The sequence below is a fragment of the Marinobacter qingdaonensis genome, assembly GCF_034555935.1.
GTDB classification, from domain to species: domain Bacteria; phylum Pseudomonadota; class Gammaproteobacteria; order Pseudomonadales; family Oleiphilaceae; genus Marinobacter; species Marinobacter qingdaonensis.
Genome location: NZ_JAYDCJ010000003.1, coordinates 799,300 through 1,258,428, shown reverse-complemented (window position 1 = coordinate 1,258,428; position 459,129 = coordinate 799,300). Strand labels below are relative to the sequence as shown.

Genomic DNA, 459,129 nt, shown 5'->3' with positions numbered 1-459,129 from the left:
GCCACAGGCGGGCGGTGCTAGAGCGCCCGTGTCCGCGCCGGCCAATGCCAATAAGCGCGGTCATACCCTGATATTGGGCGCGAAATCTGAAATTACAACGCCCCGGCGACCAATCGGCCGCCGCGACCGCCATCCGCAACGCCCGGAGCGCGCCCAGGATAAGTGTTAACGGCCATTTTTCAGGACCGGCGATCTGATACACTGGCTAGTCTACGAGTTTGTCGGCGCCAAAACGCTGACCTTTTGTTAATCGCATTCATAAAGAGATCACATCATGAGCCTTTCTCCGGAACAGCGCCGGGAATACCGGGCTATTGCCCACAATCTGAAGCCGGTGATCATCGTTGGCGACAAGGGCCTGTCCGAAGGACTCCAGGAGGAACTGGAGCGGGCCCTGAACGACCACGAGCTGATCAAGATCAAAGTCGCCAATCCTGACCGTGAAGCGCGCCAGGAAGCAATGCAGGAGCTGTGCAAGGTGGCGGGCGCCGAACTGGTGCAGTCGATTGGCAAGATCGCGGTGATTCTTCGGCGCGCCAAGAAGCCCAACCCCAAGCTGTCCAACCTGCTGCGCTTCAAGAACTGATCGCATCAGACTGACGGACACAAAAAAGCCGGCTGGGGCAGCACCCGAGCCGGCTTTTTTTTGTGCAGTCCCGTCGCTTAGACGTACTCCACCTCTTCGATTTCGTATTCCACGGTGCCCGAGGGCACGCGGATGGCTACCACGTCGCCTTCGTTCTTGCCCACGAGCGCGCGGGCAATGGGCGAGGAGATGGAGATCTTGCCGGCCTTGATGTCGGCCTCATCCTCACCCACGATCTGGTAGCGGACCTGCTCGTCGCTATCCATGTTCAGCAGGTGCACCGTGGTGCCGAAGATCACCTTGCCGGTGTTCTCCATGGTGGTCACATCGATGACCTGGGCCGAGGCCAGCTTGCCTTCGATTTCCTGGATCCGGCCTTCGACGAAGCTCTGCTGCTCCCGGGCCGCGTGGTATTCCGCGTTTTCTTTCAGATCGCCGTGCTCGCGGGCGTCGGCGATGGCGGCAATCACCCGCGGGCGATCTTCAGTTTTCAGCTTCTGAAGTTCCTCGCGGAGGCGGGTTTCGCCCGCCTTGGTCATTGGTACTCTGTCAGACATAGTCTCACTTTCCTGCGTGGAGATCCTGGAGGCGACGTACAGTGCGCTCCGGGCCGAATTTGATGGCCCGGCAAAAGGCTTCGCCGCCTGCCAGTGTGGTTGTATAGGTCACCTTGGTCTGCAAGGCGGACTGGCGAATCTGGGCCGAGTCGGAAATGGCCTTGCGCCCTTCGGTAGTGTTGATGATCAGCTGGACCTGTCCGTTCTTGATGGCGTCCACAATGTGGGGCCGGCCTTCACGCACCTTGTTCATGCGCTCGACCTCGATGCCGGCCTCACGCAGCGCCTTGGCGGTGCCGGTGGTCGCGATCAGCTTGAATCCGGCCTCGACCAGATCGCGGGCGACCTTGGCCGCACCCGGCTTGTCCACGTCCCGCACCGACATGAAGGCGGTGCCCTTCACCGGCAGCCGCTCACCGACCGCCAGCGCAGCCTTGGCGAAGGCTTCGTCAAAGCTGTCACCCAGGCCCATGACCTCACCGGTCGACTTCATCTCCGGCCCAAGGATCGGATCCACGGCCGGGAACTTGTTGAACGGGAACACCGACTCTTTGACCGCGTAGTAGGACGGCACGATCTCCTGGGTGAAGCCCTGCTCGGCCAGGGACACACCGGCCATGACCCGGGCCGCGACCTTGGCCAGGGACACGCCAATGGCCTTGGACACAAACGGCACGGTCCGGGACGCCCGCGGGTTGACCTCGATCACGTAGATCTCGCCATCCTGCCAGGCCAGCTGCACGTTCATCAGCCCGATGACGTCCAGCTCGATCGCCATTTTCTTCACGGCCTCGCGCATCTCGTCCTGCACCTGCTGGGACAGGGTGTACGGCGGCAGGGAGCAGGCGGAGTCACCGGAGTGCACGCCGGCCTGTTCGATGTGCTGCATGATGCCACCGATGACCACGTCCTTGCCGTCGCTGATGGCGTCGATGTCGACCTCAATGGCGGCATTCAGGAAGTGGTCCAGCAGCACCGGGCTGTCGTTGGACACCAGCACCGCGTTGCGCATGTAGCGCACCAGCTCTTCCTCGTCGTAGACGATCTCCATGGCGCGACCACCCAGAACGTAGGACGGGCGCACCACCAGCGGGTAGCCGATTTCCCGGGCCGCCAGAATGCCTTCCTCGTGGCTGCGCACGGTGGCGTTGTCCGGCTGCTTCAGGCCCAGGCGGGTAATCATCTGCTGGAACCGCTCCCGGTCCTCGGCGCGGTCGATGGCGTCCGGGCTGGTGCCGATGATCGGCACGCCGGCCGCTTCCAGGCCACGGGCCAGTTTCAGCGGGGTCTGGCCGCCGTACTGCACGATCACGCCCTTGGGCTTCTCGACGTGGATGATCTCCAGCACGTCTTCCAGGGTGATCGGTTCAAAGTACAACCGGTCGGAGGTGTCGTAGTCGGTGGACACGGTCTCCGGGTTGCAGTTGATCATAATGGTTTCGTAGCCGTCCTCACGCATGGCCAGGGCCGCGTGGACACAGCAGTAGTCGAACTCGATGCCCTGGCCGATGCGGTTCGGGCCACCACCGATGACCACGATCTTGTCCCGGTCGCTGGCGTCCGACTCGCACTCTTCCTCATAGGTGGAGTACATGTAGGCGGTGTCGGAGGCAAATTCGGCGGCGCAGGTGTCCACCCGCTTGTACACCGGACGGATGTCCAGGTCGTGGCGCAGCTTGCGCAGGCTGACTTCGGAAATGCCCAGCAGCTTGGCCAGACGGGCATCGGAGAAGCCCTTGCGCTTGAGCCGGAACAGGGTGGCCTGGTCGATGTCGGCCTTACCGGCGGATTTCAGCGCCTGCTCTTCGCGGACAATGTCCTCGATCTGCACCAGGTACCAGGGGTCGACCTTGGTGTGCTCGAACACGTCCTCGACGCTCATGCCGGCGCGGAAGGCGTCACCGATGTACCAGACGCGCTCGGCGCCGGGCACATTCAGTTCGCGGGTCAGGGTTTCCTGGGAGTTTTCCGAACTCAGGTCGGTGAGCTTTTCGTCAAAGCCTTCGGAACCGACTTCCAGACCCCGCAGGGCCTTCTGCAGGGATTCCTGGAAGGTCCGACCGATGGCCATGACCTCGCCCACGGATTTCATCTGGGTGGTCAGGCGGGCATCGGCCTGGGGGAATTTCTCGAAGGTGAACCGGGGAATCTTGGTGACCACATAGTCGATGCTGGGCTCGAACGAGGCTGGGGTCACGCCGCCGGTGATTTCGTTGCGCAGCTCATCGAGGGTATAGCCCACCGCCAGCTTTGCAGCCACCTTGGCGATCGGGAAACCGGTGGCCTTGGAGGCCAGCGCCGAGGAGCGGGACACCCGCGGATTCATCTCGATGACCACCATGCGGCCGGTGTCCGGGTTGATGCCGAACTGCACGTTGGAGCCGCCGGTCTCGACACCGATCTCACGCAGAACCGCCAGCGAGGCGTTCCGCATGATCTGGTATTCCTTGTCGGTCAGGGTCTGGGCCGGAGCCACGGTGATCGAGTCACCGGTGTGCACGCCCATGGCGTCGAAGTTCTCGATGGCACAGACGATGATGCAGTTGTCGTTCTTGTCGCGAACGACCTCCATCTCATACTCTTTCCAGCCGATCAGGGACTCGTCGATCAGCAGCTCGTTGGTCGGCGACAGGTCCAGGCCGCGCTGGCAGATTTCCTCGAACTCGTCCCGGTTGTAGGCGATGCCGCCACCGGAGCCACCCATGGTGAAGGACGGCCGGATGATGCAGGGGAAACCGATGTCGTCGGCCACTTTCCAGGCTTCGTCCATGGAGTGAGCGATGGTGGCGCGCGGGCACTCCAGGCCAATCTTCTTCATCGCCTTGTCGAACCGGTCCCGGTCTTCGGCCTTGTCGATGGTGTCGGCGTTGGCGCCGATCATCTCAACGCCGTGCTCGGCCAGCACACCGTGCTTTTCCAGGTCCAGGGCGCAGTTCAGCGCGGTCTGGCCACCCATGGTCGGCAGCAGCGCATCCGGCTTTTCCTTTTCGATGATCTTGGCGACGGTCTTCCAGGTGATCGGCTCGATGTAGGTGGCATCGGCCATGACCGGGTCGGTCATGATGGTGGCCGGGTTGGAGTTGACCAGGATGACCCGGTACCCCTCTTCCCGCAGTGCCTTACAGGCCTGGGCTCCGGAGTAGTCGAACTCGCACGCCTGTCCGATGACGATGGGGCCCGCGCCCAGGATCAGAATGCTTTGGATGTCGGTACGTTTTGGCATGTCTTGTAAAACCTGTCAGCAACTATGAAATTCTTGCAGCGCAAAACGCGGCGCGTGTCGGTTCCGGGCGCTGGCCCGGAGGCTCTGCCCTCAGGCAGACCGGGCTTCCATCAGCCGGATGAACTCGTCGAACAGCGGCGCCACGTCGTGGGGGCCGGGACTGGCTTCCGGGTGGCCCTGGAAACTGAACGCCGGCTTGTCGGTGCGACGAATCCCCTGCAAGGTGCCATCGAACAGGGATTTGTGAGTCGCTTTCAGGGTCTCGGGCAGCGAACTCTCGTCCACGGCAAAGCCGTGGTTCTGGCTGGTGATCATCACCGTACCGTCGGCCAGGTTCTGCACCGGGTGGTTGGCACCGTGATGGCCGTGGCCCATTTTCATGGACTTGGCGCCGCTGGCCAGGGCCAGCAACTGGTGGCCCAGGCAAATACCAAATACCGGAATCTCGGTCTCCAACACTTCTTGGATCGCCTTGATGGCGTAGTCACAGGGCTCGGGGTCGCCCGGACCGTTGGACAGGAACACCCCGTCCGGATTCATCGCCAGCACCTCAGAGGCCGGGGTCTGGGCCGGTACCACGGTGATGTCGCAGCCGCGGGCGGCGAGCATGCGCAGGATGTTGAACTTCACGCCGTAATCGTAAGCGACCACTTTGAACCGGGCATCACCGCGCTCGCCGTAACCCGCGTCCAGGGTCCACTCGCTCTGGGTCCAGTTCCAGACCTTCTCGGAGGTCACTTCCTTGGCCAGATCCATGCCTTTCAGGCCCGGGAAGGCCTTGGCCAGCTCCAGCGCACGCTCGGCCGTCGCCTCGGCACCGGCGACGATGGCCCCGTTCTGGGACCCCTTGTCACGCAGGATGCGGGTCAGGCGGCGGGTATCGATGTCGGCGATGCCGACAATGTTGTTGCTGCGCAGGTAGTCGTCCAGCGAGCCCTTGCTGCGCCAGTTGCTGGTGGTCAGCGGCAGGTCGCGAATGATCAGGCCGGCGGCCTGGACGCGGTCGGACTCGACATCTTCCTCGTTCACACCGGTGTTGCCGATGTGCGGATAGGTCAGGGTCACGATCTGGCGGGAATAGGACGGATCAGTCAGGATTTCCTGGTAGCCGGTCATGGCGGTGTTGAACACCACTTCGCCGCTGGTTTCTCCGTCAGCGCCAATGGCAGTGCCGTAGAACAGGCTTCCGTCTGCGAGTGCAAGGATTGCAGGTGTGCTCAAGGCTTGTATCCTCATCGAGTGGCGTATCGGTTCGTCACGAACAGGAACGCAAGCGCAAATTCAGGTCGCAAAAAAGCGAGAGGGAGTCAAAACTCCGTCCCGCTTTTTGTTGCCCGTAAACGCTTTAGGTTTCACGGGCGTTTTTAAAAGCTACGCTTGGTGCAGTTAAACCGCCCTAGTGTAAAAAATATGCGGCTTTCTGTCCATTCAAAATCACGCCCACCGGCCTATTTGAGCGACAGTACGTCCTGCATGTCGTACAGGCCCGCTGGCTTGTCCGCCAGCCACAGCGCCGCCCGCATGGCGCCCTTGGCGAAGGTCATGCGGCTGCTGGCCTTGTGGGTAACCTCAATGCGCTCCCCCTCGGTGGCGAACAGCACGGTGTGATCGCCCACCACGTCACCGGCGCGGATGGTCTCGAAACCGATCTCCTTGCGGGTGCGCTCGCCGGTGAAGCCTTCGCGGCCGTAGACGGCGCATTCCTTCAGGTCCCGACCGAGGGCGTCCGCCACCACCTCACCCATGCGCAGGGCAGTTCCGGACGGCGCGTCCTTCTTGTGGCGGTGGTGGGCCTCAATGATTTCCACGTCGTAGTCGTCGCCGAGGGTCTGGGCGGCGGTACGCAGCAGGTTGAGGACCACGTTCACACCCACGCTCATGTTGGGTGCGAACACCACCGGCGCCGATTCCGCCGCCAGCGCCAGTTGCGCCTTTTCGGCCTCCGACATGCCGGTGGTACCGATCACCAGGCGTTTGCCGTGGGTCTTGCAGAACTCGGCGTTGGCCAGGGTCAGGTCCGGGAAGCTAAAGTCGATGAGCACATCGAAATCGTCCTTGACCTCATCCAGGGCGCCCACCAGCTTGACCCCGGTCTTACCGATACCGGTCAGCTCGCCGGCATCGGCACCGATCAGACTGCTGCCCGGCTCGACCACGGCCGCACCCAGCTCCAGACCCTCGGTGCCGTCAACGGCTTCGATCAACACTTTGCCCATGCGCCCGGCGGCGCCGATGATTGCTACCCTCATGCTCGCACTTCCTTTTATCGGCCGGTCAGAATTTCATTTCGTCGAAGAAGCTTTTCACACCCTCAAACCAGGAGGTTTTCTTCGGTGCGTGCTCGTTGCCGTTGCCGCCGTCCAGGGTCTGCTGGAACTCTTCCAGCAGTTCCTTCTGACGCTTGGTCAGGTTCACCGGCGTCTCCACGATCACCCGGCACAGCAGGTCGCCGGAGGGGCCGCCACGAACCGGGCTGACGCCCTTGTTGCGCAGGCGGAACAGCTTGCCGGTCTGGGTCTCGGCCGGAATCTTCAGCTTGACCCGGCCATCCAGGGTCGGCACTTCCAACTCGCCACCCAGGGCCGCATCCACGATGCTGATCGGCACCTCACAGTATAGGTTACGACCATCCCGGGTGAAGATGGCATGCTCACGCACCGCGATCTGCACGTACAGATCCCCGGGCGGACCACCGTCAATACCCATCTCGCCCTCACCGGACAGGCGGATACGGTCGCCAGTATCGACACCCGGCGGCACCTTGACCGACAGGGTCTTTTCTTCCTGAACCCGGCCCTGACCGTGGCAGGACTTGCACGGATTCTTGATGATCTGACCGGAACCGCGACAGGTCGGACACGCCTGCTGCACGGTGAAGAAGCCCTGCTGCATGCGCACCTGCCCCATACCCTTACAGGTACCGCAGGTTTCCGGGGTGGAGCCTTTTTCGGCCCCACTGCCATCACAGACCTCACACTCCCGGTGACCCGGGATCTTGATCTGGACGGTCTTGCCTTTCACGGCCTCCTCGAGATCCAGCTCAAGGGTGTAGCGCAGATCGGCACCGCGGGTGTTGCGGCCACGACCACCGCCACCAAAGATATCGCCAAACACATCCCCGAAGATGTCGGAGAAGCTGGCACCGCCACCGCCGAAGCCACCGCCGGCCTGGCCATCGACACCGGCGTGACCGAACTGGTCGTAAGCGGCGCGTTTGGAGTCGTCCGCCAGGATCTCGTAGGCTTCGCTGGCCTCCTTGAACTTGTTCTCGGCGTCGGTGTCGTCCGGGTTACGGTCGGGGTGATATTTCATCGCAAGCTTGCGGTAGGCTCGCTTGATGTCTTTCTCGTCCGCATCCCGGGAAACCCCGAGAATTTCGTAATAATCGCGCTTGGCCATGCTTCAAAACCCTGTTTTTAAACGCGGAAAACGCGGGGAGTTCCCCGCGTTTTCCAACTGCCTGATGTACGTCAGATTTACCGCTTGTCGTCGTCTTTGACTTCTTCAAACTCGGCGTCAACGGCGTCGTCAGACTGCTGGCCCTGGGCCTCTTCCTGACCACCGGCCTGCTGCGCCTGCTCGGCCTGATCTGCATACATCTTCTGAGCCAGCTCAGAGGACACTTCGGTCAGCTTCTGGGTCTTGGCTTCGATGTCGTCCTTGTCGGAACCTTCCAGAGCTTCTTCCAGCTCCTTGATGGACGCTTCGATGGACTCTTTCTCGCTGTCGCTGACCTTGTCACCGGCTTCGCTCAGAGTCTTGCGTACCGCGTGCACCATGGCATCGCCCTGATTACGGGCCTGCACCAGCTCCTCGAACTTGCGATCTTCCTCGGCGTTGGCCTCGGCGTCCTGCACCATCTTTTCGATCTCGTCGTCGTTCAGACCGGACGAGGCCTTAATAACGATGGACTGCTCCTTGCCCGTCGCCTTGTCTTTCGCAGACACGTTCAGGATGCCGTTGGCGTCGATGTCGAAGGTGACTTCGATCTGCGGCACGCCACGGGGCGCCGGCGGAATGTCGGCCAGATCGAAACGACCCAGCGACTTGTTCTGGTTCGCCTGCTTGCGCTCACCCTGGACCACGTGAATGGTCACGGCGGTCTGGTTGTCATCCGCGGTGGAGAAGGTCTGCGACTTCTTGGTCGGGATGGTGGTGTTCTTGTCGATCAGCGGGGTCGCCACGCCACCCATGGTTTCGATACCCAGGGTCAGCGGAGTAACGTCCAGCAGCAGAACGTCTTTCACGTCGCCAGACAGCACGGCGGCCTGGATGGCAGCACCCATGGCCACGGCTTCGTCCGGGTTAACGTCCTTGCGGGCCTCTTTGCCGAAGAACTCTTTAACCTTTTCCTGCACCAGCGGCATACGGGTCTGACCACCGACCAGGATAACCTCGTCGATTTCACCGGCCTTCATGCCAGCGTCCTGCAGGGCCACCTTACACGGCTCCAGGCTGCGCTGAACCAGATCTTCCACCAGTGACTCGAGCTTGGCGCGGGTCAGCTTGACGTTCATGTGCTTCGGACCGGACGCGTCTGCGGTGATGTACGGCAGGTTGACGTCGGTCTGCTGGCTGCTGGACAGCTCGATCTTGGCCTTCTCACCAGCTTCCTTCAGACGCTGCATCGCCAGGGAATCACCACGCAGGTCGATGCCGCTGTCTTTCTTGAACTGGTCAGCCAGGTACTCGATGATTTTTAGGTCGAAGTCTTCACCACCCAGGAAGGTGTCACCGTTAGTGGCCAGAACCTCGAACTGGTGCTCACCGTCCACATCGGCAATCTCGATGATGGACAGGTCGAAGGTACCACCACCCAGGTCGTACACGGCTACGGTACGGTCACCGCTCTTCTTGTCCAGACCATAGGCCAGGGCCGCAGCGGTCGGCTCGTTGATGATCCGCTTCACTTCCAGACCGGCGATCTTACCCGCGTCCTTGGTGGCCTGACGCTGGCTGTCGTTGAAGTAGGCCGGAACGGTGATCACCGCCTCGGTTACCTTCTCGCCCAGGTAGTCTTCCGCGGTCTTCTTCATCTTCTTCAGAACTTCCGCGGACACCTGCGGCGGTGCCATCTTCTCGCCTTTTACCTCAACCCAGGCATCGCCATTGTCAGCCTTGGTGATCTTGTACGGCACCATCTTGATGTCTTTCTGGACCACGTCGTCTTCAAAACGACGACCGATCAGACGCTTGATGGCGTACAGGGTGTTGTGCGGGTTGGTGACCGCCTGACGCTTGGCAGACTGGCCTACCAGTGTCTCGCCGTCATCGGTGTAGGCGATGATGGACGGGGTGGTGCGATCACCCTCGGCGTTTTCAATAACCTTGACCTTGTCACCATCCATGATGGCGACACAGGAGTTGGTGGTTCCCAGGTCGATACCGATAATCTTGCTCATTGAGTCACTCCAATGCTTCTGAATACTTTCCCGGGGAATCGCCCCGGCTCTGACCATTTACAGGCTATATTGGCGCGTTAATCGCCTTTTCAAGCCTGCTCATCAATTTTTGGTGCGTCTTCGGCCTTGGCGACCACGACCATGGCCGGACGGACCACACGGCCATTGAGCAGATACCCTTTCTGCACCACCGCGACCACGCTGTTGGGCTCGGCATCCGGCGCCGGCACCATGGACATGGCTTCGTGCTGCTGGGGGTCAAACGGCTCGCCCACCGGGTTCACCTGCTCGACATTGAACTTGCCCAGACTGCTCATAAACAGGTTCAGGGTCATCTCGACGCCTTCACGGATGGAGGCCACCAGTTCACCGGCGTCATCACTGCCCTCGGTGCTCTCCACCGCCTTCTCCAGGCTGTCAGCGACCGGCAGCAGCTCCTTCACGAACTTTTCCAGCGCAAACTTGTGAGCCTTCTCGACATCAATCTCGGACCGGCGACGGACGTTCTGCATTTCCGCCTGCAGCCGCAGCATCTGGTCCTGAGCCTCCTGGACCTTCGCGTTCAGCGCGTCCACTTCAGACTCGCCACCCTCGGCCGCTTCCGCCTCGGCCTGGACCTCTTCGGCCGCGGCTTCGGTTGCTTCGTTCAGCTCGTCTTCTACCTGTTCGGTGCGGTTCTCGTCAGTGCTCATGAGTTCTCCTGCTAGCTATCCGGCGGCCGACAACCAGACGGCCGATTCAACATGGCTTCCGACCGACGCGAGCCGGAAATTTCTAGTTGGGGACGGATATGGGGCCCCGTGTTCAGGTTTCAACCACCCCGCACGGTTTCCCGGAAAAATTCCCGACCCGCCGATTTGCAAACCGAAAAAACCCTGCATATATTCACAGTCACTGTATAACCAAACAGTATTTCGCCCAGCTTACACAGCGGGTTGTTCAGCGCAGCAATTCGAAGGACGCGGAGGTTATCTGCATGCTTACTCAGCTTACGGTTTCCAATTACGCCATCGCCGAACGGGTGGAACTGCAGTTCAACACGGGCATGACGGCACTGACCGGGGAAACCGGCGCCGGCAAGTCCATTGTCCTGGACGCGCTCGGACTGGCCATGGGCGGCCGGGCGGACGCGGGTGCCGTGCGTCACGGCGCCAAGCGCGCCGACATCACCGCCACCTTTGACGTTGCCAAGATCCCGGAAGCCGTGGCGTGGCTGGAGCAGCACGAGCTGGACGACGACAGCGACTGCATCCTGCGCCGGGTCATCAGCAAGGACGGCCGCTCCCGCGCCTACATCAATGGCCAGCCCTGCCCGCTGGCTCACCTGAAGGATCTGGGCGGCCTGCTGATGGACATCCACAGCCAGCACCAGCACCAGTCCCTGCTGCGCAAGGACACCCACCGTAAGCTGTTGGACGAATTCGCCGGGGTAGAAGCCCTGGCGGCCGACACCCATGCCGCGTTCAAGGTCTGGAACCAGACCCGCCAGCGGCTGACCGAGCGCCAGCAGAACGCCGACGAAACTGAGGCCAAGCTGCAGCTGCTGCGCTACCAGGTGGAGGAGCTGGACCGCCTGGCTCTGGACGATGGCGAGCAGGACCAGTTGGAACAGGAACAGGCACAATTGAGCCAGGCCGACGCGGTGCTGCACAGCAGCCACCAGGCAGCCCTGCTGTGCACCGAGGACGAGACCAGCGCCGCGGACCTGGTGCGCCAGGCGCTGCAACAACTGGAGCAGCTGCCGGTTGAGGTGCCCGCCCTGGCCGACACCATCCAGATGCTGAACGAGGCCCAGATCCAGATCGGCGAAGCCGGTGACAACCTGCGCCGGTTCGTGGAGGACTACGAGGCCGATCCGGCCCGCCTGGCCGAGGTGGAGGAGCGCCTGAGCAGCATTTACCAGATGGCCCGCAAGCACCGGATTACCCCGGAGGAATTGCCGGAACTGCACCAGAACCTGAGCGCGGAACTGGCGGAACTGAACGGCGGCGCCGGCAGCCTGGAGCAACTGGAAGTGGAACTGCAGGAGCAGCGTGCGGCCTTTGACGCACTGGCCGGGCAGTTGACCGAAGCCCGCGAGCAGGCGGCGGTGGACCTGGATCAGCGCGTGGCCGAGGAACTGGCGCAGCTGAGCATGCCGACGGTGCAGTTCGTTACCCGGCTCAGCCGCAACGCCAACGACGAGCCGGCCCCGCACGGCCAGCAGGACATAGAATTTCTGGTCAGCGCCAACCCGGGCCAGCCGGCCCGACCACTGGCCAAGGTGGCCTCCGGCGGCGAACTGTCGCGGATCAGCCTGGCGATTCAGGTGGTGGTGGCCCAGACCTCAACCACCCCGACCCTGGTGTTCGACGAAGTGGATGTGGGCATTGGCGGCGGCACCGCCGAGGTGGTCGGACGCCTGCTGCGCACCCTGGGCAGCAATGGCCAGGTGCTGTGCGTCACGCACCTGCCGCAGGTGGCCGCGCAGTGCCATCAGCATCTGTTTGTGAGCAAATTTACCGAAAGGGACGCCACCTTCTCGAAAATCGAGACCCTGGACGACAACGGCAGAATCAGTGAAGTGGCAAGAATGTTGGGCGGCGTGGACATGACCGAGCACACGATTGCCCATGCCCGGGAGATGTTTTCCAAGGGGCAGGCGACCCATCACTGATCTGGCGACGAACCACTACCCCTCTCGATCCTGAGAGCTGTTGGGGCGGGTTAATCACCCGCCCCTTTTTTCTTTTTAGGACTTGATGGGTTTCACGTAGAGGATCAGGCTGTGGTCGACGATCTCGTAACCACGTTCCCTGGCGATCTTCTGCTGACGTTCCTCGATGACTTCGTCAACGAACTCAATAACCTCACCGGTCTGGGTGCAGACCATATGGTCGTGATGGTCGTCTCCGGCCATCTCGAACACCGCATGACCACCTTCGAAGTTGTGGCGTAACACCAGGCCTGCCGCTTCGAACTGGGTCAGCACCCGATACACGGTTGCCAGCCCCACGTCATCCCCCTGCTCCAACAGTTTCTTGTAAACGTCTTCGGCACTCAGGTGGTGCTCTTCAGAGTTCTCCAGAATGTTGAAGATTTTCACTCTCGGCAGAGTGACTTTCAGACCGACTTTTCGCAATTCGGCGTTTTCAGATGACATGTTACTATTCACTCTTTGGTGTGCTTCACGGCTTCCGGTATGATGAAGCCGCCTTAGACGGTTAACCCGTGCCGCACCTGCCTCAGCAGGCGATTTCAAGATAGAGGATTTCCCCCGGCGATGCAAAAGCTCACAGCTCTCATTCTCACTCTCATCATGACCGGTTGTGTCTTCCCTGGGGTGTACAAGATCAACGTGCAACAGGGCAACATCGTCACTGATGAGGAGCTTACAGCGCTGACCGCGGGCATGCCCCGAAGCCAGGTGCACGCGCTGATGGGAACACCGCTGATGCTGAATCCCGTGGACGCGTCCCGGGAGTACTACATCTACACCTTCCAGCGCAGCGGCGGGGACATCGAGGAGCAGCGCATCATCGTCTATTACAACGACGACCAGTTCTCCCACTACGAAGCCCAGCTGCTGAAAGAGACCCCCGCCTACTGAGCCGGCTGCTCAGCCTTTCTTCTTGGCCCGGTTCAGTCGGGCCTGCTTGGGATCGATCTTGAGCGGACGATAGAGCTCCACCCGATCCCCCTCCCGAAGCTGGTGGGCGGCGGGGTCCTTGATCACCTTGCCAAATATGCCCATGTCGATGCTTTCCGGATCCACCTCCGGAAAGAGGGCGACAATCCCCGAGAGTTTTACCGCCTCCAGCGCCGTCGTGCCCTCCGGTACGGTCACCGGCACGATTTCCTGCTTGTCCGGGCGCGCGTAAGCCACTTCCACCACCGGCATCACTGACCTCCCGCGTAGAGTTCGTCGGCCCGCTTGCAAAAGGCGTCGACCATGGTGGTGGCGGCCTGACTGAACACCGAACCAAACGCCATGCGCGACAGGGAGCCGGAAAATTCGAACTCCAGGGTCAGGATCACCTTGCAGGCGGTCTCGCTGAGCGGCTTGAAGTGCCAGCGCCCGGCCAGGTTGCGGAACGGACCGTCCACCAGGCTCATCTCGATGGCTTCGGGCTTCTGCAACTGGTTGCGGGTGGTCAGGGTGTGGCGCACCCCGCCCTTGGCGATCTCCATCGATGCGGTGACCTGCTCAGCGTTCTGGTCATGGATCCGGGTGTTGGCGCACCAGGGCAAAAACTCCGGGTAGCGGGCAACGTCGTTCACCAGGTGGAACATTCGCTCCGCCGAGTGCATGACAAGGGCTGATTTATCGATCTGATGGGGCATGGGTACCGGGTGTCCTGCTGATCAACTTGCTTGAATATACGAGCCTTTGGAACAGACGCGCCAGCTCAAACGCTATGATAAAGGATCTCGCCCTCTTTTGGGCCATTTCCGGACGGCCCGGCCTTCGGCTGGCTATCGCGGGTCGGTGCCGTGCCCTCGGATTTAGGCGCGGGCTGGGGTGCCGGCGCACCCTGTTCGGCCTTGGTCTCGGCTTCGTCCTTCGGCGCCAGAGTGCCCTGATCCACAGTGGACAACACGCTCGCCGGCCGGCCACACCAGATGCCATCGCCGCCGCTCGCGCACAGGTTGGTCAGCGAGAAGGCAGTGTACTGGATGCCGATGTAGGCGATCACCACCGGCAACACCAGCCGCATGACCCAGTACCAGATGGCGGCAAACAACACCGGCGCCCGCCCCAGGATCCGATGGGACAGGCTGTGGGTCAGACGCCAGCCGGTGAACACACAGATCAGGATGGCCACCGCCGGGATCAACAGCCCGCCGGTCAGCAGCTCCAGCCAACGGAACACCGTGGCCCCGGCAAACCGGTCACTGGCCCAGACGTTGAACGACAGCAGCGAGGCCAGCCCCGCCAGCCACACCAGCAGTCCGACGATCAGCGCCGACCAGCCCCGGGGCGCCCCGGTCCATTCTCGGAACCAGCCCACCACCGGTTCCATCAGCGCCAGCGACGTGGTCCAGACAATCATCACCACCAGCAGGAACACGGTGGCGAGCACGAATTGATTGGCCGGTAGTTGCCCCAGGGTCACCGGCAGGGACACGAACAACAGGCCAAAGCCGCGCTCGCCGTCGAAGCTGGCGCCGTCCGCGGCCACCGAGAAGATCATCAATCCGGCCAGGATCGCCACCAGGGTGTCCATCAGCACCACCGCCAGGATCGACCGCTTAAGCCGGGTCTCGGGCGCTGTGTAGGCGCCGAAGATAGCCCACACGCCCATGCCCAGGCCGAGGGTGAAGAAGGCGTGGAACAGCGCCGCTTTGACACTGGCGAGAGAGACTCGGTCCGGGTGCAGTTCCAGCAGCTGGCCGACGGCACCATCGACCCAGCCGTGCCAGGCGGCGAGTGCGAACAACCCGAGCATCAACAGCAGGGTTCCGGGCACCACCACCCGCAGCGTGCGCTCCAGCCCCTTGACCACGCCCTGCACCGAGACCCAGACCACCAGCACCAGAAACGCCGCATGCCAGCCCATGAACACCCGGTACTCGTTGGGGTCGGACACCAGGCCCGAGAGAATCGCGGTGGCGCCGGCCTGGTCGGCGTTCGAAAACAGCCCCATGGCGCCGTAGAACACATAGGCCAGGGCGATCGAGCCGAAAACCGCGGTGAACGACAACACCAGGAAGGCGGCCAGAATGCCCAACCGGCCCGCGGCCATCCACCACCGGGACACCTTGGCACTGCGGATGAAACCATCCATGGCCAGCACCAGGCCATGACGGGCATAGCGGCCAAGCACCGCCTCGGTCACCATCAGCGGCAGGGTCACCAGCAGCAGGCTGGCCAGGTACAGCAGCACGAACAGGCCGCCCCCGTGCAGGCTGGCCAGGTAGGGGAACTGCCATAGATTGGCGAGGCCCACGGTGGCACCGACCGCGGCCCAGAAGAAGGTTGATTTCCGGGTGAAGGACCCGATATGTGTCTGATACGGCGTAGGCATTCGCGTCCCTGAAGATAACTGGCTTCACATTGTAGCCGATCGTTCGATCCACGCACGAACCGCCAGCTGCAAGTCCGTGATTTCGTGACCGGTCTGGCACCTGTGGGCTACAATGCGCGTTTTGCCGGCCAGAACGCCGACCCATTCGTTCATTTGTCCGACCCCGGATTGTTGATTCATGAGCAAGAAAAAGCCCGGAACGCCGAGCAGTACCATCGCCCTGAACAAGAAGGCGAAACACGAATACCACATTGAAGAACGCTTCGAGGCGGGCCTCGCCCTGCTGGGCTGGGAAGTCAAATCCCTGCGTGCCGGCAAGGCCCAGCTGGTGGATGCCTACGTGCTGCTGAAAAACGGCGAGGCCTGGCTGCTTGGCTCGCACATCACGCCGCTGAATACGGCCTCGACCCACGTCATCGCGGACCCGACCCGAACCCGCAAGCTGCTGCTGCACGCCAAGGAAATCTCCAAGATCATCGGCAAGGTGAACCAGACCGGTCACACCTGCATTCCCCTGGCCCTGTACTGGAAGAAGAACAAGGTCAAATGCGAGATCGCCCTGGTGAAAGGCAAGAAGCAGTTCGACAAGCGGGCGACCGAGAAAGAGCGGGACTGGAACCGCCAGAAGCAACGCATTCTGCGCGAAGCCAACGGCTAACCACTCAACCCGCCGCCTGACACCGACCTCACTGCGGCACATTTTTGTGTCGCAAACCTACTCTCTTTGCGCATTTTTTCATCAGGCCTATACTCCTGTGTTCCCATTGGCAGGCAAAGGGAATGCATATGCCTCTTACCCGAACCCCGATGACCGCGGTCGACCGAGCGTGGCTGCGCATGGACACGCCGGAAAACCCGATGATGATCTGTGGCGTCCTCGCCATGGACCGCCCCATTTCCATCAACCGGCTCAAGCGCACGCTGGAGGAACGCTTCCTGCGTTTTCACCGGTTCCGCCAGCGGGTGGTGGACAAGGGCGATCGCGCCTACTGGCAGGACGACCCACTGTTCGATCTGGACAACCACCTGCACCAGATCGCCCTGCCCGGCGACGCCGACAAGGCCGCCCTACAAAAACTGGTCAGCGACCTCAACAGCAGCTCCCTCGATTTCCGGCGCCCGCTCTGGCAACTGCACTACATCGATAATTACCAGGGCGGCAGCGCGCTCTTGCTGCGCATCCACCACTGCATTGCCGACGGCATTTCCCTGGTCCGGGTAATGCTTTCCCTGACCGACCGGGGCCCGGAGCCCAAGCTCGCCAAGGTGCCGGCGCGGGTCACAACAACGCCGCCCAAACGCTCCTGGATTCAGGCCACTCTGCACCGGGCGGTGGACAGCGTGCAGGCCGCCAACTACCAGACCCGGCTATTCATCCAGTCGGTTCGCGACGAACCCGAATATCCCCTGAAACTGGCCTCCACCGCAGGCAGCGTGGCCTTCGATCTACTTAAACTGGGCCTCGCCCCCGTGGAACCCGAGACCGGCCTGAAACGCCCTCTGTGCGGTCGCAAACGAGTGGCCTGGGCCGAGCCCTTGCCTCTGGATGAAGTCAAAGCCTGCGCCCGAGCCCTGGGCGGCACCGTCAACGACATCCTCATGTGCACCGCCACCGGCGCCCTGCAACGGCATTTCGCCGCGCACCAGGAAGGGGTGCCGGAATGCGGCCTGCGGGTGGCCGTGCCCTTCAACCTGCGCCCGCTCAACCAACCGATCGACACCCTGGGCAACCAGTTCGGCCTGGTGCTGCTGGCCCTGCCGGTGGAGGTACGGGACCCAATCATGTGTTTCCGCCAGGTGCAGGAGAACATGAATCGGCTCAAGCGCTCCTACCAGGCCCAGGTGACCTACAGCCTGCTCGACCTGTTCGGCCGCGGCCCGGATGTGCTCGAACGCCGGGCCCTGCATCTGTTGAGCAACAAAGCCTCGGCGGTGCTAACCAACGTACCCGGCCCGAAACACGCCCTGTATCTGGCCGGCGCCGAGGTCACCCAACCCATGTTCTGGGTACCCCAGAGCGGCAGCATTGGCATCGGCATGAGCATCTTCAGCTACGCCGGCACCGTGCAGTTCGGGATCACCATCGACAAGAACATCCCCGCCGACCCGGACGCGGTGATGGAGTACTTCCAGGAAAGCTTCCAGGCCCTGAGCCACGCCGCCCTCGCGGGCCGACAAGGCGCCCTGGAGCGACGGGCCGGGTGATGGAAATAGGTACAACTCCCGGCCGTAAACGGCCGGCAGACCAAAACAAACCTTGAAGTCCGCCAAACCGGACACATATACTTGAGGCATAGGGGGACGACATGGCTTCGACGCCGGTTGCGAACCCTTGGGTGCATGTCGAGATGGCAGCCAATCTCGTTAATCCAAAGCTGCGTTTAAATAGTCGCAAACGACGAAAACTACGCACTAGCAGCGTAAGCTGCTAGTCGTCCTGACTGGGATGCCTGTATCCCAGAAGCAACATCTCAGGACGTCATCGCTAACAGGCTGCTCTAGCGTCCAGAGCTCACTGGCCGCTAGCTAAGATCCAAAGAGCTCGTCTCTTGCGCCCTGACCTTCGGGCCGCTTGAGATTAAATCAATAGAAGGAAGCTAAACATGTAGATCTCAAGGCAGAGTACTGGCGGACGCGGGTTCAATTCCCGCCGTCTCCACCAATCACCAAGAGAAAAGCCCCTGATTTCAGGGGCTTTTTTTTTGAATCAAAATAAAAAGGACATGGAGGCGTCAACAAAGTGTCAACCGACATCATTTCGCTGACCACCGCAATCGAGTGTATACCAACAGTTCTAAGCAATATTCCCGATACCGTGTGGGCGGCCGTGACAGCGGCTCTAATCACCCTTTTCGGAGTTCACCTTTCTAATCGCAATAGTCGAGAACAGCTAAGAATACAGATAGATCGGCAAGAACAAGAAAATAGGAGGCACAGGAAAGCAGAGATGCGTCGGTCCGTATACCTTCAACTCTGCGAAGTACTACCGCGCATCAATATTCTTTACCTTTCTCTGGGTGATGCGGTCATTGATATCAGGGCGTCGAGAGAGGTCATGACTGATCTGGGATCTGTCGCTTCGAAAATCCAGTTAATTGGTGAATCTGAAACCTCTAAACTTGCGATAAAGCTCTCTAACGAGTACGCCCAATTCTGGACTGACGCTCTGCATAAAAGCCTTGACGTTCAAAATGCGCTTCGAAAAGAGGAACGCGAAGGCAAGTACGCAAACGACCTACACGGATACCTACAGACCAAGTTAAAAGAGCTAGATAGTGCTGACAGCGTGGATTACGAAAAGACGAAAGCTTACGTGGCTTCTCTAAGCGAAGCTCATAACGAGGCACAGCAAAACTTCCAGACAGCCAGAACCACAAGGATGGAGTTGAGGAAAGAGTATATAAAATGGGCCGTCCAGCGGCTGGAAGTCCCGCAGGACATTGCAATAGCACTGTCGGCCGAACTGAGAACAGAACTGGAAACATCAACAGACAAAGACCAGCTAATTCAAATTATGAAAACCAGTAGAGATGAAGTCCGAAATCGTATTGTAGAAATGATGTGAGCTAAGCTATTGAATTTTCGGCTTGCACTGAAGCACTTGATCCAAATGATCAGGCGCCAAATGAGCGTATCTCATCGTCATCACGATAGAAGAATGCCCCAAAACTTTTTGCAAAGTCAGAATTTCTCCACCCTTCATAACGAAGTGACTAGCAAAAGTGTGGCGCAAAATGTGAGCGCACTGCCCCTGAGGTAATTGGATACCTGAGCGATCCACCGCGCGTCTAAACGCTGAAATCGTGGATGTGCCGAAACTTCCATGCTTTTCCAGATGTTTTTTGACAGTCTTGTATAGGTTCTCAGAAATCGGCACAGACCTTTTCTTGCCTGACTTTGTTTGGTCGTAAGTCACCAAATTAGGCTTCAAGTGGCTAAGAGTAATCCCCTCCGCTTCTGACCACCTGGCGCCAGTTTCCAGTGAAAGGCGAGCAACTAGTAAAGCATGGGGATTTGTAGTTTTCTCTCTCAGCTCGGCAAAGATAATCCGAATTTGATCGTCGTCCAGATACCCCATTTCTCTCTCCTGGATCTTAATGGGCCGGATCTTTGCAAAAGGATTTGAGTAGCTAAGTGCGCCCGTTCGGCAAAGCTCATTAAACACCGCATTCAGATAGCCAAGATCATTGTTGCAGGTTTTCGGTGAGATCCCGCCTTCGATTCGAAGGGCACGATAAACCAAGTAATCATTGGCCGTGAGTTTAGATGCCATTGGGTTTCCAAACGATTCAGCAATTCGCTTGAGGTGGCGATAGCGCCGCTCCCCATCTCTCAGATATTTACCATGCGCTAGGTACCAAGTTCTGAGGACTTCCAGAAACCTGCGCTTATCTTTCTTCAGCTGGGGAATACTCGATCCAGCGTCATGTTGACTCATTGCCCAGCGTTCAAACCGTTGCGCCTCTGCTTTGGAATCAAACGATTTTCGGACGCGCTTCTGCCCTCTCCCACCTGGTTGGATGTCGACCTGCCAACGTCCCGAGGGTAGCTTCCTGATCATGCCGCCACCTTGGTCAATAGTCGTCGTTTTATGAGCCCATCCTGGACGAGCTGGAACAGTTCGTTTTCATAGATCTCCCGTCGTCGGTAGTAGGCGCACAGATCCTCCCAGAGTCCGGATTTCTTGAGGCAGTCCCAGGCCTGACGAGGGTTAAAACGGTTGCGTGCATAAATGGACAAGAGATTGCCAAAGGCGAGGGAGACGTTCTTTTCGTTGCCGCAACCGGGTTCCTTTTTTACGCGCTTGTAGAGCAGATCCGGGGCTGAATAGCCGAAGCCAATATCCTCTCTGAGCTTGGTCCAAATGGGATGCACCCATTCCCGCTTTACCTCATAGCGGTTGCCCTGGAGAGCGTATTGCCAGAGACCGGTCAGGTGCGGCACCGCGTCCATGTAGGTGTAGATGGGCTTCATGTTCGGGGTGCCCTGGGAGATCTCGTTGACGATGCGGTGATGGAACCGGATTTCCAGCCGCCAAACCGGTTTGTCCGGGTCGTAGCAAGTGTCCGGGAACGACTCTTCATTCACCGCGCATTCCCAGATGCCCTCCATGAAGGCACGCTTGTCGCTTACGTCGATCTCTTTGGACTTGTCGTACAGGCATACCTGCAGGCTGTTGGCCTTACCGAAGGTATAAGTTTCACCACGACCGTTCACCGTGGAGCCCTGAAGGCCCTGGAAGTGGAAGTCACTCATGCCATTGTGGACGCTGATGGTCCGGGCCCGGGTGACGAAGTGCTGGGCAAAGTCCTGGGGCGGTTCCCACCCCTGAAAATCCACAGCCAGGTGGAGGGCGATCCCAACCGGTTTGATACGGCTCAGGAAGTGCATGCCCCACTCTGCCAACTCGTCGTGGATCTGGTCACTGGAGCGCTCATAGAGCCAACGGGGAGAGGTTTCGATTTTCACGTGGGTGCCCTGGGTATCTGCTTCGGCGTAGAAGTTCTGAACCAGGATAGTCAGGCCGTATTCCCGGTTCTGGAGAATGTATTTGAAGCCCCCTCGCCGGCCGGACTGGAGCCGGAAGGGAACGCCCCTTACTTCGACTGTCGCGTCATAGCCGGATTCGTATTCGGTGGCGATCTCCGCAAGCACTTCCGGTTTCAGTCGTCCCTGGAACAATTGCCGGACGGTATCGACGCCCGTCCAGAGGACGTTGACGTTTTTGAGATCCACTTGCTGGCCTTCGGGACCGATAAACAGATCCCCTTTACCGATTTCCCCGGTGGTGATGTCCAGTCGTTCGAAGTCTCTGATTTTCATCTGTGGCTCACTGTGGTTCTGTGTGGTTAAAAATCGACTACCGTCGTTTTCTATGAGACGTGTTACAGGGACGTCTCCAAGCCGCTGCGCGGCGCGTGGCGGTCGCTCCGCTCGCGCTCACGCGCCGTCGCCTTCCTTCTCGGGTAGTGCTGTTTCCAGGTAGGAAGAACGGTTCTGCTTGTCCTCTTCGGTCCGCTCCGGTTCCCGGTAGCTGTAGTAGGTCACCAGGGCGCCCTGGATGACGCAGAAGGGCTCCCCCGTCTTCAGGAACGTGGCGCAGTTCCGCGAATGGATCTTGCGGGTGCCGGTTTCGCCCCAGATCCAGTACACCCCGTTCACTTCTCCGACGATGCGCCAGCGTTTGGAGAGGGGCAGCCAGCCGGGTTCGAGTTCATGTTTGATCTGGTGAGGCGCCCTGCCCTCCAGGCTCGCTTTCACCGCCCGGGTTCGTTGGGCCGTCTTAGCGCTTCGGCTGACGGTGACCGGTTGTTGAGCTCCTGGGCTTTGCTGCTCAGTTGCTGGTGTTGTTTCGTCGTGTTCTTCCGGGCTGAAGTAAGCGACCGCTTTCCAGACACCCAGCGCCATGATCAGTACCGAGACCGGGATGCCGTACTTGATGAGCGGGTGTTTCAGGACGTTGGCGCGGTCGTCAGCCTTCTCTTCCATGCCGGCGGCGAAGTCGGTTTTGTTGCGGGTGTGGCTCTTGTAGTACTGGTAGATCTCGGGCTTGTAGGAGCCGAAGAGCTGACGCATGGGTTTGCCCGGTTTTTGGCCGGTGGCGGCTCCCATGTAAACATCGACACGGTATTTGTTCTTCTGGCCGATCGCCGTCAGCTTCACTGCCCGGTAGGTTTCTTCCACAAGACCACGGACGAAGGCGCAGAGCTGGGCCAGATCCTGGGTGACCAGGACAATCTCATTGGTCCTTCCGTCCGGACCGACGTTGTGACGGTGCTCGGTGAAGAACTCCTTCTGGCATTGCGGGATGTTGGTGGCCTTCATGCCGCTTTTCCAGAAGCGCCACGCCTCGTCGATGATCCAGATGACCCCGGCCGGGTGACGCTCCAGATCGAAGAAGGTCGGATCGTTTTCCGCCTCTTTGTTGTCGAACATGGTGACTTTGCCCTGGGGGAAGTCATCGGAAAGGCGGCCGAGCTTGAGCGGGATATTGGTGATTATGTGCCGGCCGGCTTCCAGGGCTGGAATGACGACGTTTTCCACCACGCCGTAACTCTTGCCCGATCCCGGCAGGCCTGCGTACCCAACAATTGACATGGCTTACCCTATGAACGGAATGCGTCGGAGAATGAAGCGGGCAATCAGCGCGGTCATCATGGCGGTGATGCCGTAGTCGAATTCGAAGACCGTCAGGAAATACAGCAGCTGGCCGCCCAAGCCGTCGAAGACGCTTTGCAGGTCCACGATGTCGATGTCCGGAATCCAGCCCAGCATCAATTCCACGCCATCGACCAGAAGGCCGAAGAGCTGGCGCGGTACCCACAAGACAATGTCGATCAGTGCATCAATCAGTTTCTGGATCATGGTTAGGCCCTCAGGAAGACGAAGACGGCGGCCAGGGTCCAGACGGCGATGAACAGCATGGACAACAGGCCGCGATGGTCGTTCAGGATCTGGCAGTGACTGTCGATCGGCATGGACTGCCAGAAATCGGTGGACGGGATGGTCCACACCGGGCAGGTGTTGTTGCTGGCAATGCTCGGAATCGTGGTCACCGCCTGGATGGTGGGGTTGGTGGCGATCACGGTTTGCAGGCGCTCACTGCTCTCGGCAAAGGTGGGGGCGTCGCCCAGGCCGTCGGTGCTGTAGCCGCCGTTCGGACCATCCAATTTCTCGTTGATGTCGCCCAGGGTCTGGTTGGCGGCCCCCAGACCGTCGTTCAGGTTGTCGTTGACGGCATCGAGGCCCTTGCCGACCTTGTCCAGGCGCTGGTTGGTGCCGTCCAGTTTGTTGTTAGTGTCGGAGATCCCGTCCTGCACTTTGTCGAGCCCCTTGTCGACGCTGGTGGGATCGTTCTCGCGCTGGTATTCGTCCGGCTGGCCGTCGCCGTCGGTATCGGTGTTGGGGGCTTCCGGGGTGTCGGGCTCTTCCGGCGCATCGTTCACGGACTCGCAGACAAAGCCGTATTCGTCGATGACCAGGGCGCCGTCAGAGGGACAGGTGGGCGGACCGTATTCGTCGGGAATGCAGGCGGGGGTGCCATTGACCACACCAAAGGCGCCGCCCTCGCATTCCATGTTGGAGGTGCAGAGGTTGTGCTTGGAGGCACCGTTGCCGATAAAGCCCTTGTAGTCTGGAGAGTCGGCATTGCAGTCATCAGTATTATCGGCGGTGTCCTGGAGGCAAACACCGTTTAACTGCCCATTGGGGCAATCCTGGACACAACGGCCATATTCACCGTCATAGATCTCGCCTTTTTCATAGCAATGCTCAGGCTCTTCTGGGAGGTAGCACTCTTGCGTGATGGGGTGACGTATCTCACCAGACTGGCAGGGAGCTAGCTCACCAGGATCAGCCGTGGAACAGTAGCTCTTGAAATGGTTTCGTGTTGCACCGGACGAAGAGGTAATCGTCCCGTTAGGAATCAGATATTCGCCATCGACCCGGCAATAGTATCGATAGTAACGATACGCACCGAGATCTTCTCCCGTTGCAGTACCGGCGTAGCAGGACTGTGATTCATAGGAATCACAGTTGTACTGGTATTTGTACAGACCTTGATAGTAAGCACTGCCTCCTTCAATTTCTTCTCCCACTGAGAAGACACTATGCAGGCAGAGCCACAGGATCAGACATCCTTGAACAGGTACACGCACAGCGCCGCCCCCATCATGAAGAATGTCCAATCCCACAGCTCTGCCACGATTACCCTCCTACTTGATCATGCTCAGCAGGAGACGGGCCCCTTTGCGGACGACGTAGAAGCCGGCCAGGACACCGACGACGGCGATGACGCCGGTGATTTCACCGGAGAAATCCAGACCACCGGTGACGGTGGACCAGTCAGCCGCAGCGGCCGGGCCGGCTACGATGGAGAAGGCGAATGCGCACAGCGCGATCAGTTGTTTCTTCATGGTCATTACCTCAGCATTTTCAGGAGTTGGCGACCGCCCCATGCGACCGCCATGAGTGGCAAGGTCACGGTGAAGCCCTGGAAGATGGCTTCGGTGATCATTGCCGCGGTGTACTCGACGGGTGCCGTGTACACCACCTGGGTGATGGCGCCGGAGCAGTCCCAGCCGTTGGCTGTCATGGTCCAGTCGCCGTCACACAGGATTGCTTTGCTCAACGGTCAGTCTCCTGTACCGGTTAAGCGGATTTCTTGATGGGTTCCTGCGGCTTGAGCTCCAGGGCCTTGAAGGTGACCTTGCCGCCCTGCCCGGCTTTCATCTGGGCTTTGACGGTGAACATGGCCGGCAAGCGGTCCGCGTGGTTCCGAAGCTGGTCGATGTGCTTGTAGTCACAGGTGATCTTCATGACCTCGTTGCCGACGCGGTTGTCGTCGTCGGCTTCGGCCGGGGAATAGGCCCAGAGTGAGCCGCCCCGGTTGCCGTCGATGTCGTAACGGGTGGCGCCGATGATCATCAGGTTCAGATGGTTTTCCATGGTGGTTACCTCAGTCCTCGTTTGTGAATCCGCCCGGTGGCGGTGGGGTTTGGGTTTTCTGTGTGGACGCTGCGCGTCCGTCTGGTACCTCGGGATCTGGAATCAGAGGGCAGCCGTTTCGCTACCCCCGTCATCCGTCACCGTCGGCGGTCGCCAATTAGGCAAAGCCCGTCAGCTCCGCAAGGCCCGCTGCGCTGGCCCTGCGGGCCGCCTTGCGGACCTGCCGTGCTGTGCCTGTCGCCCTCGTACCGACGGAGACGGATGACGGGGGCAGCTACACAACACGGGGGTTATGTCGGGCTTGGCCGAGTGGAATCCGGAGTCTGACCGCGACTCTGGATGGCCGATTCGAGCACTTGTGCGGCGTACTCGGCGGGGGTCTTGATGGTCTCCTGGCTGGCCACCTGCCGGAGCATTTCCCGGTAGGTGTCGGTGTCCAGGTACAGGCGCATGCCCTGCTTGCGTTTCGTTTTCATGGGGTGTTCTCCCGTGGGTTTCCGGTGTCAGGGTTCCGTTGTCGTAGGCATCGCGCAGGGCGATGAGGCGATCGAAGGCGGGGCTGTGGTAACCGTGGCCTTCGAGTTCGTTCAGGAGCTGGTCGGTGAAGGCGGCCTTAATGCGGGCCACGTAGTCGTCCGGTAAGTCGGTGCGCACCTGGGTCAACTGGTCCAGGCGCTGGCACAGGGTTGTAAAAAGACCTTCCAGGGCATGCAGTGAGGGTGAGCCAGCCATGGGGCCCTGGAAGGCAAAGGCAGTTCGTTTGGCGTGAGGCGATTGAGTCATGCCCTGCCCCGGCTTTGCTTGGTAGGTGCGGATCACTGCCAGTCCTCCTTGTCCATGGCGTCCTGGGAGAGCGCGGCGATGTTCACCATGCGGGGCTTGCCGATCTTGAGAGAGGGCAGATGGCCCTTCTCGATCATGCCCCGCACCTGCCCTTCCGTGAGCCCGGTCAGCTGAGCAAAACGCTCCTGAGTCATGACCGGCGTCGCTAACAAGATGATTTGTTTCTGCTCGTCCACTGTTTTGCACTCTGCTACACTGTTTTGCACTAACGCTTTTAGGCAACCCTATAACGCTTTCACGCAATAAATATAGCGCTATTGGACTATTTTTCAAGCCCAAAAAGGTAAATTATTTAGCCTTATTGGACCACCCTTTCAAAAGACTCCCGGATAGAGCCTGGAAAGGCACCATTAAATGACTGATATTAAAGACCAAAAAAGCAATAAAGCAGAAGAGCCAGGGAACATCTCAAGTCGGATAAAAATACTAATGGGCAACCTCTCGGAGAGCGCATTTGCCCAAAAGTGCAAAATCCCGCTTAGCACGATGCGGAAGTACCTCTCTGGATCAACCCCAGGACTAGATAAAGCGGCCCAAATAGCAGAAGCAACCGGAGTACCCTTGGAGTGGCTTGCGACAGGAAAGCAACCCACGCAATCAAACTCTCAGTTTGAGGAAGAGTTTGCACTCATACCTGGTTACAACATTCAAGTCGCTGCTGGACACGGGGCAATTGCCGGGGATGAAGCGCCGACCAGGGAGCTGGCCTTTCGAAGAAAGTGGCTCAGATTCCGGGGTTTTAATGAGCAGGACCTAGCGCTGGTGTTTGCTAGGGGTGACTCTATGGAACCTACGATTTCAGATAATGAGACCGTGATGGTGGACACCAGTGAAAAAAAGCTTCGAGATGGGCATATTTACGTCATTAGAAATGGAGACCACCTCCTCGTGAAGCGGGTTCAAACGCTCTGGAACGATGGCGTTCAGCTTCTTAGCGATAACAAAGAGTACCCTCCCCAGGAAATTTCAAGTGCAGATCTTGAGTCTCTGGAGGTAATTGGAAAAGTGGTTTGGGTAGGAAAAGACCTATAAAAAGGATGCAATATGAGCTTGTATGAGGACCTTGGATTTAACAACCATCCATTTACAAAGTCAAACGCGGATGAAGAACCGCGATTAACAGACTACTTTGTATTTCCACCATACTTTGATGCTGTTTTAGGAGACTCAGAAAATCCAAGTCCCTGCATCGTCTTCGCCCCCAGGGGCGCAGGAAAAACTGCTCTCAAAAGAATGATAGATGACGCTGGAATTGACAAGAAATTCCTCTCAGTTACGTATAATAGATTCAACTTCTCCAACAACGAAAAATTAGAAAACATTTCGTTGTCATACCACTTAAGAAATATAATCACCCGAGTTCTTATATCTCTACTCTCATACATATCTGAAAATGATGACCTTTTAAAAAACCTGAACAAAGACGAAAAGAAAAACTTATATATTTTCACTGTGAACTACCTGGGAGACTTAACAGGAGATGAGCTCCAAGAAATCGTTCATGAACTGAAGGGCTTGCCAGATAAATTCAAAGAATTTTGGTCGAAAAATGTGGGGTTCATGGAGAAAGCCATAAACTTTATATTGACCCGGTACGACCTGGACAAAATTGATCTTCCCGATTTAGAGACTGAGTCCAAAAAGCTCTCCCAAACCTATAAGCATCAGCTCGAAATTTTATTATCACTCTCGAAAAAGGTCGGATTTAGGTCTATTTACATACTGATTGATAAAGTGGATGAGACCGAGCTAACCGGAAACGATTCAGAAGCTACTTACAAGCTCATCAAGCCACTAATAAAAGACCTTGATCTACTCGAAGCTAATGGTTATGGATTCAAGTTTTTTCTCTGGGATGCCATCCAAGATAAGTATAGGGCAGAAGGCCGTCCGGACAGAGTTGCTACATACAACCTATCATGGGATAGAGTTGGACTAAAAGAAATTCTATCGGAGAGATTAAAAGCCTTTAGTGATCAAAAAGTCACATCATTAAAGGACATTACTGAAGATAGAAAAAAAGAAGATTTTGATATAGATGATGCTATTTGCATCATGGCAAACAAATCGCCAAGAAACATGATCCGAATATGTGAGAGCATTCTTGCAGAGCAGTCCATGGCTTTCGGAAACCCAAAGAAAATATCAGTAAACTATGCCGACCTCGGAATCATAAAGTACTGTGAAAATATAGTGCACGAAATATACACTGAAAGGTCTATCAAAGAAGTGCAAAAGGTGGGAAGGGAGTTATTTACCACCAACTATGTTGCAAACGACGTTCTTAAAATTACGGGCGAAGGCGCGAGAAACAAAATCACGGGGTGGACTAGAGAGGGAATAGTGAAGCACATTGGGACTATATCTCAAGAAACATCTAAGAAACCACTGAACTTTTACTGCATCGTGGACCCTGCGTTTGTTCGACTCATTCACAGAAGAACACCGTTAGAAAAATTCGTAAAAGACAGATGGCTTCCGTGTGAATATTGCCGAACCGACAACATCATGGACATTGAGTACTTTACGGATAACAACGATGCAGTGTGCAGGGAATGCGGACGAGATTTAATCTAGATACTCACCTTATACTGGGAACCAAAGGGAGAGGCCTGAAGCCAGGACTCTCCTTTAAGTCAGGTTACTTTGAAGGTGTCGCGTTTGCCAGCCCGCCCCCAATCGACAGGGTCTCCTAACCAAATGATTACAGGGTATTATGAAGACTGAAACCTCTCTCCAAAACAGGTATCTTCATAAGTCTGCGTAGGAGATTTTCCGCAACCGGTTTCGTTCTAACGTCCAGTGCTCTAAGGAGGGAAGCTTTTGTCGATCGAGTTTGGAAAAGCAGGACGTATCAATAGACTAGGCTCGCTGCTAAAAAACCTATCCCGGGAAGAGGTTTTGGAAGCAGTAAGTAGGTTTGAAAAACTTGGTAGAAAGGTTGACTCCTTCGATGAATCCAGTCGATATGATCTGATCATCAACGGCAAAGCATACCCCCCGAAAGCTGTATTCGGATTGGCAGCTTCAGCGCATCTCAACTTCGACGTAAAATCACAACACTTTGTTGGTGGCGAAGCTTCTGCCTCCTTTCGTATCCTCCAGCGCCTTGGATTTGAGATCAAACCGAAAACTTACAGGCCAGGACGAAAAGAGGGCTTAATCCTCCACGGAAATTATTCCAGGAGGGATGCGTGGAAGATTCTGGGGGAAGGCGATACTTTTCGAGCAGGTAGCGGCACTTGGGGACTTCAAGGAATAATCAGAGACCGCCCATTGCCAGGTGATGCGGTACTGTTCGTGACCCTGGGATCATACGAGGGCAACCAATATGAAGACGCCGTTACAGAAGATGGGGCCTTGATTTGGAAGTCCCAGGCAGAGCAAACCCAAGCTTCTCCGGCAGTGAGACAACTGGTTGCCCATGATGAAACACGCAATTTGGTATGTCTGTTTCTTCGTACCGAAGAGAGCGCTCCTTACACCTACTTCGGACCACTCTCATTCAGGGAGTGGGACCCTGCCTCAGAAAAACCGGTACACATTGTGTGGAATATCCTCAACTGGCCGCTTCCAGAAGGATTGGCATCGAAAATCGGGCTTGCGCTTACCCCTGCCCTTTCGCCGACTTACCAACCAATCGAGAATGATATTCCGAGCTCTCTAACTGAAACGGCACCTCCTGATAGGTCCAAGTCAAAGAGCGGCAAAGGGAACGGCAATGCTTATGGAAATACAGACTGGGCGGAGCGTGAGGCGCGAAACCGTCAGCTTGGTTTAGCTGGAGAGCGACTGGTCATTCAGAAAGAAATAGATCACCTCGTTGCGGAAGGTAGAGAGGACCTGGCGAATAGTGTCGAACACACAGCCACCGTGAACTCTGCGGCCGGTTACGACATCCGATCGTTCGACTCGCAAACTGGACAAGAAAAATACATTGAGGTGAAGACCACGACTGGGGATTTGAACACCGATTTCTTCATCTCCTCGAACGAGATCTCGAAGGCAGAGGAGTACGGAGAGTCTTACTGGATATATAGAATCTACGACTTTGCAGCGGGAAGGCCGGCGCGATTCTACCGAGTATCTGGGAACGTCACGAAGAACTTTGATCTAGTGCCCACAGCCTTTCGAGCTACGCGGAAATTTTAGTGTCCAGTGTCTCCTAAATTTATGTACTTAGGAGACTGGAGTAGAAGGCGCTGGATGGGTTTTGGGCTTTCCACTAAACCTGTTCGTTAGATCGGGGGTAAGTCAGTTTACTCACTGGTGAGACTTTTCATTCAAGCAGTACGATCCGGCTACCGTATCTATTCTCTAGCATCCAAGTACGGTTGTATTTTTCGGATCGATTGTTGATGTTTCCCAGCAGGTTATTCTGAACCCATTTGGAATCTGGGAAAGCCACTTCCTTTGCCGTTCCAGATCTATCATTAACGTAAATATCCCTCTCCACAAACTGTTGCAAATGCTGCTTATCGCTAAAAAATCTGGCACGTGTTCTTGGATATTTTTTATAGAAACTTTTCGCGATATCAATCAGATCGCCTTGCCTTACAGTGACTGGTACCACCAAGACCTTGAACTTCCAAGTTTCGTCGGGGAATAGCATATGGCTGATTTCATAATCGCCCCATACCTCTACCTGGAACCCAGCCAGTTTCAACTTCCCTTCAAGAACGTCCTCCGCATGAGAATAAGCGCATAACAAAAACAAAAGCACGCCCATGGCCACACCTTTCATGATCCCACTCCTTTGGTTTCATTCATATCTGACGCTCAGGCACAGCAGCAAATGATCAGCTGTATCTGATGCCCGGCAACCATCGACCTTGTGTAAATGCGATGGCTTTAGCCACATGGCTTGATCGCTTAACTCTTTGATTAATCGGCAGGTAAGTGTTGAGGTAAATTTAGATCTGGCCATTACTCCTTAGCCGTATACCTTTGCATTCCCCCAAGCCAACCTCAACCGCCTATTGCTCTAACTGATCTATCCAATACTTCGTGGCTGCAGTTTGCTCCTGATCCAGGAGATCTTTCCGAATACTTTGTTTTTTCTTTTGAACGTCTACAAGCATCGTCTGGACCAGATCTTCGAATTGCACTTTCATTGACTCATTTGAGTCAGATTTGTTGGCTGTGAAAATGCCGCTGTAACTAGCCAGCTCATATTTGTACAGAGAACTCAGTGTGGCCTGGTCCCATTCCAGCTTGCCAAAATCAGCCACACTGACTGACAACTCTGCGGAAACCGCACAAGCATTAACAGAAGGAATTCCAAAGCCAAGTGCTTGAATCCAAACGGTGGGAGCAAAGGCTTTTGTATCTTCTCCCGTATAAGTTTCGTACCCGCTTCGGATTAGTTGAAGTTCGATCGAGTTTTTCACGGCCGAGATGTTGGTCCAACACCCATCGCTAACCTGATCTGACACCTCAACATTTAAACCATCGGCATTGTGAAGCTTGAGCCAACCCAAGTCGTGACCAAATATGACAGCATCAAGCGTTTTCTGATCTTGAGCATTGGTAGTCAATGAAACGAACAAGAAAAAAGATGCGAATAAGAGTTTCAAAACTTTCACGATCAATCCTTTGAAATCTGAAATTGTCTAGATAACCCTAGTAGTAGATTGAAAGTTTTGCACGACCTTTGATCTCGGTAGCCAGCCTCGCTCAAAGGTTATTTCGGTAACGTGTACATGCCATATCGCGGTAGGCCTTACTCTTTTCGCTACCGTCCTTGCTAAACTCGGCCTGCCAGAATTCACATAGCTCACGATTCTTCTGAACCATTGCCCGCCGCTGCTCTGCCTCTCTCTGTGCAGCAGCCTGCCTGCGCTCTCGATCCTTCTGAGCGTTTTCCCACTGCTGCTGTAGATCACGAGAGGGCTGGCTAGGCGCCGGTATCGTTATTGGAGGGAATTCTTTTGAAAGTTGCTCGTCTAATTTCTCTCCCATGAAGTCGGTCATGGAATCGAAAACCACGAAAAAAATCAGCCAGCCAATAATGCTGATGATGACCCACGACACAATATTGGCGACTACTACTGCCGAAAACACCTTAAACCAGGACATCGTTCACTCCATTGAAACAACGATAGGAAGCTTACCGAAAGTGTCAACGAAGTGTCCACGCAGTTGTGTTCACGTGTGGCTTTGAGTGGAGCTAGATCTATATAAGCAACTGATTTGAGATGAATAGTGGACGTCTGTGTTGCTTCTAAGTCCGACGGCATCGGGTTCAATTCCCGCCGTCTCCACCAAACACCAAGAGAAAAGCCCCGGCCTCCGGGGCTTTTTTCGTTCTGCCCCGCCACCTTTACTACCAACGCCTTTGACCCCAACTTAATGAATCCTCAACACAATCCGGTTATGGTCACCCCATAATCTTCGTATCCATCAACCGGATTCCATCACCCCATGACCCAACCGCCCGCCAACCTCAGCCAACTGCTCCAACGCCTACGGGACCAGACCGAGGGCCAGGACCAGGTGTCCATCGGCGATCTGCTGGCGGCGGTGGGTCAGCGTTCGTTCGGGCCGATTGTGCTGGTGGCCGGGCTGATCGTGGTTGCGCCCTTGATTGGCGACATTCCCGGGGTGCCGACCCTGTTGGGCTTGGTGGTGCTGTTGACCCTGGGCCAATTGCTGTTTCGACGGGAGACCATCTGGCTGCCCCACAAGCTGACGCACCGGCGGGTCGGCCGGGACAAGCTGATGAAGGGTCTGGACTGGATGGCGAAGCCGGCCCGGTTCGTCGATCGCTGGAGCCGGCCGCGGCTGACCTGGCTGGTGCGAGGGCCGGGGCGCTATCTGATGGCGATCATCTGCATGCTGGTGGCGGCCGCGATGCCGGCCATGGAAGTGGTGCCGTTCAGTGCCAACGGCGGCGGTCTGGCGCTGATGGTGTTTGGCATGGCCATGGTCGCCCGGGATGGCCTGCTGGCCTTGCTGGGCATGGTGCTGACCGGCGGCACGCTCTGGTTTGTGCTGGCCGGGCTCATGGGATCCTGATCTCGGCCGTTACCCTTCCTAAAGCACGATCACCATTTGAAACAATGTGATAGCGCCGGTTACCAAAGCCGGCTGCTATAATTTTCGGTCTTCGGCACACGCCATGGAACCGACTCGACTACCGACCAAAAGGATCCCGTTGTATGTCCAGCAAAACGAAACAGGCCCAGAAGTTACTGCTGTTTCGGCTGTCAGGCGCCCGGCAGTTTGGCATAGGCACCCTGAAGATTCGGGAGATCCTGCCGTTCATGCGGCTGAACAAGCTGCCCCATAGCCATCACGCGGTGATCGGCACGGCGACCTTCCGGGGCTCTGCGGTACCGGTGATTGATATGGCCGCGGCGGTGGGTGGTACGCCGCTGTCGCGGGAAGAGCGGGACAAGGCGTCGATCATCATCACCGACATCCAGCGCCAGGAGATCGGGTTCCTGGTGCGCGGGGTCGAGAAGATCATCGAGACCGACTGGAAACAGGTCATGCCACCGCCCAAGGCCCTGGGCAGCAGCGCGTTCATCACCGGACTGCTGGACGTGGAGGGCGACATCATCCAGTTGCTGGATGTCGAGCTGCTGCTGGCCATGGTCTACCCGCAATCCCTGGTGCCCGAGGAAGTCAGCCTCACCGATGTCCAAAGCGAGACCCTGAAGGCGCTCAACATCCTGCTGGTGGACGATTCCCAGGTAGCCCGCAAGCAGCTGTCCGATGCCCTCGACAGCAAGGCCATCTCCTACCAGGTCACCTCCAACGGCGATCAGGCGTTGCAGATCCTGCTGCGGGATGACGAACTGGGCCGGCCCATCGACATCCTGGTCAGCGACATCGAGATGCCCGGGCTGGACGGCTACGAACTCACCTTCAATGTCCGCGACCACGGCAGCCTGAAGCAGCCGTACGTCATCCTGCATACATCCCTGAACAGCGAGATGAGCCTGAGCTACGCCAACCAGGTGGGGGCCAACGAGGCCCTGACCAAGTTCGACGCCCGGGAGCTGCTCCAGGCCATGCTCCGGGGCGCCGAACAGGCCCGCTGATCAGCCCTCGCGCACCAGGCTCTGGTGCAGGTCGGCGAAGAAGGCTTCGGTGTCCTTGCGGATGTCCTGCAGGGTGGCCAGCCACTCGTCCTGGTACTTGTCGTAGGTTTGCGCGCTCAGCTGGGTGAAGCGCTCACCGGTTTCCGCCAGGGTACGACTGGTCTTGGCCAGGACCTCCATGGTCGGCTCTTCCAGCGCTTCCACTTCCCGCTCCAGGCTCATGGACGCCTGCTCAAGGATGATCCGGTCCTGGGGCGGCGCCGAGTCCTCGTCCTCAATGGCCTCGTTGATCGACTCCTCCAGCGCTTCGATTGCCTCCTGCAGGCGCTCGGCGAAGGTCTCAATGGCCGCCTTGGCTTTGGACTCCATGTCGGCGGAGTACTGCTCCAGCTGCCGTGCCAGTTCGTTCATGCGGGCTTCCAGATCGTCGGAGGAAGACGAAAAGCTGGCCGCCAGCTTCTCGCCCAGGCGATTGAGCTCGCCCATCAGGCTGGACAGCGGAGACGGGTTCAGCAGGGTGTCGGTGGTCCGCTGGTAGTCCACCTGCCAGCCCTCCACGCCGTCCACCAGGTAGGTCAGCAGTTCCCGGGGTTGGCCGTTGGGCGCGTCCGGAGCCGGCACCCGGGTAACGATGGTGGCCTCACCCTCGTCGATCACCACCCGGCCAAAACTTGGCTGGGCGCCGGTCCAGTCCCCGGCGATGGCGTCAAAATCCGCCGGAACACTGAGGGTGGAGAACTCCATCACCTCGTCGGTGTCGTTCTCGGCCACCGCCTGCCAGAACGCCTCGGCGACTTCCTGGGGCGTCTCCGGTCCGGAGCAGCCGGCCAGGAACACCAGAGTGAACAGTGCCGGCAGGGCACGAAACAGGGACAGGGTCATACACACGCATCCTGAATTGATGAATCAGGCTGCCATTCTACCGCGCCTTGAGCTGGCAGGTCAGGTCCGCCAACTCTTCGTCGAACACCCTGCGGTTCTCGCTGTAGTCCACCGGCACATCCACCAGGTGCACCCCACCCTGGGCCAGCGCCTGCGCCAGGGTCGGGCGCAGGTCGGCCACCCCGGTCACACGGTGGCCATGGGCCCCATAGGCATCGGCGTAGGTGACAAAATCCGGGTTGCTGTAATCCAGGCCAAAATTCTGGAAGCCTTCCTGGGCCTGCTTCCATTTGATCATGCCGTAGGCGCTGTCGTTGATGATCAGCACCACCAGGTTGAGCTTCAGCCGCACCGCGGTTTCCAGCTCCTGGCTGTTCATCATGAAACCGCCGTCGCCGCAGATGGCCATCACCTTCAGGTTCGGCTGCAGCATGGCCGCCATCATGGCGCTGGGCAGGCCGGCGCCCATGGAGGCCAGGGCGTTGTCCAGCAGCACGGTGTTGTTGTCGTAGGCCGGGTAATTGCGGGCAAACCAGAGTTTGTACATGCCGTTGTCCAGGGCGATGATGCCGTCCTCCGGCATCACCCTGCGGACATCGCTGACGATGCGCTGGGGCACCACCGGGAAACGGTCGTCGTCGGCCCGGTCCTGCAGGTGCCGGTCGACCGCGGCCTTGACCTCCATGAACCGGCTGAAATCGTGATTGCCGCAGTGGCCGCAATGCTCGGCCAGGTACTCCACGCTGTTGGCGATGTCGCCCACCACCTCGTGCTGGGGAAAGTACACCGGGTCGACATCGGCGCCGCTGAAATTCACGTGGATGACCTGCTTGCCGCCCGGGCGCATGAAGAAAGGCGGCTTCTCGACCACGTCGTGTCCGACGTTGATCACCAGGTCGGCGTGGTCGATGGCGCAGTGCACGAAGTCGCCGCTAGAGAGGGCGGCGTTGCCCAGGTAGCGGGGGTGACGCTCGTCCACCACGCCCTTGCCCATCTGGGTGGTGAAGAACGGGATGTTGGTGACGTTCACCAGGTGAATCAGCGCCTGGGACACCCGCTTGCGGTTGGCACCGGCGCCAATCATGATCAGCGGGTGCCGGGCCTGGCGCAGCATGTCACAGGCCATCTCCAGGCTTTTTTCGCTGGCGCTGGGCCGGCGGGCATCACTGGGCTCGAAGATGTGGGTGTCCGGGTCCGCGGTTTCCGCGGCGATGTCCTCGGGCAGCTCCAGGTGCACGGCCCCGGGCCGCTCCTCGGAGGCCAACCGGAAGGCTTCGCGAATCTTGGCCGGAATGGTGTTGGCGTTGCTGATCTGCCGGGTGTACTTGGTGAGCGGACGCATCAGGTCCACCACGTCCAGGATCTGGAACAGCCCCTGCTTGGAGGATTTGATCGGCTTCTGGCCGGAGATCATCAGCATCGGCATGCCGCCGAGCTGGGCGTAGGCGGCGGCGGTGACCAGGTTGGTCGCGCCCGGCCCCAGGGTCGACAGGCACACCCCCACCCGGCCGGTCAGCCGCCCGTAGGTGGCGGCCATGAACCCGGCCGCCTGTTCATGGCGGTTGAGTATCAACTCGATGTTGGAGGTACGCAGAGCCTCCAGCAGGTCGAGATTCTCCTCGCCGGGTACCGCGAAGACGTAGCGCACGCCCTCGTTTTCCAGCGCCTGGATGAACAGTTCGGCGCCGGTGCGCCCGCCTGAAGTTGGCTCATTCGCCATTCCTGCCCCCTGTGCCAAAGCCGATGGAGCCGGTCGGGGCCATTAGGCCCCGCCGGAATGCTCTTGCTAGCTTAGTACGTTGTGAATGGCGGACGGATGTTTGCGGCGCCGACCTAGCCGGACAGCGAGCCTTCCGCCTCCAGTGAGCCGGTGGGCACCCGGCCGTCGCCCCAGCTGCGGTGAACGCCCTCGATCACCCGCCGGAGTTCGTCCTCGCCCACATCCGCCGGTTCGCCCCGCTCAAGCGGGTCGAAGTGGTAAATGTAGAGGCGGGAGGTGAACTGCTCGAACGGCAGCGAGGATTCGCCAAACCGCTCGCCATTGCCGGAGGTGCTGACTTTCACATCATCGCCCCAGTTCTGGCCGCTGTCGTTGTTGGGGTTGAAGAAGTACACCCGCATCTGGTTTTCCGGGTCCAGGGCGACCCGCAGCAGGGTGATGGCGTGCCAGCCGATGAAACGGGCGGCGCTGTCGGTGACGGCAATGCCCGCCGGTTGCGGATGGATCAATGGCTGGTTGCCGTTGTAGAAGGGGTGATAGCTGGCGTAGAAGTGGCGGATGAAGCCTTCCAGATCGGCCAGGTTGCCGGTTTCCACGTCCACGTTGATGGCGAAGCCGCGCCCGGCGGACCAGCCGTGGAACTCCGGGTTAACCCAGCGGTGCGGGTCACCTTCACGTTCGGCAACCATGCGGCCCATCTCGGCGTAGATGCGATCCAGATGCGGCACCACCACCAGGGACACCGGGTCCAGGTCCAGGGTCACCTCGGAGGCCACGCCACCCTGACTGCGCGCCGACGACACCGGCTTGCCCTCGAAGTGCATGATGATTTCGTTGTCGCGCGCGGCCCAGGCCACCATCTGCAACAGGTAGTCGGGGTCGTTGTAGGCCCACATGGACAGCGCCCGTGCCGACTGGCAGGTGGGGTTGTTGCCCTGCCCCACTCCCAGAGGCTGGCCCAGCATATTCAGCACCCCCTGGATCAGCCAGGCGGCGGGCTGCGGGTGGTAGCCGTAGGCCAGTTGCAGCCGTTCCCGGGCGTGCGGGCACAGCGACAACCGGGCCTGGCGCCAGAGCGCCGGAGCCACCGGCGGCTGGTACAGAATGCCCCGCTCCAGCAACAGCGCCAGACCGTACAGCCCCTGGGCCGTCTCCGGGTAAATGCCTTCCTGGATCAGGGTATGCACCAGCTCCCGGTAACACAGCAGGCAGTCCCGGCCGGTGCTGGACAGGCCCAGGGCTTCGGTCAGCAGGGTGTCCTGGTCACTCAGGATGAAACGCACGAAGCTGGCGTGGTAAGGCGACACCAGACCGGTGTCGTGCATGGAGCGGGCGAAGCCGGTGGCCTCATTCTGCAGGGCCTGGGCGTCCATGGATTCGAGCCGCTGCTCGTACACCACCACGCCCGGGTCCTCGCTGCAGGCCCGGGTCGGGCCGTAGAGGCTGGAGATCAGCCGATCGGCACCGCGGCCGGCGCCGCCCAGATCCGCCTCGGGATCGGCCCGGCAGATGGCAATCTGGGTGATCATCTTGCGCACGTCGGAGACCTGGATCGGCCGTTGCTGCAGGATGCGCCAGATCTCCTCGATCAGGCTGTCGATCACGTGCTCGTAGCCAATGTGGTGGGCCACGTACTGCACCACCGACTGGCTGATCAGGGCCAGCTTGCCCTGCTCCCGCTCGGCCTCTCCGGTCATGCCAAACAGCAGGCCCAGGTTGATGGCCAGCACCTGGGTCAGATAATGATGGGCCTGCTCCGCCGACACCGACGGATGCAGGTAGTTGCCCCGCGCCACCGCCAGCAGGCGCAGTTCGCTGAACGCCTCGATCACCACGGTGTCGGCGTTCTGGCTCTGCAGCGAGTGGGTGGTCAGCGAGGGTAGAAGAATGGCAGGTTCGGCCCAGTCGGTGCCCAGGTAGACGCCGGCCAGCTCAAGGCGCTCGGCGCGCTCCTCGATGGCCTGGCAGCCGTCCGGTTGCAGCAGCACCCGGCGGGCAATGTCGAACACGCGCGGGAGCTTGCCGGCCTTGGCGAACGGCCGACTCTCCTCCAGTGCCTGGATGGCGTCATCCAGGCGTTGCACCAGCTTGTCGAAGTTGACCGCCGGCGCCGCGCTGCCCGGTTGGTTATCGTTCAAGCGACGTTCCTCAGGGCCTGCACCAAACCCATTTGTGGTTAAGACGTGGCCTGATTATACATAGAAATCCAGTTCCTCCTGATGTTTCAGGAGGTCCCGCATGACGTACGGATCGTCCCCGTAGAAATACACCAGCCCCCAGTGGGTGCCGAATGCGGTGCGCTTGGTGACGGTTTCCTCCAGCGGCGGCGTCAGCTCGTGGGACTCGAAATACTCGTGGTTTTCGGTCTCCTCCGGCACTTCCAGCTTGCTGACCACGCGCCGACGCGGGTACACCCCGAAACAGCCGGCATAGCCCTTGGCGTCCACCACTTCCCGCGGGAAGAAGGCCTTGATCTCCTCCTCGGTGGTTTTCGGGTCGAAGGACAGGATCAGGCCCTGGTAAGCGTTGAAGCCGTAGGCCCGCTCCAGCAGCTCAAACACCTTGAAGCCTGGCGGCCGATAGGCAACCTCGCCAAAGTACATGGTGCTGTCGCTGGTGACGAAGTACTCGGGGTGGACAAACCCGAACTCGATGTCGAAGGTCTTGATCAGCTTCTCGATCTCGCCCCGAATCTGGTCCCGGTACTTCTCCAGGTCCGGCGTCGCCGGCACGAACACCGAGTAACCCAGGGTGACGTACTCGGAAATGTTCAGGAAGGCGATCTTGCCGTTGTGGATCCAGGCTTCGACGGCAAACTCCCAGCCGTCCAGGTGGGACTCCATCAGCACCGGGAATTCTTCGTCGGGGATGGTGTCGACCTCGTCCGGGGTCCGGATGACCCGGTGGCCAAGGCAGCCGGCCTTGTCGAACGCCTTGAGGTGGATGGGATCGTTCGGGTCCCCGTCCAGTTTCAGCAGGGTCTGGTTGACCCGTTTCAAAAAGCGGATGACATCGCCCTTGTCGTGGGCTTCCTCGAAGATGCCGACCCGGATGCCACCCAGCTGGGCCCGGCGCTTCATCAACGCCTTGTCCCGCAACAGCATGGCCTGGCCGAACAGCTTGGGCTTGTCCATCAGCACCGAGTTGATGGCGCCGGCCCATTCCACGGTTTCCTCAAACAGGGGAATCGCGACGTTGACCCCCATGTCCTTCAGGGTCTGGGCAATTTCCACGGAACGGTCGTTCAGACGCTCAAAGTTCCATGGCACATAGGGGATGCTGTGTTCCTTGCAATAAGCCTCGGCCCAGTCGGGCGCGACCACCACATACCGCCGGTCAAATTTGTCGGCCGCCTCAACCGCATTCAGGCTCCAGCCGAGCAGGGCCACGTAGCCCTTTTCCGGATTGTATTTTTGGTCGCTCATAGGCTATCTCCTTTGCATGGGGGTTTACCTTAAACCTATGCGTTTACTCGGAAATCGCAAATCGAGCCGACGTTTTCAGGCCAAAAAGCACTGGGGCCGCAGGTTTGAAAACCAGCGGCCCCAGTGCTTCTGTGCTTTTTATACCGATTAGTAATATCAGCGCAGTTTCAGCGTGGACAGGGTCCGTTCCCGTACGTGGGTCAGCAGTTCCTCGTCCTCGACCAGGGACTGGCCATAGGACGGGACCAGCTCTTTCATCCGCGCCTGCCACTCGGGGGAGGCAAACTTCTCGGGGAAACAGCGCTCGAGCACATCGAGCATCGCGTTGGCCGCGGTCGAGGCCCCGGGCGAGGCGCCCAGCAGGGCGGCCAGGGTGCCGTCCTGGGCGGCGACGATTTCGGTGCCGAATTCGAGCTTGCCGCCACCGCCTTCCACCTGCTTGATGATCTGCACCCGCTGGCCGGCCATCTTCAGTTCCCAGTCCTCTTCACGGGCGTCCGGGAAGAAATTGCGCAGGGAGGCAACCCGGTCGCTGTGGGACTGGAACACCTCGCCGATCAGGTACCGGGTCAGGTCCATGTTGCTCTTGCTCACCGACAGCATCGGGCGCAGGTTGGTGGGCTTGACCGAGCCGAACAGGTCGAACACCGAGCCCTGCTTCAGGAAGCGGGTGGTGAAGCCAGCGAAGGGCCCGAACAGCAGGGCCGGCTCGCCATTGATGATGCGGGTATCCAAGTGCGGCACCGACATGGGCGGCGCACCGATGGGCGCCTTGCCATACACCTTGGCGTGGTGCTGCTCGACGATCTCGGGCTTGCGGCACACCAGCCACTGGCCGCTGACCGGGAAGCCCCCGTAGCCGCGGGCTTCGTCAATGCCGGATTTCTGCAGCATCGGCAGGGCGCCACCGCCGGCTCCCAGGAACACGAACCCGGCTTCCAGCTTGGTCAGCTCGCCGGTCTTCTGGTTGCGGACCCGGACCTTCCAGCGGCCGTTGTCACGCTGGTCGATGTAGTGCACCGGGCTGCTCAGCATCAGCTCGAAGTTAGGCTGGCTCTCCAGGTACTCGACCATGCTGCGGGTCAGGGAACCAAAATCGACGTCGGCGCCGTGCTTGATGCGCGTGGCGGCGACCCGCTGCATCGGATCCCGGTGCTGGACCACCAGCGGCATCCACTGTTCCAGCTCGTCCGGGGACTCGGTGTATTCCATCTCCCGGAACAGGTGATGGGCGCTCAGGCGTTCGAAGCGGCGTTTCAGGAAGGCCACGTCTTTCTCACCCCAGACAAAGCTCTGGTGCGGGGTGCGGTTGATGAAGCTTTCCGGCTCGGGCAGAACGCCCTGCTCCACCAAGTAGGACCAGAACTGCAGCGACACTTCGAACTGGGCGTTGATCTTGAGCGCCCGTTCGATGGCCACGTCCCCGTCGTCGGTTTCCGGCGTGTAGTTCAGTTCGCAATACCCGGCGTGGCCGGTGCCTGCGTTGTTCCATCCGTCGGTGCTTTCATGGGCAACGTGGTCAAGACGCTCCACCATGACGATGTCCAGGGACGGATCCAGCTGCCTGAGCATCATGCCGAGGGTGGCGCTCATGACGCCACCGCCGACCAGCACTACGTCTGCCTGTCTTGCGGCCATTGGTCTATACCCTAACTAGTAGTAAGCCTGTGCGCTCCCCCACGATCAGCAGAAGAGCCTGTCGAAAGCCGGTCAGACGCATGGTTGAAGGCGCCGCCGTGTGCTTCCGGTCTGAATGTGGGCGCAATTATCCCGATTTTCGCCGAAAGAATAAATTGCGAATGTCAATCGTTGCGCCTTTGCTGTGGCGGCTCGCTGATGTTTTGCTGCCGTCACTTGCACTTACGGACAGTGGAGAGTGTCGGGGCAAAAGACTAAACTCCCGCCACAACCGGGCCATTCGTCCGGTGTCTGCCTAATCTGGACGGAACGATCCGATGTCTGCCCTGGAAACTGTGCTGATTGTGCTTGCTGTTCTGGCGCTGCTTGGCGTCATCTTTGAGGATGTCATTCACATCAACAAAGCCAAGATCACGCTGTTCTTTGGCACCCTGAGCTGGATTCTTCTCTTTCTGGCCAGCGATGGTCAGGGTGAAACCGCCGCCATTGCCAGCGGCCTTGCCGAAAGCATTGCCGAAATCGCGGGGCTGTGGCTGTTCCTGGTCGCGGCCATGACCTTCGTCGCTTACCTGAACAAGAAAGGGATGATCGAAAATCTGATCTACCTGGTCATGCCGACCCAGGTGAGCGAACGGAAGCTGTTATTTCTGACCGGACTTTTCTGCTTCATTTTCTCCTCTTTGGCAGACAATATCACCGCGACGTTAGTCTCATGCTCGCTCATCCTGTCACTCGATCTGGAGCTGAAAAAACGCCTTCAGTTCGTCACCCTGGTCGTCTTCGCGGTGAACTCCGGCGGCGTCTCGCTGATCACCGGCGACGTCACTACCCTCATGATTTTCCTGGCGGATAAGGTGGAAATCCTGACCCTGCTGACCCTCGCTGTGCCGGCCTCGATCACCGTCTTTGTGCTCGCCGTGCTGCTGTCCCGGGGCCTGACCGGCACCGTGGTCCTGACCGCCCGTAAGAACGAGATCCGCCCGGTGGATACGGTGATCGGCCTGCTGTTTTTGTTAACAATCCTGAGCACCATCGCCGGCAATGCCCTGTTCGGCATTCCCCCGGTGCTGACCTTCCTGTTCGGGCTGTCGATCATGTTCCTGGTATCCCGGTTCATGAGCGACGACTCGGACCTGGACCCGATTCTCGAATACATCCGTATCATCGAATTCGATACTCTGCTGTTTTTCCTGGGCATTCTGTTGCTGGTGGGCATGCTCAAGGAAATCCAGGCGCTGCAGTCGCTGGTGGCCATCTACGATGTGCTGCCGCCGCTGTACGCCAACTATCTGATGGGGATCTTCTCGGCGGTGATCGACAACGTGCCGCTGACCGCCGCCCTGCTCAAGGCCGGCATCACCATGAGCCCGGGTGAATGGATGGGGCTGACCTACGCGGTCGGCGTCGGCGGCTCGCTGCTGATCATCGGCTCGGCCGCCGGGATCGTGGCCATGAGCAAGATCCCGGGGCTGACCTTCGGCGCCTACATGCGGTATCTTGCCCACCTTTTGACGGCCTACACCCTGGGTTACGCCGGTGTGTTCATGCTCGGACGGTTCATCAACTGAGGTTTTTCTATGCTAATGGCAATGGGCGCAATCGTCGCCGGTCTGGTTCTGCTGGTCTGGAGCGCGGACAAGTTTGTGGAAGGGGCCGCGGCCACCGCCAAGCACCTGGGCATGCCCACACTGCTGATCGGCATGGTGATCATCGGTTTCGGTACCTCCGCGCCGGAACTGGCGGTGTCCGCCATGGCGGCCGCCGACGGCAACCCGGGCCTGGCCCTCGGTAACGGTTACGGCTCCAACATCACCAACATTGCGCTGATTGTCGGCCTGACCGCGGTGATCGCGCCCATCGCGGTGCACTCCCAGGTTATCCGCAAGGAACTGCCGCTGCTGATGGTACTGACCCTGATTGCTGGCGCCCAACTGATCGACGGCCAACTGACCCGACTGGACGGCGCCGTGCTGCTGGCGGTGTTCGCCGGGGTCATGGGCTGGTCGATCTACCAGGGTCTGCAGGGCAAGGATGACTCCCTGGGCGGCGAGGCCGACGCCGAAGTGATTGCTCACCCCATGCCTCTGAAAACCGCGTTGATCTGGGTGGCGGTTGGCCTGGTGCTGCTGGTGATCAGCTCCCGGCTGCTGGTCTGGGGTTCGGTGACCATCGCCCAGGCCCTGGGCGTCAGCGACCTGATCATCGGGTTGACCATCGTCGCCATCGGCACCTCGCTGCCGGAACTGGCGTCCGCCCTGGCCGCGGTCAAGAAGAACGAACACGACCTGATCCTCGGCAACATCCTCGGCTCCGGCCTGTTCAACACCCTGGCGGTGGTCGGCCTGGCCGCCGCCATCGAGCCGCTCAAGGTCGACCCGGAAGTGCTGTACCGGGACTGGACCCTGATGCTGGCGCTGACCGTGGGCCTGCTGTTGATGGGCTACGGCATGACCGCCGGGCGCAAGGTCATCAGCCGGCTGGATGGCTCCATCCTGCTGGTCGTGTACATCGCCTACACCGGCTACCTGCTGTCCACGGTAGTGGCCGCCTCCACCGCCTGACCGGGCCAACTCCGGCGACGCCGCGCTACTCGGCTTCGCCGTTCCCCAACAGGGTTTCCAACCGGCCCCGGACGTCGGTCATGACCTGCGCCAGGTCGGCCTTGGTCTTGCCGGCGGTGTCCAGCGGCTCCCCGACCCGTACCTCCACCGGCTGCCCCAGGTTGATCTGCCAGGTGCGCGCCGGCAGCACCCGGTGAATGCCACGCACCGCCACCGGCACAATCACCGCCTCGGTATCCAGGGCCAGGTGAAAGCAGCCCTTCTTGAACGGCAGCAGCTTGCCATCGGGCGAGCGGGTTCCCTCCGGCGCGGCCCAGAGCACGATGCCGCTTTCCATCATGGCGCGGGCGCGCTCCAGGTCCTTCACCGCTCGTTGGCGATGGGACCGGTCCACCGACGGGAATTCCGCCGCGCGCATGGCCTGCCCCAGCAGCGGGATACTGAACAGCTCCTTTTTCGCCAGCATGCGGATGGAGCCGGGCAAGGACACAAAGGTGACCGGAATGTCGTAGTGGCTGGCGTGGGTGCACATGATGATGTACCGGCGGCCGTCGCTGAAGTCCGGCACCGCGCCGCGCACCGCCAGGCTGGCCCGCACCAACCGCAGCAGGGCTGCCGACCACTCCCGACAGTACTTGTCCACAATGGGCCGATCGAGCTTGCCAAACAACGCCCGCAACAGAATCAGCAGCGAATACAGCGCGGTCAGGCCCACGCTGCCCAGCACCACCCCGGCACGCCGCAGCAGGGTCGCGGATTCGGTCAGCGGGTTCATTTTCAGTCGGATCATCGGGTCAGCACCGTCGGTCGGAAATGGCCGGTGGCCCATCGGGTTGAGGGCCGGCGTTCAGCGGCGCAGTATAGTCGCTAATCCAGGGAGGGGTTAATGCGCCAAATGGCGGAGAAAAGGGCCGATCTGGCAATAAAAAACGGGGCATTGGCCCCGTTTTTTATTAGCTGTTTTCCTGGAACACCATGGCGATGGAGTTCAGGCAGTAGCGCTTGCCGGTGGGCGGCGGACCGTCCGGGAAAACGTGGCCCAGATGGCTGTCGCAGCGAGGGCAGCGGATCTCGGTCCGGGTCATGCCCAGGCTGCTGTCTTCCAGGTACCGGATGTGCTCCGGATCGTAGGGCTGGAAGAAGCTCGGCCAGCCGGTGCCGGAATCGAACTTGGAGTCCGAACTGAACAGCGGCAGGTCGCACAGGCGGCAGTGATAGGCGCCGGCCAGTTTATTGTCCAGCAGGGTGCCGCAGAACGGGTGCTCGGTACCGTGGTCCAGCAGGACCTTCCGCTCCTCCGGCGTCAGATCGGCGGCTTTCTCGTCAATCTCCGCCTGCGTTAGCGGTGTCAGGTCGTAACCTGCAGCAGAAACGCTCATGGAATGCCTCCTCAGGCCTCGTTGTCGTCGGCTGCGCCGGAAGGGTCATCGGCGTATTCCGGCTTCAGCCGATCGCTGTAGTTTTTCACCAGTTTTTCCATTTTCGGCGCTGCAACCGCCATGATGTATGGCTGATACGGATTCCGGGCGGCGAAGTTCTGGTGGTAATCCTCGGCCCGGTAAAACGCCTCCAGCGGTTCCAGCGTCGTCACGATCGGATCGGGGTAGACACCCGCGGCGTCGAGCTGACGCATGTAAGCCTCGGCCACCTGTTTCTGTTCCGGCGTCTCGTAGAAGACGGCGGAACGGTACTGGGTGCCCCGATCGTTACCCTGGCGGTTGAGCTGGGTCGGATCGTGAGCGACCGAGAAGAATACCTTAAGCAGCTCGCCAAAACTGACTTTTGCCGGCTGGTAGTGGATATCCACTACCTCGGCGTGGCCGGTGGTGCCACTGCAGGTGGCCTCGTAGTTGGCGGTGTCGGCACTGCCGCCGGAATAGCCGGCTTCCACCTTGGTGACACCGTCCATGGCGCTGAACACCGCCTCCACGCACCAGAAGCAGCCGCCCGCCAGTACCAGCCGGGCCTCATCGCCGCTCTGGGGCAGGTCCTGCTCGGGGTCGGGGAAGCGGCTGCGGGGCACGTTCAGCCCGGGAATATCGCACGATGTGGCCATGATGTCCTCGTCGATCGGAATGGGTGTGGTTGCGTCGTTTTATGCTTCAGATTGTGGCTGGTACGACCGGCTTTTGCCAATGGCCCAGTCCGCCGGGGCGAACATGAACATTGCTCCCGGGCGGTTGCATACCCTGCCAGCGGGACCATACTGAAACACAGGGTTGCCACTTTGCGATGTGACAGTGGCCCGTTCGGCATATCAAGGACAGAGACATGACGGCAAGGGCTCGCACACCCAAGAATCAGGATGAGCTCCTGGAATACCGGCTGAGCCTGCGGCTGGGCCCGGTTCATGCCCGCCAGCGTCTGGGCATTGAGCGGGAATACGAGGCCCAGGTGTTCGGCCAGGATCGCGCCTCCTTTCACCTGGAGAACGTGACCTCGGCTCCGGCGTTCATCCGCGTCTGCCTGCAACTGGTGGGCCTGTTCCGGCGCGGCCAGGCGAACAGCCGCCGCCTCAGCCTGGCCCACAACCAGTTTCGCCTGCCGGACCTGCCCGCGGCGTTCGAGGGCTATCGAATCCTGCATTTGACCGACCTGCACGTGGACATGGACGAGGCCAACCTGCAGGCGGTGATTGCTCTGATCGAATCCCTGGACTACGACCTGTGCGTGCTCACCGGCGACTACCGCAAGCTGACCTGGGGGCCACTCGACGGCGCCCTGGACGGCATGGCCCGGCTGCGGGACGCGATCCGGGGCCAGGCCTGTGCGGTGCTGGGCAACCACGACAGCGTGCGCATGGTGCCGGGCCTGGAGGACATGGGCTACACCCTGTTGATGAACGAGATGATCCCGATCGAGCATCAGGGCGACACCCTTTACCTGGCCGGAGTCGACGACGCCCATTTCTACAAGGTGCACAACCTGCAGCGGGCCGGGGACGACATTCCCGCCAGCGGCATCAGCATCCTGCTCAGCCACACCCCGGAAATCTGGCGCGAAGCCGCCCACGCCGGCTACGACCTGTTCCTGTGCGGCCATACCCACGGCGGCCAGATCTGCCTGCCCGGCGGCATTCCGGTGACCCTGGATTCGGACTGTCCGCGCCGCCTGGGCCGGGGTTACTGGCAGGCCAACGGCATGCAGGGCTACACCTCGCCGGGGGCCGGCACCTCGGTGGTCAATGTCCGGTTGAACTGCCCGCCGGAAGTGACCCTGCACACCCTGACCCGCGGCCCCGCCTGACCCCGCGCAGGCATCGATTCAATGGGGATGGCGGCGGATACCCAGCCGGAACAGCAGCGGTGACACCAGGATGTTGGCCAGGGTGAACAGCACCACGACCAGGGCCGCGCCCCACCAGCTGATCGGCAACCAGAACACCGCCAGCACCATCGGCAAGGCGCTCTCCGGCACCTGGTCCAGGCCCACAGCGCGGGCGCTCGAGGGCATGCCGAGGCGGCGTTTGTAGAAACTGCTGAGCAGATCGCCCCAGAGCGCCAGCACCCCGAACAGCACGCCGAACACCAGTCCCAGGCCGATCGCCGCCGAAAACAGCGCGCAACTCAGCGCCCCGATTGTCAGGCCCCGCCAGGTTTTGCTCGGGCCCAGAACCGGGCGTCCGTCGGACCAGAGCCGGCCACCGTCCACCGGCGTGCGCCACCGGCGTTTCAGCAGGCGTGCCGCCACCACGGGCATGCCGTTGGCGAGCACCAGCATCACGAACAACACCCCTGCCAGCAGCAGCTGGTCAATCTCCCTGTGCATCAAGCTCCCTTTTCATGGTGGTCGTGGGGCTGTTTGGGTAATGCCTCTTTATCAGGTGATGTCTCTTTTTTATCAGGTGATGCCTCCGCGCGTCAGCTTCAGCGGGTTCATCAACTGCTCCAGCCGGCCGCGGCTGAGGCCGCTGCGCTCCTCCGCCACGTCGATCACCGGGCGCCCGGTGCGATAGGCTTCCTTGGCAATGTCGGCGGCCAGGCTGTATCCGATTTCCGGGTTCAGGGCGGTCACCAGCACCGGGTTACGGCCGACCCCGGCGTCCAGGGTGTCGGTGTTGACGGTGAAATCGCGGATCGCCTTCTCCGCCATCACGTTGGCGGCATTGGTCAGCAGCTCGATCATGTCCAGCAGATTGGCCGCCACCAGCGGCAGCATCACGTTGAGCTGGAAGTTGCCCGACTGGCCGGCGATGGCCACCGCGCTGTCCAGGCCCATGACCTGGGCGCCGACCATGGCGACCGACTCCGGGATCACCGGATTGACCTTGCCCGGCATGATGCTGCTGCCCGGTTGCAGGGCCGGCAGGCTGATCTCGGCCAGGCCGTGGATCGGGCCGCTGTTCATCCAGCGCAGGTCGTTGGCGATCTTGGTCAGGACAATGGCCGTGCCGCGCAGCTGGGACGACAGCGCCACCGGGGCGTCCACCGCACTCTGGCCGACAAATTTGTGCTCCAGCGCGGTGAAATGGTAGCCGGTGTTGGCTTTCAGGAATTTGACGAACTGTTCGGCGAATTCCGGCGCTGCGTTCACCCCGGTGCCCACGGCCGTACCGCCCTGCGGTACCGGCAGCAGGCCATCGGCGGCGGCGTCCACCCGCTCCTCGGCGGCCATCAGCTGTTCACGCCAGGTCCGCAGCTCCTGGCCCAGGGTCACCGGCATGGCGTCCATCAAGTGGGTACGACCGGTTTTGACCTGCTCGTGGAACAGCGACTCCCGCTCGTAGATCACCCCGGCCAGGTGGGTCAGGGCCGGAACCAGCCGTTCCTTCACCGCCAGCGTCGCGCTGACGTGGATGGCGGTCGGGATCACGTCGTTGGAGCTCTGGCTCATGTTGACGTCATCGTTGGGGTGGATTTTCACGCCCCGCTGGCCAGCGATGGCGGCGATGACCTCGTTCAGGTTCATGTTGGTGCTGGTGCCCGAGCCGGTCTGGTAGCGGTCGATGGGGAACTGGTCGGCAAACTCACCGTCGATCAGGGCGTCGCAGGCGGCGACAATGGCGTCGCGCCGGTCGTTGTCGAGCAGGCCCAAGCTGCTGTTGGCTTCCGCCGCTGCCCGCTTGACCTGCGCCACCGCCACGATGAAGGCGTGGGGCATGGCCAGACCGCTGACCGGGAAATTGTTGATGGCGCGTTGGGTCTGGGCTCCCCAAAGCGCGTCCGCCGGTACCTGCACCTCACCCAGGCTGTCTGTTTCCGTTCGATAGTCGCTCATGGTCCCTCCTGTCTGTCGCGTTTTACCCGGTGATGCCAGCCCCTACGGCCGGCGCTGCACTTTGTATCAGCCGAGTATCAACCGTCGTTGGAGCGAAGCCGGACATGATCGTAGACCCCGGTCACCTGCGCAAAGTCCAGAATCAGGGTGTGTACGGTGCGGGTGTAGGTGTCGTGCAGGTGGAACTTGAACCGGTGCTGTTTGTCGCCCTGAAGGTAGGCGTCGTATTCCCGCATCAGTTCGCGCACGTCGCCGCCTTCGTTCTTGGTCCAGGTCGCGTTGAACGGTCCCAGAACGGCGCCGCCGGCCAGGCAAACGGTCACTTCGTGGTTGGTCAGTCCGGATTCAGCGTTGCTCATGGGGTGGGTCCTCCTTTCCTCGGCACTGATGAGGTAAGTGTAGACCCTGGCGGCAAGGGCGAGAGGGATCAGTCGGCCGACTGAAGCAGACTGGTCAGCAGGGCTCGCAGGCGGTTGGGTTTGACCGGTTTGTTTAGCAGCGGCAGGTTCAGCTCTCGCATCCGTTGGCGGGTCTCGTCGCCGCGATCGGCGGTAATCACCGCCGCCGGCACCTCCCGCCCCAGGGCTTGCCGGATTTCAGCGATGGCCTGGCAGCCGGTCAGGTCATGATCGAGGTGGAAATCGGCCAGGATCACCTGCGGCGCGGCGCCATCGGCCAACAGGGTCAGCGCCTCCTCGGCACTGCCGGCCGCCAGGACCTGACAACCCCAGCCCTCCAGCAGCATGGCCATGCTCTCCAGCACCGCCGGCTCATTGTCAATGACCAGCACCTGGGCATCGGCGAAATCCCCGGCCGCCGCGGCCACGGGGTTGGGTGCCGGATCGCGGATCAGTTTGGCCTCGGACTCCGGTGGCAGGGTGATCTCAAACCGCGACCCTCGACCGGGGCGGGAAGACACCCCGATCTCACACCCCAGGATGCGCACCATGCGGTCGACGATCGCCAGCCCCAGGCCCACACCCTGGCGCCCACCGGTGCCCTGGGGCAGCAACTGGTGAAACTCGGTGAAGATCTCCTCGAGCTTGCTTTCCTCGATGCCGACGCCGGTGTCCCAGACCTGGATCTGGAAGCTGCCCCGGTACCGGCGCACCGCCAGCACCACCCCGCCGGACTGGGTGTAGCGGAAGGCGTTGCTGAGCAGGTTGCGCACCACCCGGGTCAGCATGCGCGGGTCGGTGCGCACGGTCACGGGAATCAGCCGCAATCGGAAGGCCAGGCCGGCGTTGGCCGCCACCGCCTCAAACTCCTCACCCAGACCCTGCAACAGTGCCCGCAGGTCGATGGCCACCCGCTCCGGCTGCACCACCTGCTGGTCCAGCTTGGAGATGTCCAGCAGGTCCGACAGCAGCTCTTCGGCCCCTTCCAGGGCCCGGTGCACCTGATGCACGACCCGGTTCTGCCGCTCCGGCAACTGACTGTCCTGCAGCGACGAGATCATCAGCCGGGCCGCGCTCAGGGGCTGCATCAGGTCGTGACTGGCCGCGGCCAGGTACTTGTCCTTGCTGCGATTGGCGTCCCGCAGGGCTTCGGTGCGTTCCTCAACCCGGCGCTCCAGGTCCTGGTTCAACTGCTCCAGTTTCTGCCGGGCCTGGACCCGCTCGGTGATGTCGGCCACGAACGCCTCGACCACTTCCGGGCCCAGGTCCGGGCGGCGCAGCAGGGTCACCGCCACGTGCACCGGGGTGTGATCGGCGCGCTGGAAGGTGGTCTCGCGGGCGCGCAGGCTACCCTCGTCGAGCAGTTCCTGGCGAATGTGATCGAACTCCGCGGCCTTGCAGAACAGCTGTTCCCGCAGCCGGATCACCGTCTCGGTGAGCTGCTCCGGGCTGTCGTAGCCGCAGATTCGGGCCATGGCCGGATTGCAGGCCAGGAAGCCGCCGCGCATGTTGGCCTGGAAGATGCCGTGCAGAGCGTTCTCGAACAGCCACTTGTAGCGGTTGCGTTCCTGTTCGAGCTCGTCGATGCGGTCCTGCAGGGCCGGGTAATAGTTCTTGCGGACCGACTGGCTGCCCAGCCCGAGCAGATCGCCGACGCCGTAACCGGTGTCCGGTCGGTCAGAGCGCTTCTTCATACACGACCTGGACGTCCCGCAAGGAGGATTTGCGCGGGTTGGTGAGGATGCACGGGTCCTTCAAAGCAAAACCTGAAAGGTAGGGAATGTCGGTGACGCTGACGCCGAGCTGGGCCAGCCGCGCCTCGAGTCCCACCCGTTTTTTCAGTTCGATGATCCGCGCCATCAGCCGCTTCTGGATGTCCCGGTGGCCCATGCCCCGAGTGTCGATGTCCATGGCCTCCGCCACCAGGCGGAAACGGTCCTCGGCCGAGGTGTAGTTGTACGCCACCACGTGCTCCAGCAGCAGCGCGTTGCACAGGCCATGGGGCAGGTCCAGGTAGCCGCCCAGGCTGTGGGACATGGCGTGCACGGCCCCGAGGATGGCGTTGGAGAAGGCCAAGCCGGCCTGCATCGACGCCAGCATGATTTGCTCGCGCAGGTAGGCATCGGCGGTGTTGCTAACCAGCGGTTCGAGGTTGCGGTTGATCAGCCGGATGGCTTCCAGGGCGTGGGTGTCGGTCAGGGGCCCGGCGCCGGTGGAGACAAAGGCCTCGATCGCATGCACCAGGGCGTCGACCCCGGTGCACGCGGTCAGGTAGGCGTCCATGGTCTCGGTCACTTCCGGGTCGATCAGGGAAACATCCGGTACCACCGCCTTGCTGATGATGGAGAACTTGAAGCGGCGAATGGGGTCGGAAATGATCGCAAACTGGGACACGTCGGCGGAGGTGCCGGCGGTGGTCGGAATCAGGATCAGGGGCGGTGGTGGGTTGGTGATGGTGTCCACGCCCTCGAACTCCAGGATGCTGCGGCCGTGGGTCGCGACAATCCCGATGCCCTTGGCACAGTCCATGGGGCTGCCGCCGCCGATGGCGACGATCACGTCGCACTCGCTGGACTTGTAGAGCTCGGCCCCGGTCATCACCTCGTCCACCTTCGGATTGGGCGAGACCCCGGTGAACACCGTGACGCGGATACCGGCCTCGGTCAGCAGCGTCTGCACTTCGTTGACCCAGCCGGCCGCGGTCACGCCCGGGTCGGACACCAGCAGCACATGGCGGGCGCCGAAATTGCTGGCGAAGTTGGCGACCGAACGGCGCGAGCCGGCCCCGAACACGATCTCCGGTGAAACGAACTTGCGCAGGGCCGTAATGTCGTGACTCATGCAGGCTATTCTCTATGGCTTGTTGTTATAGGAATAACCGACAGTCTAACTCAAGTTTTCGGCCCGTTCATTGGCCTTTAGGCCAGTGCTCCGGTAAAAACTGTACAGCCATTCCAGCATGTTGGCCTGGTTGCGGCGCCGGCGAAATCCGTGGCCCTCGTCTTCGAACCAGTGCAGTTCCGGCGGGTGCCCGGCGGCGGTCATGGAGGCCACCATGGCACGGGTCTGGGCCGGCACCACCACCCGGTCCAGGCCGCCCTGGAAGAAGATCACCGGGGCCCGGATGCGACCGGCGTGATGCAGCGGCGTGCGGGCGTGCCAGCGCTCGGCGTGCAGGCAGGAATCCCCCAGCAACCAGTCCAGGTAGCCGGACTCGAACCGGTGCGTCATCCGTTTCAGGTTCAGGGGGTCGGTGACCCCGAAAATACTGGCCCCGCCCCGAAAGCAGTCGTCGTCCACCAGGGTCATGAGCGCGGTGTAGCCGCCGGAGCTGCGGCCCTGGATGTACAGCCGGCGCTCGTCGGCGCGGCCCTGGGCCACCAGGTAGGCGGCGGCACGGCGCATGTCCTGAACGTCGAGCTCGCCCCAGCCACCGGCCAGGGCCAGCCGGAACCGGCGACCGAACCCACTGCTGCCGCGGTAGTTGACCTCGGCCACGGCGAAGCCCCGCTGGCACCAGTACTGCACCTGCGGGTTGTACACCGGATAGGCCGCCGACGTCGGCCCGCCATGGGCCACCAGGATCAACGGCGGTGCCGTGAAGACCGGTTCCATCGGGGCGTAGAGAAAACCCTGGACGGGGACATCGTCACCGTCCTGTGCTGGCAGCACAAAGGTTTCCGGAAGCGCCAGCTCCCGGCCCGGCAACGGCGCCTCGCCGCCGACCAGCACCCGAACCTCACCGGTTCCCGGTTCCACCTCGATGATGGCGTCCAGCCGATCGGGCGAGCGCGCCACGCAGCACAGGCGACCGTACCGGGCACACAGGGAGCGAAAATCGCTGAAGTCCGAGGCCACCCGTCTCTCATCGCCGGCGGCGTCAATCAGCCACAACTCGCCGGTGCCCTGGTGGTAGCGCACCCGGGCCCAGCGCCCATCCGGCAGCGCACAATGGTGGCACTCGCCGAGTTGCCAGGGGGCATTGGCGTGGTCCAGGTCCGGGGCGGGCAACCGGTGCCAGACCAACTCCCGACCCTGGCTCTGGATCTGCCAGGGCTGCCACCAGCCGTCGTGGTCGGACAGCAGCCACAGGGCGTCGCCCCGGAACAGCGGCTGCTGCACCGAGCCCTCCACCGGCGGCCGGCAGCAGCGCAGATTGCGCAGGCGCCCGGCCCGGTCCAGCTCCCCGACCCAGAGTCTGCTGCTGAGCCAGGGCATCGCCGGCAGTTGCCAGCTGATCCAGGCAATCTGCCAACCGTCGGCTGACAGCACCGGCGCGCCGTAGAAATCCTCGCCCTCGTGCAGGCAGACCCACTGGCCATCGTCGCCCACGGCCACCAGCTGCTGAACGCCGTCCGCCTCACGCACCGCCAACACCCGGTTGCGGGCGTGGTCCGCCGCCAGCCCGCCCCAGGCGCATTCGGCTGCCGGCACCAGGACGCGGCCACCCGCCTGCCCCAGCGCCACCGACACCAGCGCCTGTTCGTCGGTCACCGCCACCACTCGGTCGTCCAGGGCCGCCAGGGAGCCACCGCCGTAACCATTGATCCGGCTCCCCAGGGTGTGGCCCTCGAGCAGGCTGCCCTGCTCTCCGGTCTCGGTGCGAAACTTCAGGACCTTGCCCTGCTCGCCGGGCGCTTCCTCGAGCCAGAACAGGCCGGTTTCGGAGGCCACCAGTTCGGTGCGCTGGGCGTGGCCGGCGCAAACCTCGTAGGCGCTGAGCCGGGTGGCGGCCGGGGTATCCGGCAACCGGCGGGAAGATTCAGCTACGGAAAAACAGTCGGGAGTTCTGTACATTGCGGTACACCAAGTCTTCCAGCCCGGCCGTGGCGTGGTCAGCAGCACGGCGTGCGGCGAGAATTCGGTCGTGATGGGGGGATTTACCACACACCGGGTCGGCGTTGTCGGCATTGCCGGTGAGCAGGTAAGCCTGGCATCGGCAACCGCCGAAATCCTTGCCTTTTTCGTCGCAGGAGCGACAGGGTTCGGGCATCCAGCTATCGCCCCGGTAGTGGTTGAACCCCGGACTGTCGTACCAGATCTCCCGCAGGCTGGTGCTCTGCACCTGGGGGAAATCGATGGGCAGCAGCCGGGCGCTGTGACAGGGCAGCGCGGTGCCGTCCGGGGCCACGGTCAGGAACAGGCTGCCCCAGCCGTTCATGCAGGCCTTGGGCCGCTCCTCGTAGTAGTCGGGGGTGACAAAGATCAGCTGCATGGCCGACCCGGCGGCCTGCAGTCGAGTCCGGGCCTCGTTGACCTCGGCCTCGGCCCGAGTCAGCTGGGCCAGGGACGGCATCAGCCCTTCCCGGTTCTTGAAGGCCCAGCCGTAGTACTGGCAGGTGGCCAGCTCGACGTAGTCCGCGCCCAGGCGCTCGCACAGGTCGATGATGTCAACCATCTGGTGGATGTTGTGCCGGTGGATGACAAAGTTGAGCACCATCGGGTACCCGGCCGCCTTGACCGCCTCGGCCATGGCCAGCTTCTGCTCGAACGCCTTGCGGGAGCCGGCAACGGCGTTGTTCAGTTCCGGGTCGGAGGCCTGGAAGCTGACCTGGATATGGTCCAGGCCGGCGTCGGCAAAGGCGTCGACCTTGGCGTCGGTCAGGCCCAGGCCGGAGGTGATCAGGTTGGTGTAGTAACCCAGCTTGCGGGCCTCGGCAATCAGCTCCGGCAGGTCCGGCCGCACCAGCGGTTCGCCCCCGGAAAAGCCCAGTTGCGCTGCCCCCAGCTCGCGCCCCTGGCGCAACACGCTGAGCCACTGCTCGGTGCTCAGTTCCTGTTCGCCGTTGGCAAAGTCCAGGGGGTTGGAGCAGTAGGGGCACTGCAGCGGGCACCGATAGGTCAGCTCCGCCAGCAACCAGAGCGGCGGTCCCACCACGGCTTTGCCCTCGGCCGCGCCGGTCATAGCCACTCGATCCAGTGCCGCTGGGCGGCGTCGTTGAGAAATTCGCGCACGTCGGCGTCCAGGCTCGGCACGTCCGGAAACTGCCGTTGCAGGTCGGCGATGATGGTCTCGACGTCTCGCTGTCCGTCCACCTCACCGAGGATGGCACCAGCGCTGCCGTTCAGTTTGACCATGCCTTCCGGGTACAGCAGCACGTGGGCCTGCTGGGCCGGCTCCCACTGAAACCGGAAGCCACGGCGGAGACGGGGTGTCTGTGTCATACCGGCCTCGCTCACAGCCCGCGGTGCCACACCGGCTGATCGGTGACGGTGTGATACGGGGGGGTTTGATGCATGTAAGCCATAGTCAGCGCATCCAACATAGACCATAGGATATCCAACTTGAACTGGAGGATTTCGAGCGCCCGGCGTTGCTCGGCCGCGGTGACAAAGTGGTCGAGGGTGATGGTCAGGCCATGCTCGACATCCCGGCGCGCTTCCGACAGGCGCTTGCGGAAATAGCTGTAACCGGCCGGCTCGATCCAGGGGTAATGCTGGGGCCAGCTGTCCAGTCGGGATTGGTGAATCTCCGGGGCAAAAAGTTCGGTCAGGGACGAGCAGGCCGCCTCCTGCCAGCTCGCCCGGCGGGCGAAGTTGCGGTAGGCGTCGACCGCAAACCGGACCCCCGGCAGCACGTGGCGCTGGTCGATCACCTCCTCCCGGGTCAGCCCCACCGCCTCGGCCAGACACAGCCAGGCCTCGATGCCGCCGGCATCGCCGTCGTGGCCATCGTGGTCGAGGATGCGCTGCAGCCACAGCCGTCGCACCGAGGCGTCCGGGCAGTTGGCCATGATCGCGGCGTCCTTCTGGGGAATCTGGATCTGGTAGTAATAGCGGTTCGCCACCCAGCCACGAATCTGCTCGGGCGTGCACTGCCCGCCGTACATGGCTTTATGGTAGGGGTGATGAATGTGGTAATAGCGGCCCTTGTCGCGCAGGGCCCGCTCGAAATCCTGCCGGTTCAGAACGGTGTTGGCCTTGGCGTTCATGGTGCCTCCGACAGGTCGAGGTGCATGCCGTCCCAGGCCACCTCAATGCCGTGGCGCTCAAGTTCCGCGCGCTCCGGTGAGTCCTGGTCCAGGATCGGATTGGTGTTGTTGATGTGAATCAGGATCTTGCGGCTGGCGGTCAGGGAGTCCAGCAGCTCGATCATGCCGCCGGGGCCGGCCTGGGCCAGGTGCCCCATGGCCTGTCCGGTCTTGCTGCCCACTTCCTGGCGAATCATTTCGTCGTCGTGCCAGACGGTGCCGTCCACCAGCAAAATGTCGGCCCGGGCCATCCAGTTGCGGATGCGCTCGTCCGGCTGGCCCAGACCCGGGGCGTACAGCACGGTGGTGCCGGTGCGCCGGTCGCGCAGGAACAGGCCGATGTTATCGCCCGGGTGCGGATTGTCCCGGCGCGGTGAATAGGGCGGCGCGTTGCTCAGCAGCGGGATGGCGGTGAGTTCGATGGACGGCGCGCAGGGAATGGTGAACGCCTGCTGTTCCGAGGCATCGATCGCACGCCAGTTCAGGCCACCGTTCCAGTGCCGGAGCATGGCAAACAGCGGAAACCCGGCGCTCAGGTCGTCGTGCACCTGCCGGGTACACCAGACGTCGATCGGCAACCCCTCGCGCAGGGACAGCAAACCGGTGGTGTGATCCACCTGGCTGTCCATCAACAGGATGGCATTGATGCCGGTATCCCGCAGGGACCGGCCTGGCTGCATGGCGGGAAAGGCCGCCAACTGGGCGCGGATGTCCGGAGAGGCGTTGATCAGGATCCAGTGTTCGCCGTCTTCGCTGATGGCGAGGGAAGACTGGGTGCGGGCCTGCGCATTCAGGGATCCGTTCCGGAACCCGGCGCAGTTGTGACAGTTGCAGTTCCACTGGGGGAACCCTCCGCCGGCGGCGGAGCCAAGCACATGTATCTGCATGGCAGTAGTCCGGAGGCAGCGAGGCCGGCGCACGGGCACCGGCCGCCCTGCCCTCAGCGGTTGGCGAAGTACATGGTCACTTCAAAACCGATCCGCAGGTCTTCGTAGGCTGGTTTGGTCCACATAATGCTCACCTCTTGTCATGATTGTTAGCGCATTGCGTGTAGGCATCGGCAATCCCGATTACACCATTTCATCCTAGCGACGGAGGCATAGTGCCCATATGGTACTTTAGAACCGTTTTACGCCCCCACAAAGTAGCAGCGCCCTGGCTCCGAGGTCGAATTGAGACCTGACACCCAGGCCGTAGCATGGAACAACCACAATAATAACTGTCGGGAGTTCCACCATGGCCGGGCGATTCGCACCCTTGCTGTTCCTTCTGTTGTTGGTTCCGACCCTGTCGGGGGCCGAACTGACCGACAGCCGGCGCGCGCTGATCCAGTCGCTGTTCCCGGCGGCCACCGTGATTGAAGACAAGCTGCCGGATGTTCCCGTCTACCCGGTGTACCAGCTTCAGGAGCTGCTCGGCTACGCCTACGAATCCACCGACCTGAGCCGACTGCAGGGCTTTGCCGGCAAACCCATCCAGATGATGATCGGCCTGGACACCCAGGGCCGGTTCACCGGGGTAAAAATCCTGCACCACCATGAACCGGTGTTCCTGCACGGCCTGGGGGAAGAGCCCCTGTTCGACTTTGTCGACCAGTACGAGGGCCGGTCCCTGCGCGAGCAGATCGTGGTGCAGTCGTCGCTGTCCGGGAAATCCGGCAAGAGCGCCGAAGGCGATGTGGTCTATTTCGACGGCGTGAGCAAGGCCACGGTGTCGGTATTGATCGTCAACGACACCGTGTTGTCGTCCGCGCTCAAGGTCGCGCGCCAGAAGCTCGAGGCCTTCGCCCAGTCGGCCCCGACCCGGGCCAAACCGGACTGGTTCGAACCTCTTGGCTGGCAGCAGCTGATCGACCGGGGCTACGTCAGCCGCACGCGCATCGAGGTCGACGCGGTGGAACAGCAGCTCGGCCGCCCGTTGTCGGACTACCCGGCCGACCTGACCCCACCCGATGGCGAGGCCTTCACCGAGCTGTACCTCGCCTACATGAACTCGCCCATGGTCGGGCGCAACCTGCTCGGCGACGAGCACTACGCCCGCTTCATGGCCCGCCTGGGCGAGAACGATCAGGTGTTGATGGTGGCCTCCCGGGGCATGTTCCGCCACGTGCGCGACAGCTTCACGCCGGGCAGTTCCCCGGACCGGATCGGCCTGACCCAGAACAACCTGTCGGTGGAGATGCGCGATCTGAACTGGCTGGACCAGAACTTCCGCCTGCAGGCGGACGGCCTGCCCGGCTTCGACGCGGTCAACCTGTTCCGGGTCGGCGGCAATGCCGGGTTCAATCCCGGCGCCGAGGCCAGCCTGAAGCTGAACGTGGAGTTGGCCCGCAACCACCTGATTGCCGACACCGCCAACTTCACGCTGCCGGTGCAGTTTGCCGGCGACCTGTTTGAGACCGTGGCCATCGCGGAGTCACCTGAAACCAGCCGAGAGCCGGTGTGGGTGGGCCTGTGGAAAGAACGCTGGTGGCAGATCTCGCTGCTGGTGGCGGGCCTGGCGGTACTGACGGTGTTCTTCGCGCGCCAGAAAACCCTGAGCCGGCACCCGACCCTGGTGCACCGGTTCCGCTGGGGTTTTCTGTTTTTCACCCTGTCCTTCATCGGCTTTTACGCCCAGGGCCAGCTGTCGGTGGTGAACATCTACACCCTGCTGCTGGCCCTCTGGGACGGCTTCACCCTGGATGTGTTCCTGCTCGACCCGGTGCTGTTCATTCTCTGGAGCTACACCTTCGTGACCCTGTTCATCTGGGGCCGCGGCCTGTTCTGTGGCTGGCTGTGCCCGTTCGGCGCGCTCCAGGAAATGGCAGCCTGGCTGGGACAGAAACTGCGCCTGCGCCAGATCCGGGTGCCGGAACACTGGCACCGCCGACTGATCCTGCTCAAGTACCCGATCCTGCTAGGGCTGGTCGGCACCGCCTTCTACTCGCTCACCCTGGCCGAGCAGCTGGCCGAAGTGGAACCGTTCAAGACCAGCATCACCCTGGTGTTCTGGCGGTACTGGCCCTTTGTCGCCTACGCCATTGGCCTGCTGGTGGTCGGCATGTTCATCCACAAGTTCTACTGCCGCTACCTGTGCCCGCTCGGCGCCGGCCTGGCGGTGCTGGGCCGGTTCCGGCTGTTCAGCTGGCTGGAGCGGATCGAACGCTGCGGCTCGCCCTGCCAGCACTGCAAGAACGAGTGCGGCATCAACGCCATCCGCAAGGACGGCCGGATCGACTACGACGAGTGCATCCAGTGCCTGGAATGCGTGGTGATCCTGCGGGACGACCAGCAGTGCGTGGACAGCATCGTGCGCGACAAACAGCAGCGCAAGCATCAACGCCAGGCCCGGATCCTGGCCACCGACGCCAGCGTGTAGGCACCGTGTTACAGCTGCCTGACCAGGGCGGCGGCCACAACCCCCACAGCTATGGCGGGCAATGGCTTGTTCACTGCCAGCATGAGGGCTGCGGTGGCGCACAGGGCGACTCGAGTGGCGACATCGCCGGTCAGGGCCATGGGCGCAATGAGTGCGACCAGTACCGATGCCGACATGGCGTTGATGAATTGCCGGACTCGAGCGCTGATGGGCGCGATTGACATCACATAGACCCCACCCCATCGGGTCGCCAGTGTGACAACCACCATCAGTAGGACGATGCCTACGATGCCCATGCCAGTGGTTTCAATGCTCATGGTGCTGCTCTCCCTTGACGGCCCCCGCCAAGCCTCCAGCCAGGGTGCCGACGATCACATGGCTGTTCTCGGGCAGATACCGGTACGCGAGCAGTGAGGCAATGGCAGCGACGCTCCAGATCAGGCACATGCGCGGGTTGCGATCACCGCCCAGCACCATGGCAAGCAGGAAACACCCCATCACCATATCCAGCCCCAGCGTTTTCGGATCGCTGAGGGCATTGCCGAAGTGGATACCCAGCCAGGTGCCCAACACCCAGAACAGCCAAATCGCCAGACCACCACCCAACAGCAGCCCTAGCCCGGGCTGGCCGCGGCTGAACGCCTGCATGGACATGGCCCAGTTGGCATCGGACGCCACCATCATCACGCCGTACCGTTTCAGCGGCGGCAAGTGGCGCAACCAAGGGTAAAGCGTCGCGCCCATCAACAGGTGACGGGCATTGATGGCTACCGCAGCCACCAACATGGCCACCAGGGGTACCTGGGCACCCCACAGATCCAGCAGGGCAAACTGGGCGTAGCCGGAAAAAATCAGGGCACTCATGGAGATCACCAGCGAGTCGCTCATCCCTGACTGCTTTGCGGCCAAGCCAAATGCCACCCCGAAAATGGTCACAAACAAGGAAATCGGCGTGAGGCTCTTAAAGCCTGCCCAAACCAGTGACCGGTCAAGTTGATGCAGTCCAGTGTCAGTGTGGCCCATCGCGAATTTCCCCCGCCGTTTGCACAGGACCTCAGTCTGCAATTGGCCATCCATTTAGAAAAGCGCATAATTCGATTGGCAAATATTCGATTTACAAATAGTGAGTACCGGCCCGTGACGTATCAGGATCTGCAAATGGATTGGCTCAAATGCTTTGTGGCGGTGGTCGATGCCGGTTCGCTCTCGGCGGCGGCACCGGAGGTCCACCGGTCCCAGTCGGCGGTGAGCATGCAGTTGAAAAAGCTTGAGGCCGCTTTGCAGTGCCAGCTGCTTTTGCGGGGACCACGACAACACCAGCTCACGCCAGAGGGCCAGAAACTGCTGGGTTATGCCCGGCGAATGCTTGACCTGCATGCCGAGGCCCAATCGGCCTTCCATGGCCGGGAACTCACCGGCCGGATTCGCCTCGGTGTACCGGACGACTACGCTGCCAAATACCTCACACCCGCCCTCAAGCGTTTTGCCCCGCATCACGGCTCGGTGGAAATCGAACTGAACTGTGAACAGTCCACCGCCCTGATTCCCCGGGTGGCCACTGGTGATCTTGATCTCGCCCTGGTTTCCCGGGATCACGCCCGGCAGGGCACCTTGCTCTTCCACGAACCCATGGTCTGGGTCGGCTCACCACACTTTGAAATCTGGCGGCGGGACCCGTTACCCATTGCGGTCTACGAGAGCGAAAGCCTGGCCAAGCGCAGCGCCATCAACTCCCTGGCCTTACAGGGCCGTCGTTACCGGGTGGTCTACAACAGCTCAAGTCTGGCTGGTCAGATCGCTGCGGTTGAAAGCGGGATTGCGGTTGCGGTGCTGACCCAATGCAGCATGCCGCCGCACCTGGAGGTCCTGGGTAGCGACCAGGGGCTGGGCCCACTGGAGCCGATGGAGGTGGCCGTCTATCGGAGCGCGGAGTCCAAGGGCTCCGAAGCGGTCAGCCAGCTCCACGATCTACTGGTGCGCACCCTCAGGCAGTCACAAACCCCGTAGTTTCCCGAGCGCGGCAGACCCCTCGACCAGGCACAAAAAAGCCCCTGGGGAGGGGCCAAAGAGAGGTCAGAAATGGTGGTGCGAGGAGACTCATCGCGGGCCGCCAGGACCCGCGACTTACTGCGTGCTGGTTAGAAGAAACCCAGCGGGTTGGTGTCGTAGCTGACCAGAAGGTTCTTGGTCTGCTGGTAGTGCTCGAGTGCCATCTTGTGGGTTTCACGGCCAACGCCGGACTTCTTGTAACCCCCGAAGGCGGCATGGGCCGGATAGGCGTGGTAGCAGTTCATCCACACCCGACCGGCCTGAATGGCGCGGCCCAGACGGTAGGCGCGGTTGGTGTCGCGGGTCCAGACCCCGGCACCGAGACCGAACTCGGTGTCGTTGGCGATGGCCAGGGCTTCTTCCTCGGTCTTGAAGGTGGTCACACCAACCACCGGGCCAAAGATTTCCTCCTGGAATACGCGCATCTTGTTGTCGCCCTTGAACAGGGTCGGCTGGATGTAGAAGCCGTCGTTGAAGCCAACGCCCAGGTCTTCCTTGCCACCGCCGGTCAGCACTTCCGCACCTTCCTGCTTGCCGATCTCCAGGTACGACATGATCTTGTCGAACTGTTCCTTGGACGCCTGGGCGCCAACCTGCACGTCGGTGTCGAGCGGGTTGCCACGCTTGATGGCCTTGGTGCGCTCAACCACCTTCTGCATGAAGGCCTCGTACATGTCTTCCTGGACCAGGGCCCGGGACGGACAGGTGCACACTTCGCCCTGGTTGAAGAACGCCAGCACCACACCCTCGACGCACTTGTCGATGAACTCGGGCTCGGCGTCCATGACGTCGGAGAAGTAGATGTTCGGGGACTTGCCACCCAGCTCCACGGTGGACGGAATGATGTTTTCCGCGGCGCACTTGAGGATGTGCGAGCCGACCGGGGTGGAGCCGGTGAAGGCGATCTTGGCGATGCGCTTGCTGGTGGCCAGGGCCTGGCCCGCTTCGATGCCGTAGCCGTTGACGATGTTGAGCACGCCCGGCGGCAGCAGGTCACCGATGATTTCCATCAGCAGCAGGATGCTGGCCGGGGTCTGCTCGGCCGGCTTGAGCACGGTGCAGTTGCCGGCGGCCAGGCAGGGGCCCAGTTTCCAGGCCGCCATCAGCAGCGGGAAGTTCCAGGGGATGATCTGGCCCACAACACCCAGCGGCTCGTGGAAATGGTACGCCACGGTGTTGTGGTCGATTTCACCCATGTGGCCTTCCTGGGCGCGGATACAGCCGGCGAAGTACCGGAAGTGGTCGGCAGCCAGGGGGATGTCGGCGTTCAGGGTCTCGCGCACGGCCTTGCCGTTGTCCCAAGTTTCCGCCACGGCCAAGGCCTCGAGGTTGGCCTCAATGCGATCGGCAATTTTCAGCAGGATGTTGGAACGCTCGGTGGGCGAGGTCTTGCCCCAGGCCGGGGCCGCCTTGTGCGCGGCGTCCAGGGCCAGTTCGATGTCTTCGGCGGTGGAGCGGGGAATCTCACAGAACACCTCGCCGGTGACCGGGGTGATGTTCTCGAAGTACTGGCCCTTCACGGGCTCGACCCACTCGCCACCGATGTAATTCTGGTAACGGGATTTGAATGAAACGACAGAACCTTCCTGTCCGGGATTTGCGTAGATCATGGCATCGACCTCTTGTTGTGTTTGTCGCAGGACAACGCGGCCTTTCGCGTTTACCCATTCAATGTAGTAGCCGATGGCAAATAGGTGAATGATGCGATAGGGGCGAAAAACTCGTTCCTTGGTAGTAGAAACCTGCAGCCCCGTGGCAGCTGCGGCCGCGGGTTGCGGCCAAAAAAAAGGGCTGCCAAACGGCAGCCCAAGAGACACTCACATGAAGAACTCAGTTCGATGCAACGCGATCCTTCGGCAGTTTGAAGGTCCAGACCATGCCGCCCTGGTTGAAGTCCTTGACCACCTTGGCCACTTCACCACCCCACAGGGGAACGGCACCGCCCCAGCCCGACAGCACTGACACGTACTGCTCGCCGTCCATTTCCCAGGTCACCGGCGTGCCGACTACCCCGGAACCGGTGTTGAACTTGTACAGTTCCTCGCCGGTCTTGGCGTCGAAGGCCTTCAGGTAGCCTTCCGGCGTACCGGTCAGCACCAGGTTACCGGCGGTGGTCATCACACCACCCCACAGCGGCGCGGTGTTCTCGTAGCGCCAGACTTCCTCACCGGTTTTCGGATCCATGGCCCGCAGCACACCGATGTAGTCATCGTTAGCCGGCTTGATGGTGAAACCGGCACCCAGGAAGGCCGCGCCCTTCTTGTAGGAGACCGGCTCGTTCCAGATGTCCATCGCCCACTCGTTGGACGGTACGTAGAACAGTCCGGTGCTCTTGCTGTAGGACATGGGCATCCAGTTCTTGCCGCCCAGGAACGCCGGCTGCGCCAGCACCTGTTCGCCTTTCTTGCCGTCCATCGCGGCCGGGTCACCCGGGCGCCCGCCCTCGGTGAAGATCGGACGACCGGTCTTGGGATCCAGGCCCTCGGCCCAGGTGATCTTGTCGACGAACGGGAAGCCGCGGATGAAGTCGCCGTTCTCCCGGTTGAGCACGTACATGAAGCCGTTACGGTCGGCGGTGGCGGCGGCCTTCACGGTCTTGCCGTTGTCGCTGTAGTCGAACGAGACCAGCTCGTTGACGCCGTCGTAGTCCCAGCCGTCGTGGGGCGTGGTCTGGAAGTGCCACTTGATGCTGCCGTCGTCCGGATCGATGGCGAGCCGGGAAGAGGAGAACAGGTTGTCACCCGGACGCAGGTGCGAGTTCCAGGGCGCCGGGTTACCGGTACCGAAGAACAGCGAGTTGGTGTCCGGGTCGTAGGTGCCGCCCAGCCAGGTGGCCGCGCCGCCGTTTTTCCACATATCACCGGGCCAGGTCTTGCCGGCCTCGCCGCCGGAAATGCCATTCTCGATGGCCTTGCCGTCCTTGTAGACGTAGCCCATGTGGCCTTCAACGGTCGGCCGGGTCCAGACCAGTTCACCGGTGTTGGCGTCATAGGCCTCGACCTTGCCGACAATACCGAACTCGCCGCCGGACACGCCGGTGATGACTTTGCCGTTGACGACAATGGGCGCCGCGGTGATGGCGTAACCGGCCTGGTAGTCTTCGACCTTCTTGATCCACATGGGCTTGCCGGTGTCCTTGTTCAGGGCGACCAGCTTGGCGTCCAGGGTGCCGAAGATGACCTTGTCGTCGTACAGGGCCACGCCCCGGTTGACCACGTCACAGCAGGGCATGATGCCATCGGGCAGGCGGGCGTCGTACTGCCAGATTTCCTCACCGGTTTTGACATCGATGGCGTAGACCCGCGAATAGGAGGCGGTGACGTACATCACACCGTCCTTGACCATCGGCTGGGCTTCCTGGCCGCGCATTTTCTCGCTGCCGAAGGAGAAGGCCCAGACCGGTTGCAGGTACTGGATGTTGTCCCGGTTGAGGGTGTCCAGGGTGCTGAACCGCTGACCCTGCAGGCCCATGCCGTAGGTAACGACATCGCCCGGTGTCTTATCGTCGTTCATGATGTCCTGGTCGGTGACCGCCTGGGCCCCGAAAGACACCGCGAGCGCCAGGGCGCTGGTCGCAATGCGGGTACCGAACTTGTTCGATCTCATGGTTGCGCTCTCCAATTCTCTTGTTGTCGGTTTCTCGGAAAACGGGAAATCTTCCCGCCTGTGTACCGATTCTTCGCGCTCAGCCGTACCGCAACAATTGCTCCCCCGAACAGGTTTTCTCATCACTTGGTAGTACGACTGCGACCCGCGACTTACTCGCCAGCAGCCTGGGCCAGGGCTTCTGGCTCCAGAAATTCCCGGTAGTACTGGGGCACGCTGTACCGCAACTCGAGCCCGGCAAACAGGCGATTCAGGTCACCGCTGCGCACCAGCCGGTCGACGATGGCTTCCAGGGCGTAGCCCAACTGCCGATGGGTGTGCTTGATGGCCATGCCAACGTCCCAGACCTGCTTACCGATGCCTGGGAAACCATTACCGGCCAACTGGAATCGGGCGTTGTCGGGTTTGCCCAGCTCGTGATCGATCTCTGCGCGCATGCCCATGACCGCGCTCACCTCGCCCCGGCGCATGGCGGCAAAGGCGTCGGCCACGTTGCGGTAATGGTGGACCTGCTCCCGCAGGCGGCCCCCAAGGCCCGAACTCAGGTAGAAATCCGGCAGGGTGTCAATTTCCACCCCGATGGGGTGGTACTGGAACACGGCCACGGTTTTCACGCTCTCGAGCTTGTCGGGGTCGTAGGCGATCTGCCAGGTTTCCTGCTGATAGGGTCCGAACAGCACCACCTGCTCGTTAATGTACTCGCCGGTGGAATCCTGCATGTAGGCGTACTGCTTGTCGTAGGGCACCCGCATCATCACATCCGCCAGCCGCTGCTTGGCCAGGTAGTGGCCCTTCCACACGTTGTTGCGCAGGTCGTCCCCCAGGTTCTCGTCGGGGGTGATCCAATGCACCCGGAACTCCACCCCCATCTCCTTGGCGATCCGTCGGCCCAACTCGACGTCGATGCCCCGGGGCTCGCCGTCAACGGCGTAGGAATAGGGTGGAAAGTTTTCGTAGACGCCAACCTTGAGGTACCCGGACTCGAGAATGATGTCGTAGGTCCGGTCGGCCGGCCGATTCAGCAGCTGGTTGCCATCGTTGACTTCCTGGGCCCAAGCGGTGGCACAGGTCAGCATCAGGAGCAGAACTAACAGGACATTCTTCATCTTTTTCCCCCAACGACGAAGGGCCGGCGTAGCAGCCGGCCCGGTTCACAGTCTCAACACGACCTCAGCCATCACTCCGGCTTCGGCAGGGACTCCACGTAGCTCTTGATGGCCCACATGGCGTTCTGGTCGAGGGTTTTCTTCCAGGCTGGCATACCGCGATCGGTACCGTTGCGCACCCGGGTGATGTAGTACTCGTCGTCCCACACGGTCAGTTCCCGCAGGTCCGGGGTCAGACCGCCGGACATGGCGCGAATGCCGTGGCACACCGCGCAGTTGCCGGCGTAGGCGCTCTCACCCACCGCCACGGCCTCGGCATTGAATTTGCCCAGCTCGTTACCTTCGCGGAACGGGTTCTCGGCACGCACCTCGTCCCCCAACTCCGGCAGGCCGCCGGTGTCGACGTCCTGGGGGGTGACATTGCCATGGCCGCGGGCCTGACCGGCGGCCAGCAGCAGCGTGGTGGCCACCAGCAGCAGCGCTGAGGCAACCAGAATTTTGAGTGAAGTGGATGTTGTCATTGTGTTTACCTCTGCGGTTTCCCATGCGTTGGCTCACAGGGTTCGGGATGAACCAACACGCTGACTGTCAGTCTAGGAATCCGCAGCGGCGTCCCGAATGCCACTTTGGAGGCGTTGGATTACTTCCTTGGTCGTAGGTGACCGGTAGTGCGCAGCAAAACCGATACTTTGGTACTGCCTGATTCCAACTTTTTGAATATTTCCGGGGGCATTTGCCCTCTCTATGCTGGGCGGAAGACAACAACAAAAGGGAGTCTGCCCCCATGCCCGGCTGCCAACACACACGACTGCTGGCCCTGATACTCCTGCTCTGGTTCAGCCCCCTGGCGGCGCTGCACGCCGAGTCGCTTGAGGTTCGGGTCGGCTACATCCAGTGGGTACCGGACACCGGCCCGGTGCTGTCAAACGTGCTTCCGGAACCGGCCGACGCCGGCTTGCGCGGCGCCGAACTCGGCATGGCCGACAACGCCACCACCGGCCGCTTTCTCGGCCAGAGCTACCTCCTGGACAGCCGGCAGGTCAGCTCCGCCGACGAGGTGACGGCGGCCTTCGACGAGCTCCGGGGCCAGGGTATCCGCCTGTTCGTACTTCGGGTTCCGGGTCCGAGCCTGCAGGCCCTGGCCCAAAGGGACGGCTCTGACGATCTGCTGCTGGTCAACGCCGGCGCCAAGGACGACCACCTGCGGACCACCTCCTGCCTGCCTGGGGTGATTCACACCATACCCAGCTTTGCCATGCTCACCGATGCCCTGGGCCAGTGGCTCAATCAGCGTCGCTGGAAGCAACTGTTTCTGATCACCGGCCCCACGGACGACGACCTGGCCTGGGCCAGCGCCTTCCGCCGCACCGCCAAACGCTTCGGCCTCAAACTGGTCGAGGACAAGCCCTGGACCTTCGACGCCGACCTGCGCCGCACCGCCGCCAAGGAACTGCCGCTGTTTACCCAGGCCGACGATTACGACGCCGTGGTAGTGGCCGACGTGCGCGGCGACTTTGGCGAGTACGTGCCCTTCAACACCTGGCTGCCACGACCGGTGGTCGGCACCCAGGGCATGACGCCGGTGGCCTGGCATCGGGTGGTGGAAAACTGGGGCGCGGCCCAATTACAGAACCGGTTTCGGGAGCTGGCCGACCGCGACATGACCGGCGAGGACTACGCCGCCTGGGCCGCGGTGCGCAGCATCGGCACCGCGGTCACCGAACTGAACAGCGCCAGCGCCAGCGAGATCCGTTCGTTCCTGTTCAGCGACCAATTCCAGCTGGCCGGATTCAAGGGCCGAAAACTGACGTATCGGGACTGGAATGGCCAACTCCGCCAACCCATCCCGTTGGTTCATCCCCGCGGGCTGGTGGCCCAGGCACCGTTCGACGGTTTCCTGCACCCGCACAACCAGATGGACACCCTGGGCTATGACCGGCCCGAAAGCCAATGTCGGGTCCACTGACCCCCCAACAATAAAATCGGGACTACTACGATGACCACACTGATCAAGAGAACCGCCCTGGCCGCGATGATTGGCCTGTCGACCCCGGCCTTCGCCAGTCTGGCCTACGTCTCGAACGAGAAGGACGACACCCTGTCGATCATCGACACCGAGACCCAGAGCGTGCTGGACACCATCAACGTCGGGCAGCGCCCACGGGGCATCCTGCTGTCCAAGGACCACTCCAAGCTGTACATCTGCGCCAGTGACGACGACACCGTTCAGGTGCTGGACCTGGCAACCCGGAAGATCATCGATACCCTGCCCTCGGGCGAGGACCCGGAGCAGTTCGCCCTGCACCCGAACAACAAGCACCTGTACATCGCCAACGAGGACGACGCCATCGTCACCGTGGTGGACGTGGACACCAAGGACGTCCTGGCCCAGATCGACGTGGGCATCGAGCCGGAAGGCATGGCGGTCAGCCCGGATGGCAAGTGGGCGGTGAACACCTCGGAAACCACCAGCATGCTGCACTGGATCAACACCGAGACCTTCAAGATCGAGAAGAACATCGTCGTCGGCCAGCGTCCGCGGCACGTGGAATTCACCAGGGACAGCAAGATCGCCTGGGCCTCGGCGGAGATTGGGGGCACCGTGCACATCATCGATGTCGACAAGCTGGAGCAGGTTCACGAGATGAGTTTCAAGGTGCCCGGGGTCAATCAGGACCGGGTCCAGCCGGTGGGCATCGAGCTGACCTCCGACGGCAAGTACGCCTTCGTGGCCCTCGGCCCGTCCAACCACGTGGCCGTGGTCGACGCCCAGACCTACGAGGTGCTGGATTACCTGCTGGTCGGTGCTCGGGTCTGGCAGCTCGACCTCGACAAGGACGAGAAGCACCTGTACACCACCAACGGCGTGTCCGGCGATGTCTCGGTAATTGATGTCGAGGAACTGAAGGTGCTCAAGTCGATCAAGGTCGGCCGCTACCCCTGGGGCGTGGTCATCGATCCCTCGTCATGACCATTGACGCCCGCAACATCGGTTTCCGCTACGGCGAGCAGCCGGTGCTGAAGGAGGTCAGCTTCACTCTGACGGCGGGCCGCTTTCACGCGTTACTGGGCCCGAACGGCGCCGGCAAGTCCACGCTGTTCGGCCTGCTCACCCGACTGCTGGCGCTGCAGCAGGGCGACCTGCTGCTGGCCGGGCGTTCCCTGAAGCAGCACCCGGCCGAGGCCATGCGCCAGCTGGGTGTGGTGTTCCAGCAGAACGCTCTGGACCTCGATCTCACGGTGCGCCAGAACCTGCATTATCACGCCGCTCTGCACGGTCTGTCGCGCCGAACCGCGCGCGCCCGCAGCCAGCGCGAACTGGAACGCTTTGGCCTGCTGGAGCGGGCCGACGACGCGGTGCGCCAGCTCAACGGCGGCCACCGCCGGCGGGTGGAAATTGCCCGGGCCCTGCTGCACCAGCCCAGCATCCTGCTGCTGGACGAGGCCACCGCCGGGCTCGACATCGCCAGTCGCAATGCCCTGAACAGTCACGTCCGGGACCTGTGCGCGCAGGACGGCCTGACCGTCCTCTGGGCCACCCACCTGATCGAGGAGGTGCGCAACGACGACCGGGTGCTGATCCTGCACCGGGGCCAGCTGCTGGCCGACGGCGACGGTCACCGGCTCTGTGCCGAGCAGGGCAGCGGCGACCTGGCGACGACTTTCCACACCCTCACCGGAGCCGGCTGATGATGAACCTGTCCCACTACTGGCATGGCTTTGTCGGGATCCAGACCCGCGAATGGCTGAGGTTCTGGCAGCAGCGCACCCGCTTTGCCAGCGCCCTGGTGCGCCCCCTGCTCTGGCTGGTGGTGTTCGCCGCCGGGTTCCGGGCGGTGCTGGGCATTTCCATCATTCCGCCCTACGACACCTACATCACCTACGAAACCTACATTGCCCCCGGCCTGTGCGGCATGATCATCCTGTTCAACAGCATGCAGGGGGCGCTGTCCATGGTGTACGACCGGGAATTGGGCAGCATGCGGGTGCTGCTGACCAGCCCCCTGCCCCGCCCGTTCCTGCTGGTCACCAAGCTGCTGGCCATGGGCGGTGTCTCCATCGCCCAGGTCTACCTGTTTCTGCTGCTGGCGCGGCTGGTGGACGTGGAGCCGCCCGGGTGGGGGTACCTGGCGGTGCTGCCGGCGCTGATCCTGACCAGCCTGATGCTCGGCGCCCTGGGGCTGCTGATCGCCACCTGGGTGAAGCAGCTGGAGAATTTTGCCGGGGTGATGAACTTCGTGATCTTCCCGATGTTTTTCCTGTCCTCGGCGCTCTACCCGCTGTGGCGGATGAACGAAGCCAGCCCGTGGCTGTACTGGCTGTGCCAGTTCAATCCGTTCACCCACGCGGTGGAGGCGATCCGGTTCTCCCTGTACCTGACCTGGAATCCGCAGGCCTTCGGGATTGCCGCCGGCGTGACCCTGGTGCTGGCGCTGCTGGCGACCGCCGGCTTCAAGCCCCAGCGCACCCGCATCCTGGGCAACCGCCCGGCCTGAGCCGCCATGGCTGCCGGCCCCGTCGCCCCGGGGCCGAGGCAGTCAACCCACCCGCTCGGGCGTTCTCAGCGCTTCCAGGATTTGCCCGACGTCGTCACCGGCGGCCACTGGTGCGTCCCACTGCAGGCGCGCCGGCTCGCCGTTGAGGTACCAGAGCCGGGTGGCCAGTTCGGCCGCGTCCCGGGCGTCGTGGGTGACGCACACCAGCCCCATGCGTGGATGCTGGGCCAGCAGCTCCAGGATCAGCCGTTTGAGGTCGTCGGCTCGTACCGGGTCCAACGAGGCGAAGGGTTCGTCCAACAGCAGCAGATCGGGCTTGACCGCCATGGCCCGGGCCAGGGCCGCACGTCGGGCCATGCCCAGGGAGACCTGGTCGGGCAGCAGGTGGCCGTAGCCGGCCAGGCCCACCGCCATCAGCAGCCGGTCCGCCTCACCGTCGGTGGCGCCGACGATTTTCAGGTTCTGGCGCAGGCTGCGCCAGGGCAGGAGTCGGTGCTCCTGGAACAGGTAACCGATGCGTACCGGCTCTGCCGCGCGAGCGACGGTACCCCGCCGGTCACGATCCAGCCCGGCAATGGCGTTGAGCAGGGTGGTCTTGCCGACCCCGGACGGCCCCAGCAGGCACACCCGGTCGCCACGCGCGACGCGGGTGCTGATGGCGCCCAGCACCGGCCGCTGAAAGCCGAGGCCGCCGATGTTCAGTTCAAGCATGGGCCACCTCCGGTCGACGCCAGCGGCTGGCGCGACGCTCCAGGGGCTGCAGGATGGCCAGCTCGATGACCTGGACCACGGCGATGAACGCCAGGCTGTAGGCCAGAATGGTGGCCACGTCGAACACCTGAAACGCCATGTGCAGCTTGAAGCCGACGCCGCTGGATCGGCCCAGCAGCTCCACCACCAGCACGATCTTCCAGATCAACGCCAGGCCGCCCCGGGTCGCCGCCATCAGGTAGGGAAACATCTGCGGCAACCAGACTTCCCGCAGCCACTGCCAGCGGGTGAACCGGTAGGCCCGGGCCATCTGTTCCAGCTTGACGTCGAGGCTTCGGGCCCCCTCGCGCACGGTCACCGCCACGTTGGGCACCTTGTTGATGATCACCGCGAGCAGGGCCGCCACCTCCACCAGGCCAAACCAGACGTACATGAGGATGATGGTGACCAGCGCCGGCAGGTTCAGCAGCACCACCAGCAATGGGTCGAACAGGGCATTGAGCCGGGCCGAGCGGCCCAGGGCGCTGCCGATGACCGTGCCCAGCAGCATCGCCAGGGCAAAGGCCACCGCCACCCGGGCCAGGGTGGCGCTCAAGTGGCGCCAGAGCTCGCCGTTCACCGCCTCCGCGCCCAGGGTGGTCAACACCGCACCCGGGGTCGGCAGCAGCGCCGTGTCCAGGCCCGCGGCCAGGGCCGCCCAGACCAGGACGGTCGCCGGCAGCACCACCCAGTAACTCCACAGCGGCGGCTGGCCGCCCCCGGCCGTCACCGGTCGGCTCCAACAAACAGCTGGGCCGGCATCAGCCGGCGTCCATTCGCGCCGGTCAGGGCCAGCAAGGTGTGCAGGTCGGCCAGGCGCTTTTCGGTCAAGGGTTGCGGTCGGCCCGCCAGATAGCCCTCGCGCAGCGCCGCCAGTTCCCCGGCGCTCGGGTCCTGCATCAACGGGGCCAGGCGCTGCCAATGGTCCGGGTCATCCGCCAGGGATTGCTTGGCCTGCGCCACCGAGCGGGCAAAGCGGGCAATCAGGTCCGGGTGGTCGTCGGCCCAGGCTTTCGGAAACACATAGCCCAGCACCGGCAGGTTCGGATCCAGGTCCAGGGCCGTCAGCAGCTCCTCGAGCCGGAATGCCGAGCGCCAGCCACCCTGGCCTTTGAGCCGGGCGGCGAAGTGCCAGTAGGTGACGATGGCATCGACCTGGCCGCGTTTCAGGGCCTGGCTGAGCAAAGGCGGTGCGCCGAACTGCAGGTCGACACTGGCGGCCAGGTCCAGCCCCTGTTGCGCCGCCACCCGTTGCAGCAGGATCCAGCCCTTGCTGTCCGGGCCGCCGGCCACCCCGAGCCGCCGACCGGACAGGTCGGCCAAGGACCGGATGGGGGACGCCTCGGCCACCACCAGGTCACCGATCTGGGACGAAAACGGCAGGTACAGGTAGGGCACCCCGGCCTCATACCGGGCCTGGGCCCAGAGCAGGTCGGCAACCGCGCCCTGGACACTGCCACTGGTCACCGCCAGCCGGGACGCCGGCAGGTTCGCCACCGGGCGCAACTCGAGCCGGTAGCCGTTGGCCCGATCGAGCCCGGCGTGCTGGAGGTGGTCGAGCTCCCAGTGGGCGGTGCCGGCCTGCAACACGCTGAGGGTCAGCACCGGCTCGGCCGACGCCGCCGCGCTCAGCAGCAGGCCCGCCACCAGGGTGCCCCACCGGCGCATCGGCCGTTGCCACCACCTTGATTCGCTGCACGTTGATTGCTTCATACCTGCACGATACGAAGCCCGCCAGGCATCCAGAATAGTACTTTGGTGCCTGTTTTTTGGTGCGATGGTCGCATTCAACCGATGGGGGTAATGGCGTGTAATGGCACTATCACAAGAATAAGCAGAGGCATGGCTTGAACGCCTCTGCCAAGGAGATTGTCATGCTGAACGAGCTTGATGCCGCACTCTCGCCGGAAAACCGCTATGATGATTCCGGAACCCGCGCCGATACCGACAACAAACAGGCAGAGGCAGTCATGGAGCCTGCGTACAAAATTCTGATCGCCGACGACCACCCGCTGTTCCGGGAAGCCATCAGCAGTGTGATCGCGTCCGGCTTCGAGGGCAGCGAGATCATCGAGACCGACGACCTCGACAGTGCCCTGGAACTGACTCGCAACAACGACGATCTGGATCTGATCCTGCTCGACCTGAACATGCCCGGCATGCACGGCCTGAACGGCCTCATCACCCTGCGCAACGAGGCGCCCAGCATTCCGGTGGTGATCGTGTCGGCGGAGGAAGACAAACAGGTGGTGCTGCAGGCGATCACCTACGGCGCGGTGGGCTTCATCACCAAGTCCTCGCCCCGGGCCCAGATGACCGAGGCCATCCAGCAGATCCTCAACGGCAACGTCTACCTGCCGTCGGACATCATCCGCACTGGCAACGAGAACCGGCAGCGCCGCAGCCGTAACGACGACAACCCGATTTCCCCGGAGCTGCTGAACTCACTGACCCGGCGCCAGCTGCTGGTGCTGGAGCGCATGTCCAAGGGCGAATCCAACAAGCAGATTGCCTACAACCTCAACATCGCCGAGACCACGGTCAAGGCGCACGTCTCCGCCATCCTGCGCAAACTCGGGGTGCACAACCGGGTCCAGGCCATCCTGTCCGCCAGCGACGTCGATTTCAGCCAGTACCTGAAACGCTGACCGGCGGCGGTGGCGGCGCCGTCGCTACCGCCCGTCACCGCCGATTGTGCACCACATGGTGCAGCACACTGCGCAACTTCAACGGTTTCACCGGCTTGTTCATCAACAGGAAGCCCAGGTCACGGATCTGCTGCTTCAGCTCGTTGGAATAATTGGCGGTGATCATCAACACCGGCGCCGGCGTGCGCCGTCGCCGGTTGATGGCGTCGACCACATCGACGCCGTTTTCGTCGTTGTCCAGGTGGTAGTCGGCCAGGATCAGGTCGACCGGGCTGGTCTCGATCACCAGCTGACGCTCCAGGTCGGTCAGGGACACCGCCGTCACCACCTGGCACGACCAGCCCTCCAGCAGCGTTTGCATGCCCTGGCAGATGGCCCGGTCGTTGTCGATCACCCAGACCCGGGCACCGTCCAGGCCGTCCCCGGGCAGCGCCAGGGGCGCGGTCACCACCGGCCGTGACGGCTGCAGCCGGCCCAGGGGCACACGCACGCTGAACACCGAGCCCTTGCCTTCCACCGAGGACACCCGGACCTCGTGGCCGAGCATGCGCGCGATCTTGTCGACAATGGCCAGCCCCAGGCCCAGGCCCTTGTCCGCCGGGGCGCCGCTGGGCCGGATGCGTTTGAATTCCTGGAAGATCTCGGTCAGCTTGTCCTCGGGAATGCCCGGTCCGGTGTCCCAGACCTGCAGCCAGATGTCCTCGCCCTCGCGCCGGCAACCGAGCAGGATGCGGCCGCTGCGGGTGTAGCGAATGGCGTTGGTCAGGAAGTTGCGCAGGATTCGCGCCAGCAGCTGGGAGTCGGATTCCACCACCGCCGAGCAGGGGACGAAATCGAGCCGCAGGCCCTCGGCCTGGGCCATCTGCCGGAATTCCCGGGCGATGTTGTTGAGCAGGTCGCGCAGGTCGAACGCCATCACGTCCGGCTTGATCACCCCGGCATCGAGCTTGGAGATATCCACCAGGGTGCCGAGCAGGTTTTCAACATCGTCCAGGGAGGTGCTGACCGAGCGCACCAGGCCCTCGGCCTTGGGCCCGAAGCTCTGCTCCAGCAGCGCACTGGTGAACAGCCTGGCGGCGTTCAGGGGTTGCAGCAGATCGTGGCTGACCGCGGCCAGGAATTTGGTCTTGGACATGTTGGCGCGCTCAGCCTCGAGCTTGGCGTCGCGCAGCCGCGCCTCGACCGCCGCCCGCTCCGAGATTTCCTGCCGCAGCTTGTGGTTGAGGCCGGTCAGGGCTGCGGTGCGCTCCTTCACCCGACGTTCCAGGTCGTCGTAGGCCTGTTCCAGCGCCAGCGCGGTCTTGCGTCGGTCGGTGATGTCGCGGATCAGCACGAAGAAGCCGACGATGTCGCCAAACTCGTCCAGGTTGGGCACGTAGGACCGGAGCATGTAGCGCACCTCGCCGCCGCGCCCGGTCTCCTCCAGTTCGAAGGTGACGTTGTGCCCATCCATGACCTCGAGGATCTGGGGCAGCAGGCGCTGATAAAACTCCGGGCTGTGGATCTGGTCCAGGCGCTGGCCCAGCAGGGGCGCACCGTCGCGGTCGTACCAGGCCTCGTAGACCTTGTTGCAGAACTGCACGGTCATGTCCGCGCCGACGTAGGCAATCAACGCCGGCACGTGGTCGGTGACCACCCGGATCCAGCGCTCACTCTCTTCCAGAGCCTTGATCCGACGCATCATTTCGCTGTTCTTGACGTCGGTGATGTCGGAATAGAGCACCACCAGACCACCCTCCCGGGTCGCCCGTTCGGTGACCTGGACCCAGCGGTGATTGGCCAGCAGGAACACCGAGCCTTCCGGGTCGTCGTGGTGGTGTTCCTCGAGGATCAGACCGCAGGCCTCGGCCCGGGCCTTGACCTCCTGCACGCTGGTACCGGGCTCCGGCGCCACCGCGCCGACGTCGCGCCAGTAGCTGCAGAACCGGCTGTTGCTCTGAATCAGGCGATGGTGACGGTCGAACAGGACAAAGCCGTCGGCGATGCTTTCGATGGCGTCACTGAGCCGCTGGCGGGTGGTTTCCGCCTCTTCCCGGGCCCGGTCGACCGCGGTGTGGCTGGCCTTGAGCTCTTCCATGGCGTGATTGAGTGCGTCGGTGCGCTCACGCACCTGCTCGGCCAGGATCACCGAGTGCTCGAACGCCGCGTAGGGCTCGGGTTTGTGCGCCACGCCCGACTCCACCCGCACGATCAGGGCGTCGCGAATGCGCCGCAACCGCAGGTTTTCCGCTTCCAGCGCGTCAATGCGCTGTTGCAGCTCCCCGGCCGAGGGCTGGGTGGGGTCAGGAACGGGCAGCAGGCTGGCCAATCACCACCCCCGTGAACGTCTGGTTGATGTGCATGCCGTCGAACTGCTCGCCGTAGGTGTTGAAGCCGATGACCCGGTGGTGGCGCATGAACTCGGACACCGCCGCCACTTCCCCGGTCAGCTCCGCTTCCAGCCGGCGCAGGAAGCAGTCGCAGCCGATGGTGATCAGGGGCGTGCCCACCACCCGCTCGGACGCCTCGATCTGGTGGCGCACGCTGTCGAGCAGGGCCTCGGGCTCCATCGCGGTCATCACGATGCCGGTTTCCACCGCGCAGTAGAAGGTCAGGCTGCCATCGGCATTGACCCGCTGGATGGAGCGGACAAAGTAGTGGCCGCCGATTTTCACGCCCAGGGGGCGCAGGGCAAAGATCTTGCGGTCGAGCTGCTCGACCGGGACACCCACCACCCGGGCGTAGGCCTGGGCCGCCGGCTCGGCATTCAGTTCATTGACCGTGCGGCGCTCCGGGCAGGCGTCGGTCACCACCAGTTTCTCGCGGCGATCGACCATGTGGTGGGTGGAAAACACCCGGAAATCCAGCGGCGTGTTGACCAGCATCACGGTGGCGGCCCCGGAGTGGAACTGGCCATCGAAGTAGACGTGGGTATTGGCCAGGCGCTCGTCGTCACCAGCGGAGCCACCGAACTGGGGAATGGTGCCCAGGGCCGAGTTCAGGGTGGCCAGCACCAGCTCCTCGCGACTGGACAGGCCATCCAGCAGGGTAATGGCGAAGGTGTGGCCCTTGACCGGCGCCAGCCGGGCGTCGCGACAGGTGGCCAGCAGGCCGTCGATGACGCCCTGGGCGTCCTGCAGGGCAAACCGGTCGAGGGAGGAGATCAGGGCGCAGTCGATGGCGAAATAACGGCGGTCGAAACCGATGGCGGTAATGCAGCCGCGGCCGTAACCCTCGGGGGTGATTTCACCGGCGGAGGTGCAGCCACAGACCCGGATCTCGGGAAAGGCGGCGTCCAGGGCGGGGCCGAGCTGGTCCAGCTGGTATTCGGCCGAGCAGAAGAACAGCACGCAACCCAGATGCTCGTGCTGGAGCTGGGCGGCCAGCTGGCTGGCGGCCAGGGCCGGTTCGCGCACGTGGACGCTGGCAGTCCGCACAGCAGACGGGACCGTCTCTGGGCTCATAATCACCGGTTCCAAAGGCTCGGGAGTTTGTTCCGATTCTACGGCATCCGGGTAAGCTGCCAATGCGACTTCCGTGCTTTTTATCGGCGCGCCGAAATGATCGTAAGTCATTGATTAAATAACCCTCCTAATCAATCCCTTCCGGCGCTGCCAGGCCCGCCTCCGGCAAAACGACACTAAAGTCGTAAGCCGGTTGCCCCCGACCCCCGGCGTCCAGCCGGGTCCGGGGGCCTGGGCCAGTCAGACCCTACTCAGAAGGTCACCACCGCGCCCAGGGCGAGCGTGTCGATGTCGGCGGCGTCGGCGCCGGTCGACTTGGTGGTCTGTTCGAACATGTTGTACTCCGCCACCAGCTTGAAGTTGCTGTTGACGTCGTGGAACACCGCGATCGAGGTGTTCTCGGTCTCGTAGTCGGCCTGGTCCGAATCCGTCTCGCCGTAGGACAGCACGAAACGGTTGGCGCCCAGGGTGTAGGAGCCCTGGATCAGGTAGCCGTCGGCGTCTTCTTCACCGATGGTGGCGGCGGTGTCGCTGATCAGCACCGGCACGTCGCCCTCGGAAGTGAAGCCGGAACCGGTCAGGGAGAAACCGGCCACCGAGGCGCGCAGACCGTAGCCCAGGCCGGTGGAGTCCACCGAATCGGTGTCGTTTTCCGAGCTCTGGGTGCGACCGTTGACCCAGCCGGTCAGGCTCACGCCGTTGAGGTCGGCGCTGTAGGTCACCTCGGCCTCAATGCGCGGTGCGGATTGCTCGGACCCGGCCCCCGGCGTGGTGTTGGCCGGCTCGAAAATACCCGCGGCGATGTTCAGGCCACCCAGGTCCGGGGTCCGATAGGTGATCTGGGCCGACGGGTTGGGATAGGGGTAGCCGGTGCGGATGTTGCCGAAGGACACGCCAGTGGGCGCACCGGGCGAGCCGAAGCCCATCAGGATTTCATCCAGGAAGATGTTGGAGCGCGCATAAAGACCGAAGTCCTTACCGATCAGCACCTGACCGAAGGAACCGTCGACGGTGGCGTACAGCTGTCGGACATCGATAGCGGTGTCGGTGGGCGACTGCAGGCTGTCGTTGATGGTGCTCCAGAACGAGGAGCGGCCGCCCAGGGTCAGCTCGCCCATTTCCTTGCTGAAGTTGAAGCCAATGGTGTTGGGCAGGAAGCCCATCTTGACGTCGGAATTGCGGGTATCGGCCAGCTTGTCCTCACGGTTGACGTAGAAGGCGTTGAAGTAGCCGTCCACCGAAAAGCTGGTGCCGTCCTGGTTGTAGATCTCGACCGCCGCATGGGCGCCGGCGCTTGCGCCCATGGCCACGGACAATGCCAGATACAGCGCAGACTTTCTGATGTTGTTGTTTTTCATACTTCCCCCGGTTGTTGTTAAAAATCTGGGATCGGGGCCTCAGCGATCTGGGCCCAAGGCGCAATCTGCCGCCTGCAGTCCATGGTCGGGGAAGCACAACCGGGGAGAAATGACCCAAGGGGGCTGGTTTTCTGCTCATTTGGGAGGGGGCCAAACCGCCACTTTGGCAGTACGACCCGGCAAGATTCGGATGGCAAAACCGGCACGCCAAGGCTAGCCTGAAACGCCTCGGACGACATAAAAGGCAGCCAATACAGTGACAACAGCAATCAGCCCGACCATGGGCGTGCGGGAATGGACTCTGCTGCTGGGGCTCTCGATACTCTGGGGCGGGTCGTTCTTCTTTGTCGGGGTGGCGGTGCAGGAGCTGCCGCCCCTGACCATCGTGGCACTGCGGGTGGGGCTGGCGGCAGTCGGGCTCTGGGTGATTGCCCTGGTGCTGGGCCTGACGCCGCCCCGGTCGCCCCGGGTCTGGCTGGCGTTCCTGTGCATGGGCACCATCAACAACGTGATTCCGTTTTCACTGATTGTCTGGGGCCAGACCCAGATCGCCTCCGGCCTGGCCTCCATCCTGAACGCGACCACGCCGCTGTTTACCGTAGTGGTGGCCACCTGCCTGCTGTCGGACGAACGGGCGACGCCCTTGAAGCTGGTGGGGGTGATCACCGGGTTTTGCGGGGTGGTGGTGATGATCGGGCTGCCGGCGTCGGCCCAGCCCGCACCCTGGCTGCCGCAACTGGCCATCCTGGCAGCGCGCTGTCCTACGCCTTCGGCGGGGTCTACGGTCGGCGCTTCAAGACCCTGGGGGTGCATCCGATCCTGACCGCGGCCGGCCAGGTGACCGCGTCCGGGCTGATCATGCTGCCGCTGGCGTTCTGGCTGGAGGGGGCCGGCGCGCTGGCGACGGCCGGGCCCGGGACCTGGAGCGCCATCCTCGGGCTGGCCCTGTTCTCCACGTCCCTCGCCTACATCATCTACTTCCGGCTGCTGGCGACGGCGGGCGCCACCAACCTGCTGCTGGTCACCCTGCTGGTGCCGGCGTCGGCCATCCTGCTTGGCGTGCTGTTTCTGAACGAGGCCCTGTCGGTGACCCAGTTTGCCGGCCTGGGCCTGATTGCCCTGGGGCTGTCCGCCATCGACGGCCGGCTCTGGCCACGCCGGCTCGCGCTCCGGTCCTGATCAGTCGGCCACCGCCTTCTGGGGCGACGGCACCAGGCGTCGGCCCATGGCAATCAGGATGCAGCCAAAGCCGTACATGAGCACGCTGTAAACCACCGCCGGGATCGACATTTCGCTGGATTCCAGCAGCGTCAGCGCCACCATCAGGGCGATGGTGCCGTTCTTGATGCCCAACTCCACGGCAATAGCCAGGGACTCCTTCTGGGACAGACCCACCAGCCGGCTGACGCCCAGGCCAATGGCGATACCAAACAGGTTCAGCAGGAATGCGGCCGGCCCGGCCTGGGACAGCAGCTCCGGCAGCCGGTCCCGGGAGCCCCACAGCAGGGCGATGATCAGCAGCAACAGCACGATGCCGCCGAAGATGCTGACAATTCCCTCGGCCTTCTGCGCCGCGGCCGGCGCCCGGGTGCGGATGAACATGCCCAGGGACACCGGCAGCAGCACGATCACCACCAGCATGGCAATGGTCTTGCCCACCGGCAGGCTGATGTTGGCGGCCTCGCCGAAATACATCTGCAGGGCGTAGTTGGTGAAGAACGGCAGGGTGACGATGGTGATCAGGCTGGCGGACACCGTCAGCAGGATCGACAGCGCAATGTGGCCACGGGCCAGCAGCACGAACAGGTTCGAGGTGGTGCCACCGGGGCAGGCGGCAATGATGACCAGCCCGACCGCCAGCGCCGGCGCCAGCCCCAGGGTGGCGGCAATGCCAAAGGCCACCAGGGGCATCAACAGGATCTGGGCCACGGTGCCCACCACGATGCTGCGGGGGTTGCGGGTGACCTGACCAAAATCCCGCAGGGTCAGGGTCAGGCCAATGCCAACCATGATGATGAACAGAGAGACGGGTAAGCCGATCGAAATCAGCGGGCTGGACTCCACGTGGCAACTCCTGGTTATTGTTGTTGGGGTAATAAACGCGACGAATCAGTCTAGTCGAATCCGCCGCGCCAGAATGTAATCCATTTGACAGTCTAGGCCGGCGACTTCTGCTCCGGTCTGGGGCTCACCTCCCCGCCCGGAAACTGCTCCAGCTCCCGCAGGCAGTCGGTGAGAAAGCCACTCGGGTCCAGCAGAATGGCCTCATCCGCGACCACGCCAAACTGGACCTGGCCGGCGTAACTGACAATGCTCACGCCCAGGCCGATGTCACCGGCCTGGGGCACCCAGAACATCTGCTCCGAGATGCGGCAGCCGGCCAGGTAGCGGGCCTCCGGGGTACCGGGGACGTTGGAGACCACGGTACTGGCCTTGCGGTAGAACACGTCTGCCACCGGCGCCCGCCAGGGCTCGGGAATGGCCGAGGCGCTGGCGGCCAGACCCCAGGCGAGCCCGGGCTGCCAGCTCTTTTTCAGGCGCCGGGTCTCGTGCTTGATCCGGTACAGGCGCTCCAGCGGGCTCTCGCCATCCACCGGCAGGGGCACAAACACGGTGCCGAAGTAATTGCCCAGGGCGCCCGGCTCCGGCTGCAGGTCTTCCGGCAGGCGGGCGCGGATATCGACCGGCACGGCCGCGTGCAGCACGGTGTCGGCCAGGGCCTCGTCCTCGATGCCCAGCCGGGTGCGCACCGCGGCGGCGACGCAGCTGAGCAGGACGTCGTTGATGGTGACGTTGGTGGCGCGGGCCACGGCACGGAACCGGGACAGCGCCACCGGCTCCGACCAGCGGCACTGGCGCCGGCCCAGCAACGGGCGCTTGAGATCGGAGGGGGTATCTTCCGGCTCGATCAGGAATTCACTGAGTTCGTGCACCAGTTTCAGGCCCTTGTGGGCGGCGCGATCGAGCCAGCGCCCGGCCTGCTGGGAGCCGCTGGTTTCCGGCGCCTCGGATTCGGCCGCCGCCACGGTACCGGCGGACTGCAGATCGCTGGCCATCAGTTGCTCAAGCCAGGTCTTGGCGGCGTTGGTCCATCGGGACAACTCCGGGGCTTCGGCGGCGCCATAGATGGCGGGATGCTGCTGGGGAGACGGTGGGCACAGGCGGTCGAAGATGCCGAGCAGCGACAGGCCATCGGCGTAGCAGTGGTGCATGCGCAGCAGCAACGCCGCGCCGCCCTCGGCGTTGGGCGCGAGCCAGAACTTCCAGCGCGGGCGGTAGTGGGCCAGGGGCTGGTTGAGCCGGGCCGAGACCCAGTCCTGCAGGTCCTCCGGGCTGAAGCGGTCGAGCACCACATCCAGGTGATGCTTGAGGTCGAACACCGGATCGGGCTGCCACCACCAGCCCGGGGAACGCTGCACCGGCATGAACCGGAACCGCTCCCAGGCCAGCCAGTACACCTTGAGAAACTCCCGGAACCTGGGTGCGGTCAGGCCATCCACCCGCAGCATCACGGTGATGGTCATCGGGTTTTCCGGGCGTTCCAGCGCCAACCAGGCCGAATCCGCAGGCAACAGAAGATGCGATGGCTCGTGACTCAAACCTGGCGGTCCCCGGGTGAATGGTGGTGATAGGTAAAAACCGAACTCCGCATTGTGCCAGACAAGCCATACCGTCTCCATATCAGGCGATGGCGCACAGGATTACAAAAAGTTACTTGTGAGAAGGGGTTCAGACCTATAATCGTTATAAGCCTTGATGCATTGGTTATAAATGTTCAACCTGCATACATCTATTGGCCCTGATTGAGCGTAAATAATGTTCAGGGCGCCAATTGATACCCGGACTGATCTGGGTAAAACAGAGCGACAGGCAAAAACCAAGATCAACAAGATGCCATTGCAGCGCTGGGCGGGAGAGCCAACATGAAAGCGAGCCACGTTCGCAAACTGATCAAACCCATCGAGAACGCCTATTCGGAAATGTTCTCCGGCCGGGTTTATCGCGTCGGTCGAGGCGCGGTGTCGGTGCGTAATCACAGCGGTTCGGCGGAGCAGACCGTGATCGGTGTGCACGGCTTTCTGGAGAACCACTGCTACTTCACCCAGGCCTACGAGGCGCCCAACACCGAACTGATCCTGCTGACCTGCAGCAACTACCACATCCCGGTCAACGGGGTGACCCCGGAAACCCCGGACTGGGAAGTGCCAATCAAGCACACCGAAGGCACCATCGAATACGACGCCTGCATCCTGAACCAGGCCGTGGCCAACCTGCCGACCACCACCAACATTCGTGTGCACGGCCACTCCCGCGGTGGCGCGGTCATCCTCGAGGCCCTGAAACAGTGGCCGGAACTGTACGAGGACGTGGACGTAGTCCTGGAGGCCCCGGTCCTGCCCCAGGGCCGGTTGCATGCCCTGGTTACCATGCTGCTGGAGCCGGTCAGCCACGGCATGTGGCCCTGGCTGATCCGACTGATCAACTCCGCACCGTCGTCGGCCTATGGCCAAACCTTTTTCGGCCGGATGAACCCGCGCAAGAAGCAGCTGCTGAGCAAGCTGTTCTCGGCGACCCAGGACCACCTGACCATCGTCCGCAACATCGAGAACCTGATGGAGTGGATGGTGCGCACCGACACCAGCGTCTACAACCACATTCGCCACGGCACCTTCCTGGTTCCGGCGGTCGACCGCATCCTGGACCGCAACGCCATGCTGGCGAGCGCGCGCCAGAGCCCGACCACCATGCGCATTGTTGAAACCGAAGCGCCCAGCCACTTCATCATCCTCGACAGCAAGGAATGGGTGCCGGCGTTCGAGCCCCTGCCCGCTGCAGCCCAGGCCTAGCCACCTCAGAACGGCCTGCGGGTGCCTTGGCGGCCAAGCTCCGTTAAACTGACGGGCCTCTGATCGGGCCCGAACGGGCCCGCCCCGGTTTGATGGAGCCCGCATTCATGTACCGTGAGCGCCTGGTCGCTACCGACGTCTCGTCCGACAACGCCCGCCGGCTCCGGCGCTGGCTGCTCGATTACCACGATTTTCGCCAGTACAAGGCCGCCCATCCGCGCCTGGCCGACACCTTCGTCATTGCCGACTGGCAGGCGCAGCGGCTGAAAGCCACCCACCGGGACCTGTACGACGACCCGGCCTACCACGCCGGCCTGGATTTCCTGCTGACCGACCTGTACGCGCCGCAGGCCATGACCCGCCGCGACGACAACATCGACCGGGTGTTTCCGAAGATGGTGAAGTGGCTGCCGGAGCACCTGCTCGGCACCCTGGCCGGTCTGGTGGAGCTGAATCTGATCACCCAGCGTTTGGACCTGGAGCTGGCGGAACGGATTGCCCCGCCCCTGCCCGACGCCATGCCGGTGTCGACCTACTGCGAGGCGTTCCGCGCCGGCGAGCCGGAACTGCGGGACCGTCAGTTGGCATTGGTGGCCGAGGTGGGTCTGGAGCTGGACCGCTACGTCCGCAACCGGTCGCTGGGCTGGCTGCTGTCGGTGGCCCGGGCGCCGGCGGAAATGGCCGGCCTGGCCGATCTGCACAGCTTCATGCACCGGGGCCACTCGGCCTTTCGCCAGATGGAACGGGTCGAGGTGCTGATTGATCGGCTGGTTACACGGGAGCGACAGGTGATGGCCAATATTCTGGCCGGCCACCCGCAGCCCTTCGAGCTGCCGGGCGACCTGTAGGCGAGCGCGGGGTCAGGCGCTGAGGATCTGGTCGAGCTGGGAGTGGATCTCCTTCTCGATCTTGGACTTGAACGGGCGCAGCATCATGCCCAGCTCCAGATGCACGTGCAGGTCGGCCTGCTGGATGTGCAGGTAGCCCTTGACGCCGCTGCGTTTGAACTTGAGCTCATCGCCGTCCCACTGGTAGTGCACGTCGAACTGCTGGGACAGGTCCTTGGCCAGGGTTTCGGCGGCGGCGCGGGCGTGCTCCTTGTCCAGGCTGTGGGAACGGTGTACATCGATTACGGACATAAAACGGCTTTCTCTCGGAAAATGATCGGATTTACAGTTTAGGGGCGGATTAAACCGGCCGCCACCCTTGTAGCAACCCCGCCAGCCGTTAGAATACGTAGTTCAGACGGATTGAGCGTGTCCCCGCACCGGACCTCGCTCAACAGGATTTCTCTTCACAGGATCTCTTTCATGAGCGAGCAGCAGACGCCGGCCGATCAGGCCCAGACCAGCCCGGGCGCGGACGAAGTCACCCATTTCGGCTTCCGCAACGTGCCCAAGAACCAGAAGGCTGGCCAGGTGGCCGAGGTCTTCCACAGTGTGGCCGGCAAGTACGACCTCATGAACGACCTGATGTCCATGGGCATCCACCGGCTCTGGAAACGCTTCACCATCGAACTGTCGGGGGTGCGCCCCGGCCACCAGGTGCTGGATATCGCCGGCGGCACCGGTGACCTGACGATGAAGTTCTCCGACCTGGTCGGGCCCTCGGGCCGGGTGGTGCTGGCCGACATCAACGCCTCCATGCTGCAGGTGGGTCGCAGCCGCCTGGTGGACCGCGGCTACGCCGGCAACATCGAGTATGTGCAGGCCGACGCCGAGCACCTGCCGTTCCCGGACAACAACTTCAACGCCGTGTCCATTGCCTTTGGTCTGCGCAACGTCACCGACAAGGACCAGGCCCTGCGGGACATGGCCCGGGTACTCAAACCCGGCGGCAAGCTGATGGTGCTGGAGTTCTCCAAGCCCACCAACCCGCTGCTGAGCAAGGCCTACGACACCTACTCGTTCACCGCCCTGCCGCTGATGGGCCAGTTGATCGCCGGTGACAGCGAAAGCTACAAGTACCTGGCCGAGTCCATTCGCATGCACCCGGACCAGGACACCCTGAAGGGCATGATGGAGAACGCCGGTCTGGTGAACTGCAAGTACTACAACATGACCGGCGGCATTGTTGCCCTGCACGTGGGAATCAAACCCTGATGTTTCCCGGCCCCACCCTGCTGGCCGCCCTGACCGGCGTGATCGAGAGCGCGCTCAATCATGCCCTCGAGCTGGACCCGGCGAGCCGGCGCGATCTGCTGGCGGCCCTGGACGGGGCGGTGCAGATCGAGCTCACCGCGCCCCTGGCCCTGAGCGTCACGCTCGAGGGCGGCGCCGAGCGGGTGCGGGTCAGCAGCCAGCCGGTCGAGTCGCCGGCGCTGATCATTCGGGGCCGACCGATCGCCTTTGCCGCCCTGGCAACCGGTGACGACCGGGTCATCGGCGACGGCCGGCTGACGGTGCAGGGCGATACCGCCCTGGCGCACCAGCTCCAGCGCGCCCTGAACCGACTCAGCCCGGACTGGGAAGCGGCCCTGGCCCGGCACCTGGGCGATGTGCCGGCCCATTTCCTGGGCCAGCGGGTGCGCGCCGCGGTGAAATGGAGCCGCCACGCCTTCGCCGCCCTGAACGCCAACGTGGAAGAATACGTGCACGAGGAGAGCCGCGCCCTGCCCGGCCGTCGGGAACTGGAGGCGACCTTTGCCGACATCGACGAGCTCAGCCTGCGCACCGAACGTCTGCAGGCACGCATCGACCAGATAGAGCAGCTCGCCCGCACCGACCAACCGGAGACCCCGTGACCCGCCTGCAACGCCTGTTCCGAATCGCCTGGGTTTTCTGTCGGTACCGACTGGACACCTTCCTGCCGCTGGCGGAACTGCCCGCCCCGCTGAAACTGTTTTTCCTGCTGGCGCCCTGGCACCTGTTCCCCCAGCCCAAGCTGAGCCGGGGCGACCGCCTGCGCCTGGCCCTGGAGGAGCTGGGGCCGGTGTTCGTGAAATTCGGCCAGATCCTGTCGACCCGGCGCGACCTGCTGCCGGACGACATGGCGGAGTCCCTGAAGAACTTGCAGGACCGGGTGCCGCCCTTCTCCAGTGACGTGGCCCGGGACATCATCGAGTCGTCCCTGGGCGCGCCGGTGGCGGAGCTGTTCCTGGAGTTCACCCCCGACCCGATCGCCTCGGCCTCGGTGGCCCAGGTGCACGGGGCAACGCTGCGCAACGGCCAGAAAGTGGTGGTCAAGGTGCTGCGCCCGGGCATCGAGCGGGTCATCCGTCAGGACCTGGCACTGATGTACCTGATGGCCGGGCTGCTGGAAAAATACTGGTCCGAGGGCAAGCGCCTGCATCCGGTCGAGGTGGTGGCCGATTACGACGCCACCATCCACGACGAACTCGACCTGCAGCGGGAAGCCGCCAACGCCAGCCAGCTGCGCCGTAACTTCGAGAACTCCTCACTGATCTACATCCCTTCCATCGACTGGGACTATACCCGCCAGTCGGTGCTGGTGATGGAACGCATTCACGGCGTGCCCATCGCCGACGTGCCGGCGCTGAAGGCGGCAGGCGTGGACATGAAGGTGCTGGCGGAGAAAGGCGTCGAGATCTTCTTTACCCAGGTGTTCCGGGACAGTTTCTTCCACGCCGACATGCACCCGGGCAACATCTTCGTCGACATCAGCAACCCCGCCGACCCGAAATACATCGCCATCGACTTCGGCATAGTCGGCACCCTGGCCCCGGACGACCAGAGTTACCTGGCCCGCAACCTGCTCGCCTTCTTCCGCCGGGATTACCGTCAGGTGGCGCAACTGCACATCCAGTCCGGCTGGGTGCCGCCGGACACCCGGGTGAACGAGTTCGAGGCGGCGATCCGCACCGTGTGCGAGCCGATCTTCGAAAAACCGCTGAAAGACATTTCCTTCGGCCACTTCCTGCTGCGCCTGTTCCAGACCGCCCGGCGCTTCAACATGGAGGTGCAGCCCCAGCTGGTGCTGCTGCAGAAAACCCTGCTCAACGTCGAGGGTCTGGGCCGCCAGCTCTACCCGGACCTGGACTTGTGGAGCACCGCGCAACCCTTCCTGGAGAGCTGGATGCGCCGACGCATCGGCCCGTCGGGACTGATCAAGTCTCTGCAGACGCACCTGCCGTCCTGGCTCGAACAATCCCCGGAAATGCCGCAACTGGTGCACGATGCCCTGCTGCAATTGCGCCAGTCCGGCCCCACCGAGCAGCAGAATCAGGCTACACTGGAGCTCCTGCGGGAGCAGCAGGTGCGCTCCGACCGGCGCTGGCGGCGCGGTCTGACCGCGGTCCTGCTGGCCGCGGCGGCGGTGATCGGCACCCAACCCGAGGCCCGGGCCTGGGTGGAAACGGTACCGCTGTGGAGCTGGGCCCTGCTGGCCGGGGCCGGCGGGCTGGTGCTGCGCGGCAGCCGCTAAATGAATTTGCACTCAGGATTCACAGAAATGAAAGATACGCCCGATAACGTCGACAACCCTGACTGGCTGGAAAGCATTCGCTGGACCGCCGACGGGCTGGTGCCCGCCATCGCCCAGGACGCCGCCACCGGCGACATCCTGATGATGGCCTGGATGAACCGGGAGTCGCTGCGACTGACCGCCGAGGAGGGCCACGCCGTGTACTGGTCCCGTTCCCGCGGCAAGCTCTGGCGCAAGGGCGAAACCTCGGGCCACCAGCAGGTGGTCAAGGACATCCGCCTGGACTGCGACGAGGACGTGGTGCTGCTGAAGGTGGAACAGAAGGGCGGCATTGCCTGTCACACCGGCCGGCGCAGTTGTTTTTACCGCTCCCTGCAGGACGGCCAGTGGGTCGGCGTGGAGCCGGTGATCAAGGACCCCGACGCCATTTACGGCAACCAGTGAGGAGCATTGAAGGTGAGTGACGTACTGACACGCCTGGCACAGGTACTGGAAGAGCGCAAACAGGCTGCACCGGACAGCTCCTACGTGGCCAGCCTGCACGCCAAGGGACTGAACAAGATCCTGGAAAAGGTCGGCGAGGAGTGCACCGAGACCCTGCTGGCGGCGAAAGACGCGGAACGCTCCGGCAACACCTCGGAGCTGGTGTATGAAACCGCCGACCTGTGGTTCCATACCCTGGTGATGCTGTCCCGGCTGGGCCTGGGCCCCGACGAGGTGCTGGACGAACTGGCCCGGCGCTTCGATCTGTCCGGGCTGGAGGAGAAAGCGGCCCGCAACAAGTGAGGCCGGTGGACGACTGGGGTTAACCCTATGTCGCTCAGTTACCGTACAATGACACAAAACAGCAAAAGCAACGTGAGGACCCCGTGATGGGCATCAGTATCTGGCAACTTCTTATCGTACTCGGCATCGTTATTCTGTTGTTCGGAACCAAGAAACTGCGCAACATCGGCAGCGATCTGGGCGGTGCCATTCGTGGCTTCAAGAAATCCATGAATGACGAAGACAACAAGCCCGCCGACCCGGAGACCCTGGAAGACACCGGCGCGCCCCAGAACCAGCAGGCCAAGGCCGAAGAAAAGCCCCGGGACAAGTCCCCCAGCTGAGAGCAGGCTGAATGTTCGATATCGGCTTTCTGGAGCTGCTGATCTGCGGCGTCATTGCCTTGTTGGTGTTGGGTCCCGAGCGGCTGCCCACCGCGGCGCGCGCCGCCGGTCGCTGGATCGGTGGTGCCCGGCGCATGGTCAGCCAGTTCACCTCGGAACTGGACCGCCAGCTCAAGGCTGAAGAACTGCGCGAGGAACTCCGCAAGGCCGGCGACGTCGGCCTCGAGGACGTTCAGGGCACGGTGCGCGATGCCTTGGAAGAGGCCAAGCGCTACGAGCACATGATTCAGCCCCCCAAGGATGGCGGCGGCAGCCGGCCGGCGCCGGCAACCCGTCGCGTCGCCTCGCCAACCCAGGACAGCGCCAGCTCCGCGGCGTCAGAGCCAAGCTCGCCAGCCACTCCCCCGAAACCAACCAGTGAGCCCGAAGGCAGCGAGCCGCCAGGCTCCACCGCCGGATCCTCGGAAAATCGTTCATGACCTCCAAGCCAGACGGCAACCCAACGACCCCGGACCAGCAGGAAATGCCCCTGATCGAGCACCTGCTGGAGCTGCGCAATCGCCTGCTGAAAATGGTGTTGGCGGTGGTGATCTGCTTTGCCGCCATCTACCCGTTCGCCAACGAGCTGTACCTGTGGCTGTCCGAGCCCATCCGTTCGCTGCTGCCCGTCGGCCAGACCATGATCGCCACCGACGTGACCTCGCCGTTCTTCGCGCCGCTGAAGCTGGCCCTGGTGCTGGCGGTGTTTGCCGCCATCCCGGTGATCCTGTACCAACTCTGGAGCTTCATTGCGCCCGGCCTGTACGCCCATGAGAAGCGACTGGCCTTTCCCCTGCTCTTCACCTCGGTGATCCTGTTTTACGCCGGCGCCGCGTTCGCCTATTTCGTGGTGTTCCCGCTGGTGTTCGGTTTCTTTACCGCCATCGGCCCGGAAGGCATTGTCGAGCTGCCGGACATCAGCAGCTACCTGAATTTCGTGCTCAAGATGTTCTTCGCCTTCGGTGTGGCCTTCGAGATTCCCATAGCCACCGTGCTGCTGATCCTGACCGGCGCCACCACCCCAGCCAGCCTGTCCGCCAAGCGCCCCTACGTGGTGGTGGCCTGCTTCATCATCGGCATGCTGCTGACCCCGCCGGACATCATTTCCCAGACCCTGCTGGCGGTGCCCATGTGGATCCTGTTTGAGTTCGGCATCCTGTTCGGCCGCCTGGCCACCCGGGGACGCACCGACGACGCCGACGCCAGCGAACCGGCCGGCGAATGAATCTGGCGCTGCTGTTCGACGAGGATTTCATTGCCGACGACCGGGTCCGGCTGACCGGACGAAGGCTGGCGCACCTGCATTCGGTGCTGAAAGTGGACACCGGCGACGAGATCCCGGTGGGCCGGGTGAACGGAGACATCGGCACCGGCGAGATTCTGCACCTGACCGATGCCGTCGCCGAGCTGCGGGTTCGCCTGGATCGGCAACCACCCCCGGCGCTGCCGCTGACGCTGGTACTGGCCATGCCCCGGCCCAAGATGTTCCGGCGCATCCTGCAGACCTGCGCCACCCTCGGGGTCAAAGATTTGTGGCTGATCAACAGTTACAAGGTGGAGAAAAGCTTCTGGCAGACGCCCTGGCTGGGCGACGAACCGCTGCGGGACAATCTCACCCTGGGACTGGAACAGGCCCGGGACACGGTCATGCCGAGGGTTCAGATCCGCAAGCTGTTCAAACCCTTCGTCGAGGACGAATTGCCGGGCCTGCTGGCCGGCAAGCGCGCCCTGGTGGCACACCCAGGTACCGACACGCCCTGCCCCAGCCAACTGAACCAGGCCACGGCCCTGTGCATCGGTCCCGAAGGCGGCTTCACCCCCTACGAGGTGGGCAAACTGGCAGAGGCCGGCTGCGAGGCCGTGCACCTGGGGCCGCGCATCCTGCGGGTGGAAACCGCGGTGCCGGTGCTGGTCAGCCGCCTGTTCGACGCCTGCCTCTGATCACGCCGCCCGGGCCGCCCAGAGCTTCTGCAACGGGGTGATGACCGCCACCAACACGGCACCCGCCAAGACCCCGATGAGCCCGTCAGCCAGGGTCGGCAGCACGGCCGCTGACACCCCACCCATGCCCTCGGCCAGGTGCGCAATGACCTCGTACAGGGGCGGCACCCCATGCGTGAGGATGCCCCCACCCACCAGAAACATCGCGAGGGTGCCGAGGATGGACAGGGTCTTCATCAGGTAGGGCGCGAGCCAGAGCACGCCCCGCCCGACCTTCTGGGCCAGCGCACTGTCCTTCTGGCTCAGGTACAGGCCACCGTCGTCCAGCTTGACGATACCGGCCACCAGGCCGTAAACCCCGACCGTAATCATGACCGCCACTACCGACAGCACCAGAAACTGCATGCCGATGCTCTGGCCGGTGATGGTGCCCAGGGTGATGGCGATGATTTCGGCCGACAGGATGAAATCGGTGCGAATGGCACCTTTGATTTTCTCCTGTTCCAGCGCCTTCATGTCGGTGTCCGGGTTTTTCAGGGCCTCGTGCAGCTCGTGCTGATGGGCCTCGTGCTCCTGGCGGTGCAGGAACTTGTGGACCAGTTTCTCGAAGCCCTCGAAACACAGGAAGGCGCCGCCGAGCATCAGCAGGGGCGTGACCAGCCAGGGTACGAAAAAACTGATCGCCAGCGCCGCCGGCACCAGGATCGCCTTGTTGACCATGGAGCCCTTGGCCACGGCCCAGACCACCGGCAATTCCCGCGCGGGCTTCACCCCGGTGACCTGCTGGGCGTTCAGGGCCAGGTCGTCACCGAGTACCCCCGCGGTTTTCTTGGTGGCGGTTTTGGTCATCAGGGCGACGTCGTCCAGCACCGTGGCGATGTCGTCGAGGAGTACCAGTAGACTGCTTCCTGCCATGGTCGGCTGTCCTTGTGCTGAATGGGAGCAAGTGAGGGTTACCGCGGCAGGCCCATAGCCTCGGCGGCGATCCGGTGCTTGATGGGCCCGAGCCCGTTGAGCCAGCGCAGGCCGGTGTTTCTGAGCCAGCGTACGGGCAACTCGTCGCGCCCGAACAAGTGCTTGAAGCCATCCATCGCCGCCATCATCGCCAGGTTCTCGGCCTTGCGCCGGCGCTGATAGCGCTCCAGCACCAACGGTTCGGCCGGGGACAGTGCCGACGCCCTGGCCCGCTGCAACTCGTCGAGCAAGGCCCGCACGTCGTTGAACCCGAGGTTGGCGCCCTGGCCGGCCAGGGGGTGAATGGCGTGGGCGGCGTCGCCAATCAGGGCGAAGCCGGGCGCGACATAGTCTTTGGCGTGGCGCTGGCGCAACGGAAACACCGTTCGACCGGAGACCGAGCGCACCGGCCCCAACTGCTGTTCAATGGCCGCGCCTAGCTCGGCGCTGAAGGCGGCATCGTCCAGGGCCATCAACCGGCGGGCTTCGGCGGTGTCCTGGGACCAGACGATGGAGCAGAAATGCTCGGCGCCGGATTCCGGCAGCAGCGGCAGGAACGCCAGCGGTCCGGTCGGTGAGAAACGCTGCCAGGCGGTGAAATCGTGGCTTTGGCTGGTCTGTACGGTGCACACGATGGCCTGCTGGTCGTAATCCCATTCCCGGGTCGGCAATCCGACCCACTGGCGCAGGCGGGAGTTGGCACCGTCGGCCGCGACCACCAGTTCGGCGCCGATGCGGCCACCGTCCGCCAACTCGATCCCCCGGCGCTCCCCGTCCTGCCACCAGCCAGTCACCTGCACGCCGTCCAACACCTCGACCGAACTGGCGTCCAGGGCCAGGAACAGGGCCCGGACCAGACTCCGGTTCTCGACTATGGTGCCGAGTGCCGGGGCCTGAAGTTCGGCGGCGTCAAACTGGATGCGCCCGGTGCCATCGCCATCCCAGACCACCATCTGCTGATAGGGGCAGTGGCGCCCGGCCAACACCTGCGACCAGACCTCCAACGCCTCCAGCAACTGCTGACTGGCGACCGACAGGGCGCTGACCCGGGCCTCGAAATCGTCCACCCCGTGGGCGGGCGCCGGCGCCTGTTGCAGCGCGGCGCGATTGCCGGCCTCCACCAGGCCAACCTGCCAACCCTGTCGCGACAGCCCGAGCGCCAGCGCGGCCCCGACCATGCCGCCGCCGACCACCAGGATCTGGAAAACACGCGGTTCAGGCATGGTCGCTGGACTCCCGGTTCGGGCCACCCGGGCGATGGATGACCGCCCGCCGGCCACCCAGGCCCATGGCCTTGCGCGCGAACCAGCGTTTGGCGCCGGGCAGCAGATCCAGCCCCACCAGGCCGGCGTCCCGGACCGCCGCGACCGGGGCCAGGTCCGGCCCGAACAGGCGGATCAGGGAATCGGAGAACTGCACGGTTTGCTGCCAGTCCTGGCGATGGTGCTGCTGGTAGCGCCGCAGCACCCGGGCGTCCCCCAGGGACAGGCCCTGCTCGGTCGCCAGGCGGAACTGTTCGACCAGGGTCATCAGCCCCCGCAAGGCCAGGTTGAATCCCTGGCCCGCGACCGGGTGCAGGGCGTGGGCAGCGTTGCCGACCAGGGCCACGCCCGGGCGTACCGGTTCGTCGACCGTGGTCAGCTTCAACGGGTAATGACTGCATTCGCCGATGCGGGTGAAACGGCCCAGGCGCCAGCCAAAGCGTTCCTGCAGCAGCCGGCACTTGTCGGCGTCGGAGCGCTCGAGCAGATCCGCCAGCGCCTGGTCCGACAGGGTCCAGACCAGTGCCGACTGGTGCCCGGGCCGGACGCCGCCGCCCTGGGGCAGCAGCGCCATGGGACCGGCGTCGGTAAAGCGCTCAAAGGCACAGAACTGGTGGCTGTCACTCGTGGAGACATTGGCGATCAGGGCATTCTGACCGTAATCGTGATGCCGGGGCTGAAAACCCAGGGTTTCCCGCAGCCCGGACCGACCACCATCCGCCACCACCAGGCACTGGGCGGTCAGACTCTGACGGCCCTGGCTGTCGTTCAGGACCACCCTGACCCCATCGGCCTCGGCGGTCATATCCACCACCTCGGCCGGGGCCCGCCATTGCACCTGGCTGTCCAGCAGTTCGCGCATCAGGCACAACCCCATCCAGCGGTTGTCGGCGACGTAGCCCAGGGCGTCCTGACCGTGCTCCGTGGCGTCCAGGCGGGTGGCGCCGAAGCGGCCGCGATCGGACACGTGTATGCGGCGGATGGGCGTGACGTGCTCGGACAGCCGCGACCAGAGCCCCAACTCCTCGTAGATCAGCCGGGAGCCGAAGGCCAGGGCGGTGGATCGGGCGTCGTAACTGGGCTGGTAGGCCGCCGGCAGGGCGGCGGCGGCCAGCGGGAAGGCTTCGACCACGGTGACCCGAACCTCCGGCAGCACCCTGGCCATGGCCAGTGCCAGGGTGGCGCCGGCCAGGCCGCCACCGGCGATGATCAGGTCGGTATCGAATTGGCTCACGGGGTCAGTCTGCCATCAGCGCTTCGATCTCGGGGATGGTCTTAGGCACGCCGTCGGTCAACACCCGACAGCCGTCCTTGGTGACCACCACATCGTCTTCGATGCGGATACCGATGCCACGCCACTTGGCGTCGACCTGGGTGTTGTCCGGGGCGATGTACAGTCCGGGTTCCACCGTCAGCGCCATGCCCGGCTCCAGCAGGCGCCAGGCGTCGCCGATCTTGTAGTCGCCGACATCGTGCACGTCCAGCCCAAGCCAGTGACCGGTCCGATGCATGAAGAATGGCTTGTAGGCCTCGCTGGCGATGGCGTCGTCCAGGCTGCCCGACAGCAGCCCGAGATCGATCAGGCCCTGAGTCAGCACCCGCAGCGCGGCCTCGTGGGGATGGTTCCAGTGGTTACCCGGTCGCACCGCATCGATGGCGGCGTACTGTGCCGACAGCACCACTTCGTACAGGGCCCGCTGCTCGGGGCTGAAGCTGCCGCTGACCGGGAAGGTCCGGGTGATGTCCGAGGCGTAGCACTGGTACTCGCAACCGGCGTCGATCAGCACCAGGTCGCCGTCTTTCAGCGGCGCGCTGTTTTCGATGTAGTGCAGGATGCAGCCGTTGGCACCGCTGCCGACAATGGACGGGTAGGCGGTGGAACGGGCACCGTGACTCATGAAGGTGTGGATCAGCTCGGCCTCCAGGTGGTACTCACTGCCACCCTGCCGGGCCCGCTTCATGGCGCGGCAATGGGCCTCGGCACTGATCTCGGCCGCCTTGGCCATCGCCTTGATTTCACTCGCGCTTTTGAACAGGCGCAGGTCGTGCAGGAAGTGCTCCAGAGAGACAAACTCGCCGGGCGGGTGCGCGCCGGTGCGGACCTTGCTGCGTATGGTCTTGACCCAGGCCATCACCCTGCTGTCGAACTGCTGATCCTTGCCCAGCGGGTAATAGACCCGGCTGCGGCCTTCGATCATGCCGGGCAGGATGTCGTCGATGTCGGAGATCGGAAAGGCGTCGTCCAGGCCGTAGCGTTCGATGGCACCCTCCGGCCCCACCAGGAAACCGTCCCACAATTCCTTCTCGGGGTTGCGCTCCTTGCAGAACAGCACCGACTCGCCGTGCTCGCGGCCGGGGATCAGCGCCAGCACCGCCTCGGGTTCACCGAAGCCGGTCAGGTACTGGAAATCGCTGTCCTGACGGAACGGGTGCAGGACATCGCGATTGCGCACCCGTTCCGGCGCGGCCGGAATGATGGCAATGCTGTCCGGGGCCATCCGCTCCATCAGTTTGCGACGGCGTTCGGCAAATTCCTTGACGGGTATCATGGACACCATAGGTTCTCCCGCAGTGTTCGACCGGCTCAGTGCAGCGTCGGCGCGTCAGACGCCGGCTGCTCGGGGGCGTTGAATTCGGTGAAGACCGCCAGCGCCCCAAGCCGGATGTATTCGGTGATCTCCAACAACTGCTGCTCGCTTTCCTCGTCGGCTTCTTCATCTTCCGACAACTGGCTGATCGCCACCATGTCTTCGATCAGTTCGCGAATCTCGTCGGGCGCCTGGCCTAGGGCCTCGCCCGCCGACAGGGCCATGCCCTCGAGAAAACCACGGACCCAGGCCACCAGGGCTTCAAGCCGCTGCTCGATGGCGTAATCGTCGTCCGGCAATAAAGGATGGAAACTCATGTCGGCGGATTTCAAGAGCGCCAGAGTCTGATCGTAGGCCCGGTTCATGAACGGCGCCAGATCGTCAGACTCTTCGGCGGCGCTGCCCGGCAGCCCCATGTGTTCACACACCATGGTCAGCCATTCCGGCTCCTGGATACGAGCGCCGGCGGCCAACCGACCACAGAGCACCCCATGCAGTTCCGACGGGTGACTGAAGGCTTTGTGCGCGGTAAAGACATTGGCCCAGCGCTCGAATTCGGCAGCGCGGGCGGCGCCGGAAGTGTCGGTTTCTGACATGAAACAGGCGAATCCTGTGTTGTTGAATGAGGCCTCTATCCTAGCATTCAGGCGCTGGCAAGACACACATAGTTGCTTTCCAGGCGGGCAGGCCACAAAATGTTATAACATAACTTTTTGATCACCCCCGGGCAGGAGTTCCCACGATGACGAAAAACCTTTGTACTGCGCTATTGGTCGGCACCACGGCCCTGGCCCTGCCCGCCTGGGCCGCGGGCCCAGGCGACAACCCCGGCGCACACCGCCACGGCCATGCCGAGCTGCAGGTGGCGATCAGCGGCAACCAGGTTGACCTGCTGTTCCTCTCGCCGGCCCACAACGTGTTTGGCTTCGAGCACCGGGCCCGTACCGAATCCGAGCGGGCGCGTATTCAGGCAGCGACCAACTGGCTGGAAACCAACCCGCTGGTCAACACGCCGTCGGGTGACTGCACCATTCAGGACGTTACCATCGCCCATCAGGCCGGCAATGCGACTGATGGCCACGACGAGGGTCACCATCATGATCAAGATCATGACCACCACGACCACCACGATGGCGATCACGGTCACGCCGGTGGTCACAGCGAACTGGAGGCCGCGCAAACCCTGACCTGCCCGAGCCTGGCCGAGGCATCGAGCCTGGCCACCTCATTGAACGATCAGTTCCCGGAGCTGGACTCCCTGGCGGTCGCCTGGATCTTCAATGGCCAGCAAGGAGCGGCCCGACTTGGACAGGGCGAGAACGAGTTCGAACTGGGCGGGCGCTGAGGAATACGCTCAGCCCACCCGAACGGGTGGGCTGCCTGCTCATCCGTCGTAGGGTGAGACCTGCTCGGCGACGATGGAATAGGAGGAGGTGCCAAGGTCGTTCTCGGTGCGCTCGATTTCCAGGGTCCCTTCGATCCAGACTGGATCGTAGAGCGCTTCCAGCGTGAAGCCTTCCTTGTATTTCACGTGGATGATCTGGTTCGGCGGCGGGGGTGGCACGTGGATGCAGGCGCCGTAGTAGGGCACCAGGAAGAATTCCAGGATGCGCATGTCCTGAGTGGTTTTCAGGGGCACCACAAAACCGGGGATGCGGGCATTCACACCGTCCATTTCCGGCACCACCCGCCCGGTCATGATCTCGTCGGGCAACAACGCCGGGCCATCGCCCTGATGCTCAATCTCTGGCATATTTTCCAGCAGCGCCAGGTCCTCGGCCGGCATCAGCTCAAGCCAGTCGAGTTCCCGGGTGTCGGCCAGGCTGGGCAACGCCGTCACCAGCAACAGGACCAGGGTTACCCAAACAGACGGCCGGGCCGGATTCACAGTCAACAACACAACAACTCCCAGGGTCGAATTCACTCAGCCGCCATCATACACCGGGCAGACAGCAACCAACATGACCAACACGACAGATCCAGCCAGCCACCAGCCAGGCACCCCACCCCCGGCCATCGAGGTTCGGGGGCTCGGCTTTGCCTGGCAAAAAGCCCAGCCGACGCTGCACTTTCCGGATTTCACCCTGCCCCAGGGCGAGCACCTGTTTGTCCATGGTCCCAGCGGCACCGGCAAGAGCACCCTGCTGAGCCTGCTGGCCGGCATGCTGCAGCCCGCCGAGGGCCACGTCCACCTGCAGGGCACCGACCTGTACCGACTCAAGACCCGCGCCCGGGACCGGTTCCGGGCCGACCACCTGGGCGTGATTTTCCAGCACTTCAATCTGGTGCCCTACCTGACCGCCCGGGGTAACGCGACCCTGCCCTGCCGCCTGTCGGCCCGGCGCCGCGATCTGACCGAGCCCGGTGCCGGGCCCGAGGCCGAGCGCCTGCTGGCGAGCCTGGCCATCCCGGAAGATCACTGGCACCGCAAGGTCAATCGACTGAGCATCGGCCAGCAACAGCGGGTCGCCGCTGCCCGGGCCCTGATTGGCGCCCCCGGGATTATCCTAGCGGACGAACCCACCTCGGCGCTGGACACCGACAACCGCGACCGGTTTCTCGACCTGCTGCTGGAACTGGCCGACCGGCACGCCACCTCGGTGCTGTTCGTCAGCCACGACCACACCCTGGCCAGCCACTTTCACCACCACCTGGAACTGGGAGGGTCCCACGGATGAAACTGCGCCTTGCCCTGTCCCTTGCCCTCGCTGGCCTCTGGCACCGCCGCAGGGTGCTGACCCTGGTGTGCCTGACCCTGACCCTGAGTGTGTCCCTGCTGCTGGGCATCCAGTACCTGCGCACCGAGATCAAGCACTCGTTCACCAGCACCATCAGCGGCACCGACCTGATCGTCGGCGCCCGCAGCGGCCAGTTGAACCTGCTGCTGTATACCGTGTTCCACATTGGCGACGCCACCAACAACATCCGCTGGTCCACCTACCAGAGCCTGAAGCAGGACTCGCGCCTGGACTGGCTGATCCCCATTTCCCTGGGCGACAGCTATCGTGGCTACCGGGTGGTGGCGACCGATGACAACTTCCTGGCCCACTTCCGCCACGGCCAGGACCGCGCCCTGGCGCTCCGCGACGGCCGCTGGTTCGAGGACGTGTTCGAGGTGGTGCTGGGCGCCGGCGTCGCCGATGCCCTTGGGCATCGGCTCGACGACCGGATCGTGCTGTCCCACGGCGGCGGCCGCACCAGTTTCTCCAACCACGACGACACCCCGTTCACCGTCACCGGCATTCTCGAGCCGACCGGAACGCCGGTGGACCAGGCCATCTACATTGGCCTGGATGGCATGGAGGCCATGCACGTGGGCTGGCAATCGGGCGTTGCCATTCCGGGCCGTACCCTGACCCCGGAAACCGCGGCGGGCCGGGACTTCACCCCGGACGCCATTACCGCGGCGTTCGTGGGCATCGAGCGCAAGGTACTGACCTTCCGCCTGCAGCGGGAGATCAACCAGTTCGCCGACGAGCCCCTGTCGGCGATTCTGCCGGGCGTGGCCCTGAGCGAACTCTGGCGCCTGATGGGCCAGTTCGAGCGGGCGCTGCTGGGCATCACCGGCTTCGTGGTGGTGACCAGCCTGATCGGCCTGATGGCGGTACTGCTGACACTGCAGGCCCAACGGGCCCAGGAAGTGGCCATCCTCCGGGCCACCGGCGCCTCGCCGGTGCTGATCGGCTCGCTGTACCTGCTGGAATGCCTGTTCCTGGCGTTGGTGGCCTGCGCCCTGGCGCTGGCACTGGGGGCCGCCGGGATTACACTGGCCAGCCCCTGGCTGCTGGCCAACTACGGCCTGCAGGTCAATCTGCGACCGCTGAACCCGCAGGAATGGGCGCTGCTGGCGTCGGTGCCGCTGGCGGCCATGGTGGTGGCCCTGATTCCGGCCTTCAACACCTGGCGCAAAAGCCGTCGACTGGGCTTCGGCGAGGCCGCCAACCAGTGACCTGCATCACGCTGGCATTGCAATGACAACCCTGTAAATTGACCGACTTAGCGTCCACACTTATAGTTACTTGCAACCACAACAACCGATGTTGGGCACCTCATGGAACAGTCCGAAGTACAGGCCTTGGCAGACAAGCTGGACAAGCTGCTCGAGCACTGCCAGAAATTGGAGCGGGACAACGCGACGCTGCGAGACCTGCAGGACGACTGGAACCGGGAGCGGGCCCAGCTGATGCACAAGAACGATCTTGCCAAAAACAAGATCGAAGCCATGATTGGCCGACTGCGGGCCCTGGAGCACCACTGATGTCACAGCAATCCACCACCGTTGAGGTGAAGATTCTCGACAAGGACTTTCTGGTTGCCTGCCCGGAAGAGGAGCGCGAGGCCCTGATTCGCGCAGCCCGGCACCTGGACAGCAAGATGCGCGAGATCCGCGCCAGCGGCAAGGTCTTCGGGGCCGAGCGGATCGCGGTCATGGCGGCGCTGAACATCACGCACGAGCTGCTGGAGCGCGACACCATGTCAGACGCCACCAGCTCCATCCTGAAGGCCATGGGCAGCAAACTGGACACCGCACTGGGCGAGAATTCCGGCCAGTGATTCCCGGCCCTGGAGGTTGGGGGTATCCGAAACAGGTGTTGCAATTGGCCCCTCGGGTACCCGTATAATGAGTCCAACTTCCTGGGCTGTGCGGGATATTCGGATACGTCCTCGAGCCGATGCGCATTACCCAGGTGGCTACTTCAGGGCATTGTGAGCACGTCCCCGCTAGGGGAAAGCCTAATATGTCACAGCGGCCACCGACCTTGAACTTTGGGTTCAAGGGCCACATCCGATAACGGCAGCCCGGGAAGCTTTATCTTGACCCAGTTCCAAACGCCCCGCCCGTTCGACACTCACACCGACACCCTTTCCCGCAGCGAACTGCGCAAGCGTTTACGTCAGCAACGGCGCTCCCTGAGTTACGAACAGCAGCAGCAAGCCACCGAGCAACTGGCGCTGAACCTGCTGACCCACCCGGATCTGCATCGGGCCCGGCACATTGCCATCTACCTGCCCAACGACGGCGAAATCGACCCCCTGCTGTACCGGGACATTGCCCGGCGCAAGGGCATCCAGTTCTACCTGCCGGTGCTACATCCGATACTGGAGGGCAAACTGGTGTTCAGCCCCTACACCGATGACGTCGAGCTCACCGCCAATCGGTTCGGCATACCGGAGCCGGACTTCAGCAAAGGCCTGAAACGACCGGCCTGGGCGCTGGATGCGGTGCTGTTTCCCCTGGTGGGATTCGACGAGAGCGGCGGACGCCTGGGCATGGGCGGGGGATTTTACGACCGGACCTTTGCATTCAGCCGGCTGCGGCCGGGGCTGGCGCCCAAGCTGATCGGTCTGGCCCATGATTTTCAGAAAGTGACACGGCTACCCACCGAACCCTGGGACGTGCCCCTGCACGGCGTGGTCACCGATCGCCGGTGTTACCGGTTCAGACGTTCTTCAATGGCCTGAATGGCCCCGACGGACGCGGCGGCTTGGCCCCGCGGCTTGTCCTCAGACGCCTGAATGGAGGTGAACCCGGTAACCACCAGGCCGACGGCAAAGACCAGCACAACGGCTCTGATAATGTCAGGCTTGCCACCCATCGCTTCTACTTCCTTCACGTTCTGCGGTTAAATTGGCGAGAAATCAGTCAACTATTCTTGTTTTCGAGAATTAGACGAAAGACTAACACGCATTCCGATTTTTACAATTTTTGACAGGTTACTATTCGGTAACTTATGACAACTCCCGAGCTGGGAGCAGACGCCGAACGGGAAGGGCGATCCAAAACCCGCTCAAGCACGTCCATGTGACGCTTGAGCTCCGCCATCCATGGCTCCGCACAGTTTTGGATCGCCCTTCCCGCCCGGCTCGCAGCCTTGGTCACTCTGACCGGTTGTTGCCGGCCCCAAGGAACAATTGGTAGGCCTCGTTGTTGGTCATGTCCTCGTAGCGGAAACCGACCTTGTCGAGCATCTTCTCGAAGTCTTTCACTTCGTCGTCGTTTACCTCGGCACCCAGCAGTACCCGGCTGTAGGCGGCGCCATGGTTGCGGTAGTGGAACATGGAGATGTTCCAGCGGGTACCCAGGGACATCAGGAACTTGAGCAGCGCGCCCGGGCGTTCCGGGAACTCGAACTGGTACACCCGCTCGTTGGTGATGGCCGGCGCGTGACCACCGACCATGTGGCGGATGTGCTGCTTGGCCAGGTCGCTCTCGGTCAGGTCGATGACGCCATAGCCGGCCTCGCGCAGATCCTGCACCAGGTCTTCCCGGCCGTGGCCACCGGACTGCACCTGGATGCCGACGAAAATGGTGGCCTCGTCGGAATCGGCGTAGCGGTAGTTGAACTCGGTGATGCTGCGCTTGTGCAGGGCATTGATGAAGGTTTTGAAGGCACCCGGCTTCTCCGGGATGGTGACCGCCAGGATCGCCTCGCGCTGCTCACCGATCTCGGTGCGCTCGGACACGTAGCGCAGACGATCAAAGTTCATGTTGGCGCCACTCAGGGTCGCGATCAGGTTCTCGTTCTCGATCTGCTCGCGCTGGATGTACTTCTTGATGCCGGCCACGCCCAAGGCCCCAGCTGGTTCGGCGATCGACCGGGTGTCCTCGAACACGTCCTTGATGGCGGCGCAGATTTCGTCCGTGGACACGGTGATGACCTCGTCCACGTAATCCTTGCAGATCTCCCACGGGTGCTCGCCGATCTGCTTGACCGCCACCCCGTCGGCGAAGATGCCCACCTCGTCCAGCACCACCCGCTCGCCGGCTTTCATGGCCGCCTGCAGGCAGTTGGAGTCTTCCGGCTCCACCCCGATGACTTTGACCTCCGGGCGCAGGTACTTGATGTAGGCGGCCATGCCGGCGATCAGGCCACCGCCCCCCACGCAGATGAAGATGGCGTGGATCGGCTGGCTGAACTGCCACATGATCTCCATGGCCACGGTGCCCTGGCCGGCGATCACGTCCGGGTCATCGAACGGCGGGATGTAGGTGTAACCGTGCTTGTCGATCAGCTCGTGGGCGTGGGTTGCGGCCTCATCGAAGGCGTCGCCCTTGAGCACCACCCGGGCACCGTGGTCGCGCACCGAGCGTACCTTGATCTCCGGCGTGGTCTGGGGCATCACGATCACCGCCTTGATTCCCAGCTTTTTGGCGGCCAGGGCCACACCCTGGGCGTGGTTGCCAGCAGAGGCGCAGATTACCCCTTTGGCCTTCTGCTCCTCAGACAAATGGGCAATCCGGTTGTAGGCGCCGCGAATCTTGAAGGAAAACACCGGCTGAAGATCTTCCCGCTTGAGCAGAATGTTGTTGCTAAAGCGCTTGGACAGGCTGCGGGCTTCAGTGAGGGGTGTTTCGATCGCCACGTCGTAGACGCGGGCATCGAGGATCTTCTTGATATAGCGTTGCGGCATGATGCTTCCGTTCGGGTTGTCATCGGGGAAAACCGACAGTGTAGAAAGTTTGCACGGCAGCCGTCTATAAGCACGCCACCCTGAGAGGCTATAATGGCGCGAAACTCATGAAGATTTCCCCCGGAGCTGAACATGACCCAGGACGAACTCAAGAAAGCCGTGGCCAAGGCCGCGATTGACTACATCGCCCCCCGCCTCGACAGCGACAGCATTGTCGGCGTTGGCACCGGCAGCACCGCCAACTTTTTCATCGACATGCTGGCGGAGCTCAAGACCGAGTTCGACGGCGCCGTCGCCAGCTCCGAAGCCACCGCCGAGCGCCTGAAAAGTCACGGCATTCCGGTGTACGACCTGAACAGCGCCGGCTCCCTCGAGTTCTACATCGACGGCGCCGACGAGACCAACGAGCGCCTTGAACTGATCAAGGGCGGCGGCGCTGCCCTGACCCGGGAAAAGATCGTGGCGGCCGTGGCCAACACCTTTATCTGCATTGCCGACGACTCCAAGAAGGTCGACATCCTGGGCGCCTTCCCGCTGCCGGTGGAAGTCATCCCCATGGCCCGCAGCCATGTCGGCCGGGAAATCGTCAAGCTGGGCGGCGACCCGGTATACCGGGAGGGTGTGGTCACCGACAACGGCAACATCATCATCGACGTCCACAACCTCGACATCTCCCGCCCCATTGCTATCGAAGAGAAGCTCAATAACATCGTCGGCGTGGTGACCAATGGCCTGTTCGCCCGCCGGCCGGCCGATCTTCTGCTGCTGGGCACCGCCAATGGCGTGCAGAGCATTCCCCGCCCCGGCGCCTGAACCGCGCGCTGACAAGCACCCTGAAAAGCTGGCCCAGTGCCGGCTTTTTTCTTGCCCGAAAAAACATCAACCAAGCGCTTGCTTGGGGTCGTCAATTGCGCAACACTGCCCCCATGATTTTCGCTCACAGGGAGATCCGGCGTGTTCGATTACTTCAACGACATTCACGAACAGGCGCGACTGAGCGCGCAGAAGTTCATCCAGACTCATGTACTGCCCCATATCGACGACTGGGAAGAGGCGGGCGAATTCCCTCGCGACCTCTACCGCAAAGCCGGCGAGGCGGGCCTGCTGGGCATCGGCTTTCCCGAGGAACTCGGGGGCACGGGCGAAGGTGACATCTTCCTGCGGGTGGCCATTTCCGAAGAACTGATGCGCTCCACCTCCGGCGGCCTGGTCGCTAGCCTCGGCTCCCTCGACATCGGCTTGCCACCGGTCGCCAAGTGGGCCACACCGGAACTGCGCGAACGGATCGTGCCACCGGTGCTGCGCGGCGAGAAAATCGCCGCCCTGGCCATTACCGAACCCGGCGGCGGCTCGGACGTCGCCAATCTGAAAACCCGAGCGGTACGGGACGGCGATCACTACATCGTCAATGGCAGCAAGACCTTCATCACCAGCGGCCTGCGCGCCGACCACTACACGGTGGCGGTGCGCACCGGCGGTGAGGGCCACGGCGGCATCAGCCTGCTGCTGATCGATCGGGACATGCCCGGCTTTTCCACCGGCAAGAAGCTCCGGAAGATGGGCTGGTGGGCCAGCGACACCGCCGAGCTGTTCTTCGAGGACTGCCGGGTGCCCGCCGACCGGCTGATCGGCGCCGAGAACGCAGGCTTCGTGGTGATCATGAGCAACTTCCTGGCCGAGCGCCTGATGCTGTCGATCATGGCCTACATGACCGCACAACTGGCCTACGAGGCGGCCCTGGAGTACACCCGACAGCGCACGGCCTTTGGTCGCAACCTGGCCGGTTTCCAGGTAACCCGCCACAAGCTGGTGGACATGGCGACCCAGATCGACGTCGCCCGCGAGTACACCTACCGCTGCGCGGCCCTGATGCAGGCAGGCAAGAATCCGATCAAGGAAGTGGCCATGGCCAAGAACTTCTCGGTGGACGTGTGCGAGAAGGTGACCCGTGAAGCGGTGCAGCTGTTCGGCGGCATGGGCTACATGCGGGAATCGGTGGTGGAGCGCCTGTATCGGGATGCCAAGATTCTGTCCATAGGCGGCGGCTCTACCGAAATCATGAAGGAACTGATTGCCAAGCAGCTGAACCTGTAGCCCGGAACAGGTCTACTATGCGGGAGGGGCCATTTCAGGGGCCGTGGCCAAAACACGCTCCTGGCGGCACGTCCATGTGACGCTTGGGCTCCGCCATCCATGGCTGCGCACAGTTTTGGCCACGGCCCCTGAAATGACCCACCAAACCTAGCTCGGACCTTCTCGCATTCGAGCATTCAGGCACTCAGCGTTGCCAGTTTACCGGCCTCCCCCTGTAGCTCTGGGCGCTGGTGGGGAAGACCTTTCCAAAACCGTGTCGGGCCATGGACGGCCCGACCCGAGCCTACAGGGACGTACTTGTGGGCGTGTTTTGGGAAGGTCTTCCCCACCAGCGCTTCCACCAAAGCCAAAGGGCAAGCACTAAGGTTTAGTTTCGAACTCGTCGGGACTTCCGTATAATTGCGCGCACTTTTTAAACGCAGTTAAACGTACCTTACGTACAGGAAGGACCGATTATGCTTTTTGACAACATCCCTGCCGGCAAGAACCCGCCGGAAGACATCTACGTCGCCATCGAAATCCCGGCCAACAGCTCCCCGGTGAAGTACGAGCTGGACAAGGACATGGGCGCCCTGCTGGTTGACCGCTTCATGGCCACCCCGATGTTCTACCCGGCCAACTACGGCTTCATTCCGCACACCCTGGCCGACGACGGCGACCCGCTGGACGTGTTGGTGGTCACTCCGTACCCGGTGCAGGCCGGTTCCGTGATCCGCTGCCGCCCGGTTGGCGTGCTGAACATGGAAGACGAAGCCGGTGGCGACGCCAAGCTGGTTGCAGTTCCGCACGACAAGCTGACCACCGCCTACCAGAACGTGAAAGACATCGAAGACCTGCCTGAGCTGCTGCGCGACCAGATCAAGCACTTCTTCGAAAACTATAAGACCCTTGAGCCGGGCAAGTGGGTCAAGGTGCAGGGCTGGGACAACGCCGCCGCTGCCAAGAAAGCCATCGAAGACTCCATCAAGGCCTACAAGGGCTGATCGGACCGTCTCCGAGGCATAAAAAAACCGGGCACTGGCCCGGTTTTTTTTTCGTCTTCGGATAACCTCATCAGCCCCGGGACAGCAGGTCCCGCATGTCGCTGATGGCGGCGTTGGCCCGGGACAGGTAGGCCGCCATGGTCAACGAGTGGTTGGCCAGCACGCCGAAGCCGCTGCCGTTCAGCACCACTGGGCTCCACATGGCGCCCTGAGCCCCTTCCAGCTCGATGATGACCTGCTTCACGCTCGCCATGGCGTTCTTGTCCTGCAGCACCTTGCGGAAATCCACCTCGATGGCCCGGAAGATGTGCAGCAGGGCCCAGGAGCTGCCGCGGGCTTCGTAGAAGACGTCGTCAATCTGGGTCCATGGGGTTTTCACGTCGATCGCGCCGGTTTCCTCTTCCAGCGGGTTGTCCTGGTTGACGTTGGCGACCGCATCCGAGACCGAGGCCTTGCCCACGCTTTCACCCAGGGTTCGGGACAGGCTGCCGAGCCGGGTTTCCAGGTCCGCCAGCCAGTTGCTGAGGTTGTCGGCCCGGGCGAAGAACTGGGCGTCGGCCTGCTGCGGATCGGTCAGACGGTTGAGGTAGCGCTTCAGCGCCCGGATACCGCGGCGGTACTCCGCCTCGGTGGATGGGATTGCCCAGCTGCCGCTGTCGAAGTGCAGCTGCGGCTCGGCGATGGTGAGGTCCTTGTCCTCCGCGGACTGGGACTGGGACCGGCTGATGTCCTTGCGCAACGCCCGGCTGAGGTCCCGCAACTGCACCAGCACGCCGTACTCCCAGTTTGGCATGTTGTCCATCCACAGGCCCGGCGGGAAGATGTCGTTGGAGATGTAGCCGCCGGGCTTGTCCAGCAGTGTCTCAGCAATGCGGATCATGGTGGCGGTGGTGGCGAACCCGGTGATCGGTTCCCGTTCCATGCTGTTGGCCACCGAGCGGGTGTGCTCCCGTACCGAGAAGGACTCGGGCTCGCTGCTCCAGTACATGCCGAGCACCACCGTGACCAGCAGGTAGACAACCAGCACCAGCAGGATGAACTTGCCCACGGCGCCACTGCCGCCGGCGTAATCCTGCACGTCGTCTTTCTTGTCCCTGAAATACTGTCTGAGTTTGCCTGGCATAGACTGTCATTCCCCTGTCTGTTGATGGTCCGCAGCAAATGGTCGGCCAAGATGGTAACCCATGGCCCCATCAATACCCAGTTTGCACAGTACCGAGTATTCGGCCGCGGTTTCCACACCGGTAGCGAATACCTTCACGCCGCGGCTGTGGGCGATGGACACCACGGATTCGAGGTAGAAGCGGTTGTCCTCGTGGGTGTCTATATCGTGAATGAAGGAGTTATCAATACGCAATGCCTGGACGCTCAGATTCCTGAGGTAGCTGAACGGCACCCCGCCCACACCGAAGCGGTCCACCAGCACCGGCACTCCGAGCCGCACCAGGGCGCGTACCAGCAGGCCGACGGCGGTGCGGTGGTGGTGAATGGTGTGTTCGGAGATCCCGATCCAGAGCTGGCCGACGACCGGACCGGCGGCCTCAAGCCGGCTCAGCAACTCCTGACGAAAGCGTTCACTGGCCACCGAGGCACTGCCCACCGACACCGCCAGCGGCTCGTCCGGGCGTTCGCTCAGGCGCGCCAACACCCGCTGCAACTGCAGCTGGTCGATGTCCGATATCAGCCCGAAGCGTTCGGCCATGTGAATGAAGGCCCCGGCCTTGAGCGGCCCTTCCGGTCCCTCGATGCGGGAAAACACCTGGTGGTACACCGGCTGGCTCTGGGCCTCGCAGACCATCGGCTGCAACCACAACGACAGTTTCTGCTCGCGAATGGCCTGGGCGATGATCACCCGCCAGGTCTCCAGGTTGTGGTGGCCTTCCCGATCCGGCTCGGCCAGGTGGCAGCCGGACTCCTCCTGCTCCTGGGCCAGGCGCAGGGCCTCGTCCGCGGCCGCCAGCACCTCCCGCACCGACAGGCCCTCGGCGGTTCGGGCCAGGCCAGCATGCACCGCGGTGTCCAGCGGCGCGGCCAGATCGGCGTAGATGCCGTCCAGCTCCGCCACCAGGTCCCGACACCAGATGTCGGCATCGGCCGGCATGGCACCAGGCACGAACACGGAAAACTCGGCGCCGGTCCGACGCCCGGCGAAAGAGCCCACGTGGGAGGCGACAAAGTTGTTGATCACCTCGGCCGCGCGCAGCAGCACCCGGTCGGCCTCGACCCGGCCGTAAGCCTGATTGTATCCGGCGAAGCCGGCCAGCTTGACGAAGATGAGCACACCGGGCGCGGCCTTCTCTTCGGATTCCACCTCCACCTTAAGGCGCTGATCGAAGGCGCTGCGACTGGCCAGCCCGGTTACCGGGTCCTCATTATTCATTCGCCTCAGATGCTGGATCAGTTTGGCCTGGCCCTCGAACAGCTGGCCCAGGTCATCCGCCATCTGGTTGATGGCGGCGGTCACCTGATTGACCTCCCGGGTCGACTGCACCGTCACCCGCTGGCGGAAGTTTCTCTGGCCCAGCGCCTTGGCCTGCCGCTCCAGGGCGCGCAGTGGGCGCAGGGTTCGCTTGAGCAGCAGAAACAGCGCAAACAAACCCAGACCACCGATGATCGCGGTGCTCGCGATCAGGCCGACGGTGATGCGCCACAGGTCGGTGTAGGCCCGACCGGGATTGCTGACGACCTGAACCTTGCCCAGGCGGCTCCAGCCGCGCACCACTTCCGCCTCGGCCACGGGCAGCTTGAGGTCCGCGACGGACCGGAACCAGGACGGCACCCGGCTGTCGGCCAGGGTCATGGTCCGGCCCGCCACTTCCTCGCCGTCGTGGTTGAGGTAGCGGACCGACAGGTAGCGGCCGCTGTCGAACACCGCGTCGATCAGGGACGCGGCGGCCACCGGGTCGCGGGCATCAATGGCGTTGGACAGGGACAGGCCAACGGCGGTGGCGCCATCGTGGGCGTGGCCGGCCAGTTGCTCGGAGACATAGGTACGGAAATAGCCATAGCTGGTGACGAAGCTGACCACCAGGACCGCCACCAGCAGGGTGCCGGTGAACAACAGCAGAAGGGTGCGCAGAGTGGCAACGCCGGCCTGCGTGCGATCAATCACCTTGGATCTCCCTGCCCGAAGAGCGCGCGCCAGGAGGCGGCTCTCCAGCCGACCGGTGGATTGTGACCTGGACCGCAGAGTTGACAAACATTTACATGAAGCAACCTACGCCGACAACATTAAACACTATAGACTCTGCAAAGGAACTAAGTTGGAAAAACAGCCCAGACCTGAACCGCCGCCCAAATAACGAGAAGAGACAGGCCAGAGTTATGAACGACGAAAGCCAGAAAGAAAAACTCAGGCAGCATTTCGCACGACGCGTGACCACCCAGGCCCGGGTGGTTCTGGACACCTGGCAGAACATTCACGAAGACAAGGCCCTGTCCGGCGCCCTCCGCAACGAATTTGCCGCGGCCGCGGACAAACTGGTGCGCTACGCCCTGCGCTTCGAGATGGCGGCTCACGCCGACGCCGGCAAACGGATACTGGCGCTGCTGGAGCACTGGCCGGCCAACACCAACTTGGGTGACGAACTCGAACGGCAGCTTCAGGACGCCATCGATACCCTGTCCCGCAGCACCCTGCGCCGCACCGACCACCAGAACGCCGAGGCCCCGCACCAGTTCCGGCGCACCCCGGTGTACATCGCCCTGGGCAATGAGGAAATGGCCAGCCGCCTGATCCGGCAACTGGAATTCTTTGGGTTTCGGGCGTCGGCCTTCGCCACCGGGGACGAGCTGATTGAAGCCTGCGCCCTGCACAAACCCGAGACCATCCTGATGGATGTCAACTTCGGCGGCAGCACCAACGGCGGCCTGGCCACTATCGAGCAATTGCAGGAGCGGCACGACACCCCGATCCCGATCATCTTCATGAGCGACGAGGACGGCTCGATCGAAACCCGGCTGCGGGCCTCCCGCTGCGGCGGCGAGGAGTTCTTCTACCCGGCGGTGGACCCGGGCCAGTTGATCGAGAAGATCGAGACCTACACCCACGGCAACACGGTCGAGCCCTACAAGGTGCTGGTGCTGGACGACTCCCGGGCCCAGGCCAAGTACATGGAAACGGTGCTGCGCAAGGCCGGCATGACCGCCCACATCATCACCGACCCGATGCAGATCATTCACGCCCTGGAAGAGTTCTCGCCGGAGATCATCATCCTCGACATGTACATGCCCGGTTGCACCGGCATGGAGATTGCCCGGGTCATCCGCCAGCAGGACCGCTTCCACAGCGTGCCCATCATCTACTTGTCGGCGGAGGAAGACGTCACCAAACAACTGCACGCCATGAGCCTGGGCGGCGACGACTTCCTGACCAAACCCATCGACCCCAAGCACCTGATTGCCACCATCCACAACCGGGGACGACGGGCCCGGTCGCTGCTGGCGCTGATGATCCGCGACAGCCTGACCGGCCTGTTCAACCATACCCACACCCTGCACCTGCTGGACCAGGAGATCGTGCGGGCGCGGCAGAAGGGGCAGTCCCTGTGTTTCGCGATGATCGACATCGACTACTTCAAGAAGGTCAACGACACCTTCGGCCACCCCATCGGCGACCGTGTGCTGCGCAGCCTGTCGATGTTCCTCAAGCAGCGGTTGCGCAAGACCGACCACATCGGCCGGTACGGCGGTGAGGAGTTCGCGATCATCCTGCCGGACACCCGGCCCAGCGACGCCCGCAACGTGCTGAACGAGATCCGCGAGCGCTTCTCGGAGTTGCAGCAGCCGGCCGGTGACCAGGAGTTCAAGGTCACCTTCAGCTGCGGCGTGGCCAGCTGGAGCGATGAAAGCTCCCAGTCCCTGTGCGAACGCGCCGACCGCGCGCTCTACACCTCCAAGGCCGAAGGCCGCAACTGCGTCACCCTGGCCAACGACTGATCCCTGCCCGCTCCGGGCGGACCTGAGGTCCGCCCGCCGCCGCCCGGCGTTATGAAACCAACGTCGTATGGCGGAATTCCGCTGCCTTTACCACAATGATTCAGGTTGGAAGAAAGATTCCACTTCGATGCAGAAGCCGACTTTTTACGACCAATTGCCAACAGGCAGGATTGTCAAAAAGTGTTGATCTGAGCAAAACAAGCACGCACCATTGGGGTAACGTGCCGTTATTTTCGGCGATCCTGTTTAAAAACACCGTAAGGCAGATTGAACCATGTCGACAATTCTGGTGCTCCATGGCCCGAACCTGAACATGCTGGGCACCCGCGAGCCGGACGTCTACGGCTACGAGACATTGAACGACATCGACGACCGGCTGAAACAGGCGGCGGCCGCCCAGGGTCATCACCTGATGCACCTGCAGTCCAATGCCGAGTACGAGCTGATCGAACGGGTTCACGAAGCCAGGGCGGAAGGCGTCGACTACCTCATCATCAATCCGGCGGCCTTCACCCACACCAGCATCGCCCTGCGGGATGCCGTGCTGGCCTCGGGCATTCCCTTTATCGAAGTGCATCTCTCCAACGTGCATGCGCGGGAACCCTTCCGCCATCACTCGTATTTTTCCGATATCGCCGAGGGCGTTATCTGTGGGCTGGGCAGCCAGGGGTACGATCTTGCGCTTCAGGCCGCCCTGCAACGCATTCAACGATAGATCAGACACAACGGGACTGGATTAATTATGGATATTCGCAAAGTCAAAAAACTGATCGAGCTGCTCGAGGAATCCGATGTCGAGGAGCTGGAGATTCATGAGGGCGACGATTCCGTTCGCATCTCCCGCCGCCGCGAGCAGGCCGCCGGCACCCAGTACGTGAGTCACTATCCGGCGCCCGCACCCCAGGCGGCACCGGCCCAGGAATCCGCGCCGGCCCCCGCCGCCGACAGCGCAGCCCCGGCCGCACCGGCAGCGCCCAGCGGTCACTCCGTGAAATCCCCCATGGTCGGCACCTTCTACCGTGCCCCGTCGCCCACCGCGAAGTCATTCGTGGAAGTTGGCCAGTCCGTGAAAGCCGGTGACGTGATCTGCATCGTGGAAGCGATGAAGATGATGAACCAGATTGAGGCCGACAAGAGCGGCACCGTCACAGAAATCCTGGTCGAGAACGGCCAGCCGGTGGAGTTTGATCAGCCCCTGATCGTCATTTCCTGAACACGGTGATTGCTACCCATGGCCATGTTAGAGAAAGTTCTGATCGCAAACCGGGGTGAAATTGCCCTCCGGATCTTGCGCGCCTGCAAAGAGCTGGGCATCAAGACCGTGGCGGTCCATTCCAAGGTCGACCGCGACCTCATGCACGTGCGCCTGGCGGACGAATCCGTCTGCATCGGGCCCAACAGTGCACTGGAAAGCTACCTGAACATCCCCACGATCATCAGCGCCGCCGAGGTTACCGATTCGGTGGGCATACACCCGGGCTACGGCTTCCTGGCGGAAAACGCCGACTTCGCCGAGCAGGTGGAGAAGAGCGGGTTCCATTTCATCGGGCCGCGCGCGGAAACCATCCGCCTGATGGGCAACAAGGTGTCTGCCATCAACGCCATGATCAAGGCCGGGGTTCCGACGGTACCCGGCTCCGATGGCCCGCTGACCGATGACGAGGATCGCACCCTGCGCATCGCCCGGGAGATCGGTTATCCGGTCATGATCAAGGCCGCGTCCGGCGGCGGTGGTCGGGGCATGCAGGTGGTGCACTCGGAGGCCGCGCTGCTGAAGGCGGTGCAGATCACCCAGAGCGAAGCCCGCAACGCCTTCGGTGACCCGACCGTGTACCTGGAGAAGTTCCTGGAACGGCCGCGGCACGTGGAAGTGCAGGTGCTGGCGGACATGCACGGCAACTGCATCCACCTGGGCGACCGGGACTGCTCCATGCAGCGCCGGAACCAGAAGGTGATCGAGGAGGCCCCGGCCCCGAACGTCAACCCGGAATCCCGGGCGCGCACGCTCCAGGCCTGCGTCGATGCCTGCAAGGAAATCGGCTACGTGGGCGCCGGCACCTTCGAGTTCCTGTACCAGGACGGCGAGTTCTATTTCATTGAAATGAACACCCGGGTCCAGGTCGAGCACCCGGTGTCGGAAATGGTGACCGGGGTGGACATCGTGCGCGAGCAGCTGCGCATTGCCAGCGGCCTGCCACTGCAGTACAGCCAGGACGACATTCGCATTTCCGGCCATGCCATCGAGTGCCGGATCAACGCCGAAGATCCCAAGACCTTCGTGCCGAGCCCGGGCAAGGTCAAGCATTTTCATGCTCCGGGCGGCAACGGCGTGCGTGTGGACTCGCACCTGTACAGCGGCTACACGGTCCCCCCCTACTACGACTCCCTGGTGGCCAAGCTGATTACCTGGGGCGATGACCGGGAGATTGCCCGCCGGCGCATGAAGAACGCGCTGGACGAGCTGGTGGTCGAGGGCATCAAGACCAACCAACCCCTGCACAGCAGATTGGTACGCGATGGTGGCTTTAAACAGGTAGACTTCACCATCCATTACCTTGAAAAACTGATGCGGGAGTAACGCCCTGCATCATCACTGCAGGAATCTCTATGCCCTGGATACAACTTCAGATCCCAGCTGATCCGGACAACGCGGATCAGCTTGAGGATCTGCTCATGGAGCTGGGCGCGGACGCCGTGTCCATGGAAGACGCGGCCGACCAGCCCCTGTACGAACCCGACCCTGGCACCACCCCCCTGTGGAGCCAGACCACCGTGACCGGCCTGTTCCAGTCTGATCGTGACATCGAACAGCTGTGCGCCGATGTCCGCGACGCCTGGCACCAGGCCACCCAGCAGACCCTGCCCGAGATTGACGTCACCCTGGTCGAGGACAAGGACTGGGAGCGGGCCTGGATGGACGATTTCCACCCCCTGAAGTTCGGTGAACGCCTGTGGATCGTGCCCAGCTGGCACGACGCCCCCGACCCCGACGCTGCCAATCTGATGCTCGACCCTGGCCTGGCCTTCGGCACCGGCACCCACCCAACCACCGCGCTGTGCCTGGAATGGCTCGACGGCCAGGACGTCCAGGGCAAGCAGGTGACCGACTACGGGTGCGGCTCCGGCATTCTGGGCCTGGCAGCCCTGCTGCTGGGTGCCGACCACGTGGTCGGTGTCGACACCGATCCCCAGGCCCTGGAAGCCAGCCGCGAGAATGCCCGGCGCAATGGCGTCGAGGACCGCCGGCTCGACCTCTATCTCCCGGCCGACGAACCGGACACCCAGGCCGACGTCATGCTCGCCAACATCCTGGCCCAGCCGCTGGTTGGCCTGGCACCGCACCTGGCGGCACTGACCAAACCCGGTGGCGACCTGGTCCTGTCCGGCATCCTGGCGCACCAGGCCCGCGAGGTCATGGCCGCCTACGAACCCTGGTTTGTCATGGACGAACCGGAACAACGGGAAGACTGGATACGCCTCACGGGACGACGCCACGGCAGATGACGAACCGGTCCTTAAGGTCTAAACTCCGCTCTCGTAGTCCCGTCGCTTTCAGGAACCATGCATGAGTCAGAGCAGCCTGCAGACAGAATGCCCAAAATGCCAGACCCGGTTCCGGGTCACCGAGGAACAACTTGGTATCGCCAAGGGCAAGGTGCGCTGCGGCAATTGCATGGCGGTGTTCAATGCCATTGAACACCAGGTGATCCCCTCTAGCCCGAGGGCCCGGTCCGTCCCGGCGGCCGATCCGACCCCGGGTGGGCATGGCGCGGACGACGATTTTGTGTTCGCCGACAATCCGGAAGAAGATGCCGCCGAGGGCCCCTACGCCGGCAGCAAGCTGACCTTCTCCGACGACGAACTGAGCGACAGCTTCCGCAGCATGGGCGGCGACAGCCAGCCGGAATTCCGGGACACCGAGGTGGAGCGCCCGGACCGGGACATTGACGAAAGCTGGGCCGAAGCCATCCTGCAGGACACCAAACGCTCGGATGCCTCGGCGCTGCCGTCCGAACCGGCATCGCCCGAGCCGGACCCCAGCTCCGTTACCGCCGAGCCTGAACCAGAACCCGAGCCGGCCCCCGAACCGGCGCCGGATCTGGAGCTGACCCCCACCTCCGCCACCGACCGGAGCACGGCCACCGAGGCGACCGACGACCAGCTGTACGAGTCGTTCAGCAGTGACACCCGGTACGACTTTGACCACCAGGGCGATCAGCCGGGCGAGCCCATGGCCGCGACCCTGCCGTTCGAGGATCTGCGCCGGGAACCGGTGTCGGTGGACGACGGCGGCTCGGGCCGGTGGCGTACCCTGGCCTGGACCCTGGTGGTCCTGACCCTGGTCGGCGTCCTGGTCGCCCAGGTAACCTGGTTCCAGTTCGATCGGCTCTCCGCCATCCCGGAACTGCGCCCGTTCTACGAGCAAGGCTGCGAACTGGCTGGCTGTGAACTCAAGCCCCTGGTCAATGTCGATGCCATCCAGAGCCGCAAGCTGGTGGTGCGCACCGACCCGGAAAACCGGAGCCAGCTGGTGGTCGATGCGGTCATCATCAACCGCGCCGATTTCGAGCAGCCCTTCCCGGCCATTGCCCTGACCTTCTCCAACCTGAACGGCGACGTGGTCGCCCAGAGCGTTTTCACCCCGGACGAGTACCTGGCCGGTGACGGCCGCGAGCTGACCGCCATGCCCAAGGGTACCCCGGTCCGCATTGCCATCGACATCCGCGACCCCGGCAAGGATGCGGTCAATTACAACCTGAACTTTCGCCCGTACACGCCCTGACCCCGTAAGCGAGTCTTCACTCGACACAGGGCGTCGACCGTCATCAAAGAGAACAAAAGTCAACCAGAAAGCACGAAAAATAATCAGTTTTTTCGCGATCCAGCCCCTTCAATCAGGCCGCACCCGACGGTATCATTAGCGCCCTTCGGAACCTCGATCGGTCACTTATTGATCAGACCGACGAATCCGACCCTTGCTCAATTCGCTGTGACACGGACTCAGATCATGCTGCCAACGGCAAAAATCGGGCCGTACACCTTGCCCAACCCGCTTATTGTGGCGCCCATGGCGGGCGTGACCGATCGCCCCTTCCGGCTGTTGTGCCGGCGACTGGGGGCGGGCCTGGCGGTGTCAGAAATGGTCATAGCGGACAGCAAGCTCTGGCACACGCGCAAATCCCGGAGTCGACTCAACCACGACGGTGAACCGGAGCCGCGCTCGGTGCAGATCGCCGGCGGCGATCCGGACATGCTGGCCGATGCCGCCCGGCAGAACGCCGAGTTCGGCGCCCAGATCATCGACATCAACATGGGCTGCCCGGCCAAGAAGGTCTGTAACAAGGCCGCCGGCTCGGCGCTGATGAAGGATGAGAAGCTGGTCGGCGAGATCCTGAACGCGGTGGTCAGCGCGGTGGACATTCCGGTGACCCTGAAGATGCGCACCGGCTGGGACCGGGACAACAAGAACGCCCCCATCATTGCCCGGATGGCGGAAGATGCCGGCATACAGGCGTTGGCGGTCCACGGTCGGACCCGAGCAGACAAATACAATGGCGACGCCGAGTACGACACCATCGCCGAGGTCAAATCCCAGGTCCGGATTCCGGTGTTCGCCAATGGCGACATCACCACCCCGGAAAAGGCCCAACAGGTACTTCGACACACCGGTGCCGACGGCCTGCTGATCGGCCGGGGCGCCCAGGGGCGGCCGTGGATTTTCCGGGAAATTCTCCATTACCTGGAGACCGGACAGCATCTGCCGGCCCCGCCGATGACCGAAGTGGAGCAGATCCTGCTCGGCCACCTGGCCGAACTGCACAGCTTCTACGGCGAGACCATGGGTGTGCGCATCGCCAGAAAACACGTGGGCTGGTACCTGCAGTCCCACGACCAGAGCAAACAGTTCCGCAAACGCTTCAATGCCATCGACGAGGCACTGGAGCAGACAGACAGCATTCAACAGTACTTTGCAGGCTTACGAAATGGAGAGGTATTCGCAGCATGACCGCTGAGACTTTGGCAAACGATAACCTGAGCACCCCGACCAACGAGGACATTCACCAGTTGCAGACGGTGAACGGGAGTGGCAACAGCGTCACCCTGCGTGACAGCGTCGAGGTCGCCCTCAAGAACTACTTCGCGCAACTGGACGGCGCGCCGGTCACCGAGGTGTACCAGCTGGTGCTGTCCGAGGTCGAAGCGCCGCTGCTGGAGCAGGTGATGAAGTACACCCGCAACAACCAGACCAAAGCCTCGACCATGCTTGGCCTGAACCGCGGCACCCTGCGTAAGAAGCTGAAGCAATACGGTCTGCTATAATCCAGACACCCTGACTTGATAAGGGCCTCCCGGAACCATTCGCGAGGCCCTTATTCGTTCATCCCCAGCAAAGAAAGTGACTCATGGCAAACCAGGCTAATTCCCCCGTCCGTCGGGCACTGATCAGCGTCAGTGACAAGACCGGCATCGTCGAATTTGGTCGCGCCCTCAGCGAGCGTGGCATTGAACTGCTGTCCACCGGAGGCACCTTCCGGCTCCTGAAGGAAAACCAGGTACCGGTAACCGAAGTGTCCGATTACACCGGCTTTCCGGAAATGATGGATGGCCGGGTTAAGACCCTGCATCCGAAGATCCACGGCGGCATCCTCGGCCGTCGCGGCACCGACGACACGGTGATGGGTGAGCACGGCATCAACCCGATCGATATGGTGGTGGTCAACCTCTACCCGTTCGAGGAAACCGTGGCCAACCCGGATTGTGACCTGGCCACGGCCATCGAGAACATCGACATTGGCGGCCCGACCATGGTCCGGGCCGCGGCCAAGAACCACAATGACGTGGCCATTGTGGTTAACGCCTCCGACTACAGCCGGGTACTGAACGAGCTCGCCGACAACGACGGCCAACTGACCTACAGCACCCGTTTTGACCTGGCCGTGAAAGCCTTCGAGCACACCGCCGGCTACGACGGTGCCATCGCCAACTACCTGGGTGGCCGTACCCCGGACAACGACAACGCCGACTTCCCCCGCACCTTCAACGCCCAGTTCGTCAAGGTGCAGGACATGCGTTACGGCGAAAACCCGCACCAGCGCGCCGCCTTCTATGCCGAGCGCAACCCGAAGGAAGCCTGCGTCGCCACCGCCAAGCAGCTGCAGGGCAAGGAACTGTCCTACAACAACGTGGCCGACACCGACGCCGCCCTGGAATGCGTGAAGCCCTTCGCCGATCCGGCCTGCGTCATCGTCAAGCACGCCAACCCCTGCGGTGTCGCCATTGGCGCGGACATCCGCCAGGCCTATGACCTGGCCTTCGCCACCGACCCGACCTCGGCGTTCGGCGGCATCATCGCCTTCAACCGGGAACTGGACGCCGAGACCGCCAAGGCCATCATCGATCGCCAGTTTGTCGAAGTCATCATCGCGCCGAGCGTGGCGGCCGACGCCGTGGAACTGGTGGCCGCCAAGAAGAACGTGCGCCTGCTGGCCTGCGGTGACTTCAACGGCGAACGCGCCCCGTCGATGGATTACAAGCGGGTCACCGGTGGCCTGCTGGTCCAGGACCGGGACCTGGGCATGGTGGCCATGGCAGACGTCAAGGTGGTCACCGAACGCCAGCCCTCTGAGGAAGAGCTGAACGACCTGCTGTTCGCCTGGGAAGTGGCCAAGTACGTCAAGTCCAACGCCATCGTCTACGCCAAGGCCGGTCGCACCATCGGCGTCGGTGCCGGCCAGATGAGCCGGGTCTACAGCGCCAAGATTGCCGGCATCAAGGCCGCCGACGAAAACCTGGAGGTGAAAGGTTCGGTGATGGCGTCGGACGCCTTCTTCCCGTTCCGGGACGGCATCGACGCCGCCGCCCAGGCCGGCATCACCGCGGTGATCCAGCCCGGTGGCTCGATGCGTGACCAGGAAGTGATCGACGCCGCCAACGAACACGGCATCGCCATGGTATTCACCGGCATGCGCCATTTCCGCCACTGATTCGGGACCCGTCTGAGGATTACTGACATGAACATTCTTGTAATCGGCAACGGCGGCCGTGAGCACGCCCTGGCCTGGAAAGCGGCACAGTCTCCGGACGCCGACCGTGTCTTCGTCGCCCCCGGTAACGCCGGCACCGCCCGGGAACCGGGTCTGGAAAACGTCGACATCGACGTCATGGACCTGGACGGCCTGGCCGACTTTGCCGCCACCCACGACGTGGGTCTGACCATCGTCGGCCCGGAAGCGCCACTGGTGGCCGGCATCGTCGACCGCTTCGAGGAGCGTGGCCTGCGGGTGTTCGGCCCCAGCGCCGGCGCGGCCCAACTGGAAGGCTCCAAGGCTTTCACCAAGGACTTCCTGGCGCGCCAGAAGATCCCGACCGCGGCCTACGCCAACTTCACCGACGTTGATCAGGCCCTGGCCTATGTCCGTGAACAGGGCGCCCCCATCGTGGTCAAGGCCGACGGCCTGGCTGCTGGCAAGGGCGTAATCGTGGCCATGACCCTGGCCGAGGCGGAGGACGCCATCCGCGACATGCTGGCCGGCAATGCCTTCGGCGACGCGGGCAGCCGCGTGGTCATCGAGGAGTTCCTCGACGGCGAGGAAGCCAGCTTCATCGTCATGGTGGACGGCGAGCATGTGCTGCCCATGGCCACGTCCCAGGACCACAAGCGCGTGGGCGATGGCGACACCGGCCCGAACACCGGTGGCATGGGCGCCTATTCCCCGGCGCCGGTGGTGACCGCGGACGTGCACCAGCGGATCATGGACGAGGTGATCTACCCGACCGTGCGCGGCATGGCCGCCGAGGGCCATCCCTACAAAGGCTTCCTGTACGCTGGCCTGATGATCGATGGCAGCGGCGCCCCGAAAGTGATCGAGTTCAACTGCCGGTTCGGCGACCCGGAAACCCAGCCCATCATGCTGCGCATGCAGTCCGATCTGGTCGAACTGTGCGGCGCCGCCATCGATGGCAAGCTGGACCAGTGCCAGTCGCAGTGGGACGACCGCGCCTCGGTGGGCATCGTACTGGCCGCCGGCGGCTACCCCGGCGCCTACAACAAGGGTGACGCCATTACCGGCCTGCCCGAGGCCGAAACCGAGGGCGAGAAGGTGTTCCACGCCGGCACTCGCCTGAATGGCGACCAGGTGGTCACCAACGGCGGCCGGGTACTCTGCGCCACTGCCCTGGGCAATACGGTCACCGAGGCCCAGCAACGGGCCTATCGGCTGGCCAGCCAAATCCAGTGGGACGGCGTGTTCTGCCGCAAGGACATTGCATTTCGGGCCATTAGCCGCGAACAAGGCTGAGCCAGTCCACGGAATCCAAGCCCGGTCATTGACCGGGCTTTTTTTTGGGCTAGGGTAGCAGCCTGATCTCGAGACCCACCCCGTTCACTGCTCAGGAATGCCGCCATGCCACGCCGTCCCCGGTTCCAACTGCTCGTTGTCGTCCTTGTCGCGGCGCTGGTCAGCGCCTGCTCCCGCCAGGGCCTGTATGAGGCCGCGATCCAGCTGGAGCGCTCCAGCTCCGGTCTGGAAGCCACCACCACCCGGGTCGGTGACCTGGACATCGCCTACCTGCGCAATGCCGAGGCGAATCCGGGCGACACCATCGTGATGGTGCACGGTTTCGGCGCCAACAAGGACAACTGGACCCGCCTTGCCGATCAACTGACCGACGACTTCAACGTTTATGCCATCGACCTGCCGGGGCACGGCGACAGCAGCAAACCGCTGGATCTGGGCTACACCCTGGACGAGCAGACCGAGCATCTGGCCGGTATCCTGACCGCGCTCGGCATCGACCGGTTCCACATGATGGGCAACTCCATGGGTGGGGCCATCACCGCGCTCTTCGCCGCCCGTTACCCCGAACGCATCAAGACGGCCGTGCTGTTCGATCCGGCCGGCATCTTCGAGCACGAGAGCGAGCTGGTCGACCTGGTCCGCGAGGGCGACAACCCCCTGATCCCCTCGAAGCCGGGCGATTTGAAGCGTCTGATGGACTTCGCCCTGGAGGAGGAGCCGTTTGTCCCCTGGCCCATTCTCGGGGTGCTCGAAGACAAGGCCATCGCCAATCAGGACATCAACCGGGTGATCTTCGCCGCCATTCGCGACAGCGGCTTTGAACCGGCGTTCCGGCAGCAGATCACCCGGATCCAGGATCCGGTGCTGGTGGTCTGGGGCAAGCAGGACCGGATCATCGATTATCGCAACGGTGCGCTGTTCGTCGAGGCCATCCCCGACGCCCGCCTGGAACTGCTGGACGGCATCGGCCACGCGCCCATGCTGGAGGCGCCGGAACGCTCGGCGCAGCTGTTCCGGATCTTTCTGGCGACCTCGGACTAACCCCGATTTCCCAGAAAAGTCAGTGAGTTTCCACGTTTATCGACTACACCGGGCGGGCAAAACGCGCTAGCCTTTCAGACAACGATGGTGTTTCAAGACAAACCGCCCCATGCCTGAAGCTCTCTGGATTTCTTTTGCCTTCGCTCTTGGCCTGCTGGTCAGGAGCCTCGGCTTGCCGCCCCTGGTGGGCTACCTGGCGGCCGGCTTCCTGCTCAGCAGCGTGTCCGCGGTCACCGGGCTGGCCATTGAGGCCACCGACGCCCTGAACCACATCGCCCACCTGGGCGTCCTGCTGCTGCTGTTCACCGTCGGTCTCAAACTGAAGCTGAAATCCATTGTCAGCCCAGAAGTCATTGGCGGCAGCCTGCTGCACTTCGGCATTACCTGCGCCATTTTCACCCCCGGACTCTACCTGCTCATGGACCTGGCCTGGCCGACCGCGCTGATGCTGGCGGTCGCCCTGTCATTTTCCTCCACGGTGCTGGCGGCCAAGGTGCTGGAAAGCAAACGCGAACTGCGGGCCTTCCACGGCCGGGTCGCCATCGGCATCCTGATCATGCAGGATCTGATCGCGCTGGTGGTGATGAGTCTCGCCGCCGGCCAGACCCCGTCCCACTGGGCACTGGTGGTGTTCGGCCTGCCCCTGCTGCGGCCCCTGCTGTTCCGGCTGCTGGATGCCAGCGGCCATGACGAACTGCTGGTGCTACTGGGCCTGCTGGCGGCCCTGGTGCTGGGCGGTTTTGGCTTCGAGTCGGTGGGCCTGAGTTCGGAGCTGGGGGCGCTGGTGTTTGGCGCCATGCTGGCCAAGCACCCGCGCTCCCAGGAGCTGTCGAAGTCGCTGTGGAGCGTCAAGGAAGTCTTCCTGGTCGGCTTCTTCCTGCAGATCGGCATTGGTGGCCTGCCCGACAACGAAGCCATGGTCTTCGCCCTGATCGCGACCCTGGTGCTGCCGCTCAAGGGCATCCTGTTCTTCTTCCTGCTGCTGCTGTTCCGGCTCCGGGCCCGCAGCGGTTTTCTCAGTGCCCTGGCGCTGACCAACTACAGCGAGTTCGGCCTGATCGTGGCCAGCGTGGCCCTGCCCGACTGGCTGGTGCCCCTGGCCATCTCCGTCGCCCTGTCGTTCCTGATTTCCGCCCCCTTGAACCGCTTCGCCCACGTGATTTACGAGCGTTATGGCTCTGGCTTGAGCCGCTATGAGGGCCAGAGGCACCACCCGGACGAACAGCCGCTCTCCCTCGGCAATACCCGGGTCCTGATCATGGGCATGGGCCGGACCGGCACCGCGGCCTACGACTGGATCCAGCCCCAGGAAGCGGAACTCATGGGCCTGGATTCCGACCCGGCAAAGGCCGCCAAGCATCAACGGGAGGGACGCAACGTGGTGTTTGCCGACGCCGAGGACGCGTCCTTCTGGAACGGCCTGCACATGCCGGAGGTGCATTCGGTAATCCTGGCCCTGGGCGATATCGAGGCCAAGCTGATCGCCGCCCGCATGCTGAGAAAGCTGGGCTTTCGCGGTTACATCGTGGCCCACACCATGTACGCGGACGAGGCCCACCAGATCCGCGAGGCCGGCGCTAACGATGCCTACCTGACCATGAACGAGACCGGGGTGGCCCTGGCCAGCCACATCATGAACCGGGCGGACGAGCAGCCAGACTGAACCGGGCCGCCAGCGTCAGCGTGCGCAGGTCCTGAAACCGGTGAAGGCGTCGTTGCGCTCGGGCAGGTAGGCCTGGCGGTAGGTGCCTCGAATCAGGCAGGACGACGTGGCGCAGCTGCCGCCCCGGGTCACCTTGTGATCCCCGAACTGCAGGGTCGACATGAACGGGTACATATCCACCTTGAAGCCGTCGTAGGGGAAGAACTGACTGCTGGTCCATTCCCAGACACCGCCGATCATCTGCCGGCAGCCGAACGGCGAATCCGCCTGCGGGAAGTCGTACACCGGGTAGCGTCCCAGGCCCTGACCATCCAGGTCCGCCAACTGCCGATCGGGCGACTGGTTACCCCAGGGGAAACGGCGAAACGCCTCACCCGGCCGGTTCCCCAGGGCCGCCACCTCCCACTCGTATTCCGTCGGCAGCCGGCGGCCGGCCCAATTGCAGTAGGCCTCGGCCTCCCAATAGCTGAGGTGGACCACCGGCGCCTCGCCATTCAGGGGCAGCCACCGGTCGAACCAGCGCTGCTGCCACTGGTTCTCATGCCAGCGCCAGTACAGGGGATGCTTGGGGGCCTTCAGGTCCCGGTGCTGGCCGCCGTGCACCAGTGACACGTCGGTTTCGGTGCGCAGCCACTTGCGACCGCCAAACGACCAGAACTCCGGTTTGTCATAACCGCCGTCCTCCACGAAGGCGCGGAATTGATCGTTGGACACCGGCTCGCGGGAAATGGCGAAGCCATCGAGCTCAACCTCGAACCGGGGCTTTTCGTTATCAAACGCAAAGTCGGCATCTGCGTAGGCCTCCGATGCCCCAGGCATGCCGATGACCCAGCGCCCGGCGGGAATCTCGGCATCACCACCGACAGGGGCACCGGGCGCCGGGCGAGCGCCATCGGCGTCGGGCGGGGCCGGATAGCCCACGGTCTGCCGGCACCAAATCAAGGATTCAATATGCATGTTCTGGTGGAAAATGCCGTATCGATTCAGATACAGGGTCCGGTCGTCCACTGGCTGGGAACGGATACGGTCGGCCACCCGATCGTAAATGGTGTCGAAATACGCCAGGGTCTCGGCCCGGGCGGGAAACAGATCCCGGTTCCAGCGATCGCGATGATCGACGTGAAAAGAGTCCCAGAGATCGTCCATGGCGGGGTCAAAGCTGGGTGTTCCATCAAGTAAATTGAACACGAACACCTCGTAGAAAAAGGCGGCGTGCCCCATTTCCCACAGCGGCGGGTTTACACCCGGGTGGTAGGGCACATCCAGCTTGTCTTCCGGCAGGGCGGTGATCAGCGCCCGGGTGCGCTCACGGGTTCGTTCCAGCTCCCGTAACAGGTCGTCCGGTGTTATTCGTGCCAGATGAAGAGGTTGCATGTCGCCCATAAGCCCTTAGCCTTCCGGTTTTTCGTTCAGCATATCAGATGCGCTCACCGGCGGCTGCGGGAGCCACTGTCGGTGATTTTTACAGTAGTACGAATCCATCTCCAGCCGGATCTTGCAAGCACCTGAAAGCGCAATCGAAACCAAATATGGCATACATCCTGAATACGGGGTTGGAAACGCCAGACCGACATCTGGCCGTTGTGACGGGTCACAGGACCGTGACCGGACCACTTGCCTTACCGGCTTACCGGACTTCCCTGCACAACTAGCAGTCCCGTTTCCCAGGCATCACTCTCACGGAGGTTTGCCATGATGGAAAAGAGACCGCTCGTCTGGTTGTCAGCGGCACACCGCTATAGCAACGTTCGCACGGCGCTGGGTTCCCGCTGGGACCTGCTGGACTACAACCCGGAAAAGCCGGTGCCCATTCTTCTGTCACCCCCGAGGGCCGCCAAGGTCGGCGTTCTGGATCTCACCCGGCCGGCGGCGGACGACCTGCCCTGGCTCGAACAATGGCTGGAGGCGCTGAGCCTGAGTTACTGGGTCGGCATCGTTCCGCACCGGCCTGTGACCGGAACCCGAACGGCCCAGTTGATCACCCGCTACTGCTCCGACTTCCACACCCTGCCGGTGAACCACGAACGCATCGATACGGTGCTGGGCCACCTGTGGGGCATGGCCAGCATTCGCGAATCCAGCGGCGGCCTGCCCCGGGACGATTACCAGAGCCTGGTACTGGAGGGCAATTCCCTCGCCATCCGCCAGGTGCGCAGCCTGCTTCGGCGGTTCTCGGTGACCGGCGAACCGGTGCTGATCACCGGCGAGAGTGGCACCGGCAAGGACGCCGCGGCCCGGTTCATTCACGAACATTCGACCCGGGCCGCCGGGCCCCTGGTGACGGTCAACTGCGCCGCCCTGCCCGACTCGCTGACCCAGAGCGAGCTGTTCGGCTACGAAAAGGGCGCCTTCACCCATGCCCTCAGCGCCCACCCGGGACGTCTGGAGCAGGCCAACGGCGGCTCGCTCATATTGGCCTCCATCGATGAGCTCAATCTCGAGCAGCAGTCGGCCATCCTCCGATTCCTGCAGGAAGGGCAAATCGAGCGACTGGGCGGCAGCGAACCCATTCGGATCGACAGCCGCATCATCACCACCACCAGTCAGCCGCTGACCGACCTGATCAGTGAAGGCCAGTTCCGCAGCGACGTCTACTACCGGCTCGGCGGCCTGGAGGTCAAACTGCCGCCGCTGAAGGAACGCCGGGAAGACATTCCCGCCCTGGCCGAAACCCTGTTGGCGGCCTCGGCCCTCGGGGGCGAGCAGAAACCCCTGAGCGAAGCGGCGATCAAGAGCCTGGTCAATCATTCCTGGCCCGGCAATTTCCGGGAGCTGCAAAACCGGCTGCGCCAGGGGCTGCTGCTGTGCGACCAGGACGCCATCGAACCGGACGATCTGGGGTTGAGCCCCGCCGGGCTGACCACCGACGCCACCACCTCCAACCTCAGCCTGGAGGAATTCCGGGCCCGGGCCGACCGGCAGGCGCTGTCCTGCAGCCTGGCTCTGGCCCACCACAACATCTCGGCCGCGGCCCGAATCCTCAAGATTTCTCGCGTGTCGTTCTATCGGCTTATGGACAAGTACAACACCGGCCCACAGTCCGGACAGGACCGGCAGGGCCAGCATCAGAAGGGAGATCTGCCATGACCAAACCAGGACTCTTTCCGTTGTTCGCCAGCGTTTGCCTGGCACCCGCTCTGGGTTGGGCGCAAGCCCCCTCCTCCGGCAGTAGCGAGACCACGGCCGCAGACGCCGAAGCGAAGAAAGAGCAGGTAACCGACATTGCCTCCATTACCACCGACCGGGGCATCGTCACCCGGCCGGGGCGGCTCACCATCGAACCCTCGATTTCCCATGCCCACAGCAACGCCACCCGGGTCGCCATTGAGGGCTACACCATCATTCCGGCGCTGCTGGTGGGCCTGATCAACATCTCGGAAATTCAGCGGGATATTTTTGTCGGAGCATTGACCTTCAAATACGGTTTTACCAGCCGGCTGGAAGCGGACATCAGGATTCCCTGGTTAAGTGTTCACGAAGACCTCCGCGAACGGGAAGCCTTTGAAGGAACGCCAGTCGATACTCTGAACGAGTCCTCGGGTCAGGGCCTCGGCGACATAGAGCTGTCCGCCCGTTATCAGCTGAACGACGGTCTGGATGGCTGGCCCTACGTGATCGGCGTATTTCGGGTAAGGGCCCCCACCGGGAAGGGCCCCTACGATGTCGATCAACGAATAGTAGAAGACGGCGAGGGCAACCCCATTGGTGTCGAACTCGAGGAACGGCCCACCGGCTCCGGTTTCTGGTCACTGGAGCCGGGCCTTTCCTTCATCTACCCCTCTGACCCAGCGGTGCTGTTTGGTAACGTGAGTTACGTCTGGACTCCCGAGGAGGATGAAGGCACCCGAAGCGGAGGTAAATACAACCCAGGGGACGTTTTCCGATTCGGCTTCGGCATGGGCTTCGCTTTCAATGAGCGCACCTCGTTCAGTCTGAGTTACGACCATTCGATCATCGGCAGAACCTTTTTCCAGGCCGACAGCGGCATTACCGACGCCAACTTCGACCGAATTCAGGTCGGCTCCCTGGCTTTCGGCCTGTCCCAACGCTTGACGGCCAACACCTCCCTGAACCTGACCGTCAACGTTGGGGTGACCGAAAACGCCCCCAGCAGTGAATTGACTCTGAAGCTGCCCATCACGCTCTAGTTGCCAATGGGGCGGCGCTGCTGCGCCGCCCCCCGCTAGTGATGATTGAGTAGTTGCAGCACTGGGTCGCGCATGCTGTCAGGCAACCGGTTGAAGCTGGCACCGAAGTTGTTCAGTTCGATGTTCAGCTTCCGACTGTTCTGGATTGCCGTCCCGTTCATACTGTTCTGGATCAGGGTCAGCCAGCCGCCATTGTCGGACTTCGACGACACCAGGGTCTGACCACCGCGTCCGCCAGCCCCACCGGTGACCACCGTTTCCACCGTGTGCGGCACATTGGCACCGTTGGTGGCCCGGTTCAGGTTCGGGATCGTCAGGCGGTTGACCGCGAGCGTCTCTCCGTCAATGGACACCACCTGTTCCAGACCGATGCGAATTTCGAAGTTATCGAGCACGAACCCACCCCGCAGTGACGCCAGTTCCTCGTCGCTCAGGGCCGGTTCCGGAAACACCGCCGCCGACAACGCCGGCGCCACCGCCAGCCCGACCATGAAGGTCAGCGCCAGGGCGGCGCTGCCATCGGGTTTGATCATCATGTTACCACTCCCTTGGTGTGGGCCAGGTCGGCAGGGTATGACCCAGAGAAGGCCCAGCCGGGCTTCGGTTCAGGGGCGCTCGCACGTACTGCGCCCAGTCGCCATCCATCTCGAAGGCCTTGCGCCCCTGCTCAACGTGGCTGCGTATGACAAAGGCCGTACCGTCCCAGTAATCCTGGAATTGCCGGTGCGAATAGACCTTCAGGCCTCGCGCCGGATCGCCCACGTACACCTCACGCTCACTGATGCCCTTGATCACGACGAAGTGCCGAAACCCCTCAAGATTCACCAGCGCGATCACCGGTAGCCGGACCTGTTCCCGAATGCCCTCCAGCGGCAACCGAAAGCCATCCGCCCGATAGCCCTGGGACTCCAGGTAGCGTTTCATGTCCAGCATGGAGAAGCCCTCGTTGCGCACCTTGTCCGGGTCCGCCAGGGCAAACATGCCGTTGAACACCTCCATCTCGGTGACCTGGTGGTCGTAGTGATAGGACAACAGCGAGGCCAGGGCTGCGGATCCACAACTGAAATCGTATTGCTGGCGCAGCACCGAGCTGAACCGTTTGGCCTGGTAACTCTCCACTTCCACCTGAATCCCGCCACCCAGCCCGGGGATGGCAACCGAACCGGCGAAGGCAGTGGACCACAGCATGGCGGCGCCGGCAGCAAGTACCCCAAGCCTCCGTGTCACCATGGTCCACCTCCGGTTAATGATTGATGTGAATGTTGACCTGAGTGCTGTCCTGAATCACGACCTGATTGCCGGTGTTCTGGATCACCGTGGCAATCCCGCTCATGTTTCCAAACGCCTGGTCGGAGATGATGTTGTCTCCGGTCATGGACGGCCCGGAAATCACGTTGCCGATGACGGCGGCGTTCTGCTCGGTGTCGTTCAACTGCAGCTGCAGGGGCACCCCCTGCCGGCCGCTGGCGCTGTCTAACTGGTCGGCGCTCAGGGGCGCCAGATCCAGAAAGTCGTCCGCCGAGACCACCGTTGCCAGTCCAAGCAGGACCAGGGCACTCCCCGTGTTCAGCATCCCTTTGACTATGTCAGCCATGACATGCCTCCCGGCAGTAACCGGGGTGCGCCCGAGAGGGCGCTACCCCATGTTCCTCAATTACCGCCTGCTGAGAGATTGGACTGCACACTCACGTTGGCCTGGTTGACCGAGCCATGACCGTTGTTCTGGGCAATTGCACCAACACCGGTGAAGTTCGCGGAATTATCCGAGATCTTGTTGTAGTGCTTGGCGTAGGTGTCGTTGTCGGCGCCAATGCCGCTGCCGTAAGTTACGGTAGTGCCAGAGACAGTGCCATCCAGATCCGCATTGTTCAGGAACACGTTGAGTGACAGATCCAGGTCAGTGCTATTGTCGGAGTTGTCATCGGTGTTGCCGCTATTGGCGATCTTGAACGCGTCAGTCACGTGGGTGCTGTTGTCCGAGTTGTCGTTGCCGCTGTCCTTGATCTTGAACGAGTCGGTCACGTGGGCACTGTTGTCCGAGTTGTCATTGCCGCTGTCCTTGATCTTGAACGAGTCGGTGACATCCACGCTGTTGTCGGAGTTGTCATTGCCACTGTCCTTGATCTTGAACGAGTCGGTGGCGGTGTTGTTGGTGCTGGCGTCGGTGTTGCCGGAATCGGCGATGTCGGTGTTGGCCACATCGTTCAGCGCGGCGGAACCGTCATTGGCGTTGGTGTTCGGATCTCCATCTCCCCCCAGGGTTGGATCAGCCAGTGTTGCACCAGAGAAACCCAGGCCCATGGCGACGGCGATTGCTAGCAAGCTCTTCTTGGTATTCATAGCGTCAATTCCTTTGATGTTGTTGGTCACACTGGATCTCACCCAACCTGCGCTGTGCCGGACACCCCAGGGTTTTGACCCAATCGGGCTTTAGCGATTCCCGTGCCAGCTTTTACCAACCCATCGCAAACTTATGTTATTAAATGATTTTTCTGAAAACCGGTCGACTTAGAGGACCCATCAAGCGGAGGGTTCTGTTTCAGGGCTGAAACAGGGAAATGCCGACGGCACGGAGCTCCAAAGGGTTTCAGTTTCAATTTCAGAAAGTTAGATGGCACCAGTGGTGTTAAAAAAACCAAGAGGCAAACCGCTGGCACGCCCGTCACAAACCGATACATGAAATGCCAGATTGCTCACACCGCCGACATGAAACTCTGGTAATGTCGCGGAGTTACCGTCCTGTATCAGCACGGAAGCATCGGCGGGGCTGCGGCCCCGATGACCCAGGAAACGTAAAAAGGAGCACCCATGTCGACCGAGTCGTATCAAGTCGTCTTCACCGGTCAGGTCTTGGACGGATTCGAGGAAGAACAGGTCAAAACCAGCCTGCAGGATCTGTTCAATGCCTCCCGGGAACGGATCGAGCGCCTGTTCTCACCCTCCGCCTCGTCCACCATCAAATCCAACCTGAGCCACGACGAAGCGTTGATCTACCACCAGCGGCTGACGGCCGCCGGCGTCGAGGTCCGCATCACCGAACAGCCCCGCTCCGCGGTTCCGCCGGCCCCGGCATCGGAGCCGACGGCCGACACCCCGGCTGGGCCCGCCACACCCGACGCCCCCGTGGCCAGTGCCGGCACCGACGACCGGAAGCGAGCGCCACTGACGTTCACCGGCCGGGGCGGTGAGTACTTTGGCATCTGGATCGTGAACATCCTGCTCACCATCCTGACCCTGGGCATCTACTCGGCCTGGGCCACGGTTCGCAACAACCAGTACTTCTACGGCCATACCCGGTTGAACGACGCCAGCTTCCAGTACCTGGCCAGCCCGATCACCATCCTGAAAGGCCGCCTGATTGCCCTGGCCGTGTTGGTGGCCTACGTGGTGCTGTCCGAGCTGTTTCTTGAGGCGGCGATCGCCTTTGCCGTCGGTTTTGTGTTCCTGGTGCCCTGGATCATGATCCGCTCGCTTCGCTTCCGCGCCATCAACAGCGCCTACCGCAACATCCGGTTCGATTTTCAGGGCCGCTATGGCCAGGCCTTCATGGTGGCCTTCGTCTGGCCGCTGCTGAATCTGCTGTGCCTGCTGTTGCTGACCCCGCTGGTACTGCGCAAAACCCATCAGTTCGTGGCCGATGGCAGTCGCTACGGCACCACGGAATTTGAGCTGGCAGCGCCCAACAAGGCCTATTACCTGCTGTTCGGGAAGGCCCTGCTGCTGGCCCTGGGCTTCGGTGTCGCGGCCTGGGCCGGCGCGCGCTTTGCCTCGCCGGTACTCGGTGCGGTGATCGGCGCGGTCGGCTACCTGACTCTGTTCGGCTTCTTCATGGCCGGTGTCGCCAACCTGTTCCTGAATTCCACCCAACTGGCTGAGCACCACTTCGAATCCACCCTGAAACCCGGGCAGATGGTGTGGATCTATCTGAGCAACAGCCTGCTGGTGGCATTGACCCTGGGTCTGTTCACGCCCTGGGCCAAGGTGCGCATGGCGCGCTATCGGGCCGCCTGCACCACCATGCTGATTGCCGGCGACCTGGACCACTTCGTGGCGGCCGAGCAGAACCGGACCAGCGCCCTGGGTCAGGAGCTTGGAGACGCCTTCGATGTCGAATTCGCCGCCATCTGAGCTGGTCATTGAAGGGCAGTATTACTCCGGCGGCAGCTCACTCCGGGAGGACGCCCTGCTGCGTTCGTCCGGAGCGCTGCTGGAGTTGATCACCGCCTCGCAGCGACGGACCCTGACCTGGCAGGAGCTGACGATCTCGCCTCGGGTGGGCAACACCCCCCGATACCTGCACCTGCCGGAAGACGGTGTCTTTGAGACCACCGACAACGACCTAGTCGACGCCCTGGGGCGGCGCTCGGCCAGCGGCCGCTGGGGCCGTCTGCTGCATCGACTGGAGCATAACCTGGGCCTGATCCTGGTGGCCGCGGTGGTCACCCTCGCCGTGACCGCCGGAGCCTTTGTCTACGGCGTGCCCTGGACCGCCAAGGCCGTGGCTCACGCGCTGCCGGACAGCATCGCCGAGCAGGTCGGGGCAACCACCCTGGCGTCCCTGGACAGCACCTGGCTGGAACCCACGACCCTGCCTGAGCAGCGCCAGCAGGCACTGCGAGCCCACTTTGCACCGCTGCTGGAGCCGGTCTCGGGCCAGCGCCTGAACGTTCAGTTCCGGGACTCACCGGCCATCGGCGCCAATGCCCTGGCCTTGCCCGACGGCACCCTGATCTTCACCGACGATCTGGTGGCGCTGGCCCAACACGATGATGAGCTGCTCAGCATCCTGGCCCATGAGGTGGGCCACGTGGCCCACCGCCATGGCATGCAGGGCATGGTGCAATCGTCGCTGACCTTCTGGTTGATCGTGATGATGACCGGCGATCTGTCGGCCTTCTCGGACACCACCGTGGTCCTGCCGGCGGTGCTGATGAGCCTGTCCTACTCCCGGGACATGGAGCGTCAGGCCGATGACTATGCACTGGAAACCCTGCAGCTGCGGGGTATAGACCCCGCCCACTTCGCCAACATCATGGCCCGCCTGAGCGCCCAGGCCGAAAGCTCCGCCGCCGACACGGGCGACGACTCCGACGACCGCTGGGCGGCACTTGAGGACCTGCTCTCCAGCCACCCGGGGACTTCGGAACGCATCCGCCGGTTCCGGGAGGCCGCGCACTGATTCCCTGAATCGCAGGCACAAAAAAGCCCCGCCAATGGCGGGGCTTTTCTTTGACGTGACTCCCGGGCAAACCCGGGAGCGACAACCGAACCGGTCGATTAACCGAACTGGTTCATGGTGTTGTCTTTACCACCGGCCTTCAGGGCCGCGTCACCAGCGAAGAACTCCTTGTGGTCGTCGCCGATGTTGGAACCAGCCATGTCCTGGTGCTTAACGGTGGCGATACCCTGACGGATTTCTTTACGCTGTACACCCGCAACGTAGGCCAGCATGCCTTCGTCACCGAAGTAGCCCTTGGCCAGGTTGTCGGTAGACAGGGCCGCAGTGTGGTACGTCGGCAGCGTGATCAGGTGGTGGAAGATACCCGCTTCGCGAGACGCGTCACGCTGGAAGTTCTGACACCACTCGTCGGCCAGCTGGCCCAGCTCGGTGCTGTCGTACTCTTCGCTCATCAGCTTGGCGCGGTCGTAGGCAGATACGTCCTTGCCTTCTTCCTGCCAGGCGTCGAACACCTGCTGACGGAAGTTCAGGGTCCAGTTGAAGGACGGGCTGTTGTTGTAAACCAGCTTGGCATCGGGCACCACTTCACGGATGCGGTTAACCATGCCAGCGATCTGGCCAACGTGCGGCTTCTCGGTTTCGATCCACAGCAGGTCAGCGCCGTTCTGCAGGCTGGTGATGCAGTCGAGGACAACGCGGTCTTCGCCAGTGCCCGGCTTGAACTGGAACAGGCCAGATGCCAGACGCTTCGGCCGTACCAGCTGGCCGTTCTGCTTGATAACAACGTCGCCGTTGTTGATGTCTTCAGCCTTCTCGATCACTTCGCCATCGATGAAGCTGTTGTACTGGTCACCCAGGTCGCCCGGCTCTTCAGTTACGGCGATCTTCTGGGTCAGGCCAGCGCCCAGGGAGTCGGTACGGGCAACGATGACACCGTCGTCCACACCCAGCTCCAGGAACGCCAGACGAACAGCGTTGATCTTGGACAGGAAGTCAGCGTGCGGAACGGTTACCTTGCCGTCCTGGTGGCCACACTGCTTCTCGTCAGACACCTGGTTTTCGATCTGGATGCAGCAGGCACCGGCTTCGATCATCTGCTTGGCCAGCAGGTAAGTTGCTTCGGCGTTACCGAAACCAGCGTCGATGTCGGCGATGATCGGGACAACGTGGGTTTCGTGGTTGTCGATCTGCTTGATCAGCTCGTCGGCCTTGGCGTTGTCACCGGCGTTTTCGGCTTCTTCCAGGGCGCGGAACAGGTGGTTCAGTTCCCAGGCATCGGCCTGACGCAGGAAGGTGTACAGCTCTTCGATCAGGCCAGAAACGGCAGTCTTCTCGTGCATGGACTGGTCAGGCAGCGGACCGAACTCGGAACGCAGGGCGGCAACCATCCAGCCGGACAGGTACAGGTAGCGACGCTTGGTGGAACCGAAGTGCTTCTTGATGGACAGCAGCTTCTGCTGGCCGATGAAGCCGTGCCAGCAACCCAGGGACTGGGTGTACTGGGACGTGTCCTTGTCGTAGTTGGCCATGTCCTCGCGCATGATCTTGGCGGTGTACTTGGCGATGTCCAGGCCGGTCTTGAATTTGTTCTGGGCGCGCATGCGAGCTGCGTGCTTCGGGTTGATAGCGTTCCAGGTCGGGTGCTGCTTCAGGATGGAAGCAATCTGGTCAACGTCTTGTGCGTAGGGCATGGTCTCTATCCTTTCTACGTTGGTTTTCTAATTCGATGGAGCGGTGCGCGAAGCAAACTCCGAAGCCAGCATCCGCGATCCGTGTCACAGTCTGGTGCTGACGTTGACGACCACTTTAGTCCCTACGATTTTATAATTGAAATTTATATGATCTATATTCGGCATTTTTTCGGTGAATGCCAAAACCAACCCGGTCCGGGCGAATATTGCGCCACCGACGCTCAGGCAAAACCGGACCTGCCACGCAACAAACGCTCCTTGAGCCAGCCGCCTTTTTGCGACCGGTTGATCTGCTTCAACTCCAGCGCCGCCCGTTCATGGCTGATGCGCTGGCCGGCCAGGTCCCGGTAGATTTGCCCGACCCGTTTGCGCCGCCGGACCGCCGCGCCGGCATCGAGCACCGCTTCCAAGGCATCGATCAGCCGCTCGCCCCGGCTGCTCTCACGCTTGCTTGCATCGGCCCGTTGCAGACGATCGCGACACTGGTCCAACTGACTGCGGATCAACGCCAGTTCCGACTGGATAGCCTGGGTCTGATTGCCCGGCAGCTCCGCCGCCCGGGTCAGCAGCGGCGTCAGGTAGTCGAAATCCAGCCAGCCAAAATCCTCGACCGCGGCCAGGCTGCGGGCGGCCGCCAGGGCGCGTTCGGGATCGTCCGCCAGCAGTTGCTGGCCATCCTGGTAATGCCGGTCCCAGGCCTGCCATCGATAGATAAAGTCGAGCCCGGTGCCCTTGATGTTCTGCATCCCCATCATGTGGGTGTCGAGCCCCGGGGGCGTGGCATTGACCATGTCCCGGATCGACTGGTCGCCGGTGGCGTGACTGTTGGGCAGCACCACGATCCGACGCTCGAACCAGCCGGTGAGCGCCTGCTCGAGCTCGCTCGCGCCGGCGGACCCGGCAGCCAAGCGCTGCTGCAGGTCGCGGTAGTCCAACCATTCCTGGGCATCGGCCCGGCCCTGGGCCAGCACCGACCGGGCCTGCTCTGGCGCCAGGCCGGCCTCGTTGCAGTATATCTCCAGGGCGTCGATGTCGGTGCCATCGGGGGCGTCGGAGCCGGGTTCAAGCCCCAGCCCAGACAGCATGGCGCGGATACGTCCGGCCAGCATCGACTCGCTGGTGCTCACCCGCAATTGGTGGGCGTACTCGGCCAGTCGCTCGGCCAGCGCAGGGCCACTCTGTTGGGCAAAATTCTCGTTCCCGAGCCGGTCGACCCAGGCCTGATCGATGTAGGCCTTCAGCCCGTCCAGGTTGGTCCCGATCAGGAAGTGGCGGTCGGCGCTCAGGTCGTCCACCAGCATGCGGGCGAACACCTGGGATCGGGGGACCCGGTCGGCGCGGTTGTTGATCACCGTGACCACCCAGGCGTCCGGCTTGTCGGCCGGGTGGTACTGGTCAAACCGCAGGCGGCGCCAGTTCGCCAGGGCGGCGTGGCGCTCGTTCGCCGACATGCCGTTGATGAAGGTCAGGTGGCGGCCGTCCACGGTGACGCGCGGATAGATCTTGAGCACGCCCAGATCCGGTACCACCCGGTCTGCCATTTCCTTCAGGGCGTAATCCGGCTCCAGACCCAGTTCTTCGGCCATCCTCAGCACCAGGGCGATGTTGGAGGGGTGTTCCTCGTAGGGAAAACGCGCCAGCACATCGGCCGGCAGCAGCTCGGCGTCCAGGTCACTCACCTTGATGATGGCACTGCCCTTGTCCTGCGCCGCGGCGCGGAGGAACGGGAACATGTTGTGCTCGGTGGTGATCAGCTTGCTGCGTTTTGGCACGAACTTGCGCATGACCCGGGGAATCTCGATACCCGACGGCCCCTGAATGTCCTCGTGATCCGGGTAGCAGTTGGTGATGGTGGCCAGATCATCCCGCATCCACTGTTCCTGAAGGATCTGGACGTAGCGAGGCGTCAGCCCCATGCATTCCCACAGGAAGACATCGGCCCGGAACCGCGAGGCCAGTCGGACCAGATCCACCTGCTCCCAGATCGAGGCCTTGTCGTAGGGCCGAAACAGGAACATCTCCCGCAGATTGCCGTGCGCCGGGCTGTAGAGGAACATCGCCTCGCACCCGGTGGTTTTCGAGACCACACCCAGACCTTCGGCGTTGAATACCGCCGCTTTCAGGCGCTCGGTCCCGGACTTGCCCCGGGTGCCCCAGCCGCCGACGACCAGCGGCAGCGTGGCCCGGGCCTGTTTCATCTGGCGGCCAATGTAGACGTGCCGGCCGAAGAACACCGCCGCGGCGGCGCCGAGAAAGATCACCAGATGCTGCAGGTTGTTTTCGTAGACCGAGTAAAAATAGGTTTTGAAATCCGACCACAGCACCGGCAAGGGCGCAATGCTGGCCAGGCCCGGGAAAAACCGCCGCACCCGGGGGTCGGTCTGGTAGCGCTCGCCGGCCGGATCCCGATGGCCCAGCAGCTCGAACCGGAACCCCAGCTTCTCCAGTTCCGCCAGATAGCGCTCCGGCGCCTGGGCGCTGGACGAGCGCCAGTTGCGCATTCGGCTGAGACGGGCAAACCGCAGGGTGATCAGGCTGCGAGCCCGCAGCCGGGCGAACAGTCCCCGCGGCGGGTGGATGCGGGTAATGCCCTCCGGGGTGTAGATGTCCACAGGCCGGGTCGGCCAGCCCTGGTCCAGGGCCGAGAGCACCTGGTCCACCAGCGGCAGGTAGGGGCGCCAGTCGCCGTCCTCGGCCATGTGCACCGGCTCGCCGGGCACGGTGGTCTGGCTGAGTTCAGCCAGGTGCCAGGCCGGTGCCTGCAGGTGGCCGTGGAACACCCGCCCCTTGGTGTGGTTGTAGTTCTGCCGCTTGTCGCTGGCGCTGGTTCGAAACTCATGGAGGAGGCGCCAGGTCCGGAACTGGTATCGGGACCCGCTGGTCAGACGCAGCCGAGCGCCCCGGCGCCGGACGTCATAGCCGAAGCTGTCGCCCGCCAGGCTGGCGAAAAAGCGCCCCAGTTCCTCATCGCTGACGTTGTGCTGGAGCCGAAGCCGAGACCGCTGTTGCCAGTCCAGACTCTCAAGCAACTGGAACTTGGGCCATTGGGCCAGGGCTTGCTGGCCGGCCCACAGCCGTTCCCGGGTCTGGGCCGCGGCCCGGCGTATGGCGGTGTCTTGATGCTGCAGGTTCAGCCGGGTCAGCACACCGGCGACTTCGGTCAGCTGCTCGCCGGACAAGGCGCCCGCCTGCCCCAGTGCCACCAGGACCTCAAAGGCCGCGCGCGCGACCAGCCCGGGGCCGTCCGGAGTCAATTCAGCGGTCACCCGGGCCAGCGCCTGCGCCGGCGGACACAGATCCGATTCGATCAACACCGGCAGCACCTGCAGCACCCGGGCCCGGACCCGGTCGCATTGCTCCTGTTCGAGCAGCAGATCGATGAGCTGCCGGCCCAGTGCCCGCTCCAGAACCGGCAGCAACCGCACCAGACTCTGGCGCACGTGCTCGCTGGTGTCGGTGCAGGCCTGACGGAACAGCTCCTGGGCGTCAGCCTGGGCCTGAACGGTCGTCAGTACCTTCAGGGCGCGCGCCCGGAAGAAGATCTGATCGCCGGTCTCACCCCGGTTGAAACGTTCCTGAACGATGTCCAGGGCCGCACTGCCATCGAGCCAAGTAATGACATCCAACGCCTGCACCTGCAGCCAGACCGGCTGGGCCGGGTCGTTACACAGCCGATAGCAATATTGCAGCAGCTGCGGCTCGATATGCTCGCCGAACTCGCCGTCACTGACTGCCAGCAAACCGGACATCAGCGACAGCCCCGCCAGGGTGGCCCGATGATCCAGCTTGCTGGTGAGCAAACGTTCCATCAGCGCGTTGTTGCTGATGGCCTCGAGACTTGCCGACCGTTCCCGGCCCTGGGTGAACTGCCCGATGAAAAAGCAGATGTTGGCGTTCAGCCGGTGGACGCAGAAGGTCAGTAGTCGCTCCTGCTCACTGACCTTGCGCCGATACCGGTCCCGCAGGGCCGAGGCGTCCAGCCACCGGTCCAGGGCCCGACGATCGGCGCGCAGGCCTCGCCGGCTCTGGCCCAGTTCCGCGGCATAGGCCAGGCTGTGCTGGCGCCGTTCCAGTTCGCTGCTGGCGCCCTGGTACCGGGCGACAAAGGCCCGGTAACCAGCGTGCAACTCACCGAGACTGTCCAGGGTCTGGCTGACCCGATATTCCAGAAAACTGGCCACCTGCTGCACCCGCCACTGGGATGCCGCCAGCGTCTCTGGCCGGTTACCGGCCTGCTGCCAGCCCTGGAATTCCCGCTCGAGCTGGCGCGCCAGGTGGTCGTAGACCCGGCGCCATTCGCCCGCGAGCCCCAGCAGCATGTGTTCCCGGAGCGTCATGTCCGCCAGATCGGAGTTATTCGACATAGTTCAGCTCATTCGTGTCCACGGCCCGGGCCGCGTTGATTTCCTGCAGTGGGAAAAACGGGAAGCGCTCGGCCCGGAAGTCCTCAAGGCGCTTGGCTCCCGGATTGTCGAACCCGAGGGACAGCGCCAGGGCCGGCTGGGACTGATCCAGATCCATGCTCAGGTCGAACCCCAGGGACCAGCGCCGGCCGTGGCGTTCCCAGAGTCGCCAGTCGACGCCGGCACTCAGCAGCTGCTGAGTACCGGCGCCCGCGCGGTCGTCATCGGCCATCAACCAGCGCTGCTCCAGCCCCACATAGGTGCGGGTGTCCCGGTGCCAAAATTCGTCCCAGCGCAGTGACACGCCGAACCGGTCCGGGCTGAAATCCTCGTTGGTCCTGACGCCCACGACCGCGCGCCAGCGGCTGTCCTGCCAGGGCTGGTAGTTCAGGGCCTCCTGCCACTCCAGGCCATGGCGATGGTCGGTTTTGTACTCGGTAAACACGTCGTCATCGTAGGCCTGGCGCTGTGGGTTCGAACTTACCGACAGCCAGCGGCCGAACCCGGTCAGCTCACTGTCCAGACTCCAGTGGTAGGCCAGCGGGGTGTTGGCGTGCAACTGGGCCTGTCCGTACAGGCTGCCTGCGCCCTCTCGTGGCTGCCAGTAACCGCCGGCAAACAGATTCAGGCGCCAGTGCCGGTTGTCCGGTCGCAGGGTAAGCCATTGCTGACTCCCCAGCACCAGACTCTCGTCGCCACTGTGTTCACGCAGGAACAGATCAGACTGCCAGGTCCAGCGTGAAAACAGCGGTTGCTGCTGGTACCGCCAGCCCAGTTCCAGATAGCGCTCGGTCTGGGCGTCGGCGCCACCATCGAAATTCCGGCGCTGCGCCAGCTCGGCGTATGCGCCCTGGGTGCCGTCGTCACGAGTGGGCATGGCCAGGGCGTCCGACATCAACGCCTCCGGGCGCGCCACGTCCGCCTTCTGAACCGGCTCCGGCCAGGGCGACAGCACCGGGGTCGATACCGGCGGTGGAGCCGTCAGCTTGCCGGGCTGGTGCCGCAGGGCATAGACCCGGACATAGGGCCCACCCAGATCGCGTTGGCGCAACACCAGATTGCCGGCGGACGCCACGTACCGGTAGCGCTGGACCCGCTGCTGGCCATCGTAGACTTCCAGACGCAGCCAGGACGGTTGGTCGAGGTAAATGACCAGGGGCTGGCCCGGCAGACTGGTTTGGTAGGCCCGGCGCTCGGGCCGCTCTACCGGTTGCCAGGGGCCGTTGGCCGCCGCGCGCGCCGACAGTTGGGCATAAACCCAGTGCCGGCTGGTTGGCGCCACCAACTGCAGTTCAAGCTGGCTCGCGCCGGCCGGAAGTTGCATCTGCACCCGGCCACTGGGCGCGGCTTCGCTCAGGGTCTGGCGTGCGTACCACTGGCCATCAACCCGGACATCCACCGCCACCGGCGTCACCCGCTGGAAGCCTACCTTGTCTAGCCGCAGATCCAGACGATAGCGGCGCCGCTCGCCCTGGTTGATCTCGACCACGACCGGCTCAGGCCCGCTCATCGCCAGTTCCGAGGGCGCAGGCTGCTGGCTGAGCAGTTGCTGGCGCTGGCGCAGATAGGGCAAGGCCGGCGGCCAGCCACTGGCATCGAACTGGCGAATACCGGCGCTGTCGATGACCAGCTCCTCGCGCTCCCAGTAGTGGTCGGCATTGATCAGCGCCAGGCGCTGCTGAATGCCGGTGTCATCCGGATGCTGCGCCGCCAAGGCGTTGCTGCGGGCCACCAGCCCGGGATTCCGGGCAAAGCCGTCGGTCTTGAGCACCTGGTCCAGGTAACGGGCCACCACCACCGCGTCCTGGGCACGGTCCGGCGCCGGTGCGCTGGATGCGGCCGCCGGCGTTGGCGCGGGCGTGAACACCACCTCACCCCAGTCCGGCGCACCCTGGACCCTGGCAGCGTCATGCTCGCGCTCCCGGGCAAACTCGGCACAGCCCCCGACCCAACCCCGGGATTCTGTGCCCTCGGCCCAGGGCGGTGCGATCAGGGGCACCGGGATCGGCTGCTGACGGTCGCTGATCGGTTCCGGCCGGGCGCCGGCGCCAAAGCAGTCCCGGTTCTGCGCCGACAGGTAGCTGGCGGCAAACATCGCGGAGGTCTCGATCTCGGCCTGCACCAGGGCGCGGTGCTGCTCCGGGGCCACGCTGAGCTGGTGTTGGCCCGGCCCCAGTTCCAGTTCGACCTGTGCCAGGCGGCCAGGGAACTCGGTGTCGGAACCGATGATCCGATGCCGGTTGAAGACACCGCTGTTGAGCACGGGAAACCGGTAGGCCCGGCCGTTGTGTCGGACCCTGAGCCAATCGTTGAGCCGGCTGTCGCGCTGCTGATGCAGCAGCCGGGCGTTCAGGCGCAGGCGCACAGGCCCGGTGACGGTCAGGGCCAGCGGCCGGTCCGGCGCCACCCGGTAACGCTGGTAGAAACGATCCAGGTCCGGGTTGTACAGGTTGACCCGGTCCAGCTCCCCGGCAAAACCCCCAGGCCAGTCCTGCCAGCGCCAGCGGCCGGGATAGCGCTCATGAAACTGTCGCAGCCAGGCCGAGGCGGTGAGGTGCTCGCGCTCCGGCAGACTGGCCCAAAACGCCAGGACCGGAGGCGCCACCGACTCGTCCTGGGGCTCCGGCGCTACGTTGTAGTGTTCGGCCAGATACAGCTGACGCCAGCCCGAGCGCTCCGGTGCCGGCAAATCCTGGGTCAATTCGTGCAGGGTCAGCGGCCAGTCCGCCTGTATCGCCAGTCGCATTGCCTGCTCCCGCAATTGCACCTGCTGGCCGGTGTAGCGCCCGGACCGGTACAGGACCAGGGCCAGTTTGAGCGCTTCGGTATCGAGCCCCTGGCGCTCCAGCATCAGCGCCAGCTCGGGCAGCACCCGATCGTCATCATGGTGCAGAAACGCCGTCGCCAGCAGGCTTTCCAGTCCGTACTGATTGTCCTCGCGACGCCAGGTCTGGGTAAGGAACCGGTAGGCCCGGCCCCGAACCCGGGCACTGTTTGAATACACGTACAGGCCCTGGGCATAGCTGACCGCCAGGGTGTCTTCGCCACTGGCCACCAGCCCGTCCAGATTGGCCAGGGCCTCGGCGTCTGAGGGCACCTTGAACGCCGGCGACAGATCGTCGATGAAGCTGTGGTAGCGACTGTTCAGCCAGTCTCGCAGGAACTGACTGTCCCGCCACAGCGAGGCTGGCACCGGTGCCTGAGCGTCGGTTTGTCCCGGAACCGGAGCACGCCAGCTGCGGGCCAAGCCCGCCATGTCCGACGCCCTCAGGAAGTCCCAATATTCCGGTTCGGTGAGGGCCGGGTGACGGCCTTCGCGCACCGTCGCACGGGCCCAGGTGGCGCCTTCCAGGGCTTCGATCCGCACGGTCGACGTACCCTCCGGCAGATCCAGGGTCAGGTCACCGGTCATGACCTTGGGCGCGGCGGTCGGCAGCCCCTGCTGCGCCTGGCTCTGACCAGTCAGTCGCAGCTGGCCACCGTGCGCCAGGGTGGCGTCGGAGAAGCGCAGCAGCCACTGCCGATCGCCGGCGCTCAGCCTCAGGCTCGCGGACTGCTCCGGATACGCCAGGGTCAGTCGCAACTCGGTCGGGCCCGGCGTTTCCGGCAGGGCCAGGGTCAGGGGCCGATGGGCGACCTGGAAGAAGGTCTCCGGTTCGAGGTCAACCGGGCCTGGCGGCACAAAGCGCAGCTCGTCATCGGGCGTGAGGTTCAGTTCCGCGGTCTGCGCCACCAGCCGTTTCTGGGGGGCGCCCTGGTCCGGCCACAGGAGCCGGTCCTGGGTGTAGCTCAAACTGAAGCGGTTGTTCAGAAAGCCACCCGGCCAGCCCGGGGCGGCCTCGGAATCGAAGCTGGCAGCCGCCAGATGGGCGGCGCCGGCGCCCTGTTCAAGCACCGCTTCCGTGGCCCGCTGGCGCTGGCTTTGCTGGAACAGCAAGCGGTCGCGCAGGATCGCCTCGGTTTCACGCCAGGGCCGCTCCGACGCCGACGAACTGATTCGGTCGGGCTGGGCCTGCAGCAAGGCCAGCAACAAGTCGTGATCGGCCTTGAGGGTGACCCGGTGGTCGCCTTCCGGCACCCAGAGGTACAAGCGCTCGGGCTGACTCAACAACAGCGAGCGCCGCTTCAGGTGATAGACATGATCGTTGTCGTCGGCGAAATGCAGGTAATGGCGCTCAAGCGGTTCGTCGTCCAGACCGACAGCCAGTCGATGCCGGCGGGCATCGGCCAGGTCGTTGCGAACGTCGCGCAGCTCGACGGCAAACAGACCCGGGCCCTGCACCCGGAACTCGTGGGGCTCGGTGTGGTGCAGCCAATGGCCACGCTGCAGGGCCTGTTGCGGGTGCTGGCCCACCGTCACCTCGGGCAGGCCCTCGATGGACCGGGGATGCCAACGGAAGGCTTCCGGCGTCGGCACCCGTCGACCTTCCGCCACCTGGAATTGCAGCGGTTCGGCGCCGGTGTTGGTCAGCCAGATTTCCCGGTCCGCCGGCAGGGGCGCCGTGCTGGCCCGGCTGCCGTCGACCGCCAGCCGGGTCAGGGGCAGCGGCTGAAACCAGCCACCGGTCCGGGACTGCAGCACCTCCAGCGCGGTTAGGGACGAGGTTTCGCCCCAGGGCCGCAGGCGCAGGTAGCGTCCGGACTCGACCAGAAACCGGGCGCCCTGCCCCGGCTCCAAGGCGGTAATGGCGCCGGCACTGGCGACTTCGTTGCCGGGCACGGCGCCCTGAAAAGGCCGGACAATCTGCCAGACCAGGGGCGCGCGCTGGTCGGGTCCAACCAGTTCGTTATCCACCGCCAGTCCGGCCTTGGCTGGCAGCACCAGCAGGCAGCCCAGCAGCGCCGGCAGCCACCGAGGCATCATGGACGACCGCCCGCCAGGGCCTGAACGCAGCCACTGAAGCGATCAAACTCGGCACGATCCACCCGCAGCCGGTCCCGCAACGGCCGCGACAGCTCCAGGTGCACAAACCGGTTGTTGCCCAGGCGCCGGAGCAACGCGCCCTGAACGTTGGTGGTGCCGCCCAGCTCCCCGACATCCACCGGGTAGCGCAGTACCTGCCAGCGGCCGGATTCGGCAAAACAGGCGGCGAACTCGGCGGCCTGGGGCTGCAGCCAGCGCTGACCGCTGCTGACAATCAGGTCGGCCCGGCGCCCTTCCGGCGATTTCCGTTTGCCGGCGGCAAAGCCATGCAACTGGACCACCGCGGCGTCCGGGCGGGTCTGATTGAAGGCGCGAGTCAGGGCATCGAACACCGTGCCCTCCAGGTGGGCCAGATCGGCCTTGCCACTGCGATGCCGGATGGGCGTGCGCCGATGGGCACTGTTCAGTGCCAGCACCGAGCCACGGCCGGCCAGAAACAGATTCAGCGCCAACTCGCCGGAGTGCCGGTCGAAAAACTGATGCGGGGCCTGCACCATCAGCGGCGAGTCGGACGTCAGCCGGAACAGATAGTGTCCCAGCCCGCGTTCGTCGGCGTCGGTCAGCAGCAGCACGCCATCATCCAGCTGATGCCAGCCGAAACCCACCTGCTCCAGCTGAGAACGCACCGAATCCAGGTCCCGGTCGTCGTCCCGGCTCAACAGGGTGCGAAACTGCGCCTCAAGTTCAAGCAGGACCTCGGCGTCCAGCACCAGATACCGGTCCGACTTGCGCTGCAGGGCGTCCCTCAGGTCGCCAGGCTCCATCGCCAGGGCGGGCCAGGCCGCCAGCAGCCCCAGCAGCACACAACAGGCTTTCGATGCGAACTTAGTGGCCATCCAAGGATCTCCTGAAGAAACGGTATGTCTGTCGCTGCCCTTCCCGAACCGTGTACGCGGACACCAGGCCCCCGGCCCGATCGGCTCGGACCGAGATCCGGTAGCGCCCGGGCGGCATATCCTCGCCCAGTGGCAAGGCGACACTCATGGGCGCGGCCGCGGGCTGGGACTGGGTGCCCAGCACCAGCGTGGTCCGCTCCTGCACCTCCAACTCGAACCGGCGCTTGAGGACACTGTAATCGGTCAGCAACCCCGTCGCCCGCCGGTCCGCAGCAACCGCCACCTCGACCGCAAACCGGTCCACCCCGGGCGGCGCCACCACGTCAAAGTTAACCACTTCCCGGGCCTCGGTCTTGTCCAGCTCGAAGGTCAGGCCCGCGCCGTCCAGGCTGTAGACGGAGCGCTGCAGATAGCCGGCGCCGACCGGCGGCCGGTTGTGATTGAGAAACCACTGACCGTCCCCCTGCACTTCAATCCGGTACTGGCCGGGCGCCACCACCGGCAATGAAAACCGGCCGGTACGCCCGGCGATGCCTCGCCTGAGCCAGACGGCCCCGTCCTTGAGGACCGTAACCGTGGTCGGCTGCGCCCCGTTGCGCTGATAGATCAGCTCGGGCCGGAACGGGAGACCGGGGCTCGGCGGCACCAACTCCAACGAGACCGCGCCCTCGGGCAAGGCGCGAAACACACTGCCGACCGCCGTGTCCCGCAGGGGGCCACTGAGCTGGTGCGGGAACAGCACGTCCCGTTGCAGGCTGGCGCCCTTAATGTCCAGGCCCTGCCAGTCGTACTGACCGCTGAGCAGGGCCTCATTGCGCTCGATCGGCTGGAAGAACCACTGCAGGGAAACCGGACCCTGGCCACTGGCTGCAGTCGCCACGGGGTTCATCAGGAACCAGCTCGGCACCCGATCGCCGTAGCTCTGCCACGGCCGGCGCGATTCGGGCAATGCCCGAACCAGGGGTAGACTGGCCAGTCTGGTATAGCCGGTCACCAGCACCGGGGTGTTGCTGATCACCGCGACCTCGGCCGCCCCCGAGCTGGCTTCCAGGAACAGGCTCTGGCCTTCCGATACCCCGCTGTCCGACGCGTCCTGGCTGAAACGCTGGTAAAAGCTGGGGGCCGGCGTGATCGACTGTTCGAAGTTTTGCAACACCGTGCCGTCGGCAGCCCGGATCTCGAGGCGCACGCGCGGGTCCGGACCGGAGCCGGCCCGCTGCGGGTGACTGAAGGTTCGAACATCCAGGCGCACGGGCTGGGGTTCGGCGCTGTCCGGATCGAGCGCAAATCGAACCGGTTGGTCGGCGGCCACCGGGTGCGCCAGGAGGTAGCGTTTGTCCGGTGTCACATCGGCGCCGGTAGTGACGTCAAACAGCCGAACCGTCACCGGCGCACTGGGGATCAACTGCAGCAGCCCCGGTTCCAGGTCGCCGGTCCAGGTCAACCGGGGCGCGGTACCGGTGAGCAGCTGTTGCCGGGTCTCCAGATCCTGGTTGCGCTGGTGCGCCAGACTCACGTTGACGTCGGTCACCAACGGGTCGGCGGACTGAATCTCCAGCCGGTAGCTACCGTCATAGTCCACGGGCAGGGTGACCCACTTGTTCGGATCGGCGTAGAGCCCGGGCGGCAGCGCCTGCTCCGCCTCGGCCGGCGGCGCCGGTGGCACCGACAGGGTGTACAGGTAATCGCTGGCGAAATCATCACCGGCGACCCCTTCCGGCCCCAGGGGAACCCAACGCAACTGCAGGGCGTTCTCGATTTCGAACGAGCTGACCAGATGCGGCGGATAGACGTGCGGCCTGAGCAGGCGGTCGCGGGTCTCCGGCTTCAGTCGGGGCCAGAGTCGTCCGACTTCCTCCCGGGAGCGGGTTTCGCGGCCGGTGACCTGCACGCCGACCCGGTTCCGGGGCTCGGGCAGATACGCCGCACGCAGCTCCAGAGTGACCGCCCCCGTCAGCGCCGACAGGTCAACGAACAGGTTTTCCGGGGCGCTGGCCACCAGGGTGGGGTCGTCGTAAAAGCGCGCCGGGAACTCACGGCCATCCGCCAGCGGCCGGGGCGGCAGGGTCACCGCCTTGTAATGGTAGCGCCCGGACGTCAGCACCTCGCCATCCCTGGCCAGCACCCGGTAATCCAGGGCGTAACGCACCAGCGATTCGTCCGTGTTCTGCTCGGGCTGCATCTGCAGGTGCGACAGAATGCGCAGGGTCGGGGTGTTCTCGGCCAGCGAGAAGCGCAACCAATCCGCGGACTCGAGCCAGAAGACGGTGCTCTGCTCCGCCTCCTCCGGCAGGTTCGCCCGTTGCGGGCCTGAGGCCCAGAACAGGCCGGTCACCGGCGCCAGGACATAACGCTGGGCCAGCGGCCACACCAGGAAAACCACCAGCGCCAACAGGCACAGTCGGCCAAGCAGCCTCATGGTTCTGCTCCCCGGCCGACCAGGAAGGCCTGGCGCCTGCTGCTGAATTGGCGCACGGCGTCCGCCAGCTCAGCGGCGTCGACCCGGTCGCCATTGATCAGCGCTCGCTCCTCGTTGCTCGGTTGCAGGTTCGCGACTGCAACCACCTGGCTGGCGGCGTTCTGGACCAGCACGAAAGCCTGCTGGCTGTTCAGGTCCACCAGATGACGGAAAGCCAGGTTCGGATGCTTATGCACCAGAGTGTGCAAAAAGCTGATGTTGCCGCTGCGCCGATAGTCCGCCAGCGTTGCCATCAGCTCCTGCGCCTGCCCTGGCGCCAGATTGGCCAGGCCCTGGCGCCGGATGTAGCCAGGCAGGGAGGCAAGCTCGCTGGGCAGCCCCAACGCTTTGAACTGGCTTTCCTGCTGGCGGTCGTTCTCCCCGGAACGGAACAGCCGGCGGGTGTCCGGGGTCAGCCAGAGACTGGTCAAGTCCTTGTTGTCGGCCAGCCGCAGATACAGACTCTGGGCATTGAGCGGTGTCTCGTACCCCAGGGTCGACAGGTCACCCTGGACCCGGGCGACGGTCAGCCCGAACTGGCCCAGGGTCGATTCGATCAGGGCCCGGCGCGGCTGGTTGTCCAGTCCGTAATAGGACGACACCACGACATCGGCGGCGCTGTTCGCCAGGGTCCACGAATCCCCTAGGCCCCGCATCTGAACGGTTTCCATCGGCTCCGATCCGGATTCACGCTGCCAGACCTGGTGCACCAGGTTGAACAGATTCTGCTGATTGGCCGGGTGGGCCACGTCGGCCCGGCCGTCGGCGTTGGCGTAGGGGTGGGTACCGGCAATCATCAGCGTCCGGGCGCCGCTTTCCTCGAAAAAGGTGGCGCCGAATTCGAAGGTGTTGAGTTCGTACAGGGGCCGGGGCACCTGGACCATCAGGGGCGCCGCCTGCCCGACCCGAAACACGTAGACACCCCAGTAGCGCGCCGGGTTATCCAGCCCGGGGCCGGGCTCCAGGATCAGGTAGTTGGCCTGGGTTTCAATGTGCTGGTACCGGGAAATGCGGTAGCCCTGGCTCTGGGCCAGCACCGACAGCCGCACCAGCTGGGGCTCGAAGCGGGGCTCCCACCCCTGGCGCAGGTCGGTGTGGATCAGCTCGAACAGGGGCTTGAGCACCAGCTGGTCAAAAAACGCCAGGGTACCCAGATCCGGCGCCTGGAAGGCGTTGGTTCCCGCCCGGGCAATGAGGGTTTTGTTGTCGCTCAGCCAGCGCTGCAGGTAGCCATCAATGCGTTCGTTCTGCAGCTGGGTCTGCAGCCGGTACTGATCGCTGTAGGCAATCCAGCGCCTCAGGTCCCCGGCGCCGATGAACAGCTCGGCAAAGCCGCCCGCCACCGCATCCCGCTGCCGGTTGTTGAGCGGCGACGGCCGCCAATTCACTTGTAGTTGCTCGGTGCGCTCCTTGATGTCCCGAAGGTTCAGCCCCTCGGGCAGACTCTGCTTGATCCAGAGCATGGACTGCTGCACCCGGGCCTCCAGGCTCAACCCCTCGGTCCGCAGCCCCAACAGGGGCCGGAGGTTGGCTTGGGTGTAGTTGCGCAACTGCAGCACGTTGTCGTCGGCAAAGGTGCGGTGGAAGGCCTGAAACACCGTGGCCGGATTCAACAGCGCATCGCCGGCACCGTCGGCACTGGCGAACCGCCGGGATCCGGCCATGGCCAGCGCCCGGGGACGATCCTGGACAAACATCCAGAGCCCGGCCTCGGCCGCCGCACTCTCGTCCAGGGGGGCGGGCACCTGCACCATCAGCGGGATGTCCGGCGCCAGGTTCAGAAAATAGGCGCCCCAGCCCCGTTCGGGCTTGGCGTCGAACACCGCCAGGATCTGCTCGTTCACCAGCGCCAGCTGAAAGCCGTTGGCGGCGAGCAAGGCGTTGCCCCGGGCCAGGGCCTCGGAATCGCTTTGCTCACTGAACCGCCGAAGCCAGGCAAAGCCGGCTTCGATGCGATCCAGCTCCACCGGCGTGGGCGCCTGGAACAGCGCCTGGTTTTCCGATTCGTACAGGTCCGCGTACCGCCGATGCAGATAGTCCAGGGGCTGGGCGCTGGTCACCCGCTCCACCCGGACCCGTTCGTCGATCGGCACCTGGGCGAAATCCCGCTCGGGAATCAGGGTCAGGCCGAAGCCAATGACGCTGGCAACCACCACCGCCACCGCCGAGGTTTGCAGCGATGCCCGCGTCACCAGCGCAGGCATTTCCTTCTGGTGCATCTTGAGCGCAATCAGGGTGGCCAGCAGATAGCCAAAGCCGTAATAGTCGGTGATCTTGGCCTGGGGCAGCCACTCAATCAGGGCGAAGCCCAGGATCATCTTGTAGCCAAAGCTGATGGTGAAGAACAGCAGCAACAGCCGGGCGCCTTCGATATTGCGGTGCCGCAGCAAAGGCACCGTCAACAGCATTCGGGCCAGGAAGAAGATGACGAACGTTTCCACGAAGGTGGCAAGCAGCTTGAACGGCTGATACCACTGCAGCGCCAGCAGGGAGGGCACCAGAATGCCGTTGTATTCCCAGCCGTAGCGAATGTTCATCCGCGACGCCAGGAACGCCGACACCAGCAGGATGATGTAGGCCTTGGGACTGGCGAGGATGGAACTGGCCAGGTCCTCGTACATGTAGCTCAGGGTGTTGATGTTGAAGTTGGTGAACTCCATGAGCACGAAGCGCACCAACACGTAGGTCAGGCCCAGGTAGAGCGCCAGGGAGACGGCGCCAAACCGCAGTCCGCCGTTCCAGAACTGGTTGGCGATCAGGGCCACCACGATCAGCCCGAAGCTGTGCAGGTTATTGCGTACGCTGTAGTCGATCCCCTGCTCCGCCAGCACGCCCTCCAGCCAGGGGAAGGCCGCGCCGTCGAACACCAGGCGCACCAGAATGCTCAGCAGGATCAGGGCGAAGAAGCGGTCACGACCAAACAGCTCGGCGTAGCCCAGGGCCTTGGGCAGCTGTTCCGCCAGCAGGCGGGCCAGCAAGTAGGTGACCACCCCCTCGAACAACACCACGTAGCCACTGATCGGGCGCACGATCAGCAGGGGAATGACGTAGCCCGGAACCACCAGTCCCGACAGGGTGGTGCCAAACCGCAGGTTAAGGAACACCACCACGCACACCCCCACCCAGACGGTGGTGATGACCGAACTGGACAGACCGCCAGTTGGAAACAGCGCGAGGGGGAACAGGCTATCAAGCATCCAGAGAGTCCAGGGTCTCCAGAAGTTGGTCGATTTTGTCGTCGGTCAGGGGTTTGCGGATCACGCCCAGGAGGTTGTAACGGTCGAGCACCCCGCCGCTTTGCTGGGCACTGGTGCCGGTAACCACCAGCACCGGCAGGCCCGGCCGCTCCTGCGCCAGCCACTCGATAAGCTTGGTGCCGTCCATCTCGGGCATGGCCAGGTCGGTTATGACCGCCGCCAGCTCCGGATGCCGCTCGACCTGGTCCCGCGCTTCCACGCCATTGCTGGCCGCCAGTACCGACCGGCCGGTACTGGCGAGCAATTCCTCGATCAATTCGAGGATCAGCGAGTCATCCTCAACGATGAGGATGGGGCCCGGTGTCTTGTCAGCTGTTGTCGTTGTCATGACCACTCTGCATTTGGTTTCCTACAGGGCCATGTCCCCGTTCGGAGAGAATGTGCTCATCCCTGAACCCCAAGGTCGAGAAGTCCATCTCCAGACGAAAACCCTTGCCAACCCGCGTACTGACCTGAGCTCGTCCGCCCCAACTTTCGAGGGACTTTAGCATACCCATGGTCTCTTCCAGCGGATCATCGCTGTCCACCAGATCGGCCACGGATTGGTTCCAGATCCGGTCGAGGGTCTGCTGGGGCAGACCATAGCCTTCGTTGCTCAACACCAGGCGCGCCTGTTGGCGCGGCTCCAGATGCTCGCTCAGGGTGATGAACAATCGCCCGTCCGGCGTTGCATCCTTTAAGAGTAGCACCAGCACCCGGTCCAGGACCCGGGACAGGACTTCGGCGTCGGCCCAGATCAGGGACGGCGCGTAGGGCCAGTCCGAGGCCAGGTCGATGCGTTTTTCGTTCAACGGCGACTGATTGCGCAACAGCGCATCCTCCACCAGCCGGACCAGGTTGACCGGGGTGGTGGACGCCAGCCTCAGGGCCTCCCGCCGGTCTTCCATCTGCTCTTCCACCTGGGTCAGGGCCTTTTCAATGCCTTCGACCGTACCGCGCAGGGCCGACAGCACCCGCTGGCCGGAGGCCAGGGGCGTCAGCTCCGGCGCCGCCAGCCGCGCCGCCAGCGTGGCCCGGGACAGTCGATCCCGGATCGCCAGCGCCAACTGGTGCAGCAGGTCATCCCGAAAGCCCAGGGCCTTGCGGGTGTGGCTCATATCGACCAGCTCGAACGACAGGCCAAGCAGTTTGAACGGCATGAACAGACCGGGCCCCGTGCGGCCATCCGGCCGGTCACTGTGCTCGCTGATGGGACGGATGAGCAGAATCAGGCCCTGGTAGCCATTGATAGGTTTTACCGGCAGACGCACCAGTGCGCGCTTGAGCGTGGCATGACGAAGCTGGCGCCGGGCATCATCCTGGGTCAGGTCACACAGACCGCAGAGGAAATCCAGGGCGGTCATCCGGTACACCGACAGCTTGGCCTCGCCGGCAATCTCCAGGGCCCGGGCGTTGACCTGCAGCACCTGGCCGAAGAGGTCGTACATGATGGCGCCGGTATCGAGGTTGTCGAACATGGCCTCCAGCGACAGCAGCCGGTTGCCCAGCAGTTCCTGGGCCGAACGCAGCTGCTCATGGGGGGTGCGACCCACGTTCAGGGCCAGGATCCGTCGGCCGAGGCGGCGCTGACGCGCCCGCTCGCGCTCCAGCTGCTGCCGATGGTAGAGCAGTTCACTGATTTGGCTGGCGAAACTGGCGATGTTGTTTTCGAAGGCTTCCTGGCTCCAATTTTCCTCCGGCACCACCGACAGCGCCCAGAACCCGAGCACTTCACCGGCATAGATCAGCGGCGTCAGGTACTCCAGCTCCTGATCGCCCTTGCGCTCCAGAAACGCCCGGCGCAACTGCAGCGCGCCCCGGTGCTGCAGCGCATCGCTGTAGGGGGTGCGTTCATAGTCCCGGCGCTGCTCGGCAATATCGTCAATGCTGCAGTTCAGGGCCTGGATCTCCCGCACCCGGTGATCGCCGGACACCCGTTCGAGCAGGATGGTCCGGCTCAAGTTGAGCTGCTGGTTGATGAACACCACCAGCTTGGGCCAGGGCGATTCGCTGTCATTGAACGCCTCCGGCACGTACCGTTCGAACAGCGCGGAATGGGTGATGCCGAGCATGGTGGTCAGGGTCTTGGCTTCGGTGTACCGGCGGGCCTGATACACAAACAGCAGTGACACCAATTGTGCGGCGGTGACATCCGCCACCGGCGGCAGCGTGTCAAAGGCCTCGAGCAACCACCAGCCCAGCAGCCCGAAGCCGACCACCACAACCAGGGAATACAGAGCGCCGTTTACCACCGACAGCCATTGGAACACGAACAGGTTGAATAGAAAGATAAGGCCGACCACCAGCCCGATCCACAGGGGCGCGGGGAATCTCAGCTCGGCATCGGCAGCCACCGTGGCCCAGGCCAGGCCCTGGATCTGCAGGTTGTTCAGAGGCTCGGCGGCGCCGGGTACCTGATAGCCCGGGGAGGCTGTGGGGTCGGCAGTTGCCATCAGGACCACCCGCCCCTGGACCAGCTCGGGGATGACTTCCCCGGCCAGGATCTGGCGTTGATTCAGGGTCGGCAGACCGTTTTCCAGGAACGCGAAGTTCAGTGCCACGGCATCGGCCAGGTCACGCTCGCCGCCCTGCACCGTGACAAACCAGGCGGGGATGGCCGTGGCCTGGTTGATGCCTTGATCGACGAACCCTGCCGGAACCGCTCGAAAATAGCCCGCATCGAACTGCGGGGCGGTGACCCAGGAGGTTCTTGCACCCTGGAACAGCCAGGCCTCGCCCTCCGGCACCTGAGTGCCGTATTCGCCGGCAAAGCGGGTCACCAGCAGCGCATCGGTCGCCAGCGCCGCCGCCTGCGCGGACGGTGGCTGGGCCGGAGGCAGCAGCACCGACGCTCGAGCGCCCAACGCGTCCAGTTCCGACACCAGCGTCGACAGCGCTTGCGGCTGCACTGATGGTCCGTCCAGCTCCACCAGCAGCACCTGTGGGTCGGCCTCGGCCGCCACCAGACCGCTGTTGAACAGCCAGTCACTGAAGGTCAGGTTGCCGTTGCGCCACACCCCGGAGACCGACAGGGCAACCAATAGGGCCAGGAGCAGCAGACTTGCAATGATCTCGCGCCAGTTACGAATGTTGGGCATGCTAGAAACTGCGTTGTTGAGTGAATCGATGAACGCCGATCAGGCCGTCAGAGCCAGCACCACCAGGCGATCGCCGGCTTTCAGGTCCAGGTAGTCCCGTCGAGGCGGGTTCAGGGTCAGATGTCGGCCCCGGGCGTCTGGCTGTCCGCGATAGATCCCCAGCGCGATTTCCCCTTCGTCGGCCAGGGTGCGCTCCAGCAACTGGAAATCGGCACTGGCCGGCAGCGGGTATTCCGCCGGATCCCGGAACTGGATCTCAGCACCGCCGACGGTGAACAGTTCATCCAGAACCACCCGCAGCTCCCGGCGCAGGGCGACCTGGGCCAGGATATGGCTCAGGATCATCGGGCTGATCAACATCTCACTACGATGTTCGTACAGCAACGGACGGTTATCCGGGTCACTGAGTTCCAAAATCAGATGCGGATGGGGATGTTTTTCCGCCAGGATGTCTTCCAGCTGCAGGTATCCGACCATGGCCCGGGCATCGGCCTCCTCACCCGAGGCAAGACGGTCGCTGCTGAGCAGGATCACCGAATCGTAGGAGGACGGATCCAGCCGTCGCAGTTCCCCTTCCACCATGTAGTCGGCCTCGATGTGCCGACATTCCACCGGTGAGCGCTCGCCGACGTAGCGGGAGATGGCCAGGGCCCGCTCCGCCGCCGGCACCACCGACACCATGTCCAGGGAAAACGATTGATGGCTGTAGCTGCCGAATTCCGCCACCAAACTGGGTACCCGACGATTCCAACCCAACACCAGCACCCGCTGCCGCAGGCTGGCTTCCTGACGGGTGACCCGGCGCGGCTCCAGGCGCTGGATTTCCGGCAGGGCCGGCAGCTTGGCATTGGGTTCGGTGTCGGCGTAATCCCGGGCCATCAAGATGACCCGGTCCCGGGCTTCGATGCGGGTATCGGAGGGCGCCACCAGTCGAACGTCCCAGAGCTTGCCATTGGGCCGCAGCAGCCCCAGCACAATGACATTGGGCCGCACCGAGGCCAGCTCGGCCAGGGACAGGCCCGCCACGGATTCGCCGCCGCGCACGTAGATGCCATTGCCCTCGGCCCCGGTCAACAACTCGTTGTAGACCTCGGACAGGCCCGGATGCAGGATATTCTGGACAATCAGGGAGCTGATCGAGGCGTCGCCGGCGACCACTTCCACCTCGCCGGGGTAGGCCCGCTCGATCACCGGCAGCTTGCGCACGTCCTGCAGCTCGGCCACCACGTAGGGCAGAGACGACTGGAAATGCCGGGCCTGGGCGGCAATCGACAGCAGGGCCTTAACGGTTTCGACGTCCGAGGTGACCAGACTGCCCACGCCCTGATGGGCGCTGGGCACGATGACCGCCGCCGCATCCAGACAGGCGACCCGGTGCAAGGCCTCGGGCTGCAAAGCCGAACCGGCCCGCAGAATGATCTGTCGGACCCGGCTGCCGATGCCCGGCTCGTTGCGAAGTTCGTGCACCTGTTCGGCGGAAGCGCTCTCCGACAGCACCACCAGGTTCAGCTTCTGGGTGTCGTGTTTTTCGAGGAAGCGCCGCATGCGCCCGGAGGAGCCCAGTAGCTCCACCAGCAGTGGCAGGGTCTGACTGGTCCAGCCCAACACCACGATGTGGTTCTTCAGGGTGACCGGGGTCAGGCCCCGCTCCATATCCGCCATCTTGGCGATCAACCAACGGGTCAGGATGGCCACCAGGGTACCCATGAACACCACGTAGCCGCTGATGGTGAGCAAGGTCGATACGAACCGCTGCCAGGTCCCGACGTCATCCCCCAGGTACCCCGGATCGGTCAGGCGCAGAAACGCCCACCAGATCGCCGACCCGACGTTGTCGAAGGACTCGCCCAGGGGCAGGACCAGCAGCCCCCCCATCAGGGAGATCAGGGCGATGAAGGCGGCAACCACCAGCAACTGGAAGCCGGCACCTTTGACCAATTGGCGCTCAACGAAGAATTTGACTCGGTCAATAATGCGGAACGGCAGCATCGGGCATCCTATTCAGGGTCAGCAAACTTACCCGGTAGCATAGCTGATAATCGCCTGAATTCCCGACCAATTTCTGATTCGACCAATGATCAAACCAATGCGAAAACAGGGCTTTTGGGGCCAACCAACCGTTTCTGCCACCATGCCGTATACTTGATCCATGACGACTTCCAACGCCTCCCTGTGCCTGCTCCTTCTGCTCTCGGTCTCCGGCTGTGCCTCGACTCCGGCCCCGACGACGCCAGTGACCGCACCCGAAACCCAATACCATGCTCGCGTGGTGGCGCCCGACACCGGCGAGGCTTTGGACGTGTCCACCCTGGCCGACCGGCTTCGGGAGATGGATGTGGTCGTGGTCGGGGAATACCACGGTCACCATGGGGCGCATCTGCTGCAGTCCCGACTCCAGGCGGCACTGTACCAGCGAAACCGACAGCAAGTGCTGACCATGGAACAGTTCGAGGTAAATCATCAGCCGGCGTTGGACCGGTATCTGGCGGGCGAGATTGGTGAAGCGGAACTGATAGAGGACGCCGAGGCCTGGGACAATTACCGGGCCTCGTACCGGCCCCTGGTGGAATTCGCCCGGACCCGCGATCTACCGGTTTTGGCCGCCAACGCCCCCAGCGACCTGGTCCGGTGTATCGGGCGTGAGGGCCCCGGCTACCTGGCGCAATTACCCGAGCAGCGGCGCCAGCATCTGCCGGAGGCGCCGTTCACCGACACGCCGGCCTACCAGGACAAGTTCGTCGAGGCCATCGCCGGGCGCCACGGTGGCGCCGCTGCCACCCTGACCGAACGTTTGCGCAACACCTATCAGGCCCAACTGCTGCGGGACAACACCATGGCCAGCCGCATCCTCGCCGCCCATGACCGCTACCCGGGACACCAGGTGCTGCACCTGACCGGCACCTTCCACAGCGAAGACCGGCTGGGCACAGTGGCGCTGCTGGCCCAGCGGGCGCCCGAGCTTGAGATCGCCGTCATCAGCCCGGTGTTCTGGCCCAGCGACCAGCCCCAGCCGGCCCTGGATGACCTGCGCGGCAAAGGCAACTACCTGTACTTCATCCAGCCGCTGCCGGACGAGTTCCGGGATGCCGAGCGCGCGCGGGCGGCCATGACCGAACGTTTCAGCCGCTCGAGCGCAGTGAACTGCGACTGAGGGCTTGCTGGAATTCGGCGCAATCGCCGGCACTGAACAGCACCAGCCGGATGTGGTTTACGTGCACCAGCTTTGGCGCCGTCTCGGCGATGGCGTCGAACGCGACCCGGGCGGCCTCGGGCACCGGGTAGCCAAACACCCCGGTGGAAATGGCCGGGAAGGCAATCGAGGCCAGCCCCGCCTGATCCGCCACCACCAGGGCGTTGCGAAAGCAGTCGGCCAGGAGCCGGTCGGAGGGTTCATCCACCCCGTAAACCGGCCCCAGGCAATGAATCACGTGCCGGTTGGGCAGCCCATGGGCGGAACTGATGACCGCCTGGCCCGGCCTGATGGGCGCCAGGGACCGACACTCCTGCGCCAGGCCCGGGCCCGCGGCCGCGTGCAGGGCGCCGGCGACCCCCGCGCCGGGCATCAACTGGGCGTTGGCGGCGTTGACCACCGCGTCCATGTCAGCCTGCCGGGCAATGTCTCCCTGCACGCATTCCACCTGTAACTGAGTCATGGCTGCCGCCTCCTGATTGGGTCACCGGGCGCTGCGCCCGGGACTGCCCCGTTACTGGGTCGCGACCATCTCGTCGGTGACCTGGTAGTCGCCGCGCAACCAGCGCAGGATTTCCGTCGCCGCCGGATGTTCGAAACCGCCGTAGATGGCCTCAAGGCTCTGCCGTTTCTCGGCACCGAGGCGACTGAGCCCGCCGTCCTGCAGGGTCAGCAGATCGGCCTGGAGCTGACTCGCCAGATCGCGCCCGAGCACCTCGCGGGCGGCGTGGCGAAACGCCTGACCATACTGGTAATCCGGCCCCAGCCGGTAGGATTCCGCCAGGGTGATGGCGGGGATGGTCGTGAGTGTGGGCTGCAGCGCCGGGTTGATGCCGTGACCGGCCAGGTGCGCGGCATTGTTGGCCGGGCGGCCGGTGAACCCGCGCAGATGCAGGTGCCGGGACATCCGATCGCCGTCGTTGACCGGGTAATTGTCCCAGAGCACCGGCTTGCGGCCGAGCAGATCGGTGACCCGCTTCAGGTGCCCCGGGGTGATCTCCCGGGCGCAGACCTCCTCGCCGGTCCAGAAGATGTTGATGTCGTGGGCAAGCCGGCGCCCCAGCTCGCTCAGATAGTCCGTGGGCCGCTCGCCGAACACCCGATCCAGCACCGGGTCGTCGGAGTAATAGCTGGGGCACACGCTGAGCTGGCGTACCGAGGTGTGAGCCCTGACCCAGCGCAGGATCTCGATCTGGGTCTGGGCCAGGTCCGGCACGTCCGCGCGCATGTCATCGAACAGGATGGCCAGCTCCTCGATGCCCAGGGCATCCAGTTGCCCGAGCTTGCGGGCCAGGGCGGCGCGACCGTCGTCGTCAAAGTGGTTGAACAGCTCGTAGGGGCTCAGGCCCACCCCGAAGCGCACCCCTTCCGCCCGACAGAATCGGGCGAAGCCCGCCAGCTCGGCGGCCTGCTCGGCCGGGTGCGGCTCCTGCCAGCGGCGCCGCAGGAAGGCATCGGCCTTGGGCGCGTACAGATAAAAACCATAACCGTGGGGCGCCAGGGTCCGGACCAGGCGACGGCGTTCCTCCCAGGTCCACATCGGCCCGTAAAACCCCTCGATGATGCCCAGGTTCGTCGCCATGGTTGTCACTCCCTGCGTTGATGGAAAGCGGCTATTATATCGTCAGCCACCGGGATTTCGTTTATGACTCAAGCACCCAGCCGTTTAGCCAGCCTGGACGCCCTGCGGGGCCTGGCCGCACTGATCGTGGTTCTGTTCCACTATCTGCCCTACTACGACAAGCTGTTCGGACACGATTTCGCCATGCCCGGCCTGCTCCACGACACCCTGAAGTTCGGCCGATACGGGGTGCACCTGTTTTTCATCCTCAGCGGCTTTGTCATCTTCATGACCCTGGAGCGTACCAGCAAAGCCAGCTGGTTTGGCCTGGCCCGGGCGTTCCGGCTGCTGCCGGCGCTCTGGGCCGCGATCGCGCTGACCTTCCTGTCGGTGCACTGGCTCGGCCCGGAAAGCCGCGCCGTGCCGCTGGGCACCGCCCTGCTCAACACCACCCTGCTGCACGAGTACCTGGGCCAGGCCCACGTGGATGGCGCCTACTGGAGCCTGGTGGTGGAGGTCACCTTCTACAGCTGGATGGCGCTGCTCTATTTCAACCTGCGCCACTGGCATCAGCTCCGGCTGGCCCTGGCGCTCTGGGTGCTGGCCAGCTACCTGGGCGTGATCTGGTGGAAACAGATCCCAGATGGCCTGGCCTTCTTCGTCAAGGACCTGCTGTTCGTCAAATACGCCCCGCTGTTCGTGGCCGGGATGCTGATCTACCGACGCCATCGCCACGGCGGTGGCTCGGCCTTCGACAACACCCTCCTGGCGGTCAGTATCGGTCATGGCCTGCTGGCCTACAAACTGCCCTACAGCCTGTTCGTGCTGGCCTGCTTCGGGGTGTTCGCCCTGGCGGTCGCCGGCCGCATCCAGGTTCTGGCCAACCGCCCCCTGCTCTGGCTCGGCAGCCTGTCCTACAGCCTGTACCTGGTGCACCAGAACATCGGCTATGGCGTGATCGGCTGGAGCTACGACGCCGGCCTCCCGGGCTGGTTCGGGGTGATGCTGGCCCTGATCATGGCGCTGGCCCTCGCCAGCCTGGTGCACTACCTGGTGGAGAAACCGGCGCTGGCGCGATTCCGGTCGTGGCGACAAAAAGCCGAGATCCGGGCGGCTGGCACGCCCGATCGGGCGCATGGATGATATGTAAACCAACCTACGACCTAGGTCGTAGTTGAGACCGTTTTTCATTCCGTTTGCTAACGATTATTGGTAAGTTGGGCTACCGTTAAGAGTGGACCCCTCCCTACAGGGAGGCCGCTCTACACACAAAAAAGACAAGAGGATTGAAGAGCAATGAAGATCCGTTCTGTTCTTTCCGCGGCTGCGCTGGCTGTGGCAACTACCTTTGCCGCCTCGCAGGCGTATGCTCAGGATACATTTACGCTCCGCCTGGCAGAAACCTGGGGTCCGAATTTCCCGATCTTTGGCGATGCCTCCAAGAACATGGCTGAAATGGCCGAGAAAATGTCCGATGGCCGTCTGCGCATCCGCATTGACTCCGCCAACAAGCACAAGGCGCCGTTCGGTGTCTTCGACATGGTCAAAGCCGGCCAGTACGACATGGGTCACTCCGCGTCCTACTACTGGAAGGGCAAGGTTCCCAACACTCTGTTCTTCACCAGCATGCCGTTCGGCATGAACGCCATGGAACAGTACGCCTGGTTCTACCACGGCGACGGCATGGAGCTGATGCAGGAAGTGTATGAGCCCCACAACCTGATGTCCTTCCCGGGCGGCAACACCGGCGTTCAGATGGGCGGCTGGTTCCGTAAGGAAATCAACTCCCTCGAGGACCTGCAGGGTCTGAAGATGCGGATTCCGGGCTTTGCCGGCGAAGTCTTCGCCGAGGTGGGCGTGAGCCCGACCAACATCGCTCCGGGTGAGCTCTACACCGCGCTTGAGCGCAACACCATCGACGCCGTCGAGTGGGTCGGCCCGGCCCTGGACCTGCGTCTGGGCTTCCAGCAGATCGCCAACTACTACTACACCGGCTGGCACGAGCCTGCGACCGAGTTGCAGTTCCTGGTGAACAAGAAGACCTGGGAAAAGCTGCCGGAAGACCTGCAGGAAATCCTGCGCGTGTCCATGCGCATGGCCTCTTACGAGATGCTGGTGCAGTCCCAGCACGAAAACGCCAAGGCCTGGGCGAGCATCAAGGAAGAGTACCCGGACGTCCAGATCAAGAAGTTCCCGAAGGACGTGTTCGACGCCATGTATGAAGCCAACCAGAAGCTGCTGAAAGAAGCGGCGGCTGGTGACGAGCTGGCGGCCAAGATCGTCAAATCTCAGGCCGAGTACCTCGAGAAGTCCCGTGCTTACTCGGACATCTCCGAGCGCGCGTACCTCAACACCATGGCCGAAGTCGAGTAAGATTACGGTCCAAACGGAGCCGGGATCGCTCATTGAGGGGTCCCGGTTTCGTCGTTTATAGCAGCTGAAAAAACGCCAACCCGCTTGGCGGAGGAAGATTAATGCGGTGGATTATCAAACTGGACGAGGGCCTGGGTCGCTTGTCCAACCTGTGCGGCTGGGTCGCCTGTATCGCGATGATACTGATGGCGGCCAACGTGTTTTACGACGTGGTCAGCCGCTACGCGTTCAACGAAGTTTCAATTGGTATGCAGGAAATGGAGTGGCACCTCTATTCGGTCGTCTTCCTGTTTGGTATTCCCTACGCGCTGCGCACGGACGGCCATGTCCGCGTGGACGTTTTCTACACTAACTGGAGCAACAAGGCGAAAGCCTGGATCAATCTGGTCGGCGCCCTCGTTTTTGTCCTGCCGTTCGCCTACCTGATTGGCTCCTACGGTTACTCCTTTGCCGTTGATTCCTACAACATGGGCGAAGGCAGCGGCGATCCGGGCGGCCTGCCCCATCGCTTCATCATCAAGTCCGTCATCCCGATCACGGCCTTCTTTATCGCCACCGCGGGCCTGGGCATGATCACCTACGCCATCCGCGTCCTGTCCGGTGAGAAGAGCTACACCGAGGAGCACAGCGCAGGAGGCCTGGCATGATTGGTATGATTATGTTTGGCGTCGCCATGCTGATGCTGATGCTGGGTTTCCCGGTCGCGTTTACCTTTGGCGGCGTGGCGCTGTTCTTCGGTATCTATGCCGAGGGCATGGACCTGTTTGCGTTCATGCCGTTCCGGATCATGAGCGTGATGCAGAACACCGTGCTCATGGCCGTGCCCCTGTTCATCTTCATGGGTGTGGTGCTGCAGCGCACCCGACTGGCGGAACAGCTGCTCACCTCCATGGGTCGTCTGTTCGGCGGCCTGCCGGGCGGTCTGGCCATCTCCACCATCCTGGTGGGCGCGCTGCTGGCGGCTTCCACCGGCGTGGTCGGTGCCTCCGTGGTCGCCATGGGCCTGATCTCCCTGCCGGTCATGCTGGCGCACAAGTACGATAAGCGCCTGGCCACCGGTACCATCTGTGCCTCGGGCACCCTGGGCCAGATCGTGCCACCGTCCATCATCCTGATCATCCTCGGTGACGTCATGGGCATTCCGGTCGGCGACCTGTTCAAGGCCGCAGTCTGGCCCGGCGTGGTCCTGATCGGCCTGTACATCGCCTACATCCTGATCCTGACCCGCCTGAAGCCGGAAACCGCGCCGGCCATGCCGGAAGACCCGACCACCTCGCGCAAGCAGGAAATCGTCTCGGCGCTGCTGGCCATCATCCCGCCGCTGGCGCTGATCGTCGTGGTCCTGGGTTCCATCTTCAGCGGCATCGCCACCCCCACCGAGTCCTCGGCCCTGGGCGGCGTGGGTGCCGTGGTGCTGGCGATCATCTACCGCCAGTTCTCGTTCAAGATGGTCTGGGACAGCGCCAAGGACACGGTCAAGGTCACCGCGATGGTGTTTGCCATCCTGATCGGTGCCACCGCCTTCTCCATGGTGTTCAGCTACACCGGTGGTGACTACCTGCTGGAAGAATGGCTGGAACTGCTGCCCGGCGGCCAGTGGGGCTTCATCATCCTGGCCATGCTGGTGATCCTGATCCTCGGTTTCTTCATCGACTTCGTGGAAATCTCGTTCATCATCGTGCCGATTCTGGCCCCGGTGGCCGAAGCCATGGGCATCAACATGCTGTGGTTCGCCATCCTGATTGCCATGAACCTGCAGACCAGTTTCCTGACCCCGCCCTTCGGGTTCTCGCTGTTCTACCTGAAAGGGGTGGCACCGCCGGGTGTCCAGACCGTGGACATCTATCGGGGTATCATCCCGTTCATTGCCATCCAGATTCTGGTCCTGGCGCTGATCGTGGTGTTCCCGGAGTGGTTTGGCATGAGTGCCACCGCCGGCTTCTGACCTTTCTCCCAGGAAACCAAAACCGGGCCCCAGTGGCCCGGTTTTTTTTGCCCTCCCCCCCCCTCAGCCACACCGGTTCCCGCCCCAGTTTTGCCCCGTTTGCCCCTGTAGCTGACAAAATCGGAACCTTTTCTATACTGAACACAGCATCGGCGATTCTCAGGTTGGTTGTCGGGACAGTCCCGAGCGCAAATGTGGTTGCCTGGGCAGTGGCAGCCAGGTCCAGAAGGAAGAGGAGCCCCCATGACGCAGAGCACCGCCCAGAAACCCGAGCACACGGAGCAGGACCCCAAACCTCATGTGCTGACCCTGCCATTGGAGGCGGCACAAACCGACCGTCAGCCCCACAGCTACGAACGCTGGCTGGTGGCCAAACTCATGCGCATGGCCGGCTCGCCCCCGATTCAGTTTCGGCTGTGGAACGGCGAGGTCATTGAACCGGAAGGACAGGAGCCACGGTTCGTGCTGCACCTGCTGGACCCGAAAGCCCTGTATTCCCTGGTGGCCAATCCCAACCTGGCATTCGGGGACCTGTACAGTGCCGGCCGCCTGGAGGTGGAAGGCGACCTGCCGGACCTGATGGAAACCCTCTATCGATCGGTCCACAGCGCCCGGGAGCAATGGCCCAGGTGGCTGGATGCGCTCTGGCGCAACCACAATCCCCGGCCGACCGGAATCACCGAGGCCAAGGAAAACATCCACCACCACTACGACCTGGGCAACGAGTTCTACCAGCTCTGGCTCGACCGGGCGGAAATGCAGTATACCTGCGCCTATTACGAGCAACCGGACCTGACCCTGGAGCAGGCCCAACTGGCCAAGCTCGAGCATGTGTGCCGCAAGCTCCGGCTGAAACCGGGCATGACCGTGGTCGAAGCCGGCTGTGGCTGGGGCGGGCTGGCGCGCTACATGGCGCGCAACTACGGGGTAAAGGTCCACGCCTACAACATTTCCCGGGAGCAGCTGGCGTTCGCCCGGTCCGAGGCCAGCCGCCAGAATCTCGATCACCTGATCGACTACGTCGAAGACGATTACCGCAACATCTCCGGTCAGTACGATGCCTTTGTCTCCATCGGCATGCTCGAACACGTCGGCAAGGCCAACTACCCGGCCCTGTCCGAGCTGATCAAACGCAGCCTGAAACCCGACGGCCTGGCGCTGCTGCACAGCATCGGGCGCAACCGGCCGATGCTGATGAACGCCTGGATCGAAAAACGGATCTTCCCGGGCGCCTACCCGCCCAGCATCGGCGAGTTCATGGAGATCTGTGAGCTGGGCGATTTTTCGGTGCTGGACGTGGAGAACCTGCGCCTGCACTACGCCCAGACCCTGAGCCACTGGATGGACCGGTTCACCGAGAACCAGGACCAGGTCTCGGCCATGTACGACGAACACTTCACCCGGGCCTGGCGCATGTACCTGGCCGGCTCCATTGCCGCCTTCCGGGCCGGCTCCCTGCAGCTGTTCCAGGTGGTGTTCAGCCACGGCAGCAACAACCGGCTGCCCCAGAATCGCCGGGACCTGTACGACACTGCGGCGGCGCCGGAGGATGCCTGATGGAGTACTACGACGTCATCATTGTCGGGGCCGGTCCCGCCGGCTCGACCCTGGCCCAGCGCCTGCAGGGCAGCGGCAAGCGTATCCTGATCATCGACAAGCAGAGCTTTCCGCGGGACAAGACCTGCGCCGGCTGGGTGACCCCGGCCGTACTCGACACCCTGGGCATTGACCAGGAGGATTACAGCCGCGGGCGCACCTTGCAGCCCATACGCCGCTTCCGCATCGGCATGATGGGCCAGGCGCCAGTGGAAAACGACCACGGCGAGGTGGTCAGCTACGGCATCCGCCGCTGCGAATTCGACGCCTACCTGCTGGATCGCGTCGAGGCGCCCAAGGTGCTGGCCACGCCGGTGAAGAGCATCCAGCGTCAGGGCGGCAACTGGCGCATCAACGATACCTGGGAGGCGCCGCTGATCGTCGGCGCCGGCGGGCATTTCTGTCCAGTCGCCCGGTTGCTGGGCGACGGCCCCGGCGGCCACGAAACCATTGTCGCGGCCAAGGAAGTGGAATTTGAGATGACACCGGGCCAGGCCGAGACTTGCCAAGCCCGGGGCGACACCCCGGAACTCTGGTTCTGCCGCGACCTGAAGGGCTATGCCTGGGTGTTCCGCAAGGGCAACTACCTGAACATCGGGCTTGGGCGCGAAGACAACCACCGGCTCAGCGAACACCTGGACGCGTTCGTGCAGGCGATGAAGGACAGCGGCCGCATTCCCGGCGACCTGCCCAGCCGGTTCAAGGGCCACGCCTATCTGCTGTACGACCACGCCGAGCGGCCCCTGGTGGACGACGGCGTCTTGCTGATCGGCGATGCCGCCGGCCTGGCCTACACCCAGAGCGGCGAAGGCATTCGTCCCGCGGTCGAGTCGGCCCTGCTGGCAGCCGACGTCATTGCCCGGGCCGAGGACTACTCGGCCTCGTCCCTGCAACTCTATGGCGACGCCATTGCCGACCGGTTTGGCACCCGGGCGACCGACCTCGAGCAGGGCTGGCAGCTGCCGGACTGGGTCAAGATGCCGATTGCCGGCACCTTGATGCGTTCACACTGGTTCACCCGCAAGGTGGTCACCGAAAAATGGTTCCTGCATCAGCAGGTTCCGCCCCTGCCGGCCGCGGTCTGAGCGCACGGCCACAAAAAAGGGCGGCCTCGGCCGCCCTTTCCACGGAACTCCGCCTCTGGTTCAGTGGCCCAGATAGCTGCGGTACATCCACACGGTTTTTTCCTGCTGCGAGATATAGTCGCTCATCAGCGCCACCGTGCCTTCATCTTCGGCGTCGCCGGCCAGGCTCAGCAGCTGGCGCTGCTTGCCAATCAGCTTGGCGAAGCTGTCCACGATGTTTTCCATCGCTTCCCGACCGTCGGACACGTCCCGACGCTCGGGCACCTCGGACTTCTCGATGTAGGTGCTGTAGGCGTGCGCCGGGCGGTGGCCCAGGGTCAGTACCCGCTCGGCGATCTCGTCGATCTTCAACAACAGATCGTCGTACAGCTCCTCAAATTTCAAATGCAGCTCGAAGAAGTTATCGCCCTTGATGTTCCAATGGTAGCCACGGACGTTCATGTAGAAGATCTGGTAGTTGGACAACAGGTCGTTCAATGCATCGGCCAGATTGGCTGCCTTGTCTGAATCGAGGCCAATAAAATTCTTTCCCATCGGTTGTCTCCTTGACGTTAGTTGATTCTGTTCTGGCTCCAATCATAGGGCTTGCCGCGCCGGCTCCGGAAGTTTAGAACGCCAATTCCATCGATAGCCCCAATCAATTAAAACCAGATTTATGATTACCTCATCAAACGCCCGGGCCGCAGTCGGTGCATCCTTCGGCGGGCTCTGGTCCAATGCTGAGGTCGCGATTGAGCTGTTTCAAGGCCGTCCGCAAGCCTTCCTCAATCACCGGATGGTAAAACGGCATTTCCAGCATTTCGCTGACCGTGAGTCGACGCTGGACCGACCAGGCCAGCAGATGCCCGATGTGCTCGGCGGCAGGGCCAAACATCTCCGCGCCCATGAACAGGCCACTGCCCCGCTCGCCGTAGACCCGGAGCAACCCCAGGTTCTTGCCCATCACCCGGCTGCGGCCCTGGTCCTCGAACGACACCTCACCCACCCCGAACCGGCCCCGGCAGCGCTCATCCACCTGGTCGATGGTCAGGCCCACGGTGGCGATCTGTGGGTCGGTAAACACCACCGCCAGCGGCGTCCGCCGCAGACCCGCCTGAACATCCGGATAGGCCGCGGCGTTGTCGCCGGCAATGCGGCCCTCGTCGGCGGCCTCGTGCAGCAGCGGCAGTTCGTTGTTGGCGTCACCCGCCACAAAAATGTGGCTGTCGCCGCAGCGCAGGGTGTAGGGGTCGAACAGCGGCAGGCCCTGGTCGTCCAGTTCGATGTCGGCGTTCTGGATGTCCAGGCCATCGATGTTGGGCCGCCGACCGGTGGCGGCCAACACGTAATCGAAGGTTTCCGTGACCGGCCCCCGCTCGTGATCGTTGAAGGTCACCGCCACCCCGTCGTCGGTGCGCGCCACCCGGGTGACGTCCGCTTCCGGATCCAGCGGGAACTCCCGGTTGAACGCCTCCAGCGCACACTGGCGGATGGCGTCATCCTGGATTGGCCCGATCGAGCCACCGACGCCAAACATCCGAACCCGCACCCCCAGCCGACTCAGGGCCTGGCCCAACTCCAGGCCGATGACACCGGGACCGAACACGGCCACCGACCCGGGCAGATCTTTCCATTCGAACAGGTCGTCGTTCACCACCAGGCGATCCTTGGCGTCCTTGAGGAAGCCGGGGATGTTGGGGCGGGAGCCGGTGGCGATGATGATGCGCTTGGCCTGCACCTCCCGCTCGTCACCACTGGCCCCCTCGACCTTTAGCCGATGCGGGCCGGCAAAGCGGGCATGGCCGATCAGTCGATGGGCATCGGGAAACTTGTCCACCGAACTCACCACCGAGGCGACAAACCGGTCGCGCTCCTGGCGCACCCGCTTCATCACCGCCTGGCCATCGATGCGAATGCCGTCGGCATGGTTGCCGAACACCGGACCCAGCGCCATCTGATGGGCATTGTCCGCGGCGGCGATCAACAGCTTGCTGGGCATGCAGCCGACCCGGGCACAGGTGGTGCCGTACCGGTTGGCCTCGATCAACACGACCTTGTCGGTCACCTTGCGCACCCGCTGGTAGGCCACCATGCCCGCGGTACCGACCCCAATGATGGCTACGTCCACCTCACGTTTTTCCATGACACCCCCTCCTTGCAACCACCGGGCTGGTAGCACGAATGCCCGGTGGGGAAACAGCTTCCCAAAAGTATAGAGGTATAGGCCGGCGCCGGTGGATTGGATTGCCGGGGCCGGGAGAATTCCGGGCCCGGATCGCTTATGCTGTCGGTCCACACGCAGCAGGGAAAGGAGACATCAATCGTGCACAGTTACTGGCCGGAATTTCTGACCGTGGCCCTGGTTCATCTGCTGGCCGTCGCCAGTCCGGGCCCGGATTTCGCCGTCATGCTGCGACAGGCCCTGAGCCAGAACCGTGACCGCGCCCTGATGACGGCCCTCGGTGTCGGCCTGGGCATTCTGGTGCACGTGAGCTATTCGTTGCTGGGCATCGGCCTGATCATCCAGCAGTCGGTGTGGCTGTTCAACGTTCTGAAAGTGGTGGGTGCGCTGTATCTGAGCTGGATTGCCCTGCAGTGCCTGCGCGCCCGCGCCGGCGGCGTGCACGTCGAGACTGGCCCCGGGCCTCGGCAGTCACGGCTGGCCGCGCTGCGACTGGGCTTTCTGACCAACGCCCTGAACCCCAAGGCCACGCTGTTTTTCGTGTCGCTGTTTTCGGTGGTCATCAGCCCTGGCACCCCCATAGCCCTGCAGGCCGGCTATGGCATCTACATGGCCATGGCGACCACCCTGTGGTTTGCCCTGGTGGCCGTGTTCTTCACCCTGCCCCGCGTCCGACGCGGCTTCAACCGGTTCGGACACTGGCTGGACCGCCTGATGGGCGGCGTCCTCCTGCTGCTGGCGGGGCAGCTGTTGCTGTCTACAGTGAGCGGATCAGAGCCTCCGTCTGGCTCCAGCCCAGACACGGGTCGGTGATCGAACAGCCGTACACCAGGTCATCGCCATCGTCCTGGCGCCCGGGCTCCAGGAAACTCTCCAGCATCAACCCACGGATGTGGTGGTTGCCGGAGCGGCGCTGGGCAATCACCTCCCGCGCGATGTCGAGCTGACGCTCGGCCTGCTTGCGGGCATTGTCGTGACTGCAATCCACCATGATCGAGGTCGACAGACCGGACTCGGTCAGGGTCTGGACCGCCGAGGCGATGCTGTCGGCGTCGTAGTTGGTCAGGCCCCGACCACCGCGCAGGACCAGATGGGTGTCGGGATTGCCGGCGGTAGACACCATCACCGGAGCACCGGTGCTGGACAGGCCCATGTGGTGGTGGGGATGGGCCGCCGATTTCATGGCGTTGGTGGCCACACCGATGCCACCGTCGGTGCCATTCTTGAAACCGACCGGCATCGCCAGCCCGCTGACCAGTTCCCGATGCACCTGGGATTCGGTGGTGCGGGCACCGATGGCGGTCCAACTCACCAGGTCACCCAGATAGTCCATGGCGAAAGGGCTGAGCGCCTCGGTCGCCAGCGGCAGGCCCATCCGGGACAGGTTCAGCAACAGGCGGCGGGACCGGACCAGGCCGGCATTCAGGTCGCCCGAGCCGGTGCGCTCGGGATCGTACAGCAGGCCTTTCCAGCCCACGGTGGTGCGCGGCTTTTCCAGGTAGGCCCGCATCACAATCAGGAAACGGTCACTGACGGCGTCCGCCAGGGTTGTCAGGTTTTCGCCGTATTCCAGCGCCGCGACCTCGTCGTGGATGGAGCAGGGCCCCATCACGATCAGGGTGCGGTCGTCGTCGCCCCTGAGGATGGCGCGGATGGCCTGGCGCTGGGCCGCGATCCGCTCGGCCAGCTCGGGTTCAACCGGCAGCTGCTGGCGCAAGCCCGCGACGGTGGGCAGTGGCACCTCCTGCCGCTGACCCGGTTGCTGGGCGTCGGTCGGAGCCGTCGCGCCGGTCGGTGGCACGGCGGCGGTTCCGGTCGATGTCTCTGTGCTCGGCGGCATAGTCATATCAGTGTTTCCATTTCCCTGTGTCAGAATCAAAAAAGCCCCGGCTGGGCTACCAGTCGGGGCTTTTTGAGTCCGGTGGCAGCCTGGGTTCTCTGCCGGGCTGCCTTCCTCGTTGTTCGGTCGATGAAGATCCTATGGGCGGCCCGGGCTCTGGCTAAAATAAAAGCCATAACCAAACCACCAGAAAAACACAGCAGCGACCGCAGCGATCGGTTTCTCGCCGAAAGCTTGCAGAACATTCAATTGACAGGTCGCGTGTGTGGTCTTCATGCTTTTCAATATATACCCCCGGTTTTCAACTTGGCAACCCCAGGGCCGGCACTTTTTGGCTTGAGACCGGCCAAATGGGGTTGGCTGACCTGGGCCTAACGGCTTCGATCATGCAGGGACGGGAGCACCCATGACCGCCATCACGACACGTTGTTTTCGCGCCCGGTTCGCCGCCGCCCTGGGCCTGGTCGCCTTGATGCTGCTGACCCTGTCGGGCCCGGCCCTGGCCGAATCCGAGGCCCGGGTCTACGAACTGCGTAATCGACCGGCCGGCGATGTCGCCGCCCAGATCCGAGAGCTCTACCAGGCAGCCGCGCTCAGCGTCACGGCCCGGGGCCAGCAGCTGGTGGTGCGCGGCGAGGCCGATCTGCTCGATGAAGTGGGCCGACTGATCGACACCATGGACGTGGCCCCGGCCCAGCTTCGGATCACCGTCAGGTCCCGGGACATCAGCGGTGGCAAACGCGCTGGCGCCGGTGTGTCCGGCTCCAACCAGGGCGTGAATGTGACGATCGAGCGCAAGGTCACCAGCACCGGCAGCCAGCAGCAGCGCAGCCTGGTGGTCCAGGACGGCCAGTCCGCCCACATTCACTCGGGCCAGGTCCGCACCCTGCCTTTCGCCCTGCAGGGCGGTCGCAATCCTGCCGCCATCCTGGAGCGGGTCGAGACCCGCAGCGGGTTTGTGGTCAGTCCCCAGGTGATCTCCGACCGGGCAATCGAACTGAACATCGTGTCCTTCGAGGAAGACCCCCCGGCCGTGCCCGGGTACGACACCGAGGCGGTGGTCACCATTCGACGTGTGGAGCCCGGGCAGTGGGTGGCGCTGGGCAGCACGGCCACCGAGGTCGGCGGCCAGCAGTCGGGCATCACCTACAGTGTCAACAGTAGCCAGGCCCGCAGCCGCAGCTTTGAGGTCAAGGTAGAGCTGATGCCCTGAAGGGTCAGCCGCGGAAAGGTCGCAGCAACACGCTCTTGGCTTCGTTGATCTTGGCGGCCAGATAGTCGTTGCCGCCCCGGTCCGGGTGCAGCTTCTGAATCAGCCGGCGGTGCGCGGCGACAATCTCCGCTTCCGGGCAACCCGGTTCGACCCCCAACACCTCGCAGGCTTCCCGTTCGGACATCTGGCCATGGGAGGTCGACACCCCGGCCCGAGCATCCGCCTGCCCCGGTCCCTGGCCGCCGGGCTGACCGGCCTGCACCCGGAACAGGGGCACAAATTTCATCAGCGCGGGCAGCTTCCGTAACAGTGGGATGACCGCCGCTACCGCCGCCGTCAGCACGTGTACCCGACCGGTCAACACCATGAACACCAACAACGCACCGCCAACCACCAGCACCAGCTTCCAGATCGCCGATTTCTGCTTGGCCGGGCTCAGCGCCCCCCACCGTTTCAGGATGATAAAGACCGCCGCTGTCAGGGCGATGCCGAGAATCCACTGCATGAACTGATCCTTCGAAAAACCAGGTTCGTAATTCTGTCACTTCCCAGGTCCAGAATACCAGCCTGGACCAGATCGCCGGAGCCCGCGCCATCGTTGGCTAAATGACTGAATAGCCTACGCAGAAATACTGACAAACCCGTGACAAGCGCTGTCCGATTTTTATAGGATGCTATGTTTTACCATAGGCACATAGTTGTCGGACTCCAGACGCCTGTTGCCAGCAACTGATCGGCAAGGGATCGCAGGTCACAGGCCCCGCCCAGTCCGTTGCACCGAACCAGAAAAATTCCGATTGCCAGGACCCGAATTATGCGCACTGCCTCCCGCTTCGTAATCGTCATTATCTTCCTCGGTGTCGTCCTTGGTGGCATCTTTGGGTACAAGTTCTACCAGTTTGGCCAGATGCAGGAGCAGATGGGCCAACCCCGGCCGCCGGCACAGATCTCAGCGGTGCAGGCCCAGACCGAGCGCTGGACCCCGGCCATCAAGGCCGTGGGCAGTGTCGAAGCGGTCAACGGCATCGAGATCGCCAACGAAGTACCGGGGGTGATCCGGTCCATCAACTTCGAATCCGGCGACACCGTCAAACAGGGTGATGTGCTGGTGCGGATCGACTCGGCCATCGACGAGGCCGCGCTGCGCACCCGTCGCGCCGAAGCGCAACTGGCCGAGCAGGAGTTCAAGCGGGTGTCCGACCTGCTGCCCAAGCGCGCGGTGTCCCAGTCCCAATACGATGAAGCCAAGGCCAACTTCGACGCCGCCCAGGCCCGGGTCAACGAAGCCGAGGCCCAACTGAGCAAGAAGATCATCCGCGCGCCCTTCGACGGACGCCTGGGCATCCGGATGGTGGACCAGGGCGAGTACGTCGCCACCGGCACCCCGATCGTCGAGATCAACATGCTCGACCCCATCTACGTCGACTACACCCTGTCGGAAAAACACCTGCCGAAAGTCGCCACCGGCTACCCGGTCATCGCCACCGTGGCGGCGGTGCCGGATGAAACCTTCCCGGGCGAGGTCAGCGCCATCAACACCTCGGTCAACCCGGAGACCCGCACCGTGCGGATACGCGCGACCCTGGACAACGACGACGGCCAGCTGCGCCCGGGTATGTTCGCCACCGTGATGACCCGCCAGCCGGAAGACAACGAGGTGGTAACCGTGCCCCGCACCGCGGTGTCCTACAACACCTATGGCGACTTCGTGTTCGTCGTGGGCGACAACGATGAGGGCACCCAGGTGGTGACCCGCCGCACCGTCGAGACCGGTGAGACCCGCGACCAGCGGGTGGCGATCCTGTCCGGCCTGGAAGCGGGCGAGACCATCGTTGCCAAGGGCCTGCTGCGTCTGCGGGCCGGTCAGCCGGTGCAGATTCAGGACGAGTCCGGCGAGCCGCAGGAGGCGTCTGAATAATGCGATTTACCGACATCTTTATCCACCGTCCGGTGCTCGCGACGGTGGTCAGCCTGCTGATCCTGCTGCTCGGCGCCCGAGCCGCCCTGGAAATGGAAATTCGCCAGTACCCGGAGCTTGAAAGCACCACGGTGACGGTCACCACCGCCTACCCCGGCGCCAGCTCGGATCTGATCAAGGGCTTTATCACCACACCGCTGCAACAGGCCATCGCCGAAGCCAGCGGCATCGACTATCTGACGTCCACCAGCTCCCAGGGCACCTCGACCATCGAAGCCAAGATGGAGCTGAACTACGACGCCAACGCCGCCCTGGCCGAGATCCAGGCCAAGGTGGCCAGTCAGCGCAACGTGCTGCCGGCCGAAGCCCAGGACCCGGTCATTACCTCCACCACCGGCGATTCCACCGCGCTGATGTACATCGCGTTTTACAGCAGCGAACTTGAGGTGCCGCAGATTTCCGACTACCTGACCCGGGTGGTGCAGCCCAAGCTGCAGGCGCTGCCGGGGGTGGGCAAGGCCGACCTGATCGGCCGCAAGTTCGCGCTCCGGGTCTGGCTTGACCCGGAACGCCTGGCGGCCGTCGACATGACACCGCCGGAGGTGGTGGCCAAGCTGCGCGCCAACAACTACCAGGCGGCCGTGGGTAACACCAAGGGCCGCTACACCGAAATCAGCATGACCAGCGACACCGACGTCGCCGACCCGGACCAGTTCCGCAATCTGGTGGTCAAACAGTCCGGCAGCACCCAGATTCGCCTGCAGGACATCGCCCGGGTCGAGTTGGGCTCGGAGTCCTACGACCAGCTGGCCCTGTACAAGGGTGACCCGGCCACCTACGTGGCCATCGAACTGGCGCCCGGAGCCAACCCGCTGACCGTCGCCGGCCTGGTCAAGGACGCCCTGCCCGAGATCGAAAGCCAGCTGCCTTCCGGCCTGAACGTGCGCCTGGCCTACGACGCCTCGGACTTCATCGAGGACTCCATCAACGAGGTGATCAAGACCCTGCTGGAAGCCATGGTCATCGTACTGGTGGTGGTGTTCCTGTGCCTGGGCTCGATCCGCGCCTCGGTGGTGCCATCGGTGGCGGTGCCTCTGTCGCTGGTGGGCGGCGCCTTCATCATGCTGATGTTCGGCTTTTCCCTGAACCTGCTGACCCTGCTGTCGATGGTTCTCGCCATCGGCCTGGTGGTGGACGACGCCATCATCGTGGTGGAAAACGTCCACCGCCACATCGAGCAGGGCGAATCCCGGTTCGACGCCGCCATCAAGGGCGCCCGGGAAATGGCAGTGCCGATCATCGCCATGACCACCACCCTGGTGGCGGTCTACGCCCCCATCGGCTTCATGGGCGGCCTGGTCGGCTCGCTGTTCACCGAATTTGCCTTCACCCTGGCCGGCGCCGTGGTCATCTCGGGCATCGTCGCCCTGACCCTGTCGCCGATGCTGTCGGGCAAGGTGCTCAAACCCCACGGCAATCCGGGCAAGTTCGAGAGCCTGGTTGAGCGCAGCTTCAACGGCCTGGCCGACGCCTACAAGCGGGCCCTGAGTTCGCTGATGGAAACCAAGTCGGTGGTGGTGTTCTTCGCGGTGGTGGTGCTCGGCTCCATCTACTTCATGTCGCTGATGAGCCAGAGCGAGCTGGCCCCGACCGAAGATCAGGGCATCCTGTTCTACCAGGGCCTGGGCCCGCAGACCTCCACCCTGGACTACCTCACCGAGCACGGTGATGAGATCCAGAACCGGATGTCGGGGCTGCCCGGATACGCAGAAGACTTCATGATCATCGGCTTCACCGGGCCGAACGCGGTATTCGGGGGCTTCAAGATGGCGCCCTGGAGCGAGCGGGAAATCTCCCAGTTCGAAGCCCAGCCGCAGCTGGACGCCGAGCTGAGCAAGGTCACCGGCCTGCAGACCGCGGTGTTCCCGCGGCCGTCGCTGCCGGGCTCCGGGGGCGGCCTGCCGTTCCAGTTCGTGATCACCACCGGCAACAGCTATGAACAGCTGAACCAGGTCGCGGACGAACTGCTCGGCAAGGCCATGGGCAGCGGCAACTTCATGTTCCTGCAGAAGTCGATCAACTTCGACCGGCCGATCACCCGGATCAACGTGGATCGCGACCGGGTCGCCGACCTCGGCCTGTCCATGCAGGACGTCGGCCAGGCCCTGTCGAGCATGCTCGGCGGTGGCTACATCAACCGCTTCAACATGGAAGGCCGCTCCTACCAGGTGATCCCGCAGGTGGACCAGCCGTTCCGTCTGGACGCCCAGGCCCTGAACGACTACTACATCCGCACCGACACCGGCGAACTGGTGCCCCTGGGTAGCGTGGTCAGCTTCAGTCACTCCGTGGAGCCGTCCAACCGGACCCAGTTCAACCAGCAGAACTCGTTGACCCTGCAGGGCGTGGTCATGCCCGGCGTCGCCGATGGCACCGCCATGGCGTACATGGAGCAGGCCGCCAATGAGGTATTCCCGCAGGGCTTCAGCTACGACTACACCGGCCAGAGCCGGCAGCTGGCGACCCAGGGCAGCGCCCTGGTGGTCACCTTCTTCCTGTCGCTGCTGGTGATCTACCTGGTGCTGGCCGCGCAGTTCGAGAGCTGGCGCGATCCGTTCATCATCTTGGTCTCGGTGCCCATGTCGGTGGCCGGCGCCATGGCGTTCATCGTGCTGGGCTTCGCGTCCATGAACATCTACACCCAGGTGGGGCTGATTACCCTGATCGGGGTGGTGTCCAAGAACGGCATCCTGATCGTGGAATTCGCCAACCAGCTGCAGATCGAGCGGGGCCTGAACAAGGTCAATGCGGTGATCGAGGCCGCGGCCATCCGTCTGCGTCCGATCATCATGACCTCGCTGGCGCTGATCTTTGCCATGGTCCCGCTGCTGATCGCCATTGGCCCCGGTGCCGAGAGCCGCTTCGCCATCGGCCTGACCATCAGCGCCGGTCTGGGCATTGGCACGCTGTTCACCATCTTCGTGCTGCCGGCGTTCTACATCCTGCTGGCGCGGGACCACAACAAGACAGCCCAGGCGTGACCCTGGGCTCCCTGTTCTGGCTGTTCCTGGCCGGCTTTCTGGCCTGGTACTGGTGGCGCGCGAAGGCGATCAAGGATTTCGTCCTGCAAGCCGCGCGCCGCTACTGCAAGACCATGGATGTGATGCTGCTGGACGACGCCGTGTACCTGCGCGGGCTCTGGTTCAAACGGGACCAGGACGGCCGCCTGCGGGTCTGGCGCCGGTTCCTGTTCGACTTCACGGTGACCGGTGAGGAGCGCTACACCGGCCGGGTCATCATGCTCGGCCAGCGCATCCTGAACCTGGAACTCGACCCCCACCGCCTGCCCTGAGCCAGCATTCCCCCTCCCCCAAATGGGCGATTTCTTGCCCAGGCTTTGACGCGAATAATCGGCAACGCATTAACGACCAACGGCCGCAATCGGGGCGGCCGCCTACAACAACAACTGGAGTTAATCATGCGTATCCGAACCACCGCAGCCATTGCGCTGGGGCTTGTCATGCTGTCTGCCTCATTCCTTACCCACGCCGGCTACACCCAGACCCGGCATCCGATCGTACTCGTGCACGGCGTCACCGGTTTCAACACCATTGGCGGCCTGATCAACTACTTCCACACCATCCCCTGGAACCTCGAGCGCAGCGGCGCCCGGGTCTATTCCGCCAGCGTGTCCTTCGTGAACAGCAGCGAGCAGCGTGGTCAGCAACTGGCCAATTACGTCAACGGCCTGGGCCATGCCAAGGTCAATCTGATGGCCCACAGCCAGGGCGCACCCACCTCCCGGGTGACCGCATCGCTGATCCCGCACAAGATCGCGTCCATCACCTCGATCAACGGCGTCAACAAGGGTTCGAAAGTAGCCGACGTGGTCCGCGGCATCCTGCCCCCGGGCAGCTACGTGGAAGGTGGGGCCCAGGCCATCGCCAACGCCCTGGGCGGCCTGATCAACGCCCTGTCCGGGGCCAGCAACCCGCAGGACGGCGTGGCCGCGCTGGAAACCCTGACCACCCCGGGCACCACCGCCCTGAACGACGCCCTCGGCTGGAAGGGCGTGAACCGCAACGCCTGCTCCGGCACCAGCGAGGATGTCTGGATCAACGGCAACCGCATCAAGTATTTCTCCTGGACCGGCCGCGGAGTCTGGACCAACATCCTGGACGCCACCGACCCGTTCCTGGGCATTACCTCCCTGGCGTTTGGCGGCGAACCCAGCGACGGCCTGGTCGGCGTCTGCTCCACCAAGATGGGCAACGTCATCGGCACCCACTACGACATGAACCACGTGGATGCCATCAACCACCTGTTCGGTGTCCGGTCCCTGTGGACCAACCCGGTGTCGCTGTATCGCGCCCAGGCCAACCGCCTGAAGAACCGCGGTCTGTGAGGTAGCCATGACCCAGCGTGCACCTCGGCCCCGCCGATGGCTCGCCGCTTGCGTACTGCCGGCCCTGGTGGCCGGCAGTGCCTGGTGGCTGTACCAGCCGGCGCCTACCGCCCACACCGATGCCCACACCGACGCCCGGCCGGCCCTGGCCAGTCCGGCCAGCACCGGTGGCCGGGCCCCTTCCCCGTCGACACCAGCGACCAGCACCGCTCCGTCGCTTGCCCTGGACCCACCGGCGCCCGATGATCCGGTCGCAGCCCGGACCCCGGTCTCGCTCGGCCCTGAGCCGTTCGCCGGTTCTCTGGCCGGCACCGACATCGACGGCGCCCTGAAGGCGAACTCGACCGGTGAGCTGATTGTCGACCTGGAAACCCGCGATTTCTTTGATTACTTCCTCAGCTCCGTCGGCGAAGTGGCCCCGGAACAGGCCCTGGACCAGATCCGTACCCTGGCCACCACCAGCCTGCCGCCCGCAGCCGCCGAGCAGGCCATGACCCTGCTGGACCAGTACCTGGCCTACAAGCAGCAGGCACTGGCGCTGGAATCGGCGCCCCTCGACCCGGCCCGGCAAGGCGATCCCGACTACCAGCAGCAGATGCTCCGGCAGGCCTTCACCGACCTCAAGCGCCTGCGCCAGTCGGTGTTCAGTCCGGAGGCGCACGCGGCGTTTTTTGGTCTGGAGGAAGCCTACGGCGAGTACACCCTGGCCACCCTCGACATCGCCCGCCGGACCGACCTGTCGCCCTCAGCGAAAACCGCCCTGGTGGCCTGGCACCGTGAGCAGTTGCCGGCCCCGCTGCGCCAGACCGAGCAGCGCCTGATCGAGAGCAACCAGAGCAATCAGCAGCGGATCGAGATCATGACCACCGCCAGCTCGCCCGAGCAGGCGGGCCAGCAGCTCCGGGAGCAAGGCATGTCGGTGGAAGCGGCGACGGGAGTGACCGACTACCTGCGCGAACGCGAGGGATTTGAGCGCCGGTACCAGGAATACCGGGAGGCCCTGACCCATCTGCAGACGGCCGGTTTGGCCGAGGCCGACCTTGCGGCCCAGCGCACCCGGCTGCTGCACCAGCATTTCCCGGACGAGCAGCAGCAAACCTGGGCCCGCCTGGAAATGCTAGGGAGCAAAGCGCCATAGTGTGCGCCGACTCCCGGCAGTGGCTGCCCGGGCGTCTTACACTGCAGGCTGCTAACGCCAGCAGGCCCGTCACTATGAGCACAGACCTGATCCGGTCCCAGCAGGCCGCCGGTTTCCGGCGCCTGCGCTTTTGTCCGGAACTTGAACCCGGCTATCGCGCCGTGCGGGCCACCTCGGTCCGCGACCGGGCGCGCCTGGTGTCCGCCGCCGGACTGGTGATTTTCGCCATTTTTGCCCTGCTGGACCTGGCCACGCTGCCACCGGCGCTGGCCACCGCCACCGTCACCATCCGGGGCCTGGTGACCTGCCCGGTGATTGCCCTGGTGTGGTGGCTGTCGTTCCGACCATGGCCCGGGGATATCGCGTTCGAGCGCCTGTATACCCTGGCCTACCTGGTCGGCGGCCTGAGTGTGGTCGCCATCATCGCCTGCGCCCGGGTGCAGGCCGTCCCCCTGCCCTACGAGGGCATGTTGCTGATGCTGATGTTTGGCTATTTCGCCATGGGCCTGCCCTTTGTCGCCGCCTCCGTCGCCTCGGCCCTGATCATCGCCGCCTATCTCGGAGTGGAACTGGCCACCGGCCTGGCCCTGGCCGAGGTCCTGGTCAATCTGTTTTTCGTGCTCACCGCCAACACCATCGGCATGGTCGGTGCCTGGCTCAGTGAGTACCGGCACCGGGCGCATTTCCTGGACCAGCAACTGGTCCAGCTGCTGCACCGGAATGCCCGCGAGGAAAGCGCGCGCAAGAGTCACCTGATCACCGTGGCCAGTCACGACCTGCGTCAGCCGCTGAATGTCGTTGGCCTGAACCTGACGCATCTGGCGGGCGCCGAGCTGGCCCCGGACCAGCTCGGGCTGGTGCGGCGGCTGCAGGGCACCGTGGGCCACTTCCAGCGACTGCTGGGCACGGTGCTGGACGTCTCCCGGATCAACGAGGGCATGGTTCGGGCCGACAACCAGGATGTCGAGCTGGACGGCCTGCTCGATCAGTTGACCGACCTGACATTTGATCACATCGACCTGCATGGGTTTCGGCTGAGCCGAACCGGCCCGGATTCGGGGCTGTGGCTCCGGGCCGATCCGGAACTGCTGCTGCGGGCGCTGCAGAATCTGGTGTTCAACGCCGTCGATCACAGCGGCGGTGATGAGATCCGAATCACCACCCAGCACCAGGGCGAGCGGGTTCGGGTCACCATCCGGGATAACGGTCGGGGTATTGAGCCGGCCTTGCAGCGGGACATGTTCCAGCCGTTTATCCGCGGCGCCACCGATCCGGCCGCCACCGGGTTGGGGCTCGGGCTGGCGATTGTCCGGGAACTGACCGAGATGATGGCCGGACAGTGTGGCTGCGAGTCCGCCCCGGGTGCCGGCACCAGCGTCTGGCTTGAGCTGCCGGCGCCGGTTACAGCCACCCCAGCAGCCGGGCCTGACTGACGCACTCGGTGCGGTTGTGCACGCCCAGGTGGGCGAAGATGGCTTTCAGGTGGGTTTTCACCGTGTGTTCGGTCAGGCGGAGACTCTGGCAAATGCGTTTGTTCGGAAAGCCCTGGGCCAGGAGCACCAGCACGTCCATCTGCCGCGGAGTGAGCGCCGGGGCCTGCGCCCTCGACCGGCCGCGGCCGGGAAAATAGTCGTCGCCGCGGCCAATCGCCCGACACATGCTGATCAGCGCGGTCCGACCGGCGGATTTTGGCAGGAAACCCTGGGCGCCGGCGGCGCAGGCGGCGCGCACCGTGGTTTCGTCCTCGGAACTGGATATCACCACCACGGGCACCGGGCGGGCGCGAGCGGACAATCGGGGCAGCAGGACCAGCCCGGTTTCCCCCTGCAGCGAGACGTCGAGCAGGACCAGGTCCAGGTCGTCGGCCAACACCTCGAGTGCCTGGTCCACCGAGCCCGCCAACACCACCGAGTCCGCCAGACCGGCCTGGGTCATCAACCCGGCTAGACCCTGGGCAAACAGGGGGTGGTCATCGACGATCAGGACCCGGCCCAGGGGCAGCGCCCGGTCGGCGCCGGCACCCGCCCCACCCGGGCCCCGGGTCAGGGAATGGTTCATATCAGACCCCGCATGTTGTGTCTTTTTGTTACTGCGGAGCCCCGACTATAGGCCAGCAACGCCCGGTATACCGCGGCCTGCTTAACAGTTTCGGGCAAAAGCCCAGGGCCCCGGCGCGGTTCGGTCCGGCCACTGCAACATAACTGTCACATTTCTGTCGCATTCTTTCGGATTCTCTAACTGTCTGTTGTTGCGGAGTTTTCGAATGACATCCAACCTCCTTGCCCGGTTTTCCGGCCGCGCCTTGATGGCGCTCTGCGCCTTGGCGATGGCCTCGGCGCCGGTACACGCCGAAACCCTGGAAATTCACGGTTCCAACACCATCGGTGCGACCCTGGCACCCATGCTGGTGGAGGGCTTCCTGGCCGGGCAGGCTGGGCAACCGGTAACCCGGCGCGGCACCGGCGAGGCGAACGAACAGATACTGACGGGGCAACGGGCCAACACCGCCGTCCAGGCCCTGGTGGCGGCCCACGGCTCCAGCACCGGCTTCCGGGCCCTGGACGCCGGCGCCGCAGACATCTGGGCCTCATCCCGACCCGCCAAGCCCTCGGAAGTGGACCGGATGGCCGGTCGTGCCGACCTCCGGGACCTGACCAGCGAGCACGTGATTGCCATCGACGGCCTGGCGGTGCTGGTCAACCCCGGAAACCCGGTCAACCAGCTGAGCATCGAGACCCTGGCGCGGATTTTCGCGGGCGAGATCCGGAACTGGTCGGACGTCGGTGGTAAGGACCAGGCCATCCGCCTGTACGCCCGGGACGACCGATCCGGCACCTGGGATACCTTCCAGAGTCTGGTCCTGGGCAAGACCTACACCCTGGACCCGACGGCCCAGCGCTACGAATCCAACGACCAGCTGTCCGACGATGTCAGCCGTGATCCGGCCGGTATCGGCTTCGCCGGCCTGGCCTCGGTCCGCAACAGCAAGGTGCTGGCGATCTCCGATGGCCAGGCCCCGGCGCTAAAGCCGAACCAGCTGACCGTGGCGAGTGAGGACTACCCGTTGGCGCGCCGCCTATACATGTACACCGCCGGGAACCAGACCCCGGTCCTGGCGCGGGAATTCATCGAGTTTGTGCTGGGTGAGGACGGCCAGGCCATCGTGTCCGAGTCCGGGTTCGTGTCCCAGAACCCGATGGCCGTGAAACCCGAGCTGGACGGCCAAACCCCCGACACCTTCCGGCGCCTGACCGCCAATTACCAGCGCCTGACGGTGAACTTCCGGTTCTCGGAAGGCCGCACCAAACTGGACAACAAAGCCCAACGTGACCTGCGCCGGGTCGCCGAGTACCTGGCCCAGACCAATCAGAGCACCGACGACGTCCTGCTGATCGGTTTCGCCGACCAGCAGAGCAACGAACTGCGGGCCCAGATGATTTCCGAGCTGCGCGCCCTGTCCGTGCGCAAGGCCCTGTCGGACCTGGGGGTCGGTGACATCGCCTACACCGGCTATGGTCACTACATGCCGGTCGGCACCGCCGGCGGCGACACCGGCCAGCAACGCAACGGCCGGGTCGAGGTCTGGGTCCGCGGTCTCTGAGCCGACAGGGTCCGGCGCCCGCGAGGCGGGCGGCACCGATAGCGACTAGACTGGAAGACACGGCAGTGTTTCAACCCAAACGGGGGCAAATCCCATGCTGATCTGGGGCATTATCAGCATACTGGCCCTGTCGATGGCGCAGCCCGTCCGGTCGGAATCGACCCCGGTGCTGACCGCAGTGACCACCGAATATCCGCCCTTCGAGTACGTCCACAATGGCGTACTCCAGGGCCAGGATGTGGACACCGTGCGCGCCGTGGTCGAGCACATGGGCTACCAACCCAGCTTCCAGGTTTTGCCCTGGGCCCGGGCCGAACTGATGGTGCGCCGGGGCGATGCCGACCTGCTGTTTTCGCTGACCGCCTCGCCCCGCCGGGAACGTCATTACCTGTTTACCGATCCGATCAGCACCGCCCGGGATGTGTTCTACGCCGTCCGGGGCTCGGAGTTTCGCTGGACCGAGTTCGACGACCTGGCGAATCTGAGTCTGGGTCTGGCCGCCTCCTACAGTTACGATCCCGAGTTCATGAGCTGGCTGGCCCAGGACCACGCCGAGGTGCTCACCATGAGCCAGGAACGCCCCAATCTCGCCGGCCTGCGCATGGTGGCCATGGGCCGCATTGATCTGTTCATCTGCGAGCAGACCGCCTGCGATTACCTGATCCGTCATTTCCGGGCCCAGTATCCGGAGCTGGCCAACGTGGCCGCACTTCCGGGCACCGTTGGCGCCGCCCGCGCCTTCCGGGCCGCGTTCACCCGCCAGCGGCCAGACGCGGAGCAACTCCGGGACGCCTTCAACCGGGCCCTGAAACAGCTGCCCGGAACCCGCTACGACTAAAGTCCCCCGCTGCCCTGCGGCAATCACCTATCCAGCCCCCGGTCACAGATATGTTTGCGTTTCCTATACTGAAAATGTCACTTCCAAACCACAGACCGGGACAATGGACATACATTCAGACCATCGTTATGCAATCAACCTGAACGTACGGGGCATCCAGCCCTCCTCCACCCTGCGCATCAACGAACTGAGCAACCAGCTCAAGGCCGAGGGCAAGGACATCATCAAACTGGGGCTTGGGCAGTCGCCCTTCCCGGTGCCCGAGAGGGTGGTCGAGGCGCTGCAGAAGCACGCCCACGAGAAGGACTACCTGCCGGTCAAAGGCCTGAAGGGCTTGCGCGAGAGTATCGCGGGCTACATCAATCGCAGCGAGCGCATGCGTTGCACCTGGGAGGACGTGCTGATTGGTCCGGGCTCCAAGGAATTGCTGTTCCTGCTGCAGCTGGCCTATTACGGCGACCTGCTGATTCCCCGCCCAAGCTGGGTGTCCTACGCGCCCCAGGCGCGGATCATTGGCCGCTCGGTGCACTGGCTGCCGACCCACGCCGAGAACAACTGGCAGCTCACCGCCGAAGAGCTGGACATCATCTGCCGCGACGACCCGTCCCGGCCGCGCATCCTGATTCTGAACTACCCTTCCAACCCGACCGGCTGCACCTACACCGACGACCAGCTGCTGGCGATTGCCAACGTCGCCCGCAAGTACAAGCTGATCCTGCTATCGGACGAGATCTACGGGGAGGTGCATTTCGAGGGCAAGCACAAGTCCATCGCGCGCTACTACCCGGAAGGCACCATCATCAGTACCGGCCTGAGCAAGTGGGCCGGCGCCGGCGGCTGGCGGCTGGGCACCTTCATCTTCCCGAGCGAACTGCGCCCCCTGCTGGACGCCATGGCGATCATCGCCAGTGAGACCTTCACCTCCACCAGTGCGCCAATCCAGTACGCCGCCATTGCCGCCTTCAACGGTGGCGCAGACATCGACGACTACCTGGTGCAGTCCCGTCGCGTGCTCAAGGTCATCGGTGAGTACATGCACCGGCGGCTGACGTCCATGGGTGCGGTGGTGCAGAAACCGGAGGGTGCCTTCTACCTGTTCCCGGAGTTCTCCAGCTTCCGCGAGGGCTTGGCCAAGCGCGACATCAAGACCAGCCAGGCCCTGTGCACCGCTTTGCTGGAGAACACCGGTGTGGCGATCCTGCCGGCCAGCGATTTCGGCTTCGCGCCGGATCACCTGGGCGCGCGCCTGGCCTTTGTCGACTTTGACGGCGGCGAAGCCCTGGCCCTGGCCGGTGGCGACTACGCTGGCTGCGACCTGGACGACGGCTTTGTCCAGCAGGCCTGCCCGCGTCTGGTCACCGCCATGGACAAGATGGAGGCCTGGCTGACCAGCCTCTAGGCCAACGTGCTAGACTGGCGCCCTCATTCCTTGCCAAGTTTGCCATGGGGGCGCCGTGTCCGATCCTGCATCACTTCAGAACCTGACCGACTTTGCCGAACAACTGGCCCGGGAAGCGGGCGACCTGATCCAGCGGGAGCGGGATCAGAACACCCTGCGCACCGACTACAAGCAACAGACCGAACTGGTCACCCACGCCGACGTCCTGGCCGATAAACTGATCACCGGCGCAATCCGGGAGCGATTCCCCGAACATCGGATCCTGTCCGAAGAGACCATGCCCGATTTGTCCCAGGCAGAGAATCTGGACACGCCGTTGTGGATCATCGATCCCATCGACGGCACGGTGAATTACGCCTACGGCCACCCCCAGGTCGCGGTTTCCATTGCCTACGCAGAAAACGGCCGGGTTCAGGCCGGCGTGGTGCACGCGCCCTTCGCCGGTGAAACCTTCCGCGCCACCCGCGGCCAGGGTGCCACCCTCAACGGCCAGGCCATCGAGCACAGTGGCGCCACCGTGCCACGGGATTCCCTGTTCGCCACCGGCTTTCCCTACACCAAGGACAACCTGGAACCCCTGGTGCGCCGACTCGACGCCATGATCCACCAGTGCCGGGACCTGCGCCGTATCGGTTCAGCCGCGCTGGATATCTGTTGGGTGGCGTGCGGTCGGCTGGACATCTACTACGAAAATGTCAGCCCCTGGGACTTTGCCGCGGCCCGGCTGATCGCCCTGGAAGCTGGCGCCACCGCCGGACACTTCGGAGACGTACCCGACGGCTATCCGGTGGATCTGTATGGGCGGGACATCCTGATTTCGGCGCCAGCAATCTGGGAGCCCATTCGGTCGATTCTTCGGACGGCTTCTGGGTATCACTGAACGTCGCTACGGCCTCGTAGCCTGGAAGTCAGCGTAACGACCGGCCGGGCGCCCCCGAAACATCCAGGCTGGGAGAATCTATTGCCGAAGCTCAGGTGTGAGCCCAAACACCTTCAGCAATCAAGGACCAGCTCTCATCAAAATCCGTCGACGGCAAGCGCGAAAAGGACGACCGGACGAAGCGCTGAATCCGTCCCTCGATGAACACCAGCACGTAATCCGCACCCCGAGCCGCACTGGTCCGCGGCCGCAGCCCCTGGCGAATCTCGCCTTCTTTCAGGGCCTGCCGCACCTGGGTTTCCAGCCGCTCGAAGAACTGCGAGGCGCGCTTGCGCAAGGCTTCGTTCTCGCCCATCAGAGCATCGCCGGTCAGCACGCAGCACAGGCCCGAGTTGCGCTCGGCGAACACCAGGACCAGGTGCACCAGCTGCTGCAGGCGGACCCGGACATCGTCCTGTTCCTGCAGGATTACCTGGCAGCGCGAAAACACCGCGTCCTCGGCAAACTCGATGAGGGCCTCGAACATCTTGCGTTTACTGGGGAAGTGGCGGTACAGGGCCGCCTCGGTGACGCCGACGGACTTGGCCAGGCCGGCGGTGGTGATGCGGGCTCCCGGATCGGTTTCCAGGAGTTCCACGAGGGCATGAAGGATCGCCTCACGGCGACTCGGTTTCTGATCGGTCATGACAGGACTGCAGCGCTCTGATGATGTTATCGGGGCCGGTCGTCGGGCGCCGGCCCTCGTTTATTCGTGCCCGGGATTGTGCCCCAGATCAGAAGAAGGTGCCATCGATGGGGGACGAGGCACTGGCGTAGAGTTTCTTCGGCATGCGCCCGGCCAGGTAGGCTTCACGGCCGGATTCGATGGCGAGCCGCATGGCGTTGGCCATCCGGATGGGGTCGCCCGCCAGGGCAATGGCGGTGTTCATCAGCACGCCGTCGCAGCCCAGCTCCATGGCGATACTGGCGTCGGAGGCGGTGCCCACGCCCGCGTCCACCAGCACCGGCACCTTGGCGTTTTCCACGATCAGCCGGATGTTGTAGCGATTCTGGATGCCCAGGCCCGAGCCGATGGGCGCGCCCAGCGGCATCACCGCGATGCAGCCGATTTCCTCCAGGCGTTTGGCCAGCAGCGGGTCGTCGGAGCAGTAGACCATCACCTTGAAGCCGTCCTTCACCAGCGCTTCGGCCGCCACCAGGGTTTCGGTCATGTTCGGGTACAGGGTCTTGTCTTCGCTCAGCACCTCGAGCTTGACCAGGTCGTGGCCGTCGAGCAGTTCGCGCGCCAGCTTGCAGGTACGCACCGCGTCCTTGGCGGTGTAGCAGCCGGCGGTGTTGGGCAGGATGGTGTAGCTTTCCGGGGAGATCACGTCGAGCAGGTTGGGCTCGTCCGGGTTCTGGCCGAGGTTGGTCCGGCGTACGGCCACGGTCACGATCTCCGCGCCACTGGCCTCGATGGCGTGGCCGGTTTCCATCAGGTCACGGTAGCGACCGGTGCCCACCAGCAGTCGCGACTGGTACACCCGGCCCGCCAGTTCCAGGGGTTTGTCTTCGGGTAGCAGAATCTCTGGGGTCTCGCTCATAACCTTCCTGCGCTATTCAGTTTGTCTTGGAATCGGTTTGCCGGCAGCCTCAGCCGCCACCAATGGCGTGGACCACTTCAACGCGGTCGCCGTCATTGAGGACGAAATCGCCGTGCTGACTGCGCGGCACTATGTCTTCGTTCACTTCCACGGCCAGGCGTTTGCCCGCCAGGGCCAGGTGTTCAATCAGGGTGACAACGGTGGCTCCAGCCGGAAGCTCCATCGCGTCACCGTTCACTTCAACTTGCATAAGCGTCGCTTACCTCTTGTCATCCGGTTGCCGGGCCATCCACGGCACCACCATGGCCGCCACCAACAGCGCCCAGCCCACCATCAAGCATAGGCCACCCAGCGGAGTGACCGGCCCCAGCCAACGCCACTCCGCCAGCACCAGCAGGTACAGGCTGCCGCTGAACAGCAGGATTCCGACCAGGAAAAAGCCGGCCGCCGCGGCCAACAGCCGGCGACTGCCGCCCGCCAGGGGCAACAGCGCAACCAGGACGAGGGCGATGGCGTGGTACATCTGGTAGGTGACGGCGGTCTGGAACACCTCCAGGCCGCGCTCGCTGACCAGCGCCCGCAGCCCGTGGGCGCCAAAGGCGCCAGCCATGACACCCAGCAGGGCCAGGCTGGCCCCGAGCACCGCGGGCAGATTCAGGCAGCCGGGTCTGTTTGCTTGTACGGGCTCAGCAGTCACAGTGGATCTTTTCTCCGGAGTCCAGGTTCATCATGGTCAGCACGCCGCCCCAGACACAGCCGGTGTCCAGCCCGATAAACCGGTCGCTGCCGGTTTGGCCTTCCAGCGCCGCCCAGTGCCCGAACACCACCCGGACATCATCGCTCCGGGCATAGTCGAACCAGGGTGCGTAACCGTCCGGCGCATGGTCGGCGGACTCCTTGGCGGTCAGCTCCAGGGTGCCGTCGGCGGCGATAAACCGCATCCGGGTAAAGTAATTGGTGATCGCGCGCCAACGGTCCAGGCCGGCCAGGTCGTCCTGCCAGCGCGCCGGCTCGTTGCCATACATGTGGGTGAAATAGGCCTCGGCCTGGGGCCCGCGAATCACCGCCTCGACTTCCCGCGCGTAGGCCACCGCCTGGTCGACGCCCCAGATGTGCGGCAGGCCGGCGTGCACCATGACCAGGTTGCGGGCGCTGTCGCGCACGCACAGCTGCTGCTGGCGCAGCCAGTCGACCAGGTGGTCATGATCAGGCGCGTCCAGGATGTCGGCCAGGGTGTCTTTACGGCGCGGCGGGTGACCACCCAGGGCCACCGCCAGCAGGTGCAGGTCGTGGTTGCCGAGCACCACCACCGCCGAGCTGCCCAGACTCTCGATGTAGCGCAGGGTGGCCAGGGACGACGGACCGCGGTTGATCAGGTCGCCAGCGACCCAGAGCCGGTCCCGGGACGGCGAGAAATCCACCTTGGTCAGGACATCCTGCAGCCGGTCGTAACAGCCCTGGATGTCACCGATGGCGTAATCAGTCATCTGTCCCCTCCCCGGCGCCCTTGGCCTCGACCACCAGATCGGCGATGCGGACGTAATCGGCCAGGCTGAGATTCTCCGGACGCAAGCCATCGTTGATGCCCAGGGTCTGCAACTGGTCGACCGAAATCACTCCGGCCAGGGCCTTGCGCAGGGTCTTGCGGCGGGCATTGAAGGCGGTGCGGACCACCGACTGCAGGGTGCCCAGATCCCGGGCCGGGTGCGGCAGGGTGTCGTGGGGTACCAGCCGGACAATGGCCGAATCCACTTTCGGGGCCGGTCGAAACGCCCCGGGACCGACGTCGAACAGCGGCTGCACCTTGCAGAAGTACTGGGCCATGATGCCGAGCCGGCCATAGTTGTTGTCGCCCGGCACGGCCGCCAGCCGCTGCACCACTTCCTTCTGCAGCATGAAGTGCATGTCCTGGACCACACCGGCCTGGGCCAGCAGGTGAAAGATCAGCGGTGTGGAGATGTTGTACGGCAGGTTGCCGACGATGCGCAAGCGCTGGCCCGGCTCGACCAGCTGACTGAAGTCGAAGCTCAGGGCGTCGGCCTCATGGATGCGAAAATCCGGGTAGTTAAAGAATTTGGTGCGCAGCACCGGGATCAGGTCCCGGTCCAGTTCGACCACCTGCAGCCGCGGGTTCAGCGCCAGGATTTCCTCGGTGATGGCGCCCAGCCCCGGGCCGATTTCCACCAGGGCATCCTCGGGCTTCGGGTTGATCGAGCGGACGATGCGCTCGATCACGCCGGGATCGTGCAGGAAGTTCTGGCCGAATCGTTTACGGGCCTGATGGCCGACTTTGTTGCTCACGGGTGTGTCCCCTGGTTGGCGGCGTTACGACAGCGGGCCATGCGGGCGCCGACCCGCAGGGCGGTGTTCAGGCTACCGGCATCGGCCCGCCCGGTCCCGGCGAGATCCAGGGCGGTGCCGTGGTCGACCGAGGTGCGGACAATGGGTAGACCCAGGGTGATGTTCACGGCCCGACCGAACCCCTGGAATTTCAGCACCGGCAGGCCCTGATCGTGGTACATGGCCAGCACGGCGTCGGCCTGGTCGAGCCAGTGCGGGGTAAAAAGCGTATCCGCCGGCAGCGGGCCGGTCAGCGTCAGGCCCTGCTGGCGCAACTGCGCCAGGGTCGGCTCGATGGTGTCTATCTCCTCGCGCCCCAGATGGCCGCCTTCACCGGCGTGGGGGTTCAGCCCGGCCACCAGAATGCGGGGCTGGGCAATGCCGAAGAAGGTCTTCAGATCGGCGTCCAGTATCCGCGCCACCTGGGTCAGACGCGCCGGCGTGATGGCCGCGGCCACGTCCTTCAGGGGTAAGTGGGTGGTTACCAGCGCGACCCGGAGATCGTCGGTGGCCAGCATCATCACCACCCGCTCCACGCCGCACTGTTCCTGCAGGAATTCGGTATGACCACTGAACGGAATGCCCGCTTCGTTGATCACGCCCTTGTGCACCGGGGCGGTGACCATGCCGTCGAAGGTGCCGTCCAGGCAACCCTGGGTCGCCAGCCGGAGCGTGTCCAGCACGTAGGCACTGTTGGCGCGATCCAGGACCCCGGGCTGGGTGCCAACGCAGCCATCCACCGACCACACCGACAGCTCCCCGGCGGCCCGGGTCGCCGGCTGGCCCGGCTGCCAGTCCCGCAAGGCCACCGACAGCCCCAACTGCTGCGCCCGCTCGGCCAGCAGGGTCTTGCTGGCAACCAGCACAATGCCCTCAACCCGGGCTTCGGCCGCCAACTGCAGGCACAGTTCCGGTCCGATTCCAGCCGGTTCACCGGCGGTCAGAGCGAGAGTCACCGGTTCGGTCATGACGGGCTGTCGGCCTCCTGGGTCTCGGTGTCGCGGGCGTACTCGCCCTTGAACTCGACAAACGCCTCGTCGCGGATTTCCCGCAACCAGTTCTGCAACTCGGTTTCGGACTTGCGACGGTAGATGGCCTGGCGCGCCTCGGCCCGTTTGACGTCACCGCTGATGTCTTTCTGCCGGCGTTCCTGAACCTGCAGGATGTGCCAGCCAAACTGGGACCGGAACGGGCCGCGCAGCTCGTTCAGGTCGGCCTCGAGCATGGCCTGCTCAAACGCCGGCACCATCTGGCCCCGGCTGACCCAGCCCAGGTTGCCGCCATCGGAGCCGGACACCGGGTCGTCGGAATGCTTCCGGGCCAGCTCGGCGAAGTCGGCGCCGTCGGTCAGCTGCTGGTAGATGTCGCGAATCTTGGCCTCGGCGTCGACGTCCGGCACGGCTTCGGACGGGCGAATGAGAATGTGCCGGACCCGGTGCTGCTGGATCACCTGCTTCTCGCCACCGCCACGCTTGTCCATGACCATCACCAGGTGGAAACCGCTGTTGTTTTCCAGCACCTGGGACGGCTCCCCCACCGGCAGCTCCGGCACCACCGGCGCCACCAGGGAGGGCAGCTGGCTCTCGGTGCGCCAGCCCATGTCGCCGCCTTCCAGGGCGTTACTGGCGTCGGATTCGGCCACCGCCACCTCGCGGAAATCGCGACCCTCGACGATCTGCTGGCGCAGGCGGGCGGCCTGTGCGCGCGCGGCGTCCACGGAGGCTTCGCTGTCGGCATCGTCCACTTCGATGAAGATGTAGGCGAGCCGGTATTCGGCGTTGTTGCCGCCGCGGGCCTCAATCGCCTGCAGGTAATTGTCCACTTCCCGATCGGTGACCCGAACCCGGTTACCGACCTGGCGCTGCTGGACCCGGCTGGTCAGCATCTCATTGCGGATCTGCTCCCGGGCTTGGCGGAAACTGACGCCCTCGGTCGCCAGTTGCTGCTCGAACTCGGCCATGGTCATGCCGTTGCGCTCGACGATGTTGTCCATGGTCTCGTTCAGCTCGTTATCGCTGATGCGCATGCCCATCCGATCCGCCATCTGCAGCTGGATCGATTCGGTGATCAGCTGTTCCAGGACCCGATCCTCGAGTACGTCCCGGGGCGGCAACCCGGTCCCCTGGGCCTGAAGCCGGGTGGTGATGGTGTTGATCCGGGCCTCCAGCTCGGTCTGCAGGATCACATCATCGTCAACAATCGCCACCACCTGGTCGAGCAACTTGCGCTCCGCCTGCACCGACAGGGTCAGGGTCGCGGCCACAACCAGCAATAGCGTTTTTACAGCGTGGCGAAGAGTCGCCTTCATAGTCACCTCATGATTGTCAGAAGTCGGCGGTTTCCGCGTCCGGGCGTCAGGCCCGGTCAGGGCGTGCCGTAACGGCGGCGTTCCCGCTCCTCAAAGCCGTAGATGGCCTCGGCAATGCGGGTGGACGAGCCATCGCTGCCACCCAGGCCTTTCAGTTGCACCTGGAACAGCAGCCGGGTTTCCAGCTCGGTGTCGTCGGTCAGGTAGTTCTGGTGCACGACCTGAACACTCCAGCAGCAGTTGTTGTACTCGATGCCCGCCAGCGACCCGACCGTACGATCGAGCTGGGAATCGTAGACCCAGCGCCCGATCAGGCTAACACGATCACTGACCGGCACGACCCCGGCAATGTCCGTCTGCTCGAGCTCGTCCTTGCTGTAGGTGTGCCCCAGGCTGGCCAGGTAGCGGTAATCTTCGGTGTGGAACACCAGCTGGCTGCGGCCTTCCTCGGTCTCTCCGGTCTCCGGGTCCCACAGCCCGGACGACCGGATCTCCAGGGTATCCAGGGGCGACAGCACCATTTCCCCGGCCAGTGGCGACCGGCTGCGGGTACTGGCACCTTCCCCGAACAGGGTGACCTCGCGGTCCTGAAAGTAGTTCACCTGCCCGATGCTGAAGCGTGCGCGCTCGGCCCCGGTCATCAGGTCATTAAAACGACTGGTCAGCGCCACGGTCAACTGGTTGGCGTCACCGACCCGGTCACCACCGGTGAAGCGGTCGGGCTGGAACAGACGGTCGAAGCGGAACTCCTGCAGGTCGGTGTCGAAATCAGGGATGTCGTTCTGGTCGGCGTCGGCGTCGGCCCAGGCGTAGTAGAGCCGGGGTTCGAGGGTCTGGTTGTAGGGCACGTCAAACAGGCTGGACTGACGGTCGAAATACAGGCCGTTGTCCCATTCCGCCACCGGCACGGTGCGGTCAAAGCCGCCGTCGCCGGCGCTGTAGTCCTCGAGCTCGTAGCGGGTGTAGTCGACACTGACCGAGGGCCGGCTGAAGCCCCAGATGGTCCGCATCGGCACCGCCAGCTCCGGCACCGCCCGGAACCGATGGCCGTTGGCCCGATCCAGGCCGGTGAGGTTCTCGTTGTCCCGATAGAACAGGGTGTACTGGCTCTCCAGCCCGGTCTCCAGCCAGCCCAGTTCGCGGGTGGTGCCGTAGAGCACCTCCGGCAGCTGGGCGTAGGGCTTGTTCACATCGGCGATGGTCTCGCTGATGGTCTGGTAATCGTTCAGATAGGTTTCGAAATACTGGTTGCGATCGCGGTACCGCACGCCACCCCGGCGCTGCAGGTGGGTGGCCTGGTTGATCGCCAGGGTCCGGTTCAGGTCGGTCAGGTAATCTTCATCGCTGACCACCGAGTAGTCGCCATAACCGGTCCAGCCGCCGTCGAACCGGGCGATGGTGGAGGCATCCAGGGCCCAGCGTTCGCCGCTCTCGCCCGGGTTCTCATCGGCAAACGCCGAGTCGTTGCCAATGTATCCCAGCTGCAGGATCGACTGGCCATAGGGGCTCAGATAGCGACCCTCGGCCTCATTGAACAGGCCGCGGCCATGGATGTACTGGGGCGTGAGGGTGGCATCGTAATGGGGCGCCAGGTTCAGGTAATAGGGAAGCGCGAGGAAGCCACCACTGCCGGCACTGGAGGAGCCGAACTCCGGATAAAGGAAGCCGGTCTTGCGTCGGTCGTCGATCGGGAAGCTGGCCCAGGGCCAGTAGAACACCGGCACACCCAGCACCTCGAGGCGAACGTGTCGGGCGGTGCCGAAGCCCTCGGCCTGGTTCAGGTTGATCTCGGACGCCACCACCGCCCAGTCGTTCCGCTGCGGGCCACAGGTGGTCAACATGCCGTCCTCGATCATCACTTCACTGGCTGACAGCCGGGTCAGGCTGCCGGCGGTGCCGCGCATTTCGGCGGCATGAATGAGGAAGGTGGCGGTATTGATGTCGAACCGACCGGAATCGACCTGATACTCGGCGCTGTCGCCGGTCATCAGAAAGCCCTGACCGCGACTGACCAGGGGGCCGTCCACCGACACCCGCCCATCCTGCTGGCTGTATCGGGCCTGACGGCCGCGCACTTCGAACGCCCCCTGACGGACCTGGACGTCGCCCTCCAGGTACAGGGTCCGGTCGATCTCGTACCGGGCATTGAGGCCACTGGCCTGGACCGGGGCCGGCTCGCCCTCGGCACCACCAAAGACCCCGGAAACCCCGGATCCGGCGCCAGACGGCAGGTAGCCGCCCGCGCAAAACACCGGCAGACGCTCACGCACCGACGCCGGCAATTCGGCCCTGGGGCGCCAGTCAATCTCCGCCGCCGTGGGGGCCGAGTCGGCACCCGCCGGCACCGCCCACCAGCTCAAGGTCGTGGCCACCATCAACCCGCCCAACCGGAACGCAGGCCTGTGCGGATGGCTATCGGAAATTGGCACGGTGACGGGTTCCTGTCGCTGGTGGATGGGTGGCCGGGCAAGACATTCAGGCGCCTAGTTTACACGTGGCCCCTGGGGTTGTTAACGGAAACTCCGCTGCAAAACCGATTTACCGTCTTTATACTCCTCTGCTAACTTTCGCTGACAGTGACCACCTATTTTTCGCAGGACAGCTAGCCCTACCATGGATCCTCGACAGCAGTTGCTGACCGACTGGGTCAGACAGTTTTCCGGCCTGGAGCAGGCCGTGGCCGAGCCGGTTTCCGGCGACGCCAGTTTTCGCCGTTATTTCCGGGTCTGGCGCGCAGCCGGCGAGGGTCAACCGACGCCTCTGATCGTCATGGATGCCCCGCCCGCCCACGAGGACTGCAAACCCTTTGTCGCCATTGCCCGGCACTGGCACCGGCAGGGCGTGATGGTGCCCGAGATCCTGCAGGCGGACCTGGACCAGGGCTTCCTGCTGCTGCAGGATTTTGGCGACAGCCTGATGCTGGACCAGCTGACCGAGGCCAGCGCCGACCAACTCTACCGCGGCGCCCTGACCGAACTGGTGCACATCCAGCAGCTGAGCGCCCCTGACCAGTACCCGCTGCCGCCGTACGATGCCGCGCTGCTGGATCGGGAGATGGCGCTGTTTCCGGACTGGCTGCTGGAACAGTACCTGGGGCTGGAACTTGGCAACTGCGAACGGGCGCTGCTGGATACCGCCTTCGCCTTCCTCCGGGAGAGCGCACTGGCGCAGCCGGAAGTCACCGTGCACCGGGACTACCACTCCCGGAACCTGCTGGTACAGCCGGGCACCAACCGGCCCGGGGTCATCGATTTCCAGGATGCCGTCACCGGCCCGGTGACCTACGACGCCGTGTCCCTGCTCAAGGACTGCTACATCCGCTGGCCGGAACAGACCCTGTGTGACTGGCTCGAGTTTTTCCGGGTCCAGAGCGCCGAGGCCGGCCTGCACCGGGCCGACCCGGACACCTTCCGGCAGTGGTTTGAATTGATGGGCATGCAGCGCCACCTGAAGGCGGCCGGTATCTTTGCCCGCCTGTGCCTGCGCGACGGCAAGCAGGGTTACCTGGCCGACATACCACGCACGGTTGGCTACCTGGTCACCGCCAGCCGGCGCCAGCCGGCGCTGCGCCACTTCCACGAGTGGCTGGTCGGGGTGGTGATGCCGGCCATCGAGCAGCGCATCGGTCCGGCACCCTTCGCCGAGCAGGCCCCCGAGTGAAAGCGATGATTCTGGCCGCGGGCAAGGGGGAGCGCATGCGCCCGCTGACCCTGACCACCCCGAAACCCTTACTGAAGGCCGGCGGCAAGGCGCTGATTGAGCACCACCTGGAGCACCTGCAACGCGCCGGGTTCCGGGACGTGGTGATCAACCACGCCTGGCTCGGCGACCAGATCGAGGCGGCCCTGGGCTCGGGCGCGCGCTTCGGCCTGCGCCTGGACTATTCCCGCGAGGGCGAGCCGCTGGAAACCGCCGGCGGAATCGTCCGCGCCCTGCCCAAGCTGATCGATGCCGGGTCGGACTGGTTCCTGGTAGTCAACGGCGACATCTGGACCGACTTCGATGTGTCCGGGCTGCAGCCACCGGCCGACGCCGATGCCCTGCTGGTGCTGACCGGCAATCCGGCGCATCACCCGGACGGTGATTTTCACCTGGCAGCCGATGGCCGAGTGACCGAGGACGGCCCTGACCAGCTGACATTCACCGGCATCAGCCTGCTGCACCGACGGTTGTTTGCCGGCCTGGACGACCAGGCCGGCAAACTCGGACCGGTGCTGCGCCAGGCCATGGCCCAGGGCCGGGTGCGCGGTCTGGCGCACCACGGACGCTGGGTCGATGTCGGCACCCCGGAGCGGCTGGACGCCCTGGACCAGCACCTGCGACGCGGAGGCTGACGGATCATGGCAGAGGGCGCAGGACAGCCGGCACTGCCGGGACGGATCGAAGCCGAGTTCAGTACCCTGCTACAGGAGCTGGCTGCCTGCGGCCACCAAACATCAACCCTGCTGGAGCGGGCCAGATTGCCACTCTGGTGCCGCGCGCCCCTGTTCTTTTTCCTGGGCTACATCGCCAAAGCCGAGGGTCGGGTCAGCGAGGCCGACATCGGCTACGCCGAGGGCCTGATCAAGGCCCTGCGCCTGTCCCAGCGCCAGCGCCGCCGCGCCATCAACTGGTTCCAACAGGGCAAGACGGCGCAACAGCTGCCCGGTCGCCGGGGCCTGCTGCTGCGTCTGACCAACCGGCTGGTGCCAGCGCCGGCCCTGACCATCGCCATCTGCCTGTGCCACGCCTCCCAACTCAAAGGCCGGCCGACCAAGGCCCGGCGCTATCGGTGCGAGGACGCCATCGACCAGATCGGCCTGCCGGTCAGCATCAGCGACGACATCTTCGAAAGTTACGCGGCCAAAGTCTGGATTCGCCACACCGCCAACCTGGCGAAACCCACCAGTTACGAACAGGCCTGCGAGTTGCTGGGGGTGACCCGGCGCGACCCCATCGAGGTGATCAAGCGGGCCTACCGCAAGAAGGTGTCCGACTGCCATCCGGACAAACTGGCCCAGCGCCGGGTCAGCATCGAGGAATCGGCCCTGGCCAAGGAGCGGCTGTTGCGCTACCAGCAGGCCTGGGAGCTGGTCAAACGCCGGCATCGACTGCGACCGTAATGCGACTTAGCGATTCTCCAGCCAGGCGGCGATGCGCCCGGCCAGGGCCCCGCTGGCGTGCCCGGACACCGGCCGCTGCAGCGCCACCGGCTGTCGATCGAGTCCCTCGAACCCGGCCCGCAGCGCCTCCGCCCGGCGCTGCCGGCTGTCCGCCGCACCGCCATTACGGGCACTGTACAATTCCAGGATCGCCAGCTCGGACTGGGCCGTGAGCTGGTTCGCCAGCGTCACCGCGTCCTGGGGATAGAATTCCGGCGCCACCCAGATCAGGGCCTGGGCGTCGGGCACCGCCTGGGACGCGGCCACCAGATGATTGCTGGCCCGCCCGATACCAACCAGGGCCGGACGCTGGTAGCCGCGCCCGGACAGCTCCGTGACCGCCAGCTCCAGGGTTTCCAGCACCCGCGCGCGGTAGCGCTGTTCGGGCGACTCCGCCTCGGGCGAGGCCATGACGTCAATCATTACCGAGCTGTCGGCGGTGGCGCCGGCCTCGGCCGCCGGCTCCTTTTCCGCCGGCGCCTCCAGGCTCTGCTGCAGCGCCCGGTCCGGCGCCGGCAACCCCAGCACCAACGACGCCCACCCCCGCTTCGCCAATTGCCGGGCCAGACCATCGGCGGCTTCGGACGCGGCGTTTTCACCGACGTCCGCCAGCACCACCAGGGCGCCCTGGGCCGGCACCTCCTGCTCGGGGTGAAACAGACCCAGCGCCCGCTCGCCGGTGTCCAGCTCCAGCCACAGGGCCGCATCCGGGCGCAGGCGACTGAGCTCGCCGTCGGCCATGCCGGTCATCAGGGCCGGACGGACCTCCTCGGCCACCAACCCCGCGGGCATCGCCAGTGCGACGGCAACCGCCACCGCCAGTGCGGCGGACAGCCATCGGTGACCATGGCCACTTCTCGTTTCTCTAGGCACAGTTCCTGACTCTTTGGCTGCGAAAAAGGTACGTCAAACTGATAGACTAGCACCGGTCGATCCTCGGCGGCAGGGACCGCTGGCCGCATCATTTGTCACGCCATCGCGCGCAAGAGTCATTGAGAGAGCCTGAGAGAGCCATCATGAACCCATACCTGATTGCCCCATCGATCCTGTCTGCCGATTTCGCCCGCCTGGGCGAGGAAGTCGATCACGTACTCGCAGCCGGTGCCGACGTCGTGCACTTCGACGTCATGGACAATCACTACGTCCCCAACCTGACCATCGGCCCCATGGTGTGCGAGGCCCTGCGCAAGCACGGCGTCACTGCGCCCATCGACGTGCACCTGATGGTGTCCCCGGTAGACGACCTGATCCGCATGTTCATTGACGCTGGCGCCAGCTACATCACCTTCCACCCGGAGGCCAGCAACCACATCGACCGCTCGCTGCAACTGATCCGCGACGGCGGCTGCAAGGCCGGCCTGGTGTTCAACCCGGCCACCCCGCTGCACTACATGGACCACGTCATGGACAAGCTCGACATGGTGCTGATGATGTCGGTGAACCCGGGTTTTGGCGGCCAGAAGTTCATCCCGGGCACCCTGGACAAGCTGCGGGAGGCCCGCAAGCGCATCGATGCCAGTAACTACAACATCCGCCTGGAGATCGACGGCGGCGTGAAAACCGAGAACATCCGCGAGATCGCCGAGGCCGGCGCCGACACCTTCGTGGCCGGCTCCGCCATCTTCAACACCGACGACTACAAGACCACCATCGACGCCATGCGCGAGGAACTGGAGCAGGCCCGCAAGGTGATTGGCCAATGAGCCTGTCCGGACTGTTCAGCCCTCGCTGGCCCGGGGTCGCCCTGTTCGACCTGGACGGCACGCTGGTGGACAGCGCCCCTGACCTGGCAGCCGCAGTCGACCAGATGCTCGAACACCTGGGCCGCTCCCCGGCCGGCATCGACCGGGTGCGGGACTGGGTTGGCAATGGCGCCACGATCCTGGTGCGTCGCGCGCTCGCCGGCCAGAGCGACTGGGAGCCGGCCCGTCCCAAGGACGACGCCCTGTTTCCAGACGCCTTGAAGATCTTCTTTCACGCCTACGAACAGATCAACGGCCAGCACTCGGTGGTGTATCCGGGGGTCGAGGACTGCCTGGCCCAGCTCCGGGCCCATGGCTGCAAGCTGGGCGTGGTAACCAACAAGCCGGAACAGTTCGTGGCGCCGCTGCTGGAGCAGATGGGGCTGGACCACTGGTTTGACCTGACCATCGGTGGCGATACCCTGCCGGTGAAGAAACCCGATCCGACGCCGCTGCTGCACACCATGGAGGCCCTGGGAGGTACCCGGGGCACCACGGTGATGGTGGGCGACTCGGCCGCCGATGTGAACGCGGCCCTGGCCGCCGGCCTGCCCTGCGTGGCAGTGCGGTACGGCTACAACTTCGGCCAGCCGGTGGACGCGCTGGGGGCGGACGCGGTTGTTGATTCACTGGCCGAGCTTTTGTAATCTCACAGGGACTTTACGTTGATCAACTCATTTCGGGAGAGTCCTGCCGTGCAGGGACTGAAGCTGACTGCAGCGCGAGGCATCCTTTCTACCCGCGCGACACGATGGTGGCGATGGCGCACCGGCTGAACAGCCGTGCGGCTGGCAGGCACCCCCTGCCCAGCCGACAACCATCTGGCCCGCGCGACGGCGGGCCCGAGCCGCGAATGCAGATCAGACTTCAGGAAACCGACCTATGACACCCGAGCAGTTCCACGAGCTCGCCCACGCCGGCTTTAACCGTATCCCTGTGTACCGTGAGGTCCTGGCGGACCTGGACACCCCCCTCAGCACCTATCTTAAACTGGCCAGTGGCCCCTACTCCTATCTGTTCGAGTCGGTCCAGGGCGGCGAGAAATGGGGGCGCTATTCGATCATCGGCCTGCCCAGCCAGGAGATCCTCAAGGTGTTCGGCAACCGGGTGGAAGTTCGCCGGGGCGATGACCTGATTGAAGAAACCGAGGTCGACGACCCGCTGGACTTCGTGGAGCACTACCAGGCCCGCTTCAAGGCGCCGGACCTGGACCAGCTGCCCCGCTTCAACGGTGGCCTGGTGGGCTACTTTGGCTACGACACCGTGCGCTACATCGAGCCCCGACTGCGCCAGAGCTGCCCGCCGGACAAGATCGGCACCCCGGACATCCTGCTGATGGTGTCCGACGAGGTGGTGGTGTTCGACAACCTGCGCGGCAAGCTGCACCTGATCGTGCACGCCGACCCCGCGGTCGAGGGCGCCTACGACCGGGCCCTGCGTCGCATCGACGAGCTGGAGGGCCGGCTGCACCGGCAAACCGCAGACGCCCCGCGCACCCCACAGCACCTGCGCGGCAAGGCCGTGGACGAGAGCGACTTCGTGTCCGGTTTCAGCCAGGACAAGTTCGAGGCCGCGGTCGGCAAGATCAAGGAATACGTGCTCGACGGCGACGTCATGCAGACGGTGATCTCCCAGCGCATGTCCATCCCGTTCGAGGCACCGCCGCTGAACCTGTACCGCTCGCTGCGGGTACTCAACCCCTCGCCCTACATGTATTTCCTGGACCTGGACGACTTCCACATCGTCGGCTCGTCGCCGGAGATCCTGGCCCGGGTTGAAGACCAGGAAGTCACCGTTCGGCCCATCGCCGGTACCCGCAAACGCGGCGCCACCGATGCCGAAGACAAGGCGCTGGAGTCCGAACTGCTGGCCGATCCGAAAGAGATCGCCGAGCACCTGATGCTGATCGACCTGGGCCGCAACGACGCCGGCCGGGTGTCGGAAACCGGCACCGTCCGGCTGACCGACAAGATGATCGTGGAGCGCTACTCCCACGTCATGCACATCGTCTCCAACGTCACCGGCCGCCTGGACCGCAACACCAGTTGCCTGGATGTCCTGCGCGCAACCCTGCCGGCGGGTACCCTGAGCGGCGCGCCCAAGATCCGGGCCATGGAAATCATCGACGAGCTGGAGCCGGTAAAGCGCGGGGTGTACGGCGGCGCCGTGGGCTACCTGTCGTTCAACGGCAACATGGACACCGCCATCGCCATCCGCACCGCGGTGATCAAGGACAACACCCTGCATATCCAGGCCGGCGCCGGCGTGGTGGCAGACTCAGTGCCCCGTCTCGAGTGGAAGGAAACCATGAACAAGGGCCGCGCCATTTTCCGGGCGGTGGCCATGACCTACAACGATTTCGACCACTGAGGCGGAGGAACGATTTATGTTGCTGATGATCGATAACTACGATTCCTTCACCTACAACGTGGTGCAGTACCTGGCCGAGCTGGGCGCCGACGTTCAGGTCTACCGCAACGACGAGATCACGGTCGAGCAGATCGAGGCCCTGAAGCCGGAACGGCTGGTGGTGTCCCCGGGCCCCTGCACCCCGAACGAAGCCGGCATCTCCATGGACGCCATCCGCCACTTCGCCGGCAAACTGCCGATCCTGGGCATCTGCCTGGGCCACCAGGCCATCGGCCAGGTCTACGGCGGCGACATCGTTCGCGCCGGCCGGGTCATGCACGGCAAGGTGTCCCCGGTGTACCACCAGGACACCGGCGTGTTCCGGGGCCTGAACAACCCGCTCCAGGCCACCCGCTACCACAGCCTGGTGATCGCCCAGGATTCGCTGCCCGAATGCCTGGAGGTTACCGCCTGGACCCGCAACGAGGACGGCTCGGTCGAAGAGATCATGGGCGTCCGCCACAAGACGCTGCCGATCGAAGGCGTGCAGTTCCACCCGGAGTCGATCATGACCGAACAGGGCCACGAACTGCTGCGCAACTTCCTGCGACGCTGAATTGCCAACACAACGGAGAGGCCGCTCACCATGGACATGAAAGAAGCTCTGAACCGGATTGCCTCCAACCTGGACCTGTCCCGGGATGAGATGAAACAGGTCATGCGCATCGTCATGAACGGCGAAGCCACTGACGCCCAGATCGGCGCCTTCCTGATGGGACTGCGCCTCAAGAGCGAGACCATCGACGAAATCACCGGCGCCACCGAGGTCATGCGCGAGCTGGCCACCGGCGTCACCGTCAAGGCCGAGCCCCTGATCGACATCGTCGGCACCGGCGGCGACGGCTCCAACCTGTTCAACGTGTCCTCGGCCTCGGCGTTCGTGGTCGCCGCCGCCGGCGGTTACGTGGCCAAGCACGGCAACCGCGGGGTGTCGTCCAAGAGCGGCAGCGCCGACCTGATCGAGAAGGCCGGCATCAACCTGAACATGACACCGGAACAGGTCGCCCGCTGCATCGAGCAGATTGGCGTCGGCTTCATGTTCGCCCCGGCCCACCATGGTGCCATGAAGCACGCCATCGGCCCGCGCAAGGAACTGGGCTGCCGCACCATCTTCAACATCCTGGGCCCGATGACCAATCCGGCCGGCGTCAAACGTCAGTTGCTGGGAGTGTTCACCCGGGAGCTGTGCCGACCCATGGCGGAGGTGCTGCATCGCCTGGGTTCCGAGCACATCCTGGTGGTCTGCTCGAAAGACGGCCTGGACGAGATCAGTCTGGCCGGGCCGACCCACGTGGCCGAGCTGAAAAACGGCGAGATCACCGAGTACGACATCACTCCGGAAGACCTGGGCATCAAGAGCCAGTCCCTGGTGGGCCTGACCGTGGACAGCTCCGAGGACTCCCTGAAGCTGATCCGCGCCGCCTTCGGCCGCGGTCACGACGAGATGGCGGAAAAGGCCCGGGACCTGATCGCCCTGAACGCCGGTGCCGCGATTTACGTCGCCGGCCTGGCGGCGACACCGAAAGCGGGTGTCGATCTGGCCCTGGACGCCATCGGTTCCGGCCTGGCAGCGGGCAAAATGTCCGAGCTGGCCGATTTCTCCCAATGCTTTTAATCCCGGTTGGCGACTGACGCCGCCGGACGACCCGGTGGGGTGGGGCCTTCCAAAATCGGCCCGTGAATAAGTCCCTGTAGGGCTTGGCTGCAGCCATCCATGGCTGCAGACAGTTTTGGAAGGCCCCACCCCACCGGCTCTCGCTGACAATTCAGTAGGTTCGTTATGACTGACAGACATTTGGACAAGACCCCCACCATCCTTCGGAAAATCGTTGACCGGAAGTGGGAGGAAATCGACGAGCGCAAACGAAAAGTCAGCATCGACGATCTGAAAGCCAAAGCCGGCGACCAGCCGCCAGCCCGCGGTTTTTCCGATGCCCTGCGCCGACGCATTGAACAGCAGACCCCGGCGGTGATTGCCGAGATCAAGAAAGCGTCCCCGAGCAAGGGCATCCTGCGGGACCCGTTCGAGCCGGCGGTGATCGCCGAGAGCTACGAACAGGGCGGTGCCGCCTGCCTGTCCGTGCTCACCGACAGGGACTTTTTCCAGGGCCACGAGGACTACCTGGTGGCGGCCCGCAACGCCTGCAGCCTGCCGGTGATCCGCAAGGACTTCATGGTGGCGCCCTACCAGGTTTACGAGAGCCGGGCCATTGGCGCCGACTGCATCCTGCTGATCGCCGCCTGCCTGACCAAGGACCAGATGCAGGAACTGGAAGGTATCGCCCACGAGATCGGCCTGGACGTGCTGGTGGAAGTGCACGACGGCGCCGAACTGGACGACGCCCTGACCCTGACCACGCCGCTGGTGGGCATCAACAACCGCAACCTGCACACCTTCGAGGTGTCCCTGGACACCACCTTCGACCTGCACGAGCGGATCGGCGCCGACCGCCTGAGCATCACCGAGAGCGGCATCATGACCCGCGCCGATGTGGACGCCATGACCGGGCGAGGGATTTACGGTTTCCTGGTGGGTGAGTCGTTCATGCGGGCCGAGGAGCCGGGGCAAAAACTTCAGGAGCTGTTCTTTTAGGGCCGCCTACTGAGCTGCCCGACCGGGGCGGCGGGTAGAGCCGACCAAAATCGTGCGGAGCCATGGATGGCGGAGCCGAGCATACAGGGAGGTATTCACTGCGGATTTTGGGCGGCTCTACCCGCCGCCCCGCACGCGTCAGTCGAAGCCCACTATTCCCCAGGCTCAGCCAACGCCTCCTGCAACAACGCCAGCAGGTGCGCCGGCATCCCCGCCGCCAGCTTCAGTGCGGCCTCATGCCCCCGCGGTGACATCTTGCCCCAGGTCCGGCGCACAATACGTAGCCATTTCTCGCGATCGTAGTCCGCCTTCTCCTCATAGAAGTCTGCGAAATAACGCTCCAGAAACACCATGCAAGCGACGTCTTCCAGCAATTGCGTGTCGGCGTCCTTGCGCAGCTCGCGTTTGGTGAGAATGGTCTCCACCTTCTCGCACTCGGCGGCCTGGTAACCGCATTCGGCCATGATCTCGGCGGCCCGTCGCCCATGCATCCGACCGCAGGCCTGGCGCCACTGATAATAGGCCTTGCGGCCCTCCGGGTAGTCGCTACGCGGCATGGTCCAGCGCTCAATGTGCTGGGCCCGGCAGGCGATCTGCATGCGCTCGGACGGCGCCGGTTCCAGGGCGAACAACCAACGGGTCATGTGCAGACTGTAGGCGTATTCCCGCGGCAGCGAGTCGCCGTCGACGGTTTCCCGGTTCGGGTCGGCGCGATTGGCGCCATCAATTTTATCCAGTGCACAGGTCAGTTGTGCCGAGGCGGTCATGGCCGGCTCCTGTTGGTTGGTTTCGAGGGGTGAATTTAGGTCCTGCTCAGCGGGTCACCATGGTCTGGGCACTCTTGACCAGGTCGTCGGTGTTCTCCGGCCGCTCCGGCTTGCGGATCCCGGTCGCGCAGCCGGGGCGATCATAGAGCTCGTCGACCCAACGCCGCAAGCGTTCCAGGCCGTCCATGGACACCCCGGACCAGTTGTAGGTGCGCACCCAGGCCCAGTTGGCAAAATCGGCGATGGTGATCTCGTCACCGGCCAGGTAGCGGGACTGGCCCAGGCGGGTGTCCAACACCTCGAACAGGCGCCGGCACTCGTGCTGGTAGCGGTCGATGGCGGGCTGGATCTTCTCCGGAAAATACCGGTAGAACACATTCGCCTGGCCCATCATCGGGCCGACGCCGCCCATCTGGAACATCAGCCACTGCAGCGCGCGCGAGCGCACCTTGGGGTCGGCGGGGTAGAACTGGCCGTACTTCTCGGCCAGGTACACCATGATGGCGCCGGATTCGAATACCACGAAGTCGTCGTTGTCCCGGTCGACAATCACCGGAATCCGGCCGTTGGGATTCATGGCCAGAAACTCCGGGGTCTTCTGGGCGCCCTTTGACAGGTCGATGGGGATGAGGTTGTACTCTATCCCCAGTTCCTCGAGCAGCACGGACACCTTGTGGCCATTGGGGGTTGGCGAGGTATACAGGTCTATCAACTCAGTCTCCTGATTCGTCAGTGAGCATCGGTGCGTGGCGCACCGGGCATTCACACCTGGGCGGACGGCCGGGCCTTGATCCGGTCAAACCAGGCCTGCAGGTTGGTCTGCTCCGGCTGGATGCGAATGTCGATGACCCGGGCAAAGGCGACGGTGGTGAAGGCGTTGATGTCGGCGGCGGTGAAGCGATCCAGGCAGATGTAGTCCTTGCCCTCGAGCTGCTTGTTCAGGAAGTGCATGAACTTCTGCACCTGCTGGCCACACTCCTCGCCCCATTCCTTGATCGGATTCATGCGATCCTTGAAGTAACCACTGGTGTGCTGGAAGCACATACCGGTGGGCATGAAGAAGAACAGCTCGATCCAGCGCAGCCACTGCTCCATCTGGGCTTTCTCCAGCGGGGTTTCACCCAGCAGCTTGGGCGCGTCCGGATAGCTCTCCTCAAAGTAGCGACAGATCGCCATGGTCTCGGCGATGCAGGTGCCGTCGTCCAGCTCCATCACCGGCACCTTTTTCATCGGGTTGCGGGCGGCGTATTCCGGGGTCAGGTTTTCGCCCTTCTGCAGGTCGATCTGAACGAATTCGGCTTGATCGAGCAGCCCCTTTTCGGCCATGAACATGCGCACGCGACGGGGATTGGGGGCGGTTTTGGTTTCGAAGATTTTCATTGTTGTTGGCTCCGTTCCGGCCTGGGTTTGAGAACCCTGTCAACGACAGGCAAACCGTGAGCCTGCCCCGATCGGACGGTTGCGTCAAGCAACCGGAACTACCGGGCCAACCAATCTCGAAGCCGGCGAATCAACCAATCCGGGTCGTCGATGACCAGGTCGTGGCCGGCATCCGGGTGCAGTTTCAGGGTCCACAACCAGCGTTGCTCCAGTTGCGCGCTGCATTGCCAGTGCACGATGCGGTCACCCCGGCTGGCCAGCAGCAGGGCATCGGGCATCGGACGCTGGCGTCCCGGCCGGTAGCGGGCGGCCGCGGTCATCTGGCGCAGGGCATTGCCGGCACTGACCGGACGCTGGCGTTGGATCCGGTACCAGTGCTTGACCAGCTCCAGGGGCGGCTCCCGGTTGGAGGTCAGGCGCAGTATGTCCCGTTCCCGCTCGAACAGCTCGCGCCGGGCCAGGAGCCGGAGCACTCTGGGCCAGGCACCGGGGCGCATGCGCTGCCAGAAGGGGCTGAAGCCGGAGCTGGTGTTGATCAGCACCAGGTTCTGGATCTCCCCTTCCGGCGCGTGCTGGGCCCAGTCCAGCGCCACCATGCCGCCCATGGACATTGCCAGGATACTGAACGGTTTGGGGATATGGGCCACCTGCCGACGCACCACTTCGCGGATGCCGGTTATGGTGTCCGGGCTGGTCTCGCGAAAATGCACGCCGGTACCGGGCAAGTCGACCGGGTGGAATCGGTGCTCCGGAAACGACGCCTGCAGCCGTTCCGGAAAATCACCCCAGTGCGCCTGTTCGCGGGTCAGCCCGCGCAACAGAATCCAATCCATACAGCGCCAATCCTTATCAGCGAGCGTCCCGATACCAATGCATGATCGCGGCTTCTCTCAGCATGGACTCCTCTTCCCGTACCGGCAACCAGTTTTCATGGCTGGCGGCGGCGTTCACCAGGAAGTCGATCCAGGTCAGATGGCTGCGCAGCACCCGCTGGTGCCGATGGGGCACCAGCGGATTGAACAGACCGTCGAGCCGCAGCAACTGTCGCGGACGTTTGCGCACCCAGCGCCAAGACCCCATTTCCAGGGTCAGGGGCAGGAACACGCCGTCGCTCTCGCGATTGACCTGCTTATAGAAATAGTCCCAGAGATCCCCGTGGGTCAGGTAATGGAGGGACTGGGGCTCGAACCGGTAATCGTGATTGGGGTAGGCCTGCTCCCAGATCAGCTTGAGCGCCATGACCGAGGCAATGCGGCGCATCGGTCGGCGGCGGTAGGCGTAGGGAAACCAGATCTGGTCCTTCCAGCCGAACCCGGAGTGGCAATCGAGCGCGGCACTGAACGGCCGGCCCGGAATCAAGTCCTGAATCACCGACTCCAGCGCCCGGTTCTCGGCTTCCATGCCCTGCTCCGGATCGCCGGTGTACCAGGGCAGCCGGGGCGACAGCCGCTGCCCTCCGAGCAGGAAGGCGCTGCGTTCCTGGGCCACGATCGGGGCGTTGCGCATCAGGTCGACGCCGTTGGGGTTGCTGCGCTGGTTCAGGAACATGCCGCCCGGGTTCAGGATCGGCAACAGGGTGATCCGCACGCTCTGCAACAGCTGGCGCAGGCCGTCGTCCCAGCGCAGTCGGGCCAGCACCGAACTGAGCCAGGCCATCACCACCTGGCTGCCAATACGCTCCAGTCCATGTACCCCACCCACCAATAACAGGGCCGGGGCGTCCGGACGCTCGCAGCCCAGATCGACCCGATAGATCGGCAGCGCCAGATCGGCGACCGGTATCCGGTCCAGCACCTGGGTGGTCACCTGGGTCGGCGCCTCCGCCAGCATCCGTTCCAGCTGCACCATTTCCGGCAGGAAGGTCCGGAGTGCCCGGCGCTGGCGACTGTCCCGGCTGGCTTGTTCGGCCGCGATGGCGGTGTGCGGTGTCAGTGTCCGCAGTTCGGTCATAGAGCGCTCCCCCTAAACGGCTGGAGTCTAGCCGGCAATTGCTACAGACGTTTGACACTCAGGCCCTCGGCACCGACCGATACGTACACCAAGAAGACAGATTAGTTGGCATCCAACTTGTATCTTGGCTCAGGATCCTTATCCTAAAAAACGTGTAATGTTCAAGGCCTTAGCATTTTGTCTGCCAGAACCGTCTTCACCAAGAGCACCGCGACTTCGATCTGTTACGGCCACCGGGCCGTAATCTGTGAACTATCCTTCATGTACGAGCAAGTAATCTGCCAACCCCGATAAGGAGAAGTGATTATGCGCAAGATCCTTTCCGCCGCACTGCTGTGCGCCGCCGCCAGTCCGGCCATGGCCCAAGCCAATGAGTGTGGTCAGGTGTCCATCACCGAAATGAACTGGGCATCGGCTTCGGTGGTCACCAACGTCGCCAAGTTTGTCATGGAGCAGGGCTACGGCTGTGACGTGGCCGTGGTCCCATCCGACACCGTGCCGGCGGTTACCTCGGTAGCCGAGAACGGCGAGCCGGACATTGTGACCGAGCTGTGGGTCAATTCCACCGGCGAAGTGTTCAAGCGCCTGGAGGAAGAGGGCAAGATCGTGCGCCTGGGTGAGGTGCTGTCGCCGGGTGGCGTTGAAGGCTGGTGGCTGCCGACCTACGTAGTGGAAGAGCACCCGGAGCTGAAAACCATTGAAGGCATCATGGCCAACCCGGAGCTGGTCGAAGGTCGCTTCAACAACTGCCCGGACGGCTGGGGTTGCCGGATCGTCAACGACAACCTGATCCGCGCCCTGAACCTGGAAGACTCCGGCATCGAGGTGTTTAACCACGGCTCCGGTGAGACCTTGGCTTCGTCCATGGCGTCGGCGGTACAGAACCAGGAGCCCTGGTTCGGCTACTACTGGGGCCCGACCGTGCCGCTGGGTAAGTTCGACATGACCCGCATCGACCTGGGCGAATACAAGGCCGAGGTTCACGCCGCCAACGCCAACAAAGATGTGGACAACCCCGGCGTTTCTGACTTCCCGGCTGCCCCAGTGCTGACCGCGGTCACCACCAGCTTCCAGCAGCGGGAGCCGGAAGTGGCCGAGATGCTGAGCAAGATGACCTTCCAGACCGACACCATGAGCCAGGTCCTGGCCTGGAAGAGCGACAACAACGCCTCGGCTGAAGAGGCGGCGGTGTACTTCCTGAGCAACAACACCGACACCTGGAAAAACTGGCTGAACGACTCAGCCCGCGAGCGCCTCGCCGCCATCCTGGGCGAGTAACCCTCGATGCAATGACAGGGCCGGCACCGGCCCTGTCTGCGTTCCATCTTCAGCAACCCAATGTCCGTTCACCTGGCGGAGCTACGCGCAGGAACCTGACACATCATGGCTACCTACGATTTCGTGTTTTCATCACTGGGTCTCGACGACTGGTGTTCCGAGGGCAAAAGCGATGCCCCCATGTCCATGGCCCAGTTGCTGTCCAAGGCCAAGGGCGAAGAGGCCCCCGAGGTTTCGGCCTGGGACCTCCCGTTTCCGTCCATGGACGCCCTCAACAAGGCCTGCCCGGCCTTTCCCCAATCCCGGGAACTGACCAAGGGCCTGGAAGAAGGCTTTCTCGCCATCAAGGACAGCCTGAGTGTTGTTCTCGACCCGATTACCCAACCCCTGAGCTGGGCCCTCGACGGCACCCTGTACGCCATGCTCAGCGCACCCTGGTGGATCATCATTCCGATTCTGCTGGCGGTGGTGTTCCTGGTCACCAAATCCTGGAAGCTGGTGTCCTTCGTCGCCATCAGCTTCGTTACCCTGGCGTTCATCGACTATTACGAATACGCCATGCAGACCCTGGCCATCATTTTTGTCTGCGCCTTCCTCTGCGTGCTGCTGGGGGTACCCATCGGCATTGCCATGTCCCGCAGTGACGTGATGCAACGCATGACCATACCGGTGCTCGACATGCTGCAGACCCTGCCGCCGTTCGTGTACCTGATTCCGCTGATCTTCCTGTTCAGCGTGACCGAATCCAAGCTGTACGGCATCGCCATCATCCTGTACGCCATCGTGCCGGTGATCCGGCTCACCAACCTGGGCATCCGGCTGGTGGACAAGGACGTGATCGAAGCCGCCGACGCCTTCGGCATGACGCCCCGGCAGAAACTGTTCAAGGTCCAGATTCCCCTGGCCCTGCCCAACATCATGGCCGGCGTGAACCAGACCATCATGATGAGTCTGGCCATGGTGGTCATTGCCTCCCTGGTGTCGGCACCGGGCCTGGGCGTGCTGGTGCTGCGGGGCATCCGCAACCTGGAGCTGGGGGTCGGACTGGTGTCCGGTCTCGGCATCGTGATCCTGGCCGTGATTCTGGACCGGGTCACCAAGGCCTCTCTGGCACGCATCAATGCCGCCCAAAAGCAGTGAGGACAGAGACGTGGCAAGAGATATCAAGATTTCGATCAAGAACCTGTACAAGATCTTCGGCCCGACCCCCGACGTCGGGCTGGAGTATGTCCGCCGCGGCATGAACAAGGCCGATCTGCTGGAAAAGCAGAACCACGTGCTCGGTCTGCGGGACATCAATGTCGACATGCGCGACGGTGAGATCACCGTGATCATGGGGCTGTCCGGCTCCGGCAAATCCACCCTGATCCGGCACCTGAACCGTCTGATCGAGCCCACCGCCGGGGAGATCCGGTTCGGCGGCGAGAACGTGCTCGACTACGGCGAGGAGGACCTGCGCAAACTGCGGCGCGAGCGCATGTCCATGGTGTTCCAGAAGTTTGCCCTGCTGCCGCACCGGACCGTGCTGGAGAACGCCGGCATGGCCATGGACGTGCGCGGCAAGAAGGTCCGGGACTACGAGGCCGAAGCCAAGAAATGGCTGGCCCGGGTGGGCCTGGAAGGCAACGAAAACCAGTACCCGCACCAGCTGTCGGGTGGCATGCAGCAGCGGGTGGGTATTGCCCGGGCGCTGGTGTCCAACGCCCCGGTGATGCTGATGGACGAGGCCTTCTCGGCCCTGGACCCGCTGATCCGCTCGGACATGCAGGACCTGCTGCTGGAGCTGCAGGAGGAACTGCACAAGACCATCGTGTTCATCACCCACGACCTGGACGAGGCGCTGAAACTGGCCGATCACCTGGTCATCCTGAAAGACGGCGAGGTGGTGCAACAGGGCGACCCCCAGGACATCCTGCTGCACCCGAACGATCCCTACATCATCGACTTCATCGCCGACATCAACCGGGCCCGGGTGCTGCGTGTCCGCTCGATCATGACCCAGCCCGAGGGTGACGACATCGAGTACGCCGGCGACATTTCCGACAAGGACAATCTGGAGACGGTGTTGTCCCGGTCCGAGGGCGACACCAGCCTGACCTTCCGGGTGGTCCGGGACGGCGAGCAGGTGGGCGTGCTGGCGATGAAGGATCTGGCCCAGGCCCTGGTGCCCACCGAAGCGTCCGGCGAACGGTCCAGTTAGGGGCCTCGGGTTACAACGTCCGGCACAAGGAGTATGATTCAGGCTCATTTGCCCTGACGGCCCCTGGCCGAATCATCATGCTGAGACCCCTGCTCCTGGCCGGCCTGGTCGCGCTGGCGGCCTGTTCGCCGCCGGACGACACCACGCCCACCACCTCGACCACTGTGGCCGAGCCTGCGGTGCTGGCCGCCGGTCCAGCGCCCGGTCAACGCCGGGTCGTGACCCTCGCCGCGGATCCCTGGTGCCCCCACAACTGCGACGCGAATTCGGACCGCCAGGGCTACATGGTGGAGATTGCCCGTGAAGCCTTTGCGCTGGCACAGCTGGAGGTGGAATACACCAACATGAGCTGGGCCCGGGCCCTGCAGCAGGCCGACGCCGGCCAGATTGACGCCGTGGTCGGGGCCTTCACCGGCGACGCCCCGGATTTTGTCTTCCCGGACGAAGCCATCGGCCATGCCCGGATCGGGCTGTTCAGCCACGCCGACAGCGACTGGCGCTACCGCGGCATAGCCTCGCTGGATGAGCACAAGCTGGTCGCCATCAACGGCTACTCCTACTCACCGGAACTGGACGCCTACATCGACGACCACCAGGACGACCCGGGCCGGGTCTGGATCCTGTCGGGCCCGTCGCCCCTGGACCGGGCCATCGAACTGCTGGAACAGCGCCGCTCGGACGTCCTGGCGGAAGACCTCGAGGTCATGCGCTGGACCCTCGACCAGTTGGACAAGCAGGAAGCCCTGCGCCAGGTCGGCCAACTCGAGCGGTTGCCGGTGTACGTCGCCTTTTCTCCCGCCAACCCCCACTCTGACGATCTGGCTGCGCTGCTGTCGGAAGGTATCCGCAAACTGCGCCGCTCCGGTCGCCTGGCGGCCATTCTGGACCGTTACGGCATGTCGTGGTCGGACTGAAACGCGGTCATGGTAGCGCCGGTGTCGGTTGACAGCCGCAGCGAACCGTCCTGACCAATGCGGGCCCGGGTTACCTGGCCCAGCAACTCGAGGAAGCGGGCCTCCTGTTGCATCAGCGCCGGCGCGCAGGCCATGCGGGTGCTGCCCAGGCCACTGACTGTCAGGGCACCGCTGTCACTGAGCTGGTACTGCCCCTGATAGCGGTTGCACGAGGCCCGACCGGCAATCCGGTCGTCGGCCAGAAACTGGAGGGTCAGGCGGGAACGGTCGATGATGCCGGCGCCGGCCAGATCCTCGACCACCCACTCGGTGCCCCGGAACAGGCGCTGGGGGTCGCCGCCACAGCCATCGTAGCCTTCCCCATTGACCGTCAGCCGGACCTGGTTCGGAAACTGGCCACCGGTGACCGGATCCTGGCACAGCTGGCCGGCCACCGTCAGTCGGGCCCGCACGCCATCGGCCTGGGCCACGAACTCGCGACCATGACGGTCGGCGTGGGCAAGCGCCACCGGCAGCTGCAGGGTCTGATCTGTCTCATAGGGCGGATGCAGCACCAGGGTGTCGTCCTGCATGCGCGCTTGCCAGGCAGGCGTGCTGCCCTGGGCCGTGAACGGCAGCGCCAGCGCCCCGGGTGGCAGGCACTCCGGATACTCCTGGCCGCGGATGGTCAACCGGGTCCGCCCCTCCTCGCGCACCAGGCGGGTGCTGGGATCGCCGGGCGCCAGGTACACACCGGCGGCCCCGGTGTCGGCCGGCTTCAGGAGCAGACCCTTGTCGAGGTATTGCAGGTTGATCAGCGGATGGGCCGGATCCATCATCACCGTCAGGTCGAGCTGCCCGCAGGCGTAGGTCTCGACCACCGGCTCAGTGGATTCCGAGGAGGGTGAGACGGCGCAGGCCGTCATCAGGAGACTGGCGACGGCGACCACCGCCAGCCCCGTTTTTGGGGGTGCAAACATAGTCAACATCCTTGCTAAATGATTCCTTCTTATCCCGCCGTCGCACCTTTATGCTAAGGGCCTGACACCAAGGAGACCGTTCATGGCACTCAAACTCTATCAGTTCGCCATTTCCCACTACTGTGAAAAGGTTCGCTGGGCATTGGATTACAAGGGCCTGAATTACCAGACCGTGACCCTGCTGCCCGGCCAGCACATCAAGACCGTCCGGCAGCTCACCGGCGGCAAGGATACCTCAGTTCCGGTGCTCGATCACGACGGCCACTGCGTCCAGGGCTCGGCCCAGATTCTCGATTACCTGGACCAGACCTTCCCGGAGCGCCCGCTGACCCCGTCCGACCCGGATCTGCGGGACCAGGCCCTGGCCTGGGAACGCCGACTCGACGACGAGGCCGGTCCGGCGGTGCGGTGCTACGCCTACCATCATTTCCTGAAGCGGCCGAAAGTGGTGATCCCGATGCTGACCGCGGGCACCCCGTTCTACAACCGCTACCTGCTCAGCCTGGTGTTCAGTCGCGTCGAGGAGACCATGCGCCAGTGGATGAAGATCAATGAGAAAACCTCGGAGAAATCGCGCCTGGTCATGGAGCAGCTGCTGACCGATCTGGCCGAGCGCTACCGCCAGCACTCGTTCCTGGTTGGTGACAGCTTCACCCGCGCCGATCTCACCGCCGCCGCCATGTTCGCACCCATGTTCCAGCCGGCGGCCTACCCGGTGCCCTGGCCCAAGGCCAACAAGATCCCCGCCGACATCAAGGCCTGGCTGGAGCAGTGGCAGCCGCAACTGCAGGTGCTGTCTAAGGTGTACCAGGACCACCGCTGACCGTCGATGCCCGGCGCTGTCGCAAATCGCCAGCGCCGGTGGCGGGAACCGACACTGGCTCCCGGGCCAGGCCGTGCCAGACTGGCACCTGAATAACAACAACCCGACAGGTTTGCCATGACCCTGACCGACATGCTGCTGGCGGTGCTCGATCGCAGTGGGCTCCGACCCGCGTGGGACGCGCTTGCGCCCTGGCTGGCGCTGGATGAACGGCAGTTGATCTTTGTGATCGCGACCCCGGTGTTCATTGCCGTGGCACTCTGGGAATACCTGCGCATCCGGCACAACCCGGCGCTGATGGACACCCGCGAGGCGGTGCGCAATTTTGCCCTGGGGGCGGGCTACCAGCTCACCGAGTTGCTGTTCGCCGGCATCATCGCCTTTCCGGTCTATGCCCTGTGCTACCACTACCGGCTCCTGGACCTGGAGCTGACCTGGTTCACCGGCGCGCTCACCTTTCTTGGCGTGGACTTCTGTTTTTACTGGATGCACCGGGCCAGCCACCGCATCCGCTGGTTCTGGGCCGCCCACGTGGTGCACCATTCCTCGGAACGGATGAATTTCTCCACCGCCATGCGCCAGAACGCCACCAACATCTTCAATGGCAACTGGGTGTTCTACCTGCCCCTGGCGCTGCTGGGGCTGAACCCGGTGTGGATTGGCATCGCCTACGCCCTGTCGCTGGTGTACCAGTTCTTCATCCACACCACCCTGGTGGGCCGGCTACCGGCCTGGATCGAATGGCTGTTCAACACCCCCAGCCACCACCGCGTGCACCACGGTCGCAACCCCGGCTACATCGACCGCAACTACGGCGGCACCCTGATTGTCTGGGACCGGCTGTTCGGCTCCTTTGTCGACGAGGCCGCCACCGAGCCGCCCGAGTACGGCATTACCCGGCCGGTGCCCTCGAACAATCTGTTCGTGCTCTGGACCCACGAATACGTCGACCTGTTCCGCGACATGGCCCGCCCGGGCAGATTATGGTCTCGACTCAACCACCTATGGCAACCGCCGGAATGGGAACGACCGGCCCCGGACGACTCAGGGAACCCCCATGCACGCACACCCGTTCACACTGACCAGCCGTGACGATCACACCATCACCGGCACCCTGTTCCAGCCCGCCGCCCCGGCCTCGGTACTGGTCATCGCCCACGGCATGGCCGAACACGCCGGCCGGTACATCGATTTTGCGCGCTGGCTCGGGACCCAGGGCATTGCCGTCGTCACCTACCACCACCGGGGCCACGGCGATCAGGGCCCGACCGAAAAGCTCGGTCACTACAGCGACAACGACGGCTGGGCCAAGGTCACCGACGACCTGTACCGGGTGATAAGCCAGGCCCGCACCACCTTCCCCGACCTGCCGCTGACCCTGCTCGGCCACAGCATGGGGTCGTTCATTGCCCAGAGCCTGGCGCAGCAGCACCCCGGCGCGATCGACGCCCTGATCCTGAGCGCCAGCAACCGGATCCATCGGCCCCAGTTGCTGGTCTCCCGATGCCTGGTTGGCGCCATTCGTGGCCTACGGGGCCGGCGCCATCGCAGTGCCCTGATCACCCGGCTGACCTTCGGCCAGTTCAACCGGCGCTTCCAGCCGACCCGGACCGACTGCGACTGGCTGAGCCGGGACCCGCGCCAGGTCGATGCCTACCGCGCTGATCCGGCCTGCGGTTTCGACTGCAGCGTCGGGCTCTGGTACGACTTCCTGGGCGGTATGCTGGCCATCGACCCGCGCCGCTGGCGCAAGGACCTGCCGGTGCACCTGTTTGGCGGCAGCGAGGATCCGGTCGGGGAAATGGGCCAGGGCCTGACCCGGCACTTCCGGGCCATCCGCGAGGCCGGGGTGCAACGGGTCACGCTCCGGCTGTTTGCTGGCGGCCGGCATGAGATGCTGAACGAGACCAACGCCGACGAAGTCTGGGCGCACGTGGCCGCCCTGTGCCAGCCCGCTCACGCAGACGCCGCTCCGGCCTGACCTTCCGGACCGGAATCTGGCCCATTTGGCTCCGGCTTCGGCCACGCCCGACCGCTACCCTTGAGGCATTCAATCACTCTGCGCCGGGGAAGCCGCGATGACGGGCACCACACATCGAATAGACAGCGGCGGCGTCCATCTGCACGCCGTCACCGAGGGTAACCCCGAGGGGCCACCGCTGGTGCTGGTCCATGGCTACCCGGACAACCACCGGGTCTGGGACCGGGTCGTGGCCGAGCTGGCCGACGAGTTCTGGCTGGTGCGTTACGACGTGCGCGGCGCCGGCGCGTCCAGCAAACCCCGACGCACCCGGGACTACCGGCTGCCCTACCTGGCCGGCGACCTGCAGGCGGTGGTCGATCAGTTGCTGCCCGGACGGCCGTTTCACCTGCTTGCCCACGACTGGGGCTCGATCCAGAGCTGGGAGTCGGTCACCACCGAACCCCTGAACCGGCGCATCCTGTCGTTCACCTCCATTTCCGGCCCCAGCCTCGACCACGTCGGGCACTGGCTGAGAAGCCAATGGCGGGATCTCCGGGGGGGCGGCACCGGGCGCGTTCTGCGCCAGCTGCAAAGCTCCTGGTACGTCTTCCTGTTCCAGTTGCCGGTGCTGCCGGAGCTGGCCTGGCAAGGTGGGCTGGACCGGCTGTGGCCGGCCTACCTGAGGGCGCGCGAGGGCGTCACCGACGCCCGCCGGACCGAGTGCCAGAAGGCCGATGGCCGATTCGGGGTCAAACTGTACCGGGCCAACTTCCTGCCCCGGCTGGCACGACCGGCCGAGCGTCACGCCCGGTGCCCGGTCCAGCTGCTGGTGCCGACCCAGGACCATTACGTGGGACCCCAGGTGTTCGAACAGCTGGAGCAGTGGGTGCAGTCGCTGACGCGTCGGGAATTGGCGGCGCCCCACTGGGCGCCGATGACGGATGCCGGCGCCATCGCGGCGGCGGTGCGGGAGTTTGTCCGCGCCCAGGTAGTCCCCGGGGCGACGGCCGGGAAGCCGGCAACGGCGCCCGGCCCGGTGGCCGATCCGGTGCGGGATCAGCGGGTGCCGTAGACCACCATGGTCTTGCCCTTGACCATGACCAGACCCTGATCCTCCAGGGTCTTGAGAACCCGGCCCACCATCTCGCGGGAGCAGCCGACAATCCGGCCAATTTCCTGGCGGGTAATCTTGATCTGCATGCCATCGGGATGGGTCATGGCGTCCGGCTCCTTGCACAGGTCCAGCAGGGTACGCGCGACCCGGCCGGTGACGTCCAGGAACGCCAGATCGCCCACCTTGCGGGTGGTCTGACGCAGGCGCGAGGCCATCTGCTCGCCGATGAAGTACAGCACCCGAGGGTCCTGCTGGGCAATTTCCCGGAACTTGGTGTAGGAGATCTCGGCGACCTCGCATTCGGTCTTGGCCTTGACCCAGGCGCTGCGGGAATCCATGTTGTCGAACAGGCCCATCTCGCCGAAGAAATCGCCGGCGTTCAGGTAGGCCATGATCATCTCCCGGCCATCGTCGTCTTCGATGATGACGGTGACGGAGCCCTTGACGATGTAAAACAGCGAGTCGCTTTTGTCACCGGCGTAGATGATCGTACTCTTGGCGGGGTAACGGCGGCGATGACACTGCGACAGGAAATAGTCGAGGTGCTTGGTTTTCTGCTCAACCGGCTTGACGATAGTGGCCATAATGCGAGTCGTGCCTCCTCAATACTGGCGGGTCCCAATGGTTGTTATTCACCCGGCTTTCCCTGCGGGTTCGTGCTTTTTTATTCAAAAACACCGCAACTTATAACAAGAAGGCCTGACTTCGGCAACCGGAAACCAGCCACAGTATGACGTCATCGACGACGCGGTTGGCTGCCGCCCGCCGGCGACTGTGCTAGCATCCGGCACACTGTCTTTATCAAGGTGCCGGCCAGCCCGGTGCCGAACCCTCTGATTCGGAGACCATCCGCCATGAAAGCAACCGTTGACTGGACCGGCAATGCCAGCTTCAAGGCCACCAGTGGCAGCGGCCACAGCGTGCAACTGGACGGCCCACCCGACCACGGCGGCGAGAACCTGGGCCCACGCCCGATGGAAATGCTGCTGATGGGCCTGGGCGGCTGTTCGGCCTTTGATGTCATGAGCATCCTCAAGAAAAGCCGTCAGGACGTCACCGCCTGCCATACGGAACTCGAGGCGGAGCGTGCCGACGCGGTGCCGGCGGTGTTCACCAAGATCCACCTGCACTTTGTGGTGACCGGGCACAACCTCAAGGAAAATCAGGTCAAACGGGCGGTCAGCCTGTCGGCGGAGAAGTACTGCTCGGCCTCGATCATGCTGGAAAAAGCCGGCGTCGAAATCAGCCACAGCCATGAAATCCGGAACGCCGGCTAAACCCGTGCAAACCACGACTATTCAAGGTCATTTGCGGTGTGCATAATACGCACCCTCTCCGCCGGTCTGCGCAAAAGGTGAACAACCCGGTCAGTAGTCGGTGGCGGCCTCGGCAGCACGCATAAGGCGATGCTGCAGTCATTCATCTCCACACATCGGAGGGGCTGAGCGTGGAAACCAAACTCCAGCTGCATGGTTTCAACAACCTGACCAAATCCCTGAGCTTCAACATCTACGACATCTGTTATGCGCAGACCGAGGAGCAACGCTCCGCGTACATCGATTACATCGATGAGATGTACAACGCCGAGCGCCTGACCCAGATCCTGACCGACGTGGTCAAGATCATTGGTGCCAACGTGCTCAACATCGCGCGCCAGGACTACGAGCCCCACGGCGCTTCGGTGACCATGCTGATCGCCGAGCACGAGCTGACCAATGGCGAAGAACCGGACAACGAGGAGTCACCGGGCCCCATGCCAGACACCATCGTGGCGCACCTGGACAAGAGTCACGTGACCGTGCACACCTACCCGGAAAGCCATCCCCACGACGGCGTCAGCACCTTCCGGGCCGACATCGACGTGTCCACTTGCGGGTTGATTTCACCACTCAAGGTGCTGAACTACCTGATCCACAGCTTCGACTCCGACGTGGTCACGGTGGACTACCGGGTGCGCGGCTTCACCCGCGACGTCGATGGCACCAAGCACTACATCGACCACGACATCAACTCGATCCAGAACTACCTGACCGAGGACACCCAGGCCGCCTACCAGATGATCGACGTCAACGTGTACCAAGAAAACCTGTTCCACACCAAGATGATGTTGAAGAACTTCGATCTCGACAATTACGTGTTCGGGGTCAATGCCAGTGACCTGGATCCGGCCGAGGCCCAGTCCATCGAGGACCGCCTGCGTCGGGAAATGCTGGAAATCTTCTACTCCCGCAACGTCGAATAAGCCGCGCCGACGGCCACGGCCGTGCGCCCAGACGGGCGCACGGCGCATTGATCAAATTTTCTGACCAAACCTTCCAAGATTCTCCGATTTCTTCTTCCCGCCCGCCGCAGTTCAATAGCCCCATACCAAGCGATAGCCATCGGAGGCATTGAACATGAAAAACATTCTCGTCATCACCGCCAGCATCTTCGGCCAGGGCGGCCAGTCCTCACAACTGGTGAACCAGACCCTGGACAACCTGCGCCAGAGCCATGGCGAACTCAAGATCCAGCACCGCGACCTGACCGCCGAGCCGGTGCCGCACCTGGACGCCGAGCGCTTTGGCGCCTTCATCACCGGCGCGGACGAGCGGGACAGCCAGCAACAGCAGGTGGCCGACTATTCAGATTCACTGATCGAAGAAGTCCAGCAGGCCGACATCATCGTCATGGGCGTGCCCATGTACAACTTCGGCATTCCGTCGGTGCTGAAGGCCTATTTCGATCACATCGCCCGGGCCGGCATCACCTTCCGCTACACTGAAAACGGCCCGGTCGGCCTGCTTGAGGACCGCCCGGTCTACATTCTGGCGGCCCGGGGCGGCATTTACGCCAACACCCCGAACGACTCGCAGACCCCGTTCCTGCGCTCGTTCCTCGGCTTCCTGGGCCTGACCGACGTGCACTTCGTGTTCGCCGAGGGTCTGAACATGGGCGAGGAACAGAAGGAATCGGCCCTACAGGATGCCCATCGCAACATTGCCACCCTGACCGCCTGAGGGCGGGTGCAGATCCCTGCGGGGAAGGAGTTTCACCATGACTGAACGTACCATCGAACGGGTGATCCCGGGCGCCGAAACCTCAGACGGTGCCGGCGTCCGCATCAAGCGCTCGCTCGGCCAGCAGCCGTCGCTGCGGCTGGACCCGTTCCTGATGCTGGACGAGTTCGGGTCCTCGGACGCCGCCGACTACATCGCCGGCTTCCCGGCCCACCCCCACCGCGGCTTCGAGACGGTTACCTACATGATCGAGGGGCACATGCTGCACGAGGATCATCTGGGCAACCGCGGTGATCTGCGCAACGGCGGCGTGCAGTGGATGACCGCCGGGCGCGGCATCATCCACTCGGAAATGCCCCAGCAGGAGGCCGGGACCATGCGCGGTTTCCAGCTCTGGCTGAACCTGCCCGGGGCGGAGAAGATGACCGAGGCGGGTTACCGCGACATCCAGCCGGAACAGATCCCGGAGATCGAGCTGGCCGGTGGCCGGATCAAGCTGATCGCCGGCGTTTTGACCCTGGACGGCGAGGAGCACGAGGGCGCGGTCACTGGCCGTAGCACCGACCCGCTGATCGCCGACCTTAGGCTGGCGCCGGATGCCGAGCTCAGCCTGCCGGTGCCGACCGGTCACAACGCCATGCTGTACCTGTACGAGGGCGACGCCAACATGGCCGACCTGGCGCTGCGGCGCAGCGCCGCCAACGTCCTGGGTGACGGCGATCGGATCAGCCTGCGGGGCGGACCGAGCGGGGCCCGGGTGATGCTGATTGCCGGCAAGCCGATCGGCGAGCCGGTGGTGCAGTACGGACCGTTCGTGATGAACACCCGGGAGGAGATCGAGCAGGCCCTGCAGGACTACCGGGACGGCCGGCTCACCGCCTGATCCGACTCAGGCGAAGGGCTTGCGCGCCATCAGGCGCTGGACCATGGGTCGCACCAGCAGATCCATGGCCAGCGCCATTTTTGTGCCCGGAATCACCAGGGTATCGTGCCGGGACAGGCTGCTGTTGGCGATCACCTGCAGCAGGTAGGGAAAATCCACCTCGGACGGCTCCCGGAACCGGATCACCAGCATGCTTTCGTCCTCGGTAGGCACGTCCCGGACCACGAAGGGGTTGGAGGTGTCCACCAGGGGAATGCGCTGGAAGTTGATGTGGGTGTGGGAGAACTGCGGCACGATGTCGTGCACGTAGTCGTCCATCCGGTTGATGATAGTCTCCACCACCGCTTCCTGGCTGTAGCCGCGTTTGTGGGTGTCCCGATGGATCTTCTGGATCCATTCCAGGTTCACAATCGGCACCACCCCAATCAGCAGATCCACATACTGGGCGATGTTGAAGCTCTCGCTCACCACCCCGCCATGCAGTCCCTCGTAGAACAGCAGATCGGTTTCCGGCGGCAGCGGCCCCCATGGGGTAAAGGTGCCGGGCTTGTGACCGGCCGCCAGCAGTTCCCGGTCCTCGTCGTGCACGTACTGGCGGTAGCGGCCGTTGCCGGTGTGGCCATAGTCGTAAAACAGGGCCTCAAGCTTGTCGATGTGGTTGGCCGCCAGGGCAAAATGGTTGCGCTCGCCAAACTGGCCCTTGGCCGCCAGCCGGGCCATCTGCTCGCGGTTGTAGCGGTGGAAACTGTCGCCGCTGACCATGGCCGCATTCAGGCCTTCGCTGGCGAACATCCGGTTGAAAATCTGTCCGGTCGTGGTGGTGCCGGCGCCCGAGGAACCGGTAACAGCGATGATCGGGTGACGTTTGGACATACAGAAACGGGTCCGGGAATCAGGTGAGACTGTCGAGCAGTCGCGGTTTTTCGACCACGAAGCCCTGGGCGTAATCGACACCCAGCTGGGCCAGCAGATCCAGAATATCGCGGGACTCCACCTGCGAGGCAATGACTTCCCGCTTCATGTAGTGGGCCATCTGGACCATTGACTGGACCATGGCGCGGTCGGTCTCGCTGGTGGTCAGCTGGCTGGTGAAGGTGCTGTCGATCTTGATCAGGTCCACCGGCAGTGAGCGCATGAACTGGAACGAGCTCGGGCCGCTGCCGAAATCAGCCAGGCAGAACCGACAGCCGAGCTCCTTCATCTCCAGCATGAACTCGGCGATGGCCTCGACGTCGTTGATGGCAGACGCCTCGGTCAGCTCGAACCAGAGCCGTTCGATGGGCGCGTCGGCCTGGCTGAGTTTCTCGTAGATGAACTCAAGCAAGGACTGGTCGTTCAGGGAGTGCCCGGACAGGTTGATGCAGATCCCGCCCATGTGGCGTGGGTCCGGCGCCTTGTCCCGCAGCCAGTCGAGCATGTGCCCGACCACCCAGCGGTCGACCGCCTGCATGCGGTCGTAGCGTTCGGCCATGCGCACGAAATCGCGCCCGGTAATCAGGGTGCCGGCATCGTCGTACATGCTGATCAGCACTTCGTACTGGGGCGACATGCTGGCCTGGGCGTTGAGCGGGATGATTTTCTGGCAGCGCAGCAGCATGCGCTCCTCGTTCAGATCACTGAGCCCGGCCACCTTGGCGGCAATCTGTTCCTGCCGGGCCTGGTCGTCGGCGTCCAGGGCGTATTCGGCCACCTTGCCGTGGCCCTGCTGCTTGGCTGCCGCCAGGGCCTGTTCCGAGGCCCGCAGCCAGCGCTCGGCACTGACCAGGGTGGCCAGCTCCGGGACCAGGCCAACGCTGGCCGACAGCCGGTAGCTGCGATCGTCGAAGGTGAACGAGGCCGCCTCCACCGACGCGATCAGATCCCGGGCCACCTTGGCCGCGTGCTCGGTCGGCACCAGCATGGCGAATTCGTTGCCGCCCAGCCGGGCCAGGGGCATGCCATCCTCCACCGCCCGCCCGAGCAGGTCGGCCACCTGTTTCAGGGTGGCGTCGCCGGCCTGGTAACCGGCGGTGTCATTCAGCAGCCGGAACCGGCGCAGGTCCAGGCGCAACAGCGCCCGCTCGTCCTCACGCCGGGCCAGTTGCTGATCCAGCATGCGCTCGAACTCCCGGCGCCCGAGCAGGCCAGTCAATTCATCGTGGGTGGACGCCCAGGACAGCTGGTCGTAGACCTTGCGCACCATCCGGTCGATGCTCTCGTCCACCAACGGGCGCTCGTACTGGTTGTCCGGCACGATGATGCCCTTGCGCATGTGCCGGGCCAGCGCCTCCAACTCGAGCTCCACCACCCGCATGCCCTGGTGGTTGACGAACACGAAGCGGCTGAAGCCGCGGGCAATCCACACCAGCCGGATGTACTGGGGTTCGTCCGGGTTGTCCTGGTCCCGGAGCCAGTCCCCGGTGCGTAATTTCTGGGCCCGATTGATCCAGCGCTGCAGGCTGCGCTGCTCACGCTCGGACAGCTTCTGGCTGTCGGCCTGTTTCGGTTGTGCCGGTGGCACCTCGACCAGCTCCGGCGCCTTGTCGGGACTGCGCACCAGGAACTGCTTGAGCTCGTCGCGGATCTGCGAGGACGGCAGGTGATTGCTGGATATGGACGACAGACCGTCCTGGATCACCCGCAGCAGCTCCGGCAGATTCAGGGTGCTGTCGGGGTCGGCGGCGAACGACAGCAGGGAGTCGATCACCGCCAGGTAGTCCTGCCACAACTGGCTGTCCGGCCCCTGGCGGATCCAGGTCAGCGACAGCAGGTCGCGCCAGCCGCCGTCGAGCAGGCTGAGCACCGCCTTCGGCACCTTGCGACCCGCCAGCTTCTGCTCCAGTACGTCGGCGACTGCCTGCTTGGATTCGGCCACCTTCTGGGCCCCTTCGGCGGCGGCGGTCACCCGTTCGACGTTGCGGCGGTACACCAGATTCTGGCGGTCAATCAGGGTATCGAGTTCCTGCACGGTGTGCTCGAACACGCCGGTGTCCTGCTCGAAATCGGTCATGATGCGCTGGATCAGCTCGTCCACCCGACGCTGCACCACCGGGTTGATACGGCCACCCTTGGCCCCGAGCTGGGCCAGCCGGTTCATCACGCCCCGAACCGGGCTGTCCTGATCGTCGAAGAACGCCGGGTCGCGCATGACCACCTTGAGCACCGGCACTTCCAGCTGGCGCATGCGGTCCTGGGCAAAGTCGCTCAGCTTCGGGCTCTCGATCACCGAGCGGAAGAACCGGTCGACGACATCCAGGGTGCCCTGCTGTTCCTCGTCCAGCTTGCTGTCGCCGCTGGCGCGAACCTTCTCGACCACCCGCTCCTTGAGCGTGGCGGTGTCGGCACCGGCGTCAACACCCTCACTCTGGAGCTGCTGCAATTCGCGATGCAGTTCCCCGGTCGACAGCGGCCGGGCGTTGGGGGCGAAGGCGGCGGGTTCGGGGTCGCCGCGAGCAATGCGGCTGGCGCTCAGGGTGCCCAGCAGGTTGCGCACCGTGGCGAAGGCAGTCTGCGCGGCCTGGGCGTAGTTGCGGAACTCCCCGCCCGCCCGCGCGGTGCGAACCCGCTGGCTGACCGGCGCCGCGACCTGCTCCGCCTCGGCCGGCTCCGGCGCCGCCTCTGGCGCGGCCTTGGCGGTTTCCACCGCGCGCGCCGGGCGGGTGCCGGACTTGCTCACCGTCTGGTCGCTCAGGTATTTGCTCAGATCCAGGTCCGGCAGCACCCCGTGGCGAATCAGGATGTTGTTCAGTTCCTGGTACAGGGGCCCCAATTGCTGCAGCACCGTCTGCTCGAATACCTTGAGACAGACCTTCTCGACCTCGCGGGTCGCCTTCAACTGGCTCAACCCGGCGTGGAAGGATTCACACACCAGCGATGGCCCGAGCGGGTTGTGGTGGCCGGTGCTGTTGGCGATCCCGAGTTTGTCCAGGCGCAGCTTGAGCTGCAGCAGGTCGCCCCGGTACTGGGTGTCGGCCTTGGTCACCATCACCCGGATGGTCAGCCAGTCCTCGAACTCGCCCTTGTCGACCACCGACAGTTCGGAGCCGGGCACCCCTTTCGGGGCGGGCTTCAGGGGTGATTCCAGGGCACGAGCCATCTGGTGCCAGATCACCCGCTGGCGCGCCTGGAGCTGGCCCGAGGCGTCCATGAATTCGTTCGCCTGCTGGTCGTTGGTGGCCTGCTGCGCGGCCTGTTTCAGCCCCGCCACCATGCGCACGAAACAGTCGTCCATCAAGGGTTCGATGAACTGGACCACGGCTTTGGCGGATTGGTGCAGGACGTATTGGACCCGGTCATTGGGCGCCCGCAGGGAGGCCCGGTCCTGGTGCCGGGAGCCGCTGCACTGCTGCAGCATGGCCTCCACGGCTTCCGGATTCGAGCGAGTGAAGTGCACGCCCATGGCGCCGTCTATGCGCCGGACGACGCTGACGTGCAGTTCGTGTCGGCGCTGGCCATCGAGGCTGCGAAAACGCACCACCAGTTCGGACGGGGTACCGGACGCCAGCGCCCGGTCCAACTTGCGGGAGGTATCCCCGGAATAGCGGACAAACAGACCTTCGGCGCAAAAATCCGCGATCTGACACGGCCAGGACTCGCCGCTTCCCAGGTCGATCTGGGCGGCCAGCTTGATGGGTTTGCGCGGACTGCTACGACGTTCTCTCGGATCCATTAACTACCTGATCATTCGTAAACCGGAATGGTCGGGCGCTCGCAGCCGCCCCCTCCGGCTTTCATCCTTGGGAACGGTGGCCAGCGCCACCTGCTACTATGGGAACCATGTCTGAAATATAACGGCGTGGCTCTGACAGGTGACCCTTGCCAATATAACATCCTGACCCATGAAACAGCTTAGTCAGATCTATTTGCTTTTGCTACTGGTAACCGGCCTGACCGGTTGCGCCACCGCCAGCTACTACGGCCAGGCCGTTTCCGGCCATTTCGGGCTGATCATGGCCGGCGAGCCGGTGGACCAACTGATCGCCGAGGACGGCACCAGCGCCGACCTGAAGCAGAAGCTGATGCTCAGCCAACAGGCCCGGGCTTTCGCCCGCGACGTCCTGGCCCTGCCGGTCGACGACGCTTTCACCGAGTTTGTCCACCTCGACCGGCCCTGGGTGGTGGTCAACCTGGTGGCGGTGCCGGAGTTTTCCCTGCGCCCCCATCGGTGGTGCTATCCGGTGCTCGGCTGCCAGGCCTACCGGGGCTACTTCGACCTGGACGACGCCCGGCTGGAACAGCGGAAATTCGACCGCCGGGGCTACGACACCTTCATCGGCGGGGTCACCGCCTACTCCACCCTGGGCTGGTTCGACGACCCCCTGCATTCCGGCTTCACCGACCTGGCCCAGGGCCGCATGGTGGCGCTGATGTTCCATGAGCTGGCCCACCGGGTGCTGTACATCGAGGGCGACACCGCGTTCAACGAGAGCTTCGCCACCGCGGTGGAATTGGAAGGACTGAAACTCTGGTCCACCCGATCGGGGGATCCGGACCTGTTCGAGCGCGCCCTGCAGCGTCTGCGCCAGCGTAACCAGACCCTGGCGCTGGTGCAGGCCACCGCGAGCCAGCTGGACACGCTTTACGCCCAGCACGGCCAGTTGCCGGACCCGGCGCTGCGGGAGCGCAAGAGCGAGCTTCTGGCCCAGCTGGCGCAGGACTACGTCACGCTGTCGGCGCAGTGGTCCCAGCCCGGCCCCCTGGGTACCCGCCCGGAGGGACTGAACAATGCCCGCATTGCCCTGTTCCGGCAGTACAACCAGTACGTGCCCGGCTTCCGCCAGCTGTTGCGGGACCAGGGCGGCCAGTTTCCCGCCTTCTACCAGGCAGTCGAGCGGCTGTCCCGGCTGCCGGAGCGCCAGCGCAGCGCCCGATTGGCCGAGCTGTCAGAGCGGTTTGAAGAAGACCTTTGATTTGCGTTGGGCGTTGTAGGACGCCAGCTTGGGCCCGGGCAACGCCTGCACGGTGGAGGCCTGGAAGCCGCGCTCCCGGAACCAGTGTTCGGTCTGGGTGGTCAGCACGAACAGTTTCTCGACGCCCTGCCCGCGCGCCAGCTTTTCCACCATCGACAGGATCTCGTCGCCACGGCCGGCCCGGCGATAGGACGGGTCCACCGCGAAACAGGACAGCTCGCCGGCCTGCTCCTCCGGGTAATGGTAGAGGGCGGCACAGCCGACGATGGTGCCATCGCGCTCGGCCACCACGTAGCGGTCGATCTCGGTCTCCAGCATCTCCCGGGACCGGCGCACCAGGATGCCCTGCTCCTCCAGTGGTTGGATCAGCTCCAGGATGCCGCCAATGTCCTCGACCCGGGCCTGACGGATCTGCTCGTAGTTGTCGCCACTGACCAGGGTGCCCGAGCCGTCCCGGGTAAACATCTCCTCCAGCAGCGCGCCGTCGTTGACGTAACTGATGATGTGGGCCCGACGCACGCCCTTGACACAGGCGTCGCAGGCGGCCCGCAGCAGCGCGGCATCGTGCCCGGTAACGGCGCCGGCAGCCAGGCGCTCGGACGCCTGCCGGGCCGAAAGCTCACGGATCAGCGAGCCATCCTCCTCCAGCAGGCCCTGGTCGTCGATGAACACCAGCAGTTTTTCCGCCTGCAACGCCGCCGCGACCTGACTGCCGACGTCCTCGTAGGACAGGTTGAAGGCGTCGCCGGTGGGGGAATAGCCCATCGGCGGCAGCAGCACGATGTGACCCTGCTCGAGCAGCTTTTCAATGCCGCCGACGTCGACTCGCCGGACCTTGCCGGTATGCCCGAAATCGATGCCGTCGAGCACGCCCACCGGTCGGGCGGCCACGTAGTTGCCGCTGCTGACCCGGATGCGGGCATTGTGCATGGGCGAATTCACCAGGCCCATGGACAGGCGACTTTCCAGATAAGCGCGCAGGCCGCCAATGGCCTCCATCACCAGCGGTAACTGCTGCTCGGGCGTGATGCGCAGGCCGCCGGCGAACGAGGACTCCACCCCGGCCCCGTCCAGTCGGGCCTGGATCTGCGGCCGGGCGCCAAAGGCCACCACCAGACGCACGCCCAGGCTGCTGAGCAGGGCAATGTCGTGAATGATGTTGATGAAGTTGCCGTGTTCGATGGCATCCCCGGGTATGGTGAGCACCACGGTGCGTCCGCGGTGCGCGTTGATGTAGGGGGATGAATGGCGAAATCCGTGCAGCCAGTCGTTCGATCTCAACCCGATCTCCAAGTCAGTCAGTTACGGCAAGTTACAGGCAGAAGGTGCGGATCAGGCCCTTGAGGATCCGAACCGTCGGCTCCAGTTGGGACAGTTCCAGAAACTCGTCCGGCTGGTGCGCCTGGTCGATGGAACCCGGGCCCATCACCAGGGTTTCCAGCCCCAGCTGCTGCAGCCAGGGCGCTTCGGTGGCGAAGGCCACCGCATGCGCGGTGTGCCCGGTCAATTTTTCGCAGGCTTGCACCAAGGCCGCGTCGGCCGCGGTCTCGAATGCAGGCACTCCGTCGAACAGCGGCTCGAACACCAGCCCCAGTTCGTGGCGCTCGGCCACCGGCCGCACCTTGGCCAGAATGGCCTGGCGCAGGCTCTCCATGTCCATGCCCGGCAGCGGCCGCAAATCAAAATGCAATTCGCACTGGGCGCAGATCCGGTTGGGGTTGTCGCCACCGTGGATGCAGCCCAGATTCAGGGTTGGCACCTGGACCTCAAAATTGGGGTTCTGGTACTGCGCCTGCCAGTGCCGACGCAGCGCCAGCAATTCGGTCATGGCCTCGTGCATGCCCTCGAGGGCGTTACGGCCGAGTGCCGGATTGGAGGAATGGCCGGACTGGCCTTCGAACTTCAGCCGCTCCATCATGATGCCCTTGTGCATCCGCACCGGTCTGAGGCTGGTGGGCTCGCCGATCACCGCGTACCGGGCCTTGGGCTTGCCCGCCTCGGCCAGCGCCCGGGCGCCGTTCATCGAGCTTTCCTCGTCGGCGGTGGCCAGGATGATCAGCGGTTCTTTCAGCGGACGGCCGGCATACTCCCGGGCCGCCTCAATGGCCAGGGCAAAGAATCCCTTCATGTCGCAGGTGCCTAAGCCGTACCAGCGGTCGTCCCGCTCGGTCAGGGCAAAGGGGTCGCTCTGCCAGCGCTTGTCGTCGTAGGGCACGGTGTCGGTATGGCCAGACAGCACCAGTCCGCCCGGGCCACTGCCCAGGGTGGCAATGAGGTTGAACTTGCCGGGCATGCCTGGCACGTCCAGAATCTCCACGGCAAAGCCGAGCGGCTCCAGCCATTCGGCCAGGGTCCGCACCACCGCCTCGTTGCTGTGGTCCCACTCCGCCGAGGCACTGCTGATGGAGGGCAAGGAAATCAGGCGCGTCAGCATTTCCTTAACGCCTGGCACCGACGCGGCATTCACTGCAGACTGCGGCATAGCATCCTCTCAGACCCGCCTGCGGGTCATCACTGGCGCCCGCGGCGCCAAACCTCGAAACCGGTGACGGCCCGAATCAGCATGGGATAGGCCACCTCACCGCCGGCCACAATCCGGGCCACCTCGAGTTCCCGCTCACCCACGCGCACCAGACGCCCTTCCACCACCTTGTCACTGGACAGGGTGACCCGGACCCGGCGTTCGATCCACTGACCGGCGTTCTCGACCGAATCAGCATACCACCCCTGCTCCGCCGGATCTTCCTGCGCCGGGATCGGCGCCGGGACGGCCAGCTGCTCGGCGGGGTCGGCGCCGGTTTCCCTTAAAAAGACGTCTGGCACCGTCGCCCCGTTGTAGGCAACCTGCCACTGGGCGGCCGACTCGGCCGGTTCGGCCCCGTGCACCGGAATACCCAGGGCGGGCGCGTTGGGCTGCAGCGCCAGGGTCAATTCGCCCCCCTCCAGCAACCATTGCCGGTACAACGCCCGCAACTGCTGACTGGGCGCCAGCCCGCGCGCCGCCAGCCCGGCCTGGAACGCCGCCAGGGCCCGGTCGGCCCAGGCCGGGGGTTCCAACCCGGCTTCCCGGGCGCAATAGGCGGCAACCCGACGCATCAAGCCGCCATCGCGCAGGGTCACGGTCATGGCCTGGTCGCTGGTGCCCAGCACCCGGTCCGGTTCCACCAGGCTCAGCCTGGCCTCCGGCCAGTTCAGCTCAATGCTGCCGGTGCCGGCGGTGCTCACTTCCGCGTACACCCCGTCCGGTTGTTGCTGGAGCAGGAACTCCCCGGCCAGGCCGGTGATGCCCATACGCATCAGATCGCCGCTGCTCAGTTGCTGGCGCGGGTCCGGGGCGCAGGACAGCACCAACCATTCGGCCTGGCCCTGGCTGTTGGCCCCGGACGCAGTGACCCAGTTGCGGAACATGGTCGCCTCCAGCACCAGGCCCACGCCATCGGCCTGCAGCGACCAGCTGGCCGGGAGCTGGCTCGGGTCCAGCAGGGCCGTGAACAGGTCGATCGGCGACCCGGCGTCAAACTCGACCCGGCCGACTTCCAGCGAGCGGGTCAACCGGAAGTCCTGCCAACTGTTGCCGGACAACACCAGACGCCCATCCAGGCTGGAGCTGATGGTGCCTCGCTGCAGCACACCGTGGGGCTCCAGGGCGGCGCGGGCCTCCGCCAGCCGCTGATCCGCCAGCCACCAGGCGCCGGCCTTGAAGGCCGCAAAGCCGACCAGCCCCAGTACCACCAGCAGTGTAAGCAGGCGTTTCATCCGAGCACTCCTAGCGCTGTGTCATCAGTTGCGGGAAATCAGGGTACCCACACCCTCATCGGTGAAGATTTCCAGCAGGCAGGCGTGCGCCACCCGGCCGTCGATGATGTGGGAGGTGCGTACGCCGTTTTCCACCGCGTTCAGGGCGCAGCGGATCTTAGGCAGCATGCCGCCGTGGATGGTGCCGTCCTCGATCAGGGCATTGACCTGCTGGGCAGTCAGACCAGTCAGCACCTTGTCTTCCTTGCTCTTCAGGCCGGACACGTTGGTCAGCAGGATCAGCTTCTCCGCCTTCATGGCCTCGGCCACCTTGCCTGCCACCAGGTCGGCGTTGATGTTGTAGGATGCACCGTCCGGACCCACGCCGATGGGCGCGATGACCGGAATCACGTTGCTGCGGGTGAGCATGTCGATGACGTCGACGTTGACGCTGGCGACCTCGCCCACGTGCCCGATGTCGATGATTTCCGGCCGCTCCAGCTCCGGGGACCGGTCCACCACCTCGAGCTTGCGGGCCCGGATCAGGTTCGCGTCCTTACCGGTCAGGCCCACGGCGGTGCCGCCCTGAGCGTTGATCAGCGACACGATCTCCTTGTTGACCTGGCCGCCCAGAACCATCTCGACCACGTCCATGGTTTCGGCATCGGTCACCCGCATGCCGTTGACGAACCGGGACTGGATGTTCAGGCGCGCCAGCAGCTCACCGATCTGCGGGCCACCGCCGTGCACCACGATGGGGTTGAGCCCCACCAGCTTCATCAGCACCACATCGCGGGCGAAGCTGCTCTTGAGCTCCTCATTCTCCATGGCGTTGCCGCCGTACTTGATCACCACGGTCTTACCGGTAAACCGCTGAATATACGGCAGGCCCCGGCTCAGAACCGAGGCCACCTGCATTGCTGTATCACGATCCAACGCCATGTTGTTGCCTTATCATTCGGTAGTCGAAAGTTGTTGGGTCAGCGGTCAGAAGTCCGCTGTGATGTCGGGCGCCGCCTTGGCCAGCTGCTCCCGGAATATGCCCTTGATCCGGTCCAGACCCTGTTCGGTCTCGGCCTCGAACCTCAGCACCAGCACGGGCGTGGTGTTGGACGCCCGGCACAGGCCCCAGCCGTCGGCGTAGTCGACACGAATGCCATCGATGGTGCTGATGTTACCGTCGCCAAACTGCCCCTCCTGGCCCAGTCGGTCAATGATCCCGAATTTGCTGCTCTCGGTCACCTCGACATTCAGCTCGGGGGTGCTGATGTCTTCCGGGAAATCGTCAAAGACCTCATCACTGTGGCGGTCCTCGATGCCGAGGATTTCCAGCAGCCGTGCCGCCGAATACAAGCCATCGTCAAAGCCGTACCAGCGCTCGCCGAAGAAAATGTGACCACTCATCTCGCCCGCCAGCAGGGCTCCGGTCTCCTTCATCTTGGCTTTCATCAGCGAGTGCCCGGTCTTCCACATAATCGGCCGACCGCCGGCCTCGGAAATCACCCCGGCCAGACGGCGGCTGCACTTGACGTCGTAGAGCACGTCGGCGCCCGGATTACGGGACACCACGTCCCGGGCGAACAGCATCAGCAGCCGGTCGGGCCAGATGATCTTGCCACTGTTGGTGACCACCCCAAGCCGGTCGCCGTCGCCATCGAACGCCAGGCCGATGTCGGCCTTTTCCTCTTTCACCCGGGCAATCAGGTCCGCCAGGTTGGCCGGTTTGCCCGGATCCGGGTGGTGGTTCGGGAAATCGCCATCCACCTCGCAGTACATGGGCACCACCTCGCAGCCCAGCTCCTCGATGAGCATCGGCGCCAGCTCCCCGGCAATGCCGTTACCGGCATCGACCACCACTTTCAGCGGCGCGGCCACGGCGATGTCACCGACGATGCGATCGAGGTAGGCGCGGCGGATATCCTCGGACGACTGGCTGCCCTGACCGCTGGCGAAGTCGCCGGTCTGGGCCCGCTGGTACAGCTTTTCGATGGTCTCGCCCGACAGGGTTTCGCCGCCGAGCATGATCTTCAGGCCATTGTAGTTGGCCGGGTTGTGGCTGCCGGTGACCATGACGCCGGACCCGGTCTGCAGCTCCTGGGTCGCGAAATAGAGGACCGGGGTGGGTACCGCGCCGACGTGGATGACGTTACAGCCGGTCGCCATGATGCCGCGGGCCAGGGCCTCGGCCAGTTCCGGGCTGGAATGGCGGCCATCGTAACCGACGCAGAGGGTGTCGAGGCCGCGCTCAGCCGCCTCGGAGCCGATGGCCCGGCCGATCACCTGGACCACCTCGGCGGACAGGGTCTCGCCAACAATGCCGCGGATGTCGTAGGCCCGAAAGATATCGGGCGACAACGCCACCGCTGGCGCCGCCGCCTCCGCCACGTCGGGCGTGTCAGCGCCGAACAGGGTGTCGTCGCCACTGCCAAAGCCCAGCACGTCCTCGTCGCCATCGAGCATGTCGATTTCCGGCATGTCTTTGTCCTGGAACAGGGGCTCGTCCTCCGCCGCGGCCGGGGCCTGAGCACCGGCGGGCTTTTTCGGGCGCGCCATGTCCACGGCCTTGGCGATGCGCTTGTCCACCACCTGGGACAGACGGAACAGGACTTCGCCGGTGGACGCCATCATGTCCCACTGCAAGCTGGGCAACTTGACCCGCTCGCCCCCGAACACCTTGTGGGCCCACTGCATCAGGGCGGTGGCGTCCTGGCGCAGACCGCGCTGGGCGCCGCCGAGCAGGACAAAGACCAGAATCGCCGCGAGCAGCACCGGTACCCCGACCAGAATGGCCACCAGCACGGTGTCGACCGGGGCCGCCGGCTGCGAGGCCGGGGTGTAGGCCACCGCCCAGTCCGGGTTGGCCAGGGTCCGGGTCACCGCCGCACCGGAGCCACTGCCGTTGCTGACCACGGCCCGGGAGGTGCCGCCGACATTCTGGGTCAGCGCCAGCTGCCCACCCAGGTCGGCATTGGACACCTGCAGCAGCGGCCGCAGCTGGACCGCGTCGAAGATCACCAGCAGGCTGCCGGTTACCGCCTTGCTCACCGGGTTGCGCACCGGCGTCGCCATCTGGATCAACCAGCGGTTGTCCCGGGGGAAGGCATCCGGATGCAGCTGGCCGCCGGATTCCGCCCGGCGCAGCAGCTCCAGGCCCGCGAAACCCAGCAACCCGCGATCGCTGGCGGTACGCGGGATCTGGTCATAGGGGAACAGGTGCACGTCGACGACGCCCGGCAGTGCCTGGCTCAGACTGGCCTCGGCGTCGGCGACGCCGGTGGTGCCGGAGACCGCGGCCATCACATCCGGACGGGTCGCCAGACCGCTGACGCTGGCCTGCATCAGCGCCAGGTATTGATTGAGGCGCTGGGCCGCCGCCTCGGCTTCGATGGCGGTTTGCTGGGCCAGGCGCTGACTGGTTGCCGGCTGCACCGCCAGGAAATGGATCAGGACCGCCGCCACCACCCCGGCCAGCACCACCACCAGGGCCTGGGACAGGGCAACCGAGTTCAGCTTCTTGAGATTGGTCCCGGGTGCCGAGGAGTTCTTGCCTTTCTTCGCCGCCTTTTTCGCCGATTTGTCCTCACCGGCTACATCGGAAGTCTTCTTACCCAGCTTCATGGTCCATCCTGCAGTTGTCGTTGTTCATCCTGGACAAGCACTGTTCGCACAGTATAGCCGCGCGCCTCAAGGTTTGGTCCGGCCGCGTCAGTGGGTGCCGGTCGAGCCAAAACCACCTTCGCCGCGATCACTGGCGTCAAATTCGGACACCACTTCGAACTGCGCCTGCACCACGGGCACCAGCACCAGTTGTGCAATGCGCTCGCCCACCTCGATGGTGAACGGGGTCTGGCCCCGGTTCCAGCAGGACACCATCAACTCGCCCTGGTAATCGGAGTCGATCAGACCCACCAGGTTGCCCAGCACGATACCGTGCTTGTGACCCAGACCGCTGCGGGGCAGGATCATGGCGGCCAGGGACGGGTCGCCGATGTGAATGGACAGCCCGGTCTTGAGCAACTCGGTCTGCCCCGGTTCCAGGGTCAGCGGCTGGTCCAGGCAGGCCCGGAGATCGAGGCCGGCGGAACCGTCGGTGGCGTATTCGGGAAAGGCAATCTGGTTTCCGATGCGGTCATCGAGAATCCGCACCTGCAGCTTGGTTTTGCTCATGGTTTGTCCTGTCGTTCGAAAATTGGGTCGCTGCCCGGTCAGGCCGGGTCGGCGTTGAGCTGTTCGCTGATCAATGCCACCAGCCGCTCGGCGATGCGCTGCTTGCTGTCCGGACCGATGGCGGTCTGGCCTTCGGGCCAGAACACCGTGACCGCGTTGTTCTCGCTGTTGAAACCCAGACCCGGTACCGAGACATCGTTGGCGACAATCATCCGCAGCTTCTTGCGCTGCATCTTGTCGACCGCGTACCGGGCGACGTCGCTGGTTTCCGCGGCAAAGCCGACGGTGAACGGGGCGTCGTCCCGCCCGGCAATGGTGGCCAGGGTATCGGGATTGCGGACCAGCGGCAGCGCCATCTGTTCGCTGGATTTCTTGATCTTGTCGCCGGCACAGGTCTCCGGGCGGTAATCGGCCACGGCCGCGGTGGCCACGAACAGGTCGCAGCCTTCATCCACCGCCGCCGATGCCTGGGCCAACATGTCGTCGGCCGTCACCACGGGGCGCACGTCGACGCCGGCCGGGGCCGGCAGGCTGACCGGGCCGCTGACTAGCACGACCCGGGCGCCGGCGTCCCGGGCCGCCTCGGCCAGGGCATAACCCATGCGCCCGGAACTGTGATTGCTGATGTAGCGGACCGGGTCGATGGGCTCCCGGGTCGGGCCGGCGGTGATCACCACCCGCTTGCCCGCCAGCAGACCGGAGGTGCCGGTGTCGGCCACCAGACCGGCCAGCACCAGCGGCTCGAGCATGCGCCCGGGGCCGGTATCGCCACAGGCCTGTTCGCCCTGATCCGGACCCCACAGGCTAATCTGGGGATCCTCCTGCAGCAGGCGCAGGTTACGCTGGGTCCGGTGGTTGCTCCACATGGCCTGGTTCATCGCCGGCGCGACGGCAATCGGCGCCTCGGTGGCGCAACACAGGGTGGTCAGCAGGTCATCGGCCATACCCTGGGCCAGGCGCGCAAGAAAGTCGGCGGACGCCGGCGCCACCACCACCTGGTCGGCCCACTTGGCCAGCTCGATGTGGCCCATGCCGGACTCGGCTTCCGGGTCCAGCAGGGAGGTACGGACCGGCTCGCCACTGAGGGCCTGGAAGGTCAGCGGCGTGACGAAGGCCTCGGCCCCGGACGTCATGACCACGCGCACCTCGTGCCCGGCCTTTTTCAACAGGCGAACCAGCTCTGCACTCTTGTAGGCGGCAATACCCCCGGTAATCCCCAGGAGAATTCGTTTGACGGCCATACGGGCTCCGTATCCTCACAAAAAGAAAGGCTTATAAGATAGCATGCTCTGCCCTTGCAGACAGCCTGCGCACTGGCCCCGACGTTTACCGATTGTTACCTTTTAAAGTAACCTTTGTAACCTTCAGATGTAGCCCGGCGCAGGACGCGCCCGGCTTTGTCCGCCAACCGCAAGGAAGCTCACATGTCGGATACCACCTGGCCCCGGGACGAACGCCCCCGGGAACGCCTGCTGCGCCATGGCGCCGAATCGCTTTCGGACGCCGAACTGCTCGCCATTTTCCTGCGCACCGGCACCGCCGGCACCCCGGTGCTGACCCTGGCCCGCACCCTGGTGGCCGAGTTCGGTGGCTTGCGCGGACTGATGACCGCGTCCCACAGCCAGTTCTGCCAACTGCGCGGACTGGGCACCGCCAAGTACACCCAGATCCAGGCGGCCATGGAAATGGCCCGCCGGGTGATGGACGAGCCATTGCGCCAGGGTCAGCCCCTGCGCTCACCGGAGGACACCCGACGCTTCCTGACCAGCCGGCTCGGCACCTACCCGCACGAAGTGTTCGCGGCGCTGCTGCTGGACAACCGGCACCGGGTCATCCAGTACCGCGAGCTGTTTCGGGGCACCATCGACGGCGCCGCCGTTTACCCCCGGGAGGTGGTGCGCCAGGCCCTGGAGGACAATGCCGCGGCGGTGATCTTCGCCCACAACCACCCGTCCGGCGTGGCCGAACCGAGCCAGGCCGACATCAGCCTGACCCGGCGCCTGAAAGAGGCTTTGGCTCTGGTCGATATCAGGGTTCTTGACCATATGGTCGTGGGCCACGGTGAGGTAATATCCCTGGCTGAACGGGGACTGATGTAAGAGCTCCAGCACCGGCGCCGGAAAACTGGCCAAATTCCCAACAATTTTTTGCGTTGGGGGGCGAGTTCTGGTATAAAAGCGTCCCTTTCTGGCGGCGTCTGGCGAGCAGCGTGCACTTTGTAGGCGCACACAGGGGCAAACAGGTGCTCCTTGGCAACCAGAGACGCATTAAAAACGAATTTGTATTATTGAGACCATTGCTCAGGTCGGAGGCAAGTATGTCCAGAGTTTGTCAGGTTACCGGTAAGCGTCCGGTATCCGGTAACAACGTTTCCCACGCGATGAACCACACTCGTCGCCGTTTTCTGCCGAATCTGCAGAACCACCGTTTCTGGGTTGAGTCCGAGAAGCGTTTCGTGAAGCTGCGCGTTTCCACCAAGGGCATGCGCATCATCGACAAAAAAGGCATTGACGCTGTGCTGGCAGACCTTCGTGCCCGCGGCGAGAAATTTTAAGGAGCCGCATCATGCGCGAGAAAATCAAGCTGGTATCTTCAGCAGGCACTGGTCACTTCTACACGACCAAAAAGAACAAGCGTAACACCCCGGAAAAGATCGAGATCAAAAAGTACGATCCGGTCGTCCGCAAGCACGTTGCGTACAAGGAAGCCAAGATCAAGTAAGACTTGATCAGGCCTTCAACAAAAAAACCCGGCTTCTGGCCGGGTTTTTTTGTGTCTTGCGAACCGCTAGCGATGCAATCTCAAAAGGTTTCCACATAGCCTTTCGGCAACGCCACGTCCATGGCGATGGGCAGGTGGTCCGACACCGGATAGCTGACCACTTCGGAGCGCCGGATCTCCAGCGACGGACTCACCAGGATGTGATCCAGCGCCTTTTCCGGACGCCAGCTCGGGAAGCTGTGGGCGGTGCCCGGCAGGGGCACCAGATCGGTCTCTTTCAGGGGGGTCTGGGTCAGCAGTTCCTCGGCGTGGTTGTTCATGTCCCCCATCAACACCACGTGCCGGTAATCGGCGATTTGCTCACGGATGTAGCCGAGCTGGCGCTGCTGCGCGGTCTTGCTCAGCGACAGATGCATCAGCACCAGCACCAGCGGATCCTCCTCGGAGCCGTAGCGGGCGATGATGGCGCCACGGCCGGGAATCAGGCCGGGCAACTTGTGCTCGGTGACGTCCAGGGGTCGGAACCGGCTCAACAGACCGTTGCTGTGCTGGGCGATCTGGCCCAGGTTGCGATTCAGTTGCTGGTACCAGTAAGGAATGCCCGACGCCTCGGCCAGGTACTGGACCTGATTGATGTAGCCGCTGCGCAGACTGCCGCCGTCGCACTCCTGCAGGGCCACCACGTCGTAGTTGCCGATCAGGTGGGCGATGCGGTCCAGATTTTGGATCCGGTTCCGGTGCGGCAGCACGTGCTGCCAACTGCGGGTCAGGTAGTGTCGGTAGGAGGAGGTGTTGATCCCGACCTGAATGTTGAAGGTCAGCAAACGGATGTGGCGATGGGGCTCGAATTCCGGGACATGGTCAAAGCCGGAGCAGTTGCTGCGCGGCTGACCGGCTGGGTTAACGAGCCCGTTCAAATGCTTGCGGATTCGCTTGTACATGGTGCCAACCCCGTTCTGCCTCCCGAACAGCCCGCAGCCTGGCAGCCGCGGGCACTCTCCGTTATTCGGCGCCGGTGCCGCGTTCCTTGGCGACCAGGTAATCAACCACCTCGAGTGTGGCTTCGTGACTGCCGGCCATGGACGCGCTCACCTTGTATTTGCCATTTACCAGCATAGTCGGAACCCCGGTGATGCGCGCGCCCCGAATTTTTGACTGGGCCTGCTGCATCCGGGCGTTCACGCCAAAGCTCTGATAGTTCTTGAGAAAAGCGTCGGCATCAACGCCGTAGCCGGCGACAAAATCGGCCAATGCTTCGGGCGTGTTCAACGGACGACGCTCACCGGCCAGCGCCTCGAACAGCGCGTCGTGCACCTTGTCGAGCTGACCCATGGCTTCCAGTGCATAGTAGGCGCGGGCATGAGGCTCCCAGGACCGGCCCAGGGCCGCCGGCATCATCACGAATTCAACGTCCTCGGCCAGCCCCTCTTCCCAGGCTTCCACCACCGGCTTGAAGTTGTAACAGTGCGGACAGCCGTACCAGAACACTTCGGCCACCTCGACCTTGCCGTTGCTGTCGGTACGAACCGGCGTATCCAGCTTTTGGTAGTGCGTGCCCTCCTCCCAGGTGTCTGCACTGGCGGGCGCGCCAACGGCAAAAGCAACTGCCAGGAAAGCCGCGGTTCCGAGTGTTCTGATCATTCAACTTCTCCAATATCCGAATCGTGAGTGTGAGGGATTATGACCCAGGCAGCCGAAAAAGTTCCACAGCCGGGCCCAATCGGTCGATTACAGAGCTGTTAACAACAAAAAACCCCGCTTCAAGCGGGGTTTTTGCGGTTTCGACTGGCGCTGACGGCTCAGTGCAGACCCGACACGTAGTTGGCCACGGCCTCGATTTCGGCGTCGGTCAGCTTGGCCGCAACGTCCATCATGATGGCCGCGTTGGAGCCAGTGGCACGCTCGCCACCCCGGTAGGCCTTCAGCTGCTTGCTGATGTACTCGGCGTTCTGGCCGCTCAGGCGCGGGTAGCCGCCGGGCTCGTTACCCATGCCCTGGGGGTTGTGACAGCCAGCGCAGGCGGGCACGCCCGACGCCATGTTACCACCGCGGTACAGGGCCGCGCCCTGCTCGACCAGGTCCGGGTTGGCCTGGTTCAGCGGCATGTCCTGCTCGTTGAAGTAGGCCGCCAGGTCCTGCAGCTCCTGCTCGGACTTGCCATCCAGGATGCCGGTCATTTCCGCGATCACCCGGTCACCGGACTGAATCGCCACCAGCTGCTGGTACAGGTACTTCTCGCCCAGACCGGACAGCTTGGGATAGCTGCCCATGATGGGCTTCTGGCCAGCCTGGCCGTGGCATCCGGCACATACCGCTGCATTCTGTTCGCCCGCTTGAGGATCTCCTGCCCCGTGCGCCATCGCTGTGAGGCCAACACCGAGAACAACTCCTGCGATCAGTTTTTTCATGCTCGCTCCGCTTCTCTCATCTTATAAAGGGTATTCTTCATCGTGCAGCCGGCAGGCACTGACCAATCAGGCGCAAAACCGGGGCTGACAGCGGTCGCGCTCGGCGCGCCGCCCGGAATTGGTGTAGCATTATACATTAATCCCCGATAACTGAAATCCAAAGGAAAGCCAACCGCTGTGGACCCTGAGCTGAGTTCCAAACCCCTGTCTTTCAACAGTGCCCGCTTCCTCATCAGCGCCTCCCGGCTGGACGAATGCCCGCCGGATTCCGGTGCCGAAGTGGCCTTCGCCGGCCGGTCCAACGCCGGCAAATCCAGCGCCCTGAATGCCATCACCGCCAATGGCAAGCTGGCCCGCACCAGTAAGACCCCGGGCCGGACCCGGCTGATCAACTTCTTCACCCTTAACCGCGAAGGCTGCCGCCTGGTGGACCTGCCCGGCTACGGCTACGCCAAGGTGTCACGGAACATGAAGGACGACTGGCAACAGCACCTGGGCCACTACCTGAACGACCGGCGCTGCCTGCGCGGCCTGGTGCTGGTGATGGACATCCGCCACCCGCTGACCGATTTCGACCAAATGATGGTGAATTGGTGCGAGCATAACAACCTCGCCCTGATGATTCTGGCCACCAAGGCCGACAAGCTGAAATTCGGTCAGGCGAAAACCGCGATGCTGGGCATTGCCAAGCAGCTGAAGGAATTCAGCTGTGTCCAACACCTGATCATGTTCTCGGCCACCTCCAAGCGCGGGGTGGATGACTGCCGGGAGGCCCTGTCGGACTGGCTGGAAGCGCCGGCCGACTGACGGCAGTCAGAGGGTGCCGCCGCACTCGATGCGATAGCCCAGATCGATGCTGGTGGTCTCCAGGGGCTGGCCCGACAGGCGCGCCAGCAACTCCTGGGCGGCACGCTGGCCGACCGCCTCCCTCGGGGTAATGACGCTGGCGAGCCGGGGTACCATCACCTGGCCAACGTCATGGCCGTGGAAACCGGCGATGGCAATGGCCTCGGGCACCTGGATTCCCCGGCGCTGGCACTCGAAGTAGGCGCCGATGGCGACGTCGTCGTTGGTGCAGAAGATGGCGTCGGTGTCCGGGTTCTCCGCCAGGATGCGCGCCAACAGGGTGGCCCCGACACTGAACGAAGAGCGCTGCTCGCTGCGCAGGGTCACCGGCTGCAACCCCGCCTCGGTCATGGCCCGGGCATAGCCCTCCTGCCGCTGCAGGGTCCGGGCATCCAGTCGTACCGCCAGGTACACGATCGACCGCCGGCCCCGGCGGATCATCTCCCGCACCATGTCATAGGCCGCCTGCACGTTGTCGAAACCCACCGCCTGCTGGAACGGCCGGCTGTGGGTGTCCATGATCTCCACCGTCGGCACCCCGGCGGTTTCCAGCATCCTCAGGGTGCGCTCGGTGTGCTGGCTTTCCGACAGGATCAGGCCATCGACGTTGTAGGACAGCAGCGCGGACAGGCTGCGCTCCTCGATCTCCGGGCTGTAGCCGTAGTGCGCCAGCATCAGGTGGTAGCCGGCATGTTCGGTCACCGACTCCACCCCCTTGATGACGTCGGCAAACACCTGGTTGGTGAGCGAGGGCAGCAACACGCCCACGGCGTGGCTTTTTGCCTTGGACAACAGGTCCGGGGCCCGGTTCGGGATGTAGCCCAGCGCCTCGGCCTCGGCGAAGATGCGCTCGCGCATTTTCTCGGACACATTGTCGGCGCCCCGCAGGCAGCGGCTCACGGTCATCTTGGTGGCGCCAACCCGGTCGGCGATATCCTGCAGTGTCGGACGTTTTTTCTTGCTCATGCCTGTTTCCTGATCGCCAGCGGCACCCCTGGGGGCGCGCCGGCTGTGATGTCAGCCATCGGCATCTTCCCTGGCCCGGCCCAGCTGCGCAAGGCATTGCTGCACCAGGGTGTCGGGACGGGCCTCGACATCCAGGGTAATGACCGCTTCGTCCCGCGCCGGCTCCTCCAGCGAGCCGAACTGGCTTTCCAGCATGGCCTGGCCATTGAAGTAGTGGTCCTGGCGCCGGGCGTGGCGGGCCCAGATGGTGTCAAAGTCCCCGCGCAGGTACACCAGGCGCAGACCCGGGTTACCGGCCCGAAGCCGGTCCCGGTAGTTGCGCTTCAGGGCCGAGCAGGCCAATACCAGCCCCGCCTCCTGGGCCTCGATCAGGGTGGCCAGATCGGCCAGCCAGCCGGCCCGGTCGGCGTCGGTCAGGGGGATGCCGTTGGCCATTTTCTCCACGTTGGCCTGGCTGTGGTAACTGTCGGCGTCAAAGAAGGGCACGCCCAGGGCCTGGGCCAGCAGGGAGCCGATCAGGCTCTTGCCGCAGCCGGACACCCCCATGACCACCAGTTTTGGAGCCTCGGTCATCATTGCCACCATAGTGCCAGTTGCGGGAAGGCGATCAGCAGGCCGAGCGCCAGGATCTGCAGCAGGATGAACGGCATCAGGGAACGGAAGATCTCGCCCAGGCTGATGTCCTTGGGCGCCACCGTCTTCAGGTAAAAGGCGGCCGGGCCGAACGGCGGCGACAAGAAGGAAACCTGCATGTTCATGCAGAACACCACGCCAAACCAGATCGGGCTGTAGCCCAGCTCGATGACGATGGGCACGAAGATCGGCATGGTCAGCAGGGCCACGCCGACCCAGTCCAGAAACATACCCAGCACCAGCAGGATCAGCATCATGAACAGGATGGTGAGCAAGCCGTCACCGCCGCTGACCGCAAACACCATGTCGCGCACGAAGTCGATGCCGCCCATCAGGTTGTAGACTCCGACCAGCGCCGTGGCGCCAATGCCGATCCAGATGATCATGCCGCATACCCGCAGGGTGCTAATGGTGGCCTTGCGCACCATGGCCAGGGACAGTTCGCCGCGCACCCAGGTGCTGAGGGCGATGCCGACCACACCCAGGGCCGAGGCCTCGGTAACGGAGGCCACGCCGCCATAGATGCTGCCCAGCACCACCACCACGGACAGGATCGGGAACAGCAGGGCCTTGAAGAAGTTCGGCGCCGGGGTCTCCGGCTGGTCCTGATCCGAGGGCAGCGGGGCCATGTCCGGCTTGAGCCAGACCCGGATGAGGACATAGCCCATGTACAGCAACGCCAGCAGCAGGGCCGGGGCAAACGCGCCCTTGAACAGGTCACCGATGGACACGTTGGCGGTCAGGCCATAGATGATCAGGACAATGCTCGGCGGCAACATGGTGCCCAGGGCGCCACCGGCGCAGGTGGTGCCGATCGCCAGCTTGCGGTCGTAACCCAGGCGCAGCATCTGGGGCAGCGCCAGAATGCCGAGCAGCACGGTTTCACCGCCAATCACCCCGGACATGGAGGCCAGGATGACCGCGACCACCAGGGTCTGGATCGCCACGCCCCCGCGCAGGCGCCGACCGAGCCGGGCCATGGCGTCGAACAGGTCACGGGCGATGCCGGAATGGTCCAGCAACGAGGCCATCAGCACAAACATCGGCACCGCCAGGAACACGTAGTTGCCAATGAAGCTGTACAGCCGGCTGCTGACGATCGGCAGCGCGTCCGGGCCGAACCAGCCCAGGGCGAACACCAGGGCCACCAGGCCGGTGGCGAACGCCAGCTGCATGCCGGTCAACAGCAGTACAATCAGCAGCACCAGCATCAGCAGACTGCCGTAGCCGATGCCCAGGGAAGCCAGTTCAAACATCGCGGTGCTCCTTGTTGCGCAGGTCCCGAATCAGGTGCAGCAGGAATTGCAGGGTCAGGATCACCACGGCCACGAAAATGACCACCTTCAACAGCGCCGGAAACGGCGGATTCCAGGCCGACCCCGACGTCTCCAGGCGCCAGCCGCCCCAGGGCGCGACCACCGCCGCCTTGGCCATGAACCAGCTGGCGTACAGCAGCAGGCTGCTGAACGCCAACCCCAGCAGGTGATGAACGATGCGCAACCAGCGCTGGATGCGGGGCGACACCGAGTCGTAGACCAGGACAATGCGCACGTGCTTGTCGGTGGCCAGGGCGTACAGGCCGCCCAGCACGAACAGGGTCGCGCCGGCAAAGGTGACCGTCTCATGGACCCACAGGGTCGGGGCATTGAACAGATAGCGACGGACGATCTCGTACAGGGACACCACGGCAATCAGGGCAAACACCAGGCTCAGCTTTTTTCCGAGCCAGACAATGCCACGGTCGAGCCGGGTAAAGCCGACGTCTTCGGCCGGCTCCGGCACCAGATCGCCAGACTCCGGCGGCAGGGGTTCGTGTTCGGCAGGCATAACAACTCCCAACCCCGGCCCCGATGACCGGGGCCGAAGTAATTCCTTAGCAAACGGGCACAGGGTTCAGGGTCAGAGCAGACCCTGGGACTCCAGGTAGGCGGTGACCGAGCGGTACACCTTCTCGGCGTTGGGCGACTGTTCGGCGTACACCTTCCACTGGTCTCGGGCGATGGTCCGGAACTTCCGGCGCTCCTCGGCGGACCAGTCGTGCACCGTGATCTCCGGGTTGTCGCGCGCCTCCATGACCGCGGTCTTGTCGGCCATGGCCAGCTGGGTGCTGATGTCCTGGGCAAAATCCCGGGCCGACACGGTCAGGATGGCCTGGATGTCTTCCGGCAAGGTGTTCCAGGTCTTCAACCGCATGGCGATTTCGATCAGCGGCAGGGAATGGAAACCGGGGTAGACCGGGTGCGCGGCAATGTCGTGCAGGCCGGCGTTGTGGTTGGTGGAGAACACGGTGTAGTCGGCGGCGTCGATCACGCCTTTGCCGAGTGCGGTGTAGACCTCGGAGCCGGGCAGGTTGACCGGCGCCGCGCCCGCGGCGGCGAACACCGACTGCACCAGCCCCTCTGGCGCCCGCATTTTCAGCCCGGCCAGATCGTCCACACTGTTCAGCGGCTTCTTGGACACGAAGGACTCCAGGCCGGTGCCACCACCGCCGACAAACTTCACGCCGTAGGGCTGGTAGAGCTCGTTCATCAGCTCGTAGCCGCCGCCGTGGTTGATGTAGTCGATCAGCTGGTCCGGGCTGGACCAGGCGCCCACGGTGTTGCCGATCAGGCCGAAGGCGGGATCCTGGCCGGAAAAGTAGCCGGTGACCGAGATGTGACCGTCGAGCACGCCCATCTTCATGGCGCCCAGGGTTTCGGTGTGGCTGACGACGCTGCCAACCGGCAGCAGATCGATGCTGACCCGGCCACCGGTCATGGTTTCGACCCGATCCGCCCACTGCAGCTGGATCTCGAAATTCTTGACCCCGGACGGGTCGGACGACTGGAACTTGAGGTTGAAATCGGCAGCCGCGGCGTGCAGTGCGAACGAGGCCGAAAGCAGGCCGGCGGCGAGACGTTGGGTAAACATACGTGGCTCCTGGTTGTTTTTGTAGCGGCAAATGTTACCGGTAACATTGCGGAGTCTAGAGAAAACCGGCGGGCCTGACAAGCACGAAAATGTATCCGGATTGGGGATAAAAAAACCGGTCTGCCAGAGACAGACCGGTGAAACGTCAGGGTTTGCGACGTGCTAAAACCTGAGAACTAACTCAGGAGACGCAAGAAATGTCCGGATTTCCTACGTCACCGGTTATGACGACCGGGCTCGGCAAAAGTTCCCGATTCGATCATTTTTTAACCAATTCTTTCGGTCGATACCTACCTCAGACCGGTTCGCTCGCCCTCGACGGCTCGGCCAACGCCGGCCGGTAGCTCTCGCGCAAGGCCATGACCCGCTCCCGATAGGCCGGCGTCAGGTACGGAATCTCCAGGGTCAGGACCTGATAGATGCCCTGCTTCAGCTCGTTCAGGGTCAGTTTGGCGTAGGTTTCCTCGGCGTGGGCGGTTTTCAGGAACGCCATCCAGTTGGTGATCACCAGCCAGACGTTCAGGGACATCGCGGTCCTCAGGCTCTCCGACTGCGGCTCGATGATGCCCGCCTCCGCCAGCTTCTCGAAAATGCGGCTGATGGCGGCCAGGCACCGCTGGGTGAACTCCCGGTAGTCCCGCCGCAGCCGGGCATCGCTGTCGAGCAGGTACTCCAGGTCCCGGTGGAAGAACCGGTAGCTCCACAGACCATCGAACACCGACTCCAGGTAGAAGGTCATGTCGTCGAGGGTCATGGCCCGGTCTTCCGGAATGTTCAGGTAGAAGTCCACCAGCTTCTCGTACTCCAGGAAGATCTCGTAGATGATGTCCGACTTGTTGCGGAAGTGGTAATAGAGATTCCCGGGCGAGATCGCCAGGTGGGCCGCAATGTGATTGGTGGTGACGTTGCGTTCGCCCCGTTCGTTGAACAGCTCCAGGCTGGAGAGCAGTATTTTGTCTCTGGTTTTCATAAACGTGCCGGCGGTTGTTGTTTTCAGGGACGGGATGGCCCGATCGGCCATCGCCCCTCGCTTGACTCACTAGAGTATATACTCTAATAATACTCGCAAGTGCAAATTGCACACTTTTTCGCCACCTACAAAACAGTCGACTGCGCCCCCACGAGGCCGCAGCGTATTGGGGAGAACAGCATGGGTGCCACTGTCGTCCAGCTCACTGAAAGCAAGAAGCAGATCCAGCACACGCATCGGGTGTTCGAGGCCCAGAAGCAGGCCTTCCGCAACAACGCCATGCCCTCGCAGACCGAGCGCCAGGAGAACCTCAAACGCCTGAAACGCGCACTGCTGAACAACCAGGATCGCCTGCTGGACGCCATCGACCGGGACTTCAGCTGTCGCTCCCGGGACGAATCCCTGATTGCCGAGGTCATGCCCTCGATCCAGGGCATCAACTACACCCTCAAGCACCTGGGTGACTGGATGAAGCCGTCCAAGCGCCACGTGTCGGTGCTGTTCCAGCCCGCCAGCAACAAGGTGCATTACCAGCCCAAGGGCGTGGTCGGGGTCATCGTGCCCTGGAATTACCCGCTGTACCTGGCCGTTGGCCCGCTGGTGGCGTCACTGGCCGCGGGCAACCGGACCATGGTCAAGATGTCCGAGTTTACCCCGCACACCTCGGCCCTGTTCAAGGAAATCATCGAGGCGGCCTTCCCCGAGGACCTGGTCTCGGTGATCACCGGTGAAGCCGATGTGGCGGCAGATTTCTCCGCCCGGCCGTTTGACCACCTGCTGTTCACCGGCTCCACCTCGGTGGGCAAGCTGGTGATGCGGGCCGCGGCCGAAAACCTGACCCCGGTTACCCTGGAGCTGGGCGGCAAATCACCGGCCATCGTCTCCCCGGATGTGCCCATGGAAGACGCGGCCCAGCGCATTGCCTTCGGCAAGGCGTTCAACGCCGGCCAGACCTGCGTCGCACCGGACTACGTGCTGTGCCCGGCGGACCGGGTCCAGGCCTTCGTTGACGAGTTCCGCACCCGGTTCTCGGAAATGTACCCGAGCCTGCGGGACAACGACGACTACACCGCGATCATCAACGAGCGCCAGTACGACCGCCTCCAGGGCTACCTGGAAGACGCCCGCAACAAGGGCGCCGAGATCCTCGAGATCAATCCGGCCCGGGAAAACCTCGGCGACGGCACCCGCAAGATCCCGCTGACCCTGATCCTGAACACCACCCCGGACATGCAGGTCATGCAGGACGAGATCTTCGGCCCGCTGTTGCCGGTGGTCAGCTACCACAACCTGGACGAGGCGCTGCACTACATCAACGACCGCCCGCGGCCGCTGGCCCTGTACTTCTTCGGTTACGACAAGGCCCAGCAGCAACAGGTGGTGAACAACACCCTGTCCGGTGGCATGTGCATCAACGACGCCCTGATGCACGTGGCCCAGGACGACCTGCCGTTCGGCGGCATCGGCGATTCCGGCATGGGTCACTACCACGGCAAGGAAGGCTTCCTGACCTTCTCCCACCACCGCGCCATCTTTACCAAGCAGAAGTTCAACAGCGGCAAGTTCGTGTACGCACCGCACGGCACCGCCGCGCACAAGATGGTGTACAAGTTCTTCATCCGCTGACCGCCCTGACGGGGGCCTGCAGGCCCCCGATCGCTCCACGAACAAGAACAAGAGAAGGTTCCATGACCGAGCAGTTCGATGCCCGAGCCACCGAGGACGAGGTCGCTCGCCTCGATCGTCGACGTTTCCTGAAGACCGGCGCCGCCGGCGCCCTGCTGCTGGGCACGGTCAGCCTGTCCGCCGGCCTCAGTGGCTGCGCCACGACCCCGGCGGGCCAGCTCAGCGCCGTGGATACCCGGATGGACGCCAGTTACCGGTTCCGGTTCCTGACCCGGGACGACATCCAGCTGTTCGAGGCCCTGCTGCCAGCCATCGTCGGCCCGGCCCTGACCGAGCAGCCCCAGGCCCGGCGCCAGGCCATCGCCACCACCATCGAGCGCATTGACGCCGGCATCGCCCAGTTTGGTCCGGCCAACCAGCGCGAGCTGCGCCGACTGTTCGACCTGCTCAATTTCGGCGTCACCCGGGTTACCGTGGCCCGGGTCTGGTCCAGCTGGCCCAAGGTGACCACCGCCGAAGCCGACGCCTTCCTGCAACGCTGGCGCACCAGTGGCATCGGCCTGTTCAACAACGGCTACATTGCCCTGACCAAGATCAGCAACGTCGCGTTTTTCGGCGCGCCGGAACACTGGCACCTGTCCGGTTACCCGGGCCCGCCCAACTGGGCCATGGCCGCCCTGCCCCAATTCAAGACCGCCTGACCCACGCCGACGAACGGAGCCAACCATGTCGTTAACCGATCGCATTGCCCAGGGCCTGGCCGCCGGCTGGGACGTGACCGACAGTGCCACCCTGACCGACAACCAGACCCACGAGGCCGACGTGGTGGTCATCGGCACCGGGGCCGGCGGCGGCACCACCGCCGAAATCCTGGCCCGGCAGGGCCTGTCGGTGATCCTGGTGGAGGAAGGCCGGCTGTACCACCAGAAAGATTTCAAGATGGACGAGCTGTCGGCCTACGCCAGCCTGTACCAGGAGGGCATGAGCCGAGTCACCCGGGACGGCGCCATCGCCATCCTCCAGGGCCGCTGCGTCGGCGGCTCCACCACCGTGAACTGGACCTCAAGCTTCCGCACGCCCGACGCCACCCTGTCGCACTGGGCCCAGCGTTTTGGCCTCGACGACCTGACGCCGGAGGCCATGGCGCCCTGGTTTGACGGTCGCGAACAACATCACAACATCTCGCCCTGGCACCTGGACCCCAACGTCAACAACGACATCCTGCGCCAGGGCTGCGAGCAACTGGGTTATTCCTGGGCCGTTATTCCGCGCAACGTCAAAGGCTGCTGGAATCTGGGGTACTGCGGGGTCGGGTGCCCGACCAACGCCAAGCAGGGCGCGCTGATGACCACCATCCCCGGCGCCCTCGACCACCAGGCCCGGCTGTTCCACGGCCTGCGCGCCGACCGCCTGGTGCGCAACCAGGACCGCATCGATCGCCTGGAAGCCAGCGCCATGGGCGCCGATGGCGTCACGCCATCGGGGGTGACCGTCACCCTCAAGGCCCGACACTTTGTCGTGGCCGCCAGCGCCATTGGTTCGCCCGGCCTGCTGCTGCGCTCGGACCTGCCCGACCCCTACGACCGCCTGGGCAAGCGCTCGTTCCTGCATCCGGTCAACGCCACCCTGGCCCAGATGCCCGAGCGGGTGGACCCGTTCTACGGCGCGCCCCAGTCAATCTATTCCGACGAGTTCAATTTCCGGGACGGAGTCGATGGTCCGGCCGGGTTCAAGCTGGAGGTGCCGCCCCTGCACCCGGCGGTGTCGTCCGGGGTCGTTCCCGGCCACGGTCAGGACCAGATCGACGCCATGGCCGGCCTGCCCTGGACCCAGTCCATGATTGCCCTGGTCCGGGACGGCTTCCACCCGGACAGCCCGGGCGGCACCGTGTCGCTGCGGGACGATGGCAGCCCGGTGCTGGACTACCCGATCTCCGACTACCTGTGGACCGGCCTGCGCAAGGCCTTCCGCACCATGGCCGAGATCCAGTTTGCCGCCGGCGCCAAGCGGGTTCGCCTGGTCCATCTGGATTCGGACTGGTACACCAGCTGGGCCGAGGCCAGCGCGGCCATCGACACCCTGGCCATGGCGCCGCACCGGGTTCGGTTGTTCACCGCGCACCAGATGGGTGGCTGCGGCATGGGCGCAGATCCGCGGGAATCGGTGGTGAACGGCTTCGGCGAGCACCATCAGGTCAGTAACCTGAGCGTGCACGACGCCTCGATCTTCCCCACCAGCATCGGCGCCAACCCGCAGCTGTCGGTGTACGCCCTGGCAGCGCGCAACAGCACCCGGTTGGCCAGCAAACTGGCGGGCTAACCGGCGGCCGTTTTGGGATACCCGGCAAGCTGGTATCCTAGGCGCGTGCGAACAGAGGAGCCGTGCATGCCAAAAGTCATCTATCCGGGTACCTTTGACCCGATCACCAATGGCCACACCGACCTGATCGAGCGGGCCGGCCGCATGTTTGACGAGATTGTCGTGGCCGTTGCCTACAACCCGAAGAAGCAACCGCTGCTGAACCTGGAGGAGCGCTGCGAGCTGGTGCGCCAGGCCACCGCCCACCTGCCCAACGTCAGCGTGACCGGATTCAGCAACCTGCTCGCCGACTTTGTTCGCGACCAGGGCGCCACCGTCATCCTGCGCGGTCTGCGCGCAGTGTCCGATTTCGAGTACGAATTCCAGCTGGCGGACATGAACCGGCGCCTGGCCCCGGAGGTGGAAAGCGTCTTTCTCACCCCGGCCAACCATCTGTCCTACATTTCCTCGACCCTGATCCGGGAAATTGCCTCCCTCGGTGGCGACGTCTCGGAGTTTGTCGACCCCGCGGTCGAGGCCGCCCTGCAGCAGAAATTCAAACCGGCCTGAGCCACCGGCCGACCTAAAAAAAGCCCCGTTCGGGGCTTTTTTGTCTGGCGTTACAGCAGCGGCGGCAATGGAATCTCCATGCCGTTTACGTCCACCATCAAGTCCTCCATTACCGCATTCATCACCAACCGGTCGCCGTCGCGGATCAGCAGACCCTGCTTGACCATGGGCGCCAGCTGCATGCGCACCTCCGGGTAGTTTTCGGCCAGTGCCAGCGGCAGGCTCAGATTCAGGTTGCCGGTCAGCCGCTGCATCACCATCAGCATGCCGGCCTTGTCCTGGGCACTGAGCTCGGGATGGCGGATTTCCGCGCTGCCGGTCACCGCGCCTTCCGGCGTGGCCAGGCTGAGCTCCGGGAAGCCGACCGAGAAACCGGCCGCCGCCAGCTCCCGCAACGCGGTATTGACCTGCTCCATGGCCGCCATCTGCTGGCCCGGACTGGGCCGGCCGGCACCGTCTGCCTGCAACGCCAGCGCCTGCAGATCGGTCATGCCGCGGGTCAAGGCGCTCCAGCTGGCAACGTCGAGGTTCTCGAGGGCAAACTCGATGCGGTGCGGACCGTAGCCCTGGTCGGCCCGGACAATTTCCTCCAGCTCGAGCCGGACGCTGGAATCCAGGCGACGCCCCTCGTCCCGGGCCTCGGAACTGCTGGCCAGGGTAAAGTCCCGCAAGGTCATGGGCGCGTCGGTGGCCGAGCGAATCTCCACCGAGCCGACTTCCAGCTCACCGCCGCCGGTCCAGATCTCGCCCGACAGGTGCTCAAGGTCCTGTTCCATGTGGATGTCGGCAATGCGGATGTCCACCTCGGGGCCGGACAGGCTCACCGCCGGCCAGACCATCAACGCCTTGGCCCGGGAGCCGGCGTCGCTGATATCGACTCGAGCCAGTCCGCCACTGGTGCTCAGGGACTCCCCGGTCGCGGCGTTGGTGACATTGACCGTAGGCGCTTCCAGCTCAACCGTGGCCGAGCCCCACAGGCGCGTCTCCAGGGTCAGCCGGGGCTGCTCCCCGGGAAACCAGTCGGCGCCCTCAGGCGACCAGCCACCCACCGGTTCGAATTCCAGCAGACTGCCGGTCACCCCGTGGGTGACGCTGGCGCGATAGTCCAGCTGGTGGGAGCGACCGGTTTCCGGGTGCTTCAGCACCAGCGAGCCGCTCAGATCCGAGCCCAGCAGCCCGCGACGGTACTGGCCGGTTTCCATGCGCACAAACGACTGGGACCGGTTCACTTCCGCCGTGGCCTGCTGCCACTGCTGTTCGGTCACGTAGCCCACCAGCCAGGGCATGGCACCGGCCACCGCCAGCACCGCGGCGCCGGCAATCATCCATTTCTTTTGCACGCCATTTCTCCGTGTCAGGGTTTGCCGGTCAGACGCTCAAGCAGCACCAGCTGGGACGCCAGCCGTTCCTCGCCCTCGGCGGGCTGGTTCTGGATGTAGCTGCCATCGGGCTGCAACACCCAGCTCTGGCAGTTGTCGGCCAGGTAGGTGTCCAGATCCTCACGCACCCGCGCCACCAATTGCGCATCCTCGATTGGGAACGCGGTCTCCACCCGGCTGAGCAGGTTGCGTTCCATGCCATCGGCGCTGGAGCAGTAGACGTCCGGCCGCCGGTTGTTGCCAAAGTAATAGACCCGGGTGTGTTCCAGGAACCGGCCGATGATCGAGCGGACCCGGATGTTGTCGGACAGCCCGGGCACTTCCGGGCGCAGGCAGCAGATGCCGCGAATGATCAGGTCGATTTTCACCCCGGCCTGGGACGCCCGGTACAGCGCCTTGATCATCTGCGGTTCGGTCAGGGCATTGAACTTGAAGATGATCCGGCCCTTGTCGCCAAACCCGGCCTCGCGGTCGATCAGGCTGAGCAGACGTGAATGCAGGGTAAAGGGCGAATGGAACAGCTTCTTGATCTTCAGGGCCTTGCCCATGCCGGTGAGCTGCTGGAACAGCTTGTTGACGTCATCGCCGATCGACTCGTCGCAGGTCATGAAGCTGTAGTCGGTGTACAGGCGGGCGTTGCCGGCGTGATAGTTGCCGGTGCCGAGATGGACGTAGCGGCGGAGCCGACCCTCCTCGCGGCGCACAATCAGGATCATCTTGGCGTGGGTCTTGTAGCCCACCACGCCGTAGACCACGATCACCCCCGCTTCCTGCAGGCGACTGGCCAGCTCCAGGTTCTCCGCCTCGCTGAACCGGGCCCGCAGCTCGATCACCGCGGTCACTTCCTTGCCGCGCCGGGCGGCGTCGGCCAGCGCCTCGACGATTTCCGAATCGGCGCCGGTGCGGTACAGGGTCTGGCGAATGGCCAGCACCTGCGGATCCTTGGCGGCCTGTCGCAACAGGTCCACCACCGGGCTGAAGTTCTCGTAGGGGTGCAGCAGCAGGATCGGCTGCTTGCGGATGCTGTCGAACATCGAGTCCTTGCTGCGGATCTGCTTGGGAATCGCCGGCGAAAACCCGGAATAGGTCAGGTCCGGCCGGTCGACCAGGCTGCCGACGGCCATCAGCCGGGTCAGGTTGACCGGGCCGTGCACCCGGTACAGGTCACGTTCGGTCAGACCAAACTCGGTGAGCAGGAACTGGGACAGCTCCTCCGGACAGTTGTCGGCGACCTCGAGCCGGACGCCGTCGCCGAAGCGCCGGCTGAGCAGTTCGCCGCGCAGGGCCGAGGCCAGATCTTCCAGATCGTCCTCCAGCTCCAGGTCGGCGTTGCGGGTCAGCCGGAACTGGTAGCAGCCCTTGACCTCCATGCCCGGAAACAGCTCGTCGGCGTGGGCGTGGATCATGGACGACAGGAACACCAGATTGTCGCCACCCTCGCAGACGTCGTCGGGCAGGCGCACCAGCCGCGGCAGGGACCGGGGCGCCGGCACAATGGCCATGCCGGTCTCGCGGCCGAAGGCGTCCTTGCCATCGAGCTCGACAATGAAGTTCAGGCTCTTGTTGACCAGGCGCGGAAACGGGTGGGACGGATCCAGGCCAATGGGGCTGACCACCGGCAGGATTTCCTCCTCGAAATAGGTGCGCACCCACTCGGCCTGGGCCGGGGTCCATTCCCGGCGCCGCACGAAGTGGATGTTCTCCCGCTCCATCTCCGGAATCAGCACGTTATTGAGGATGTCGTACTGCTCGTGGATGTATTCGTGGGCAACCCGGCTGATCTCGGCCAGGGCCTGTTCCGGCAGCATGCCGTCGACACCCACGGTCTCGCGGCCGTACTTCATTTGCTGACGCAGGCCGGCGGCGCGGATCTCGAAGAATTCGTCCATGTTGCTGCTGAAAATGCAGCAGAAGATCAGGCGGTTGATCAGCGGGTGGGTGGTGTCCAGGGCCTGCTTGAGCACCCGGTAATTGAACTGCAGCTGGCTCACTTCCCGATTGAAGAAGTTCTCGCTGGCCTCCAGGTTCACACTCTCACCCGCCGGAGGCATCTCCAGCGGGGCGGGTACGCTCTGCTCCGGGTCTGCCTTGGGTTTCTTGGCCGTTTCCGTTGTCATAATCCGTCAATTCCAATCGGGTGCCGGCCCGGTGGTCACCGGGCCGCACATGGGTTCGTCCGTTGATTCAGCGCCTGGCGGCTCGCATCAGTCGCGCCGCCCGCACCGCAAAATAGGTCAGGATGCCGTCGGCCCCGGCCCGGCGCATGGCCATCAGGCTCTCCATCATGACCGCATCGCCGTCCAGCCAACCGTTCTCGGCCGCGGCCATGTGCATGGCGTACTCGCCGCTGACCTGATACACGAAAGTCGGCACCTGCAACTCCTGCTTTACCCGGTGCACGATGTCCAGATACGGCATGCCGGGTTTGATCATCACCATATCGGCACCCTCGGCCAGGTCCATGGCGACCTCGTGCAGCGCCTCGTCCGCGTTGGCCGGGTCCATCTGGTAGGTCGACTTGTTGCCCTTGCCCAGGTTGCCGGCCGAGCCGACCGCATCCCGGAACGGACCGTAGTAGCTGGACGCATACTTGGCAGAATAGGCCAGAATCCGGGTATTCACATGACCGGCCGCCTCCAGCGCGTCGCGGATGGCCGCAATCCGGCCGTCCATCATGTCCGACGGTGCCACCACGTCGGCGCCGGCATCGGCGTGGGACAGGGCCTGATTCACCAGCGCCTCCACCGTCACGTCGTTCAGCACATAGCCGTCGTGGTCGACGATGCCGTCCTGGCCATGGGTGGTGAACGGGTCCAGCGCTACGTCGGTGATCACCCCGAGTTCCGGATACGCCTGTTTCAGGGCCCTGACCGCCCGCTGGGCCAGACCGTCCGAATCCCAGGCTCCGGAGCCGGACAGATTCTTCTGCTCGGCGGCCACCACCGGGAACAGCGCCACCGCCGGAATCCCCAGGTCCACCAGTTCGGCCGCCTGCTCCACCAGCAGATCGATGCTCAGTCGCTCCACCCCCGGCATCGATGGCACCTCCTCGCGCTGGCCATTACCCTCGAGCACAAACACCGGGTAGATCAGATTGTCCGGGCTCAGTTGAGTCTCCCGCACCAGACGCCGGGAAAAATCGCTGGCGCGATTGCGACGCAGACGGGTGGCAGGAAAAACGCGGGGAGTCGGGTTGGGCACGGGGACCTCCTAGTTGGCGTGACCGGACGGATGGCAGCACCGCAGTGGTGCTCTGGGCTCCATCATACACGGCCAGGGCCATCGGGTGCAGACTGCCGCAACAGGTTAGGGATGGGCTGTGACAGCGGGGTTACCGGATCGAATCCAGGGCCTGGACCCGGACCTGTTCGCGCTCGTCAAAATGCCGGCTCCGCAGCGAGGCCATGGCCGCAGCCAGCTCCGGCCCGACCAGGCCGCCGCCCAGCAGGGCCTGGCGCTCCCGGGAATAGGCCTGCCAGCGCCGGTCCCAGTCCTCCTGCTCCTGGGCCAGTGCGTCCAGGCGCTGGGCCGCCTCGGCGCCAAAGGCCTGCTGCCGCCAGGCATTCAACGCCTGCGGATCGTTCGCCAGGTCCTGGCGGGCACGTTCGTATTCGGCGAAGCGGCGGGTGTCCTGGCGGGCCTGACGCAACGGCTCCGGCAGCGCCGACTCGGCCCGGTCCAGGGCCTGCTGACGCTCGGTCTCGGTCAGGTCATCGGCGCGGGCAATGCGCAGTTTTTCCAGCTGGAACCGGTCGATGACTTCATCCTCGGCAAAAAACGCCTCGGCGGTGGCGCTGTCCAACCAGGTGCGGCGCAGGGCCTGGATCTCTGCCATCCGGCGCTGCAGCTCTTCAGGCTCAAGCGCCTCGGTCACCCCATAACCCGCTTCCAGGTCCGACACCGCCAGCTTGTAATCCAGATAGGCGCCGAGGGTTGCCAGGGCCTGGGTCTGGGCCGGCTCCGGCAGGGTCGCCAGGGTCTGCCGAATCCTGGCCACCAACTGCGGCAAGGACTCCTCACCCAAGGCCGACAGGTAGTATTCGAACAGCTGGCGCAGGGCCGGGGTCGGGATCAGGGCACCGGTCGAATCCAGCTGCGCCCAGCCGGTGGGGACCGAGGTACCGACCAGCGACGCCGGCGGATGCTCGGGCACGGGGTGGTTGTCCGGCGCCCTCACCAGCTGCGATGGTGCCTCGGTGTCGGCTTGGGGCTGGACCGGAACCGGCGTCGGTGCCGCCGCTGTGACGGTGGTCCGCTTTTCATCGACGGAATCGGCCGTCAGCCAGCCGACGGCACCGACAGCTGCTATGATCAGCGGCGCAAAAACAAGGAGACGGGTTGGTACTGACATGGACGGGTGCGGCCTCTGGGTCCCGGCGACTAACACGTCCGGGCCAGGGCCCGGACAATTCGGCGTGGCTCGAGGATAGACCAAGGCAGCGGGCGCTGCCGAGAACGGTGTCAAAATCAGGACGGGCAATCACCCGCCCTGCTCGGACCCGGATTACAGGGACCGGTTATTGAACCCGACGTCCACTTTGCGAGGCGCGTCAGACCGGAAAAAGGTGTCGATTTCCTGGATCTTTCCGCCCTGGTTCAAAAACGCTTCAATGTCGGCCTGCAGTTGTGCGCGCACCCGTGCACGGCCGGCAATGGAATGACTGTCGTCGCTGTCACCGCTCCAGCTGGAGGAGGGTTCCAGGTTGCTTTCGTCGAAATCACTCATGATGGCTTCTCCATCAACGAAAACAGGGGATCGAGTGCCGGCACGCCCCAGTGGGCAACTACACTCAGTCTCAACGAAGCACCGGCTTTGGCGTCGTCTTGGCGTCTTTATAATCCGGTTTTCGTGACTGCGCTATTTCCAGGCAACGCCTTTTTTGTAATTTTTTGTAACCAAAAATATGACACTGATTTAAAAGGATAAAATGGATTTATCCTGAGCGAACCGCAAATTGACACAAAGAATGAATAATGATTCACTGCTTGTAGGGAGCCGGCATGGCTTATCGCGAAACTGAAAAAATGCGCCAACGCAAAGCCGAAGCGCGCCAACGGATCATCGACTGCACTTACGAGTGCGTGGCCGACGGCGGCTTCCGCAGTGCCCGTATTACCCGCATCGCCGACCTGGCGGGCGTGGCGACCGGCACCATATACCGGCACTTCGAGTCCCGGGAAGACCTGTTCGCCGGGGTCTTCCGACTGGCAACCCAGCGCGAGGTGGACAAGGTGGCCGAGGCCCTCGGCACCGACGGTGACGCCGCCATGCGTCTGGAGAAGGCACTGCGCCAGTTCGCCCGACGCGCCCTGCGGGGCCCGGTGATGGCCTGGTCTCTGATCGCCGAGCCGGTGGACCCGAAGGTGGAAGAGGAGCGACTGAAATACCGCAAGGCTTACGCCAGCCTGTTCGAAACCGCCATCCGGGAAGGCATCAAGGAGGGATGCATTCCGGATCAGGACGCCCGCCAGAGCAGCACCTGCCTGGTCGGCGCCATCTCGGAGAGCCTCGTCGGCCCGCTGTCGCCCAGCCAGGTCGAGGAAACCACCGAGAACACAACCGACAACAACGATCCGTTGGTCGACGCCATCATTCGCTTTTGCATGCAGGGGTTGACCGGCACCAGGAGATAGCCATGAACGCACGGCAGCCTAATCCGGACTCCCCGGCCCGCAGCGACCACGACCGCTACCTGGCCAACACCCACGAGGTCATCAACCAGCCCCCCGCCCTGCAGGATTACAACCTGTTCGACCAGGACCTGGCCCTGCAGGAGGCCGCCCGCCGGGAAGGCGCCGCCGGGTCGACGCAGACCCTGCGCGAGTTCGGTGCCCTGGCCGGCGCCGCCGACACCATTGACCTGGGCTTCCGCGCCAATCAGCACAAGCCGGTGTTCAACAGCCACGACCGGTTTGGCCACCGCATCGATGAGGTGGACTTCCACCCCGCCTACCATCAGCTGATGACCATCGCCATGGAACACGGCCTGCACAGCAGCCCCTGGACCCACCCCGGCCAGGGCGCCCAAGTGGCCCGCGCCGCCAAGTACTACATGCATTCCCAGGTCGAGGCCGCCCACGGCTGCCCGATCACCATGACCTTCGCCGCCATCCCATCCATCCGCAACCAGCCGGACCTGGCCCGGGACTGGGAACAGCGCATCCTGGCCAACAGCTACGACCCGCGCAACGTACCGGACGGCCAGAAGGCCTCGGTCACCATCGGCATGGCCATGACCGAGAAACAGGGCGGCAGCGACGTGCGCGCCAACACCACCCGGGCCTACCCGGTGGGCACCGAGGGCCCCGGCCAGGCCTATGAGTTGGTGGGCCATAAATGGTTCGTCTCGGCGCCCATGTGCGACGCTTTCCTGGTGCTGGCCCAGTCCCGAGGCGGCCTGTCCTGCTTCCTGATGCCGCGCTGGCGCCCGGACGGCAGCAAGAACCCCTGGCAGATCCAGCGCCTGAAGAACAAGATGGGCAACGTCGCCAACGCCTCCAGCGAGGCCGAACTGCGCGGCGCCCTGGCCTGGATGGTGGGCGACGAAGGCCGGGGCGTACCGACCATCATCGACATGGTGGCCATGACCCGCTTCGACTGCATGATCGGCAGCGCCGCCGGCATGCGTCAGGCGGTGGCCCAGGCCAGCCACCACTGCCGCCACCGCAGCGCCTTCGGCGCCCGCCTGAGCGAGCAGCCGCTGATGCAGAACGTACTGGCCGACCTGGCCCTGGAAAGCGAAGCGGCGCTGGCGTACACCATGCGCATCGCCCGCGCCCTCGACAATCAGGACCAGGACCACGAACGCCTGCTGACCCGCCTGGCCACCCCGGTGGGCAAATACTGGATCTGCAAACGCACCCCCAACCACGCCTACGAGGCCATGGAATGCATCGGTGGCAGCGGCGTGATGGAAGACTGCATCATGCCCCGGCTGTTTCGGGAGTCCCCGGTCAACGCCATCTGGGAAGGCAGCGGCAACGTCCAGTGCCTGGACACCTTGCGGGCGTTACAAAAAGAACCGGAGACCCTCGATGTATTCTTCAAAGAGGCAGCCGAAGCTCGCGGCGCCGACCGCCGCTTCGACCAGTTCCTGACCCAATTGCAGCAGGATTTCGGCGACACCGGCGACATCCAGTATCGGGCCCGCAACCTGGTGGATCGCATGGCCCTGGCCATGCAGGCGTCGTTGCTGCTGCGCCACTCCGACCCGGCCGTGGCCGACGCCTTCTGCGCCTCGCGCCTGCAATCCAACGGCGGCCTGAACTACGGCAACCTGCCCTCGGGCATCGACGCCGCCGCCATTATCAAACGGGCGACGCCTGTAGTAGGCTAGTGACTTTTCACACCTTCCGAGACGTCTGATCGCGGGGGTGGGGCGGCGTTGCTGAAACTGTGCGGAGCCAGGGATGGCGGAGCCAAGCGTACAGGGACGTAGTCACAGCGTGTTTCAGCAACGCCGCCCCGCGCCCGCAGGCAAGGTTTAAAATGTCTGAAGCCTTACGAAAGCTCCTGAAACAGCCCAGCAGCCAACCGGTCATCACCCCACACGTGGGCGTGCTGACCCTGCACTTCCAGCTCTACGGCTGCGACGATCTGAAAGCCAAGCGCAAGGTCTTCACCGCCCTGCGCGCGGTCTGGGGCAAAGAGCCGGATCTGGCGGTGGCGGAAACCGCCGATCAGGACGCCCTGGACTGCGCCACCTGGACCATTGCCGCCCTCGGCACCTCCTCCCAGCAGATCACCCAACGCCTCGACCAGGTGGAAAAAGCCATTGAAGATCGGGTCGATGCCGCCATACTGGACATACACCGGGAGATTCTCTGACCGGAGCGGGGTGGAATGAGGCCTTGTAGCGTAACGTCTCATCACCCCGTATACTACGATCCCTCAGGGAGACCCGACCGTTTGCCGCGTGCAAGCGGCCAGTCATCAACGCCGGAATGACACGCCGGCCCCATCCGCCTGGCATCTGGAATTGCCCCGCGGATGACCACTGATCGCGTGTGCTACCTATGACCGGAAAGAAGAAATCCGCCCAGGCCTCCGTCGAGGCCATGTATCGCGTGTTCACGGTGCCGGAGGCGCCGGAGTCCACGCTCAGCCGGATCGACCAGAACATCTCCAACAATCTTGCGGGCTTCCTGCAGGAGCACATCGTTGCGGTCGAACGGGATCTGTCCGACGTCGAGAAAGACTTTTCCGACTACGCCATCCCGGAGAAACCCGTGTTCGTGTCCGAGCAGGCCCAGTTCCTGCTCGACAAACTGGTCGCCAACTCCGTTCATACCGCATCGCCTGCGTTCATCGGGCACATGACCTCGGCACTGCCCTACTTCATGCTGCCGCTGTCGAAGATCATGATTGCCCTGAACCAGAACCTGGTCAAAACTGAGACCTCCAAGGCGTTCACGCCCATGGAGCGCCAAGTCCTGGGCATGATTCACCGCCTGGTGTACGAGGAAGACGGGGCCTTCTACCGCAAGTGGATGCACGACCCCCGGTACGCCCTGGGCGCCATGTGCTCCGGCGGCACCGTCGCCAACCTGACCGCGCTCTGGGTTGCCCGCAACCGCGCCTTTCCGGCCGAGGGCAACTTCCGCGGCCTGCACCAGGAAGGCCTGTTCCGGGCACTGAAGTACTACGGCTACGAGGGCGCCGCCATCGTGGTGTCCCGCCGCGGCCACTATTCCCTGCGCAAGGCCGCCGACGTGCTGGGCCTGGGCCGGGAGGCGCTGATCCCGGTCGACACCGACGACGAGAACCGCATCCAGACCGACGCCCTGCGGGACAAGTGCCTGGAACTGCAGCGTCAAAAGATTAAGGTGATGGCCATCTGTGGCGTCGCCGGCACCACCGAAACCGGCAACGTCGACCCACTCGACGCCATGGCCGACATCGCCCGGGAATTTGGCGCTCATTTCCACGTGGACGCCGCCTGGGGTGGTCCGACCCTGTTCTCGCGCACCTACAAGCACCTGCTGCGGGGCATCGAGAAAGCCGATTCGGTCACCTTCGACGCCCACAAACAGCTGTACGTGCCCATGGGGGTCGGCCTGGTGGTATTCCGGGATCCGAGTCTGGCCAGCGCGGTCGAGCACCACGCCCAGTACATCATCCGTAAAGGCTCCCGGGACCTGGGCAGCACCACGCTCGAGGGCTCGCGTCCGGGCATGTCGATGCTGATCCATTCCGGCCTGAAAATCCTGGCCCGGGAAGGTTACGAGATCCTGATCGACCAGGGCATCGAGAAGGCTCAGACCTTCGCCGACCTGATCGACGCCGAGCCAGACTTCGAACTGGTGACCCGGCCGGAGCTGAACATCCTGACCTACCGCTACTGCCCGGAGAACGTCCAGAAGGCCCTCGCCCTGGCCGACTCCCTGCAAGCGGAAAAGCTGAACACCTGCCTGAACCGCATCACCAAGTTCATCCAGAAGACCCAGCGCGAGCGGGGCAAGGCCTTTGTCTCGCGGACCCGGTTGGAACCGGCGCGCTACTACCACTTCCCGTGCATCGTGTTCCGGGTGGTGCTGGCCAACCCGCTGACCACGCCCGAAATCCTGAGCGACATTCTGATCGAGCAGCGGGAGCTGTCGGGTGAGGAGGGCATTGAAGACGAGATGCGGATTCTGCACCAGATGGCCGATGCCGTTTTGAAACAGAACGAACTGAGCGCGCGACAAGCCTGAGAACGTTGTCTGAACACGCATTAACTCCGACGGAGTCGGTCAGGGCGCGTGTCAAGAATTGTGCGGAGCAACGGATGGCGCCCTCGGGCAGGTCAGATGCCGAGCCCAAACACGCTGTGGATACTTCCCTGTACGCTCGGCTCCGCCATCCCTGGCTCCGCACGGTTTGGGCTCGGCATCTGCCCTCCCCGCGCTGAGGTACCTTCAGTTTTAGTAAAGCGCCTCTTCGTCATCCAGCACGTCGTGGATGATGTCCAGGAACATCTTGTCCGCCTCACTCCAGTTCTCCGGAATCCGGATGTTGGTGTTGGCGCTGATCTCCCGCGCGATGATCTCTTTGGCGTTCGGCTCATTCCGATACTTGCGGGCGATTTCCATGGATTTGACCGCGATGGTCGGCTCGCTCAGCACCTTCTTGATGAACACCCGCAGCTCATCAATCATCTTGGCCTGACGACTTTCATTGGACGAACTCATACTTCACTCCACGGATAATTGGCTCTGACGGGGCGGCCCAGGCCGCCCCTCTCTTTCCGCATAGTATGACCAAACTGGTCAGCGGCAACCAGCCCGTTCGGTCAGATCAGCAGGCCGCGCAGGGTGAAGAACAGCAGGGCCGCCATGATGGCCGAGGCCGGCACGGTGATGATCCAGGCCGCGGCGATCTTCATCAGGTGCGAGCGCTTGACCATCTCTTCCCGATAGAGCTTCTTCAGCCGCTTGCGCTCGGACTTCGACAGCGGCACCTGTTTTTTCTTCTTGGCCTGCTTCAGCAGGTCCTCCATCTCCTCCACCGAGGCATTGCGGAAATCGTCCAGGAACGGCTTGAGCCGGGCCTGCTCCTCGGCGTCGTGGTGCTCCATGATCTTGTGCAGCTGGGTGGCGTAGTTGGACTTCAGGTACTCACGCAGGAAGCCGACACCAAACACGCCGCCGATGGCGATGTGGGTCGAGCTCACCGGCAGCCCCAGCTGGGACGCCAGGATCACCGTCAGGGCCGCCGACAGGGCAACGCAGAAGGCGCGGGTCTTGTCGAGCTCGGTGATTTCGCTGCCCACGGTCTTGATCAGGCGCGGCCCGAACAGCATCAAGCCGACGGCCAGGCCCAGGGCGCCGACCATCATGACCCACAGGGGAATGCTGGCGGCGGTGACCACACCGCCCGAACTCAGGGCGTCGTTGATGGCCGCCAGCGGACCAATGGCGTTGGCCACGTCGTTGGCGCCATGGGCGAAGCTCAGCAACGCGGCGGCAAAGATCAGCGGCCAGGTGAACAGGGTGCTGACACCGACCGCGCTGTTCTCCATGGTCGCCGCCCGGCGCTTGACCAGCGCGCGCACCGCGGCGTAGGCCACGGCTGCCGCCACCAGGCCGACCAGGGAAGCGGTCAGGAAGTCGACCTTCACGACTTTCTTCACGCCCTTGATCATCAGGTAGGTGCCGAAGGCCCAGGCCATGATGGCCACCAGCATCGGGACGAAGGTGCGCGCGGCCGGAATCACGTCCTTGCGGTAGAGCACGGTTTTTTTGACCAAAAACAGGAACAATGCCGCCAGGGCGCCACCCAGGACCGGCGAGATCACCCAACTGGCGGCAATCTTGCTCATCACCGCCCAGTCGGCGATGCCCCAGCCACCGGCGGCAATACCGGCGCCGAGCACGCCGCCGACGATGGAATGGGTGGTGGACACCGGGGCGCCCATCCAGGTCGCCAGGTTCAGCCACAGGGCGCCGGCCAGCAGCGCGGCGGTCATCAGCCAGACAAAGGCCTGGGCACTGTCCAGATTGGACGGATCGATGATCCCACCCTTGATGGTGGACACCACGTCGCCGCCGGCAATCAGCGCCCCGGCCGATTCGAAGATGGCGGCAATGATCACCGCCGCACCCAGGGACAGGGCGCCGGAACCGACGGCCGGGCCGACGTTGTTGGCCACGTCGTTGGCGCCGATGTTGATGGCCATGTAGCCACCAATCACCGCCGCCGCCATCAGCAGCATGCTGTTGGGGGTGCCCTGGCTGAAGGCACCGACGGTCAGCCAAACGCCGAGCAGGAACAACAGGCTTAGCCCGATCCGGTAGCGTTCGGTGGAGGGGCTGGTGAGCAGGGTATCCAGGAGTCCGCTTGAACGGGCCATAACAGAAACAGTCTCGTGTGGTCTGGTGGAAAAAACGTCACTCGTTATGGGCGGCAACTATAGTTTTTTTGTCACGGAATTGAAACAAACAAGACAGAGCTCACTCAATTCACACTATGGGTCGCCGTAGGATGCATTTTCCCGGTGATTTGACTCATAATCCCCAAAAAAGCGTCAAAATTATAAGAACTGACAAGGCCGTCATGACTCAGCAGCCCTCTCCCAACCACCTGGCCGCCAGCGAGCGCGAAGACGCCCAGGTGGCGCGCCTGATCACCTGGCTTTCGGCCATGGCCATCGCGTTTCTGATCGGCATCGGCAGCAAGGCCTGGTTTGCCGGACATCCGGGCCATGCTTGGGTGCTGTGGGGCTTTGCCGCCGTGGTGATGGCGGAAATGGCCCATTACGCCTGCACCCGGAATCGCACGGTGCAGAAGGCCGGGCTGCTGCTGGTGGTGGGGTCCCTGTTTGCCTACCTGATCGTCTCGGGGGGCGAGAGCAACACCGGCCCCCTGTGGTTCTACGTATTCCCGCCTCTGCTGTTCTACCTGACCAGTCTGAAAACCGGCACCGCGGTGCTGCTGTTCTGTTACCTGATGGCGGTGATCGTGTTCCAGTTCCCGGCCCTGCCCTTCGTCACCGCCGAGTACAGCACCGACTTCAAGATCCGCTTCTTCGCCACCCTCAGTTTCGAGTCCATTCTCTGCTTCACCCTGGAGGCGAGCCGTCTCAAGGCCCGCAATGAGCTGGTGGCGCTGGCGGAAAGCCACGAACGGGCGGCCAAGACCGACGAACTGACCGGCCTGGCCAACCGTCGCGAGATGCACAACCGGCTGATGGCGGAATTCTCCCGCTACCAGCGCGCCGGGCACCACTTCTCCATTGCCCTGATCGACCTGGACCTGTTCAAGGGCATCAACGACCGCTTCGGCCACGACGCCGGCGATCAGGTGCTGCGGGAATTCGCCGCCACCGTGCAAACCATCATTCGCCAGACCGATGTCGCGGCCCGCTGGGGCGGCGAGGAATTCCTGCTGTTGCTGCCCGACACCTCGCTGTTGCAGGCCCTGACCCTGGCCGAACGCCTGCGCGCGGAGGTGGCCGCCATGCGCTTCCGGTTCCGGGGCGCCGACCTGCCGGTCACCATCAGCGCCGGGGTCTGCTCCATCGCCAAGGCCACCTCCATTGACGAACTGCTGAAGCAGGCCGACGTCCAGCTCTACAGCGCCAAGGCGTCTGGCCGCAACCGGATCGCCCCCCGGGTCCGGACCCAGAACGGCACCACCACCAGCGCTTGAGTGTCCCCGGCGCTGGGATTATGATCGGCCGCCAACCCACAATTCCATTGCCCAGTGGCAACTGACAGGAGCTCCCATGACCGCCATTCGCATTCTGGTGGGCAGCGTCTACGGTGGCGCGCTCATGACCGCCCGGGAAATCAAGAAGACCCTGGACGCCGAGGGCCATCAGGTTTCGGTGCTGGAAAATCCCGCCCTGACCGACATCACCGACAACGACGACGCGCTGCTGGTGTGCACCTCCACCACCGGCCAGGGCGAAGTCCCGGCCAACCTGCTGCCGTTCTACGCCGACCTGCGCGATCAATTGCCGCAACAGCCCGGCCGGCCGTTTGGCGTGATTGTGCTGGGCGACAGTTCCTACGGTGACACCTTCTGCGGCGCCGGCGAGCTGCTCGAGGAGGCGTTGTACGAGACCGCGGCCCGGAAAATCGGCGACACCCTGCGCATCGACGCCCTGGAAACCACCGAACCGGAAGCCGAAGCCCTGCCCTGGGTTCGGGACTGGATCCAGAAATTGTGAGTCCTGGTCGGTAAAACGGGGCATTCGCCGCCAATGAGGCTTGAGCCGCCGCCCGCGAGCGGCCATACTCGGAGCCATAACAAGACCTACATGCGGCATGTCGTGATTCACAATTTCTTGCCCCGAACACTCCCAGCATTTCTGTTGTTGTTGGCGTTCGCTCAGCTCTGCTGGGCGACCGAAGGCTATGTCAGTCCGCAGGCCCGCTACCTGACCGTACCGGCGGACGACCCGGTCAGTCCCGAGCAGTTGCTGGCCTCGAACGACTGGCAGAGCCTGGAAGGCGAGAGCCCCAATTTCGGCTACATCCAGGAGCGCCTGTGGCTCCGGTTTCCGGTGCCCGAGCAGACCGACCTGAACCTGCTCGAAATCGCCTATTCGCACCTGAACCAGATCCGCTTCCATCTCGTGGAGAACGGCCAGGTCACCCACACCGTCACCACCGGGGACGATTTCCCGTTCCAGCAGCGGCCGATCCTGCACCGGCATTTCCTGTTCCCGTTCGAGCGCCAGCCCACCGCCGAGTACGAAATCCTGCTGGACGTGAGCACCACCGGCGCCATGCAGGTGCCCCTGGCGCTCTGGAACGACAAGTCCTTTTTCGAGAGCTCCTTCATCGAGGACCAGATTCACGCGGTCTACTACGGCATCCTGATTACCGCGATCTTCTTCAACCTGTTCGTGTTTGTCGCCCTGCGCGAGCGGGTCTATCTGCTGTACGTGCTGTCGACCCTGGGCTACCTGCTGTTGATCGGCACCCTGAACGGCATTACTTTCCAGGTGCTCTGGCCCACCAGCCCCGAGATCCAGAACCGGGCCATGCTGCTGAGCATTCCCACGGCGCTGATCTTCACCCTCTGGTTCTCCCAGGTCTTCCTCAACCTGGGCCGCAGCAGCGTCGCGCTCAATCGGGTGGTCCTCCTGGCCATCGCCCTCAATGCCCTGGCGGCGCTGGCCACCTTCGTGACCGACTACAGCATCGCCATTCGCCTGGTGGTGGCCCTGTCCATTCCCTGTAGCCTGCTGCTGACCCTGATCGGGCCCCAGCAGTGGTTGCGGGGCAACCGCCAGGCCGCCTACTACACCCTGGCCTGGGGCGCGCTCACCCTGGGCAGCGCCGTCACCGCCGCCAACAAGTACGGCCTGCTGCCCAACAATTTCGTCACCGTCTATGGCATGCAGATCGGTTCGGCCCTGCAGGCCGTGCTGCTGGCCATGGCCCTGGCGGTCCGGATCTTCCAGGAGCGCCAGGACAAGGTCGAGGCCCGGGAGGCGGAGCTGCGCGCCATGGCGGCCCGCCGCTCGGCCGAACTCAAGCTCATGGATCACGCCCTGCACAATCCGCTGACCGGCCTGCCCAACCGCAGCAGTTTCGAGATGATGCTGAACGACCTGATGATGCGCAGCCCGGAAAAACGCCTGGGCATCACCGTGATCCGGCTCAACAACCTGGATTCGGTCACCAAGACCCTGGGCCATCGCAACAGCGACCTGATTCTGGAGCGGGCCGCCAAGCACTACAACGCGGTGATCCGGGAGCTGCCCGGCGCCATTCCCGCCGAGCAGACCGATCAGCGCAGCTATTACCTGACCTCCCTCGACCCGCAGACCTTTGCCTTCGTGGTCGACGCCAGCATGGCCGAAGCCGCCGCCCGCTCAGTGGTCAAGGCCCTGGAGGACGTCCGCTTTCCGGTGGATTACCTGGGCATGCAGGTGCCGCTGGATGCCCGGCTCGGCGTGGCCGTGTTCCCGGACCATGGCACCGATGCCAACACCCTGATCCGCCGCGCCATTATCGCCGAGGGCTCGGATCGGGCGCGGGAGCGGGGCATGGCCTACTACAAGCCGTCCCGGGACTCGTTCAGCGCCGACCGCCTGACCATCGTCTCCGAATTGCGCCAGGCTTTGATCGACAACCGTCTGGCCCTGCATCTGCAACCCAAGGTGGCGCTGGCCAGCAACGAGGTGGTGGGGCTGGAGGCACTGATCCGCTGGCCGGAGAAACAGGACCAGCTGCGCCCGGACGAGATCGTCGACCTGGCCGAGCAGACCGGCCTGATCAAACCCCTGACCCGCTGGGTCCTGGAGCAGACCCTGGTGGTCCGCAGTCGGCTGCTGGATCATGGCTGGGCGCTGAACCTGTCGGTGAACATTTCCCCCAACAACCTGCGCGAGCCGGATTTTCCGCTCTACGTCCAGCGCCTGATGAGCAAGTTGCAGAAGCACCAGGGCACGATCACCTTCGAGGTCACCGAAACCTCGATGATGCAAGACCCGACCAATTCCCTGAGCGCGCTGCGCCTGCTCAACGACACCGGCATCCCGATTTCCATCGACGACTTCGGCTCCGGCTACTCGTCGCTGTCCTACATCAAGCAGTTGCCCGCCAGCGAGATCAAGATCGACCGGTCACTGATTTCCGACCTGGCGGCCCGGGCGGAGGATCGGGTGATCGTCCAGACCACCATCGATATGTGCCACAGCCTGGGCTACCGGGTCGTGGCGGAAGGGGTGGAAGACGACATCACGGCGGATCTGTTGCGGGACATGGGCTGCGACATGATTCAGGGCTACCTGCTGACCCCGCCGCTGCCGTTTGACGAGTTGCTGGGCTGGCTCAGCCAGGCTGGCAGCGAGCGCCAGCAGCTGGGCTGAGCCCCCCCTCAGCGCTGGCGGATCAGCGCTTCCTGGGTCGTGGAGGCGACCAGCACCCCCTGGCGATTGAAGAAATTACCACGATTGAAACCACGGCCGGCGCAGGCGCTGGGGCTGTCCTTGTCGTACAGCAGCCATTCGTCCATGCGGAAGTCCCGGTGGAACCAGATCGCGTGGTCCAAGCTCGCCACCTGCATGTTCTTGCTCATGAAGGTGACCCCGTGGGGGTTGAGCGAGGTGCCCAGGAAGTGAAAGTCAGAGGCGTAGGTCAGCAGGCAACGGTGCAGCACCGGGTCGTCCGGCAGCTGGCCCTGGGCGCGGAACCAGCTCTGCTTGTGGGGCGGGCGCACCTCCGGCTTCAGGGGATTGACCGGATTGACCGGGCGAATCTCGATGGGGCGGTCCCGCAGCAGCGAGGGCCGCATTTTCTCCGGCACCTGGGGCGCCAGCAGCTGGCCCCATTCCTGCTCGGATTTCAGGTCTTCAGGCGCCGGCGCCTTGGGCATGTCCAGCTGATGCTCGAAGCCCTGCTCCGCCACCTGGAAGGACATGGAGCCGGTCAGGATTTCCTTGCCGCCCTGGCGGGCGATGACCCGGCGCACGGAGAAGCTGCCACCGTCCCGAACCCGCTGGACCTCGTAGTCGATGGGCATGCTGTGGTTGCCCGGACGCAGGAAATAGGCGTGCAGGGAGTGACACAGGCGGCCCTCGACGGTCCGGCTCGCCGCCATCAGGGCCTGCCCGAGGACCTGGCCACCAAACACGTTGGGAAAGCCCAGGTCTTCGCTGTCGCCCTGGAAATGGTCATCGCCGATGGGGGCCAGATCCAGCAGATCCACCAGCTTCTTGGTCACCTCAAGCATGCCTGCTCCTGTCAATCGTTAGCACACGACTTAGTTTTCTACCCCAAGTGGCCGGATTTGGCAACGGCCCGTCAGTCGTGCAGGGGCGGCACTTCTTTCGCCAGCGCCTGTTTTTCCATGGCAAACCGGCCGGTCACGGCAAACCCGAGCACCTGCCCGTCCGGGGCCTGAAACAGGGCCTTGACGTCGGACCCGACCTGCTCCACCTGCCATTCACCCTCGGCATCGGCGGGCGGCGGGCAGACCGCGGTCGGGCAGCAGGGCGTCTTGATCATCACCGGCATGGTGCCGTAGCTCACTTCGGTACGCTCGCCGGCCAGGGTCTTGGCCAGGGCCCGGGCGCAGGCCATCAGGGGCAGCACGTAGAGCAGGACATGGCCGTCCACCTCGGCGCAATCGCCCAGGGCATAGACGTCGGGCACCGAGGTTTCCAGGGCGCGGTTGACGGTGATGCCCCGTCCGGTGGCAATGCCCGCCGCCTTGGCCAGCTCGATCCGGGGCCGCAGACCCACCGCCGAGATCACCAGGTCGGCCGCCAGGGTGTCGCCATTGGCCAGGGTCAGGGTCACGCCCTGATCGGCCTGATCGACCCGCTCGACCACCGTTTCCAGGTGGAAACGCACGCCCAGGTTCTGCAGTTCGCCCTGCACCGCGTCGGCGGCCGGGCGCGGCAGCAGACCGGGCATGACCGCGTCGGAGGGCGCGATCACATCGACCTCGTAGTCGCCGTTACGCAGGTCATTGGCAAATTCGCAGCCGATCAGGCCGGCCCCCATGATGGCCACCCGCTTGCCGCCGCCGAGGGCCTTGCGAAACGCGCGGTAGTCCATCAGGTCGTTGATCGAGAACACATGCTCCAGGCCATCACCGTCCAGGGACAGGCGAATCACGTCCGCGCCCCAGGCCAGCACCAGCTTGCTGTAAGCCAGCCGCTCGTCGCCCAGGATCAGTGCCTTGGCGGCCGGATCGATACCGGTCACGGTGGCGAAGGTGCGCAGCTGGATGTTGAGCTGCTCAGCCATGGTTTCGGTGGACGCTTGGGCCAGGCCATCGGCGTCCTTGCCCTTGGTGAAACCGGTGGAGAGCATGGGTTTGGAGTAGCTGACGCCGTCGTCGGCGGTGACCATGACGATCGGCGTGTCCTTGTCCAGCTTGCGCATTTCCCGCGCCAGCGAGTAGCCGGACAGTCCGGTGCCGACGATAACGATGGGGGCCTGTTCAGTCATATCTGTGCTCCGGAGGAATTAGCCAATCTCGATCATTTCGAAGTCTTCCTTGCCGACGCCGCAATCCGGACAGACCCAGTCTTCCGGTACGTCTTCCCACTTGGTGCCCGGCTCGATGCCGTCTTCCGGCCAGCCTTCCGCCTCATCGTAAATCAGGCCACACACCACACACTGCCATTTCTTCATACTGTCTCTCCCGGTTGTAGTCGCAGTCAGTCCGGATGCCATCATACCCATCCCCCCAGATTTGACCAATGCCGGAGCCGACGCCCGGGCCCCGGGTTTTGTGCCAATAGCCATAAATACAGACGATGGCCCGACGGTCTGCCCCTCCCTTACCCGCGCCCTCTCCGGTATAATCGGCCGTTTTACGACAGGACCGACCGTTATGACCGACACCGTCGCCGACATGAACCAGGTACTGGCCGAAGCCGACTGCCTGGTCAACGAACAGCAGGTGCAGGCCGCCATTCGTAACCTGGGCGAAGCCATCACCGACCGTCTGAAGGACAGCAATCCGCTGCTGTTCTGCGTCATGAATGGGGGGCTGATCCTGACCGGCCAGTTGCTGACCCAACTGAAATTCCCGGTCCAGGCCGAGTACCTGCACGCGACCCGGTATCGGCAGGAGACCACCGGCGGCATCCTGGAATGGAAGCTGCGGCCCGACGTCGACATGCAGGGGCGCACCATCCTGATTGTCGATGACATCCTCGATGAGGGCACCACCCTGTGCGCCATCGCCGACTACTGCCGTGCCCAGGGCGCCGCCGAGGTGCTGACCGCAGTGCTGGTCGACAAGCAGCACGACCGTAAGGCCAAGCCCGGCCTGAAAGCCGATTTCACCGGCCTGGACGTGGAAGACCGGTTCCTGTTCGGCTTCGGCATGGATTACAAGGGCTACTGGCGCAACGCGCCCGGGATCTATGCCGTCAAGGGACTCTGACATCGGGCAGCCACCCACTAACGACCACACCCGGGCCGCCACCCTGACCATTCCCGCGACCGAGTGGTACCGTTCGCTGGCCGCCGCTGGACTGCGCAACCCGCAGGTGCACGGCCCGGCCCGATACTGGCTGCAGGTCGAGGGCTCGTTCACCCGGGCGCTGCAAAGTCAGTGCAGCCGGTCGTTTCACGTTGAGGTCCAGCACGAGGGCTTTGCCCGGCCGACCCGGGAGGAGGCCCGGCACCTGGCCATTCCGGCCCGTCAGGTGGCGTGGATTCGCGAGGTGCGCCTGTGCGGCGACGGTCAGCCCTGGGTCCTGGCCCGCACCATCATTCCCCTGGCCTGCCTGGAAGGGCGTGGCCGACGCCTGCGCCACCTGGGCAACCGCCCACTGGGCGCCTACCTGTTCAGCAACCCGGACTGGTTGCGCGGCCCCCTGGAAACCGGACTGTGCCACCGGACCCAACCGGGCCAGCCGGAACTGGCCCGACGCTCGGTGTTCCGGTTCGGGCCCCGCGCCCTGCTGGTGGGCGAGTACCTGCTTCCCGAGTTGTACCGCCAGGCACCTGCGCTTTAACCCGGCCCCCGCCGCTGGCTATAATCGCCACTGCCACGCTTGTTTGCACCACCAAAGGGACCCGCTCCATGCTGCTTGACGCCATGCCCGACCACGTTCAGAGCCGGCTTGCCGATTACGCAAAACTGTTGCGCATCGACCGCCCCATCGGCAGCCTGCTGCTGCTCTGGCCCACCTTCTGGGCGCTCTGGCTGGCCGCGGACGGCATCCCGGACCTGGGCAACCTCGTCGTCTTCACCCTGGGTGTGTTCTTCATGCGGGCGGCCGGCTGCGCCATCAACGATTACGCCGACCGCGACTGGGACCGCCACGTCAAACGCACCCAGGACCGGCCCCTGACCGCCGGTCGCATCCAACCCTGGGAAGCCCTGGCCCTGTTCGGCGGACTGTGCCTGGTGTCCTTCCTGATGGTGGTGCTGTTCACCAACCCGCTGACCCTGTACCTGTCCTTTGGCGGGGCGGTGCTGGCGTTCATCTACCCGTTCATGAAGCGCTACACCCACCTGCCCCAGCTGTTCCTGGGCGCCGCCTTCTCCTGGGCCATCCCCATGGCGTGGGCCGCCCAGGCCGGCGACATCAGCCAGCTGGCCTGGCTGCTGTTCACCGCCAACGTGCTCTGGACCGTGGCCTACGACACCTTCTACGCCATGGTCGACCGCGACGACGACCTCAAGGTGGGCATCAAATCGACCGCCATCCTGTTCGGTGACGCTGACCGGGTCATCATCGCCATACTCCAGGCCATGGTGCTGGCGATCCTGGTCATGGTCGGCCATCAGGCCGAGCTGGGCACCCTGTACCACCTGGGCCTGCTGGTCATGGCCTGCCTGTTCATCTACCAGCAGTTCCTGGCTCGGGACCGGGCACGGGAGGGGTGTTTCAAGGCGTTTCTCAACAACAACTGGGCCGGCCTGGCGGTGTTCGCCGGCCTGTTCCTGGACCTGATGTTTGCCTGAGCCTGTCATATACTTGTCATACTTGGGCGTTGTAATGAGGCAGCAACAAAACAAGGTCTGACACAGGTTTAGCGTATGTCTGGAAAAACTGTCCTGATCGTCGATGACGAGGCACCCATCCGGGAAATGATCGCGGTGGCCCTCGAAATGGCGGATTACGACTATCTGGAGGCAGCGGATGCCCGAGAAGCCCATGCCCTGATTGTCGACAAGCAACCCGACCTGGTCCTGCTCGACTGGATGCTGCCCGGCACCAGCGGCGTGGAGCTGGCCCGGCGTCTGAAGAAGGAAGAGTCCACCGCCGATATCCCGATCATCATGCTCACCGCCAAGGTGGAGGAAGACAACAAGATCCAGGGACTGGAAGTGGGCGCGGACGACTACATCACCAAGCCGTTCAGCCCGCGGGAACTGGTCGCCCGGCTGAAAGCGGTCCTGCGCCGGGCCACACCGCCGGGGGTCGACACCCCGATCGAGGTCGACGGCCTGACCCTGGATCCGATCGGCCACCGGGTCACCACCAAGGACGGGGCACTGAACATGGGGCCGACCGAATACCGGCTGCTCCAGTTCTTCATGACCCACCAGGAACGGGTCTATACTCGCTCCCAGCTCCTGGATCAGGTCTGGGGCGGCAACGTTTACGTAGAAGAGCGTACCGTTGATGTCCATATCCGCCGGCTGCGTAAGGCCCTGGGTGAGCACTACGATCACCTGATCCAGACGGTGAGGGGTACCGGCTACCGGTTCTCAACGAAGGCCGCCTAACCGCGGCCCGGGCATCGGCTCCGCACACAGAACAAGGCAGCGTTGGATGCAGCACAACTGGTCGCGGTACCTCCGCATCATCATTGGTGGCCTGATCGGCTTCACGGTCGTCGGCCTCTATTTTGGCGAGCCCCTGTACGGGCTCACCCTGGGGCTGGTGATCTACCTCTGGTGGACCCTGGTGCAGGCCCGCCGCCTGTACAAGTGGCTGGCCAACCCCAGCGCCCCGGATGAGGCGCCCCAGAGCGTGGGCCTGTGGGGCGACATCTTCGACAACCTGCACAAGCTGCACCAGACCCATCTGCACACCCAGGACCGGCTGCGGGCCCAGATCAACCGGGTCCAGGAATCCACCAACGCCATGCGCGATGGCGTGATCATGACCGACAGCAAGGGCGCCATGGAGTGGTGGAACGGCTCCGCCGAACACCTGCTCGGATTCCGGCGCAACACCGACCGGGGCCAGTACATCCACAACCTGATCCGGACTCCGGCGTTCAAACACTACTTCGACTCCCGGGACTACCGCGAGCCGCTGGAGCTGCACTCACCGGCCAAGCCCCACCTCCGCCTGCAGATCCAGATCAGCCTGTTCGGCGATGACGACCGTCTGATCGTGGCCAAAGACGTGACCCGGTTGTACCAGTTGGAACAGATGCGGCGGGACTTTGTCGGCAACGTGTCACACGAGATGCGCACGCCCCTGACGGTGATCAGCGGTTACCTGGAAACCCTGGTCGACAACGCCGACGAGCTGCCAGCCAAATGGCGCCGGGCGATCAACACCATGTCGGCCCAGTCGTCACGGATGGAGGCGCTGATTACCGACCTGATCCTGTTATCCCGGATCGAGACCGGCGAGCAGACGGTCCATGACAACCCCACCGATGTCGAAACCCTGCTCGGCCAGATCTGCCACGACGCCCGCGCCCTGAGCGGCGACCAGCAGCACGAACTGAGCATTCAGGTGAACGACCACCGGTTGCTGCGGGGCGACGAGAGCCAGTTGCGCAGCGCCTTCTCCAACCTGGTGTTTAACGCGGTGAAATACACCCCGGCCCGGGGCCGCATCACCGTGACCTGGAGCACCAACCGGGAGGGCGCGCACCTGTCGGTCAAGGACACCGGCATCGGCATCGACCCCATCCACATTCCCCGGCTGACCGAGCGCTTCTACCGGGCCGATCCGAGCCGGCACAAGGACACCGGCGGCACCGGCCTGGGCCTGGCCATCGTCAAGCACGTGCTGCTGAACCACGACGGCACCCTGGAGATTCGCAGCCACATTGGCGAGGGCAGCGAGTTCATCTGTCATTTCCCGCGCGAACGCCTGGTCGAGCGGGTGCCGGAACGAACCGAGGCGGAAGGCTAGCGATTGCTGGCCCGGAACCGGGCCACGAAGCGGGACAGATCTTCCAGTTTCTGCGGATCCTCGTCGACGAAGCGGATGGTGACACTGACAAAATCGGTGTCCTGGCGTTTGTCGACCGCCTGCAACTGGTGCACGTAGCCATTGAGCCGCGCCATCTGACCGTCACCGATCTCAATGTCGATCACCGCCTGGTCGAGAATGCCCGGAAACGCCTGATCCCGCTTGGCCAGCACCCGGACCTCGGTCAGGTTGATGTCCTTGATCACCGATTTCAGGGTACTGTCGGCAAAACGCACCGACGCCAGGGTCGGGGCCGGTCGCCCCGCCGCCGACCGCGCCGGTTTGGCGGCCCTGGCCACCCCTGGCGAGGCCGGTTCCGGACGGGCGCTGGGCTCTGCGGCCGGCTCGCGCTTCTGGGTCAGCAGCGCCGCCGACTCCTTGAACGCCTCCGCCGGGCTGGCCAGGGACTTGCCACTGCGATCCATGGCCTGCTTGAGCCGAGCCCCCATCACCTTGATGATTTTCTTGCTCAGACCCTCGGGGCTGAAGGGCTTGCCCAGGTATTCCGAGACCCCCTCCTGAACCGCTTCAATGACGTGGTCCTTGTCGCCCCGGCTGGTGATCATGATGAAAGGCACCTTCTGGTACTGGGGTTGCTGACGCATCCAGCGCAGCAGTTCCAGCCCGGACATTTCCGGCATCTCCCAGTCGCACAGCACCAGGTCGAAGGCAGTCCGCGACATCAGCGACTGGGCGCGCCGGCCATTCTGGGCGTCGGTCGTTTCAATCACCGGGAAGCGCTGGCGCACGGTGCGCTTCACCAGATCCCGTACAAAGCTGGCGTCATCCACCACCAGCGCTTTCAGCGTTGCCATGTCTCAGCCCTTGTGAAGGTCTGGCATCTTCTGTGCCGTGTTGTTTTTTGCCCCACTATAAAACAAAGGCCCGGACCGGAAACCCCGCGACTACAAAAAGACCACAATTCCGGCAAACATCAGGGTGATGCGGAACCTGGAGGTTAAACAATTGTCACTCGGGATGGCCCGAGACGGTATTTCTGCCGCGACAAAACGCGCTACCATGGGCTCCGGGATTTTCACACCACCGTTACCGTACCGAGGTTCTGCGTGCTGACTAGATTTGCATGGATTCTGCCCCGTCGGAGCACTGCCTTCCGCCTGTCGTTCACCTGCCTGCTGACCACGCTGTCGCTGCCCGTCCTGGCGCAAGAGTCCGCTGCGACCACCGACAGCGAGGCGTTCCAGGAGTGCAAGATCCGGCTGCAGGAGCGCGCCGTCAACGCCGGCGTCAGCGCCGAGACCGCCAGCACCGTGATGGCCAGTGTCGAGCATCTGGACCGGGTCATCGAGCTGGACCGGCGTCAGCCGGAATTCACCACCACCTTCGCCGACTACCTCAATCGCCGCGTCAACATCCCGCGCATTTTCATGGGTCGGGCGTTGCTGCAGCAGCATGAGGAGCTGCTGGCCCGGGTCACCGCCGAAACCGGGGTGCCCGCCCCCTACCTGGTTGCCTTCTGGGGCCTGGAAACCAACTTTGGCAGTTACTTCGGCAAGATGTCGGTGCCCAGCGCCCTGACCACCCTGGCCTGCGACCCGCGCCGCAGCGGGTTCTTCACCGAGCAGCTGGTTGCCGCCCTGCGCATCATTGATGAAGGCGCCATTCCCGCCGACCAGATGGAAGGCTCCTGGGCCGGCGCCATGGGCCACGTCCAGTTCATGCCCACGGTGTTCCTGAAACACGCAGTGGACGCCGACGGCGATGGCCGCCGTGACCTGTGGAACAGCCTGCCGGACGCCATGATGTCGGCGGGCAAGTTCCTGGAATCCATGGGCTGGGACCCGGATTACCGCTGGGGCCGGGAGGTGCTGCTGCCGGACGGTTTCAATTACGCCCTGGCAGACGGCCGGCGCCTGCCCCTGAGCGAGTGGCGGGAGCTGGGCATCACCGATGCCTTTGGCAAAGAACTGGCGGACGAACCCATTGACGCCGCGCTGGTGGTCCCGGCCGGGCACCAGGGGCCGGCCTTCCTGGCCTACGACAATTTCAAGGTGATCATGGGCTGGAACCGGTCGGAATTCTACGCCATCGCCGTGGGCCACCTGGCCGACCGGGTGGCCGGCGCCGGCGGCTTGCAGAATCCGCCACCCGAGGACGTACCGGCGCTGTCCCGCGCCGCGATTCTGCAATTGCAGCAGACTCTGAACCAGCGCGGCTACGACAGCGGCAAGCCCGACGGCATCATGGGACCGGGCACCCGCTCGGCGATTCGCCAGTTCCAGGCCTCCGCCGGCCTGGTAGCCGATGGCTACCCGGGTGAGGGCGTGCTCGACCGGCTGGGCGTGAGCCCCGGACAGTAAGCGACCATGGACTCGATTACCCAAGTGGCGCTCGGCGCCTCCCTGGCCGGCGCCGTCGCCGGTAAGACCCTGGGCCGAACCGCCCTGGTGATCGGCGCCGGTCTCGGCACCCTGCCCGACCTGGATGTGATCATCGACTATGGTTCGGCGGTGGCCAATTTCACCCAGCACCGGGGCTTCAGCCATTCGCTGTTCATCCTGGTGCCGCTGGCGGTCCTGCTGGCCTGGCTGCTCTGGCGCTGGCGACCCCAGTTGTCGTTCCCGCGCTGGCTCACCCTCACGGCCCTGGTCCTGGTGACCCACCCGCTGCTGGATTCCTTCACCACCTATGGCACCCAGCTGTTCTGGCCGCTCGGTCCGCCGGTGGCGCTCAGCAGCATCTTCATCATCGATCCGCTCTACACCCTGCCACTGATCGTCGGCTGCCTCGTGTTCCTGGTGCGGCCGCCGGCCCGGCGGGCACTGGTCACCGGTCTGGCCCTGTCGACCCTGTACCTGGGCTGGACCCTCAGCGCCCAGCAGGTGGTCACCGAGCGCATCAAGCCGGCGCTGGTTGAGGCCGGACTCGAGGCGCCCCGGCTCCTGGTCCAGCCCATGCCCTTCAACACCGTACTGTGGCGGGCAACGGCACTGACCGAGGACCAGCACGTCGAGATCGTGACCGGGGTGTTCGAGGGCGACACGCCCCTGAGCCTGGAGTTTCTGCCCCGCGATCCGGACCTGGCCCGGGCCGTGTCCGGGTTTCCGGAAGCACAACGCCTGGACTGGTTTACCCGGGGCTTTCTCAACTACCGCCTGAACAACGGCGAGGTGATGGCCACCGACATCCGCCTGGGGATCCCCGGCGCCCACCCGTTCACCTTTGTCCTGGCCGAGGAACGCAACGGCCGGCTGCAACCGGTGACCAGCGAACGGACCGCCCGGCCCCCGGTCAACCCGGAAGCCCTGGGACTGCTGTGGTCCCGCCTGACCGGCGCAACCCCGGCGCTGTGCCTGGCCAGCCTGGCCACACCGGCGCCCGGACAGCGCTGCTGACCATGCCCCGGCTGGACCAGTTCATTGCCGCCAGCACGGTGTTGTCGCGCAAGGACGCCAAGCGGGCGATCGGCACCGGCCGGGTACGAGTCGACGGCCAGGTGTGCAAGCTCGCCAACACCCACATCGCCGACAACGCCGAGGTGATGCTGGACAACCAGCGCTGCGCCCTGCCCGGTGACCGTTACCTGATGCTCAACAAGCCCGCTGGCGTGGTCAGCGCGACCCGGGACAGCGATCACCCCACGGCCCTGGATTTGCTGCCGGCGGAACTGACCCGGGACCTGCACATCGCCGGTCGACTGGATGCCGACACCACCGGTTTGCTCTTGCTGACCACCGATGGCCAGTGGTCACACCGGGTCACGGCCCCCCGGATTGCCTGCCCGAAAACCTACCGGGTGACCCTGAGTGAGGCCCTTGCTGACCAGGCCGTGCAGGACTTGCAGGCGGGGGTGGAGCTGCGCAACGATCCGACGCCGACACGTCCGGCCCAGGTACGGGTGGTGTCGGAGCGGCAGATCGAGCTAACCATCTCGGAAGGACGCTACCACCAGGTCAAACGCATGCTGGCAGCGGTGGGCAACCATGTGACCGGTCTGCATCGGCTGTCGATTGGGGCGATTGCCCTGGACCCCGAACTGGCGCCTGGCCAGTACCGGGCCCTGACCGCGGAGGAAATCGCCAGCGTCGGCTAGGCTCAGGAGCGCTCGAAGCGTTGGGCCTTGAGATTCTTTTTCACCGCGCCGGCTTCGAAGACCTCGCCATTCATGGCGATGTAGACCCCGGGTGGCAACAGCTGCACCGCGGACCAGGCAAAGCCGATATTGAACAGGGCATCGGTCTTGCGCATCCGCGCCGGCTGCATGGCCCCGGTCAGCACGATAGTCTTGTCGGTCAGGGCCGACAGCACTGCGGCTGTGTCGGCCATGGTATCGGTGCCGTGGGTGATCAGGATCCGGTCGCAGTCGCAATCCGTGGCCGCCTGCAACACCGCCTGCCGGTCGGCGTCGGTCATCTCCAGGCTGTCCTTGCGCAGCAGCTCCTGCACCTGGTAGCCCTCGTGAATGTTGGACTCGGGCAGCAATTCCGGCAGCAGGGACGGGCCCACTTCGAACTGGCTGTTGGCGTCGAAATACACCTTGTCGATGGTGCCGCCGGTGGTGAAGATCTGGATCATGTCGACTCGGGCTCCCTATGGCTCAAAACGTCAGGTCAGAGCGTTGGATCAGCGCTCAGGGGTTAGTGAGTGCTGACCGATTGTTTGTCGGCGGCCGCGTAAGCCGCGTTCTTGGACTGCTCGTAACGCCGGGCCGCCCTGGCCACCTGGCCCGGGGCCCCGGTATCCAGCCAGCGCTTGATCCGTCCGGCATCGCCCATGGGCGAGCGGGTGCCCAGGGAATCCAGCAGCACGGTGACCACCTGCTCGCCGTTCATCTCGGAGATCATCACCAGGCATCGGCCCGCGTCCTTCAGGTAACCGGTCTTGCTCAGGGTCACGCCCCAGCTGTCCCGGTGCACCAGCGCGTTGGTATTGCCATAGGACAGGCTGTAACGGGGATTGCGGAAATGCGCGCGAAAATAACCGGTGGTGGAGTACGCCTGCAGCTCCGGATGCCGGGCCGCGGCGTTCACCAGCTTGACCAGGTCGGCGGCGCTGGCCACGTTGTCCACCGACAGGCCCGTGGGGTCGACAAACCGGGCCCCGGTCATGCCCAGTTCCCGGGCTTTGTCGTTCATGGCGTCAATAAACGCGTCAAAACCGCCTGGATGGCTGCGCGCCAGGGTGTAGGCGGCAAAGTTCTCGGACGACATCAGTGCCAGACGCAGGACGTCGGCGCGACGCAGGGTCGAATCGATCCGGATCCGGCTGTAGGCGTTGGCCGCCGCCGGGGTGTGGCGCTCGCGGAAGGTCAGCCACTCGTCCAGGGGTTGCCCGGACTCCAGCACCACCAGGGCCGTCATCACCTTGGTCAGGGATGCGATGGGCACCGAACGCTCGGCGTTTTTGCCAAACAGGAGCTCCGGCTCACCGGCCTTGGCCACGGCGGCGTTGACCGACGCCAGATTGGGCCCGGCCGCCGCCGTCGGTGCCGCTGCGGTCGCCTGATGACCGGCCACCGTCCCGGACAGCGCCCAGAGGGCCATTAGCAGTAACGGGACGAAACCACGCAGTCTCATGAAAACAATCCTATGCTCAGCAAATGGCAGGCCCCGCCGCCGCCCATAAGGCGGCCAGCCAGGCCTGGACTGCTGTCGATTGTAAATGCCCTGCGGAAAACGGCAACCGTGACACCGCTGCCCGTCACTCGGGCAGATCGGTCACTGCCCCCTGCGACGCCGACCCGACCGCGCGCGCGTACTTGGCCAGCACCCCGCGCTGGACCCGCAGCGGCGGTTGCAGCCATTGCTGGCGCCGACGATTCAGTTCGGCCTCGGGCACGTCCAGCTCGATGCGGTTGCTGACCGCGTCGATGGTGATGGTGTCGCCGTCCTCCACCAGGGCGATGGGGCCACCTTCGGCCGCTTCCGGGGTGATGTGCCCGACCACGAAGCCGTGGCTGCCGCCGGAGAAGCGGCCATCGGTAATCAGGGCCACGTCATTGCCCAGGCCCTTGCCCATGATCGCAGAGGTCGGACTCAGCATCTCCCGCATGCCGGGCCCGCCCTTGGGGCCCTCGTAACGGATGACCAGGACATCGCCGGCGACCACGGTACCGTCCAGAATCCGGGCCTGGGCCTCTTCCTCGGAATGGAAGACCCGGGCACGGCCGGTAAAGTGGGTGCCCTCCTTGCCGGTGATCTTGGCCACCGCGCCGGTCGGCGCCAGGTTGCCGTAGAGAATGCGCAGATGGCTGTCGGCCTTGATCGGGTTGTCGAAGGCGTGAATGATGTCCTGGCCTTCCGGGTAAGCCTCAACCCCGGCCAGGTTCTGCGCCAGGGTCTGGCCGGTCACGGTCAGGCAGTCGCCGTGCAACAGGCCACGCTCGAGCAGCATTTTCATCAACGGCTGGATACCGCCGATGGCCACCAGCTCCGACATCATGTAGTGGCCGCTGGGGCGCAGGTCCGCCAGTACCGGGACCCGCTTGCCGATCTCGACAAAGTCCTCCAGATCCAGGCGCACGCCGATTGTGCTGGCCATGGCCAGCAGATGCAGCACCGCGTTGGTGGAGCCGCCGAGGGCAATCACCACGGTGATGGCGTTTTCGAAGGCCTCCCGGGTCATGATGTCGGATGGCTTGATGTCGCGCTCCAGCAATGCCAGCACGGCGGCGCCGGCGGCCCGGCAGTCGGCGGTCTTGGTGTCGGACACGGCGTTCTGGGCGGAACTGCCGGGCAAGCTCATGCCCATGGCCTCGATGGCGGACGCCATGGTGTTGGCGGTGTACATACCCCCGCAGGAGCCGGGGCCGGGGATGGCGGTTTCCTCGATCTGCTTGACCTCGATCAGGTCCAGATCGCCCCGGGCGTGAGCGCCCACGGCCTCGAACACCGAAATGATGTCGGTGTGGTTGTCGCCCGGCAGGATGGTGCCGCCGTAGACAAAGACCGATGGCCGATCCAGCCGCGCCAGTCCCATCATGCACCCGGGCATGTTCTTGTCGCAGCCACCGATGGCGACCAGGCCGTCGAAGCCCTCGCACCCGGCCACGGTCTCGATGGAATCGGCGATCACCTCCCGCGACACCAGTGAGTACTTCATGCCCTCGGTGCCATTGGCGATGCCGTCCGAGACCGTGATGGTATTGAAGATCAGGGACTTGCCACCGGCGCCATCGGCCCCGGCGGCCGCTTCCTCGGCCAGCCCGTTGATGTGCATGTTGCAGGGCGTGAGATTGCTCCAGGTCGAGGCAATGCCGACCTGGGGTTTGCGGAAATCCTCGTCGGTGAAGCCCACGGCTCGCAGCATCGCCCGGCTGGCGGATTTGCCGACACCGTCGACGACCGTCGAGGAGTGGCGGCGCCGTTTGTCCTGAGTCATGGTTGTCCCTCCCGTTACTCTGATTGTGGGTTCAGGCTGGCAGAATCACCGGATGCGGGCAATGGTTGCGCCCGCGTTTCGGCCTGGCGGCGATCCCACCCCCGGCAACCAAAAAGGGGAAGCCGTAGCTTCCCCTCCTCTTACATGCGGTGCCCGAGTGTCGTCAGCCGCTGACGAACACCGGTCCCACGCCCAAGTTCCAGAGGATCACCGAGCCGACCCGGGTCGACACCAGGATCACCAGCGCCACGGTCAGCAGGGCGCCGCCATAGAACACCGCCCGGTCTTTCTCAATGCCCATGACGATGGGCAGGCCGTCGTACATCAGCCAGGCGCCGTAGCAGGCGGCCACCAGGAACACGATGGCGTTGAACCAGGGCACCGGGTACAACAGGGCAAATCCGGCCAGGAACAGCGGGGTGCAGGAGTAGGCCGCCAGGGCGATGCCGTTGGAGGGCACGTGTTCCTCGCGCGCGCCGTAGGTTTTGGCCATCCAGTTGACCGCGTAACCCAGGGCAAAAACCCCGACCAGCATGGCCAGGTAGGTCAGCACGCTCAGTTGCAGGGCGCTGATTTCCGTCAGTTTGATCAGCCGGTCATTGCCGACGGTCCAGCCAAAATAGGCCGTGGAGATGTAGGCGCAAATGGGCCCGATGGCGGCGAGGATGACCACGTAGGCCACGTACAGCCGACGCGGGGTGTGGTGTTCTTTTCGAATGGAAGCCCACTCTTCATCCGGATGGGTAAAGAGGCCAAAGGCATGGGACAGGAGCATGGACGACCCCCTAGATTCTCTGTTGTTGGAATTATCAGCTACGGCCACGGACCCGAGTCGGATCTGCAACCGCGCCTCTTCCTAACTATAGTCAAGAACCGCCAATGGGGAAGTCGAATTGGTGAAAAATTGTGCCGGTTTGCAACCAAACCGACGCGGCCGCCCCGGGCGGGCGGCCGCTTGGCTTCAGGCCAGGCGCGGGTCGGTGGTTTCCACCCACTTCTTGGTCTTGCGGCGATCCCGGAACGCCAGCAGGCTGTCCAGCCCGGACCAGTCCACCAGCTCCCGGAATTCCAGCCAGTCGATCAGGCAGTACAGGCAGATGGCCGGGTAATCCCAGCTGTTGAACTGACCCTCGTCCACCATGTCCGCGAGGGTGTGCAGCGTGGTGCTGATCCGCTCCCGCTGCAGGTTGTAGAACATCAGGTCCTGACTGGTGTCGATGCCGGACTTGGCCGACAGCAGCAGGGTCACCGCCGAGTCGTTGGCGCCGTCGATCATGGTCAGCTGGTTCTGCTGGTCCCAGGTCAGTGGATCGCGACCCTGCTTGGCGCTGACGTAGCGGGCGATGATGCGGGAATCGAAGATCTGCTGACCGTCGTCCTCCAACACCGGGATCTTCAGGGTCGGGTTGTTCTTGCGCAGCTCGTCCCGGCCTTCACCGTAGATGTTGAGGTTGACGAATTCGTAGGGTTCTTCCCCCAGCAGGATGCGAATTCGCCGGACATAGGGGGAAGTGGTCGATCCAATCAGCTTCATGGTTACTCCGAGTGTCTCACTGCTCAGGATCCCAACAGGGATTCCGCTTTGGTGTATGGGTGGCCGGTGGCCTCTGCCACCTCCCGGTAAGTCACCTTGCCGCCCGCCACATTCAGGCCCGCCAGCAGATGCGGGTCGTCCTTCATGGCCTGGACCGGGCCATTGTTGGCCAGGGCCGCCACGAACGGCAGGGTGACGTTGTTCAGGGCCAGGGTGGCGGTGCGCGCCACGGCACCGGGCATGTTGGCCACGCAGTAATGTACCACACCGTCGACCAGATACGTGGGATCGTCATGGGTGGTCGCCCGGGAGGTTTCGGCGCAGCCGCCCTGGTCAATGGCCACGTCCACCAGCACACTGCCCTCGGGCATCCGGCGAATCATGTCCCGGGTCACCAGCTTGGGCGCCGAGGCGCCCGGAATCAGCACACCGCCGATGACCAGGTCCGATTCGGTGACCGCCTGATCGAGGGTCTGGGCGGTGGAAAACAGCGTGGTGATGCGATTGCCATAGCGCTGGTCCAGGCTGCGCAGCACCGCCATGTCGCGGTCCAGCACGGTGACCTGGGCGCCCAGCCCCACCGCCATGGCCAGGGCATTCTGGCCCACCACGCCCGCGCCGATGATGGTCACCCGGGCGGCGCTGACCCCGGGCACACCGCCCAGCAGCACGCCACGACCGCCGGCCGCCTTTTCCAGGCAGTGGGCGCCGGCCTGGATCGACATCCGCCCGGCCACCTCCGACATGGGCGCCAGCAGGGGCAACCGGCCGGAGCGGTCGGTCACCGTCTCGTAGGCGATGCAGGTCGCCCCGGACGCTACCAGCTCATCGGTCTGAGCCTGGTCCGGCGCCAGGTGCAGGTATGTGAACAGGGTGTGCCCGGGCGTCAGCAGGGCCCGCTCCTGGGCCTGGGGCTCCTTGACCTTGACGATCAACTCGGCGGCCTCAAACACCTCGGACGCCTGGTCCAGAATCTGCGCCCCCGCCTGCCGGTAGTCCTGGTCGGAAAACCCGATGGCGGCCCCGGCCTGGGTTTCGACGAAGACCTCGTGGCCATGGCCGGCCAGCTCGTGCACCGCGGCGGGGGTCATGCCGACCCGGTATTCGCGGTTCTTGATTTCCCTGGGTACCCCGATTTTCATGGACAACCTCCCCACTGGTACGCAAATGACGGCTATCTTGAAGCAGTGTAGTCAAACCCTTTGCGCCCCGAACAGGCCCAAACAGATCGTTCCCGATGGCCGCAACGTACAGGGCATATCGACCTCAGCAAGGAGAAAGCACGATGACGCGACTCACATTTTCGGCATTCGCCGGGATCCTATTCACCTTTGCCAGCACGCAGGCAGGCGCCGCCATGCAAACCGAAACCGTTGAATACCAGATCGATGACCAGACCTTCACCGGCTACCTGGCCTGGGACGACGCCGTCGACGGCGAGCGACCCGGGGTACTGGTGGTCCACGAATGGTGGGGCCACAACGACTTCGCCCGGGACCAGGCCGAGAAACTGGCCGCCGCCGGTTACACCGCCTTTGCCCTGGACATGTACGGCAGCGGCAAGCTGGCGGAGCACCCGGACACCGCCAAACAGTTCATGCAGGAAGCCACCCGGGACATGGAGCAGATCAAGGCCCGATTCATGACGGCGAAGACGCTGCTGGCCGAGCACGACACCGTGGACGGCGACCGCATTGCCGCCCAGGGTTACTGTTTTGGCGGCGCGGTGGTGCTGAACATGGCGCGCCTGGGCGTGGATCTGGACGGCGTGGTCAGCTACCACGGCGCCCTGGGCAGCCCCCTGAAGGCAGAGCCCGGGCAGGTGTCGGCGCGGATCCAGGTCTACACCGGCGGTGCCGACCAGATGGTGCCGTCAGACCAGGTCGCCGGACTGGTGCAGGAAATGCAGGATGCCGGTGTCGATCTGACCCTGGTCACCTTCCCGGGGGTACTGCACTCCTTCACCAACCCGGGCGCGGACCGCTTCGCCGAGGAGTTCGGCATGCCGGTGGGCTACGACGAGGCCGCCGCCACCCGGTCCTGGGACGGCACCCTGCGGTTCTACCGGGAGATTTTCGGCCAGTAACCGGCCAGTGCGATCAGAGGGCGGCGGCAATGGTGCCCCGCACCTGGTCCCGCAGGCTGTCGAGGTCGCGATCGGCGGTTGCCACCGGCGGGTGGATCACGATCTCGATGACTCCCGGGGTGAACGCCGCCTGGCCCTTGGGCAGCCGGTCGTGGGAGCCGCGTACGGTGATGGGCAGAATCGGCAGCTGACCATCCCGAGCAATGACAAAGCCCCCCTTCTTGAACGGCAGCAACTGACCGTCCCAGGACCGGGTTCCTTCCGGGAACATCAGAATGCCGGTGCCATCGGGCAACTGCGCCACCCCGTGCTTGATGCTCTCCAGGGCATCACTGCCGCGGGCGCGGTCGATGAACAGGTTGCGGGAGGTTTCCAGGGCCAGTCCGAACAGCGGCACCTTGCGCAGTTCCTTCTTGATCACCCAGCGATACTGCAGGCCCAGGGCCAGCACCAGGGCCGGTGGGTCGAAATAGGACGCGTGGTTGCTCAGGATGACGTAGCGCTGGCTGGGCTGGATATGCTCGCGCCCACGTACCACCAGGCGAATACCACACACCTTCAGGATGACCCAGGCAAAAATTTGAGTGCCGTGGAAGGCAGCATCGCCGCGTTTGCCCGCGAGCGCGGCAATCACGATGGGTAAAAACAGGAGGAGGGTCAGCAATATGGCCCAGAAGAAGATCCAGATGGCCTTGAGGGTCTTGAGCATGAATGGGTCCTGAGGTCTCGACGTCCGTTTTCACGAGCTGCAGGGGCACTAAGATTACACAGAGGTGCAAAAATCACAAAGCGTACCAGCTGTTAGCGACAACCAGGCACAAAAAAAGGCAGCCGAAGCTGCCTTTTTGGCGGTTATTGCCGAATCCATCAAGGATTACAGAGCAACAACGTTCTCCGCCTGAGGACCTTTCTGGCCCTGGGTAACGGTGAACTCGACCTGCTGGCCTTCTGCCAGAGTCTTGAAACCGCTGCCCTGAATAGCGCTGTAGTGAACGAATACGTCCGGGCCGCCTTCACGAGTGATAAAGCCAAAGCCTTTTGCTTCGTTGAAGAACTTAACAGTACCGGTAGTAGTAGACATACTTAAACTTCCTGAAATCAATCAATAATCTGCTGCCGTGCGCCTTCATGGCGTAGGCTTGCGCTTGCGGAAATACAGAACTCGCGGAATCAAAAACAGGACGGTCACTACTAACTACGGAGGTACGTCTTATTCATGAAATGCTTTACTGAATCTTTCCTACGCGAGTCACTCTACTCTGGAATTTGTGGCTTGCCAAGTGGATTTTCAATAATTTAAGTAGGTGATCATACCCATCCTCGAGCCCGACCCAAGCCCTCAACCACGCACCAGCCCGAAGGTGTAAATCCCCAACGCCGTCATCAGCAACGATCCGATCACATGCGCCAGGATGCCTCCGATCGCCATGGCCCACTTGCCGGCCTGGAACGCCGCCAGCATTTCCAGGGAAAAAGTCGAGAAGGTGGTCAGCGCACCGCACAGGCCGGTGATGGCGAACAGCCGCCATTCCGGCGCCAGCGAGCTGCCATGACTGAAGTAGCCAATCAGCAGACCGATCAGCCAGCCGCCACTCAGGTTGGCCACCAGGGTGCCATAGGGGATGGCGTGGTAGCTGCTGTTGAGCCAGAGCCCCAGCAGCCATCTCAGGTTTGCGCCGATCACGGCGCCCGTGCTCACTGCCAATACCGATAGCCACATCCTGCTTGGGGCTCCTGATCCTCTGTCGGGTGGGCGCATGCCCGGTCCGGGCACTGCTCCTGAGTATGCCGATATTACGCAGGCAAGTTAAGGCCTTATAACCGGGCACAAAAAAGGGCACCCGAGGGTGCCCTTGCGGTTCCGGTTCGGCAACACCGACCGGGTCAGGCCGGGTTGTGGTCGATCAGCGTGTCCTTGTTACGGGCGAATTCGTCGAACGCGAAATCGTCCACGGTCAGCATTTCCAGCACCAAAGCCTCGTACTCGCGCATGAACTCGGCCTCTTCCTTGGTGAAGAGACCGGCCTCCAGAGCCGCCTCAAAGCGCTCCTCCGGATGCAATGCGGTCATCGGCAACTCACCCTTGGCGTAGGCCTTGGTGACCTTGCGGTACAGCTGCTCGGCCTTGTCGTAGTCCTTCAGCAGGCCATTGTAGCGGGCCAGCGGGTTGTCCACTCCGGCGTCGCCCTCGGTGGTCCAGGCGCCGGCGATCAGCTTGCTGCGGATCGGCGTGTCGGTGGAGATGGCCCGTGCCAACTTGCGGGACAGATCGTCGTGGGGCGCATCCCAGCGCCGTCCCAGGGGCATGGTGATGGCCCGCAGCGCCAGTGCCACGGCCCGGCCCGGCAGGTTCTGCAGGAATTCGTCCAAGGCGTTTTCGGTCCGGTGCAGCAACAGGCTGAGGCTGTACTCCATGACCTCGCGCTCGCCCTCCACCGGCTGACCCTCGTGCCAGTTCTTCAGCACCATGGAGGCCAGGTAGAGGTTGGCAAGCATGTCGCCCAGGCGCGCCGAAATCAGCTCGCGCATCTTCAGCTCGCTGCCCAGGGTGGTCATGGCGGCGTCCGAGCACAGACCGAAGGCGGCGCTGAATCGCGCCACGGCCTGGGCGTAACGGCGGCTGGCGCTATCAAACGGCACATCGGCGCGACCCAGACCCAGCGCCTGGGTGAAGGCTCGGGCGGCGTTGCCAAAGATCAGGCCGGCATGGCCGAAGAAGGCGTCGTCGAAGGCGTCGATGTCGTCGTTGTCCTTCGCCGCCAGCTCTTTCAGCACGTACGGATGGCAGCGGATCGCACCCTGGCCGAAGATCATCAGGCTGCGGGTCATGATGTTGGCGCCTTCCACCGTGATCGACACCGGCGCGCCACTGAAGCCAATGCCCAGGTAGTTGCGCGGGCCGAGGGTGACAGTCTTGCCACCGTGCACGTCCATGGCGTCAGACAGCACGCCACGCTGGAACTCGGTCAGGTGGTACTTGAGGATGGCCGAGGGTACCGCCGGCTTCTCGCCGCGGTCGATCATGTTGGCGGTGTGATTCACCGCCGCCTGGGAGATGTAGGCCTTGCCGGCAATCCGGGCCAGGGGCTCCTGCACCCCTTCCATGTCCGCGACCGGGGTATTGAACTGGCGCCGGATGCGAGTGAAGCCACCGGCGGTACCGACCGCGTAGGCCGCCGCGCCAGCGGCGCCGGACGGCAGGGTGATGCAGCGGCCGACCGACAGACACTCGACCAGCATGCGCCAGCCCTGGCCCGCCATTTCCTGGCCACCGATGATGTAATCGAGGGGAATGAACACGTCCTTGCCCTTGATCGGCCCGTTCATGAACGGGGTCCCGATCGGGCAGTGCCGGCGACCGATTTCCATGCCCTTGGTGTCACGGGGGATCAGCGCGCAGGTGATGCCGTAATCCTTGGTGTCGCCGAGCAGGCCGTCCGGATCGAACATGCGGAACGCCAGACCGACCACGGTGGCGATGGGCGCCAGGGTGATCCAGCGCTTCTCGAAGTTCAGCTTGATGCCGACCACTTCCTTGCCGTCAAACTCGCCCTTGCAGACGATACCGGTGTCCGGCAGGGAGGTGGCGTCGGAGCCGGCGCGGGGACCGGTCAGGCCAAAGCAGGGAATTTCCCGGCCGTCGGCCAAGCGCGGCAGATAGTGGTTCTTCTGCTCATCGGTGCCGTATTTGACCAGCAGCTCGCCCGGGCCGAGGGAGTTGGGCACGCCCACCGAGACCATCAGCATTTCGTTGGCCGCCAGCTTCTGTAGCACCGCGGTCTGCGCCTTGGCGGAAAATTCCAGGCCGCCGTATTCCTTCGGGATGATCATCCCGAAGAATTTTTCCTTCTTCAGGAAGTCCCAGAGTTCCTTCGGCAGATCCGCGCGCTCGACCGCCAGGTCCCAGGCGTTGCACATGGAGATGGCCTGGGTGCACTGGTTGTCAACGAAGGCCTGTTCGTCCTCGCTCAGGCCGGTGTGGCGGTTGATCAGCAGGTTGTGCCAGTCGGGCTGGCCGGTGAACAGCTCGCCGTCCCAGCCAACGGTGCCCGCTTCCAGGGCCACCTTCTCGGTGTCGGACACCTTCGGCGCCACTTTCTTGAAGGTGGCGAAGATGCGCGGGGTCAGCCAGCCCTGACGGAAACCGGGCAACCCGGCCGCCGCGGTGATACCAGCACCGATGAACAGCACCAGGGCCAGCCAGCCGGAGGCAAACAGCCAGGAAAGCAAACCCACCACTACCATCACGCCAATGGCCGGCATGGCGCCGGCTTCACGGCGCATCACGACCAGCAGGCCAGCCAGCGCCACTACCAACAGAAGGAAAGTCATCATAGGTTCTCTCAGTCATCCATGGTTCGGGAAGTTCTTAGACGAAAGTAGGTACGCCCACAGTACCGCATCAGATGATGGCTGAGAAGCGGCTGTTTTCAGTCAGTTATCCCGATCACACCCTGGATCACGAGGTCACGATGACGCGAATGCCCTCCAGCGCCAGACTGGCGCGACCGATGGCCTCCCGGGCGGCCGCCAGCTGATCCCGGAAAAAGTCGATTTCCTCTTCCCGGATCGCCGGGTTGACCTTCTGCAACGCCTCCAGGCGCCTGATTTCGGTGCCAAAACTGGCCTCCAACTGGTCCAGGGCCTGTTGTTTCATCGGCTCCAGATGCGGTTCGGACAGGCGCTCGGCGTGGTCCACCATGGTCTCCACCTGGGGCCGGATCTGCGGCACGATGGCCTGGGCGGTCCGGCGCCGGATGTTCGAGCACAGGTCGTTGAGCCGGTCGTGGGGCAAGGCCGCCGACAGCTCCTTGCCGTTCACGTCCACCAGCAAGCGCAAGGGCGACACCGGCAGGTAGCGGGTCAATTGCAGGGCTTCGGGCGCCGGGCAATGCACCGTGAACAGGGCTTCCATCAGCAGGGTGCCGGCCGGCAACGCCTTGACCGACAGGTTGGCCAGCGCCGCCTTGCCCAGGCCCGAGCTGGTGACCGAGTCCATCACCCCGGTGACCATCGGGTGCTCCCAGCTCATGAACGCCAGGTCTTCCCGCTCCAGCGCCTGCTGCCGGCTCCAGGTCACCGTCACACCGTCCTCCGGCAATTCGGCGACGTGGCCGGCCTGGTAATGCTCACCCGGACGCAGGACATCCGATTCCTCGGTGTGGTCCTCAACGTCGACCCCCAGGATGTCGAACGCCTGCATCATGTAATCGCGCACCGCCGCCGAGCTTTCCTCGGCTTCGATGCTGTCGATCAGCTGGCCGGCCTGCTCCGGCCGGCAGGAGTTCAGCTCGATCAGCGCGTCACGACCGTTCTGCAGCAGGGTGCGCAGGCGCGCCGCCTCCGCCGCCGACGCCCGCACCAGCGCCTCCAGCTCCGAGGTGTCGCCCTCAATGGCCTGCTGCCACGGCCCCTGCACCGCCTCCTGCACGGCCACGCCGACGGCGCAGCTCTCGGCAAAGGCGTTCAGGCCGTCCTGGAACCAGCGATACTGGACCTCCTGGGCGGTGTCGGTGAGGTAAGGCACGTGAATGTCGATGGTGTCGGTCTGGCCGATCCGGTCGAGTCGGCCGATGCGCTGCTCCAGCAGGTCCGGATTGGCCGGCAGGTCGAACAGCACCAGATGATGGGCAAACTGGAAGTTGCGGCCTTCGCTGCCAATTTCCGAACAGATGAGTGCCTGGGCACCCTGCTCGGTGTCGGCGAAATAGGCCGCGGCCCGATCCCGCTCCACCAGGCTCAGCTGTTCGTGGAAGGCGGCACTGCGGATGCCGGCGCGCAACTGCAGGTAGTGCTCCAGGGCCATGGCGGTTTCCGCCCGGGCACAGATCACCACCACTTTCTGCGGGCGCAGGCCAACCAGGGTCTGCTCAAGCCAGCTGACCCGCGGGTCCTCTGCCAGCCAGGTATCCTCGTCGGCCGACTGCTCCGGCGCCAGGCCGTCCTGACCCCAGGCGTGGTCCTGGTACAGCGAGGGGCGCGGCAGGGCATGGGGCGACACCCGCCGTTCCGGGAAGCCCTGGATGGCGGCGCGGGTGTTGCGGAACAGCACCCGGCCGGTACCGTGCCGGTCCAGCAGGGCATCGATGATGGCCTGGTGCGGTTCCGGGCCGGCCAGCAGCTGGTCCAGCTCCGCGCCCAGCCAGGCCTGAAGCGCCTGGCGGTCGTCGGCGGACAGCTCGGTGCTGTCCTGCAGCCGCCGAACCACCGCGTTGATGGCCTCGTACTGCTGCTCCTGCTCGCGGAACGCCTCAAGATCGTGGAACCGCGCCGGATCCAGCAGCCGCAATCGGGCAAAGTGGCTGGCCACGCCCACCTGCTCGGGGGTGGCGGTCAGCAGCAGCAGGCCCCGGCTGGCCGCCGACAGCTCCTCCACCACCTGGTATTCGGCACTGGCCTGTTCCGGACTCCAGGCCAGGTGGTGAGCCTCGTCGACGATCATCAGGTCCCAGCCGGCCGCCAGGGCGTCCTTGCGGGCCTGCTCGTTGCTGGTCAGGTAATCCAGGCTGCACAGCACCAGCTGCTCGGTTTCGAACGGATTGACCGGGTCGTCGTCCCCGAAGATGTGATTGACCAGGGCATCCACGTCGTCCTCGTCATCCTTGAGGGCGTCGTAGCGGTCCTGGTCGATGATGGAGAAGCGCAGGTTGAACCGGCGCAGCATTTCCACCAGCCACTGGTGAATCAGCGAATCCGGCACCACGATCAGCGCCCGCTTGGCGCGTCCGGTGTGCAGCTGGTAGTGCAGGATCAGACCGGCCTCGATGGTCTTGCCCAGGCCCACCTCGTCGGCGAGCAAAACCCGGGGCGCATGGCGTTTGGCCACTTCGTGGGCAATGTAGATCTGGTGCGGCAGGTGCTGGGTTCGGGCCCCGATCAGTCCCTGGGCCGGCGAACCGTGCAACCGGTCCTGGTGCTGCAGGGTGGCCACCCGCAGGCGGAAGGCGCCGTTGCGGTCGAACTGGCCGGCGAACAGACGCTGGTGCGGGGCCGAGAAATTGACCGAACCGCTGAGTTTGACCTCGGAAATCTGCTGGATGTTGTCGCCGTCGTCGGCGTGGTACATCAGGACCCCGCCGATGTCCTCCACGGCGCGCACGATGAATTGCTCGCCCTCGAAGGTCTGAATCTCCTCACCGATCTGGTAAACGATGCGCGACAGGGGGGCGTTATCAATGGCGTAGGTACGCTCCTCATCCGCCGCCGGGAATCCCAGGGTGACCCGCCGACCGGAGATGTCGGTGACAATCCCCAAACCCAAGCCGGTGTCGCTGTGGCTGACCCAGCGCTGACCGATGACAAATTCCGATGTATCCAAGAAACCTCCAGACAGAATTAAGTGCGGGTGGCGCCCCGTTCGCGCACCCAGTAGGCGGTGGCGCCACACACTGCCGCCGGTACCACCACCAGATTGAGGACCGGCACCATGGCCGCCAGGGCCACGGGCAGGCCGAAGCCGAACGCCGACAACCGGGTCGCCCCAAGCAGACCGCGCAGCTCCCGGAAACTGACCTTGTGGTTGTCGGCCGGGTAATCCACGTACTGCAGCGCCATCATCCAGCTGTTGAACAGGAACCAGAGCACCGCGGCAACCAGGTTGACCACCGGGATCAGGCCGATGACGAACAGCCCCAGGGCCCTGGGCAGGTAGTAGGTGATCTTCTGGACTTCGCGCCAGAGGGCGCGGGGCACGTCCTTGACCAGGGCGGCCCAGCTGTCGTCGGTACTGACCTCCTGTCCGGTCAGGTGCTTTTCGGTGAGCTCGGCCAGGAAACCGTAGAAGGGCGCGCCAATCAGGTTGGCCACAATCACGAAGCCGTAGGCCAGCATCAGCAGAATGACCGCGCCGTACAGCAGCCAGAACAGCCAGTCGAGGGCCTGAAGCCAAGCCCAGTCCGGCAGCCAGGCCATGGCCGCGGCGATCAGACCGGCAAACAACTCAGCCAGAAAATAGAACAGCAGGCCGAACAGCAGCACGTTGATCACCAGGGGAATAATCACGAACAACCGCAGACCGGGTTGCCGAATCAGGCGGAAGCCTTCGCCCAGATAGCCCAGTCCTCGAAAAAAATTACCCTTGAGCATTCCGGCCGGCCCTCCGCTTCAATGACAATGACGGGGCGCAAAGCATATCATGTTGCTCTCGCTCCCACAGCCCGCAGACACCTAGGGACTATCCCCCATGGCAGCCATCAAACAGCGCGTTCTCAACCTGATGCGATATCGCCCGCTGTGGCGCCTGGCCCTGGCGATCTCGGTGCTGGCCATCCTGTACCTGGCGACCACGCCCAATCCCTACCCGGTGCCGGCGTCGGCCAGCGACAAGCTCAACCACCTGATTGCCTTCCTGGAACTGACCCTGCTGACCCGCCTGGCCTGGCCCGAGGCCCGGGCGCTCCAGTACGTCCCGGCCCTGCTGGGGTTCGGCGTGGCCATCGAACTGCTGCAGGCGACCCTGCCGCATCGGGACTTTTCGATCGCGGATATGGTCGCCGATGGCGCCGGCATCCTGCTGGGCCTGCTGCCCTGGCCGGGGCTGAACCGGCTGACAAATCCGGATTTGAGAAAATCCCCCGACTCCGTGTAGGAAATATCTTACACGCGCGTGCGATCTTTCAGCTATGTCACGTACGCAACAGTTAGAAAAGCACCACAACCAGAGACCAAGTCACTGTTTTATATGAAAAACTCAAAACCCGTCGTTTCCCCGGGCGGTTTTCCCCGGCACCCGGTCACAGGTTTGTCATGCGCCGATTGCTATAGTGTTTACATCAAGGACGACAGGGAAAAGGACGACGCATCGGACGCACCCCGGCACGGATTGCAGGGAGAGGCAGGGACACAGGGACGCCTCGCTTGAAGGATAATATTCGGAACGCTGGCTAGGAAGCCGGCACCAGGGAGTGGCTCAGGGACTCGCAACAGGGTTGTTGCCCCTAGCGCAAGGACGCGCCGACCTGTTTCGACAAAGGGTAACCAGTTGGTTGCCCTTTATTTTTTAGGCCTCCCCACACTGCCCGGCGACGTAGACACGGACCCGGTTGAACTCCTCGAACTCATTCAGATCCGGCCAGGTCCGGGCCTCGACCATCGTCCGCAATCGGTAGGCGTCATCCCCCAGGTCACGCACCCGGGAGTCCGCCAGCAGCACCCGCGGCGCGGCGGCGCGAAACACCCCCAACAGCGGCCGGTTGTCCGGGTCGTAGAGCACATCCGCGGCGGCCACCACCTCGATTCCCGGCGGCCGGGCCGCCCAGTCATCGCACAGGGTTACCGACACGCCGTTCAGGTGGGCATTGGCGGCCACGGCGTCGAGCGCGGCCGGATCCAGATCGCAGGCGATCACCTCCCGGGCGCCGGCCATCGCCGCAGCTATGGCAACGATGCCCGAGCCCGAGCCGAAATCCAGCACCGACCGGCCCGCCACCGACTCCGGATGGGCCAGAATCCAGCTGGCCAGAACCTGGCCACTCGCCCAGCAGAACGACCAGTACGCCGGCTCGGCCACCACCGCCTGGGCCTCGTCGTGACTGAGCGGCCCCTCCAGCACGGACGGATCAAACAGGTGCAGGGCAATGTCGGGACAGCCCGCCGGCCGAGACACGGCCACCCGGCCCCGACTCAGGGTCTTGCGCAAATGCTGGTTCAAACGACTTGGGGACATGACGGCGATAGCGAAATCCGGTGGCCAACGGGGCTGCCATTGTACCCGCCCACCCCGGCGGGTGCAGCGCCCGGCGAGCAGAAACACCTCATTTCGGCTATACTGCCGCCTCACTTGACTGACCGGTTTCACGCTGAAATGGCCTCCAGACCCGACACCGACGATTACCTGTCTCTGTTCCTGAACGACGTGCCACTGATGGACGTCCGGGCGCCGGTGGAGTTCGCCAAGGGCAGCTTCCCCTGCGCCGACAATGCCCCGTTGATGAACGACGAGGAGCGGCATCGGGTCGGCATCTGCTACAAGGAGAAGGGCCAGGACCGGGCCATCGAGCTTGGCCACCAACTGGTGTCCGGCGACATCAAGGCCCAGCGCATCGAAGCCTGGAAGCGGTTCGTGGCCCAGCACCCGGACGGCTATCTGTTCTGTTTCCGGGGCGGTCTGCGGTCCCGACTGACCCAGCAGTGGATCAGCGAAGCGGGCATCGATTACCCCCTGATCAAGGGCGGTTACAAGGCGCTGCGACGCTTCCTGATCGACAGCCTGGAGGAACGCATCGCCCAGGGCGAATTCCGGATCCTCAGCGGCCGCACCGGTACCGGCAAGACCCGGGTACTGCACCGGCTGCCCAACCCGGTCGATCTCGAGGGCCTGGCCAACCACCGTGGCTCCAGTTTCGGTCGTCAGGTCAGCCCGCAACCGTCCCAGATCGATTTCGAGAACCGCCTGGCGGTGGCCATGCTCAAGGCCCATCACCAGGTCGGCGGCCCGATTTACCTGGAAGATGAGAGCCGCCTGGTCGGTCGCTGTGCCCTGCCCGAGACCCTGCGCGACCGGATGGCGGCGGCGCCGCTGCTGGTGTTGGAACAACCGCTGGAGCAGCGAATCCGGATCATCCGGGCGGATTACGTGGAAGGCATGTGTGCCGACTACGTCCGCCGGGACGGCGAGCAGGCCGGCTGGGACAACTTCCGGGATTACCTGCTGAGCGCACTGGATCGCATCCGAAAACGCCTGGGTGGGGAACGTCATCGCCAGTTACGCGTGTTAATGGAACAGGCGCTGGATCGCCAGGCCCATCAGAACGACCTGGGCGGCCACGACGCCTGGATTCAGGCTTTGTTGCAGGACTACTACGACCCGATGTACGACTACCAGCTCAGCCAGAAACAAGGGCGGATTCTGGTCCGGGGCGGCCCCGAGCAGATCGTCGAGTGGGCCAATCAGGGCCAACCCGCGTAGACTTCGCCCATACGCAATACAACCAACCAGAAGACGAGGAGTGCCTCTATGGAAGACCTGTTTGGAGCGGACGGAAAGGCTTCAGAATTGATTGATCAGGCCCTTGCCCTGACCATGACCTACGCACCCAAGGTCGTGCTGGCCATCGTAACGCTGATTGTCGGCCTGTGGCTGATCAACCGTTTCGTTGGGGTCCTCGACACCAAGCTGGGCAAGAAAGATCCGACCCTGAACAAGTTCCTGTGCGGCCTGATCGGCGCCGTCCTGAAAATCCTGCTGCTGATCTCCGTGGCCTCCATGGTCGGCATTGCCACCACCTCGTTCGTGGCCATCATCGGTGCCGCGGGTCTGGCCATCGGTTTTGCCCTGCAGGGCAGCCTGGCCAACTTTGCCGGCGGCGTATTGATCCTGATCTTCAAGCCGTTCAAGGTAGGCGACACCATCGAAGCCCAGGGCTTCCTCGGCGCCGTTGACGAAATCAGCATCCTCTACACCATCGTCAACACTTTCGATAACCGCCGCATCGTGATCCCCAACGGCAGCCTGTCCAATGCCACCCTGGTCAACGTCAGCATCTACGACAAGCGTCGCTGCGACATGACCTTCGGCATCAGCTATGACGATGACATCGACAAGGCCAAGGCGATCCTCAAGCGCCTGATGGAAGAGGACGAGCGCTCACTGACCGAGCCGGCGCCACGCATTTGTGTCGGCAGCCTGGGCGACAGCTCGGTCAACCTGATGTTCCGGGTCTGGGTACCCACGGACGACCTGTGGCCGTTCTACTGGGACATGCAGGAAAAAGTGAAGAAGGCGTTCGACGCCGAAGACATCACGATTCCGTTCCCGCAGCGCGACGTGCACATGTACAAAACCGAGTGAATCCGTGGGACCGGTTTCTCATTGCAACATCCGGTAACTCGCAAACTGCGTATCCTCAACTAAGCTGACGGGTAATGGCGGAGCCAAATGGCTTCGCCAGGCCGTCGGGGCCCGCCACACCATCAATGTTCGGCTCCGAAACGCTGTCATTGCTGGTAGGAGGTTGTCACTATGCCGGTACAGCAGTTGAAGGACTTTCTCGACGAGGCAGGTGTGGAGTACATGTGCCTCTCCCACCCTCCGGCGTTTACGGCCCAGGAACTGGCTCACCACGTCAAGATTGCCGGCGATCGCGTGGTCAAGACCGTGATCGTGGAACTGGATGGCAAGATGGCCATGCTGGTCATGCCCGCCACCTGGCGCATCCGCTGGGACCGACTGTCCCGGATTCTCGACACCGACTTCATCGACCTGGCCGACGAGCAGGAATTCAAGGACCGTTTTCCCGACTGTGAGGTCGGCGCCATGCCGCCCTTCGGCAACCTGTTCGGCATGTCCATCTACTGCTGTGAGACCCTGACCGAACAGCCGGAATTGGCATTCGCCGCCGGCAGCCACACCGAATCGTTGCACATGAAGACCGCGGATTTCCTGCACCTGGTGCAGCCGATGGTGCTGAACCAGGGCTTCACCAAACCCGGGGCCCAAAAACCGGCCTGGCTGGCGAAAGGCCGCCGGCAACCGGACGAACTGCGTTCCGCCGACGCGGACGCCCCGGGCTATCGGGGGCTGCGTTCCGGCTAGATCCGGGCCGCTTGTCTGAGCCGTACCATCGCGTAAACTGGTGGCCTCAGACAGGAACCCGATATGACGCAAGCTTATGACATCGTTGTGGTCGGTGCCGGCATGGTCGGCGCCGCCCTCGCAACCGGCCTGGGCCAGGATGGCTTCCGGGTCGCGGTGGTGGATCGGGCCCCGGCGCCCGGATTCGACCCCGACACGGCCCCGGACATCCGGGTCTCCGCCCTCAGCGCCGGCACCGAGCGCTACCTCCAGCGTCTGGGCGCCTGGCCCCAGATCAGCGCCATGCGCAGCACCCGCTACCGACGCCTTGCGGTCTGGGATGAAACCCGGCACCCGCTCAGCACCCTGCTGCCGCGCCAGCTGACCGAAGTGGAATTCGACGCCGCCAACCTGGACTGCGCCCATCTGGGCCACATCGTCGAGAACTCGGTGACCCAACGGGCGCTGTGGCAGGCGGCGGAGGCCGAGCCGGGGGTCACGGTGCTGGCCGGCCGGGGCGTAAGCGCGCTGGAGCAAGACCCGGACATCGCCACCCTGACCCTCGACGACGGTCAACGGCTGCAGGCCCAGCTGGTGGTGGGCGCCGACGGCGGCCAGTCCCGGGTGCGCGAGCTGGCCGGCATCGGCATTGCCCGCAACCAGTACCAACAGCAGGCCATGGTCATCTCCGCCCGTTATCGGGGCCCGGTGGCCGACATTACCTGGCAGGGCTTCTACCCCAGCGGGCCCCGGGCGTTCCTGCCCCTGCACAGTGCCGGCGAACAATACCCGGACGAAAGCTGGGCCTCCCTGGTGTGGTACGACGCGCCCGCCGAACTGGCACGCCTGAAGGCGCTGACCAACACCGAACTGCTGGCGGAAATCCAGCGTTCGTTCCCGCCACAGTTGCCGGCGCTGACCCACATCGAAGCCCGGGCCAGTTTCCCCATCGCACGCCAGCACGCCACACGGTATTTCTCCGGCCGGGTAGTGCTGGCCGGCGACGCCGCCCACACCATCAACCCCCTGGCCGGCCAGGGCGTCAACCTCGGTTTCCAGGACGCCCAATGCCTGCAGGACCAGCTGCGGGAGGCCCGGCGCGCCGGCCTGGACCTGGCCTCGGAACCCTGGCTGCGGCGCTACGAGCAGCTGCGGCGGCCCGCCAACCGGCGCATGATGCTGGCCATGGACCTGTTCTACCATCTGTTCAGCAACCGCATCCCGCCGGTCCACCTGCTGCGCAACCTGGGTCTTGGCGCCGCCCGCGCCCTGCCCCTGGCCCGCAACCAGGTGACCCGGTACGCCATGGGCCTGGACGACCAGTTGCCCGCGGCCCTGAAGAAACTGACGGAACGGTTACCCGGTCTCGGCCGGCTGTAACCCGATTGGCTGTACCCACCACCCCAACGCAGGAGCGAGCATGTCAGAGACTATTTTCACCAAGATCATCAATCGGGAGATTCCCGCCGACATCGTGTACGAGGACGACATCAGCCTCGCGTTCCGGGACATCAACCCGCAGGCGCCGGTGCACCTGCTGGTGATCCCGAAAAAAGCCATCGCCACCATCAACGACATGACGGAGGACGACCGGGAGCTGCTTGGGCATCTGTACTGGGTGGCCAGCAAGCTGGCGAAGGAGATGGGCTTTGCCGAGGATGGCTATCGCACGGTAATGAACTGCGGGGAGAACTCGGGCCAGACGGTGTTTCACATCCACCTGCACGTACTGGCCGGCAAACCGTTTGGCTGGCCGCCCTACACCGACCGGATGAAGCAGGCGTAGGGCAACCGGGCCTGGGTGGGGTTCAGCGCCCCACCACCCGTTCGGCTTCCTCCACCGGGGTGTGGCGCACGTCCTCACCCTTGACCATGAAGATCACGTTCTCGGCAATGTTGCAGGCGTGGTCACCGACGCGCTCCAGGGCACGCAGGACCCACATCACCGACATGCACCGGGAAATGTTCCGGGTGTCTTCCATCATGAAGGTCAGCAGGGTACGCGCGGCCGCCTGATACTCCTCATCGACCCGCTTGTCCTCCTTCATGATCCGCAGCGCCTGCTCGGAATCCAGACGTGCGAAAGCGTCCAGGGCGTCGTGCAGCATGCTCAGCACGTGGGTGGCAATGTGCCGGACCTCGACGTAGCCGCGCGGGGCCTGACCCTCTTCCGCCAGTTTGATGGCCAGCTTGGCGATCTTCTTGGCCTCGTCGCCGACCCGCTCCAGGTCTGCGACCATCTTGATCACCGAAATCACCAGGCGCAGGTCGCGGGCGGTGGGCTGACGGCGGGCGATGATCAGGGTCGCCTCCTCGTCGATGTCCACTTCCATCTTGTCGACGCGCTTGTCCCGGACCCGGATTTCCTCCGCCAGGTGGCCATCACCGTCCATCAGGGCCTGAACCGCACTTTCCACCTGGGCTTCCACCATTCCACCCATCTTCAGAAATTCGGTCTTCAGCTCCATCAGTTCGTCATTGAACTTGTGGGAGATGTGATCCCCGTAAACGTCGTCTTTCTTGGTAGGCATACTGTGTTTCTCCAATGTCCCCGGCTGCGCAATCAGCCGAAACGACCAGTAATGTAGGATTCAGTCAGCTCATGCTGCGGCGAGGTGAAGACCTTGTTGGTCTCGTTGACTTCGACCAGGTGACCGAGGTGGAAATACGCGGTGCGGTGGGAAACCCGGGCCGCCTGCTGCATGGAGTGGGTAACGATCACGATGGTGTAGCTCTCGGACAGCTCCGCGATCAACTCCTCCACCTTGGCGGTGGCAATCGGGTCCAGGGCCGAGCAGGGCTCGTCCATCAGCACCACCTCCGGGCTCACGGCAATGGCCCGGGCGATGCACAGACGCTGCTGCTGACCGCCGGACATGCCGGTGGCGGTGGCGTCCAGGCGGTCCTTGACCTCATCCCACAGGCCAGCCTTGCGCAGGCTGTTCTCGACGATGTCGTCGAGGTCGGACTTGCGATTGGCCAGGCCGTGGATACGCGGGCCGTAGGCGACGTTGTCGTAGATCGATTTCGGGAAGGGGTTGGGCTTCTGGAACACCATCCCGACCCGGGCGCGCAGCTCGACCACGTCGCGCTTGGAATCGTAGATGTCCTGGTCGTCCAGCTTCAGGGAGCCTTTGACCCGGCAGATGTCGATGCTGTCGTTCATCCGGTTCAGGCAGCGCAGGAAGGTGGACTTGCCGCAGCCGGACGGACCGATGAAGGCAATGACCTCGTTACGGCCGATGTCCAGGCTGATGTTCTTGATCGCCCGGCTGTCACCGTAGAACACTTCCACGTCGCGCAGCTTGAACTTGGCGTCGTCGGCATAGGGTTTACCGACGGTCTTGCCCTCTTCGATCACCGCATCGGTGGGCTTGGTCTCTTCCTGTACCGGCACGGGATTCTCGTCCTGCTGAGTCGCTTCACTGGTAATGTTTGAATTCAGGGTGTTCATCGTGATTCTCCTTACCACCGGCGCTCGAGGCGTTTACGCATCCAGATGGCCAATGCATTCATACTGATCAGGAAGGTCAACAGCACCATAATGGCCGCTGACGCGCGTTCGATAAAGGCCAATTCCGGGCTGCCGGCCCACAGGAACACCTGTACGGGCAGCACCGTGGCCGAATCCAGGAACCCGTCGGGCACGTCGACAATGAACGCCACCATGCCGATCAACAGCAGCGGCGCGGTCTCGCCGAGGGCCTGGGCCATACCGATGATGGAACCGGTCAGCATGCCCGGCATCGCCAGCGGCAGCACATGGTGCAGGACCACCTGCATCTTGGAGGCGCCGATGCCTTCGGCCGCTTCCCGGATCGAGGGCGGCACACTCTTGATGGCGGCCCGGCTGGAAATGATGATGGTCGGCAGGGTCATCAGGGTCAGCACCAGACCACCCACCACCGGCACCGACCGGGGCATGCCGAACAGGTTGATGAACACCGCCAGACCCAGCAGACCGAAAATGATCGACGGTACCGCCGCCAGGTTGTTGATGTTCACCTCAATGAAGTCGGTGAACTTGTTCTGGGGGGCAAACTCTTCCAGGTAGATGGCCGCGGCCACCCCGATCGGGAAGGACAGCACCAGGGTCACGAACATGGTCAGCAGGGAGCCAACCACGGCGCCGAGAATGCCGGCCTTGGACGGATCCCGGGAATCGCCGCCGCTGAAGAACACATCGTTGAACGAGGTGTCGACGACGCCGCGCTCCACCAGCTGGTCCACCCACGCCTGCTGCTGGTCGTCCAGCTTGATCGAGTAGCCCTCGTCGCCGGCGTGCTTGACGTAAACATCGACGTCGGTGTGCGACAGGAAGGTCATGGTCCGGGTGGTCCCGAGCCAGTCCGGATTGGCCTTCAGGGCATCCCGCAGGGCCACCGAGGCGTACGGATTGATCAGGTCGCGGACGGCACTGCGATCCTCTTCCGTGGCCTCCGGAATCTGCTTGTACAGGGCCTGGATCAGCGGCTCGACAAAATCCGCCATCTTGAGCTGACGCTCGTCGGTGGCGTCGTCCAGGTACATCATCTCACCATCCAGCGCCACTTCCATGGTGATGGTGGTTTTCATGAATCCGGTGTAGCCCTTGCCGATGATATCCGTGAACAGGATGACCAGCGCCGACAGGGCCACGGCGATGGCGAGGATGCCGTAGGCGCGGAAGCGACGCTCCTTGCGATAACGGCGTTTGAGCGACTGGCGGACAATCTCCGCCTGTGAACGTTGGTCAGTCATACTGTTCCCGATACTTGCGCACGATTTTGAGAGCGATAACGTTGAGCAGCAGGGTCGCCAGGAAGAGCATGGCGCCCAGGGCGAAGGCCGCCAAGGTCTTGGCGCTGTCGAATTCCTGGTCCCCGGTCAGCAGGGTCACGATCTGCACGGTTACGGTGGTCACCGTCTCCAGCGGGTTGGCGGTCAGGTTGGCCGCCAGGCCCGCGGCCATGACCACGATCATGGTCTCACCGATGGCCCGGGACACCGCCAGCAGGACACCGCCCATGATGCCCGGCAGCGCGGCCGGGAAAATGACCTTCTTCATGGTCTCCGACTGGGTCGCGCCGAGGGCCAGGGAGCCGTCCCGCAGGGACTGGGGCACCGCGTTGATGACGTCGTCGGACAGGGACGACACGAACGGGATGATCATGATGCCCATGACCCCGCCGGCGGCCAGGGCGCTCTGGGAGGAGGCCTCGATGCCCAGGGAATCGGCCAGGTCGCCGATGAACGGCGCCACCGTGAGGGCGGCGAAGAAGCCGTAAACCACGGTCGGAATACCGGCCAGCATCTCCAGCAGCGGCTTGACCACGCCGCGCACCTTCTTGTTGGCGTATTCGGACAGGTAGATCGCCGACAGCAGGCCGACCGGCACCGCCACCACCATGGCGATGGCGGAAATCAGCAGGGTACCGGTAAACAGCGGAATCATGCCGAAGGCACCCTGGGCCGCCACCTGATCGGCGCGCAGGGCGGTCTGCGGACTCCACTGGGTCCCGAAGAAGAATTCGGTGAACGGCACCTTGCCGAAGAACCGGAAGGTCTCGAACGCCACCGAGAAGATGATGCCCACGGTGGTCAGGATCGCCAGCGCGGCGCAGGCAAAGAACAGCCACTTCAGGATGGCCTCAACCTGGGAGCGGGCGTTGAGCCGAGGCCGAATCCGGAGCCAGCCGAGGAAACCGGCCAGCACCGCCACCGACACCACCAGCGCTGACATCAGCAGCCGGCTTTGCGCGCGCAGGGCCTCGAGCCGTTCCGCCGCGGCAGCAATGGGAGGCTCAACGAAGCCCGCCGGCAGCGCCCCACTGGCGACGTTGCTGATCTTGCTGAGCAGCAGGCTGGCCTGGCCTTCGTTGGCGGGCATCAGCTCCGGCGGCAGGCCGCCGACCACGATCAGCTGAATGACCTTGCCCTGGAACGCGGCCCAGAGGCCGAGCACCAGCAGCGCCGGAATACCGGCCCACAGGGCGGCGCGGGCGCCGTAATAGAACGGCAGTGACTTGAGGTGACGAATGCCGCCCAGCGGCATGGCCAGGGACCGGGAACGCGCATACCCCAAGCCATAGGCCACGACGGCGAGCGCGAGGATGAGCAAAAACAAATTGGCCGGTTGCATGAATAATCCTGTCTACGACTTCAAGTGGGCGCCCATTTTACAGATTACAGAGGTCCATGGCACCGGATCGTCCTTCTAAACGTGCGAAAGGGCGCGTGCCCGCAACAGGCCCGCACCCTTTGGATTCCCGAAGATCTTCGGGTTACTTCAGCTCTTCCAGAGCCAGGTTCGGCAGATTCTCCGACTTGTCCATCAGGTTCATCAGCTGGTCGCGCGGCGGCACGATCAGGCCGACGTTCTTCAGGTAACCGTTCTGGCCCATGGCGGCGTTGCTGGTGAATTCCTCAACATACTCCTGGATGCCAGGAATCACGCCAACGTGTGCCTTCTTCACGTAGAAGAACAGGGACCGGGCAACCGGGTACTTGTCGGCCGCGATGTCCTCGGCGGTCGGCACCATGCCATTCAGGGTGGCGGCCTGCAGGCGGTCGGCATTCTCTTCCAGGAAGCTGTAGCCAAACACACCGTACATGTCCGTATCGCCGATCAGTTTCTGAACGATCAGGTTGTCGTTCTCACCGGCTTCGATGAAGGCGCCGTCTTCACGCACGCTTTCGCAGATGGCCTTGTGCTGATCCTTGCTCAGGCTCTCGGCTTCCGGCAGCTCGTCACAGCCAGCGGCCAGGGCCAGCTCGTTGAAGGAGTCACGGGTACCGGACGTCGGCGGCGGACCCATTACCCGGATCGGCTTGTTCGGCAGGCTGGAATCAACGTCGCTCCAGGTCTTGTTCGGGTTGGCCACCCACTCACCGTTAACCGGCACTTTCGAACCCAGGGCCAGGAACAGCTGCTCCAGGGTGATGTCCAGGTTCTCGGCGTCCTTGGAGCTGGCGATCACGATGCCGTCGGAACCGATGCGGAACTCGGTGATGTCGGTGACGCCGTTCTTCTGGCACATCTCAAACTCGGAGGTCTTCATGCGACGGGAAGCGTTGGTGATGTCCGGGTGCTGGGTGCCAATGCCCTGACAGAACAGCTTCATGCCGCCACCGGAGCCGGTGGATTCCAGCTTCGGGGTGTTGAAATCGGTTTTGGTACCAAAGCGCTCAGCCACGACGGTAGCGAACGGGTAAACGGTGGAAGAGCCCACGATGCTGATGGTGTCACGAGCCATGGCAGGTGCGGACATGGCGGCAACGGAGCCGGCCAATGCAACAGCAGCAACTGCTTTGTTGAGTTTCATCACGTCAAGTCTCCATTTCCAGTTTGGACGTTATTAGTCGGATGTCTTTAACCGATGAGTGCAGACTAAAGTCACTCTGTGACAACTTTGTTACAGCCCCTGAAATATAGTCGCAAAGATCGAATTCTGCTTGCAGCGCCGGCAAACCCGGTTACCATGCGGGGTATCGCAGTTCACCACTAATAATAAGGCAGACTCAATGACGGCTTTTGACGATGACAAACCCACACCCCGGGGCGAGCTGACGCTCCAGATCGTGCCCCTCCCCTCCGACACCAACCCCAACGGCGACGTGTTCGCAGGCTGGTTGGTCAAGCAGATGGACATAGCGGCAGCGACCATGGCCGGACGGATTTCCCTGGGCCGGAACGCCACGGTGGCCATGGATCGAATGGAATTCCTGTCGCCCCTGCGGGTTGGCTCCCAGGTGGGTTGCTACTGCGAGCTGGTGGACATCGGCCGCAGTTCAATGAAGATTCAGGTGGAAGTGTGGACCCTGGACCGCACCGCCCGGACCCCGCGCAAGGTTACCGAAGGCCTGTTTGTCTACGTGGCCATCGACGAGCACGGCCGCATCCGGGAGGTTCCGGAACAGAGCCGCTAAGCCGTCTCACTCGCCGGCGCACGCCGGACCCCACGGAAGACCCACAAGCCAAGGATCGGCCCTGGCAGCAACAGCGACACCACCCAGACTCCCTGCCATTCCCAGAGTGCACTGGTCAGCCAGATGGCCGGCAAGGTCAGGCCAAAGCCCAGCGCGTTCATCACCGCCAGCGACGAACCCACGAACCGGGGCGGCGCGGTCGCGGCCGCGAGGGCGGAAAACTGGGGCGAGTCGGCCACCACGGCCACCCCCCAGACCAGCAGCAGCGCCAGCAGGAGCAAGGGCGAGAACCCCGACACGAAGGGATAGACCAAGCACACCAACCCGGACGTTGCCAGCGCCCGGCGGGCGACCCAGGCACTGCCACGCTGGCGACTGAGCCACCCACCCCCGACGCAGCCCAGGGCGCCGGAGGCAATGACGGCAAACGCCAGCCAGGGAATCAACGTGTCCCCCTGCCCGAGCCGGCTCAACTCCCGGCCAATGAGCAGTGGCACCAGCATCCAGAACGCGTACAGCTCCCACATGTGCCCCAGGTAGCCGCCCACCACGGCCCGGAACTCCGGCATACGCAGGGCCGTCAGGCCCTGCTGCAGGGGCACGGGGCCGGATTTGGGCAGGTGCGGGCCATCACCCAGCAGGTACACCAGGGCACCGCCCATCAGCGCCAGGGTTGATGCGCCATACAGGGGCCACTCCCAGGCCAGCCCCAGGGTGGCGCCACGCATCAGGTGCGGCAGGGCGGTCCCCAGGGTCAGCATGCCCACCAGCCAGGCCAGGGCCGCACCGGCGTATCGGGGCGTCCAGGCAATGACCAGTTTCATCCCGAGCGGGTAAATGCCGGCCAGGCAGAGCCCGGTCACAAAACGCAGCAGCAGATCGAAGGGGGTGGCCCCGGCCACCAGCACAAACCCGGCGTTGACCAGGGCCCCGACCAGGCTGGCAGTGGCAAAGATGTGGCTGGCACCAAACCGGTCGGCCAGCGCCGTCACCGCCAGCACCAGGGTGCCAACAATGAACCCGGCCTGCACGGCAATGGTCATCTGCCCGAGATCGGTCTCGGTCAGACCGAGCTCCTGGGAAAACGACAGCCAGACTCCGTTCACACTGAACCAGAGCGAGGTCCCGAACAGCTGAGCAAGGACAATGACGGGCAGGGGGTTACGGCGCAGCAGTGCAATCATTGTTATCGGCGGCCTGAGTCCATCGGATGGAAAGGGTCAGTATGGTTGCCAATCGGTGTGGAGAAAATCCTACGTTGGTTGCTAATGGTTGTCACACAATCTGTTCAGCACTGGGTCGCCCTGCTACTATCCGTGCCAATTTCCAACACCTGCACCCGCCCGCAAACGGATTATTGATATGGATTTTTTTCAGGCCCTATTCCTTGGTCTTCTTCAGGGGCTGACGGAATTTCTGCCCATCTCCAGCTCGGCCCACCTGATCCTGACCCCCGCCTTTTTCGGCTGGACCGATCAGGGCGTTGGCTTCGACCTGTCGGTGCATCTGGGCACGTTGCTCGCGGTGGTGCTCTACTTCCGCACCGACGTCTTCGGCATCGCCCGGGACGGACTGGCCTCGATTGGCCAGCGCAAGCTGATCGGCCAGGGCGCCCTCGCCTTCTATCTGGTGATCGGTACCATCCCGGCGGGACTGGCAGGCCTGGCACTGCTGGATCTGATCGACAATGAATTGCGGGCGGTGGAAGTGATCTTCACCACCACCCTGGTGTTCGGCCTGCTGCTGGGCGTTGCCGACTGGATTCCGAAACGTCAGCGCACCCTGGACCAGCTGAACTGGAAAGACGCGGTACTGGTCGGTATCGCCCAGGCCCTGGCCCTGGTGCCCGGCACCTCCCGCTCCGGCGTCACCATCACCGCCGGCCTGTTTCTGGGCATGACCCGCGAGACCGCCTCGCGTTTTTCCTTCCTGCTGGCCATTCCCATCATCGCCCTGGCCTCGGCGGTCAAACTGCTGGAGGCGGCGACCTCGGACATCCTGGTGGACTGGAGCGGCTTCCTGATCGGCGGGGTCACATCCTTTATCATGGCCATTACCGCCATCCACTTCTTCCTGAAGTGGCTGAACACGGTTGGCATGTGGCCCTATGTGATTTACCGGATCGTTTTGGCGGGCGTTATTTATTGGGTTCTGATGTAGCTGTCGACCTTGGGGTAGATGCGGCGCTCGGGACAGGTCTTCCAAAACCCGCTCAAGCACATCCCTGTGGCGCTTGAGCTCCGCCATCCATGGCTCCGCACAGTTTTGGAAGACCTGTCCCGACCCCCGCCCCGACCACGTTCGAACACCAAATGATTGCGAAACCACTGCCCAAGTTCGGGCGCGGGATGGAGGGGCGTATTTAAAACTGTGCGGAGCCATGGATGGCGGAGCCCAAGCCGAACAGGACGTCTTGAGGCGAGTTTTAAATACGCCCCTTCATCCTGCGGAACTCAAGGCTCGAAATTCAACAAGCCTCCAACGGCGCATAGGCCAGCACCAGCCACTTGGCCCCATCATCAAAGTTCACCTGAACCCGAGTATGGTGCCCGCTGCCCTCGGAGTTCATCACAATGCCCTCCCCGAACTTCGGATGGCGCACCCGCTGCCCAAGGCTGAACCCGGCCTGCTGGGCCGAATCCTGGCTGAACAGGCTCTCGTTCGGACGCTCGACCATGGCCGGGCGGGTCACGGTGTTTCTCAGGCGTACTTCCTGCAGGCAGTCGGCTGGAATCTCCCGGACGAACCGGGACAGGGCGTTGAACTTCTCCTGACCATACAGGCGGCGAGATTCCGCGTAAGTGAGCACCAGCTTTTTCATGGCCCGGGTAATGCCTACGTAGGCCAGTCGGCGCTCCTCTTCCATCCGGCCCGGCTCCTCCAGGGACATGCTGTGGGGGAACAAGCCCTCCTCGACCCCGGCCAGGAACACCAGCGGGAACTCCAGGCCCTTGGCGGAGTGCAGGGTCATCAGCTGCACACTGTCCTCGTGGGCTTCGGCCTGGGATTCGCCGGCATCCAGGGCAGCCTGGGCAATGAACTCGGAGAGCGGGTCCACACCCTCGTCGACCTCGAAATCCGACAGGGCATTGACCAGTTCCTCCAGGTTTTCGACCCGGGCCTGGCCTTTCTCGCCTTTTTCGCTGGCGTGGTAATCCTTCAGGCCGCTGTCGTCGATGGTCTGTTTCATCAGGCCGTGCAGGGTGGCCTCGCCGACCATGCCGGACAGGTTTTCGATAATGGAGATGAACGACTGCAAACCGGTCTTGGCCCGCCCCTTCACCTGGCCCGCCTGCAACAGCCGCTCGGCCGACTCCCACAGGGAAATGCTCTGCTCGGTGGCGTATTCCCGCAGCTCCGCCAGGCTCTTGGCACCGATGCCCCGGGGCGGCACGTTCACCACCCGCTCGAACGCGGCGTCGTCGCGCCGGTACTGGACCAGGCGCAGGTAAGCCAGGGCGTTGCGGATTTCCTGGCGGTCGTAGAACCGCAGCCCGCCGTACACCCGGTAAGGGATGCCCTGACGCATGAGCGCTTCTTCCAGTACCCGGGACTGGGCGTTGGAGCGGTAAAGAATGGCCGACTCGCTGCGCAGGTTGCCGTCCTGGACCCAGGCGGAAATGCTGTCGGCGATGTAGTTGGCCTCGTCCTGCTCATTGAAGGCCGCGTACAGGCTGATGGGCTCGCCATCGGGGCCATCGGTCCAGAGTTCCTTGCCGAGCCGACCCTGGTTGTTGGCGATCACGGCGTTGGCCGCTTTCAGAATCATCTGGGTCGAGCGGTAGTTCTGCTCCAGCCGCACCAGGCGGGAGTTCGGGAAATCGCGCTGGTACTGCTGGATGTTTTCGATCTTGGCACCGCGCCAGCCGTAGATGGACTGGTCGTCGTCCCCCACCACCGTCAGCGGCACCCGGTTGCTGGCCAGCACCTGCAGCCAGGCATACTGAATAGTGTTGGTGTCCTGGAACTCGTCCACCAGAATGTGCTGGAACCGCTTCTGGTAATGGGCCAGCAGTTCCGGCCGGTGCAGCCAGAGCTCGTGGGAGCGCAGCAGCAGCTCGCCGAAATCCACCAGGCCACCCTGCTGGCACAGGGTTTCGTACTGGCGGTAGATCTTCAGCATGATGGTGGTGAAGTGATCGCCCGGGTTTTCCTGGATGTGGTCCGCCCGCAGGCCTTCGTCCTTCTGGCTGTTGATGAACCACTGGGCCTGCTTGGGTGGCCACTTGCTCTCATCGATCTGGTTTTCCCGCATCACCCGCTTGATCAGGCGCAGCTGGTCGTCACTGTCCAGCACCTGAAAGTTCTCCGGCAGGCCGGCGTCCTGCCAGTGCGACCGCAGCAGCCTATGGGCAATGCCGTGGAAGGTGCCGAACCACAGCCCCCGGGCCGGAATGTTCATCATGTCCTCGATCCGGTAGCGCATTTCCTTGGCGGCCTTGTTGGTGAAGGTCACCGCCAGGATGCCCGTGGGTGGCACCCGGTCCACCGTCATCAGCCAGGCAATACGGTGCACCAGCACCCGGGTCTTGCCACTGCCGGCGCCCGCCAGCACCAGCAGGTGGTCGTTCTGGGCGGTGACGGCCTCGCGCTGGGCATCATTTAGAGGATCGATAATGTGGGAGACATCCATAGGGAACACGTTCGCTACTGGTTAAATAAACAGGCGTGAGAGTATAACAGGTGAGTCGGTCGTTTTGCGCGCAGGCGGGGATGGCTTGGCACGCCCGGGAAACCCGAACAAGCGCGGGGGAGCCTCTGCTTCAGGACTGTGTGTGGCCAGGGATGGCCACACCCAAGCGCACACGGATGTGCTTGTAGCGTGTCCTGAAGCAGAGGCTCCCCCGCGCGATGCCCCCGTGGGCGAGGACATGTCGGTTGTCGACTCGGTTAGAAACCGCGCGGCACGGTCTGGGGTTCGACGAACTCGAACAGGCCTTCCAGACCACCTTCGCGGCCGATGCCGGAAGCCTTCATGCCGCCAAACGGCGCCTCCGGGGTGGGGCCGGTGCCGGTGTTCCAGCCACAGTGACCAAAGCGCAGGCCGGCGGCCACACGCTGGGCACGCTCGGCGTCGCCGGTGAACACGTAGGAGGCCAGACCGAATTCGGTGTCGTTACCCGCCTCGATGACTTCGTCCTCGGTGCGGAACAGCGCCATGGGGACCAGCGGGCCGAAGGTCTCTTCCCGGTAGCAGCACATGTCACGGGTAACCTCCGTGATCACCGTCGGCGGGAAGAACAAACCCTCGCCCAGCTCGCCCGGCTGCTTGCCGGCCACCAGCTTGGCGCCCTTCTCCAGCGCGTCCTCCAGATGCCGTTTGACCTTGTCGAACCCGGCTTTGTTGATCAGCGGCCCGATGTCGACATCGCCGTTGATGCCATCGCCCACGGTCATCTTGTTGACCCGTTCCGCCAGCTTGTCTCCGAAGGCGTCGGCCACTTTCTCGTGCACAAAGATCCGGTTGGCGCAGACGCAGGTCTGGCCGCCACCCCGGAATTTGTTGGCGATCAGGTTGTCGGCCGCCGCATCAAGGTCGGCGTCGTCAAAGACGATGAACGGGGCGTTGCCACCCAGCTCCAGTGCCAGCTTTTTCACCTGCTCAGCGGTGTCGAGCACCAGTTTGCGTCCCACCTCGGTGGAACCGGTGAAGCTGAGCATGGGCACGTCCGGGCTTTCGCACAGCACCTTGCCGATGACGCTGGCCTTGCCCATCACCAGGTTGACCATGCCGTCGGGCAGGTCGGTGTGCTGGTCCATCAGGCTGAACAGGGCAATCATGGTCAGCGGGGTTTCGCTGGCCGGCTTGATCACCGACGGGCAGCCTGCCGCCAGGGCCGCGGACAGCTTCTTGGCGATCATGCCGATTGGGAAGTTCCACGGGGTAATGAGACCGGTCACACCCACCGGGCGGTAATGGACGGTCCAGGTGCAGTTCTTGGGCTTTTCCGGGATGGTGTGCGCGTCCAGGGCCTGGATGTGGGTGGAGCAGTAATCGAAGAAGCCGGCGGCGTAGTCCACTTCCCCCTGGGCTTCCTGCAGCGGCTTGCCATGCTCCAGGCACAGGATGCGGCCGATTTCCTCGCGATGTTCTTTCAGCGCGTCCCGGATGTCTTCCAGCCACTTGCGGCGGGTCTCGATGGAATAGGGATTGGTCAGGCGCAGCGCCGATTTGCCGGCCTCGACCGCCGCCGTCACTTCCTGTTCGGACATGGACGCCACCTGGGCAATGACCGCCCCGGTGGCCGGGTTGTACACGTCGAAGGTGTTGCCCTCGGCATTGTCGGTCCAGCGACCACCGATGTAGCCGGTAAGCTTTGTCAGCAGGGGTGACTCGATCATCTCCGCTCCTCTTGGTCCATGGCCGCATCCCGTTGGGGACACGGTTGCGTAGGTGGAATATGTCTTCCATAGTGGATGCTGAATCACGGGCTGTAAAGTCGACGCCCGGGCTTTTGATCGCCCTCCGAGTGTGCCTATACTCGGAGCATCTATCCCCACGGAGGCCGGATAATGAAAGCGTTTTTCCATCCCGCGCAGGACCAGCACATTCCCAAGACTTACTTCACCCGGGGCCAGATGCGCCAGCCCCAGGAAGTGCCGGATCGGACCGGTCAGATGCTGGACGGCCTGAAGGAGATGGGGATTCCGGTGCTGCAACCGGCCGACCAGGGTGCCGGGCCGATTTCCAAGGTCCATGACCTGGGCTACCTACGTTTCCTGGAGTCGGCCCACCGGCGCTGGAGTGCCATGGACGACTGGGGCGACGAGGTCATTTCCAACATCTTCGTGCGCTCACCCAACCACCTCACCGGCATTCTGGCGGAAGCCGCCCGGTATCAGGCCGACGGCAGCTGTCCGATCGGCGAGAACACCTGGAACGCCGCCTACTGGTCGGCCCAGACCGCACTCGGTGCCGCCGACGCGCTGATCGCCGGCGACCGCACCAGCTACGCCGTGTGCCGGCCACCGGGGCACCATGCCCGCCGGGACGCGGCCGGTGGTTTCTGCTACCTGAACAACGCCGCCATTGCCGCCGAGCACATGAAGAGCCGGTTTCCGCGCATCGTGATCCTGGACACCGACATGCACCACGGCCAGGGCATCCAGGAGATTTTCTACGACCGCAGCGACGTGCTGTACATCTCGATCCACGGCGACCCCACCAACTTCTACCCGGTGGTGACCGGCTTCGAGAACGAACGCGGTGAAGGCGAGGGATTTGGCTACAACATCAACATGCCGATGCCCCATGGCGCCTCGGAGGACGATTTCTTCGCCAAACTGGACGAGGCCATGGCGGCCATCAAGCTGTTCCAGCCGGATGCGCTGGTGCTGGCGCTGGGCTTCGACATCTACCAGAACGACCCCCAGGCCAAGGTATCGGTGACCTCGGAAGGCTTCTGCCGGCTGAGCACCCACATCCGCCAGCTCGGCCTGCCGACGCTGGTGGTGCAGGAGGGCGGCTACGACCTGGAGGCGCTCAGCACCAACGTCCAGCAGTTCTTCAAGGGCCTGGCCGGCTGACGGACCAGGCCGGCGGGGCCAGGCGCACTGTTCAGGAGGCGGGCGCGTACACCTTGACGTTGTCGTGCCCTTCCGCCTTCAGGTGGCCGGCGTGCATCCGGCTCATGGAGCCACGGTCACAATACAGCAGGTACTGCCGGTCCTCCGGCAGCTCGCCCATCTGCTGGTTCAGCTCGTAGAACGGAATCTCCAGCACCTGGTTGTTGGTCAGCTTCAGGGGCGCCCGCTCGCCCTCGGACGGGTGGCGCACATCAATGATCACGTCGTCGACCCCCGGGGTCTGCACCAGCTCTACGTCCTCGGGCGTGCTGGTCGCCTCTAGCAGGCGGCTGATGGCGATTTCTTCCCGGGCCTCGATGGCGCCGGCCAGCACCGTCTCGTCCATTTCCGCCTCATCGGCCTCGACCCTGTGCAGCTTGGCGCGGGTCGCCGGCTTCTGGGAAATCACCCCACAGTACTCCGGCATGTTGCGGGCAAAGGACTCGGTGCCAATCTCCCGGGCGAGGTTGATGATGGTTTCCTTGTCCATGGAGATCAGCGGTCGCAGTACCACCTCATCGCTGGCCCGATCCACGACGTTGAGGTTGGTCAGGGTCTGGCTCGACACCTGGGCCACGGCATCGCCGGTGACCACGCCAATGGCGTTGTTCTTGCGCGCCAGCTCCGCCGCCGCTTTCAGCATCTGGCGTTTGAGCACCACGCCCCAGTGCCGGTGATTGACCGAGCGCATGATTTCCGCGACCACGCCGTCGAACGGCACCGAGATGAACTTGGCGCTATGGGAAGCGCCGTAGCGGTCCCACAGGTAGTGCACCACCTGGCGCACGCCGACCTCGTGGGCGGTGCCACCGAGGTTGAAGAACAGGAAGTGACTGCGCAGGCCCCGGCGCATCATCAGGTAGGCCGCCACGGAGGAGTCGTAGCCGCCGGAGATCAGGGTCATGACCGTTTCGACGCTGCCCAGCGGGTAACCGCCCTGGCCCCGATGCTTGCGGTGGGCAATGTGGTAGTGGTCATCCTGAACGGCGATCCGCACCTCGACTTCCGGATTGCTCAGGTCCACGCCCCGGGCCTTGGCCGCTGCCATCAGCGCCGAGCCCACGGTACGCTCCAGGTCGATCGAGCGGAACTTGTGCTCGCCCTGGCGCCGGGCCCGGACCGCGAAAGTCTTGCCCTCGAGGCGATCGGCAAACGCCGCCACCGCCTTCTCGGCCACATCGTCCAGGCCGACAAACGGAAACACACCGATTTCCTCGATGGTGGAGATGCCCGGAATCCGCAGCAGCTCATCCAGCACCTGACCGGACAGCCCGCGGTCATCCGGGAAGGACACGTCGACCCGGTCCCAGCTGCCATCCACCACGATGTCGTGATCCAGGCGAGCGAGCAGCTTGCGAATATTCTGGCGCAGATGCCGCATCTGCTGACGACGGACTGGCTTGCTCTTGATGGCGACTTCGGGCGCCGGGCGAATAAGTAATTTCATAATCCGAATATGGTCGAGTGGCGTAGTGGTCTGAAAGCGCTTAGTCTACCTTTTTGTACCCATGCCATAAAATCAGGCATAGCCGAAATCCCGGGCCCGACCGGCCACCGGCCCCTCGCCCGGTTACATTCAGGAGTTTTCTCGTTCATGCAAGAACCCACCATCAACGCTCTGGTGTCGCCGGAAGGCAGTCTCGAAATCCTTTCCAATCATGAGGTTAATCGTCTCAAGGACCGAAGCGAGGGTGGCCTGTACCGGCTGTTCCGCCAGTGCGCCCTGGCGGTCCTCAACACCGGCGTGGAAACCGACGACTGTAAGACCCTGATGGAGTCCCACGCCGACTTTGACGTCCGACTGGTGCCCCAACCCCGGGGTCTGAAACTGGAACTGATCAACGCCCCCGCCCACGCCTTCGTCGACGGCGAGATGCTGCGCGGTATCCGCGAGCACCTGTTCTCGGTACTGCGGGACATCATCTACTCGCACTCCATCCCCCAATCCGCGGCGGGGTTCCGCCGGGACGATCCCGAGGATCTGACCAACCTGGTGTTCCATGTCCTGCGCAACGCCCGGGTCCTGGAAGCGGGCCGTCAACCGGACCTGGTGGTGTGCTGGGGTGGCCACTCGATCAGCCAGGACGAGTACCAGTACAGCAAGGAAGTGGGCCACCAACTGGGCCTGCGCGCGCTGAGCATCATCACCGGCTGCGGTCCCGGCGCCATGAAGGGTCCGATGAAGGGCGCGACCATTGCCCACGCCAAACAGCGGGTGAAGAACGGCCGTTACATCGGCATCACCGAGCCCGGCATCATCGGTGCCGAGGCGCCGAATCCGATCGTCAACGAACTGGTGATCATGCCGGACATCGAGAAGCGCCTGGAGGCCTTCATCCGCTGCGGCCACGGCGTGATCGTGTTCCCGGGCGGCGTCGGCACCGCCGAGGAGATCCTGTACCTGCTCGGTATCCTGCTGCATCCGGACAACGCCGACCTGCCGTTCCCGGTGGTGTTCACCGGCAAGAAGGAAAACGCGGAGTACTTCGAGATGATCGACAAGTTCATCCGCAACGCCCTCGGGGACGACGCCGCCAAGAAGTACGAGATCATCATTGACGATCCGGCGCGGGTGGCTCAGACCATGAAGAAAGGCATGAAAGAGGTGGAGACGTTCCGGCGCGCCATGCAGGACGCCTACTACTTCAACTGGATGCTGAAGATCGATCCGGTGTTCCAGCTGCCCTTCCACCCCAACCACGAGAACATGCGGGCGCTGGAACTGCACCGCGACCAGCCGGTGCACCTGATCGCCGCCAATCTGCGCAAGGCGTTCAGCGGTATCGTGGCGGGCAACGTCAAGGAAGATGGCATTCGCCAGGTTCAGGCCAAGGGCCCGTTCGAGATTTCCGGCGACCCGACCCTGATCCAGCCCCTGGAAGCCATGCTGGAGCAGTTTGTGGCCCAGAACCGGATGAAACTGCCAGGTTCCGACACCTACTTGCCCAGCTACCGGATTGTCAGCGGGGCGGCCTGAGCCGCCTCGCGTCCGGGCAACGTCCCTCAGTTACCGCCGTCGGCCGGCAGGCTGGCGTAATAGGCCGCCAGGTTGGCGATGTCGGTGTCACTCAGGGCCGCCGCCTGGCCCTGCATGATGGCGGCCTGACCGCCGGTGCGCTGCTTGTTCTTGTAGGCCGTGATGGCCGACACCAGGTACTGCTCATTCTGCCCCGCCAGGTTCGGATAGGTGGGGATCTGGGCCAGACCGTTCTGGCCGTGACAGGCCGCGCAGACCGCTGCCTTGGCCTTGCCGGCCTCGGCATCGGCGGCACTCGCCAGGGCCGGAACCACCGTCGTCAGCGCCAGGATGCTTGCCGCGGCATAGTGTTTCAATGTCATCGTGTTTACCCTCTCATCATCGTTTTTGGGTTTTCCTACCGGACTGTATACCGTCCTGTCCTTATAACACAGAGCCGGACGAAGCCAAATGCGTTAGCCCCATGGCTTCTGTTCGACGTTGGTCCTCTTTATAGTGGGGACCATTAGCAAGACCGTACGTAATGCGACGTGGCCCCGATGAATCCAGACCGCCGGAGATACCCTCGATGTCCATAGAGGTGCAGGAAATTGATTGCCTGGAAGGCCGACTAGGCCTGCTGACACTGAACGCCCCGGGCTCATTGAATGCCCTGTCGGAAGGCATGGTTGAAACCATGCAGGGGGCGCTGGATCGCTGGGCGGCGGACGACCGGATATGCCTGGTGCTGCTGCAGGGCGCCGGCGACCGCGCCTTCTGTGCCGGTGGCAACATCCGCAATCTGTACAGCGCCATGACCGGTGGTGACGATCCCGACGCCCCGGCCCGCTTTTTCACCCGCGAGTACCGACTCGACTACAGCCTGCATCGCTTCCCCAAACCCGTGATCGGCCTTGCCCACGGCGTGGTCATGGGCGGCGGGCTCGGGCTGCTGTCGGCCTGCCGCTACCGGCTGGCGACGCCCGACCTGACCCTGGCCATGCCCGAGATTTCCATTGGTTTGTTCCCGGATGTCGGCGCCAGCTGGTTCCTGAACCGGCTGCCCGGACGGATTGGCCTGTTCATGGGACTGACCGGCGCGCGCTTGAACATCACCGACACCATCCGCATCGGCCTCGCCGACCAGGTGATTCTGCCCGAGGACCGGGACGCGCTGCTGGATCAGCTCCGCAACCAGCGCTGGACCGGCGAACCGGCGGCCGACGACAACCGTCTGTTCCGGTTGCTGAATCACCTGCACGCGCCAGACTACCGTTCGCTCCAGCGCAGCCAGCTGGAGCAGCACGAACAACGCATTGCCCGCCTGTGCGCCGGCGACGAGTTGCCGGAGATTGTCGACCAGCTGTTGTCGGCGGAAGTCGACAGCGAGTGGTGGAATGCCGCCATGGCCAATTTGCGCGGGGGCTGCCCGGTCACCGCCTGGCTGGTCTGGAGCCAGCTGCAGAAAGCCCAGCAGATGTCGCTGAAGGATGTGTTCCGGATGGAGCTGGCCATGGCCCTGGAATGCACCCGCCGACCGGATTTGCCCGAGGGCATCCGGGCCCGACTGGTGGACAAGGACCAGCAGCCAGCGTGGAGTTTCGCCAGCGTGGCCGAGGTGCCGCACGAGGTGGTGCAGGCGCATTTCCTGCCCGAGTGGGACGACCAGACCGATCCGATGCAGCTCGGCTGAGGCTCAGCTCGGCCCGGCAATTCGAGGCTAGAGCGTGGCGCCGGCCTGCACCAGCAGCATCTCCAGGTCCCGGAACTGGTGGGCCCGGGCCACGTCCAGGGCGGTCCGGCCGTTGGCGCTCCGATAGTTCACATAGGCACCGGCGGCCAGCAGCATCTCGGCGGTGAGCAGATCGCCGCTGGCCACCACTTTCATCAGCAATGACTCGCCACCCTGACTGACATTGACGTTGGCGCCCGCCGCCAGCAGTACTTTCACCACCGACAGATGCCCCTGCCCAGCGGCCTGCATGACCGGCGTGTAGCCCTGGTCGTCGCGGGCATTGACCCGGGCCCCGGCGGACAACAGCAGTTGCACCAGTCGGCGGCTGCCCTGGGCCGAGGCGACCATCAGTGGCGTTTGCCCCTCCGCGCCGGCCAAATCCGGCGAGGCGCCTTCGGTCAGCAGGTACCAGGCCACCCGATCCTGCCCGGCCCGCACCGCCGCCATCAGCGGCGTGCCCTGTTCGGTCCGGGTATTGAGCGAGGAACCCGCCTCGGCCAAGGCCATCACCCGGTCAAGGTCGCCGGCCCGGGCGGCCGCGACCATAGGCGTGTTCGCCGCGCTGGCGCTGTCGAGAGTGAGGTTGGTGGGTTCGGTACGGGCGGCGCAGCCGCTCATCGAGGGCAGCGCCAGCAGTGCCAGTAGCAGCAGGCAGAGAGGAGAGCCGATTCCCTTGGCCATGGTCGTGGTTCCCGGTCGAAGTGAGTTCGGCCTATTCTGCGGGCCGACCCGGCCGAATTAAATCGAGCGGGTCACAACTCCGGCCCCTGACGCAGCAGCTGGCGAATCACCGCCCGCAACCGGTCTTCGCCATCCCGCTGACCGAGGCACAGCCCTTCGGCCTGTAGCTCGGACCAGCCACGCTGCTGCAACACCGCCCCCACCCACAGACGCAACTCGGCCCGGGTGCCAAGCCAGGCGGGCACGGCACAGGCCATGCTGGCCTTGCGCAACACCGGCAGGCTGAGCAGAAACCCGCGATGGCCATGGGCAAAACTGTTCAGGTCCCGACGGTCGTCGTCGCTCAGGCGCTCGGTGGCCGGCAATTGCTCGCTCAGGGCCGCCAGCAGGCCGGGCTCCAGCTCCGGCCAGGCCAAGGGCAACAGGCTCAGCCAGTGCTCGGCCAGTCGGTCCTGCAAACGGCCAACCAGCGCGGTACCGGCCGGACTCAGCCCGCGCAGCATTTGCAGCGGATACTCACCGCTGGTCGCCTCCCGGTTCAGGCCCAGGCGCACCGGCCGCAAGCCGCAGCAGCGCCAGAACGCCAACAGCGGTTCGCTGCCGCCGAAACTGGTGCCCAGGGCATCCAGCCCCTCCCCGATCGCCCCGCTCTCGGCCGCGGCCACCAAGCGATGTCCGACCCCGGCGCGCCGGGCGCCGTCGGCCACCGCCACCCGCACCACGCGCAGGCAGCTCTGGCTGGCCGCTTCGGGGAAACCGCTGTGACTGGCCAGGGACTGGGGCAGCAGATGACCACGAACCCGGCGCTGGCCCAGGGTGATTTGCTCGGCCAGATCCGCGGCCAGTCCCCCTTCCACCACGCCCCACAGCAGACCCACGGTGGTATCGCCTACCCGCGCGCGCCAGCTGCGCGCCTCGGGGGCGTCCAGCCACTGGCGCAGATCCGCCGGCGTGGTGCGGTAATGGGCCGCCACCAACAGACCAAAGGCCTCGGCCAGATCGGCATCGCTCGCATCCCCGGGGACAAAGGGTTCCACTCGAATGTCCTGGGCGCTGAAGGCCTGAACCGGGGGGGCCGGACCGTCGGCAGCCAGCAGGAACAGCCGGGCCACCAAGGGCTCCAGCGGGTCGGCGCTGGCCCATCGGACCGGGGTGGTCAGACTCAGGTTTTGCCAGTGCGGCGTCTCCCGGTCGAGCACTTCCCGAAAGCGAATGGCAAAGCCGCGACCGGCGCCTTCGTAGCCATGCACCGTGGAGGAAAAGGCCACCCGCGGCCATCCCAGCAGGATGCGTTGCAGCAGGGGCGCGGGAATGGCCGCGGCTTCGTCTACCATGACCACCTCGGCCTCCGGCTGCTGCGACAGCAAGGCCCGCACCGGCAAGAAGCGCAATCGGCCGCCGCCGCGGATCTCGAGGCTGCCGTCCGTGTCACTGACGATAGCGTCCGCAAGGGCGTCCCGGGCATGGCGGAACAGGGTGTCAACGTTGAGCTCGGAGGGTGCGGTAACCAGCACCTGCTTGCGGCCCTGGCGCAACAGCTCGGCGGCGGCCATGCCCAGGGCCGCGGACTTGCCCCGGCCCCGATCCGCGGTCAGCACCACCGGGCGCCGACGGCGCCCCAGGCCGAAACGAACCAGCTGTTGCACCAGTCGGTGTTGGTCCTCGGTACCGGCCACCGAAAAGGGCTGTGCAGGCGCCGGCGGGTGCGGCAGGCGGGTGTCGGAGGGTTGGTCGGCGCTGATCCGAATCACCCCGGGGTCGTCCGCCAGGACCCGCGCCAGGCGGGCGGCAAACGGATGCTGGTCCAGATGTTCGAGTCCGGTCCGGGCGTAATCCGGATCGTCGAACCCGGACCAGCGCGACAGTGGCGGCATCAGCCAGAACAGCAGCCCGCCCGCGGCCAGGGTCCCGGACACGGCCGCAAAACCGTCGGGCGGATTGCCCTGCCAGCCGTCCCAGACCACCAGTGAGGTTTCCCGCCCGAGCCATTGCCGGGCCTTGCCCGGCGCCAAGGGTGTCAGTCCCTGATGGGGACAGTCGGTCGCCGGCCCGAGCCACAACCCCGGCTCCAGTGCCAGGGCCGGCAGCAGGGCCCGCAGCCAGGCCAGGGCCCGGTCACGGTCGCCCTCGACCAGCACCAGCCGGCGCTCGCCGCGCTCAAGCAGCCGGCCCTGCAAATTCTGCCAGGCCGCCTGCCCCTGGTCCGTCATCAGCTGAGGTCCACCGAATGCCGCTTCAGGTCATCCAACTCGCACATTTCCAGGGTGGCCCGATGGGTGGCCCGCAGCCGGACCCGGGGCGCCTTTCCGGCTTCAAACGCTTCCTGCCAGCGGGCCGCACACAGGCACCAGCTGTCCCCGGCCTTGAGCCCGGGGAAGCCGAAATCCGGCCGTGGTGTGCTCAAGTCATTGCCCCGGCTTTTGGAAAACTCCAGGAAGTCGTCGGTCACCACCGCGCACACGGTGTGGTAGCCCAGGTCGTCCGGGCCGGTGTTGCAGCAGCCGTCCCGGTAGAAACCGGTTTTCGGGTCGTTGCCACAGCTTTCCAGGGTTTCCCCCAGGACATTGATGGAGTCTGATACTTGCATTGCCGGATCCTCTGCCTCCCAAGGTGAGCAGGCTTCTGGTCCGGCCTTCCAAAACTGTGCGGAGCCATGGATGGCGGAGCTCAAGCGTCACATGGACGTGCTTGAGCGGGTTTTGGAAGGCCGGACCAGAAGGCTGCGGCACTTCAGGACTGGTAATTGGATGAGTTTGAATAGGTTTTTGCAATTATGCGGGACAGGTACCCGCACTGCCAGTTGGCCAGTACAATACGCGCTATGCCAACCGAACCCCAACACCCCACCGCCGTCCAGCTGCCGGATTTTCTCACCGATGAACAACGGGCCATCATCACGGCCGGTTACGAGCACTCGGTAATCACCGCCGTGGCCGGCAGTGGCAAGACCTCCACCCTGGCCTGGCGCATTCGGTACCTGCTGCAACAGGGCCACGACCCGGACCGGATGCTGGTGCTGATGTTCAATCGCAGCGCCCGGGTGGATTTCGAGCGCAAGCTGCAGGAGGTGTGCAGCCAAAGCGGACTGGCGCTGCCGGAAATCCGCACCTACCACGCCATGGGCCTGCGGCTGTACAAACGCTTCGTGCGCGAGGGCTACCTGCCCGGCTTTTCCGACAAGATCCTGACCGAGCAGGAGATCAGCTTCCAGGCCTGGCAGCTGACCCGGCGCCTTGCGCCGGAGGACCTGGCGGACGAGATCCGGCGCAACAAGAAGGATTTTGTCGAAACCGCCACCGGCTTCATCGACCTGGTGAAAACCACCCTGTCGCCGGCGGAGGTGGTGTTTGAGGAGCTGGGCTACGCCGACAAGCACCGGTACCTGATCGACCTGTTCCACGCCTTCGAGCAATGGCGCAAGGGCCAGGCCCGGATCAGCTACGCCGACATGCTGTACGAGCCGGTGATGGCGATCCACCAGAATCCGCCACTGCAACGCCTGGTGGGCAACAAGATGGACCTGATCCTGGTGGACGAATACCAGGACACCAACGAGATCCAGCACCTGCTGCTGCGCTATGTGGCCGGCGACCGGGCCCGGGTGACCGTGGTCGGCGACCCGGACCAGACCATCTATGAATTCCGGGGCGCGAAACCGGAGTTCATCCTGAAACGTTTCAGCGATGAGTTCGAGAGCCCGCTCGAACAGACCCTCAGTTACACCTTCCGGTACGGCCACCGGGTGGCCCTGCTGGCCAACCACCTGATCTGTCACAACACCGGCCGCAAGGACGTGCTGTGCCACTCGCACCCGTCGACACCGTCGACCGACGTGCACCTGCATCGGGTCGACAGCGACAGCGACGCGGTGGTGAAAATCCTGCAGCAGGGACCCGCCACCGCCCTGGAAGGCACCGCCATCCTGTTCCGGGTCTGGAGCCAGAGTGTGCCGATCGAGCTCAAGTTGCTGGCCCGCCAGATCCCCTATCGCATCGATGCCGGCAAGGGCGCCCTGTTCAGCCGCGAAGTGCAGGCCATTGTCTCGCTGCTGCGGGTGGTGACCGGGCGCCTGGCCAACCTGCCCGACAACGATCGGCTGGAGGTGGCCAGGCAGCTGTTGCGGTTTCCCCACGTTGGCCTGAAGGAGCCGGAACTGGAGCAGTTGGCCCGGTTCCTGTCCGGATTCTCCGCGGACTGGCACGAACGCCTGCTGGCCATGGATTTCGACGCCCTGTCCCCCATGGCCGGTCGCAAACTGCGCAAGCTGGGCGAGGTGCTCGGACAGCTGCGCGGCTATTCCGGCCCGGTGGCCGGGCTGATCAGCGTGTACGCCGAGCATACCGACCTGTACGAGGGCCTGCGCAGCCTGGCGCTGACCCACGAGAGCGCCGAGGAGCGCATCGACACCATCCACGGCTTCCGGGAGTATCTGAAGAGTCTGGACATCGACGCCGCCGGCGCCCTGGAGCACCTGAACACCCTGAAGCAGCAGGCCGGCGAGAACCGTCAGAGTGGCGTGCTGCTGTCCACCATTCACCGCACCAAGGGGCTGGAATGGCCACGGGTGATCATTCCCGGTTTGCAGGAAAAATACCTGCCCTACAGTCCCCGTCCCCACGACGACGCCCGGGCCTTTCTCGAGAGCGAGCGGCGCCTGCTGTACGTGGCCATGACCCGCACCCGGCAGCAGTTGCACGTGATCAGCCGGCCGGCCAGCACCCAGCCACACCTCGACGGTGACCAGGGCCCCAGCCGGTTTGTCGAGGAATGCTGCTTCCCGCTGGCCAACGAACTCGGCCACTGGCTGGATGAGCGGATCCATGAGCCGGGCCAGCAACTCCGGCTGCAGGCCCCCATCACCCCGGTCAGCCAGCGCTATGCCCAGCGTGAGGGCGTCAGCCTGGACGGCAAGGTCGCCAGCGTCTGTGACGCCACCGAGGTACTCTGGCACCGGGAACGCCTGAGCCACGCCATCTTTGGCCCGGGCCGGGTGGTGGCCGAGGACGAGAGCTCGTTCGAGGTTCGGTTCGACAATGGCGACACCCTGAACTTCAGCAAGAAGAGCGCGCACCTGTATTTCACGCCTCTGGCCTGAATTCACTGGAACCTTATGGCCGCTCACTACGTAGTGATCTAGATACACCAACCAACCAGGAGTCAGTGCATGACCATCATGCGAACCTGTGCGATTGCAGCCATCGCATCCACCCTGTCGGCCCCGGCCTTTGGCCAGGAACGGCAAGCCACCACCTACATCAATCCGTTTGCCGCCTATCAGATCTTCGACGACAAGCGCGACCTCAGTGAAACCGGCACCTTCGGCGTTGGTGCCGAATACCGTTTCACCCCCCACTGGGCCGTAGAAGCCCTGTTCTCCCGCGCTGACGCCGATCGCGAAGGTGCGCTGGGTTCGTCTGACTTCGATGAAATCCGCCTGGACGGCATCTACTACTTCGCCGGACCGGAAGAAACCTGGAACCCGTACCTGTCCGCTGGCGCCGGCCACGCCGATTTCGGCTCCGATGCCGCCGCGCCCCGCACCGCCGGCAGCAACCACGACGAGACCCGTGTCAACGTGGGTGCCGGCGTGCGCTACAACATCACCGACGCCCTGTCCCTGCGCGCGGACCTGCGGGAATTCCACGGCATCGACGAGAGCACCTTCGATACCCAGGTGTCCCTGGGCATCAGCCTGGCGTTCGTGCACGCCGCCCCGGCTCCGCTCGACGCCGACAACGACGGCGTGGCCGACGGTTCTGACCGCTGCCCCGGCACTCCGGCCGGCGCCCAGGTCGACGCCCAGGGCTGCCAGCTCGACGGCGACGACGACGGTGTGGTCGATGGCCGTGACGCCTGCCCCAACACGCCCCGGGGCGCCAAGGTCGACGGCCGCGGCTGTGAGCTGGACAGCGACAACGACGGCGTGGTGAACAGCAAGGACGAGTGTCCGGACACCACCGCCGGCGCCAAGGTCGATGCCAAGGGCTGCGAGGGCATCACCAAGACCATCGAGACCTTCGAAATTGAGGTACAATTCCCGACCAACAGTGCGGTCATCGGCAACCGCTTCGACGGCGAGATTCGCCGGGTGGCAGATTTCCTGAAAGCCAACCCGGAGACCATCGTCGAAATCGCCGGCCACTCCGACAGCCGGGGCGCCGCCGAGTACAACCGGTTCCTGTCGCAGAAACGGGCCGAGTCCGTGGCCAGTCGCCTGACCGAAGCCCTGGGCATCGATCCGGAGCGGGTCAGCGCCACCGGTTACGGTGAAGTGCAGCCGATCGCTTCCAACGACACCGCCGAAGGCCGCGCGGCCAACCGCCGGGTCGAAGCCCGAATCAAGGTAAGACGCTGATGCGATAAGCGCGCCAGCGGTACACCACGCCAGGCGCCCGAATAGGGGCGCCTGAGTGCAGGAGGTAGGATGATCCGTGCCGTGCTTGCCGGGTGTCTGCTGGCAGCGCTTTCCCCACTCTCATACGCCCAGGTGTTCCGCTGCGACACCGACACCGGCGTGGTGTTTTCCGACCAGCCCTGCGGCAGCAATCCGGAACCGGTCGATATCCGGGATAACCGCGTCGGCGGGCGCCTCGACCAGAACCTGCCCCCCGAGACCGGCGTCGACTCCGAACACCAACCTTCCTCACCATCGCCGGCACCTGAGGCCGCCTCAACCTGCCGATTCATCAATTCCACCGACCTGCGCCGGTACATCGTGCGTGAACAGGTCGTCCGGGGCATGACCCGGGACCATGTCCGGCGCGCCTTTGGCGAGCCGCCGGAGACCCACGCCAGCCCCCAGGAGGTGTGGATCTACCAGAGCCGCTACTACGGCGCCCTGTACGAGCTGACCTATGTTTATTTCAGGGATGGCTGCGTGGAGAGTGTGGAGTATCGGAAACCCTGACGCCGTCGAGTAGCAGATTGCGCGGGGTCAGCCGGCGATCGCAGAACTCGCCCAACCGCACCCGGTAGCCCTGCTCCTCCAGGAACACGGCGTAATCCAGCACCAGCCACAACTCCAGCGGACGCCGGAACAGGTGGCGCACGAGTTCGTGCCGACGCACCTGCTGCCAGCGCTCGACGCCAACAGCCTGCCAGTGGTCGAAATCCAGGTCCCCGGGCAGCGCCAGGCCTTTTTTCCCGGCGGCCCAGCGGCAGAACGCCGCAAACCCCTCATGCACCAGCCGGGCCGGGTGGGATGGCACCGGCAGGTAGTCATCGCACCCCCGCAACTCCCGCTGCAGGCCATCGAATCCCAGCCGCCACTGGCTCACCAGGCGGGTCTGTTCGCGCACCCGGGCCGGGGCGGTCACGGTTTCCTGCACCGCCAGGCGCAACTCGTTGCGGCTCAGGGTCAGGGCCTGGTGGTGGCCGGCGGCGGTCAAGGACAGGGGCCGGTACCGCTCGGTGTCGGTCAGGTGGTAACAGCAAGGCGACAGGCTGATGCGCGGCAGACCGGCACTGCCGGCCCGGCGCAGCAACTGCCGGTGCAGGTCCCCGCAGGCGTGCAACGCGACCCCGTGGACCTGCGCGGGCAGTTCCAGGTCGCCGGCCATCACGTCCTGCTCCCGCACCGAGACCGGGTCCCCGAGCCGGGCGGCCAGGCGGTTGCCGTCCTGCACCAGGCTGGCATCCCATTCCAGCCCCAGCACCGAAGGTGCACCCGCCGCCGCCAGGGTTCGGGACAGATGACCCTTGCCACAGCACCAGTCCAGCACCGGCTGCTCCAGGGGCCGGACCGAGGCGGCGAACGCCCCGGACTGCAGCCGCTTGCGCCCGGGCATGTCCACCGCGCGGACTTCCGGCAGGGTCGCCCGGTCGATGTCCTGTGCGGCGGGGGCGAGGGTCGGCAGGGCCACCAGATCGGCGTAGGCGGCCAGGGACGGCAGCTGTTGTGCCGCCAGGGTGGCCAGCCGGTCCGGGTGTTCATCCAGTGCCTGGCAATCCGGGTCGGACAGGTCCGCGACCGATCGGGCCAGGTCCGGGTACTGGCGGGTCCAGGCCGGTACCGGCTCCATGAATGGCGCCGACTGCCAGAGTGAGCGGTGCTGGCGCAGCCAGTCGTTCAGCGCCCGCCACCGGCTATAAAAAGATTCGGCGGGCTCGTGTAAACTCCCGGCCGGAGGTAATGTCATGCAACTGGCCTTTGTACTCGTTGAACCCAAGGTTCCTGAAAACGTCGGCGCCGCCGCCCGTGCCCTGTGCACCATGGGCTTCGGCGAACTCTGGCTGGTCAATTCCGACCTGCACAGCCGGCCGGAAGCCCACTGGCTGGCCCACGGCAGCGATCACATCCTCGATAATGCGCGCATTTTCCCCGATCTGGCGGCGGTGCGAAACTCCGTAGACCTGCTGATGGGGACCTCGGCCAAGCCCCGCCACAACCGCCAGCACTGGCACCCGCCGTCCGAGCTGCGCCGGATGATGGCCAGCAAGGGCGAATCCGTGGCCACCGCGGCACTGGTGTTCGGTCGGGAGGATCGGGGCCTGGCCAACGAGGAGTTGGCCCTGTGCGATGTCCTGACCGGCATCCCCATGAAGGTCACCTACCCGTCCCTGAACCTGGCCCAGTCGGTCATGCTCTACGCCTGGGAGCTGTCAGGGCTGTCGGAATCCGACGAGACCGCCCCGGCCACCGCCAACCCGGCCCGCCTGGGCGCCCTGCGCAGCCGGCTTGAACAGTTGCTGCCGACGCTGGACGCCCCCGCAGACGGCAAACTGTCGCAGTGGCTGTTCGAGCGACTGCCACTGCTCAGCGACCGGGACATCGGCTTTGTCCACACCCTGTGCGGCAACCTGGAGCGGCGCCTGAAGCGCAAGTAACGCCGGCGCCCGTCGCTACTCCTGGAAGCGGCCGGGGCGGAAGGCGTCCAGCTCCACCGCCGGTGCCTCGCCGTCGATCACCTGGGCAATCACGCTGGCGCTGCCGGCGGACAGGGTCCAGCCGAAAGTGCCGTGACCGGTATTCAGAAACAGATTGTCCCGGGGCCCGCGGCCGATGATGGCCGGGCCGTCCGGGGTCATGGGCCGGAAACCGGTCCAGGTCTCCGCCGCCATCAGGTCGGCGCAGCCCGGGAACCGGGAGGTCACCGATTTGCGGATGGTCGCCAGTCGCGCCTCCGGAATGTCCCGGTTGAAATCCGCCAACTCGACAAAGCCGGTGGCCCGCAGGCGATCGCCCAGCCGGGTCGAGACCACCTTGTAGTTATCGTCGTGCACGGTGGACACCGGCGCCCGATCGGGATCGGTAAGCGGCGCCGTCAGGCTGTAGCCCTTGACCGGGTAGATGGGCAACGGCAGGCCCAGCGGCCGCACCAGGTAATCGGACCAGGCCCCGGCACAGATGACAAAGGCGTCCGCCTCCAGCCGTTCCCGTTCGCCGTCCTCGGTGGTGAAGTCGATGGCCCCGATCCGGTGATGGTCGCCCACCAGCTCCTCGGCCTCCACCTGGTAGCGAAAGGTCACGCCCTGCCGGGCACAGGCCTCGGCCAGGGCACGGGTGAACTGGTGGCAGTCGCCGGTGCCGTCACTGTCGTAACTGAGCGCACCGCACAGGGGGCCATCCCCCAGCATGCCCGGCTCGACCTCGCGGACCTCGTCCGGGGTCAGCAGCCGGGAGGCAATACCCAGTTCCTGCAGCAGCCGGTGGATTTCATGGTAGCCAACCAGCGCCTCGGGGGCACTGGCCAGATGCAGCAGGCCCCGATGGCCACCGTCAAAATCCAGCGCCAGGGCCTGCTCCAGGGCCAGAAACCGCTCCCGACTGTGGATGCCCAGGCGCAGCATGGCCCGACGATTGAGTCCGAACACGCCGGGCGCCCGGGCAAAGCGCAGGGTACTGAACAAAAAGCGCACGGCCTCCACCGACGGCGGCATGCGCATCTTCAGGGGACCGTCCTGCTTCAGCAGCCAGGGTAGCGCCTTGAGCACCATTTTCGGATCGGCCCAGGGATACACCACGCCATAGGAGCGCTGGGCCGCATTGCCCTTGCTGGTCTCGTTGCCGGCGATGGCCTGGCGTTCCAGCACCGTTACCTCATGCCCCCGGCTGCTCAATTCGTACGCGGTGGTAACCCCGACTACGCCGGCTCCCACAACTACTATGCGCATTCGCGCCTCCCTGTGTCTGTTTACTTCACACCCTCGTCGGCCAGCAGCCGTCGATACTCCCGCAATACCGCCTTGTCGTCCTCCGGATAGTCCGGCGCCAGCCGCTGCAACTGCTCGGCCAGCAGTTTCGCCACGATGGCCCGGGCCTGAGGTTTACGATCCGCCGGCACAATGAACCAGGGCGCGAACTCGGTATGGGTATTGGCCAGGGCTTGCTCGGCAAAGGCTGCGTACTCCGCCCGCTTTTTCCATCCCGAGACATCGGACTGGTCAAATTTCCAGCGCTTGCGCGGCTTGTCGAGCCGTGCCAGAAGCCGGCGCCGATGCTCGTCCTCGGAGAGATTGAGCCAGACCTTGACGATGGTGGTGCCTTCATTCACCAGATGCCGCTCAAAATCACGAATAGACCGGTAACGGTTGGGCCAACTGTACCGCTCCGGCGGGTGTACGGGCCAGAGTCGCTCGCCAATGACCGCCTCATGGTGACTGCGATTAAAGGCCACCATCTCACCCAGCTCGGGCACCTTCCTGGCCACTCGCCAGAGAAAGTCGTGGCGGGTTTCCGCGCCGTCCGGACGCCCAAACGACCAGGCGTGGAAACCGGCTGGATCAACGAAAGTCGCCAGGGTCCGGATCAGACTGTCCTTGCCGCTGGCATCGGGGCCATGAACCACCAGCAACACCGCCTCGCTTCGATTGGCCCACAGTCGGCGCTGGTACTCGCCAATATCCTCCAGGCTGGCCTCCAGCTTCGGAATCTCCGCCTCATCGTCCAGAACCGACGGGTAATTTGCGAGATGGGGTTTTCCCGCGTCGAAAAACCAAGCCCGGGCAAAGTCCGTTACCTGCATTCCGGAAACTCCGTATCGGGTTAAATCGGGTCAACAATCCAACAAGGTGATAAACTCACGTGGTCAATTTTTCAGGATAGCAGCCTCAAGTCGCTGCCATGGAGTAGACCAAAGCGCGATGAGTAAGAAACGCCGCGACATCCCCGTGTTCGATCACCCGATCATCGAAACCCACTGCCATCTCGACTACCTCAAGGATCGTCCCCTGGACGAAACCCTGGCGCAGAGCGAGCGGGTGAACATTGAAAAGGTCATCACCATCGCGGTCGCGCCCGACAACCTCGCCAAGGTACGCGAGCTGAGCCAGGTGGCGCCCTGGGTCTATGGCACCCAGGGCATCCATCCGCACGAGGCGGAAAGTTACTCCGACGCCGTCGAGGAGGAGATTCGGGCCCATGCCGGCGACGACAAGATTGTTGCCGTGGGTGAAATCGGCCTGGATTACTTCTATGACAACGCCGACCGCGAGGTACAGCGCCAGGTGTTCCGGCGTCAGCTGCAGATCGCCAGCGATCTGGACCGGCCCGTGGTTATCCACAGCCGGGAAGCCGACGAGGACACCATCGCCATCCTCGAGGAGTTCGAGCAATCGCTGACCCGCCGGGGTGTGATCCACAGTTTCACTTCGGGTCCGGGCCTGGCCCAGTACGCCCTCGATCAGGGCTGGTGTCTCGGCTTCAATGGCATTACCACCTTCAACAAGGCGGAAAACGTACGTGACATCGTGCGCATGGCGCCCATCGAGCAGATCCTGCTGGAGACCGACGCGCCCTTCCTGACCCCGGTGCCCTACCGCGGTCGCGAGAACGCGCCCTTCTACCTGCCCTTCGTGGCGGAGAAAATTGCCGAGGTAAAGGACCTACCTCTGGACCACGTACTGAGCACCACCTACCAGAACAGCCTGAGGACGTTCTTCCCGCAGCGATGATCAAGCGCATCCCTATTTCGGCATTGAAGGTCGGCATGTACATCACCGACCTCAACAACGACTGGATTCCTCACAACAGCCAGCGCAAGCGCGGTGTCATCAAAAAAGAGGAAACCATCGAGAAGATCCGCCAGATGGGGGTGGCGTTCGTCTATATCGACGCCTCGAAGGGCCTGGACACCCAGGATTCGGAGACCGCCGGCGAGGTGGATCGCCGCAACGAAGCGGCGCTGCAGCGGGCCGGTGAACAGTCACCGGGACTGCGCCCCCACGTGCCCATGGAAGAAGAACTGGTGGTGGCGCAAAAGGTCCACAGCCAGGCCCAGGGCCTGGTGGGCGAGTTCATGAACAACGTCAAGATCGGCGGCGCCATCGACATCGCCCCGATCCACCAGCTGGCGGACGAACTGCAGAGTTCGGTGTTGCGCAACGCCAATGCCCTGAGCTGCCTGGGGCGCATTCGCGAGAAGGACAATTACCTGCTGGAGCACTCGGTCAACCTGAGTGTGCTGATGTCGTTGTTCGGCAACTACCGGAAACTGCCGGCCGACGTCCTGCACCAGACCATCGTCGGCGCCCTGCTGCACGACCTGGGCAAGATCCTGACCCCGGACGAGGTCCTGCACAAACCCGGCCGACTGTCGGCGGAGGAGTTCGAGGTGATGAAACTCCATGCCCGCCATTCCCGGGACATCCTGGCGTCGACCGAGGGCATTGGCGAGCTGACCGTCATCACCGCCGCCCAGCACCATGAGCGCCTGGACGGCACCGGTTACCCGGAAGGCCTGAAGGGCGACGAGATTTCTGAATATGGCCGCATGGTCGCGATCACCGATGTCTACGACGCCATCACCGCCGACCGGGTCTACCACAAGGGCCTGACCCCGACCCAGGGCCTGAAAAAGCTGCTGGAGTGGAGCGGCGATCACCTCGACCCCGAGCTGGTGAAACAGTTCATCCGGTGCATTGGCCTGTATCCGGTGGGGTCGATGGTGTTGCTGGAAAGCGGCCGACTGGGCGCGGTGGTGGAAACCAACGACCAGGATCAGCGGCTACCGGTGGTGCGGGTGATGTACCACACCCGGTTCCGGATGCAGATCCCGGTGGACACCATTGATCTGAGCCGACCCGGCACCCAGGACCGGATTGTGCGCGCCGTCGACCCGGGCGAGTACCGGATCGATATCCGGAAGTTCATGATCTAGGCGCTAATGTCCGGAAAAAACCGGCGAAAACAGCCTTTCCCCTGCCGCTTGGCCTGGTACATGGCCTGATCGGCCTGACACAGCAACTGATCCCCGTCGATCTCAGTCTGCTGGGGAAATACGGTGTAGCCGATACTGGCCGAAATCTCGACCTGATGATCTCCGGCCCATACTGGCTCGGCAACGGCCACTAGCATGCGGGACAACAGCCGTTCCAGGTCCGCTTCATTGTCGATGTTCAGAATAATCGCGGTGAACTCATCGCCGCCCATTCTAGCCAGGGTGTCCTCCTCCCGTAGGGACTGTTGCAGCCGCTCCGCCGTTTCAATCAACAGCATGTCCCCCGCTTCATGCCCGAATGTATCGTTGACTGGTTTTAACTCGTCCAGATCGATATAGACCACCGCGAGGCGAAGGTTATGGCGCCGAGCCTGCGCCATCCCCTGCTGCAGTCGGTCGGCAAACAGAACCCGATTGGGCAAGCCCGTCAGCGCATCGTAGTGAGCGAGGGTGCGCAGCTCGTGTTCCTTGGCTTTGCTGTCGGTGACATCGTTGTATATGCCGATGAAATGCGTGACGGAGCCTGTGTCGTCACAAACGCGACTGAGGGTCAGGACCAGATCCAGCTGCTCTCCATCGGTCCTATTAAATACAACCTCACCTCGCCAGAAGCCACTGATCCGTGCGTTCTGGAATACCCCACTACCCTCCCCGAGGGGTAAGGGCGGCAACTTCCCCAGCGCCTGATGTTTGGGCTGTCGGGTGATGTTGGCGTAACCCTCATTGACGTCGACTACCCTGCCGTATCGGTCAGAAATGAATATCGCTTCTCGCGCTGTGTCGAACACGCTGGCAGCTAACCTCTGCCTTTGCTCAGTTTGTCGCCGATCGGTGATATCGTGCCAAGAACACAGCAATAGTGAGTTTGTTGCACCGGGTTCATGCGCCGGTGCGATAGTCATGACCACCCAGATGTCCGAACCATCCGAGTGTCGAAAAAGCCATTCCTGCTGACAGACCAGCCCACCATCCGCCATCGCCATGATGGCCCGCATTTTGGCCTCCGAGTCCTGACCGTCTGGCTGGTATTCAGGCGAAAAACTCGCCACTTCGCCGCCAATCAGAGCCTCCCGGCTGGCCACTCCCAGCATTTCTATCGCCGCGTGGTTGCAGTCCACAAACACGCCGCGCCGGATTACCAACATTGGCTGCGGCCAGCTCATCATCAATCGCCGGGTTCGCCGTTGTTCATTCAGAAGCTGGCGCCGGCGCTTTGCAAGCCACAGTGAACTGGCGACCAGCATCAAGAGCAACACCATGATGGTAAACACCCACAGACGATACTGATGCAAGGCGTCGATCCAGGTCAGCTCTGGGGCTTGATCAAAAGGGGGCACCTTCAGTGACCGGGACAGATATTCCACCGCTTGGTAATCAGCGGGCGGCAAAAAGCCTGCAATATCGGCAGCCTGGGCGGCCGGATCATCCGGCTCCAGCGCGAATAACGCCGAGGCGGTGCGTCGTACGATGTCGTCGTCCACATGGGGAAGTGCCACCAAAGGCCATTCCGGGTAGAGGCGCGTAGAAGCCATGAACGGAAATCCAGCAAGCCTCTGAGAGTTGACGACATCAAGCTTGAACATCAATTCCGGCTGAGTCAGCGCCAACTGCTCGAGAATGCCTGTGCGAATAAATCCCACATCCGCATCACCGGCAAGGACCGCTCGAATCACACGATCATGGCTGCCCACCAACTTGATGCGATTGCTGCGCCGAATATCCACACCAATCTGCTGCAACTCCAGCGCCTGGGCAAGATAGCCACCCAGAGAGTTCACACTCGGTGCGACCAGTGTTTTATCCCGGATACTGGCCAGATCCTCAACCCCGGCCCGGTCTGACGCAGCTATAATCACTCCGCCGAGACTCGCCGTGGCCACCCCTTGCCAACGTCGATTCAGCGTCGCCAAGACCCCAGAAAGACTACGCTCGCTACGGATGATCAGGAAATGACTGGGATTGGTCAGAACGAAATCCAATCGGTTAGCAGCAAGTGCCTGATCCAGCTCGGCTTCACTCAACAACAACAACTCCACAGGCTCACCAATGGCTCGGGACAGGTAATCGGCAAGAGGCTCGAAGCGCAGACGCATAATGGCTTCAGACCGTGAATTGTAGATACCCAGTGTCACCGGCGAAGTGGCCCAGGCCGGGAGTGGAATCGTTGCCACCAACAGCAACCAACCAAGCAGACACCGCGCCCAGAGAGGCGCGATCAAGTGTTACTCCGAGGCAAAAAGGCAGGATTACTGATCGGACGTGAATCCGGCATCTTGCCGAGTAGGCCAGCGCGTATCATCAGGTGTGCGAGATTGCGAGCAACCACTTCCACCCTTCCCGTTGTGGCTAGGTAGCGCTGATTCGCTGCGAGGTCAGGCAGCATCACCGTGGCCAACGCCCTTCGAATAGCGTCGGGGGAGGTGTTCTGCCGACCCGCGATCCGGTAGATGGCATCATGGCGGCTTCGCACCAGGTGTTGAAGGCCGGCAAAGTGGCCTGCCAGCATTCCACGCACGGCCTGTGGTCGGCCATCCGCCATTCGGCGGGTGACTGCTAGCACATCGAAGATGGTTTCCGGCAGGTCGCCACTGTCGAACATGCGCACACCACCCTGATCCTCCAGGGCCGATGCCACCGGTTCGTAGCAAACCGAGGCCGCCACTTCACCCCGCTGCCACGCCGACTCATGCTCGCTCACAGGCAAATTCACCTCAGTAACATCAGCTCGTTCCAATCCGGCTCGTTCCAGAATTTTGAGCAGCATTACACCGGACACTCCAGACAGCTCCACCGCCACGCGCTGCCCGCGGAGCCCCTCCAGACTGTCAATGGGAGGCCGCACCACCAGGACATCCGCGCCCGCTGAAACATCGGTAACGCCCACGACGACCAGATCGGTCCCTGCGTCCTTGGCCCGCAATACTTCATCCAGGGTCAGAGCGGCCCCATCCAGCTCGCCGGCCTGCAATCGCGCCAGGGAGTCGGCCGCGGCCTCACCTTTGAGCAGCGTCACCGACTCTGGCAGCCAGTCAAACTCCTCCGCCAGATACAGAGGCTCATACCCAATCCATGGGTGAACCCCAAGGCGCAGTGGCCGACCGGAACTGCATCCCCACGGGCCGATCGCCGCAAGCCCCGCAGCAACGGATAACCCAATGAAATGGCGACGACGCATGGTTTAACCTTGTGCTCTGGTCCTTCCGGTTCTTTACAGTCTAGATGACGAAACCCCACCGGGCGGGAAAAAGAGCAAGTAACTGGTCTTCAACGACATCAGCCGAGGGACAGGAACACCCCCATCAGCACCGGTGACAGGAACGACAGCAGGAAGCCCGAGGCGATGGCCACCGGCACGCAGCCGAGGCCGCCGCTGCTGCGGATCACCGGCAGGGTGAAGTCCATGGCGGTGGCTCCGCCATAGCCTATGGCCATGGCGGGACGGGCGCTGATCAACACCGGAATGAGGGCCAGGGCGATGATCTCCCGCAGCACGTCGTTCAGGAACGCCACCCCACCCCAGGCTGGCCCCAGGGCATCGCCGATGACAATACCGGACAACGAGTACCAGCCAAACCCGGACGCCAGCGCCAGCACGTCGTGCCAGGGCAACGCCAGCACCGGAATCAGCAGGACACCGGCCACCAGCGAGCTGAGGGTCAGCGCCAGGGCGATACCCAGGCCCTGGCGATTCATCAGCAGCTTGCGCAGGGACAGTCCGGCGTTGCGCAATTGCAGACCGATCAGGAACAGCAGCAGCATCAGCGCCCCGGTAGCAACGTCCTCCACGAACGCCAATTTGGGCAGCAGAAAATAACCGGCCAGCAGACCGACCAGCACGGCCAGCAAAGGCTTCAGGCCGGCCAGAAACAGGCGCCGGTAGCCGGTACTGCCCTCCACCGGGCCAACTTGGAGCGTCATCGGCTGCCAACGATGGAACAGCCAGAGCCCGACCATGTTGGCCAGGAACAGCGCCAGCACCAGCATCAAGACCTGAACCGCCATGCCCCCCAGTTGGCTGGCCAGGCCTTCCATCTGGCCCAGGCCCAGGCCCAGCAGCGCGAGAATAAAATAGACCAGGCCTTCAACCGTGTAATGGATGATGGTCATGGCCCGCCGACTGTGCAGTGGCAGGGCAAAGCCCAGAAACAGGGGGGCAAGAATCAGCAGCGCGCCGGTCAGCATAGACTCCTCAACAAGCAAAGTGGGGTACGGGGAAAGGGGCCGATCAGCCGATCGGTTCGAACTGGTCTGGGTCCAGTGTGGTGTTCGGGGTACGCTGGTTCGGGTCAAAACTGAGGGTGCGGGCCAGGCGCTGGGCGGTCACGGACCAGACCACATAGTCCTCGGGCCGGGGCTCGAAGCCCTCGCCCATCAGGGCACCTGCGGTGGCCCGAAGCGCAGACTCGGCCCGGCTCTGGGTCGTCCAGGGCCCCTGGCAGTGCTGGCGTTCGGGCTGACCCTGGTTGGGTCCCGCCAACGCCACCAACACCCAGGCACCGGCGACCGGCTTGATGAACAGCTCAAGGCGATGTTGCTCGCGCACCATCACCAGGGCTTTCAGGGCGCTGCGACCGTGAAAGTAATGCAGCTTCATGGCCGGTTCACCGCGCCATCACTGCAGGACATGGTTGGAGCGGTCCTGCACCAGCACCCAGGGCGCGATCACCACCGCCCAGAGTTCGGTGTTGCTGTCGTACCAGGCCTGGGCCAGATCGGCCGGGATCTCCCCGACCTTGCCGGCAGTCATCCAGGCCTCGAACCGCGACTTGTTGTCCGCCGCCAGCTCCGTCGCCACCTCCAGCAAGTCGAGCTCCGGGGCCACCCGAACCACCTGACCACGGGCAAAATAGGTTTGCAGGTCGTGCCAGTGAATGCGGGAAGTTTCCAGATTCAGCTTTGCTTTGAGCTCATCCCGGGAGGGGTCAGACGACATGGTGGGGCCTCGATGTTACCAGTTGAATCCAAGGCCACAGGTTAACCGAATCGTTGGCCGGGGCACCAGCCTGAGCCGGCAGATCGACGACATTCGCCGACCTATCCCTCCTGGTCGAGGTTGTCCCAGATTTCCCGGATCCGGTCCGACAGCGCCATGGGATCAAACGGCTTGGGGATGACTGCCACAGCGCCCTGGGACAGATAGCCGTCGACTTCGTCCGGCTGCACTTTCGCGGTCATGAAAATGGCCGGGGTATCGGAGAAGTCCGGATGCCGGCGAATGGCTTTCAGGGTGGAAGGGCCATCCATTCCCGGCATCATGACGTCCAGCACGATCAACTGGGGGTCAAACTCTGAAATGGTTTCCAAGGCCTTCTGCCCGGACTCGCAGGTGGTGAGGGTGAAGCCACCCACCGCCTCGAGCGCCAACTCGGCCACGGCGCGGATGTCCTCCTCGTCCTCGACCAACATGATTCTTTCTAATTCGATGCCTGCTTCAGTCATCCGAACGCTTCTCCCCGTCTTGTTCCGGACCGGCCGGTTCCGCGCCATCGGGCGCCGGTTTTTCAGATTCCACTTCGTCCGGTGTCGGCCCGGCCGCTTTCTTGTTCCAGTTTTCCAGGCCCAGATGCCGCAGCAGCCGGCCAATTTCCGCTTCCGGGGCGTCGTCGCTGGTCATCAGCGCCGCCACCCGCATGATTACCCGCTCCTGGGTCACGTTTTCCCGGGTCAGGAAATGCACCGCGCCGATCAGCTGGCGCAATTCCAGGGGCATCAGCCATTGCACCTTGAGCCGGTTGCCATAGGGCTGGGCCCAGTCACGCAGGGCATCATGCACCTCGTCTTCGGTCAGTTCACCACCTCGTCTCAGGAAATGGTCCATGACCTTCAAAACCGCCAGTTCCCCCACTCGGCTCAGCAGGCCCGCTGTAAAGAACTCGGTGGAACGCTTGCCCAGGGCCAGGGCGACGCGCTGAGCCTCCCGAGCCACCTTTTCCGCCTGCTGCTGATACTGGATAGCTGGGGTTTTCAGCAAGTCATGGGACAGTGTCGCGCCGACATCCATGGCCAGGCCCAGAGCCTGGTTGAGCGCCATCGGCACGCCCATGGTGGAGATGGCATCCCGGATGGTGCTGACCGGCTTGCCCGTTTTCCGAAACGACGCCCGGTTGGCCACATCCAGCAGGCGCGAACACAGGGCCGCGTCGGTCTGCCAACGCTCCGCCAGATGCGCGGCCGAGAGACTTTCTGCACGGGCCATCAGTTCCAGCACACTGGCGGCATCGGTTCTGGCTGGCAACTGGATGACCGTATCCAGGCCTTCGGCCAGCAGGCTTTCCAACGCCGGCGGCGGCTCCGCTTGGGCCTCTGGCGCTACCTTGTCCAGCACCGCCAATAAGCGATCGTGCAGCATGTCCACTTTGAAGGGTTTACTGATGTAACCACTGATGTGGTAATGGGCAGCTTTGAGAATGGAGTCCCGATCGGCGCGACCGGTGATCATCACGATGGTGACCGTCTTGTTGATGGCACGAACCTGGCGGATGATCTCCAGTCCGGAACCGTCCGGCAGGTTCCAGTCGACGATCAGCAGGTCCGCCGGTTTCCGCTTCCAGGCCGCCATGGCTTCCTGATAGCCCGAGGCCTTGGCCACCTGCATGTCCGGATGAAGGCCCGCCACCACCGTTTCCAGCAGATCGGCCATCAGGTCATCATCATCGATGATCAGAGCATCCATTCTCAGTTACCCACCTTCCCCGATTGCGATTCATCCGACGTTGCTGTGACACCGTTACGCCCTGACAGCTTCCGCGAGTATAACGCCTTATCCGCCGCTTCGATGGCGTCGTCGACGGACACGTAATCCTCAAGTGGAGCAATCCCCACACTCAGGGTGACATGAAATTCCTTGTTGCCTCCGGTGAAGCTGATTCTCGACATCAGGTCACACACCGACTGGAACACCACGCGGGCCTGCTCAACCGAACAGTCCGGCAGGGCGACCATGAATTCTTCGCCACCGTAGCGGCCAATCACATCGGATTTTCGCAACCGATGACGCAGCAGGTGGGCCAGGCCCTTGATCACCAGATCACCGGTACGATGGCCGTAGCAATCGTTGACCTGCTTGAAATGGTCCAGATCCAGCATCGCCACCACCGATTGCTGGCCCAGGCGCTGGCAGCGGGCCAGTTCCTTGCCAACTTCCGATTTGATCACCGAGTGCTTGAGCAGGCCGGTCAGGCTGTCCCGGGACACCAGCTTGTCCAGTTGTCGGGCGCGATAGCACCGCACCGTCACCGCCCGCAGCAGCAGGGAATCGGAAATGGGCTTGGTCAGGAAGTCATCGCCGCCCTCGGCCAGGGCATCCACCTGGAATTCGCGATCTTCTTCCGAGGACAGGAAAATGATAGGAAGCCCCAGCCATTCCGGATCGTAGCGCAGCATGCGCGCCAGGTTGGGGCCGCTGTGCGCGCCCATCTGAACATCCATCAGGACAATATCCGGCCGGAACTCCGACAGCACGCTGAGAATGATGGCGGGGTTGTTGACCCGACGAACCTCCAGGCCACTCTCTTCCAGGACCAGGCCGTAATGTTCCAGCAGCTCGGGATCGTCGTCGACAATCATCACACGGCCGGCGGCGCCCTCGGCTCGCTCCATGATCAGGCGTTCGAGGTAGTCGGCCAGCACTGGGATGTCCAGGGGCTCACTCAGGAAACCGTCCACGCCGCGCTCGGCCAATCGGTAGCGCGCATCAAAGGAATCTTCGGCCCCAATGCTGATCAACGGTGGCCGGACCGGCAGCGAGTGCAACAAATGCCCCTCGCCGAGCATCAGCGAATCACGGACCACCAGGCCCGAGACCTTGTCCAACCCGTGCTCGATCGCCGCTTTCAGACTGGAGAAGACATCGGCCGACAGACCGTGGGACTCCAGGTTGCGGGCGAGGCCCCTGGCCCAGTCCAGGTCCGGGTCTACAATCAGAATTTCGGTGTCGTCGGCCTGCTCCCGGGTGACCCGAGTCTCCACGGGCTGGACCCGGTCTGCGGCGGCGGCTTCCAGAGACAGGAGCTGGGACAGGCGGGCAACCCGGGCGATCAGGACCTGATCGAGGCGAGCCCGAATCCGCTCGACCACCAGGGTGTCATTGAGTTGATCTTCCCCCATGGCCGCCAGCGGCTTGATCAGATTCTCCAGGGAGCGGGCTTCTTCGCCCAGGGCGCCGTAACCGAAGGTGCCGGCGGAACCGGCGAGGCGATGCAGCGAGTGGTACACCGTGGAGATGTCGTCGGCGCGCAGACGACCCGAGTTGAACCGGTCGACGACATCCTCGAGGAGGGCAATATCCTGGGTTGCTTTTTCCTTGAACCGCAGCTTGAGAAGTTCCAGCTTCCGTGCAACTTCAGAATTTTTGTTATCAGACATGGCCCTTCAGTGTAATCTGCTCCACTATTGGAATGTGCCAGACTCTGACTGACATCAAAGCAAGAATTTCAACAAAGTACCAGAAGGAAGTCGGTTTGCGTTCATTTTCGCTCGGAACCCGCATCACCCTCATCATTCTGCTTGGGACCTTCACCACCGTTGGATCCGTGCTCTTGATTGCCTACGGCGCCCTGGTCGAAGATTTCGAAACCATCCTCACCGACCAGCAACTCTTCGAAACCCGGCGTATTTCAGAGGAGGTCGACCAGCGCCTGCAGCTGAAACTTGATGTCCTGGCCGAGTCTGCTGCCACCCTAACCGACGGTGATCAGCTCCTTCCAGCGGACCAGCTGGCGGTTCAGTTAGACCGGCAGAAACTGCTTAGGTCGCTGTTTCCTGACGGCGTATTGGTCTTCGATGAGAAAGCGACGGCGATAGTCGAAGATACCTTTGTTCCGAATCGAATCGGTACCAACTACGCGGATCGTGCCCACTTCCAACGGGCGCTGGAAACCGGAGAACCGGTCATCAGCCAACCCGTTATGGGGCGGACGACCGGAGTTCCCCTGCTGTCCTTTGTAGGGCCAATTCTCTCAGATGGTGGTGACATACTCGGATTCCTGGGCGGCACCATTAACCTGGGCAAAACCAGCATCATTCCCGAAAACATGCTACGAGAGATTGCCAAAGACGGCGCCACCTTCAAAGTCATCGACGTGGCCAACTCACTGTACATTGAGGGCGGCCCGGCACCCAGTAACCAGATACAGGAACTGCCCGCACCAGGGGTAGACCCGTTTGTGGATGCGGCGCTGTCTGCCCTTGGCTTCGGAATCACCCAAGCCCCCGATGGCGAGGACTGGATCTTCGCCACCAACCGTCTGCAGCGCCTGGGCTGGATGTTTTTCCGTGCCGTACCTTACGAGCGGGCCACGGCACCGGCCTGGCAATCCTTCCTCCGCTTCCTGGGCATCAGCTCCTTGATTGCCGTGGTCATCGGTGGGATCAGCTTCCTGCTGAGCCGAAACGCCACCATGCCCCTGGAACGGATGACTCGCAAGATTCGTCGGATGGTGCAGAACCCAACGGAATTTGGCCGTCTGGACCCCGCAGGCCCGAGGGAGGTACGAAACCTGGCCCACGCCTTCAACCGGCTTATGGACGAACGCGAGGCCATCAGCCAGATGAAGGAGCAATTCGTCTCCAATGTTAGTCACGAGCTGCGCACGCCGTTGACCTCCCTGAATGGCGCACTTCGGCTGGTCAATTCCGGTGTCGCGGGTGCGTTGCCGGAGAAAGCCCTGGAGATGAACCGCCTGGCCCTGCGTAACGGCGAGCGGCTCCAGCTGTTGATTTCCGACCTACTGGATTTCAACAAACTGGCGGCGGGGCAAATGAACGTATCGCTCGAACCCCAGCGCCTGGCGCCCATCTTCGAGTCGGCCATTGACGGCAATCAAACCCTGGCCGACGAGCATGAGGTCACCCTGGAAAGCGTCTGCCCGCCCAAGGCGACGGTGGTCGCCGATGATCACCGGCTGCGACAAATCCTCGACAATTTCATCAGCAATGCCGTCAAGTTCTCTCCTTCCGGTGGAACCGTCACCCTGGCTGCTACGTCGGGTGACGAAGGATTCATCAGAATCAGTGTTCGCGACCAGGGCGATGGCGTTCCCAAATCGTTCGTGCCGTACCTGTTCGAACGCTTCTCCCAGGCCGAGGCCGGCACCACGCGATCAATCAAAGGCACCGGCCTGGGCCTCTCGATCTGTCGGGAACTGACGCTGCTGATGCATGGCCACATTGGCTACGAGTACAAGCAGGGTGCCCATTTCTGGATTGAACTTCCGTCAACCGAACACGAGAGTCTAGCGGACCATGAAAGCGCCAGAATTGCCTCGCAATGAACAGGAGCGCCTGGCGGCGCTGAATCGCTCGGCCCTGCTTGATACCGTCCCGGAAGAACGCTTCGACCGATACACCCGCATGGCCTGCCGCATTTTTCGGGTGCCCATTGCCCTGGTCACTTTGGTGGACCATAACCGGCAGTGGTTCAAATCCTGTCAGGGATTGACGACGCCAGAAACCCCAAGGGATATTTCCTTCTGCGGGCACGCCATCCTGCACTCGGACACGTTTGTCATCGAAGACGCGCTGAACGACGATCGATTCAGCGATAATCCGTTGGTCACAGAGGCGCCTTTCATCCGTTTCTACGCTGGCGCGCCACTGCACGACATGGACGGCTTCCGGCTTGGCACCCTGTGCCTGATTGACCGCAGTCCGAGGAAATTCAGCTACGAAGACGAAGCTCTGCTACGAGATCTGGCCGATTGCGTTGAACGGGAAATCCGGCTTCAGGCCACCTCCGCCTTCTACTCCGATCTCAAGCAGAGTGAACGCCGGGCCCGCTCGGTGATTGAGGGTACTCGGGTGGGTACCTGGGAGTGGAACGTGCAAACCGGTGAAACGGTGTTCAATGAACGCTGGGCGAATATCTGCGGCTATCAACTTGAAGAGCTGGAGCCGGTCAACATCCAGACCTGGCTTAACCTCGCCCATCCCGAGGATCTGGTGGAGTCCGAGCGGTTGCTGAACGCCCACTTTGCCGGCGAGCTGGATGAGTACGACTATCGCTGCCGGATGCAGCACAAGGACGGCCACTGGGTCTGGGTGCATGACCGGGGCAAGGTGTTCGAGTGGACCGACGACGGCCGACCGCTGTTGATGTACGGTACCCACGCCGACATCACCGCGGAAATGGCGAATCTGGAACGCATGCAGCAACAGAACACGGCGCTCAGCATCCTGAACGACCTGGCCATCGACCCGGAAACCGACGACGACGTTCGAATCACCCGGGCGCTGCGCCTGGGGGCCGAGTACCTGGACCTGCCCCTGGCCATCGTCAGTGAAATCACCAGCAATGTGTACACCGTACGCTGGTTCGACGCGCCCCCGGACTCTGGGCTGTCCCGGGGGCTCACCTTCGACCTGGCCGACACCTACTGCGCGATCACGGTCACCCGGGACGAGAGCCTTTCCATCAGCCACATGGCCCGCTCCCAGTACTGCGACCGGCCCTGCTACGACCAGTTTGGTCTGGAGAGCTATGTGGCGGCGCCCATCTACGTGCAGGACAAGCTCTTCGGTACCCTGAACTTTTCCTCGCCAAGCCCCCGGCCGGACGGCTTCTCCGATACCGAGGTCAAATTCGTCACGCTGCTGGCGCGCTGGATCGCGGGTGTGCTGGAACGCCAGGTCAGCGTGCAGACCCTGAAGAAGCTGGTCGAACAGACCCCCGGCATGCTGTACCAGTACCGGCTCTGGCCGGACGGCTCGTCGGCCTTCCCCTTTTCCAGCCCCGGCATTCGGGATATCTTCCAGGTCAACAGCGAAGACGTGGAGAAAGACGCCTCGGTGTGCTTCGAACGCATCCATCCCGACGACCTGAACGCGGTGATCGACAGCATTCAGCATTCGGCCCGCGACCTCACCGGGTGGCAGCATCAATACCGGGTTCGGCGGGACGACCACTGGCGCTGGATCGAGGGCCGGGCAACCCCGGAGCCGCTCGCCGACCACAGCACCATGTGGCACGGCTACATCGTCGACATCGACGACAAGAAACAGATCCAGCTGGCGCTGCAGGAAAGCGAGGACCAGCTGCGCCGGATGTTCGAACTTTCTCCCATTGGCATCGCCCTGAACGACTACTACACCGGGGAATTCCTCGACGTAAACGAGGCGCTGCTCGAACCCATGGGCTTTACCCGGGAGGAAATGATGGCGTCCAACGTCAACCTGCTGTTTGGCGACGCCACCGAGCAGGTCCGCGCCCAGATACTCTCCGACCTGAAAAAAACCGGTCGTTTTGGCCCTTACGAGCATGAGATCCTGCGCCGTGACGGTACCACCTACCCGGCGGTCACCCAGGGCATGCGCATCACCAACTCCTCCGGCCGGGCGCTGGTGTGGTCGCTGATCGAGGACATTTCCGAGCGCAAGAAGGTGGACCGGATGAAGAACGAGTTCATCTCCACGGTAAGCCACGAATTGCGCACGCCGCTGACCTCCCTGGCCGGCTCCCTGGGTCTGGTGGCCGGGGGCGCGCTGGGCCCGCTGTCGGACCAGGTGGATCGGATGATTTCCATCGCGGCTCGCAACAGCGAACAGCTCAAGCTGCTGATCAACGACCTGCTGGACATGGAAAAACTGGTGTCCGGCAACATGGTCATGAATCTCCAGCCCGAGACCGTGGGTCCGCTGGTGGAAGACACCATCCACCGCCTGCGTACCTACGCCCTGGACCAGCACATCAACGTGCAATTCCGGGATCCGGACTGCCAGCACCAGGTGGTGGTGGACGCACAACGGCTGGAGCAGGCGCTGACCAACCTGCTCTCCAACGCCATCAAATTCTCGCCCAAAGGGAGCGAGGTCACGGTGACGGCGTCGCCCAAAACCGACCATCTGGAAATCCGCGTGAAGGATCGGGGCCCGGGCATTCCGCAAATCTTCCGCTCACGCATATTCGAGAAGTTTGCCCAGGCCGACAGCTCCGACACCCGAGGCCGCCGCGGCACGGGCCTGGGTTTGGCCATCACCCGCGAGATCATGACCCAGATGGGCGGGGATGTCGGGTTCGACTCGGTCGAGGGCCAGGGCTCCGAATTCTGGCTCAAGCTTCCATACGCATAACAGCAAAAAGGCAGTAAGGCATGTCGGACACGTCCCGAAGCAATTCGCTACTCAGGCTGATCTGGGCCGCAAGGCTCAGCGTCCTGGCCCTGATGATTGCGGTCGCCGTGGCCCTGGATGCCGCCAGCACCTCCAGCCACCTCAATGACGTGCGCCAACGCTGGCAAGCCGAGGCGGACGACATCAGCCTGAAGCTCAGGGGCCAGATCCTGCAAAATGTGCAAGCGGTCTGGGGCCTGGCCGCCAACGTGGCGGTGGAGCCGACCATCGATGACGAACGGTTCGCCAATCTGGCGTCGACCATCTTCACCCTGGCGCCGGAGCTGCGGAACATCGGCCTGGCCCCCGATTTCGTCATTCGCTTCATGTACCCGATGGAGGGCAACGAAGCCGCCCTGGGCCTGGACCTGACCAAACAGAGCCTACCTCCGCGGGAAGTCGAGGCCCTGCTGGACAGCCGCCAGGTCCGATTCACCGGCCCGATCAATCTGGTTCAGGGCGGTCAGGGGTTGGCCGCCCGCCTGCCCATCTTCGAGCGCGCCAGCGACCGCTTGTGGGGCGTGGTGTCGGTGATCCTGGACATGGACAAACTGTACCAGGCCGCCGGCATCAGTCAGGCACCGGCCAATGCCGAGTTTGCACTGTCGAAATCGGCCGATCCCGGCAATCGGGAAGCGGTGTTCTACGGCTCGCGTTCCGCCCGTTGGGACAACCCGATCACCAGCACCATTGCCATGCCCGGCGCCAATTGGACCCTACTGTACCAACCCAGGGGCGGCTGGCCTTCGCACCCGGCCAACCCCTGGGTGTTCCGTTCGGCCTTGGTGATGTTGATAATGCTGTTCACCGGAGCGGCGTTCTGGCTGACCAGCCTGCTGGTCCGGGAGGATCAGGCCCGGCGTCGATTCTCCGGTCTGTTCGAGCTGGCACCCTTCGGCATCGGTCTGTTCAGCGCCACAACCGGCGATCTGATCCGGGCCAACCACGCCTTCGAGCACAGCTTTGGCGCCGCCGCCCGCTCCCTGGCCTTCTTCGACCGCAGCTTTGACCGGTCGGGCCGGCCTTTGACGGGCGCCATCGGCATTCGCAAGGAACTGGCCAAGAACGGGCGCTTTGCCGGCATCGAAGCCTATTACCAGACCGCCAGCGGCGCCCTGACCCCGTTCCTGATGCAGGGCCTGCAGCTGGATGACGTCGACAACGAACCGGTGGTCTGGCTGATCACCCAGGACATTGCCGAGCGAAAATACATTGACCAGATGAAGAGCGAGTTCATCTCCACGGTCAGCCACGAGCTGCGTACGCCGCTCACCTCCATTTCGGGCTCCCTCGGCCTGCTGGCCAACAACGCCGTCGGCACACTGCCCGAGAAGGCCTCGAAACTGGCCGGCATTGCCTACCGGAACAGCCAGCAGCTGACCTTCCTGATCAACGACCTGCTGGACATCGAAAGCCTGATTGCCGGCAAGATGAGCTTCAAGATGGAAAATCAGGCCCTGGAGGCGATGGTTCGGGAGAGCGTGGAGAACATCCAGCCATTTGCCCGGGGCCGGCAGGTCAGCCTGCATCTGGCGGATCTGGCGCCGGTCACCGTTCATGCCGACAAGCAGCGCTTCCACCAGGCCCTCAACAACCTGCTGTCCAACGCCATCAAGTTCTCACCGGCCGGTGGTACCGTGGAAATGTTCACGCAACAGACCCTGGGTTCGGTGCGGCTGTGCGTTCAGGACAGCGGCCCGGGCATTCCGGTGAGTTTTCGGGATCGCATCTTCCAGAAGTTCTCCCAGGCGGACGGCTCGGACCAGCGCTCCAAGGGGGGAACCGGGCTGGGGCTGGCCATTACCCGGGAGTTGATGGTTCGAATGAACGGCGGGGTGGACTACCACTCGGTGCCCGGACAGGGCGCCACCTTCTGGCTGGAACTGCCCATCGTGGCCGAGGCGGCCGAGCAGCACACCGGTTGAGGCCCGGCGCTGGTGCGCCGGGCGTCTCCATTCACGCGGATGTCAGCATTTCCCGCACCACGTAGTGCAGGATGCCGCCGTGGCGGAAGTACACCGCCTCGTTGGCGGTATCGATGCGGGACTTGAGCTTGCAGGACTGGGTCGAACCGTCCGGGTAGCGCACCGTCATGGTCAGCTCCTGACCCGGCTTGATGTCGCCGGACAGACCCTCGATGCTGATGGTCTCCTCACCGGTCAGTTTCAGGCTCTTACGGTCGGTGCCCTCGGGGAACTGCAGCGGCATCACCCCCATGCCAATCAGGTTGGAACGGTGGATGCGCTCGTAGGACTCGGCCACCACCGCCTTGACCCCAAGCAGGCGCGTGCCCTTGGCCGCCCAGTCCCGGCTGGAGCCGGTGCCGTATTCCTTGCCGGCGATCACCACCAGCGGCGTGCCCTCCTCCTGGTACTTCATGGCGGCGTCGTAGATTGCCATCTGCTGACCACTGGGCACGTGCCGGGTGAAACCGCCCTCGACGCCGTCCAGCATCTCGTTGCGGATACGCACGTTGGCGAAGGTGCCGCGCATCATCACCTCGTGGTTACCGCGGCGGGAGCCATAGGAGTTGAAATCCTTGGGCTGAACACCGTGTTCCTGCAAGTACTTACCCGCCGGCGTATCGGGCTTGAACGAACCGGCCGGCGAGATGTGGTCGGTGGTCACCGAATCGCCCAGCAGGGCCAGGATGTTGGCATCCTCGATGTCGTCGATGGCTTCCGGTTCCTCGCCCATGCCCTCGAAGAAGGGCGGATGCTGAATGTAGGTGGACTTGTCCGACCATTCGTAGACCTTGCTCTCCGGCACCTTGATGGACTGCCAGGTGGCATCGCCGTCGAACACCTCGGCGTACTCCTTGCGGAACATGCCGGTCTTGACCTGCTCCACCGCCTCGGCGATTTCCTGCTGGCTGGGCCAGAGGTCTTTCAGGTACACCGGATTACCGTCCTTGTCGGTCCCCAGCGGGTCCTTGTTCATGTCCAGGCGCACGTTCCCGGCGAGCGCATAGGCCACCACCAGGGGCGGTGACGCCAACCAGTTGGTTTTCACCTGGGGATGCACCCGGCCCTCGAAGTTTCGGTTCCCGGACAGCACCGAGGCCACGGTCAGGTCACCATCGTTGATGGCCTTCTCCACGGCGTCCGGCAGCGGGCCGGAGTTGCCGATGCAGGTTGTGCAGCCATAACCGACCAGGTTGAAGCCGAGCTTGTCCAGGTCGTCGTCCAGGCCCGCCACCTTCAGATAATCGGTTACCACTTTGGAACCGGGCGCCAACGAGGTTTTCACCCAGGGTTTGGTTTTCAGCCCCTTCGCCACCGCCTTGCGGGCAATCAGTCCGGCGGCCATCATTACGCTCGGGTTGGAGGTGTTGGTGCAGGAGGTAATGGCCGCAATCACCACCGCGCCCGGGTCCAACCTGGACTTCTCGCCATTCATTTCCAGCGGCTGACTGGCAGCATGGTGGTAGCTGTCTTCCACCCCGATGGCGGTCTGGCCACCCTCGGACTCCAGTTTCTCTTCCCGGCCGTTGGCTGGCCCCTCCGCGGTTTCCATCAACAGCTCGAAGGAGGCCTTCATGTCCTTCAGGGCAACCCGGTCCTGGGGCCGCTTGGGCCCGGCCAGGCTGGCTTCGACCTCGCCCATGTCCAGTTCCAGGGTGTCGGTGTAGACCGGCTCATGGCCAGGCTCGCGCCAGAGCCCCTGGGCCTTGGCGTAGGCTTCCACCAGTTCGATCTGGGCATCTTCTCGGCCGGTCAGGCGCATGTAGGTCAGGGTCTGCTCGTCCACCGGGAAGAAGCCGCAGGTGGCACCGTACTCCGGCGCCATGTTGGCGATGGTGGCCCGGTCTGCCACCGGCATGTCCTTCAGGCCATCGCCGTAGAACTCGACGAATTTGCCCACCACGCCCTTCTTGCGCAGCATTTCGGTCACGGTCAACACCAGGTCGGTGGCGGTGATGCCCTCGCGCAGCTTACCGGTCATCTTGAAGCCGACGACCTCGGGAATGAGCATGGACACCGGCTGGCCCAGCATCGCAGCTTCAGCCTCAATACCGCCGACACCCCAGCCGAGGATGCCCAGGCCATTGATCATGGTGGTGTGGGAATCGGTGCCCACCAGGGTGTCCGGGTAGGCGATGGTCTTGCCATCCTGATCTTTCGACCACACCGTCTTGCCCAGGTACTCCAAATTGACCTGGTGACAGATCCCGGTGCCCGGCGGCACCACCCGGAAATTGTCGAACGCCTGCTGACCCCAGCGCAGGAACTCGTAGCGTTCCTGGTTGCGCTCCATCTCGATGGCGACGTTGTCCTTGAACGATGACGCGTCGCCGAACTTGTCCACCATCACCGAGTGGTCGATGACCAGATCGACGGGCGACAGCGGGTTGATCAGGGCCGGGTCCTTGCCGGCATTCTTCACCGCTTCGCGCATGGCGGCCAGGTCGACCACCCCGGGTACCCCGGTGAAGTCCTGCATCAGGACCCGGGCCGGCCGGAACTGGATTTCCGTGTCGGATTTGCGATCCTTCAGCCACTGGACCATGGCATCGATGTGACTGCGATCGACGGTGCTGTCGTCCTCGTTGCGCAGCAGGTTTTCCAGCAGCACCTTGAGAGAAAATGGCAGACGGTTCAGATCCCCGAGGGTCTCACCGGCCTTGGGCAGACTGTAGTAATGAAAGGTCTTGCCGCCGGCGTCCAGGCTGGAAAACGTCTTCAGGCTGTCTTTACTGAGGTTATCGTTCGACATCGGATGCCTCCTTTTCCGTGGTGATGGGGAGTCTCTTATAACTATTGCACCGATTGGCCGCACTTCAACCGAACACGGGTGAATGTTCGACATTCGCCGGCTAAATGCACACCCCGGCCCTCACAGCTGTCGTTCACCATAGAGCTGGGCGTAGGTGCCCTCCCGGGCAATAAGTTCATCGTGATGGCCCTCCTCGATGATGCGTCCGTCTTCAAACACACAGGCCCGGTCGGCCTGCTTCACGGCGCTGAGACGGTGGGCAATGATCAGGGTGGTACGCTGGCGCAGGAAATCCTCCAGATCCCGGTGCAGCTGGTGTTCGGTTTCGGCATCGAGCGCCGAGGTGGCTTCATCGAGAATGACCACCGAGGGATTGGACAGGATCATCCGGGCGATGGCCAGGCGCTGACGCTGCCCCCCGGAAAGCCGGACACCCTGGCGGCCAATGACGGTATCCAGTTGTGCCGGCATGTCGGCCACGGTTTTGTCCAGCTGGGCAATGCGCAACGCCCGCCAGAGTTCGGCGTCCGCCTGGTCCCGTCCCAGCGTCAGGTTCTGGCGCACGGTGTCGTTGAACAGCGCCGGGTGCTGGAGCACCGTGGCCACGTGCTCGCGCAGGCACGGCAGGCCAATGCGCTGGACCGGTACGCCGTCGATCAGCACCTCGCCCTGCTGCGGCGTATACATGCCCAGAATCACCTGCACCAGGGTGGACTTGCCGCCCCCACTGGCACCCACCACCGCCACCTTCTCACCGGGCTTGAGCTCCAAGTTGATGCCGCGCAGCACCGGTTCGTCGTCGTAGCTGAAATGCACGTCGCGCAGGCTCAGGCCCACGGTATGCCGGCCCTTGAACGGATTTTCCAGCGCCGGGTACCGGGGCTCCTCTTTCAGCTCCAACAGCCGGTTGATCCGGCCCAGGGCCGCGTTGGCAGCAAACCAGGCGTACTGCATATTGAGCATTTCCTGCACCGGCGTGAGCATGAACCAGAGGTAGCCGAAGATGGCGAACATCATGCCGATGCTCAGATCGCTCAGCAGCACCGTGATCATGGCCGCGCCCCGGAACACGTCCACGCCGAACTGGAACAGGGCAAAGCTGGCCCGCGAGGCGGCGTCGCTGCGCCACTCGAACTGGATGGCGTGGTCGCGCACGGTCCGGGCCCGGTCAATCAGCTGGCGCAGGTAGTGTTTCTCGCGGTTGGCGGCCCGCAACTGATGGATGGCGTCCAGGGTTTCGCTGAGATCGCCCTGGAACTCCTCGTAGGCGGCGTTCTCGCGACGCTTGAGTTCCTTGACCCGCTTGCCGATGAGGATGGTGGCGAAGATCACCAGGGGGTTGAACAATAGAATCAGCAGCGCCAATTGCCAGTGCACCCAGAGCAGCACCAGGGCGGTGCCGACCACGGTCAGGCTGGCCACCAGGAAACGGCTGATGGTGGTGCCCAGAAACTGGTCAATGGTGTCCAGATCGGTGATGAAGTGGCTGCTGATGCCGCCGGAACCCCGGGTTTCATACTCGGACATGGCGACCCGCTGCAAGCGCCCGAGCAGGCGCGACCGGATGCGGAAGACCACGTCTTTCGACACCTTGGAAAATTCCCGCGACTGCAGCACGTTGAACGACAGCGCCGCCAGGCGCAAGGCAAAGGCCGCCAGCACCATCATGCCAATGTACACCAGCGGCACCTGCCAGCCATCCGGCAACAGCCGATTCATGATCGGCAGCACCGGCCCGGCCTCGTCCAGCAACACCTCGTCCACCAGCACCGGCAGAAGCAGCGGCACCGGCACACTCATCACCGTGGCCAGAATGGCCAGCAGGTTGGCCTTGACCAGCCTGGGTTTGTGCTTGAGGGCGAGCGCAAAGATGTCCCGCCACTGGTATTGGCGCTGACCGGCGTCGCACTCGGTGCTCGAATTCGGGCGGTAATACTGGTTCAAGAATCCTCCGGATGACTGGGCACTCCTGACCGATACGTCAGGGTTCACGTTATAGTCTACCCGCAAACCGGGTTGCTGCGGATTTGACGAAAAGTCGGCGAAAGGTTGGTGAAAAGTTGGTGCAGGTTTGGTGCAGGGATGCACAAAGGTTGCGGAGTGGGTAGCTGCGAACCATGCTGACTTCTGTCATGATTGAGCCTGCTTTTTCTGACGGACCAGGACCACCACCCGCTGTGAAAAACGACTGCCATTACCACCCCGGGGACCCGGCCAAATGGCATTGCGGCGAATGCCAGATGCACTATTGCAGCCGCTGTATGCCCGACGCCGACACCCGCCAGCGCCGTGGGCTCTGCCCCCAGTGCAGCAAGGCCATGCGCTATCTGGGCGCCGCCACCGAAGTGGTGCCGTTCTGGCATCGGGTCGGGGCGTTTTTCCGCTACCCCTTCCACACCGACCCGCTGATTGTGATCGCCATCTGCACCCTGGTGCCTATACTGGCGCCCGCCAACCTGATTGGCATCCTGATCTGGCTGGTGCTGGCCCTGGCCCTGTTCAAGTACACCTACGCCGTGATCAACCACACCGCCGAGGGCCACCTGAAACCGCCCGCGGTGTCGGTGGCCTTTACCGGCACTGGTTTTGATATCGTTGCCCTGCAATTTCTGGTATTCGTGCTGATGGGCGGGCTGGTGTTCACCGCCGGCATGATCGGCGGGCCGCTGCTGATGATGCTGGCCCTGGCGTTCGTGGTGCTGGCCCTGCCCGCCAGCATCATGGTGCTGGCCATGGAGCGCTCGGTGGGGGCCGCGGTCAACCCGATGAACCTGGCCATGCTCATCTCCCGCATCGGCGCGCCCTATTTCCTGCTGTACGGCTATCTGATCCTGCTGACCCTGGCCTCCGGCGCGGCCCAGGACTTTGCCATGACTCATTTCCCGCTGTGGGTGTCGCAGCCCCTGGCCGGTTTCCTGAACAGTACCTTCACCCTGATCCTGTTCCACATGCTCGGCTACCTGCTGTTCCAGTACCAGGAGGAGCTGGGCTTTGCCTCGGACCTGCAGGACCGCTCGGACGGACAGGACAACCACCAGCGAGATCGCAGCGCCCGCTTTGACGCCGACCTCGACATGAACCTGAAGGACGGCAACTACGACCGGGTCCAGTCGATGCTGAAAGAGGCCCTGAAGCGCGACCGCGACAACGGCCAGCGCATCGGCCAGCTGTACCAGCTGCTGACCGCCCGGAACGACGTCCCGGAACTCTACCGGTACCATCCCCGCCTGCTCACCTGGCTGGCCGACCACAACGACGGCGACGGCATGGCGGCGTTGCTGCACAGCCTGCAAAACGCCGAGCCCCAGTTCCGCCTCGATGACCCGGAACTGGCGGTACGCTGCGCCCGGACCCTGTACCACCGGGGCCACTTCAAGCTGGCGCTGCGCCTGCTTCAGGATTTCCACAAGCGCTTCCCGGACAGCAAGCAACTGGCCCAGGCCTACCTGCTGGTGGCCCAGACCCTGGCGAACGGTCTGAATCAGTGGGAAAAAGCGACGGCGTTCCTGACCTTCATCCAGAAACGCTGCCAGCAGGACCCGTTACACAAGCAGATTGGCACCTACTTGGAGCAGGCCCAGAAGCGGGAGCCGCTGAAGGGGCCGAAGGCGAGCTTCGCGGTGCAGGAGTAAGGCCGGGAATAGGTGCCCTTCCGAAACACGCTGTGAATACATCCCTGTACGCTCGGCTCCGCCATCCATGGCTCCGCACGGTTTCGGAAGGGCACCTATCCCCGACCCCGCATTCTGTCAGTTGGCTTGCAACAACTGCCGATAATGCCGGGCCTTGGGCTCCATCCGCAGTTTCTCGAATTCCTCCACCAGCAACCGGCAGGCTTCCACGGTCAGGAGCTGGTCGCCGGTACCACGCAGGCGCTCAAACGCTTTTTCGGCGGCCTTGGTGTCGTGCTGCTTCAGGCTGGTGAACAGCACCCGGTTGTGGTCCTCGGCCCCGAGCGGCTGGTGGGCCTCGCCCTTGGCCAGGTATTCCTTCCACACTTCGATCATCTGCTCCGGTTGCCGCCGCGCCAGGGCGTCGTTCATCAGCTCGATGGTGCGAGCGCGGTACTCCGGCAGGTCCGGGCGCAGCTTGGCCAGCTGGTACAGGTGCTCGAGCAGGATGGGCCGGTCCGGGTAGTGACCACGCAAGGCCTCGAACTGGTGGCGGGCCAGGTCAAACTCCATCCGCCCCAGGCTGGCCATGGCCTGGCCGTAGCCGGAGGTGAAGCGGGCGTCCTGCTCGTCCGCCTCGGGCTCGAAGAATTCCTCGCGCACCTGCAGCCAGCTGCGCCCGAGCAGCCACACCAGTCCGGCCCCGGCAAGCAGACCGCCGGCGTGGGCCATGTAGGCAATGCCGGTGGCGCCGGCAAACCAGTAATCGTAGATTTCCTTGCCCAGCCACACCGGCAGCATGGCGATGGCCGGGGCCTTGATGTAGTTGAAGTAGACCCCGAGAAAATAGAAGAAGCGGATGCGCTGCAGGCCATAGATGGCCACGTACATGCCCATCAAGCCGGAAATGGACCCGGAGGCGCCAACCAGCGGCACCGGGCTGCCCAGGGAAAAGGCGGTGAACACCAACCCGGACAGGGCACCACATACCAGGTAGGCAATCAGGAAGCGGCCGGGGCCCAGGGCTTTCTCCACCGTGAAGCCGAGCAGGAACAGAAACACCAGGTTGCCGATGATGTGGCCCCAGCCACCGTGCAGGAACTGGTAGGTGACCAGGGTGTAGAGCGACAGCTCCGCCGGCACCAGACCAAGCTGGAACGCACTGAGCCGTTCGATGTAATTGGCTTCGATGGGACTGCGCTGCTCGTTCCAGCGGGCGCGGTCGCGCACCGACCAGAGCACGTCCTGATTGGACTCCAGGTAACGGTAGAACTCCCGATCCATAAGCAGGCTCAGGGCCAGCCAGAACTCGTCGTTGTCCCGCTGGAGTTCCTGGAACCGCTGGAGCTCGTGGATCCGGCTCTCGTCGCCCTGAATGGAAATCTCGCGTTCAAGGTAGGTTTCGTAGGCCGGCGCTTCCAGCGACTGCAGGTCCGACGCCAGGTACTCGGACACCGCCTGCTCCAGCTTGCGGCTGTCGCTGCCCTGGTAAAACAGGAACACCATCAGACAGGTGAACATCAGTCCGAGCGTGACCCACGGCGGGCGCTTCCAGTTGACGGCGTTCTCAGCGGGGATAATCAGCATGGGCGGTCACAATTCATCACAATCTGTCCCTGAAAACCTGTTTTTTACCACAGTAACGCCCGCTTTTCGCGCTCAAATAGGAGTCGTTGGAAAGGCGAAACCGTTTCGACCCCACAAATGTGCGCCAATGCAGGATTTGGACGCCATTGTCATGTCAGGGTCACAGAAATGCCATTAAATCGGGCCATCAGGGAACGGGCCAACGCCGTATCGACTTTTCGCCAATTGCCGTTATTCCCACGCCCACCAATAGTGAGCGGGAATAACAAGAAGAACCGGATACTGGAATCAAGGATCTCAACAATGACCGTACTCGTTTTGGACAACCCGGAACTCATTGCCAAGGCCGCCCTGGCATCCGGCTTCACCGCCGCAGCCCTGGCCGACGACATCCGCCGACCGCACCGGATGAAATTTCATTACGGCTTCAACAAGCATGCGCTGGACGCCGCCGATGTCGCCATGCTCAAACAGCACGCCGCCTATCTGCGCCAGCATCCCACCGCCAGCGTTCGTATCCACGGCCACTCGGACAACTTCGGCGCCGAAGACTACAACCAGTTCCTGTCCCGCCTGCGGGCCAACGCCGTGGCCCGGTTACTGGAACAGGAGGGCGTGCCGGCGTCCCGACTGATGCTGAGCGCCTGGGGTTCAACCCGGCCCCTGGCCACCCTGGACGACCACGCCGCCAACCGGCGGGTTGAGCTGGAATACCTGTCGCACCAGGTACCCCAGGCGTTGCAGGGGTAACGCCCGGGTAACGTCGGCACCAGGATCCAACCGCCTGTTTTCCAATAGATTCCCAAGCTGCCCTGGCAGGGATTCGGGAAAACAGGCGAAAAAATCGTCAGCATCGTTTACAGCCTCACCGCGTCCCACCCAGAGCGCCAAGCAAAAACACCAACTTACTCCGGTGGAGCGATTCTTGCGTTCCATCCCTGGGGGCCACCGTCCTGTAGGTTCCGTGGCCAAACACTCTCAATTCCGCTGTTCTTGGCCGAAGTGTCTGCTCCTGAACCCCAGGGAGATGCCTTCGCGCTGTTGGAAGACATCCTCCAAGCCGCCCAGTGAAGACGGTCAACCGGCAAAACGGAGGAATCATCATGGTTACCCAACGAACATCCCTGGCCGGACTGTCGGGCTTTTTAACAGCCGCGCTCGTCGCCACAACCTGGCCCAGCCTGAGCCATGGCGACGAACCCTGCAACGAGCTGGACGAGTGCCGGGTGCTGATTGAAATCAACGCCTCGGATGGCGACATCGGCTTTCACGTACTGTTCGATGCCGAGGGCTGGCGCAAAGCCCGGATAGTCGGGCCAGACGGCAAGCAGATCTTCTCCGAACATGCGAGAAAAGCATTGAAAGACCAGCGTCTGACGGAAAACTTCTTCGAAAGCGCAGAGCCGCTCTGTGAGCCGGAGTTGGCCGAGGATCCGGACGACCGGGTGGTGACCCTGCCCGAGTTTCTGGCCCGGTTCCCCGAGGGCTTCTACGAGTTTCGTCTCACCATCCAGAACGAAGGGGTGATTGCCGGCACCACCCTGCTGTCCCATTTCATACCGGCGGCGCCGGCGGACGCGGAGTTCGACGGCACCGACATTACTTGGGCCTATGGCGATGACCTGGGCGAATGTGTGACCCAGCCCGATGGCTTTGTGCTTGCGGGCGAGGCAGACATCGTTGCCTACGAGGTGGTGCTGACCCCCGACGACGACGAGCTGTCACCGTTCAGTTACACCGTGCGGGTGCCGGCGAGTGTGAACAGCGTGGCGGTGCCATCAAGCTATCTGGCCAGCCTGCCGGCCGACGCACCGCTGAAGGTTGAGGTCGGGGCCATTGAGCGGCGTCCGAACGGTTCCTTCGGCAATCAGACGTTCACGGAGGAGGATGGTTTTTGCAACAACCCGGACCAGGATCTGTGCCCGGGGGAAGAAGAGTAATCGGTGTTAACCGAGGAAAGCGTGGCCTGGATAGCGCTTGGGCTACCCAGGCCGGAATCAGCCGTACACCGACCAGACGTTCCAGAACAGCAGTAACGCCGTTACCAGGATTGCCAGCCAGGTCAGGATAATGCCAAAAAAGCGCCCCCAGTGGGTGCCGCCACTGCTGTTGATCATGCCCCAGGCGTGCAGGATGCGGCCGACCACCAGCACCATGCCGATCCAGTACACCCAGCCGCTGGCGACACCGTTGAGCTCGGCGATGGCCAGCATGATCAGGGCAGTGGGCGCGTACTCCACCAGGTTGGCCTGGGCCCGGACCGCCGCTTCAAAATCGCGGTCGTCGGTCACCCCCATGCCTTTTTTGTACTTCAGGCGAAACCTGACGACGTGGGCCGACAGCACAAGCAACAGCAGGCCAATAACCGCGGCAAAGACTCCAGTGACGGGTACGATCATGGTCAGGCCTTTTTGATCTTACTGACAATGGCCAGCAACAGCACCGCCCCGACGGTGGCCGTGACCAGTTCGCCCACGGCGCCCTGGGCCGCCAGCCCCAGCAGGCGGAACACAAACCCGCCGATGAACGAGCCGACAATACCAACCCCGATGTTGGCCAGTACGCCAAAGCCGCGGCCCTTCATGATCAGTCCGGCCAGCCAGCCGGCCACACCACCGATAATCAGAAACAGAATCAGATTCATCGTTTGCCTCTCCCAGAAGGTCATCGAACAACGTGATCAGACCCGCCAAGACTGCCCTGTTTTCCGTGGTGCTTCAAGAACTTCGCGCCAATGCCGGGTTTTGGCCTAGAGAGCGGCGATGGCCTCGGCCATCTGCTGGCGACACCGGCTCATGAGCTCGGGAATGTCGTCGGTGGTGAGCCCGGCGGTCTCAATGGGGGGCAGGATACGGATGGCCACCGGCTCGCGGCGACCGGTCCAGCCCAGGGTCCGGTCCTGGTATTGGCGGGCACACACCATGGTGATCGGCGCACCGGCGGCAATGGCGGCGTGGAAGGCGCCCTTCTTGAATTTCTGCAGGCCCCGGCCCCGGCTGCGGGTCCCTTCGGGAAACACCCACAGACTCTTGTGGTCGCGACTGATGGCCTCGCTGGTGGCCTGCATGACGGCGATGGCCTTGTGCGAGCGGGCGCGGTTGAGGATGACGTTGCCACCGAGCCAGAACACCTGGCCGAAGAACGGCACCCACACCAGGGAGGACTTGCCCACGGTGACCGTGCGTGGAGGCAGCAGGTCGCCCATCACGAACAGGTCGTCGTTGTGCTGGTGGTTGGCGATCACCACGGTGGGGCGGTCGGTGGGCATGTGCTCGCGCCCCTCCAGCGGACGGTCCATACCCAGCAGGGCCCGGCCAATACGGGCTACGGCTGCGCCCAGCAGGCGGTTGTTGTCCGGATTGAACGGGCGAGCCAGGTAGAACGCCAACGCAAACAGGCAGATCACCGGCACACTCAGCCAGGCCAACAGTTTTCTCAAAGCACCCATTTTCTCACCGAACCCATGTCGTACGACTGTGTCACCAAATTTGGCGCACAAGTGTACGCCAACCTCAGGTGCCGGCAACAGTATCAAAATGTTCCAGTTGGTTGCCTCCCTGGGGCAAGGTTCGGGCTTCCACCACGTAGCGCAGCGGGCCACCGGCATCCAGGCTGTCGAACGGGTAGCAGGTCACCAGCAGCAGGGTGTCCTCGGCCAGCCGGCCGGTGTCGATGAGTTCCGAGCGGCTGTCGACCACACGGGTGCTTGCCACGTGATACCGGCGCCAGCGCCCGTCCCGCCCCTGCAGACGCAACTCACTGCCGGCCTGCAGATACCGGAGCGGTTCAAAGTGGGTGTCCCGGTGGCCGGCGATCACCACCGGACCCTGGCCATTGTCCCCGCCCAGCACCTGGCCCGGACCGAACGCCAGGCTCTCGCCATGGCCGCCGGCCAGGACAATCATCGAGTCGCCCAGCTCCGGCACCGTCAACCGCGCCACCGGCCAGGTGTCGGCCCAGGGCCAGGGCCGGGTTTCGGCCTGCCGGGCCTGACTCTCGGCCCAGGCCAGCTCCAGCAGTTCCTGGGCCAGCACGGCCTTGAGTGGAATCCAGAGCCCGAACACCAGCAGGGTGGCGGAACAGGTCAGCAACAGCAGGAACAAACGGCTCATACCCGGGCCCTCCGGTGCAGCAGGCCAATGGCCAGGGCGAACATCAGGCCGATCAGGCCCAGGGCGGTAAACAGCGGCGCCAGGGTCGCGGTCTGCGGGTAGCGCAACATGCCGGCCTGACTGCCCGCCGGCAGCAGCGTCGGCAGCTGCTCGGTCTGCAGCGGTGTCGACGCCGGGCGCACCGGGGTTTCATCCACTGCAACAAAGCTGGTGTAAGGCGACACCAGCCCGTGCGCCACCGCCAGCCGGGTCACCTCCGCCTTGTCCGGCTCACGGCCATCCAATCGGGCGGCGTCCAGCAGACCGTCGATCTTCTGCCGACCCCATTGCCGATTCAGGCCCTGGCCGGGCGCGGCCTGCTGCAGGTCCAGGTTCTGCTGCCATTGCTGGCCGTCCGAGCGCGTGCCGGACACCCGCACCAGGCCCGCCGGTGCCTGACCGCGTACCACCTGCACCAGAGGCTCACCCTGGAACAGATCCCCGGGTCGATTGGGCAGGGCGTCCGGGCTTCCGTTCTGCTCCGGCCACTGCACCTGGACATTGGTCAGGACCGGGGCCTCCATGGCGGCGAACAGTCGCTCCAGCGGGCCACCGACGTCGGACGGATCCTGGATCGCGGTGTAACTGCCCCGCCCCCAGCGGGCGGCCTCGCGCATGAAATGCAGGTTCGGCGCCGAACCAATGCCCACGGTGAACAGCCGCTGGTCCGCCAGCTGCCGGCGAATCTGGGCGAACAGGGCCGCTTCGTTGCCGACCGCGCCGTCGGTGATGAACACCACCTGACGCACCCGGCCGGCCGCGGATTCGCCGGCCCCGTTGGCACCGGTCAGCGCCAGATTCAGGGCCGACGCCATCTCGGTGCCGCCGTCGGCCTGCAAGCCGTCGACATAGCGCCGGGCCCGGGCCAGGTTGTTGCCATTGGCCGGCACCGGCTGCATGAACAGGGCATGGGCCTGGTTGTTGAACTGGATGACATTGAACCGGTCATCCGGCCCCAGGGTATCCAGGCCCCGTTGCAGGGCGGCCCTGGCCTGGCGGATGGATTCCCCGGCCATGGACCCGGAGGTATCGATGACAAAAATCAGCTCCCGGGCCAGCGCCCGGCTCTCGGCCGCGCCCGGCACGATCAGGGTCATCAGGTAATCCTCTTCCTGCCAGCGCTGGTGAAACACGGCGGCGCTGGGTTCCTGCCCGGCCAGTGGCTGCCAGCGCACCACAAAATCCCGGTCCATGGGGATCCGGTCCTGGTCCGGCTGAACCTGCACGGTCTGGCCATCCAGCCGGGTCTGCAGCCGGTGGGACGGGCTCACCACCCGGACCAGGGGCAGGCCCGCGTCGATGGTCATCCGGACCTTGGCCCGATGGCTGTTGGCCGCCACCTCATGTTGGCGCACGGTGAACGGGCTGATGGCGTCGGCATCAAGCACCTCGGTGGTGGGCAGCGCCCAGCCTCCCTGCCATTGGTGGGGCCGCTCCGCCAGGGGCCTGCCCGGCATGTAGCGAGGCGTGAGGGTGGTCGGCAGGCGAAGCTCGAACACCCCGGCCTGATACGCCACCGGCTGCTGGTAGCGAAGATCCACGCTGATGGTTTCACCGGGCGGTATGTTGGCCACCCGCGCGGTGAACAGGTTGGGCCGCTGCTGATCCAGCCGGGCGGCGTGTTTTCCGGCACGTTTGGCCTGGTCGTAGGTTTTCCGGGCCTCGGCTTTCGGCCGCACCTTGCCGACGATCGTGCGCTCGCCGATGGTCATGGTCAGGCCGTAGACGCTGGCGTTGTCCGGCAGCGGGAACACGAACACGCCCTCGCGCCAGTCGCCGCTGGTGTTCTGGAAGCGGCGGGTCAGCCGGCTGTCGGCAATCAGGCCGCTGACCCGGATATCAAACTCGCTGTCGAGCACGATAGCCGGCTCCCGCCAGTTGCCGGAGGGGTCGACAAAATGCAGCACTCCGGCCGTTTCACTGACCATCCGGGTGTCACCCGGCTGCGAGTCAACCGGCGCCCGTTCGCCCGAAGCGGCCTCGGCGTAGAGCGGGTGCACGAACAGCATCAGCAGCACCGCCAGCCAGAGGCTGACGCCCTCGGCGAAGCGTCGGGCCCTGCGGTGCTGGCGGGTGGAAATCGTGGGCCTGAGTTTGAGCAGTCCGGTCGAGAGCATCATAACGGTATCCTTGTGGCGGCCTGGTTGATCGTTGTGCCGCCATTTCAGCAAGCCGATGGGTGCTCCCAGTGGCAAAACCGGACATTCCGCCCGCAAAAAATGATCAATTGTGGCAAGCCTCGGCCGCCGGCTTGTGCTCCCGGGCTCCCGTGTTTAAATAGAGGCACATTCGAACGCCGAACCGACGTCACCATGAAAAAGCACATTGTTCTGATCGAAGATGAACCGGGCATCCGCGACAACTACCGGGTTGCTTTCGAACGCCGGGGCTACCGGGTATCGGCCTTTGGCGACCGGCCCTCGGCCTGGCAGGTGCTGCGCCAGGCGCTGCCGGACCTGGCCATCATCGACGTCGGGCTGGGGGAGGAGCCTGAAGGCGGGTTCGCCCTGTGCCAGGACTTGCGGGGCCTGTCCCAGACCCTGCCGATCATTTTCCTGACCGCCCGGGACAGCGACATAGATTCGGTCCACGGCCTGCGCCTGGGTGCCGACGACTACGTCACCAAGGACATGAGCATGGAGCACCTGCAGGCCCGGGTCACCGCCCTGCTGCGTCGCGCCGAGGCCTGGGCCGAAGCCCTGCAGAAACCTGACGAGGTGCTGGAACGGGGCCGACTGGTGCTGAACGTGGACCGGATGACCGTGGCCTGGGACGGCCAACCGCTGGACCTGACCGTGACCGAGTTCTGGATGCTGCACGCCCTGGTACAGCACCCCGGTCATGTGCGCAGCCGCGACCAGTTAATGGACGCCGCGAGCACGGTGCTCGACGACAACACGGTGACCTCCCACATCAAGCGCATTCGCCGCAAATTCATTCAGGTGGACGGCCAGTTCGACGGCATCCAGACCGCCTACGGCATGGGCTACCGCTGGAACGCCCATGAGGTGTGACCCTTGACGCTCAAGCGCCAGCTGCTGATCGCCAGCCTGCTCATGCTGTTGATTCCCTGGGCCGGCCTCCAGTTCGTGCTGGAACTGGACGATGCTCTTCGTCAGCAGGCCCGGGAGCAGTTGAGCCTGCAGGCCGAACGGCTGGCGGATGCGGTCGGTGATGCGCTCATCGGCCGTGCTCCGGTCACCGACGACCAGCCGGCCATTTACGTGGAGCCCCTGAACCGGGCCCTCAACCTGGACGGCTACCCGGACGACTGGCCCAACTACGAGGAAGGCGAGCCGTTCCAGCCCTGGCAGACCAGCACCAGCCCCACCCCGGACGCGCCGGCCCTGAGCTGGCAGGCCGCCGCCGATGGCCGTCACCTGTATCTGCTGATCCGCATCGCCAATCGGGAACCCGCCCTGTACGACCCCGGGAACACCGACGCCCCCCATGATCGCCTGCAGCTCTGGCTGCAACCCGGTGACGACGCCCTCGGCGCCCCTACGGCCAGACAGTCCTGGCTGATCCGGGCCACGGCACCGGGCCAGTTCTACGCGCTGACCGGAAAAGACTTCGAGACCCAGGACTACCGGGTCACCGGCAGTTGGCAGTCGACGCGCAATGGCTGGCAAGTGGAGCTCCAGATGCCGGCACCGCCCACCGGCAGCCGTCTGGGATTTGGCGCCTTCTGGGCCGATGGCGGCGAGCACAGCCTGAGCACGCCCCAGGACCCGATGCCAGTGCTGGTGCAGCCCGACGCCGCCCTGGAGCGGCAACTGGAGACCCGGCTCAATCCGGGCCAGAACGTCTGGGTGCGGGAGCCGGCGGGCTGGATCACCGCACAGCAGACGCTGGCCGCCCGGAAACCGACCCCGGAATTTGACCAGCTGAGCCCGTTGCAGGTGGCCGAGCAGATCAGCCTCAATGCCCTGCGGGCCCTGGTGCGTTTCTATCAGCCGGACCCGGCACCGGCCGGCCAGGCAATGCACCGACTCGATCTGGAGGCAGCGGAAGGGCTGGTGCGCTATGACGACGGCAGCATCTGGCTGCGCACCACCGAGCCGGTGTTCGGCGGCCGCGCCCTGGTCCTGGAGCAGTCCCTGGACCAGCTGCTGACGCTGTCCGGCTCCACCCTGGGCTCGGTCATTGCCCGCAGCACGTTGATCATCATCGGCCTGACCCTGGTCCTGCTGGGCTACGCCAGCTGGTTATCCTGGCGCATCACCCGGTTGCAGCGGGCGGTCAGTGGCAGCGTCGATGAGGACGGCCGGATTACCGGCACCCTGCCCGCCGCCCGGACCAACGACGAGCTGGGCCAGCTGCAGCAGCACTTCAGCCAGATGGTGGAGCGCCTGCACGGCTACAACCGCTACCTGGAGAGCTTTTCCCGGCGCCTGTCTCACGAGCTGAAAACCCCGGTCGCGGTGGTCCGCTCGTCCCTGGAAAATCTCAGTCACAGCAGCTCGGAGACCGAACGCCAGCAGTACCTGGAACGGGCCTCCGGCGCCACTGACCGGCTGCGGCAGATTCTCAACGGCATGAGCGAAGCCGCGCGCCTGGAGCAGAGCTTCGACCACGCCGACAAGGAACGCTTCGACCTGGCCGAGGTGGCCTCCCAAGCCACCGCCGCTTATCAGGCACTGGCCCCGGGCTACCGCATCGAATACGCCGGGCCCGAGCAGGGCTGTGCCATGACCGGTTCGCCGGAGCTCATGGTGCAGTTGCTCGACAAGCTGGTGGACAACGCCCGGGATTTCACCCCCGAGCAAGGCCTGATTCGGGTCGAGCTGGAACCACGGGCAGACACCCTGTGCCTGGCCGTGTTCAACGAGGGCAGTTCCCTGCCCAATACCGCCGGCACCGACATCTTTGACCCCTTCGTATCCCTGCGGGAAGGCCGGGAGGAAGGCCACCTGGGCCAGGGCCTGCTGATTGTCCGGCTCATTGCCGACTTCCACGGCGCCCGGGTGGAAGCGGCCAACGGGGCCGAAAGCAGCATTGACGGGGTTCGTTTCAGCGTTATCATCCCGACAGCCCATTCTTGACCACAGGACCCTGCTGTGAGCGTGCGACTGGAATTGCTCGACATTCACCCGTTACGGGACGACCTCTACAACGAGCTGCACTCGCGCCCGTTCCAGGTGCTGCCCACACCGGCCCGAGTCACCCAGATGGCGGTGCTGACCACCCCGGAGCAGCGGCAGCAGCAGTTTGAGCATTTGCAGGAATTGCATCGGCTGCTGGGCCAGCCGGTGCCGGAGCAGGAAGTGGGGTGTTTTGAGGAGACCTTTGGCAGCCTCCGGGTGCGGCGGGAAATGCACATGGAGTTTGCCAGTTACACCTTCACCAACCTGGCCGCCGGTGATGACACGCCCTTCTCCGAGACCGGCATTTCCCTGCTGCCCGAGGGCTGGTTGGAACAGCTGACCGGTACCGTGGTGGCCGCCTTCCACCTGGACATCCGCCCGGCCAGCGCCGACACCGAAGGCGACCTGGCCTACGTGCGCCAGCACTTTGAAGGCATGCGCCTGGTTGGCAGCCGGCCCCAGGAGGGCGCGGCCCGGGTCTGGGGCACCTTCCAGCTGCACAGCGACGGTTTCGGCCGGTTCATGGTGATGAACCAGCACATGTCCGACAGCCAGCTGGGCCGATTGACCCAGCGCCTAATGGAGATCGAAACCTATCGGCTGATGTCGCTGCTGGCTTTGCCGGTGGCCCGGGAGATCACCCCGGCCCTGAACGACATGGACCAGAAGCTGGCGGTGATCACCCAGGCCCTGGCCGACAACCAGGATGTGGACGAGCACCAGCTGCTGGCCCAGTTGACCAACATCGCCTCCCGCATCGAGGCCTTCCGGGCCCATTCCACCTTCCGGTTCTCTGCCACCCGGGCCTACCACCGATTGGTGCTGACCCGCCTGGAGGAACTGCGGGAAGACGAACTGTCCGGCCATCTGACCATCACCGAGTTCATGACCCGGCGACTGACCCCGGCGGTGAAAACCTGCGAAGCGGTGAGCGATCGCCTGGAGGACCTGTCCAGGCGCATCGACCGGGCCTCGGAGATGATGCGCACCCGGGTGGAGCTGGCGATCCAGAACCAGAACCAGCAGCTGCTCAGCTCCATGGACCGGCGCTCGAAGATTCAGCTGATGATGCAGCACACTGTGGAAAACTTCTCGGTGGTGGCCATCTCCTACTACCTGATCGGGCTGTTGAAGGTGGCCCTGGACACGATCCACGACGCCGGGATCGAGTTCGACAAGTCCCTGGTGCTGGGCGTGGCCATACCGGTCACCCTGCTGCTGGTGTTCCTGGGCGTGCGGGCCATCCACCACCGCTTTATCCGGCTCGCCAAGCGCCAGTAGCCCGTCAGTCGCCCTTCATTAACTCTTACCGGTCCGGCAGTTCGCTGCCGGCATACTGGCGATAGAACTGCTGCGCCGTGCGGCCATTGCGCACGCCCTTGCCGGTGGCAAACCGGATGGCCTGACGGTGCAGCGCCTCCCGGTCGGCGACGTCCGGAAACAGGGCATCCACCGCCTGCAGGTAAACCTCCTGCGAGAACGCGTAAAACGAGAGCTGCAGCCCGAACCGGTCCGCCAGAGACACCTGCTCCTCAATGGCCTCGGCCGGGTGCAGTTCCCCGCCGCGCATGTCGCTGGCCAGATTGTCGGCCATGAATTCCGGCATCAGGTGCCGGCGGTTGGAGGTGGCGTACACCCGGACGTTGTCCGGCGGCAATTCCAGCGAGCCTTCCAGAACACTTTTCAGGGCCTTGTAGCCGGTTTCGCCGGCGTCGAAGGACAGGTCGTCGCAGAAAATCACAAAGCGGAAGCTGAGATCGCAGATGTCGTCGACGATTTCCGGCAGGTTCACCAGATCGTCCTTGTCGACCTCGATCATCCGCAGGCCCTGGTCCCGGTAGCGGTTCAGCAGGGCCTTGATCACCGACGATTTGCCAGTACCCCGGGCACCCCAAAGCAGGGCATTGTTGGAAGGTTCGCCCGCCAGAAAGCGCTCGGTGTTGCGGGCCAGGGCCTGCTGCTGGCGTTCGATGCCGGTCAGGGCCTCCCACTGCACCGGATCCAGCCGGCGAATGGCCCGCAGGCCCGACCGGTGACGCCGCCAGACGGCGGCTGGGGTGGTGGTCCAGTCCACCGTGCTGCTCACTGACATAACTCGGGCTCCCTATTCCGTCCAGTGTCCGCATGTGAAACACTGACTTTGGCTTTATCCAGTAAAAAGGAGACTTTACCTCAAATGGCCGTGAAATCCGTTGCGCTGGTGGCGCACGACAACAAGAAAAAGGAGCTCGTCGAATGGGCCTCCGAGAACCGGACCCGCTTCGCGCCCCTGACCCTCTACGCCACGGGCACCACCGGTCGGCTGTTGCGCGACCACCTGGGCCGGGACGACATCCACTGCCTGCTGAGCGGCCCGCTGGGCGGTGACCAGCAAATCGGCGCCAAGATCGCCGAGGGTGAAATCGACCTGCTGGTGTTTTTCTGGGACCCTCTGGAACCTCAGCCCCACGACCCGGACATCAAGGCGCTGCTGCGCATTGCTGCCCTGTGGAACATCCCGGTGGCCTGCAACAAGGCGACCGCAGAATTTATTCTCACCTCCGCGTACATGACCGACGATCGCCATCAGTCGAAAAAACCGGACTTTAGCGACTACACCGGCCGCGAGGTTGGTCATTAAACCGCCACACTCTAGCAATGCCGGCATCAGGGACTAAACTTAGTTCACAATAACAACTGATCGCCGGCAGCCCGATGAGAGACAGGTTCGCCCCCCGTTCACATTGCTTTCTCACCTGTCTGGGGCGTGCTTTTCTAGCCCTCATCGTCGCGTTCAACCTGCAAACCGCCAGCGGCGAAGAACCCCCGGCGCCCTCCGAGAGGGTGTCGGTTGGTGTGGTCGCCGACAACAAGCCCTATTCCTTTTTCGAGGGCCGCGCCACCTCCGGTTTTTCCGCCGATATCCTAAAAGAAGTGGCGATCAACAGCGGCCTGGAGTTCGAATTCCGGGCCGGGAACTGGCCCGAGCTTTACGCCGCCTTCCTGAGCGGCGAGCTGGACGCCATCGATGCCATTTCCTACCGGGAAGACATGGCCGAAGAGATTCTGTTCACCGACCCCTACCACATCCGCCAAACCTACCTCATGCAGGACAGCAATCGGCCCCTGGGAAACATCGGCGGACTCGCCGACCTGCAAGGCCGGACCGTCGGTATCATTGAGGGCACGTATTACCACAAGGTGCTGGAACAGAACGGCATCGCCGTGAACGTGTACGACTCCATTCCCAGCCTGGTGCGCGCCCTGGCGTTCGGCTGGGTCGATATGGTACTGGGGCCCAGACTGAGCCTGAAATATGAGGCCAACGCCGCCGGCTTCTATTTTCTCGAGATCGCAGGGCCAGCCCCCCTTGGCCCCCAGGCTCAGGAGGATTTGCGAATCGGGGTCAAACGGGACAAGCCGGAACTGTTCCGACGCATCCAGATTGGCTTGGCCGCCATCCCCGAATCCCGCCGAAACTTGTTATTGCAACGCTGGCGGGAGTTTGGCGGGGCCAGCATCAGCGAACCCGAGAGCTTTCGCCTGAGTGACCGCCAACGGATTTTCCTGTCTGAACTGGGCCCGGTTCGGGTTGGCCTCATGGAAGACTACGCCCCATTCAGCTTTCGCGATGGCGACAAGTTCCAGGGGCTAACGGTGGATGTACTCAACCGCCTGACCGATTTGACCGGCCTGCAAGTGACGCCCGTGGCCGGAGAGTGGCCTGATCTGCTGCACATGCTTCGGGAAGGCTCCATTGATGTTCTCGCCAACATGTCACAGACCGAAGATCGACAGACATTTGCTCAGTTTACTGAGCCCTACTACATCATTCCCAACGTGGTGTTCACCCGCGATGGCGGGCTGGAGTACCGGGGCCTCAGCAGCCTGCGCAGCTACGAGGTTGGATTAGCGGCCGACATATACTACGAACGCCGGGTCGTCGAAGAGCTGGGGGAAGCCGCCAAGGTTTTCAGCTCCCAGGAGGCCATGTTCCGAGCCTTGGAGCATGATCGGGTGGATGCGGTTCTGGCGGCGCTCCCCAACGGCAACTTTTGGATTCAGGAATTGAGGATTCCCGGCGTGCGCATTGCCGGCGAGCTGGTGTTTGAGAACCAACCCGGAGAGGACCTGCGATTTGGCGTTCGCAAATCCCTGGCGCCGGTCGCCGAAATTCTGGATCAGGCCCTGGCGGCCATCAGTGACACCGAAAAGCGCACCATCGAGAACCGCTGGCTGGGGGCCTCGGGGGTTCAGGACAGCCCCAGCCGGGCGAAGCCCAAGCTGTCCCCAGAGGAAGAGGCCTGGCTCAGCGACCGGAATCGAACCATCCCCTACTGCATTGACAACGAGTGGCTGCCGCTGGAAGGGCTGGACGATTCCGACACCCACGTGGGCGTGTCCGCCGAGGTGCTACGGGTTCTGAGCGAGCGCGGCAACATTCGCTTCAAACGGGTGCCCACAGACTCCTGGACCGAAAGCCTTGAGGCCATCCAGGAGCGTGAGTGCGACATCCTGTCCATGGCCATGAAAACGCCGGAGCGTGCCCAATACCTGAATTTCACCGACGCCTACATTCGGGTGCCCAACATAGTCCTGGGGCGCATCGAAGCGCCCTTCATCGAAAACGTCGGTGATCTGGCCGGTGGCCAGGTTGGCCTGGTCAAGAACTACGCCTTCACGGAGCTGCTTCGCTACCGCTACCCCAAATTACAATTCGTCGAGGTGGACACCGAGAAAGACGGCCTGAAACTGCTGCAGGAGCGAAAACTGGCGGGGTTTGTCACCAACCTCGCCTCCGCCAGCTACCAGATGCAGGAACAGGGACTGGCGGACGTGAAAGTGATTGGCCGCATCCCGGCCGACTGGGCCCTTGCCATTGCCACCCGCAGCGACGAACCCATGCTGCTGGACATTATGCAGAAGCTGGTGGAAACCCTGACCGCCGACGAGCGGGCCAGCCTCAGGGCCTACTGGCGCAACATCAAGATTGAGCAATCGGTGGACTACACCCTGGTCTGGCAGGTGCTGGCCCTTGGCCTGATTGGCGCCGCCCTGTTGTTCTACTGGAACCGCAAACTCAAGCGCCTGAACCGGGAACTGGCCAACGCCAACGACGCCCTGGCCCGCCTGAGCGTGACCGACAACCTGACCAAACTCGGTAACCGCAGCTTTTTCGACCGGGAGTTCCGCAAGAGCTTCCAGTGGTGCCAGCGCAATCACGATGGCTTTGCCGTGGCTATGGTCGATGCCGACCACTTCAAGGCGATCAACGACACTTACGGCCACGAAGCCGGCGACCATTGCCTGAAGACCCTGGCCGAGATGATGAAACGGCATTTCCGACGCGAAACCGACCGCCTGGCGCGGTTCGGCGGCGAGGAGTTTGTGGTGTTCACCACCTATCAGAACCGCAAGGAAATCATTGATCGGCTGGACCGCTTCCGCAACGCCATCGCCGACTGCTCCACCGTGTTTGCCGGCCAGGAGATCAGCCTGACCATCAGCATTGGCCTGGCCACCGGCGTGCCCGACCCCAACGACTCCCCGGCCCAATTCCTGCGGCTGGCCGACCAGGCCCTCTACGCCGCCAAGCAAAATGGCCGGAACCGGCTGGAGGTTCGCGCCATAAAAGACTGAGTGGTGCTAGACTGCCCAAAACGACAAGGAGCGCACCATGGCACGAATCTACGAAGACAACTCTCTCTCCATCGGCAACACCCCACTGGTTCAACTGAACCGGGTGTCCGACGGAGCCACCATCTGGGCCAAGATTGAAGGCCGTAACCCCGCGTACTCGGTGAAATGCCGCATCGGCGCCGCCATGATCTGGGACGCCGAAAAGCGCGGCTCCCTGAAGCCCGGCATGACCATCATCGAACCGACCAGCGGCAACACCGGCATCGCCCTGGCGTTCGTGGCAGCGGCCCGTGGTTACAAACTGATCCTGACCATGCCCTCCTCCATGAGCCTGGAGCGCCGCAAGGTCCTGAAGGCCCTGGGGGCCGAACTGGTTCTCACGGAACCGGCCAAGGGCATGCCCGGCGCCATCGCCAAGGCGGAAGAGATTTTTGCCGCCGACCCGGACAATTGCTTCCTGCCCCAGCAGTTCCAGAATCCGGCCAATCCGCGCATTCACGAAGACACCACCGGCCCGGAAATCTGGCACGACACCAGCGGCGAGATCGACATCTTCGTGGCGGGCGTGGGTACGGGCGGCACCCTGACCGGGGTGTCTCGCTACATCAAGGAAACCCGGGGCAAGAAAATCACCTCGGTGGCCGTCGAACCCACCGACTCCCCCATCATCACCCAGACCCTGAACGGCGAAGACCCGAAGCCTGCGCCCCATAAAATCCAGGGCATTGGCGCCGGCTTCGTGCCCAAGAACCTGGACCTGGAGTTGGTGGACCAAGTGGAGACGGTCTCCAACGAAGACGCCATGGCCATGGCCCACCGGCTGATGCTGGAAGAAGGCATTCTGTGCGGGATTTCCTGCGGTGCCGCCGTGGTGGCCGCGGTGCGGGTCAGCAAACAGCCCGAGCACAAGGGCAAGAATATCGTGGTGGTACTGCCGGATTCGGCGGAACGCTACCTGTCCTCCGCGCTGTTCGCCGATCGGTTTGGTGAGCAGGAAAACGTGCAGTAAAAAAGTCAGTCAGGACGTGGCGGCGTGCCGCGTTCTGACTTCCTGTTGTCGAACCAACACTTGGCTGTTTTGGTCGCTTTATGCTTACTTCGGTGAGCAAATGCTCCCTAATCTCTGTTGACACTGCGGTCGCAGAGCAGACATGTAGATGGTGCGATAACGCTAGCCGGCATGCGCACGGCGATGCCATGACTGGCTTGGTTATGTGCTGCTTCAGGCAGCAACAAGCTTCTTAACATTGAGCTCTTTGCGATGTTGCTCCGCATGCCAGAGCTCATACTGGGACTGCTGATTCAGCCAGCTTTCTGCCGAGGTTTCAAAAGCGATAGAAAGCCGGATAGCCATTTCAGGGCTAATGCCAGCCTTGCCGTTCAGCACAGCGCTCAGAGTTTTTCGACTAACGCCCAGAGCCTCTGCAGCCGCTGTAACAGAGAGGCCCAAAGGCTCAAGGCAAAGCTCTCTGAGTATTTCGCCGGGATGAGGGGGATTATGCATCAACATTGGGGTCACCTCAGTGGTAATCTTCGTAATTCACTATCTCAGCATCTCCATCCACGAACCGGAACGTCACCCGCCAGTTACCGCTGACCGTCACTGACCAGATTCCAACGCGATTACCTGAGAGTTCGTGCAACCGCAGGCCAGGTAAGTCCATATCTTTGGCATCTGACGCTGCATTTAGTCTGCCTAGAATTAGCCGAAGCCTCTTTTCATGAGCGGCCTGAATCCCTGCTGTGCTGCCGGACTTGAAGAATCTTGCCAAGCCCTTGTGTTTGAAGCTTCGAATCATTCCCTGAGTGTACCCCGTAACGTATCAGGTATCAAAAACATAACGCCCCACACAGCGATATTCGGACGACTGAAATCTTCACCCACATTATTGGCGATCGACGAGCTGGAACAATTAGTCCATTTGATCGTTTGCCGGGTTCTTGAGAAGTCCCTAGCGCTCTGCCCGAGCAAAGAACGTCAACGATCTGAAGTGCTGCGGATATTCGCTATGTCTAAGAGCTTGGTATCACAGTTCACATCGATGACACCAGATCCCAGACATAACCGGCTATTTTATTGGTGCACTACCAATTAATTCTGATACGTCTCAGTCGCACGGGGCCTAAGACATTAAGGTGATCAGAACTGATCTAGGCGAGATTTTCTAGAAGGGGCTGGAGGGAGAGCAAGACGCGGCCAAAGGCCGCGTCTTGTTACAACTGAACTTAAAACTGGTACTTCAGGCCGACCCGACCGGTATCAAATTCGGGACCGTCGTTGGTTACCTGGCCATTGAAGTCGTCTTCGTCGATATCGACGTTGTAGTGATTATACTCAGCGAATGCCGTCAGCTGCTGGGTCACCCGGAAATCGACACCGGCGCCAACAAATGGGCTCACCTCGTCGTAGGTTTCGTCTTCATCGAAGGCGTCCACATCAAACGCCGAGGCGAACGCACCCGCTTTGCCGTAAACACCGAAGCTGTCGGTGAGCGGAATCCGGCCCACGGCACTCAGACCAACACCCTTCAGCTTGCCTTCCACATCGTCTTCACCGAAATTGCCGAAGTCGATGTACTCCGCTTCCAGGGCGAAGAACGGGTTAAATTGGTAACCCAGGGCCGCGGCCAGCATGTCATTCTCGTCCTCGAATTCACCACCATGCGATTTGTAGCCACCGTAGCTACCGCTGATGTAAGGGCCACTCTGTTCACGCTCAACACCACTCTGTGCCCAGGCTGCGGGGGCGGCAGCTGCAGTCGCCATCAGAACAGTGGCACAGGCAAAACGGGTTGTGGAATTCATAAGGCATTCCTCCTAGTGAGTTCAGATGTCCTTTCTCTTTTGCAATCATCAACCTACGTTGCGATCACGTGAACTCACCCTAACCGGATTCCCGCCTGTTGTGGGTTAAAACCGGACTACAGTTTTGTCATTCGATGTTCAGAAAGGGCCGCCGCGAGGGGCCTGCCCGCCCCGTGCAATTCGCGTAAAACGTGGTGGTGGCGGGCCAATCCGAGAAGATGCCAACAACCCCAACTTCCCGTGCCAGCGCATCAATCACCGCGAACATATCGCCATCATTATTAATGGCTTGGGCCACGCTTTGGTAATACCAGCCGCCTCCGCCCGCCAGAGAGCCACTACGCTCCACCGTCCAGGCAAGCAGCGCCAGGCCGGCCATGCGAGCATTTCTGGCGTAGCGCGACGGCACGATGTGCCCCTGGTCGTCCAGGGCCAGCAATTTCCACAAAGGCGCAGCCACGGCGTTCACTCCCAGGGCTTTCAGCTTGGCCATGGCGATCAGCGAGGTGTTCAGCGGCGTGGGCTTGTCCATATCCAGCAAGGCCGCCCGCTGGCCAAACTCATTGGCCTGATCGAGCCAGAAAAGGATATCCGCCAGCCGAAACGATTGCGGCCACACAGCTTCTGGCGGCACGCCCTCGGCCCGGTACTCGGCGATCATCTGTCGGGCAAAATCCTCCTGGGTGTAGTCCCCCTCGTAAGGCATGGCCACCACCGGGGTTTTCAGTTCCGGTGCAAAGCCCACACCCAGCGCCTTCAACAGTCGGATGCTCTCGCGGTGGCTCAACAAAGTACCCCGGGCCAACGGCCGTGGGCCGGCATTGATATAGGCCTCGGGCGTCGTCGCCATCGGGTTGACGTCGTCGGTCTTGCCTTGGAGTGATTTCAACTCCGCCAGGGTAAAGTCACTGGTCCGACATTCGGCCTGGGCCGGTTTGCCTTCGCTGGGGACGGCCGGCACAAAGGGCTGAGTGCATTTGGCGTTCAATTCGGGGATGGTGACGACGTTGGTGGTGGTGTGCAGATCGTCCTGGGCATGGCGGCACACCAGTTCCCGATCCTTGGTGAAAGTGACGTCGCACTCCACGATGCCCGCACCCATTCGGGCCGCCGCCGTGTAGGATTCCAGCGTGTGCTCTGGAAAGCGCAGCGGAGCGCCCCGGTGGCCGATCGAGAACTCGGCCCAATGCATCGGCCTCCCCTCACAGGCTTGTAATTGATCTTTCAGTGGCCCCGGGTCCATATCCGCAACCAACGCTCGGGGCCGCTCACCGAGCTGGGCGACTGAGCCATCCAAAAGGAACGACCAACCCGGCATTGCTGCCTGCGCCGCCGGCCAGGGCGCTGAACAGAACAACGCCCCCACGACTAGGAGGCGAAGCACACTCAGCCGCATGTTTCCTGAACCTTGGTGCGGAACCGCTCGCGAATTCGGTCGTTCTCTTCCTCACTCACGTACACCCGCTCGCCCTGTTCATTCAGGTTGTAGAACGTGGAAACGCTGGCCATGTGCTTGAGTCGGGCCTGAAGCTTTCGGCAAAGCTCAGCCTCTTTCGCGGCCTGCTGGTCCGCTTCAGCCTTGGCCGCCTGCCGGGACTGCCTCTCATCCTGCTGTGAATCCAAAAATTCGTTCATTCGCTGACGACGCTCATTAGCCAGATTGTCAGCATCGGGAGGGGGCGGGGTGACTTTGACAGGCTCCGAGTTCGACTCAGCGGGTGGGCGATCGCCGAAATGGGTACGGCCCTTATCATCGACCCAACGATAAACGCCAGCGTTCGCAGAGACAGACAACAGACCCAGTAATACTAGAAGCATCTTTACCAGCACAAACCGCTCCACTGCTCATATATTTTCAGTTTTCCGTCTTCACTTGGCCTCTACACAGCGATCCAAAACGATACCCCCACTTTAACCGTTGAGGTGTAAATCCCGTATGGGTTTTTCTGCCAAACGCTGCCACCGAAACTAAATTCTTTCTTTTCGCTCGTAAACAAAAGCGAACATTTAAGTCAGGCCTCCTCTCCGCCGCCCCCGAAAGCGCCCCAAAGAAATCCTCCGGCACCGGCTTTAGGGCAAATGCGCCGATGTTGGCGCGACCAGTCTTCCCACTCGAAACCAACCCGGAAAAGACTAGCGCGGCGATGGTTAGAATAAATTGTCCCAGCACTTCACGAATGTCCTTTGTCCGCCAACCTTAACTGAGCGTTCTTAGATGATTTGCAGAGTGCGCCAGAGCAGATCGCTGGCTGAGAATGTGGGCTCACTCAAGATGAATGAGGTCCGCTTGGAAATCGCCCGTTCATTCCGCAATGTGCGCCGCTTCAAACTCCGCAAGAAAGGGCGCTTTCAATAAACTGTGCGTTTATGTTCACCCCCAATGAGTTGTCAACGAAAACCGATAAACGACCACTTGGCCGCGAAGGATTCAGCCTTTCAGTGCCAGTATGCGTTTTGCACCTATCAATACGATGACGCCAACAATTCCGCCAACAATCAGGTCTGGGTAGTTGGTACCGGTCCAAGCAACAAGTAGACCTGCAAGTATCACTCCCAGGTTTATGACTACGTCGTTGGCCGAAAATATCCAGCTCGCCTTCATGTGCGCACCGCCTCCACGGTGTTTTGCGATCAGAAGAAGGCAGCTGATATTCGCAATGAGAGCAACAGAGGCGACTGCCATCATCATTGACGACTGAGGATCGCTGCCGAATAGAAAACGCCTGATGACTTCAACCAATACACCGGCGGCAAGGATAAGCTGGAAGATTCCGGCAATGTGTGCCGCTCTAACCTGCATTTTGGTGCCATGCCCCACTGCGTATAACGCGAGACCGTAAACGGCGGCATCGGCAAGCATGTCTAGCGAGTCGGCAATCAGACCAGCGGACTGGGCGATTAGGCCCATCGTCATCTCGATCAGAAACATCAAAGCGTTGATTGCCAGCAGTATCCATAAAGTCGTGGACTCTCCTTGTTGGTTGGCTTTAGACGATTCAAACGCCCTTACGGATTCAGTGCTAGCGTCTTCTGTCATTTGTAAGGAAGCGCCCAGACCCAGGGTTTCCAGCTTGCTTGTAATAGGTTCGGCTCTTCCATGGTGGAGGATTTCCAGCGTCCGACCCGATAAATCGAATGACAGGGAATGAATGTGTTCATAGTCATTCAGAGCTATTCGAATCATTCGCTCTTCCGAGGGACAATCCATTCTTGGCACTTTGTAGGTGCTTAGCCGGGTGGGTATTTTGACGTCACCGGGGCCATGAAACTCATCATCTACGACAGGGGCTTTACTGTCACACTGTCCATTGCATGGTTTTTTCATTTTCTAAGTTCCGCTTCTCTCTCAAATGACGCAATTTAAAACCCTGTAGTAACTTCAGGGTCAATAACTGATTTGCTTCATTCCTTAATTTTTTGCCTCTGTCTGGATACGGATCTAAATTGGAAACTGCGACGGTGTGAATATCCCCTTTTCGGAGATTTATTTCATGATTTCATCTAAAGGAATTGCGGCATCCGCTGTGTTGTTGATTGTGCCATTATTTGTCCAAGCGCATGGTGATCAAGGTTCTTGGCAAGGACATGGTCCTGGGATGATGATGGATCAGGAGCAAATGCAACAGATGCACCAAAACTGGTCCCGAATGAATGATTTGATGCAGCGCATGCCTAATCAGACTTCGCCAGAAGAGCGACAGCAGCTGATGCATGAACACTGGAAAGCGATGCAAGAGCAAATGGATCTGATGCACCATGGAATGATGGGGCCCGGCAAGATGCAGGGGCGTCACGGTATGATGGGCGGACAGCACATGATGAATGGCCAAGAATCAAGCAAAGGTGCTGGTCCGAGCATCGACCAGAAACTGCAAATGATGCAGGAGCGAATGGATCAAATGCAGCTGATGATGGAGCAGATGCTGCAACATCAGCGAAATTTTAGCGAAAATTGATAAATAACTGACCAATTCATCTATCATAGTTACTGCAAGGGACTGAGGCGGCCCGGTTAATCATGGGTCGCCAATGTCGTCGATAGAATATTGATCTTCGCCGATGAACCGCATTCCTTGACGGTCGTGAATCGAGGGTTTCCTCCGTAGCATTCGAATATGTCAAGAACGATTGCGAGCCCAAGCCCCCGTGTATGCTCGTAAAGCTACAAGCCCTTTGACCGAGATTGCCAAATCCGGCGCTAGTGACGCCCAGCTTATCGTCTACAGCGTTTTCCTTCCTAGCGATGAGTAGCTGCTCAAATTACAAATCGACGCTCCGTTCCGGCCAAATCTGAATGTTCGCTTTGCGACCCGAGTGAATCCAAAGCTCCCAGCGATACGTGACCCCCCCTCAACCACTAATAACCGTACGCCGATGCAGTAGCCATCAGGTGCTCTTCAAAGGCAAAAATGTCATTTATCGTACCGATCGGGTGACGGGTCTCGTTCTTCTCGTTATCGAATACACCGAGGTATTTTTGCGATCGATTGAAGTGAAGCCGGCACAGAGGCTTTCGATTGTTATCATCGATCAATATTCCACAATAGCTTTTGGTATCACGCATAATCACTCGCTCGGGATCGAGGATTTTGCGAACCATGGCTTTGACTAAATTGTAGCCTTCGATTTCTTCTTCAGTTGTGTAGATGCCGTTTCCTTCATCCTCCGACCGGTCATCGTCGGTGACGGATTCTGGCTCTTGGTAACCGTTCATGGCGCTTTGGAGACGACTATTAATCTGGTCATTTAAGAACTGCTTCAAAGCCTTTTTCACGATCGGCTTGAAGTCGCTCTTTACAGCTTGAGTCAGCTTGCCCTCATAGACTTGGCTTACTAGTAATTTGATCAATTCATCGTCTGGTTCGCGAAACTGCTGCTGGATAATTTTTTTGATCTGGTTGGAGAACTTCATTTCTCCAGCAGAACTAAGGACGTCGTCTAAATCGAACTGTTCCTTCGAGAGCTTTTGCAATTCAGGTATCGCGCCGTCATCTAAATTTTCCAGGTCTAATTCGAGAAACGGACGTTCGTCCATCTTGTTGGCGTCGTCCAAATCGCTGAAGAACTGGTAGACAGTGCCGTTAGTGAGTACAGCGATTCGGGCATCGGTGCAGGAAAAGTAGCGGAACAACTGGGAGGCGTGTTTGATAGTGAGCTGTTCGCCCCGCTTCTTGGCCTCGATTAAGATCTGGATGGTGCCGTCGTGGGAAATGGCATAGTCTACCTTTTCACCTTTTTTTGTCCGGGTGTCGGCAGTGAATTCCGGGACCACTTCACTTGGGTTAAAAATGTCGTAGCCCAGTACAGAGTGAATGAACGGCATGACGAGGGCATTCTTCGTTGCTTCCTCTGTCTCCAGATTACCACCCATTTTTTCGATCTTTTCGACCAAGGCCATTACTTTGTCTTTGAATTCCATTTCAGCGCTCCTATTTTTGTAAAGATCAAAGTAGTAAGCGATCAAAAATCAGTCAAGGAAGACAGCGCCTTGGGGCGGGACTGCCGGACGCTTGCTAGCCCGGTGCAGAAATTGTCAGCTTTGAGGAGAAGGTAGCCCTCTACACTGAGGGCTGCTTTAGTCAAAATTCACATTAACAATCGTGACCCATTCAATACTGATAGCACTGACAGTCAATTGGGTTGAGGTTAACGCTTCGGCGTCCAGGCCCAGATCATCTCGATCTCGATCGGCTCTTTGTTCTCGCTGTCGCGGATGATTACCGGCACAGAGACATCGCCCTTGTCCTCGGTGCGCATGCGCTCACGCTGTTCTTCGCTCAGACGGGCCTCGACGGTCATGTCGCCCTTGGCGCGGCGGGTGTACTCGGCGTGGGCGGTCTTGATCACCGGCACCTTGTCGTCTGGTACGTTCAGGCCCACCAGAAAGCCGGTGGCGGATTCCGCCAGCAGGAGGGACGCCACAGCGTGGACGCCGCCGATGTGGTTCTGGACCCGACGCTTGTTGGCGATGCTGATCACGCAGCCGTCGTGGGTGAGCGACTCGATGCGAATGCCGGCGGTGCCGGTGAATGGCACCACTTTGCCAAAGAACAGGGTCAGTGCCCGGGACCGGGCAAAATCTGGCAGTTTATTGATTTTATTAACGATTCCAGACAACTTGTTGGCATTTGCCATGGGCTTATCTCCGCCTAACGAAATTTTTGGACGAGGACAATACCCCATTCGTCGGAGGAAAGGAACGTTTGGCCAATGACGCCCGCTCCGGCGCTGGCTATACTCGGCCCCAACAGCTTTGGACCAACCCATACCAACAAGGAGCCCACCGATGAGTGACCTGAAAACCCAATTCGATGAAGCGGTTAACTACATCCAGACCGCCGAAGGTGACTTCCAGCCGTCCAACGAGATGAAGCTGGAGTTCTACGCCCTGTACAAGCAGGCCACCGAGGGCGATGTGTCCGGCAAGCGCCCGGGCATGATGGATTTTGTCGGCCGCGCCAAGTTCGACGCCTGGGACAACCTGAAGGGCATGTCCAGCGATGAGGCCATGCAACAGTACATCGACAAGCTCAATAGCCTGAAGTAAGCCCACCCGGCTGTTCGATCCCGGTCAGCGTGACCGGGATCAATCTTCCCGCCGAATCTTTTGCGACCTTCAAATGATTGTCATAAGATGCGCGCACCATAATAAAAAGAACTTACCCCGGAAGAATTACCATGGATATTATCGAGGCACTGGAACAAGCCCAGCCTGGCCTGATTGGCCGAGTAAAAAACGCCCTTCGCAACCAACACCTGAACCAGCGCGCCGAGCAGACCTACCTGCACTGGATTTCCCGCTTTGTGCTGTTCCACGACCTGAAGGAAGTGGAGATGCTGGAAAGCGAAGACCGCCAGATGTTTCTGTCTTACCTTCGGGACCGGATTCATGTGTCCCGGGCACGCCTGAACCAGGCCACCCAGGCCCTGGCGTTTTTCTACGAGGAAGTGCTTGATTCGGCGACGGTGACCGATCCGGCCGCGGCCTGAAAACACCGACCGGAGGTCAACGCTCGTTCATGTTGATGTTCAGGGTGTCGTAGGTGCGGTTTTCCGGCGGACGGATCATGTAGTTGTTGCTGTGGACCTGCCCCGGAATGGACTTGGGATTGCTGAACTGGAACTCCACCTGGATTTCGGAGCGCCCCAGGTCGATCCGGCGGTCGCGGGGCTCCAGGGCCAGGGGGTCCAGGTAGAAGTCGTCGTTGGTGGCCGGCTTGACCGGCACACCGGCCGCCGGCGCCGCCAGGCCACCCTCGATAACGGTGTTGGCCAGGGCGTCTTCCTCGATGGAGCTCAGCGGGATGTTGTCGATGGTGGAGCGCTCCTGGTACTCGAAGGCGCTGCCCTCGACCGGGCGCTGGTCCTCGGCACTGACACCCATGGCCACCGCCAGCAGGACGCCGCAAGAGACTGCATAAAAACAGCCGATTTTCCGAATGCCTGATTCCATACCCATCACCAAACGCGGCTGCCCGCTGCCCCTGCTCCATGACCACAATGTGACAAATTTTGATCAGTCTATCGCCAATCGAGTCGGGTTTCGCCTCCGCTCGTCAAATCTGTGACGCTTTTCACTAAGGCCTAACCAGTTGAAACATCTGAATAAGAATTCCCGGGCCAGAATCTGGCCTAATCGGCCTCTTTGGTTTGCTTACACATTAAATAAGTCTAAACTCCCGTTTAGAAAGTTAGTCTCTAACCAGCAGCCGAATATAGCCAAACGCTCGATTGTTTCGCGCACCGGTTGCCTGAGAAAAACTAAAACAGCACCACCGACTCAACAGAACAGAGCAGTATCGCTGAGAGGCCCCTCCATGCCCCTTCAACACGGCCCATTGAATGCCCTTATGAGAGCAAGGCACTGGCTCGGGATCTCAGCCCTCTGCTGGCTTACGCCGGCCCTGGCCAATAGCGCCGACGATACGCTCTGGGACATCTCGCTGGAGGAACTGGGCCAGATTCGGGTGGTCTCAATTGCTTCCGGCACCGCCACGCCCCTCGACAAGGCCGCCGCGGTAACGTCTGTAATCAGCGCCGAGGACATCGCAGCCATCGGCGCCACTGACCTGGACGAGGTGCTGGAAACGGTACCCGGCCTGCACGTCAATCGCTCCGACCAGGCCTTTGCCCCCAAGTACATCTTCCGCGGCATTACCTCCACCTCGAATCCCCAGGCGCTGCTGCTGATCAACGGCGTACCAGCCACGACAGCCATGTTCGGTAACCGGGGCAACACCTGGGGCGGCATGCCGGTGAAAGCGATTCAGCGCATCGAGGTGATTCGCGGACCGGGGTCGGCCCTGTACGGAGCCGACGCCTACGCCGGGGTGATCAATATCATCACCAAAAACGCCCAGGACATTGATGGCGTGGTGACCGGCGCACGGGTGGGCAGCTTTGACACCAAGGCGGCCTGGGTTGAAGCCGCCACCACCCTCAACAGCACCGACATCAGCCTGGTGCTGGAACACCAGACCACCGACGGCTGGCGCGAAACCGTCGACCGCGACGCCCAGACCAACTTCGACGAAACCTTCAACACCTCGGCGTCACTGGCACCGGGGCCGGTGAACACTTCTGCGGACAGTTTCGACGCCCGGCTGGAAGTGAATGGCTCGAACTGGGATCTGAGGGCCGGCATTCAGGACCGGCGAAACCTGGGAACCGGGCCGGGCCTCGCCCAGGCCCTGGACCCCGAGGGCCGCTACAAGTCCCAGCGCATCAATGTGGATTACAGCTACCGCTGGCTGGAACTGGCGGACGGGCTGGACGTTGAATCGCGCATCAGCTTTTTCAACATCACCCAGGAACCCGAGAACGACATCTTCCTCTACCCGCCGGGGGCCTTTGGCGGCGCCTTCCCGGACGGCTTTCTGGGCAGCCCGGGTTACAAGGAACGCCAGGCCCGAGTGGACCTGAGTGCCATCTACAGCAATTTCGACAGCCACCGCGTCAATTTCGGCATCGGCGCCTTCTGGGCCGACCTCTACGAGGTATCCGAGAGCAAGAACTTCAACACCGACTTCAGCCCCAAGGGGCAGGTGGTCGATGTCTCTGACGACCCGGACCAGGTCTGGATGCCCGAGGAAGATCGGAAGAACTATTACGCCTTTGTCCAGGATGAATGGCAGTTTGCCCAGAACTGGCAATTGGTGAGCGGGCTGCGCTACGACTACTACGCCGATTTTGGCGAGACCGTAAACCCCCGGGCGGCGCTGGTGTGGGCCACCACCGACAACCTGACCACCAAGCTGCTCTATGGCCGCGCCTTCCGCGCACCGTCCCTGAACGAGCAGTACGCCGCCAACAACCCGGTACTGGCGGGTAACGACGACCTGGACCCGGAAACCATCGACACCATCGAACTGGCCCTCGGTTACCAGGCCAGCACGCGGCTGTTCTACGGCGTGAACATCTTCTACTACGAAATTGACGACCTGATTAACGCAGAGCCCGTGGCCGGCTCCAATGCCAGTCAATACCAGAACTCCGGCAAGCGAAAAGGTCATGGTGGCGAACTGGAAGCCAGCTATCAGGCCCTGGACAACCTGAACCTGACCGCCAACTACGCCTACCAGCGGGCGACGGATGAGGAAAGCGACGAGTCGGTGGGTGATGCCCCCAATCACCAGGCGTACGCCCGGGTTGAGTGGCAGGTCGCCAGCCAGTGGGCGCTGAACACCCAGGTGAACTGGGTCGGCGAGCAAAAACGAAGCCCGAACGACACTCGGGAGCCGGTGGACGATTACACCACGGTGGATGTCACCGCCCGCACCGTTGGCCTATGGCGTGGTTTCGATATCGCCCTATCGGTCCGAAACGCCTTCAATGCGGACGTTCGCAGCCCCAGCCCCTACTCCGACCCAAGGCCGGAAATCCCCGGCGATTTCCCGATGCCGGGGCGTTCAGCGTACCTGGAAGCCCAGTACCAGTTTTAGTCGCCCCACTTACGCCTAGCCGGCCCATCGTAGACGATGTTGGTGCAGCGCACCGGGAAAAAGCTGCCCACGGGCCGGTCCCGGGCATCCTGGTAACAGGGCGCCATGCCGGTGACGAACACCGGGGTCAGGAACGTCTGGTAATCCTGACAGCTCAGCCCGATGTCGGCCACCAGCGCGGCATGCACTGCAGCCACGTTCATCGAATAGCCGTACTTCTCGTTCAGGTAGGCGTGCATGTCCAACGCCATTTTCAGATGGCGGCCGCCGTCCAGGCCAAACTCCTTGGCCTTGGCCAGGGTATAGGGAATGCGCTCGTCGGTTGGCGCCAGGGGGCGGCCATAGCCGTACAAGGTGCGCCCGGCCGCCTTCTCCGCGTCGATGAATTCCACCAGATCGCCACCCGCGTCGCAGTGCTTGGCCGCGCGCCTGAAGAAATCCAGGGCCCGGACTTCCGGCCGACGACCGTAGATGGAGGCCTCGGAGACACTCATACCCGCCATCAGTGACAGCGACGCGGTGGAGCGCACCGTGCCGGCCAGGGCCGTGACGTGGTTCGGCCAGATCGAGGCGTCCGGATAGCTGGTGGACACCCAGAACGAATTAAGCAGCTTGGCCACGTTGACCCCCGGGTCACGCCCCAGGATCACGTAGAGGTACAGGTGGATCCAGTCGTAGTCTCCAAGCTCGTGGTGCAGGTCTTTGCCGTGCACGACCACCCGGTCGGTCAGGTAGGCTTTGCCCTTACGGGTGAGCCAGTGTTTCTCGGTTTCCAGCAGTCGCTTGTGGCTCATTGGTTGGTTGCCTCCTGGCCGTTGCCGCTGTCAGTTGCGCTCTCGTCGAGTTCAATGGCCGGGCCGTAAAAAGGAAACTTCTTCCAACCCATCTGCTTCTGCTCCAGTGCGTGCACGGCCGCGCCCGGGAGTCTCAGGAACAAGTACAGCATGTTGCCCTGGTCTTCGTTCAGGCCCAGGTCAACCATGGCCGCTGCCGCCAGCCCACTCATCGCCAGCGGGTAGCCCACATGCTGCTCCAGGGCCTCCCGGTTCTGCTTGAGCCAGGCCAGCGCCCCGTCAGCGGGCGCCAAGGCCGAAAGCAAATCGAGGGACTGCAGGATCGGAGTCGGGGTTACGTCGCCGTTTGGATCAAAGCCGGGAGCGTGCTCCATCGGCAACCAGATATCCGCGCGCTCGTCGTCATCGGGATTCAGCAACCGGTTGCGCCAGCTCTCCAGATCAAACCGGCACTCGCCCCAGAGCTTGATGCAGATGGAAAGCTCCTGGGACCCGCCGTACTGGCCGCCGCCCACCGCCAGCGCGGCCATCAGTGCCGAGCTGTGGTTGGTCCCGGCAACACCGCCGTTCATGGCGGCTCGAATACTGGCCTCACGCGGACCGACGTTGGCCAGCACCATGGCCAGCTTCTCCAGCAAGGCGGTGTCACTCTTGGCAGGTCGCTCGCCCTTGAACAGCAGCAGCAGGTAGTCGAACCAGCCGGCGTTCGGGATGACGTCGCCGTAGACGTCGTAGCCACGGCAATAACAGGCGCGGGCCGCGAAAGGGTTGGCAGGCTCGGGTTCTTCCTGCCAGATGTAGGAGTAATACTGATACTCGGTCGTCATGTTGAGTCCGCTTATTTTGTTTCGTTGAGTACTTTCATTCGGACGCCCATTGGCGGCACCTCATTCCCGTCCACCAGGATATCGAGCAGGCAGGGGCCCGGGCGGGCCAATATCGAGGCCAGATCAAGCCGATGGAGTTCTTCCAGGGTGCTGACCCGGTAGGTCTCCACACCCAGGGCTTCCGCCATCATCGCGTAATTGATCGAGGGCAGTTCGTTGGCAATCTGTTCGGCGCCGCCAAGCGCCTGACCGTGCCGAATCATGCCCAGTGACGAGTCGTTCAGCACCACCATGAGCACGTTGCAGTTCTCCTGGGACGCCGTCGCCAACTCCTGGCCGGACATCAGGTAGCTGCCATCGCCGGTCACGCAGACCACCGGCACGCTGTCGTCGGCCAGGGCCATACCCACCGAGGCGCCGATGGCCCAGCCCATGGCGGCGAATCCGATGCCGATGTTGAACAGGTTCTTCGAACACAGGGGCTGCTCGGGTCGCCCGACATTCCAGTGGTGAATGCCCCACAAAAAGCTATTCCCGGTATCAAACAGGGCCCGCGTCTGTTCGGGACAGACCCTGCTCAGGTAGGTCATCAGCGCCTGGGGCTTGATCGGCCCGGACGTCGCAAAACACCCCTCCCGGAAGTTCCCGCCGACGAAATCCGGCACGCCATCACTGCCATGCGCCTTGAGAGCCGGAGCCGGGAGCCCCGTTTTCCGGGCGGCGGCCAGCAGTTGGTCGGCGACACTTCGAGGATCGCCCAACACCGCGTGACCGGCCATGATGGCGCGAACCAGGTGCCCCGGGTTCCTCGACAGGTGAATCAGGCGTTCGGACAGCAGGCCATCGGGACTCCAGCCGGCCGTGGACACCTCATCCAGGGCCGCACCAACCGTGATGACCCGTTCCGCGTCCTGGGGCCCTACCGCCTCTGTGGCCGATTGGTGACCGGCAAACCCGAACACTCCCCGGTTCTGCGGGTGAAAGCTGTTCACCAGTCCCTTGGCCCGGGGCGTGGTGACCAGGTTCCAGCCCCTGAGCTCGGCCAGCTGGACCCACTGATCGGCCGAGTCTGCCGCGTCTTCACCCAGCACGATAGTCGCTTGCTTGATGTCAGCAAGGTCGTCCACCACGCTCTGGACCGTGACCGGGTCGGGTATCACGTCATTGGGCACAAAAGGCTTTCGGAACGGGCTGTAGGAGGAGTCCTCGACCTCGTGGCGCATGACGTCGAGCGGAATGGAAAGATGCACTGGGCCGGGCTGCTGGCCGAGCGCGTGGCTGAAGGCGTGCAGCAGCTTGGTTTCCAGTTGTTCAGGGTGCGAGACGAAGGTGTTGTAGCGGGTGCAGCTGGCGAACATGTCCATGGTGTTGACGCCGGTGCAGGATGATTCCTGGAACGCACCCTGGCCGAAGCGGTTGAGCGAGGTCTGCGCCGTAATGACCAACATAGGCACATTGTCAGCGTAGGCGTTGGCGACCCCCGTGAGCAGATTGGTCGCTCCCGGCCCGGCGGTGGCGCAACAGACGCCAATCAGGCCCGTTTCGCGGGCGTAGCCATCAGCCATGAAGGCGGCACCGGTCTCATGGCGGGCAAGGACCGCGCGGATTCCGCCACGGCGCTCGCTCCGGGCCAGCGCGTTGTAGAGGGGCTCAATGCTTCCGCCGGGCACGCCGAACACATAACGGACCCCCATACGCTCCAGGTATCGCAGAATCAGATCACCGCACTCAAGCATTGGATAGGTACCACCGGTTGTCGCTGCAGACGACACTCACCTGTTCGGTCTGCGTTATTGGTTCAAAGGGACGGGTTTGGCAATGCCATAACCTTGGGCGTAGTCAAAACCGAGTTTCCGGAGGCACTCTTTGACCTCGTCGTTTTCCACAAACTCGGCAATGGTTTTCAGGCCGGCCGCATGGCCGATGCGATTGCAGGCATCGACAATTCCCATGTCGATGGGGTCTTCGAGCAGATTCCGGATGAACCCGCCGTCGACTTTCAGGTAATCAATGGGCAGCGCTTTCAGGTACGAAAACGAGCTCATGCCCGAGCCGAAATCATCGAGGGCGAATTTGAAGCCCTCGTTCCGCGCCCGCTCGACGAATCCGATGGTGTCGCTCAGGTTGGCAATGGCGGAGGTCTCGGTGATTTCGAAACAGATGCGATTAGGCAGGATCGAGAATTCCTTGACCTTGGCCCGGATGAAACTGAACAGCTCGCCGTCGCTCAGGGAACCACCGGACAGGTTGATGAAGAAGGTGCCCGAGGACTCCCGGCCAAGGCCGCTGCGATCCAGGTAGTCAAACGCCAGCTCGATGACCTTGCGATCAATCCGGGGCATGAGGCCAAAGCGTTCCGCGGCCGGAATGAAGGCGCCTGGCGGAACAACGTCGTCGCCCTCCCGCAGCCGGACCAGAAATTCAGTGCGGAAACCGTCGGCGCTGGACTCCTGCAGCGCCACCATCTCCTGGTGGCACAGGAAAAAGTCGTTGGTCTGCAACGCGCCCTGGAGACGGCTGGTCCAGTGCATGTCGCGCTGGCGCTGCTGCATGTCCCGATCGCTGGTTTCATAGACCTGCACATTGTCACGACCCCGGTCCTTGGCGGCGTAACAGGCCAGATCGGCGTGGCTGAGCAGTTCGCTGGCAGTCTGGTACTCGCTGCCAACAATGACCATGCCGATGCTCAGGGACACCGCGAAGGGCCGGTCTTCCCAGACAAAGCGGTACTCGCGCACCTCCTCGCACAGGGACTCGGCCACCTTGCGGGCGTCGGCGGCGTCGCAGCCGCGCAGCAGTATGCCGAATTCGTCGCCCCCCAGGCGCGCCAGGGTATCGTCGGAACGCAGGTTCTGGCCCAGCAGCTTGGCCAGTTGCTTCAACAGCTCGTCGCCGGCTATGTGGCCGCAGGTGTCGTTGATGATCTTGAACTGGTCCAGGTCCAGGTACAGCAGGACGCACTCCCGGACCGACTTTCTGGAATCGTGCAGGGCCTGGCTCAGCTGGCGCTCAAATTCACGACGGTTGACCAGATCGGTCAGGCTGTCGTGGTACGCCATGTGCTCCAGGGTGGATTCGGCCCGCTTTTTCGCCAGTCGCACGGTCACTTCCCGCAATTCCCGATGGATGGCGGGAATCAGGCGCGCCAGGTTGTCCTTCATGATGTAATCCTGGGCGCCCGCCTTCATGGCGCTTACCGCGACGTCTTCACCAATCAGTCCGGACACGATGATCACGGGCAGGTCGGGTGCCAGCTTGCGGGCCAGCTCCAGGACCCGAAACGAGGTGAACCCCGGCAGGTTGTGGTCGGTGATGACAATATCCCAGGTCTCTTCCATGAGCGCGGACTCCATCGCGCTCTCGCTGGCCACCATCTGGTAATGAGGTTCGATGCCACCTTTCTTCAACGCGCGCAGCAGGAAGAAGGCATCATCTTCTGAGTCCTCTACCATTAACAATCGAAGGCGACCATTCGTTTTACTCACCAGCACTACCTTTTCAAAATGACCGGGAAGCCCCGACCATGGGAACTTTATTCACGGTCAACCAATATTGAGCGAGTACAGTCATTTGCTCGCTAAACTTACTATAGTCAATCTGCTTGGTAACAAAGCTGTTGGCCCCCAACCGGTAAGCCTCTCGCAATTCCTGGGGTTCGTCCGAGGAGGTCACCATCACCACCGGCAGCCAGTCGGTATCGGGGCAGGACCGAATGCGGCGCAGGACCTCGAGCCCGGTCACCTTCGGCAGTTTGAAATCCAGGAGGATCACACCCAGGGAATCCAGTTGCGCAGAGCGGGGGCTGGCGTCATTGCCAAACAGGAAGTCCAGTGCAGCCTGGCCATCCTCTTTCAGGATGATGGTGCTATCGGGGCTCGCGTTCCGGAGCGCACGCATCGTCAGAATCTGATCGTCCGGGTTATCCTCAACCACCAGAATCGAATAGTGTTCCATTCCCATAAACGCTCCACTTCCCTTTCACTGCCCGATTGCGGGGTTTCCTTCACAGGATAGCCCTGATTTTACTGGCCGGCAGCGCGCCAGAGCCCTGGCCTCTACTTCTGCACGGAGGCCGGGAACTTTACATAGAAGCACGCTCCGTTGTCGACTGACGATTCGGCGTAGACCTCGCCGAAGTGCCGGCGGACCACACGGTCCACGGTCGCCAGCCCCAGCCCGGTACCACTGAACTCCGCGGGCGTGTGCAGACGATTGAAGGCGACGAACAACTTATCCACATATTTCATGTCGAAGCCCACCCCATTGTCGCGAATGGCCACGGTAATACTGCCGTGGGATTCACAGGCTGACACATCAATCTTGCGTATGTCGGCCTTGGAGGAGTACTTCCAGGCATTGGCCAGCAAATTCTGGAAAGCAATGCGCAACATCCGGCCATCGCCGACCACCTCAATACCCGGCTGGATGGTCACCTCGGTGGGCCGATCGTCACTGGTGGCGTGGAGCTCCTCGACAATTTCCTCAAGGATGGCGCTCAGGTCGTGTTTCTGGATTTCCATGGCCTGACGACTGACCCGGGACAGCACCAGCAGGCCGTCAATCAGGCCACCCATCCGGACGGTGGCGGCGCGAATTCTCGACAGGTAATCCAGCCCGGTGTCGTTCAGCTGGCCTCGGCAATCCTCCTCCAGGGCCTGACCAAAGCCCTCGATGGCACGAAGGGGCTGGCGCAGGTCGTGGGAGACGGAAAAGCTGAACGCTTCCAGCTCCCGGTTGGCCAGGCTCAGCTCCGAGGTTCGGTCCGCAACGGTGCGTTCCAGCTCATCGCGACTGGCCAGGATTTTCCGGTTCTGGTGCTCGATGGTGCCGATCATTTCGTTGAAGGCGTTGCCCAGTCGACCCAGTTCGTCCTTGCCATAGACCGGCACCCGGATGGAATAGTCGTGGTTGACGGCAATCTGTTCGGCCGCGGACGACAGTTCGGAAATCGGCTCGGACACCAGGCGCTGGAGCCGGAACGCCACCCAGACCAGGGCCACCTGGATGGTCAGGCCGATGGTAAAGGCCATGAGAATGAAGGTGCGGATGTGCTCCCGCAGCACTTCCAGTCGCGACATGAGGTACAACTGGCCCACGGTGTCGCCGTCCAGGGTCACCGGCTCCAGCAGGCGGTAGTAATCGCCGACAAACCCGACTTCAGGCGGGGTTGCCAGATTGGGACAGGTGGCACTGGTGGCACTGTTCAGCTCCGCCATGACATCGCCCGCCGTGTTGTACACGCAGACCTGTTCGATGGTTTCGATCTTGCGCAGGCTCGAGATGATGGTGGCAAGCTGCTGACTGTCTTCGAACAGCAGCGCCGCGGCCGACTGTTCCGCCAGGATCCCCGACAGCACCATCAGCTCCGATTCCAGCTGCTCCTCGTAGGTGCGGTTTTCCACCACGATCAGACTGGTACACACCAGCAGGATGCCCAGGGTGCTGATTGAGAGGGTCAAAAAGACGAGCTTGGCTTTCAGTGGCCAGTATTGCCAACGCCAGCGATTGCTCATCGGATCACCCTCAAGGCCAGCTCCAGCAACCGGGAGTTGATCTGCAGCCCCGCGCGCTGGGCGGCCTGCAGATTGATCTCGAACCGGATCACGTTGCCTTCCTTCACGTAACCGATGATGCCGCCCTCGTCGACAAATTCGGGGATCTCACTGATGGTGAGCATTCGACGCTCTTCGGCGTAGCGGGTGATGGACGGCAGATCCCGGCTCTTGGCACTGCCCACGAACAGCACCTGGCAATTCTCGGCGTCGATGAGGGTTTGGGGATAGGCCAGGGTCAGCGCCTTGCCCTGGGACATGCGGCCATCAAGCTGCTGCAGGACATCGCCGAACGGATCGCGGCCGAAGACGCAGATCTTCAGATCCTCGGCGTCAGCGACCGGCTCGGACCAGGTGATGAAGCGCGTAAAGTTGTACAGGAAGGCCGCCTTGACCTCGTACTCCGAGCGCACAGACGCATTGGAAGATCCGATCGCTGACCACAGCACCAATGCGATGAGGAATTTCAAAAACACCTAAGGGTAACCCCCGGCCATCCATAGTTTCGAACTCTTACCACTGAGGGCGGATTCTGACATGCGCCCGGTAAGCTAGCCCGGAGTGTTGACGTAATCACACCTGAAAAAGCGCGCCGGTTTGCGAATCTGCGCGAGCCCTTAGCAGATTGTCTTTAGCCGAAGGTTAGCATTGCCTCCTGTCGCGTCAATAACCAGATCGTAAATCAATGTGTCTGGGATGGTCTGCGCTGGCGGAACTCGGCCTGTTCTGGGATTCTATATCAAGATGGCGCCACATTGCTTTGGAAACGCTCCCATTTTATGAAAACCAATCTGATCACCCGTGAAGGTTTCGACCAGCTGCAACAGGAGCTGGATTTTCTCTGGCGCACCGAGCGCCCGGAAGTCACCCGCAAGGTTACCTGGGCCGCCAGCCTCGGGGACCGCTCGGAAAACGCGGATTACCAGTACAACAAGAAGCGCCTGCGGGAAATCGACCGTCGGGTCCGCTACCTGCGCAAGCGTCTGGAAAGCGTGCGCATTGTCGACTACGCCGAAAGCCAGGAGGGTCGGGTGTTTTTCGGCGCCTGGGTCACCCTGGTGGACGAGGACGACACCGAGCTGACTTTCCGGATTGTCGGGCCGGACGAAATCTACGAACGCAAGGACTGTGTTTCCATCGACGCACCCATCGCCCGGGCGTGCCTGAAGAAGGAACCCGGCGAGGAAGTGCTGGTGCGTACCCCGGTTGCCGAAAAAACCTGGTACATCGAACGGATCTGGTACGAGGGCGGGCAGGCCTGAACGAAAAAAGCCCCGCAAAAACGGGGCTAAGGCTAGCGCTGTGCTGGAGGGAGAAGCAGATCGCGGTGGCAACCTGCTTCAATAACTACAGTTTCCATTATGCACAGACCGGGTTACACGGCCGTGGCCGGAAAATTACCTTTCGGACAGGCTTTTCACTCGCCCAACGACTCGAAATTAGGTTGCACACTCTAGGCATTCGCACTAGTTTTTTGGCCAGATTCCATTCACGACTTTGGCCATGGAGCCCGTCTTATGAACACCCAGAAGCTGCTGAACATTGCCCTCGAGGGCATCGATACGGTTGGTTACCGCCTGGACCAGCTGGGCATTACCGGCAAGGTCAACCGCCACAACATCGCGGCCTACCTGATGGCCGAGCAAAAATACCTGGAAGGGGAATGGGACAGCGTGCAGGCCAAGGTGTACCGCCGCCGGTCCCAGCTTGAGCGCCTGGGCCACGCCCTGGAAAGCCGCGCCGACGCCCTGGTCGGCCCGGTGCTGGCGCGCGTAAACCGGTTCCGCGCCAGCCAGTAAACTCAGGCATCGCTGGTTTCCGTCGGGCTGCGGGTATCGTCTCCGCCGCCCGACGACGGTAGCTCCGCCTGCGTCGCCTTGATGCGCTTCTGCACGCCGGTGAAGGCCGGCATGAACACGGAAACCGTCAGGCCCGGCGCCGACTCGCCCGGATAGGTATCGCTGAGGACGATGCGGCCCTGGTGGATCTCGGCCACCGCACTCACCAGACTCAGCCCCAGACCATTCCCCGGCAGGGACCGACTCTTGCCCACCCGATAGAACCGCTGGAACACCTGCTCTTTCTCGTCGTCGGGTATGCCGATACCACTGTCTCGAACCTCGAACACCGCATCGACGCCGTCGCGCCGCACGGCCACCCCAATCACCCCCTGCTCCGGGGTGTACTTGATGGCGTTATCAATCAGGTTGCTGACCATCTGGAACAGCAAGTCTCGGTCCCCCTCAATCTGCACCGCCGTGTCGAGATTCTGCTCGAAGCTCTGCTCTTTGTCTTCGGCCAGCGCCTCGTAGAGTTCGCAGGCGTCGCTGACCAGCTCGCCCAGCGACACCGGCTTCATGTCCGCGGCATTGCCCCGGGTTTCCAGCCGGGCGATCCGCAACAGGGCATTAAAGGTGGCCAGCAACTGGTCCGCCTCCGCGACGGCACGACCGGCCTGCTCGCGGGCCTCGTCGTTGTCTACCGACATCAGGGTGTTCTCCAGCTGGTTGCGCAGCCGGGTAAGCGGGGTTCTCAGGTCGTGGGCGATGCTGTCGGAGACATGGCGGATACCTTCCATCAGGTACACGATGCGGTCGAGCATCTGATTCAGGTTGTCCGCCAACTGGTCGAAATCGTCGTCGGTGCCCCGGGTCGGGATCCGCAGGGACAGGTGCCCGTTCATGATGCGCCGGGACGTGTTATTGATAACCTCAATACGTCGGGTGGTGCTGCGGCTCATGAGGAACCCGCCCAACAGCGCGAGCCCGAGGGTGATCCCCATACCCCAGTTGATGGCGGTTTCGATAACCCGCTTGAGATTGGTGAGCTCGTCGACGTCACGCCCCACCAGCAGGCGCAGACCGCCCTGGACTTCAAAGATCCGGGCCCGGGCCAGGCGCTTGGGCCCGTTCCAGCCCACGGTTTCGTCCAGGGTGAAGTTGATCCAGCCGCTGTCAGAGCGGGTGCCCTTGGGCCAGGATTCGATGTTGCCGGCCAGCTTGAGGAAATCGTCGGTTGTCAGCAGGTAGATGGACTTGGCGTTGGGATCGCGCGCGACCCGCTCACGGATGATGGTGATCAGGCCGTTGACCCCACGACCCCGATACTGCTCCGCCAGGCCGGCGATTTCCGCCTCGATGGTCTCGTCGGTCTGGGCGGTCATGAAGCCCGCTGTACGCCAGTAGATAAAGGCCAGTAAGAGAAATACCGAGGTGGCAAACACCACCATGTACAGCAGGGCGAGCTGAAAAGAAGATGTTCTGAGCTGACTAAGCAGTTTCACGCAGCATGTACCCTGCACCCCGGATGGTCTGCAGCAGGGGTGTTTCGAATTCCTTATCGATTTTCGCCCGCAGGCGGCTGATGTGCACGTCGATCACGTTGGTCTGGGGATCGAAGTGGTAGTCCCACACTTTCTCCAGCAACATGGTCCGGGTCACGACCTGGCCGGCGTTGCGCATCAGGTATTCCAGCAGTCGGAATTCCCGCGGCTGAACGTCGATGTTCTGGCCGGCGCGCTTGACGGTCCGGGCTAACAGGTCCATTTCCAAATCCGCCACCCGCAGCACCGTTTCGGTCTCCGCGGTCTGCCGGTTCCGGCGCACCAGGGATTCGATTCGGGCCAGCAGCTCGGTGAACGAGAACGGCTTGGTCAGGTAATCATCGCCGCCGCCACGAAGGCCTTCGACCCGGTCGTCGACGTCGCCCAGGGCACTGAGGATCAGCACCGGCACCTGATTGCCCGTGGCCCGCACGGTTTTGATGATGGACAGGCCATCCATGCCCGGGAGCATGCGATCCACGATCATGATGTCGTATTCTTCACCGGCCGCCATCAACATGCCTTCCTTGCCATCGGCGGCATGATCCACAACGAAATCGGACTCTCGAAGTCCCTTCACCAGATAATTCGCTACATCCTGATCGTCTTCGATTACCAGTGCTTTCACCGGCTTTCCTCCCGATAACGGATTACAGTGTTTAGCGCTAAGGGTACGAATAACTTATCTGACCGGCCAGTTACGATCTTGTAAGAGGGTGTCGCCTATGGCGACGGTCACGCACCCCTTGGAAGCCAGCTCAGACTGTCGGCGGTCTTCCCGGAAGGCCGGTATTCCGCGCTCACCCAGCCGTCGTAGCCCATTCGGTCTATCGCCCCGAAAACATTCGAAAAGTTAATCTCCCCGGTGCCCGGTTCATGGCGACCGGGGTTGTCGGCGAACTGGATATGACCGATCCAGGGCAACAGGCACTCCATGGACCGGACCAGATCGCCCTCCATAATCTGCATGTGATAGACATCGTACTGCAGCCGCACGTTGTCGGCATCCACCTGCTCGATCAGGGCCAGCACCTTGCCGCTGGTGTCTAGGGCAAACCCGGGCATGTCCACCCGGGAGTTAATCGCCTCCAGGCACAGGGTGATGCCCTGCCCGGCCAGCTTTTCGGCCGCGTAGCCGACATTGGCCACCAGTGTCTGCCAGGCTTCGTCCTCGGTCACGGTGGCCGGGCGCAGGCCGGCCAGGCAGTTCACTTGCCGGCAGCCAAGCGCCTGGGCGTAGTCCAGGGCCTGGTCGACGCCAGCGCGGAACTCGGCCACCCGGTCCGGCAGGCAGGCAATGCCGCGCTCGCCGGCATCCCAATCGCCCGGAGGCAGGTTGAACAGCACCTGGGTCAAATGGTTCTGGGCCAGCGCTTGCTGCAACTGGTCCTTGGCATAGGCATAGGGGAACAGGAACTCCACACCGTCAAAACCGGCGGCCCGGGCCAGGGCAAACCGCTCCAGGAAGGGCGCTTCGGTGAACAGCATGGACAGGTTGGCGGCGAACCGGGGCATGACCTTACTCCTTCGGACCGCGACCGACTGAGCCAAGCAGGGCACCGTTGAGGTGCTCCAGCTCCAGCAGCAGGCCGCTGTGATCGACGTCGCTGTGGCCGTTGGCCACCAGGGACAGGTATTCATTGTGCACTTGCTGGGCCAGCGGCAGGGTCAGCCCCTCGTTACGCGCCTCGTCGAGAATCATGCGCATGTCCTTGAGCTGGATGCGGGCCGGTGCACCCGGGGCGAAATCCCGGTCCAGCATGCGCTGGCCGTGCAGCTCCAGGATCCGGGACCCGGCAAAACCACCGAGCAGCGCCTCCCGCACGGCGGCCGGATCGGCGCCGCCCTTGGCCGCCAGCAACAGCGCCTCGGACACCGCACCGATGGTGATGCCGACGATGGCCTGGTTCGCCAGCTTGGCCAGCTGCCCCGCTCCTACCGGGCCGATGCGGGTGCAGCGCCCCAGGGCAGCGAACACCGGCTCGGCGCGGTCCAGGTCGGCCGGCTCGCCGCCGGCCATGATGCTCAGGCGGGCCTCGGCCGCGCCCAGGGTGCCGCCGGACACCGGGGCGTCGACATAACCGGCGCCCTGCTCCGCTGCCAGGGCGGCGTGGCGGCGCGCCACCTCAGGTTGCACCGAGCTCATGTCGATCACCAGGGCCTTGGGCTTGAGCGCGTCGATCACCCCCTGGGCCACCAGCACCTGCTCCACCGCGTCCCCGTTTTCCAGCATGGTGATGACGACATCGGCGTGACGCACCGCCTCGGCGGGGGAACCGGCAAGGGTGGCCTGTCCGGAGAACGGCTCACACTTGCTGGCGGTCCGATTCCATACGGTCAGCGGAAACCCCGCGGCCAGCAGGTTGCTGGCCATGGGCGCCCCCATCAGGCCAATGCCCAGGAAGGCGATCTGCGGTTGTTCTGTGGTCATTGCCGGCAATCCCTGTGGTTGTTCGACGTAGCGTGAAAGCGACCGATTATACAAACAAAAACGCCACCAACCGGAACGGTGGTGGCGTTTTCAGAGCTTAGCGCAGAACGACCGCGACTCAAGATCAGGCGACTTCCGCCATCTGGTTGCGGATCTTCTTCATGGCGTTTTTCTCAAGCTGGCGAATCCGTTCGGCGGAAACGCCATACTTGTCGGCCAATTCGTGCAAGGTGGACTTGCTGTCCGACAGCCAGCGCTCACGCAGGATATCCTGACTGCGCTCGTCCAGATTGCCCAGGGCCTCCATCAAGCGGCCGTTGGAATCTTCGGTCCAGTCCGCGTTTTCCAGCTGGGTCGCCGGGTCGCTGCGGCGGTCCTCCAGGTAGTAGGCCGGAGCCTGGTAGGCGTTGTCGTCGTCATCGTCCATCGGGCCGTCGAAGGCAGTGTCCTGGGACGCGAGACGGCCTTCCATGTCGCGAACCACCTTGGGTTCGACCCCCAGATCGGCGGCGACCGCCTGCAGCTCGTCGTGATTGAGCCACGCCAGACGCTTCTTCTGACTGCGCAGATTGAAGAACAGCTTGCGCTGGGCCTTGGTGGTGGCCACTTTGACGATGCGCCAGTTGCGCAGGATGAATTCGTGAATCTCGGCCTTGATCCAGTGCACGGCGAACGAGACCAGGCGCACCCCGTATTCCGGGTTGAAGCGCTTGACCGCCTTCATCAGGCCAACGTTGCCTTCCTGGATAAGATCCGCCTGGGCCAGTCCATAACCGGAATAGCTTCGGGCGATATGAATCACGAAGCGCAGGTGGGACAGCACCAGTTGGCGGGCCGCTTCCACGTCACCGTCGTAATGCAGCTTCTCGGCCAGCTCCCGCTCTTCGTCCGCGGTCAGCACCGGAATGCGGCTGGCGGCCTGAATGTACGACTCGAGATTGCCACCCGGAACCAGTCTGTCAACCAGCTGTAAACTCGTACCCATGCTTTAACCTCCGAACCTGACAGCCATTAAATATAGCAACTGATGCTTCGACCGCCAAGAACCTGAAAAATTCCCGAATCATCCAGTAAACCGTTCTAAATCAACACCCTGGAAAATTCACCTTGATTTTCTTCGCTCTTGAAATTACGACAGGGCCTGTCGCCCTTTCAATACGGTTTTCCCGCAATCCGGATCATCCGCCGGCAATTTCACCGGGTTCAATGTCGTCCAGATGGCGCTTTACCGCGACCCAGGCGCCCAGCCAGCCTAGCAGCATGGCCACAAGAATCAACGCCAAGGCGCCATCAATGCTGAGCCCCTGCAGCGAAAAATCGCTGCGGTACAAGCCTGCCAGTGTCTCGATCGGCCCACTGAGCCACCAGAGCGAAATCTGCAGCAGGGTCCAGGCCACGATACCACCCCCCAGGCCGAACCAGGCCCCCGTGTACAGGAACGGCCGGCGCACGAAGGCGTCGGTGCCGCCAACCAGCTTGGCCACCAAAATTTCGTCGCGACGATTCTCAATCGCCAGCCGCACGGTGTTGCCGATCACCAGCACCACGGCGGCGGCCAACAGCAACGACAACGCCCAGACTGCCCGCGCCAGCAGATCGGTCAAGGCGTTCAGCCGCTGCAGCCAGCCCAGATCCACCTGCACTCGGTCGATGTCCTCCATGCCGCCCACGAACTGCGACAGGCTCTGCACCCCCGATTGGGTGCGCACCGCCTCCTCGGGCGTGATCAGCAGCGTGTGCGGCAGCGGGTTTTCATCCAGATAGTCCAGGGCCTCGGCCAGACCGGAGGCATTCTTGAACTCCGCCAATGCCTGATCCCGGCTGACCAGCTCCACCTCCGCCACCCGGCTGTCACCGGCGAGCTCCGCCCGCAACCCCTGGGCGGCGTCCAGCGAGGTGTCCAGGCTGAGGTAGGCAGTCAGGCGGGCACTGCTTTCCCAACCGGCACTCACACCCTGCACGCTGGTCAACAGCAGCAAGAGCGCGACCGGCAACGCCAGCGCCACGCCCATGACGGTCCAGGTCATGACACTGGCAACCGGGGTGCGCCACAGCCGCTGGGCGCTGTCCCGGGCCACCTTGCGGTGATGATCGACATAGCTGGCCAGTTGCTGGCGCCACGGCGCCTTCACGGTGCCGGCGCCGCGCGCGGACTCGGTCTTGCGACGGGGGTCAGTGGCCACTCACACCCCCTACCAGCGGCGATCCGCCGGCAATCAGTCGACCATGGTCGAGCGTCAGGGTGCGCCGGTCGAGCTGGTTGATCAGGGCAATGTCGTGGGTCGCAATCAGCACGGTCACCCCCACCTGACTGAACTGGCCGAACAGATCCATGATGTCCGCCGACAACTCCGGGTCCAGGTTACCGGTAGGCTCATCCGCCAGCAGCACCGGGGGCTTGTTGACCACCGCCCGGGCAATGCCGACCCGCTGCTGCTCACCGCCCGACAACTGCATCGGGTTCATTTTCTCCTTGCTGAGCAAGCCAACCTTGTCGAGCGCGGCCCGCACCCGGCGGCCGATGTCATTGGGCGACGCCCCCATCACCTCGAGCGGCATGGCGACGTTGTCGAACACGGTGCGATCGAACAGCAACTGGTGGTTCTGGAAGACCACGCCAATGTGGCGACGGAGGTAGGGAATCTGGCGGCGGGGCAGACTGTTGAGCACCTGGCCACCGACGATCAGCTCGCCGGCGCTGGGGCGCTCCATCACCATGATGAGCTTGAGCAGGGTACTCTTGCCGGCACCGGAGTGGCCGGTCAGAAACGCCAGCTCGCCCCGGTGCAGGCTGAAATTCACCTGGCGCAGGGCGGTGTGGTCGCTGTCGTAGCGTTTGGTAACCTGACGAAACTCAATCATGGGCAGCGGGCCTGGTGCCGGACGGCGCTCAGTCGAACAGGGCGTCGACAAAGGTTTCGGCGTCGAAGCTACGCAGGTCATCGACCTGCTCGCCGACACCAATGTACCGGATCGGCAGTTGCAGCTGGCGCGCAATCGCGAAGACGATGCCACCCTTGGCGGTGCCGTCCAGCTTGGTCAGGGTGATGCCACTGACCCCCACGGCCTGCTGGAACACCTGGGCCTGGCTCAGGGCGTTCTGGCCGGTGCCGGCGTCCAGCACCAGCATGACCTCGTGCGGCGCCGACTCGTCGAGCTTCTTCATCACCCGGACCACCTTTTCCAGCTCGTTCATCAGGTTGTCCTTGTTCTGGAGCCGGCCGGCGGTATCGGCAATGACCACATCCACCTCACGGGATTTGGCGGACTGAATCGCGTCGAAAATGACCGAGGCGCTGTCGGCACCGGTGTGCTGGGCCACCACCGGCACGTTGTTGCGTTCCCCCCAGACCTGCAGCTGCTCGACCGCCGCGGCGCGGAAGGTATCGCCGGCCGCCAGCATCACCGACTTACCCTGGCTCTGGAACTGCTTGGTCAGTTTGCCGATGGTGGTGGTCTTGCCGACCCCATTTACACCCACCATGAGGATGACGTAGGGCTGCTTGCCGGTATCGATGCTCAGCGGCTCGGTCACATCCTTCAGCAGTCCGCGCAGCTCCTCGCGCAGGGCCTTGCGCAGGGCTTCGCCGTCCTTGAGCTGATTGCGCTCCAGCTTGTCGGTCAGGGAATCGATGATTTCAGACGTGGCGGTCACGCCCACATCGGCCATCAGCAGCGTGGTCTCGATTTCCTCGAGCAGGTCCTCATCGATGTTCTTGCCGACGGAAAACAGGTCGGCCAGGCCGCCACTCAGGCTGGCCCGGGTCTTACCCAGGCCCTGCTTGATGCGTTCGAACACACTGAGCTGGGACTCGGGTTCCGGTTCGGGCTCCGGCTGCGGCTCTGGCGCCGGCTCGACCGCCGTCGGCGCCTCGGCAACTGGCTGCTCCGGCTCAACGGCGACGGGCTCGGCCTCCAGCGCCGGTGACGGCGCCGCCTCTTGTGGCTCCGGTTCCGCCGGAGCCGGCCCCTTGGCCACGTCCGGTTTGCGCTGGGGCACCGGTTGCGGACGCGGAACCCGGCTGCGCTTGCTGGCCAGATCCAGCACAAAAACGAGCACAAGAAGGGCCAGTAGGCCGATTGAAATCCACTCTGCCGTCATAAAGTCATACCATCAATCTGAATGGGCGGGAGAAATAAAGCCGACATTCTAGCAGACTGCCCCAGTGAAGTGAGGGGGACTTCGGTTATCCGGCGACGCCGGTTTCCGCTAAGATGCGAGCCAAACACACGCGAACGAGCTGGCGGCTGGAGCAAGACAGATGGCACGACGAAAACCCGCGGGGCGACGCGCTCAACCCAGCAACCGGAGCGCGGGCGGACCGGCGGGCAGCACCGGGGAGCTGCGCATCATCGGTGGCGACTGGCGCAGCCGCAAGCTGCGCTTTCCGGACGCCGGCGGGGTACGCCCGACCCCGGCCCGGACCCGCGAAACCCTGTTCAACTGGTTGTCGTTCAACCTGGTCGGCAAGGACTGCCTGGATCTGTTCGCCGGCTCCGGAGCGCTCGGCCTGGAGGCCCTGTCCCGGGGCGCGGGCGCCGCGACCCTGGTGGACCACACCCCGGCCCTGGCCAGGGCCCTGCGCGACAACCTGCGCCTGCTGAAAACCGATGCCGGTGAGGTGGTGTGCGCCAGTGTCGACGCCTACCTTGCCCAGCGCACTCGCGCGCCCTTCGACATTGTGTTCATGGACCCGCCCTTTCATCAGGACTGGCTACCCCGCATTCTACCGGTGCTCGACCAGCAGGGCTGGGTCAAGCCCGGGGGCTGGGTCTACCTGGAACACGAGAGCAGCTCGCCGACGCCGACAGTGCCCGCCCACTGGCACCTGCACCGGCAGAAAACCGCGGGCCAGGTCAGTTACTGCCTGTTCCGAACGGCAACCACCGACGCCATCGCCCCGGTCGCGCCGTCCTGATCTGCGCCCACAAAAAACCCCGCCGGAGCGGGGTTTTTGGCGTCAGCCTGCGGGCCGGAGCGAGTAGGCGCGCAGGTGCTCGGCAAAGTCTTCCAGATACCGGATGCCGCTGGCTTCTGCCTCCTTGCACCATTCCATGAGCGCGTTCAGCTTTTCCTGCGGCTTCAGGCCACGCTGCCGCCAGAGCGCCTGCAGCTCATGACTCTTATCGTAGAGCTGACGCAGAACCGCGTGCCGCTCCAGCACCGACTCCAGGGTTTCCTGTTCCTTCGGCTTGATCAGGGTCACTTCCCGCGACAGCAGCTGCTTGAGCTTGCGGTACCGGGGCCGGATTTCATCGTCCATCAGCAGCTTCTGCTGACGCAGCGCCGGCTCCATGACCCGTTTGCGGTACTGACGCATGATGTCGAACCGGTTGTTGGCGATGGCCTGCACCGTCTCCACATCAACTTCCTGCTTGCCCGGCACATGGTGGGCAATGGGCCGGTACCCCTTGGGCGTGGCCAGGCCAAACAGCTGGAACAGGCGGATGTAGCCCCAACCGATGTCCACCTCGTACCAGCGCCGGGACAGCTTGGAGGAGTTCGGGTAGGTATGGTGATTGTTGTGCAGCTCTTCGCCGCCAATCAGGAGGCCCAGGGGCGAAATGTTGCGGGCGTTGTCGGTGCACTCGAAGTTGCGGTAGCCGAACCAATGGCCGATACCGTTGACCACGCCGGCGGCCCAAACCGGGATCCACATCATCTGCAGCGCCCAGATCCAGATGCCGTGCACCCCGAACAGCGCCAGGTCGATCACCGCCATCAGGGTGATGCCCAGGACCTTGTAACGGCTGTAGACGTTGCGCTCGATCCAGTCTTCCGGGGTGCGCTGACCGTAGCGCTCGAGGGTTTCCGGGGTCGCGGCGGACGCGTACAGCTCGGCGCCTTCAAGCAGCACCTTCTTGATACCCAGCACCACCGGACTGTGGGGGTCGTCCTCGGTTTCACACTTGGCGTGGTGCTTGCGGTGGATCGCGGTCCACTCCTTGGTGTTCTGGGCGGTGGTCAGCCACAGCCAGAACCGGAAAAAATGCTTGAGGACCGGGTGCAGATCCAGCGAGTTGTGGGCCGAATGGCGGTGCAGGTAGAGCGTCACGCTGATAATGGTGATGTGGGTCATGCCCAGGGCAACCAGGATCAGTTGCATCACCGACAGGTCAAGAAGACCGTTAAACCACATAGAAAATCCTCAAATCAATTCACCAGCCTCGCCCCCTCGTTCGGTGTTGCATCCGACCTTTGTAGGGGGCATTGAGCCAAGGGTGCCACTTTAGCGTACAGCTGTTCGCCGTCACAACCGCATTTGGCTGCAAATTTGTTACTGATTACACTTGCTCTGTTTCCGTTCTTGTGGCCGCCGACCAAGCTGCGCCCTGTCAATCCCGGAGTGACCCAGTGCCCGAATTACCCGAAGTAGAAACCACCCGGCGCGGCATCGCCCCCCACTGCGAAGGGCAGACCATCACCGGTGTCACGGTGCGCAATCCCAGCCTGCGCTGGCCGGTGCCCGAGGATCTGGCCCAGCGCCTGGAGGGCCAGGTCATCCGCACCGTCGACCGCCGCGCCAAGTACCTGTTCCTGAACCTGGATGGGGGCACCGTCATCGTGCATCTGGGCATGTCCGGCAGCCTGCGCATCATCGCCGACGACAGCCCGCCGATGACCCACGACCACATCGACCTCCAGCTGCAATCGGGCGCCACCCTGCGCTTCAACGACCCCCGGCGTTTCGGCTGCTGGCTCTGGGCCGACCGCGCCACCGAGCACCCGCTGATTGCCAGCCTGGGGCCGGAGCCCCTGTCCCCGGAATTCAACGGCGGGCTGCTGTTTCGGGCATCCCGCGGCAAGCAGACGCCGGTAAAGTCGTTCATCATGGACAATCACGTGGTGGTGGGCGTGGGCAACATTTACGCCAACGAGGCCCTGTTCAAGGCCGGCATCCACCCCAGGCGCAAGGCCGGGCGAATCAGCGCGGACCGCTACCACCGGCTGGCCGAGGCCATTCGGGAAACCCTGAGTGCCGCCATCCTCATGGGCGGCACCACCCTGCGCGACTTCGTCAACAGCGATGGCAAACCCGGCTATTTTGCCCAATCCCTGTTGGTCTACGGCCGGACCGGGCAACCCTGCCCCGACTGCGAACGCCCGCTCAAGGAAATCCGCATGAACAACCGCGCCACCGTGTACTGCTCCCGGTGTCAGCGCTAGAGCCGACACAGGCGCACATTTTGCAACGAAAAATCGTTTGAAAATGCGCAAATATGATTCATAGTTAACAGAGAAATCATGCCCTTGGTTTAAACTGGGGCGGCATATTCAGTGCTCAGACCGGAGCTGAAAGGGCCGATAAGTTCAGGAGACAGTACAATGACCCGCAAGATTTCCCGCACACTGATGGCCACCCTGGCCGCCTGCCTGCTGGCATTTTCGTCCTTGGGCCACGCCCGGGCCGTCGACGAGACACCGTCAGCGCTGGCCATGACCGGGGACGCCCTGTTTGCCCGCCCGGTATTGTTCGCCACCACCATCGTTGGCAGCGCCGTGTACCTGGTGTCCCTGCCCTTTTCCCTGCTCGGCGGCAACGCCGGTGAAGCCGGCGAGGTCCTGGTGATGGGGCCGGCCAAGGCCACTTTCGTGCGCTGCCTTGGCTGCACCCGGATCGGTCGCAAGCCCGAAACCGTGGAGCAAAGCGCGGACTGAGCCCCGCCCGCGTCCGTAGTATCCCGGCTTGCCAAGGCCGGGCATCTCCGGCAGCCTGAAGAAAATCCTTCAGGCTGTTTTTGTTTATGGTGAACTGGTCCTCTCTTGAAACGGTGTTCCTGGACATGGATGGAACGCTGCTGGATTTGCACTTCGACAACCATTTCTGGCTCGAACACCTGCCCCTGCGCTACGGCGAGCGCAACAACCTGGCCCACCAGGCGGCCAAGGACGAACTGATCCCGATGATCATGGCCGAGCGCGGCTCCCTGAACTGGTACTGCACCGACTACTGGAGCGACCGGCTGGCGCTGGACATCACCGGCCTGAAAGCCGAGGTGGGCGACCGGATCGGCTATCGCCCCCACGTGACCGAGTTTCTGGATGCGCTCCGGCAATCGGGCCTGCGGTCGGTGATTGTCACCAACTGTCACCCGGACCCGCTCAAACTCAAGCTTGAGCGCACCGGCCTGGACCAGCGGGTCGACGCCATTGTCTCCAGCCACCAACTCGGCAAGGCCAAAGAGGATCCGCAATTCTGGCGTGACCTGCAGCAGCTGACCCCCTACGACGCCGGCGCCACCCTCATGGTGGACGACAGCTTCCCGGTGCTGGAAAGTGCCCGGGCGGCGGGCATTGCCCAATGCCTGGCGGTGCTGGCCCCGGACAGCCAACAAGCCGCGCGCGAGCGGCATCCGGACATTCCCGGCATCCACCATTTCGACGAGATCCTGCCGGCGCTGCGCCAACGCCAGGCTGTGCCATCGCCCCGATGAGCGGGTTATAATCTGGTCAGACGCTCATCAGGTGAGGAGACATGACGGCATCCACTGCTGACGAACAACGTGTAAGACTCGACAAATGGCTCTGGGCGGCACGGTTCTACAAGACCCGCAGCCTCGCCAAGGAAGCCATCGAAGGCGGCAAGGTCCACTACAACAGCCAGCGCTGCAAACCGGGCAAGGTGGTCGAACCCGGAGCAACCGTGACGCTCCGTCTGGGCTGGCAGGAAAAGGTGGTGATCATCGATGACATCAGCGACCGACGCCGCGGCGCGCCCGAGGCCCAGAAGCTCTACCACGAAACCGCCGACAGCGTAAAAAAGCGGGAAGACCTGGCCTGGCAGCGCAAGACCATGCAAGCCGCGCAGCTCCCGCCAGCTCGCCGGCCCTCCAAGAAAGATCGCCGCGACATCCAGCGATTCCGAGAGCAGAACAACATCTGAACCCGGACTGGTCACCCTGCCGGCGCACCAGTCCGGGTCCGCAACCCGAATTCAACCGAACAGTTTCAGGAGATACACCATGGCATCCCGCGACCAATTCCAGCGCTTTATCTTTGAGGACAGTCAGGTCCGGGGCGCCTGGGTACAGCTGGGCGAGAGTTTCCGTGAAATCGGCACCCAGGCCCCCTACCCCGACTCGGTACGCAGCCTGCTGGGCGAAGCCCTGGTTGCCAGCGTGCTGATGAGCAGTACCCTCAAGTTCGAGGGCACCCTCTCGTTGCAGGCTCAGGGGGAAGGCCCCCTGCGCACGCTGATGGCGGAGTGCAGCCATGACCGGTTCATTCGCGGCCTGGCCCGCTTTGACGAGCACGCCGTCAGCGAAGAGAGCTTCCACGACATGCTGGGCGAGGGTCGCATGGCCATCACCATCACCCCGAACCGGGGCAATCGCTACCAGGGCGTGGTGCCCCGGGAGGCGGACAGCCTGGCCGGCTGCCTGGAGGAGTATTTCGAGCGTTCTGAACAGATTTCCACCAGCCTGATCCTGTTCGCCGATGAAGGCGCCGCCGCCGGGCTGCTGCTGCAGCGCCTGCCCGGGGCCACCGACGAAGACAACGAGCTGTGGGAGCGGGTCAATCACCTGGCGCGCACGGTCGAGGCCGCCGAACTGCTCGAGCTGGACAGCGAGACGGTCCTGCACCGCCTGTTCCACGAGGAAACGGTGCGGCTGTTCGACGCCGAGGCGGTGGCGTTCCGCTGCAGCTGCTCGCGGGAACGCACCCTCGGCGCCCTGGAGGCGATCGGCCGGGACGAGTGCTACCAGATCCTGGAGGAGCAGGGCCAGATCGAGATGGACTGCCAGTTCTGCCACGCACACTATCGCTTCGATAGAAATGATATTGATCATCTTTTCACCGGCCATACCTTACACTGAAGACTTTTCAGATTCGCCCCAAAGCCAGTGCTGACGCGGCTTTGCGGGCAGTCGTTTTTTGCCGGCGTCTCTGGCATAATAGCGCGCCTGAATTGACCCGATTGCTCAGAAATCCGCCAATTGTTGCCGGGGCGGCCTGGGCAATCACGAAGACATCCCGAGGGCGAGGTCGAAGTGAGCAACACTTATAATGATCTGAGTACAGCACAGCTGGTCGAGCTGGCATTGGCACGAAACGAGGGCCAGCTGGCTGCGAACGGTTCACTGGTCGTGAAGACCGGTGAGCGCACGGGCCGGTCTCCCATGGACCGCTTCATCGTCGAGGAACCAAGCACCGCCGACGATATCCACTGGGGTCCGATCAACCGTCCGTTTGACGCCGAAAAGTTCGACGCTCTCTGGGATCGCGTTGAGGCCTACATCGCCGAGAAAGAACAGTTCGTGTCCCACGTCCACGTCGGCTCCGACCCCGAGCACTACCTGCCGGTGAAGATGACCACCGAAACCGCCTGGCAGAACCTGTTCGGCCGTAACCTGTTCATCCGTCCGGACAGCTACAACCCGGCCGACAAGCAGGAGTGGCAGATCCTGAACGCCGCCAACTTCGAGTGCGATCCCGAGCGTGACGGCACCAACAGCAACGGCTGCGTCATGATCAACTTTGCCAAGCGCAAGGTGCTGCTGGCGGGCATGCACTACGCCGGCGAAATGAAGAAGGCGATGTTCTCGGTGCAGAACTTCCTGCTGCCAGAGAAAGACGTCCTGCCGATGCACTGCTCGGCCAACGTCGGCGAAGACGGCCAGACCTGCCTGTTCTTCGGCCTGTCCGGCACCGGCAAGACCACCCTGTCAGCCGATCCGAACCGGTTCCTGATCGGTGACGACGAGCACGGCTGGGGCCCGGGCACCGTCTTCAACATCGAAGGTGGCTGCTACGCCAAGTGCATCGATCTGTCCCAGAAGAACGAACCGATCATCTGGGACGCGATCCGCTTCGGCGCGATCGTCGAGAACGTCACCATCGACCCGGAAACCCGGGTGCCGGACTACACCGACACCTCGCTGACCGAGAACTCCCGCTGCGCCTACCCGCTTGAGCACGTTGAGAAGCGGGTCCTCGAGAACCGGGCCGGCGAGCCGTCCCACATCGTGTTCCTGACTTGCGACATGACCGGCGTGCTGCCGCCGGTGTCCATCCTGTCCAAGGAAGCGGCAGCGTACCACTTCCTGAGCGGTTACACCGCGCTGGTGGGCTCCACCGAGATGGGCTCGTCTTCCAAGCTGAAGTCAACCTTCTCCACCTGCTTCGGCGCCCCCTTCTTCCCGCGTCCGGCCGGCGTCTACGCCGAGCTGCTGATGAAGCGGATGGAAGAGTTCGGCAGCAAGGTGTTCCTGGTCAACACTGGCTGGACCGGCGGTCCTTACGGTGAAGGCCAGCGTTTCAGCATCCCGACCACCCGTGCCATCATCGCCGCCATCCAGAACGGCGATCTGGACGATGTGGAAACCGAGCACCTGGACACCCTGAACCTGGATGTGCCGACCTACATCCCGGGCGTTGACTCGTCGCTGCTGAATCCGCGCAACACCTGGACCAGCCCCGAGTACTACGACGGCAAGGCCCAGGAGCTGATTGCCCAATTCGTCGACAACTTCAAGAAGTTCGACGTCTCCGAGGCCATCGTCGAGGCCGGCCCGAAACTCTAGGCCAGTGACAAGAAAGCGTCCTGCTCCGGCACGGCGCTTTTTTTGTGTCCAGGCCCCGCATCAGGACTGCTCCATGAAACAGGCACTGCGCAAACTGTTCTCGCCCATTCTGAACCCGCTGGAAGCGGGCGAACCCAGCCCGCATTACCGGGCGTCCCACCGAACCGTCCTGAACGTGGTCGGACTCCTGTTTCTTGTGCTGGCCAGCGTCTCCCTGGGTGCCCTGGTGTACACCGGTGAGCCCGGTGCGCTGATCCCGATCCTGGTGTTCTCTGTCATTGGCGGGCTGTCGCTGGTTGTCGGCATGCTGGGAACCGATGCGGCGGTGTCCCGGCTGTGGGGCAAGCGCGGCGACTGATGCCTCCTTCTGCAAGCCCCATTAGCAGTGCCACGAAAAACGCCCGAGGCTGACGCTTCGGGCGTTTTAGGTTGGCTAGGCCAGTTCTGGTGTTGGCCTAGATGGCCTAGGTGGCGTAGAACGCCAGGGGCACGAACGCCACCAGGACCAGGGCAATGCCCATAGCGATCAGCGGCATGATGATGCGCTCATGGCGCTGGTAGAAGGTTCCGGATTCCTGCTGGGCCGCGGTCACTTCCGCCTCACCCACGACCTGACGGGTCAGCAGATGGTTCAGGGCCACCGGCGGGCTGAGATAGCCCAACTCGAAGGCCACCAGGGTGACCATCCAGAAATGCACCGGGTGAATGCCACTGGCGTAGGCGATGGTGGCGACCGTCGCGGTCACCAGGATCACGGCACCGAAGGCGTCCATGATCATGCCCAGGACCACCAGAATCACCACCATCAACGCCATCGCCGACCAGGCGCTGTCAAAGGCCTGTGGAAAACTCTGCATGATGTGGGAGCGCTCGATCACGCCGCCAATGCTGACCGACAGGCCCAGCAGCAACAGCAAGGCGCCGATTTCCGCGGTGGTGTCGTTGGTGGCACCGCGCAGGCTCCGCTCCAAGCCCGGGTGGCTATCCGCATCATCGGCCTGCCCGCCGGTCTTCAGGCACAGGTGCTCGTAACCGAGAATCGCCAGCAGGATCACCGGCAGCAGGCGCGGCGCGGAGAACTCGTCCATGCCGACATCCAGCGCATAGCGGTACAGCAGCACCACGCCCGCGATCACCAGCACGTAGGGCAGCAGCGGCTTCAGGGCCTGAACCATGGCAGGCGTGGCGACGGAGGCGGGCGCCAGCTCGAACCGGCTTTGCCGATTGACCGTCAGGGCCACCAGCGTGAACAGGGTGGCCGTCAGCACGAACACCCAGATGCCCCAGCCGAACAGTTCGTCCGTGGTCACCTCACGGTTCAGGTAGGCGATCACCACCACCAGCAGGCACGGCCGCAGCACCACGCCCATGGAGCCGGACATGGCGGTGGCCGCCAGCGCCAGCTGGCGACGGGCGCCCGCGGCCCGCAGCTCGTTGTAGATGACGGCGCCGGCGGCGATCACGAAGATGCCGGAAGCCCCGGTGTAGGCGGTGGGGATGGCGGCCACCAGCACCGCCACCACCGCCAGCAGTTCCGGCGGCATGCGCCAGGGCCGGAACACATTGAACACCAGGGTGGCCAGCCGCGTCTGCTTCAGCATCATGCCGACCCAGACGTACAGGGCGACGTTCAGGAACATGTCCGACAGTTCCATCATCTTGCCCAGGTAGATGCCAATGCCGGAGGCGTGACCGATGAGCCCGAAGTAGGTGCCGGAAATCAGGCACATCACGGTGTACAGGGGCACCGCCAGAAACGCCTTGTTGAGGTTGCCACCGGCGGCCAGGTCCTCGGGCACCCGCAGCAGCCGGTACAGGCTGGCCAGGGTCAGGCAGGCGAAACCGGTAATCCAGAAGTTGTGCAGCAGCAGCTCCTCGGACGAGACCGAGGTCTCGGAGCCGAGGGTGGATTGGCGGAAGATGACACTGGAGCCCAGCAGCATGGCGTTGGCGATGGTCTGCAGGGTGTGGGAGACGGTGTAGTCCAGACGGGTTTCCATGGCCCGCATGGCGATGTGGTGCCGGGTCAGGGTTGCCGTGACCGCGCACAGCATCACCAAAATAATCAGGATGTAGCGCTGGGACGAGAGCCCGAAGGCAATCAGGTCGGCGACGAACAGCTCGACCGCGCGGTAGGCTTTGACCCCCGGGGTCAGCTGGTCCTGGATCTGGTCGTAACTCTGGAAGGCCTGGCGACAGTCGGCCAGGGCCCGTTCGATGGCGACGCGGACCTCGGCCGGGTCCTTCTCCTCGGCGCCGAGCAGGGCCGCCATCGGGTCGTCCTCCGCCGGGGTTTGCGCCAACTCGGCGGCCACCGCGGCATCCACGTCCCGGTTGGGATTGCAGGTGGGCGCCACCGGGTCCATGCGCAGCTTGTAATAGCCACTCCACAGGTGCTCCCCGCCCTTGAGCATTTGGTTGTGGATGTCGCTGCTGGTGGAAAACAGCACCACCGACAGCAACAGCAGGCACGCCGGCAGGGAGGAAAACCACTCGAGCCCGCTGCGGCGGAAGCTGACCCTGGAAAGCGTTAGATTCTCGGACATGGCGGGTTACAACAGGTCATCCAGGTTCATGGTTTCTACTTCTTCCCGCGGGTCGTCCCAAAAGGTGCCGAGCTGGCCCAGGGGCGTACGGTGGCCGGTGTGTTCAACCCAGAGCCGGTCGGACAGCGCGACGATCATGTTGGTGGCCATGGCATCGACGAAGCGCCAGTCGGGGTTGGCCGGGGTCTGCTCCAGGGACTCGGCGTGCTCCCGGATCACGTCCTTCAGCAGCGCCTGGTCGCCCTTGTTGCTGGCGGCAATGGCGTGAAACACGTGCGGCAGCCGAACCCCGGCCGCTTCACCCTGCTCGTCGGCCATGTTCAGTCGTTCGAAGGCGTCCTCACCCTCGGGCTCGGCGCCCGGAATCATGGCCCAGACCGTGGCACGCAGGGCCATGGGGGCGCCCCACCACTTGTCGTTTTCCAGACAACCGGAGGCGCGGGCGACCACCGAACCAATGTTGGCCGGCACGCCGATGGACGACGTGGACTGGATCTGGGCGTTCAGGGCCTGCAGTCCCGACAACAGGCCGGCCAGGTACATGAACTCGTCCAGGTCGTTGGAGAAATCCGGACACTCTCCGGTGCCGGCCTCGCCGTAGTGGGCCTCGTGGTGCTGCCAGCCCTTGAAGTAACGCTCGGAGGCCAGGACGTAGGCCCGCTTCTGGCGAATCATGGCGTCTTCGGCGGCGTTGGCGTTCATGGCGTTCATGGCCGCCAGCGCGTCCAGCTCGAATTCCCGGGCCTGCTCCTCGGCGCAGCCGCCGGCAGAGAGGTACAGCATGACCGCCAACTGGTCCGGCTCGGTGGTGACCCGGCCAAAGGACATCAGCAGCGGCGCGGTGGCCTCGCTCATGGAACAGCCCATGGCCAGATCGTTGCTGGCCATCAGGTAAGGCACGGTGTGATCCCGGGAGAAGCCCTGCATGACGTCGCCGGTGGTCTTGTAGATCATGTTATTGACCGCGCCGCAGCCACTGAGCACGGACGCGGCCGCCAGCGCCACCACCGCGCCTTTCAGCCGGGACCAACGGACCGGGGACGTGGTCAGGTAGGAAGAGAAAGAATGGCTCATAGCTGCGTCACCTTTGGCATTTTTGTTCTGTTACAGACCGTAACCAGACGGGCATTATGGCGTACAAGCACCTGTTTTTATGAGACCGACGCCGCAATTGGCGCCACCGGCGGCAGGCCCCGCCGGCGCTCGGGTTTGCACATTGGCCGCCAACCCACTATAGATGGAATCAACCGTCAGCCTTCGGGCCTGCGGCCAGACTGATAACAGGAATAATAAAAGGAGTACTCAATGCGCAAACCCGAACTTGCTGCGGCAATTGCCGATCAAACCGGACTGACCCGCGAGAAGGCCAGCGAGGTGATTACCGCCTTTACCGATCAGGTGTCGGCCGCCGCCGCCCGGGGCGAGGACACCACCCTGATCGGCTTCGGTACCTTCAACATCCGGTCCCGGGACGCCCGCGACGGCCGTAACCCGCAAACCGGCGCAACCATCCGCATTCCGGCCAGTAAAACCATCGGCTTCAAGGCCGGCAAGGCACTCAAGGATCAGATCGGCTGAGCCCGCCGGGGCCCGCCCGGGCCCCGTCACCGACTCACCTCAGGACGCACACTCCGACCGGGTGCCATCGACCCGACAGCGAATCGCCTTCATCAGCTTGATCGCCCGCTCATCGAAGACCCCATCATCCAACAGCGACAGCCGCACCTTGCGCAGCATCTTGTCGTATTCGGCGGTGTCCTCTTGCGGCAGGGTCATCCAGACCTGCTTGGGAATTTCCGCTTCCGCCTGGGCAATGATCTCGTAGGCCTGGTCGATGCGCTTGATCGACTCGTCCCGCACCATCTGGCCGGCGGCGTCCGGGAACCGGTCGCGCCGGATGATCACCTGGAAGTTCATGTAGCCCAAGGCATACTTGACCACCGCACCGTCGGGCTCAACGCCCTTGTACAGCTCCAGCGGGGTGTAGGCCACCGCAGGCGCGTAGGCCAGATCGACACTGCCGTTGTTGAACTTGCCCGCGAAGTTGGCCGAGTTGGCACCCACGACCGAGGCGCCGACATGACGCACCATGCGCACCGAGGCTTGGTCGTAGTCCAGGGTGGCAATGCGCTTGCCCTGCAGCTTCTCCACCGAATCGATGCTGCGGTCCCGGGTGTGCAGGTAGATGGCGCCGCCGGGGAACACGCCCGCCACTTCGTAGGGGCCATCAATCAGGAAGGGCCGGGCCTTGGGCTGACTCAGGGTGTTGTACAGCAGGCGCATTTCCGCCTCGCCCGGGACCGCGCCCATGGCCTCGAGACTGCCGGTGAACTTGTTGAACTCCCGGGCCCGGGTACCGGTGAGCAGCACCGCGTCACACTGCCCGGCCTTGAAGTCCTCGGCGGCCACTTTTTCGTCGGTGTAGGCGCGCAGGTTCAGCTTGATGCCCTGCTTCAGGGCCACCGGCTGGAAGGTCTTGGTGATGGCGAACAGCGGACCGTTGGCACCGACCGGATCAAAAACGCAGAAACTGCGTTCCAGGGCTTGGGTCTGGGCCTGGCCCAGGGCGGGCAACCATAGACTGGCGCACAGGGCGGCCGCCACGGCGACCCGACGCGGGAAGTGTACTGATTTCACGGGATGACTCCTGCCTTATTGTTGTCGGGTTCCGGCCCGTCCGTTGGCACCGATAACCCCGCTTTCCTTGACCGACGTTAGGCCGGCACCGGTAAGAATACGTTGGCACAGGTGGCGGTCAGCAAGGGCTTTTCAGCAAAAGGACAGGATTCTGTGATGGCGTCGACAGAGGCGAGGCCACCTCTGCCGCATTTTCCGGGGCCCGCGGTCAGCGCGCCGGCTGCTGCCAGGCAACCTTGCCCGCGGCGAGGGTCAGTTGAACCACGCCCGGCAGGGCCCGGCCGGTGATCGGGGCGTGACGTCCCACGGACACCAGGGTGTCGTCGCCCGGGACCCAGGACTGATTGGGGTCGAACACGCACAGATCGGCCACTTCGCCTTCCGCCAGGCTCGCCCGGCGCGCCAGCACCGACGCCGGCCCCGCGGTCAGGGCACGCACCAGCACCGGCAGGCTCAGCTCGGCGCGGCGAACCAGCTCCAGCCCCAGGGACAGCACCGTCTCGACGGTCGACAACCCCGGTTCCGTGGCCGCCAGTGGCGCCTGTTTGGCCGCCGAGTCATGGGGTTGGTGCTGGCTGACGATGGCGTCGATGACGCCGTCACGGACACCGGCCAGCAGCGCCTGCCGGTCGCGCTCGCTGCGCAGCGGCGGACGGACGTGGAAACGGCTGTCGAATCCGGCCAGGGCGTCCTCGGTAAAGAGCAGCTGGTGCATGGCGACGTCCGCCGTCACGGCAATGCCGCGACTCCGGGCGTCGGCCAGCATCTCGACACTGCGGGCGCAAGAGAGCTGGCTCAGATGCAGGCGCACCCCGGTCTCTTCCGCCAGCAGCAGCATCTCCATCACCGCGGTGGTTTCCGCCACCTCGGGAATGCCCAGCAGGCCAAGCCGGGACGTCACCAGGCCATCGTGGGCGTAGCCGTCGGCCGCCAGGGCCTGATTCTCCGGGCTGAACATCACGGTCAGGCCAAAGGTCTGGGCGTAGGCCATGCACCGGCGCAGGATCCGGGCATTGCGCACACCCCGGGCGCCATTACCGACGGCCACGCAGCCGGCCGCGGCCAGGCCGGCCATGTCACTGAGCAGGTCCCCTTCCAGGCCGCGGGTTATGGCACCCACCGGCAGCACATGGATGGGGGAGCGGGTGGCCGCCACGTCCCGGATCAGATGGGTCACCGCGCCGGAGTCGTTCACCGGCGAGGTTTCCGGTGAGGCACAGACGGTGGTGAAGCCGCCGTGGGCCGCCGCCCGGGTTTCCGAGGCGATGTTGCCCTTCTGGCCGTTGCCCGGCTCGCGCAGGTTGCAGTGCAGGTCGACGAAACCGGGCGTGATCAGACTGCCTTCGGCGGACCAGGTGCGATCGGCCTCGGCCTGCTGCGCCGCCTTGCCGGTGGCCGCGATGCGACCGTCGCGAATCAGCAGCGCCAGGTTGTCGACGCTCTGGCCGTCGCCATCGAGCAACTGGCCACCCAGGATTTTCAGGCTGGCGCCGTTTGTGGTCTCTGCTTCGCTCATGCCTGGGCTCCCTGACTCAGTTTCTGTTGACGCTCGGCGAGTTGACCGCCCATGGCCATGGACATCACCGCCATGCGGATGGCGATGCCGTTGGTGACCTGATTCAGGATCACCGACTGGGGCCCGTCCGCCACCGCCGACTCGATCTCGACCCCGCGGTTGATCGGGCCCGGGTGCATCACGATGCAGTCGGGCTGGGCCAGCGCCAGCTTGTCCTGATTCAGGCCGTAGAGCCGGTAGAATTCCCGCTCGCTCGGCAGCAGCGCCCCTTCCATCCGCTCTTTCTGCAGGCGCAGCATGATCACCACGTCCAGATCCTTCATGCCCCTGGCCATGTCGTACTCCACGGTGCAGCCCAGGCTCTCCACGTCCTTGGGCAGCAGCGTACCCGGCGCAATCACCCGCACTTCCTCGGCGCCAAGCACGTTCAGCGCCCGGATCTGGGACCGGGCCACGCGCGAGTGCAGCACGTCGCCGACAATCGCCACCTTCAGGCCCTCAAAACGGCCCTTATGCTGGCGGATGGTGAGCATGTCCAGCATGGCCTGGGTCGGGTGGGCATGGCGGCCGTCGCCGGCGTTGATGATCGCCACCCCGGGGGTCACGCTCTCGGCGATGAAGTGGGGCGCGCCGCTCTGGGAATGCCGGACCACGAACATGTCGCTGGCCATGGCCTCGAGGTTCAGCAGGGTATCCGACAGGGATTCACCCTTGGAGGTGGCGGAGGTGCTGATGTCCAGGTTCAGCACGTCGGCGGACAGCCGCTTGGCCGCCAGCTCGAAGGTGCTGCGGGTGCGGGTGCTGGACTCGAAAAACAGGTTGACCACCGTCCGGCCGCGCAGCAGCGGCACCTTCTTGATGGTGCGCTCGCCCACTTCGATGAACGAGTCGGCGGTGTCGAGGATGTCGGTCAGCAGATCGCGGTCGAGGCCATCGAGGGTCAGAAAATGCCGCAACTGACCCTCCCGGGTCAGCTGCAAGTGGTGCGGGGAGGAGTCGTGTGCGGTCATGAGTCGCCTGTGTGCGGTTCTGGAGTGTTGGACGCCGGTAAGATCCTGCCGGCTCAGCGCCCGGCTTCCTGGAGCTCAATGTGCAAGGGGTCCGGCCCGCGCAGCTTGACCCGCTGGTGGGATTCCAGCGCCAGCGTGCGGCCGACTACGTCGGGTTGGATGGGCAGCTCCCGGGCCCCCAGATCAATCAGGGTGGCCAGTATGATACTGGCTGGGCGGCCATAATCGAAAATTTCGTTCATCGCGGCGCGAATGGTCCGGCCACTCATGATGACGTCGTCGATCAGGATAATGTCCCGACCCTCGGTGTCGAAGGGCAGGCTCGAGGGTTTGACCCGGGGGTTCAGGCCGATGCGACTGAAGTCGTCGCGGTAGAAGGAAATGTCCAGTTCGCCGAACGGCTCATCCAGGCCCAGACGCTTGCTCAGGGCGTCCGCCAGCCAGACCCCGCCGGTGCGGATACCGATCAGCACCGGCGCCTTCACGCCCCGCTCGTCGAGTACCTCGCGCAATCCGGATTCCAGTTCCGTCAGTAACTGATCGATATCAAGCAATGCGGTCATTACATCCTCGCTGTTGTGTGGGTCGCCCGGGTCATTCCCCGGCGCGCTCCCGCTGAAGGCCAAACCAGGTTTCCAGAATCAGCACCGCGGCCCGGTCGTCGACCCCGTGACGACCAAAATCCCGGCTGCCACCGGCCGCCATGACCTCGCCCTTGGCCTCGAAGCTGGTGAGCCGCTCATCCACCATCTCGACCGGCAGATGAAAGCGCCCGTGGATACGCTTGCCGAACTTGCGGGCGCGGGCGCACATCTCGTTTTCGGTGTCGTCCATGTTCAGTGGCAGTCCCACCACCACCAGGTCCGGGCGCCACTCCTCGAGCAGGTGCGCCAGCTGCTGCCAGTCGGGAATGCCGTCCCGGGCGGGCAGCATGGCCACCGGCTGACCGCTACCCAGCAGCTCCTGACCGCTGGCCACACCGATCCTGCGGGTGCCGAAATCAAACGCCAGGACCCGGCGATTCCCCACTTCAGGCATGGCCGATGGATTCGCTGAGCTGGTTCAGGTCAATGCCGATCAACTTGAGCACCGCCTGGTAACGGTCCTCCCAGGGAGTCCGGAACAGGATGTCGGTGGAGGCCGGGCAGGTCAGCCAGGAGTTGCTGCCCAGCTCCTCCTCGAGTTGACCCTCGCTCCAGCCGGAATAGCCCAGGGCCACCAGGAATTCCTCCGGCCCCTGGTTCTTGCCGATGCCGGCCAGGACATCCCGGGAGGTGGTCAGCAGCACCTCATCGTGAACCCGGGCGGTGTTCTGCCAGTTGGTTCCAGGTGGGTGCAGGACAAAGCCCCGCTCCGGCTCGACCGGCCCGCCACTGTAGACCGGCAGGTCCAGTTCGCCACCGTGCATGTCGAGCTGCTCAAGAATCTCGCCCAGGTGAATATCCAGGGGCTGATTGATCATCAAGCCCAGGGCGCCGTCGTCGGAGTGTTCACACAGGTAGATGACGGCGCCATGAAAGCGTGGGTCGGCGAGGTAGGGCGACGCCACCAGGAAGTGGTGTCGCAGGCTGTGGGGAGAGTGCTTTGATGCGGTCATCCGGATGTCAGCCCCCGTCGCTGGAAGGACCAGGTTCGTATGATTTCCAGTTCGTCCACATTTTCCCGCATTTCATCCGGGAAGGGCGCGAACGGCGCGGCCATGCGGACAATTCGGATCGCGGCGTCGTCAAGCACCGTACTGCCGGAGGATTGCAGGACCGCGACTTCCTTGATTGTGCCATCTTTCTTGAGCGAAACCAGCATCCGCAGGGTTCCGTAGATACCCGCGCGCCGCGCCTCGGTGGGGTAGTTGATGTTGCCCACGCGGGTCACCTTGGTCACCCAGTTCTGCACGTACCAGGCGTTGGTGGACTTCAGGGTCGAGGCCGCTGTGACCCGCATCACCCGGGGCTTGCGGGCGTAGGCCCGCTGCTGGGCATCGAGGCGCGCCTCGAGGCTGGCAATTTCCAGGCTGCGCTCCATCAGGCTTTTCTTCTTGCGCACCGGTTGCTCGACCGGCTCGATCCGCTCCTCCGGCGTCTCCACCTGCCGGCTGGCGCGGGCCTGGGTCTGGACCACCGGCTCCGCCTGCTGTACTTCCGGTTCCGGCTGGGACGGCGGCTCCAACTGGACCTGGGCCACCTCCGGCTGACTGACCTCCGCCGGCTGGGGCGTGGTCATCTCCTGGGGCTCGTCTTCGGTGCCACTGCCCTGCTGGCTGGTCTGGGCCAGGAAATCCGCCTTCTCGGGCTCCTGCTCGTCCTCGAACTGGGACAGGGTGATTTCCATGGTCTGGGCCGAGGATCGGGGCGGTTCCGGGGCAAAGGTAATCCCAAGCACCACCATGGCGTGGACAGCCAGCGCCATGAAAAGGGTGAAGGAAAACCGGTCGAAATCGCTTACCTGAACTGCCATGCCTGTTCCTGGTTAACTCGTGAGCCCGTTACCCGGCTCAGCCCCGAGACCGGGCCTGCAGACGCTTGGCGACCGCGTCCATCAGCAGACCGGCGATGTCGATGCCGAACGCGGCGTCCAGTTCCCGGATGCAGGTGGGACTGGTCACGTTGATCTCGGTGAGGTAGTCCCCAATCACATCCAGCCCGACGAACATCAGGCCCTTTTCCTTGATCACCGGTGCCACCCGGGCACAGATCTCCCGGTCGCGGTCGGTCAGCTCCCGGCCCTCGCCACGGCCACCGGCGGCCAGGTTGCCGCGATTTTCCCCCTGGGACGGGATGCGCGCAAGCGCGTAGGGAACCGGCTCACCCTCGATCAGCAGGATGCGTTTGTCGCCGTCGCTGATTTCCGGGATGTACTTCTGGGCCATGGCCTGGTGCTCGCCATAGTTGGTCAGCGTCTCGATGATCACGCCCAGGTTGAAGTCGTTCTCCCGGACCCGAAAGATCGAATGGCCACCCATGCCGTCCACCGGCTTCATGATGATGTCGCCGTGGCGGGCGTAGAAGTCCCGGAACCGGGTGGACGAGCGGCTCACCATCAGTGGTGGCGTCAGATCCTCGAACTGGGCCGCAAACAGCTTCTCGTTGCAGTCCCGCAGGGTCGCCGCCGGATTCACCACCAGCGCGCCCTGCTGCTCGGCCGCTTCCAGGATGTAGGTGGCCATCAGGAACTCCCGATCCACCGGCGGATCCTTGCGCATCAGGATCACGTCCAGCTCCCCGAGCGCCCGGTCCTGGCTGCCAGCAAAACTGAACCAGTTCTCCGGATCATTGTGCACGGTCAGATCCCGGGTGTGGGCCATGGCTTTGCCGCCGTCTAGGTACATGTCCGGCAGCTCCATGTATTCGATATCCCAGCCACGCTTTTGCGCCGCCAGCAACATCGCCAGAGAGCTGTCTTTCTTGAAATGGATATCCTCAATTGGATCCATCACGATCCCGAGTCGGACTGTCATAGCGTCTATTGGGCTCCAGGGTTTGAAAACACGAACCGGTCAACAGAGTAGACCGGATGATAAGTGCTATGCTGAGACATCGAATGGTATTGTACCCGAGCCTTTATTGCATCCGCAGATATCCTCAAGCGATTACGTGAAAGCACAGGCAGAAGTACATTTGGTCACAAAGTAATGCTTTTTATCCAGCCATTGATAATCTATAAATGATCGGGGTTTATAGAACGCCCTTACAGGTTTGTGTTAAAACCCTCGTTTGAAAATAATGACAGTCGCTGAGCGCAAGGCAGTTGCACAATGGATGACAACTTCGAGAATCTGAAGATCATGGTGATCGACGACAGTAAGACCATTCGTCGCACCGCGGAAACCCTTCTGAAAAAAGTCGGCTGTGAGGTCATCACCGCAACTGACGGCTTTGACGCTTTGGCCAAGATCGCCGATTCCCAGCCGGACATCATCTTTGTCGACATCATGATGCCCCGCCTGGACGGTTACCAAACCTGCGCTCTGATCAAGAACAACTCCTCCTTCAAGAAGACGCCGGTCATCATGCTGTCCAGCAAGGATGGACTGTTCGACAAGGCCAAGGGCCGGATTGTCGGCTCCGACCAGTACCTGACCAAACCGTTCAGTAAGGACGAACTGCTCAACACCATCCGCCAGTACGTTCCCCAAGCGGAACAGTAAACCTGCTGAAACCCTGAACCATCGAGGAACCCATGGCTCGCATTCTCATTGTTGACGACTCCCCCACCGAGGTGAAGAAGATCTCCACCATCCTGGAAAAGCACCAGCACGAAGTCCTGACCGCCGATAACGGCGCGGACGGTGTCGCCAAAGCCCGTGCCGAAACCCCGGATCTGGTGCTGATGGACGTCGTCATGCCCGGCCTGAACGGCTTCCAGGCCACCCGCCAGCTGACCCGTGCGCCGGAGACCGCGTCCATTCCGGTGGTGATCGTGACCACCAAGGACCAGGAAACCGATCGGGTCTGGGGGACACGCCAGGGTGCCAAAGGGTACCTGGTCAAGCCGGTTAACGAAGACGATCTGATCAAAACAATCAACAACCTGATTGCCTGATCCCCAACCGTGGAGTAAGCATGTCCGCCCAGACCGCCCCCTTCGCCGTTCTGACGGATATCGCCCAGCGCAGCCGGTCTATGGCCGCCGGCTTGCCGGAGCAACAGGAAGCCGTCGAACTCTGGAACGGCATCGGGTTCGTTCTGGCCGGTGAGCGCTATGTGGCGCCCATGGGCGAGGTCACTGAAATCCTCCATGTCCCCCGCTTCACGCACATTCCGGGGGTTCGCCCGTTCCTTCTGGGCGCCGCCAACGTCCGTGGTCGCCTCCTGCCCCTGGTCGATCTCGCCAATTTCTTCGACATCCCCCGCTCATCGCGCAGTCTGCGTGAACGGCGGGTATTGGTGGTGGAAGAAGGCGACATCTTCAGTGGCCTGGTGGTCGACAGCGTACTGGGCATGCAGTATTTCGCAGCAGACAGTTTCAAGGAGTCACCGGAAGGTGTACCTGAAAACGTTCGGCCGTTTGTGACAGGCGGTTACGAGCGCAACGAGGAAGTCTGGAAAGTGTTTTCCGCCGTCGACCTGCTCGATGACGAACGGTTTCTGGACGTCGCACAGTGGTAAGGGTGTGAACTGGCAGGAACAGCACCCTGACCGCCTGATACCCGCATAACAAACTTGCCAATCTTTTGAAGAGGCCGGGAGCCAGAAAATGAAAAACAGAGCCGGAAGATTCAGTATGGGACAGGGAGGCAACAAGCTCGTTGCCAGTCTGATCGCCGCGCTGATTGCACTCACCGTCCTGCTCGTTGTGGTCCTGTTCATCATTAACAAGGACAGCCAGAACGACCAGGAATACATTGCCAACACCGCTGAGCTGCGGGTGCTGTCGCAGGCCATTGCGAAAAACGCCACGGAAGCCGCTGGCGGTACCGCCGAGGCCTTCAACCAGCTCCGGCGGTCCCGGGATGAGTTCCAGCAACTCTGGAGCAATGTAACCGAGGGCAACCCGGAAACCGGCCTGCCACCGAGTGAACTGGCCCAGCAGAGCGGGGTTCAGGAAAACTGGAACACCGTGCGGGAAAACGCCGACAGCATCCTGTCCACCCAGGACGCGGTGCTTGGCCTGCACGAGGTCGCCCGGACCCTGAACGAAACCATCCCGCAGCTGCAGGTGGAATACGACGACATCGTACAGATCCTGCTCGACAACGACGCCCCGGCCGAGCAGATCGCCCTGGCCCAGCGCCAGTCCCTGCTCGCCGAGCGGATCGTGCGCTCGGTCAACAACGTACTGTCTGGTGACGAAGACGCGGTCATTGCCGCCGACCGGTTTGGCCGCGACGCCAGCCTGTTCGGCCGAGTTCTGGAAGGTCAGCTCAACGGCAACGCCGCCATGGGCATTTCCAAGGTTAACGACGAGGACGCCATCTACGGCCTGGAAGCCGTCGACGAGCTGTTCGAATTCGTGTCACAGAACGTAGACGCCATCCTTGAAGCTTCTCCCGACCTCTTCAAGGTACGTACTGCCGCCAGCGACATCTTCCAGAATTCCGAGCTCCTGCTGTCCGAGCTGTCGGTCCTGGCCGATGGCTTCCGTAACCAGTCCGGTTCCCGCGTGGTCAGCCCGACCCTGGCCTTCATCATCCTGGCGGCCATGGTCGCCATCGTGGTCTTCATCGGTCTGGCCCTGTACCGGGAAGCCCAGGCACGCCTGTCCACCACCCAGGAGCAGAATGAGCAGAACCAGAACGCGATCCTGCGACTGCTGGACGAACTGGCCGACCTGGCTGACGGTGACCTGACCACCGAGGCCACGGTTACCGAGGACTTCACCGGCGCCATCGCCGACTCCATCAACTACGCGATCGACCAGATGCGTGGTCTGGTACAGTCGATCCGGGGTACCGCGGTCCGGGTATCCTCGGCCGCCCAGGAAACCCAGGCAACCGCCATGCACCTGGCCGACGCCTCCGAGCACCAGGCCCAGGAAATTGCCGGTGCGTCCGCCGCCGTGAACGAGATGGCGGTGTCCATCGACCAGGTATCCTCCAACGCCGCCGAATCCTCCGCGGTTGCTGAGCGGTCGGTTGCGATCGCGAAGAAAGGCGCGGAAGTGGTACAGAACACCATCCGCGGCATGGACAACATTCGTGAGCAGATCCAGGAAACCTCCAAGCGGATCAAGCGTCTGGGTGAGTCGTCCCAGGAAATCGGTGACATCGTATCCCTGATCAACGACATCGCCGACCAGACCAACATCCTGTCCCTGAACGCTGCGATCCAGGCCTCCATGGCCGGTGACGCGGGCCGAGGCTTCGCGGTGGTTGCGGACGAAGTACAGCGCCTGGCGGAACGTTCGTCCGCGGCGACCAAGCAGATCGAGGCGCTGGTTAAGACGATCCAGTCGGACACCAACGAAGCCGTTATCTCCATGGAACACACCACCGCCGAGGTGGTCCGGGGTGCCCGCCTGGCCCAGGACGCGGGTATCGCGCTCGAGGAAATCGAGAACGTATCCATGTCCCTGGCGGAACTGATCCAGAACATCTCCAACGCCGCGCGCCAGCAGTCGTCTTCGGCGGCGCACATCTCCAACACCATGAACGTCATCCAGGAAATCACCTCGCAGACCTCGTCCGGTACCAACGCCACCGCGAAGTCGATCGGGAACCTGGCCGAAATGGCGTCCGAGCTGCGCTCCTCCGTTGCCGGCTTCACCCTGCCGGAAGAAGACGTGGCCGACCAGGAAGAAGAGGAAGATTCCGACGTACCGGTGGTGGGCTGAACTCCGGCCCGGGGCAGTTGACGGTTTATGGCGCACTTGCATAACAACCTGTCACCCGCCGACGGCATCTGGTCGCTGCGCCGACTCCCGACCATGGACGAGGCGCAGTTCCACCAGTGGCAGACCCTACTGGAGCATCGTACCGGCATCACCCTGTCGGCCGATCGCCGCTCGTTTCTGGAGACCAACCTGGGAATCCGGATGCGGGAAATCGGTTGCAGCAGTTACCAGGCCTATTACGAGCAGATCGTATCCGGGCCCGATGCCATCCGGGAGTGGGCGACCCTGGTCGACCGGCTGACGGTGCAGGAGACCCGGTTCTTCCGGGATCCTGACGCCTTTCGCCTGGTCGCCGACTATGTGCTGACGCGGCCCCGGGAACAGCTGCGCAAGCGTCCATTGGAAGCCTGGAGCGTCGGCTGCTCCAGCGGCGAAGAGCCTTACACCCTGGCCATGCTGCTCAACGAGTGCATGGGCCAGCTGGAGCTCCAGCCGCTGTTCGGCATCACCGGCTCCGACATCAGCAAACCGGCGATCGAGCGGGCCCGCATCGGCCAGTTCAACCCGCGCAAGCTGATGGGCATGGACGACGACCTGAAAACCCGGTACTTCCGCCCGGCCGAGCGGAACACCGTGGAAATAGTGGACAGCATCCGGGACCGGGTGTGCTTTACCAAGCTCAACGTCTTGGACTTGGACAAGGCCCCCATGCACGGAATGAACATTATCTTCTGCCAGAACCTGCTGATCTATTTCCGCCGCTGGCGCCGGCGGGAAATTGTCAAGCGACTTGCAGAGCGGCTGGCGCCCGGGGGGTTGCTGGTGCTGGGCCAGGGTGAGCTGACCGATTGGCAGCCACCGGGCCTGCAGAGGGTACCCTCGGAACATGTACTGGCGTGGATCAAGCGCCAGGCTGACGAAGAATAACCGGAGTGGTTATGGGCAATCACCATGACAGCATCGCCCTCGATTGGGTTCGGGGTGAGATACAGGACACGCTGACCCAGGGTCAGCATGCACTGGAGGCGTATGTCGAGAACCGTGACGACACCGCGCGCCTGCGCTTCTGCCTGAATTACCTCCATCAGGTGCACGGCACCCTGCAGATGGTCGAACTCTACGGCGCCGCCCTGCTGACCGAAGAGATGGAGAAGCTCACCCAGGCGGTCCTGAACGACACCGTTGCCAATGTCGACGAAGCCGTCGAAGTGCTGATGCAGGCGATCCTGCAACTGCCCCAGTACCTGGAGCATCTGGCCAGCAGCCGGGACGACTTCCCCATGGTATTGCTGCCGCTGCTGAACGACCTGCGCGCGGCCCGGGGCGAAGCCCTGCTTTCCGATACCTCCCTGTTCAAGCCGGATCTGACCCGATCCCGCATCCGGGTGTCCGGCAAGGTGTCCCAACGCCTGCAGGATCCGAAGGTGCTGGGTCACATCCGCAAGCTACGCCAGATGTACCAGTTTGCCCTCGCCGGCGTGATCCGCGAGGAAGACCTGGCCGCGCATTTCGATTACATGCAGAAGGTCCTTCTGCGCCTGATCCGCCTGTGCCAGACCACCCCACGGGGCGAGCTGTGGAAAGCGGCCAGCGCCTTCGTCGAGACCCTGCAGGCGCACGTGAACCCGGTCAACGCCGCGGTCAAATCCCTGCTGCGCGAACTGGACAGCGAAATCCGCCGGCTCACCGACGAGCACGCCGATATCCTGCAGCAGCCGGCGCCGGAAGCCCTGTTCAAGCATCTGCTCTACTACGTCGCCCGGGCCCGCGATCTGGATGCGCCCCAAATCAACAGCCTGCGCGCCGACTACCAGCTGGACCAGGCCCTGCCCTCGGACGACGACGTCGACGCCGCCCGCACTCGGGTCACCGGCCCCGGCCGTGAGGCCATCCACTCGGTGGTCAGCGCCCTCAACGAGGAATTGGCCAAACTGAAGGACCAGCTCGACCTGTTCGTACGCGCCGAACTGCGCCAGAACAGCGAACTTGAAGAGCTGCTGCCGGGCCTGCGCCAGGTTGCCAACACCCTGGCGGTGCTCGGCCTGGGCATACCGCGCAAGGTCGTGACCGAGCAGGTGGAACTGGTCGAGAAACTGAGCCGGCAGACCGATCAGGTCGACGACGGCACCATGATGGACATCGCCGGCGCCCTGCTCTACATCGAAGCCAGCCTGGCCGGACTCGATCAGGACGGCCAGCCCGAGGAGCGCGCCGACCCCGAGGCCGATCAGCCGGTCAACCTCGGTTCCCGGGAATTGGGCGAAGCCAATGGCGCCCTGCTGCGGGAATCACGGAACACCCTGGAACAGGTCAAGAGCGCGATCGTCAATTTCATCGCCTCCCAGTGGGACACCCGCGAGATCGAACACGTCCCGGGCCTGTTGTACAGCATTCGCGGGGGACTGGGCCTGATTCCCCTGGACCGGGTCGCCGATATGCTGGCTTCCGCCGAACGCTACATCACCGACGTGCTGCTGGGGGGCAAGCAGGTACCGGACTGGAAACAGCTGGATACCCTGGCCGATGCCGTGACCAGCATCGAGTATTACCTGGAGCGCCTGGCCGAAGGCATCAGCGACAACGACAGCATCCTGGCGGTGGCCGAGGACAGCCTGGCGTCGCTCGGTTTCCCGGTCGGGGCCGAACCGACCTGGAGCCAGGACAGCGCCGAGGCCGAGATTCCGGTGGTGGAGGCCACCGCCGACGAGCCCGCCGCCAGCGCCCCCGACACCGCCAAAGGCTCGGACCAGGAGCTGCTGGACGATGAAATTCTGGGCATCTTCGTCGAGGAAGCCGAGGAAGTCCTGGAAACCATCCACAAGTTCTACCCGCAGCTGCGCCAACACCACGATGACCGGGCCGCCCTGACCGAAGTCCGTCGGGCCTTCCACACCCTCAAGGGCAGTGGCCGCCTGGTGGGTGCCACCAGCCTCGGTGAACTGGCGTGGTCGGTGGAAAACCTGCTGAACCGGGTGATCGACCAGACCATCAAACCCAACGAAGACCTGTTCACCCTGGTGGACGAGGTCAACACCCGCATTCCGTCCCTGATCCGGGAATTCCGTGACGGCCAGGCCGGCGGCGATGTCAGCGCGCTAATCGAGCGCGCCGAAGCCATGGCCACCACCCGGCGCACGGAAGACGAGGCCCCGGACACGGCGGCTCCCGAGACCTCCACCGCCGACAGTGCGACCGAGGCCAGCCCGGCCGACAGCACGCCGGAGACCGCTCCGGACGCCCCGACCCAGGAGCCGATCGCTCCGACCGTCATCCCGGCCGCCGATTTCGACGACGATGACCTGATTGACGACGAAATCCTCGAAATCTTCATCGAGGAAGCCGGCGAGGTGCTGGAGACCATCCGGGAATACCTGCCGATGCTGCTGCGCCAGCACGACGACCGCAGCGCGCTGTCGGAAGTCCGGCGCGCCTTCCACACCCTGAAGGGCAGTGGCCGTATGGTCGGTGCCCTAGTGGTGGGGGAATTGGCGTGGTCGGTGGAAAACCTGCTAAACCGGGTGATCGACGGCAGCGTGTTCATGAACGACGACATTGCCTCGTTGCTGGAGGACGTCACTGCGCAACTGCCGGTGCTGGTGGAAGACTTCCAGCAGCGCCGCGGTCCCAGCGTCGACACCGCCGCCCTGGAAGCCCGCGCCAACGCCCTGGCCAGTGGCGAAATCCCCGACGCCAACAGCATGCCGGCCGCGGACAGCGACCCTGAGCCGGCCGAATCGGCGCCGGACAGCGCGGACGATGGCGACGTCGACCCGGTCCTGCTGGACATTTTCGAGAGCGAAACCGAAACCCACCTGCAGACCCTGAACGATTACCTGGCGGCTGCCGGCGAGAAGACCTCTGCCAGCTACACCGACGACCTGTCCCGGGCCCTGCACACGCTCAAGGGCAGCGCCCACACCGCAGGCATCGCTCCGATTGCCGCCGTCATTACGCCGCTGGAGCGCTTCGTCAAGGAATCCCGGGCCCAGAACAAGCGCGCCGACCGGGAGGTTCTGTCCTGCCTCGCGGACGCCTGCAACTTCCTGACCGAGGGACTGGCCCAGATCCGCCAGAATCCCCAGGCACCGCTGCCTGGCACCGATGCCTACCTGGAGAAACTGGACCGGATCGCCGAAGCGACCCTGCACGGGCATCGCGAGCCGGACAGCGACGAGCCTAAACAGGAGGCACCGTCCCAGCTGGTCCAGCTGTTCCTGAACGAAGGCCTGGATGTGGTGCTGGACGCCGACGACATCCTGGCCCAGTGGTCCGAGCGCCCCCAGGAAACCGGTGCCCTGGACACCTTGCGGGCCGAACTGGATCGACTCACCGAGGCCGCCGGCGACGCCGGTCTGGCCGACGTCTCGGCCCTCGCCGGTCGCCTCAAGGCGGCCTACGACGTCGCCGCCACCGCCCCGGACACCCCGGACGAGCCATTCCTGCAGACCCTGCGGGACGGCCACGACCAGTTGATCAACATGATGGATCAGGTCGCCGCCGGTCTGGCCACCGAGGCCAGCGACGACCTCCTGACCCGGCTGGAGGCACTGACCGACCTCCAGGCCCCGGCGGAGCCGGAGGAACCGGACGCCTTCGAGCAGGAGTTCACCGAAGACCTGGAGGCCATCGACCTCAGCTTCGACATGAACGACATGGAGCCGGCCGAACCGGAAGCGCCGGCACCGGCTACGTCTGCGCTGCCGGAAACCGGGGCCGACGATGACGGCATGGATCAGGAGCTGGCCGAGATCTTCCTGGAGGAAGCCCGGGACCTGATCGACAGCACCGCCGACGCACTCCAGAACTGGAGCGAGAACCCCCAAGACCTGGAACTGCTGCGGCTGCTGCAGCGCGACCTGCACACCCTCAAGGGCGGCGCCCGACTGGCTGACATTCCCTCGGTCGGCGACCTGTCCCACGAGCTGGAGACCCTGTTCGAGGGCCTGACCGAGCAGCGCCTGGCCATTACCGACGAGCTCTCGGACCTGCTGTTCCGCGCCCACGACCGCTTGGCCGGCATGGTGGACGCGCTCGAGAGCCAGGAAACGCCGCGACCGGCCCCGGACCTGATCGGCGAAATCCAGGCCTACATGGACAGCGCCCGCGGCTCGCGGCCGGTGACCGAGGTCCCAGCCGAGCCCGCCGAGGACAGCGTGCCACCCCTGGCCGAGCTGGACGAGGAGCCGGAAGCCATCGCCGCCGCCGACGAACCGGCACCGGCAGAGGCGGGCGTAGACCTGTCTCACCTGGACCCGGAACTGGTCGGGATTTTCCTCGAGGAAGCCTACGACCTCATCAATTCCACCGGCAGCGCTCTGCACAGCTGGAGTGAAGATCCGGACAATCGCACCGTGGCGGCAGAACTGCAGCGCGATGTGCACACCCTCAAGGGCGGCGCCCGGATGGCCGGCGTCGACGCCATCGGCGACCTGACCCACGTGCTGGAAGACCTGTTCGAGAAGGTGGCCGACGGCCAGCTCGACGCCCGCCAAGACATGACCGACCTGCTGTTTGCCTGCCACGACCGACTGGCGCAGATGGTGGAACAGGTCGCCACCCAGAAACCCTGCCCACCGGCGGACGCGCTGGTGGCTCAGGTGCAAGCGATCCTGCGCGGCGAGTCCCTGGACGCCGCAGGCGCGGCAGACCCGGCGACCGAGGTGCCGGCGGCAGCCGAACCGTCTGAGCCGGAGATCCTGGCCACGCCGGACGAGCTCGAGCCCGCTGAGCTGCCGGACAGCGAGTTGCCGGACAGGGAATTGCCGGGCATGGATGAGCCGCTGGCCACCGCCAGCGACGACGACCTGATCGGCATTTTCCTGGACGAAGGCATCGAGATTCAGGCCGCCATCAGCGAATGCCTGGCCCAGTGGCGGGACGACCCCGAGGAGCTGTCCGGGGTCACCCAACTGCAGCAGGAACTGCACACCCTCAAGGGCGGCGCCCGCCTGTCCGACGTGGATCCGATTGCCGACCTGGCCGAAGCCTGGTCCGATGCTCTCGATCCGCTGATTGCCGGCGCCAGCAACCAGCAAGCCCTGCTCACCCTGAGCGACCGGGCCCTGGAGGCACTCAAGACCATGCTGGTCAGCCTGGAGGATGGCAACAAGCCTGCCAGCGCGCCCGAGCTGATCGACGCCCTCACTTCCGCCCACGAGGCGGCGGCCGCCGATACCCAGCCGACCGAAGCGCAGGCCGAGGAAGCCACCGGCGACCCGGTCGACCCGGAAGTGCTGGAGATCTTCCTGGAGGAAGCCGGCGAGATCATGGACCAGCTCGAGCAGCTGCTCGAGGATTGGCGCAAGGAGCCCGGCAACCACGGCTTCAACCAGGAAGCGCAACGGGCCCTGCACACCCTCAAAGGGGGCGCGCGCCTGTCCCAGCTGAGCCAGCTGGGTGACCGGGCCCACGCCTTTGAAACCCGACTGATCGATCTGGGCGGTAACGCCCCGGACGACAGCCAGTGGCAGAGCATTACCGACGACCACGACGCCATCGTCGCCCTGGTCGCCGACATTCGTCGCCGGGCCGAAGGCGGGAGCGAGGCACCCCAGCCGACACCGGCCCCCGAGCCGGCCACCGACCCAGTACCCCAGGCCGAGACCCCGGCGGTGCCTGCGCCAACAGCACCGGAGTCCGGCAAGCCGGCGGCCAAGCCACCCGGCAAGCCCCGCAACCGCAAGACCAGCGACAGCCAGCGCACGGCCCAGGAAACCATTCGGGTATCGGCGCCGCTGCTGGACGAGCTGGTCAACCTGGCCGGGGAAACCAGTATTACCCGTGGCCGGCTGGAGACCCAGACCAGCGATTTCGGCCACACCCTGGATGAAATGGCCGCCACCATCGAGCGTCTGCGCGAGCAGCTGCGCCGGATGGAAATCGAGACCGAAGCCCAGATCCTGTTCAGCGCCGAGAAGGAGCACGGTCCCGACTACGGCGACGACTTCGACCCGCTGGAGATGGACCGCTACTCGTCCATCCAGCAGCTGTCCCGGGCCCTGACCGAATCCTCCTCGGATTTGGCCGACCTGCGCGAGACCCTGGCCGATCGGGTACGGGACACCGAAACCCTGCTGGTGCAGCAGTCCCGGATCAACACGGAACTCCAGGAAGGTCTGATGAAGACCCGGATGATTCCGTTCGCCTCGATGGTGCCGCGCCTGCGCCGGATTGTCCGCCAGATCAGCGGCGAGCTGGGCAAGAAAGTCGACTTCGACGTGCGCAACGCCGAAGGCGAGATGGACCGCAACATCCTTGAACGCATGATCGCGCCGCTCGAGCACATGCTTCGGAACGCCCTCGACCACGGCATCGAGTCGCCCGCCGACCGCAAGGGCGCCGGCAAGCCGGAAACCGGCGAAGTGGTGCTGTCCCTGACCCGCGAGGGTGGTGACGTGGTGCTGCGGATGATGGACGACGGCAAGGGTATCCCCTCGGAGGTGATCCGCGACAAGGCCATCCGCCAGGGCATGATGCGTGCGGACGAGGACCTGTCGGAACGGGAAATCCTGCAGTTCATCCTGCAGCCGGGCTTCTCCACCGCCCAGCAGGTGACCCAGATTTCCGGCCGCGGCGTCGGCATGGACGTGGTCGCCAGCGAGATCAAGCAGCTCGGCGGCAGCCTGGACATCGACTCCGCCCTCGGCCGTGGCACCACCTTCACGGTGCGGCTGCCGTTCACGGTCTCGGTCAACCGCGCGCTGATGGTGTCCACCGGCGAGGATTTCTACGCCATCCCGCTCAACACCATCGAAGGCATCGTGCGGGTCAGCACCTACGAGCTGGAAGAGTATTACAAGCCGGACGCGCCACTGTACGAATACGCCGGCCAGGAATACCGCCTGCAGTACCTCGGCAGCCTGCTCAACAGCGACCACCAGCCCAAGCTGCAGGGCCAGGCCCTGCCGCTGCCGGTGATCCTGGTGCGCGGCGCCGAGCAGCCCATGGCCCTGCAGGTGGATAACCTGATGGGCAGCCGGGAAATCGTGGTCAAGTCCCTCGGACCGCAATTCAGCTCGGTCCGGGGCGTGTCCGGCGCCACCATCCTCGGTGACGGCAACGTGGTGGTGATCCTCGATCTGCCGGCCATGATCCGGTCTGACATCCTGTCCGAGCGCCAGCGTCTGGCCAACCTGGACAAGGCCCGCGAGGCGGCGCGCTACGAAGAGCAGATCACCACGGTCATGGTGGTGGACGACTCGGTCACGGTGCGCAAGGTTACCTCACGCCTGCTGGAACGCAACGGCATGGACGTGGTGCTGGCCAAAGACGGCCTCGATGCCGTGGCCCAGCTCCAGGACCACAAGCCCGATGTGATCCTGCTGGACATCGAGATGCCCCGGATGGACGGGTTCGAGGTCGCCAGTTTCGTGCGCCACGACGACAACCTGAAGGATACGCCAATCTGCATGATCACCTCGCGGACCGGGGAAAAGCACCGGGAGCGGGCCATGGCCATTGGCGTCAACGAGTACCTCGGCAAGCCGTTCCAGGAAACCGAACTGCTCGAGACCATCAAACGGCTGACCGGTAACCGGTGATGGCCGGCCAGGGAGGCCGGCCGAGCGTCGGGATCGTTTCGGACGTGGTGTTGCAGCGTCATCGCCTGCAGGCCGCCACCGCCAAGGTCGGTCTCGACGTTTGTTTCTCCGGCGATCCGGACCGGCTGCTGGGCTATCCGGAATTCCCCCCCGCGGGACTCTGGCTGATCACCCTGGAGGACGAGGCCGATCACCCGGCCCTGTTCGACCACCTGCTCGAACACACCGAGGCGCCGGTCCTGTTCGGTCTGGACCAGGCCCCGAAACCGGGCGGCACCGACTATTTCCGCTGGGAACGACGGCTGCTGAGCAAACTGGAACAGCAGCTCGGCCACCTGGAAGAGCTCGATTCCGAAGCCAGCCTTGCGGAGTTGGACACCGAGGTGCCGGCCAGTGCCTCGGCACCGGAGCTGCCACACTGGATTCCGCCGGCGCCGCCGGGCTCGATGGCGGAGGAGGTCTGGATCCTGGGCGCCTCCCTGGGCGGTCCGGCGGCAGTCAAGGCGTTCCTCGATCATCTGCCGCCGGGCTTGCCGGTGGGTTTTGTCTACGCCCAGCACATCGACGACAACTTTACCGGGGTACTGACCCGGGTCCTGGGTCGCCACGCCCATTACTCCCTGAAGCGCGCCGAGGAAGGCTACCGGATCCGCAACGGCGACGTGGTCCTGATGCCGGTCGACCACGAATGGAAGTTCGACGACACCGGCGAGCTGGCCGAGCTCAACACACCCTGGCCTGGCCCCTACGGCCCCTCCATCGACCAGGTCCTGCTGAACGTGGCCGACCATTACGGCGACCGTTGCCATGCTATTCTGTTCTCCGGCATGGGCAACGATGGCGCCATTGCCGCGCCGCTGCTGCGCGCCTACGGCAGCCGGATCTGGGTGCAGGAAAGCAGCAGCTGTGGCAACAGCTCCATGCCGGATTCCGTCGCCGCCACCGGGTGCTCCACGGTCAGTGGTACGCCCGAGGAGCTGGCCCGGGAACTGGTCAAAACCATTGAAGAATCCTGCCTGCTCAAGGGCCGGCAGAAACGGGACACCGCCTGAGGACACACCATGAACGACAACAGCCAGACTCTCTCCTGCGTCTTGATTCCCATGAGCGAGCGGCAACTGTTGCTGCCCAACGTCAGCATCGCCGAGGTGGTGGATTACGCCAGCGCCGAGGCCGGCAACGACAGTGCCGACTGGCTGGTGGGCTACCTGGACTGGCGCGGCCTGCGCCTGCCGGTGATCTCCTACGATGCCGCCAACGGCGGCAACCTCACGGTGCCTGGGGCCAATCGCGGCCGCATCGTGGTGCTGAACACCATCGGTGAGCACCATCAGCAGGTGCCGTTCATGGCGCTGGTCACCCAGGGCATTCCCAGCCAGACCCGCCTGACCGAGAGCCAGATCAAGCGCCTGGACGGTAGCACCGGCCCGGCCGACCTGATGCAGGTGGAAGTGGAAGGCGACAGCGCCTGGATTCCCAACCTGGAATACCTGGAGTCCCTGGCCAACCAGTCCCGTCCGTAACCGCCACGCCCATGGCACGGCGCCCTGCAAATGTTATAATGTTTCAAATTTTGCAGGAAACCGGCCATGGCCACCCGCGCACTACCCTATCGCCCCCATAACCACGACGCCTGTGTCACCCAGGCCCTGGCCGATGCCCGCAGCATCTGCCAGGACCACGGTACCCGCCTGACCCCAACCCGGGAACGGGTGCTGGAGCTGATCTGGCAGTCCCACAAACCCCTGGGTGCCTACGACGTTCTGGCCCAGCTCTCCGAGGATGGCCACAACGCCGCGCCCCCGACGGTCTACCGGGCCCTGGATTTCCTGCAGCAGAACGGCCTGGTGCACCGGATCGCCTCGCTCAATGCGTTCATCGGCTGCACCCACGCCGGCCAGCACCACACCGGCATGTTTCTGATCTGCCGCGCCTGCGGCAACGTCCTGGAACTGACCGCGCCGGCAGTATCCGGGGCGGTGCAGGCGGCGGCGGAAGCGGAGGCCTTCCACCTGGACGACATCACCCTGGAGATCGCCGGCCTGTGCCCACGCTGCAGCAAGGAAACCGGCGATGACTGACGCGTTGGTCACCCTGGACAAACTGACCGTGGAATTTGACGAACGGCCGGTGGTCGATCGCGTCAACCTGAGCGTGCATCGGGGCGACATCATCACCATCATCGGCCCCAATGGCGCCGGCAAGACCACCCTGATCAAGTCGGTGCTCGGTTTGCAGAAAGTTTCCAGCGGGCGCGTTTCCCTGGCCCGCGGCCTGGTGGTGGGCTACGTACCGCAGCACCTGGCGCTGGAAGCCACCCTGCCCCTGAGCGTGAAACGGTTCATGATGCTGACCGGGCGGTCGCTGTCGGCCTGCCAGGCTGCCTTGGCCAAAACCGGGGTCGGCCACCTGCTCGAAGCCTCGGTGCATCATCTGTCCGGGGGCGAAACGCAGCGGCTGCTGCTGGCCCGGGCCCTGGTCCGTGAACCGGACCTGCTGGTGCTCGACGAGCCGGCCCAGGGGGTGGACATCAATGGCCAGGCGGCGCTGTACGAACTGATTCGCCGCCTGCGGGATGAGCTGAACTGCGGCGTGATCATGATTTCCCACGACCTGCACCTGGTGATGGCCGCCACCGACAAGGTCATCTGCCTGAACCAGCACATCTGCTGCAGCGGCCACCCGGCCGACATTTCCCACGACCCGGCGTTCATCGACACCTTCGGTCATCAGGTGGCCGAGTCCCTGGCGGTGTATCACCACCATCACAACCATCGCCACGACCTGCACGGCGATGTCGTGGACAGCGGCCAGGCACTGGCTGACACCGACCACCAGGAGTGCTCCGGCCATGCCCATCATTGATGCCCTGCTCGACGATTTTTTCTGGCGGGCCCTGATCGGTGGTCTCGGCGTCGCCCTGGTGGCCGGTCCACTCGGTTGCTTCGTGGTCTGGCGCCGGATGGCCTATTTCGGTGACACCCTCGCCCATTCCGCCCTGCTCGGCATCGCCCTGAGCTTCCTGATCAGCGTGCCCCTGCACGCCGGCGTGGTCATCACCTGCGTCGTCCTGTCCGTGGCGCTGGTACTGTTCTCCCGAATTCGCGCCCTGGCCACCGACACCCTGCTGGGTATCCTGTCTCACAGCGCCCTGGCCATAGGCCTGGTGACCCTGAGTTTCATGCCCGATGTCCGGGTTGATCTGACCGGCCTGCTGTTCGGCGACCTGCTGGCCATGAGCCGGGAAGACCTGGTGTGGATCTACGGCGGCGCCGCGTTGATCCTGATTCTGCTGACGAGCCTGTGGCAGGGCCTGCTGATGAGCACCATTCATCCGGAACTGGCGCAGGTGGAGGGGCTGCCGGTGGAACGGCTGCGCCTGGTACTGGTGCTGATGTTCTCGGTGGTGATTGCCGTGGCCATGAAGATTGTCGGGGTGCTGCTGATCACCGCGCTGCTGATCATTCCGGCCGCCACGGCCCGGCGTCTGGCCCACAACCCGGAGCACATGGTCGGCCTGGCCATGGCGTTCGGAGCCGTGGCGGTGACCGGCGGCCTGAGTCTGTCCTGGCACCTGGACACACCGGCCGGGCCCTCGGCCGTGGTGACTGCGTTCCTGACCTTCCTGGCGGTGTACGGGCTCGCTGGCCGGGCCCGGGCGTAAAGGCTTCCCTGCTTCCGCCGGCTGGTCTACAGTGAAGGGACATCTTTGACAGAGTCCGGCACCGGTTGATGCGGACTCGGGACGGCGCCATGGACAGCTCTTATCCCAATTCAATGCGGTCATCGGGGCTCTGGCCGGGCCTGTGGGTGCCGCTGGTGATCCTGATTGCCGGCTTGACCGCCACCGCCACCACCGCCCATCTCGAATCCAGCCGCGCCCGGGACCTGGCCGAGGCCCACTACCACGCCCAGCACCAGGCGCTGGTCAACCTGCTGCTGGCACGGGCCACCTCCCGCACTGGTTCCAACGTCCCGGCCCAGCCCTCCACCCAGGACTGGCTGCAGTCGGTGTTCAATGACGCCCTGCCACCCAATATGGGGGTAAGGGTCGACACCCTGGCACGCCACACCAAACGCCCGATTTTGCAGATCCGCTCGGAAGGCTCCATCGACCCCACCCTGACCCTGCGCACCGAAATCCGGTCCGGCGATTTCAGCTGGATGCTGACCACGGTACCGGCCCGTTCGCTCTTGGAGGGCGCCGCGGGCCAGGCCACGCGCAACGTGTGGCTGGCCGGGGGGCTGCTGTCAGCAATAGCCTCGGCCCTGGCGTTGCTGCTGTGCCGGCGCCTGCAGCGGCAAACCCTGCAGATCCGCGAGCTGGAACATCGGGAGACCGGCGCCGATCAGCAGATCACCAATCTGCAGGTGGAGAAAACGATTCTGCGCCAGGCGCTGGATGACAGTGAACGACGCAGCCGGGATCTGGTGGCGCTGTCCGGCGGTATCATCGGCGAACTGGACGAGGCCGCCTGCATCGGCTTTGTCTCGCCGCAACTGGCGGAGCTGCTTGAGCGGGCACCGGCGGACCAGGCCGGCCTGCCGTTCGAACAACTGATCGAGTCTTCAGCCCGGGAGAATTTCCGACGGGCCCTGGCCGCGACCCGGGCCGAGCAGTCCACCGAACGCATCGACCTGCCGCTGCTGCACCGGGACGGCGAAACCACCGTCGACGTGGCCCTGAGAATTCGCGCCTTGCAGGACCCGGTACACGGCCTGATCGGCTACCGCCTGAGCGCGCTACCCCACACCGGCCTCTAACGCCATCCGGGCGTCAGGTCAGGGTCTTGTGGGTGCCGTCGCACAGGGGCGGTGACCCGGTCTGCTTGCAGCCACAGAACCAGACCCACTCCTTTTTCTCGGCGCTGTACTTCACCGGTGTGAACCCGGTGCCCTTGTGGGATCCATCGCAAAACGGCTGGTTTTGGCTACGGCCACAGGCGCACCAGAGGTAGGTTTTGCCGGCCTCGACCAGCACCGAATAGGGCGTCGTGCTGGCCACCTGGGGTTTGTCGTCGCTCATCGTGCCTCCGATCGTCGATCCAGAACTCTCAGAGGCAGTATAGACAATCCCCTCGCGGCGCCTTACAGGGGCCGTACCACCTCGGTCAGCTTGCCCGAATCGACCAGCTCCAGGAATTCATCGCCCAGGCGGTCACTCTCGGCAATGGCCCGCTGCCAGGCCCGCTCCCGGCCCGCATCGTCGTTGACGTATTTCTCGAAATCCTTGCGGTCCGGCAACTTGCGATCCGGCAGGCTGGCCAGGTACTCCCGGGACGGCGCCACCAACAGCACGTCCTGCAGGCGGGTGGCATCGCCCCGGCGCCAGGGCAGGGTCTTGTCGAACCAGCCCGGCACCACCCGATCGGTGAAATGGGGGTACAGAATGACGCCCGGCTGCTCGTAGGGCAGGTCCAGGTGGTAATCCAGCAGCCCGCCGTCGCGATACACGCCCTCGGGGGCGCCGGGAATGTTGCGGACGCCGGACATCACCATCGGAATGGACGCTGAGGCCAGCAACGCCGGCAGCAGGTTGTCCCGGGTCAGGGCGACCTCATGACTGGGGAAGTCCACCAGTTTCGACACCGGCGCTTTCAGCCGGGCATCGTGCAGGATACCGCGCTCCATGAACCGGCCCAGGTGGCGTCGACTGACCATGTTGGCGCTGATGGCGTTCATCAGCCCCAGACTCAGTCGGCCCCGGGTGTCGTGTTCCAGCAGGCCCAGGCTGCGCACCACCACCACGTTCAGTCGATACCAGGGGTGGTCGAGGATGTGCTGCTCGCAGCCCCCGAGCAGCTCTTCCAGGAACAGCACACTCTTGCGGCTGACTTCGGCGGCGCTCACCCCCTTGGCGAAACGCTGGGAGGTGTAAAGCTCGGCCAGCTTGGCCAGCTGGGCTTTCGGATCGTCGGACGAGGCCACGGCGGCGAACCGCCAGCTGCCGATGGACGAGCCAATCAGCGAACGTTCCTGGTTTACCCGCGGCAACCAATCGCCGAAGATGGCTTTGTCGAGGCCGCTGATGCCCAGCGCCTTGGGGCCACCGGCCGCGCCCGGGATCACGTGCACGTCGTCGGGCCCAAATGGCTTGTCCTTCAGGCGTTGCAGCGCCCGGCGTCCGGCGCGGATGGTCAGCGCGGGCGCCCGGGTGTGAATAGCAGTCATAGTGAACTCCCTGTCATGGATGCGCGGAGTGTAACGAAGCGCTTCAGTGCGGCCAATTGAAGAAAAGCTATCACGGATTTGGCCCGCCCCGGGATCTCGCTTGTCGGGCGGTTCGTGCTAAAATTGCTGTCAGTTATGTACAGAAAATATACCTATTTTTACAGCGGGAGCTGGGTGTGAATGTTCGTCCCCCTTCGGATCCCTTAATCACCAACCCGACACTCGCGGTTCTGGGATTCAAGCGACAACTGATTTATCACCTGCACTTTTGGGCCTTCGTCGCCATCGCGCCGCTGATCCTGATCCAGTGGCAGGAAGAGCACCGACTGTTGTCCGTGCTTCTGATCCTGTTCTGCCTGAACGCCCTGCTGGTGATTGCCTGCCTGCGATTCCGCGACACCTACTTTCTCCAGGGTCGCCTGTTTCCGCTGCTGGCCATGGTGGCGGCTGCCTACTCCACCAGCATCAATGGCCACACCGGCCTGTATTGGGCCTACCCCGCGGCCACCGCGCTGTTTTTCCTGCTGCCCCTGGGCGAGGCCATCGTCAGCAACCTGGTGTTCCTGACGGTCATGGCGGTGGTGTCCTACCACACCTTTCCGGAGTCGGAGTTCTGGCGCATCGCAGTGTCCCTGGGCCTGACCTGCGTCTTTGCCATGGTGTTCGCCTGGCTGGTGGGCAAACTCCAGCAGGAACTGACGCGGTTGGCCACTACCGATCCTCTCACCGGCTGCCTGAACCGGTCCCAGCTGGCCGATATCCTCAACAGCCAGATCCAGATGCGGGAAAGGTACGAACGGGTTTCAAGCCTGGTGCTGCTCGATCTCGACCACTTCAAGACCCTCAACGACCGGTGGGGGCACCAGACCGGGGACCGGGTCCTGAAGGAGCTGGCTGTGCGGCTGCGCAAGCGGCTTCGGGACACGGATCAGCTGTTCCGCATTGGCGGCGAGGAGTTCATGCTGGTGTTGCCGGAAACCCGCGAGAGGGACGCCGACACCCTGGCGCAGCAGCTGCTCACCAGCATCAGCAGCCAGCCGTTCCTGGACGACATCAAGGTCACCGCCAGCGCCAGCGTTGCCGAGGTCAGCCAGGGCGAGACCTGGTCGGTGTGGCTGAATCGCGCCGATCAGGCCCTGTACCAGGCCAAATCCCAGGGCCGCAATCAGGTAGTGGATGCCCGGCGCCCAAGCCAGGGCGGCTCCGGTACACCCACGTCCACGCCGGGTTAAGTCACCCGCTTGCGAAATTCGCGGTAGGCGCTGAACACCTCCCAGGGGCACTCCAGATGGGGGTAGTGACCAACATTGCGCAGGGCCACCACATCCGGGTTGGCAACCAGCTCCCGGAACCGGCGCGCCATGCTGGCGCCGGAAATCGGGTCGGCGGTGCCGGAAATCAGCCGCATGGGTTGCTGCGCCTGTTGCAGGGCGCCCACCCAACGGTTGCGATGGCAGCGACGCTCCTCCATGAACTGGATCAGGTGATGCAGAATGCCGCGGCCATTGTTGTAGGTGAGCAGGTGCCAGAAATCGTCCATGTCCTGATGGTCGGGCGGATTCTGGTTGCCGAACAGGCGCCGGAAGTTGCGTTCGAAGGCGCCACGGGTCAGGCCCCGACTGATCAGGCCACCGAGGGGGCTGCGCAGGAGCTTCTGGATCAACAGGGGGTTGTGCACCTCCGGGAACAGGGCACCGTTCAGGAAGCAGACGCTGGTGATGGCAAAAGGCAGGCTGCCCTCCTGGTCCCGGGCCATCAGTTCCTGGGCGACGCTGCAGCCGTAATCATGGGCAAACAGGTGCACCGATTGCAGCCCGAGGCCCTCGATCCAGCCCTGGAACAGGTCAGCCTGGTCTTCGATGCTGTAGCGGTAGGTCACCGGCTTGTCGGAGAAGCCAAAGCCCAGCATGTCCAGGGTCAGCACACTGTACTGCTGGGTCAGCATGGGCCAGAGCCGGTTCCAGTCCCAACTGGCGGTGGGGAAGCCGTGAATCAGTACCAGCGGCTCGCCCTGACCCGCCATCCGGCTGAAGATCGCATGCCCTTCGTAGCTGAACCATTTGCCTCCGTGCTGCCAGCCCTCAAGGGTGCCCGGTTCACGACCCGCTGATGCGGCGCGACGGGCATCGGCGATCACTTCATCCATGCTCTTTCCCCGACAACAATTCCACCCCCGACTCTAAAACAATCCGCGTCCGCTCGCCATAGCCCAAGGGGCAGTCCGGCAACCGGTTTAGGCCGGGAGTGGTCTTTTGTCGGAGCCGGCTCGTAAAGCGTAGAGATGACGGGCAAATTCCCTTAAGCTTTGGCCCTCGAACGATACAGCAGACCGGACTTGATTATGACCAAACTCCTAGACGACCTCGCGGGCCATTACAGCGCCATTATCAACGGACTCGGTGAAGATACCGGCCGCGAAGGTCTGCAGGACACCCCCATGCGCGCCGCCAAGGCCATGCAGTTCCTGACCCAGGGCTACCGGCAGAGCCTGGATGAACTGGTGAACAACGCCGTGTTCGAATCGACCATGGACGAAATGGTTGTGGTGCAGGACATTGAGCTCTACAGCATGTGCGAGCACCACATGCTGCCGTTCATCGGCAAGTGTCACATCGCCTACCTGCCCCAGGGCCGGGTGCTGGGACTGTCGAAATTCGCCCGTATCGTGGACATGTACGCCCGTCGGCTGCAGATTCAGGAGAACCTGACGCGCGAGATTGCCGAAGCCATCGAAAGCGTTACCAACGCCAAGGGCGTGGCCGTGGTGATCGAAGCCCAGCACATGTGCATGATGATGCGGGGCGTGGAAAAACAGAACTCGCGCATGAAGACTTCGATGATGCTGGGCCAGTTCCGCAAGTCCCAGGCCACCCGGACCGAGTTCCTCAACCTCATTGGCAACAATCGCTGATCCCCCGGACCACGGAGGCGCAATGACAGACGTAACCGGCAACCACCAGGCCCGGGTCCGGATCAAGGACCTGCTGCTGCGGGCCTACATTGGCATCAAGGAAGAGGAGATCAACAATCAGCAGGACGTGCTGATCAATGTCGCCCTGACCTACGACGCCACCGACGCCATCAACGAGAACGAGATCTCGGCGGCGTTGAACTACCGGACCATCACCAAACAGATTATCCACCACGTCGATGGCAACCGGTTCGCGCTGCTGGAACGCCTGACCCACGAGGTGCTCAGCATCGTGATGGAACACCAGGCGGTGCAGTGGGCGCAGGTGGAGATCGACAAGCCGCACGCCCTTCGTTACGCCGAATCCGTCTCGGTGTGCCTCGAGGCGCACCGGTAAGCCATAGGGAGTTGTTGTCCGTGCCGAGCGAGTCTCCTGAACAGATCCGGGCCATCCTCAACCGGGTCCGCACCATCGCCCTGGTCGGCGCCAGCGAAAAGCCCAACCGGCCGTCGCACGAGGTCATGGTGTTCCTGCAACGACAGGGCTACCGGGTGATCCCGGTCAACCCCCGGCTGGCCGGGCAACAGCTGCTGTCCGAGACCGTGTACCCGGACCTGGCGTCCCTGCCCGAGCCGGTCGACATGGCGGACCTGTTCCTGGCGCCGGCGCGCACCGATGCGGTGATCGATCAGGCCATTGCCGCGGGCATTCCGGTGCTCTGGTTGCAGATTGGCGTGATTAACGATGCCGGGGTCGCCCGCGCCGAGGCCGCCGGCCTGACCACCGTGATGGACCGCTGCCCCAAACAGGAGATCCCACGCCTGGGTATTGGACCGGTTTCTGCCCGCGTCTGATTCGGTTTTGTGACACGGTTCACCTTTTTCCGGGCCGTGTATGACTCCCCGCCAAGGTCTGTCATAATCGCAAAAAACAACGATAAGCTTGGCAGAGCCATGAGGCCCACACGCAGTTCCAGCACCAGCACTACCGCCAACGCCCGGGCCGACCGCGACGAGAGATCGCTGCCAGCCAGCAACCTGCTGGCTCGGGTCCTGCTCACGCCCGCGTTCCCGATCCTCATTTTCCTGGTCTTCCTGTTCCTGGCCACCGGCCTGCGCCACGGCCTGATCGAGCAGGACAACAGCCAGATCACCGCCAACCTGGCCAACGAAGCCCGGGCCATGGCCAACACCCTGGAACGGGAATTCACCGTCCATGCCCAGGCCATCGAGCGGATGGCCAAGCGCCTGGAGACCTCGCCCGACACCTCCGAAGCAACCTGGCGTCAGGATGCCCGTCAGTACCTGGACCACTTTGGCGTGTACCAGGCCATCGAATGGATCGACCGGGATTTCATCATCCGCTGGCTGGAACCGATCAGCGGCAACGAGGACGTCATCGGCTTCAACGTGGCCTTCTCCGACCAGCGCCGGGCGGCCCTGGAAACCGCCCGCACCACCGGTAATTTCGATATTTCCGGGGTCATCAAGCTGAAACAGGGCGGCGATGGCCTGGTGATCTACGCCCCGGTCGGCACCGGCGCCGACAACAACGGCTTTGCCGCTGGCGTGTTCCGGATGGCGACCCTGGCGGAGCAGCTGTTGACCGACCGGGTGCAGGCATCCTTCAGCATTGATCTACTCAATGACGGTGAGCTGAGTTACCGACTGAACGAATCCGGCAGCATCAGTTCGATGTTCGAACACACCGAACCGGTCAATCTGCCAACCCTGAACTGGTCCTTCACCCTGCACCCGACTCGGGCCTGGGTACAGAACCAGCGCAGCGACTGGCCGACCCTGACCTTCGCCACCCTGCTACTGATGGGGGTATTAACCAGTCTGACCACCCTGCTGGTGCAACTGATCCTGAAGCGTAACCGGGCATTGCTGAAGACTCGTCGGGAGCTGGATCGGGAAATTGACCAGCGCAAAGCGGTACAACAGGACCTGGCGTTGCTGGAGTCCACCGACACCTTGACCGGCCTGGCCAATCGGCGGTTCTTCATGGAGGACCTGGTTCATACCCTTCAGCTTGCCGACCGGCAGATGCGACAAGTGGCGCTGATCCTGCTGGATCTGGACCGGTTCCAGATGCTCAACGACTCCCTCGGGCACCAGTTCGGGGACGAATTGCTGATCAAGGTGTCCGATCGCCTGAACCGGCTGGGTGACGAAAAGATCCTGGTCGCCTACTCCGGGGGCGATGAGTTCATGCTGTGCCAGCAGCAGGTCGACAAGGTCGATGACGTCATTCACCTGCTGGGCCAGGTGAAACAATGCTTCGAGGATCCCTTCGAGGTTCAGGGCCAGGCCCAGCGGGTGACTGCCACCATCGGCGTGGCGGTATACCCACAGAGCGGTCTGGACGCCGACACCCTGCTGCGCAACGCCGACATCGCCCTGTACCGGGCCAAGGACCAGGGCCGCAACACCTACCAGTTCTACACCGAGGGCATGCAGGAGCGGGAGGTCATGCGCCTGGAACTGGACAAGGACCTGAATCAGGCCCTGACCAACAACGAGTTTGTCCTGTATTTCCAGCCGCAGCTGGACCTGGACACCGGCCGCATCAACAGCGTCGAGGCGCTGATCCGCTGGCAGCATCCACGACGCGGGCTGCTACCGCCGGGGGATTTCATCCCGCTGGCGGAGGAAAGCGGTCGGATTACCGACATCGGACGCTGGGTGGTGATGGCCGCCTGTCGGCAACTGGCCGCCTGGCAGGGCACCCCCTTCGAGCACCTGCGGGTCGCGGTCAACCTGTCCGGCCGGGAGCTGGACGACGACGCGCTGGTGGACCACATCCGGGAGGCCCTGGAATCCGAGCAGGTGCCGCCGGAGCGTCTGGAGGTGGAGTTGACCGAGGAGATCTTCATCCAGAACATCGAACGCAACCGCGAGCAGCTGTCACGGCTGCGGCAACTGGGCGTGCACCTGGCCATCGACGATTTCGGCGTGGGCTACTCGTCGCTCGGCTACCTGCGGGATTTCCCGGTCGATCTGGTGAAAATTGACCGCTCGTTCATCACCGAGGTGACCGAACGTCACGACGACGCGGTGATCACCCATGCCGTGATCAATCTGGCGCACAATCTCGGCATCCGGGTGGTGGCGGAAGGTGTCGAGGCCGAGGCGCAGCTGGATTTCCTCAGGCACCATCACTGCAACCTGGCCCAGGGCTACCTGATCAGTCGGCCGATCCCCGCCGTAGGATTGGAAGAGGCACTGGGCAAGGGTCGGCTGGTGGCCCCAGCCATGTCGCACTCGGAATTGTAATCCCGGGTCGCTTGCCCCACCATTCAGCCACATTTTTTCGGGTGAATCTTATGGCCGCAAAGTACCTGACACCGGAGCAGGACGGTGTTATCCGGCGCTGGGAGCGTTGGAACCGCAATTATTTCATTTTGGCCTTCGTGGCGCTGACCATCATCCTGGTGTTCAGCAGCCAGCTCGGTCTGTCCAGCGGCCAGAGCTGGGGCCCGCTGGGCGTGCTGATCGCCCTGATCGTTCTGCCGATCATCGTGCTGCAGCTACGCCTTGCCTGTCCCGCCTGCGGTCACAAGATCGGCTGGCAGGCCAAGCTGATGGCCCCGGACCAGTGCAAGACCTGCGGGACTTTTCTGCGCGCCCGCGGCGAATAGTCTTTTTTCCTTCCTGAAAACCTTTGACCTGTGAGTTACTCACAGGTTTTAGGCTATTCTTTAGTGGCACTATCACGGGTGCTGCCGTGCCGCGCAGAAGCCCTTTCCGAAACCCGCTCAAGCCCCTCCCTGGGGCGCTTGAGCTCCGCCATCCTTGGCTCCGCACAGTTTCGGAAAGGGCTCCCGCGCGACACTCGACTGAACTTCTGATGAGGGCCAGCCTCATGAAAGTAAAAGAACTGGCGGTCGCCGCCGCCGTCAATCCCGATACGGTGCGGTTTTACACCCGGGAAGGCTTGCTCAACCCCAGCCGCAACCCCGACAACAACTACCAGCAGTTCGACACCGACGATCTGCGTCGCCTGCGCTTTGCGCGCAAGGCCCGGCAGCTGGGTTTCTCGCTGCCGGAGATCCGGGCCATTCTCGATCAGGCCGACGATCACCATTCCCCCTGCCCCATGGTGCGGGAAGTGTTCGAGCAGCGGCTGGCTGAGGTGGTGCGGGAGATTGAAGAGCTCCAGCAGCTCCGCCAGCGAATGACCAGCGCGCTCAGGGCCTGGCAGACCATGCCCGACGGCACCCCCGACGGCCACACCATCTGCAGGTTGATCGAAAACTGGGACGATGAATCCATCCAGCTGAATGGCAAGGAGTAACAGGCCATGGCCGATAAAGAATACCTACAGACCGCCCTCGCCATTTCCGGCGCGTCCTGCCAGGGCTGCGTGAAGAAAATCCGGGCCGCCCTGGAGCCGCTGACCGGCGATGGGGATCTGGTCACCGTCGATCTGGACCGGCAGACGGTGGCCCTGCCCGCCGATGTCGATCGGGCCGACGCCGCCCGCCGAGTGACCGAGGCCGGGTATCCGGCCGAACCCATCGACCAGTCCACCACCAGCGCCTCCTGCTGCGCCACGGACACGCCCTCTGAGAGTAAATCTGAGGTTGCTGAGGCCCAGGCCCAGAACGACGCCGGCCCGTGGCACGGCTCCGCGACAGCCGGCGCCAGTGATCAGCTGGCCCTGGCTGTGACCGGCGCCACCTGTGCCTCTTGCGTAAATACCATCGAGAAAGCGCTGCGCTCGGTACCGGGTGTCAGTCACGCCCACATGAACCTGGCGGACAACACCGCCACCGCCACCGGGCGCGCCGACCCACAGGCGCTGATTGCCGCCATCGAAAGCGCGGGCTATGGCGCCAGCTTGATTGAGGACGAGGACGCGGCCGACGACCGCCGCCAGGCGCAGGATCGCGCCCAGTACCGGACGCTGCTGGTCAAGATGGCCGTCAGCCTGTCTCTGGGGGTGGGGCTGATGGTCTGGGGCATGGGCTTTGGCACCATGATGGTGACCGAGGGCAACCAGGCCACCTGGCTCGGTCTCGGCCTGCTGACCCTGGTGGTCATGGCCGCCACCGGCGGCCATTTCTTTACCGGGGCCTGGAAGGCCTTTCGCCACCACAACGCCAACATGGACACCCTGATTGCCCTGGGCACCGGCACCGCCTGGCTGTATTCCATGGTGGTGGCCAGCCTGCCCGGGGCCTTGCCGGAGATGGCCCGGCACGTGTACTTCGAGGCCTCGGCCATGATCATCGGCCTGATCAACCTGGGCCAGGCCCTGGAACTGCGGGCCAAGGGCAAGACCTCGGAGGCGGTGCGGCGGCTGCTGGACCTGCGGGCCAAGACCGCCCGGGTGCTGCGCGACGGCCGCGAGCAGGACATTCCGGTCGAGCAGGTGGTCAAGGGCGACCACATCCGGGTGCGCCCCGGGGAGAAGCTGCCGGTGGACGGGATCATCCGGGAGGGCACCACCCGGATTGACGAGAGTATGCTCACCGGGGAGCCCATGCCGGTCAGCAAAGGCGAGGGCGATGAGGTCTCCGCGGGCACCCTGAACACCCACGGCTCGATCGTGTACGAGGCGACCCGGGTCGGCAGCGACACCGCTCTGGCGCAGATCATCAAGCTGGTAAAGAAAGCCCAGGGCTCCAAGCCCGCCATCGGTCGGCTGGCCGACCGGATTTCCGCGGTCTTCGTGCCCACGGTGATGCTGATCGCCGTGGTGTCCGCCCTGGCCTGGTACAACCTCGGGCCGGAGCCGGCGGTGGTACACATGATGGTGGCCGCCACCACGGTGCTGATCATCGCCTGTCCCTGTGCCCTGGGCCTGGCCACGCCCATGTCGGTGATGGTGGGCGTCGGCAAGGCCGCCGAATACGGCGCCCTGATCCGCCAGGGCGAGGCCCTGCAGACCGCCGGCCAGCTGGATCTGGTGATTCTGGACAAGACCGGCACCATCACCGAGGGCCACCCGACGGTTACCCGGGTGTCGGCGCTGGATCAGGACGAACCGCGTTTGCTGGCGCTGGCGGCCGGTCTGGAGAAGCACTCCGAGCACCCGCTGGCGGAGGCCATTCTGGCCCGGGCGGCAGCCGATGGCCTGGAACCGGCCGCGGTGGACCAGTTTCATGCCCTCAACGGCAAGGGCGTGATCGGTGCCTATCAAGGCCAGACGGTGCGCCTGGGTAACCGGCGCTGGCTGGAAGCCGAAGGCCTGGCGGTGCGCGACCTGGATGCAGACACCGACCGCATTACCGGCGAGGCCGGTACGCCCCTGTATCTGGCCCTGGGCAATGAGGTGATTGGTGTCATCGGTGTGGCCGACGCCATCAAGCCGGACTCCCAGGCCGCGATCGACCGTCTGCACGATGCCGGCATCCGGGTGATGATGGTGACCGGCGACATCGACGCCACCGCCAAAGCCATTGCCACCCGTCTCGGCATCGACGAGTACCGCGCCGAGGTCCTGCCCGAGGACAAGGCCGAGGTCGTCAGTGCCATGCGCGGCAAGGGCTACACGGTCGCCATGGTCGGCGACGGCATTAACGATGCGCCCGCGCTGGCCGCCGCCGACGTGGGCTTTGCCATTGGCACCGGTACCGACGTGGCCATTGAAAGCGCCGGCATCACCCTGATGCGCGGCTCCCTGCACGGGGTGCCAGACGCCATCGAGGTGTCCCGGGCCACGGTGAAGAACATCCACCAGAACCTGTTCGGGGCGTTTATCTACAACACCCTGGGCATTCCGGTCGCCGCCGGCCTGCTCTACCCGGTCTGGGGCATCCTGATGAGCCCGATTCTGGCTGGCGCGGCCATGTCGCTGTCGTCGGTGACCGTGGTGACCAACGCCAACCGGCTGCGGCTGTTCAAGACGGCTAACCGCGCCGGGCCCTCTTCCTTACAAGCCGACCCGCAGGAGGCACGGAACTGATGACAAGCTTTCTGGTCAACGCTGGAGGCCTGGTGCTCATGGCCGCCATTGTCTGGTGGTTCTGGCTGGCACCGTCCGGTGGCACAAGCCCGGATCAGGACCACCAGCACCACTGAATAACGCCACAACCGCTCTGAATACGAGGACATTGCCATGAAACATCCGGTTCTGGGCCTGGCCCTGACCGCCGCTCTGGGCTTCAGCACCCCGCTGCTGGCGGGCGGCGCGCCCCAAAACATTCACGTGTACAAGTCGCCCACCTGCGGCTGCTGCACCGACTGGGTCAAGCATCTGGAAGCCAACGGCTTTGAGGTGAAGGTGACCGAAACCGAGAACCTCAACCCAATCAAGCTGGAAGCCGGACTGACGCCTGCCCTGGCCAGCTGCCACACCGCCTTTGTCGGGGATTACGTGATCGAGGGACATGTGCCGGCCAGTGATATCCATCGACTGATCGCCGATGCGCCCAAGGCTCGTGGGCTCAGTGTACCGGGTATGCCGGTGGGTTCACCGGGCATGGAGATGGGGGATCGCAAGGATCCGTACCAGGTGTTGCTGTTCAACGAGGCAGGACAGACCCGGGTGTTCTCGGCCCATCATCAGTGATGGCGGAACCGCCGGATCTGCTGATCCAGTACTGACAACCGGGACCACCAGGGCCCCGGTCGCCTATTCGGCTCAGTAGAGGTAAGGCGCCAGCGCCAGTTCCAGACGGGCCTGGGCCGCGTACAGGTTGGACGTGGACACCACCGGCTTCTGCGGTGGCACCGGCGTCGGCCAGGCCTTTGCTAGCTCGTTCAGCGCCTTGCCGGTGTCGCGCCAGGCTTCCTTGTTCTGCTTCACCAGGTGCGCCTCATGCTCGGCCAGGTAGTCCCGGGCCGCCGCCACGAAACCGCGACCGTCCTGGTACTCGTGCTCGGCCACGAACTGATCACCGTCCAGGGCCTCGTCGTATTCCAGCACCGCCTGCTTGGTCAGCGACAGGATGACCTTGGACACGCTGCTGGCGCTCAGGCCCTCGGTGGTGTTCACGGCCTGCTCGATACCGACCCAGGCAGCCTGGAAGTCGGCACTGATCTCGTCCCAGCTGTCCACCTGACCGGCTTTTTCCGCCAGGGTGTGCAACTGCTCACCCAGGGCTTTCTGGTCCCGGTGCGCCAGACCCGCCTTGACCATCGGATAGACTTCCACCCAGGGGTGGGTCAGGTGCGGACGACCTTCGGCCACATCGCCGGCCTGAATCAGTTCGCGCGCTGCCATCAGGTGGCCCTGCATCATCTGCAGCATGGCGACATAGGCGCCGTCGGAGTCCACGGCCGAGACGGCGCTGCCGCCTTCTCCGCCTTCTCCGCCTTCTCCGCCTTCTCCGCCTTCTCCGCCTTCGCCACCTTCGCCACCTTCGCCGCCTTCACCACCGGCCGCAAAGTAACTGAAGGCCGCGCCGGCTTCACCGCCATGGTGTTCACCGCCTTCGCCACCTTCACCGCCATGGTGCTCGCCGCCTTCACCACCTTCGCCGCCGTGGTGTTCGCCGCCCTCACCACCTTCACCGCCGTGGTGTTCGCCGCCTTCACCACCTTCACCGCCGTGGTGCTCGCCGCCCTCACCACCTTCGCCGCCGTGGTGTTCGCCGCCCTCACCACCTTCGCCGCCGTGGTGTTCGCCGCCTTCGCCACCTTCACCGCCGTGGTGCTCGCCGCCTTCACCGCCTTCGCCACCGTGGGCGGACGCAAGCAGGCTGTCGTCGTGGTGCTCACCGCCTTCGCCACCTTCTCCACCGAGGGTGCCGCAACCGGCCAGTACGGTGGCCATGCCAATACCGGTCCACAGTTTGAGTTTCTGGTTGTTCATCCTGATTCTCCTGTTGTTGAAGCGCCACCCAATCGCACGAGTCGACGGCGGCCATATTGAAGGCTGTTTGATGGTGGTGCATGATGAATCAAACCCTGTCGTATTTGCAAATTGTTCGTATTCCGAATTGGAGAACCTCATGATTCTATGCATCGGCGAGATCCTGAGCGGCGACCAGCTCAAGCGCGTGCGTGCCGCCCTGGACAAAGGCGCCTTTGACGACGGCCGGAAAACCGCCGGCTGGCACGCCCGCCTCGTCAAGAACAACGAACAGATGCAGATGGGCGACGACGCCGCCAAGGCCCTGCGCGCAGAAGTGGAAAAGGCCCTGACCAGCCACCCGCTGTTCCAGATGGCGGCCCGGCCGGCGAAAATGACGCCGCTGATGTTCAGCCGCTACCGCGACGGCATGACCTACGGCAACCACGTCGATGACCCGGTCATGGGCCGTGGCCCGGGCCGATTGCGCACAGACCTGTCGTTCACCCTGTTCCTGGACGACCCGGACAGCTACGACGGCGGTGAACTGGTCACCGACACCACCGCCGGGGAACAGAGCTACAAACTGCCCGCGGGTTCGGCGGTGCTCTACCCGTCCTCCACCCTGCATCGGGTCGAGCCGGTCAGCCGGGGCCAGCGCCGGGTCGCCATCGGCTGGATCCAGAGCACGATCCGCGATCCGGCCCAGCGCGAGGTGCTGTTTGACCTGGACACCGCACGCCGCCAGCTGTTTGAGCGCGACGGCAAGTCCGCCGAGTTTGATCTGCTGACCAAGTCCCTGGCCAATCTGCAGCGGTTTTGGGCCGAAATCTGATTTGGGATGTCCGCTATCTGACGCATGGGGCCATAACCGTTATACTCCGCCCCATCATTCATCTTTCATCAGCCAGGTTCGTTCATGCTCAATGCCGACGCTCTCAGCCAGTTGCGCCAGCTGAAAACCGATATCAAGGACAACAAGGTGGTCTTTCCCGGCACCGTCAAAGCCACCAACGGTCGGTTCGGGTTTGTGGCCCTGGATGAGGGACGCGACGTGTTCCTGCCCCCGGAGGAAATGCAGAAGGTCCTGCCGGGCGATCGCATTACCGTCACCGAACAAGAGGTGGAAAAGGGCAAGACCCAGGGCGTGGTGGACGAGCTGCTGGAATCCCGCCTGACCACCTTTGTCGGCCGCTACCTGGTCAAGGGCAAGGGCCATTTCGTGGTGCCCGAGACGCCAGGCATCAACCGGTGGATCTTCATTCCGCCCAAGGCGCGCATGAATGCGCAGCCGGACGACTACATCTACTGCGAGATCCACAAGCACCCCATCCGCGATGGCAAAGGCCAGGCCCGAATCCTGAAGGTGATTGGCAAGGCCGGCGAGCCCGGCATCGAGCGGGCGCTGACCCTGGCCACCTTCGATCTGACCGACGACTGGCCGGAGCCGGTGCAGGCCCAAGCCGAGCAGCTGGGCGAACCGGACATTGCGGCCCGTGAGACCGACCGGGAAGACCGCACCGACCAGCCCTACGTCACCATCGACAGCCCGGGCACCCAGGACATGGACGACGCCCTGCTGGCCGAACCCAACGCCACCGGCTGGAAACTCTCGATCGCCATCGCCGACCCGACCGCAATGATCGCGTCGGGCAGCGCCGCCGAGCAGGAAGCCTTCCAGCGCGCCACCGCCATCTATTTCCCGGGCGAACCCCTGCCCATGCTGCCCGATGGCATCAGCACCCGGCTGTGCTCGCTCATGCCCGAGGTCAAACGCCTGGCCCTGGTCTGCGACCTGCAGGTCAACAACGACGGCAGCCTGGGCGACTACAGCTTCCACCAGGCGGTGATCCAGTCCCAGGGCAAGCTCAGCTACGACCTGGTGGCCAACCTGATCGAGGGCCGCGAGGACGACGACATCAAGGCCCTGCCCGACGCCGTGGCCAACAGCCTCGACCAGCTGCACCAGGTGGCCACCGCACTGCGCAAATGGCGCAACGAGCACGCCCTACTGGCCGGTGACCGGCCGGAATTCCGCCTGCGCCTGGACGAGAACCGGCGCATCCGCCAGATCGAGCCCTCGGTCCAGAACGAGGCCCATCGGCTGGTGGAAGAATGCATGGTGGCCGCCAACCGCTGCGCCGCGGATTTCCTGAGCGGCCAGGCCGGGGGCCTGTTCATCCAGCACCCGGGCCTGCGCGACGACCGCGTGGACAACATCCGCACTCTGCTGGAAAACCACGCCCCGCACCTGGCGGCGGTGGACGCCAACAGCGCGGAAGGCTTCCGGCAACTGATGCGGGAGACCGAGGCCCTGGACGCCGAGGTGCCGGTCAAGGCCATCATCTCGCGCCAGCTGGCCCGGGCTGAACTCGGCTTCGAGGCCGCTCCGCACCAGGGCATGGGCCTGGCGGCCTACACCACCTTTACCTCGCCGCTGCGCAAGTTCTCGGACTTCTACGTGCACCGACTGATCAAGGCCGCGCTCTGGGACCACGCCATGCAGGCGCTGACCCGGGACCAGCTGGAGCAGCTGCAGCAGGCCCAGATCCGCGCCCGCCAGGCCGCCAACAGCCTGGAAGCCTGGCTCAAGAGCGACTTTGCCAAGACCCTGGGCGACGACGCCATGACCGGCGTCATCAGCCGCACGGTGCCGGCCGGTTTCTTCGTCCGGCTCGACAGCAATGGCCTGGAAGGCTTCGTCAGCTGCAAGGATCTGGACGGCAAATACAGTTTTGACCCGGTGACCCTGCGCCTGATCCACAACAAGAACGGTCGGATTTTCCAGCTCGAACAGGCGGTCACGGTACGTCTGGCCGGGGTGGATGAGGAACGGCGCCAGATCAACTTCAGCCTGGTGGAGGCCGAGGAGATTCCGGTGCCCGAGCAGGCCGTCGGCAACGGTTGAAAAACCAGCACGGCAGGCGCATCGTAACTAGAGGCAAGTGATTGTCTTAGGGAGGTGCGCCATGCCCATCACACCCGACGAATTCCTGAAAAAGTACGGCTTCGACAAGGAAGAGGAAGAACGCGACCACAGCTTGCGCCATAACGCCATGGAGCACGCCAAGCACCTGCGTCGCCCTCACGCCGGCACGCCCCACGACTGGGAAGAGTGGGAACGTTACAAGCGTGAACACCCGGACGAGGTCGAAGACGACGAAGAAACCTGATTGCCCTCACCCCGCCCGGTGATTTCCCGAGCAATATTTTACAAAGTTTTGCATTTCCCCTCTTAGCGCGGCCCCCCAAAGAAACTGCTCGGTTTTTTAGGGGGTTACCGCAGCCACGCGAAGTCCCACGCGCCCTGTTCCACGGCCCGCGCCCCGACCATTGGCCTGTTCTGCCTGCCCTCCAGATTAAATTTTGTTTATAACCATGAACCTCAAGCCGGTGGATCGCGGCCCCGGATTCTTTCGAGCCAAATGGACAGGGTACAAGACGATGACGTGGAGAGGTCTCTCTAGCACTGCGACAGAGCGCAAGATGTCGGTATGGCACACCGCCTGCAAACTACTCACCCTGACGCTGATCGGTGCGCTGCCCGGCTGCGTGGTCTATCAATTTGACCCGAACAGTGTTGAGGTGACCGAGGTTCCCCCCTACGAGACGCACACCGTTCCCTTCCGGGTCGCTGGTGACGAACAGCCGGAATGGCTCATTCCGGAGTCCGACGAGGTTCCGGAGGTCTACCTGTCCCGATCACTGCAAGGTGGTGGCGTCACCGACTTTAGTGGCCTTAGCTTTTTTGGCTACATGGTCACGCTATCGCTGATCCCTTATTACGAGGAACATCATTTCTACGATGTGTACGAGCTGAACTGGCAGGGAGAGACCCTCGCCAAGAGCAGTATCAACTACACGGTGGACAACTACTTTTCACTGTACTTCCCAACGCCGATGCTGTTTCTCGGTTCCCTTGCCGATGAGCAAGATGAACACGCAGAAGCAAAGGCCTACATCACCGATCTGCACAAAGACCAGCTGCTGGCCACCATCGACCAGCAGCGCAAGGAATTCCAGAATCTGAATCCGACCACGCCGGAGGAAATCGCCGCTTACCTGACTGGCCCCGGCCGCTCATCGGTTTACCGGCCGGCGGCCATCACTCGACTGATCGACATGGCGCCTGAAACCGATGCCCTTGCCTACCATGAAGCTAACAGTGGCGTACCCGGCTACTTGGATTTGCTGTCGCCCGTGCATCAGGCCTGGCTGATTGGACCGGAAAATCTCCGAGGCTTCGATCTGCAGAGCCGACTGGCCCAAGGCGCGGAAGAGGATGAGCTGCTGATTGAAATGCTGAACGCCTACCCGACCCGTGAGAGTGGACAGCTGGTGGCGACCGCGGTGACCTGGGGCTACTACACCGGGATGACGCCGGAGCATCGGAGCATCCTCAAGACCGGCGGCCTGCCCGAAAGCCTCGTTGAACGCATGACCAACGAGGCGCCCTTGCCCGAATTGCTGGCGGCCGCCCAATCCGGCCAATTGCGGGACGCCGACGGCAATATCCGGATCCCGACCCAGGAAGAGCTGCTGGAGCAGCTAGTACGGAAAGACAACCAGGGACGGTACATGAGCCCCTACACCAGTGATGACGTTCTTGCCGAGTGGGTGAACTCGGCCATCAACGCCAACATCGGATCGACCATCGGTACCGGCGTAGGCGCCGCAGCCGGCGCCTACGTTGGCGAGAAAGCCCTGGAACAGGTTCCGTTCGTGGGTGGCTTCCTCGGTGGCGCAGTAGGCGCGGAAATCGGGAAATCCGTGGGCCGAGAGACCGCCATCAGCGCCTCCGGTGGCTGGGAAGCCATTCGCGCCTCCTCCGATCGCAGTTTCGATGATATTCAATCCATGGCCCGTTACCTTCGGTCAAAATACGGCCACACCGGCAACTTCACCGACGCCATGGACGCAACCCGACAGATCTACCCTGAGCTGGCAGACGCACTCGCGCAGGCCTACTAACCGACACGGAGATGTTTATGTTCCCCAAGAAAGCGCTTGTTACCGCCAGTGCCTTTGTTGCTTCAACGCTGTTACTGTCAGGCTGCGCCAGCAAGATTGAGAACGTGCGCGGAAAACCCACCGTGTACGAGGACGTCTCCACCACTGGTAGCGTGGGCGGCGTTGGTATCGAGAGCCAGGATGTGGTCGCCATGACCGACCGGATGATGCGGGACATGCTGGCCAACCCCATCCTGACCGGTCGTTCCACACCACCGCGAATCATCATCGACAACGAGTACCTCAAGAACGAGAGCACCTCGGTCATCAACACCAACATGCTCACCGACCGCCTGCGCATCGAGCTGAACCGCGCCGCCAACGGCCGGATGATCTTTGTCGGCCGTCATTTCTCCGACATGGTCCAGAAAGAACGGGATCTGAAACGCGACGGCGCCGTGGATGGTGGCACCATCCGCCAGACCGCCGCCCAGGCCGGTGCCGATTTCCGCCTCGGCGGCCGCATTTCATCACTGGATGCCATTGACCGCGACACCGGGACACAGTCCCGTTACAGCCAGATCAGCTTTGAAATGGTCGACCTGGAGCTGGGCACCATTGTCTGGGGCGGACTCTACGAAATGAGAAAGGCGGCCCGTGACAATGTGGTTTATCGATAGACGCTGGTCCCAACCCGTGCTGGCGACCCTGGTCGCTGGCACCCTGGCGGGCTGCGCCAGCGGGCCGAAAGTTTATGAGCGTGCGACCCTCGCGGCCCCTGAGCAAGCCCTGATCGACGCCAAGCCGGAACCGCTGCGCGCGGATTTCCGGAACCTGTTTGAGGAAGGCCAGCGCAATAAGGTGCTGAACCTGATGGAGATCGGGGTCAAGGCCTATCGCGCCGGCTATCGGCAGGAAGCCAAGAACACCCTGACCCAGGCCCGGCTGGAAATCGAAAACGTGTACGCCGATACCGACGCCGCCCGTAAGGCGCGGAGTATCTGGTACGAAGAGGCGGAAAAGGACTTCAAGGGCGAGCCCTACGAGCGCGCCATGGTCTACCTCTACCTGGGCCTGGTCTACCTGGAAGAAGGCGACTACGGCAACGCCCGCGCCAGTTTCCTGGCCGGACTGCTCCAGGATGCCTTCGCGGAGGAAGAACAGCACAGCACAGACTTTGCCGTGTTGCTGTACCTGGCCGGCTGGTCTGCCATGCAAATGGGCAGCGACCAGCTGGCCAAAGACCATTTCCGGGAACTGCAACTCTACCGTCCGGACGCCCCGATTCCCGAGGCCGACGACAACGCCCTACTGATTGTCGAAACGGGCACTTCGCCACGCAAACTGGGGGATGGTGTCGGGCACTATCAGTTGGTGTATCGGCGGGGCAAAGGCTTCCGGGATGTAGCGGCGGAAGTGCTCAATGGCGAACAATGGTCCCCGGTTTACCCGATGGAAGACCTCTACTTCCAGGCCTCAACCCGGGGTGGACGCGCCATCGACCGGATTGTTGAGGGCCAGATCAAGTTCAAGGAGAACACCCGCGCCGTGGGCTCCAACCTGAGCCACATCAGCCAGGACAGCACACTGGCCGGTTTCAGCGCCGCCGCCGGCGGCGCCCTGGGCGCCGGCTTTGCCGCCATCAGCCTGGTCAGCGTGGCCGCCGACGGCATGTCGGCAGCCTCCAACACCCGGGCGGATATCCGCTATTGGGCGGGCCTGCCCGACACCCTGCATCTGATGCCGGTGACGGCGGCAGACGGGGAGCCGGTGACGGTCCGGTTTCTCGACCAACACGGCCAGGTAGTAAGCGGTCTCACCGACAGCACAGAGTTCAAATTTGATGGACGCGGGGCGGGCCTGGCATTCGCCACATCCCGGCGCCCGAATTCAGGAGGAAACCAATGACCAACCTAATGAAAGCCTTCGCCGCTGCGGCGTGCATCAGCCTGCTCGCCGGCTGTGCCAACCACGCCGCCGACAGCACCAAGCTGATTGAACGTACTGCGCCGGTGACCATGAACTCCGTCGTCTTCACCGACTACAACCTGAAACGCACCTGGAGCGGTGGCCTGTTCGGCGACGGCGAACGCTATCGCCTGTCCGTGGTCCAACACGGCCAACGCCCGACCGCAACTGGCACCACCGAGGTCTATGCCGTGCTGCGCAACCACACCGATTACGATTACCAGATCGAAAGCCGGACCCAGTTCTTCGACCGGGATGGTGTTCCTACCGACGTCAAACCCACCTGGCAGCGCTCCACCGTACCGGCGAACAGCATCGCCACCTACCGGGAACTGTCCACCACCACCCAACCCGTGCAGTATCGGGTGGAAGTCCGGGAGATCAACTGATGAATCGCCTGGCGCTCGCCCTCTGTGTACCCCTGCTCGGATCAGGCCTGCTCCAGGCCGCCAGTCAGGTTCATGACGCGGCGCCAATGATGGCTCCGGCACAGAAACCCCTCACCGACGACGACCTGCAGGACGATCGTACCGCACCGCAGCGACAGGAAAGTGCCGACAGCATCATCCAACGTTTTCGCGCCGCCTACGGCAACGACACCCCCAGAGTGGCCGTGTTCTGGAACCGGGCATTTGATGACCAGGTTAGCGACTGGAGCAGCAATACCCGCGGCGTGGTGTCCGCCCGGGGCTCCCTGACCGGGGAAGTGCCCGAAGGCAAGGTCAACTTGCAGGGACAGGGTCAAGTGGCGGCTCAGGGCGAGTATCGCTCCAGCCGCCGATACCGTCCGGCCGGGCCCGCGTTTGAGCTGCAGGGCGGCCTGGTCAGCCAACTGAACGACGCCGGAGTCACCGTCGTCGACCGTGATGCCATCATGCGCATCACCGACAACGCCCTGGAAACCGGAGACTTTGCCCGCCTGTCCCCGGATCAGCGTCGGCTGGAAATGCGGGCGCTCGGTGAGCACGCCGATATGCTGCTGGTGTTCCGAACGCTGGCCCGGGACCGATTTGAAATCGAAGTGCTGGACGTTCGAGACGGCGCCATCCGAGTCATGCTGAGCTCCAACGGCGTGCCGCCAGAAAAGGCCAAGGCCCGCCAATGGAAAGCCACAGATCACGGGTTTCAGAAGGTCGAGCAAACCGTGACGCTGGATGAAATCGGCCAGGAATTGGCGCTGCAAACGCTCTCTAAACTCGGCCGCTGAGGAAGCGGCCTCATCCCCAATCATGGAAGGAGTTGGATGTTTTGATGCCGCCACTTTTCAGATCTGTCAGATCTGCGTTCCTTGTACTGCCCTTGGCGGCCGCCCTTGGAGGCTGCGCAACGGCGATACCGCCAGGGCCCGGCGATCTCGCCGAGATGAGCCAGTCTCAGAGATTCAGACAGGGGTACACCGACTGCGCGCGGCAAGACCGTGATGGAAACCTGGTCTCAATATTTCCAAAGCAGACAGCGGTCACCACACTGCCGGAGACGTCCAATTACACCTGGAGGTGCATCTTCCCGGACGACTACTACAAGGTCTCTCCCGCAGCGGTCAGCAGCCATCCAATCCCGGAATCGGAAAAGCCCGGTGACGGCCTGATTGGTGCGTCCATGGAGAAAACCGAGTCAGGCCTGTTCATTACCTGGCTTGCACCCGACGGCAGCGCCAACGCCAGCGGAGAAATTGCCGTCGGTGACCAGATTCTGGCTGTCAAACCAGCTCCAGACGCGCCGAACGTCAACATTGAACATCTCGGTCTCATTCAGGCGTCCTGGTACATGCGGGGCGATCCGGGCACCGAGGTCCAGTTGACCATGAATCCAGCAGGCGATGACAGCCCCAAAAAGGTCACTCTCGTTCGCAAGCCCATGTCGTCCAGCGATTTTCAGGCGTTGATGGCGTTTCAACAGGAAAGCGAACAGAAAGCCGCTGCCGAGGCCAGAAAAAGTCTGGTTATCCACAACAACTCCGGGCGGTTTATGAGCCCGTACACCAGCGACCGGGTTACCGCGGAATGGGTCAACAAGGCATTGAACGCCAACATCGGCGCAACGGCGGGGAGCGCTGTCGGTGCGGCAGCGGGCGCCTACGCTGCCAACAAGGCGCTTGAGTCCGTGCCGTTTGGCAGCCTACTTGGCGGAATCGCGGGCTCTGCGGTAGGAAAAAGCGTCGGTCGCGACACCGCCATCGAAAGTATCGGCGGTTGGGACTATGTCCGTTCAACCTCAGATATGAGCTTCCGCTCCCTGGCGGACATGGCTCGATACCTCAAGACAGAGCATGGCAGCGATCCGAACTTTGGTGATGTGGTCGAAGCCACGAGCCACATTTACCCCGAGTTTTCAGCCGCTTTCGCAGCGGCTCGATAGTTCGGCTACTCGCCGCGGCTGGCGAGCATTTTCGTTAGCCGCGCATCCTTGGCCCGCCACTGCTCCGCCAGCCAGTCCTTGACGTTGCGCCGGTGCTCGGCGTCGGCCGAATAATCCCGCCCTTTCAGATGCTCGGGAATGTCCGTGGTGTGAATCTCCATGCGGATCTCCTTCACCCGGCCACAGAGGAAGTCCCAGAAGGTCGGCGCGCCGTCCGGATAGGCGATGGTGACATCCACCAGGGTCTGGATCGAATCGCCCATGGCGTCCAGCACAAAGGCCACACCCCCAGCCTTGGGCACCAGCAGGTGCTGGTAGGGTGATTTCTGCTTGTCGTGCTTGGCCTGGGTGAACCGAGTGCCCTCGACGAAGTTCATCACGCTCACCGGGGTGTAACGGAATTTGGCGCAGGCCACGCGGGTGGCGCGCAGGTCTTCACCACGCTTCTCCGGGTGCTTGATCAGGTACTCGCGGGTGTAGCGCTTCATGAACGGGAAATCCAGGCCCCACCAGGCCAGGCCAATCACCGGCACCCAGATCAGCTGCTGCTTCAGGAAAAACTTCAGGAACGGCGCGCGCCGGTTAAACACCCGCTGCATAGCCAAGATGTCGACCCAGCTCTGGTGGTTGCTGAGCACCAGGTACCAGCTCTCCCGCTTCAGCTCCTCGGCGCCGGTCACCTGCCAGCGGGTGCCCTGGGTCAGCTTCATCCAGCCCCCGTTGCAGGCCACCCAGGCCTCGGCGATCGCAATGATCGCCTTGGTGCACAGCACCCGGAACCCCTTATGCGGCACCACCAGCTTCAGCACCGCCGGAATGTACAGCAGCAAACACCAGAACAGGGTGTTCAGGCCAAGCAGGATGGAATTGAGAACGCCAATAACGGGTGCAGGTAGAAAACTGAGCATGCCATTCCTGATCTGGTTGCAGTGTCAAAAGGGCGGCCATGATAGCAACCGCCAGACCGAATGGGCATTGGCCGAAAGTGACCAACATGCCAATCGGCTTG

Annotated in this window: 420 protein-coding genes, 2 other RNA genes and 2 pseudogenes; 201 read left to right on the top strand and 223 right to left on the bottom strand. The window is 63.5% G+C overall.

The features are described 5' to 3' along the window. Positions 1-274 precede the first annotated feature (274 nt). Entirely contained in the window at positions 275-586 is a 312-nt protein-coding gene (gene yhbY, locus U5822_RS08910) for a ribosome assembly RNA-binding protein YhbY (protein WP_322855273.1), read from the top strand. Between the two features lie 77 nt (positions 587-663). Here yhbY and greA read toward each other — a convergent pair whose 3' ends face one another. The 7 genes from greA to grpE all read right to left on the bottom strand — a co-directional run bounded on the left by greA (position 664) and on the right by grpE (position 10,460). Further along, positions 664-1,143 carry a transcription elongation factor GreA gene (gene greA / locus U5822_RS08905; RefSeq protein WP_322855272.1) on the bottom strand — a complete coding sequence of 160 codons (480 nt, stop codon included), beginning with the start codon at positions 1,141-1,143 and terminating at the stop codon, positions 664-666. Between the two features lie 4 nt (positions 1,144-1,147). Then, entirely contained in the window at positions 1,148-4,366 is a 3,219-nt protein-coding gene (gene carB / locus U5822_RS08900) for a carbamoyl-phosphate synthase large subunit (protein WP_322855271.1), read from the bottom strand. A gap of 90 nt (positions 4,367-4,456) precedes the next feature. After that, on the bottom strand, positions 4,457-5,587 hold the full coding sequence (carA, locus tag U5822_RS08895) for a glutamine-hydrolyzing carbamoyl-phosphate synthase small subunit (protein ID WP_322855270.1): 1,131 nt from the start codon (positions 5,585-5,587) through the stop codon (positions 4,457-4,459). Positions 5,588-5,814: 227 nt separating this feature from the next. Continuing rightward, positions 5,815-6,615 carry a 4-hydroxy-tetrahydrodipicolinate reductase gene (gene dapB / locus U5822_RS08890; RefSeq protein ID WP_322855269.1) on the bottom strand — a complete coding sequence of 267 codons (801 nt, stop codon included), beginning with the start codon at positions 6,613-6,615 and terminating at the stop codon, positions 5,815-5,817. 25 nt (positions 6,616-6,640) lie between these two features. Then, positions 6,641-7,765 carry a molecular chaperone DnaJ gene (dnaJ, locus tag U5822_RS08885; protein WP_322855268.1) on the bottom strand — a complete coding sequence of 375 codons (1,125 nt, stop codon included), beginning with the start codon at positions 7,763-7,765 and terminating at the stop codon, positions 6,641-6,643. A 77-nt stretch (positions 7,766-7,842) separates the two neighbouring features. Further along, on the bottom strand, positions 7,843-9,768 hold the full coding sequence (gene dnaK, locus U5822_RS08880; RefSeq protein WP_322855267.1) for a molecular chaperone DnaK: 1,926 nt from the start codon (positions 9,766-9,768) through the stop codon (positions 7,843-7,845). An 89-nt stretch (positions 9,769-9,857) separates the two neighbouring features. Then, the gene (grpE, locus tag U5822_RS08875) at positions 9,858-10,460 is read right to left on the bottom strand and encodes a nucleotide exchange factor GrpE (protein WP_322855266.1); all 603 of its coding nucleotides are present in this window, start codon (positions 10,458-10,460) and stop codon (positions 9,858-9,860) included. Positions 10,461-10,744: 284 nt separating this feature from the next. Here grpE and recN point away from each other — a divergent pair, with 284 nt between their 5' ends. Further along, positions 10,745-12,424 (top strand): DNA repair protein RecN, encoded by a 1,680-nt coding sequence (gene recN / locus U5822_RS08870; protein WP_322855265.1) that lies wholly within the window; start codon positions 10,745-10,747, stop codon positions 12,422-12,424. 75 nt (positions 12,425-12,499) lie between these two features. Here recN and fur read toward each other — a convergent pair whose 3' ends face one another. After that, positions 12,500-12,910: a ferric iron uptake transcriptional regulator gene (fur, locus tag U5822_RS08865; RefSeq protein ID WP_322855264.1), complete on the bottom strand. Its 411-nt coding sequence runs from the start codon at positions 12,908-12,910 to the stop codon at positions 12,500-12,502. A gap of 120 nt (positions 12,911-13,030) precedes the next feature. Between fur and U5822_RS08860 the strand changes: the two genes are divergently transcribed. Then, a complete protein-coding gene (locus U5822_RS08860) occupies positions 13,031-13,357 on the top strand; it encodes an outer membrane protein assembly factor BamE (protein WP_322855263.1) in 327 nt (108 codons plus the stop codon). Between the two features lie 9 nt (positions 13,358-13,366). On the opposite strand, the gene U5822_RS08855 is transcribed toward U5822_RS08860, so the two are convergent. From U5822_RS08855 to U5822_RS08845, 3 genes are all read right to left on the bottom strand, one after another. Beyond that, entirely contained in the window at positions 13,367-13,648 is a 282-nt protein-coding gene (locus U5822_RS08855) for an RnfH family protein (protein WP_322855262.1), read from the bottom strand. Beyond that, positions 13,648-14,091, bottom strand: a complete 444-nt coding sequence (locus U5822_RS08850; protein ID WP_322855261.1) for a type II toxin-antitoxin system RatA family toxin — start codon at positions 14,089-14,091, stop codon at positions 13,648-13,650. The genes U5822_RS08855 and U5822_RS08850 overlap by 1 nt, the downstream gene beginning before the upstream one ends. Positions 14,092-14,156: 65 nt before the next feature. Then, on the bottom strand, positions 14,157-15,776 hold the full coding sequence (locus U5822_RS08845) for a sodium-dependent transporter (protein ID WP_322855260.1): 1,620 nt from the start codon (positions 15,774-15,776) through the stop codon (positions 14,157-14,159). A gap of 178 nt (positions 15,777-15,954) precedes the next feature. On the opposite strand from U5822_RS08845, the gene smpB reads away from it, so the two are divergent. The 4 genes from smpB (at position 15,955) to U5822_RS08825 (ending at position 19,341) form a co-directional block, all read left to right on the top strand. After that, positions 15,955-16,434, top strand: a complete 480-nt coding sequence (gene smpB, locus U5822_RS08840) for an SsrA-binding protein SmpB (RefSeq protein WP_322855259.1) — start codon at positions 15,955-15,957, stop codon at positions 16,432-16,434. 128 nt (positions 16,435-16,562) lie between these two features. Then, entirely contained in the window at positions 16,563-17,981 is a 1,419-nt protein-coding gene (locus U5822_RS08835) for a WS/DGAT/MGAT family O-acyltransferase (protein ID WP_322855258.1), read from the top strand. A gap of 92 nt (positions 17,982-18,073) precedes the next feature. Continuing rightward, positions 18,074-18,438: a transfer-messenger RNA gene (gene ssrA / locus U5822_RS08830) on the top strand. A 78-nt stretch (positions 18,439-18,516) separates the two neighbouring features. Then, positions 18,517-19,341: a hypothetical protein gene (locus U5822_RS08825; RefSeq protein WP_322855257.1), complete on the top strand. Its 825-nt coding sequence runs from the start codon at positions 18,517-18,519 to the stop codon at positions 19,339-19,341. A gap of 6 nt (positions 19,342-19,347) precedes the next feature. On the opposite strand, the gene U5822_RS08820 is transcribed toward U5822_RS08825, so the two are convergent. The 10 genes from U5822_RS08820 to U5822_RS08775 form a co-directional block, all read right to left on the bottom strand. Then, the gene (locus U5822_RS08820; protein WP_322855256.1) at positions 19,348-20,337 is read right to left on the bottom strand and encodes a phage integrase; all 990 of its coding nucleotides are present in this window, start codon (positions 20,335-20,337) and stop codon (positions 19,348-19,350) included. Then, entirely contained in the window at positions 20,334-21,599 is a 1,266-nt protein-coding gene (locus U5822_RS08815) for a hypothetical protein (RefSeq protein WP_322855255.1), read from the bottom strand. The genes U5822_RS08820 and U5822_RS08815 overlap by 4 nt, the downstream gene beginning before the upstream one ends. Positions 21,600-21,716: 117 nt before the next feature. Further along, entirely contained in the window at positions 21,717-22,874 is a 1,158-nt protein-coding gene (locus U5822_RS08810) for a zonular occludens toxin domain-containing protein (RefSeq protein ID WP_322855254.1), read from the bottom strand. Between the two features lie 3 nt (positions 22,875-22,877). Then, on the bottom strand, positions 22,878-23,141 hold the full coding sequence (locus U5822_RS08805) for a DUF2523 family protein (protein ID WP_322855253.1): 264 nt from the start codon (positions 23,139-23,141) through the stop codon (positions 22,878-22,880). 2 nt (positions 23,142-23,143) lie between these two features. Further along, on the bottom strand, positions 23,144-23,854 hold the full coding sequence (locus U5822_RS08800) for a DUF948 domain-containing protein (protein ID WP_322855252.1): 711 nt from the start codon (positions 23,852-23,854) through the stop codon (positions 23,144-23,146). A gap of 636 nt (positions 23,855-24,490) precedes the next feature. Next, positions 24,491-24,691 (bottom strand): hypothetical protein, encoded by a 201-nt coding sequence (locus tag U5822_RS08795; RefSeq protein ID WP_322855251.1) that lies wholly within the window; start codon positions 24,689-24,691, stop codon positions 24,491-24,493. 5 nt (positions 24,692-24,696) lie between these two features. Continuing rightward, complete coding sequence (locus U5822_RS08790) at positions 24,697-24,906, bottom strand: hypothetical protein (RefSeq protein ID WP_322855250.1); 210 nt, start codon at positions 24,904-24,906, stop codon at positions 24,697-24,699. 20 nt (positions 24,907-24,926) lie between these two features. After that, positions 24,927-25,223, bottom strand: coding sequence for a hypothetical protein (locus U5822_RS08785; RefSeq protein WP_322855249.1), 297 nt, complete (start codon positions 25,221-25,223; stop codon positions 24,927-24,929). Positions 25,224-25,513: 290 nt separating this feature from the next. Next, on the bottom strand, positions 25,514-25,699 hold the full coding sequence (locus U5822_RS08780) for a hypothetical protein (RefSeq protein WP_322855248.1): 186 nt from the start codon (positions 25,697-25,699) through the stop codon (positions 25,514-25,516). 339 nt (positions 25,700-26,038) lie between these two features. Next, on the bottom strand, positions 26,039-26,200 hold the full coding sequence (locus U5822_RS08775) for a helix-turn-helix domain-containing protein (RefSeq protein ID WP_228743552.1): 162 nt from the start codon (positions 26,198-26,200) through the stop codon (positions 26,039-26,041). 220 nt (positions 26,201-26,420) lie between these two features. Here U5822_RS08775 and U5822_RS08770 point away from each other — a divergent pair, with 220 nt between their 5' ends. From U5822_RS08770 to U5822_RS08760, 3 genes are all read left to right on the top strand, one after another. Then, positions 26,421-27,098, top strand: coding sequence for an XRE family transcriptional regulator (locus U5822_RS08770; RefSeq protein ID WP_322855247.1), 678 nt, complete (start codon positions 26,421-26,423; stop codon positions 27,096-27,098). A gap of 12 nt (positions 27,099-27,110) precedes the next feature. Next, the gene (locus U5822_RS08765) at positions 27,111-28,643 is read left to right on the top strand and encodes a P-loop ATPase, Sll1717 family (protein ID WP_322855246.1); all 1,533 of its coding nucleotides are present in this window, start codon (positions 27,111-27,113) and stop codon (positions 28,641-28,643) included. A gap of 246 nt (positions 28,644-28,889) precedes the next feature. Then, the gene (locus U5822_RS08760; RefSeq protein WP_322855245.1) at positions 28,890-30,218 is read left to right on the top strand and encodes a protein NO VEIN domain-containing protein; all 1,329 of its coding nucleotides are present in this window, start codon (positions 28,890-28,892) and stop codon (positions 30,216-30,218) included. A 127-nt stretch (positions 30,219-30,345) separates the two neighbouring features. Here U5822_RS08760 and U5822_RS08755 read toward each other — a convergent pair whose 3' ends face one another. The 3 genes from U5822_RS08755 to U5822_RS08745 all read right to left on the bottom strand — a co-directional run bounded on the left by U5822_RS08755 (position 30,346) and on the right by U5822_RS08745 (position 32,144). Next, a complete protein-coding gene (locus U5822_RS08755; protein ID WP_322855244.1) occupies positions 30,346-30,810 on the bottom strand; it encodes a hypothetical protein in 465 nt (154 codons plus the stop codon). Between the two features lie 232 nt (positions 30,811-31,042). Further along, positions 31,043-31,651 carry a hypothetical protein gene (locus tag U5822_RS08750; protein WP_322855243.1) on the bottom strand — a complete coding sequence of 203 codons (609 nt, stop codon included), beginning with the start codon at positions 31,649-31,651 and terminating at the stop codon, positions 31,043-31,045. Positions 31,652-31,742: 91 nt separating this feature from the next. Then, positions 31,743-32,144, bottom strand: coding sequence for a hypothetical protein (locus U5822_RS08745; protein WP_322855242.1), 402 nt, complete (start codon positions 32,142-32,144; stop codon positions 31,743-31,745). 345 nt (positions 32,145-32,489) lie between these two features. On the opposite strand from U5822_RS08745, the gene U5822_RS08740 reads away from it, so the two are divergent. After that, on the top strand, positions 32,490-33,083 hold the full coding sequence (locus tag U5822_RS08740) for an exopolysaccharide biosynthesis protein (protein WP_322855241.1): 594 nt from the start codon (positions 32,490-32,492) through the stop codon (positions 33,081-33,083). Between the two features lie 143 nt (positions 33,084-33,226). Further along, positions 33,227-34,114 carry a chemotaxis protein gene (locus tag U5822_RS08735; protein WP_322855240.1) on the top strand — a complete coding sequence of 296 codons (888 nt, stop codon included), beginning with the start codon at positions 33,227-33,229 and terminating at the stop codon, positions 34,112-34,114. Here U5822_RS08735 and U5822_RS08730 read toward each other — a convergent pair whose 3' ends face one another. The 5 genes from U5822_RS08730 to mqo form a co-directional block, all read right to left on the bottom strand. Continuing rightward, the gene (locus tag U5822_RS08730) at positions 34,115-34,996 is read right to left on the bottom strand and encodes a hypothetical protein (RefSeq protein ID WP_322855239.1); all 882 of its coding nucleotides are present in this window, start codon (positions 34,994-34,996) and stop codon (positions 34,115-34,117) included. Positions 34,997-35,033: 37 nt separating this feature from the next. Beyond that, positions 35,034-36,716, bottom strand: coding sequence for an acetolactate synthase large subunit (locus tag U5822_RS08725; protein WP_322855238.1), 1,683 nt, complete (start codon positions 36,714-36,716; stop codon positions 35,034-35,036). A 113-nt stretch (positions 36,717-36,829) separates the two neighbouring features. Beyond that, positions 36,830-38,854 (bottom strand): hypothetical protein, encoded by a 2,025-nt coding sequence (locus tag U5822_RS08720; RefSeq protein ID WP_322855237.1) that lies wholly within the window; start codon positions 38,852-38,854, stop codon positions 36,830-36,832. Positions 38,855-38,908: 54 nt separating this feature from the next. After that, positions 38,909-40,141 carry an ATP-grasp domain-containing protein gene (locus tag U5822_RS08715; protein WP_322855236.1) on the bottom strand — a complete coding sequence of 411 codons (1,233 nt, stop codon included), beginning with the start codon at positions 40,139-40,141 and terminating at the stop codon, positions 38,909-38,911. A 156-nt stretch (positions 40,142-40,297) separates the two neighbouring features. Beyond that, the gene (gene mqo / locus U5822_RS08710) at positions 40,298-41,779 is read right to left on the bottom strand and encodes a malate dehydrogenase (quinone) (protein WP_322855235.1); all 1,482 of its coding nucleotides are present in this window, start codon (positions 41,777-41,779) and stop codon (positions 40,298-40,300) included. A gap of 317 nt (positions 41,780-42,096) precedes the next feature. Between mqo and nhaD the strand changes: the two genes are divergently transcribed. Together nhaD and U5822_RS08700 are read left to right on the top strand one after the other, a co-directional pair. Beyond that, positions 42,097-43,347 carry a sodium:proton antiporter NhaD gene (nhaD, locus tag U5822_RS08705; protein ID WP_322855234.1) on the top strand — a complete coding sequence of 417 codons (1,251 nt, stop codon included), beginning with the start codon at positions 42,097-42,099 and terminating at the stop codon, positions 43,345-43,347. A gap of 9 nt (positions 43,348-43,356) precedes the next feature. Continuing rightward, positions 43,357-44,340, top strand: a complete 984-nt coding sequence (locus U5822_RS08700; RefSeq protein ID WP_322855233.1) for a calcium/sodium antiporter — start codon at positions 43,357-43,359, stop codon at positions 44,338-44,340. A gap of 25 nt (positions 44,341-44,365) precedes the next feature. Here the strand turns inward: U5822_RS08700 and U5822_RS08695 are convergent, their stop codons facing one another. The 3 genes from U5822_RS08695 to msrA form a co-directional block, all read right to left on the bottom strand. Further along, entirely contained in the window at positions 44,366-45,130 is a 765-nt protein-coding gene (locus tag U5822_RS08695) for a lysophospholipid acyltransferase family protein (protein ID WP_322855232.1), read from the bottom strand. 163 nt (positions 45,131-45,293) lie between these two features. Then, a complete protein-coding gene (gene msrB / locus U5822_RS08690) occupies positions 45,294-45,719 on the bottom strand; it encodes a peptide-methionine (R)-S-oxide reductase MsrB (RefSeq protein WP_322855231.1) in 426 nt (141 codons plus the stop codon). An 11-nt stretch (positions 45,720-45,730) separates the two neighbouring features. Continuing rightward, entirely contained in the window at positions 45,731-46,396 is a 666-nt protein-coding gene (msrA, locus tag U5822_RS08685) for a peptide-methionine (S)-S-oxide reductase MsrA (RefSeq protein ID WP_322855230.1), read from the bottom strand. Positions 46,397-46,611: 215 nt separating this feature from the next. On the opposite strand from msrA, the gene U5822_RS08680 reads away from it, so the two are divergent. Then, positions 46,612-47,586 carry a metallophosphoesterase gene (locus U5822_RS08680; RefSeq protein ID WP_322855229.1) on the top strand — a complete coding sequence of 325 codons (975 nt, stop codon included), beginning with the start codon at positions 46,612-46,614 and terminating at the stop codon, positions 47,584-47,586. 18 nt (positions 47,587-47,604) lie between these two features. On the opposite strand, the gene U5822_RS08675 is transcribed toward U5822_RS08680, so the two are convergent. The 11 genes from U5822_RS08675 to pqqA form a co-directional block, all read right to left on the bottom strand. After that, positions 47,605-48,108: a CDP-archaeol synthase gene (locus tag U5822_RS08675; protein WP_322855228.1), complete on the bottom strand. Its 504-nt coding sequence runs from the start codon at positions 48,106-48,108 to the stop codon at positions 47,605-47,607. 72 nt (positions 48,109-48,180) lie between these two features. Beyond that, positions 48,181-49,557: a class II fumarate hydratase gene (locus U5822_RS08670; protein ID WP_322855227.1), complete on the bottom strand. Its 1,377-nt coding sequence runs from the start codon at positions 49,555-49,557 to the stop codon at positions 48,181-48,183. Positions 49,558-49,634: 77 nt separating this feature from the next. After that, positions 49,635-49,916 carry a hypothetical protein gene (locus U5822_RS08665; protein ID WP_322855226.1) on the bottom strand — a complete coding sequence of 94 codons (282 nt, stop codon included), beginning with the start codon at positions 49,914-49,916 and terminating at the stop codon, positions 49,635-49,637. 68 nt (positions 49,917-49,984) lie between these two features. After that, on the bottom strand, positions 49,985-51,649 hold the full coding sequence (locus U5822_RS08660; protein ID WP_322855225.1) for a hybrid sensor histidine kinase/response regulator: 1,665 nt from the start codon (positions 51,647-51,649) through the stop codon (positions 49,985-49,987). Next, complete coding sequence (ercA, locus tag U5822_RS08655) at positions 51,633-52,796, bottom strand: alcohol dehydrogenase-like regulatory protein ErcA (protein ID WP_322855224.1); 1,164 nt, start codon at positions 52,794-52,796, stop codon at positions 51,633-51,635. The genes U5822_RS08660 and ercA overlap by 17 nt, the downstream gene beginning before the upstream one ends. Before the next feature lie 45 nt (positions 52,797-52,841). Continuing rightward, the gene (locus U5822_RS08650; protein ID WP_322855223.1) at positions 52,842-54,752 is read right to left on the bottom strand and encodes a S9 family peptidase; all 1,911 of its coding nucleotides are present in this window, start codon (positions 54,750-54,752) and stop codon (positions 52,842-52,844) included. Continuing rightward, on the bottom strand, positions 54,718-55,860 hold the full coding sequence (pqqE, locus tag U5822_RS08645) for a pyrroloquinoline quinone biosynthesis protein PqqE (RefSeq protein WP_322855222.1): 1,143 nt from the start codon (positions 55,858-55,860) through the stop codon (positions 54,718-54,720). The genes U5822_RS08650 and pqqE overlap by 35 nt, the downstream gene beginning before the upstream one ends. Continuing rightward, complete coding sequence (gene pqqD, locus U5822_RS08640) at positions 55,857-56,135, bottom strand: pyrroloquinoline quinone biosynthesis peptide chaperone PqqD (protein ID WP_375170996.1); 279 nt, start codon at positions 56,133-56,135, stop codon at positions 55,857-55,859. Before pqqD ends, pqqE begins: the two co-directional genes overlap by 4 nt. After that, positions 56,132-56,887, bottom strand: coding sequence for a pyrroloquinoline-quinone synthase PqqC (pqqC, locus tag U5822_RS08635; RefSeq protein WP_322855220.1), 756 nt, complete (start codon positions 56,885-56,887; stop codon positions 56,132-56,134). Before pqqC ends, pqqD begins: the two co-directional genes overlap by 4 nt. Then, positions 56,884-57,813, bottom strand: coding sequence for a pyrroloquinoline quinone biosynthesis protein PqqB (gene pqqB / locus U5822_RS08630; RefSeq protein WP_322855219.1), 930 nt, complete (start codon positions 57,811-57,813; stop codon positions 56,884-56,886). Before pqqB ends, pqqC begins: the two co-directional genes overlap by 4 nt. A gap of 53 nt (positions 57,814-57,866) precedes the next feature. Further along, entirely contained in the window at positions 57,867-57,938 is a 72-nt protein-coding gene (pqqA, locus tag U5822_RS08625; protein WP_007153157.1) for a pyrroloquinoline quinone precursor peptide PqqA, read from the bottom strand. A 224-nt stretch (positions 57,939-58,162) separates the two neighbouring features. Here pqqA and U5822_RS08620 point away from each other — a divergent pair, with 224 nt between their 5' ends. Further along, complete coding sequence (locus tag U5822_RS08620) at positions 58,163-60,286, top strand: 4Fe-4S binding protein (protein WP_322855218.1); 2,124 nt, start codon at positions 58,163-58,165, stop codon at positions 60,284-60,286. A gap of 8 nt (positions 60,287-60,294) precedes the next feature. On the opposite strand, the gene U5822_RS08615 is transcribed toward U5822_RS08620, so the two are convergent. Both U5822_RS08615 and U5822_RS08610 read right to left on the bottom strand, forming a co-directional pair. Continuing rightward, positions 60,295-60,603 carry an AzlD family protein gene (locus U5822_RS08615; protein WP_322855217.1) on the bottom strand — a complete coding sequence of 103 codons (309 nt, stop codon included), beginning with the start codon at positions 60,601-60,603 and terminating at the stop codon, positions 60,295-60,297. Next, positions 60,593-61,309, bottom strand: coding sequence for an AzlC family ABC transporter permease (locus U5822_RS08610; RefSeq protein WP_322855216.1), 717 nt, complete (start codon positions 61,307-61,309; stop codon positions 60,593-60,595). Before U5822_RS08610 ends, U5822_RS08615 begins: the two co-directional genes overlap by 11 nt. A 114-nt stretch (positions 61,310-61,423) precedes the next feature. Between U5822_RS08610 and U5822_RS08605 the strand changes: the two genes are divergently transcribed. Next, positions 61,424-62,293, top strand: a complete 870-nt coding sequence (locus U5822_RS08605; RefSeq protein ID WP_322855215.1) for a LysR family transcriptional regulator — start codon at positions 61,424-61,426, stop codon at positions 62,291-62,293. Between the two features lie 131 nt (positions 62,294-62,424). On the opposite strand, the gene exaC is transcribed toward U5822_RS08605, so the two are convergent. The 4 genes from exaC to pedF all read right to left on the bottom strand — a co-directional run bounded on the left by exaC (position 62,425) and on the right by pedF (position 67,568). Then, positions 62,425-63,945 carry an acetaldehyde dehydrogenase ExaC gene (exaC, locus tag U5822_RS08600; protein ID WP_322855214.1) on the bottom strand — a complete coding sequence of 507 codons (1,521 nt, stop codon included), beginning with the start codon at positions 63,943-63,945 and terminating at the stop codon, positions 62,425-62,427. Positions 63,946-64,165: 220 nt separating this feature from the next. Next, positions 64,166-65,941, bottom strand: a complete 1,776-nt coding sequence (locus tag U5822_RS08595) for a PQQ-dependent methanol/ethanol family dehydrogenase (protein WP_322855213.1) — start codon at positions 65,939-65,941, stop codon at positions 64,166-64,168. Between the two features lie 152 nt (positions 65,942-66,093). After that, positions 66,094-67,047, bottom strand: coding sequence for a substrate-binding periplasmic protein (locus U5822_RS08590; RefSeq protein ID WP_322855212.1), 954 nt, complete (start codon positions 67,045-67,047; stop codon positions 66,094-66,096). Positions 67,048-67,118: 71 nt separating this feature from the next. Continuing rightward, the gene (pedF, locus tag U5822_RS08585) at positions 67,119-67,568 is read right to left on the bottom strand and encodes a cytochrome c-550 PedF (RefSeq protein ID WP_322855211.1); all 450 of its coding nucleotides are present in this window, start codon (positions 67,566-67,568) and stop codon (positions 67,119-67,121) included. Positions 67,569-67,831: 263 nt separating this feature from the next. Here pedF and U5822_RS08580 point away from each other — a divergent pair, with 263 nt between their 5' ends. The 4 genes from U5822_RS08580 to U5822_RS08565 are packed head-to-tail and all read left to right on the top strand — an operon-like array spanning position 67,832 to position 71,543. Beyond that, positions 67,832-69,013 carry an ABC transporter substrate-binding protein gene (locus tag U5822_RS08580; RefSeq protein WP_322855210.1) on the top strand — a complete coding sequence of 394 codons (1,182 nt, stop codon included), beginning with the start codon at positions 67,832-67,834 and terminating at the stop codon, positions 69,011-69,013. A 30-nt stretch (positions 69,014-69,043) separates the two neighbouring features. Continuing rightward, on the top strand, positions 69,044-70,018 hold the full coding sequence (locus U5822_RS08575) for a YVTN family beta-propeller repeat protein (protein ID WP_322855209.1): 975 nt from the start codon (positions 69,044-69,046) through the stop codon (positions 70,016-70,018). Then, entirely contained in the window at positions 70,015-70,737 is a 723-nt protein-coding gene (locus U5822_RS08570; RefSeq protein WP_322855208.1) for an ABC transporter ATP-binding protein, read from the top strand. The genes U5822_RS08575 and U5822_RS08570 overlap by 4 nt, the downstream gene beginning before the upstream one ends. Positions 70,738-70,739: 2 nt before the next feature. Further along, entirely contained in the window at positions 70,740-71,543 is an 804-nt protein-coding gene (locus U5822_RS08565) for an ABC transporter permease (protein ID WP_322856904.1), read from the top strand. Between the two features lie 42 nt (positions 71,544-71,585). Here the strand turns inward: U5822_RS08565 and U5822_RS08560 are convergent, their stop codons facing one another. Genes U5822_RS08560 through U5822_RS08550 form a run of 3 tightly spaced genes read right to left on the bottom strand, consistent with a single transcriptional unit; the run spans position 71,586 to position 73,961 of the window. Next, positions 71,586-72,254 (bottom strand): ATP-binding cassette domain-containing protein, encoded by a 669-nt coding sequence (locus U5822_RS08560; protein WP_322855207.1) that lies wholly within the window; start codon positions 72,252-72,254, stop codon positions 71,586-71,588. Next, positions 72,247-73,023: an ABC transporter permease gene (locus U5822_RS08555; protein WP_322855206.1), complete on the bottom strand. Its 777-nt coding sequence runs from the start codon at positions 73,021-73,023 to the stop codon at positions 72,247-72,249. Before U5822_RS08555 ends, U5822_RS08560 begins: the two co-directional genes overlap by 8 nt. After that, positions 73,020-73,961, bottom strand: a complete 942-nt coding sequence (locus U5822_RS08550; RefSeq protein WP_322856903.1) for an ABC transporter substrate-binding protein — start codon at positions 73,959-73,961, stop codon at positions 73,020-73,022. Before U5822_RS08550 ends, U5822_RS08555 begins: the two co-directional genes overlap by 4 nt. A 302-nt stretch (positions 73,962-74,263) precedes the next feature. On the opposite strand from U5822_RS08550, the gene U5822_RS08545 reads away from it, so the two are divergent. Beyond that, the gene (locus U5822_RS08545; protein WP_322856902.1) at positions 74,264-74,941 is read left to right on the top strand and encodes a response regulator transcription factor; all 678 of its coding nucleotides are present in this window, start codon (positions 74,264-74,266) and stop codon (positions 74,939-74,941) included. A 34-nt stretch (positions 74,942-74,975) separates the two neighbouring features. On the opposite strand, the gene U5822_RS08540 is transcribed toward U5822_RS08545, so the two are convergent. From U5822_RS08540 to U5822_RS08530, 3 genes are all read right to left on the bottom strand, one after another. Then, positions 74,976-77,249 carry a NahK/ErcS family hybrid sensor histidine kinase/response regulator gene (locus tag U5822_RS08540; protein ID WP_425258960.1) on the bottom strand — a complete coding sequence of 758 codons (2,274 nt, stop codon included), beginning with the start codon at positions 77,247-77,249 and terminating at the stop codon, positions 74,976-74,978. Beyond that, on the bottom strand, positions 77,224-78,384 hold the full coding sequence (gene nosP / locus U5822_RS08535) for a nitric oxide-sensing protein NosP (protein ID WP_322855205.1): 1,161 nt from the start codon (positions 78,382-78,384) through the stop codon (positions 77,224-77,226). Before nosP ends, U5822_RS08540 begins: the two co-directional genes overlap by 26 nt. Before the next feature lie 251 nt (positions 78,385-78,635). After that, a complete protein-coding gene (locus U5822_RS08530; RefSeq protein ID WP_322855204.1) occupies positions 78,636-79,742 on the bottom strand; it encodes a porin in 1,107 nt (368 codons plus the stop codon). Between the two features lie 256 nt (positions 79,743-79,998). Between U5822_RS08530 and U5822_RS08525 the strand changes: the two genes are divergently transcribed. Both U5822_RS08525 and U5822_RS08520 read left to right on the top strand, forming a co-directional pair. After that, positions 79,999-80,565, top strand: coding sequence for a DMT family transporter (locus tag U5822_RS08525; protein WP_322855203.1), 567 nt, complete (start codon positions 79,999-80,001; stop codon positions 80,563-80,565). Beyond that, complete coding sequence (locus U5822_RS08520; RefSeq protein ID WP_322855202.1) at positions 80,550-80,921, top strand: EamA family transporter; 372 nt, start codon at positions 80,550-80,552, stop codon at positions 80,919-80,921. The genes U5822_RS08525 and U5822_RS08520 overlap by 16 nt, the downstream gene beginning before the upstream one ends. On the opposite strand, the gene U5822_RS08515 is transcribed toward U5822_RS08520, so the two are convergent. Continuing rightward, entirely contained in the window at positions 80,922-81,806 is an 885-nt protein-coding gene (locus U5822_RS08515) for a bile acid:sodium symporter family protein (protein WP_322855201.1), read from the bottom strand. It abuts the gene before it with no gap. A gap of 92 nt (positions 81,807-81,898) precedes the next feature. Next, a complete protein-coding gene (locus U5822_RS08510; RefSeq protein ID WP_322855200.1) occupies positions 81,899-83,341 on the bottom strand; it encodes a WS/DGAT domain-containing protein in 1,443 nt (480 codons plus the stop codon). A 324-nt stretch (positions 83,342-83,665) separates the two neighbouring features. Between U5822_RS08510 and U5822_RS08505 the strand changes: the two genes are divergently transcribed. Continuing rightward, positions 83,666-84,589, top strand: coding sequence for an alpha/beta hydrolase (locus U5822_RS08505; protein ID WP_322855199.1), 924 nt, complete (start codon positions 83,666-83,668; stop codon positions 84,587-84,589). 107 nt (positions 84,590-84,696) lie between these two features. Beyond that, entirely contained in the window at positions 84,697-85,437 is a 741-nt protein-coding gene (locus U5822_RS08500) for a DUF8198 family protein (protein WP_322855198.1), read from the top strand. A gap of 12 nt (positions 85,438-85,449) precedes the next feature. Here the strand turns inward: U5822_RS08500 and U5822_RS08495 are convergent, their stop codons facing one another. Continuing rightward, on the bottom strand, positions 85,450-85,728 hold the full coding sequence (locus U5822_RS08495) for a polyhydroxyalkanoic acid system family protein (RefSeq protein WP_322855197.1): 279 nt from the start codon (positions 85,726-85,728) through the stop codon (positions 85,450-85,452). Between the two features lie 171 nt (positions 85,729-85,899). On the opposite strand from U5822_RS08495, the gene ubiE reads away from it, so the two are divergent. The 9 genes from ubiE to U5822_RS08450 all read left to right on the top strand — a co-directional run bounded on the left by ubiE (position 85,900) and on the right by U5822_RS08450 (position 92,061). Then, the gene (gene ubiE / locus U5822_RS08490; RefSeq protein ID WP_322855196.1) at positions 85,900-86,691 is read left to right on the top strand and encodes a bifunctional demethylmenaquinone methyltransferase/2-methoxy-6-polyprenyl-1,4-benzoquinol methylase UbiE; all 792 of its coding nucleotides are present in this window, start codon (positions 85,900-85,902) and stop codon (positions 86,689-86,691) included. Beyond that, on the top strand, positions 86,691-87,332 hold the full coding sequence (locus U5822_RS08485; protein ID WP_322855195.1) for a ubiquinone biosynthesis accessory factor UbiJ: 642 nt from the start codon (positions 86,691-86,693) through the stop codon (positions 87,330-87,332). Before ubiE ends, U5822_RS08485 begins: the two co-directional genes overlap by 1 nt. After that, positions 87,329-88,972 (top strand): ubiquinone biosynthesis regulatory protein kinase UbiB, encoded by a 1,644-nt coding sequence (gene ubiB / locus U5822_RS08480; RefSeq protein ID WP_322855194.1) that lies wholly within the window; start codon positions 87,329-87,331, stop codon positions 88,970-88,972. The genes U5822_RS08485 and ubiB overlap by 4 nt, the downstream gene beginning before the upstream one ends. 27 nt (positions 88,973-88,999) lie before the next feature. Beyond that, positions 89,000-89,416 (top strand): phosphoribosyl-AMP cyclohydrolase, encoded by a 417-nt coding sequence (gene hisI, locus U5822_RS08475; protein ID WP_322855193.1) that lies wholly within the window; start codon positions 89,000-89,002, stop codon positions 89,414-89,416. A 12-nt stretch (positions 89,417-89,428) separates the two neighbouring features. Beyond that, positions 89,429-89,758 carry a phosphoribosyl-ATP diphosphatase gene (locus tag U5822_RS08470; protein WP_322855192.1) on the top strand — a complete coding sequence of 110 codons (330 nt, stop codon included), beginning with the start codon at positions 89,429-89,431 and terminating at the stop codon, positions 89,756-89,758. An 86-nt stretch (positions 89,759-89,844) separates the two neighbouring features. Continuing rightward, positions 89,845-90,081: a Sec-independent protein translocase subunit TatA gene (gene tatA, locus U5822_RS08465; RefSeq protein WP_322855191.1), complete on the top strand. Its 237-nt coding sequence runs from the start codon at positions 89,845-89,847 to the stop codon at positions 90,079-90,081. A gap of 11 nt (positions 90,082-90,092) precedes the next feature. Next, entirely contained in the window at positions 90,093-90,560 is a 468-nt protein-coding gene (gene tatB / locus U5822_RS08460; protein WP_322855190.1) for a Sec-independent protein translocase protein TatB, read from the top strand. Beyond that, positions 90,557-91,345 carry a twin-arginine translocase subunit TatC gene (gene tatC / locus U5822_RS08455; RefSeq protein ID WP_322855189.1) on the top strand — a complete coding sequence of 263 codons (789 nt, stop codon included), beginning with the start codon at positions 90,557-90,559 and terminating at the stop codon, positions 91,343-91,345. Before tatB ends, tatC begins: the two co-directional genes overlap by 4 nt. After that, the gene (locus U5822_RS08450) at positions 91,342-92,061 is read left to right on the top strand and encodes a 16S rRNA (uracil(1498)-N(3))-methyltransferase (protein WP_322855188.1); all 720 of its coding nucleotides are present in this window, start codon (positions 91,342-91,344) and stop codon (positions 92,059-92,061) included. Before tatC ends, U5822_RS08450 begins: the two co-directional genes overlap by 4 nt. Here the strand turns inward: U5822_RS08450 and U5822_RS08445 are convergent, their stop codons facing one another. The 5 genes from U5822_RS08445 to U5822_RS08425 are packed head-to-tail and all read right to left on the bottom strand — an operon-like array spanning position 92,062 to position 97,461. Then, complete coding sequence (locus U5822_RS08445; protein ID WP_322855187.1) at positions 92,062-92,976, bottom strand: DUF808 domain-containing protein; 915 nt, start codon at positions 92,974-92,976, stop codon at positions 92,062-92,064. Positions 92,977-93,014: 38 nt separating this feature from the next. Next, positions 93,015-94,238: a UbiH/UbiF/VisC/COQ6 family ubiquinone biosynthesis hydroxylase gene (locus tag U5822_RS08440; RefSeq protein ID WP_322855186.1), complete on the bottom strand. Its 1,224-nt coding sequence runs from the start codon at positions 94,236-94,238 to the stop codon at positions 93,015-93,017. Beyond that, positions 94,231-95,511: a 2-octaprenyl-6-methoxyphenyl hydroxylase gene (ubiH, locus tag U5822_RS08435; protein WP_322855185.1), complete on the bottom strand. Its 1,281-nt coding sequence runs from the start codon at positions 95,509-95,511 to the stop codon at positions 94,231-94,233. Before ubiH ends, U5822_RS08440 begins: the two co-directional genes overlap by 8 nt. 4 nt (positions 95,512-95,515) lie before the next feature. Beyond that, on the bottom strand, positions 95,516-96,835 hold the full coding sequence (gene pepP / locus U5822_RS08430) for a Xaa-Pro aminopeptidase (protein ID WP_322855184.1): 1,320 nt from the start codon (positions 96,833-96,835) through the stop codon (positions 95,516-95,518). Positions 96,836-96,861: 26 nt separating this feature from the next. Further along, the gene (locus U5822_RS08425; protein WP_322855183.1) at positions 96,862-97,461 is read right to left on the bottom strand and encodes a UPF0149 family protein; all 600 of its coding nucleotides are present in this window, start codon (positions 97,459-97,461) and stop codon (positions 96,862-96,864) included. 146 nt (positions 97,462-97,607) lie between these two features. On the opposite strand from U5822_RS08425, the gene U5822_RS08420 reads away from it, so the two are divergent. Then, positions 97,608-98,210 carry a ZrgA family zinc uptake protein gene (locus tag U5822_RS08420; protein WP_322855182.1) on the top strand — a complete coding sequence of 201 codons (603 nt, stop codon included), beginning with the start codon at positions 97,608-97,610 and terminating at the stop codon, positions 98,208-98,210. 39 nt (positions 98,211-98,249) lie between these two features. Here U5822_RS08420 and U5822_RS08415 read toward each other — a convergent pair whose 3' ends face one another. Beyond that, positions 98,250-98,765 carry a DUF3299 domain-containing protein gene (locus U5822_RS08415; protein ID WP_322855181.1) on the bottom strand — a complete coding sequence of 172 codons (516 nt, stop codon included), beginning with the start codon at positions 98,763-98,765 and terminating at the stop codon, positions 98,250-98,252. 61 nt (positions 98,766-98,826) lie between these two features. Here U5822_RS08415 and U5822_RS08410 point away from each other — a divergent pair, with 61 nt between their 5' ends. From U5822_RS08410 to U5822_RS08385, 6 genes are all read left to right on the top strand, one after another. Continuing rightward, on the top strand, positions 98,827-99,543 hold the full coding sequence (locus tag U5822_RS08410) for an ABC transporter ATP-binding protein (protein ID WP_322855180.1): 717 nt from the start codon (positions 98,827-98,829) through the stop codon (positions 99,541-99,543). After that, a complete protein-coding gene (locus U5822_RS08405; RefSeq protein ID WP_322855179.1) occupies positions 99,540-100,814 on the top strand; it encodes an ABC transporter permease in 1,275 nt (424 codons plus the stop codon). Before U5822_RS08410 ends, U5822_RS08405 begins: the two co-directional genes overlap by 4 nt. 102 nt (positions 100,815-100,916) lie before the next feature. Next, positions 100,917-101,123, top strand: a complete 207-nt coding sequence (locus U5822_RS08400; protein ID WP_322855178.1) for a TIGR02449 family protein — start codon at positions 100,917-100,919, stop codon at positions 101,121-101,123. After that, the gene (locus U5822_RS08395; protein WP_322855177.1) at positions 101,123-101,419 is read left to right on the top strand and encodes a cell division protein ZapA; all 297 of its coding nucleotides are present in this window, start codon (positions 101,123-101,125) and stop codon (positions 101,417-101,419) included. Before U5822_RS08400 ends, U5822_RS08395 begins: the two co-directional genes overlap by 1 nt. Positions 101,420-101,494: 75 nt before the next feature. Then, a non-coding RNA gene (gene ssrS, locus U5822_RS08390) (6S RNA) lies at positions 101,495-101,676 on the top strand. Positions 101,677-101,680: 4 nt separating this feature from the next. Then, positions 101,681-102,328, top strand: a complete 648-nt coding sequence (locus U5822_RS08385; RefSeq protein WP_322855176.1) for a 5-formyltetrahydrofolate cyclo-ligase — start codon at positions 101,681-101,683, stop codon at positions 102,326-102,328. Here the strand turns inward: U5822_RS08385 and U5822_RS08380 are convergent. Beyond that, a complete protein-coding gene (locus tag U5822_RS08380; RefSeq protein ID WP_322855175.1) occupies positions 102,298-102,462 on the bottom strand; it encodes a hypothetical protein in 165 nt (54 codons plus the stop codon). The two genes, U5822_RS08385 and U5822_RS08380, sit on opposite strands and share 31 nt — an antisense overlap. A 280-nt stretch (positions 102,463-102,742) precedes the next feature. Beyond that, positions 102,743-104,278, bottom strand: coding sequence for a threonine ammonia-lyase, biosynthetic (gene ilvA, locus U5822_RS08375; protein ID WP_322855174.1), 1,536 nt, complete (start codon positions 104,276-104,278; stop codon positions 102,743-102,745). A gap of 132 nt (positions 104,279-104,410) precedes the next feature. Between ilvA and rpiA the strand changes: the two genes are divergently transcribed. The 3 genes from rpiA (at position 104,411) to ppa (ending at position 107,355) form a co-directional block, all read left to right on the top strand. Further along, positions 104,411-105,091, top strand: a complete 681-nt coding sequence (rpiA, locus tag U5822_RS08370) for a ribose-5-phosphate isomerase RpiA (protein ID WP_322855173.1) — start codon at positions 104,411-104,413, stop codon at positions 105,089-105,091. Between the two features lie 162 nt (positions 105,092-105,253). Then, positions 105,254-106,372 carry an acyl-CoA dehydrogenase family protein gene (locus U5822_RS08365; protein WP_425259398.1) on the top strand — a complete coding sequence of 373 codons (1,119 nt, stop codon included), beginning with the start codon at positions 105,254-105,256 and terminating at the stop codon, positions 106,370-106,372. A gap of 455 nt (positions 106,373-106,827) precedes the next feature. Continuing rightward, positions 106,828-107,355 (top strand): inorganic diphosphatase, encoded by a 528-nt coding sequence (ppa, locus tag U5822_RS08360; protein WP_322855171.1) that lies wholly within the window; start codon positions 106,828-106,830, stop codon positions 107,353-107,355. Positions 107,356-107,425: 70 nt separating this feature from the next. Here ppa and U5822_RS08355 read toward each other — a convergent pair whose 3' ends face one another. Next, positions 107,426-108,478 carry a DUF2333 family protein gene (locus U5822_RS08355; RefSeq protein ID WP_322855170.1) on the bottom strand — a complete coding sequence of 351 codons (1,053 nt, stop codon included), beginning with the start codon at positions 108,476-108,478 and terminating at the stop codon, positions 107,426-107,428. Between the two features lie 6 nt (positions 108,479-108,484). After that, entirely contained in the window at positions 108,485-110,467 is a 1,983-nt protein-coding gene (locus tag U5822_RS08350; protein WP_322855169.1) for a bifunctional diguanylate cyclase/phosphodiesterase, read from the bottom strand. Positions 110,468-110,679: 212 nt separating this feature from the next. Here U5822_RS08350 and U5822_RS08345 point away from each other — a divergent pair, with 212 nt between their 5' ends. From U5822_RS08345 to U5822_RS08290, 12 genes are all read left to right on the top strand, one after another. After that, entirely contained in the window at positions 110,680-112,293 is a 1,614-nt protein-coding gene (locus U5822_RS08345; protein ID WP_322855168.1) for a diguanylate cyclase, read from the top strand. 274 nt (positions 112,294-112,567) lie between these two features. Continuing rightward, positions 112,568-113,008 (top strand): type II 3-dehydroquinate dehydratase, encoded by a 441-nt coding sequence (aroQ, locus tag U5822_RS08340; RefSeq protein ID WP_322855167.1) that lies wholly within the window; start codon positions 112,568-112,570, stop codon positions 113,006-113,008. A 27-nt stretch (positions 113,009-113,035) separates the two neighbouring features. Beyond that, entirely contained in the window at positions 113,036-113,506 is a 471-nt protein-coding gene (gene accB, locus U5822_RS08335) for an acetyl-CoA carboxylase biotin carboxyl carrier protein (RefSeq protein WP_322855166.1), read from the top strand. 18 nt (positions 113,507-113,524) lie between these two features. Then, a complete protein-coding gene (accC, locus tag U5822_RS08330) occupies positions 113,525-114,871 on the top strand; it encodes an acetyl-CoA carboxylase biotin carboxylase subunit (RefSeq protein ID WP_322855165.1) in 1,347 nt (448 codons plus the stop codon). A 29-nt stretch (positions 114,872-114,900) separates the two neighbouring features. After that, entirely contained in the window at positions 114,901-115,797 is an 897-nt protein-coding gene (gene prmA, locus U5822_RS08325; RefSeq protein WP_322855164.1) for a 50S ribosomal protein L11 methyltransferase, read from the top strand. Positions 115,798-115,858: 61 nt separating this feature from the next. Further along, positions 115,859-117,076, top strand: a complete 1,218-nt coding sequence (locus U5822_RS08320) for a DUF3426 domain-containing protein (protein ID WP_322855163.1) — start codon at positions 115,859-115,861, stop codon at positions 117,074-117,076. A gap of 225 nt (positions 117,077-117,301) precedes the next feature. Continuing rightward, positions 117,302-118,300 carry a tRNA dihydrouridine synthase DusB gene (gene dusB, locus U5822_RS08315; protein ID WP_425258945.1) on the top strand — a complete coding sequence of 333 codons (999 nt, stop codon included), beginning with the start codon at positions 117,302-117,304 and terminating at the stop codon, positions 118,298-118,300. Next, positions 118,297-118,614, top strand: coding sequence for a DNA-binding transcriptional regulator Fis (gene fis, locus U5822_RS08310; RefSeq protein ID WP_322855162.1), 318 nt, complete (start codon positions 118,297-118,299; stop codon positions 118,612-118,614). Before dusB ends, fis begins: the two co-directional genes overlap by 4 nt. 83 nt (positions 118,615-118,697) lie before the next feature. Next, positions 118,698-120,278 carry a bifunctional phosphoribosylaminoimidazolecarboxamide formyltransferase/IMP cyclohydrolase gene (gene purH, locus U5822_RS08305; RefSeq protein WP_322855161.1) on the top strand — a complete coding sequence of 527 codons (1,581 nt, stop codon included), beginning with the start codon at positions 118,698-118,700 and terminating at the stop codon, positions 120,276-120,278. Positions 120,279-120,305: 27 nt separating this feature from the next. Next, on the top strand, positions 120,306-121,592 hold the full coding sequence (gene purD, locus U5822_RS08300; RefSeq protein WP_322855160.1) for a phosphoribosylamine--glycine ligase: 1,287 nt from the start codon (positions 120,306-120,308) through the stop codon (positions 121,590-121,592). A gap of 105 nt (positions 121,593-121,697) precedes the next feature. Beyond that, positions 121,698-122,633: an alpha/beta fold hydrolase gene (locus U5822_RS08295; protein WP_322855159.1), complete on the top strand. Its 936-nt coding sequence runs from the start codon at positions 121,698-121,700 to the stop codon at positions 122,631-122,633. A gap of 109 nt (positions 122,634-122,742) precedes the next feature. Continuing rightward, positions 122,743-124,296 (top strand): cation:proton antiporter family protein, encoded by a 1,554-nt coding sequence (locus U5822_RS08290; protein ID WP_322855158.1) that lies wholly within the window; start codon positions 122,743-122,745, stop codon positions 124,294-124,296. A 15-nt stretch (positions 124,297-124,311) separates the two neighbouring features. Here the strand turns inward: U5822_RS08290 and senA are convergent, their stop codons facing one another. Continuing rightward, complete coding sequence (gene senA, locus U5822_RS08285; RefSeq protein ID WP_322855157.1) at positions 124,312-125,670, bottom strand: selenoneine synthase SenA; 1,359 nt, start codon at positions 125,668-125,670, stop codon at positions 124,312-124,314. A 318-nt stretch (positions 125,671-125,988) separates the two neighbouring features. Here senA and U5822_RS08280 point away from each other — a divergent pair, with 318 nt between their 5' ends. Both U5822_RS08280 and U5822_RS08275 read left to right on the top strand, forming a co-directional pair. Then, on the top strand, positions 125,989-127,383 hold the full coding sequence (locus U5822_RS08280; RefSeq protein ID WP_322855156.1) for a sigma-54 dependent transcriptional regulator: 1,395 nt from the start codon (positions 125,989-125,991) through the stop codon (positions 127,381-127,383). Further along, positions 127,380-128,444 (top strand): transporter family protein, encoded by a 1,065-nt coding sequence (locus tag U5822_RS08275; protein ID WP_322855155.1) that lies wholly within the window; start codon positions 127,380-127,382, stop codon positions 128,442-128,444. Before U5822_RS08280 ends, U5822_RS08275 begins: the two co-directional genes overlap by 4 nt. Positions 128,445-128,479: 35 nt before the next feature. Here the strand turns inward: U5822_RS08275 and U5822_RS08270 are convergent, their stop codons facing one another. Genes U5822_RS08270 through U5822_RS08255 form a run of 4 tightly spaced genes read right to left on the bottom strand, consistent with a single transcriptional unit; the run spans position 128,480 to position 130,784 of the window. Beyond that, a complete protein-coding gene (locus tag U5822_RS08270; RefSeq protein WP_322855154.1) occupies positions 128,480-128,980 on the bottom strand; it encodes a hypothetical protein in 501 nt (166 codons plus the stop codon). A gap of 1 nt (position 128,981) precedes the next feature. After that, a complete protein-coding gene (locus tag U5822_RS08265; protein ID WP_322855153.1) occupies positions 128,982-129,674 on the bottom strand; it encodes a C39 family peptidase in 693 nt (230 codons plus the stop codon). Between the two features lie 13 nt (positions 129,675-129,687). Then, a complete protein-coding gene (locus U5822_RS08260) occupies positions 129,688-130,038 on the bottom strand; it encodes a hypothetical protein (protein WP_322855152.1) in 351 nt (116 codons plus the stop codon). Positions 130,039-130,094: 56 nt separating this feature from the next. After that, positions 130,095-130,784: a dentin sialophosphoprotein gene (locus tag U5822_RS08255; RefSeq protein WP_322855151.1), complete on the bottom strand. Its 690-nt coding sequence runs from the start codon at positions 130,782-130,784 to the stop codon at positions 130,095-130,097. Between the two features lie 468 nt (positions 130,785-131,252). Here U5822_RS08255 and U5822_RS08250 point away from each other — a divergent pair, with 468 nt between their 5' ends. Then, positions 131,253-132,572, top strand: a complete 1,320-nt coding sequence (locus U5822_RS08250) for a YjgN family protein (RefSeq protein WP_322855150.1) — start codon at positions 131,253-131,255, stop codon at positions 132,570-132,572. Beyond that, positions 132,550-133,623 (top strand): M48 family metallopeptidase, encoded by a 1,074-nt coding sequence (locus U5822_RS08245; RefSeq protein ID WP_322855149.1) that lies wholly within the window; start codon positions 132,550-132,552, stop codon positions 133,621-133,623. The genes U5822_RS08250 and U5822_RS08245 overlap by 23 nt, the downstream gene beginning before the upstream one ends. 98 nt (positions 133,624-133,721) lie before the next feature. Here the strand turns inward: U5822_RS08245 and U5822_RS08240 are convergent, their stop codons facing one another. From U5822_RS08240 to U5822_RS08200, 9 genes are all read right to left on the bottom strand, one after another. Continuing rightward, the gene (locus U5822_RS08240; protein ID WP_322855148.1) at positions 133,722-135,314 is read right to left on the bottom strand and encodes an isocitrate lyase; all 1,593 of its coding nucleotides are present in this window, start codon (positions 135,312-135,314) and stop codon (positions 133,722-133,724) included. A 221-nt stretch (positions 135,315-135,535) separates the two neighbouring features. Continuing rightward, positions 135,536-139,678: a hypothetical protein gene (locus tag U5822_RS08235; RefSeq protein ID WP_322855147.1), complete on the bottom strand. Its 4,143-nt coding sequence runs from the start codon at positions 139,676-139,678 to the stop codon at positions 135,536-135,538. After that, positions 139,668-144,581 (bottom strand): hypothetical protein, encoded by a 4,914-nt coding sequence (locus U5822_RS08230; RefSeq protein WP_322855146.1) that lies wholly within the window; start codon positions 144,579-144,581, stop codon positions 139,668-139,670. Before U5822_RS08230 ends, U5822_RS08235 begins: the two co-directional genes overlap by 11 nt. Beyond that, a complete protein-coding gene (locus U5822_RS08225; protein WP_322855145.1) occupies positions 144,578-145,477 on the bottom strand; it encodes a hypothetical protein in 900 nt (299 codons plus the stop codon). Before U5822_RS08225 ends, U5822_RS08230 begins: the two co-directional genes overlap by 4 nt. Then, positions 145,467-147,896 (bottom strand): hypothetical protein, encoded by a 2,430-nt coding sequence (locus U5822_RS08220; protein ID WP_322855144.1) that lies wholly within the window; start codon positions 147,894-147,896, stop codon positions 145,467-145,469. The genes U5822_RS08225 and U5822_RS08220 overlap by 11 nt, the downstream gene beginning before the upstream one ends. Continuing rightward, entirely contained in the window at positions 147,893-151,132 is a 3,240-nt protein-coding gene (locus U5822_RS08215) for a poly-gamma-glutamate biosynthesis protein PgsC/CapC (protein WP_322855143.1), read from the bottom strand. The genes U5822_RS08220 and U5822_RS08215 overlap by 4 nt, the downstream gene beginning before the upstream one ends. Beyond that, on the bottom strand, positions 151,125-151,520 hold the full coding sequence (locus tag U5822_RS08210; RefSeq protein ID WP_322855142.1) for a response regulator: 396 nt from the start codon (positions 151,518-151,520) through the stop codon (positions 151,125-151,127). Before U5822_RS08210 ends, U5822_RS08215 begins: the two co-directional genes overlap by 8 nt. Beyond that, complete coding sequence (locus U5822_RS08205; RefSeq protein ID WP_322855141.1) at positions 151,501-154,269, bottom strand: hypothetical protein; 2,769 nt, start codon at positions 154,267-154,269, stop codon at positions 151,501-151,503. The genes U5822_RS08210 and U5822_RS08205 overlap by 20 nt, the downstream gene beginning before the upstream one ends. Before the next feature lie 39 nt (positions 154,270-154,308). After that, on the bottom strand, positions 154,309-156,258 hold the full coding sequence (locus U5822_RS08200; protein ID WP_322855140.1) for a CASTOR/POLLUX-related putative ion channel: 1,950 nt from the start codon (positions 156,256-156,258) through the stop codon (positions 154,309-154,311). A 160-nt stretch (positions 156,259-156,418) separates the two neighbouring features. Between U5822_RS08200 and U5822_RS08195 the strand changes: the two genes are divergently transcribed. After that, complete coding sequence (locus U5822_RS08195; RefSeq protein ID WP_322855139.1) at positions 156,419-157,420, top strand: ChaN family lipoprotein; 1,002 nt, start codon at positions 156,419-156,421, stop codon at positions 157,418-157,420. On the opposite strand, the gene U5822_RS08190 is transcribed toward U5822_RS08195, so the two are convergent. Together U5822_RS08190 and U5822_RS08185 are read right to left on the bottom strand one after the other, a co-directional pair. Further along, positions 157,389-157,922, bottom strand: a complete 534-nt coding sequence (locus U5822_RS08190; protein ID WP_322855138.1) for a macro domain-containing protein — start codon at positions 157,920-157,922, stop codon at positions 157,389-157,391. The two genes, U5822_RS08195 and U5822_RS08190, sit on opposite strands and share 32 nt — an antisense overlap. Positions 157,923-157,973: 51 nt before the next feature. After that, positions 157,974-159,041 (bottom strand): beta-N-acetylglucosaminidase domain-containing protein, encoded by a 1,068-nt coding sequence (locus tag U5822_RS08185; protein WP_322855137.1) that lies wholly within the window; start codon positions 159,039-159,041, stop codon positions 157,974-157,976. A gap of 63 nt (positions 159,042-159,104) precedes the next feature. On the opposite strand from U5822_RS08185, the gene U5822_RS08180 reads away from it, so the two are divergent. The 6 genes from U5822_RS08180 to U5822_RS08155 all read left to right on the top strand — a co-directional run bounded on the left by U5822_RS08180 (position 159,105) and on the right by U5822_RS08155 (position 166,019). Then, positions 159,105-160,163: an acyltransferase family protein gene (locus U5822_RS08180; protein WP_322855136.1), complete on the top strand. Its 1,059-nt coding sequence runs from the start codon at positions 159,105-159,107 to the stop codon at positions 160,161-160,163. Positions 160,164-160,316: 153 nt separating this feature from the next. Beyond that, on the top strand, positions 160,317-161,393 hold the full coding sequence (locus U5822_RS08175; protein ID WP_322855135.1) for a TRAP transporter substrate-binding protein: 1,077 nt from the start codon (positions 160,317-160,319) through the stop codon (positions 161,391-161,393). 101 nt (positions 161,394-161,494) lie between these two features. After that, positions 161,495-162,040: a TRAP transporter small permease subunit gene (locus tag U5822_RS08170; protein WP_322855134.1), complete on the top strand. Its 546-nt coding sequence runs from the start codon at positions 161,495-161,497 to the stop codon at positions 162,038-162,040. Continuing rightward, positions 162,037-163,338, top strand: coding sequence for a TRAP transporter large permease (locus U5822_RS08165; protein ID WP_322855133.1), 1,302 nt, complete (start codon positions 162,037-162,039; stop codon positions 163,336-163,338). The genes U5822_RS08170 and U5822_RS08165 overlap by 4 nt, the downstream gene beginning before the upstream one ends. A 243-nt stretch (positions 163,339-163,581) precedes the next feature. Then, a complete protein-coding gene (locus tag U5822_RS08160; protein ID WP_322855132.1) occupies positions 163,582-164,895 on the top strand; it encodes a cyclopropane-fatty-acyl-phospholipid synthase family protein in 1,314 nt (437 codons plus the stop codon). After that, positions 164,895-166,019 carry an NAD(P)/FAD-dependent oxidoreductase gene (locus U5822_RS08155; RefSeq protein WP_322855131.1) on the top strand — a complete coding sequence of 375 codons (1,125 nt, stop codon included), beginning with the start codon at positions 164,895-164,897 and terminating at the stop codon, positions 166,017-166,019. Before U5822_RS08160 ends, U5822_RS08155 begins: the two co-directional genes overlap by 1 nt. Positions 166,020-166,079: 60 nt before the next feature. On the opposite strand, the gene U5822_RS08150 is transcribed toward U5822_RS08155, so the two are convergent. Further along, complete coding sequence (locus U5822_RS08150) at positions 166,080-166,553, bottom strand: Dps family protein (protein ID WP_322855130.1); 474 nt, start codon at positions 166,551-166,553, stop codon at positions 166,080-166,082. 133 nt (positions 166,554-166,686) lie between these two features. Further along, positions 166,687-168,141 carry a dihydrolipoyl dehydrogenase gene (locus U5822_RS08145; RefSeq protein WP_322855129.1) on the bottom strand — a complete coding sequence of 485 codons (1,455 nt, stop codon included), beginning with the start codon at positions 168,139-168,141 and terminating at the stop codon, positions 166,687-166,689. A 180-nt stretch (positions 168,142-168,321) separates the two neighbouring features. Between U5822_RS08145 and U5822_RS08140 the strand changes: the two genes are divergently transcribed. After that, complete coding sequence (locus U5822_RS08140) at positions 168,322-168,993, top strand: LysE family translocator (RefSeq protein WP_322855128.1); 672 nt, start codon at positions 168,322-168,324, stop codon at positions 168,991-168,993. Here U5822_RS08140 and U5822_RS08135 read toward each other — a convergent pair. Then, the gene (locus U5822_RS08135) at positions 168,938-170,026 is read right to left on the bottom strand and encodes a 3-deoxy-7-phosphoheptulonate synthase (protein ID WP_322855127.1); all 1,089 of its coding nucleotides are present in this window, start codon (positions 170,024-170,026) and stop codon (positions 168,938-168,940) included. The genes U5822_RS08140 and U5822_RS08135 overlap by 56 nt on opposite strands. 400 nt (positions 170,027-170,426) lie before the next feature. Here U5822_RS08135 and U5822_RS08130 point away from each other — a divergent pair, with 400 nt between their 5' ends. Continuing rightward, a complete protein-coding gene (locus tag U5822_RS08130; protein WP_322855126.1) occupies positions 170,427-171,233 on the top strand; it encodes a secretin N-terminal domain-containing protein in 807 nt (268 codons plus the stop codon). A gap of 4 nt (positions 171,234-171,237) precedes the next feature. Here the strand turns inward: U5822_RS08130 and U5822_RS08125 are convergent, their stop codons facing one another. Further along, positions 171,238-171,738, bottom strand: a complete 501-nt coding sequence (locus U5822_RS08125) for a DnaJ domain-containing protein (protein WP_322855125.1) — start codon at positions 171,736-171,738, stop codon at positions 171,238-171,240. A gap of 309 nt (positions 171,739-172,047) precedes the next feature. Here U5822_RS08125 and U5822_RS08120 point away from each other — a divergent pair, with 309 nt between their 5' ends. From U5822_RS08120 to U5822_RS08095, 6 genes are all read left to right on the top strand, one after another. After that, positions 172,048-173,151, top strand: coding sequence for an efflux RND transporter periplasmic adaptor subunit (locus U5822_RS08120; RefSeq protein WP_322855124.1), 1,104 nt, complete (start codon positions 172,048-172,050; stop codon positions 173,149-173,151). Further along, complete coding sequence (locus U5822_RS08115) at positions 173,151-176,192, top strand: efflux RND transporter permease subunit (RefSeq protein WP_322855123.1); 3,042 nt, start codon at positions 173,151-173,153, stop codon at positions 176,190-176,192. Before U5822_RS08120 ends, U5822_RS08115 begins: the two co-directional genes overlap by 1 nt. Continuing rightward, complete coding sequence (locus tag U5822_RS08110) at positions 176,189-176,503, top strand: DUF3301 domain-containing protein (RefSeq protein WP_322855122.1); 315 nt, start codon at positions 176,189-176,191, stop codon at positions 176,501-176,503. Before U5822_RS08115 ends, U5822_RS08110 begins: the two co-directional genes overlap by 4 nt. A 126-nt stretch (positions 176,504-176,629) precedes the next feature. Further along, positions 176,630-177,556: an esterase/lipase family protein gene (locus U5822_RS08105; RefSeq protein WP_322855121.1), complete on the top strand. Its 927-nt coding sequence runs from the start codon at positions 176,630-176,632 to the stop codon at positions 177,554-177,556. 7 nt (positions 177,557-177,563) lie between these two features. Beyond that, complete coding sequence (locus U5822_RS08100) at positions 177,564-178,694, top strand: lipase secretion chaperone (protein ID WP_322855120.1); 1,131 nt, start codon at positions 177,564-177,566, stop codon at positions 178,692-178,694. Positions 178,695-178,768: 74 nt separating this feature from the next. Beyond that, positions 178,769-180,127, top strand: coding sequence for a sensor histidine kinase (locus tag U5822_RS08095; RefSeq protein WP_322855119.1), 1,359 nt, complete (start codon positions 178,769-178,771; stop codon positions 180,125-180,127). Here the strand turns inward: U5822_RS08095 and U5822_RS08090 are convergent. Then, the gene (locus U5822_RS08090) at positions 180,096-180,752 is read right to left on the bottom strand and encodes a response regulator transcription factor (protein WP_322855118.1); all 657 of its coding nucleotides are present in this window, start codon (positions 180,750-180,752) and stop codon (positions 180,096-180,098) included. The genes U5822_RS08095 and U5822_RS08090 overlap by 32 nt on opposite strands. 205 nt (positions 180,753-180,957) lie before the next feature. On the opposite strand from U5822_RS08090, the gene U5822_RS08085 reads away from it, so the two are divergent. The 4 genes from U5822_RS08085 (at position 180,958) to U5822_RS08070 (ending at position 185,412) form a co-directional block, all read left to right on the top strand. Next, positions 180,958-182,295, top strand: a complete 1,338-nt coding sequence (locus tag U5822_RS08085) for a substrate-binding domain-containing protein (RefSeq protein ID WP_322855117.1) — start codon at positions 180,958-180,960, stop codon at positions 182,293-182,295. Between the two features lie 94 nt (positions 182,296-182,389). Continuing rightward, positions 182,390-183,133, top strand: coding sequence for a substrate-binding periplasmic protein (locus tag U5822_RS08080; RefSeq protein WP_322855116.1), 744 nt, complete (start codon positions 182,390-182,392; stop codon positions 183,131-183,133). A gap of 103 nt (positions 183,134-183,236) precedes the next feature. Further along, complete coding sequence (locus U5822_RS08075; RefSeq protein ID WP_322855115.1) at positions 183,237-184,532, top strand: pyridoxal phosphate-dependent aminotransferase; 1,296 nt, start codon at positions 183,237-183,239, stop codon at positions 184,530-184,532. Positions 184,533-184,587: 55 nt separating this feature from the next. Further along, entirely contained in the window at positions 184,588-185,412 is an 825-nt protein-coding gene (locus U5822_RS08070) for an inositol monophosphatase family protein (protein WP_322855114.1), read from the top strand. Positions 185,413-185,503: 91 nt separating this feature from the next. Here the strand turns inward: U5822_RS08070 and slmA are convergent, their stop codons facing one another. From slmA to U5822_RS08025, 9 genes are all read right to left on the bottom strand, one after another. Beyond that, positions 185,504-186,097: a nucleoid occlusion factor SlmA gene (slmA, locus tag U5822_RS08065; protein ID WP_322855113.1), complete on the bottom strand. Its 594-nt coding sequence runs from the start codon at positions 186,095-186,097 to the stop codon at positions 185,504-185,506. An 88-nt stretch (positions 186,098-186,185) separates the two neighbouring features. Beyond that, complete coding sequence (locus U5822_RS08060; RefSeq protein ID WP_322855112.1) at positions 186,186-186,995, bottom strand: thiazole synthase; 810 nt, start codon at positions 186,993-186,995, stop codon at positions 186,186-186,188. A gap of 49 nt (positions 186,996-187,044) precedes the next feature. After that, the gene (gene thiS / locus U5822_RS08055) at positions 187,045-187,245 is read right to left on the bottom strand and encodes a sulfur carrier protein ThiS (RefSeq protein ID WP_322855111.1); all 201 of its coding nucleotides are present in this window, start codon (positions 187,243-187,245) and stop codon (positions 187,045-187,047) included. A gap of 9 nt (positions 187,246-187,254) precedes the next feature. Further along, entirely contained in the window at positions 187,255-187,605 is a 351-nt protein-coding gene (locus tag U5822_RS08050) for a DUF423 domain-containing protein (protein ID WP_322856899.1), read from the bottom strand. Positions 187,606-187,681: 76 nt separating this feature from the next. Continuing rightward, entirely contained in the window at positions 187,682-188,482 is an 801-nt protein-coding gene (locus tag U5822_RS08045; protein ID WP_322855110.1) for a symmetrical bis(5'-nucleosyl)-tetraphosphatase, read from the bottom strand. After that, positions 188,475-189,296 carry a 16S rRNA (adenine(1518)-N(6)/adenine(1519)-N(6))-dimethyltransferase RsmA gene (gene rsmA / locus U5822_RS08040; protein WP_322855109.1) on the bottom strand — a complete coding sequence of 274 codons (822 nt, stop codon included), beginning with the start codon at positions 189,294-189,296 and terminating at the stop codon, positions 188,475-188,477. The genes U5822_RS08045 and rsmA overlap by 8 nt, the downstream gene beginning before the upstream one ends. Beyond that, complete coding sequence (gene pdxA, locus U5822_RS08035) at positions 189,293-190,303, bottom strand: 4-hydroxythreonine-4-phosphate dehydrogenase PdxA (RefSeq protein ID WP_322855108.1); 1,011 nt, start codon at positions 190,301-190,303, stop codon at positions 189,293-189,295. Before pdxA ends, rsmA begins: the two co-directional genes overlap by 4 nt. Continuing rightward, complete coding sequence (locus tag U5822_RS08030; RefSeq protein ID WP_322855107.1) at positions 190,300-191,643, bottom strand: peptidylprolyl isomerase; 1,344 nt, start codon at positions 191,641-191,643, stop codon at positions 190,300-190,302. The genes pdxA and U5822_RS08030 overlap by 4 nt, the downstream gene beginning before the upstream one ends. Positions 191,644-191,699: 56 nt before the next feature. Then, positions 191,700-194,018, bottom strand: coding sequence for an LPS-assembly protein LptD (locus U5822_RS08025; RefSeq protein ID WP_322856898.1), 2,319 nt, complete (start codon positions 194,016-194,018; stop codon positions 191,700-191,702). A gap of 238 nt (positions 194,019-194,256) precedes the next feature. Here U5822_RS08025 and U5822_RS08020 point away from each other — a divergent pair, with 238 nt between their 5' ends. From U5822_RS08020 to U5822_RS08010, 3 genes are read left to right on the top strand one after another with little or no spacing between them, the layout of a single operon-like run. Continuing rightward, positions 194,257-195,303 (top strand): aminoglycoside phosphotransferase family protein, encoded by a 1,047-nt coding sequence (locus U5822_RS08020; RefSeq protein WP_322855106.1) that lies wholly within the window; start codon positions 194,257-194,259, stop codon positions 195,301-195,303. Then, entirely contained in the window at positions 195,300-195,977 is a 678-nt protein-coding gene (gene murU, locus U5822_RS08015; protein ID WP_322855105.1) for an N-acetylmuramate alpha-1-phosphate uridylyltransferase MurU, read from the top strand. Before U5822_RS08020 ends, murU begins: the two co-directional genes overlap by 4 nt. Positions 195,978-195,983: 6 nt before the next feature. Further along, a complete protein-coding gene (locus U5822_RS08010) occupies positions 195,984-196,745 on the top strand; it encodes a molecular chaperone DjlA (protein ID WP_322855104.1) in 762 nt (253 codons plus the stop codon). Between the two features lie 6 nt (positions 196,746-196,751). On the opposite strand, the gene U5822_RS08005 is transcribed toward U5822_RS08010, so the two are convergent. Beyond that, a complete protein-coding gene (locus U5822_RS08005; protein WP_322855103.1) occupies positions 196,752-197,657 on the bottom strand; it encodes a DUF3530 family protein in 906 nt (301 codons plus the stop codon). Between the two features lie 143 nt (positions 197,658-197,800). On the opposite strand from U5822_RS08005, the gene rpe reads away from it, so the two are divergent. From rpe to trpC, 6 genes are all read left to right on the top strand, one after another. Further along, entirely contained in the window at positions 197,801-198,487 is a 687-nt protein-coding gene (gene rpe, locus U5822_RS08000; RefSeq protein ID WP_322855102.1) for a ribulose-phosphate 3-epimerase, read from the top strand. Then, complete coding sequence (locus tag U5822_RS07995; RefSeq protein ID WP_322855101.1) at positions 198,484-199,173, top strand: phosphoglycolate phosphatase; 690 nt, start codon at positions 198,484-198,486, stop codon at positions 199,171-199,173. Before rpe ends, U5822_RS07995 begins: the two co-directional genes overlap by 4 nt. Before the next feature lie 235 nt (positions 199,174-199,408). After that, the gene (trpE, locus tag U5822_RS07990; RefSeq protein WP_322855100.1) at positions 199,409-200,896 is read left to right on the top strand and encodes an anthranilate synthase component I; all 1,488 of its coding nucleotides are present in this window, start codon (positions 199,409-199,411) and stop codon (positions 200,894-200,896) included. Between the two features lie 16 nt (positions 200,897-200,912). Then, on the top strand, positions 200,913-201,491 hold the full coding sequence (locus U5822_RS07985) for an aminodeoxychorismate/anthranilate synthase component II (protein ID WP_322855099.1): 579 nt from the start codon (positions 200,913-200,915) through the stop codon (positions 201,489-201,491). Positions 201,492-201,521: 30 nt separating this feature from the next. Further along, positions 201,522-202,550 (top strand): anthranilate phosphoribosyltransferase, encoded by a 1,029-nt coding sequence (gene trpD, locus U5822_RS07980; protein WP_322855098.1) that lies wholly within the window; start codon positions 201,522-201,524, stop codon positions 202,548-202,550. Positions 202,551-202,715: 165 nt separating this feature from the next. Beyond that, positions 202,716-203,528 (top strand): indole-3-glycerol phosphate synthase TrpC, encoded by an 813-nt coding sequence (trpC, locus tag U5822_RS07975; protein ID WP_322855097.1) that lies wholly within the window; start codon positions 202,716-202,718, stop codon positions 203,526-203,528. Positions 203,529-203,680: 152 nt separating this feature from the next. Here the strand turns inward: trpC and U5822_RS07970 are convergent, their stop codons facing one another. From U5822_RS07970 to U5822_RS07950, 5 genes are all read right to left on the bottom strand, one after another. Continuing rightward, positions 203,681-204,295: a DUF4202 domain-containing protein gene (locus U5822_RS07970; RefSeq protein ID WP_322855096.1), complete on the bottom strand. Its 615-nt coding sequence runs from the start codon at positions 204,293-204,295 to the stop codon at positions 203,681-203,683. 46 nt (positions 204,296-204,341) lie between these two features. After that, on the bottom strand, positions 204,342-205,007 hold the full coding sequence (locus U5822_RS07965) for a glutathione S-transferase family protein (protein WP_322855095.1): 666 nt from the start codon (positions 205,005-205,007) through the stop codon (positions 204,342-204,344). Between the two features lie 50 nt (positions 205,008-205,057). Beyond that, entirely contained in the window at positions 205,058-205,675 is a 618-nt protein-coding gene (locus U5822_RS07960; RefSeq protein ID WP_322855094.1) for a glutathione S-transferase family protein, read from the bottom strand. 98 nt (positions 205,676-205,773) lie between these two features. Then, positions 205,774-206,508, bottom strand: coding sequence for an alpha/beta fold hydrolase (locus tag U5822_RS07955; protein ID WP_322855093.1), 735 nt, complete (start codon positions 206,506-206,508; stop codon positions 205,774-205,776). Positions 206,509-206,524: 16 nt separating this feature from the next. Further along, on the bottom strand, positions 206,525-207,625 hold the full coding sequence (locus tag U5822_RS07950; protein WP_322855092.1) for a M14 family zinc carboxypeptidase: 1,101 nt from the start codon (positions 207,623-207,625) through the stop codon (positions 206,525-206,527). A 306-nt stretch (positions 207,626-207,931) separates the two neighbouring features. Here U5822_RS07950 and U5822_RS07945 point away from each other — a divergent pair, with 306 nt between their 5' ends. From U5822_RS07945 to U5822_RS07930, 4 genes are all read left to right on the top strand, one after another. After that, the gene (locus tag U5822_RS07945) at positions 207,932-208,903 is read left to right on the top strand and encodes an ABC transporter substrate-binding protein (RefSeq protein WP_322855091.1); all 972 of its coding nucleotides are present in this window, start codon (positions 207,932-207,934) and stop codon (positions 208,901-208,903) included. Between the two features lie 105 nt (positions 208,904-209,008). Further along, positions 209,009-210,043 (top strand): ABC transporter permease, encoded by a 1,035-nt coding sequence (locus U5822_RS07940; protein ID WP_322855090.1) that lies wholly within the window; start codon positions 209,009-209,011, stop codon positions 210,041-210,043. Positions 210,044-210,053: 10 nt separating this feature from the next. Continuing rightward, a complete protein-coding gene (locus tag U5822_RS07935; RefSeq protein ID WP_322855089.1) occupies positions 210,054-211,103 on the top strand; it encodes a quaternary amine ABC transporter ATP-binding protein in 1,050 nt (349 codons plus the stop codon). 77 nt (positions 211,104-211,180) lie between these two features. Continuing rightward, entirely contained in the window at positions 211,181-212,017 is an 837-nt protein-coding gene (locus U5822_RS07930) for a substrate-binding periplasmic protein (protein ID WP_322855088.1), read from the top strand. Here U5822_RS07930 and U5822_RS07925 read toward each other — a convergent pair. Further along, the gene (locus U5822_RS07925; protein WP_322855087.1) at positions 211,993-212,976 is read right to left on the bottom strand and encodes an META domain-containing protein; all 984 of its coding nucleotides are present in this window, start codon (positions 212,974-212,976) and stop codon (positions 211,993-211,995) included. The genes U5822_RS07930 and U5822_RS07925 overlap by 25 nt on opposite strands. A gap of 82 nt (positions 212,977-213,058) precedes the next feature. Between U5822_RS07925 and U5822_RS07920 the strand changes: the two genes are divergently transcribed. The 4 genes from U5822_RS07920 to U5822_RS07905 all read left to right on the top strand — a co-directional run bounded on the left by U5822_RS07920 (position 213,059) and on the right by U5822_RS07905 (position 216,834). Further along, positions 213,059-213,799, top strand: coding sequence for a glutathione S-transferase family protein (locus U5822_RS07920; RefSeq protein ID WP_322855086.1), 741 nt, complete (start codon positions 213,059-213,061; stop codon positions 213,797-213,799). 117 nt (positions 213,800-213,916) lie between these two features. Then, entirely contained in the window at positions 213,917-214,891 is a 975-nt protein-coding gene (locus U5822_RS07915) for a sterol desaturase family protein (protein WP_322855085.1), read from the top strand. After that, positions 214,857-215,780: an alpha/beta hydrolase gene (locus tag U5822_RS07910; RefSeq protein WP_322855084.1), complete on the top strand. Its 924-nt coding sequence runs from the start codon at positions 214,857-214,859 to the stop codon at positions 215,778-215,780. The genes U5822_RS07915 and U5822_RS07910 overlap by 35 nt, the downstream gene beginning before the upstream one ends. Positions 215,781-215,877: 97 nt before the next feature. Continuing rightward, complete coding sequence (locus U5822_RS07905; RefSeq protein WP_322855083.1) at positions 215,878-216,834, top strand: alpha/beta fold hydrolase; 957 nt, start codon at positions 215,878-215,880, stop codon at positions 216,832-216,834. On the opposite strand, the gene crp is transcribed toward U5822_RS07905, so the two are convergent. Continuing rightward, positions 216,819-217,460 carry a cAMP-activated global transcriptional regulator CRP gene (crp, locus tag U5822_RS07900; RefSeq protein ID WP_322855082.1) on the bottom strand — a complete coding sequence of 214 codons (642 nt, stop codon included), beginning with the start codon at positions 217,458-217,460 and terminating at the stop codon, positions 216,819-216,821. The two genes, U5822_RS07905 and crp, sit on opposite strands and share 16 nt — an antisense overlap. A 270-nt stretch (positions 217,461-217,730) precedes the next feature. On the opposite strand from crp, the gene U5822_RS07895 reads away from it, so the two are divergent. From U5822_RS07895 to U5822_RS07880, 4 genes are all read left to right on the top strand, one after another. Next, the gene (locus U5822_RS07895; protein ID WP_322855081.1) at positions 217,731-218,153 is read left to right on the top strand and encodes an OsmC family protein; all 423 of its coding nucleotides are present in this window, start codon (positions 217,731-217,733) and stop codon (positions 218,151-218,153) included. 170 nt (positions 218,154-218,323) lie between these two features. Continuing rightward, on the top strand, positions 218,324-219,118 hold the full coding sequence (gene speD / locus U5822_RS07890) for an adenosylmethionine decarboxylase (RefSeq protein WP_322855080.1): 795 nt from the start codon (positions 218,324-218,326) through the stop codon (positions 219,116-219,118). A 154-nt stretch (positions 219,119-219,272) separates the two neighbouring features. Next, positions 219,273-219,875 carry an FMN-dependent NADH-azoreductase gene (locus tag U5822_RS07885; protein WP_322855079.1) on the top strand — a complete coding sequence of 201 codons (603 nt, stop codon included), beginning with the start codon at positions 219,273-219,275 and terminating at the stop codon, positions 219,873-219,875. Between the two features lie 37 nt (positions 219,876-219,912). Further along, on the top strand, positions 219,913-220,758 hold the full coding sequence (locus U5822_RS07880; RefSeq protein ID WP_322855078.1) for a pirin family protein: 846 nt from the start codon (positions 219,913-219,915) through the stop codon (positions 220,756-220,758). 6 nt (positions 220,759-220,764) lie between these two features. Here U5822_RS07880 and U5822_RS07875 read toward each other — a convergent pair whose 3' ends face one another. Together U5822_RS07875 and U5822_RS07870 are read right to left on the bottom strand one after the other, a co-directional pair. After that, the gene (locus tag U5822_RS07875; protein WP_322855077.1) at positions 220,765-221,631 is read right to left on the bottom strand and encodes a phosphoribulokinase; all 867 of its coding nucleotides are present in this window, start codon (positions 221,629-221,631) and stop codon (positions 220,765-220,767) included. 19 nt (positions 221,632-221,650) lie between these two features. Continuing rightward, the gene (locus U5822_RS07870; protein ID WP_322855076.1) at positions 221,651-225,406 is read right to left on the bottom strand and encodes a DUF1631 family protein; all 3,756 of its coding nucleotides are present in this window, start codon (positions 225,404-225,406) and stop codon (positions 221,651-221,653) included. A 169-nt stretch (positions 225,407-225,575) separates the two neighbouring features. Here U5822_RS07870 and U5822_RS07865 point away from each other — a divergent pair, with 169 nt between their 5' ends. Then, positions 225,576-226,646, top strand: a complete 1,071-nt coding sequence (locus tag U5822_RS07865; protein WP_322855075.1) for an aminopeptidase — start codon at positions 225,576-225,578, stop codon at positions 226,644-226,646. Here U5822_RS07865 and argA read toward each other — a convergent pair. From argA to coaBC, 7 genes are all read right to left on the bottom strand, one after another. Beyond that, the gene (gene argA / locus U5822_RS07860; protein WP_322855074.1) at positions 226,620-227,927 is read right to left on the bottom strand and encodes an amino-acid N-acetyltransferase; all 1,308 of its coding nucleotides are present in this window, start codon (positions 227,925-227,927) and stop codon (positions 226,620-226,622) included. The two genes, U5822_RS07865 and argA, sit on opposite strands and share 27 nt — an antisense overlap. Positions 227,928-227,958: 31 nt before the next feature. Next, complete coding sequence (argE, locus tag U5822_RS07855; protein WP_322855073.1) at positions 227,959-229,128, bottom strand: acetylornithine deacetylase; 1,170 nt, start codon at positions 229,126-229,128, stop codon at positions 227,959-227,961. Between the two features lie 29 nt (positions 229,129-229,157). Next, positions 229,158-230,402 (bottom strand): acetylornithine deacetylase, encoded by a 1,245-nt coding sequence (locus U5822_RS07850; RefSeq protein ID WP_322855072.1) that lies wholly within the window; start codon positions 230,400-230,402, stop codon positions 229,158-229,160. A 24-nt stretch (positions 230,403-230,426) separates the two neighbouring features. Further along, complete coding sequence (argB, locus tag U5822_RS07845; protein ID WP_322855071.1) at positions 230,427-231,323, bottom strand: acetylglutamate kinase; 897 nt, start codon at positions 231,321-231,323, stop codon at positions 230,427-230,429. Positions 231,324-231,368: 45 nt separating this feature from the next. Beyond that, entirely contained in the window at positions 231,369-233,999 is a 2,631-nt protein-coding gene (locus tag U5822_RS07840) for a phosphomannomutase/phosphoglucomutase (protein ID WP_322855070.1), read from the bottom strand. Between the two features lie 87 nt (positions 234,000-234,086). Then, a complete protein-coding gene (gene dut, locus U5822_RS07835) occupies positions 234,087-234,548 on the bottom strand; it encodes a dUTP diphosphatase (RefSeq protein ID WP_322855069.1) in 462 nt (153 codons plus the stop codon). 38 nt (positions 234,549-234,586) lie between these two features. Next, the gene (gene coaBC / locus U5822_RS07830; RefSeq protein ID WP_322855068.1) at positions 234,587-235,789 is read right to left on the bottom strand and encodes a bifunctional phosphopantothenoylcysteine decarboxylase/phosphopantothenate--cysteine ligase CoaBC; all 1,203 of its coding nucleotides are present in this window, start codon (positions 235,787-235,789) and stop codon (positions 234,587-234,589) included. A gap of 183 nt (positions 235,790-235,972) precedes the next feature. Here coaBC and radC point away from each other — a divergent pair, with 183 nt between their 5' ends. From radC to rpmG, 3 genes are all read left to right on the top strand, one after another. Next, the gene (radC, locus tag U5822_RS07825; protein ID WP_322855067.1) at positions 235,973-236,647 is read left to right on the top strand and encodes a RadC family protein; all 675 of its coding nucleotides are present in this window, start codon (positions 235,973-235,975) and stop codon (positions 236,645-236,647) included. 218 nt (positions 236,648-236,865) lie between these two features. Then, a complete protein-coding gene (gene rpmB / locus U5822_RS07820; protein WP_008173462.1) occupies positions 236,866-237,102 on the top strand; it encodes a 50S ribosomal protein L28 in 237 nt (78 codons plus the stop codon). An 11-nt stretch (positions 237,103-237,113) separates the two neighbouring features. Then, positions 237,114-237,269, top strand: a complete 156-nt coding sequence (gene rpmG / locus U5822_RS07815) for a 50S ribosomal protein L33 (protein WP_008173465.1) — start codon at positions 237,114-237,116, stop codon at positions 237,267-237,269. Positions 237,270-237,349: 80 nt separating this feature from the next. On the opposite strand, the gene U5822_RS07810 is transcribed toward rpmG, so the two are convergent. The 3 genes from U5822_RS07810 to U5822_RS07800 form a co-directional block, all read right to left on the bottom strand. Next, positions 237,350-238,210: an endonuclease/exonuclease/phosphatase family protein gene (locus U5822_RS07810; protein WP_322855066.1), complete on the bottom strand. Its 861-nt coding sequence runs from the start codon at positions 238,208-238,210 to the stop codon at positions 237,350-237,352. Between the two features lie 61 nt (positions 238,211-238,271). Then, positions 238,272-238,910 carry a thiol:disulfide interchange protein DsbA/DsbL gene (locus U5822_RS07805; RefSeq protein WP_322855065.1) on the bottom strand — a complete coding sequence of 213 codons (639 nt, stop codon included), beginning with the start codon at positions 238,908-238,910 and terminating at the stop codon, positions 238,272-238,274. A 158-nt stretch (positions 238,911-239,068) separates the two neighbouring features. Continuing rightward, positions 239,069-239,677 (bottom strand): c-type cytochrome, encoded by a 609-nt coding sequence (locus tag U5822_RS07800; protein ID WP_322855064.1) that lies wholly within the window; start codon positions 239,675-239,677, stop codon positions 239,069-239,071. 177 nt (positions 239,678-239,854) lie between these two features. Here U5822_RS07800 and yihA point away from each other — a divergent pair, with 177 nt between their 5' ends. Then, positions 239,855-240,484: a ribosome biogenesis GTP-binding protein YihA/YsxC gene (yihA, locus tag U5822_RS07795; protein ID WP_322855063.1), complete on the top strand. Its 630-nt coding sequence runs from the start codon at positions 239,855-239,857 to the stop codon at positions 240,482-240,484. Positions 240,485-240,490: 6 nt separating this feature from the next. Here yihA and gntR read toward each other — a convergent pair whose 3' ends face one another. The 6 genes from gntR to U5822_RS07765 all read right to left on the bottom strand — a co-directional run bounded on the left by gntR (position 240,491) and on the right by U5822_RS07765 (position 246,002). Beyond that, positions 240,491-241,489: a gluconate operon transcriptional repressor GntR gene (gene gntR / locus U5822_RS07790; RefSeq protein WP_322855062.1), complete on the bottom strand. Its 999-nt coding sequence runs from the start codon at positions 241,487-241,489 to the stop codon at positions 240,491-240,493. 51 nt (positions 241,490-241,540) lie between these two features. Continuing rightward, on the bottom strand, positions 241,541-242,062 hold the full coding sequence (locus tag U5822_RS07785) for a gluconokinase (protein WP_322855061.1): 522 nt from the start codon (positions 242,060-242,062) through the stop codon (positions 241,541-241,543). Then, a complete protein-coding gene (locus tag U5822_RS07780) occupies positions 242,062-243,378 on the bottom strand; it encodes a TRAP transporter large permease (RefSeq protein ID WP_322855060.1) in 1,317 nt (438 codons plus the stop codon). Before U5822_RS07780 ends, U5822_RS07785 begins: the two co-directional genes overlap by 1 nt. Further along, positions 243,371-243,949, bottom strand: coding sequence for a TRAP transporter small permease subunit (locus U5822_RS07775; protein WP_322855059.1), 579 nt, complete (start codon positions 243,947-243,949; stop codon positions 243,371-243,373). Before U5822_RS07775 ends, U5822_RS07780 begins: the two co-directional genes overlap by 8 nt. A 72-nt stretch (positions 243,950-244,021) precedes the next feature. Beyond that, entirely contained in the window at positions 244,022-245,032 is a 1,011-nt protein-coding gene (locus U5822_RS07770) for a TRAP transporter substrate-binding protein (RefSeq protein ID WP_322855058.1), read from the bottom strand. Between the two features lie 295 nt (positions 245,033-245,327). Next, the gene (locus U5822_RS07765; RefSeq protein ID WP_322855057.1) at positions 245,328-246,002 is read right to left on the bottom strand and encodes a TetR/AcrR family transcriptional regulator; all 675 of its coding nucleotides are present in this window, start codon (positions 246,000-246,002) and stop codon (positions 245,328-245,330) included. Between the two features lie 180 nt (positions 246,003-246,182). Here U5822_RS07765 and U5822_RS07760 point away from each other — a divergent pair, with 180 nt between their 5' ends. The 4 genes from U5822_RS07760 (at position 246,183) to coaD (ending at position 250,496) form a co-directional block, all read left to right on the top strand. After that, positions 246,183-247,628 carry a coniferyl aldehyde dehydrogenase gene (locus tag U5822_RS07760; RefSeq protein ID WP_322855056.1) on the top strand — a complete coding sequence of 482 codons (1,446 nt, stop codon included), beginning with the start codon at positions 246,183-246,185 and terminating at the stop codon, positions 247,626-247,628. 62 nt (positions 247,629-247,690) lie between these two features. Continuing rightward, positions 247,691-248,329 carry a hypothetical protein gene (locus U5822_RS07755; RefSeq protein ID WP_322855055.1) on the top strand — a complete coding sequence of 213 codons (639 nt, stop codon included), beginning with the start codon at positions 247,691-247,693 and terminating at the stop codon, positions 248,327-248,329. A gap of 25 nt (positions 248,330-248,354) precedes the next feature. After that, complete coding sequence (locus tag U5822_RS07750) at positions 248,355-249,947, top strand: GMC family oxidoreductase (RefSeq protein WP_322855054.1); 1,593 nt, start codon at positions 248,355-248,357, stop codon at positions 249,945-249,947. A 66-nt stretch (positions 249,948-250,013) separates the two neighbouring features. Further along, positions 250,014-250,496: a pantetheine-phosphate adenylyltransferase gene (gene coaD, locus U5822_RS07745; protein ID WP_322855053.1), complete on the top strand. Its 483-nt coding sequence runs from the start codon at positions 250,014-250,016 to the stop codon at positions 250,494-250,496. A 50-nt stretch (positions 250,497-250,546) separates the two neighbouring features. Here coaD and U5822_RS07740 read toward each other — a convergent pair whose 3' ends face one another. The 5 genes from U5822_RS07740 to U5822_RS07720 all read right to left on the bottom strand — a co-directional run bounded on the left by U5822_RS07740 (position 250,547) and on the right by U5822_RS07720 (position 256,601). After that, positions 250,547-251,836 (bottom strand): DUF945 family protein, encoded by a 1,290-nt coding sequence (locus tag U5822_RS07740; RefSeq protein ID WP_322855052.1) that lies wholly within the window; start codon positions 251,834-251,836, stop codon positions 250,547-250,549. A gap of 14 nt (positions 251,837-251,850) precedes the next feature. Next, positions 251,851-253,992, bottom strand: coding sequence for a polyphosphate kinase 1 (gene ppk1, locus U5822_RS07735; RefSeq protein ID WP_322855051.1), 2,142 nt, complete (start codon positions 253,990-253,992; stop codon positions 251,851-251,853). Positions 253,993-254,059: 67 nt separating this feature from the next. Then, positions 254,060-255,076 carry a porphobilinogen synthase gene (gene hemB / locus U5822_RS07730; RefSeq protein WP_322855050.1) on the bottom strand — a complete coding sequence of 339 codons (1,017 nt, stop codon included), beginning with the start codon at positions 255,074-255,076 and terminating at the stop codon, positions 254,060-254,062. A gap of 130 nt (positions 255,077-255,206) precedes the next feature. Then, positions 255,207-256,226: a lipase secretion chaperone gene (locus tag U5822_RS07725; RefSeq protein WP_322855049.1), complete on the bottom strand. Its 1,020-nt coding sequence runs from the start codon at positions 256,224-256,226 to the stop codon at positions 255,207-255,209. Between the two features lie 153 nt (positions 256,227-256,379). Next, positions 256,380-256,601 carry a hypothetical protein gene (locus U5822_RS07720; RefSeq protein ID WP_322855048.1) on the bottom strand — a complete coding sequence of 74 codons (222 nt, stop codon included), beginning with the start codon at positions 256,599-256,601 and terminating at the stop codon, positions 256,380-256,382. A gap of 275 nt (positions 256,602-256,876) precedes the next feature. Between U5822_RS07720 and U5822_RS07715 the strand changes: the two genes are divergently transcribed. The 4 genes from U5822_RS07715 to panP all read left to right on the top strand — a co-directional run bounded on the left by U5822_RS07715 (position 256,877) and on the right by panP (position 261,568). Then, positions 256,877-257,509, top strand: a complete 633-nt coding sequence (locus U5822_RS07715; RefSeq protein WP_322855047.1) for a TetR/AcrR family transcriptional regulator — start codon at positions 256,877-256,879, stop codon at positions 257,507-257,509. 2 nt (positions 257,510-257,511) lie between these two features. Beyond that, entirely contained in the window at positions 257,512-259,212 is a 1,701-nt protein-coding gene (locus U5822_RS07710; protein WP_322855046.1) for an isovaleryl-CoA dehydrogenase, read from the top strand. A gap of 152 nt (positions 259,213-259,364) precedes the next feature. Then, positions 259,365-259,703, top strand: a complete 339-nt coding sequence (locus U5822_RS07705; protein WP_322855045.1) for a DUF503 domain-containing protein — start codon at positions 259,365-259,367, stop codon at positions 259,701-259,703. Positions 259,704-259,891: 188 nt separating this feature from the next. Further along, on the top strand, positions 259,892-261,568 hold the full coding sequence (gene panP, locus U5822_RS07700) for a pyridoxal-dependent aspartate 1-decarboxylase PanP (protein WP_322855044.1): 1,677 nt from the start codon (positions 259,892-259,894) through the stop codon (positions 261,566-261,568). Positions 261,569-261,778: 210 nt separating this feature from the next. Here panP and U5822_RS07695 read toward each other — a convergent pair whose 3' ends face one another. Continuing rightward, positions 261,779-262,045, bottom strand: coding sequence for a hypothetical protein (locus tag U5822_RS07695; protein ID WP_322855043.1), 267 nt, complete (start codon positions 262,043-262,045; stop codon positions 261,779-261,781). A 101-nt stretch (positions 262,046-262,146) separates the two neighbouring features. Next, complete coding sequence (locus U5822_RS07690) at positions 262,147-263,706, bottom strand: inorganic phosphate transporter (RefSeq protein WP_322855042.1); 1,560 nt, start codon at positions 263,704-263,706, stop codon at positions 262,147-262,149. Positions 263,707-263,909: 203 nt separating this feature from the next. Here U5822_RS07690 and U5822_RS07685 point away from each other — a divergent pair, with 203 nt between their 5' ends. The 3 genes from U5822_RS07685 to U5822_RS07675 all read left to right on the top strand — a co-directional run bounded on the left by U5822_RS07685 (position 263,910) and on the right by U5822_RS07675 (position 268,182). Continuing rightward, the gene (locus U5822_RS07685) at positions 263,910-265,004 is read left to right on the top strand and encodes a GGDEF domain-containing protein (RefSeq protein ID WP_322855041.1); all 1,095 of its coding nucleotides are present in this window, start codon (positions 263,910-263,912) and stop codon (positions 265,002-265,004) included. A 76-nt stretch (positions 265,005-265,080) separates the two neighbouring features. Further along, positions 265,081-265,527: a flavodoxin gene (locus U5822_RS07680; protein ID WP_322855040.1), complete on the top strand. Its 447-nt coding sequence runs from the start codon at positions 265,081-265,083 to the stop codon at positions 265,525-265,527. Positions 265,528-265,677: 150 nt separating this feature from the next. Then, entirely contained in the window at positions 265,678-268,182 is a 2,505-nt protein-coding gene (locus U5822_RS07675) for an EAL domain-containing protein (RefSeq protein ID WP_322855039.1), read from the top strand. Positions 268,183-268,190: 8 nt separating this feature from the next. On the opposite strand, the gene U5822_RS07670 is transcribed toward U5822_RS07675, so the two are convergent. The 3 genes from U5822_RS07670 to U5822_RS07660 all read right to left on the bottom strand — a co-directional run bounded on the left by U5822_RS07670 (position 268,191) and on the right by U5822_RS07660 (position 270,457). Beyond that, positions 268,191-269,045, bottom strand: coding sequence for an acyl-CoA thioesterase (locus tag U5822_RS07670; protein ID WP_322855038.1), 855 nt, complete (start codon positions 269,043-269,045; stop codon positions 268,191-268,193). A 71-nt stretch (positions 269,046-269,116) separates the two neighbouring features. Next, a complete protein-coding gene (locus U5822_RS07665) occupies positions 269,117-270,271 on the bottom strand; it encodes an NAD(P)/FAD-dependent oxidoreductase (protein ID WP_322855037.1) in 1,155 nt (384 codons plus the stop codon). 18 nt (positions 270,272-270,289) lie between these two features. After that, positions 270,290-270,457 (bottom strand): rubredoxin, encoded by a 168-nt coding sequence (locus U5822_RS07660; RefSeq protein WP_008173532.1) that lies wholly within the window; start codon positions 270,455-270,457, stop codon positions 270,290-270,292. A gap of 202 nt (positions 270,458-270,659) precedes the next feature. Between U5822_RS07660 and U5822_RS07655 the strand changes: the two genes are divergently transcribed. From U5822_RS07655 to phoR, 5 genes are all read left to right on the top strand, one after another. After that, complete coding sequence (locus U5822_RS07655; RefSeq protein ID WP_322855036.1) at positions 270,660-271,217, top strand: hypoxanthine-guanine phosphoribosyltransferase; 558 nt, start codon at positions 270,660-270,662, stop codon at positions 271,215-271,217. After that, positions 271,198-271,794: a chorismate--pyruvate lyase family protein gene (locus U5822_RS07650; protein ID WP_322855035.1), complete on the top strand. Its 597-nt coding sequence runs from the start codon at positions 271,198-271,200 to the stop codon at positions 271,792-271,794. Before U5822_RS07655 ends, U5822_RS07650 begins: the two co-directional genes overlap by 20 nt. A 68-nt stretch (positions 271,795-271,862) precedes the next feature. Then, positions 271,863-272,750 carry a 4-hydroxybenzoate octaprenyltransferase gene (gene ubiA, locus U5822_RS07645; RefSeq protein WP_322855034.1) on the top strand — a complete coding sequence of 296 codons (888 nt, stop codon included), beginning with the start codon at positions 271,863-271,865 and terminating at the stop codon, positions 272,748-272,750. A 75-nt stretch (positions 272,751-272,825) separates the two neighbouring features. After that, positions 272,826-273,518 (top strand): phosphate regulon transcriptional regulator PhoB, encoded by a 693-nt coding sequence (phoB, locus tag U5822_RS07640; protein ID WP_322855033.1) that lies wholly within the window; start codon positions 272,826-272,828, stop codon positions 273,516-273,518. 46 nt (positions 273,519-273,564) lie between these two features. Continuing rightward, positions 273,565-274,890: a phosphate regulon sensor histidine kinase PhoR gene (gene phoR, locus U5822_RS07635; protein WP_322855032.1), complete on the top strand. Its 1,326-nt coding sequence runs from the start codon at positions 273,565-273,567 to the stop codon at positions 274,888-274,890. Here the strand turns inward: phoR and U5822_RS07630 are convergent. Beyond that, a complete protein-coding gene (locus tag U5822_RS07630; RefSeq protein ID WP_322855031.1) occupies positions 274,887-275,765 on the bottom strand; it encodes a response regulator in 879 nt (292 codons plus the stop codon). The genes phoR and U5822_RS07630 overlap by 4 nt on opposite strands. A gap of 252 nt (positions 275,766-276,017) precedes the next feature. On the opposite strand from U5822_RS07630, the gene U5822_RS07625 reads away from it, so the two are divergent. From U5822_RS07625 to U5822_RS07615, 3 genes are read left to right on the top strand one after another with little or no spacing between them, the layout of a single operon-like run. Continuing rightward, a complete protein-coding gene (locus U5822_RS07625; protein WP_425258907.1) occupies positions 276,018-277,271 on the top strand; it encodes a lytic murein transglycosylase in 1,254 nt (417 codons plus the stop codon). A gap of 6 nt (positions 277,272-277,277) precedes the next feature. Then, positions 277,278-278,306, top strand: coding sequence for a metal-dependent hydrolase (locus tag U5822_RS07620; RefSeq protein WP_322855030.1), 1,029 nt, complete (start codon positions 277,278-277,280; stop codon positions 278,304-278,306). Between the two features lie 2 nt (positions 278,307-278,308). Then, on the top strand, positions 278,309-279,004 hold the full coding sequence (locus U5822_RS07615) for a pseudouridine synthase (RefSeq protein WP_322856896.1): 696 nt from the start codon (positions 278,309-278,311) through the stop codon (positions 279,002-279,004). Positions 279,005-279,006: 2 nt separating this feature from the next. On the opposite strand, the gene U5822_RS07610 is transcribed toward U5822_RS07615, so the two are convergent. The 6 genes from U5822_RS07610 to ald form a co-directional block, all read right to left on the bottom strand. Then, positions 279,007-279,486: an asparaginase domain-containing protein gene (locus tag U5822_RS07610; protein WP_322855029.1), complete on the bottom strand. Its 480-nt coding sequence runs from the start codon at positions 279,484-279,486 to the stop codon at positions 279,007-279,009. Between the two features lie 62 nt (positions 279,487-279,548). Then, complete coding sequence (gene pbpG, locus U5822_RS07605; RefSeq protein WP_322855028.1) at positions 279,549-280,487, bottom strand: D-alanyl-D-alanine endopeptidase; 939 nt, start codon at positions 280,485-280,487, stop codon at positions 279,549-279,551. 124 nt (positions 280,488-280,611) lie between these two features. Beyond that, positions 280,612-282,291, bottom strand: a complete 1,680-nt coding sequence (ilvD, locus tag U5822_RS07600) for a dihydroxy-acid dehydratase (protein ID WP_322855027.1) — start codon at positions 282,289-282,291, stop codon at positions 280,612-280,614. 163 nt (positions 282,292-282,454) lie between these two features. Further along, a complete protein-coding gene (locus U5822_RS07595) occupies positions 282,455-283,066 on the bottom strand; it encodes a Yip1 family protein (protein WP_322855026.1) in 612 nt (203 codons plus the stop codon). A gap of 186 nt (positions 283,067-283,252) precedes the next feature. Beyond that, complete coding sequence (locus tag U5822_RS07590) at positions 283,253-283,825, bottom strand: glutathione S-transferase family protein (RefSeq protein WP_322855025.1); 573 nt, start codon at positions 283,823-283,825, stop codon at positions 283,253-283,255. Positions 283,826-283,848: 23 nt separating this feature from the next. After that, entirely contained in the window at positions 283,849-284,967 is a 1,119-nt protein-coding gene (gene ald / locus U5822_RS07585; RefSeq protein ID WP_322855024.1) for an alanine dehydrogenase, read from the bottom strand. A 143-nt stretch (positions 284,968-285,110) separates the two neighbouring features. Between ald and U5822_RS07580 the strand changes: the two genes are divergently transcribed. Further along, complete coding sequence (locus U5822_RS07580; protein WP_322855023.1) at positions 285,111-285,911, top strand: dienelactone hydrolase family protein; 801 nt, start codon at positions 285,111-285,113, stop codon at positions 285,909-285,911. 13 nt (positions 285,912-285,924) lie between these two features. Here U5822_RS07580 and U5822_RS07575 read toward each other — a convergent pair whose 3' ends face one another. The 6 genes from U5822_RS07575 to cysZ all read right to left on the bottom strand — a co-directional run bounded on the left by U5822_RS07575 (position 285,925) and on the right by cysZ (position 293,996). After that, on the bottom strand, positions 285,925-286,620 hold the full coding sequence (locus U5822_RS07575) for a lysophospholipid acyltransferase family protein (protein ID WP_322855022.1): 696 nt from the start codon (positions 286,618-286,620) through the stop codon (positions 285,925-285,927). 165 nt (positions 286,621-286,785) lie between these two features. Beyond that, positions 286,786-286,992, bottom strand: a complete 207-nt coding sequence (locus U5822_RS07570) for a cold-shock protein (RefSeq protein WP_008172950.1) — start codon at positions 286,990-286,992, stop codon at positions 286,786-286,788. Positions 286,993-287,250: 258 nt separating this feature from the next. Then, positions 287,251-287,631 carry a fluoride efflux transporter CrcB gene (gene crcB, locus U5822_RS07565; RefSeq protein ID WP_322855021.1) on the bottom strand — a complete coding sequence of 127 codons (381 nt, stop codon included), beginning with the start codon at positions 287,629-287,631 and terminating at the stop codon, positions 287,251-287,253. A gap of 164 nt (positions 287,632-287,795) precedes the next feature. Further along, complete coding sequence (locus U5822_RS07560; protein WP_322855020.1) at positions 287,796-290,246, bottom strand: acyl-CoA dehydrogenase; 2,451 nt, start codon at positions 290,244-290,246, stop codon at positions 287,796-287,798. Between the two features lie 124 nt (positions 290,247-290,370). Continuing rightward, the gene (gene rapA / locus U5822_RS07555) at positions 290,371-293,229 is read right to left on the bottom strand and encodes an RNA polymerase-associated protein RapA (protein WP_322855019.1); all 2,859 of its coding nucleotides are present in this window, start codon (positions 293,227-293,229) and stop codon (positions 290,371-290,373) included. Between the two features lie 17 nt (positions 293,230-293,246). After that, positions 293,247-293,996 (bottom strand): sulfate transporter CysZ, encoded by a 750-nt coding sequence (cysZ, locus tag U5822_RS07550; protein ID WP_322855018.1) that lies wholly within the window; start codon positions 293,994-293,996, stop codon positions 293,247-293,249. Between the two features lie 97 nt (positions 293,997-294,093). Between cysZ and U5822_RS07545 the strand changes: the two genes are divergently transcribed. Next, a complete protein-coding gene (locus U5822_RS07545; protein ID WP_322855017.1) occupies positions 294,094-294,498 on the top strand; it encodes a VanZ family protein in 405 nt (134 codons plus the stop codon). A 411-nt stretch (positions 294,499-294,909) separates the two neighbouring features. On the opposite strand, the gene U5822_RS07540 is transcribed toward U5822_RS07545, so the two are convergent. Then, positions 294,910-295,575: a class I SAM-dependent methyltransferase gene (locus U5822_RS07540; protein WP_322855016.1), complete on the bottom strand. Its 666-nt coding sequence runs from the start codon at positions 295,573-295,575 to the stop codon at positions 294,910-294,912. Between the two features lie 138 nt (positions 295,576-295,713). Between U5822_RS07540 and mnmH the strand changes: the two genes are divergently transcribed. The 5 genes from mnmH to U5822_RS07515 all read left to right on the top strand — a co-directional run bounded on the left by mnmH (position 295,714) and on the right by U5822_RS07515 (position 300,208). Further along, positions 295,714-296,817, top strand: coding sequence for a tRNA 2-selenouridine(34) synthase MnmH (gene mnmH, locus U5822_RS07535; protein ID WP_322855015.1), 1,104 nt, complete (start codon positions 295,714-295,716; stop codon positions 296,815-296,817). Between the two features lie 48 nt (positions 296,818-296,865). Beyond that, on the top strand, positions 296,866-297,699 hold the full coding sequence (locus U5822_RS07530; RefSeq protein WP_322855014.1) for a mechanosensitive ion channel family protein: 834 nt from the start codon (positions 296,866-296,868) through the stop codon (positions 297,697-297,699). Positions 297,700-297,870: 171 nt separating this feature from the next. Beyond that, the gene (locus tag U5822_RS07525; protein WP_322855013.1) at positions 297,871-298,443 is read left to right on the top strand and encodes an aminoacyl-tRNA deacylase; all 573 of its coding nucleotides are present in this window, start codon (positions 297,871-297,873) and stop codon (positions 298,441-298,443) included. A 63-nt stretch (positions 298,444-298,506) separates the two neighbouring features. Beyond that, complete coding sequence (locus U5822_RS07520) at positions 298,507-299,802, top strand: FAD-dependent monooxygenase (RefSeq protein ID WP_322855012.1); 1,296 nt, start codon at positions 298,507-298,509, stop codon at positions 299,800-299,802. Positions 299,803-299,842: 40 nt separating this feature from the next. Continuing rightward, positions 299,843-300,208, top strand: a complete 366-nt coding sequence (locus tag U5822_RS07515; RefSeq protein ID WP_322855011.1) for a histidine triad nucleotide-binding protein — start codon at positions 299,843-299,845, stop codon at positions 300,206-300,208. A gap of 22 nt (positions 300,209-300,230) precedes the next feature. Here U5822_RS07515 and phoU read toward each other — a convergent pair whose 3' ends face one another. The 5 genes from phoU to U5822_RS07490 form a co-directional block, all read right to left on the bottom strand. Next, complete coding sequence (gene phoU / locus U5822_RS07510; RefSeq protein ID WP_322855010.1) at positions 300,231-300,953, bottom strand: phosphate signaling complex protein PhoU; 723 nt, start codon at positions 300,951-300,953, stop codon at positions 300,231-300,233. Between the two features lie 32 nt (positions 300,954-300,985). Beyond that, the gene (gene pstB / locus U5822_RS07505) at positions 300,986-301,876 is read right to left on the bottom strand and encodes a phosphate ABC transporter ATP-binding protein PstB (RefSeq protein WP_322855009.1); all 891 of its coding nucleotides are present in this window, start codon (positions 301,874-301,876) and stop codon (positions 300,986-300,988) included. An 11-nt stretch (positions 301,877-301,887) separates the two neighbouring features. After that, positions 301,888-303,162: a phosphate ABC transporter permease PstA gene (gene pstA, locus U5822_RS07500; protein WP_322855008.1), complete on the bottom strand. Its 1,275-nt coding sequence runs from the start codon at positions 303,160-303,162 to the stop codon at positions 301,888-301,890. Then, positions 303,155-304,543: a phosphate ABC transporter permease subunit PstC gene (pstC, locus tag U5822_RS07495; RefSeq protein ID WP_322855007.1), complete on the bottom strand. Its 1,389-nt coding sequence runs from the start codon at positions 304,541-304,543 to the stop codon at positions 303,155-303,157. The genes pstA and pstC overlap by 8 nt, the downstream gene beginning before the upstream one ends. Before the next feature lie 142 nt (positions 304,544-304,685). Then, on the bottom strand, positions 304,686-305,726 hold the full coding sequence (locus tag U5822_RS07490) for a substrate-binding domain-containing protein (protein ID WP_375171020.1): 1,041 nt from the start codon (positions 305,724-305,726) through the stop codon (positions 304,686-304,688). Between the two features lie 199 nt (positions 305,727-305,925). Between U5822_RS07490 and U5822_RS07485 the strand changes: the two genes are divergently transcribed. Next, positions 305,926-306,330, top strand: a complete 405-nt coding sequence (locus tag U5822_RS07485) for an acyl-CoA thioesterase (protein WP_322855005.1) — start codon at positions 305,926-305,928, stop codon at positions 306,328-306,330. Here the strand turns inward: U5822_RS07485 and U5822_RS07480 are convergent. Further along, the gene (locus U5822_RS07480; RefSeq protein WP_322855004.1) at positions 306,327-307,514 is read right to left on the bottom strand and encodes an MFS transporter; all 1,188 of its coding nucleotides are present in this window, start codon (positions 307,512-307,514) and stop codon (positions 306,327-306,329) included. The genes U5822_RS07485 and U5822_RS07480 overlap by 4 nt on opposite strands. 178 nt (positions 307,515-307,692) lie before the next feature. On the opposite strand from U5822_RS07480, the gene U5822_RS07475 reads away from it, so the two are divergent. Further along, entirely contained in the window at positions 307,693-308,490 is a 798-nt protein-coding gene (locus U5822_RS07475) for an undecaprenyl-diphosphate phosphatase (protein ID WP_322855003.1), read from the top strand. A 307-nt stretch (positions 308,491-308,797) separates the two neighbouring features. Here the strand turns inward: U5822_RS07475 and uvrD are convergent, their stop codons facing one another. Both uvrD and U5822_RS07465 read right to left on the bottom strand, forming a co-directional pair. Next, positions 308,798-310,963, bottom strand: coding sequence for a DNA helicase II (gene uvrD, locus U5822_RS07470; protein ID WP_322855002.1), 2,166 nt, complete (start codon positions 310,961-310,963; stop codon positions 308,798-308,800). A gap of 257 nt (positions 310,964-311,220) precedes the next feature. After that, positions 311,221-312,672 carry an NAD-dependent succinate-semialdehyde dehydrogenase gene (locus U5822_RS07465; protein ID WP_322855001.1) on the bottom strand — a complete coding sequence of 484 codons (1,452 nt, stop codon included), beginning with the start codon at positions 312,670-312,672 and terminating at the stop codon, positions 311,221-311,223. Between the two features lie 171 nt (positions 312,673-312,843). Here U5822_RS07465 and U5822_RS07460 point away from each other — a divergent pair, with 171 nt between their 5' ends. Further along, the gene (locus U5822_RS07460) at positions 312,844-313,857 is read left to right on the top strand and encodes a histone deacetylase family protein (protein ID WP_322855000.1); all 1,014 of its coding nucleotides are present in this window, start codon (positions 312,844-312,846) and stop codon (positions 313,855-313,857) included. A gap of 31 nt (positions 313,858-313,888) precedes the next feature. On the opposite strand, the gene thiI is transcribed toward U5822_RS07460, so the two are convergent. Further along, the gene (thiI, locus tag U5822_RS07455; RefSeq protein WP_322854999.1) at positions 313,889-315,343 is read right to left on the bottom strand and encodes a tRNA uracil 4-sulfurtransferase ThiI; all 1,455 of its coding nucleotides are present in this window, start codon (positions 315,341-315,343) and stop codon (positions 313,889-313,891) included. Between the two features lie 147 nt (positions 315,344-315,490). On the opposite strand from thiI, the gene ppnN reads away from it, so the two are divergent. Then, positions 315,491-316,873, top strand: a complete 1,383-nt coding sequence (gene ppnN / locus U5822_RS07450) for a nucleotide 5'-monophosphate nucleosidase PpnN (RefSeq protein WP_322854998.1) — start codon at positions 315,491-315,493, stop codon at positions 316,871-316,873. Between the two features lie 26 nt (positions 316,874-316,899). On the opposite strand, the gene U5822_RS07445 is transcribed toward ppnN, so the two are convergent. After that, a complete protein-coding gene (locus U5822_RS07445; protein WP_322854997.1) occupies positions 316,900-317,235 on the bottom strand; it encodes a c-type cytochrome in 336 nt (111 codons plus the stop codon). A 206-nt stretch (positions 317,236-317,441) separates the two neighbouring features. Here U5822_RS07445 and U5822_RS07440 point away from each other — a divergent pair, with 206 nt between their 5' ends. Further along, positions 317,442-318,545: an enoyl-CoA hydratase/isomerase family protein gene (locus U5822_RS07440; RefSeq protein WP_322854996.1), complete on the top strand. Its 1,104-nt coding sequence runs from the start codon at positions 317,442-317,444 to the stop codon at positions 318,543-318,545. 27 nt (positions 318,546-318,572) lie between these two features. Here U5822_RS07440 and U5822_RS07435 read toward each other — a convergent pair whose 3' ends face one another. The 3 genes from U5822_RS07435 to U5822_RS07425 all read right to left on the bottom strand — a co-directional run bounded on the left by U5822_RS07435 (position 318,573) and on the right by U5822_RS07425 (position 321,855). Continuing rightward, the gene (locus tag U5822_RS07435; protein WP_322854995.1) at positions 318,573-319,268 is read right to left on the bottom strand and encodes an ankyrin repeat domain-containing protein; all 696 of its coding nucleotides are present in this window, start codon (positions 319,266-319,268) and stop codon (positions 318,573-318,575) included. 71 nt (positions 319,269-319,339) lie between these two features. Further along, on the bottom strand, positions 319,340-321,478 hold the full coding sequence (locus U5822_RS07430) for a tRNA(Met) cytidine acetyltransferase TmcA (protein WP_322854994.1): 2,139 nt from the start codon (positions 321,476-321,478) through the stop codon (positions 319,340-319,342). Then, positions 321,478-321,855: a DUF2237 family protein gene (locus U5822_RS07425; RefSeq protein ID WP_322854993.1), complete on the bottom strand. Its 378-nt coding sequence runs from the start codon at positions 321,853-321,855 to the stop codon at positions 321,478-321,480. Before U5822_RS07425 ends, U5822_RS07430 begins: the two co-directional genes overlap by 1 nt. A 186-nt stretch (positions 321,856-322,041) precedes the next feature. Here U5822_RS07425 and U5822_RS07420 point away from each other — a divergent pair, with 186 nt between their 5' ends. From U5822_RS07420 to U5822_RS07410, 3 genes are all read left to right on the top strand, one after another. Continuing rightward, complete coding sequence (locus U5822_RS07420) at positions 322,042-324,363, top strand: ATP-dependent helicase (protein WP_322854992.1); 2,322 nt, start codon at positions 322,042-322,044, stop codon at positions 324,361-324,363. Positions 324,364-324,432: 69 nt separating this feature from the next. Next, complete coding sequence (locus U5822_RS07415) at positions 324,433-325,623, top strand: OmpA family protein (RefSeq protein WP_322854991.1); 1,191 nt, start codon at positions 324,433-324,435, stop codon at positions 325,621-325,623. 69 nt (positions 325,624-325,692) lie between these two features. Then, positions 325,693-326,175 carry a DUF4124 domain-containing protein gene (locus U5822_RS07410; RefSeq protein WP_322854990.1) on the top strand — a complete coding sequence of 161 codons (483 nt, stop codon included), beginning with the start codon at positions 325,693-325,695 and terminating at the stop codon, positions 326,173-326,175. Here the strand turns inward: U5822_RS07410 and U5822_RS07405 are convergent. Next, positions 326,132-327,406, bottom strand: coding sequence for a methyltransferase (locus U5822_RS07405; RefSeq protein ID WP_322854989.1), 1,275 nt, complete (start codon positions 327,404-327,406; stop codon positions 326,132-326,134). The two genes, U5822_RS07410 and U5822_RS07405, sit on opposite strands and share 44 nt — an antisense overlap. Between U5822_RS07405 and U5822_RS07400 the strand changes: the two genes are divergently transcribed. After that, positions 327,405-328,094, top strand: coding sequence for a tRNA/rRNA methyltransferase (locus U5822_RS07400; RefSeq protein WP_322854988.1), 690 nt, complete (start codon positions 327,405-327,407; stop codon positions 328,092-328,094). The two genes, U5822_RS07405 and U5822_RS07400, sit on opposite strands and share 2 nt — an antisense overlap. A 15-nt stretch (positions 328,095-328,109) precedes the next feature. Here the strand turns inward: U5822_RS07400 and U5822_RS07395 are convergent, their stop codons facing one another. Both U5822_RS07395 and U5822_RS07390 read right to left on the bottom strand, forming a co-directional pair. Beyond that, positions 328,110-329,381 carry a D-amino acid dehydrogenase gene (locus U5822_RS07395; protein WP_341850465.1) on the bottom strand — a complete coding sequence of 424 codons (1,272 nt, stop codon included), beginning with the start codon at positions 329,379-329,381 and terminating at the stop codon, positions 328,110-328,112. A gap of 20 nt (positions 329,382-329,401) precedes the next feature. Continuing rightward, complete coding sequence (locus tag U5822_RS07390) at positions 329,402-330,232, bottom strand: polyphosphate kinase 2 family protein (protein ID WP_322854987.1); 831 nt, start codon at positions 330,230-330,232, stop codon at positions 329,402-329,404. A 118-nt stretch (positions 330,233-330,350) separates the two neighbouring features. On the opposite strand from U5822_RS07390, the gene U5822_RS07385 reads away from it, so the two are divergent. After that, positions 330,351-331,160, top strand: a complete 810-nt coding sequence (locus U5822_RS07385; RefSeq protein ID WP_322854986.1) for a TatD family hydrolase — start codon at positions 330,351-330,353, stop codon at positions 331,158-331,160. Next, positions 331,157-332,365, top strand: a complete 1,209-nt coding sequence (locus U5822_RS07380) for a cyclic di-GMP phosphodiesterase (protein ID WP_322854985.1) — start codon at positions 331,157-331,159, stop codon at positions 332,363-332,365. Before U5822_RS07385 ends, U5822_RS07380 begins: the two co-directional genes overlap by 4 nt. On the opposite strand, the gene U5822_RS07375 is transcribed toward U5822_RS07380, so the two are convergent. The 8 genes from U5822_RS07375 to U5822_RS07340 all read right to left on the bottom strand — a co-directional run bounded on the left by U5822_RS07375 (position 332,362) and on the right by U5822_RS07340 (position 340,789). Next, positions 332,362-334,644 (bottom strand): diguanylate cyclase domain-containing protein, encoded by a 2,283-nt coding sequence (locus tag U5822_RS07375; RefSeq protein ID WP_322854984.1) that lies wholly within the window; start codon positions 334,642-334,644, stop codon positions 332,362-332,364. The two genes, U5822_RS07380 and U5822_RS07375, sit on opposite strands and share 4 nt — an antisense overlap. Continuing rightward, the gene (locus U5822_RS07370) at positions 334,641-335,600 is read right to left on the bottom strand and encodes an ABC transporter substrate-binding protein (protein ID WP_322854983.1); all 960 of its coding nucleotides are present in this window, start codon (positions 335,598-335,600) and stop codon (positions 334,641-334,643) included. Before U5822_RS07370 ends, U5822_RS07375 begins: the two co-directional genes overlap by 4 nt. Positions 335,601-335,698: 98 nt before the next feature. Beyond that, positions 335,699-336,607 carry a LysO family transporter gene (locus U5822_RS07365; protein ID WP_322854982.1) on the bottom strand — a complete coding sequence of 303 codons (909 nt, stop codon included), beginning with the start codon at positions 336,605-336,607 and terminating at the stop codon, positions 335,699-335,701. 43 nt (positions 336,608-336,650) lie between these two features. Continuing rightward, entirely contained in the window at positions 336,651-337,019 is a 369-nt protein-coding gene (locus U5822_RS07360) for a PA4575 family protein (protein WP_322854981.1), read from the bottom strand. An 18-nt stretch (positions 337,020-337,037) separates the two neighbouring features. Continuing rightward, positions 337,038-337,358 carry a DUF2288 domain-containing protein gene (locus U5822_RS07355; protein ID WP_322854980.1) on the bottom strand — a complete coding sequence of 107 codons (321 nt, stop codon included), beginning with the start codon at positions 337,356-337,358 and terminating at the stop codon, positions 337,038-337,040. 101 nt (positions 337,359-337,459) lie between these two features. Beyond that, the gene (locus U5822_RS07350; RefSeq protein ID WP_322854979.1) at positions 337,460-337,864 is read right to left on the bottom strand and encodes a response regulator; all 405 of its coding nucleotides are present in this window, start codon (positions 337,862-337,864) and stop codon (positions 337,460-337,462) included. Beyond that, on the bottom strand, positions 337,857-339,098 hold the full coding sequence (locus tag U5822_RS07345; protein WP_322854978.1) for a response regulator: 1,242 nt from the start codon (positions 339,096-339,098) through the stop codon (positions 337,857-337,859). Before U5822_RS07345 ends, U5822_RS07350 begins: the two co-directional genes overlap by 8 nt. 2 nt (positions 339,099-339,100) lie before the next feature. After that, complete coding sequence (locus U5822_RS07340) at positions 339,101-340,789, bottom strand: diguanylate cyclase (RefSeq protein ID WP_322854977.1); 1,689 nt, start codon at positions 340,787-340,789, stop codon at positions 339,101-339,103. 95 nt (positions 340,790-340,884) lie between these two features. Between U5822_RS07340 and U5822_RS07335 the strand changes: the two genes are divergently transcribed. From U5822_RS07335 to U5822_RS07325, 3 genes are read left to right on the top strand one after another with little or no spacing between them, the layout of a single operon-like run. Then, positions 340,885-342,696, top strand: coding sequence for an ATP-binding protein (locus tag U5822_RS07335; protein ID WP_322854976.1), 1,812 nt, complete (start codon positions 340,885-340,887; stop codon positions 342,694-342,696). Continuing rightward, positions 342,668-345,490 (top strand): PAS domain-containing protein, encoded by a 2,823-nt coding sequence (locus tag U5822_RS07330; protein ID WP_322854975.1) that lies wholly within the window; start codon positions 342,668-342,670, stop codon positions 345,488-345,490. The genes U5822_RS07335 and U5822_RS07330 overlap by 29 nt, the downstream gene beginning before the upstream one ends. Before the next feature lie 20 nt (positions 345,491-345,510). Further along, a complete protein-coding gene (locus U5822_RS07325) occupies positions 345,511-347,454 on the top strand; it encodes an ATP-binding protein (RefSeq protein ID WP_322854974.1) in 1,944 nt (647 codons plus the stop codon). A 31-nt stretch (positions 347,455-347,485) separates the two neighbouring features. Here U5822_RS07325 and acnA read toward each other — a convergent pair whose 3' ends face one another. Both acnA and U5822_RS07315 read right to left on the bottom strand, forming a co-directional pair. Then, entirely contained in the window at positions 347,486-350,245 is a 2,760-nt protein-coding gene (gene acnA, locus U5822_RS07320) for an aconitate hydratase AcnA (RefSeq protein WP_322854973.1), read from the bottom strand. A 120-nt stretch (positions 350,246-350,365) separates the two neighbouring features. After that, positions 350,366-352,117 (bottom strand): ABC transporter ATP-binding protein, encoded by a 1,752-nt coding sequence (locus U5822_RS07315; RefSeq protein WP_322856894.1) that lies wholly within the window; start codon positions 352,115-352,117, stop codon positions 350,366-350,368. Between the two features lie 305 nt (positions 352,118-352,422). Between U5822_RS07315 and U5822_RS07310 the strand changes: the two genes are divergently transcribed. Beyond that, entirely contained in the window at positions 352,423-353,877 is a 1,455-nt protein-coding gene (locus tag U5822_RS07310) for a hypothetical protein (protein ID WP_322854972.1), read from the top strand. Between the two features lie 117 nt (positions 353,878-353,994). Here U5822_RS07310 and U5822_RS07305 read toward each other — a convergent pair whose 3' ends face one another. Next, positions 353,995-355,443, bottom strand: coding sequence for a rhomboid family intramembrane serine protease (locus U5822_RS07305; RefSeq protein WP_322854971.1), 1,449 nt, complete (start codon positions 355,441-355,443; stop codon positions 353,995-353,997). A gap of 303 nt (positions 355,444-355,746) precedes the next feature. On the opposite strand from U5822_RS07305, the gene U5822_RS07300 reads away from it, so the two are divergent. Both U5822_RS07300 and U5822_RS07295 read left to right on the top strand, forming a co-directional pair. Then, on the top strand, positions 355,747-356,193 hold the full coding sequence (locus U5822_RS07300) for an OmpA family protein (protein ID WP_322854970.1): 447 nt from the start codon (positions 355,747-355,749) through the stop codon (positions 356,191-356,193). Between the two features lie 353 nt (positions 356,194-356,546). Then, positions 356,547-357,383 (top strand): hypothetical protein, encoded by an 837-nt coding sequence (locus tag U5822_RS07295; RefSeq protein WP_322854969.1) that lies wholly within the window; start codon positions 356,547-356,549, stop codon positions 357,381-357,383. Between the two features lie 57 nt (positions 357,384-357,440). Here U5822_RS07295 and U5822_RS07290 read toward each other — a convergent pair whose 3' ends face one another. The 5 genes from U5822_RS07290 to U5822_RS07270 all read right to left on the bottom strand — a co-directional run bounded on the left by U5822_RS07290 (position 357,441) and on the right by U5822_RS07270 (position 361,714). Beyond that, positions 357,441-357,842 carry an MAPEG family protein gene (locus U5822_RS07290; RefSeq protein ID WP_322854968.1) on the bottom strand — a complete coding sequence of 134 codons (402 nt, stop codon included), beginning with the start codon at positions 357,840-357,842 and terminating at the stop codon, positions 357,441-357,443. Between the two features lie 2 nt (positions 357,843-357,844). Further along, a complete protein-coding gene (locus tag U5822_RS07285) occupies positions 357,845-358,087 on the bottom strand; it encodes a GlsB/YeaQ/YmgE family stress response membrane protein (protein ID WP_322854967.1) in 243 nt (80 codons plus the stop codon). A gap of 105 nt (positions 358,088-358,192) precedes the next feature. Further along, entirely contained in the window at positions 358,193-358,891 is a 699-nt protein-coding gene (locus U5822_RS07280) for a lysophospholipid acyltransferase family protein (protein WP_322854966.1), read from the bottom strand. Between the two features lie 64 nt (positions 358,892-358,955). Further along, positions 358,956-359,555 carry a class GN sortase gene (locus U5822_RS07275; protein ID WP_322854965.1) on the bottom strand — a complete coding sequence of 200 codons (600 nt, stop codon included), beginning with the start codon at positions 359,553-359,555 and terminating at the stop codon, positions 358,956-358,958. Continuing rightward, a complete protein-coding gene (locus U5822_RS07270; protein WP_322854964.1) occupies positions 359,552-361,714 on the bottom strand; it encodes a marine proteobacterial sortase target protein in 2,163 nt (720 codons plus the stop codon). Before U5822_RS07270 ends, U5822_RS07275 begins: the two co-directional genes overlap by 4 nt. A 192-nt stretch (positions 361,715-361,906) precedes the next feature. Here U5822_RS07270 and pdsR point away from each other — a divergent pair, with 192 nt between their 5' ends. From pdsR to U5822_RS07255, 3 genes are read left to right on the top strand one after another with little or no spacing between them, the layout of a single operon-like run. After that, positions 361,907-362,608 carry a proteobacterial dedicated sortase system response regulator gene (gene pdsR / locus U5822_RS07265; RefSeq protein WP_322854963.1) on the top strand — a complete coding sequence of 234 codons (702 nt, stop codon included), beginning with the start codon at positions 361,907-361,909 and terminating at the stop codon, positions 362,606-362,608. 3 nt (positions 362,609-362,611) lie between these two features. Continuing rightward, on the top strand, positions 362,612-364,639 hold the full coding sequence (locus U5822_RS07260; protein ID WP_322854962.1) for an ATP-binding protein: 2,028 nt from the start codon (positions 362,612-362,614) through the stop codon (positions 364,637-364,639). Between the two features lie 15 nt (positions 364,640-364,654). Beyond that, positions 364,655-365,962 carry a DUF3422 family protein gene (locus U5822_RS07255; protein ID WP_322854961.1) on the top strand — a complete coding sequence of 436 codons (1,308 nt, stop codon included), beginning with the start codon at positions 364,655-364,657 and terminating at the stop codon, positions 365,960-365,962. A gap of 25 nt (positions 365,963-365,987) precedes the next feature. Here U5822_RS07255 and U5822_RS07250 read toward each other — a convergent pair whose 3' ends face one another. After that, positions 365,988-366,773, bottom strand: coding sequence for an ATP-binding protein (locus U5822_RS07250; protein WP_322854960.1), 786 nt, complete (start codon positions 366,771-366,773; stop codon positions 365,988-365,990). A gap of 84 nt (positions 366,774-366,857) precedes the next feature. On the opposite strand from U5822_RS07250, the gene U5822_RS07245 reads away from it, so the two are divergent. From U5822_RS07245 to cysK, 3 genes are all read left to right on the top strand, one after another. Continuing rightward, the gene (locus U5822_RS07245; RefSeq protein ID WP_322854959.1) at positions 366,858-367,301 is read left to right on the top strand and encodes a methylglyoxal synthase; all 444 of its coding nucleotides are present in this window, start codon (positions 366,858-366,860) and stop codon (positions 367,299-367,301) included. Between the two features lie 74 nt (positions 367,302-367,375). After that, positions 367,376-370,300, top strand: a complete 2,925-nt coding sequence (locus U5822_RS07240) for a transporter substrate-binding domain-containing diguanylate cyclase (protein WP_322854958.1) — start codon at positions 367,376-367,378, stop codon at positions 370,298-370,300. 37 nt (positions 370,301-370,337) lie between these two features. Next, entirely contained in the window at positions 370,338-371,309 is a 972-nt protein-coding gene (gene cysK, locus U5822_RS07235) for a cysteine synthase A (protein WP_322854957.1), read from the top strand. A gap of 213 nt (positions 371,310-371,522) precedes the next feature. Here the strand turns inward: cysK and U5822_RS07230 are convergent, their stop codons facing one another. From U5822_RS07230 to U5822_RS07195, 8 genes and pseudogenes are all read right to left on the bottom strand, one after another. Beyond that, a complete protein-coding gene (locus tag U5822_RS07230; protein WP_322854956.1) occupies positions 371,523-371,810 on the bottom strand; it encodes a HigA family addiction module antitoxin in 288 nt (95 codons plus the stop codon). Positions 371,811-371,820: 10 nt separating this feature from the next. Continuing rightward, positions 371,821-372,099, bottom strand: a complete 279-nt coding sequence (locus tag U5822_RS07225) for a type II toxin-antitoxin system RelE/ParE family toxin (RefSeq protein ID WP_322854955.1) — start codon at positions 372,097-372,099, stop codon at positions 371,821-371,823. A 427-nt stretch (positions 372,100-372,526) separates the two neighbouring features. Beyond that, the gene (locus tag U5822_RS07220) at positions 372,527-373,105 is read right to left on the bottom strand and encodes a porin family protein (RefSeq protein WP_322854954.1); all 579 of its coding nucleotides are present in this window, start codon (positions 373,103-373,105) and stop codon (positions 372,527-372,529) included. A gap of 127 nt (positions 373,106-373,232) precedes the next feature. Beyond that, entirely contained in the window at positions 373,233-374,297 is a 1,065-nt protein-coding gene (locus U5822_RS07215; protein ID WP_322854953.1) for a glycerophosphodiester phosphodiesterase family protein, read from the bottom strand. Positions 374,298-374,491: 194 nt separating this feature from the next. Continuing rightward, on the bottom strand, positions 374,492-374,740 hold the full coding sequence (locus tag U5822_RS07210) for a hypothetical protein (RefSeq protein WP_322856959.1): 249 nt from the start codon (positions 374,738-374,740) through the stop codon (positions 374,492-374,494). A gap of 42 nt (positions 374,741-374,782) precedes the next feature. Then, a pseudogene (locus tag U5822_RS07205) lies at positions 374,783-374,923 on the bottom strand (DUF4124 domain-containing protein); the annotation flags it as partial. A 37-nt stretch (positions 374,924-374,960) separates the two neighbouring features. Next, positions 374,961-375,290: pseudogene (locus U5822_RS07200) on the bottom strand (DUF3703 domain-containing protein); the annotation flags it as partial. Positions 375,291-375,533: 243 nt separating this feature from the next. After that, entirely contained in the window at positions 375,534-376,430 is an 897-nt protein-coding gene (locus U5822_RS07195) for a cation efflux transmembrane domain-containing protein (protein ID WP_322854952.1), read from the bottom strand. A gap of 166 nt (positions 376,431-376,596) precedes the next feature. On the opposite strand from U5822_RS07195, the gene U5822_RS07190 reads away from it, so the two are divergent. Continuing rightward, entirely contained in the window at positions 376,597-377,061 is a 465-nt protein-coding gene (locus U5822_RS07190; RefSeq protein ID WP_322854951.1) for a hypothetical protein, read from the top strand. Positions 377,062-377,462: 401 nt separating this feature from the next. On the opposite strand, the gene U5822_RS07185 is transcribed toward U5822_RS07190, so the two are convergent. Both U5822_RS07185 and U5822_RS07180 read right to left on the bottom strand, forming a co-directional pair. After that, a complete protein-coding gene (locus U5822_RS07185; protein ID WP_322854950.1) occupies positions 377,463-378,524 on the bottom strand; it encodes a type I restriction endonuclease in 1,062 nt (353 codons plus the stop codon). A 227-nt stretch (positions 378,525-378,751) separates the two neighbouring features. Then, positions 378,752-379,240, bottom strand: coding sequence for a DUF4442 domain-containing protein (locus U5822_RS07180; protein ID WP_322854949.1), 489 nt, complete (start codon positions 379,238-379,240; stop codon positions 378,752-378,754). A 151-nt stretch (positions 379,241-379,391) separates the two neighbouring features. On the opposite strand from U5822_RS07180, the gene U5822_RS07175 reads away from it, so the two are divergent. Further along, positions 379,392-379,652, top strand: coding sequence for an acyl-CoA-binding protein (locus U5822_RS07175; RefSeq protein ID WP_322854948.1), 261 nt, complete (start codon positions 379,392-379,394; stop codon positions 379,650-379,652). Between the two features lie 131 nt (positions 379,653-379,783). Next, positions 379,784-380,095, top strand: coding sequence for a site-specific integrase (locus tag U5822_RS07170; RefSeq protein ID WP_322854947.1), 312 nt, complete (start codon positions 379,784-379,786; stop codon positions 380,093-380,095). A gap of 16 nt (positions 380,096-380,111) precedes the next feature. Here U5822_RS07170 and U5822_RS07165 read toward each other — a convergent pair whose 3' ends face one another. Then, on the bottom strand, positions 380,112-380,558 hold the full coding sequence (locus U5822_RS07165; protein WP_322854946.1) for a hypothetical protein: 447 nt from the start codon (positions 380,556-380,558) through the stop codon (positions 380,112-380,114). Between the two features lie 397 nt (positions 380,559-380,955). On the opposite strand from U5822_RS07165, the gene U5822_RS07160 reads away from it, so the two are divergent. Then, positions 380,956-383,046 carry a TonB-dependent receptor plug domain-containing protein gene (locus U5822_RS07160; RefSeq protein ID WP_322854945.1) on the top strand — a complete coding sequence of 697 codons (2,091 nt, stop codon included), beginning with the start codon at positions 380,956-380,958 and terminating at the stop codon, positions 383,044-383,046. Here the strand turns inward: U5822_RS07160 and U5822_RS07155 are convergent. From U5822_RS07155 to U5822_RS07125, 7 genes are all read right to left on the bottom strand, one after another. After that, on the bottom strand, positions 383,043-383,840 hold the full coding sequence (locus U5822_RS07155; RefSeq protein ID WP_322854944.1) for a citrate synthase family protein: 798 nt from the start codon (positions 383,838-383,840) through the stop codon (positions 383,043-383,045). The two genes, U5822_RS07160 and U5822_RS07155, sit on opposite strands and share 4 nt — an antisense overlap. Continuing rightward, on the bottom strand, positions 383,837-384,667 hold the full coding sequence (locus U5822_RS07150) for a citryl-CoA lyase (protein WP_322854943.1): 831 nt from the start codon (positions 384,665-384,667) through the stop codon (positions 383,837-383,839). Before U5822_RS07150 ends, U5822_RS07155 begins: the two co-directional genes overlap by 4 nt. Positions 384,668-384,678: 11 nt before the next feature. Further along, the gene (locus U5822_RS07145) at positions 384,679-386,403 is read right to left on the bottom strand and encodes a thiamine pyrophosphate-binding protein (RefSeq protein WP_322854942.1); all 1,725 of its coding nucleotides are present in this window, start codon (positions 386,401-386,403) and stop codon (positions 384,679-384,681) included. 54 nt (positions 386,404-386,457) lie between these two features. Further along, positions 386,458-388,119 (bottom strand): two-component system response regulator, encoded by a 1,662-nt coding sequence (locus U5822_RS07140; protein ID WP_322854941.1) that lies wholly within the window; start codon positions 388,117-388,119, stop codon positions 386,458-386,460. Positions 388,120-388,165: 46 nt separating this feature from the next. Continuing rightward, positions 388,166-388,621, bottom strand: coding sequence for a response regulator (locus U5822_RS07135; protein ID WP_322854940.1), 456 nt, complete (start codon positions 388,619-388,621; stop codon positions 388,166-388,168). 101 nt (positions 388,622-388,722) lie between these two features. Then, entirely contained in the window at positions 388,723-390,180 is a 1,458-nt protein-coding gene (locus U5822_RS07130; RefSeq protein ID WP_322854939.1) for an ATP-binding protein, read from the bottom strand. Further along, positions 390,177-390,695 (bottom strand): YfiR family protein, encoded by a 519-nt coding sequence (locus U5822_RS07125; protein ID WP_322854938.1) that lies wholly within the window; start codon positions 390,693-390,695, stop codon positions 390,177-390,179. The genes U5822_RS07130 and U5822_RS07125 overlap by 4 nt, the downstream gene beginning before the upstream one ends. Positions 390,696-390,998: 303 nt before the next feature. Between U5822_RS07125 and greB the strand changes: the two genes are divergently transcribed. Then, positions 390,999-391,481: a transcription elongation factor GreB gene (gene greB / locus U5822_RS07120; RefSeq protein ID WP_322854937.1), complete on the top strand. Its 483-nt coding sequence runs from the start codon at positions 390,999-391,001 to the stop codon at positions 391,479-391,481. A 255-nt stretch (positions 391,482-391,736) separates the two neighbouring features. After that, positions 391,737-392,018, top strand: coding sequence for a hypothetical protein (locus U5822_RS07115; RefSeq protein WP_322854936.1), 282 nt, complete (start codon positions 391,737-391,739; stop codon positions 392,016-392,018). A gap of 2 nt (positions 392,019-392,020) precedes the next feature. Here the strand turns inward: U5822_RS07115 and U5822_RS07110 are convergent, their stop codons facing one another. From U5822_RS07110 to ftsY, 8 genes are all read right to left on the bottom strand, one after another. Continuing rightward, positions 392,021-393,502: a sensor histidine kinase gene (locus U5822_RS07110; protein WP_322854935.1), complete on the bottom strand. Its 1,482-nt coding sequence runs from the start codon at positions 393,500-393,502 to the stop codon at positions 392,021-392,023. Continuing rightward, positions 393,489-394,169: a response regulator transcription factor gene (locus U5822_RS07105; RefSeq protein WP_322854934.1), complete on the bottom strand. Its 681-nt coding sequence runs from the start codon at positions 394,167-394,169 to the stop codon at positions 393,489-393,491. Before U5822_RS07105 ends, U5822_RS07110 begins: the two co-directional genes overlap by 14 nt. Positions 394,170-394,276: 107 nt before the next feature. Beyond that, positions 394,277-395,056 carry a hydroxypyruvate isomerase gene (gene hyi, locus U5822_RS07100; RefSeq protein WP_322854933.1) on the bottom strand — a complete coding sequence of 260 codons (780 nt, stop codon included), beginning with the start codon at positions 395,054-395,056 and terminating at the stop codon, positions 394,277-394,279. A gap of 4 nt (positions 395,057-395,060) precedes the next feature. After that, the gene (locus U5822_RS07095; RefSeq protein WP_322854932.1) at positions 395,061-395,972 is read right to left on the bottom strand and encodes an NAD(P)-dependent oxidoreductase; all 912 of its coding nucleotides are present in this window, start codon (positions 395,970-395,972) and stop codon (positions 395,061-395,063) included. 124 nt (positions 395,973-396,096) lie between these two features. Further along, positions 396,097-396,957: an RNA polymerase sigma factor RpoH gene (gene rpoH, locus U5822_RS07090; protein WP_322854931.1), complete on the bottom strand. Its 861-nt coding sequence runs from the start codon at positions 396,955-396,957 to the stop codon at positions 396,097-396,099. A 193-nt stretch (positions 396,958-397,150) separates the two neighbouring features. Next, the gene (gene ftsX, locus U5822_RS07085) at positions 397,151-398,155 is read right to left on the bottom strand and encodes a permease-like cell division protein FtsX (protein ID WP_322854930.1); all 1,005 of its coding nucleotides are present in this window, start codon (positions 398,153-398,155) and stop codon (positions 397,151-397,153) included. After that, the gene (ftsE, locus tag U5822_RS07080) at positions 398,145-398,834 is read right to left on the bottom strand and encodes a cell division ATP-binding protein FtsE (protein ID WP_322854929.1); all 690 of its coding nucleotides are present in this window, start codon (positions 398,832-398,834) and stop codon (positions 398,145-398,147) included. Before ftsE ends, ftsX begins: the two co-directional genes overlap by 11 nt. Before the next feature lie 28 nt (positions 398,835-398,862). Then, on the bottom strand, positions 398,863-400,074 hold the full coding sequence (ftsY, locus tag U5822_RS07075) for a signal recognition particle-docking protein FtsY (RefSeq protein WP_322854928.1): 1,212 nt from the start codon (positions 400,072-400,074) through the stop codon (positions 398,863-398,865). Between the two features lie 160 nt (positions 400,075-400,234). On the opposite strand from ftsY, the gene rsmD reads away from it, so the two are divergent. Then, complete coding sequence (gene rsmD / locus U5822_RS07070) at positions 400,235-400,891, top strand: 16S rRNA (guanine(966)-N(2))-methyltransferase RsmD (RefSeq protein WP_322854927.1); 657 nt, start codon at positions 400,235-400,237, stop codon at positions 400,889-400,891. A 42-nt stretch (positions 400,892-400,933) separates the two neighbouring features. Here the strand turns inward: rsmD and U5822_RS07065 are convergent, their stop codons facing one another. Next, complete coding sequence (locus tag U5822_RS07065) at positions 400,934-402,112, bottom strand: DesA family fatty acid desaturase (RefSeq protein ID WP_322854926.1); 1,179 nt, start codon at positions 402,110-402,112, stop codon at positions 400,934-400,936. Between the two features lie 215 nt (positions 402,113-402,327). Between U5822_RS07065 and mutM the strand changes: the two genes are divergently transcribed. The 7 genes from mutM to U5822_RS07030 all read left to right on the top strand — a co-directional run bounded on the left by mutM (position 402,328) and on the right by U5822_RS07030 (position 407,856). After that, on the top strand, positions 402,328-403,140 hold the full coding sequence (gene mutM / locus U5822_RS07060) for a bifunctional DNA-formamidopyrimidine glycosylase/DNA-(apurinic or apyrimidinic site) lyase (RefSeq protein ID WP_322854925.1): 813 nt from the start codon (positions 402,328-402,330) through the stop codon (positions 403,138-403,140). 159 nt (positions 403,141-403,299) lie between these two features. Next, entirely contained in the window at positions 403,300-403,632 is a 333-nt protein-coding gene (locus U5822_RS07055) for a hypothetical protein (RefSeq protein WP_322854924.1), read from the top strand. 86 nt (positions 403,633-403,718) lie between these two features. Beyond that, the gene (yrfG, locus tag U5822_RS07050) at positions 403,719-404,408 is read left to right on the top strand and encodes a GMP/IMP nucleotidase (protein ID WP_322854923.1); all 690 of its coding nucleotides are present in this window, start codon (positions 403,719-403,721) and stop codon (positions 404,406-404,408) included. 41 nt (positions 404,409-404,449) lie between these two features. Beyond that, positions 404,450-404,857: a ribosome-associated heat shock protein Hsp15 gene (hslR, locus tag U5822_RS07045; protein WP_322854922.1), complete on the top strand. Its 408-nt coding sequence runs from the start codon at positions 404,450-404,452 to the stop codon at positions 404,855-404,857. Between the two features lie 79 nt (positions 404,858-404,936). After that, positions 404,937-405,791: an Hsp33 family molecular chaperone HslO gene (gene hslO / locus U5822_RS07040; protein WP_322854921.1), complete on the top strand. Its 855-nt coding sequence runs from the start codon at positions 404,937-404,939 to the stop codon at positions 405,789-405,791. Positions 405,792-405,965: 174 nt separating this feature from the next. Next, on the top strand, positions 405,966-407,498 hold the full coding sequence (locus U5822_RS07035; protein WP_322854920.1) for a phosphoenolpyruvate carboxykinase: 1,533 nt from the start codon (positions 405,966-405,968) through the stop codon (positions 407,496-407,498). A gap of 73 nt (positions 407,499-407,571) precedes the next feature. After that, the gene (locus tag U5822_RS07030; RefSeq protein ID WP_322854919.1) at positions 407,572-407,856 is read left to right on the top strand and encodes a hypothetical protein; all 285 of its coding nucleotides are present in this window, start codon (positions 407,572-407,574) and stop codon (positions 407,854-407,856) included. Between the two features lie 106 nt (positions 407,857-407,962). On the opposite strand, the gene U5822_RS07025 is transcribed toward U5822_RS07030, so the two are convergent. Together U5822_RS07025 and U5822_RS07020 are read right to left on the bottom strand one after the other, a co-directional pair. Beyond that, on the bottom strand, positions 407,963-410,044 hold the full coding sequence (locus U5822_RS07025; RefSeq protein ID WP_322854918.1) for a TRAP transporter large permease subunit: 2,082 nt from the start codon (positions 410,042-410,044) through the stop codon (positions 407,963-407,965). Positions 410,045-410,050: 6 nt separating this feature from the next. After that, a complete protein-coding gene (locus U5822_RS07020; protein ID WP_322854917.1) occupies positions 410,051-411,118 on the bottom strand; it encodes a hypothetical protein in 1,068 nt (355 codons plus the stop codon). Between the two features lie 231 nt (positions 411,119-411,349). Between U5822_RS07020 and U5822_RS07015 the strand changes: the two genes are divergently transcribed. Then, positions 411,350-411,622: an HU family DNA-binding protein gene (locus tag U5822_RS07015; protein WP_322854916.1), complete on the top strand. Its 273-nt coding sequence runs from the start codon at positions 411,350-411,352 to the stop codon at positions 411,620-411,622. 39 nt (positions 411,623-411,661) lie between these two features. Here U5822_RS07015 and U5822_RS07010 read toward each other — a convergent pair whose 3' ends face one another. From U5822_RS07010 to gshB, 8 genes are all read right to left on the bottom strand, one after another. After that, on the bottom strand, positions 411,662-412,681 hold the full coding sequence (locus U5822_RS07010; protein ID WP_322854915.1) for a putative solute-binding protein: 1,020 nt from the start codon (positions 412,679-412,681) through the stop codon (positions 411,662-411,664). 208 nt (positions 412,682-412,889) lie between these two features. Beyond that, the gene (locus tag U5822_RS07005) at positions 412,890-414,197 is read right to left on the bottom strand and encodes a dihydroorotase (protein WP_322854914.1); all 1,308 of its coding nucleotides are present in this window, start codon (positions 414,195-414,197) and stop codon (positions 412,890-412,892) included. Next, the gene (locus tag U5822_RS07000) at positions 414,194-415,207 is read right to left on the bottom strand and encodes an aspartate carbamoyltransferase catalytic subunit (protein ID WP_322854913.1); all 1,014 of its coding nucleotides are present in this window, start codon (positions 415,205-415,207) and stop codon (positions 414,194-414,196) included. Before U5822_RS07000 ends, U5822_RS07005 begins: the two co-directional genes overlap by 4 nt. Positions 415,208-415,260: 53 nt before the next feature. Beyond that, the gene (gene pyrR / locus U5822_RS06995; RefSeq protein ID WP_322854912.1) at positions 415,261-415,770 is read right to left on the bottom strand and encodes a bifunctional pyr operon transcriptional regulator/uracil phosphoribosyltransferase PyrR; all 510 of its coding nucleotides are present in this window, start codon (positions 415,768-415,770) and stop codon (positions 415,261-415,263) included. 31 nt (positions 415,771-415,801) lie between these two features. Continuing rightward, a complete protein-coding gene (ruvX, locus tag U5822_RS06990; RefSeq protein ID WP_322854911.1) occupies positions 415,802-416,245 on the bottom strand; it encodes a Holliday junction resolvase RuvX in 444 nt (147 codons plus the stop codon). Further along, positions 416,238-416,804, bottom strand: a complete 567-nt coding sequence (locus U5822_RS06985) for a YqgE/AlgH family protein (RefSeq protein WP_322854910.1) — start codon at positions 416,802-416,804, stop codon at positions 416,238-416,240. Before U5822_RS06985 ends, ruvX begins: the two co-directional genes overlap by 8 nt. Then, entirely contained in the window at positions 416,801-417,661 is an 861-nt protein-coding gene (locus tag U5822_RS06980) for an energy transducer TonB (protein WP_322854909.1), read from the bottom strand. Before U5822_RS06980 ends, U5822_RS06985 begins: the two co-directional genes overlap by 4 nt. 37 nt (positions 417,662-417,698) lie before the next feature. Further along, positions 417,699-418,661: a glutathione synthase gene (gene gshB / locus U5822_RS06975; RefSeq protein WP_322854908.1), complete on the bottom strand. Its 963-nt coding sequence runs from the start codon at positions 418,659-418,661 to the stop codon at positions 417,699-417,701. A gap of 297 nt (positions 418,662-418,958) precedes the next feature. Here gshB and pilG point away from each other — a divergent pair, with 297 nt between their 5' ends. The 12 genes from pilG to U5822_RS06915 all read left to right on the top strand — a co-directional run bounded on the left by pilG (position 418,959) and on the right by U5822_RS06915 (position 435,780). Further along, complete coding sequence (gene pilG / locus U5822_RS06970; RefSeq protein WP_008175635.1) at positions 418,959-419,351, top strand: twitching motility response regulator PilG; 393 nt, start codon at positions 418,959-418,961, stop codon at positions 419,349-419,351. Between the two features lie 32 nt (positions 419,352-419,383). Beyond that, positions 419,384-419,746, top strand: coding sequence for a twitching motility response regulator PilH (gene pilH, locus U5822_RS06965; RefSeq protein WP_114335248.1), 363 nt, complete (start codon positions 419,384-419,386; stop codon positions 419,744-419,746). A gap of 20 nt (positions 419,747-419,766) precedes the next feature. Then, entirely contained in the window at positions 419,767-420,312 is a 546-nt protein-coding gene (locus tag U5822_RS06960) for a chemotaxis protein CheW (protein ID WP_322854907.1), read from the top strand. An 88-nt stretch (positions 420,313-420,400) separates the two neighbouring features. Then, positions 420,401-422,476 carry a methyl-accepting chemotaxis protein gene (locus U5822_RS06955; protein ID WP_322854906.1) on the top strand — a complete coding sequence of 692 codons (2,076 nt, stop codon included), beginning with the start codon at positions 420,401-420,403 and terminating at the stop codon, positions 422,474-422,476. Between the two features lie 27 nt (positions 422,477-422,503). After that, on the top strand, positions 422,504-423,403 hold the full coding sequence (locus U5822_RS06950; RefSeq protein WP_322854905.1) for a CheR family methyltransferase: 900 nt from the start codon (positions 422,504-422,506) through the stop codon (positions 423,401-423,403). 11 nt (positions 423,404-423,414) lie between these two features. Further along, positions 423,415-431,016 carry an Hpt domain-containing protein gene (locus tag U5822_RS06945; protein ID WP_322854904.1) on the top strand — a complete coding sequence of 2,534 codons (7,602 nt, stop codon included), beginning with the start codon at positions 423,415-423,417 and terminating at the stop codon, positions 431,014-431,016. Beyond that, positions 431,016-432,068, top strand: coding sequence for a chemotaxis protein CheB (locus U5822_RS06940; protein ID WP_322854903.1), 1,053 nt, complete (start codon positions 431,016-431,018; stop codon positions 432,066-432,068). Before U5822_RS06945 ends, U5822_RS06940 begins: the two co-directional genes overlap by 1 nt. Positions 432,069-432,077: 9 nt before the next feature. Further along, a complete protein-coding gene (locus U5822_RS06935; protein WP_322854902.1) occupies positions 432,078-432,539 on the top strand; it encodes a chemotaxis protein CheW in 462 nt (153 codons plus the stop codon). Positions 432,540-432,605: 66 nt separating this feature from the next. Then, the gene (locus tag U5822_RS06930; RefSeq protein WP_322854901.1) at positions 432,606-433,097 is read left to right on the top strand and encodes a Fur family transcriptional regulator; all 492 of its coding nucleotides are present in this window, start codon (positions 432,606-432,608) and stop codon (positions 433,095-433,097) included. Next, positions 433,090-433,881, top strand: a complete 792-nt coding sequence (gene znuC, locus U5822_RS06925; protein WP_322854900.1) for a zinc ABC transporter ATP-binding protein ZnuC — start codon at positions 433,090-433,092, stop codon at positions 433,879-433,881. The genes U5822_RS06930 and znuC overlap by 8 nt, the downstream gene beginning before the upstream one ends. After that, positions 433,868-434,680 carry a metal ABC transporter permease gene (locus U5822_RS06920; RefSeq protein WP_322854899.1) on the top strand — a complete coding sequence of 271 codons (813 nt, stop codon included), beginning with the start codon at positions 433,868-433,870 and terminating at the stop codon, positions 434,678-434,680. Before znuC ends, U5822_RS06920 begins: the two co-directional genes overlap by 14 nt. Before the next feature lie 89 nt (positions 434,681-434,769). Then, positions 434,770-435,780 (top strand): PAS domain-containing protein, encoded by a 1,011-nt coding sequence (locus U5822_RS06915; protein ID WP_322854898.1) that lies wholly within the window; start codon positions 434,770-434,772, stop codon positions 435,778-435,780. Between the two features lie 13 nt (positions 435,781-435,793). On the opposite strand, the gene U5822_RS06910 is transcribed toward U5822_RS06915, so the two are convergent. Both U5822_RS06910 and U5822_RS06905 read right to left on the bottom strand, forming a co-directional pair. Next, positions 435,794-436,042: a CDGSH iron-sulfur domain-containing protein gene (locus tag U5822_RS06910; RefSeq protein WP_322854897.1), complete on the bottom strand. Its 249-nt coding sequence runs from the start codon at positions 436,040-436,042 to the stop codon at positions 435,794-435,796. Positions 436,043-436,104: 62 nt separating this feature from the next. Continuing rightward, complete coding sequence (locus U5822_RS06905) at positions 436,105-437,187, bottom strand: patatin-like phospholipase family protein (protein ID WP_322854896.1); 1,083 nt, start codon at positions 437,185-437,187, stop codon at positions 436,105-436,107. Positions 437,188-437,363: 176 nt separating this feature from the next. Between U5822_RS06905 and U5822_RS06900 the strand changes: the two genes are divergently transcribed. Then, on the top strand, positions 437,364-438,419 hold the full coding sequence (locus U5822_RS06900) for a GGDEF domain-containing protein (RefSeq protein WP_322854895.1): 1,056 nt from the start codon (positions 437,364-437,366) through the stop codon (positions 438,417-438,419). Here U5822_RS06900 and U5822_RS06895 read toward each other — a convergent pair. Continuing rightward, positions 438,416-439,333: an alpha/beta fold hydrolase gene (locus U5822_RS06895; RefSeq protein WP_322854894.1), complete on the bottom strand. Its 918-nt coding sequence runs from the start codon at positions 439,331-439,333 to the stop codon at positions 438,416-438,418. The two genes, U5822_RS06900 and U5822_RS06895, sit on opposite strands and share 4 nt — an antisense overlap. A gap of 195 nt (positions 439,334-439,528) precedes the next feature. Here U5822_RS06895 and folE point away from each other — a divergent pair, with 195 nt between their 5' ends. The 8 genes from folE (at position 439,529) to U5822_RS06855 (ending at position 447,620) form a co-directional block, all read left to right on the top strand. Next, a complete protein-coding gene (folE, locus tag U5822_RS06890; protein WP_322854893.1) occupies positions 439,529-440,098 on the top strand; it encodes a GTP cyclohydrolase I FolE in 570 nt (189 codons plus the stop codon). Between the two features lie 22 nt (positions 440,099-440,120). Continuing rightward, entirely contained in the window at positions 440,121-440,495 is a 375-nt protein-coding gene (folX, locus tag U5822_RS06885) for a dihydroneopterin triphosphate 2'-epimerase (protein WP_322854892.1), read from the top strand. A 20-nt stretch (positions 440,496-440,515) separates the two neighbouring features. After that, on the top strand, positions 440,516-440,953 hold the full coding sequence (locus U5822_RS06880) for a CoA-binding protein (RefSeq protein ID WP_322854891.1): 438 nt from the start codon (positions 440,516-440,518) through the stop codon (positions 440,951-440,953). A gap of 99 nt (positions 440,954-441,052) precedes the next feature. Beyond that, entirely contained in the window at positions 441,053-443,377 is a 2,325-nt protein-coding gene (locus U5822_RS06875; protein ID WP_322854890.1) for a putative bifunctional diguanylate cyclase/phosphodiesterase, read from the top strand. Between the two features lie 50 nt (positions 443,378-443,427). Then, positions 443,428-443,742: a hypothetical protein gene (locus U5822_RS06870; protein ID WP_322854889.1), complete on the top strand. Its 315-nt coding sequence runs from the start codon at positions 443,428-443,430 to the stop codon at positions 443,740-443,742. Positions 443,743-443,966: 224 nt separating this feature from the next. Next, positions 443,967-444,398 carry a MerR family transcriptional regulator gene (locus U5822_RS06865; RefSeq protein ID WP_322854888.1) on the top strand — a complete coding sequence of 144 codons (432 nt, stop codon included), beginning with the start codon at positions 443,967-443,969 and terminating at the stop codon, positions 444,396-444,398. A 6-nt stretch (positions 444,399-444,404) separates the two neighbouring features. Further along, complete coding sequence (locus U5822_RS06860) at positions 444,405-447,014, top strand: heavy metal translocating P-type ATPase (RefSeq protein WP_322854887.1); 2,610 nt, start codon at positions 444,405-444,407, stop codon at positions 447,012-447,014. Between the two features lie 153 nt (positions 447,015-447,167). Next, positions 447,168-447,620 (top strand): DUF411 domain-containing protein, encoded by a 453-nt coding sequence (locus tag U5822_RS06855; protein WP_322854886.1) that lies wholly within the window; start codon positions 447,168-447,170, stop codon positions 447,618-447,620. A 72-nt stretch (positions 447,621-447,692) separates the two neighbouring features. Here the strand turns inward: U5822_RS06855 and U5822_RS06850 are convergent, their stop codons facing one another. Beyond that, complete coding sequence (locus U5822_RS06850; RefSeq protein WP_322854885.1) at positions 447,693-448,274, bottom strand: hypothetical protein; 582 nt, start codon at positions 448,272-448,274, stop codon at positions 447,693-447,695. Here U5822_RS06850 and U5822_RS06845 point away from each other — a divergent pair. The 10 genes from U5822_RS06845 to U5822_RS06800 all read left to right on the top strand — a co-directional run bounded on the left by U5822_RS06845 (position 448,221) and on the right by U5822_RS06800 (position 458,120). Next, on the top strand, positions 448,221-448,925 hold the full coding sequence (locus U5822_RS06845) for a hypothetical protein (RefSeq protein WP_322854884.1): 705 nt from the start codon (positions 448,221-448,223) through the stop codon (positions 448,923-448,925). The two genes, U5822_RS06850 and U5822_RS06845, sit on opposite strands and share 54 nt — an antisense overlap. A gap of 79 nt (positions 448,926-449,004) precedes the next feature. Next, entirely contained in the window at positions 449,005-449,679 is a 675-nt protein-coding gene (locus U5822_RS06840) for a Fe2+-dependent dioxygenase (protein WP_322854883.1), read from the top strand. An 84-nt stretch (positions 449,680-449,763) separates the two neighbouring features. Further along, entirely contained in the window at positions 449,764-451,752 is a 1,989-nt protein-coding gene (locus U5822_RS06835) for a ribonuclease R family protein (RefSeq protein WP_322854882.1), read from the top strand. A gap of 61 nt (positions 451,753-451,813) precedes the next feature. Further along, positions 451,814-452,017 carry a hypothetical protein gene (locus tag U5822_RS06830; RefSeq protein ID WP_322854881.1) on the top strand — a complete coding sequence of 68 codons (204 nt, stop codon included), beginning with the start codon at positions 451,814-451,816 and terminating at the stop codon, positions 452,015-452,017. Between the two features lie 313 nt (positions 452,018-452,330). Further along, positions 452,331-453,815 carry a carboxyl-terminal protease-like protein gene (locus U5822_RS06825; RefSeq protein ID WP_322854880.1) on the top strand — a complete coding sequence of 495 codons (1,485 nt, stop codon included), beginning with the start codon at positions 452,331-452,333 and terminating at the stop codon, positions 453,813-453,815. A 17-nt stretch (positions 453,816-453,832) separates the two neighbouring features. Then, complete coding sequence (locus U5822_RS06820; protein WP_322854879.1) at positions 453,833-454,474, top strand: penicillin-binding protein activator LpoB; 642 nt, start codon at positions 453,833-453,835, stop codon at positions 454,472-454,474. Then, positions 454,458-455,702 carry a COG3014 family protein gene (locus U5822_RS06815; protein ID WP_322854878.1) on the top strand — a complete coding sequence of 415 codons (1,245 nt, stop codon included), beginning with the start codon at positions 454,458-454,460 and terminating at the stop codon, positions 455,700-455,702. Before U5822_RS06820 ends, U5822_RS06815 begins: the two co-directional genes overlap by 17 nt. Next, positions 455,699-456,151: a YcfL family putative periplasmic lipoprotein gene (locus tag U5822_RS06810; RefSeq protein ID WP_322854877.1), complete on the top strand. Its 453-nt coding sequence runs from the start codon at positions 455,699-455,701 to the stop codon at positions 456,149-456,151. The genes U5822_RS06815 and U5822_RS06810 overlap by 4 nt, the downstream gene beginning before the upstream one ends. Further along, complete coding sequence (locus tag U5822_RS06805; protein ID WP_322854876.1) at positions 456,151-456,969, top strand: hypothetical protein; 819 nt, start codon at positions 456,151-456,153, stop codon at positions 456,967-456,969. The genes U5822_RS06810 and U5822_RS06805 overlap by 1 nt, the downstream gene beginning before the upstream one ends. Before the next feature lie 155 nt (positions 456,970-457,124). Beyond that, a complete protein-coding gene (locus U5822_RS06800) occupies positions 457,125-458,120 on the top strand; it encodes a PDZ domain-containing protein (protein WP_322854875.1) in 996 nt (331 codons plus the stop codon). Between the two features lie 5 nt (positions 458,121-458,125). Here the strand turns inward: U5822_RS06800 and U5822_RS06795 are convergent, their stop codons facing one another. Continuing rightward, complete coding sequence (locus tag U5822_RS06795) at positions 458,126-459,028, bottom strand: acyltransferase (RefSeq protein WP_322854874.1); 903 nt, start codon at positions 459,026-459,028, stop codon at positions 458,126-458,128. Positions 459,029-459,129: the final 101 nt, after the last annotated feature.

Bases quoted from the DNA above. Each gene is read 5' to 3' on its own strand.
- U5822_RS08105 (WP_322855121.1), top strand. From the start codon at position 176,630: ATGCGTATCCGAACCACCGCAGCCATTGCGCTGGGGCTTGTCATGCTG.
- U5822_RS08580 (WP_322855210.1), top strand. From the start codon at position 67,832: ATGCCCGGCTGCCAACACACACGACTGCTGGCCCTGATACTCCTGCTC.
- U5822_RS08410 (WP_322855180.1), top strand. From the start codon at position 98,827: ATGACCAACACGACAGATCCAGCCAGCCACCAGCCAGGCACCCCACCC.
- trpD (WP_322855098.1), top strand. From the start codon at position 201,522: ATGGACATGAAAGAAGCTCTGAACCGGATTGCCTCCAACCTGGACCTG.
- U5822_RS07520 (WP_322855012.1), top strand. From the start codon at position 298,507: ATGACGCAAGCTTATGACATCGTTGTGGTCGGTGCCGGCATGGTCGGC.
- coaBC (WP_322855068.1), bottom strand. From the start codon at position 235,789: ATGGCCGTCAAACGAATTCTCCTGGGGATTACCGGGGGTATTGCCGCC.
- U5822_RS08345 (WP_322855168.1), top strand. From the start codon at position 110,680: ATGAACGACGAAAGCCAGAAAGAAAAACTCAGGCAGCATTTCGCACGA.
- ald (WP_322855024.1), bottom strand. From the start codon at position 284,967: ATGAAAATCGGGGTACCCAGGGAAATCAAGAACCGCGAATACCGGGTC.
- U5822_RS08665 (WP_322855226.1), bottom strand. From the start codon at position 49,916: ATGAGCAACGCTGAATCCGGACTGACCAACCACGAAGTGACCGTTTGC.
- rsmD (WP_322854927.1), top strand. From the start codon at position 400,235: ATGGCACGACGAAAACCCGCGGGGCGACGCGCTCAACCCAGCAACCGG.
- U5822_RS07690 (WP_322855042.1), bottom strand. From the start codon at position 263,706: ATGGCCCGTTCAAGCGGACTCCTGGATACCCTGCTCACCAGCCCCTCC.
- slmA (WP_322855113.1), bottom strand. From the start codon at position 186,097: ATGACCGATCAGAAACCGAGTCGCCGTGAGGCGATCCTTCATGCCCTC.
- U5822_RS08265 (WP_322855153.1), bottom strand. From the start codon at position 129,674: ATGGTGACACGGAGGCTTGGGGTACTTGCTGCCGGCGCCGCCATGCTG.
- U5822_RS06920 (WP_322854899.1), top strand. From the start codon at position 433,868: ATGCCCATCATTGATGCCCTGCTCGACGATTTTTTCTGGCGGGCCCTG.
- U5822_RS06830 (WP_322854881.1), top strand. From the start codon at position 451,814: ATGCCCATCACACCCGACGAATTCCTGAAAAAGTACGGCTTCGACAAG.
- dapB (WP_322855269.1), bottom strand. From the start codon at position 6,615: ATGAGGGTAGCAATCATCGGCGCCGCCGGGCGCATGGGCAAAGTGTTG.
- U5822_RS08215 (WP_322855143.1), bottom strand. From the start codon at position 151,132: ATGCTTGATAGCCTGTTCCCCCTCGCGCTGTTTCCAACTGGCGGTCTG.
- U5822_RS08855 (WP_322855262.1), bottom strand. From the start codon at position 13,648: ATGCCGGTGGTGGAAGTGGCTTACGCGCGCCCGGACAAGCAGGAAATC.
- U5822_RS07385 (WP_322854986.1), top strand. From the start codon at position 330,351: ATGAGTAAGAAACGCCGCGACATCCCCGTGTTCGATCACCCGATCATC.
- U5822_RS07680 (WP_322855040.1), top strand. From the start codon at position 265,081: ATGACCGCCATTCGCATTCTGGTGGGCAGCGTCTACGGTGGCGCGCTC.
- pstB (WP_322855009.1), bottom strand. From the start codon at position 301,876: ATGAACACCCTGAATTCAAACATTACCAGTGAAGCGACTCAGCAGGAC.
- U5822_RS07275 (WP_322854965.1), bottom strand. From the start codon at position 359,555: ATGAGCCGTTTGTTCCTGCTGTTGCTGACCTGTTCCGCCACCCTGCTG.
- U5822_RS08590 (WP_322855212.1), bottom strand. From the start codon at position 67,047: ATGAAGAATGTCCTGTTAGTTCTGCTCCTGATGCTGACCTGTGCCACC.
- U5822_RS08095 (WP_322855119.1), top strand. From the start codon at position 178,769: ATGAGCACAGACCTGATCCGGTCCCAGCAGGCCGCCGGTTTCCGGCGC.
- U5822_RS08230 (WP_322855146.1), bottom strand. From the start codon at position 144,581: ATGATGCCTCGGTGGCTGCCGGCGCTGCTGGGCTGCCTGCTGGTGCTG.
- ppk1 (WP_322855051.1), bottom strand. From the start codon at position 253,992: ATGACAACGGAAACGGCCAAGAAACCCAAGGCAGACCCGGAGCAGAGC.
- U5822_RS08845 (WP_322855260.1), bottom strand. From the start codon at position 15,776: ATGCCTACGCCGTATCAGACACATATCGGGTCCTTCACCCGGAAATCA.
- U5822_RS08205 (WP_322855141.1), bottom strand. From the start codon at position 154,269: ATGCCCAACATTCGTAACTGGCGCGAGATCATTGCAAGTCTGCTGCTC.
- U5822_RS07000 (WP_322854913.1), bottom strand. From the start codon at position 415,207: ATGACCGCACACGACTCCTCCCCGCACCACTTGCAGCTGACCCGGGAG.
- U5822_RS08805 (WP_322855253.1), bottom strand. From the start codon at position 23,141: ATGATCCAGAAACTGATTGATGCACTGATCGACATTGTCTTGTGGGTA.
- U5822_RS07595 (WP_322855026.1), bottom strand. From the start codon at position 283,066: ATGCTCCTGTCCCATGCCTTTGGCCTCTTTACCCATCCGGATGAAGAG.
- cysK (WP_322854957.1), top strand. From the start codon at position 370,338: ATGGCACGAATCTACGAAGACAACTCTCTCTCCATCGGCAACACCCCA.
- U5822_RS07895 (WP_322855081.1), top strand. From the start codon at position 217,731: ATGAAAGCAACCGTTGACTGGACCGGCAATGCCAGCTTCAAGGCCACC.
- recN (WP_322855265.1), top strand. From the start codon at position 10,745: ATGCTTACTCAGCTTACGGTTTCCAATTACGCCATCGCCGAACGGGTG.
- U5822_RS07540 (WP_322855016.1), bottom strand. From the start codon at position 295,575: ATGTCCCCAAGTCGTTTGAACCAGCATTTGCGCAAGACCCTGAGTCGG.
- U5822_RS06870 (WP_322854889.1), top strand. From the start codon at position 443,428: ATGGCCGCAAAGTACCTGACACCGGAGCAGGACGGTGTTATCCGGCGC.
- U5822_RS07440 (WP_322854996.1), top strand. From the start codon at position 317,442: ATGTCCATAGAGGTGCAGGAAATTGATTGCCTGGAAGGCCGACTAGGC.
- U5822_RS06820 (WP_322854879.1), top strand. From the start codon at position 453,833: ATGTTCCCCAAGAAAGCGCTTGTTACCGCCAGTGCCTTTGTTGCTTCA.
- senA (WP_322855157.1), bottom strand. From the start codon at position 125,670: ATGCAACCTCTTCATCTGGCACGAATAACACCGGACGACCTGTTACGG.
- U5822_RS07515 (WP_322855011.1), top strand. From the start codon at position 299,843: ATGTCAGAGACTATTTTCACCAAGATCATCAATCGGGAGATTCCCGCC.
- crcB (WP_322855021.1), bottom strand. From the start codon at position 287,631: ATGTGGCTATCGGTATTGGCAGTGAGCACGGGCGCCGTGATCGGCGCA.
- U5822_RS08500 (WP_322855198.1), top strand. From the start codon at position 84,697: ATGTACCGTGAGCGCCTGGTCGCTACCGACGTCTCGTCCGACAACGCC.
- U5822_RS08755 (WP_322855244.1), bottom strand. From the start codon at position 30,810: ATGAAAGGTGTGGCCATGGGCGTGCTTTTGTTTTTGTTATGCGCTTAT.
- U5822_RS07850 (WP_322855072.1), bottom strand. From the start codon at position 230,402: ATGAAACGCCTGCTTACACTGCTGGTGGTACTGGGGCTGGTCGGCTTT.
- U5822_RS07250 (WP_322854960.1), bottom strand. From the start codon at position 366,773: ATGTCAGTGAGCAGCACGGTGGACTGGACCACCACCCCAGCCGCCGTC.
- U5822_RS08770 (WP_322855247.1), top strand. From the start codon at position 26,421: ATGACTGATATTAAAGACCAAAAAAGCAATAAAGCAGAAGAGCCAGGG.
- U5822_RS06915 (WP_322854898.1), top strand. From the start codon at position 434,770: ATGGACAGCTCTTATCCCAATTCAATGCGGTCATCGGGGCTCTGGCCG.
- U5822_RS07575 (WP_322855022.1), bottom strand. From the start codon at position 286,620: ATGCTCAAGACCCTCAAGGCCATCTGGATCTTCTTCTGGGCCATATTG.
- U5822_RS08255 (WP_322855151.1), bottom strand. From the start codon at position 130,784: ATGAATACCAAGAAGAGCTTGCTAGCAATCGCCGTCGCCATGGGCCTG.
- U5822_RS08725 (WP_322855238.1), bottom strand. From the start codon at position 36,716: ATGGCGAATGAGCCAACTTCAGGCGGGCGCACCGGCGCCGAACTGTTC.
- U5822_RS07395 (WP_341850465.1), bottom strand. From the start codon at position 329,381: ATGCGCATAGTAGTTGTGGGAGCCGGCGTAGTCGGGGTTACCACCGCG.
- U5822_RS08615 (WP_322855217.1), bottom strand. From the start codon at position 60,603: ATGAGCATTGAAACCACTGGCATGGGCATCGTAGGCATCGTCCTACTG.
- ruvX (WP_322854911.1), bottom strand. From the start codon at position 416,245: ATGCCTGAAGTGGGGAATCGCCGGGTCCTGGCGTTTGATTTCGGCACC.
- U5822_RS06800 (WP_322854875.1), top strand. From the start codon at position 457,125: ATGAGCCAGTCTCAGAGATTCAGACAGGGGTACACCGACTGCGCGCGG.
- U5822_RS08700 (WP_322855233.1), top strand. From the start codon at position 43,357: ATGCTAATGGCAATGGGCGCAATCGTCGCCGGTCTGGTTCTGCTGGTC.
- U5822_RS07475 (WP_322855003.1), top strand. From the start codon at position 307,693: ATGGATTTTTTTCAGGCCCTATTCCTTGGTCTTCTTCAGGGGCTGACG.
- U5822_RS08235 (WP_322855147.1), bottom strand. From the start codon at position 139,678: ATGTCGAATAACTCCGATCTGGCGGACATGACGCTCCGGGAACACATG.
- U5822_RS08650 (WP_322855223.1), bottom strand. From the start codon at position 54,752: ATGTACAGAACTCCCGACTGTTTTTCCGTAGCTGAATCTTCCCGCCGG.
- U5822_RS07405 (WP_322854989.1), bottom strand. From the start codon at position 327,406: ATGACATTACCTCCGGCCGGGAGTTTACACGAGCCCGCCGAATCTTTT.
- U5822_RS07685 (WP_322855041.1), top strand. From the start codon at position 263,910: ATGACTCAGCAGCCCTCTCCCAACCACCTGGCCGCCAGCGAGCGCGAA.
- U5822_RS06815 (WP_322854878.1), top strand. From the start codon at position 454,458: ATGTGGTTTATCGATAGACGCTGGTCCCAACCCGTGCTGGCGACCCTG.
- U5822_RS07490 (WP_375171020.1), bottom strand. From the start codon at position 305,726: ATGAAACTCAACAAAGCAGTTGCTGCTGTTGCATTGGCCGGCTCCGTT.
- U5822_RS08160 (WP_322855132.1), top strand. From the start codon at position 163,582: ATGACGCAGAGCACCGCCCAGAAACCCGAGCACACGGAGCAGGACCCC.
- U5822_RS07655 (WP_322855036.1), top strand. From the start codon at position 270,660: ATGACCGACACCGTCGCCGACATGAACCAGGTACTGGCCGAAGCCGAC.
- U5822_RS08565 (WP_322856904.1), top strand. From the start codon at position 70,740: ATGAACCTGTCCCACTACTGGCATGGCTTTGTCGGGATCCAGACCCGC.
- U5822_RS08730 (WP_322855239.1), bottom strand. From the start codon at position 34,996: ATGACCCTGTCCCTGTTTCGTGCCCTGCCGGCACTGTTCACTCTGGTG.
- U5822_RS08165 (WP_322855133.1), top strand. From the start codon at position 162,037: ATGATTGGTATGATTATGTTTGGCGTCGCCATGCTGATGCTGATGCTG.
- purD (WP_322855160.1), top strand. From the start codon at position 120,306: ATGAACATTCTTGTAATCGGCAACGGCGGCCGTGAGCACGCCCTGGCC.
- U5822_RS08100 (WP_322855120.1), top strand. From the start codon at position 177,564: ATGACCCAGCGTGCACCTCGGCCCCGCCGATGGCTCGCCGCTTGCGTA.
- U5822_RS07925 (WP_322855087.1), bottom strand. From the start codon at position 212,976: ATGTTTGCACCCCCAAAAACGGGGCTGGCGGTGGTCGCCGTCGCCAGT.
- U5822_RS07155 (WP_322854944.1), bottom strand. From the start codon at position 383,840: ATGAGCCACAAGCGACTGCTGGAAACCGAGAAACACTGGCTCACCCGT.
- msrA (WP_322855230.1), bottom strand. From the start codon at position 46,396: ATGGCCACATCGTGCGATATTCCCGGGCTGAACGTGCCCCGCAGCCGC.
- pdxA (WP_322855108.1), bottom strand. From the start codon at position 190,303: ATGACCGAACCGGTGACTCTCGCTCTGACCGCCGGTGAACCGGCTGGA.
- U5822_RS06950 (WP_322854905.1), top strand. From the start codon at position 422,504: ATGGCGCACTTGCATAACAACCTGTCACCCGCCGACGGCATCTGGTCG.
- U5822_RS07305 (WP_322854971.1), bottom strand. From the start codon at position 355,443: ATGCTGATTATCCCCGCTGAGAACGCCGTCAACTGGAAGCGCCCGCCG.
- U5822_RS08090 (WP_322855118.1), bottom strand. From the start codon at position 180,752: ATGAACCATTCCCTGACCCGGGGCCCGGGTGGGGCGGGTGCCGGCGCC.
- folE (WP_322854893.1), top strand. From the start codon at position 439,529: ATGACCAAACTCCTAGACGACCTCGCGGGCCATTACAGCGCCATTATC.
- U5822_RS08050 (WP_322856899.1), bottom strand. From the start codon at position 187,605: ATGGCTGGCGCCTTTGGCGCCCACGGGCTGCGGGCGCTGGTCAGCGAG.
- U5822_RS08240 (WP_322855148.1), bottom strand. From the start codon at position 135,314: ATGCCCTACGCACAAGACGTTGACCAGATTGCTTCCATCCTGAAGCAG.
- pstC (WP_322855007.1), bottom strand. From the start codon at position 304,543: ATGCAACCGGCCAATTTGTTTTTGCTCATCCTCGCGCTCGCCGTCGTG.
- U5822_RS08680 (WP_322855229.1), top strand. From the start codon at position 46,612: ATGACGGCAAGGGCTCGCACACCCAAGAATCAGGATGAGCTCCTGGAA.
- U5822_RS07810 (WP_322855066.1), bottom strand. From the start codon at position 238,210: ATGTACAAGCGAATCCGCAAGCATTTGAACGGGCTCGTTAACCCAGCC.
- U5822_RS08155 (WP_322855131.1), top strand. From the start codon at position 164,895: ATGGAGTACTACGACGTCATCATTGTCGGGGCCGGTCCCGCCGGCTCG.
- U5822_RS07720 (WP_322855048.1), bottom strand. From the start codon at position 256,601: ATGAGTGATTTCGACGAAAGCAACCTGGAACCCTCCTCCAGCTGGAGC.
- U5822_RS08250 (WP_322855150.1), top strand. From the start codon at position 131,253: ATGTCGACCGAGTCGTATCAAGTCGTCTTCACCGGTCAGGTCTTGGAC.
- U5822_RS08450 (WP_322855188.1), top strand. From the start codon at position 91,342: ATGAATCTGGCGCTGCTGTTCGACGAGGATTTCATTGCCGACGACCGG.
- U5822_RS08560 (WP_322855207.1), bottom strand. From the start codon at position 72,254: ATGCTTGAACTGAACATCGGCGGCCTCGGCTTTCAGCGGCCGGTGCTG.
- U5822_RS07765 (WP_322855057.1), bottom strand. From the start codon at position 246,002: ATGAAAACCAGAGACAAAATACTGCTCTCCAGCCTGGAGCTGTTCAAC.
- gntR (WP_322855062.1), bottom strand. From the start codon at position 241,489: ATGAGCAAGAAAAAACGTCCGACACTGCAGGATATCGCCGACCGGGTT.
- U5822_RS08495 (WP_322855197.1), bottom strand. From the start codon at position 85,728: ATGTCCGTAATCGATGTACACCGTTCCCACAGCCTGGACAAGGAGCAC.
- U5822_RS06855 (WP_322854886.1), top strand. From the start codon at position 447,168: ATGAAACATCCGGTTCTGGGCCTGGCCCTGACCGCCGCTCTGGGCTTC.
- U5822_RS06860 (WP_322854887.1), top strand. From the start codon at position 444,405: ATGGCCGATAAAGAATACCTACAGACCGCCCTCGCCATTTCCGGCGCG.
- prmA (WP_322855164.1), top strand. From the start codon at position 114,901: ATGCCCTGGATACAACTTCAGATCCCAGCTGATCCGGACAACGCGGAT.
- panP (WP_322855044.1), top strand. From the start codon at position 259,892: ATGACCGGAAAGAAGAAATCCGCCCAGGCCTCCGTCGAGGCCATGTAT.
- coaD (WP_322855053.1), top strand. From the start codon at position 250,014: ATGCCAAAAGTCATCTATCCGGGTACCTTTGACCCGATCACCAATGGC.
- rpe (WP_322855102.1), top strand. From the start codon at position 197,801: ATGAACCCATACCTGATTGCCCCATCGATCCTGTCTGCCGATTTCGCC.
- ftsY (WP_322854928.1), bottom strand. From the start codon at position 400,074: ATGACGGCAGAGTGGATTTCAATCGGCCTACTGGCCCTTCTTGTGCTC.
- U5822_RS07670 (WP_322855038.1), bottom strand. From the start codon at position 269,045: ATGCTTGAGGTGACCAAGAAGCTGGTGGATCTGCTGGATCTGGCCCCC.
- U5822_RS08695 (WP_322855232.1), bottom strand. From the start codon at position 45,130: ATGATCCGACTGAAAATGAACCCGCTGACCGAATCCGCGACCCTGCTG.
- U5822_RS07150 (WP_322854943.1), bottom strand. From the start codon at position 384,667: ATGACGACCGAGTATCAGTATTACTCCTACATCTGGCAGGAAGAACCC.
- nhaD (WP_322855234.1), top strand. From the start codon at position 42,097: ATGTCTGCCCTGGAAACTGTGCTGATTGTGCTTGCTGTTCTGGCGCTG.
- ppnN (WP_322854998.1), top strand. From the start codon at position 315,491: ATGCAAGAACCCACCATCAACGCTCTGGTGTCGCCGGAAGGCAGTCTC.
- U5822_RS08195 (WP_322855139.1), top strand. From the start codon at position 156,419: ATGACGACTTCCAACGCCTCCCTGTGCCTGCTCCTTCTGCTCTCGGTC.
- U5822_RS07910 (WP_322855084.1), top strand. From the start codon at position 214,857: ATGCACGCACACCCGTTCACACTGACCAGCCGTGACGATCACACCATC.
- pyrR (WP_322854912.1), bottom strand. From the start codon at position 415,770: ATGACCGCATTGCTTGATATCGATCAGTTACTGACGGAACTGGAATCC.
- U5822_RS07240 (WP_322854958.1), top strand. From the start codon at position 367,376: ATGAGAGACAGGTTCGCCCCCCGTTCACATTGCTTTCTCACCTGTCTG.
- U5822_RS08405 (WP_322855179.1), top strand. From the start codon at position 99,540: ATGAAACTGCGCCTTGCCCTGTCCCTTGCCCTCGCTGGCCTCTGGCAC.
- U5822_RS06805 (WP_322854876.1), top strand. From the start codon at position 456,151: ATGAATCGCCTGGCGCTCGCCCTCTGTGTACCCCTGCTCGGATCAGGC.
- greB (WP_322854937.1), top strand. From the start codon at position 390,999: ATGAAAACCAATCTGATCACCCGTGAAGGTTTCGACCAGCTGCAACAG.
- fis (WP_322855162.1), top strand. From the start codon at position 118,297: ATGACCGCTGAGACTTTGGCAAACGATAACCTGAGCACCCCGACCAAC.
- U5822_RS08290 (WP_322855158.1), top strand. From the start codon at position 122,743: ATGCCTGAAGCTCTCTGGATTTCTTTTGCCTTCGCTCTTGGCCTGCTG.
- U5822_RS08180 (WP_322855136.1), top strand. From the start codon at position 159,105: ATGACTCAAGCACCCAGCCGTTTAGCCAGCCTGGACGCCCTGCGGGGC.
- U5822_RS08595 (WP_322855213.1), bottom strand. From the start codon at position 65,941: ATGAGATCGAACAAGTTCGGTACCCGCATTGCGACCAGCGCCCTGGCG.
- U5822_RS08395 (WP_322855177.1), top strand. From the start codon at position 101,123: ATGTCACAGCAATCCACCACCGTTGAGGTGAAGATTCTCGACAAGGAC.
- nosP (WP_322855205.1), bottom strand. From the start codon at position 78,384: ATGAGCCCAGAGACGGTCCCGTCTGCTGTGCGGACTGCCAGCGTCCAC.
- U5822_RS08075 (WP_322855115.1), top strand. From the start codon at position 183,237: ATGGACATACATTCAGACCATCGTTATGCAATCAACCTGAACGTACGG.
- grpE (WP_322855266.1), bottom strand. From the start codon at position 10,460: ATGAGCACTGACGAGAACCGCACCGAACAGGTAGAAGACGAGCTGAAC.
- U5822_RS07420 (WP_322854992.1), top strand. From the start codon at position 322,042: ATGCGGGACAGGTACCCGCACTGCCAGTTGGCCAGTACAATACGCGCT.
- U5822_RS07630 (WP_322855031.1), bottom strand. From the start codon at position 275,765: ATGGCAACGCTGAAAGCGCTGGTGGTGGATGACGCCAGCTTTGTACGG.
- U5822_RS08420 (WP_322855182.1), top strand. From the start codon at position 97,608: ATGACGAAAAACCTTTGTACTGCGCTATTGGTCGGCACCACGGCCCTG.
- U5822_RS07875 (WP_322855077.1), bottom strand. From the start codon at position 221,631: ATGTCCAAACGTCACCCGATCATCGCTGTTACCGGTTCCTCGGGCGCC.
- U5822_RS08550 (WP_322856903.1), bottom strand. From the start codon at position 73,961: ATGCGCCGGTGGGGCACCCTGGTGGCGGGCCTGCTGCTGAGCGCGGCG.
- radC (WP_322855067.1), top strand. From the start codon at position 235,973: ATGTCGGATACCACCTGGCCCCGGGACGAACGCCCCCGGGAACGCCTG.
- pepP (WP_322855184.1), bottom strand. From the start codon at position 96,835: ATGGTGTCCATGATACCCGTCAAGGAATTTGCCGAACGCCGTCGCAAA.
- U5822_RS07325 (WP_322854974.1), top strand. From the start codon at position 345,511: ATGTCGGACACGTCCCGAAGCAATTCGCTACTCAGGCTGATCTGGGCC.
- U5822_RS07865 (WP_322855075.1), top strand. From the start codon at position 225,576: ATGAAACAGCTTAGTCAGATCTATTTGCTTTTGCTACTGGTAACCGGC.
- U5822_RS07880 (WP_322855078.1), top strand. From the start codon at position 219,913: ATGACTGAACGTACCATCGAACGGGTGATCCCGGGCGCCGAAACCTCA.
- U5822_RS07190 (WP_322854951.1), top strand. From the start codon at position 376,597: ATGATTTCATCTAAAGGAATTGCGGCATCCGCTGTGTTGTTGATTGTG.
- folX (WP_322854892.1), top strand. From the start codon at position 440,121: ATGACAGACGTAACCGGCAACCACCAGGCCCGGGTCCGGATCAAGGAC.
- U5822_RS07160 (WP_322854945.1), top strand. From the start codon at position 380,956: ATGAGAGCAAGGCACTGGCTCGGGATCTCAGCCCTCTGCTGGCTTACG.
- U5822_RS06825 (WP_322854880.1), top strand. From the start codon at position 452,331: ATGTCGGTATGGCACACCGCCTGCAAACTACTCACCCTGACGCTGATC.
- U5822_RS07620 (WP_322855030.1), top strand. From the start codon at position 277,278: ATGGACTCGATTACCCAAGTGGCGCTCGGCGCCTCCCTGGCCGGCGCC.
- U5822_RS08260 (WP_322855152.1), bottom strand. From the start codon at position 130,038: ATGGCTGACATAGTCAAAGGGATGCTGAACACGGGGAGTGCCCTGGTC.
- U5822_RS08610 (WP_322855216.1), bottom strand. From the start codon at position 61,309: ATGGGCCACACTGACACTGGACTGCATCAACTTGACCGGTCACTGGTT.
- U5822_RS08660 (WP_322855225.1), bottom strand. From the start codon at position 51,649: ATGAAGAAGCGCTCTGACCGACCGGACACCGGTTACGGCGTCGGCGAT.
- U5822_RS08575 (WP_322855209.1), top strand. From the start codon at position 69,044: ATGACCACACTGATCAAGAGAACCGCCCTGGCCGCGATGATTGGCCTG.
- U5822_RS08445 (WP_322855187.1), bottom strand. From the start codon at position 92,976: ATGGCAGGAAGCAGTCTACTGGTACTCCTCGACGACATCGCCACGGTG.
- hslO (WP_322854921.1), top strand. From the start codon at position 404,937: ATGGCATCCCGCGACCAATTCCAGCGCTTTATCTTTGAGGACAGTCAG.
- U5822_RS07705 (WP_322855045.1), top strand. From the start codon at position 259,365: ATGTCTGAAGCCTTACGAAAGCTCCTGAAACAGCCCAGCAGCCAACCG.
- U5822_RS07115 (WP_322854936.1), top strand. From the start codon at position 391,737: ATGAACACCCAGAAGCTGCTGAACATTGCCCTCGAGGGCATCGATACG.
- U5822_RS07785 (WP_322855061.1), bottom strand. From the start codon at position 242,062: ATGACCGAGGCTCCAAAACTGGTGGTCATGGGGGTGTCCGGCTGCGGC.
- ubiE (WP_322855196.1), top strand. From the start codon at position 85,900: ATGAGCGAGCAGCAGACGCCGGCCGATCAGGCCCAGACCAGCCCGGGC.
- U5822_RS08675 (WP_322855228.1), bottom strand. From the start codon at position 48,108: ATGCACAGGGAGATTGACCAGCTGCTGCTGGCAGGGGTGTTGTTCGTG.
- U5822_RS06835 (WP_322854882.1), top strand. From the start codon at position 449,764: ATGCTCAATGCCGACGCTCTCAGCCAGTTGCGCCAGCTGAAAACCGAT.
- yhbY (WP_322855273.1), top strand. From the start codon at position 275: ATGAGCCTTTCTCCGGAACAGCGCCGGGAATACCGGGCTATTGCCCAC.
- U5822_RS07940 (WP_322855090.1), top strand. From the start codon at position 209,009: ATGGCTACCTACGATTTCGTGTTTTCATCACTGGGTCTCGACGACTGG.
- pilG (WP_008175635.1), top strand. From the start codon at position 418,959: ATGGATGACAACTTCGAGAATCTGAAGATCATGGTGATCGACGACAGT.
- U5822_RS08795 (WP_322855251.1), bottom strand. From the start codon at position 24,691: ATGAAGAAACAACTGATCGCGCTGTGCGCATTCGCCTTCTCCATCGTA.
- dnaJ (WP_322855268.1), bottom strand. From the start codon at position 7,765: ATGGCCAAGCGCGATTATTACGAAATTCTCGGGGTTTCCCGGGATGCG.
- U5822_RS07355 (WP_322854980.1), bottom strand. From the start codon at position 337,358: ATGTCGTCTGACCCCTCCCGGGATGAGCTCAAAGCAAAGCTGAATCTG.
- U5822_RS07610 (WP_322855029.1), bottom strand. From the start codon at position 279,486: ATGATCCAGATCTTCACCACCGGCGGCACCATCGACAAGGTGTATTTC.
- U5822_RS07800 (WP_322855064.1), bottom strand. From the start codon at position 239,677: ATGAAAAAACTGATCGCAGGAGTTGTTCTCGGTGTTGGCCTCACAGCG.
- U5822_RS08120 (WP_322855124.1), top strand. From the start codon at position 172,048: ATGCGCACTGCCTCCCGCTTCGTAATCGTCATTATCTTCCTCGGTGTC.
- hisI (WP_322855193.1), top strand. From the start codon at position 89,000: ATGAAAGATACGCCCGATAACGTCGACAACCCTGACTGGCTGGAAAGC.
- U5822_RS07030 (WP_322854919.1), top strand. From the start codon at position 407,572: ATGAAACAGGCACTGCGCAAACTGTTCTCGCCCATTCTGAACCCGCTG.
- U5822_RS07165 (WP_322854946.1), bottom strand. From the start codon at position 380,558: ATGGAATCAGGCATTCGGAAAATCGGCTGTTTTTATGCAGTCTCTTGC.
- U5822_RS08210 (WP_322855142.1), bottom strand. From the start codon at position 151,520: ATGACAACGACAACAGCTGACAAGACACCGGGCCCCATCCTCATCGTT.
- U5822_RS08440 (WP_322855186.1), bottom strand. From the start codon at position 94,238: ATGCCTGAACCGCGTGTTTTCCAGATCCTGGTGGTCGGCGGCGGCATG.
- smpB (WP_322855259.1), top strand. From the start codon at position 15,955: ATGAGCAAGAAAAAGCCCGGAACGCCGAGCAGTACCATCGCCCTGAAC.
- phoB (WP_322855033.1), top strand. From the start codon at position 272,826: ATGTCTGGAAAAACTGTCCTGATCGTCGATGACGAGGCACCCATCCGG.
- argE (WP_322855073.1), bottom strand. From the start codon at position 229,128: ATGCCGCAGTCTGCAGTGAATGCCGCGTCGGTGCCAGGCGTTAAGGAA.
- U5822_RS08150 (WP_322855130.1), bottom strand. From the start codon at position 166,553: ATGGGAAAGAATTTTATTGGCCTCGATTCAGACAAGGCAGCCAATCTG.
- U5822_RS08850 (WP_322855261.1), bottom strand. From the start codon at position 14,091: ATGCCCCATCAGATCGATAAATCAGCCCTTGTCATGCACTCGGCGGAG.
- trpE (WP_322855100.1), top strand. From the start codon at position 199,409: ATGACACCCGAGCAGTTCCACGAGCTCGCCCACGCCGGCTTTAACCGT.
- pqqC (WP_322855220.1), bottom strand. From the start codon at position 56,887: ATGAACGCCAAGGCCAACACCGTTCTGAACCGGCAGGATTTCGAGCGG.
- U5822_RS08320 (WP_322855163.1), top strand. From the start codon at position 115,859: ATGAGTCAGAGCAGCCTGCAGACAGAATGCCCAAAATGCCAGACCCGG.
- U5822_RS07920 (WP_322855086.1), top strand. From the start codon at position 213,059: ATGGCACTCAAACTCTATCAGTTCGCCATTTCCCACTACTGTGAAAAG.
- U5822_RS07415 (WP_322854991.1), top strand. From the start codon at position 324,433: ATGACCATCATGCGAACCTGTGCGATTGCAGCCATCGCATCCACCCTG.
- U5822_RS07525 (WP_322855013.1), top strand. From the start codon at position 297,871: ATGCCGGTACAGCAGTTGAAGGACTTTCTCGACGAGGCAGGTGTGGAG.
- U5822_RS07380 (WP_322854985.1), top strand. From the start codon at position 331,157: ATGATCAAGCGCATCCCTATTTCGGCATTGAAGGTCGGCATGTACATC.
- accB (WP_322855166.1), top strand. From the start codon at position 113,036: ATGGATATTCGCAAAGTCAAAAAACTGATCGAGCTGCTCGAGGAATCC.
- U5822_RS06980 (WP_322854909.1), bottom strand. From the start codon at position 417,661: ATGGCAGTTCAGGTAAGCGATTTCGACCGGTTTTCCTTCACCCTTTTC.
- U5822_RS06940 (WP_322854903.1), top strand. From the start codon at position 431,016: ATGGCCGGCCAGGGAGGCCGGCCGAGCGTCGGGATCGTTTCGGACGTG.
- U5822_RS07665 (WP_322855037.1), bottom strand. From the start codon at position 270,271: ATGACTGAACAGGCCCCCATCGTTATCGTCGGCACCGGACTGTCCGGC.
- U5822_RS08780 (WP_322855248.1), bottom strand. From the start codon at position 25,699: ATGAAAACGAAACGCAAGCAGGGCATGCGCCTGTACCTGGACACCGAC.
- U5822_RS08025 (WP_322856898.1), bottom strand. From the start codon at position 194,018: ATGGTGGCCACGACCTTGAGCTGGTGGGCGGTGCCGGCGGGTGCCGAC.
- U5822_RS08815 (WP_322855255.1), bottom strand. From the start codon at position 21,599: ATGAAAATCAGAGACTTCGAACGACTGGACATCACCACCGGGGAAATC.
- hslR (WP_322854922.1), top strand. From the start codon at position 404,450: ATGACGGCATCCACTGCTGACGAACAACGTGTAAGACTCGACAAATGG.
- pstA (WP_322855008.1), bottom strand. From the start codon at position 303,162: ATGACTGACCAACGTTCACAGGCGGAGATTGTCCGCCAGTCGCTCAAA.
- U5822_RS06935 (WP_322854902.1), top strand. From the start codon at position 432,078: ATGAACGACAACAGCCAGACTCTCTCCTGCGTCTTGATTCCCATGAGC.
- U5822_RS07755 (WP_322855055.1), top strand. From the start codon at position 247,691: ATGACCGAGCAGTTCGATGCCCGAGCCACCGAGGACGAGGTCGCTCGC.
- gshB (WP_322854908.1), bottom strand. From the start codon at position 418,661: ATGACAGTCCGACTCGGGATCGTGATGGATCCAATTGAGGATATCCAT.
- U5822_RS08190 (WP_322855138.1), bottom strand. From the start codon at position 157,922: ATGACTCAGTTACAGGTGGAATGCGTGCAGGGAGACATTGCCCGGCAG.
- U5822_RS07905 (WP_322855083.1), top strand. From the start codon at position 215,878: ATGACGGGCACCACACATCGAATAGACAGCGGCGGCGTCCATCTGCAC.
- U5822_RS07360 (WP_322854981.1), bottom strand. From the start codon at position 337,019: ATGAAGCTGCATTACTTTCACGGTCGCAGCGCCCTGAAAGCCCTGGTG.
- thiS (WP_322855111.1), bottom strand. From the start codon at position 187,245: ATGCAAGTTGAAGTGAACGGTGACGCGATGGAGCTTCCGGCTGGAGCC.
- U5822_RS06945 (WP_322854904.1), top strand. From the start codon at position 423,415: ATGGGCAATCACCATGACAGCATCGCCCTCGATTGGGTTCGGGGTGAG.
- crp (WP_322855082.1), bottom strand. From the start codon at position 217,460: ATGGCCACTATCGTCAAGCCGGTTGAGCAGAAAACCAAGCACCTCGAC.
- U5822_RS08275 (WP_322855155.1), top strand. From the start codon at position 127,380: ATGACCAAACCAGGACTCTTTCCGTTGTTCGCCAGCGTTTGCCTGGCA.
- ppa (WP_322855171.1), top strand. From the start codon at position 106,828: ATGCTTTTTGACAACATCCCTGCCGGCAAGAACCCGCCGGAAGACATC.
- U5822_RS07435 (WP_322854995.1), bottom strand. From the start codon at position 319,268: ATGGCCAAGGGAATCGGCTCTCCTCTCTGCCTGCTGCTACTGGCACTG.
- ilvA (WP_322855174.1), bottom strand. From the start codon at position 104,278: ATGCCGCAACGCTATATCAAGAAGATCCTCGATGCCCGCGTCTACGAC.
- U5822_RS07660 (WP_008173532.1), bottom strand. From the start codon at position 270,457: ATGAAGAAATGGCAGTGTGTGGTGTGTGGCCTGATTTACGATGAGGCG.
- pqqE (WP_322855222.1), bottom strand. From the start codon at position 55,860: ATGACCGGCGCGGCCGAGGGCAAAGCCGTGGTGGGACCGCCGCTCTGG.
- trpC (WP_322855097.1), top strand. From the start codon at position 202,716: ATGACTGACAGACATTTGGACAAGACCCCCACCATCCTTCGGAAAATC.
- U5822_RS07350 (WP_322854979.1), bottom strand. From the start codon at position 337,864: ATGACTGAAGCAGGCATCGAATTAGAAAGAATCATGTTGGTCGAGGAC.
- U5822_RS07055 (WP_322854924.1), top strand. From the start codon at position 403,300: ATGACCCGCAAGATTTCCCGCACACTGATGGCCACCCTGGCCGCCTGC.
- U5822_RS06955 (WP_322854906.1), top strand. From the start codon at position 420,401: ATGAAAAACAGAGCCGGAAGATTCAGTATGGGACAGGGAGGCAACAAG.
- U5822_RS07445 (WP_322854997.1), bottom strand. From the start codon at position 317,235: ATGACATTGAAACACTATGCCGCGGCAAGCATCCTGGCGCTGACGACG.
- U5822_RS07290 (WP_322854968.1), bottom strand. From the start codon at position 357,842: ATGATCGTACCCGTCACTGGAGTCTTTGCCGCGGTTATTGGCCTGCTG.
- U5822_RS07530 (WP_322855014.1), top strand. From the start codon at position 296,866: ATGGAAGACCTGTTTGGAGCGGACGGAAAGGCTTCAGAATTGATTGAT.
- U5822_RS07065 (WP_322854926.1), bottom strand. From the start codon at position 402,112: ATGTGGTTTAACGGTCTTCTTGACCTGTCGGTGATGCAACTGATCCTG.
- U5822_RS06865 (WP_322854888.1), top strand. From the start codon at position 443,967: ATGAAAGTAAAAGAACTGGCGGTCGCCGCCGCCGTCAATCCCGATACG.
- U5822_RS07430 (WP_322854994.1), bottom strand. From the start codon at position 321,478: ATGACGGACCAGGGGCAGGCGGCCTGGCAGAATTTGCAGGGCCGGCTG.
- rpiA (WP_322855173.1), top strand. From the start codon at position 104,411: ATGACCCAGGACGAACTCAAGAAAGCCGTGGCCAAGGCCGCGATTGAC.
- U5822_RS07945 (WP_322855091.1), top strand. From the start codon at position 207,932: ATGCGCAAGATCCTTTCCGCCGCACTGCTGTGCGCCGCCGCCAGTCCG.
- U5822_RS08545 (WP_322856902.1), top strand. From the start codon at position 74,264: ATGGAGCCTGCGTACAAAATTCTGATCGCCGACGACCACCCGCTGTTC.
- U5822_RS08715 (WP_322855236.1), bottom strand. From the start codon at position 40,141: ATGAGCGACCAAAAATACAATCCGGAAAAGGGCTACGTGGCCCTGCTC.
- U5822_RS07365 (WP_322854982.1), bottom strand. From the start codon at position 336,607: ATGCTGACCGGCGCGCTGCTGATTCTTGCCCCCCTGTTTCTGGGCTTT.
- U5822_RS08530 (WP_322855204.1), bottom strand. From the start codon at position 79,742: ATGAAAAACAACAACATCAGAAAGTCTGCGCTGTATCTGGCATTGTCC.
- U5822_RS08620 (WP_322855218.1), top strand. From the start codon at position 58,163: ATGGCCGGGCGATTCGCACCCTTGCTGTTCCTTCTGTTGTTGGTTCCG.
- U5822_RS08740 (WP_322855241.1), top strand. From the start codon at position 32,490: ATGACCCAACCGCCCGCCAACCTCAGCCAACTGCTCCAACGCCTACGG.
- U5822_RS08200 (WP_322855140.1), bottom strand. From the start codon at position 156,258: ATGCTGCCGTTCCGCATTATTGACCGAGTCAAATTCTTCGTTGAGCGC.
- U5822_RS07995 (WP_322855101.1), top strand. From the start codon at position 198,484: ATGAGCCTGTCCGGACTGTTCAGCCCTCGCTGGCCCGGGGTCGCCCTG.
- U5822_RS08820 (WP_322855256.1), bottom strand. From the start codon at position 20,337: ATGATCAGGAAGCTACCCTCGGGACGTTGGCAGGTCGACATCCAACCA.
- U5822_RS07805 (WP_322855065.1), bottom strand. From the start codon at position 238,910: ATGATCAGAACACTCGGAACCGCGGCTTTCCTGGCAGTTGCTTTTGCC.
- U5822_RS08570 (WP_322855208.1), top strand. From the start codon at position 70,015: ATGACCATTGACGCCCGCAACATCGGTTTCCGCTACGGCGAGCAGCCG.
- U5822_RS08810 (WP_322855254.1), bottom strand. From the start codon at position 22,874: ATGTCAATTGTTGGGTACGCAGGCCTGCCGGGATCGGGCAAGAGTTAC.
- U5822_RS07005 (WP_322854914.1), bottom strand. From the start codon at position 414,197: ATGAGCGAAGCAGAGACCACAAACGGCGCCAGCCTGAAAATCCTGGGT.
- U5822_RS07465 (WP_322855001.1), bottom strand. From the start codon at position 312,672: ATGATCGAGTCACCCCTGCTGACAAAGCTTACCGGCTACATCGGTGGT.
- U5822_RS07750 (WP_322855054.1), top strand. From the start codon at position 248,355: ATGTCGTTAACCGATCGCATTGCCCAGGGCCTGGCCGCCGGCTGGGAC.
- fur (WP_322855264.1), bottom strand. From the start codon at position 12,910: ATGTCATCTGAAAACGCCGAATTGCGAAAAGTCGGTCTGAAAGTCACT.
- U5822_RS08175 (WP_322855135.1), top strand. From the start codon at position 160,317: ATGAAGATCCGTTCTGTTCTTTCCGCGGCTGCGCTGGCTGTGGCAACT.
- U5822_RS07185 (WP_322854950.1), bottom strand. From the start codon at position 378,524: ATGGAATTCAAAGACAAAGTAATGGCCTTGGTCGAAAAGATCGAAAAA.
- U5822_RS07300 (WP_322854970.1), top strand. From the start codon at position 355,747: ATGACCGTACTCGTTTTGGACAACCCGGAACTCATTGCCAAGGCCGCC.
- U5822_RS08735 (WP_322855240.1), top strand. From the start codon at position 33,227: ATGTCCAGCAAAACGAAACAGGCCCAGAAGTTACTGCTGTTTCGGCTG.
- U5822_RS08130 (WP_322855126.1), top strand. From the start codon at position 170,427: ATGACCGCCATCACGACACGTTGTTTTCGCGCCCGGTTCGCCGCCGCC.
- U5822_RS07170 (WP_322854947.1), top strand. From the start codon at position 379,784: ATGGATATTATCGAGGCACTGGAACAAGCCCAGCCTGGCCTGATTGGC.
- U5822_RS07985 (WP_322855099.1), top strand. From the start codon at position 200,913: ATGTTGCTGATGATCGATAACTACGATTCCTTCACCTACAACGTGGTG.
- U5822_RS07210 (WP_322856959.1), bottom strand. From the start codon at position 374,740: ATGAACGAATTTTTGGATTCACAGCAGGATGAGAGGCAGTCCCGGCAG.
- U5822_RS07225 (WP_322854955.1), bottom strand. From the start codon at position 372,099: ATGATTCGAAGCTTCAAACACAAGGGCTTGGCAAGATTCTTCAAGTCC.
- U5822_RS08745 (WP_322855242.1), bottom strand. From the start codon at position 32,144: ATGTCCTGGTTTAAGGTGTTTTCGGCAGTAGTAGTCGCCAATATTGTG.
- rpmB (WP_008173462.1), top strand. From the start codon at position 236,866: ATGTCCAGAGTTTGTCAGGTTACCGGTAAGCGTCCGGTATCCGGTAAC.
- U5822_RS07145 (WP_322854942.1), bottom strand. From the start codon at position 386,403: ATGCTTGAGTGCGGTGATCTGATTCTGCGATACCTGGAGCGTATGGGG.
- U5822_RS06795 (WP_322854874.1), bottom strand. From the start codon at position 459,028: ATGCTCAGTTTTCTACCTGCACCCGTTATTGGCGTTCTCAATTCCATC.
- phoU (WP_322855010.1), bottom strand. From the start codon at position 300,953: ATGCCTACCAAGAAAGACGACGTTTACGGGGATCACATCTCCCACAAG.
- pilH (WP_114335248.1), top strand. From the start codon at position 419,384: ATGGCTCGCATTCTCATTGTTGACGACTCCCCCACCGAGGTGAAGAAG.
- acnA (WP_322854973.1), bottom strand. From the start codon at position 350,245: ATGTCGAACGATAACCTCAGTAAAGACAGCCTGAAGACGTTTTCCAGC.
- yrfG (WP_322854923.1), top strand. From the start codon at position 403,719: ATGGTGAACTGGTCCTCTCTTGAAACGGTGTTCCTGGACATGGATGGA.
- U5822_RS07220 (WP_322854954.1), bottom strand. From the start codon at position 373,105: ATGAATTCCACAACCCGTTTTGCCTGTGCCACTGTTCTGATGGCGACT.
- U5822_RS07870 (WP_322855076.1), bottom strand. From the start codon at position 225,406: ATGGATCCGAGAGAACGTCGTAGCAGTCCGCGCAAACCCATCAAGCTG.
- U5822_RS08245 (WP_322855149.1), top strand. From the start codon at position 132,550: ATGTCGAATTCGCCGCCATCTGAGCTGGTCATTGAAGGGCAGTATTAC.
- U5822_RS07930 (WP_322855088.1), top strand. From the start codon at position 211,181: ATGCTGAGACCCCTGCTCCTGGCCGGCCTGGTCGCGCTGGCGGCCTGT.
- U5822_RS08145 (WP_322855129.1), bottom strand. From the start codon at position 168,141: ATGGAAAAACGTGAGGTGGACGTAGCCATCATTGGGGTCGGTACCGCG.
- ilvD (WP_322855027.1), bottom strand. From the start codon at position 282,291: ATGACTCAGGACAAACGGCGCCGCCACTCCTCGACGGTCGTCGACGGT.
- U5822_RS08425 (WP_322855183.1), bottom strand. From the start codon at position 97,461: ATGTCAGAAACCGACACTTCCGGCGCCGCCCGCGCTGCCGAATTCGAG.
- U5822_RS06850 (WP_322854885.1), bottom strand. From the start codon at position 448,274: ATGGCAGCGCGCGAACTGATTCAGGCCGGCGATGTGGCCGAAGGTCGT.
- U5822_RS07460 (WP_322855000.1), top strand. From the start codon at position 312,844: ATGAAAGCGTTTTTCCATCCCGCGCAGGACCAGCACATTCCCAAGACT.
- greA (WP_322855272.1), bottom strand. From the start codon at position 1,143: ATGTCTGACAGAGTACCAATGACCAAGGCGGGCGAAACCCGCCTCCGC.
- U5822_RS07140 (WP_322854941.1), bottom strand. From the start codon at position 388,119: ATGGTAGAGGACTCAGAAGATGATGCCTTCTTCCTGCTGCGCGCGTTG.
- U5822_RS07970 (WP_322855096.1), bottom strand. From the start codon at position 204,295: ATGACCGCCTCGGCACAACTGACCTGTGCACTGGATAAAATTGATGGC.
- U5822_RS07580 (WP_322855023.1), top strand. From the start codon at position 285,111: ATGACGCGACTCACATTTTCGGCATTCGCCGGGATCCTATTCACCTTT.
- U5822_RS08280 (WP_322855156.1), top strand. From the start codon at position 125,989: ATGATGGAAAAGAGACCGCTCGTCTGGTTGTCAGCGGCACACCGCTAT.
- ubiA (WP_322855034.1), top strand. From the start codon at position 271,863: ATGCTGCTTGACGCCATGCCCGACCACGTTCAGAGCCGGCTTGCCGAT.
- rpmG (WP_008173465.1), top strand. From the start codon at position 237,114: ATGCGCGAGAAAATCAAGCTGGTATCTTCAGCAGGCACTGGTCACTTC.
- argB (WP_322855071.1), bottom strand. From the start codon at position 231,323: ATGGCGTTGGATCGTGATACAGCAATGCAGGTGGCCTCGGTTCTGAGC.
- U5822_RS07885 (WP_322855079.1), top strand. From the start codon at position 219,273: ATGAAAAACATTCTCGTCATCACCGCCAGCATCTTCGGCCAGGGCGGC.
- U5822_RS07135 (WP_322854940.1), bottom strand. From the start codon at position 388,621: ATGGAACACTATTCGATTCTGGTGGTTGAGGATAACCCGGACGATCAG.
- dusB (WP_425258945.1), top strand. From the start codon at position 117,302: ATGCTGCCAACGGCAAAAATCGGGCCGTACACCTTGCCCAACCCGCTT.
- U5822_RS08170 (WP_322855134.1), top strand. From the start codon at position 161,495: ATGCGGTGGATTATCAAACTGGACGAGGGCCTGGGTCGCTTGTCCAAC.
- U5822_RS08045 (WP_322855110.1), bottom strand. From the start codon at position 188,482: ATGACTGATTACGCCATCGGTGACATCCAGGGCTGTTACGACCGGCTG.
- U5822_RS07770 (WP_322855058.1), bottom strand. From the start codon at position 245,032: ATGTTTACCCAACGTCTCGCCGCCGGCCTGCTTTCGGCCTCGTTCGCA.
- U5822_RS07915 (WP_322855085.1), top strand. From the start codon at position 213,917: ATGACCCTGACCGACATGCTGCTGGCGGTGCTCGATCGCAGTGGGCTC.
- U5822_RS08505 (WP_322855199.1), top strand. From the start codon at position 83,666: ATGAAAGCGAGCCACGTTCGCAAACTGATCAAACCCATCGAGAACGCC.
- U5822_RS07950 (WP_322855092.1), bottom strand. From the start codon at position 207,625: ATGACCGAACTGCGGACACTGACACCGCACACCGCCATCGCGGCCGAA.
- U5822_RS07175 (WP_322854948.1), top strand. From the start codon at position 379,392: ATGAGTGACCTGAAAACCCAATTCGATGAAGCGGTTAACTACATCCAG.
- exaC (WP_322855214.1), bottom strand. From the start codon at position 63,945: ATGATCTACGCAAATCCCGGACAGGAAGGTTCTGTCGTTTCATTCAAA.
- U5822_RS07195 (WP_322854952.1), bottom strand. From the start codon at position 376,430: ATGAAAAAACCATGCAATGGACAGTGTGACAGTAAAGCCCCTGTCGTA.
- U5822_RS07020 (WP_322854917.1), bottom strand. From the start codon at position 411,118: ATGAGCCATTCTTTCTCTTCCTACCTGACCACGTCCCCGGTCCGTTGG.
- U5822_RS08030 (WP_322855107.1), bottom strand. From the start codon at position 191,643: ATGAAGGCGACTCTTCGCCACGCTGTAAAAACGCTATTGCTGGTTGTG.
- U5822_RS07280 (WP_322854966.1), bottom strand. From the start codon at position 358,891: ATGGGTGCTTTGAGAAAACTGTTGGCCTGGCTGAGTGTGCCGGTGATC.
- U5822_RS08220 (WP_322855144.1), bottom strand. From the start codon at position 147,896: ATGAGGCTGCTTGGCCGACTGTGCCTGTTGGCGCTGGTGGTTTTCCTG.
- U5822_RS07130 (WP_322854939.1), bottom strand. From the start codon at position 390,180: ATGAGCAATCGCTGGCGTTGGCAATACTGGCCACTGAAAGCCAAGCTC.
- U5822_RS07570 (WP_008172950.1), bottom strand. From the start codon at position 286,992: ATGTCTACTACTACCGGTACTGTTAAGTTCTTCAACGAAGCAAAAGGC.
- U5822_RS08135 (WP_322855127.1), bottom strand. From the start codon at position 170,026: ATGACTATGCCGCCGAGCACAGAGACATCGACCGGAACCGCCGCCGTG.
- U5822_RS08185 (WP_322855137.1), bottom strand. From the start codon at position 159,041: ATGGCGACGAACCTGGGCATCATCGAGGGGTTTTACGGGCCGATGTGG.
- znuC (WP_322854900.1), top strand. From the start codon at position 433,090: ATGACTGACGCGTTGGTCACCCTGGACAAACTGACCGTGGAATTTGAC.
- U5822_RS07025 (WP_322854918.1), bottom strand. From the start codon at position 410,044: ATGTCCGAGAATCTAACGCTTTCCAGGGTCAGCTTCCGCCGCAGCGGG.
- U5822_RS07485 (WP_322855005.1), top strand. From the start codon at position 305,926: ATGACGGCTTTTGACGATGACAAACCCACACCCCGGGGCGAGCTGACG.
- U5822_RS07330 (WP_322854975.1), top strand. From the start codon at position 342,668: ATGAAAGCGCCAGAATTGCCTCGCAATGAACAGGAGCGCCTGGCGGCG.
- U5822_RS08860 (WP_322855263.1), top strand. From the start codon at position 13,031: ATGCAAAAGCTCACAGCTCTCATTCTCACTCTCATCATGACCGGTTGT.
- U5822_RS08355 (WP_322855170.1), bottom strand. From the start codon at position 108,478: ATGCCAGGCAAACTCAGACAGTATTTCAGGGACAAGAAAGACGACGTG.
- U5822_RS07270 (WP_322854964.1), bottom strand. From the start codon at position 361,714: ATGATGCTCTCGACCGGACTGCTCAAACTCAGGCCCACGATTTCCACC.
- U5822_RS07370 (WP_322854983.1), bottom strand. From the start codon at position 335,600: ATGCGTCGTCGCCATTTCATTGGGTTATCCGTTGCTGCGGGGCTTGCG.
- U5822_RS07545 (WP_322855017.1), top strand. From the start codon at position 294,094: ATGGCAGCCATCAAACAGCGCGTTCTCAACCTGATGCGATATCGCCCG.
- ftsE (WP_322854929.1), bottom strand. From the start codon at position 398,834: ATGATTGAGTTTCGTCAGGTTACCAAACGCTACGACAGCGACCACACC.
- U5822_RS07295 (WP_322854969.1), top strand. From the start codon at position 356,547: ATGGTTACCCAACGAACATCCCTGGCCGGACTGTCGGGCTTTTTAACA.
- U5822_RS08785 (WP_322855249.1), bottom strand. From the start codon at position 25,223: ATGGAAAACCATCTGAACCTGATGATCATCGGCGCCACCCGTTACGAC.
- carB (WP_322855271.1), bottom strand. From the start codon at position 4,366: ATGCCAAAACGTACCGACATCCAAAGCATTCTGATCCTGGGCGCGGGC.
- U5822_RS08835 (WP_322855258.1), top strand. From the start codon at position 16,563: ATGCCTCTTACCCGAACCCCGATGACCGCGGTCGACCGAGCGTGGCTG.
- U5822_RS07285 (WP_322854967.1), bottom strand. From the start codon at position 358,087: ATGAATCTGATTCTGTTTCTGATTATCGGTGGTGTGGCCGGCTGGCTG.
- U5822_RS07780 (WP_322855060.1), bottom strand. From the start codon at position 243,378: ATGTTTGAACTGGCTTCCCTGGGCATCGGCTACGGCAGTCTGCTGATG.
- U5822_RS07760 (WP_322855056.1), top strand. From the start codon at position 246,183: ATGGGTGCCACTGTCGTCCAGCTCACTGAAAGCAAGAAGCAGATCCAG.
- U5822_RS06840 (WP_322854883.1), top strand. From the start codon at position 449,005: ATGATTCTATGCATCGGCGAGATCCTGAGCGGCGACCAGCTCAAGCGC.
- U5822_RS07650 (WP_322855035.1), top strand. From the start codon at position 271,198: ATGCCGTCAAGGGACTCTGACATCGGGCAGCCACCCACTAACGACCAC.
- U5822_RS07095 (WP_322854932.1), bottom strand. From the start codon at position 395,972: ATGACCACAGAACAACCGCAGATCGCCTTCCTGGGCATTGGCCTGATG.
- U5822_RS06875 (WP_322854890.1), top strand. From the start codon at position 441,053: ATGAGGCCCACACGCAGTTCCAGCACCAGCACTACCGCCAACGCCCGG.
- U5822_RS07340 (WP_322854977.1), bottom strand. From the start codon at position 340,789: ATGTCTGATAACAAAAATTCTGAAGTTGCACGGAAGCTGGAACTTCTC.
- msrB (WP_322855231.1), bottom strand. From the start codon at position 45,719: ATGAGCGTTTCTGCTGCAGGTTACGACCTGACACCGCTAACGCAGGCG.
- U5822_RS07480 (WP_322855004.1), bottom strand. From the start codon at position 307,514: ATGATTGCACTGCTGCGCCGTAACCCCCTGCCCGTCATTGTCCTTGCT.
- U5822_RS07615 (WP_322856896.1), top strand. From the start codon at position 278,309: ATGCCCCGGCTGGACCAGTTCATTGCCGCCAGCACGGTGTTGTCGCGC.
- U5822_RS07410 (WP_322854990.1), top strand. From the start codon at position 325,693: ATGATCCGTGCCGTGCTTGCCGGGTGTCTGCTGGCAGCGCTTTCCCCA.
- phoR (WP_322855032.1), top strand. From the start codon at position 273,565: ATGCAGCACAACTGGTCGCGGTACCTCCGCATCATCATTGGTGGCCTG.
- uvrD (WP_322855002.1), bottom strand. From the start codon at position 310,963: ATGGATGTCTCCCACATTATCGATCCTCTAAATGATGCCCAGCGCGAG.
- U5822_RS08775 (WP_228743552.1), bottom strand. From the start codon at position 26,200: ATGACTCAGGAGCGTTTTGCTCAGCTGACCGGGCTCACGGAAGGGCAG.
- pqqB (WP_322855219.1), bottom strand. From the start codon at position 57,813: ATGCAGATACATGTGCTTGGCTCCGCCGCCGGCGGAGGGTTCCCCCAG.
- mnmH (WP_322855015.1), top strand. From the start codon at position 295,714: ATGGCCTCCAGACCCGACACCGACGATTACCTGTCTCTGTTCCTGAAC.
- U5822_RS06985 (WP_322854910.1), bottom strand. From the start codon at position 416,804: ATGACCGCATCAAAGCACTCTCCCCACAGCCTGCGACACCACTTCCTG.
- U5822_RS08670 (WP_322855227.1), bottom strand. From the start codon at position 49,557: ATGAGCGACTATCGAACGGAAACAGACAGCCTGGGTGAGGTGCAGGTA.
- U5822_RS07710 (WP_322855046.1), top strand. From the start codon at position 257,512: ATGAACGCACGGCAGCCTAATCCGGACTCCCCGGCCCGCAGCGACCAC.
- U5822_RS07715 (WP_322855047.1), top strand. From the start codon at position 256,877: ATGGCTTATCGCGAAACTGAAAAAATGCGCCAACGCAAAGCCGAAGCG.
- U5822_RS07840 (WP_322855070.1), bottom strand. From the start codon at position 233,999: ATGAAGCTGGGTAAGAAGACTTCCGATGTAGCCGGTGAGGACAAATCG.
- U5822_RS07015 (WP_322854916.1), top strand. From the start codon at position 411,350: ATGCGCAAACCCGAACTTGCTGCGGCAATTGCCGATCAAACCGGACTG.
- tatC (WP_322855189.1), top strand. From the start codon at position 90,557: ATGACCTCCAAGCCAGACGGCAACCCAACGACCCCGGACCAGCAGGAA.
- U5822_RS08225 (WP_322855145.1), bottom strand. From the start codon at position 145,477: ATGGCCACTAAGTTCGCATCGAAAGCCTGTTGTGTGCTGCTGGGGCTG.
- U5822_RS07960 (WP_322855094.1), bottom strand. From the start codon at position 205,675: ATGAAAATCTTCGAAACCAAAACCGCCCCCAATCCCCGTCGCGTGCGC.
- U5822_RS08270 (WP_322855154.1), bottom strand. From the start codon at position 128,980: ATGATGATCAAACCCGATGGCAGCGCCGCCCTGGCGCTGACCTTCATG.
- U5822_RS07400 (WP_322854988.1), top strand. From the start codon at position 327,405: ATGCAACTGGCCTTTGTACTCGTTGAACCCAAGGTTCCTGAAAACGTC.
- thiI (WP_322854999.1), bottom strand. From the start codon at position 315,343: ATGAAATTACTTATTCGCCCGGCGCCCGAAGTCGCCATCAAGAGCAAG.
- U5822_RS07560 (WP_322855020.1), bottom strand. From the start codon at position 290,246: ATGATGACTTTCCTTCTGTTGGTAGTGGCGCTGGCTGGCCTGCTGGTC.
- aroQ (WP_322855167.1), top strand. From the start codon at position 112,568: ATGTCGACAATTCTGGTGCTCCATGGCCCGAACCTGAACATGCTGGGC.
- U5822_RS07725 (WP_322855049.1), bottom strand. From the start codon at position 256,226: ATGTCAGTACCAACCCGTCTCCTTGTTTTTGCGCCGCTGATCATAGCA.
- U5822_RS08380 (WP_322855175.1), bottom strand. From the start codon at position 102,462: ATGGGTGGCAAGCCTGACATTATCAGAGCCGTTGTGCTGGTCTTTGCC.
- U5822_RS06810 (WP_322854877.1), top strand. From the start codon at position 455,699: ATGACCAACCTAATGAAAGCCTTCGCCGCTGCGGCGTGCATCAGCCTG.
- dut (WP_322855069.1), bottom strand. From the start codon at position 234,548: ATGAGCAAAACCAAGCTGCAGGTGCGGATTCTCGATGACCGCATCGGA.
- U5822_RS08485 (WP_322855195.1), top strand. From the start codon at position 86,691: ATGTTTCCCGGCCCCACCCTGCTGGCCGCCCTGACCGGCGTGATCGAG.
- pedF (WP_322855211.1), bottom strand. From the start codon at position 67,568: ATGACAACATCCACTTCACTCAAAATTCTGGTTGCCTCAGCGCTGCTG.
- U5822_RS07955 (WP_322855093.1), bottom strand. From the start codon at position 206,508: ATGGATTGGATTCTGTTGCGCGGGCTGACCCGCGAACAGGCGCACTGG.
- U5822_RS06930 (WP_322854901.1), top strand. From the start codon at position 432,606: ATGGCCACCCGCGCACTACCCTATCGCCCCCATAACCACGACGCCTGT.
- U5822_RS07390 (WP_322854987.1), bottom strand. From the start codon at position 330,232: ATGCAGGTAACGGACTTTGCCCGGGCTTGGTTTTTCGACGCGGGAAAA.
- U5822_RS08080 (WP_322855116.1), top strand. From the start codon at position 182,390: ATGCTGATCTGGGGCATTATCAGCATACTGGCCCTGTCGATGGCGCAG.
- U5822_RS07180 (WP_322854949.1), bottom strand. From the start codon at position 379,240: ATGGCAAATGCCAACAAGTTGTCTGGAATCGTTAATAAAATCAATAAA.
- U5822_RS08060 (WP_322855112.1), bottom strand. From the start codon at position 186,995: ATGAGCGAGACCCCAGAGATTCTGCTACCCGAAGACAAACCCCTGGAA.
- U5822_RS07215 (WP_322854953.1), bottom strand. From the start codon at position 374,297: ATGCATTGGGCCGAGTTCTCGATCGGCCACCGGGGCGCTCCGCTGCGC.
- ercA (WP_322855224.1), bottom strand. From the start codon at position 52,796: ATGAGTCACGACATTACGGCCCTGCGCAAGTTCGTTTCACCGGAGATC.
- U5822_RS07245 (WP_322854959.1), top strand. From the start codon at position 366,858: ATGGCCGTGAAATCCGTTGCGCTGGTGGCGCACGACAACAAGAAAAAG.
- mqo (WP_322855235.1), bottom strand. From the start codon at position 41,779: ATGGCCGCAAGACAGGCAGACGTAGTGCTGGTCGGCGGTGGCGTCATG.
- rpoH (WP_322854931.1), bottom strand. From the start codon at position 396,957: ATGGGTACGAGTTTACAGCTGGTTGACAGACTGGTTCCGGGTGGCAAT.
- accC (WP_322855165.1), top strand. From the start codon at position 113,525: ATGGCCATGTTAGAGAAAGTTCTGATCGCAAACCGGGGTGAAATTGCC.
- U5822_RS06895 (WP_322854894.1), bottom strand. From the start codon at position 439,333: ATGGATGAAGTGATCGCCGATGCCCGTCGCGCCGCATCAGCGGGTCGT.
- U5822_RS07775 (WP_322855059.1), bottom strand. From the start codon at position 243,949: ATGCCTGCCGAACACGAACCCCTGCCGCCGGAGTCTGGCGATCTGGTG.
- U5822_RS08010 (WP_322855104.1), top strand. From the start codon at position 195,984: ATGGCAGAGGGCGCAGGACAGCCGGCACTGCCGGGACGGATCGAAGCC.
- U5822_RS08115 (WP_322855123.1), top strand. From the start codon at position 173,151: ATGCGATTTACCGACATCTTTATCCACCGTCCGGTGCTCGCGACGGTG.
- U5822_RS08400 (WP_322855178.1), top strand. From the start codon at position 100,917: ATGGAACAGTCCGAAGTACAGGCCTTGGCAGACAAGCTGGACAAGCTG.
- U5822_RS08295 (WP_322855159.1), top strand. From the start codon at position 121,698: ATGCCACGCCGTCCCCGGTTCCAACTGCTCGTTGTCGTCCTTGTCGCG.
- U5822_RS07345 (WP_322854978.1), bottom strand. From the start codon at position 339,098: ATGGATGCTCTGATCATCGATGATGATGACCTGATGGCCGATCTGCTG.
- pbpG (WP_322855028.1), bottom strand. From the start codon at position 280,487: ATGAGACTGCGTGGTTTCGTCCCGTTACTGCTAATGGCCCTCTGGGCG.
- purH (WP_322855161.1), top strand. From the start codon at position 118,698: ATGGCAAACCAGGCTAATTCCCCCGTCCGTCGGGCACTGATCAGCGTC.
- U5822_RS06910 (WP_322854897.1), bottom strand. From the start codon at position 436,042: ATGAGCGACGACAAACCCCAGGTGGCCAGCACGACGCCCTATTCGGTG.
- U5822_RS08125 (WP_322855125.1), bottom strand. From the start codon at position 171,738: ATGCAGTGGATTCTCGGCATCGCCCTGACAGCGGCGGTCTTTATCATC.
- tatB (WP_322855190.1), top strand. From the start codon at position 90,093: ATGTTCGATATCGGCTTTCTGGAGCTGCTGATCTGCGGCGTCATTGCC.
- dnaK (WP_322855267.1), bottom strand. From the start codon at position 9,768: ATGAGCAAGATTATCGGTATCGACCTGGGAACCACCAACTCCTGTGTC.
- U5822_RS07425 (WP_322854993.1), bottom strand. From the start codon at position 321,855: ATGCAAGTATCAGACTCCATCAATGTCCTGGGGGAAACCCTGGAAAGC.
- U5822_RS08765 (WP_322855246.1), top strand. From the start codon at position 27,111: ATGAGCTTGTATGAGGACCTTGGATTTAACAACCATCCATTTACAAAG.
- U5822_RS07695 (WP_322855043.1), bottom strand. From the start codon at position 262,045: ATGAGTTCGTCCAATGAAAGTCGTCAGGCCAAGATGATTGATGAGCTG.
- pdsR (WP_322854963.1), top strand. From the start codon at position 361,907: ATGAAAAAGCACATTGTTCTGATCGAAGATGAACCGGGCATCCGCGAC.
- U5822_RS07590 (WP_322855025.1), bottom strand. From the start codon at position 283,825: ATGAAGCTGATTGGATCGACCACTTCCCCCTATGTCCGGCGAATTCGC.
- U5822_RS08020 (WP_322855106.1), top strand. From the start codon at position 194,257: ATGGATCCTCGACAGCAGTTGCTGACCGACTGGGTCAGACAGTTTTCC.
- cysZ (WP_322855018.1), bottom strand. From the start codon at position 293,996: ATGCTCAAGGGTAATTTTTTTCGAGGACTGGGCTATCTGGGCGAAGGC.
- U5822_RS06960 (WP_322854907.1), top strand. From the start codon at position 419,767: ATGTCCGCCCAGACCGCCCCCTTCGCCGTTCTGACGGATATCGCCCAG.
- U5822_RS08085 (WP_322855117.1), top strand. From the start codon at position 180,958: ATGACATCCAACCTCCTTGCCCGGTTTTCCGGCCGCGCCTTGATGGCG.
- U5822_RS07230 (WP_322854956.1), bottom strand. From the start codon at position 371,810: ATGTTGATGCATAATCCCCCTCATCCCGGCGAAATACTCAGAGAGCTT.
- U5822_RS08800 (WP_322855252.1), bottom strand. From the start codon at position 23,854: ATGGAATGCGAGGGCGGCGCCTTTGGTGTGGTCAATGGCACCCCCGCC.
- hyi (WP_322854933.1), bottom strand. From the start codon at position 395,056: ATGCCCCGGTTCGCCGCCAACCTGTCCATGCTGTTCACCGAAGCGCCC.
- tatA (WP_322855191.1), top strand. From the start codon at position 89,845: ATGGGCATCAGTATCTGGCAACTTCTTATCGTACTCGGCATCGTTATT.
- U5822_RS06905 (WP_322854896.1), bottom strand. From the start codon at position 437,187: ATGACTGCTATTCACACCCGGGCGCCCGCGCTGACCATCCGCGCCGGA.